384 protein-coding genes, 1 tRNA gene, 9 pseudogenes and 1 riboswitch are annotated in these 375,159 nt (G+C 71.4%); of the genes and pseudogenes, 179 read left to right on the top strand and 215 right to left on the bottom strand.

What is annotated here, in order from left to right:
• Positions 1-597, top strand: a pseudogene (locus ACZ3II_RS31475) (glycogen debranching enzyme); the annotation flags it as partial.
• A 43-nt stretch (positions 598-640) separates the two neighbouring features.
• On the opposite strand, the gene ACZ3II_RS31470 reads toward ACZ3II_RS31475, so the two are convergent.
• Complete coding sequence (locus tag ACZ3II_RS31470; RefSeq protein WP_465522060.1) at positions 641-997, bottom strand: MerR family transcriptional regulator; 357 nt, start codon at positions 995-997, stop codon at positions 641-643.
• Between the two features lie 78 nt (positions 998-1,075).
• Here ACZ3II_RS31470 and ACZ3II_RS31465 point away from each other — a divergent pair, with 78 nt between their 5' ends.
• From ACZ3II_RS31465 to dacB, 5 genes are all read left to right on the top strand, one after another.
• The gene (locus ACZ3II_RS31465) at positions 1,076-2,149 is read left to right on the top strand and encodes a glycoside hydrolase family 32 protein (protein ID WP_465522058.1); all 1,074 of its coding nucleotides are present in this window, start codon (positions 1,076-1,078) and stop codon (positions 2,147-2,149) included.
• A gap of 74 nt (positions 2,150-2,223) precedes the next feature.
• On the top strand, positions 2,224-4,224 hold the full coding sequence (locus ACZ3II_RS31460; RefSeq protein ID WP_465522056.1) for a fibronectin type III domain-containing protein: 2,001 nt from the start codon (positions 2,224-2,226) through the stop codon (positions 4,222-4,224).
• Between the two features lie 15 nt (positions 4,225-4,239).
• Complete coding sequence (locus ACZ3II_RS31455) at positions 4,240-6,510, top strand: calcium-binding protein (protein ID WP_465522054.1); 2,271 nt, start codon at positions 4,240-4,242, stop codon at positions 6,508-6,510.
• Positions 6,511-6,570: 60 nt separating this feature from the next.
• Positions 6,571-6,966 carry a ChaB family protein gene (locus ACZ3II_RS31450; protein ID WP_465522052.1) on the top strand — a complete coding sequence of 132 codons (396 nt, stop codon included), beginning with the start codon at positions 6,571-6,573 and terminating at the stop codon, positions 6,964-6,966.
• A 51-nt stretch (positions 6,967-7,017) separates the two neighbouring features.
• Positions 7,018-8,475 (top strand): D-alanyl-D-alanine carboxypeptidase/D-alanyl-D-alanine endopeptidase, encoded by a 1,458-nt coding sequence (gene dacB / locus ACZ3II_RS31445; RefSeq protein ID WP_465522050.1) that lies wholly within the window; start codon positions 7,018-7,020, stop codon positions 8,473-8,475.
• On the opposite strand, the gene ACZ3II_RS31440 is transcribed toward dacB, so the two are convergent.
• Positions 8,412-9,053 carry a GNAT family N-acetyltransferase gene (locus tag ACZ3II_RS31440; RefSeq protein ID WP_465522048.1) on the bottom strand — a complete coding sequence of 214 codons (642 nt, stop codon included), beginning with the start codon at positions 9,051-9,053 and terminating at the stop codon, positions 8,412-8,414. The two genes, dacB and ACZ3II_RS31440, sit on opposite strands and share 64 nt — an antisense overlap.
• A gap of 76 nt (positions 9,054-9,129) precedes the next feature.
• Between ACZ3II_RS31440 and ACZ3II_RS31435 the strand changes: the two genes are divergently transcribed.
• The 3 genes from ACZ3II_RS31435 (at position 9,130) to ACZ3II_RS31425 (ending at position 13,937) form a co-directional block, all read left to right on the top strand.
• Positions 9,130-10,038: a 5'-3' exonuclease gene (locus ACZ3II_RS31435; RefSeq protein WP_465522046.1), complete on the top strand. Its 909-nt coding sequence runs from the start codon at positions 9,130-9,132 to the stop codon at positions 10,036-10,038.
• A 95-nt stretch (positions 10,039-10,133) separates the two neighbouring features.
• A complete protein-coding gene (locus ACZ3II_RS31430) occupies positions 10,134-13,193 on the top strand; it encodes a putative bifunctional diguanylate cyclase/phosphodiesterase (protein WP_465522044.1) in 3,060 nt (1,019 codons plus the stop codon).
• Between the two features lie 81 nt (positions 13,194-13,274).
• Positions 13,275-13,937, top strand: coding sequence for a GNAT family N-acetyltransferase (locus ACZ3II_RS31425; protein WP_465522042.1), 663 nt, complete (start codon positions 13,275-13,277; stop codon positions 13,935-13,937).
• Positions 13,938-13,993: 56 nt separating this feature from the next.
• Here ACZ3II_RS31425 and ACZ3II_RS31420 read toward each other — a convergent pair whose 3' ends face one another.
• Positions 13,994-15,175 carry an acyl-CoA dehydrogenase family protein gene (locus tag ACZ3II_RS31420; protein WP_465522040.1) on the bottom strand — a complete coding sequence of 394 codons (1,182 nt, stop codon included), beginning with the start codon at positions 15,173-15,175 and terminating at the stop codon, positions 13,994-13,996.
• A gap of 141 nt (positions 15,176-15,316) precedes the next feature.
• Between ACZ3II_RS31420 and ACZ3II_RS31415 the strand changes: the two genes are divergently transcribed.
• Positions 15,317-16,684, top strand: coding sequence for a GGDEF domain-containing protein (locus ACZ3II_RS31415; RefSeq protein WP_465522038.1), 1,368 nt, complete (start codon positions 15,317-15,319; stop codon positions 16,682-16,684).
• 118 nt (positions 16,685-16,802) lie between these two features.
• Here ACZ3II_RS31415 and ACZ3II_RS31410 read toward each other — a convergent pair whose 3' ends face one another.
• The gene (locus ACZ3II_RS31410) at positions 16,803-19,130 is read right to left on the bottom strand and encodes an ABC transporter permease (RefSeq protein WP_465522036.1); all 2,328 of its coding nucleotides are present in this window, start codon (positions 19,128-19,130) and stop codon (positions 16,803-16,805) included.
• A complete protein-coding gene (locus ACZ3II_RS31405) occupies positions 19,127-19,816 on the bottom strand; it encodes an ABC transporter ATP-binding protein (RefSeq protein ID WP_465522034.1) in 690 nt (229 codons plus the stop codon). The genes ACZ3II_RS31410 and ACZ3II_RS31405 overlap by 4 nt, the downstream gene beginning before the upstream one ends.
• A gap of 154 nt (positions 19,817-19,970) precedes the next feature.
• Between ACZ3II_RS31405 and ACZ3II_RS31400 the strand changes: the two genes are divergently transcribed.
• Together ACZ3II_RS31400 and ACZ3II_RS31395 are read left to right on the top strand one after the other, a co-directional pair.
• A complete protein-coding gene (locus ACZ3II_RS31400; protein ID WP_465522080.1) occupies positions 19,971-20,801 on the top strand; it encodes a sensor histidine kinase in 831 nt (276 codons plus the stop codon).
• Positions 20,798-21,499 (top strand): response regulator, encoded by a 702-nt coding sequence (locus ACZ3II_RS31395; RefSeq protein ID WP_465522032.1) that lies wholly within the window; start codon positions 20,798-20,800, stop codon positions 21,497-21,499. The genes ACZ3II_RS31400 and ACZ3II_RS31395 overlap by 4 nt, the downstream gene beginning before the upstream one ends.
• Before the next feature lie 33 nt (positions 21,500-21,532).
• Here the strand turns inward: ACZ3II_RS31395 and ACZ3II_RS31390 are convergent, their stop codons facing one another.
• Entirely contained in the window at positions 21,533-22,801 is a 1,269-nt protein-coding gene (locus ACZ3II_RS31390) for a 3'-5' exonuclease (protein ID WP_465522030.1), read from the bottom strand.
• A gap of 88 nt (positions 22,802-22,889) precedes the next feature.
• Between ACZ3II_RS31390 and ACZ3II_RS31385 the strand changes: the two genes are divergently transcribed.
• The 3 genes from ACZ3II_RS31385 to ACZ3II_RS31375 are packed head-to-tail and all read left to right on the top strand — an operon-like array spanning position 22,890 to position 25,503.
• A complete protein-coding gene (locus ACZ3II_RS31385; protein WP_465522028.1) occupies positions 22,890-24,032 on the top strand; it encodes an acyl-CoA dehydrogenase family protein in 1,143 nt (380 codons plus the stop codon).
• Between the two features lie 55 nt (positions 24,033-24,087).
• Positions 24,088-24,534 (top strand): Lrp/AsnC family transcriptional regulator, encoded by a 447-nt coding sequence (locus tag ACZ3II_RS31380; RefSeq protein ID WP_465522026.1) that lies wholly within the window; start codon positions 24,088-24,090, stop codon positions 24,532-24,534.
• Between the two features lie 12 nt (positions 24,535-24,546).
• A complete protein-coding gene (locus ACZ3II_RS31375) occupies positions 24,547-25,503 on the top strand; it encodes a phosphotransferase family protein (protein ID WP_465522024.1) in 957 nt (318 codons plus the stop codon).
• A gap of 52 nt (positions 25,504-25,555) precedes the next feature.
• Here the strand turns inward: ACZ3II_RS31375 and ACZ3II_RS31370 are convergent, their stop codons facing one another.
• Positions 25,556-26,437 (bottom strand): hypothetical protein, encoded by an 882-nt coding sequence (locus ACZ3II_RS31370; RefSeq protein ID WP_465522022.1) that lies wholly within the window; start codon positions 26,435-26,437, stop codon positions 25,556-25,558.
• Positions 26,438-26,490: 53 nt separating this feature from the next.
• Here ACZ3II_RS31370 and ACZ3II_RS31365 point away from each other — a divergent pair, with 53 nt between their 5' ends.
• Positions 26,491-26,937, top strand: coding sequence for a hypothetical protein (locus tag ACZ3II_RS31365; RefSeq protein WP_465522020.1), 447 nt, complete (start codon positions 26,491-26,493; stop codon positions 26,935-26,937).
• Positions 26,938-26,975: 38 nt separating this feature from the next.
• Here the strand turns inward: ACZ3II_RS31365 and ACZ3II_RS31360 are convergent, their stop codons facing one another.
• Positions 26,976-27,527 carry a DUF4262 domain-containing protein gene (locus ACZ3II_RS31360; protein ID WP_465522018.1) on the bottom strand — a complete coding sequence of 184 codons (552 nt, stop codon included), beginning with the start codon at positions 27,525-27,527 and terminating at the stop codon, positions 26,976-26,978.
• Positions 27,528-27,589: 62 nt separating this feature from the next.
• Positions 27,590-28,015: a hypothetical protein gene (locus tag ACZ3II_RS31355; RefSeq protein ID WP_465522016.1), complete on the bottom strand. Its 426-nt coding sequence runs from the start codon at positions 28,013-28,015 to the stop codon at positions 27,590-27,592.
• Between the two features lie 198 nt (positions 28,016-28,213).
• On the opposite strand from ACZ3II_RS31355, the gene ACZ3II_RS31350 reads away from it, so the two are divergent.
• On the top strand, positions 28,214-28,600 hold the full coding sequence (locus ACZ3II_RS31350; protein WP_465522078.1) for a zinc ribbon domain-containing protein: 387 nt from the start codon (positions 28,214-28,216) through the stop codon (positions 28,598-28,600).
• Here ACZ3II_RS31350 and ACZ3II_RS31345 read toward each other — a convergent pair.
• The 19 genes from ACZ3II_RS31345 to ACZ3II_RS31255 form a co-directional block, all read right to left on the bottom strand.
• The gene (locus tag ACZ3II_RS31345; RefSeq protein WP_465522014.1) at positions 28,485-29,009 is read right to left on the bottom strand and encodes a GAF domain-containing protein; all 525 of its coding nucleotides are present in this window, start codon (positions 29,007-29,009) and stop codon (positions 28,485-28,487) included. The two genes, ACZ3II_RS31350 and ACZ3II_RS31345, sit on opposite strands and share 116 nt — an antisense overlap.
• Positions 29,010-29,041: 32 nt before the next feature.
• Positions 29,042-30,025 carry a sensor histidine kinase gene (locus ACZ3II_RS31340; RefSeq protein ID WP_465522012.1) on the bottom strand — a complete coding sequence of 328 codons (984 nt, stop codon included), beginning with the start codon at positions 30,023-30,025 and terminating at the stop codon, positions 29,042-29,044.
• 1 nt (position 30,026) lies between these two features.
• On the bottom strand, positions 30,027-32,255 hold the full coding sequence (locus ACZ3II_RS31335) for an ATP-binding protein (protein ID WP_465522010.1): 2,229 nt from the start codon (positions 32,253-32,255) through the stop codon (positions 30,027-30,029).
• The gene (locus ACZ3II_RS31330; protein WP_465522008.1) at positions 32,219-34,030 is read right to left on the bottom strand and encodes a hypothetical protein; all 1,812 of its coding nucleotides are present in this window, start codon (positions 34,028-34,030) and stop codon (positions 32,219-32,221) included. Before ACZ3II_RS31330 ends, ACZ3II_RS31335 begins: the two co-directional genes overlap by 37 nt.
• Positions 34,027-35,319 carry a hypothetical protein gene (locus ACZ3II_RS31325; RefSeq protein WP_465522006.1) on the bottom strand — a complete coding sequence of 431 codons (1,293 nt, stop codon included), beginning with the start codon at positions 35,317-35,319 and terminating at the stop codon, positions 34,027-34,029. Before ACZ3II_RS31325 ends, ACZ3II_RS31330 begins: the two co-directional genes overlap by 4 nt.
• A complete protein-coding gene (locus ACZ3II_RS31320) occupies positions 35,316-38,783 on the bottom strand; it encodes a hypothetical protein (protein WP_465522004.1) in 3,468 nt (1,155 codons plus the stop codon). Before ACZ3II_RS31320 ends, ACZ3II_RS31325 begins: the two co-directional genes overlap by 4 nt.
• Positions 38,780-39,742 carry an endonuclease/exonuclease/phosphatase family protein gene (locus tag ACZ3II_RS31315; protein ID WP_465522002.1) on the bottom strand — a complete coding sequence of 321 codons (963 nt, stop codon included), beginning with the start codon at positions 39,740-39,742 and terminating at the stop codon, positions 38,780-38,782. The genes ACZ3II_RS31320 and ACZ3II_RS31315 overlap by 4 nt, the downstream gene beginning before the upstream one ends.
• 131 nt (positions 39,743-39,873) lie before the next feature.
• Positions 39,874-42,108, bottom strand: coding sequence for a fibronectin type III domain-containing protein (locus ACZ3II_RS31310; RefSeq protein ID WP_465522000.1), 2,235 nt, complete (start codon positions 42,106-42,108; stop codon positions 39,874-39,876).
• Positions 42,109-42,248: 140 nt separating this feature from the next.
• The gene (locus ACZ3II_RS31305; protein WP_465521998.1) at positions 42,249-43,247 is read right to left on the bottom strand and encodes an endonuclease/exonuclease/phosphatase family protein; all 999 of its coding nucleotides are present in this window, start codon (positions 43,245-43,247) and stop codon (positions 42,249-42,251) included.
• The gene (locus ACZ3II_RS31300; protein ID WP_465521996.1) at positions 43,244-43,645 is read right to left on the bottom strand and encodes a response regulator; all 402 of its coding nucleotides are present in this window, start codon (positions 43,643-43,645) and stop codon (positions 43,244-43,246) included. Before ACZ3II_RS31300 ends, ACZ3II_RS31305 begins: the two co-directional genes overlap by 4 nt.
• Positions 43,646-43,649: 4 nt before the next feature.
• Positions 43,650-44,006 (bottom strand): STAS domain-containing protein, encoded by a 357-nt coding sequence (locus ACZ3II_RS31295; protein ID WP_465521994.1) that lies wholly within the window; start codon positions 44,004-44,006, stop codon positions 43,650-43,652.
• A complete protein-coding gene (locus ACZ3II_RS31290; RefSeq protein WP_465521992.1) occupies positions 44,003-44,437 on the bottom strand; it encodes an ATP-binding protein in 435 nt (144 codons plus the stop codon). The genes ACZ3II_RS31295 and ACZ3II_RS31290 overlap by 4 nt, the downstream gene beginning before the upstream one ends.
• The gene (locus tag ACZ3II_RS31285) at positions 44,434-45,681 is read right to left on the bottom strand and encodes a PP2C family protein-serine/threonine phosphatase (protein ID WP_465521990.1); all 1,248 of its coding nucleotides are present in this window, start codon (positions 45,679-45,681) and stop codon (positions 44,434-44,436) included. Before ACZ3II_RS31285 ends, ACZ3II_RS31290 begins: the two co-directional genes overlap by 4 nt.
• A 113-nt stretch (positions 45,682-45,794) precedes the next feature.
• The gene (locus ACZ3II_RS31280; RefSeq protein WP_465521988.1) at positions 45,795-46,133 is read right to left on the bottom strand and encodes an STAS domain-containing protein; all 339 of its coding nucleotides are present in this window, start codon (positions 46,131-46,133) and stop codon (positions 45,795-45,797) included.
• Positions 46,134-46,152: 19 nt separating this feature from the next.
• A complete protein-coding gene (locus ACZ3II_RS31275) occupies positions 46,153-46,971 on the bottom strand; it encodes a dolichyl-phosphate beta-glucosyltransferase (RefSeq protein WP_465521986.1) in 819 nt (272 codons plus the stop codon).
• Positions 46,968-48,248, bottom strand: coding sequence for an oligosaccharide flippase family protein (locus ACZ3II_RS31270; RefSeq protein ID WP_465521984.1), 1,281 nt, complete (start codon positions 48,246-48,248; stop codon positions 46,968-46,970). The genes ACZ3II_RS31275 and ACZ3II_RS31270 overlap by 4 nt, the downstream gene beginning before the upstream one ends.
• Complete coding sequence (locus ACZ3II_RS31265; protein WP_465521982.1) at positions 48,245-49,441, bottom strand: glycosyltransferase; 1,197 nt, start codon at positions 49,439-49,441, stop codon at positions 48,245-48,247. Before ACZ3II_RS31265 ends, ACZ3II_RS31270 begins: the two co-directional genes overlap by 4 nt.
• A gap of 198 nt (positions 49,442-49,639) precedes the next feature.
• Complete coding sequence (locus tag ACZ3II_RS31260; RefSeq protein ID WP_465521980.1) at positions 49,640-50,845, bottom strand: pyridoxal phosphate-dependent aminotransferase; 1,206 nt, start codon at positions 50,843-50,845, stop codon at positions 49,640-49,642.
• Between the two features lie 82 nt (positions 50,846-50,927).
• A complete protein-coding gene (locus ACZ3II_RS31255; protein WP_465521978.1) occupies positions 50,928-51,500 on the bottom strand; it encodes a TetR/AcrR family transcriptional regulator in 573 nt (190 codons plus the stop codon).
• 153 nt (positions 51,501-51,653) lie between these two features.
• Here ACZ3II_RS31255 and ACZ3II_RS31250 point away from each other — a divergent pair, with 153 nt between their 5' ends.
• Positions 51,654-51,845 (top strand): CsbD family protein, encoded by a 192-nt coding sequence (locus ACZ3II_RS31250; RefSeq protein WP_465521976.1) that lies wholly within the window; start codon positions 51,654-51,656, stop codon positions 51,843-51,845.
• A 61-nt stretch (positions 51,846-51,906) separates the two neighbouring features.
• On the opposite strand, the gene ACZ3II_RS31245 is transcribed toward ACZ3II_RS31250, so the two are convergent.
• On the bottom strand, positions 51,907-53,262 hold the full coding sequence (locus ACZ3II_RS31245) for a KamA family radical SAM protein (protein ID WP_465521974.1): 1,356 nt from the start codon (positions 53,260-53,262) through the stop codon (positions 51,907-51,909).
• A gap of 127 nt (positions 53,263-53,389) precedes the next feature.
• Between ACZ3II_RS31245 and kdd the strand changes: the two genes are divergently transcribed.
• The 10 genes from kdd (at position 53,390) to ACZ3II_RS31195 (ending at position 63,973) form a co-directional block, all read left to right on the top strand.
• On the top strand, positions 53,390-54,451 hold the full coding sequence (kdd, locus tag ACZ3II_RS31240; RefSeq protein ID WP_465521972.1) for an L-erythro-3,5-diaminohexanoate dehydrogenase: 1,062 nt from the start codon (positions 53,390-53,392) through the stop codon (positions 54,449-54,451).
• Between the two features lie 5 nt (positions 54,452-54,456).
• The gene (locus ACZ3II_RS31235; protein WP_465521970.1) at positions 54,457-55,995 is read left to right on the top strand and encodes an amidohydrolase; all 1,539 of its coding nucleotides are present in this window, start codon (positions 54,457-54,459) and stop codon (positions 55,993-55,995) included.
• 14 nt (positions 55,996-56,009) lie between these two features.
• Positions 56,010-57,545 (top strand): lysine 5,6-aminomutase subunit alpha, encoded by a 1,536-nt coding sequence (gene kamD / locus ACZ3II_RS31230; RefSeq protein WP_465521968.1) that lies wholly within the window; start codon positions 56,010-56,012, stop codon positions 57,543-57,545.
• On the top strand, positions 57,542-58,273 hold the full coding sequence (gene kamE, locus ACZ3II_RS31225; protein ID WP_465521966.1) for a lysine 5,6-aminomutase subunit beta: 732 nt from the start codon (positions 57,542-57,544) through the stop codon (positions 58,271-58,273). The genes kamD and kamE overlap by 4 nt, the downstream gene beginning before the upstream one ends.
• Positions 58,270-58,635, top strand: coding sequence for a 3-aminobutyryl-CoA ammonia lyase (kal, locus tag ACZ3II_RS31220; protein WP_465521964.1), 366 nt, complete (start codon positions 58,270-58,272; stop codon positions 58,633-58,635). Before kamE ends, kal begins: the two co-directional genes overlap by 4 nt.
• The gene (locus ACZ3II_RS31215; RefSeq protein WP_465521962.1) at positions 58,632-59,849 is read left to right on the top strand and encodes a glutamate mutase L; all 1,218 of its coding nucleotides are present in this window, start codon (positions 58,632-58,634) and stop codon (positions 59,847-59,849) included. The genes kal and ACZ3II_RS31215 overlap by 4 nt, the downstream gene beginning before the upstream one ends.
• A 423-nt stretch (positions 59,850-60,272) precedes the next feature.
• Positions 60,273-61,877, top strand: coding sequence for an apolipoprotein N-acyltransferase (lnt, locus tag ACZ3II_RS31210; RefSeq protein ID WP_465522076.1), 1,605 nt, complete (start codon positions 60,273-60,275; stop codon positions 61,875-61,877).
• Positions 61,874-62,662, top strand: a complete 789-nt coding sequence (locus ACZ3II_RS31205; protein WP_465521960.1) for a polyprenol monophosphomannose synthase — start codon at positions 61,874-61,876, stop codon at positions 62,660-62,662. Before lnt ends, ACZ3II_RS31205 begins: the two co-directional genes overlap by 4 nt.
• A 62-nt stretch (positions 62,663-62,724) precedes the next feature.
• Positions 62,725-63,234, top strand: coding sequence for an FxsA family protein (locus tag ACZ3II_RS31200; protein ID WP_465521958.1), 510 nt, complete (start codon positions 62,725-62,727; stop codon positions 63,232-63,234).
• Between the two features lie 361 nt (positions 63,235-63,595).
• The gene (locus ACZ3II_RS31195) at positions 63,596-63,973 is read left to right on the top strand and encodes a VOC family protein (RefSeq protein WP_465521956.1); all 378 of its coding nucleotides are present in this window, start codon (positions 63,596-63,598) and stop codon (positions 63,971-63,973) included.
• 185 nt (positions 63,974-64,158) lie between these two features.
• Here the strand turns inward: ACZ3II_RS31195 and ACZ3II_RS31190 are convergent, their stop codons facing one another.
• Positions 64,159-64,497 (bottom strand): RNA polymerase-binding protein RbpA, encoded by a 339-nt coding sequence (locus ACZ3II_RS31190; protein WP_465521954.1) that lies wholly within the window; start codon positions 64,495-64,497, stop codon positions 64,159-64,161.
• A 391-nt stretch (positions 64,498-64,888) separates the two neighbouring features.
• Between ACZ3II_RS31190 and ACZ3II_RS31185 the strand changes: the two genes are divergently transcribed.
• On the top strand, positions 64,889-65,980 hold the full coding sequence (locus ACZ3II_RS31185) for a gamma-glutamylcyclotransferase family protein (RefSeq protein ID WP_465521952.1): 1,092 nt from the start codon (positions 64,889-64,891) through the stop codon (positions 65,978-65,980).
• 129 nt (positions 65,981-66,109) lie between these two features.
• Here ACZ3II_RS31185 and ACZ3II_RS31180 read toward each other — a convergent pair whose 3' ends face one another.
• Together ACZ3II_RS31180 and ACZ3II_RS31175 are read right to left on the bottom strand one after the other, a co-directional pair.
• Positions 66,110-67,243, bottom strand: a complete 1,134-nt coding sequence (locus ACZ3II_RS31180; protein ID WP_465521950.1) for a coiled-coil domain-containing protein — start codon at positions 67,241-67,243, stop codon at positions 66,110-66,112.
• 172 nt (positions 67,244-67,415) lie between these two features.
• Positions 67,416-68,282 carry a hypothetical protein gene (locus ACZ3II_RS31175; RefSeq protein ID WP_465521948.1) on the bottom strand — a complete coding sequence of 289 codons (867 nt, stop codon included), beginning with the start codon at positions 68,280-68,282 and terminating at the stop codon, positions 67,416-67,418.
• A gap of 266 nt (positions 68,283-68,548) precedes the next feature.
• Here ACZ3II_RS31175 and ACZ3II_RS31170 point away from each other — a divergent pair, with 266 nt between their 5' ends.
• Both ACZ3II_RS31170 and ACZ3II_RS31165 read left to right on the top strand, forming a co-directional pair.
• On the top strand, positions 68,549-69,367 hold the full coding sequence (locus tag ACZ3II_RS31170) for a hypothetical protein (RefSeq protein WP_465521946.1): 819 nt from the start codon (positions 68,549-68,551) through the stop codon (positions 69,365-69,367).
• A gap of 9 nt (positions 69,368-69,376) precedes the next feature.
• A complete protein-coding gene (locus tag ACZ3II_RS31165; protein WP_465521944.1) occupies positions 69,377-70,180 on the top strand; it encodes an SDR family oxidoreductase in 804 nt (267 codons plus the stop codon).
• On the opposite strand, the gene ACZ3II_RS31160 is transcribed toward ACZ3II_RS31165, so the two are convergent.
• On the bottom strand, positions 70,170-70,604 hold the full coding sequence (locus tag ACZ3II_RS31160) for a DoxX family protein (protein WP_465521942.1): 435 nt from the start codon (positions 70,602-70,604) through the stop codon (positions 70,170-70,172). The two genes, ACZ3II_RS31165 and ACZ3II_RS31160, sit on opposite strands and share 11 nt — an antisense overlap.
• A 57-nt stretch (positions 70,605-70,661) precedes the next feature.
• Here ACZ3II_RS31160 and ACZ3II_RS31155 point away from each other — a divergent pair, with 57 nt between their 5' ends.
• Entirely contained in the window at positions 70,662-71,264 is a 603-nt protein-coding gene (locus ACZ3II_RS31155) for a TetR/AcrR family transcriptional regulator (protein WP_465521940.1), read from the top strand.
• A gap of 6 nt (positions 71,265-71,270) precedes the next feature.
• Here the strand turns inward: ACZ3II_RS31155 and ACZ3II_RS31150 are convergent, their stop codons facing one another.
• Positions 71,271-71,780, bottom strand: coding sequence for an RNA polymerase sigma factor (locus tag ACZ3II_RS31150; protein ID WP_465521938.1), 510 nt, complete (start codon positions 71,778-71,780; stop codon positions 71,271-71,273).
• A complete protein-coding gene (locus tag ACZ3II_RS31145) occupies positions 71,777-72,388 on the bottom strand; it encodes a hypothetical protein (protein WP_465521936.1) in 612 nt (203 codons plus the stop codon). The genes ACZ3II_RS31150 and ACZ3II_RS31145 overlap by 4 nt, the downstream gene beginning before the upstream one ends.
• A 48-nt stretch (positions 72,389-72,436) precedes the next feature.
• On the opposite strand from ACZ3II_RS31145, the gene ACZ3II_RS31140 reads away from it, so the two are divergent.
• Both ACZ3II_RS31140 and ACZ3II_RS31135 read left to right on the top strand, forming a co-directional pair.
• Positions 72,437-72,982: a hypothetical protein gene (locus tag ACZ3II_RS31140; RefSeq protein ID WP_465521934.1), complete on the top strand. Its 546-nt coding sequence runs from the start codon at positions 72,437-72,439 to the stop codon at positions 72,980-72,982.
• A gap of 326 nt (positions 72,983-73,308) precedes the next feature.
• Entirely contained in the window at positions 73,309-73,878 is a 570-nt protein-coding gene (locus ACZ3II_RS31135) for a hypothetical protein (protein ID WP_465521932.1), read from the top strand.
• Between the two features lie 29 nt (positions 73,879-73,907).
• On the opposite strand, the gene ACZ3II_RS31130 is transcribed toward ACZ3II_RS31135, so the two are convergent.
• The 5 genes from ACZ3II_RS31130 to ACZ3II_RS31110 all read right to left on the bottom strand — a co-directional run bounded on the left by ACZ3II_RS31130 (position 73,908) and on the right by ACZ3II_RS31110 (position 83,522).
• Entirely contained in the window at positions 73,908-75,959 is a 2,052-nt protein-coding gene (locus ACZ3II_RS31130; protein ID WP_465521930.1) for a sensor histidine kinase, read from the bottom strand.
• Between the two features lie 195 nt (positions 75,960-76,154).
• Positions 76,155-78,851, bottom strand: a complete 2,697-nt coding sequence (locus ACZ3II_RS31125; protein ID WP_465521928.1) for an NACHT domain-containing protein — start codon at positions 78,849-78,851, stop codon at positions 76,155-76,157.
• The gene (locus tag ACZ3II_RS31120; RefSeq protein ID WP_465521926.1) at positions 78,848-81,976 is read right to left on the bottom strand and encodes an FtsX-like permease family protein; all 3,129 of its coding nucleotides are present in this window, start codon (positions 81,974-81,976) and stop codon (positions 78,848-78,850) included. Before ACZ3II_RS31120 ends, ACZ3II_RS31125 begins: the two co-directional genes overlap by 4 nt.
• Positions 81,973-82,650 carry an ABC transporter ATP-binding protein gene (locus ACZ3II_RS31115; RefSeq protein ID WP_465521924.1) on the bottom strand — a complete coding sequence of 226 codons (678 nt, stop codon included), beginning with the start codon at positions 82,648-82,650 and terminating at the stop codon, positions 81,973-81,975. Before ACZ3II_RS31115 ends, ACZ3II_RS31120 begins: the two co-directional genes overlap by 4 nt.
• The gene (locus tag ACZ3II_RS31110; protein ID WP_465521922.1) at positions 82,647-83,522 is read right to left on the bottom strand and encodes an ABC transporter ATP-binding protein; all 876 of its coding nucleotides are present in this window, start codon (positions 83,520-83,522) and stop codon (positions 82,647-82,649) included. The genes ACZ3II_RS31115 and ACZ3II_RS31110 overlap by 4 nt, the downstream gene beginning before the upstream one ends.
• Positions 83,523-83,732: 210 nt before the next feature.
• Here ACZ3II_RS31110 and ACZ3II_RS31105 point away from each other — a divergent pair, with 210 nt between their 5' ends.
• Positions 83,733-84,341, top strand: coding sequence for a hypothetical protein (locus ACZ3II_RS31105; protein ID WP_465521920.1), 609 nt, complete (start codon positions 83,733-83,735; stop codon positions 84,339-84,341).
• On the opposite strand, the gene ACZ3II_RS31100 is transcribed toward ACZ3II_RS31105, so the two are convergent.
• Entirely contained in the window at positions 84,320-85,810 is a 1,491-nt protein-coding gene (locus tag ACZ3II_RS31100) for a hypothetical protein (protein WP_465521918.1), read from the bottom strand. The two genes, ACZ3II_RS31105 and ACZ3II_RS31100, sit on opposite strands and share 22 nt — an antisense overlap.
• Positions 85,811-85,896: 86 nt before the next feature.
• On the opposite strand from ACZ3II_RS31100, the gene ACZ3II_RS31095 reads away from it, so the two are divergent.
• The 3 genes from ACZ3II_RS31095 to ACZ3II_RS31085 all read left to right on the top strand — a co-directional run bounded on the left by ACZ3II_RS31095 (position 85,897) and on the right by ACZ3II_RS31085 (position 90,729).
• A complete protein-coding gene (locus tag ACZ3II_RS31095; protein ID WP_465521916.1) occupies positions 85,897-87,048 on the top strand; it encodes a HAMP domain-containing sensor histidine kinase in 1,152 nt (383 codons plus the stop codon).
• Positions 87,045-87,701, top strand: a complete 657-nt coding sequence (locus tag ACZ3II_RS31090) for a response regulator transcription factor (RefSeq protein WP_465521914.1) — start codon at positions 87,045-87,047, stop codon at positions 87,699-87,701. Before ACZ3II_RS31095 ends, ACZ3II_RS31090 begins: the two co-directional genes overlap by 4 nt.
• A 112-nt stretch (positions 87,702-87,813) precedes the next feature.
• Positions 87,814-90,729, top strand: coding sequence for a M36 family metallopeptidase (locus ACZ3II_RS31085; protein ID WP_465521912.1), 2,916 nt, complete (start codon positions 87,814-87,816; stop codon positions 90,727-90,729).
• Positions 90,730-90,908: 179 nt separating this feature from the next.
• On the opposite strand, the gene ACZ3II_RS31080 is transcribed toward ACZ3II_RS31085, so the two are convergent.
• Positions 90,909-93,635, bottom strand: coding sequence for a serine/threonine-protein kinase (locus ACZ3II_RS31080; protein ID WP_465521910.1), 2,727 nt, complete (start codon positions 93,633-93,635; stop codon positions 90,909-90,911).
• A gap of 75 nt (positions 93,636-93,710) precedes the next feature.
• Here ACZ3II_RS31080 and ACZ3II_RS31075 point away from each other — a divergent pair, with 75 nt between their 5' ends.
• From ACZ3II_RS31075 to ACZ3II_RS31065, 3 genes are all read left to right on the top strand, one after another.
• The gene (locus tag ACZ3II_RS31075) at positions 93,711-94,121 is read left to right on the top strand and encodes a RidA family protein (RefSeq protein WP_465521908.1); all 411 of its coding nucleotides are present in this window, start codon (positions 93,711-93,713) and stop codon (positions 94,119-94,121) included.
• 105 nt (positions 94,122-94,226) lie between these two features.
• Positions 94,227-94,841 (top strand): dihydrofolate reductase family protein, encoded by a 615-nt coding sequence (locus ACZ3II_RS31070; RefSeq protein WP_465521906.1) that lies wholly within the window; start codon positions 94,227-94,229, stop codon positions 94,839-94,841.
• Positions 94,842-94,906: 65 nt separating this feature from the next.
• A complete protein-coding gene (locus tag ACZ3II_RS31065; RefSeq protein WP_465521904.1) occupies positions 94,907-95,647 on the top strand; it encodes an RlpA-like double-psi beta-barrel domain-containing protein in 741 nt (246 codons plus the stop codon).
• Positions 95,648-95,893: 246 nt separating this feature from the next.
• Here the strand turns inward: ACZ3II_RS31065 and ACZ3II_RS31060 are convergent, their stop codons facing one another.
• Entirely contained in the window at positions 95,894-96,940 is a 1,047-nt protein-coding gene (locus ACZ3II_RS31060; protein ID WP_465521902.1) for a hypothetical protein, read from the bottom strand.
• Between the two features lie 193 nt (positions 96,941-97,133).
• Between ACZ3II_RS31060 and ACZ3II_RS31055 the strand changes: the two genes are divergently transcribed.
• Positions 97,134-97,967: a PfkB family carbohydrate kinase gene (locus ACZ3II_RS31055; protein WP_465521900.1), complete on the top strand. Its 834-nt coding sequence runs from the start codon at positions 97,134-97,136 to the stop codon at positions 97,965-97,967.
• Between the two features lie 55 nt (positions 97,968-98,022).
• Here ACZ3II_RS31055 and ctaD read toward each other — a convergent pair whose 3' ends face one another.
• Positions 98,023-99,795 carry an aa3-type cytochrome oxidase subunit I gene (gene ctaD / locus ACZ3II_RS31050; protein ID WP_465521898.1) on the bottom strand — a complete coding sequence of 591 codons (1,773 nt, stop codon included), beginning with the start codon at positions 99,793-99,795 and terminating at the stop codon, positions 98,023-98,025.
• 157 nt (positions 99,796-99,952) lie between these two features.
• Between ctaD and ACZ3II_RS31045 the strand changes: the two genes are divergently transcribed.
• The 3 genes from ACZ3II_RS31045 to ACZ3II_RS31035 all read left to right on the top strand — a co-directional run bounded on the left by ACZ3II_RS31045 (position 99,953) and on the right by ACZ3II_RS31035 (position 101,779).
• A complete protein-coding gene (locus ACZ3II_RS31045) occupies positions 99,953-100,201 on the top strand; it encodes a DUF3040 domain-containing protein (protein ID WP_465521896.1) in 249 nt (82 codons plus the stop codon).
• A 32-nt stretch (positions 100,202-100,233) separates the two neighbouring features.
• Positions 100,234-100,383: a response regulator transcription factor gene (locus ACZ3II_RS31040; RefSeq protein WP_465522074.1), complete on the top strand. Its 150-nt coding sequence runs from the start codon at positions 100,234-100,236 to the stop codon at positions 100,381-100,383.
• A 217-nt stretch (positions 100,384-100,600) separates the two neighbouring features.
• On the top strand, positions 100,601-101,779 hold the full coding sequence (locus ACZ3II_RS31035; RefSeq protein ID WP_465521894.1) for an endonuclease: 1,179 nt from the start codon (positions 100,601-100,603) through the stop codon (positions 101,777-101,779).
• Between the two features lie 3 nt (positions 101,780-101,782).
• On the opposite strand, the gene ACZ3II_RS31030 is transcribed toward ACZ3II_RS31035, so the two are convergent.
• Positions 101,783-102,094 carry a hypothetical protein gene (locus ACZ3II_RS31030; RefSeq protein WP_465521892.1) on the bottom strand — a complete coding sequence of 104 codons (312 nt, stop codon included), beginning with the start codon at positions 102,092-102,094 and terminating at the stop codon, positions 101,783-101,785.
• Between the two features lie 166 nt (positions 102,095-102,260).
• Here ACZ3II_RS31030 and ACZ3II_RS31025 point away from each other — a divergent pair, with 166 nt between their 5' ends.
• Positions 102,261-104,393, top strand: a complete 2,133-nt coding sequence (locus ACZ3II_RS31025; RefSeq protein ID WP_465521890.1) for a transglycosylase domain-containing protein — start codon at positions 102,261-102,263, stop codon at positions 104,391-104,393.
• Between the two features lie 53 nt (positions 104,394-104,446).
• Here the strand turns inward: ACZ3II_RS31025 and ACZ3II_RS31020 are convergent, their stop codons facing one another.
• Together ACZ3II_RS31020 and ACZ3II_RS31015 are read right to left on the bottom strand one after the other, a co-directional pair.
• A complete protein-coding gene (locus tag ACZ3II_RS31020; protein ID WP_465521888.1) occupies positions 104,447-105,856 on the bottom strand; it encodes an MFS transporter in 1,410 nt (469 codons plus the stop codon).
• Between the two features lie 73 nt (positions 105,857-105,929).
• The gene (locus ACZ3II_RS31015) at positions 105,930-106,406 is read right to left on the bottom strand and encodes a MarR family winged helix-turn-helix transcriptional regulator (RefSeq protein WP_465521886.1); all 477 of its coding nucleotides are present in this window, start codon (positions 106,404-106,406) and stop codon (positions 105,930-105,932) included.
• Between the two features lie 248 nt (positions 106,407-106,654).
• On the opposite strand from ACZ3II_RS31015, the gene ACZ3II_RS31010 reads away from it, so the two are divergent.
• Positions 106,655-107,005 carry an STAS domain-containing protein gene (locus ACZ3II_RS31010; RefSeq protein WP_465521884.1) on the top strand — a complete coding sequence of 117 codons (351 nt, stop codon included), beginning with the start codon at positions 106,655-106,657 and terminating at the stop codon, positions 107,003-107,005.
• Between the two features lie 4 nt (positions 107,006-107,009).
• Here ACZ3II_RS31010 and ACZ3II_RS31005 read toward each other — a convergent pair whose 3' ends face one another.
• From ACZ3II_RS31005 to ACZ3II_RS30990, 4 genes are read right to left on the bottom strand one after another with little or no spacing between them, the layout of a single operon-like run.
• Positions 107,010-107,486 carry a (2Fe-2S)-binding protein gene (locus ACZ3II_RS31005; protein WP_465521882.1) on the bottom strand — a complete coding sequence of 159 codons (477 nt, stop codon included), beginning with the start codon at positions 107,484-107,486 and terminating at the stop codon, positions 107,010-107,012.
• Positions 107,479-109,713: a molybdopterin cofactor-binding domain-containing protein gene (locus tag ACZ3II_RS31000; protein ID WP_465521880.1), complete on the bottom strand. Its 2,235-nt coding sequence runs from the start codon at positions 109,711-109,713 to the stop codon at positions 107,479-107,481. The genes ACZ3II_RS31005 and ACZ3II_RS31000 overlap by 8 nt, the downstream gene beginning before the upstream one ends.
• Positions 109,713-110,885, bottom strand: a complete 1,173-nt coding sequence (locus ACZ3II_RS30995) for an oxygenase MpaB family protein (protein WP_465521878.1) — start codon at positions 110,883-110,885, stop codon at positions 109,713-109,715. Before ACZ3II_RS30995 ends, ACZ3II_RS31000 begins: the two co-directional genes overlap by 1 nt.
• On the bottom strand, positions 110,878-112,092 hold the full coding sequence (locus tag ACZ3II_RS30990) for an oxygenase MpaB family protein (protein ID WP_465521876.1): 1,215 nt from the start codon (positions 112,090-112,092) through the stop codon (positions 110,878-110,880). Before ACZ3II_RS30990 ends, ACZ3II_RS30995 begins: the two co-directional genes overlap by 8 nt.
• Before the next feature lie 214 nt (positions 112,093-112,306).
• Between ACZ3II_RS30990 and ACZ3II_RS30985 the strand changes: the two genes are divergently transcribed.
• Positions 112,307-112,936, top strand: a complete 630-nt coding sequence (locus ACZ3II_RS30985; RefSeq protein ID WP_465521874.1) for a TetR/AcrR family transcriptional regulator — start codon at positions 112,307-112,309, stop codon at positions 112,934-112,936.
• Here the strand turns inward: ACZ3II_RS30985 and ACZ3II_RS30980 are convergent.
• Together ACZ3II_RS30980 and ACZ3II_RS30975 are read right to left on the bottom strand one after the other, a co-directional pair.
• A pseudogene (locus ACZ3II_RS30980) lies at positions 112,925-113,050 on the bottom strand (LuxR C-terminal-related transcriptional regulator); the annotation flags it as partial. The gene ACZ3II_RS30985 and the pseudogene ACZ3II_RS30980 sit on opposite strands and share 12 nt — an antisense overlap.
• A complete protein-coding gene (locus tag ACZ3II_RS30975) occupies positions 113,050-113,166 on the bottom strand; it encodes a histidine kinase (RefSeq protein ID WP_465521872.1) in 117 nt (38 codons plus the stop codon). The pseudogene ACZ3II_RS30980 and the gene ACZ3II_RS30975, both read right to left, overlap by 1 nt.
• A 1-nt stretch (position 113,167) precedes the next feature.
• Between ACZ3II_RS30975 and ACZ3II_RS30970 the strand changes: the two are divergent.
• A pseudogene (locus ACZ3II_RS30970) lies at positions 113,168-113,470 on the top strand (MMPL family transporter); the annotation flags it as partial.
• Positions 113,471-113,664: 194 nt separating this feature from the next.
• Positions 113,665-115,173, top strand: coding sequence for a two-component system sensor histidine kinase NtrB (locus ACZ3II_RS30965; RefSeq protein ID WP_465521870.1), 1,509 nt, complete (start codon positions 113,665-113,667; stop codon positions 115,171-115,173).
• Here the strand turns inward: ACZ3II_RS30965 and ACZ3II_RS30960 are convergent.
• From ACZ3II_RS30960 to ACZ3II_RS30900, 13 genes are all read right to left on the bottom strand, one after another.
• Entirely contained in the window at positions 115,130-116,224 is a 1,095-nt protein-coding gene (locus tag ACZ3II_RS30960) for a calcium:cation antiporter (protein WP_465521868.1), read from the bottom strand. The two genes, ACZ3II_RS30965 and ACZ3II_RS30960, sit on opposite strands and share 44 nt — an antisense overlap.
• A gap of 74 nt (positions 116,225-116,298) precedes the next feature.
• Entirely contained in the window at positions 116,299-116,751 is a 453-nt protein-coding gene (locus tag ACZ3II_RS30955) for a S26 family signal peptidase (RefSeq protein WP_465521866.1), read from the bottom strand.
• 70 nt (positions 116,752-116,821) lie between these two features.
• Positions 116,822-117,046 (bottom strand): hypothetical protein, encoded by a 225-nt coding sequence (locus tag ACZ3II_RS30950; RefSeq protein ID WP_465521864.1) that lies wholly within the window; start codon positions 117,044-117,046, stop codon positions 116,822-116,824.
• Positions 117,047-117,123: 77 nt separating this feature from the next.
• Positions 117,124-117,894 (bottom strand): AfsR/SARP family transcriptional regulator, encoded by a 771-nt coding sequence (locus tag ACZ3II_RS30945; RefSeq protein WP_465521862.1) that lies wholly within the window; start codon positions 117,892-117,894, stop codon positions 117,124-117,126.
• Positions 117,891-119,729 carry an ABC transporter ATP-binding protein gene (locus ACZ3II_RS30940; RefSeq protein WP_465521860.1) on the bottom strand — a complete coding sequence of 613 codons (1,839 nt, stop codon included), beginning with the start codon at positions 119,727-119,729 and terminating at the stop codon, positions 117,891-117,893. The genes ACZ3II_RS30945 and ACZ3II_RS30940 overlap by 4 nt, the downstream gene beginning before the upstream one ends.
• Positions 119,726-120,250, bottom strand: a complete 525-nt coding sequence (locus ACZ3II_RS30935) for a TlpA disulfide reductase family protein (RefSeq protein WP_465521858.1) — start codon at positions 120,248-120,250, stop codon at positions 119,726-119,728. The genes ACZ3II_RS30940 and ACZ3II_RS30935 overlap by 4 nt, the downstream gene beginning before the upstream one ends.
• Positions 120,251-120,322: 72 nt before the next feature.
• Complete coding sequence (locus ACZ3II_RS30930) at positions 120,323-120,862, bottom strand: MauE/DoxX family redox-associated membrane protein (protein ID WP_465521856.1); 540 nt, start codon at positions 120,860-120,862, stop codon at positions 120,323-120,325.
• 240 nt (positions 120,863-121,102) lie between these two features.
• Positions 121,103-121,237 carry a hypothetical protein gene (locus ACZ3II_RS30925; RefSeq protein WP_465521854.1) on the bottom strand — a complete coding sequence of 45 codons (135 nt, stop codon included), beginning with the start codon at positions 121,235-121,237 and terminating at the stop codon, positions 121,103-121,105.
• Positions 121,234-121,683: an MBL fold metallo-hydrolase gene (locus ACZ3II_RS30920; protein ID WP_465521852.1), complete on the bottom strand. Its 450-nt coding sequence runs from the start codon at positions 121,681-121,683 to the stop codon at positions 121,234-121,236. The genes ACZ3II_RS30925 and ACZ3II_RS30920 overlap by 4 nt, the downstream gene beginning before the upstream one ends.
• A gap of 92 nt (positions 121,684-121,775) precedes the next feature.
• Positions 121,776-122,597, bottom strand: a complete 822-nt coding sequence (locus ACZ3II_RS30915; RefSeq protein ID WP_465521850.1) for an alpha/beta hydrolase — start codon at positions 122,595-122,597, stop codon at positions 121,776-121,778.
• A 26-nt stretch (positions 122,598-122,623) separates the two neighbouring features.
• Positions 122,624-123,448 (bottom strand): alpha/beta fold hydrolase, encoded by an 825-nt coding sequence (locus tag ACZ3II_RS30910; RefSeq protein WP_465521848.1) that lies wholly within the window; start codon positions 123,446-123,448, stop codon positions 122,624-122,626.
• Between the two features lie 44 nt (positions 123,449-123,492).
• Positions 123,493-124,374 carry an alpha/beta fold hydrolase gene (locus ACZ3II_RS30905; protein WP_465521846.1) on the bottom strand — a complete coding sequence of 294 codons (882 nt, stop codon included), beginning with the start codon at positions 124,372-124,374 and terminating at the stop codon, positions 123,493-123,495.
• 291 nt (positions 124,375-124,665) lie between these two features.
• The gene (locus tag ACZ3II_RS30900) at positions 124,666-125,454 is read right to left on the bottom strand and encodes an alpha/beta fold hydrolase (protein WP_465521844.1); all 789 of its coding nucleotides are present in this window, start codon (positions 125,452-125,454) and stop codon (positions 124,666-124,668) included.
• A 100-nt stretch (positions 125,455-125,554) separates the two neighbouring features.
• Between ACZ3II_RS30900 and ACZ3II_RS30895 the strand changes: the two genes are divergently transcribed.
• Both ACZ3II_RS30895 and ACZ3II_RS30890 read left to right on the top strand, forming a co-directional pair.
• Positions 125,555-126,808 carry an AAA family ATPase gene (locus tag ACZ3II_RS30895; protein WP_465521842.1) on the top strand — a complete coding sequence of 418 codons (1,254 nt, stop codon included), beginning with the start codon at positions 125,555-125,557 and terminating at the stop codon, positions 126,806-126,808.
• On the top strand, positions 126,809-128,281 hold the full coding sequence (locus ACZ3II_RS30890) for a helix-turn-helix transcriptional regulator (protein ID WP_465521840.1): 1,473 nt from the start codon (positions 126,809-126,811) through the stop codon (positions 128,279-128,281).
• Here the strand turns inward: ACZ3II_RS30890 and ACZ3II_RS30885 are convergent.
• The 4 genes from ACZ3II_RS30885 to ACZ3II_RS30870 form a co-directional block, all read right to left on the bottom strand.
• Positions 128,240-128,947, bottom strand: a complete 708-nt coding sequence (locus tag ACZ3II_RS30885; protein ID WP_465521838.1) for a cation:proton antiporter regulatory subunit — start codon at positions 128,945-128,947, stop codon at positions 128,240-128,242. The genes ACZ3II_RS30890 and ACZ3II_RS30885 overlap by 42 nt on opposite strands.
• 112 nt (positions 128,948-129,059) lie before the next feature.
• Positions 129,060-129,455, bottom strand: coding sequence for a TraR/DksA C4-type zinc finger protein (locus ACZ3II_RS30880; RefSeq protein ID WP_465521836.1), 396 nt, complete (start codon positions 129,453-129,455; stop codon positions 129,060-129,062).
• A gap of 95 nt (positions 129,456-129,550) precedes the next feature.
• Positions 129,551-130,225, bottom strand: coding sequence for a CBS domain-containing protein (locus ACZ3II_RS30875; protein ID WP_465521834.1), 675 nt, complete (start codon positions 130,223-130,225; stop codon positions 129,551-129,553).
• 283 nt (positions 130,226-130,508) lie between these two features.
• Positions 130,509-130,799 carry a CBS domain-containing protein gene (locus ACZ3II_RS30870; protein ID WP_465521832.1) on the bottom strand — a complete coding sequence of 97 codons (291 nt, stop codon included), beginning with the start codon at positions 130,797-130,799 and terminating at the stop codon, positions 130,509-130,511.
• Between the two features lie 240 nt (positions 130,800-131,039).
• Between ACZ3II_RS30870 and ACZ3II_RS30865 the strand changes: the two genes are divergently transcribed.
• The 3 genes from ACZ3II_RS30865 to ACZ3II_RS30855 all read left to right on the top strand — a co-directional run bounded on the left by ACZ3II_RS30865 (position 131,040) and on the right by ACZ3II_RS30855 (position 132,756).
• Positions 131,040-132,233, top strand: a complete 1,194-nt coding sequence (locus ACZ3II_RS30865; protein ID WP_465521830.1) for a PucR family transcriptional regulator — start codon at positions 131,040-131,042, stop codon at positions 132,231-132,233.
• Between the two features lie 40 nt (positions 132,234-132,273).
• Positions 132,274-132,420 carry a hypothetical protein gene (locus ACZ3II_RS30860; protein ID WP_465521829.1) on the top strand — a complete coding sequence of 49 codons (147 nt, stop codon included), beginning with the start codon at positions 132,274-132,276 and terminating at the stop codon, positions 132,418-132,420.
• A 99-nt stretch (positions 132,421-132,519) separates the two neighbouring features.
• Complete coding sequence (locus ACZ3II_RS30855) at positions 132,520-132,756, top strand: hypothetical protein (protein ID WP_465521827.1); 237 nt, start codon at positions 132,520-132,522, stop codon at positions 132,754-132,756.
• Positions 132,757-132,799: 43 nt separating this feature from the next.
• Here the strand turns inward: ACZ3II_RS30855 and ACZ3II_RS30850 are convergent, their stop codons facing one another.
• From ACZ3II_RS30850 to ACZ3II_RS30820, 7 genes are all read right to left on the bottom strand, one after another.
• Complete coding sequence (locus ACZ3II_RS30850) at positions 132,800-134,143, bottom strand: hypothetical protein (protein ID WP_465521825.1); 1,344 nt, start codon at positions 134,141-134,143, stop codon at positions 132,800-132,802.
• Positions 134,144-134,236: 93 nt separating this feature from the next.
• Positions 134,237-135,379 carry an RNA polymerase sigma factor gene (locus tag ACZ3II_RS30845; RefSeq protein WP_465521823.1) on the bottom strand — a complete coding sequence of 381 codons (1,143 nt, stop codon included), beginning with the start codon at positions 135,377-135,379 and terminating at the stop codon, positions 134,237-134,239.
• 5 nt (positions 135,380-135,384) lie between these two features.
• On the bottom strand, positions 135,385-135,792 hold the full coding sequence (locus ACZ3II_RS30840; RefSeq protein WP_465521821.1) for a YciI family protein: 408 nt from the start codon (positions 135,790-135,792) through the stop codon (positions 135,385-135,387).
• A 117-nt stretch (positions 135,793-135,909) separates the two neighbouring features.
• A complete protein-coding gene (locus ACZ3II_RS30835; protein WP_465521819.1) occupies positions 135,910-137,214 on the bottom strand; it encodes a serine/threonine-protein kinase in 1,305 nt (434 codons plus the stop codon).
• A gap of 45 nt (positions 137,215-137,259) precedes the next feature.
• On the bottom strand, positions 137,260-137,832 hold the full coding sequence (locus ACZ3II_RS30830) for a DUF305 domain-containing protein (protein ID WP_465521817.1): 573 nt from the start codon (positions 137,830-137,832) through the stop codon (positions 137,260-137,262).
• 68 nt (positions 137,833-137,900) lie between these two features.
• A complete protein-coding gene (locus ACZ3II_RS30825; protein WP_465521815.1) occupies positions 137,901-139,214 on the bottom strand; it encodes a copper amine oxidase in 1,314 nt (437 codons plus the stop codon).
• Positions 139,215-139,231: 17 nt separating this feature from the next.
• Positions 139,232-139,960, bottom strand: coding sequence for a hypothetical protein (locus tag ACZ3II_RS30820; protein ID WP_465521813.1), 729 nt, complete (start codon positions 139,958-139,960; stop codon positions 139,232-139,234).
• A 214-nt stretch (positions 139,961-140,174) separates the two neighbouring features.
• Here ACZ3II_RS30820 and ACZ3II_RS30815 point away from each other — a divergent pair, with 214 nt between their 5' ends.
• On the top strand, positions 140,175-140,546 hold the full coding sequence (locus ACZ3II_RS30815) for a hypothetical protein (protein WP_465521811.1): 372 nt from the start codon (positions 140,175-140,177) through the stop codon (positions 140,544-140,546).
• Positions 140,547-140,723: 177 nt separating this feature from the next.
• Here ACZ3II_RS30815 and ACZ3II_RS30810 read toward each other — a convergent pair.
• Positions 140,724-141,580 (bottom strand): annotated as a pseudogene (locus ACZ3II_RS30810) (IS5 family transposase).
• 235 nt (positions 141,581-141,815) lie between these two features.
• Here ACZ3II_RS30810 and ACZ3II_RS30805 point away from each other — a divergent pair.
• Positions 141,816-143,966 carry a GmrSD restriction endonuclease domain-containing protein gene (locus ACZ3II_RS30805; protein WP_465521809.1) on the top strand — a complete coding sequence of 717 codons (2,151 nt, stop codon included), beginning with the start codon at positions 141,816-141,818 and terminating at the stop codon, positions 143,964-143,966.
• Positions 143,967-144,158: 192 nt separating this feature from the next.
• On the opposite strand, the gene ACZ3II_RS30800 is transcribed toward ACZ3II_RS30805, so the two are convergent.
• Entirely contained in the window at positions 144,159-146,183 is a 2,025-nt protein-coding gene (locus tag ACZ3II_RS30800; RefSeq protein ID WP_465521807.1) for a cellulose binding domain-containing protein, read from the bottom strand.
• Between the two features lie 55 nt (positions 146,184-146,238).
• Entirely contained in the window at positions 146,239-147,465 is a 1,227-nt protein-coding gene (locus ACZ3II_RS30795) for a CobW family GTP-binding protein (RefSeq protein WP_465521805.1), read from the bottom strand.
• A gap of 44 nt (positions 147,466-147,509) precedes the next feature.
• On the opposite strand from ACZ3II_RS30795, the gene rpmB reads away from it, so the two are divergent.
• From rpmB to ACZ3II_RS30770, 5 genes are all read left to right on the top strand, one after another.
• The gene (gene rpmB / locus ACZ3II_RS30790) at positions 147,510-147,743 is read left to right on the top strand and encodes a 50S ribosomal protein L28 (RefSeq protein ID WP_465521803.1); all 234 of its coding nucleotides are present in this window, start codon (positions 147,510-147,512) and stop codon (positions 147,741-147,743) included.
• Positions 147,743-147,910, top strand: coding sequence for a 50S ribosomal protein L33 (gene rpmG / locus ACZ3II_RS30785; protein ID WP_465521801.1), 168 nt, complete (start codon positions 147,743-147,745; stop codon positions 147,908-147,910). The genes rpmB and rpmG overlap by 1 nt, the downstream gene beginning before the upstream one ends.
• A 67-nt stretch (positions 147,911-147,977) precedes the next feature.
• Positions 147,978-148,283: a 30S ribosomal protein S14 gene (gene rpsN / locus ACZ3II_RS30780; protein WP_465521799.1), complete on the top strand. Its 306-nt coding sequence runs from the start codon at positions 147,978-147,980 to the stop codon at positions 148,281-148,283.
• 140 nt (positions 148,284-148,423) lie between these two features.
• Positions 148,424-148,765, top strand: a complete 342-nt coding sequence (locus tag ACZ3II_RS30775) for a cupin domain-containing protein (RefSeq protein ID WP_465521797.1) — start codon at positions 148,424-148,426, stop codon at positions 148,763-148,765.
• An 18-nt stretch (positions 148,766-148,783) separates the two neighbouring features.
• Positions 148,784-148,951 (top strand): hypothetical protein, encoded by a 168-nt coding sequence (locus ACZ3II_RS30770; protein ID WP_465521795.1) that lies wholly within the window; start codon positions 148,784-148,786, stop codon positions 148,949-148,951.
• A 26-nt stretch (positions 148,952-148,977) separates the two neighbouring features.
• Here the strand turns inward: ACZ3II_RS30770 and ACZ3II_RS30765 are convergent, their stop codons facing one another.
• The gene (locus ACZ3II_RS30765) at positions 148,978-149,655 is read right to left on the bottom strand and encodes a response regulator (RefSeq protein ID WP_465521793.1); all 678 of its coding nucleotides are present in this window, start codon (positions 149,653-149,655) and stop codon (positions 148,978-148,980) included.
• The gene (locus ACZ3II_RS30760) at positions 149,652-150,842 is read right to left on the bottom strand and encodes a sensor histidine kinase (protein WP_465521791.1); all 1,191 of its coding nucleotides are present in this window, start codon (positions 150,840-150,842) and stop codon (positions 149,652-149,654) included. The genes ACZ3II_RS30765 and ACZ3II_RS30760 overlap by 4 nt, the downstream gene beginning before the upstream one ends.
• A gap of 241 nt (positions 150,843-151,083) precedes the next feature.
• Here ACZ3II_RS30760 and ACZ3II_RS30755 point away from each other — a divergent pair, with 241 nt between their 5' ends.
• Entirely contained in the window at positions 151,084-153,336 is a 2,253-nt protein-coding gene (locus ACZ3II_RS30755; RefSeq protein ID WP_465521789.1) for an MMPL family transporter, read from the top strand.
• Between the two features lie 44 nt (positions 153,337-153,380).
• Here the strand turns inward: ACZ3II_RS30755 and ACZ3II_RS30750 are convergent, their stop codons facing one another.
• The 3 genes from ACZ3II_RS30750 to ACZ3II_RS30740 are packed head-to-tail and all read right to left on the bottom strand — an operon-like array spanning position 153,381 to position 155,647.
• Positions 153,381-153,848 (bottom strand): hypothetical protein, encoded by a 468-nt coding sequence (locus ACZ3II_RS30750; RefSeq protein ID WP_465521787.1) that lies wholly within the window; start codon positions 153,846-153,848, stop codon positions 153,381-153,383.
• A 33-nt stretch (positions 153,849-153,881) separates the two neighbouring features.
• A complete protein-coding gene (locus ACZ3II_RS30745; protein ID WP_465521785.1) occupies positions 153,882-154,259 on the bottom strand; it encodes a nitroreductase family protein in 378 nt (125 codons plus the stop codon).
• Positions 154,256-155,647, bottom strand: coding sequence for a glycoside hydrolase family 43 protein (locus ACZ3II_RS30740; RefSeq protein ID WP_465521783.1), 1,392 nt, complete (start codon positions 155,645-155,647; stop codon positions 154,256-154,258). Before ACZ3II_RS30740 ends, ACZ3II_RS30745 begins: the two co-directional genes overlap by 4 nt.
• 51 nt (positions 155,648-155,698) lie before the next feature.
• Between ACZ3II_RS30740 and ACZ3II_RS30735 the strand changes: the two genes are divergently transcribed.
• Together ACZ3II_RS30735 and ACZ3II_RS30730 are read left to right on the top strand one after the other, a co-directional pair.
• Complete coding sequence (locus tag ACZ3II_RS30735; protein WP_465521781.1) at positions 155,699-156,118, top strand: hypothetical protein; 420 nt, start codon at positions 155,699-155,701, stop codon at positions 156,116-156,118.
• Positions 156,115-157,284, top strand: coding sequence for a zinc-dependent alcohol dehydrogenase (locus tag ACZ3II_RS30730; RefSeq protein ID WP_465521779.1), 1,170 nt, complete (start codon positions 156,115-156,117; stop codon positions 157,282-157,284). The genes ACZ3II_RS30735 and ACZ3II_RS30730 overlap by 4 nt, the downstream gene beginning before the upstream one ends.
• Here ACZ3II_RS30730 and ACZ3II_RS30725 read toward each other — a convergent pair.
• On the bottom strand, positions 157,227-158,000 hold the full coding sequence (locus ACZ3II_RS30725; protein ID WP_465521777.1) for a cytochrome c oxidase assembly protein: 774 nt from the start codon (positions 157,998-158,000) through the stop codon (positions 157,227-157,229). The genes ACZ3II_RS30730 and ACZ3II_RS30725 overlap by 58 nt on opposite strands.
• Complete coding sequence (locus tag ACZ3II_RS30720; protein ID WP_465521775.1) at positions 157,997-158,458, bottom strand: DUF2243 domain-containing protein; 462 nt, start codon at positions 158,456-158,458, stop codon at positions 157,997-157,999. Before ACZ3II_RS30720 ends, ACZ3II_RS30725 begins: the two co-directional genes overlap by 4 nt.
• Before the next feature lie 74 nt (positions 158,459-158,532).
• On the opposite strand from ACZ3II_RS30720, the gene ACZ3II_RS30715 reads away from it, so the two are divergent.
• Together ACZ3II_RS30715 and ACZ3II_RS30710 are read left to right on the top strand one after the other, a co-directional pair.
• Positions 158,533-158,826, top strand: a complete 294-nt coding sequence (locus ACZ3II_RS30715; RefSeq protein WP_465521774.1) for a hypothetical protein — start codon at positions 158,533-158,535, stop codon at positions 158,824-158,826.
• 90 nt (positions 158,827-158,916) lie between these two features.
• Positions 158,917-159,345 (top strand): hypothetical protein, encoded by a 429-nt coding sequence (locus tag ACZ3II_RS30710; protein ID WP_465521773.1) that lies wholly within the window; start codon positions 158,917-158,919, stop codon positions 159,343-159,345.
• Between the two features lie 3 nt (positions 159,346-159,348).
• Here ACZ3II_RS30710 and ACZ3II_RS30705 read toward each other — a convergent pair whose 3' ends face one another.
• A complete protein-coding gene (locus tag ACZ3II_RS30705) occupies positions 159,349-160,071 on the bottom strand; it encodes a PP2C family protein-serine/threonine phosphatase (RefSeq protein ID WP_465521771.1) in 723 nt (240 codons plus the stop codon).
• 223 nt (positions 160,072-160,294) lie between these two features.
• Positions 160,295-161,536 carry a PQQ-binding-like beta-propeller repeat protein gene (locus tag ACZ3II_RS30700; RefSeq protein WP_465521769.1) on the bottom strand — a complete coding sequence of 414 codons (1,242 nt, stop codon included), beginning with the start codon at positions 161,534-161,536 and terminating at the stop codon, positions 160,295-160,297.
• A gap of 197 nt (positions 161,537-161,733) precedes the next feature.
• On the opposite strand from ACZ3II_RS30700, the gene ACZ3II_RS30695 reads away from it, so the two are divergent.
• The 5 genes from ACZ3II_RS30695 (at position 161,734) to ACZ3II_RS30675 (ending at position 165,899) form a co-directional block, all read left to right on the top strand.
• Positions 161,734-162,051, top strand: a complete 318-nt coding sequence (locus tag ACZ3II_RS30695) for a hypothetical protein (RefSeq protein ID WP_465521767.1) — start codon at positions 161,734-161,736, stop codon at positions 162,049-162,051.
• Between the two features lie 12 nt (positions 162,052-162,063).
• A complete protein-coding gene (locus ACZ3II_RS30690) occupies positions 162,064-163,221 on the top strand; it encodes a DUF6745 domain-containing protein (RefSeq protein ID WP_465521765.1) in 1,158 nt (385 codons plus the stop codon).
• 131 nt (positions 163,222-163,352) lie between these two features.
• Positions 163,353-163,850: a PH domain-containing protein gene (locus ACZ3II_RS30685; protein ID WP_465521763.1), complete on the top strand. Its 498-nt coding sequence runs from the start codon at positions 163,353-163,355 to the stop codon at positions 163,848-163,850.
• 4 nt (positions 163,851-163,854) lie between these two features.
• The gene (locus ACZ3II_RS30680) at positions 163,855-164,817 is read left to right on the top strand and encodes a LacI family DNA-binding transcriptional regulator (RefSeq protein WP_465521761.1); all 963 of its coding nucleotides are present in this window, start codon (positions 163,855-163,857) and stop codon (positions 164,815-164,817) included.
• Between the two features lie 83 nt (positions 164,818-164,900).
• Positions 164,901-165,899 (top strand): lysylphosphatidylglycerol synthase transmembrane domain-containing protein, encoded by a 999-nt coding sequence (locus tag ACZ3II_RS30675; protein ID WP_465521759.1) that lies wholly within the window; start codon positions 164,901-164,903, stop codon positions 165,897-165,899.
• Between the two features lie 58 nt (positions 165,900-165,957).
• Here the strand turns inward: ACZ3II_RS30675 and ACZ3II_RS30670 are convergent, their stop codons facing one another.
• Positions 165,958-166,590, bottom strand: coding sequence for a DUF4352 domain-containing protein (locus ACZ3II_RS30670; protein ID WP_465521757.1), 633 nt, complete (start codon positions 166,588-166,590; stop codon positions 165,958-165,960).
• Between the two features lie 356 nt (positions 166,591-166,946).
• Here ACZ3II_RS30670 and ACZ3II_RS30665 point away from each other — a divergent pair, with 356 nt between their 5' ends.
• The 3 genes from ACZ3II_RS30665 (at position 166,947) to ACZ3II_RS30655 (ending at position 168,932) form a co-directional block, all read left to right on the top strand.
• Positions 166,947-167,768: a flagellar M-ring protein FliF C-terminal domain-containing protein gene (locus tag ACZ3II_RS30665; RefSeq protein ID WP_465521755.1), complete on the top strand. Its 822-nt coding sequence runs from the start codon at positions 166,947-166,949 to the stop codon at positions 167,766-167,768.
• 84 nt (positions 167,769-167,852) lie between these two features.
• The gene (locus tag ACZ3II_RS30660) at positions 167,853-168,332 is read left to right on the top strand and encodes a hypothetical protein (RefSeq protein WP_465521753.1); all 480 of its coding nucleotides are present in this window, start codon (positions 167,853-167,855) and stop codon (positions 168,330-168,332) included.
• A 21-nt stretch (positions 168,333-168,353) separates the two neighbouring features.
• Positions 168,354-168,932, top strand: a complete 579-nt coding sequence (locus ACZ3II_RS30655) for a hypothetical protein (protein WP_465521751.1) — start codon at positions 168,354-168,356, stop codon at positions 168,930-168,932.
• Here the strand turns inward: ACZ3II_RS30655 and ACZ3II_RS30650 are convergent.
• From ACZ3II_RS30650 to ACZ3II_RS30630, 5 genes are read right to left on the bottom strand one after another with little or no spacing between them, the layout of a single operon-like run.
• The gene (locus ACZ3II_RS30650) at positions 168,929-169,843 is read right to left on the bottom strand and encodes an STM4011 family radical SAM protein (protein ID WP_465521749.1); all 915 of its coding nucleotides are present in this window, start codon (positions 169,841-169,843) and stop codon (positions 168,929-168,931) included. The genes ACZ3II_RS30655 and ACZ3II_RS30650 overlap by 4 nt on opposite strands.
• The gene (locus ACZ3II_RS30645) at positions 169,840-171,150 is read right to left on the bottom strand and encodes an STM4012 family radical SAM protein (RefSeq protein ID WP_465521747.1); all 1,311 of its coding nucleotides are present in this window, start codon (positions 171,148-171,150) and stop codon (positions 169,840-169,842) included. Before ACZ3II_RS30645 ends, ACZ3II_RS30650 begins: the two co-directional genes overlap by 4 nt.
• Complete coding sequence (locus ACZ3II_RS30640) at positions 171,147-171,944, bottom strand: STM4013/SEN3800 family hydrolase (RefSeq protein WP_465521745.1); 798 nt, start codon at positions 171,942-171,944, stop codon at positions 171,147-171,149. Before ACZ3II_RS30640 ends, ACZ3II_RS30645 begins: the two co-directional genes overlap by 4 nt.
• Positions 171,932-172,984 carry an STM4014 family protein gene (locus tag ACZ3II_RS30635; protein ID WP_465521743.1) on the bottom strand — a complete coding sequence of 351 codons (1,053 nt, stop codon included), beginning with the start codon at positions 172,982-172,984 and terminating at the stop codon, positions 171,932-171,934. The genes ACZ3II_RS30640 and ACZ3II_RS30635 overlap by 13 nt, the downstream gene beginning before the upstream one ends.
• Positions 172,981-173,898: an STM4015 family protein gene (locus tag ACZ3II_RS30630; RefSeq protein ID WP_465521741.1), complete on the bottom strand. Its 918-nt coding sequence runs from the start codon at positions 173,896-173,898 to the stop codon at positions 172,981-172,983. The genes ACZ3II_RS30635 and ACZ3II_RS30630 overlap by 4 nt, the downstream gene beginning before the upstream one ends.
• A 174-nt stretch (positions 173,899-174,072) precedes the next feature.
• Here ACZ3II_RS30630 and ACZ3II_RS30625 point away from each other — a divergent pair, with 174 nt between their 5' ends.
• A complete protein-coding gene (locus ACZ3II_RS30625) occupies positions 174,073-175,341 on the top strand; it encodes a GAF domain-containing protein (protein ID WP_465521739.1) in 1,269 nt (422 codons plus the stop codon).
• A 74-nt stretch (positions 175,342-175,415) separates the two neighbouring features.
• Positions 175,416-177,356, top strand: a complete 1,941-nt coding sequence (locus tag ACZ3II_RS30620; protein WP_465522072.1) for a putative bifunctional diguanylate cyclase/phosphodiesterase — start codon at positions 175,416-175,418, stop codon at positions 177,354-177,356.
• Positions 177,357-177,358: 2 nt separating this feature from the next.
• On the opposite strand, the gene ACZ3II_RS30615 is transcribed toward ACZ3II_RS30620, so the two are convergent.
• From ACZ3II_RS30615 to ACZ3II_RS30600, 4 genes are all read right to left on the bottom strand, one after another.
• Entirely contained in the window at positions 177,359-177,820 is a 462-nt protein-coding gene (locus ACZ3II_RS30615) for a lamin tail domain-containing protein (RefSeq protein WP_465521737.1), read from the bottom strand.
• Positions 177,821-177,952: 132 nt separating this feature from the next.
• Positions 177,953-178,732, bottom strand: a complete 780-nt coding sequence (gene modA / locus ACZ3II_RS30610; RefSeq protein ID WP_465522070.1) for a molybdate ABC transporter substrate-binding protein — start codon at positions 178,730-178,732, stop codon at positions 177,953-177,955.
• 18 nt (positions 178,733-178,750) lie between these two features.
• Positions 178,751-179,029: an isochorismatase family protein gene (locus ACZ3II_RS30605; RefSeq protein WP_465521735.1), complete on the bottom strand. Its 279-nt coding sequence runs from the start codon at positions 179,027-179,029 to the stop codon at positions 178,751-178,753.
• Positions 179,030-179,060: 31 nt separating this feature from the next.
• Entirely contained in the window at positions 179,061-180,092 is a 1,032-nt protein-coding gene (locus tag ACZ3II_RS30600) for an aldo/keto reductase family protein (RefSeq protein WP_465521733.1), read from the bottom strand.
• A gap of 102 nt (positions 180,093-180,194) precedes the next feature.
• Here ACZ3II_RS30600 and ACZ3II_RS30595 point away from each other — a divergent pair, with 102 nt between their 5' ends.
• Complete coding sequence (locus tag ACZ3II_RS30595; RefSeq protein WP_465521731.1) at positions 180,195-180,347, top strand: hypothetical protein; 153 nt, start codon at positions 180,195-180,197, stop codon at positions 180,345-180,347.
• Positions 180,348-180,365: 18 nt separating this feature from the next.
• On the opposite strand, the gene ACZ3II_RS30590 is transcribed toward ACZ3II_RS30595, so the two are convergent.
• The 3 genes from ACZ3II_RS30590 to ACZ3II_RS30580 form a co-directional block, all read right to left on the bottom strand.
• Positions 180,366-182,321: an ABC1 kinase family protein gene (locus ACZ3II_RS30590; protein ID WP_465521729.1), complete on the bottom strand. Its 1,956-nt coding sequence runs from the start codon at positions 182,319-182,321 to the stop codon at positions 180,366-180,368.
• Between the two features lie 43 nt (positions 182,322-182,364).
• Positions 182,365-183,789 (bottom strand): WGR domain-containing protein, encoded by a 1,425-nt coding sequence (locus tag ACZ3II_RS30585; protein ID WP_465521727.1) that lies wholly within the window; start codon positions 183,787-183,789, stop codon positions 182,365-182,367.
• A 91-nt stretch (positions 183,790-183,880) separates the two neighbouring features.
• On the bottom strand, positions 183,881-184,450 hold the full coding sequence (locus ACZ3II_RS30580) for a DUF4232 domain-containing protein (protein ID WP_465521725.1): 570 nt from the start codon (positions 184,448-184,450) through the stop codon (positions 183,881-183,883).
• A 206-nt stretch (positions 184,451-184,656) separates the two neighbouring features.
• Here ACZ3II_RS30580 and ACZ3II_RS30575 point away from each other — a divergent pair, with 206 nt between their 5' ends.
• Together ACZ3II_RS30575 and ACZ3II_RS30570 are read left to right on the top strand one after the other, a co-directional pair.
• Positions 184,657-184,962 (top strand): hypothetical protein, encoded by a 306-nt coding sequence (locus ACZ3II_RS30575; protein ID WP_465521723.1) that lies wholly within the window; start codon positions 184,657-184,659, stop codon positions 184,960-184,962.
• Between the two features lie 27 nt (positions 184,963-184,989).
• The gene (locus ACZ3II_RS30570) at positions 184,990-185,304 is read left to right on the top strand and encodes a DUF4253 domain-containing protein (protein ID WP_465521721.1); all 315 of its coding nucleotides are present in this window, start codon (positions 184,990-184,992) and stop codon (positions 185,302-185,304) included.
• Here the strand turns inward: ACZ3II_RS30570 and ACZ3II_RS30565 are convergent.
• Together ACZ3II_RS30565 and ACZ3II_RS30560 are read right to left on the bottom strand one after the other, a co-directional pair.
• Complete coding sequence (locus tag ACZ3II_RS30565) at positions 185,291-185,686, bottom strand: hypothetical protein (RefSeq protein WP_465521719.1); 396 nt, start codon at positions 185,684-185,686, stop codon at positions 185,291-185,293. The genes ACZ3II_RS30570 and ACZ3II_RS30565 overlap by 14 nt on opposite strands.
• Before the next feature lie 31 nt (positions 185,687-185,717).
• Positions 185,718-187,727: a hypothetical protein gene (locus ACZ3II_RS30560; protein WP_465521717.1), complete on the bottom strand. Its 2,010-nt coding sequence runs from the start codon at positions 187,725-187,727 to the stop codon at positions 185,718-185,720.
• 115 nt (positions 187,728-187,842) lie between these two features.
• On the opposite strand from ACZ3II_RS30560, the gene ACZ3II_RS30555 reads away from it, so the two are divergent.
• Positions 187,843-189,222, top strand: coding sequence for an SGNH/GDSL hydrolase family protein (locus tag ACZ3II_RS30555; protein ID WP_465521715.1), 1,380 nt, complete (start codon positions 187,843-187,845; stop codon positions 189,220-189,222).
• Positions 189,223-189,246: 24 nt separating this feature from the next.
• Here ACZ3II_RS30555 and ACZ3II_RS30550 read toward each other — a convergent pair whose 3' ends face one another.
• Positions 189,247-189,945 carry a class I SAM-dependent methyltransferase gene (locus ACZ3II_RS30550; protein ID WP_465521713.1) on the bottom strand — a complete coding sequence of 233 codons (699 nt, stop codon included), beginning with the start codon at positions 189,943-189,945 and terminating at the stop codon, positions 189,247-189,249.
• A gap of 137 nt (positions 189,946-190,082) precedes the next feature.
• Between ACZ3II_RS30550 and ACZ3II_RS30545 the strand changes: the two genes are divergently transcribed.
• Positions 190,083-190,322 carry a hypothetical protein gene (locus ACZ3II_RS30545; protein WP_465521711.1) on the top strand — a complete coding sequence of 80 codons (240 nt, stop codon included), beginning with the start codon at positions 190,083-190,085 and terminating at the stop codon, positions 190,320-190,322.
• Positions 190,323-190,381: 59 nt separating this feature from the next.
• Here ACZ3II_RS30545 and ACZ3II_RS30540 read toward each other — a convergent pair whose 3' ends face one another.
• Positions 190,382-191,293, bottom strand: a complete 912-nt coding sequence (locus tag ACZ3II_RS30540; RefSeq protein ID WP_465521709.1) for an aminoglycoside phosphotransferase family protein — start codon at positions 191,291-191,293, stop codon at positions 190,382-190,384.
• Positions 191,294-191,445: 152 nt separating this feature from the next.
• On the opposite strand from ACZ3II_RS30540, the gene ACZ3II_RS30535 reads away from it, so the two are divergent.
• Entirely contained in the window at positions 191,446-191,913 is a 468-nt protein-coding gene (locus ACZ3II_RS30535; RefSeq protein WP_465521707.1) for a hypothetical protein, read from the top strand.
• A 286-nt stretch (positions 191,914-192,199) separates the two neighbouring features.
• Here ACZ3II_RS30535 and ACZ3II_RS30530 read toward each other — a convergent pair whose 3' ends face one another.
• Positions 192,200-192,775, bottom strand: coding sequence for a TetR/AcrR family transcriptional regulator (locus tag ACZ3II_RS30530; protein ID WP_465521705.1), 576 nt, complete (start codon positions 192,773-192,775; stop codon positions 192,200-192,202).
• 89 nt (positions 192,776-192,864) lie between these two features.
• Here ACZ3II_RS30530 and ACZ3II_RS30525 point away from each other — a divergent pair, with 89 nt between their 5' ends.
• The gene (locus ACZ3II_RS30525) at positions 192,865-193,311 is read left to right on the top strand and encodes an anthrone oxygenase family protein (protein ID WP_465521703.1); all 447 of its coding nucleotides are present in this window, start codon (positions 192,865-192,867) and stop codon (positions 193,309-193,311) included.
• Positions 193,312-193,432: 121 nt separating this feature from the next.
• Positions 193,433-193,720, top strand: coding sequence for a hypothetical protein (locus ACZ3II_RS30520; RefSeq protein ID WP_465521701.1), 288 nt, complete (start codon positions 193,433-193,435; stop codon positions 193,718-193,720).
• Positions 193,721-193,778: 58 nt separating this feature from the next.
• Here the strand turns inward: ACZ3II_RS30520 and ACZ3II_RS30515 are convergent, their stop codons facing one another.
• The gene (locus ACZ3II_RS30515) at positions 193,779-194,348 is read right to left on the bottom strand and encodes a C40 family peptidase (protein WP_465521699.1); all 570 of its coding nucleotides are present in this window, start codon (positions 194,346-194,348) and stop codon (positions 193,779-193,781) included.
• 6 nt (positions 194,349-194,354) lie between these two features.
• Positions 194,355-194,479, bottom strand: a riboswitch (cyclic di-AMP (ydaO/yuaA leader).
• A 521-nt stretch (positions 194,480-195,000) separates the two neighbouring features.
• Here ACZ3II_RS30515 and ACZ3II_RS30510 point away from each other — a divergent pair.
• From ACZ3II_RS30510 to ACZ3II_RS30490, 5 genes are all read left to right on the top strand, one after another.
• The gene (locus tag ACZ3II_RS30510; RefSeq protein ID WP_465521697.1) at positions 195,001-195,786 is read left to right on the top strand and encodes a CAP domain-containing protein; all 786 of its coding nucleotides are present in this window, start codon (positions 195,001-195,003) and stop codon (positions 195,784-195,786) included.
• A 79-nt stretch (positions 195,787-195,865) separates the two neighbouring features.
• Entirely contained in the window at positions 195,866-198,928 is a 3,063-nt protein-coding gene (locus ACZ3II_RS30505) for an ATP-binding protein (protein ID WP_465521695.1), read from the top strand.
• Positions 198,929-199,016: 88 nt separating this feature from the next.
• Positions 199,017-200,489: a diguanylate cyclase domain-containing protein gene (locus ACZ3II_RS30500; RefSeq protein ID WP_465521693.1), complete on the top strand. Its 1,473-nt coding sequence runs from the start codon at positions 199,017-199,019 to the stop codon at positions 200,487-200,489.
• 238 nt (positions 200,490-200,727) lie between these two features.
• The gene (locus ACZ3II_RS30495) at positions 200,728-201,528 is read left to right on the top strand and encodes a DUF6209 family protein (RefSeq protein ID WP_465521691.1); all 801 of its coding nucleotides are present in this window, start codon (positions 200,728-200,730) and stop codon (positions 201,526-201,528) included.
• Positions 201,529-201,551: 23 nt separating this feature from the next.
• On the top strand, positions 201,552-202,097 hold the full coding sequence (locus tag ACZ3II_RS30490; RefSeq protein WP_465521689.1) for a hypothetical protein: 546 nt from the start codon (positions 201,552-201,554) through the stop codon (positions 202,095-202,097).
• Positions 202,098-202,504: 407 nt separating this feature from the next.
• On the opposite strand, the gene ACZ3II_RS30485 is transcribed toward ACZ3II_RS30490, so the two are convergent.
• The 5 genes from ACZ3II_RS30485 to ACZ3II_RS30465 all read right to left on the bottom strand — a co-directional run bounded on the left by ACZ3II_RS30485 (position 202,505) and on the right by ACZ3II_RS30465 (position 206,350).
• The gene (locus ACZ3II_RS30485) at positions 202,505-202,897 is read right to left on the bottom strand and encodes a DUF4240 domain-containing protein (protein ID WP_465521687.1); all 393 of its coding nucleotides are present in this window, start codon (positions 202,895-202,897) and stop codon (positions 202,505-202,507) included.
• A gap of 1,047 nt (positions 202,898-203,944) precedes the next feature.
• Positions 203,945-204,310, bottom strand: coding sequence for a hypothetical protein (locus ACZ3II_RS30480; RefSeq protein ID WP_465521685.1), 366 nt, complete (start codon positions 204,308-204,310; stop codon positions 203,945-203,947).
• 100 nt (positions 204,311-204,410) lie between these two features.
• Positions 204,411-204,704 carry a hypothetical protein gene (locus ACZ3II_RS30475; RefSeq protein WP_465521683.1) on the bottom strand — a complete coding sequence of 98 codons (294 nt, stop codon included), beginning with the start codon at positions 204,702-204,704 and terminating at the stop codon, positions 204,411-204,413.
• Positions 204,705-204,884: 180 nt separating this feature from the next.
• On the bottom strand, positions 204,885-205,745 hold the full coding sequence (locus ACZ3II_RS30470; protein WP_465521681.1) for an NAD-dependent epimerase/dehydratase family protein: 861 nt from the start codon (positions 205,743-205,745) through the stop codon (positions 204,885-204,887).
• A 53-nt stretch (positions 205,746-205,798) separates the two neighbouring features.
• Positions 205,799-206,350, bottom strand: a complete 552-nt coding sequence (locus ACZ3II_RS30465; protein WP_465521679.1) for a hypothetical protein — start codon at positions 206,348-206,350, stop codon at positions 205,799-205,801.
• A gap of 104 nt (positions 206,351-206,454) precedes the next feature.
• On the opposite strand from ACZ3II_RS30465, the gene ACZ3II_RS30460 reads away from it, so the two are divergent.
• From ACZ3II_RS30460 to ACZ3II_RS30445, 4 genes and pseudogenes are all read left to right on the top strand, one after another.
• Positions 206,455-207,129, top strand: coding sequence for a hypothetical protein (locus ACZ3II_RS30460; RefSeq protein ID WP_465521677.1), 675 nt, complete (start codon positions 206,455-206,457; stop codon positions 207,127-207,129).
• Between the two features lie 279 nt (positions 207,130-207,408).
• Positions 207,409-207,474: transfer RNA gene (locus ACZ3II_RS30455), tRNA-Lys, on the top strand.
• A gap of 226 nt (positions 207,475-207,700) precedes the next feature.
• Positions 207,701-207,853: pseudogene (locus ACZ3II_RS30450) on the top strand (IS110 family transposase); the annotation flags it as partial.
• A 293-nt stretch (positions 207,854-208,146) separates the two neighbouring features.
• Positions 208,147-208,452: pseudogene (locus tag ACZ3II_RS30445) on the top strand (IS630 family transposase); the annotation flags it as partial.
• A gap of 161 nt (positions 208,453-208,613) precedes the next feature.
• Here the strand turns inward: ACZ3II_RS30445 and ACZ3II_RS30440 are convergent.
• Positions 208,614-209,432 (bottom strand): LysR family transcriptional regulator, encoded by an 819-nt coding sequence (locus ACZ3II_RS30440; protein ID WP_465521675.1) that lies wholly within the window; start codon positions 209,430-209,432, stop codon positions 208,614-208,616.
• Between the two features lie 88 nt (positions 209,433-209,520).
• Between ACZ3II_RS30440 and ACZ3II_RS30435 the strand changes: the two genes are divergently transcribed.
• Genes ACZ3II_RS30435 through ACZ3II_RS30425 form a run of 3 tightly spaced genes read left to right on the top strand, consistent with a single transcriptional unit; the run spans position 209,521 to position 211,766 of the window.
• Positions 209,521-210,360, top strand: a complete 840-nt coding sequence (locus ACZ3II_RS30435) for an alpha/beta hydrolase family protein (RefSeq protein WP_465521673.1) — start codon at positions 209,521-209,523, stop codon at positions 210,358-210,360.
• Positions 210,357-210,818: a hypothetical protein gene (locus tag ACZ3II_RS30430; RefSeq protein WP_465521671.1), complete on the top strand. Its 462-nt coding sequence runs from the start codon at positions 210,357-210,359 to the stop codon at positions 210,816-210,818. The genes ACZ3II_RS30435 and ACZ3II_RS30430 overlap by 4 nt, the downstream gene beginning before the upstream one ends.
• A gap of 33 nt (positions 210,819-210,851) precedes the next feature.
• Positions 210,852-211,766, top strand: a complete 915-nt coding sequence (locus ACZ3II_RS30425; RefSeq protein WP_465521669.1) for a hypothetical protein — start codon at positions 210,852-210,854, stop codon at positions 211,764-211,766.
• A 5-nt stretch (positions 211,767-211,771) separates the two neighbouring features.
• On the opposite strand, the gene ACZ3II_RS30420 is transcribed toward ACZ3II_RS30425, so the two are convergent.
• Positions 211,772-213,388, bottom strand: coding sequence for a carboxylesterase/lipase family protein (locus tag ACZ3II_RS30420; RefSeq protein WP_465521667.1), 1,617 nt, complete (start codon positions 213,386-213,388; stop codon positions 211,772-211,774).
• Between the two features lie 169 nt (positions 213,389-213,557).
• Between ACZ3II_RS30420 and ACZ3II_RS30415 the strand changes: the two genes are divergently transcribed.
• The 3 genes and pseudogenes from ACZ3II_RS30415 (at position 213,558) to ACZ3II_RS30405 (ending at position 215,687) form a co-directional block, all read left to right on the top strand.
• Positions 213,558-214,517, top strand: coding sequence for a TetR/AcrR family transcriptional regulator C-terminal domain-containing protein (locus tag ACZ3II_RS30415; RefSeq protein WP_465521665.1), 960 nt, complete (start codon positions 213,558-213,560; stop codon positions 214,515-214,517).
• A 97-nt stretch (positions 214,518-214,614) separates the two neighbouring features.
• Positions 214,615-214,833, top strand: coding sequence for a hypothetical protein (locus tag ACZ3II_RS30410; protein WP_465521663.1), 219 nt, complete (start codon positions 214,615-214,617; stop codon positions 214,831-214,833).
• Between the two features lie 316 nt (positions 214,834-215,149).
• Positions 215,150-215,687 (top strand): annotated as a pseudogene (locus ACZ3II_RS30405) (O-acetyl-ADP-ribose deacetylase).
• 1,000 nt (positions 215,688-216,687) lie between these two features.
• Here ACZ3II_RS30405 and ACZ3II_RS30400 read toward each other — a convergent pair.
• The 3 genes from ACZ3II_RS30400 to ACZ3II_RS30390 form a co-directional block, all read right to left on the bottom strand.
• Complete coding sequence (locus ACZ3II_RS30400) at positions 216,688-217,074, bottom strand: hypothetical protein (protein WP_465521661.1); 387 nt, start codon at positions 217,072-217,074, stop codon at positions 216,688-216,690.
• A 205-nt stretch (positions 217,075-217,279) separates the two neighbouring features.
• Positions 217,280-218,320, bottom strand: coding sequence for an ATP-binding protein (locus tag ACZ3II_RS30395; RefSeq protein WP_465521659.1), 1,041 nt, complete (start codon positions 218,318-218,320; stop codon positions 217,280-217,282).
• Between the two features lie 271 nt (positions 218,321-218,591).
• The gene (locus ACZ3II_RS30390; RefSeq protein ID WP_465521657.1) at positions 218,592-219,146 is read right to left on the bottom strand and encodes a GNAT family N-acetyltransferase; all 555 of its coding nucleotides are present in this window, start codon (positions 219,144-219,146) and stop codon (positions 218,592-218,594) included.
• 48 nt (positions 219,147-219,194) lie between these two features.
• On the opposite strand from ACZ3II_RS30390, the gene ACZ3II_RS30385 reads away from it, so the two are divergent.
• Together ACZ3II_RS30385 and ACZ3II_RS30380 are read left to right on the top strand one after the other, a co-directional pair.
• Positions 219,195-219,758 carry a CGNR zinc finger domain-containing protein gene (locus ACZ3II_RS30385; protein ID WP_465521655.1) on the top strand — a complete coding sequence of 188 codons (564 nt, stop codon included), beginning with the start codon at positions 219,195-219,197 and terminating at the stop codon, positions 219,756-219,758.
• Positions 219,721-220,263, top strand: coding sequence for a phosphotransferase (locus ACZ3II_RS30380; RefSeq protein WP_465521653.1), 543 nt, complete (start codon positions 219,721-219,723; stop codon positions 220,261-220,263). Before ACZ3II_RS30385 ends, ACZ3II_RS30380 begins: the two co-directional genes overlap by 38 nt.
• 111 nt (positions 220,264-220,374) lie before the next feature.
• Here the strand turns inward: ACZ3II_RS30380 and ACZ3II_RS30375 are convergent, their stop codons facing one another.
• From ACZ3II_RS30375 to ACZ3II_RS30345, 7 genes are all read right to left on the bottom strand, one after another.
• Positions 220,375-220,851: a hypothetical protein gene (locus ACZ3II_RS30375; protein ID WP_465521651.1), complete on the bottom strand. Its 477-nt coding sequence runs from the start codon at positions 220,849-220,851 to the stop codon at positions 220,375-220,377.
• A 190-nt stretch (positions 220,852-221,041) separates the two neighbouring features.
• Positions 221,042-221,755: a response regulator gene (locus tag ACZ3II_RS30370; RefSeq protein WP_465521649.1), complete on the bottom strand. Its 714-nt coding sequence runs from the start codon at positions 221,753-221,755 to the stop codon at positions 221,042-221,044.
• Positions 221,701-222,891, bottom strand: a complete 1,191-nt coding sequence (locus tag ACZ3II_RS30365; RefSeq protein WP_465521647.1) for a sensor histidine kinase — start codon at positions 222,889-222,891, stop codon at positions 221,701-221,703. The genes ACZ3II_RS30370 and ACZ3II_RS30365 overlap by 55 nt, the downstream gene beginning before the upstream one ends.
• 19 nt (positions 222,892-222,910) lie before the next feature.
• Entirely contained in the window at positions 222,911-225,205 is a 2,295-nt protein-coding gene (locus tag ACZ3II_RS30360) for an ABC transporter permease (RefSeq protein WP_465521645.1), read from the bottom strand.
• Positions 225,202-225,876: an ABC transporter ATP-binding protein gene (locus ACZ3II_RS30355; protein WP_465521643.1), complete on the bottom strand. Its 675-nt coding sequence runs from the start codon at positions 225,874-225,876 to the stop codon at positions 225,202-225,204. Before ACZ3II_RS30355 ends, ACZ3II_RS30360 begins: the two co-directional genes overlap by 4 nt.
• A 118-nt stretch (positions 225,877-225,994) precedes the next feature.
• Positions 225,995-227,227: an RNA polymerase sigma factor gene (locus ACZ3II_RS30350; protein WP_465521641.1), complete on the bottom strand. Its 1,233-nt coding sequence runs from the start codon at positions 227,225-227,227 to the stop codon at positions 225,995-225,997.
• A complete protein-coding gene (locus ACZ3II_RS30345) occupies positions 227,224-227,643 on the bottom strand; it encodes a YciI family protein (RefSeq protein WP_465521639.1) in 420 nt (139 codons plus the stop codon). The genes ACZ3II_RS30350 and ACZ3II_RS30345 overlap by 4 nt, the downstream gene beginning before the upstream one ends.
• 185 nt (positions 227,644-227,828) lie before the next feature.
• Between ACZ3II_RS30345 and ACZ3II_RS30340 the strand changes: the two genes are divergently transcribed.
• Entirely contained in the window at positions 227,829-228,236 is a 408-nt protein-coding gene (locus tag ACZ3II_RS30340; RefSeq protein ID WP_465521637.1) for a RidA family protein, read from the top strand.
• A 24-nt stretch (positions 228,237-228,260) separates the two neighbouring features.
• Entirely contained in the window at positions 228,261-228,668 is a 408-nt protein-coding gene (locus ACZ3II_RS30335) for an SRPBCC family protein (protein ID WP_465521635.1), read from the top strand.
• Between the two features lie 8 nt (positions 228,669-228,676).
• On the opposite strand, the gene ACZ3II_RS30330 is transcribed toward ACZ3II_RS30335, so the two are convergent.
• Positions 228,677-229,066 (bottom strand): winged helix-turn-helix transcriptional regulator, encoded by a 390-nt coding sequence (locus tag ACZ3II_RS30330; protein WP_465521633.1) that lies wholly within the window; start codon positions 229,064-229,066, stop codon positions 228,677-228,679.
• 121 nt (positions 229,067-229,187) lie between these two features.
• On the opposite strand from ACZ3II_RS30330, the gene ACZ3II_RS30325 reads away from it, so the two are divergent.
• Complete coding sequence (locus tag ACZ3II_RS30325) at positions 229,188-230,174, top strand: malate dehydrogenase (RefSeq protein WP_465521631.1); 987 nt, start codon at positions 229,188-229,190, stop codon at positions 230,172-230,174.
• A 38-nt stretch (positions 230,175-230,212) separates the two neighbouring features.
• On the opposite strand, the gene ACZ3II_RS30320 is transcribed toward ACZ3II_RS30325, so the two are convergent.
• A complete protein-coding gene (locus ACZ3II_RS30320) occupies positions 230,213-230,629 on the bottom strand; it encodes an ATP-binding protein (protein ID WP_465521629.1) in 417 nt (138 codons plus the stop codon).
• A gap of 360 nt (positions 230,630-230,989) precedes the next feature.
• Between ACZ3II_RS30320 and ACZ3II_RS30315 the strand changes: the two genes are divergently transcribed.
• Positions 230,990-231,196, top strand: a complete 207-nt coding sequence (locus ACZ3II_RS30315) for a hypothetical protein (protein ID WP_465521627.1) — start codon at positions 230,990-230,992, stop codon at positions 231,194-231,196.
• A gap of 9 nt (positions 231,197-231,205) precedes the next feature.
• Here the strand turns inward: ACZ3II_RS30315 and ACZ3II_RS30310 are convergent, their stop codons facing one another.
• The 5 genes from ACZ3II_RS30310 to ACZ3II_RS30290 form a co-directional block, all read right to left on the bottom strand.
• On the bottom strand, positions 231,206-231,580 hold the full coding sequence (locus ACZ3II_RS30310) for a GNAT family N-acetyltransferase (RefSeq protein ID WP_465522068.1): 375 nt from the start codon (positions 231,578-231,580) through the stop codon (positions 231,206-231,208).
• On the bottom strand, positions 231,580-231,858 hold the full coding sequence (locus tag ACZ3II_RS30305) for a hypothetical protein (RefSeq protein WP_465521625.1): 279 nt from the start codon (positions 231,856-231,858) through the stop codon (positions 231,580-231,582). Before ACZ3II_RS30305 ends, ACZ3II_RS30310 begins: the two co-directional genes overlap by 1 nt.
• A 34-nt stretch (positions 231,859-231,892) precedes the next feature.
• Positions 231,893-232,498 (bottom strand): GAF domain-containing protein, encoded by a 606-nt coding sequence (locus tag ACZ3II_RS30300; RefSeq protein WP_465521623.1) that lies wholly within the window; start codon positions 232,496-232,498, stop codon positions 231,893-231,895.
• 161 nt (positions 232,499-232,659) lie between these two features.
• The gene (locus ACZ3II_RS30295; RefSeq protein ID WP_465521621.1) at positions 232,660-232,836 is read right to left on the bottom strand and encodes a hypothetical protein; all 177 of its coding nucleotides are present in this window, start codon (positions 232,834-232,836) and stop codon (positions 232,660-232,662) included.
• Positions 232,833-233,681: an FCD domain-containing protein gene (locus ACZ3II_RS30290; RefSeq protein ID WP_465521619.1), complete on the bottom strand. Its 849-nt coding sequence runs from the start codon at positions 233,679-233,681 to the stop codon at positions 232,833-232,835. The genes ACZ3II_RS30295 and ACZ3II_RS30290 overlap by 4 nt, the downstream gene beginning before the upstream one ends.
• Before the next feature lie 532 nt (positions 233,682-234,213).
• Here ACZ3II_RS30290 and ACZ3II_RS30285 point away from each other — a divergent pair.
• Positions 234,214-235,047 (top strand): hypothetical protein, encoded by an 834-nt coding sequence (locus tag ACZ3II_RS30285; protein ID WP_465521617.1) that lies wholly within the window; start codon positions 234,214-234,216, stop codon positions 235,045-235,047.
• Between the two features lie 238 nt (positions 235,048-235,285).
• Here ACZ3II_RS30285 and ACZ3II_RS30280 read toward each other — a convergent pair whose 3' ends face one another.
• Positions 235,286-235,864, bottom strand: a complete 579-nt coding sequence (locus ACZ3II_RS30280; RefSeq protein WP_465521615.1) for a carboxymuconolactone decarboxylase family protein — start codon at positions 235,862-235,864, stop codon at positions 235,286-235,288.
• 121 nt (positions 235,865-235,985) lie between these two features.
• Here ACZ3II_RS30280 and ACZ3II_RS30275 point away from each other — a divergent pair, with 121 nt between their 5' ends.
• Both ACZ3II_RS30275 and ACZ3II_RS30270 read left to right on the top strand, forming a co-directional pair.
• Positions 235,986-236,765: a cutinase family protein gene (locus ACZ3II_RS30275; protein WP_465521613.1), complete on the top strand. Its 780-nt coding sequence runs from the start codon at positions 235,986-235,988 to the stop codon at positions 236,763-236,765.
• A gap of 41 nt (positions 236,766-236,806) precedes the next feature.
• Positions 236,807-236,929, top strand: a complete 123-nt coding sequence (locus tag ACZ3II_RS30270; RefSeq protein WP_465521611.1) for a hypothetical protein — start codon at positions 236,807-236,809, stop codon at positions 236,927-236,929.
• Between the two features lie 51 nt (positions 236,930-236,980).
• Here ACZ3II_RS30270 and ACZ3II_RS30265 read toward each other — a convergent pair whose 3' ends face one another.
• Positions 236,981-239,035, bottom strand: coding sequence for a bifunctional copper resistance protein CopD/cytochrome c oxidase assembly protein (locus ACZ3II_RS30265; protein WP_465521609.1), 2,055 nt, complete (start codon positions 239,033-239,035; stop codon positions 236,981-236,983).
• Between the two features lie 172 nt (positions 239,036-239,207).
• Between ACZ3II_RS30265 and ACZ3II_RS30260 the strand changes: the two genes are divergently transcribed.
• Positions 239,208-239,591 (top strand): hypothetical protein, encoded by a 384-nt coding sequence (locus ACZ3II_RS30260; protein ID WP_465521607.1) that lies wholly within the window; start codon positions 239,208-239,210, stop codon positions 239,589-239,591.
• Positions 239,592-239,728: 137 nt separating this feature from the next.
• A complete protein-coding gene (locus tag ACZ3II_RS30255; protein ID WP_465521605.1) occupies positions 239,729-240,238 on the top strand; it encodes an alpha/beta fold hydrolase in 510 nt (169 codons plus the stop codon).
• Here the strand turns inward: ACZ3II_RS30255 and ACZ3II_RS30250 are convergent.
• Positions 240,221-241,174: a helix-turn-helix domain-containing protein gene (locus ACZ3II_RS30250; protein ID WP_465521603.1), complete on the bottom strand. Its 954-nt coding sequence runs from the start codon at positions 241,172-241,174 to the stop codon at positions 240,221-240,223. The two genes, ACZ3II_RS30255 and ACZ3II_RS30250, sit on opposite strands and share 18 nt — an antisense overlap.
• Positions 241,175-241,217: 43 nt before the next feature.
• Positions 241,218-241,862, bottom strand: a complete 645-nt coding sequence (locus ACZ3II_RS30245; protein ID WP_465521601.1) for a TVP38/TMEM64 family protein — start codon at positions 241,860-241,862, stop codon at positions 241,218-241,220.
• 1,013 nt (positions 241,863-242,875) lie between these two features.
• On the opposite strand from ACZ3II_RS30245, the gene ACZ3II_RS30240 reads away from it, so the two are divergent.
• A complete protein-coding gene (locus ACZ3II_RS30240) occupies positions 242,876-244,126 on the top strand; it encodes a hypothetical protein (protein ID WP_465521599.1) in 1,251 nt (416 codons plus the stop codon).
• Positions 244,127-244,382: 256 nt separating this feature from the next.
• Positions 244,383-245,870: a hypothetical protein gene (locus tag ACZ3II_RS30235; protein ID WP_465521597.1), complete on the top strand. Its 1,488-nt coding sequence runs from the start codon at positions 244,383-244,385 to the stop codon at positions 245,868-245,870.
• Between the two features lie 74 nt (positions 245,871-245,944).
• On the opposite strand, the gene ACZ3II_RS30230 is transcribed toward ACZ3II_RS30235, so the two are convergent.
• The 4 genes from ACZ3II_RS30230 to ACZ3II_RS30215 form a co-directional block, all read right to left on the bottom strand.
• Complete coding sequence (locus tag ACZ3II_RS30230) at positions 245,945-246,355, bottom strand: hypothetical protein (RefSeq protein ID WP_465521595.1); 411 nt, start codon at positions 246,353-246,355, stop codon at positions 245,945-245,947.
• A gap of 51 nt (positions 246,356-246,406) precedes the next feature.
• Positions 246,407-246,811 (bottom strand): Imm10 family immunity protein, encoded by a 405-nt coding sequence (locus ACZ3II_RS30225; RefSeq protein ID WP_465521593.1) that lies wholly within the window; start codon positions 246,809-246,811, stop codon positions 246,407-246,409.
• A 135-nt stretch (positions 246,812-246,946) separates the two neighbouring features.
• Entirely contained in the window at positions 246,947-247,489 is a 543-nt protein-coding gene (locus ACZ3II_RS30220; RefSeq protein ID WP_465521591.1) for a DUF2716 domain-containing protein, read from the bottom strand.
• 196 nt (positions 247,490-247,685) lie between these two features.
• Complete coding sequence (locus ACZ3II_RS30215) at positions 247,686-248,291, bottom strand: SMI1/KNR4 family protein (protein ID WP_465521589.1); 606 nt, start codon at positions 248,289-248,291, stop codon at positions 247,686-247,688.
• A gap of 307 nt (positions 248,292-248,598) precedes the next feature.
• On the opposite strand from ACZ3II_RS30215, the gene ACZ3II_RS30210 reads away from it, so the two are divergent.
• A complete protein-coding gene (locus tag ACZ3II_RS30210) occupies positions 248,599-249,096 on the top strand; it encodes a YfbM family protein (protein WP_465521587.1) in 498 nt (165 codons plus the stop codon).
• 58 nt (positions 249,097-249,154) lie between these two features.
• Here ACZ3II_RS30210 and ACZ3II_RS30205 read toward each other — a convergent pair whose 3' ends face one another.
• On the bottom strand, positions 249,155-250,318 hold the full coding sequence (locus tag ACZ3II_RS30205; RefSeq protein ID WP_465521585.1) for an IS110 family RNA-guided transposase: 1,164 nt from the start codon (positions 250,316-250,318) through the stop codon (positions 249,155-249,157).
• 379 nt (positions 250,319-250,697) lie between these two features.
• Here ACZ3II_RS30205 and ACZ3II_RS30200 point away from each other — a divergent pair, with 379 nt between their 5' ends.
• Positions 250,698-250,940 (top strand): hypothetical protein, encoded by a 243-nt coding sequence (locus ACZ3II_RS30200; protein ID WP_465521583.1) that lies wholly within the window; start codon positions 250,698-250,700, stop codon positions 250,938-250,940.
• Between the two features lie 197 nt (positions 250,941-251,137).
• Here the strand turns inward: ACZ3II_RS30200 and ACZ3II_RS30195 are convergent, their stop codons facing one another.
• From ACZ3II_RS30195 to ACZ3II_RS30170, 6 genes are all read right to left on the bottom strand, one after another.
• Positions 251,138-251,935, bottom strand: coding sequence for a hypothetical protein (locus ACZ3II_RS30195; RefSeq protein WP_465521581.1), 798 nt, complete (start codon positions 251,933-251,935; stop codon positions 251,138-251,140).
• Positions 251,936-252,419: 484 nt separating this feature from the next.
• Positions 252,420-252,653, bottom strand: a complete 234-nt coding sequence (locus tag ACZ3II_RS30190) for a hypothetical protein (protein ID WP_465521579.1) — start codon at positions 252,651-252,653, stop codon at positions 252,420-252,422.
• Between the two features lie 363 nt (positions 252,654-253,016).
• Positions 253,017-254,156: a chymotrypsin family serine protease gene (locus ACZ3II_RS30185; protein WP_465521577.1), complete on the bottom strand. Its 1,140-nt coding sequence runs from the start codon at positions 254,154-254,156 to the stop codon at positions 253,017-253,019.
• Between the two features lie 500 nt (positions 254,157-254,656).
• Positions 254,657-255,811, bottom strand: coding sequence for a chromate efflux transporter (gene chrA, locus ACZ3II_RS30180; protein WP_465521575.1), 1,155 nt, complete (start codon positions 255,809-255,811; stop codon positions 254,657-254,659).
• Positions 255,804-256,196 carry a VOC family protein gene (locus tag ACZ3II_RS30175; RefSeq protein WP_465521572.1) on the bottom strand — a complete coding sequence of 131 codons (393 nt, stop codon included), beginning with the start codon at positions 256,194-256,196 and terminating at the stop codon, positions 255,804-255,806. The genes chrA and ACZ3II_RS30175 overlap by 8 nt, the downstream gene beginning before the upstream one ends.
• Positions 256,193-256,918, bottom strand: a complete 726-nt coding sequence (locus ACZ3II_RS30170) for an arsenate reductase/protein-tyrosine-phosphatase family protein (protein ID WP_465521570.1) — start codon at positions 256,916-256,918, stop codon at positions 256,193-256,195. The genes ACZ3II_RS30175 and ACZ3II_RS30170 overlap by 4 nt, the downstream gene beginning before the upstream one ends.
• A 98-nt stretch (positions 256,919-257,016) precedes the next feature.
• On the opposite strand from ACZ3II_RS30170, the gene ACZ3II_RS30165 reads away from it, so the two are divergent.
• The gene (locus tag ACZ3II_RS30165; protein WP_465521568.1) at positions 257,017-257,412 is read left to right on the top strand and encodes a hypothetical protein; all 396 of its coding nucleotides are present in this window, start codon (positions 257,017-257,019) and stop codon (positions 257,410-257,412) included.
• 16 nt (positions 257,413-257,428) lie between these two features.
• On the opposite strand, the gene ACZ3II_RS30160 is transcribed toward ACZ3II_RS30165, so the two are convergent.
• The 5 genes from ACZ3II_RS30160 to ACZ3II_RS30140 form a co-directional block, all read right to left on the bottom strand.
• Positions 257,429-259,420 (bottom strand): APC family permease, encoded by a 1,992-nt coding sequence (locus ACZ3II_RS30160; RefSeq protein WP_465521566.1) that lies wholly within the window; start codon positions 259,418-259,420, stop codon positions 257,429-257,431.
• Positions 259,421-259,501: 81 nt separating this feature from the next.
• Positions 259,502-260,263 carry an ABC transporter permease gene (locus ACZ3II_RS30155; RefSeq protein WP_465521564.1) on the bottom strand — a complete coding sequence of 254 codons (762 nt, stop codon included), beginning with the start codon at positions 260,261-260,263 and terminating at the stop codon, positions 259,502-259,504.
• Positions 260,264-260,274: 11 nt separating this feature from the next.
• Positions 260,275-261,024 (bottom strand): ABC transporter ATP-binding protein, encoded by a 750-nt coding sequence (locus tag ACZ3II_RS30150; RefSeq protein ID WP_465521562.1) that lies wholly within the window; start codon positions 261,022-261,024, stop codon positions 260,275-260,277.
• Positions 261,021-261,881: a DUF4097 family beta strand repeat-containing protein gene (locus ACZ3II_RS30145; RefSeq protein WP_465521560.1), complete on the bottom strand. Its 861-nt coding sequence runs from the start codon at positions 261,879-261,881 to the stop codon at positions 261,021-261,023. The genes ACZ3II_RS30150 and ACZ3II_RS30145 overlap by 4 nt, the downstream gene beginning before the upstream one ends.
• Before the next feature lie 42 nt (positions 261,882-261,923).
• Complete coding sequence (locus ACZ3II_RS30140) at positions 261,924-262,406, bottom strand: hypothetical protein (RefSeq protein WP_465521558.1); 483 nt, start codon at positions 262,404-262,406, stop codon at positions 261,924-261,926.
• Positions 262,407-262,668: 262 nt separating this feature from the next.
• On the opposite strand from ACZ3II_RS30140, the gene ACZ3II_RS30135 reads away from it, so the two are divergent.
• From ACZ3II_RS30135 to ACZ3II_RS30115, 5 genes are all read left to right on the top strand, one after another.
• Complete coding sequence (locus ACZ3II_RS30135; protein ID WP_465521556.1) at positions 262,669-262,758, top strand: potassium-transporting ATPase subunit F; 90 nt, start codon at positions 262,669-262,671, stop codon at positions 262,756-262,758.
• The gene (gene kdpA, locus ACZ3II_RS30130; protein WP_465521554.1) at positions 262,758-264,404 is read left to right on the top strand and encodes a potassium-transporting ATPase subunit KdpA; all 1,647 of its coding nucleotides are present in this window, start codon (positions 262,758-262,760) and stop codon (positions 264,402-264,404) included. The genes ACZ3II_RS30135 and kdpA overlap by 1 nt, the downstream gene beginning before the upstream one ends.
• Before the next feature lie 20 nt (positions 264,405-264,424).
• On the top strand, positions 264,425-266,485 hold the full coding sequence (gene kdpB, locus ACZ3II_RS30125; RefSeq protein ID WP_465521552.1) for a potassium-transporting ATPase subunit KdpB: 2,061 nt from the start codon (positions 264,425-264,427) through the stop codon (positions 266,483-266,485).
• Positions 266,486-266,490: 5 nt separating this feature from the next.
• Positions 266,491-267,315, top strand: a complete 825-nt coding sequence (locus ACZ3II_RS30120; RefSeq protein WP_465521550.1) for a potassium-transporting ATPase subunit C — start codon at positions 266,491-266,493, stop codon at positions 267,313-267,315.
• Positions 267,316-267,623: 308 nt separating this feature from the next.
• On the top strand, positions 267,624-267,875 hold the full coding sequence (locus ACZ3II_RS30115; protein WP_465521548.1) for a hypothetical protein: 252 nt from the start codon (positions 267,624-267,626) through the stop codon (positions 267,873-267,875).
• 168 nt (positions 267,876-268,043) lie between these two features.
• On the opposite strand, the gene ACZ3II_RS30110 is transcribed toward ACZ3II_RS30115, so the two are convergent.
• Entirely contained in the window at positions 268,044-268,448 is a 405-nt protein-coding gene (locus tag ACZ3II_RS30110) for a DUF3224 domain-containing protein (protein ID WP_465521546.1), read from the bottom strand.
• Between the two features lie 37 nt (positions 268,449-268,485).
• Positions 268,486-268,701, bottom strand: a complete 216-nt coding sequence (locus ACZ3II_RS30105) for a hypothetical protein (RefSeq protein ID WP_465521544.1) — start codon at positions 268,699-268,701, stop codon at positions 268,486-268,488.
• A gap of 104 nt (positions 268,702-268,805) precedes the next feature.
• Here ACZ3II_RS30105 and ACZ3II_RS30100 point away from each other — a divergent pair, with 104 nt between their 5' ends.
• The 6 genes from ACZ3II_RS30100 to ACZ3II_RS30075 all read left to right on the top strand — a co-directional run bounded on the left by ACZ3II_RS30100 (position 268,806) and on the right by ACZ3II_RS30075 (position 275,091).
• Positions 268,806-270,011 (top strand): sensor histidine kinase, encoded by a 1,206-nt coding sequence (locus ACZ3II_RS30100; RefSeq protein ID WP_465521542.1) that lies wholly within the window; start codon positions 268,806-268,808, stop codon positions 270,009-270,011.
• A complete protein-coding gene (locus ACZ3II_RS30095; protein WP_465521540.1) occupies positions 269,999-270,655 on the top strand; it encodes a response regulator in 657 nt (218 codons plus the stop codon). Before ACZ3II_RS30100 ends, ACZ3II_RS30095 begins: the two co-directional genes overlap by 13 nt.
• A gap of 105 nt (positions 270,656-270,760) precedes the next feature.
• Positions 270,761-271,495 carry an ABC transporter ATP-binding protein gene (locus ACZ3II_RS30090; RefSeq protein WP_465521538.1) on the top strand — a complete coding sequence of 245 codons (735 nt, stop codon included), beginning with the start codon at positions 270,761-270,763 and terminating at the stop codon, positions 271,493-271,495.
• Positions 271,492-273,939, top strand: coding sequence for an ABC transporter permease (locus tag ACZ3II_RS30085; RefSeq protein ID WP_465521536.1), 2,448 nt, complete (start codon positions 271,492-271,494; stop codon positions 273,937-273,939). Before ACZ3II_RS30090 ends, ACZ3II_RS30085 begins: the two co-directional genes overlap by 4 nt.
• A gap of 80 nt (positions 273,940-274,019) precedes the next feature.
• Positions 274,020-274,274: a hypothetical protein gene (locus ACZ3II_RS30080; RefSeq protein WP_465521534.1), complete on the top strand. Its 255-nt coding sequence runs from the start codon at positions 274,020-274,022 to the stop codon at positions 274,272-274,274.
• Between the two features lie 100 nt (positions 274,275-274,374).
• Positions 274,375-275,091: a VOC family protein gene (locus tag ACZ3II_RS30075; protein WP_465521532.1), complete on the top strand. Its 717-nt coding sequence runs from the start codon at positions 274,375-274,377 to the stop codon at positions 275,089-275,091.
• A gap of 107 nt (positions 275,092-275,198) precedes the next feature.
• On the opposite strand, the gene ACZ3II_RS30070 is transcribed toward ACZ3II_RS30075, so the two are convergent.
• Positions 275,199-275,612 carry a hypothetical protein gene (locus ACZ3II_RS30070; protein ID WP_465521530.1) on the bottom strand — a complete coding sequence of 138 codons (414 nt, stop codon included), beginning with the start codon at positions 275,610-275,612 and terminating at the stop codon, positions 275,199-275,201.
• Between the two features lie 196 nt (positions 275,613-275,808).
• Between ACZ3II_RS30070 and ACZ3II_RS30065 the strand changes: the two genes are divergently transcribed.
• Both ACZ3II_RS30065 and ACZ3II_RS30060 read left to right on the top strand, forming a co-directional pair.
• A complete protein-coding gene (locus ACZ3II_RS30065) occupies positions 275,809-276,354 on the top strand; it encodes a hypothetical protein (protein WP_465521528.1) in 546 nt (181 codons plus the stop codon).
• A 60-nt stretch (positions 276,355-276,414) separates the two neighbouring features.
• The gene (locus ACZ3II_RS30060; protein WP_465521526.1) at positions 276,415-276,711 is read left to right on the top strand and encodes a hypothetical protein; all 297 of its coding nucleotides are present in this window, start codon (positions 276,415-276,417) and stop codon (positions 276,709-276,711) included.
• A gap of 33 nt (positions 276,712-276,744) precedes the next feature.
• Here the strand turns inward: ACZ3II_RS30060 and ACZ3II_RS30055 are convergent, their stop codons facing one another.
• A complete protein-coding gene (locus ACZ3II_RS30055; protein ID WP_465521524.1) occupies positions 276,745-278,337 on the bottom strand; it encodes a methyl-accepting chemotaxis protein in 1,593 nt (530 codons plus the stop codon).
• A gap of 164 nt (positions 278,338-278,501) precedes the next feature.
• On the opposite strand from ACZ3II_RS30055, the gene ACZ3II_RS30050 reads away from it, so the two are divergent.
• Positions 278,502-279,353 carry a GNAT family N-acetyltransferase gene (locus tag ACZ3II_RS30050; protein ID WP_465521522.1) on the top strand — a complete coding sequence of 284 codons (852 nt, stop codon included), beginning with the start codon at positions 278,502-278,504 and terminating at the stop codon, positions 279,351-279,353.
• A gap of 7 nt (positions 279,354-279,360) precedes the next feature.
• On the opposite strand, the gene ACZ3II_RS30045 is transcribed toward ACZ3II_RS30050, so the two are convergent.
• The 4 genes from ACZ3II_RS30045 to ACZ3II_RS30030 all read right to left on the bottom strand — a co-directional run bounded on the left by ACZ3II_RS30045 (position 279,361) and on the right by ACZ3II_RS30030 (position 282,711).
• Complete coding sequence (locus tag ACZ3II_RS30045) at positions 279,361-279,750, bottom strand: hypothetical protein (protein ID WP_465521520.1); 390 nt, start codon at positions 279,748-279,750, stop codon at positions 279,361-279,363.
• Positions 279,747-280,904, bottom strand: coding sequence for a sigma-70 family RNA polymerase sigma factor (locus tag ACZ3II_RS30040; RefSeq protein WP_465521518.1), 1,158 nt, complete (start codon positions 280,902-280,904; stop codon positions 279,747-279,749). Before ACZ3II_RS30040 ends, ACZ3II_RS30045 begins: the two co-directional genes overlap by 4 nt.
• Positions 280,905-281,007: 103 nt before the next feature.
• Entirely contained in the window at positions 281,008-282,390 is a 1,383-nt protein-coding gene (locus ACZ3II_RS30035; protein WP_465521516.1) for a hypothetical protein, read from the bottom strand.
• Between the two features lie 3 nt (positions 282,391-282,393).
• Positions 282,394-282,711 (bottom strand): DUF4383 domain-containing protein, encoded by a 318-nt coding sequence (locus ACZ3II_RS30030; protein WP_465521514.1) that lies wholly within the window; start codon positions 282,709-282,711, stop codon positions 282,394-282,396.
• A 109-nt stretch (positions 282,712-282,820) separates the two neighbouring features.
• Here ACZ3II_RS30030 and ACZ3II_RS30025 point away from each other — a divergent pair, with 109 nt between their 5' ends.
• From ACZ3II_RS30025 to ACZ3II_RS30010, 4 genes are all read left to right on the top strand, one after another.
• Positions 282,821-283,030: a hypothetical protein gene (locus tag ACZ3II_RS30025; RefSeq protein ID WP_465521512.1), complete on the top strand. Its 210-nt coding sequence runs from the start codon at positions 282,821-282,823 to the stop codon at positions 283,028-283,030.
• Between the two features lie 181 nt (positions 283,031-283,211).
• Positions 283,212-284,582 carry a M20/M25/M40 family metallo-hydrolase gene (locus ACZ3II_RS30020; RefSeq protein WP_465521510.1) on the top strand — a complete coding sequence of 457 codons (1,371 nt, stop codon included), beginning with the start codon at positions 283,212-283,214 and terminating at the stop codon, positions 284,580-284,582.
• A 1-nt stretch (position 284,583) separates the two neighbouring features.
• Complete coding sequence (locus ACZ3II_RS30015; RefSeq protein ID WP_465521508.1) at positions 284,584-285,297, top strand: STAS domain-containing protein; 714 nt, start codon at positions 284,584-284,586, stop codon at positions 285,295-285,297.
• Between the two features lie 245 nt (positions 285,298-285,542).
• Positions 285,543-286,562: a chemotaxis protein CheB gene (locus ACZ3II_RS30010; RefSeq protein WP_465521506.1), complete on the top strand. Its 1,020-nt coding sequence runs from the start codon at positions 285,543-285,545 to the stop codon at positions 286,560-286,562.
• Here the strand turns inward: ACZ3II_RS30010 and ACZ3II_RS30005 are convergent.
• Positions 286,535-288,109, bottom strand: coding sequence for a S8 family serine peptidase (locus ACZ3II_RS30005; RefSeq protein ID WP_465521504.1), 1,575 nt, complete (start codon positions 288,107-288,109; stop codon positions 286,535-286,537). The two genes, ACZ3II_RS30010 and ACZ3II_RS30005, sit on opposite strands and share 28 nt — an antisense overlap.
• A 147-nt stretch (positions 288,110-288,256) precedes the next feature.
• Here ACZ3II_RS30005 and ACZ3II_RS30000 point away from each other — a divergent pair, with 147 nt between their 5' ends.
• Positions 288,257-290,788: a putative bifunctional diguanylate cyclase/phosphodiesterase gene (locus tag ACZ3II_RS30000; RefSeq protein WP_465521502.1), complete on the top strand. Its 2,532-nt coding sequence runs from the start codon at positions 288,257-288,259 to the stop codon at positions 290,786-290,788.
• Here ACZ3II_RS30000 and ACZ3II_RS29995 read toward each other — a convergent pair.
• The 3 genes from ACZ3II_RS29995 to ACZ3II_RS29985 all read right to left on the bottom strand — a co-directional run bounded on the left by ACZ3II_RS29995 (position 290,760) and on the right by ACZ3II_RS29985 (position 294,744).
• Positions 290,760-292,058: an extracellular catalytic domain type 1 short-chain-length polyhydroxyalkanoate depolymerase gene (locus ACZ3II_RS29995; RefSeq protein WP_465521500.1), complete on the bottom strand. Its 1,299-nt coding sequence runs from the start codon at positions 292,056-292,058 to the stop codon at positions 290,760-290,762. The genes ACZ3II_RS30000 and ACZ3II_RS29995 overlap by 29 nt on opposite strands.
• Before the next feature lie 11 nt (positions 292,059-292,069).
• The gene (locus tag ACZ3II_RS29990) at positions 292,070-293,332 is read right to left on the bottom strand and encodes a CE1 family esterase (RefSeq protein WP_465521498.1); all 1,263 of its coding nucleotides are present in this window, start codon (positions 293,330-293,332) and stop codon (positions 292,070-292,072) included.
• Positions 293,333-293,400: 68 nt separating this feature from the next.
• Positions 293,401-294,744 (bottom strand): glycoside hydrolase family 10 protein, encoded by a 1,344-nt coding sequence (locus ACZ3II_RS29985; RefSeq protein ID WP_465521495.1) that lies wholly within the window; start codon positions 294,742-294,744, stop codon positions 293,401-293,403.
• Positions 294,745-294,985: 241 nt separating this feature from the next.
• Here ACZ3II_RS29985 and ACZ3II_RS29980 point away from each other — a divergent pair, with 241 nt between their 5' ends.
• Positions 294,986-296,353 (top strand): non-reducing end alpha-L-arabinofuranosidase family hydrolase, encoded by a 1,368-nt coding sequence (locus tag ACZ3II_RS29980; RefSeq protein ID WP_465521493.1) that lies wholly within the window; start codon positions 294,986-294,988, stop codon positions 296,351-296,353.
• A 149-nt stretch (positions 296,354-296,502) separates the two neighbouring features.
• A complete protein-coding gene (locus tag ACZ3II_RS29975; RefSeq protein WP_465521491.1) occupies positions 296,503-297,147 on the top strand; it encodes a dihydrofolate reductase family protein in 645 nt (214 codons plus the stop codon).
• On the opposite strand, the gene ACZ3II_RS29970 is transcribed toward ACZ3II_RS29975, so the two are convergent.
• Complete coding sequence (locus ACZ3II_RS29970; RefSeq protein WP_465521489.1) at positions 297,119-297,457, bottom strand: Cif family virulence factor; 339 nt, start codon at positions 297,455-297,457, stop codon at positions 297,119-297,121. The two genes, ACZ3II_RS29975 and ACZ3II_RS29970, sit on opposite strands and share 29 nt — an antisense overlap.
• Before the next feature lie 49 nt (positions 297,458-297,506).
• Positions 297,507-297,977 carry a tetratricopeptide repeat protein gene (locus tag ACZ3II_RS29965; RefSeq protein WP_465522066.1) on the bottom strand — a complete coding sequence of 157 codons (471 nt, stop codon included), beginning with the start codon at positions 297,975-297,977 and terminating at the stop codon, positions 297,507-297,509.
• 192 nt (positions 297,978-298,169) lie between these two features.
• Here ACZ3II_RS29965 and ACZ3II_RS29960 point away from each other — a divergent pair, with 192 nt between their 5' ends.
• Positions 298,170-299,069, top strand: a complete 900-nt coding sequence (locus ACZ3II_RS29960; protein ID WP_465521487.1) for a hypothetical protein — start codon at positions 298,170-298,172, stop codon at positions 299,067-299,069.
• 30 nt (positions 299,070-299,099) lie between these two features.
• On the opposite strand, the pseudogene ACZ3II_RS29955 reads toward ACZ3II_RS29960, so the two are convergent.
• The 3 genes and pseudogenes from ACZ3II_RS29955 to ACZ3II_RS29945 form a co-directional block, all read right to left on the bottom strand.
• A pseudogene (locus ACZ3II_RS29955) lies at positions 299,100-299,309 on the bottom strand (SbtR family transcriptional regulator); the annotation flags it as partial.
• Between the two features lie 228 nt (positions 299,310-299,537).
• The gene (locus ACZ3II_RS29950; RefSeq protein WP_465521485.1) at positions 299,538-299,999 is read right to left on the bottom strand and encodes a YdeI/OmpD-associated family protein; all 462 of its coding nucleotides are present in this window, start codon (positions 299,997-299,999) and stop codon (positions 299,538-299,540) included.
• Between the two features lie 78 nt (positions 300,000-300,077).
• A complete protein-coding gene (locus tag ACZ3II_RS29945) occupies positions 300,078-300,407 on the bottom strand; it encodes an AbfB domain-containing protein (protein WP_465522064.1) in 330 nt (109 codons plus the stop codon).
• A 27-nt stretch (positions 300,408-300,434) separates the two neighbouring features.
• Between ACZ3II_RS29945 and ACZ3II_RS29940 the strand changes: the two genes are divergently transcribed.
• Entirely contained in the window at positions 300,435-300,629 is a 195-nt protein-coding gene (locus ACZ3II_RS29940; protein ID WP_465521483.1) for a hypothetical protein, read from the top strand.
• On the opposite strand, the gene ACZ3II_RS29935 is transcribed toward ACZ3II_RS29940, so the two are convergent.
• Both ACZ3II_RS29935 and ACZ3II_RS29930 read right to left on the bottom strand, forming a co-directional pair.
• Entirely contained in the window at positions 300,622-302,052 is a 1,431-nt protein-coding gene (locus tag ACZ3II_RS29935; RefSeq protein ID WP_465521481.1) for a Fic family protein, read from the bottom strand. The genes ACZ3II_RS29940 and ACZ3II_RS29935 overlap by 8 nt on opposite strands.
• Positions 302,053-302,097: 45 nt before the next feature.
• Positions 302,098-302,592, bottom strand: coding sequence for a VOC family protein (locus ACZ3II_RS29930; protein WP_465521479.1), 495 nt, complete (start codon positions 302,590-302,592; stop codon positions 302,098-302,100).
• Between the two features lie 126 nt (positions 302,593-302,718).
• Between ACZ3II_RS29930 and ACZ3II_RS29925 the strand changes: the two genes are divergently transcribed.
• The 3 genes from ACZ3II_RS29925 (at position 302,719) to ACZ3II_RS29915 (ending at position 305,346) form a co-directional block, all read left to right on the top strand.
• Positions 302,719-303,750, top strand: a complete 1,032-nt coding sequence (locus ACZ3II_RS29925; RefSeq protein WP_465521477.1) for an LLM class flavin-dependent oxidoreductase — start codon at positions 302,719-302,721, stop codon at positions 303,748-303,750.
• A 5-nt stretch (positions 303,751-303,755) separates the two neighbouring features.
• Positions 303,756-304,430, top strand: a complete 675-nt coding sequence (locus tag ACZ3II_RS29920) for an NADPH-dependent F420 reductase (RefSeq protein ID WP_465521475.1) — start codon at positions 303,756-303,758, stop codon at positions 304,428-304,430.
• A gap of 76 nt (positions 304,431-304,506) precedes the next feature.
• A complete protein-coding gene (locus ACZ3II_RS29915) occupies positions 304,507-305,346 on the top strand; it encodes a class I SAM-dependent methyltransferase (protein ID WP_465521473.1) in 840 nt (279 codons plus the stop codon).
• Here the strand turns inward: ACZ3II_RS29915 and ACZ3II_RS29910 are convergent.
• The 3 genes from ACZ3II_RS29910 to ACZ3II_RS29900 are packed head-to-tail and all read right to left on the bottom strand — an operon-like array spanning position 305,254 to position 307,642.
• Complete coding sequence (locus tag ACZ3II_RS29910) at positions 305,254-305,982, bottom strand: GNAT family N-acetyltransferase (RefSeq protein ID WP_465521471.1); 729 nt, start codon at positions 305,980-305,982, stop codon at positions 305,254-305,256. The genes ACZ3II_RS29915 and ACZ3II_RS29910 overlap by 93 nt on opposite strands.
• 40 nt (positions 305,983-306,022) lie before the next feature.
• Positions 306,023-306,742: an ABC transporter permease gene (locus ACZ3II_RS29905; protein WP_465521469.1), complete on the bottom strand. Its 720-nt coding sequence runs from the start codon at positions 306,740-306,742 to the stop codon at positions 306,023-306,025.
• Positions 306,743-306,760: 18 nt separating this feature from the next.
• Entirely contained in the window at positions 306,761-307,642 is an 882-nt protein-coding gene (locus ACZ3II_RS29900) for an ABC transporter ATP-binding protein (protein WP_465521467.1), read from the bottom strand.
• Between the two features lie 108 nt (positions 307,643-307,750).
• Here ACZ3II_RS29900 and ACZ3II_RS29895 point away from each other — a divergent pair, with 108 nt between their 5' ends.
• The gene (locus tag ACZ3II_RS29895) at positions 307,751-308,869 is read left to right on the top strand and encodes a sensor histidine kinase (RefSeq protein WP_465521465.1); all 1,119 of its coding nucleotides are present in this window, start codon (positions 307,751-307,753) and stop codon (positions 308,867-308,869) included.
• The gene (locus tag ACZ3II_RS29890; protein WP_465521463.1) at positions 308,866-309,468 is read left to right on the top strand and encodes a response regulator transcription factor; all 603 of its coding nucleotides are present in this window, start codon (positions 308,866-308,868) and stop codon (positions 309,466-309,468) included. Before ACZ3II_RS29895 ends, ACZ3II_RS29890 begins: the two co-directional genes overlap by 4 nt.
• 45 nt (positions 309,469-309,513) lie before the next feature.
• On the opposite strand, the gene ACZ3II_RS29885 is transcribed toward ACZ3II_RS29890, so the two are convergent.
• Positions 309,514-309,852: a rhodanese-like domain-containing protein gene (locus tag ACZ3II_RS29885; RefSeq protein ID WP_465521461.1), complete on the bottom strand. Its 339-nt coding sequence runs from the start codon at positions 309,850-309,852 to the stop codon at positions 309,514-309,516.
• A gap of 151 nt (positions 309,853-310,003) precedes the next feature.
• On the opposite strand from ACZ3II_RS29885, the gene ACZ3II_RS29880 reads away from it, so the two are divergent.
• A complete protein-coding gene (locus tag ACZ3II_RS29880; RefSeq protein WP_465521459.1) occupies positions 310,004-310,528 on the top strand; it encodes a TetR/AcrR family transcriptional regulator in 525 nt (174 codons plus the stop codon).
• A 20-nt stretch (positions 310,529-310,548) separates the two neighbouring features.
• Here ACZ3II_RS29880 and ACZ3II_RS29875 read toward each other — a convergent pair whose 3' ends face one another.
• The gene (locus tag ACZ3II_RS29875) at positions 310,549-311,094 is read right to left on the bottom strand and encodes a maleylpyruvate isomerase family mycothiol-dependent enzyme (RefSeq protein ID WP_465521457.1); all 546 of its coding nucleotides are present in this window, start codon (positions 311,092-311,094) and stop codon (positions 310,549-310,551) included.
• A gap of 34 nt (positions 311,095-311,128) precedes the next feature.
• On the opposite strand from ACZ3II_RS29875, the gene ACZ3II_RS29870 reads away from it, so the two are divergent.
• Entirely contained in the window at positions 311,129-311,971 is an 843-nt protein-coding gene (locus tag ACZ3II_RS29870; protein WP_465521455.1) for a helix-turn-helix domain-containing protein, read from the top strand.
• On the opposite strand, the gene ACZ3II_RS29865 is transcribed toward ACZ3II_RS29870, so the two are convergent.
• Genes ACZ3II_RS29865 through ACZ3II_RS29855 form a run of 3 tightly spaced genes read right to left on the bottom strand, consistent with a single transcriptional unit; the run spans position 311,928 to position 313,355 of the window.
• Complete coding sequence (locus ACZ3II_RS29865; protein WP_465521453.1) at positions 311,928-312,380, bottom strand: carboxymuconolactone decarboxylase family protein; 453 nt, start codon at positions 312,378-312,380, stop codon at positions 311,928-311,930. The two genes, ACZ3II_RS29870 and ACZ3II_RS29865, sit on opposite strands and share 44 nt — an antisense overlap.
• Positions 312,377-312,841: a MerR family transcriptional regulator gene (locus ACZ3II_RS29860; protein ID WP_465521451.1), complete on the bottom strand. Its 465-nt coding sequence runs from the start codon at positions 312,839-312,841 to the stop codon at positions 312,377-312,379. Before ACZ3II_RS29860 ends, ACZ3II_RS29865 begins: the two co-directional genes overlap by 4 nt.
• A gap of 49 nt (positions 312,842-312,890) precedes the next feature.
• Positions 312,891-313,355 (bottom strand): MarR family winged helix-turn-helix transcriptional regulator, encoded by a 465-nt coding sequence (locus ACZ3II_RS29855; protein ID WP_465521449.1) that lies wholly within the window; start codon positions 313,353-313,355, stop codon positions 312,891-312,893.
• A 132-nt stretch (positions 313,356-313,487) separates the two neighbouring features.
• Between ACZ3II_RS29855 and ACZ3II_RS29850 the strand changes: the two genes are divergently transcribed.
• Positions 313,488-314,120 carry an NADPH-dependent F420 reductase gene (locus ACZ3II_RS29850; protein ID WP_465521447.1) on the top strand — a complete coding sequence of 211 codons (633 nt, stop codon included), beginning with the start codon at positions 313,488-313,490 and terminating at the stop codon, positions 314,118-314,120.
• 163 nt (positions 314,121-314,283) lie between these two features.
• Here the strand turns inward: ACZ3II_RS29850 and ACZ3II_RS29845 are convergent, their stop codons facing one another.
• Entirely contained in the window at positions 314,284-314,916 is a 633-nt protein-coding gene (locus ACZ3II_RS29845) for a response regulator transcription factor (protein WP_465521445.1), read from the bottom strand.
• Positions 314,907-315,665, bottom strand: coding sequence for a sensor histidine kinase (locus ACZ3II_RS29840; RefSeq protein WP_465521443.1), 759 nt, complete (start codon positions 315,663-315,665; stop codon positions 314,907-314,909). The genes ACZ3II_RS29845 and ACZ3II_RS29840 overlap by 10 nt, the downstream gene beginning before the upstream one ends.
• Between ACZ3II_RS29840 and ACZ3II_RS29835 the strand changes: the two genes are divergently transcribed.
• A complete protein-coding gene (locus ACZ3II_RS29835; RefSeq protein WP_465521441.1) occupies positions 315,601-316,767 on the top strand; it encodes a tetratricopeptide repeat protein in 1,167 nt (388 codons plus the stop codon). The two genes, ACZ3II_RS29840 and ACZ3II_RS29835, sit on opposite strands and share 65 nt — an antisense overlap.
• Positions 316,768-316,878: 111 nt before the next feature.
• Positions 316,879-318,678, top strand: a complete 1,800-nt coding sequence (locus tag ACZ3II_RS29830) for a hypothetical protein (RefSeq protein WP_465521439.1) — start codon at positions 316,879-316,881, stop codon at positions 318,676-318,678.
• Between the two features lie 4 nt (positions 318,679-318,682).
• Here ACZ3II_RS29830 and ACZ3II_RS29825 read toward each other — a convergent pair whose 3' ends face one another.
• Positions 318,683-318,919: a hypothetical protein gene (locus ACZ3II_RS29825; RefSeq protein ID WP_465521437.1), complete on the bottom strand. Its 237-nt coding sequence runs from the start codon at positions 318,917-318,919 to the stop codon at positions 318,683-318,685.
• Positions 318,920-318,996: 77 nt separating this feature from the next.
• Positions 318,997-320,055, bottom strand: coding sequence for an ATP-binding protein (locus tag ACZ3II_RS29820; protein ID WP_465521435.1), 1,059 nt, complete (start codon positions 320,053-320,055; stop codon positions 318,997-318,999).
• A gap of 190 nt (positions 320,056-320,245) precedes the next feature.
• Here ACZ3II_RS29820 and ACZ3II_RS29815 point away from each other — a divergent pair, with 190 nt between their 5' ends.
• From ACZ3II_RS29815 to nhaA, 4 genes are all read left to right on the top strand, one after another.
• On the top strand, positions 320,246-320,503 hold the full coding sequence (locus tag ACZ3II_RS29815; protein WP_465521433.1) for a DUF3040 domain-containing protein: 258 nt from the start codon (positions 320,246-320,248) through the stop codon (positions 320,501-320,503).
• 94 nt (positions 320,504-320,597) lie between these two features.
• A complete protein-coding gene (locus tag ACZ3II_RS29810) occupies positions 320,598-321,041 on the top strand; it encodes a hypothetical protein (RefSeq protein WP_465521431.1) in 444 nt (147 codons plus the stop codon).
• Complete coding sequence (locus ACZ3II_RS29805) at positions 321,038-321,382, top strand: transcriptional regulator (RefSeq protein ID WP_465521429.1); 345 nt, start codon at positions 321,038-321,040, stop codon at positions 321,380-321,382. The genes ACZ3II_RS29810 and ACZ3II_RS29805 overlap by 4 nt, the downstream gene beginning before the upstream one ends.
• A 52-nt stretch (positions 321,383-321,434) precedes the next feature.
• Positions 321,435-322,760: a Na+/H+ antiporter NhaA gene (gene nhaA / locus ACZ3II_RS29800; RefSeq protein WP_465522062.1), complete on the top strand. Its 1,326-nt coding sequence runs from the start codon at positions 321,435-321,437 to the stop codon at positions 322,758-322,760.
• Between the two features lie 59 nt (positions 322,761-322,819).
• On the opposite strand, the gene ACZ3II_RS29795 is transcribed toward nhaA, so the two are convergent.
• Positions 322,820-325,033 carry a rhamnogalacturonan lyase family protein gene (locus ACZ3II_RS29795; RefSeq protein WP_465521427.1) on the bottom strand — a complete coding sequence of 738 codons (2,214 nt, stop codon included), beginning with the start codon at positions 325,031-325,033 and terminating at the stop codon, positions 322,820-322,822.
• 125 nt (positions 325,034-325,158) lie between these two features.
• On the opposite strand from ACZ3II_RS29795, the gene ACZ3II_RS29790 reads away from it, so the two are divergent.
• The 3 genes from ACZ3II_RS29790 to ACZ3II_RS29780 are packed head-to-tail and all read left to right on the top strand — an operon-like array spanning position 325,159 to position 327,003.
• Positions 325,159-325,878, top strand: coding sequence for a methyltransferase domain-containing protein (locus ACZ3II_RS29790; RefSeq protein ID WP_465521425.1), 720 nt, complete (start codon positions 325,159-325,161; stop codon positions 325,876-325,878).
• A complete protein-coding gene (locus ACZ3II_RS29785) occupies positions 325,871-326,215 on the top strand; it encodes a hypothetical protein (RefSeq protein ID WP_465521423.1) in 345 nt (114 codons plus the stop codon). The genes ACZ3II_RS29790 and ACZ3II_RS29785 overlap by 8 nt, the downstream gene beginning before the upstream one ends.
• On the top strand, positions 326,215-327,003 hold the full coding sequence (locus ACZ3II_RS29780; RefSeq protein WP_465521421.1) for a nitroreductase family protein: 789 nt from the start codon (positions 326,215-326,217) through the stop codon (positions 327,001-327,003). The genes ACZ3II_RS29785 and ACZ3II_RS29780 overlap by 1 nt, the downstream gene beginning before the upstream one ends.
• 428 nt (positions 327,004-327,431) lie before the next feature.
• Here the strand turns inward: ACZ3II_RS29780 and ACZ3II_RS29775 are convergent, their stop codons facing one another.
• Genes ACZ3II_RS29775 through ACZ3II_RS29765 form a run of 3 tightly spaced genes read right to left on the bottom strand, consistent with a single transcriptional unit; the run spans position 327,432 to position 328,654 of the window.
• Complete coding sequence (locus ACZ3II_RS29775) at positions 327,432-327,866, bottom strand: SRPBCC family protein (protein WP_465521419.1); 435 nt, start codon at positions 327,864-327,866, stop codon at positions 327,432-327,434.
• Positions 327,867-327,869: 3 nt separating this feature from the next.
• On the bottom strand, positions 327,870-328,211 hold the full coding sequence (locus tag ACZ3II_RS29770; protein WP_465521417.1) for an ArsR/SmtB family transcription factor: 342 nt from the start codon (positions 328,209-328,211) through the stop codon (positions 327,870-327,872).
• Positions 328,208-328,654, bottom strand: a complete 447-nt coding sequence (locus ACZ3II_RS29765) for an SRPBCC family protein (RefSeq protein WP_465521415.1) — start codon at positions 328,652-328,654, stop codon at positions 328,208-328,210. Before ACZ3II_RS29765 ends, ACZ3II_RS29770 begins: the two co-directional genes overlap by 4 nt.
• Positions 328,655-329,080: 426 nt before the next feature.
• Between ACZ3II_RS29765 and ACZ3II_RS29760 the strand changes: the two genes are divergently transcribed.
• From ACZ3II_RS29760 to ACZ3II_RS29750, 3 genes and pseudogenes are all read left to right on the top strand, one after another.
• The gene (locus ACZ3II_RS29760) at positions 329,081-331,324 is read left to right on the top strand and encodes a beta-L-arabinofuranosidase domain-containing protein (RefSeq protein WP_465521413.1); all 2,244 of its coding nucleotides are present in this window, start codon (positions 329,081-329,083) and stop codon (positions 331,322-331,324) included.
• A 50-nt stretch (positions 331,325-331,374) separates the two neighbouring features.
• Entirely contained in the window at positions 331,375-331,842 is a 468-nt protein-coding gene (locus tag ACZ3II_RS29755; RefSeq protein ID WP_465521411.1) for a hypothetical protein, read from the top strand.
• A 15-nt stretch (positions 331,843-331,857) separates the two neighbouring features.
• Positions 331,858-331,971 (top strand): annotated as a pseudogene (locus ACZ3II_RS29750) (hypothetical protein); the annotation flags it as partial.
• A gap of 24 nt (positions 331,972-331,995) precedes the next feature.
• Here ACZ3II_RS29750 and ACZ3II_RS29745 read toward each other — a convergent pair.
• Positions 331,996-332,628: an MBL fold metallo-hydrolase gene (locus tag ACZ3II_RS29745; protein ID WP_465521409.1), complete on the bottom strand. Its 633-nt coding sequence runs from the start codon at positions 332,626-332,628 to the stop codon at positions 331,996-331,998.
• Between the two features lie 35 nt (positions 332,629-332,663).
• Here ACZ3II_RS29745 and ACZ3II_RS29740 point away from each other — a divergent pair, with 35 nt between their 5' ends.
• Positions 332,664-333,098 (top strand): MarR family winged helix-turn-helix transcriptional regulator, encoded by a 435-nt coding sequence (locus tag ACZ3II_RS29740; protein ID WP_465521407.1) that lies wholly within the window; start codon positions 332,664-332,666, stop codon positions 333,096-333,098.
• 54 nt (positions 333,099-333,152) lie between these two features.
• Positions 333,153-333,308: a hypothetical protein gene (locus ACZ3II_RS29735; protein WP_465521405.1), complete on the top strand. Its 156-nt coding sequence runs from the start codon at positions 333,153-333,155 to the stop codon at positions 333,306-333,308.
• A gap of 275 nt (positions 333,309-333,583) precedes the next feature.
• Here ACZ3II_RS29735 and ACZ3II_RS29730 read toward each other — a convergent pair whose 3' ends face one another.
• The 3 genes from ACZ3II_RS29730 to ACZ3II_RS29720 are packed head-to-tail and all read right to left on the bottom strand — an operon-like array spanning position 333,584 to position 334,783.
• A complete protein-coding gene (locus ACZ3II_RS29730) occupies positions 333,584-333,883 on the bottom strand; it encodes a cold shock domain-containing protein (protein WP_465521403.1) in 300 nt (99 codons plus the stop codon).
• Between the two features lie 37 nt (positions 333,884-333,920).
• Positions 333,921-334,517 (bottom strand): hypothetical protein, encoded by a 597-nt coding sequence (locus ACZ3II_RS29725; RefSeq protein WP_465521401.1) that lies wholly within the window; start codon positions 334,515-334,517, stop codon positions 333,921-333,923.
• A 32-nt stretch (positions 334,518-334,549) separates the two neighbouring features.
• The gene (locus ACZ3II_RS29720; protein WP_465521399.1) at positions 334,550-334,783 is read right to left on the bottom strand and encodes a hypothetical protein; all 234 of its coding nucleotides are present in this window, start codon (positions 334,781-334,783) and stop codon (positions 334,550-334,552) included.
• Between the two features lie 203 nt (positions 334,784-334,986).
• Between ACZ3II_RS29720 and ACZ3II_RS29715 the strand changes: the two genes are divergently transcribed.
• Together ACZ3II_RS29715 and ACZ3II_RS29710 are read left to right on the top strand one after the other, a co-directional pair.
• Positions 334,987-336,384: an endo-1,4-beta-xylanase gene (locus ACZ3II_RS29715; RefSeq protein WP_465521397.1), complete on the top strand. Its 1,398-nt coding sequence runs from the start codon at positions 334,987-334,989 to the stop codon at positions 336,382-336,384.
• A gap of 62 nt (positions 336,385-336,446) precedes the next feature.
• A complete protein-coding gene (locus ACZ3II_RS29710; protein WP_465521395.1) occupies positions 336,447-337,466 on the top strand; it encodes an AraC family transcriptional regulator in 1,020 nt (339 codons plus the stop codon).
• Here the strand turns inward: ACZ3II_RS29710 and ACZ3II_RS29705 are convergent.
• The 8 genes from ACZ3II_RS29705 to ACZ3II_RS29670 form a co-directional block, all read right to left on the bottom strand.
• The gene (locus ACZ3II_RS29705) at positions 337,444-338,490 is read right to left on the bottom strand and encodes a phosphotransferase family protein (RefSeq protein ID WP_465521393.1); all 1,047 of its coding nucleotides are present in this window, start codon (positions 338,488-338,490) and stop codon (positions 337,444-337,446) included. The two genes, ACZ3II_RS29710 and ACZ3II_RS29705, sit on opposite strands and share 23 nt — an antisense overlap.
• Positions 338,487-339,224: an SDR family oxidoreductase gene (locus ACZ3II_RS29700; protein WP_465521391.1), complete on the bottom strand. Its 738-nt coding sequence runs from the start codon at positions 339,222-339,224 to the stop codon at positions 338,487-338,489. Before ACZ3II_RS29700 ends, ACZ3II_RS29705 begins: the two co-directional genes overlap by 4 nt.
• Positions 339,217-340,011 carry an SDR family NAD(P)-dependent oxidoreductase gene (locus ACZ3II_RS29695; protein ID WP_465521389.1) on the bottom strand — a complete coding sequence of 265 codons (795 nt, stop codon included), beginning with the start codon at positions 340,009-340,011 and terminating at the stop codon, positions 339,217-339,219. The genes ACZ3II_RS29700 and ACZ3II_RS29695 overlap by 8 nt, the downstream gene beginning before the upstream one ends.
• Positions 340,008-341,255: an acyl-CoA dehydrogenase family protein gene (locus ACZ3II_RS29690; protein WP_465521387.1), complete on the bottom strand. Its 1,248-nt coding sequence runs from the start codon at positions 341,253-341,255 to the stop codon at positions 340,008-340,010. The genes ACZ3II_RS29695 and ACZ3II_RS29690 overlap by 4 nt, the downstream gene beginning before the upstream one ends.
• Before the next feature lie 96 nt (positions 341,256-341,351).
• Positions 341,352-341,909 (bottom strand): hypothetical protein, encoded by a 558-nt coding sequence (locus ACZ3II_RS29685; RefSeq protein WP_465521385.1) that lies wholly within the window; start codon positions 341,907-341,909, stop codon positions 341,352-341,354.
• Positions 341,893-343,284, bottom strand: a complete 1,392-nt coding sequence (locus ACZ3II_RS29680; RefSeq protein WP_465521383.1) for a WXG100 family type VII secretion target — start codon at positions 343,282-343,284, stop codon at positions 341,893-341,895. Before ACZ3II_RS29680 ends, ACZ3II_RS29685 begins: the two co-directional genes overlap by 17 nt.
• Positions 343,281-343,568: a hypothetical protein gene (locus ACZ3II_RS29675; protein WP_465521381.1), complete on the bottom strand. Its 288-nt coding sequence runs from the start codon at positions 343,566-343,568 to the stop codon at positions 343,281-343,283. Before ACZ3II_RS29675 ends, ACZ3II_RS29680 begins: the two co-directional genes overlap by 4 nt.
• A gap of 717 nt (positions 343,569-344,285) precedes the next feature.
• Positions 344,286-345,746 (bottom strand): cellulase family glycosylhydrolase, encoded by a 1,461-nt coding sequence (locus ACZ3II_RS29670; RefSeq protein ID WP_465521379.1) that lies wholly within the window; start codon positions 345,744-345,746, stop codon positions 344,286-344,288.
• A gap of 99 nt (positions 345,747-345,845) precedes the next feature.
• Here ACZ3II_RS29670 and ACZ3II_RS29665 point away from each other — a divergent pair, with 99 nt between their 5' ends.
• Entirely contained in the window at positions 345,846-347,102 is a 1,257-nt protein-coding gene (locus tag ACZ3II_RS29665) for a PP2C family protein-serine/threonine phosphatase (protein WP_465521377.1), read from the top strand.
• Between the two features lie 4 nt (positions 347,103-347,106).
• On the opposite strand, the gene ACZ3II_RS29660 is transcribed toward ACZ3II_RS29665, so the two are convergent.
• A complete protein-coding gene (locus tag ACZ3II_RS29660) occupies positions 347,107-347,448 on the bottom strand; it encodes an STAS domain-containing protein (RefSeq protein ID WP_465521375.1) in 342 nt (113 codons plus the stop codon).
• A 231-nt stretch (positions 347,449-347,679) separates the two neighbouring features.
• Here ACZ3II_RS29660 and ACZ3II_RS29655 point away from each other — a divergent pair, with 231 nt between their 5' ends.
• A complete protein-coding gene (locus ACZ3II_RS29655; protein ID WP_465521373.1) occupies positions 347,680-348,678 on the top strand; it encodes an ATP-binding protein in 999 nt (332 codons plus the stop codon).
• Here ACZ3II_RS29655 and ACZ3II_RS29650 read toward each other — a convergent pair.
• Positions 348,668-349,402, bottom strand: a complete 735-nt coding sequence (locus ACZ3II_RS29650; RefSeq protein ID WP_465521371.1) for a DUF1963 domain-containing protein — start codon at positions 349,400-349,402, stop codon at positions 348,668-348,670. The genes ACZ3II_RS29655 and ACZ3II_RS29650 overlap by 11 nt on opposite strands.
• A gap of 130 nt (positions 349,403-349,532) precedes the next feature.
• On the opposite strand from ACZ3II_RS29650, the gene ACZ3II_RS29645 reads away from it, so the two are divergent.
• The 4 genes from ACZ3II_RS29645 (at position 349,533) to ACZ3II_RS29630 (ending at position 352,364) form a co-directional block, all read left to right on the top strand.
• Positions 349,533-350,882, top strand: a complete 1,350-nt coding sequence (locus ACZ3II_RS29645) for an FAD-binding oxidoreductase (protein ID WP_465521369.1) — start codon at positions 349,533-349,535, stop codon at positions 350,880-350,882.
• A gap of 88 nt (positions 350,883-350,970) precedes the next feature.
• On the top strand, positions 350,971-351,237 hold the full coding sequence (locus tag ACZ3II_RS29640; protein ID WP_465521367.1) for an EAL domain-containing protein: 267 nt from the start codon (positions 350,971-350,973) through the stop codon (positions 351,235-351,237).
• 89 nt (positions 351,238-351,326) lie between these two features.
• Positions 351,327-351,869 carry a pyridoxamine 5'-phosphate oxidase family protein gene (locus tag ACZ3II_RS29635; RefSeq protein WP_465521365.1) on the top strand — a complete coding sequence of 181 codons (543 nt, stop codon included), beginning with the start codon at positions 351,327-351,329 and terminating at the stop codon, positions 351,867-351,869.
• A 222-nt stretch (positions 351,870-352,091) separates the two neighbouring features.
• Entirely contained in the window at positions 352,092-352,364 is a 273-nt protein-coding gene (locus ACZ3II_RS29630) for a hypothetical protein (RefSeq protein WP_465521363.1), read from the top strand.
• Here the strand turns inward: ACZ3II_RS29630 and ACZ3II_RS29625 are convergent.
• Entirely contained in the window at positions 352,350-353,237 is an 888-nt protein-coding gene (locus ACZ3II_RS29625; protein WP_465521361.1) for a hypothetical protein, read from the bottom strand. The two genes, ACZ3II_RS29630 and ACZ3II_RS29625, sit on opposite strands and share 15 nt — an antisense overlap.
• Before the next feature lie 52 nt (positions 353,238-353,289).
• Between ACZ3II_RS29625 and ACZ3II_RS29620 the strand changes: the two genes are divergently transcribed.
• On the top strand, positions 353,290-353,847 hold the full coding sequence (locus tag ACZ3II_RS29620) for a dihydrofolate reductase family protein (RefSeq protein WP_465521359.1): 558 nt from the start codon (positions 353,290-353,292) through the stop codon (positions 353,845-353,847).
• Here the strand turns inward: ACZ3II_RS29620 and ACZ3II_RS29615 are convergent.
• Positions 353,829-354,689: a LacI family DNA-binding transcriptional regulator gene (locus ACZ3II_RS29615; protein ID WP_465521357.1), complete on the bottom strand. Its 861-nt coding sequence runs from the start codon at positions 354,687-354,689 to the stop codon at positions 353,829-353,831. The two genes, ACZ3II_RS29620 and ACZ3II_RS29615, sit on opposite strands and share 19 nt — an antisense overlap.
• Positions 354,686-355,870 (bottom strand): ROK family transcriptional regulator, encoded by a 1,185-nt coding sequence (locus tag ACZ3II_RS29610; protein ID WP_465521355.1) that lies wholly within the window; start codon positions 355,868-355,870, stop codon positions 354,686-354,688. The genes ACZ3II_RS29615 and ACZ3II_RS29610 overlap by 4 nt, the downstream gene beginning before the upstream one ends.
• A 115-nt stretch (positions 355,871-355,985) precedes the next feature.
• Here ACZ3II_RS29610 and ACZ3II_RS29605 point away from each other — a divergent pair, with 115 nt between their 5' ends.
• The 3 genes from ACZ3II_RS29605 to ACZ3II_RS29595 are packed head-to-tail and all read left to right on the top strand — an operon-like array spanning position 355,986 to position 359,013.
• On the top strand, positions 355,986-357,296 hold the full coding sequence (locus tag ACZ3II_RS29605; RefSeq protein ID WP_465521353.1) for an ABC transporter substrate-binding protein: 1,311 nt from the start codon (positions 355,986-355,988) through the stop codon (positions 357,294-357,296).
• Positions 357,293-358,195 carry a carbohydrate ABC transporter permease gene (locus ACZ3II_RS29600; protein WP_465521351.1) on the top strand — a complete coding sequence of 301 codons (903 nt, stop codon included), beginning with the start codon at positions 357,293-357,295 and terminating at the stop codon, positions 358,193-358,195. Before ACZ3II_RS29605 ends, ACZ3II_RS29600 begins: the two co-directional genes overlap by 4 nt.
• Positions 358,192-359,013, top strand: coding sequence for a carbohydrate ABC transporter permease (locus tag ACZ3II_RS29595; RefSeq protein ID WP_465521349.1), 822 nt, complete (start codon positions 358,192-358,194; stop codon positions 359,011-359,013). The genes ACZ3II_RS29600 and ACZ3II_RS29595 overlap by 4 nt, the downstream gene beginning before the upstream one ends.
• Here the strand turns inward: ACZ3II_RS29595 and ACZ3II_RS29590 are convergent.
• Complete coding sequence (locus tag ACZ3II_RS29590; protein ID WP_465521347.1) at positions 358,980-359,273, bottom strand: hypothetical protein; 294 nt, start codon at positions 359,271-359,273, stop codon at positions 358,980-358,982. The genes ACZ3II_RS29595 and ACZ3II_RS29590 overlap by 34 nt on opposite strands.
• Here ACZ3II_RS29590 and ACZ3II_RS29585 point away from each other — a divergent pair.
• The 3 genes from ACZ3II_RS29585 to ACZ3II_RS29575 all read left to right on the top strand — a co-directional run bounded on the left by ACZ3II_RS29585 (position 359,268) and on the right by ACZ3II_RS29575 (position 364,466).
• Positions 359,268-361,604: a glycoside hydrolase family 2 protein gene (locus tag ACZ3II_RS29585; protein WP_465521345.1), complete on the top strand. Its 2,337-nt coding sequence runs from the start codon at positions 359,268-359,270 to the stop codon at positions 361,602-361,604. The two genes, ACZ3II_RS29590 and ACZ3II_RS29585, sit on opposite strands and share 6 nt — an antisense overlap.
• Positions 361,601-364,021, top strand: a complete 2,421-nt coding sequence (locus tag ACZ3II_RS29580) for a cellulase family glycosylhydrolase (RefSeq protein ID WP_465521343.1) — start codon at positions 361,601-361,603, stop codon at positions 364,019-364,021. Before ACZ3II_RS29585 ends, ACZ3II_RS29580 begins: the two co-directional genes overlap by 4 nt.
• A 283-nt stretch (positions 364,022-364,304) precedes the next feature.
• Positions 364,305-364,466, top strand: coding sequence for a hypothetical protein (locus ACZ3II_RS29575; protein ID WP_465521341.1), 162 nt, complete (start codon positions 364,305-364,307; stop codon positions 364,464-364,466).
• 196 nt (positions 364,467-364,662) lie between these two features.
• On the opposite strand, the gene ACZ3II_RS29570 is transcribed toward ACZ3II_RS29575, so the two are convergent.
• The 8 genes from ACZ3II_RS29570 to ACZ3II_RS29535 all read right to left on the bottom strand — a co-directional run bounded on the left by ACZ3II_RS29570 (position 364,663) and on the right by ACZ3II_RS29535 (position 372,016).
• Positions 364,663-364,932, bottom strand: coding sequence for a hypothetical protein (locus ACZ3II_RS29570; RefSeq protein ID WP_465521339.1), 270 nt, complete (start codon positions 364,930-364,932; stop codon positions 364,663-364,665).
• Positions 364,933-365,027: 95 nt separating this feature from the next.
• Positions 365,028-365,435, bottom strand: a complete 408-nt coding sequence (locus ACZ3II_RS29565) for a VOC family protein (RefSeq protein ID WP_465521337.1) — start codon at positions 365,433-365,435, stop codon at positions 365,028-365,030.
• Positions 365,436-365,649: 214 nt separating this feature from the next.
• Positions 365,650-366,321, bottom strand: coding sequence for a hypothetical protein (locus ACZ3II_RS29560; RefSeq protein ID WP_465521335.1), 672 nt, complete (start codon positions 366,319-366,321; stop codon positions 365,650-365,652).
• On the bottom strand, positions 366,318-368,021 hold the full coding sequence (locus ACZ3II_RS29555; RefSeq protein ID WP_465521333.1) for a hypothetical protein: 1,704 nt from the start codon (positions 368,019-368,021) through the stop codon (positions 366,318-366,320). Before ACZ3II_RS29555 ends, ACZ3II_RS29560 begins: the two co-directional genes overlap by 4 nt.
• Positions 368,018-368,341 (bottom strand): hypothetical protein, encoded by a 324-nt coding sequence (locus tag ACZ3II_RS29550; protein ID WP_465521331.1) that lies wholly within the window; start codon positions 368,339-368,341, stop codon positions 368,018-368,020. Before ACZ3II_RS29550 ends, ACZ3II_RS29555 begins: the two co-directional genes overlap by 4 nt.
• Positions 368,342-368,589: 248 nt before the next feature.
• On the bottom strand, positions 368,590-369,903 hold the full coding sequence (locus ACZ3II_RS29545; protein ID WP_465521329.1) for a CE1 family esterase: 1,314 nt from the start codon (positions 369,901-369,903) through the stop codon (positions 368,590-368,592).
• Complete coding sequence (locus tag ACZ3II_RS29540) at positions 369,900-370,808, bottom strand: carbohydrate kinase family protein (RefSeq protein ID WP_465521327.1); 909 nt, start codon at positions 370,806-370,808, stop codon at positions 369,900-369,902. Before ACZ3II_RS29540 ends, ACZ3II_RS29545 begins: the two co-directional genes overlap by 4 nt.
• Complete coding sequence (locus ACZ3II_RS29535) at positions 370,805-372,016, bottom strand: AGE family epimerase/isomerase (RefSeq protein ID WP_465521325.1); 1,212 nt, start codon at positions 372,014-372,016, stop codon at positions 370,805-370,807. Before ACZ3II_RS29535 ends, ACZ3II_RS29540 begins: the two co-directional genes overlap by 4 nt.
• Positions 372,017-372,474: 458 nt before the next feature.
• On the opposite strand from ACZ3II_RS29535, the gene ACZ3II_RS29530 reads away from it, so the two are divergent.
• Positions 372,475-372,873 (top strand): hypothetical protein, encoded by a 399-nt coding sequence (locus ACZ3II_RS29530; protein ID WP_465521323.1) that lies wholly within the window; start codon positions 372,475-372,477, stop codon positions 372,871-372,873.
• On the opposite strand, the gene ACZ3II_RS29525 is transcribed toward ACZ3II_RS29530, so the two are convergent.
• Both ACZ3II_RS29525 and ACZ3II_RS29520 read right to left on the bottom strand, forming a co-directional pair.
• On the bottom strand, positions 372,813-373,385 hold the full coding sequence (locus tag ACZ3II_RS29525) for a GIY-YIG nuclease family protein (RefSeq protein ID WP_465521321.1): 573 nt from the start codon (positions 373,383-373,385) through the stop codon (positions 372,813-372,815). The genes ACZ3II_RS29530 and ACZ3II_RS29525 overlap by 61 nt on opposite strands.
• Positions 373,386-373,396: 11 nt before the next feature.
• The gene (locus ACZ3II_RS29520) at positions 373,397-374,161 is read right to left on the bottom strand and encodes a tyrosine-protein phosphatase (protein ID WP_465521319.1); all 765 of its coding nucleotides are present in this window, start codon (positions 374,159-374,161) and stop codon (positions 373,397-373,399) included.
• 96 nt (positions 374,162-374,257) lie between these two features.
• Between ACZ3II_RS29520 and ACZ3II_RS29515 the strand changes: the two genes are divergently transcribed.
• A complete protein-coding gene (locus ACZ3II_RS29515) occupies positions 374,258-374,677 on the top strand; it encodes a hypothetical protein (protein WP_465521317.1) in 420 nt (139 codons plus the stop codon).
• Between the two features lie 17 nt (positions 374,678-374,694).
• On the top strand, positions 374,695-374,943 hold the full coding sequence (locus ACZ3II_RS29510) for a DUF2625 family protein (RefSeq protein ID WP_465521315.1): 249 nt from the start codon (positions 374,695-374,697) through the stop codon (positions 374,941-374,943).
• Positions 374,944-375,159 lie beyond the last annotated feature (216 nt).

Raw genomic sequence — 375,159 nt, 5'->3', positions numbered from 1 at the left:
CGCAACTTCATGGCCACGCTGCTGCTGAGCCAGGGCGTCCCGATGATCGCCCACGGCGACGAGCTGGGCCGCACCCAGCGCGGCAACAACAACGTCTACTGCCAGGACAGCGAGATCGCCTGGATGGACTGGGAGGCGGCCCGTCTCGAGGACGTGCTCACCGGGTTCGTCCGGCGGCTGCTGAAACTGCGGGCCGACCATCCGATCTTCCGGCGGCGGCGGTTCTTCACCGGCGAGCCGGCCGGCGACTCCAAGCTGCCGGACATCGCCTGGCTGCGCCGCGACGGCGAGGTGATGACCGAGGCGGACTGGAACACCCGCAGCGGCATGACGATGACCGTGTTCCTCAACGGCAACGGCATCCCGGAACGCGACGCCCTCGGCGAGGAGATCAAGGACGCGTCGTTCCTGCTGCTGTTCAACCCGCTCGACGAGGACGTCGCGTTCACCCTGCCCGACAAGGACTACGGGAAGACCTGGGAGATCGCGGCCAACACCGCCGACCCGCTGCTGGCCGCCAAGCGGAAGACCGCCCGTGCCGGGTCCCAGCTGACCGTGACCCGGCACACTCTGGTCGTCCTACGCTGCCGCTACTGACGGCTTGCGGTGTGTTGAGTTCGGCCGCTATGCGCGCCCGAACTCAACACACTGAGCGGTACCACGCGATCTTCTCGCGGACCCGCTCCTGCTCGCGCCGCAGCTGCTCGACCTTGGCATCGATCTCCCGATCGTGCTCCTCGAGCAGCGCGGTGCGCGCCTCGGCGCCGTCGTCGCCCAGCGACAGCAGCTCCGCGAACCGCCGCAGCCGGGCGATCGGCATGCCCGAGTCACGCAGGCAGCGCAGCAGGCCGAGCCGGGACAGGTCGTCGTCGGAGAAGATCCGCCGGCCGGTCGACGTCCGCCGGATGCCGTGCATGAGGCCGATCTTCTCGTAGTAGCGGATCGTGTCGATGCTCACGCCGAGCCGTTCCGCCGTCTCTCCGGGGGTGTAGGGCATAGCGGTACGGTAACCGCTCTCCCGCATTGGCAGGTGTCCCCACTGGTGCCGGGCGGCGCCCCGATGCGAGGGTGAGGCATGGAACGCGTACCGCGGCCCCGGCTGCATTTCACCCCGCGCGCCGGCCGCGTCGGCGACCTGTTCGGCGTGCTGGCCTCGAGCGGGCGGTACCACCTCTACTACGAGCACCGCGACCTCGGCGACGGGCCGCCCGCCTGGGGGTACGCGGTCTCCGACGACCTGATCCTGTGGACCGAGCAGGACGCCGGCGCGGCGATCGGCGACGCCCGCTGCGGCACGGTGGTGGCCGGCCCGGACGGCCCGGTGCTGTTCCACACCCGCGCCGACGGGCAGGTGGCGCGGGCGGTCGCCGGCTACGGGCCGGACGGCTGGCGGCCCGACCCGCCGGGACCGTTGCTGACCGGGCCGCCGTCCGGGGTCACCGGCCTGTGCGACCCGTACGTGTGGTGGGCGGGCAACGGCTGGCGGATGCTGCTCAGCGGCCGGCTCCGCGGCGCCGCCGCGGTCCTGCAGTACCACTCGGCCGACCTGGTCCGCTGGGACTACGACGGGGTGCTCGCCACCCGCGACGGCGCCGGCTGGGGATGCCCGCGCCTGTTCCCCCTGGACGGCGCCTGGGTGCTGATGGTGTCCACCGGCGACGAGGTGGCGTACGGGATCGGCGCCTACGACGGCCAGCGTTTCACCGCCCGCGCCTGGGGGTCCTTCAGCCGGGAACGCCTCGGCCCCGCCGTCACGTTCGTCGACGCCGCCGGGCGGCGCTGTGTGCTGGCCCGCCTCGGCGAGGAACCGGCCCTCCCCGGCTCGGCCTGGGCCGGCGCGCTCAGCCTGCCCTGGGTGCTGTCGGTCCGCGACGACCGGCTGATCGCCACCCCGCACCCCAACCTCGACCCGTACCTGATCAGCGGCGCGGCCGGGCTGACCGCGGCCGGGGGAGAGGTCCGCGACCACGGCGACCTGATCCTGACGATGCCGACCGGCGGCGAGACCACCCTGTTCGCCGACGCCGACATCGTCGAGGTCACCGTCGAGGGGGTGAGCGGCCTCGGGGTCGCCCGCCGGACCGGCCCGACCGCGTCCGGTGTCCGTTTCGCCCGCTTCGGTGCCGGCCCCTCGAGGCCAAGGAGCTGATCGAGGGCTCAGTGGTTGCGATGTGGTGCCGATCACGTCTGACGTCGTCAGCGCAGACGTGAACGGAGAACCGCATGCCGAGCCGACGTGCCGCGGCCACCGCCGTGGCCGGGACCCTGCTCGCCGCCCTGCCCCTGGGCGCCGCCTCCGCCGGGACCCCGGACGACCTGCCGGTCAGCTCGTGGGCGGCCACCTGCGTGACGCCGTCGTCGACGTACTGCATCGCGGCGGCCACGATCACCCCGGCCGGCGGATCGGTCACGCCGCTGTCCGGCGCGGGGCTCACCGCGACGGCGGCCACCGTCTCCGGCGACACCGGCGACTGGGTGCGCTGGGCGGTCACCGGATGGGCCGGCCAGGCGGCCGCGATCACCGGCGGCACCGTCGAGCTGGTGATCAACACCGGGCCGTTCGTGCCCCGGTTCACCAACGCCACGGCGGCCGGGCTGCGCGTCACCCGCACCCTGGCGGACGGCAGCTACCTGCTGCGGATCACCGGGCGGGCCGTCCCGACCGCGTGGATCAACGACGCCGGCTGCACCGGCGGGTACTCGTGCGGGGACACCGACACGACGGCGGCGGCGACGGCGTACCGGTTCGAGGGCCGCACCCAGGATCTCGACGGGTCGGCGGGGGCGTACGCGGCGGCGCTCGACGGGGCGTATCTGGCCACCGACGCGCAGGCCCGCTCGGACCTGCTCACCTATGACGCGGACGGGCAACCGCCGCTGAGCCTCGGCGTGCTCGGCAACCCGCAACTGGACGCGAACGGCGTACCGGTCCGCAACGCCGTCACCCTGTACCTGCCCGGCGCCTGGTTCAGCGCCCGGTCGACCACCGCGTCGGCCGCCCGGGCCACCGGGTTCGACCTGGTCACCAGCGGCGACGCCACGGTCAGCCGGGCGCTCACCACGACCCTCGACGGCGGTGGCGTACGCCTCGAAGCCCCCGCCGCCGGTCTCGGCGCCGACCTCGCCGGGGCCGCCCTGCATCTGCGCGCCTCCCGCGCGGCCCCCGGCGTCACCACCCCGTCGACGCCACGCACGGTGACCGCCGCCGGTGGCGCGGGAACCCTCACGATGCGCTGGCAGGCGCCGCTGTCCGACGGCGGCTCGGCGATCACCGGCTATCGGGCCCGGGCCTACGCCGCGTCCGGCGGCGGCCCGGTGGTCGCCTCCTGCGAGACGTCCGGAACCAGCTGCGTCATCGAGGAGCTGGTCGCGGACACCGTCTACCACGTCGCGGTGAGCGCGGTGAACGCCCTCGGCGAGGGTGACCCGGCCGCGCGGGCCGAGATCCGGTCCGCCGACGGCGCCGTCTCGACTCCGGAGCCGACCACGCCCCCGGAGGAGCTTCCGCCGCTCCCCACCCTCGAGCCCACGATCGAGCCGTCACCCACGGTCACCCCCTCGCCGACGACGGCGCCGACGCTGCCGTCCCCCACGCCGTCTCCCACGCCCTCCGTGACGCTGTCCCCCACGCCGTCCGCGACGGTTGCGGTTCCGTCAGCGCCGCGCGCCGTCCGCCTGACCCCGGGGGTACGCCGGATCGTCGTCACCTGGGACGCCCCGCGGACCGACGGCGGATCGCCGGTCACCGGCTACACCGTCCGCGCGTACCGCTCCGCCGCCGGTGGCACGCCCGCCGCCACCTGCCGGACCACCGGCGATCGGGAGTCGTGCCTGCTCACCGGACTGGCCGGCGGGGTGAAGCACCACGTCACGGTGACCGCGTCCAACGCCGCCGGCGCGAGCCCGGAACAGGCGGCCCGCCCGGCCGCGACGACCTGGACCGTCCCGTCCCGGCCCCGCAAGGTCGCCGCGAAGTCGGCCGGCCGGGCCGTCACCGTCACCTGGCAGGCCCCGGCGAGCACCGGCGGCGCCCCGGTCACCGGGTACCGCGCGCAGCTCTCCAGGCCCGGCGCCACGGTCCGCTGCGCCGCCCGGGCCACCGCCCGGACCTGCACCGTCAAAGGCCTGCGGACCGGCAAGAGCTTCACGGTACGGGTGACGGCAGTGAACGCCGCCGGTGTCTCGCCGCAGTCACCGGCAGTCAAGGTCACCGTCCGCGGCTGAGCCAGGAGCGACGTCATGAGAATCAGGTACGGCACCGCCGCCGCCGCGGCCGCGCTGGTCGTGGCGCTGACCCCGGCGCCCGCCCGGGCCGGTGGCAAACCGGTCTCCGCCACCGGCAAGGCCTGCACCGTCGTCGGGACCGTCGGCAACGACCGGCTGTTCGGCACCCACGGGTACGACGTGATCTGCGGCCTCGGCGGCAACGACGTGATCAAGGGCGGCGGCGGCAAGGACGTCGTGGACGGCGGTGACGGCGACGACGACCTCGACGGTGAGGACGGCGCGGACACCGTGATCGGCGGCCCCGGCAACGACACCACCACCGGCGGCAACGGCAACGACCAGGTACGCGGCGGCGACGGCGCCGACACCGTCGACGGCGGGGACGGCGCCGACCTGGCCGACGGCGGCCCCGGCGACGACACCGTCGGCGGCGGCGTCACCGAGAGCGACCCGGCCACCGCCGGGGACCGGGTGATCGGCGGCGACGGCGCGGACACCCTCACCGGCGGGCCGGGCGCCGACACGCTCAAGGGCGGCGACGGCGCCGACACCGTCGACGGCGGGGACGGCAACGACGTGGCCGGCGGCGACGGCGACAGCGACACCGTCTCCGGCGGGGAGGGCAGCGACCGGCTCGACGGCGGCGACGGCACCGACACCCTGGACGGCGGCGGGGGCAGCGACGGCGTCAACGGCGGTGGCGGCGACGACACCCTCGCCGGTGGCGCCGGCGACGACACGGTCCGCGGCGGCGACGGCAACGACCGGGCCACCGGCGGTGACGGCAGCGACCGGATCAGCGGCGGCCCCGGCAACGACACCGTCGGCGGCGGCGCCGGGGACGACAGCGTCGAGGGCGGCGCCGGGGACGACACGATCTCCGGCGGTGACGGCAGCGACACGCTGGTCGGCGGCGACGGCAACGACGCCATGGACGGCGGCGGGGGCGACGACGCGATGGACGGCGGCCTCGGCGACGACCGGATGGACGGCGGCGCCGGCAACGACGACGTGGAGGGCGGGCCGGGCCTCAACGCCTGCGTGCCCGACGAGGGCGACCTCGGCGAGGACAAGTGCACCGACCGGCAGTCGCCGCGCGTCGACGTCTCCTCCCTGGAGTGGACCGCCGTGCCGTCGGTGCGCAACGACGAGGACGTGGAGGTCCGGCTGCGGGCCCACGTCACCGACGACCGCAGCGGTGTGACCAGCCTGAGCGTCTCCTTCGAGAACCCGGCGGCGGGCGGTCCCGGCTTCTACCTGAGCGGCTACGCGATGGTCGGCGGGGAACGGCACGACGGGATCGTCGAGGTCACCGGCACCCTGCCGAAGCAGTCGGTCCTCGGCGACTGGAAGATCTCGAGCGTGTCGCTGCAGGACCGGGTGTACCGCAGCTCCAGCTACCAGATCAACGCGGACGGCTCCTACTCGCTCTACACCAGCGTGAACGGGTCGGTCGTGGCCGGTGACCGGTTCGCGGTCACCCCGCTGACGGTGCGCGGCGACGTCGAGGACCGGCAGCGGCCGGCGCTGGTCGTCGCCGGGGCGGCCTGGCAGACGCCCACCAGCCTGGACAACAGCACGGATCGGACCGTCACGCTGCGGGTCCGCGCCACCGACGAGCTGTCCGGGGTGACGTCGGCCGGCGCCCGGCTGAGCGGCCCGGACCAGAGCGATCCGCCGATCTACCTGTACGGCGGCCTCCACTCCGGCACGCCCACCGACGGCGTCTTCGAACTCGGCGGCACGATGCCCGCCTTCACCCCGCCGGGGGAGTGGAAGGTCGACTCGGTGTGGGCCTACGACCGTACCGGCTGGTCCGGGCAGATCTGGGCCGGAGAGGTGGAGTCCGGCTGGATCCCGTCGCTGACCGTCACCGGGGCGCAGGCGGACCGGGCGGCGCCGACGATCGACATGAGCTGGGGCGAGTACGCCGGGCCCACCACTGCCGACAACAGCGCCGACCGGGAGGTCCGGCTCAAGGTCCGGGCCGCCGACGACGTCAGCGGCGTGCAGAGCATCTCGGTCGGGTACTGCACCACCGGCGCGGACGCGTACCTCAACGCGTACGGCAGTGGCGTCGACGGTGTGTGGGAGCTGGCCGGGACCCTGCCCGCCACCACGACACCGGGCCGGTGGAAGGTCTGCAGCATCACCGTCTACGACAGGGCGAACCGGTCCCGGACCTACACCGTGGACGCGAACGACGACTACACCGACACGAGCGGGCAGCTCACCGGCCGCTCGGGGATCCCGAAGTTCACGCTCACCCTGCCCGGCGCGTGACCGGCACGCCCGGTGCGGACCCGCGTTTGGCGGGCGCCGCACCGGGCAACGTCCTCAGGTATGCCTGGACGTGACGAACTCCCCGAAACCCTCAAGAGGTCGCCGAGGAAGGCGCAGGACACCTTCGTCAAGACCCACGACTCCGCCGTCGACCAGTACGGCGAGGGCGAACGCGCGCACCGCACCGCCTTCTCCGCGGTCAAGCACTCGTTCGAGAAGGTCGGCGACCACTGGGAACCCAAGGAGAAGAAGGGCCCCAGCGACGCCAAGGCGGCGGGCGGCCGGGACACGAAGGCCCCGACCGCGGGCGGCGTCGACGCCAACGCGAGCAAGAAACACCTGATGGACGTGGCCCGCCGGCTCGACGTCCCGGGCCGGTCGACGATGACGAAGCCGGAGCTGGTCGAGGCCATCCAGAAGGCCAACGCCCGGGAGACCCGGCGCGCGCGAGGCTGACACCGGCCCGTTCGCCGTCCGCCGGGGCGGTGGCTCGCACAGGATCCGGGGATGCGTACCGTTCTGGCCGCCCTCGTCACCGGGGCCCTGCTGCTGATCCCCGTCCCCGCCGCGGCTGACGCCGGCCCGCTGGCCACCGCGCTGGACCGGGTCCTCGCCGACGGCAGGCTGACCGGGGCGACCGTGGCCGTCGACGTCCGCGACACCGCCGGCACGATCCTCTACCAGCGTGATCCCGGGCGGCGGGTGCTGCCGGCCTCCAACCAGAAGCTGCTGACCGCGGCCGCCGCGCTGGAAACGCTCGGCCCCGGATACCGGTTCCGCACCACGGTCCGGGCCCGCGGCGCGGACGTGCACCTGCAGGGCACCGGCGACCCCACGATGACCTACGCCCGGTACGACAGGCTCGCGGCCGCCGTGGCCCGGACCGGGACGAGACGGTTCGCCGGCCGCCTGGTCGCCGACGACACCTGGTTCGACCGGGTGCCGCTCGGGCTGGACTGGTCCTGGGAGGACGAGCCGTACGGCTACAGCTCCCCGGTCTCCGCGCTCACCTTCGCCGCGAACGGCCGATTCGACGACGCCGCCGTGGAGATCCGCTACCGGGGCGTGGCCGGCGGCCGGCCGGCGCTGACGGTGTGGCCGCCCGGCGCCGGGGTGCGCCTGCTGAACCGGTCGGCCACCGGCGGCGCCGCCGACACGATCCGGGCCGTCCGCGCCCACGGCACCGGGACGATCGTGGTGTCCGGTTCGGTGCCGGCCGGGCGGCAGGGCACGGCGCTGGTGTCCGTGCCGGATCCGGCGGCGACCGCGGCCCGGCTGTTCCGGGAGGCGCTGCGGCGGCACGGGGTGACGGTCTCCGGTCGTACGGTCAAGGGGTCCACACCCCCGGACGCCCGCGTCCTGACCGCCCAGACCTCGCCGCCGCTCACCGAGATCCTGCCGTCGTTCCTCAAGCTCTCCAACAACGGCCACGCCGAACTGCTGGTCAAGGCGATGTCCCGGGCCGCCGTCCCGGCCAGGCCGGGCAGCTGGCCGACCGGCCTGACCGCCGCTGCCACCGCCCTGCGGCGCCTCGGCGTGGACACCACCCTGCTCACCATGGGTGACGGCTCGGGCCTGAGCCGCCGCAACTGGGTCACCGCCCGCCAGATGACGACGGTGCTGCTGGCGGCCCGCCGCCGCCCGTGGTTCCCGGCGTTCCGCGCCGCCCTGCCGGTGGCCGGCGACCCGGACCCGATGATCGGCGGCACGCTGCGCAACCGTTTCCGCGGCACCCCGGCGGCCGGCGTCCTGCGCGCCAAGACCGGCACCCTGACCGGCGTCAACGCCCTCTCCGGCTACGTCACCGACGCCACCGGCCGCCAGCTGGTCTTCGCCGCGATCGTCAACAACGCCGTCGCCTCCGCGACCCCGGTCCTCGACACGCTGGCGGTGGCCCTGACTCAGGCGTCCGGGACACGGGCGGTGACGATGAGGGCGCGGGTGGTCCAGCCGAGGGTCGCGTAGAGGGCGCGGCCCGCGTCGGTCGCCAGCAGCAGGCCGTGGGACAGGCCGGCGCCGGCCGCGTGGGTCTGCAGGGCGGTCATCACCGCGGTGCCGAGGCCGCGGCGGCGGTGCCCGGGAGAGGTCTCGACCCGGTCGACGACGCCGTAGCCGCCGCCGGGGGCGAGATACGCCGTCGCGGCCACGTCGCCGGAGCGGTGGCGGGCGGTGGCCTTGGTGATCGCGCCGTCGGTGGTGATCTCGACGTGGTAGCCGTCCGGGATCTTCGGCTCGGCGGGCCGCAGGACCGTGGTCATCAGGTGGCCGTCCTCGTCGATCAGCCACGGCTCGGGCAGCGCGGCGCGCAGGTCCGCCCGCTCGCCGACCACCTTGACCCAGCCGCCCGGGCGCGGGGCGATCGCGCGCAGCCGGGCGGCGTCCCAGGTGTGCAGGATGTGGCGTTCGCTGTGCCCGGGCACGTTGATCTCGGCGTACCAGCCGCCCGGCACCGGCACCGGGGCGCCCGCGCCACGCGACACCGTCCAGCCGGCGCCCCAGGCCATCACCAGCGACGGAACATCAGGGTCTCGATCGAGGGTCATAATCGCGCAAGGGTACGGGAACCGTCCGAGCCGCCTGTGCCATGACCGCCGTCATGGTGGCGACTAGGGTGGGGCGGTGACCCGACCACTGCTGGCCGTCGACGCCCCGAGTCTGTACTTCCGCGCGTTCCACGGCATTCCCGAGAAGGCGGCGCAGACCACGGCCGGGGAACCGGTCAACGCGATCCGCGGCTTCCTCGACATGCTGGCGCAGCTGATCCGCACCCGGCGGCCGGACCGGCTGGTCTGCGCGCTGGACGCGGACTGGCGGCCGGCGTGGCGGGTCGAGCTGGTCCCGTCGTACAAACAGCACCGGGTCGCCCACGGTGACGTCGAGGAGGTGCCGGCGTCGCTGGAGAAGCAGGTGCCGGTGCTGCTGGAGACGCTCGCCGCGATCGGCATCCCGGCGTTCGGCGTGCCCGGCTACGAGGCCGACGACGTGCTCGGCACCCTCGCCGCCGGGCAGCCCGCGCCGGTCGAGGTGGTCTCCGGCGACCGTGACCTGTTCCAGCTGGTCGACGACGCCCGCGGCACCCGGCTGCTCTACTGCGGGCGGGGCGTGGCCAAGCTGGAGGACGCCGACGAGGCGCTGGTCATGGCGAAGTACGGGGTGGCGGCCCGCTGGTACGCGGACTTCGCCGCGATGCGCGGCGACCCGAGCGACGGTCTGCCGGGCGTCGCCGGGGTCGGTGAGAAGACCGCGGCGCGGCTGATCGAGCGGTACGGCGGGGTCGAGCAGATCCTGGCCGCCCTCGACGACCCGGGCTCCGGTTTCGCGCCCGGTGTCCGGACCAGGCTGAACGCCTCCCGGGAATACCTGATCAAGGCCCTGCCGGTGTGCAAGGTCGCGCTGGACGTGCCGCTGCCCGACTTCGACCCGGTCCTGCCGCCGTCGCCGCGCGACCCGGACGCGCTGCTCGCCCTGGCCGAACGCTGGAACCTGGCCGGTTCGGCGCGCCGCCTGGTCGACGCCATGGCCGGGTGAGAAAACGGGTGCGGACCCGGCGCGCCGCTCAGAACGGCGAGGAGGGCTCCGATACGGCGGTTCGGTAACCCCGAGACCTCTGATCGGAGCCCGCATTGTCGACGCGAGCCGTTCAAGCGTGCTTCGGCGTCTGGATACTGGCCGTCGCCAGCGTCTACTACGCCCTGCCGGACGCACATCTCTGCACCTGGGCCGTGCTCGGGTACTCGTGCGCCGCCGCCGTGCTGGCCGGGGTCCGGCTGAACCGGCCGGCCCGCCGCCTGCCGTGGTACCTGATCAGCGCCTCGATCGCCCTGTTCACCACCGGCGACAGCTACTACAACCTGATGCTGGCGATCGGCAGCGAGCCCGGCTTCCCGGGGCTGGCCGACTTCTTCTACCTGGCCTTCTACCCGGTCCTGACGGCCGGGCTGCTGATGCTGATCCGGGCCCGCGACGGTGGCGACGCCAACCGGGCCGCGCTGCTGGACGCGCTGGTGCCCACGGTCGGCCTGGGCCTGCTCGCCTGGGTGTACTGGATCGCCCCGTTCACCCGCGCCGACCACCTGTCGCTGCTGGAGAAGCTGGTCTCGATCGGCTACCCGCTCGGTGACGTGCTGGTGCTGGCGATGATCCTGCGGATGCTCACCGGCTCCGGCAAGCGTCTCGGCACGGTCGCCACCCTCGGCCTCGCCATGGTCGGGCTGCTGATCTCGGACGTCTTCTACGGCCAGTCGCAGCTCAACCAGGCGTGGGCGCTCGGCGGGCCGGTCGACCTGGGCTGGATCGTCTTCTACTCCGCGATGGGGTACGCCGCGCTCAAGCCGTCGATGCGGGCACTGTCCGAGCCGGTCGAACTGACCGGCGCGAGCGTGGGCGGCCACCGGCTGTTCTGGCTCAGCGCGGCGGCCCTGATCGCCCCGGCGGTGCTCGCCGTCGAGTACGCGCAGGGTCACGAGGTGGAGATCGCGCGAGGTGGCGTGGTCGACGCACCGGTCATCGCGGCCGCCGCGGCGGTGATGTTCCTGCTGGTCCTGGCCCGGGTCGCGGACCTGGCGACGGCGCAGCGGCAGGCCGTCGCGCGGGAACGGGCGCTGCGGGAGGCCGGGTCGCTGCTGTTCGCGGCGGCGACCGAGGAGGACGTGGCCGGGGCCGTCCAGGAGGCGATCGGCCGGCTGATCCCGGCCGGCCACCCGCACCACGTGCACCTGGCGGAGCCGGTGCCGGGCGTGCCGGGCGAGCGGCCGCGGGTCCTCTTCCGGGCCGCCGCCGACCTGCCCGCCGGCATGTCGTCCGGTGGCTTCCGCAACGTCCTCTACGCGACGCAGCCGCTGGCCGGCGGCCTGACCGCGGTCGTGGTGATCGGCGCTGCCGACCCGTTGCTGCGGCAGATGCTGCCCGCGTTCGAGACGCTCGGCGAGCAGATCGCCGTGGTGCTGGAGCGGATCGTGCTGACCGCCGAGGTGAGCCGCCGCGAGGGCGAGGCCTGGTTCCGTACGCTGATCCAGAGCGCCGCCGACGTCATCCTGATCCTCGACCCGAACGGCACCATCCGGTACGCGACCCCGTCCGCGGAGTCGCTGTTCGGCGCCGACCCGACCGGCACCCCGATCGCCCGGCTGATCGCCGCCGAGTCGCAGGACGCGCTCCGCGAGATCCTGTACCGGGTCCGCTCCGGCGCCGGCGACCTCGACGACATCGAGCTGACCGCGATCCGGGCCGGTGGCCGCCCGGTCGACCTCGAGTTCGACCTGCGCGACCTGCGCACCGACCCGACGGTGGCCGGCCTGGTCGTGACGCTGCGGGACGTGACGCAGCGGCGCAGCCTGGAGAAGGACCTCACCCACCAGGCGTTCCACGACGCGCTGACCGGGCTCGCCAACCGGGTGCTCTTCAAGGACCGCCTGGAGCAGGCGTTCTGCGTGGCCGAACGGGACGGCGCGACCCTCGGCGTGCTCTTCGTCGACCTGGACGACTTCAAGGAGGTCAACGACACCCTCGGGCACGCCGTCGGCGACCAGCTGCTGCTCACCGTGGCGCAGCGGATCTCCGCCGTCACCGGCGCCGGCAGCACCGCGGCGCGGATGGGCGGCGACGAGTTCGCCGTGCTGGTCGAGCAGAGCGACAGCGTCGACGCGGCCGAGACGATGGCGGCGCGGCTGGTGGCGGAACTGTCGGCGCCGGTCGAGGTGGTCGACGCCGCCGGTGTCGTGCACGCGGTCAGCGGCAACTGCAGCGTCGGCGTCGCCACCAACCGGGACGCCGAGACCGCCACCGAGCTGCTGCGCCACGCCGACCTGGCGCTGTACCTGGCCAAGGGCAACGGCAAGGGCGGCTGGCAGCGGTACCAGAGCGACCTGCACACCGCGATGATGCAGCGGCTGGAGATGCGTACCGCCCTGCACGAGGCGATCGAGCAGGAGCAGTTCGTCCTGCAGTACCAGCCGATCGTCGAGCTGGCCGACCAGCGGGTCACCGGCGTGGAGGCGCTGGTCCGCTGGGAGCACCCGGTCCGCGGGCTGCTCGGCCCGTTCCACTTCGTGGAGGCGGCCGAGGAGAGCGGCGCGATCGTCGGGATCGGCTCGTGGGTGCTGCGGGAGGCGCTGCGGCAGTTCGCGCAGTGGCGTGCCGAGAACCCGGAGACCACGCTGCGCTACGTCAGCGTGAACGTGTCGGCCCGGCAGTTCCGCAACGCCGACTTCGGCGCGCAGGTGCGCCAGGCCCTCGCCGAGACCGGCGCGCGGCCCGAGTGGCTGCTGCTGGAGATCACCGAGAGCCTGGTGCTGCGGGACGCCGACAGGGTCCTGGCGGACCTCAAGGGCCTGCGGGCGATGGGCGTACGGATCGCGATCGACGATTTCGGTACGGGGTACTCGTCCCTGAGTTACTTGCGGCAGATGCCGGTGGACGTGCTGAAGGTGGACAAGTCGTTCATCGACGACATTCTGCACAGCCGGCAGCAGCACGCGCTGGTCGACGCGATCGTCACCCTGTCGCACAACCTGGACCTCGCGGTCGTCGCCGAGGGCATCGAGGAGGCCGCCCAGCGTGCCGCCCTGGACGCCATGGGCTGCCAGTACGGCCAGGGCTACCACTTCGCCAAGCCGCTCTGGCCCGCCGACATCCCCGCGCTCGCGGTCCAGCCGGAGCCGGTGCGGCAGGAAGCGGCGGTGTGACGGAACCCGACACACAAGCGTGCGGGTGGTTCGTCCGATATCTACTGGCGCGAACGGCGCGATCAAGGCAGGGTCGAGGTTGTGCTGAACAACCCCGTGTGGGCCGCCCTCACCGGGCCGCAGGCGTGTTTCGCCGAGGCCGCGGGCAACGCCGCCCGATACCTGCCCGAGATCGCCCCGTTCGCCGCGCTGAGTGACCCGGCCGACCCGGCCGCCTGGCGTGACCTGGCGCAGATCACCGACTACGCCCTGCTCACCGGTCCGTCGATCACCCCGCTCGCGGGGTGGCAGCCGGACCGGGTGACGCACGGTGTGCAGATGATCGGCCAGAGCATGTCCGGCGTCGAGGACCCGGAGGCCGTCCCGCTCACCGAGAAGGACGTCCCCGAGATCCTCGAACTGGTCGCCCGCGCCGAACCCGGGCCGTTCCTGAAACGCACCATCGACCTGGGCCGCTACCTGGGCATCCGGGACGCCGACGGCCGCCTCATCGCGATGGCCGGGGAACGGTTCCGGATGCCCGGCTGGACCGAGGTCAGCGCGGTCTGCACCGACCCGGCGTGGCGCGGCAAGGGCCTCGGCGCCCGGCTCACCCTCGCGGTGGCGCACGGCATCCTGGCCCGCGGCGAGCTGCCGTTCCTGCATGCCGTGCACGACAACGAGAACGCGATCCGCCTCTACGGCAGGCTCGGCTTCACCCACAACGCCGACGTCATCTTCGCGTCGTTCCGGTACACCGGCTGACCCCGACGGCGTGTGGATTTCGGGCGCACCTGGCGGCCGAAATCCACACGCCGGTCTTAAAGCTGGCCGTGGTTGGGCGGCAGCTGATCGGCGAGCTCGTAAGCGGCGATGTGCGCGTACTTCCAGTCCATCGGGTCGTGGACGCTGTGGGTCCGGGCGTTGCGCCAGTGCCGGTCCAGGCCGTACTTCGCGGCGGCCGAACTGGTGCCGCACACCGTGAACAGCTCCGACCCCGCCTCCACCGCGATCTCGCTGGCGAACGCCTTCGCCGCGGCCACGGCGAGCGAACCACGTGCGGCCGCCTCGGCGTCGGCGGGGATCAGACCCACCTCCTCGAGGGTACGGGCGGCCGACTCCAGCAGCGCCTCCGCGGCCCGGACCCGGCTGGCCAGGCGCCCGTACCGGTGCCGCACGTGCGGGTCGTCCGCCGCCGCGCCGGCCCCGTGCCGCACCGCCTCGCTGGACGGCCGGGCCTTCTCCCGCAGGAACCAGCGGGCGTCCCGCAGCGCCGCCCCGGCGATGCCCGCCTCGATCGCCGTGTGCACCAGCTGCGCCCGCGCGCCGAGCTGCTGCGGCACCTGATACGCGCCCGCGTAGTCGATCCGCAGCCCCGGCTCCACCGCCACCCCGGTGAACGTCGCCGTGCCGCTGATCGTCGCCCGCTGCCCGACCACGTCCCAGTCGGTGTCCACGGTGACCCCGCCGGCGTCCCGCGGCACCAGCGCCAGCACCAGCCTGCCGTCCTCGTCGAGCGCGCTCACCGCGATCCACGCGCTGGTCAGAGCACCGGTCGTGTAGTACTTGACGCCGTCCAGCCGCCCGCCGGAGATCCGCGTCCTCAGGTCCTGGGCGTGGGTGCCGCCGCGTTCGGCGAGGGCGTTGCCGAGCCGCCGCCCGGCCAGCACCTCGCTGAAGATCCGCTTGCGGGCCTCGGCGCCCCCGTGCACCGCGATCACGTCGACCATCAGGAAGTGGCCCTGCGGGACCTGGGCGATCGCCGGGTCGGCGGCGGCGACGATCCGGGTCACCTCGGCGAGCGTGCGCGGGCCCAGGCCTGGCCCGCCGTCGGCGGCCGGGATCGTGATGCCGAGCAGGCCGGAGGCGTCGAGGGCGGCGAGCGCGTCGGCCGGGATCACGTCCGCGCCGTCCCGGTCCCGCTGGATCGCGCCGGGGGCGAGGACATCGGCGAGGGTACGGGCTGCGGCGAGCGCCTCGTCATGTGTCTGGGGTACGGCCATCGGCTGATCCTATGACCTCTCGAGTCGCGGCTTGCCGCACCTCAGGCGGCGGCTTGCCGCACCTCAGGCGGCGCCTTCCCGCCCTCAAGTGGCGGCCTCCCGCACCTCAAGTGGCCGGTTCCTGGACCGATCTGCTCCGGCATGCTGGCGCTCACCTGGTACGAGCAGATCGCTGAGGCGACCCGATTCGCGCTCGGCGTGTTCGGGGTCGCCGCGGCCGTCCGGGCCGCGCGGACCCGCTCCCTGCCGCCCCGGCTGCGGCAGGCGTGGGGCGCGGTCGCGGCCTGCTTCGCCGTGCTCGTGGTGACCGTGCCGCTGCCGGTGGTCCTCGGCGGTTCCCGCTGGGACGACGCGACGCACGTGCTGTTCGTCGGCGCGCTGCTGATCGCGCTGCAACGGTTCCCGCTGGCCGCGACCGACCGCCGGGGCCGGCTCAAGGCGGCCATCGACGCGCTGACCGTGATGGCCGGCGGTTCGGTGGTGCTCTGGTACACCGCGATCGGCCCGCAACTGCGCGACGCCGGATCCATCCCGCTGACCGCGGTGCTGTTCCCGCTCGGGGACCTGGCGCTGCTGTACAGCGCGGCGCGGGCGCTGCTGCGCGGCGCGGAGGAGTCCGCGCAGCGGCCGTTGCGGCTGCTCACCGCCGCGACGTTCATCCTGTTCACCGGCGACGCGGTGCACGGGCGCCTGACCACGTTGCCGGGCGCCTGGCAGTACGTCTGGTGGATCGCGGCGGACGCGCTGCTCGCGGCGGCCGCCGTCGCGCAGACCCGGGCCGGGGCGCGCGCCGTCCGCCGCCGGACCGTCGCGGCCGGGAAGTACCTGCCGTTCGCCGCGGTCGCCGTGGCGCACCTGCTGATGCTGGGGCAGGCCGCGCAGGACGGGACGTTCTATCCGTGGGGCGGGCTGGCGCTCGGCGGCGCGGCGCTCAGCGTGCTGGTGCTCTACCGGCAGACGCTGGTGCAGCGGGAGAGCGACGAACGGGCGCTCACCGACGGGCTGACCGGGCTCGCCAACCGCGGGATGTTCCGGCGGGTGTCGTACCAGGCGCTGGCCCGGGGCCGCCGGATGGGCATCCTGGTGATCGACATGAACGGCTTCAAGGAGATCAACGACACTCTCGGGCACAAGACCGGCGACCGGGTGCTGGCCGAGTTCGCCGCGGTGCTGCGCCGCAGCGTGCCCGCCTCCGGGCTGCCGGCCCGGATGGGCGGTGACGAGTTCGCGGTGGTGCTGCCGGACATCGACAAGCCCGAGGAGGCGTACGAGGCCGCGGGCCGCCTGGCCGCCGCGCTCGGCCCGGTCGTCGTCGACGGCCACCTGATCACCCTGGCCGCCAGCATCGGCGTCGCCGTCACCGAACCCGGCGAACTCACCCACGACGAGATCGTGCACCGCGCCGACCTCGCCATGTACAAGGCGAAGTCCCTCGGCCCGGCGACCCGCTGGGCGATCTGGCAGGAGTCCTTGGAGCCGTCCTCGCCCGGCGCCATCCAGGCGGCCTGAAACCACCGCCCCGCCTCTCACCGTTCCGGTTTCCCGCCGTTCCGCTTCCCGCCCTTTTCCTCCTGCTTCTCGCCGGCTCCGCTGCGGCCCGGCCGCCGGGCCGGGCCGCAGCCGCCGGTCACTCGTTGTGCAGCACCCGCGCGATCGTCAGGCGGGCCGCGGACCGGGCCGGCAGCAGGGCGCCCAGCACCGCGATCAGCACCCCGCAGAGCACCATCAGGGCGAGCGTGACCGGGCTCCACACGTCCATCACCGAGGCCGGCAGGGTGATCTTGGCGGAGTCGGCGGCCATCGGAACGACCAGCCGGTGCGCGGCCAGGCCGAACGGGATGCCGAGCAGGCCCCCGATGACGCCGAGCGCCGCCATCGACGTCACCAGCATCGTGATCACCTGGCCTGGCGTCATCCCGATCGACTTGAGCATCCCCAGGTCACGGCGTCGGTCCAGGACGTTGAGTGCGACCGTGTTGAGCACCCCGAGCGCCGCCACCGTGGCCAGCAGCAGCGCCAGCACCGTGGAGAACGTGGTCACCACCGGCGTCAGGTCGTCCCCGCCGCTGTTGTCCCACGGCGACAGGCCGGGATCGGCGGCCCGTATCGCGTCCATGTACGCCGTGAGATCCGTCCCGCCGGCCACCTCCACCTGGTAGTAGTAGTCGTCCGGGGTGGCCCCCGGAACCTCCTGCCACGGCGCGAACAGCGCGTCGTCACCGGAGCCGGGCAGCCCCATCATCGTCACCCCGACCAGGGTGGCCGTGGTCCGCTCGCCGGCCACCTCCAGGGTGATCGTGTCGCCGACCTCCAGGCCGCGCTTGTTCGCCATCTCGGTGGGCGCCACCACCTCACCCGGCGCGGCCATCCACCGGCCCTCGATGAGCTGCTTCTCGTGGCCCATCGCCGCCACGTCACCGCGGACGAAGTCGACCCGGACCGGATCGCTCTGCCCCGCCATCGCATAGCTCCGGGTCACCGAGATGCCGATCTTCTCCGTGCCCGGCAGGCCGCGGAGCAGCGCCTCGACCTCCTGGTGGGTGCGGGTGCTCATCGGCTCGTTGAAGTCGGGATTGCCGGGACGGACCCCGATGTCCCCGCCCGCCTCGGCGCCCAGGGCGGCGACCCGCAGGACCGAGTCGGACAGACCGGTCGCGAACGTCACCGTGATCACCCCGAGCAGCAGCGACGCCATGGTCAGCGCGGTCCGCGCCGGCCGGGCGAACGGCAGGCCCAGCCCGAGACTGACCGAGCGGGGCAGGCGCGTACCGCTCAAGGCGCGCTGCACGCGCAGACCGCGACCGCGCCGCGGAGCGCTGCCCGCGCTGATCGCCGCCGCCGCCGACAGCCGGCCCGCCCGCCGGGCCGGAACCAGCGCGGTCAGCAGCACCAGCCCCGGCACGCCGAGCAGCCCGGCCGCCCACACCCAGACCGGCACGCCGGCCTCGCCGTAACCCAGGCCGCGGAACGTGTCGCTCAGCAGCGGATCCGCCCCGGCCACGCCGAGAGCCGTGCCGATCGCCGCGCCGGTGACCGCCGGCACCGACACCATCGTCAGATAGACCGCGACCACCTGCCGCGGCGTGAACCCGAGCGACTTGAGCACCCCGATGTGCCGGAACCCGGAGACCACCGCGCCGCTCACCACGTTTCCCACGATGATCACGGCGACCAGCAGGCCGAGCACCCCGAACGGCCCCAGGAACGGCAGATAGACACCCGCGGTCTCGGCGGCGTCCTCCTTCATCACCTGGTAGGGCTGGGCGGCGAGCAGCGACCGGCCGGGCAGCCCCGTGGTCACCCCGGACAGCCGTTGCTGCACCGCCTCCCGGCTCGCGACGTCGCCGGAGAACCGGTAGAGCATCTGGGTGCCGGCCGGATCCAGCTCCGCCACCTGCGCCGGAGTCGCCCAGGCGTCGGCGGAGGCGCTGACGCTCCAGGCCCAGCCGACCACCCGCAGCGACGTCCCGCCGACGGTGACCGCGCTGACCGACGACAGCGGACCCATCGCGAACCGCTCCCCGTCCTCCGGCACCGCGTTGAGCACGATCTCACCCGGGCCGGCCGGCCACCGGCCCTGCCAGACGTCGAGGCGGTCCACGTCACCGTCCGGCGTGTCCCGCCCGACGACCCGCAACGGCCCGCGCAGCCACGGGCCCGGATCGTCGCTCTCCAGGGTGACCGTCGCCTGCGCGAACGGGCCCGCCGACGCGGCCACCCCGGCGCGCGCCGCCGTCAGCTGCGCGTCGGTGACCAGCGACCGGTCGAACGCCGCCACCGCGTGCGCGCCCCGCTGCTCGGCGAAGACCCGGTCGAACGGTGCGGACATGGCGTCCAGCAGCGCCAGCGACACCACCACGGTCGCCGTGCAGAGGACCGCCACCAGCCCGATCACGAACGTCTGCAGCCGCCGCCGGCGGACCGCGGCCCGCGCGGCCGCCCACACGGCGCTCACACCCGGTCCAGCACGGACTCGGTGGCGATCCGCCCGTCGGCGAACTCGATCAGGCGGCTGGCGCAGCGGTGTGCCAGCCGCTCGTCGTGGGTCACGATCAGCAGCGTCTGGCCGATCTGGTTGAGGTCGATCAGCAGATCCATCACCTGCTCGCCGGCCCTGCTGTCGAGAGCGCCGGTCGGCTCGTCGGCCAGCAGCAGGGCCGGCCGGTTCATCAGCGCGCGGGCCACCGCGACGCGCTGCCGCTCCCCGCCGGACAGGGCGGCCGGATAGACGTCGCGCCGGTCGGCGATGCCCAGCTCGTCGAAGAGCTCCAGCGCGCGGCGCCGGGCGGTGGCCGCCGACGAGCCGGTCAGCTGGGCGGCCAGCGCCACGTTGTCCAGGGCGGACAGATCGTCGAGCAGATTGAAGAACTGGAAGATCATGCCGAGGTGGTGCCGCCGGAACAGGGCCAGCCTCGTCTCGGACATCCGGTCCAGGCGCTCACCGTGCACGGTCACCTCCCCGGAGGTCGGCCGGTCCAGGCCGGCGACCATGTTGAGCAGCGTCGACTTGCCACAGCCGGACGGGCCCATCACGGCCACGGCCTCGCCCCGGCGGATCTCGAGGGAGACACCGTCCAGGGCGGCCGTCTCGCCGTACTCCTTGCGCACACCATCGAGGCGCACCACCGTCTCTGTCGTCATGTCGCTGCACGCTACGGACGTCCTCAAGGGAACCGCATCGGCTGCCGGATGGAATCGGACCGTGGTCGTCATACCGCGGATGTACCGGCGACCGACCACGGGATGATGCGGCCGGCCATCGGTTTCTGGCACTGTTTCGTCCGTGGGAACGTTGATGCTCGTCGTGGCGCTCGTGGTGGCCTGCCTGGCCGCCGCCGGGCTCGGGTTCGCGCTGCGCCGGGCGCGGCAGCGGCACGAGCGGGCGCTGGGCGAGCGCGGCTGGCTGCTGGAACGCGAGCGGGAGACCGCGGCGCGGGCCGCCGTCGGTGAGGAGCGGGCGCGGATCGCCCGCGAGCTGCACGACATCGTCAGCCACAACGTCAGCGTGATGATCGTGCAGGCGGGCGCGGCCCGCGAGGTCCTGGCCACGATGCCGGACGAGGCGGGCGCGGCGCTCGCCGCGGTCGAGCGCGCGGGCCGCGACACCATGACCGAGCTGCGGCATCTGCTCGGCGTGCTGGCCCCGGCCGCCGACGGCGAGGACGACGACGAGGACGGTTCGGGTTTCGCTCCCCAGCCCACCCTGACCCGGCTCGGCCCGCTGGTGGACCGGATCGCGTTCGCCGGCCTGCCGGTCGAGGTGCGGGTCGCGGGCGCTCCCCGGCCCCTGCCGACCGGCATCGACGTCACCGCGTTCCGCATCGTCCAGGAGGCCCTGACCAACGCCCTGAAACACGGTTCCGGCGGCAAGGCCGAGGTGACCATCCGCTACGCCGACCACGCCCTGCGCGTCGAGATCCTGACCACCGGCCCGAGTGTCCTGACGAGCGACGACCCGCCGTCCCCGTCCCCGCGCGGCCTGTCCGGCGACGCGGACCGGGGGACCGGGCGTGGGCTGACGGGGCTGCGGGAGCGGGTGGCCGTCTACGGCGGTGACATCGACGCGCGGCGCCGTCTCGGTGGCGGTTACCGGGTCCGCGCCCGTCTCCCTCTGGACGCGCGATGAGCGATGTCGCGGATCGGCGAGGTGGCCGCGCCGCACCGGGCGAGCCGGGTTCGCGAGTGCTGATCGTCGATGATCAGGAGTTGATCAGGACCGGGTTCCGGATGATCCTCAACGCCCGCGGCATCGACGTCGTCGGGGAGGCCGGGGACGGGGCCGCCGCGGTCGAGGCCGAGCGGCGGCTGCGTCCCGACGTGGTGCTGATGGACATCCGGATGCCCGGCATGGACGGCATCGAGGCCACCAAGCGGATCCTGGCCCGCACCCGCGACTGCCGGATCCTCATGCTGACCACGTTCGACCTGGACCGGTATGTGTACGCCGCATTGACCGCCGGCGCCAGCGGGTTCCTGCTCAAGGACGTGACGGCCGACCATCTGGCCGCGGCGGTCCGGCTGGTCGGCACCGGTGACGCCCTGCTCGCCCCGTCGATCACCCGCCGCCTGGTGCAGCGGTTCGCGGCCGACGACGAGACCCCGGCCCTGCACCGCGACCTGACCGCCCTGACCCCTCGCGAGCTGGAGGTCCTGACCATGCTCGGCCGGGGCCTGTCCAACACGGAGCTGGCCGCGGCCCTGACCCTGAGCGAGGCGACGGTCAAGACCCACGTCGCCCGCATCTTCGCCAAACTCGACCTGCGTGACCGTGCCCAGGCCGTCATCCTCGCCTACGAGACCGGCCTGATAACCCCGAGCGCCTGAGCCCGGCCGGCTGCGGCAGCCTCACGTCTTTCGTCACCCTGCCCGGCCGGGCCGCCGCCGCGGCGGGTGGCGGAGCACCCACAGCACGGCCGCGGTGATCGCGACGGCGGCGACCACGAGACGGCGGCGACGGCGGACGTCGCGGGACCCCGGAGTGGCCGGCGGGGGAGCCGGGGACGGTGAGAACTGGCCGGTGGTCCAGCGCCAGTCCGGCGGCAGTTCCGGGTCGATCCGGTCGAACGGCGGGTTGTCACTGCTGGGCACACCGATCGGAACGGGCAGTGACGTCCCGTGCCGCGCGCGTTGCCGGGCCGCCCAGGCCGTGACCTCCGGGGTGCCGGCCTGCTCGGCGATCCCGCCGGTCAGGATCGTCGCGAACTCCGCCGACCCCATCCACTCCATCAGATCGTCGAGGACGGCACGGACCCCGTCGTCCCACGCCGGTTTACCGTCAGCGATCAGGCCGGCGATCGTGGTGGCGAGGGTTCGGGCGAACTGTTCCGCGCCGACCCCGGCTTCCCCCATGAGCCCGGCCAGGTCCTCCCGGCGCCCGCTCTCCAGCAGCCGCAGCGTCCCGGAGCGGAACGACTCGCCGGACAGCGGGTACCGCGCCGACGACTGCGGCAGGCTGTTCCACTGCAGGGAGCGTTTGACGATCGGTCTCGCGTACATCAGCCCCGGTCGTGGAAGCACGGGCAGAGCGCACGGCGCGGGACCGGAGTAGCTCAGCCCCGGCAGGCGGCGGCGGAAGCCGGCGATGATCGCCGACAGGTTCCGGACGTCGCCGAGCGCCGTGTGCGCGTCCTCCGGCGCCATCCCGGTGAGGGTCCGGAACACCATCTCCTGCCGGTAGGACGGGCTGCGGAAGTGCGACCACGAGGCGACCATCGTGCAGATCCCGGGCACCCGGCCGGCCAGGCCGACGCCGATGCGGCCGAGCTCGGCGCGCAGGAACGCGTCCTCGAAGGTGAGGTTGTGCGCGACGACGACGGCGCCGGACATCATCCGGGACAGTTCCGGCCAGGCGTCGGCGAAGACCGGGGCGCCGGTGACGGCGGCGGTGGTGAGGCCGTGGAACTCGCTGGTGGCGGTGACGTCGGCGGTGACCGGGTCGACGCGGGTCGCGTATTCGTCGAGGATGGTTCCGTCGGCGGTGAACCGGCAGGCGGCGATCTCGGCGATCCGGTCGGTGGCGGGGTCCAGACCGGTGGTCTCGAAGTCGACGGCCACGAATGCGAGGCCCGCGAGGGGCGTGCCGGATTGCCGGGTGAGGTACCCGGGCCGGAACCAACGTAACGTCACCGGGCATATTCGACGAAAAGACCATCGAAAACGCAAGGGCACGGGTCACATACTGCGATCTGGGTTGAACGCTCGTTAAGCTGACGGCATGACCGTGGACCGACTGCTTCCCACCCCGGAGGCACACGACCTGCTCGACCTCACCACCGAGCTCGCCACCCGAGAGCTCGCCGGCAAGGTCGACGACTTCGAGGCGCGGGGCGAGTTCCCCCGCGAGATCCTTCGCACGCTGGGCCGTTCCGGGCTGCTCGGCCTGCCCTACCCCGAGGCCGACGGCGGCGGCGCCCAGCCGTACGAGGTCTATCTCCAGGTCCTGGAGATCCTGGCGGGCACCTGGCTGGGCATCGCCGAGGCGGTCAGCGTGCACACCCTCTCCTGTTTCCCGGTGGCCTCCTACGGCACGCCCGAGCAGCGCAAACTGTTGCCGGAGATGCTCGGCGGCGAGCTGCTCGGGGCGTACGCCCTCTCCGAGCCGCAAGGCGGAAGCGACGCGGCGGCCCTGGCCACCCGCGCGGTCGCCGACGGCGGCGACTTCGTCGTCAACGGCACGAAGGCCTGGATCACGCACGGTGGGCGGGCCGATTTCTACAACATCTTCTGCCGTACGGGTGAGCCCGGCGCCCGCGGCATCTCGTGCCTCCTCGCCGACGCCGCCACCCCCGGCCTCCTCCCGCAGGCCCCGGAACGGCTGATGGGCCTGCGCTCGTCGGCGCCCGCCCAGATCGTCCTGGAGGACGCCCGGATTCCGAAGGATCGTCTGGTCGGCGCGGAGAACCAGGGTTTCGCCATCGCCATGAAGGCCCTCGACGCGGGCCGGCTCGGCATCGCCGCGTGCGCTGTCGGACTGGCCCAGGCCGCCGTCGACTACGCCACGAACTACGCGAAGGAGCGCGAGCAGTTCGGCAAGCCGATCGCCTCGTTCCAGGGTCTCGGGTTCATGCTCGCCGACATGGCCACCCAGGTCTCCGCGGCCCGCGCGCTGCTGCTGGCCGCGGCCCGGCTGAAGGACGCCGGCCGCCCGTTCTCGATCGAGGCGGCGAAGGCGAAACTGTTCGCCACCGACATGGCCATGACGGTGACCACCGACGCCGTGCAGATCCTCGGCGGCTACGGCTACTCCGCCGACCACCCGGTGGAACGCTGGTTCCGGGAGGCGAAGGTGCTGCAGATCGTCGAGGGCACCAACCAGATCCAGCGCCTGGTGATCGCCCGTTCGATGACCGCCGGCTGAGACGCGCGGTGGGCGGCCCCACACGCGTGACTGAACGAGCAGTAATGTCACCGGTGTGGAAGAGATCGACCAGGCGATCGTGTCGGCCCTGACGGCGGACGGGCGGTTGTCGTACACCGACCTGGCCGAGCGGGTGGGCCTGAGTGTCTCCGCCGTTCACCAGCGGGTTCGCCGGCTCGAACAGCGCGGCGTCATCAACGGCTACACGGCCAGGGTCTCGTACGAGGCCCTGGACCTGCCGTTGACGGCGTTCGTGGCGATCCGCCCGTTCGATCCGTCGCAGCCCGACGACGCCCCGGACCGGCTGGCCCACCTCTCCGAGATCGACTCCTGCTATTCGGTGGCGGGGGAGGACTTCTACATGCTTCTGGTACGGGTGAAGAGCCCCGCCGATCTGGAACGGCTCCTGCAGGACATCCGGACGGCGGCGAACGTCACCACCCGGACGACGGTGGTGCTGTCCACGCCGTACGAGAACCGCCCGCCCCGTATCGCCGGCTGATCCCTCGCGCCGATGGAGAGCCTCACCAAGAACCGGCAGACGACCGGGACGCTGCGGGCGATGGTCGAGCGCGCCTACGGCCAGGTCCCGGACTCCGTCGAGGAGCTGGGGCACGGCTGGTTCAACGTCGCCTACCGGATCCGGCTGCGCTCCGGCGACCGGATCGTCCTCAAGATCGCGCCACCGGCCGGGGTCGAGGTGATGGCCTACGAGCGCGGCGCGATGGCCACCGAGCTGGCCGCGCTGCGCCTGATCCGCGAGCGCACCGCGGTGCCCGTGCCGGACGTGCACTTCGCCGACACCAGCCATGACCTGTGCGACGCCGACTGGTTCACCATGTCCTACGTCGACGCGGACAACCTCGGCATGCTCCGCGACACCCTCACCGCCACCGAGCGTGACTCCTATCAGGCGCAACTCGGCGCGGTCACCCGGGAGCTCAACGCCGTCCGCGGCCCCGCGTTCGGCCCGCTGACCGGCCCCGGCGAGCCCACCTGGCGGCAGGCCTTCACCCGCCTGATCGGCGGCGTCCTCGACGACGGCGAACGGCGCGGCGTCGCTGTGGGTCACGATTACGGCTTGCTGCGTACGCTCGTCAGCGCGCACGCCGCCTGCCTGGACGAGGTGACCGAGCCCCGGTTCGTCGAATGGGACCTGTGGGACAACAACGCCCTGGTCCGCGGCGGCCGGATCGTCGCGATCATCGACCACGAGCGGGCCCTCTGGGGCGACCCGCTGATCGAGGCCGGTTTCACCGCGACCGTGCAGCCGTCGTTCGGCGACCCGGCGGGGTTCGCCCGCGGTTACGGTCACACCCCGTCCACCCCCGGTGAACTGCTGCGCCGCAAGCTCTACAACCTGTACCTCACGCTGATCATGGCGATCGAGACGGACTTCCGCGCCGTCACCGATCCCGGGCAACTGTCCTGGACCCGGGACCGGCTCGACGAGTCGGTCGCCCTGTTCTGAAACCAGGCGTGTGGATTTCGGCCGCTATGCGCGCCCGAAATCCACACGCCGGTCAGTCGATGTCGCGGGACAGCACCTCGTACGCGGACTGCTGCAGTTCCGGCGCGTCCTTCGGGGCGGTGGGGGCGGCCGTCTCGCCGTACCCCGAGATCTTGATGACCAGCGGCGGCTCCGGCTGGTGACCGTCGGCCGGCTCGGACGCGAGCTGACTCGGCATCGTCACGGTGAACTCGGTCAGCCGCCCCTGCCCGTCCAGCACCGCCTGGTACGACATGGTCTTCGCCGCCGGGCCGTACAGGTAGGTGGGATCGCTGAACAGCAGGTTCGCGTCCGGGTCGACCTTGGTGGCGTCGAGCGTCCCGGTGATCGTGTCGCCGGTCCGCGCCGCCGTCGTCACCGCCGTGAGCAGCGCGCCCACCTTCGGCACGTCGTGTTCCCCGGGTTTCGGCAGCGGCGTCATGGCGTCCAGGCCGCTCTGCTCGTCGATCTCCGCCGCCGCCGTCAGCTTCTTCCCGTCGGCGCGCACCCACCGCTTGCCGTCCAGCAGCGCGTTCATCGTCGTGAAGTCCTTGAGCTGGGCCGCCGTGGCGCCGTGCTGCTTGTACAACGTCATGTACTGGTCGCGCAGCTCCGCGTTGCCGTACAGGAAATACCGCAGGTAGACGGCGTCGCCGACGCGCATCACCGCCCGCTGCTCGTGCTGCAGCAGCACCCCGTCCGGCAGGTGGACGTCACCGCGCTGCAGATCCTGGAGCAGATAGGCCCCGGTCCGGCTGAACGAGTAGCTGCCCGTCCTCAGCGCGTCCGCCGACTTCAGCAGCGCCTCCTTGGCGTCACCGGTCGGCGCGGTCTCGGGGCTGGTGCCGGCTTTCGCGCAGCCACCCACCCCGAGCACGGCGGCGAGAGCGACGGCGAGCATTCTCCTGGTTGTCACCGCCCCAACATAAAGGCCTTGATCAAGCGCCTGCCGGGGCGCACCCTGGCCGGGTGCCCATCGTCCCGCCCGTCCGCCGCGTCCGTTTCGAGATCCGCCCGTGGGGCGGCCCACCGGACCCGGCCCGCGAACTGCTCGCCTTCGTCGACGACGTCAGCCTGATCGACCTGGTCGCGGGTTACGAGCGCGCCGCCGGTTTCGACGTGCCGGGGACATACGCCGGCCTGATCCTGGACCACGTCAACGCCGGTGACCTCACCACCTACCTGACCGGCCGGGCGGAACGCGGCATGACCGCCCTGCTCGGCTGCGACTGCGGCGAGGTCGGCTGCTGGCCCTTGGAGGCCCGGATCGTCACCGACGGCGACCTGATCCTCTGGCGCGGTTTCACCCAGCCGTTCCGCCCCACCCGCGACTACGGCGACTTCGGTCCGTTCGTCTTCCGCCGCACCCAGTACGACGGCGCCGTCCGCACGGTCGCCGCCGGGCCCGGGGCGTAGCCGGCCCGAGAGGTGACGCATGCACCGGATCGGTGTTCCTACTCGGCGCCGAGCACCGGCATGTCCTCCACGTGTGTGCCGGGCTGCCAGGGCCAGCGGTGGTACCGGTCCGGCCAGACGATCTGCAATGCCTCTACGGCGGCACCGGAGGCGGCGTAGAACTGCGCGGCCACGGGAAGGTGACGGTCCGGCTCGGTCACGGCGATGAATCGGACCTGGTGACCCTCGATCACGTCGTCAGCGTGTTGGCCGGCGGCGAATGCCCGCCGGCCCGCGATGATCTCATCGGCAACGGCCCGCAGCGCAGGCCGCGAGATGTCAGGGGGAAGCCCGAACAGGATCAGCTCAGGATGCCCGTGGCCGGTCAGGCCGACCGTGTACCAGCACGCTTCCAGCGGGGTCGGCTGCGGTACGAAATGCAGATACACGCCGGAACGCTCGACAGCCTCGCCGACCTGGCACAGCGCGGTCTCCTGATTTTCGGCCGTCACCGATCCGCCTTCCGCCCGGTCGCTGTCGATCCCAGCACCACTGCTGTTCCACGGTGCCCTTCCGTCCCGGCCGCATACCCCGAACCCGAACACCCACACCTGGCCGCTGCTGAGCCGAGGGGCGTGCGTTACCGCATGAAGTACGTGAATCCGACATTCTTTCAGGCCGGCGGAGGGCCGTACACCGGTTCACCGAACGGCTCACTCGACGAGTCCCACCCGTTCACACCCGCCTGGGCGACCTGCCCGCCGGAGTACCTGTACGACCAGCGCGCGCCGTCCTCGCCTTCGATGACGACGACGCCCTCGCGCACGAACGGCGCGATCGCGACGTAGAAGGCGGTGGCGTGGTCGCTCCACTTCGGGTCGCCCTCGTCGTCGTGGCCGAACTCGATCCAGCTCCCGTCGCGGGTGATCGCCGCCGCCGCTACCCACGCGACGTCTTCCAGGGTGTCGCTGGGCGCCCAGCGCTCGAAGTCGGGCCCGTGTGGCCGACCGGCCCAGGCCGCCTTGGCGGCAGTGACGGCAGCGGCGTCGTCCGTCGCCGGTAGGTGGAGGCGGCCCGACGGAAACACCGTGTATCCCACGGGGACCCATGCTAGTGCGTTGTCCACGAACGTTCACCGGCTTCCGCGCTTGTCTCGCACCTGGAGTCTCTTATGAACTGGTCGTATGCCTAGGATGCGAGTGGAGGTGCCGGTCCGCGCCGAACACCGCATGCACCTGGCCGACACCAGAGCCCGCCGCCGGGCCACCGCCGCCCGAGCCCCGAGCCGAGGAGGCAGATCCTGCAGGACGAAGCCGCCCTGGCCGGGATCCGGGTACACCTGGTCGACGAGCGGGGCAGTTCCGCGACCTGTCCCGCCTGCCACCGGCCCGTCCCCAAACCCCGCGGCAGGACTCTCACCTGCCCGCACTGCCCCGACACCGGACACCGCGACCTGACCGCGGCGTTCACCATCGCCGCCCGCACCCCGGGCGGCGCCACCACCACCCCACCCGCAAAAGGTGGGGTGGTCATGCGCCGTCGAGCCGGACGGCACCTGCCCGGTCTCCTCAGTCGCCGATGCGCAACTGGGTCGCGGCGTACCGGGCCAGGTGCTCGAGGATGCTCCGGTGTGATTCGACGTAGACGCCGGGCTCCCGGTCCAGCAGGCACACCGACCCGATGACGGAGCGGCGGATGGTCATGAGCGGCGCTCCGACGTACGACCGGATCCGGTCGTCGACGACCATCGGGCAGTCCCGGTACTGAGGATCCTGGGACAGGTCGGGGATCACCAGAGAACGGCCCGTGCGGATCACCGCTGAGGACGGCGTCCGGTCGGCCTCGTAGGAACCGGCCTTCAGGATCCAGTCGCCCGTCCCGTGCGTCCCGGTCACCAGGACGTGGTCGTCGAGGACCAGGGTGACGGCGGCGATCCTGCTGCCGGTGACCTTGGCCAGTCCCAGGGTGAACTGCTCCAGCGCGGCGGAGTTGGCCTTGTCCGAGTCGAGGTACTCGGCCACGGCCAGCAGCCGGTCCGGGTCGGTGAGATCGGACTCCCCGGAGAGGCTGTCGAGGTGCTTCAGAGCTGCCATGGTCTTCGTCTCCCGTTGATGTCTTGTGGCCGTCACCGGCTGTGGTGGTGCTGCTTCAGGGTGGGCGGTCCGGCCGGTTCGAGGTCCGGCAGGGTGAACCAGACACGGGTTCCGCCCGTCTCCGCGGGTTCGGCGATGATGAGCCCGCCATGCATCTCGATGATCTTGCGGCAGATCGCCAGTCCCAGGCCGGTGCCGGGATATCCGGCGTCGGCATGGGCCCGGTACCGGCCGGCGAAGACCAGTTCGTGCTGGCCGTCCGGGATACCGATGCCGTTGTCCGTGACGTCGACGCGGACCCAGCCGCCGGTCTCCGTCCGGCCGGAGACGTGGACCCGCGCGACCTGCCCCGGCCGTACGTATTTGACCGCGTTGCCGAGCAGGTTGTCGAAGACCCGGCGAATCATGACCGCGTCGGCGAACGCCGGAGGCAGCCGATCGACCGTGATCTGCGGTTTCGACGGGGAAGGCGCCGTCCCGAAACGGTCCCGGCACTCCCGGGCGGACTCGGTGGCGAGCGCCCCCAGGTCGATCGGCTGAACGGTGATCTCGTCGCGGTTCGACAGGGATTGCAGGACGTTGTCGATGACCTCCCGCATGCGCTCGGCTCCGGAGATGATCTGCCCCAGCAGGCCGTGGTACTCCTCCGCCTCGAGCTGTCGTGAGTCGAGGTGGTTCAGCAGTTCCGCATAGCCCAGGATGGCGATCAGCGGGGTCTTGAGGTCATGACTCACCTCGCCCGCGAACTCCTGGAACCGTTGCAGGGACGAGAGCAGCGCCCGGTTCTCGGCGCGCAGCGCGGCGTTGGCGGTCCTCAGCCGGCCGACCGCGGCGGGCGTTCGGCGGCGGCCGGGCCGGGCCGTGGTGAAGGCGAGCCGCTTGCGTACGCTGCGGGACAGCATGGATGCCGGGCCGTCCGCGGTGTCCTTGCCCGGTTCGGCCGAGGACCTGCTCGGCGCCTGTTCGCCGTTCGGCGCGAGAACGGCTGACGTGGTGGTGTTCCTCGGATGTCTCATGTCAGCTGCCTTGCTCCCCATCGCCAAGATATCCGGAGAGAGCCACGGCCGTGCCGTCGACCGTGCCTTCCAGCTCTTCGAACAGTCTGCGCAGCTCGCCGCCGGAGGCTCCGGCCATCGCCCGTTCCTCGAGCCTGGCGCAGGCCTGCGCCAGGGCGTCGGCGCCCAGCAGCGCGCTCGAGGACTTCCAGGTGTGTGCGGTGAGCGCCACCGACGACAGGTCTTCCGAGCGCACCGCCGCGGCGAGTTCCGCACGACGGGGGCCCACCTGGTCGAGATAGGCGCGGACGGTCGCCATCATCAGCGGCCGGTCGCTCAGCTGTTCCTCGAGATCGTGCAGTCGTGCCGCGTCCAGGAGCGCCGGCGCCGGCATGCCCGGCCGGGCGATCTCCCGTTCCGGGGGGCCGGCCGGCGCCCGCTGTCCGGACGGGTCCTCGAGATACGGTTCCAGGCCCTGCCGCAGCAACGCCAGCGTGATCGGTTTGCTGAGCACGCCGTCCATCCCGGCCTCTCGGCAGCGGTCCTCCACCCCGCGCAGCGCGGTGGCGGTCAGCGCGATGATCGGGGTCCGGAGCCCGGCGTCGCGGATCCGCCGGGTCGCCGTCATCCCGTCGACGTTCGGCATCTGCAGGTCCATCAGGACCACGTCGTAGTGCGTGCCGGTCAGTACCGCCGCGACGGCCGCGGCGCCGTCGGCCACCGCGTGGCACTCGACATCCAGCAGTGTGATCATCCGAGCCAGCACCCCGCGGTTGACCTCGTTGTCCTCGGCGAGCAACACCCGGCCGCCGGGCAGCGCGGGCGGTAGCACCGGAGCGCCCCGCACTCCGGTGCGCTCACGGTTGAGCGTCGCCACCAGCCGCTGCCGCAACAGCGGCGCGGTCAGGATGTTGCCGCCGCGGAACAGCCCGCGGCGCGGATCGGTCGTACTGATCATCACGGTACGCCCGTTCGCGCCGACCGCTGCCTCGATCGCCCGCATCCTGTCCCCGACCTCGGGATCGTGCGTGTCGTCGCACCACAGCACGATGTCGGCGTCCGGGACACCGCGCAGCACGGTCGCCATGTCCGCGCCGGTGACGGTCGCGCCCGCCGAGGTGAGCAGCCAGTCCAGTGCCCGTGCGGAGTACGGCGACGGCGCGACCACGATGATCCGCCGTCCGGCCAGGGGCTCGGGCTCGTGCTCGTCGCCGGCCACGGCCGCGGTCCGCAACGGGATCCGTACCCGGAACTCCGAGCCCTGACCCTGCAGCGAGTCGACCTCGATCGTGCCGCCCATCCGCTCGACGATCCGGGCCGCGATGGTCAGGCCGATACCGGCGCCCTCGTGGCGCCGTGCCGCCGACGGGTCGATCTGAACGAACGGCGTGAAGATCCGTCGCTGGTCCTCCTCGGCGAAACCGGGACCGGTGTCACGTACCGTGAGCACGACCTGGCCCGCGTCCTGCCGCGCCGTGACGACCACCTCACCCCGGTCGGTGAACTTGACGGCATTGCTCACCAGATTCGTCAGCACCTGGCGGATCCGGTCCGGGTCGCTCCACATGGCCTCCGGCATGCCGGGTTCCACCGCGGCGAGCAGCAACAGGGCCTTCTGCCGGGCCTGCTCCTGGAGGGGTTCGATGACGTCCTCCAGCAGGGGCCGCAACGGGACCGGCCGGATGTCGAGATCCAGCTGGCCCGTCTCGAGCCGGGCGAGGTCGATCAGATCACTGGTGATCGACTGCAGAGCGTGGGTGGACCGGTGGACGCCGTCGACCACCTCGCGGATGTCCTGCGGCAGGGTCATCGCCCGGAGGACCTCGACCATCCCCACGACAGCGGTCACCGGCGTGCGGACCTCATGGCTCAGCAGCGCCAGGAACTCCAGCCTCTCCCGGTTGACCTCGTCGGTCCGCACCACCTCCGTGGTGACGAGCCGGTGCAGTCCTCCCTGCAGGGTGGCGACATCGGCGACCCGTACGGTCCGGACCGCCTCCCGGTCGCAGCCACAGCGCACGGTGAGCGCCTGCTCCCGCGCGGTACCGGCGCTGATCGCGTCGGCCAGCCGCTCGTGCGCGCCGCACTCCTGATCCGCCGGAGGGAAGATCAGGCCCTCCCGGCTGTGGACGCTGCGCGGCCCGCCGAGCGCCGACCACCGGGCGTTCGCGGCGAGGACCCGTCCGGAGGGGTCCACCAGCGCCGCGGGCAAGGCTATCGCCTCCACGAGCGCGCGTGCCGCGTAGCCCATCGCTTTCCTCTCCGGTGGCCTCGGGCGACCGCCTCATCAGAAATGATCGGCAGGTAGGGGGGCAGTTCTGCGTTCCGTTCGGTTGCCGTTCGGGACCGGCTGCCGCGGCCGGCCGGCCGCCGCCGGACCAGCCGCGACGACCCGGCCGCGACCGCCACGGCGCCGGCTGCCGTCACCGCCCACCAGAAGGGCTTGCGCACGGCAGCCGCGCCGAACGAGGGGGCGGTCACGGTCTCCAGACCGGAGACGGACCCGGCGAGGGCTGCCGCCGGTTTGGCCGTGCCGTCGTCGCGGAGCAGGCCGGCGGAACGCTGCGCGCCGGCCCGCCACGGCAGCCGGCTCGCCGTGGCATCCACCGGCCCGTCCCGCAGCGCGGCGAAGACCACACCACGTAACCCGTTGCGCTCGGCGATGATCCGGGTCTGTGCCAGGTCGTAGGCCTGCTCCTGCTCGGTGTGCCCGCCGGGGAAGACGCTGTTGTAGGTGTCGATGCCGTACCGGGAGAGCACCACCGGCCGCCCGGCAGCCGCCCCGGCGGCGGCCGCCAGCGCGGCCGGCAGCGCGGCCCGGTCCCCGGTCCAGGCCAGCGACACCACGTCCAGCAGGGAGTTCAGTGTCTCGTTGCCGCCCGTCCCCGGATCCGGCCAGGAGACCGTGACCGGCGCGGAAGGAGCGATCCGGCGCATCAGCATCACGTTGTGCAGGATCCAGGCCTTCGCCCGGACGTCGGCGGCGCTCCCGGTCTCCGGTGCGCCCGGCCGGTCGGCGAGGTCCCAGAGCACGATGGCGCGGTGCCTGCCGAGCGCCTCGACGACGCCGCGCAGGTGCAGGTCGGTGGCCGCCCAGAGGTCCACGGTCGGTGCCGGGAGGCCGGCGAACAGGGCCGGAACCACGCGTACCCGCCGCGCGGCGGCGAGGTCGAGGAACCGGTGCACCCGCTGCAACAGGTCCTTCCGGGGGGATCGGGCGCCCAGGACGGTGTACGGCAGGGGAAGGCGGACCGTGTCGAGGCCGAGTTCGCGTACCGCCGCGAGATCGGCGTCCATCCGCGCGTCGCCGTCGCCCGCGGTGAGATCGAGGTGGTAGCTGGTGCCGTTGAGCTGCGGTACGGTCCGGGCCGCACGCTGCCGTTCCGGCGACGGCAGCACGGCGACACCGTCCGCGCCGTTCGCCCCGACCACCGTGGCGACGCCGGCGCCGGCACGGCGGAACTGCTGGACCCGCCACACCCCGCCCTGATTGACCAGCACCACCCGGTAGGACTCGCGCGCGTCGGTCACGGTGGCCGAACCCCCGCTGATCACCGAGCGGACGACCTGGGCGCCGGTGTCCTCGACGGCGACCGTGCCGCCGTCGAGAGCGTAGAAGTCCAGCGTGAGCCGGTGGGCGAGCGCCCACGTGGCCACTGAGCCGCTGGGCAGGCCCAGCACCGCGTCCCGGGCCGGCCCGGTGAACGCGTCGGCCACCGGCCCGCCGGCGCCCGTCGACTGGTATCTCCCGATGGCTGCCCAGGCCCGCACGTACGCGGCCTCGATGAGAACCCGGGTGGCGGGCTCGAGCCGGCGCGCGCCGTCCCAGCGGTCCGCGTTCCAGGTCACCAGCCGATCGGCGGCCTCGGGCAGCCGGGCGACCTCCGGTACCACGGTGGTGGAACCGGTCGGCTGGTTCCAGGCGGAGAGCCGGCCGGCGAGGGCGAGCACACCCAGAGCCCCCGCCACACTCGTCACCACGATGACGTGGACCAGGATCCGTTTGAGGCGGTGGCGCTGGATCATGCCAGCTCCTGTCGTGCGGAGACGCCGAGCACGGTGGTGCGGATCCGCAGGGGGCCGTCGAGGCCGTCGGTGCTGACGGTGACGGTGACGCTGCCGCCGATCAGCTGACCGCTGCCGTCGACCCGGCCACCATCACCGCCGGTCACGGTCACCGTTACGGGTGTGCCGTCCACCAGCAGCCCACCCAGACTATCGGTGACCGGGCCGACCCGTACGGTCATCCCGGCGGAGTCCCGGGCCGCGATCACCGGGATGCGCGGCCGTACGGCGGGGAACGTGACGAGCAGCGGACCGGCCGTCGTGGTGCCCCGGCATTCCGCGCGCAGCCGGATACGGCCGGCCCGGGCCGGCGCCTCGAGCGTGAAGTCCGCCCGGCCGCCCACGGTGTATCCCGAGGCCTCGCCGTTCCCGTCGGCCCCGTCGAGAATCAGCCGTACGCCGGTGCCGTTGGGCTGCACGTTGCCGTACCGGTCGTACAGCGTCGAGGTGCGCACCCGCAGCAGCGAGCGGCCGTCGGCGGCCGGTACCACGCCGACGGTGCCGAGGGTGAAGGGCGCGGGGGGCCCGGCCACCTCGGTCACGCCGGCGGTCACCCCGGCGGCGCCGCCGGCCGACACCCCGACCGCCCCGGTGCCGGCCCTGGTTCCGGACCGTACGACGGCATGGGCCAGCAGCCCGGACGTCGTCAGGCTCCGGCGTTCCACGGCGCCGCCGGGGCGGCGGCGGGTCATGGTCACCGCGGTGCCGTCCGGCCCGGCGTTTCCCCAGGCGTCGACCGGGATGCTGACCATCATGGCGATGTCCGTGCCGTCCGCGACGATCGACTTGGGGCCGACCACGGTGATGGGGGGCCCGGCGACCTGGCCCGGCACGATCCGGGCCGTCCGGGTCGTGATCGCGGCGCCACTGCGGGCCACGAGGGTGAGCGCGCCGGCCCACCGCGTCGCCGCCGAGGGGATACGGAACAGCGCGCCGGCGGCACCGGACACCGACTCCGCCGTGGTGGCGCCGAGTCCGCCGAGACTGATCAAGGAGACGTCGGCCCCGATCGGCGCGCCGTGCACCCGGACGTCCATCGGCTCGCCGGCCGGCGCCTGCTCCGGCATCTCCAGCCGGAGGACGGGCGCCGCCGCACCGGCGCCGCCGGATCCGGAGGTGTCCGTGTCGTCGGCCCGCCGGTTCAGGAGCCATCCGGCTGTCACCGCGGTCGTCAGGACGAGCGCCAGGACGACGGGGCGGGCCGGCCATCGGCGTGCCGGGCGGGCCCGGTGCCGCCCGGGCCGCGTCACCTGCCACCCCGGACGTAGGCGGTCGCGTAGACCTGGATCCGGGTGAAGCCGCTGCCGCGGGGTGCCGCGACGAGCGCGGTCCTCCGCGGCGCCGGTCCGGGCCGGGTTCCGGCGTAACCGCGGGTGGGCAATCCGGAGTCCCGTATCCGCGAGCCGTCGCTGACCGCAATCCGAAACGATGTCCGGCGCTGCGGGGCGATGCTGTTGGGCAGGTAGGCGTGGTCCACCCAGCCGACCTTGCCGTCGGCTGTCAGATAGGCCAGCAGCAGGTGCGGGATCGCCGCCTCGAAGGGCATGTCGTTACGCATCTGCCCGGTCAGGAAGTGGGTGCCGCCGGCCGAGCCTTCCACCCGCAGTTGTGACAGTTGGAGCCCCCGGGCGGTGCCCCGGGATGTTATCGAGCCGCGGGCGTACAGGTCGGCCCGGGCCGGTACGGCACCGTCCGCCAGCACGAGCGGGGTGATCAGATCGGGGTCGAACTCGACGGGTGCGCTGGTGTCCGCGGAGGTGGCGGGCCCGGTGGACGGAGTCCCGGTCGCGGTGCCCGGGTCGCCCTTCACACCCCCGTCGACCTCGGTGCCGTATTGGCCGGTGCCGGCGATCAGCTGGAACTCGATGCGAAAGGGCGAGCTCTCGCCCGGGAGCAGCTTGTGAATCATCACCTGGGCGGCGTCCCAGGAGGCGAGCAGCCGGTTCCCGGCGTCCCGCAGCTGGGCGGTGACCGTGAGGTCGACCGGGACGACGTCCACGTTGACGATCTCTCCGACGGCCACCCACCGGTTGTCCAGCAGCAGCGAGCGGACCGACCGGAAAGCCAGCTCGGGGACATCGGAGACGTCGGTGCCGTCCTGGCGCTGCGCGGCATTGGTCTCCCGGCTCTGCTCCAGGAACGTCACCATGGGGCGGTCGGTGAACGCGTCGGCCGGCTCGTACACGGTACTCAGCGGCAGGTCGATCCACCATGTGCCGTCGTGCCGCCGCAGCCGCATCTCCCTGGTCATGTGGAACTCCTCCAGGGAGGTCAGAAAGGTGAGGACGGCGCTGACCGTGGTCCCGGCCGACGTGGCCCCGGTGACCCTGGTGGTGATGTCGTCGAGTTTGCCGAACGACGCGACCAGTCCGCCGTCGCGGGAGAGGACCGACTGATAGGCGGAGAAGGCCGGCCGGGTGCGCGGGTCGAGCAGGGCGTACGCCTCCTCCCGGCGGTTGAAGTCCAGATGATCGAAGTAGTCCCGGACCACGCGTTCCGGGCCGGGAGAGGCCGGCCGGAAGTGATATGCCAGGCCGCCCGCGAGTGTCAGCAGGACCACCACGACCGTGCCGGCCTGCAGGCGCCGTCGCTGGGCCGAGACCGCCGCGCCGGCCTCGCGCCGCAGCCGTTCCAGCAGTGGCTGCAACGGCTGCCAGCGATCCTCGGCGGAGCGGCGCCGCGGCCCGATCCGGTCGGCGGCCGCGGCCAGGCGCCGGTCGGCCCAGCTCACCAGCCGGCCGCGTCGCCGTGACCGGTGCGATCGCGCGATCAGCCGCCCGTACCACCGGGGTGTCCGGGCGCCGAACGCGGCCCAGAGCAACAGGATCCCCGCGGTGACGAGCGCGGTGATCGGAGCGATGCCCCACATCAGCCGCTGCCAGCCGGGCACCTCCGTGGGCTCCCGGTCGGTGCGCAGCGGCGTGACGTTGGCGCGTTCCCACACCACCGTGCCGTTCTCCAGCGCGCTGAGCTCGTGCCAGCCGCTGAAGTGCAGCAGCGGCGCGTAGAACGCGTCGTTGTTGATGACGTACTTCAGGTTGTACCGCTCCGGGACGGCCAGGAACTGCTGGAGGCTGCCGATGCCGGGCAGCCCGGAGTACTTCGCGCCCTCCAGCCGCTCGACCGGCCGGGAGGTGAGCTCCGGCAGCCTGCGCGCCGAGTGGTAGTTGCCGTCCACCGTCTCGGCGGTGGTGTTGGCGCCGACCCAGGCCATCTGATCCCCGAAGCCCAGCAGCAGGTACCGCCACCGGTAATGCTCGTCCTTGTCCATGAACGCGACGATCGGGCCCGGGTCGATGGCCTTGGGCTGGAAAGGGCGGTAATGGGTGAGGCTGGCGGAGAAAAGGGTGAAAGCGAGGTGCGTCACCGCGAACAACACCGGGAGCACGCCGGCCAGCTTGCGCCCGACGTTCTGCAGCAGCCAGGCGCGCACGCTGCCGCCCACCACACTGGAGACCAGCGCTCCGGCCAGCGGCAGGATGGAGATGGTGGCCCAGAACGTGAACCTGTCGAGCGTCAGGATGTCGAAGGCGCCACCGAGCAGCATCCGGGGATACGGGGTGGTCCCGCCGGTGCCCAGGAAGGTGAGCGCCGCCAGCGACAGCCCCAGCGGCCAGGCGCTGGAGGTGAGGGCCCGGATCAGCGCGTACGGCAGGGCCAGCACCGTGGTCCCCCACGGAACCACCCAGAACACCAGTCCGGCGGCGGTGTTCTCGAGGAAGTCGTCCCGGCTCGCGTGCGGGATGCTCACCTGGGTGATCGGGTCGCTGTGCGAGTACAGCCAGTACGGCAGCACCACGATGAGCAGGGCGCTGATGAGCAGCAGGCCGTAGACGCCGGTCCGGAGGAACGGTCGCAGGATGCGCCGCAGCCGGCGTGCCATCGTCGGCCACAGCGACCGGCGGCCGATCATGCTCAGGTGCCCTTCCGGCTCGTCGGCCAGCGGGATGTGCATCTGGGCGACCAGCGCGGCGACCAGGACCGGCCCCACGAAGAAGACCGCACCGAACAGGGTCGTCACGTGGTGGCCGGCGGTGGTGGCGGCGGTGCAGGAGATGCCGAGCAGCAGATGCCTGCCGGCGCCGTACCGTACCCATCGGTAAGCGAAGGGTAGCGAGTTGAGCAGAAAACCCAGCGAGAAGGTGGTCGGCAGCTGCCCGAACACGTGCACCGTCTCCGCGATGGCGGAGGAGACCACCAGCAGGATCGACGCCCACCCGGCGGCTCTCTCGTCCACCCAGATGCGCGCCCAGCGGTACACCCCGACGGTCAGGTTGATCAGCGCGAAGATCTGCACGATGACGAAGCCGCCGCGCAGACCGGCGACGGAGCTGAGGAGGGCGATGACGTAGTGGCTGCCGGGCGGGTAGCTGACCGTGGTGAATCCGGTGTACCAGCGCGGCTCCCAGGTGGTGAACCAGCCCCGGGTGTAGTGGTCGGCCATGAAGATGTGCACATAGGCGTCGTAGGTGCGCTGGTAGCTGCCACTGAGCAGGAGGGCGCCGTGGAACAGCACCAGCAGACAGAGAGCGACCAGCAGCAGTTGGTGACGGTGGACGAACCCGGGTCCGGGTTCGATCCGGGGCCCGTCCTGCGGTTCGGTCCCGGAGTCCCGGTCCGGGACGGGCGCGAGGACGGTGTCCGGGCCGGCTCCCGCGACAGGACGGCGGTCCTGACGCTGTATGCCGATCCGGAATTCGAACGGAATGATCATGATGCCGCGGGGACGGAGACGGTCACCTCGAGCATGTGATGGTCACTGCCCGGGTTCTCCCGGGTCCGGGCGGTGAGCACGGTGAGCGGCTCGGAGACCATGGCGTGGTCGATGCGCAGCAGCGGCACGCCGGGAAACCCGGACGCGGGATAGGTGAAGCCCAGGCCGGTGCCGGCTTCTTGTGCGGCGTCCCGCCAGCCGGCCGTGGTGAGGGCCCGCAGGGCCCGATGATCGGCGGTGGCGTTGAAGTCGCCGATCAGGATCCCGGCGCCGTCCCCGGCGGGCCGCATCCGCGCGAGTTCGGCCAGCTGACCCCGCCACCGGGTGACGTTCTCACCCGACAACGGTGCGACGACGTGAACGTTCACCACGCGCAGGGCGGTACCCGCGACGGTCATCGTGGCGGTGGTCATCGGGAAGCCACTGACATCGAACGCCCGCGCGTCGGCCAGCGGCCACCGCGAGAAGATCGCCGAGCCGTGGTAGCCCGGCAACGGATCGGCGACGCTGTACGGATAGACCGCGGCGAGGCCGGTGGCGTTCAGTACGGCGTGGTGCTCAGCGGTGACCTCCTGCAGGATGAGCACGTCGGCGCCCGAGTCCCGCAGCCGGGTCGCGAGCTCGCCGATCCGGGAGTTGCCGATCAGCAGATTGGCGGAGAGCAGCCGCAGGCTCGTGCCACCGGCCGGCCTCACCTGCTCACCCGCCCGCAGGCACGACCCCAGCAGCCATACCGTCTGCATCAGGCAGAGCAATAGGGCCAGACCGGCGGTCCAGTACGCCCGCAGCGCCGCCGCGAGCAGCAGCACGAGGACGCCGCCGCCGAGAACGAGCAGCCCGCACACCGCGGTGAGCATGATCAGGAAGGCGTGGTGCTCGTTCTGCCAACGGCCCCCGGCCAGCGCCGCCGCCAGCGACATCAGGACGACGGCGAGCGCGCGGGCGCCGGCGGCGCGCACTCCGATGGTGTGCGGTGGCCGCCGGCACCCTGTGGAGCCGGCCGTTCCCATACTCCACCTGTCGGACGGTGACGGCGGGTCCTGAGCGTACGCCCGGCGATGACGGCGCCGTACGCTCGCCGAGCCCCGGGTCAGGCGCGGTTGAGGACCACCGCGGTGAACTCGGCGGAGGCGTCCGCGGCCTTGGTCAGGCCGACGCCGGTGCCGGTCGGCGCCGTTCCGCACTTCTTGGCGGCGACCGCACTCGAGAGGCTGCTGACGGTGAGAACCTGCTTGCCGGCGAGGAGGACGCCGAGCGCGTTCCCGGCGGCCCGGACGGTGACCCGGTGCGGAACCGCGGCATCGAAGGAACGGGGAAGAGCAGCGCTCGCCAGGGGCGTCGCGCAGGCCGTGCCGCCCACCACCTGCCGCAGGTACATCGTGTGCGCGCCGGCTGACCTGTGCACCTGCACCAGGTACGCGTTCGTTCCGGAGCCGGAGCTGGTCGCGCGTACCGCGATGCCGTAGGCCGAACCGGAGAGCAGTTGCGCCTGCGTGTTGACACTGATGTCCGCGCCCGGTGTGGTCGGGTCCAGCACCTCGGTGGCGCCCTCCCCCGTCATCGACACCGTGCCCCCGATCAGCTGGGTCTCGCCGCGGACCGTGGTCCAGTCGGTGGCTGTCTGGACCTGCTGAGCCGGGACGTAGCTGCGCAGCGCGATGTCGTCGATGTAGAAGGTCTGTCCGCGCAGCAACTCGCCGATCTCGACGAAGGCGCTGGCGGCCACGGCGCCGGGCGGGGCGATGAAGGTGCCGCCGGAGGTCTTCCACGAACCCTGGACGTTGCGCAGCCGTAGCGTCCGGGACAGGGCGATCTGCCGTCCGCTGCCGTCCCACCAGGAGATGCCGAGGTTCCACTGGGTCGGCCGGGTGGTGGCGAAGCCCTGCGCCGAGACCACCAGTTGCTTGCCCGCGCTGACCGGGACCGCCCGGGCCGGGCCGGCTCCCGCGGTGATGTTCCGGCCGACGCTGTTGGCCTTCGCGGTCACCGCCATGGCGGCCGACCCGTCGTAGGACATCTGCTCGGTCATCACGACCGATGGCAGGCTCACCGGGGGGTAGATCCCGTGCCACATCGAGTTCCCGTCGCTGAACGACGCCTCGGTGGCGTTCATCGTGTCCGAGAGATCATTGACGATGATCTCCTCGTTGAACAGCGTCTGACCACTGGTGAATAGGTTCCTCAGGGAGTATCCGACCACCATGACCCGGTAGCGGCCGCTGGGCACGTCGTCGAAGGAGACCGTGCTCTTGGTGTTGTCGGCGAGCAGGGCCTGGTCCCGGTAGGTCCACCCGTCCGTGGGCAGCAGCGAGATCGAGAGCCACGGGTACTCGATCGCCCGGCTGCCGTCGGAGAACCGAAGGGTCACGTCGCTGCCCGAGGAACTCGCGGCGATCGGGTAGACGTCGTTGACGAAGAGCGACTTCACCGCGGTCTCGACCGGGACGGGGTCGGCCATCAGCGAGGCGCCCCGCGCGGTGAGCGCACGGACCGAGTACACCCCGGATGCCGAGGTGCTCAGGGGCGCGGTGGCGGTGAGCGCGTCGCCGACCGGCGTCCAGGCGGTCACCGTGCCGGCGCCCGAGCCGATCTCGTAGCCGGTGATGACGTCGTCGTCGCCGGCCCAGGACGGGACCGACCAGTTGAGCACGATCTGTCCGGGGGCGTCGTTGTCGCGTACCGCGGTGAACCACCGTGGCGCCGACGCGCCGGCGCCGCCCAGGTGCGTGGTCTCCGGGATGCTCGCGCCGTTGCGGGTCACCGCGCTGACGCTCACCTCGTAGATCCGGCCGGCGTCCACCGGCGCGTCGAGCCGGGTCTCGGTGGTGGCATAGCTGTAGCCGCGCCTGGTCACCGTGTCGGTGAAGGTCACCGTGTATCGCAGGACCGGGTTCAGGCCGGACCGCTGCGGCGGGGCCCATCGCGCGGTGATGCCGGATCCGTCGGTGCTGACCGAGCCGTCCAGGTCCACCGGCGGACCCGGCAGCACCGGGTTGACGGTGATCTGCTCCGAGACGGCGCCCTTCTTCTCGGCGTTCAGCGCGGCGACGTGCACCTGGTAGATGCTCTGCAGAGAGCTGCCCTGGACGAGGACCTGCCGGGTGGCGGCGGGCACGGTGCGCTGGGTCCGTCTGCCGTCGACGAACACGATCACCGCGTATTCGGTGATCGGGCCGGTGCCGGCGGACCAGGAGACGGTGAAGTCGCGGACGTCCTGGGCGGACCGCCCGGCGGTCACGTGGGAGGGCGCGGTGGGGACGGCGACGGCGGCCGAGGCCGGAGACACCACGACGAGGCTGCTGAGCAGAACCAGGGCGCCTCCCATTCGCACACCCGCCACGGCAGTGGAGAGTCTCGGGAGGATGCGCGGGGCGCCGCTCGTCAGAGCATTGGGGACCATGGTGACTCCGTCTGGTGCCAGGGGCCTGCCGGCAGGTTGGTTGACGCCTCTACTCGGCAGGACGATCAGCGGGCTGAGTGCATGTGAAGTACGCCACTGTCGAACGTGATGGAACCGGCCGCGGGCTGCAGATCGACGATGAGCCGGCGGTGGTCACTGCCCGCGCTGTCGGCGACGGAGGCCGCTACCGCGCGCAGGGGACCTGAGACGAGCACATGATCGAGGCGGAGCAGGGCGGGCATCGGCCATCGCCATCGGGGCCAGGTGGCGCCCAGCCCGGTGCCGGCTTCCTCGAAGGCGTCGCGCAGCCCGTGACCGAGCAGCCGCGCCATCGACCGGTGGTCCAGGGTGGCGTTGAAGTCGCCGGCCATGATCAGGGTCCCGCCGGGTGGCGCCGGGAAGCCGGTGAGGGCGAGCATCTGCCGCCGCCAGGCCGCAACGTGTTCGGGGTCCAGCGGGGCCGCGGTGTGCACGTTGACGACCCGGACGGGCTCACCGCCCAGCGAGAGGTCGGCGCGTGTCATCGGGAAGCCGCCGACGTCCTCGGCCGCCATGCCGGTCAGCGGCAGCCGGGACAGGATCGCCGAGCCGTGGAACCCCGGATCCGGGTCGACGATCGCATACGGGTAAGCCGTGAGCAGCCCGGAGCTGCGCAGCACCAGCGCGTGCTCCGCGGTGACCTCCTGCAGGCACAGCACGTCCGCGTCGAGGGTCAGGAGCTCGGCCGCCAGCTCGTTCATCCGGGTGTTGGCGTTCAGCACGTTCGCCGACACCAGCCGGAGCCCATCGCCGGACGGCGGTGCCGCGGGGGAGAGCCGCCAGGCCACCGCCCGGATCATCCAGACCAGTTGCAGCAGCGCCGCGACGCCCAGCGACCCGGCGACGACCGGGTTGCCGGCCAGCGCGGCCACGACGGCCAGCGGCGCCGCCGCCAGGCCCGCCCAACCGGCCACCGCTGTCGCGCAGACCGCCACGGCGTGTCTCTCGGGCCGTACCAGGCGCAGGACCAGCAGCGCGTAGCCGAGGACCAGCAGAACGGCCACGGCGTTCGCGACGGTGGTCACGGCGTCTCACCGGACGGGCCGGCGTTCCCGCCCTCGCACACCCGCCGGACACACGCCTGCAGCTCGCGCGAGTGCATCGGCTTGGTGAGATACCCGTCCACCCGGTGCCGCCCCTCGTCCTCCACCACCGCGGTGCCCACGCTCGTCACCAGGATGAACGGCGCCGAGCTGCGGGCAAGGGAGGACCATTGATCCAGGATGTCCAGGCCGGTGCCGTCCGGCAGCCGGAAATCGGAGATGACCAGGCGGAAGTCCATCGTCGCGGCGAGCTCGAAGGCGGTCTGGACGGACGTCGCCGCCACGGCGTGGTAGCCCATCTGCTGCAGCATCCGGCACAGGATCATGCGGGAGACGACGTCGTCCTCGACCACGAGAACCTGTTCCTGAGGTGTGGTCACCGGATCACCGCTCCACCGCGGTGCCGCGCATCGTCAGCATCTTGTCGAACTGGGTGAGCTGGAAGACGCGGTTCGCGTTCTCCTCCGCGGGTCGCACCACGACCAGCTGCCCGCCGGAGAACTGCATGCTGCGGTGCGCCTGCACGACAGTGGCCAGGCCGGCGCTGTCCATGAACGCGACGCCGGTGAGGTCGATGGTCAGACCGTGGCAGCGCCGGCTGACCAGATGGTCGACGGCGCGGCGCAGTTCGGCGGCCCCGATCGAGTCGAGCCTGCCGCTCACGGTCAGGGTGGCGGTGCCGTTCGACCTGTCCGCCTGTTCGAGGATGTTCATCGTCTGCTGCTCTGCTCTCATCGTCATCGGGTGCTCTCCGCGGGGCGTCGCCGGAAGCGGAGCTCACAGACATTGACCTCGCCGTCGCGGCGGAACTCCACGCCGTCGGCCAGCTGGTCCACGATCATCAGGCCGTATCCGCGGATCTGCGGCACACCCGGCTGCGGCGCGACCACCGATGCCCGCTCGAACGGCGCGCCGCGGTCGGTGATGCACAGGTGCACGGTGTCCGCGTCGACATGGCCGGCGAGGGTCATCTGCCCGCCGTCACCGCGGTAGGAGTGGTCCACGACGTTGACGCAGACCTCGTGCACCGCCAGTTCGATCCGGCTGACCAGCTTGGGCGTGTCCCCGGGCAGGGCGGGACCGATCAGGGCGGCGAGCCACGGGCCGAGATCGCGCAGACTGACGTGATCGGCCGGCAGCACCAGCTCCGCGAGCTTCGGCTCCCCGGTCACGGCGCCGTCTCCGCGCTGTACAGCACCACCACCGTGCGGTCGTCGTCGGGCTGGGTGCCCTCGGCGTGCAGGGCCACCTCCGCGAAGAGACGCTGGGCGACGTGCTGGGGAGCGTCGTCGGCACGACGGCCGAAGGACAGCGACCGGTGCGCCTGGCCCACCGCGTCCAGGAACCGGTCGTAGCCGAAGAGCTGACCGTCGCGGTTCTGCTGTTCGGCGAGCCCGTCCGAGCCGAGGACCAGCAGGTCGCCGGAGAGGAAGGGCATCCGGATCGAGGTGGCCGCGGGATGCGCCAGCGCACCGATCGGCAGGGTGTTCGGCTTGATCATCGTGACGCCTGCCGCGTCGGCCCGGGCCAGAGGGCTGTGGCCGGCGTTGCAGATGTCGATGTATCCGTCACCCGGCTGGTACCGGCCGACCGCCATGGTGATGAAGCGCCCGGCGTTGAGCAGGTAGTCGTACAGCTCCTCGTTGACCCGGTTGACGACCGCTCCCGGATCGTGGTGATCGCCGGAGGCGCACGCGTTGCGGATCGATGTCACGGCTCGAGTCATGATCATCGCTGCGGGAAGTCCCTTTCCGGCTACATCCCCGACGGCGAACCACAGAGCGCCGGCCCGGGGAACGAAAGCGAAGAAGTCACCGCCGGCGAGATGTGCCGGCACACTGCGGGCGTACACGTGGGCGCCCGGGACGGCCGGGGGTTCCGCCGAGAGCACCGCCTGCGCGAGCTCCGAGGCGGCCTTGTGCTCCTGCTCCAGCTGCGCCCGTTCGACGTCCCGCTGGTGCGACTGGGTGAGATTGATCAGGCCGGCGATCACCGAGGTGACCGCGCTGAGCAGTTTCACGTCACCGGTGTCGAAAGCGGGTCCCGTGGTTCGGGTCAGCACCAGCACCAGGGCCTGGGTGATGCCCGGCACCGGCGCGATGATCGTCGGTGTGGGCGTTCCCACCAGGATCTCCGGCTCCGACACCCCCCGGCGCAGCGCGCGCCGGGCCAGACCGAACAACCGGGACCGGTGCGCCGGGTCGCCGGCGCTGTAGCAGAAGGCGGGACCGACGAGAATGCCTGCCTCGCACTCGGTGCTCCGCAGGATCGCCGTCGCCGTCCGCCGGCACGCCTCGGCATGGTCGCGGCTGTCCGCCTGGGCCCTGGTCAGCTCGTACATCGCCAGCAGGCGGTCGTGCGCCGCGACCAGGGCGTCGGTCAGCTCGTTCTGTGCGTCCTCGTACAGATCCGCCATCCTGAGAAGATGGCCGGCGGCCGAGACGGCAGGCGGTGAAGCCGCGAGAGGCGCTGCTGAGGTGGCGGTCAGCAACGCGTCGACCGCCTCCGAAACGGATGTCAGGCGCCTCGTCATGCGACCTGGCCGGCCAATCCGCCGACCGATGCTCCCTCGATGGTGAACGCCTGGTCCAGGGCGGTCAGCTCGAAGATCACCCGGACCGGGTCCGAGAGGTTCGCCAGCACGAAGGCGACACCGAAGCCGGCCGCCGTGCGGGACGCCTGCAGGAGCGCGGCGAGGGCGGTCGAGTCGATGAAGTTGACCTGGGACAGGTCGATCCGGATCCGCCGGCTGCCCGCGGTCAGCAGGTCCTCGAGGTAGCGCTGGAACCCGGCGGTCTCGTGGGCGTCGAACCGGCCGCCGACGAAGACGTGGTGGCCGTTGTCGTGACGCTCGCCGTTGATCTGCATCAGAATTCTCCTGGTGGTTTCAGTGGGACCGGGCCGACACGATGCCGGCGGCGGGACGGTGGGTGGTGTAGCGGCCCCGGTGATCGTTCACCCGGATCCGGAGCAGCTCGTGCAGGAATTGCAGGGTGACCTTCAGCGGCCGCACCGTGGAGCCGGGAGCGTCGATCCACTCCACCGGGACCTCGGCCACCTTCATCCGGGACTTGTTCGCCAGGTACAGCACCTCCAGATCGAAGGAGAAGCCGTCGATGATCTGCCGGCTGAACAGGCTGCGCGCGGAGTCCGCGGTGAAGATCTTGAATCCGCATTGGGTGTCGGAGATCCGCAGCCCGCCGAGGGTTCTGACCACGATGCGCAGGCCACCGCTGAGGAGGCGGCGTACCAGGCTCTTCTTCGACACCATGGATCCATGGGCGTGGCGGGAGCCGACGACGATGTCGTAGCCCCCCTCGGTGATCCTGGACAGCAGCTCGTCGAACTGCTCGATCGGCGTCGACTGGTCGGCGTCGGCGAACAGGACGATCTCGCCGCGCGCGGCCAGTACGCCCCGGCGGACCGCGCTTCCCTTGCCACCGTTGCTCCCGGTGGTCAGCACGCGCATGTTCGCCAGCCGCATCGTCTGCAGGAGCTGGACGGTGGAGTCGGTCGAGCCGTCGTCGGCCACGATCAGCTCCCAGGGCTCTCCCCGGGCGGACATGTAGGTGGCGATCGCCCCGATCGTCGGGATGATCCGTTCCTCCTCGTTGTACGCGGGGATCACGACGGAGATCCGGGGCTGGTCGCGGATCTCTTCGGCCGCCCAGGTCCGGTAGGCCGTGTAGGCATGGTTTGTCGTCATCGCGCGGCGGTACCTTCCGTCAATGGTTCGCGGGGGGAGGGGACGAGCAGCGGGCAGACCGCCACCAGCAGGAGCAGCCCGGCTTTCGCCGCGGTCTGTGCGTTCACGAGATCGGCAGCACCCTGGTGCCACTTGAGCATCAGGGCGATCTGAATCAGCGAACCGGCGAAGAGCGCCCACGACTCGGCCGATCGACCGGTCGCGAGATGGTGACTGGCGACCAGGTTGGCGACCGCGAACAGGGTGGTCCCCAGGACATAGGTGGTCAGCAGCCCGGTCAGGTCGGGGTAGCCCGCGCCGAGGAACAGCCGGAGGACCGGCCCGCCGAACAGCGCGCTGCCGGCGGTGCAGAGGGCGCCGATGGCCAGAACGCTCAGCATGCCGCCGCGGAGGAGCCCGGACGAGGTCTCGCCGGCGGCATGCCGCCGGGCGACCGCCGGGAACACCACCGTCGCGACCGACCAGGTGAGGAAGAATACGGCCCGGCCGAGGAGCGACACCGCCGAGTAGGAGCCCGCGGTGACCGGGTCGAGGAAGTGCTTGGCGATGAGCACGTCACCGTTGGTGATGAGGGTCTGCCCGGCCAGGAAGACCGCCACCAGCGCGGCATGCCGCCGCACCTCGGCGTTCTCGGCTGCTCCGGGCGCCGGCCCGGGTGACGCGGCGACGGTACGCCGGACCATCCACCAGGTGACGGCGAAGGACGCGGTCAGGCCGGCGGCGGCCGCGGCCGGGCCGCCGCCCAGCTCCAGCAGCGCTACCGTGACCACGATCCGCGCGATCACCTCGGCGAGCAGTGTCGCGCCCAGCCGGCGAAACTGGAGCCGTCCCTGCAGGACGCCCCGGCCCACCGACAGCACCAGGTAGAACGGCATGCCGGCGCCCAGGATCACGAAGGGCCAGAACGACTCGGTGCGCAGCAGGTCCTGCCAGTACGGCGCCCCTGCGATGAACAGCGCCGCGACACCGAGACCGGCCGCCCAGGACCGTCGGTGCAGACGCCTGGTGAGCCAGGCGACTCTGTCGGCGTCCCCGGCCACCTCGTAGCGGCCGATCGCCCGTGCGGCGACCAGTTGCAGCCCCAGGGCGATCCCGGTGGTGATCGCCATCAGCGTGACGACGAGGTTCGCGTCGGCGAACTCCGCCGGTGGGAGCAGCCGGGCCAACGCCAGGTTGAGCAGATAGTTGCCGGCGTGTGCGGCCATCGTGACGATCGCGAGCACGACCCCGTCGCGGGCCAGCCGTGATCCCGTCGCGGTGACGGTGGTGGCGCTCACCGTCGCCTTGCCCGATCCTCCAGGATCCGGGCGATGTGCATGACATGCCACTGCACGACCTCGGACATCGGAATTCCCGTCGCGGCGGCGAAGTTGCGGCGTCCGAGGCTCTCCCGCAAGCCGTTGTCCGAGATGACCTCGCTGAGCGCGCCGGCCAGGCTGACCGGGTCGCCGGGCTCGAAGTACGTGCCGAGGAAGCCCTCCTCCTCGATGATCTCGACGAAGTCGCCGATCCGGGGGAGCGCGACCGCCCGGCCGTACTCGCCGGCCTGGTGCAGGACGCCGGAGCTGCCCGTGGTGGAGGTGTACGGAAACGCCACCACACTCGCCGAGCGGAACAGTTCGGGCACCTCGTCCTCGGCGACGTAGCCCGTGTACACGATCCCGGGCACGTCAGCGTGGCGTTCGGCGACGTCGCGCAGATAGCCCGGGGAGTTGGGGCTGTCCGAGCCCGCGATCACCAGCTCGAGGTCCCGGTGCCCGCGGCGCAGCAGCTCCCGGTAGGCGTCGATGAGCACATCGACGGTCTTGTAGGTGCCCCACTTGCCGAACGCGAGGATGCGCCGCTTGCCGGGCGGCACGTCGAACGAGGGGACGGCCAGCTCCTCGAAGCTGCCGTGCGGAGCCAGGACGGCGTTGCGGGCGCCGTACCGCTCGTTCAGCAGCTCGACATAACGCGGAATGGTGACCGCCACGACGTCGGCCCGCAGCAGCGCCCTGGTCAGCAAGCGCCCAGCGGTACGCATCAGCCATGCCGTCGCCCGCGAGCCGGCGAAGCCCGCGTCGCGCATGTCGACGTTGTCGGCGAGATTGTGCAGGATCACCAGGGACGGCACGCGCAACATCCGCAGCAACGCGGGGGTGAGCAGACCGAGCCCGCCGGGCATCCGCCGGTCGCCGAAGGTGGCGAACTGCAGGTTGAAGATCACCGCGTCGGGGCGGCTGTCGCGGACCGCGCCGACGATGCGCCACAGGTTGCGCACATCGTTGAAACGCCAGCAGGGCACGCTCCGGGCGCCCGCGGGCATCGCGGGCGCGCCCGCGCCGGTCTCGTCGGCGTAGACCACCACCTCAGCCGTCTCGTGCACGTTCACCAGGTGCTTGACGAGGTGAAAGCCGAACTCGTTCAGGCTGTTGCGCCCCGGCGGCATGGCGGTGACGACGCCGATGCGCAGAGTGTCGGCTCCCGTCACGGAACGAGAGTGATGGCCTGCCGGCGCGGGGTGTTCTGAGGAAGCGAGGGAAGGCGGTGGCATACCCGAGCAGTCGGCAGTTCCCGCGCCGTTCTGACCTCTATCGGGTTGCCGGTCGAGGGCGCTTCGGGAGCTGTCCGCCGCGCGGCGCCCGAGAGCCGGCCACGGCCTGTTCTCGGGCGCCGGTGTGCGGGTGGCTTACTGGCGGTACGTGGACAGGAAGGTCCCGAGCCGCCCCACGGCCTCGTCGAGCACGTCGACCGGGGCCAGGAACACCATCCGGAAGTGGTCCGGGGTGTCGATGTTGAAACCGGTCCCGTGCGACAGCAGCAGATGCTGCTGCTCCAGCAGGTCGATGATCATCCGCTCGTCGTCGCGGATCTTGTGGACGGCCGGGTCCAGGCGGGCGAACAGGTACAGCGCGCCCTCCGGCTTGAAGCACTCCACGCCGGGGATCGCCGTCAGCGACCGCCACGCGTGCTCGCGCTGTTCGAAGAGGCGGCCGCCGGGCCGGACCAGCGCGTCGATGCTCTGGTAGCCGCCGAGCGCGGTCTGGATGGCCAGCTGGGCCGGCACGTTCGGGCACAGCCGCATGTTGGCCAGCAGCTGCAGGCCTTCCAGATAGTCGGTGTCCTGGCCGGTGAACCCGGTGAGCGCCAGCCAGCCGGACCGGAACCCGGCGGCCCGGTGCGTCTTGGACAGCCCGCCCATGCTGATCATCGGCACGTCCGGCGCGATCGCGGCCGCCGTGTGGTGCACCGCGCCGTCGAACACGATCCGGTCGTAGATCTCGTCGACGAGGACCAGCAGCCCGTGCCGGCGGGCCAGGCCGAGCATGCCCTCCAGGACCTCGCGCGAGTACACCGCGCCGGTCGGGTTGTTCGGGTTGATGATCACCATGGCGCGGGTGTTCGGGGTGATCCGGGACGCCAGGTCGGCCAGGTCGGGCTGCCAGCCTGACGCCTCGTCGCAGCGGTAGTGCACGGCCCGGCCGCCGCACAGCGACACCGCGCCGGTCCACAGCGGGTAGTCCGGGCTCGGCACGAGCACCTCGTCGCCGGTGTCGAGCAGCGCCTGCAGCGTCATCACGATCAGCTCGGAGACGCCGTTGCCGAGCATCACGTCCTCGGGCTGCACGTCGGTGGCGCCCTGGGTCTGGTACTTCTGGGCGACCGCGACCCGCGCCGAGTAGATGCCGCGCGCGTCGCTGTACCCCTGCGCCGACTTCAGGTTGTGCACCACGTCGTTGACGATCGGGTCGGGCGTGGCGAGGCCCCACGGCGCCGGGTTGCCGATGTTGAGCTTGATGATCTGGTGGCCTGCCGCCTCCAGCTCCTGTGCCCGGCGCAGGACCGGCCCGCGGATGTCGTACCGGACAGCTTTCAGTCGCTGCGCCTGCTTCACCAGGTCACGCTCCCAGGGTCGAGGACATCGTCGGGGCAGCCTGTCACATCCGAACCGGGCGCCGGGACGGCCAATCGGAAGATCATGGCTTGCGGAACAGCGCGTCCAGCCGTGTGGACAGGACCGCGCGCGCCTCGTCGGCGGTGTACTGACCGCCGAGAAGATAGACCCCGAGGCCCTCCATGAGGGCGAGCAGGCTGCGGGCTTCGACCTTCTTCTCCGGTACGGGCAACAGGCTCCCGATGAAGTCGGTCATCTGGGCCGTCTCGTCCCGCAGGGCCGCCGAGGCCGCCGGCCGGACCGCCGTGTACGCCAGGAACGCCATCGCCACCTTCGCGTCGGCGCGGCTCTCCTCGGACAGCGGCAGCAGCGTGCTGATCAGCGTGTGCAGCAGGTCCCGGGGCTCCGGGCGGTCACCCAGCCGGGCGATGGCGGCGGTGACCCGCTCCTGGTTGCGTTCGCGGACCACGTCCATCGCGAACGTCATCATCTCGTCCTTGGTGCGGAAGTAGTGCTGCACCATCCCGGCGGACACGCCCGCCTCGGCCGCCACGTGCCGCAGGCTGACCGCTTCGAGACCCTGCTCGGCGGCGACCCGCATCAGCGCGTCGGCGATCAGGGTGCGGCGCTGCATCCGGTCGACCTTCTTCGGCATGCCGTCGATGCTGTCACGCACGACGGCCCGGGCGGGTGAAGGGTCTGGCCTATTGTCCTAGGATGCCTTGGAGGGTGTGAGGTTTCGGGGTCGGCCGGACCGGGCAACAACCTGATCAAGGAAGAAACGACATCGGCCGAGGAGGTCTGACCCATGAGCTTCACCGACAAGGTCAAGAACAAGGCCGAAGAGCTGACCGGCAAGACCAAGCAGGGCATCGGCGAGGCGACCGACAACGAGCGCCTCTACGCCGAGGGCCAGGCCCAGGAGGCGTCGGCGCACGCCAAGCAGGCCGGTGAGCACGTCAAGGACGCCGGCCGGGACGTGAAGAACGCCCTGAGCTGAGCCTCGGAAACGTGAGGGCGGGCACCACCCCCGGGTGCCCGCCCTCCTTCGTGTCCGCCGGCTACGCCGTCTGCTGCTTGCGCCACCAGGCCCGGCCCGACTCGGGCAGGGTGTCGATCGGGTCGTAGTAGGCGTACAGCTTGGACAGGGCCTCGCTGTCGCCGGCCTCGATGGACGTGCGGTAGTTCTTGGTCCAGTAGGAGATGCCGTGCTCCCGGTCGTAGTCGGCGACCATGTGCACCCACCGTTTCCCGACGAACGGCACGTCGCAGACGATGCGCGGGGTCGCGTACCCCGGGAGATAGCCCATCAGGTCGTGCTGCAGCTGCTGGGCGTGCCAGACGGGGACGCGCCAGTGCTCCGCGTTGGGGATCATGTCGCACATGTAGAAGTAGTACGGCAGGATGCCGGCCTCGCCCTGCAGCGCGAAGCACAGGTCGAGCAGGTCGTCGGCGGTGGCGTTGACCCCGCGCATCAGCACGCCCTGGTTGCGGACGTCGCGGACACCCACTTCCAGGAGGGTACGCACCGCGCGCGCCACCAGCGGCGTCAGTGAGTTGACGTGGTTGACGTGGGTGTGCACGGCCAGGTTGACGCCGCGCCGTTCGGCAGTGACGGCGACCCGGTGCATGCCTTCGACGACGTCGTCCTGCAGCCAGTGCTGGGGCAGGCCCATCAGCGCCTTGGTGGCCAGCCGGATGTCGCGGACGGTGGGCACCGACAGCAGGCCCATCAGGTATGCCTCGAGCTGTCTCCACGGCACGTTGGCGACGTCGCCGCCGGAGACGACCACGTCCCGTACGCCGGGGTGGGCCTTCAGGTAGGCGAGGTGGGCGTCGTACCGGTCGACGGGTTTCTGCACGAGTTTGAGCTTGGCGACGGCGGGGGTGCTGTTGCCGACGAGGTCCATCCGGGTGCAGTGGCCGCAGTACTGCGGGCAGGTGGACAGCAGCTCGGCGAGGACCTTGGTGGGGTAGCGGTGGGTGAGGCCCTCGGCGACCCACATGTCGTGCTCGTGCAGGGAGTCGCGGGCCGAGTGGGGGTGTGACGGCCAGTCGCGGCGCCGGTCGGAGGCGATCGGCAGCATGTAGTTGCGGATCGGGTCGGCGGTGAACGACGCCGTGTCGGGCGTCGCGTCCGGGACCATGGTGTTGAGCATCTGCGGCGGGATCAGCATCGACATGGTGGCCGAGTGCTGCTGGTCGGCCTCCAGGTCGGTGTAGAAGGTGTCGTCGACCAGGTCGCCGAGGACGGCGCGGAGCTGCCGGACGTTCTTGACGCAGTTGACCCGCTGCCACTGGGCGGACTGCCACTGGGCGGCGGTGACGTCGCGCCAGCCGGGGAACCGGGTCCAGTCGGGCTCGGCCAGCTCACGCCGCCGGTATTCGTAGGGCTGTCCCGCTGCCGTCTCTGCCACCGGTTCCTCCTGACTCTGGACTGCCGATCAACGTACTGGATATTCTCCGGTCTAGAAAGCTGGTTGCCGGAGGATTTACGGTACAACGGCACTTGTTCACGAGAGTTTTATCGGGCGGAGGCGGCGGATGGCGGGGTCAACAGGGTTGCGGCGGGTGCTCGAGCCGGCCGGGGTGCTGCCGCAGGCGGCCTGGCGGCTGGACGCCTCCCCGTGGATCGGGCCGGACGAGGTGCGGATCCGGGTGCAGCGGCTCAACCTGGACGCCGCCAGTTACCGGCAGCTGTCGGAGAAGCACGGCGGGGACGGCGCGGCGATCCGGGCCGAGGTCCTCGACATCGTCGCCACGCGCGGGAAGATGCACAATCCGGTCACCGGTTCCGGCGGGATGCTGATCGGGGTGGTCGAGGAGGTCGGGCCGGAGTCGCCGTTGCCGGTCAAACCGGGGGACCGGGTGGCCACGCTGGTGTCGCTGACGCTGACCCCGCTGCGGATCACCGACGGGCTGGCCGGGTGGGACGGGCTGAGCGAGCAGGTGCCGGCCGAGGGGACGGCGATCCTGTTCGGCCGGTCCGTGGTGGGGGTGCTGCCGGACGATCTGCCGCCGGAGCTGGCCCTGGCCGTCTACGACGTGTGCGGGGCGCCGGCGCTGACCGACCGGGTGATCCGGGGCCACGACCGGTGGCGGGGGCAGGCGACCGTCGAGGGCGTGGAGCCGGGACGTCCGGTCACCGTGGCGGTGCTCGGCGGGGCGGGGAAGAGCGGGTCGCTCACTCTGGCGGCGGCGAAGCGCGCCGGCGCCCGTACCACCGCCGTGGTCGTCAGTGAAGCGGAGCGGGACGCGCTGGCCGGGACCGGTCTCGCGGACCACATCGCGATCGCCGACGCCCGGGACCCGGTCGCCGTCAGCGAGGCCGTCGGGGAGCCCGCCGACGTGACGGTGGTGTGCGTGGACGTGCCCGGCTGCGAGCACGGGGCGATCCTGGCCACGGCCGAGGGCGGCACCGTGATCTTCTTCTCGATGGCGACCAGCTTCTCCGCCGCCGCGCTCGGCGCCGAAGGGCTCGCCGCGGACGTGACGATGCTGGTCGGCAACGGTTTCGTGCCCGGGCACGCGGACTTCGCGGTGGACCTGCTGCGGCGGGTTCCCCCGGTGCGGGCGTTGTTCGAGGCGCGGCTGGCGGCAGACTGAGCCGCATGACGAACACTCCCTCCGTCCGTTACGTGAACGGCCGCTTCTACTCGGCCGCGGAACCCCGCGCCACCGCCATGGTCACCAGCGGCGACACGATCGCCTGGCTGGGTGACTCCGCCGACGCGCCGTTCGCGGACGTGACCGTCGACCTGGACGGCGCGCTGGTGACGCCCGCGTTCGTGGACGCGCACCTGCACGCCACCGACACCGGCCTGGCGTTCGACGGTCTCGACCTGTCGTCGGTGCGGTCCCCGGGTGAGCTGCTCGAGAAGGTGGCGGCGTTCGCGGCGACCCGGCCGGCCGGCGGGGTGGTGCACGGGCACGGCTGGGACGAGTCGACCTGGGCCGACCAGACGCCGCCGTCCGCCGCCGAGCTGGAACGTGCCGGTGGCGGCCGCCGGGTGTACCTGTCGCAGGCGTCGGTGCATTCGGCGCTCGCCTCGTCGTCGCTGCTGCCGGCCGCTCTCGGGGTGGCGGGGTACGACGCGTCGGGCTGGGTGCGGGAGGAGGCGCATCACGCGGTCCGGGCGGTCGCGCTCGGGTCGCTGACGCCGGAGCAGCGGACGGCGGCGCAGCGGACCGCCCTGTCCCGGGCCGCGTCGATGGGCATCGCCGCGGTGCACGAGTGCGGTGGTCCGGGCACGTCCAGCGAGGCCGATTTCCAGTCGGTGCTGGCGCTGTCCGGGCAGGGCCTGCCGCAGGTCTTCGGGTTCTGGGGGGAGCTGGGCGGCGCCGACCGGGCCCGGGAGCTGGGCGCCCACGGGGCGGCCGGTGACCTGTACGCCGACGGGGCGCTCGGGTCCCGGACGGCGTCGGTGCGGCAGGCGTACCTGGACGGCGACCACGGCTGCGGTGAGGCGTTCCTGACCGCCGAGCAGGCCGCCGAGCATCTGCTCGACTGTGTGCGGGTGGGTTTCCAGGGCGGGTTCCACGCGATCGGCGACGCCGCGATCGAGACCGTCCTCGAGGGGTTCGCGATCGCGGCGAAGACCGTCGGCGTGGACCGGCTGCGGTCCGGCAACCACCGGATCGAGCACGTCGAGCTGATCGACAAGGCGATGATCGCGCGGATGGTGGAGTTCGGGGTGATCGCCTCGGTGCAGCCGGTGTTCGACGCGCTGTGGGGTGGCACCGACCGGATGTACGCGCAGCGGCTCGGCGCCGACCGGGCCCTGGCCAGCAACCCGATCGGGGCGATGCACGCGACCGGGGTGGCGCTGGCCTTCGGGTCGGATTCGCCGGTCACGGCGCTGGACCCGTGGGCGGTCGTGGTGGCGGCGGCGGCCCCGCGGAACCCGAAGTTCCGGATGACGGTCCGGTCGGCGTTCGCGGCGAGCAGCCGTGGTGGCTGGCGCGCGGCGGGCGTCGCGGGGGCGGGGGTGCTGAAGCCGGGCGCGTCGGCGACGTTCGCCGCCTGGACGACCCCGGGCGGGGTGGCCGAGGGGCTGCCGGCGCTGCTGCCGGATGTGGACGGCGCGGTTCCGGCGCGGCCGGTGTGCCGGCGCACGGTGCTGCACGGTCAGACGATTTTCCAGGAGTAGAGGAGCACATCGACGTGGCGGGGAAGCTGGATCTGGACGCGGCCGTGGTCGCGCGGGCACGGGCGCTGGCCGCGCGGGCCGGGCAGCCGGTCGTCGACCTGGCCCGGTCGCACACCACGGTGAGCGTGGAGCGGGCGGTGCTGCGGCTGGCGGGGGTGCGCGGCGCCGACCCGGACGGGATCCCCTGGGTGAACCGCCTCGTCGACGCGGTCCGCGCGGACGTGGGCCTCGGGCACGGGGTGGCGGTGCCGGTGTTCCACGCCATGGCGTCGACCGGCGTGGAGGACGTGACGGTCCTGGCGCAGAAGGCCGCGGCGGGGTCGGTGCGGTTCACCATGCCGTCGTCGTCTCACCAGGCGCGGCAGAAGGCCAAGCGGGTCACCGCCGCCGGGCTGAAGACCATCGACCGGCGGCGGGCCGAACGGGACCGGCTGATCAAGCGGCACGGGGATCCGGAGCAGCGCCCGTGGATCTACCTGATCGTCGCGACCGGTGACATCTACGAGGACATCCCGCAGGCGCAGGCCGCCGCCCGGGCCGGGGCGGACGTGATCGCGGTGATCCGGTCGACCGGGCAGTCGCTGCTGGACTACGTGCCGGAGGGGGCGACCCGGGAGGGCTTCGCCGGCACGTACGCCACGCAGGAGAACTTCCGGTTGATGCGGGCCGCGCTGGACGAGACGTCGAAGGAGGTGGGCCGGTACGTGCGGCTGACCAACTACGCGTCCGGGCTGTGCATGCCGGAGATCGCCACCCTGGCCGGGCTGGAACGCCTGGACATGATGTTGAACGACTCGATGTACGGGATCCTGTTCCGGGACATCAACCCGATCCGCACGTTCGTCGACCAGCGGTTCTCCCGGCAGATCCACGCCCGCGCCGGGATCATCATCAACACCGGCGAGGACAACTACCTGACCACCGCCGACGCGGTCGACGCCGCGCACACGGTGACGGTGTCGCAGCTGCTCAACGAGTTCTTCGCGCACGAGGCGGGTCTGGCGGACTGGCAGCTGGGCCTCGGTCACGCCTTCGAGATCAACCCGGACCTGCCGGAGTCGTTCCGCCTGGAGCTGGCGCACGCCCTGCTGGCGCGGGAGCTGTTCCCGGACGCGCCGCTGAAGTGGATGCCGCCGACCAAGCACATGACCGGCGACGTGTTCCGCGGCAACCTCCTGGACGGCTTCTTCAACCTGGCCGGGGCGCTCACCGGGCAGGGCATCCTGCTGGTCGGGATGATGACCGAGGCGGTGGTGACGCCGTGGGCGTCCGACCGCGACATCGCCCTGCAGAACGTGCGCTACGTGCTCAACGGCGCCGGGAACCTGCACGAGGACTTCACGCCCGGCCCGTTCATCCGCGATCGTGCGAACCAGGTGCTGTCCGAGGCCATCGACCTGCTCGAACGCATCGTCGACGACGGGATGCTGAACGCCATCGCGGACGGCACCTTCGGGATCATGAAACGGCCCGCGGACCGGGGCAAGGGCCTCGACGGCGTGGAGCGGCAGGAAGAGGACTACTACAACCCGGTATCGGAGGAGCTGTGATCATCCGCCCGTACGGCGACACCACCGGCGACGGGATGGTGCAGCTCTCCTTCACCCTGCCGATCCCGCACGACAAACGGGCCGAGGGCGCCGCGCTGCAGCTGGCGAACAAGATGGGCATGGACCCGGCGATGCTGGTGCACGCCAAGCAGATGGGTGACGGCTACACCTTCTTCGTGGTCTACGGCAAGGTCACCCATCTCGTCGACACCGAGAAGGTGCAGGTCGTCGAACGGGACTTCCCGCTGCTGAGCGCCAAGGAGGTGAACGCGGCGGTGAAGCGGGGGCTGCGGCGGCCGCTCAGCGTCGTCGGCGCGTGCATCGGCACCGACGCGCACACCGTCGGCATCGACGCCATCCTGAACCTCAAGGGCATCGCGGGGGAGAAGGGCCTGGAGTCGTACGCGGAACTGTCGGTCACCAACATGGGCGCCCAGGTGTCGGTGCCGGACCTGGTGGAGACGGCCCGTGCGGTGCGCGCCGACGCGGTCCTGGTGTCCCAGGTGGTCACCCAGCGTGACGCGCATCTGCACAACACGCGGGCCATGTCGGCGGCGTTCCGGGAGGCGCTGCCGGCCGGGAAACGGCCGCTGCTGATCGTCGGCGGGCCCCGGTTCGACGAGCTGATGGCCGCCGACCTGGGCGTCGACCGGATCTTCAGCCGTGGCACCACACCCCGGGAGGTCGCCTCCTATCTCGTGCACGCTCTCGTCGGAGGCCGGAAATGATCACTGTGACGCATCGCCGGTATGTGCCGTACTCGCATGCCCACTACGCCGGGAACCTGGTCGACGGGGCGTACTCGCTCGGCCTGTTCGGTGACGTGGCGACCGAGATCTGCATCCAGCTCGACGGCGACGAGGGACTGTTCGCGTCCTACGACGACGTGCAGTTCAAGGCGCCGGTGCGGGCCGGGGACGTCCTGGAGATCTCCGGGACGGTGACGACGATGGGCACCCGGTCGCGGAAGATCGCTTTCGAGGTACGGGTGGTCTGCCGCGGAACGGAGGGTTCGGCCGCCGCGGTGCTGCCCGAGCCGATCGTGGCCACCACGGCGGTCGGGACGGTCGTCGTGCCGCCGAAGCCATGACGGCCGTCGTGTGTGTGGACGTCGGGTCCACGTACACCAAAAGCATCAAGATCGACCTGGACGGCGCGCGGCCGGTCAGCCGGGCCGAGGTGCCGACCACCGCGTCCTCCGACGTCCTGGAAGGGCTGGACGCCGCCGTGGCGGCCGTCGGTGGCGGCGACGAGCTGTACGTGTGCTCGTCGGCGGGCGGCGGGCTGCGGCTGGCCGTCATCGGGTACGAGACGCTGGTCACCGCCGAGGCGGGGCATCGGGTCGGGCTGTCCGCCGGGGCGCAGGTGGTGCACGTCGCCGCCGGCCCGATGACCGGTCCTGATCTGGCCCGGCTGCGGGCCGCCCGCCCGGACGTGCTGCTGCTGGCCGGCGGCACCGACGGCGGCGACGCCGAGACCCTGCTGCACAACGCGCGGCGGCTCGCCGCGGCCCGCATCCGGTTGCCGGTGGTCCTGGCCGGCAACGCCGACGTACGGGAGGAAGCGCTCGAAATCCTGACCGGCCGGGGTGTCCCGGTGACCGCCTGCGCCAACGTGCTGCCGAGGATCGGCGTCCTGGACCCGCTGCCGGCCCGCGCCGCCATCCGGGACGTGTTCCTGCGGCACGTGATCGGTGGGAAACGTCTCTCCCGGGGCCGCCGGTTCGCGTCGCTGGTGCGGGCCGCCACCCCGGACGCGGTCCTCGCCGGAGTGGAACTGCTGGCCGACCTGACCGGTTTCGGGATCCTCGTCGTCGATGTGGGCGGCGCCACCACCGACGTGTACTCGGCGCTCGTCCCGGACGCCGAGGCCGAGACCGGGCCGCGCCGCGACGTCGCCGGGACCCTGTGGCGGGCCCGTACCGTCGAGGGCGACCTCGGGGTGGCCGCCGGCGCCGGCGGCACCAGAGCGGCCGCGGCGGCCGAGAGACTGCCCGCCCCCACCGGGGACCGGGAACTGGCCGCCACGGCCGCCGTGGTGGCTCTGCGGCGGCATGCGCGGGGCCGGCCGGGGCTGCGTGACGCACGCCTCGTCGTCGGTTCCGGCGGGGTGCTGCGGCACGGCGGCGCACAGCCGGTCCTCGATGCCGTCCTGGGCGACGTCGGGGGTGGCTGGGCGCCGCCGGAGAACGCCCGTGCCGTGGTGGATCAGCACTATGTATTGGCGGCCGCCGGTCTCCTCGCCGCCGATCACCGCGACGTCGCCGGGCGTCTTCTGGGTAACTCGATCCGGTACGGGAGATGACACGCCCATGGATACGACACGCCGGAACGCGGGGGAGGCGGTTGACAGGACCGCGGGGGCGGGACGTACCGTCCTTAGGTCCAGTTCCACGGCGAGCGGTCATGATCCGCTTCGCTCTCTCACCCACTGGCCGCAGCCCTCGCGGGGGTCGCGCGTGCAGCCAGGTCCAGGGGGTGAGGGCGCGCGGGGCGGTGCGGACCGGGCCGCGTTCAGGTGTCCCCTCCGGGGACCGGGGCTTTGGCCAGTAGACAACGGCACGGCGCGGGCATCCGGCGCGCGGCGGGTCGGTCCGAAGGTCACAGCCGGGTCACCGGATCTCACCGGCTGCGGAACCGGCAGGAGCACCCGGAGGGGCGTGGTCGAACCGTGACCGCGCCCCTCCGTCGTCGCAGGTCGCAGGGGGGTAGCCTGCCACGCGTGGAAATGACACTGCCCCCGCCCGAGCTGGCCGAACCGGCCGCCGGCCGTGCCGCGCCGGGCCGCCCGCCGCGGCTGCCGGCCGCCGCGGCGCTCGCCGTCGCCGCCGGTCTGGCGCTGCTGCTGGCCCAGCCGCCGTTCGACCTGTGGGTGCTGGCGCCGATCGGGATCGCCCTGCTCGCCGTCGCCGTGCACCGGCGCCGGCTGCGGGCCGGGTTCGGGCTCGGCATGCTCGCCGGCGCGGTGTATTTCTTCCCCCTGCTGTGGTGGACCACCATCGCCGGTGACTGGCTGCCCTGGGTGCTGCTGTCGCTGCTGCAGTCGGTGTACATCGGCTTCGCCGGCCTGGCCGGGGCGTGGCTGTCGCCGCTGGCCGACCGGTTCTGGGCGCTGTGGCCGCTGCTGACCGGTTTGATCTGGACCACGCAGGAGTTCCTGCGCGACCGCACCCCGTTCGGTGGCTTCCCGTGGGGGCGGATCGCGTTCAGCCAGGGCGACGCGGCCACGCTGCGGCTGGCCGCCTACGGCGGGGCCCCGCTGGTCACGTTCGCCGTCGCGGTCGCCGGCGGCGCCTGGGCCGTGCTGTACTGGCGCCGGGAGCGGTCGTGGCGCCCCGTGGCCCTGTCGGTCGCCGGGGTGCTGCTGCTGGTCGGGCCGTCCCTGCTGCCACTGACCGCCGCGAGCGGCCCCACCGCCACCGTCGCCATCGTGCAGGGCAACGTGCCCCGCCTGGGCCTGGACTTCAACGCCCAGCGCCGGGCCGTGCTCGACAATCACGTCAGCGCCACCCTGCAGCTGGCCGCCGACGTCGCCGCCGGCAAGCAGCCGCAGCCCGCCCTGGTGGTGTGGCCGGAGAACTCCAGCGACATCGACCCGCTGCGCAACGACGACGCCGCCGAGCTGATCCAGAAGGCCGCCGACACGATCAAGGCGCCGATCCTGGTCGGGACCCTGCAGCGCACCGACGTGCCGCGCAACAACTACAACGTCGGCCTGCTGTGGAACCCCGGCACCGGCCCCGACCGCTCCCAGCAGTACGCCAAACGCCACCCGGTGCCGTTCGCCGAGTACATGCCGCTGCGCTCGATCGCCCGGCACGTCAGCGACAAGGTCGACCTGGTCGCCAACATGCTCGCCGGCGACAAGCCCGGCGTGATCGACACCGGCGCCGTCACCGTCGGCGACGTGATCTGTTTCGAGGTCGCCTACGACGGGCTCGTCCGTGACGTCGTCGACGGCGGCGCCCAGATCCTCACCGTGCAGACCAACAACGCCACCTTCAACGAGGCCGAGGCCCGCCAGCAGCTGGCGATGGTGCGGCTGCGGGCCGTCGAGCACGGCAAGGAGGCGTTGATGGTGTCCACCGTGGGAGTGTCCGGGTTCGTGGACAGTGCAGGCGCTGTGTACGGTTCGACCGGGTTCAACACGGCTGCGGTGGTGGTGCGCAACATGAACCTGAGCGGACCGCGTACGCTGGCGACTCGTTCGGGCATCGGGCCCGAGGCGGTGATCGTCGCTGTCACGATCGTCGCCCTCGTCGGCGTGCTGCCCCTGCGCCGCCGGCGGGCAACCAGTGCCAGGGACGTCGTGAAGGTTTCGGAGGAACGGTGAGCGAGGCGCAAGGCTACCCGGGAGTGGGACGGGTCCTCGTGATCATCCCGACCTACAACGAGGCGGACAACGTCCGGCTGATCACCGAACGGACCCGCGCCGCCGTGCCGTCGGTGGACATCCTGATCGCCGACGACAACTCGCCCGACGGCACCGGCGCGATCGCCGACGAGATCGCCGAGGCCGACGACCACGTCTTCGTCATGCACCGGGCCGGCAAGGAGGGCCTCGGCGAGGCCTACAAGGCCGGTTTCCAGTGGGCCAAGGACAAGGGCTACGACGCGGTCGTCGAGATGGACGCCGACGGCTCGCACGCCCCCGAGGAGCTGCACCGGCTGCTCGACGCGCTCGCCGACCACGACGCGGTCATCGGCACCCGCTACATCCCCGGCGGCAGCGTGCACAACTGGCCGATGCGGCGGCTGGTGCTGTCACGCGGCGGCAACCTGTACATCCGGATGGCGCTGGGCATGCCGTTCCGGGACGCGACCGCCGGCTACCGGGCCTACCGCATCGCCCTGCTCGACAAGATCGACGTCTCGACGATCGCCTCCACCGGCTACTCCTTCCAGGTCGAGATGACCTGGCGGTCCTACAAGCAGGGCTTCCGGATGGTCGAGGTGCCGATCACGTTCACCGAACGCGAAATCGGCGTCAGCAAGATGAGCGGCAACATCTTCAAGGAACAACTGCTCAGGGTGACCCTGTGGGGTGTCCAGGCCCGCAAGGACAGCCTGCTCGGCCTGCTCAACCGCAAACCTCGGCAGGGCAACTCCTGGCCGTGAGGTGTCATATTGGGAGGAGCCCGTTGTGAGACGGGCTCGTGACACCCCCGGAGGATCTTGCGATGCGCCGTAGCAGGCTGGCCTATCTCCCGATCGTGTTCCCGCTGCTGGCCCTGGCGGAGTTCGCGGTCTTCGTGTCGGTGGCCCACGCCATCGGCTTCGGCTTCGCGCTGCTGGCCCTCGCCGCCTGCAGCGTCATCGGCATCGCCCTGCTGCGCCGCGAGGGCATCCGCGGCTGGCGCGCCTTCCAGGAGGCGGCCCGCGCCGGCCGCCCGCCCGGCGCCGAGGTCAGCAACTCGCTGATCGGCCTCGGTGGCGCGCTGCTGCTGGCCCTGCCCGGTTTCGTCACCGGTGCCGCCGGCCTGCTGCTGCTCCTGCCGCCCGGCCGGGTGCTGGCCCGCCGCGGCGTCGAGCGTGTCGCCGAGCGCAGCCTCGGCGGCGCCGCCACCGGCGACCTGTTCGGCCCCCGCCGGGTCCGCGTCCACCAGGACGACCCGGTCACCGTCGTGGTCGTCGACGAGCAGCAGCCCCGCCCACCGGCCGCCGCCATCGAGGGCGAGATCGTCCGCTGACTTCGGGCGCCGTCACCCGGTCCTGCCGTTCTCGCCGTCCTGCCGTCGGGGCTCGGGTTCGCATTCTCCATCTCTTGGCCGGGTCAGCCGTGTCCTCGGCGATCGTGGGTGCTTCTCTCGCCGGGGCCGACCGTCTCCCGAGATTGTGGGTGCTGCGCGCCGGTGCCCCCTGCGCAAGATCGGAAAGGCTCGCGATCTTGCGCAGGGGGCACCGGATTTCCGGATCCCGACGCACATGGTCCAGCGTGCTACCGATCTTGAGCGTCCTCCTCCGGCACTCACCCCCCAAGATCGCGGGACGGCACGCCGTCCCGCGTCGGTGACCTGGGCGCGAACGGTGGTGTTCGGTAGGCTCGGCGGCGTGGAACGGGCACTGTTCGACGAGATGTTTCCCATCCTGAGCACGCCGGATCTAGGCCGTTCTCTGGGCTTCTACCGGGATCTGGCCGGCGGTGAGGTCTTCTATCAGTTCCCGCCCGAGGGCGAGCCCGTCTACGTCAGCGTCCGGATCGGCGGCTCGCAGCTCGGCATCGGCCAGCAGGATCGAGCCGGTGACCTGGCGAACGACCGGATCTCCCTGTGGTTCTACACCGGCGACTGCGACGCCGCCGTGCAGCGTCTGCGCGACGGCGGTACCCCGGTGCTCGAGGAACCGGCGGACCAGCCCTGGGGCGAGCGCATGGCCACCGTCACCGACCCTGACGGCAACCACGTCATCATCGCCTCCCGCGCTCCGTGACCCTCTGGGTGGCGCGTTTCGGTGGTGCGGATAGCGGCCGAACTCCACACGCTGGTGGGCCGGGGCTGCGGGCTTGGGGTGTGGATTTGGGGTGCGGATAGCGGCTGAACTCCACACGCGGGTGGGCGGGCATGCGGAAAAGGCCGCCCCGGGCGGGACGGCCTTCTCGTGGCTCGCGTGAGTGACTAGCGGCCGCGGCGGGTGCGAACCTCCTGCAGCCGCTCGTTGAGGATGTCCTCCAGCTCGGCGATCGAACGCCGCTCCAGGAGCATGTCCCAGTGGGTGCGCGGCGGCTTCGCCTTCTTCTGCTCCGGCTCGCTGCCGTCGACCAGACGGGCGACGCTGCCGTCGAACTTGCACTCCCAGGTGGTGGGCACCTCGGCGTCGACGGCGAACGGCACCTCGAACTGGTGACCCTTGACGCACATGTACTCACGGGTCTGCCGGGGCGCAAGCTCGGTGTTACGGTCGGACTCGTAGCTGACTGCGCCAAGACGGCTGCCGCGCAGCATGCGTTCGCCCATGATCGGCTTTCCCCTCGCTCGTGGTGCTGCTCTCGTTGGTGTAACGAAAGGGACGGCCGCCGGATTCCTCCGCCGGGCCCCCAGCGCCACCAAGTCTGTCCGCACCGCCGATGTCGGCGGTGTTAACGCTATGAGCGTAACCGGCCACTCACCCCAGCTCGCAAACCGAACCGGCGTCCGAGTGGACCTTGGTCCACTTTATGGTTCTTTGACGCTTGTACGGGCGGTGCGATGTCGGTCACTCGTTCAGATTCACCCGTAATTCACGAAACCGTCGGTCACCCGCCGGTGCGCATACCGTAGTGATCGGTTACCCCGGACGCCACTGAAGCATTCCGCACCATCGGCGGGGCCATCGGCGAACGTGACAATTTTCACCAGGTCCGAGGCGGTGCGGAACACGATGACCGGCGAGGTACGGCCCGGGCAGCCGGCGACGGATTTCGGCGTCGACCCGTACCCCGGACGCCGCCCTGACGGATCCTGGGTGGTCGACCGGCAGGGACGGTGCTGGCCGGTCCGCCCGGACGAGAGCCGCCCCAGCGGCTGGACCGTCGTGCTGGCGGCGACCGAGCAGTTGTGCCTCGACGACTGGCTGGCCGGGCAGGACGCGACCCGGATCGCCGGGCGGATCCCGCTGCTCAGTTACGGCTCCAACGCCTGCCCCGGCAAGATCGTGAAGAACGGCACGTCGCTGCCGGCCGTCAACCTGGCCTGCGAGATCGAGGGCCTGGCCGCCGTCTGGTGCACCGGTCTCACCAGGGCCGGCCGTCTCCCGGCCACCCTGGCGGCGGCGCCCTGCCACGTCGAGACGGCAGTGGTGACCCTGGCCGATCCGGCCGAACTGGACCGCCTCGACATGATCGAGGGCCGGTCCGCCCGCTGGTACACGCTGCAACTGCTGCACACCGGCCGGGTCACCCTGGAGAACGGCGCCCGGGTGCTGCGCCCCGCCGCCTACGTCGGTGGCCGGCCCGAACGCCGGCCGGCCCTGCTGCACGGCCGTCCCGTCCCGCTGACCGGCACCGGCTATGCCGCCGCCGCGCCGCTGTGCGCCCTGTTCACCGCCGGGACGCCCGAGCCGGTCGGTGACGAGGTGCCCGGCGGTACCCACCCGCATCCCGGCGAATGCGCGCCCGCCGTGTTCGCCTACGGCACCCTGATGCCCGGCCACCGCCGCGCCCACCTGCTCACCCCGCATCTCGCCGCCGAGCCGTGGGCCGCGACGGCGTACGGCGACCTGCGCGACACCGGCTCCGGCTATCCGGCCCTGAACGCCGCCGCCGACCGCAAGGCCCCCGGCATGCTGTGCCTGCTGCGCCCGGAGACGGCCGGTGCGGTCCTGGCCGTGCTGGACGAGGTCGAAGGAACCGCGACCGGCCTCTACAGCCGGCAGCTGCGCGCCATCGACGGCACCCTCAGCTGGGTGTACATGGCCGACGGCTGCGCCGGCATCGGCGTACCCATCGACGCCTGGCGGTGACGGGACCGGGCGGATACGCGAGAATGCGGATCTCCCTCGGAGGTCCGTCAGGACCGATGGGTAGCAGACCGGCGGCACGGCATCCGCGGAGGCCGTGCCGCCCGGGCCACCCACGGCCGCGGGTGGCGGTCAGCTGTTGCCGGACGCGGTGGGCTGAGTGGGCGCCGGGGCGGCCGGGCGGGCCGCGCCGAGCGACGCCAGCGCCGCCGCCAGGTCGCTGACCTGCGAGGTGAGCTGGGCGGCACGGTTGTGGGCGGCGTCGGCGTCGGCGCGGGCGGACGCGAGGCGGCGTTCCAGATCGGCCTGCTCCCGCGCGGCGCGCTCCGCCGACCTCTCCAGATCTTCGGTGGTACGCCGTAAACCGTCCCGCTCGGCCACCACCACCGCCAGCGCCTCCTGCGCCGACCGCACCTCCGCGGCGGCCCGGCGCGCCTGCCCGGCCGCCTCGTCCCGGTCCCGCTCGGCGGCCTCGGCGCGCTGCCGGTCCCGGACGGCCTCGCCGGTGAGCCGCTCGTTCTCCGCGCGGGCGGCGGCCAGCTCCTGCTTGGCATTGGTGAGCGCCTGCTCTGCCGTACCCCGGAAGTCCGTGAAGTCCGCAAGCGCCGTCTTCAGATCCCGCTCGGCGGTGTCGCGGTGGCCGCGGACCTCCTGCAACTCCCGCCGTGCCGTCGCGAGATCCGCGGCCGCCGTGTCGCGTTCGGACTCGGCGCGTTCCCGCAGCGCGGCCGCCGCCGTGGCCGCACGCACCGCCTCGTCCCGGGCCGCCGCCGCCTCCTGCGCCCGTCTCCCCGCCTCCTCGGCGTTGCGCTGCGCGTCCTGTGCCTGCTGGCGGGCCTCGTCGCGTTCGGCCGTCGCCGCCGCCGCGATCTGCTGCGCCGCCACCGCCGCCGTCGCCGCCTGCTCGGCGTCCCGGCGGGCGTCGTCACGTTCCGCGTGCGCGGCCGCGACCTGCCCCGACGTCTCCGCCCGCACCTCCGCGACCTGACGCTCCACCCCGGCCGGGCTCATCTCCGAGTGCAGCGCCTCACTGAGCGAACCCACCAGCTGATCGAGCCGGTCCACGACCTCCCAGGTCCGCGCCACCTGCCCGGCCAGCCCCGGCGACGACCGGTGCCGCATCCGCACGTTGCGGGAGGCACGCTGACACTCGCCGTCGTTGTCCCGGCAGTAGCGGAACGGCCGGCCGGCGGACGCGCGCTGCGGCACGGGGCGCCCGCAGTGGGCGCAGGGACGGGTCTCGGTTTCGGAATCCTGCGCAGTCATAGCGTCCCCACCCTAGGCCCGCGGCGCCCCAGGTCCCAGCAGCGACACCGCAAGATCCGGTCATCTCGGGAAGACCGTGACACTCCTCCAGAGCAGCCCGATGCCGGACCTTCTGGCCCAGAACCCGCTCCAGCGGCGGGTGGATCGGAGTCAGGGGTGCCGGCCTCGCTGGTCAGCGAGTGGGGTGAGGCTCGACGGTGGCCGGCCGGAACGGGTGGAAGCCGCGGGCGGACGGGGCCGGCCGGTCGGGGGCGTCGGCGGGCAGGTTCCGGGCCAGGCCGGCGGCATGGTCCAGGGCGGTGGCCAGCTCGAGGTGGAGGCTGTCGCGGGCGACGGCGGACCGGTCGGCGTCGTGGCGGGCGGCCTGTTCGGCGGCGACGGCCTGCCGGAAGAGATGGTGGCGGACCGCGGCGATCGCCCGGTGCAGCACCAGCTCCTGGTCGACCGGGTGCAGCCGGGGATTCCAGCCGCCGTCGCCGGAGGCCAGATCGGTGAGCACGGTGGCGGGCAGGTCGCCACGGTCGACGGCGGCGGCCACCGCACGATGCAGGAAACGGTCCCGGGCGGCGAATTCGGCGGCGGTACGGCGACTGCGAGGCGAACGGAACGCGGCCGCGGCACGGGTCCGGTCCAGGCGCTCCTCCGCGTCCCGCCACGCCTGCCAGGCGTCGTCGGTGTGCTCCTCGGCCCGCCGGCGCGACTCCTGCCAGCGGTCCGCCGCCTCGGCCGCCCGCAGGGTGGCCACCCGTACCTCGTCGGCGTAACGCTGCGCGTCGGCAGCCGCGGCCAGACGCCGGGCGCGCTCCTCCCGGTGCCGGCGCACCACGGGAACCCGCCCCAGCCACCGGGCCGTCCGGCGGACCGCCGTCAGCAAGCGACCGGGAATGGGCAGGAAAACCAGCCACACCCAGCCGACCGTCCGGTGGCCTGTGGTCAGGAGGAGAGTGGGGAGGGGCAGGAGAGCCCGCCACAGCCGGTGAGCGGCCCGGCGGCCTGCGGTCAGTGAAAGAGCGAGAGCCGTCAGCAGGAGAGCGGACACGCGTGACACCGCCGCCGGGACGCCGGCCAGGCGGGCACGGGAAGGGGGTGGGGTGCTCACGCTGATGGGGACCTCACTCGGCAGTTTTCCGGCGGGAGCCCGGCGACGGCTTCGACGGTACCGGCCGGGAGGCGGTCCGCCACCGTGATGTGCGCGGCATCTTCGCACGTCACCCGGGGTGCGGGCGGGTGGTTGCGGCCGGGACGGGGCGTTCGTCCCGGTACCTCTCTGACAAGATCAGGGGCTTCGGGACGGGGGATCGGCTGATGGGTATCGACTACAGCTACGAGATCTATGTGCACCGGCGCGACGCGGGGCGGCTGCTGCGGGCGGTGGCGGGGATCAGCGCGCTGCGGGTCACGGAACGGACCACCGTGGTCCTGCCGGGCGGGGAGCGGGTGGTGCTGCCCGGGAACTACGGGTTCGCCGACGGGCGCGACGTGGACCTGGCCGAGGCGATCGGGGCGGACAGGCGGGAGTTCGGCCTGGTGCTGAGTTTTCCGGAGGACGAGCCGCTCCGGGAGAACCGGGCGGCGGAACGGGGCGGCTGGCCGGAGGCGCGACGTTTCCAGCCGCATCTGCCCCGCCAATGGCCGGACTCGCGGGAGCGGCGGCCGGACGGCGGGCCGCACATCACGATGGGGCTCATCTACCTGAGCGTTCGTGACGTGTCGCAGCGGCTGCCCGATCACCTGGTGTTCGGTTTCACCCCGGCGACGTCCGGCCAGAGCAGGCTGTTCCTGCGGTCGCCGTCGATCCGGGCGACGTTCGCGGACCTGGCGGCCGGGGCCGGGGCTGTGTTGTGCCTGTTCGACGGGGAGGTCGGCGACCGGATCATCGTGACGGCGGGGGAGCGCCGGGTGCCGGGGACGTGCCTGCTGTGGCGGGGGCCGGCGCCGCACCCGGACGGCCTGGCCGAGCTGTCGGCGCTGCTGGACGGCAGGCCCGTGGACGAGCCGGGCTGGATCCTCGGGCCCGGGCACCCGGAGTTCCCGGCGTTCGTCCGTGACCTCGCCGAGGGTTCGCGGGTGCCGCCGGAGGCGTGGTACGGGGCGGGTGCTTCCCCCGTACCGGAGAAGAACTAAGGTCTTGCCGTGGAACGGACCGTGCTGGTGACCGGGGCCTCGTCGGGGATCGGGAAAGCGACGGCGGCGGCACTCGCCGCGCGGGGGTACCGCGTGCTGGGGACCAGCCGCGACCCGGCGGCGCTGCGTGCGGACCAGCGGGCCGCCGGCGTCGAGTACGTGCCCCTCGACCTCGGCGACGACGCGTCGATCGAACGGCTCGCGCCGCTGCTCGCCGGAGTGGACGTGCTGGTCAACAACGCCGGGGAGAGCCAGTCGGGGCCGCTGGAGGAGCTGCCGGGCGAGGCGCTGCGGCGGATCTTCCAGGTGAACGTGCTCGGGGCGGTCCGGCTCACGCAGCTGGCGCTGGCGGGGATGCGGGAGCGGCGGTACGGCAGGGTGGTGATGGTCGGGTCGATGCTGGCGTCGTTCCCGCTCGCCTACCGGTCGTCCTATGTGGCGTCGAAAGCGGCGATCAAGGGGTTCAGCAACGGGGCACGGCACGAGCTGACGCCGTACGGGGTGTGGCTGACCACCGTCGAACCGGGCTCGATCGCGACCGGGATCAGTGAGCGGCGGACGAAGTACATCGGCGAGGATTCCCCGTACGCCGCCGATTTCACCACGATGCTCACGGCGCTGAACCGCAACGAGCGGGCCGGGATCACCGCGGAGAAGGTGGCGGCGACGATCGTGACGGCGATCGAGGCGAAACGGCCGAAGGCGCGGTACGCGGTGGGCAGCAACGCGCCGTTCGTGTTCGCGCTGCGCCGGCTGCTGCCCGGCGGCGTCGTCGAGAAGGTCGTCCACCGCAGGCACGACCTCAGCCGCTGATCCGCTCCCGCCGCCGCTGGAGCAGGCCGCGGACGGCGCCGATCGCGCCGGTCGCGCCGAGCGCCCACAGCACCAGCACCGGCTGGAAGAACAGCCGCCCGAACCGTTTGGCGTCGGTGTCGAGACCGAAGCCGTCCTTGTGCTCCAGCCACTGGGCGATGTTCCCCGGGAAGATCACCACGAAGAACGTCGCGGCGGCCGCGCCGACCAGGCCGCGCGCCGGCTGCTTCCACACCGTCAGCAGCGCCGCGCCCAGGCTGATCTCCACGACGCCGGAGGCCAGCACGACGACGTCGTGATCGATCGGGAACCACTCCGGCACCTGCGCCAGGAACTCCTGGCGCGCCACGGTCAGATGGGTGATTCCGGCGAACGCGAGGGTACCGCCGAGCAGTGCCTGTCCCACGGCTTTCACGATTCTCATGGGCGGCATCATAACTGATGACATCATCAGTTTCAGGGGTCGCCTAAACTGGCGGCCATGACCGTCGGACGACTCGATCGGCGCAAGGCGCAGACCCGCGCCGCGCTCCTCGACGCCGCCCGGACCCTGCTGACCAGCCGGGACCCGGCCGGCGTGAGCATCCAGGAGATCACCGACGCGGCCGATGTCGGGTTCGGCAGCTTCTACAACCACTTCCCGTCGAAACAGGAGCTGTTCGACCTGGCGGTCGCGGCCGCCGCCGAGGAGCACCGGGACACGGTGCGGCAGGCCACGGCCGGGCTCACCGACCCGGCCGAGGTGCTGACCGTGGCGGTGCGGCTCACCGCCCGGCTGCCCCGCACCGACCCCGGCCTGGCGCAGATCATCGACCGGGTCGGGCTGCGCTATCCCAGCGCCTACACGATCGGCGACCTGCGGCACGCGCACGCCGTCGGGCGGCTCTGCTTCGACGACGCCGAGGTGGCGCACGCGTGCGTCGGCGGGGCGGTGCTCGGCGTGCTGCGCCGCAGCCTCGGCCTCGACGACCCGTTCGGGGTCGACGAGGCCGCCGACCACCTCGCGTTCAGCCTGCTGCGCATGTTCGGCCTGGTCGACGGCGACGCCCGCAAGGTCGTCGCCCGCCCGCTGCCCGGCGTCTGAGCGAGGTCAGCGGCGTGCCGCTGCGTCCCGTTCCCCGGCCATGATCTCGCGCAGCCGGGCGCGGGCGCGTTCCAGGCGCTTGCGGGCGGTGGCCGGCGGGATGCCGAGGACGGCGGCCGCCTGCGCCGGGGTCAGGTCCTCCCACGCGATCAGGGTCAGCAGCTCACGGTCGTCGGCGCTGAGCTGATCGAGGGCGGCACGGACCCGGTCGGCGGTGTCGCCGGCCGGAATCGCCGGCGGGCGCAGAGCCAGGCGCAGCCGGTGCGCGAGACGGTGCCGGCGGACCGCGGTGCGGCGGTGGTTGGCCAGCGTCAGGCGGGCGGTGCCGAGCAGCCAGGCGCGGGTCCCGTCCGGATCGGCGGGCACCTCGGGCAGCCGCCGCCAGGCGACCACGAACACCTCGGCCATCAGGTCGGCGGCGTCCTGCGGCGGATCGGTACGCCGGGACAGGTACCCCAGGACGGCCCGGCCGTGCGCCCGCATGATCGCGGTGAACCGGTCCGCGGCCGTGCTCACCGGACCTCGCCGAGAGGCAGGCCGGCGCAGTTGGCGGCGAGTTCGGTGGCGACCGGGGCCCGGTCGCCACGGTCGGCGGCCTCGGCGACCCGGCGCAGGTTGCCGACCACCCCGCCGCCGTCGGTGGCGCGCAGCGGGCCCGCCTCGACGGCCCGGTGCAGGGCGGCCCGGGCCTGCGCGGCGCCGTCCGCGTCGCCCGCGGTGTGCCGGCGGTCCCAGGCGGTCAGCCAGGCGCACACCCCGTAGTGGGCGGCGGAACTCGCCACGGCGGTGTCCGAGATCGACACCGGGTTGTCGCGGCCCTGGCCGGTGAGCAGGGCGACGTAGGCGGCGCGGTCGGTGCCGGGCGGCAACTCCAGGCGGGCCACGTGATCGGCGGCGGCCCGCGCGAAGTCGCCGGAGTCCGAGTCGTGCCAGACCGCGTATCCGGCGGCCGCGGTGGCCAGCACGGCGGCCACGGCCAGCGGCGCGACCACGAGCCGGGACGGGCGCGGGCGGGTGATCCCGGACGCCAGCCGGTCCAGCACGTCGTCCAGGTCCGGGGTGGGGTCCGGGCGGGGCGCGGTGGCCCGTACCCAAGCGTCCAGATCTTCGTCGTTGATGGTCATGCCCTTCGAATGTCCGGCAGGGGGCACCGGCGTGACAGGTTGTCAGGCATGACTGCGATTGTGGGGCTGACACGCGGCGGATCGGTCTTCATCGGCGGCGACAGCGCCGGATTGTCCGGGTTGAGCCTGTCGGTGCGCGCCGACACGAAGGTGTTCCGCAACGGCGGATACCTGTTCGGTTTCACCAGCTCGTTCCGGATGGGGCAGCTGATCCGCTACGCGCTGAGCCTGCCGGAGCCCGACGGCGACCTGGACCGGTTCATGGTCACCACGTTCGTCGACGCGCTGCGGGACTGCCTCAAGAGCGGCGGGTGGGCGCGCAAGGAGGAGGAGCAGGAGCTGGGCGGCACCTTCCTGGTGGGGGTACGTGGCCGGCTGTTCACCGTCTACGACGACTATCAGGTCGCCCAGGCCGCCGACGGGTACGCCGCCGTCGGCTGCGGGGATCAGGTGGCGCTCGGCGCCCTGTACGCCACGTCCGGGCACGGGATGCGGCCCCGCGCCCGGATCGGGCTCGCGCTCGGTGCGGCGGAACGGTACAGCGCCGGTGTCCGGGGACCGTTCACCTGCCTGCGGCTCCGCCCCCGGAACTAGAGACCCGGCTTGCCGGTGCCCGCGCCGGTTCGACGTCACCTTGTGCATGCCGGTCAGCGAGATCACCCCGGACACCTTGATGATCCGTGCGCCGCTCGCCTGCAACGCGCTGTCCGGCAGCACCGGCCAGCCGACGATCGCCGCCGGCACGGCCACCACCGCTGCCAGGGCGATCAGCCAGCGCTTACCGGGTTTCTTCGCACTCACGAGCGGGCCCTTTCGCTGCGGGGATGGGCGGGGGCGCCCGAGGGGTGGATGCGCCCGGCGAACCCCGACAACGTTCTTCGTACGGGTCCCGCGTGGCACGGCCCTGCGATGATCAACGGGTGGTGGCGCAGAGAGTGTGGGGACCGTTCGCGGACGAGGCCACGTTCGGTGTGGACGGGGTGACCCTGGCCTGGCCGGAGGGTTCGGCCGAGGGGCGGTATGCCGGGACCGTGATCCCGTGGTCGCTGGTCCGGGACGCCGACCCGGAGAGTTTCCCGCCGGAGCTGCGGCTCACCGACGGGCGGACCGTGTTCATCGGCCGGGACCTGCCGTTCGCGCAGGCGCTCGCCGGCGCAGGGGTGCCGGTCCGGGAGCGTCCCGACGCGTGGGCGGATCTGCTGGAGCCGTTCCTCGACACCGCGTACGACGACGACACCCGGATCCGCTGCGAGACCCGGTTGCGGGGCTGGGGATTCACCGCCGAGGAGATCGGCGGGATCCGGGAGCGGGTCGGTCCGCGGATGCTGGCGCTGACCGAGCTGACCTGGGAGTGGAGCGGGTACGGGCACGCCGACCTGCTGATGGCTACCAGCCAGGAACCGGCCGGCAGCTATCTCGCCTTCCGTGCCTGGGCCGACGCCATCGCGGCCAGGCCCGACAGCTCTTCATCGGGCGAGAGCATTCAGTAAGCCGGGACTCTTCAGCGGGCCGGGACCTTTCAGCGGGCCGGGACCGGGAGCTCGGCAGCGGCGGTGACCATCGGCGGGCCCGGCGTGCACGGCAGCGACAACACGAACGTCGCGCCGTGCGGCTGGGTGGGCTGGTAGGCGATCGTCGCGCCGGACGCCTGAGCCAGCCGGGCAACCAGGTACAGGCCCAGACCAGTGCCGGGCTTCGTGGTCGCGACGCCGGTCTCGGCGCGGGTGAACCGCTCGAACAGGTGCGGGATGAACGCCGCCGGCACGCCTTCGCCGCGGTCGCTGACCCGGATCACGGCACGGTCCCGGTCGTGGCTGACAGTGACCTGGACCGGTGGCGCACCGTACTTCAGGGCGTTCGTCAGCAGATTTCCCAGCAGCAGGTGCAGGTGAACCGGGTCGGCGAAGGCCACGACCTGGTCCGGGGCCGTCACCGTGATCGCCTGCGGATCGGCGCCCTGCGCGGCGACGGCCTCCCGGACCGCGTGCGTGACGTCCAGCCGGGCCGGCCGCGCCGACAGCGCCCCGGCGTCCAGCTGCGCCAGCGTGAGGATCTCCGAGACCAGCTGGTCGGCGCGGTGCCCGGCGCTGGTCATCCGGGACACGTAGTGGCGCCGCTCGTCGTCGGGCATCGCCGGCCAGTCGTCGAGCAGCAGCTCACCGGCGGAGACGATGGTGGTGAGCGGCTGGCGTACGTCGTGACTCAGCATCGCCATGAAATCGGCCATTTGCTCGTTCGCGTGTTCCAGGCGTTCCGCGTGCCGGGCCAGTTCGGCGGCGGCGGTCCGGCGCTCGTTCTCCAGGGCGTGGCGCTCGGTCATGTCGATGACCTGGGTCGCGACGTACTGCGGGCGGTCCTCCTCGTCGCGCAGCACACTCGCGGTCACCGTGGCCTCGACGGTCCGGCCGTCGGCGTGCACGTAGCGTTTGTCGAAATCGAACCCGTCGATCCGGCCGCTGCGGCAGTCCTGGATGTTGCGCAGGGACTGCTCGAGGTCCTCGGCGTGGGTGAGGTCGGCGACGTTGCGGCCGATCAGATCGTCCTCGGTACGGCCCAGGATGTGACACAGCGTGGGATTGACCCGGATCAGGCGGCCGTCCAGGTCCGCCAGCGACATGCCGATCCGGGAGTTGTCGAAGACCTTGCGCAGCCGCATCTCGCTGGAACGCAGCTCACGGCGGTTGCGGCGGGCCCGGCCGGCGGCGGCGACCACCAGCAGGCCGACCAGCGCGGCGGTGACGAGAGCGGCCCGGCCGGCGGCGCGGCTGCCGGACGTGGAGGCGAACAGCACCTCCTCGGTGACCGCCGCGGACAGCCGCCACGGTGTGCCGGCGATGGTCCGGGACGTGTAACGCCACGACTCGCCGTCCTCGTGGTAACTGCCCTTGTCGGCACGGGCCAGCGCGGCGGACAGTGCGGTCTCCTCGGTGCCGAGCTGGCTGACACCCTGCGGGTGGGCGTGGTTGGCGGCGACGATCGAGTCCGCGGTGTCGACCAGGTGCACCTTCACCCCGGACAGCGGGATGGCGGTGACCAGGTAGGACGAGAGCGGACTGTCCCGCACGTCCACGGCGCCGGAGAAGACCCGCAAGCCGTACGGGGTGTCGAACGGCACCGCGAACCCGACCACCGGCATGCCCCGCGCCGCCGACGGCACCACCGGCGACACGGCGGGCCGGCCTTCGGTGACGGCGGTGTGCAGATGCGAGTACCGGTCGCTGATCACCTGGCCGAGCAGCGCCGGGTTCTGCGGCAGGATCTGGAGCAGCCGGCCCTCGGCGTCGAGCAGGACCGCCGCCGGGTACCCGAATCCGCCGACCGAGCGGGTGAAGTCGCGGGCGGCCACCGTCTCGTCGGTGAGGAACGCCGAGGCCTGGGTACGCTGCCGGTTGATCAGATCACCGACGATGGCGGTGACGAAGTCGGCGGCGAGCCCGACCCGCAGGTGGTACCGCTGGACGACGGCGTTGCGGGTGGCCCGCTCGACGCCCATCAGGATCGCGGCTCCGGTGCAGGTGAGCACCAGCCACACCGCGAGCGGCGCGGCCAGGAAACGCCATCCCGTCCGCATATTTCTGACTATGTCACGCTTCGGCGCGCCCGGGGGAAGGCTTTCGCGCGCCCAAGCGCAGGATCGCACCCACCGCCTGCGCCACCGGGCGAGGCCGCCTGTCCGCAGGAGTCCGTTCACCGGTCTGCGCCATCGGGCGAGGGGCTGCCAACCCGCCGACCCGCGGGATTCCGTTCGCCGGTCCGCGGCGCCGGATCATGAGCCGCCGACCCGCAGCACCTCGCTCAGCCGCTTACGGCGTCGTGCCGAGGCCTCTGCCGTGACCACCACCGGCACCATGGCCAGGAACGACACGCCGACCAGGGCGATCGCCCACCATGGCAGGACCAGGACCGGGTCGTCGGGCTGGCCGGTGAGCAGGCGCAACCCCAGCGGGCCCAGAGTGACCCGCGCGACCAACGCCCCCAGCAACGGGCCGCCGACAGCGGCGATCAGCGCCAGCGGCATCATCTCGGCCATGGCCACCCGCCGGGCCTCACGGGTCCGGAGACCGAGCGTGCGCAGCCGGCTCAACGTCTGCCATCGCTCCGGCGCCCCGGCCGCCGCGCCCAGAGCGAACCCGGTCAAGCCCAGCGCCAGGATCGTCCCCGCCACGGCCCAGGAGAGCCGGATCAGGCCGGTCACCAGTGCGGCATCGCGCCGGCCGGCCTCCAGCGAGGACCGCAGCGTGACCCGGCCCTCGTTCCCGAGGGCCGACGCCGCGGCGACCGCCCCGGGCCCGGTCACCCAGATCGTGTCCGGCTCGACGGCGTACCCCACGGCGGTCATCGCCGCCGAGTCCACCAGCACGACGTCCTCGGCCCCGTCCACGGGCGGCGCGATGCCGGCCGCGCGAAGGGTGAGCGGCGAAGCCCCGTCCCGGGATAGCTTCAGCGCGTCGCCGGTCCGCACATGCCCCGCCGCCGACCGGACCAGCGCCGGAACATCGGCCCCCACCGCCGTGAGTGCCGGCAGGCCGGGGAGGGGCGTGTCCGCGAGCAGCTTCCGGTAGGCGGCGCTGTCCACGATCACGAGCCGCGCCGGCCGGGACGTGTCCCCGACCACGATCGGCGCCCCGTCCTGGATCTGAGCGGCCACCGCGTGGCGTACCCCCTCCGCTGCGGCAAGCCGCTTCACCAGCTCCGGCGCCTTGGCGGCGTCGTCGGAGGCGAACTCCACCCGGGCGTCCGCCCCCACGCTGCGCCAGGCCCCGTCGGTCAGCCCCTGATCCGCCGTCGAGGTGATGGTCAGCGCGAACGACGCCAACCCGGCCGCGCTGACCAGTGCCAGCACCGGCAGCGCGCGCCCGGCGGACACCGCTGCCCGGGCCGCCCCGAACACCGCGAGCGGACGGGAGGACCGCAACGCCTGCCGCAGCGTCAACCCCGTGACCAGCGGCAGCAGCCGCAGCAACACGATCGCCCCGGTCAGTGCTCCCAACGCCGGAGCGGCGGCCGGCAGCAGTACGGTCCCGCCCGCCGACGGCAGCACCCCGTGCTGCCGGAGCAGCACGAATGCGACGGCAGCCGCCGCGAGCACCGCCACTTCGAGGGTCAGCCGCCGCAGCGCGGCGGTCCGTTCCCCGAGCCGCCGGGCACTGCGGTTCGCGGGCACCCGGCGGTCCCGGGTGGCCCGGAAGGCCGCCACCACGGCGAACGCCGGCCCGGCGAACACCGCCGCCAGCCCGACCGGCACCAGCCACGCCCACGCCACCCCGCCGGCCACCAACAGCGCGAGGCCCACACCGGCGGCCGTCGCCACCAGCGTGAGCAGCACCGACTCGAGCAGCAGCTCGGACCCGAGCGCGATCAGCCCGGCCCCACGCCGGCGGGCGACGGCGAGCGCCGCCCCACGCCGGGCCACCAGCAGCTGCGCCGCCAGGAGCAGGACCAGCACGGCGACCATCGTCAGCGCCGTGAGCAGCACGGACGCCTGAGCGGTGGCCGCGTCGATCTGCTTCTGGACGTCCCGGAGAACGGCGTCCAGCCGGGTCGACCACTGCGATTCGAGTGACCGGTCCCCGGACCGCACGGACGATGCCTTCAGCGCCACCACCGCGGACACGATCCGGTTCGCCGAGTCCAGCGTGAGCAGGCTCGGATCCGGGCTGAACCGCACGATCCGCGGCATCTCCTCCTGACCGAACGCGAGCCGCGCGTCCGGCAGCGAGTCCGCCGAGAGGAGCCCGCCGAACCGGGTGATCCCCGCCCCGTCCTTGCCGGGGATCGGCTGCAGCAGCCAGGGCGCCGCCCGCCACTCCCGGGCGGTGGCGTCGACCGGGCGGAACACCCCGCTGATCCGTACGTCCTTGGCGCGGCGGTTGACGTCCTCGACCGGAAGCCGATCGCCGGCCCGAACCCCCAGCTGCGCCGCGGTGGCCTCGGACACGCCGACCTGCACCGGCCACGGCGGCGCGTTGAACGGCACCTCGAGGTCGGTCTCCTCGGAGGTGGCCCGTGGCGCGGCGCCGGAGATCCAGGTGACCGCGGGACCGTTCGGCCCGGACAGATAGTTGATCCGGAAGCTGCGGGGCTCGTTGCCGTTGACGATCTTCAGGTACGGGCTGTCGGTGAACCCGATCGGCGGCAGCAGCACCGAGGTCATCGGCCCGAGCCGTTCCAGCGCACGATCACGCAGCTCGTCGAGGGCCTCCGCGGAACGCGGGGAGCGCAGCCGCCCGCCGAGCGCCCCGTCGTCCCACTCCCAGCGCGCTTCCACCTGCACGTCGGCGTCGTCGCCGGCCTGCCGCACGGCCTCCTGAACGGCCCGGTCGGCGGTGGTCCGGACCATCACCGGCACGGACCCGGCCAGCATCGTCACCACGACGACGACCAGGGCCGACAGCAGCAGCGGCCCGGCGTCGGCCCGGGCCCGCCCGCGGATGCTCGGCCAGTGCACGGCAGGCCCGATCATGACACCACCCTCAGCTGGGCCGCGCCGGCACGGCGGGCCTGGACGGTGGCCACCACGCCGGCCGCGAGCGTGCACCCGGCCACCAGCAGGGCGATCAGCAGCAGTTCGGCCGGCCAGGGCCAGGACGGGAGCACCGTGGGCACCGGTGTCGCACCGGTCTCCGAACGGATCAGCAGCGGCGCGACGAACACCGTCGCGAGGCCGCCGACCACGGTCCCGGCGAGCAGCAGCGGCAGCAGGATCGCCGCGTGCTGGCCGAGGAGGGTGGTGCGGATCTCTCGTCCGGTCATCCCGAGCCCACGCAGTCGTGCCACCTCCACCGCCCGGTCCCGCAGATCGTGCGTGACGTGCAGGATCACGCCGGCGAGCAGCAGCAGGACGGCGGCCGGGACGAGCAGTTTCAGCACGGCAGGCAGCCCGGCGTTCAGCGGCCCCGAGGTCAGCCGCTGGGTCTCCCCGGCGCGGGTGACGGCGGTGCCCAGGTGCAGTCCGGCCAGGTCGGTCCGCGCAGGTGAGCCCACCCACCAGGCGTCGGCCGGGTAGATCAGATCGCCGCGGGCGGTCAGCACCCGGGAGAGCGCGTCGATGTCGGCCAGCACCGTGGCGGCTCCCGGCGCGCCGGGAACGGTCGGTACGACACCGACGACCTCGACCGGCACCACACTGGTCCCGACCATGAGATCCAGCGGCGAGCCGGGGGCGACGCTCAGGCCGTCGGCCAGTTGCCGCGACACCACCACCGGCACCGCCGGCGGCACCGGGAACGCCGTCGTGACCAGCGTCAGCGCCTCGATCGGGGAACCGTTGAGCAGCGCCGTCCCGGTCATCCGGAGCCCGTTGCCGGCAGCGGTCAGGCCCGTGTCGGTGAGCTGGCCGGTGTTCTGTGCGGCGGCGGCCTTCCAGCCGCGCACGTCCCCGGCCGGCCCGGGCAGCCCGAGCGTGACGGCGACGTCGCTGCGCACGGCCCCGAGCAGGTAGCTGATGTCGTAGTCGATCGGCAGCGCGACGGCGACCAGCCGTGCCCCGGCGGTGCTCGCGCAGCCGGTGATCCGGTGCGGCTTGCCGTCCAGCGCGATCGGCGTGCCCACGCACAGCGAACGCAGCCCGGCCGTGTCCTGCATGAGCAGCTGCGGGGCGACGGTGAGCGGGACCGTCCCGCTCGCCGTGCCGGTCATGGTCAGTGTGGCGCCGGCCGGGACCGGGATGCCGCTGACCGGGCCGGGCGGAGCCAGCGCGCGGGTCACCGAGTCCCAGTCCTGGCCGGACGGCAGCCGCCCGCGCAGCAACGCGCCGGCGCGGGTGGTGTCGACGGCGATCAGGTGCGGGGTGTCGTTCGCGCCGCCGAACCACTGCCCGACGGCGACGTTGCGGTCGGTGGCCGGGCTGACCGCCTGTGCCCCGGTGGCCTGGGCGATCGTCGCGCCCTGCCCGGCGGCCGGGGGTGTGGTCAGGTTCAGCGCCAGGTCGGTGCCGACGGACAGGTCGGCCTGGTCGTGCTGGCTGCGGTCCCAGGTCGCGGCGAGCGCCGTCCCGAACGTGCCGGTCGCGGCGGCCAGGCAGATCAGCAGGCCGGCCGCGGCGGCCTGCGGGCGGCGTGCCGCCTCGAACATGGCCAGCGGCAGCGGCAGGCTGTCCGAACGACCGGCCAGGCGGTCGGCGAGCCGCAGCGCCGGTGGGACCAGGCGCAGGGCGAGCGCCGCTCCGGCGGCCAGGAGCAGGCCGGGCGCGAGGACCTGCAGCGGGTCCGCCTCGGTACGCTCGGCGTGCAGCTGCCACCAGCCGAGCGCGGCGAGCGCGACCAGCAGCAGGTCGGCGCCGGAACGGGCGAGCAGCTCACGGCGTCCCCGCGGCCCGTGCGGCGCCTCGGCGCGCAACGCGGTCACGGTCAGCACCACGGTCAGGACCAGGGCGCCCGCGAACACCGTGACGATCTGCGCCGGGGACACCAGCGGGCCCGTCGTCAGCCCGGCCCCGGACATCGGCGCGAGACGGCTCAGCGCCGCATGCAGCAGCGACGATCCCGGTACGGCGAGCGCCGCCGACCCCACCGTGATCAGCGCCGCTTCGAGAGCCGCGATGGCCGCCAGCTGAACCCGGCTGGTCCCCAGCGCCGACAGCAGCGCCGTCTCCCCGGAGCGCAGCCCGGCGGTGAGACGCCCCGCGAGGGCGAGCGCGGCCGCGGTCAGCACGGTCCCGAGCACGGCCACTGCCAGCACCGCGGCCTGCGTGACGTCCTGCCGGTCGCGGAACGTGCGCAGGGTGAACGGCAGGTCGGAGGCGACCCGGGTGAACTGGGTCCGCTCGCCGAGCGTGCCGGTCAGCCGGGCGTCCGCGTCCCGCACGTGCGCGCTCGCCACGTCGAGCCGGTCCGGGGTGGCGCTCGTCAGGTCGGGATGGGCGACGGCCTCCATCCGCAGCAGCGACGAGCCGCCGCCGAGCAGGTCGCGCAGGTCGACGAGGAACGGCCCGTACGTCGGGAAGGTCCGCAGCGACGAGCCGTCGTTGTGGTCCGGGTCGAAACCGGCGCCTTCGAGCTGGTCGCGATCCCAGCCGGCGCCGGGGGAGGGGCGGGCGATCCCGACCACGGTCAGGTCGACGGCCGGCGCCGGCGCCTCCGTGGACGTCTTCGCCGCCAGGCGCACCCGGCTGCCGACGCTCAGCCCGAGCAGCTTCGCGGTCGGTTCCAGCAGCACCGCCTCGTTGCGGCGCGGGTCCGTGCCGGCGCGCGGCCAGCGGCCGGCGAGCAGCGTGGCGCGGTCCGGCAGGTCCTCGACGCTGGACAGATAGGCCTTGGCCTCGTCGTCCCGCCCGGGCAGATCGCGCAACACCGACGCCGCGCGGACCGCGGTGCGTGCCGGGAACGGCTGCACGGCGGCGGTCACCACCGCCCGGGTCGCATCGGTGACCGCTCGCGCGTCCCGGCCGGCGATCGTCGAGGTGTACGCGGTGACCGCCACCCGGTCCGGTTCGGCCTGCCGCGCGGCGACCGCCAGGGCCACCGGGGCGCTCCGCGTGACCAGCAGCGCGCACACCCCGAGCAGGGTCGAGCCGAGCGTGACCACGGCCAGCAGCGCGGCGAGCACCGGCCACTGGGCGCGTGCCCGGCGCAACAGCAGGGGGATCACTCGTGCAACCGCCCGTCGCTGATCCGGATCACCCGGTCGGCGAGCGCCATCATCACCGGGTCGTGCGTGGAGACCAGCGCGGTCACGCCCTCCGACTCGACGACGCCGCGCAGCAGCGCCATCACCGAACGGCCGGTCTCCGCGTCGAGCTGGCCGGTCGGCTCGTCGGCGATCAGCAGCCGCGGCGAGGCGGCCAGGGCCCGGGCGATCGCGACGCGCTGCTGCTGGCCACCGGAGAGCTCGCTCGGGCGCTGTTCGGCGTGATCGGTGAGGCCGACCAGCTCGAGGAGCAGCCGTACCCGCTTCTCCCGGTCGGCGGCCGGCGTGCGCGCGAGCCGCAGGGGCGCGCCGACGTTCTCCGCGGCGGACAGCACCGGGATCAGGCCGAACGTCTGGAACACGTACGACACCTTGTCGCGCCGCAACTGCGACAGCCCGTCCTCGTCCAGGCCGGTGATGTCGTCGCCGTCCACCAGCACCGATCCCGCGTCGGCGCGGTCCAGCCCGCCGATCACGTTCAGCAGTGTCGTCTTCCCCGAGCCGGAACGGCCGACCAGCGCGACCATCGTGCCGGCCTCGATGTCGAAGGAGATGTCACGCAACGCGTGGACGGCGGTCGCTCCGGAGCCGAAGGTGCGCCCGATGCCTCGTACCGAGACGATGGGGTTCGTCATTGTCCGTTCCGATCGGGATGGATCTGCACGTGATCGGCCTCCAGAGTGAGCCGGACACGGTTGGTCAACGCGAGCGTGTCGCGGTATTCGCGGGGGATCTGCACACGCCCGGCCCGGTCCATGACGGCGTACTCCTCAGCGATCACATGGGTGTCGCCGTCCTCGTTGGTCGCGGTTCGCCGCAGCACCTCGCTGCTGGTCCGGCCGTCACGGATCGCCACGGTGCGCTCGACCTGGCCGCTCACCGCCGCGTCGTGGGTGACGACGACGACCGTCACGCCGTACCGCTGGTTGACGTCCCGCAGCGCCTCGAACACCTCCGACGAGGTGGTGGTGTCCAGTTCGCCGGTCGGCTCGTCGGCGAAGAGCACGTGCGGCTGGTTCGCCAGGGCGACCGCGATCGCGACGCGCTGCTGCTGGCCGCCCGACATCTGGTCCGGTCTCCGGTCGGCGCAGTCGGTGACCCCGAGAGCTTCGAGCAGTTCCTCCGTACGGCGTCTGCGCTCCTTCGCGGGTTTCCGCGCGGCCGTCATCGGCAGGTCGATGACCTGTCGCGACGTCAGATAGGGCACCAGATTGGCGGCGGTCTGCTGGCGCACGAAACCGACCGTCTGCCGCCGGTAGCGAACCCGGTCGGCGCGTGACATGGCGAGAAGATCCCACTGCTCGACCCGGGCCTTGCCGGCGGTCGGCGCGTCGATCCCGGCCAGGATCGACAGCAACGTCGACTTGCCGGACCCGGACGCGCCGACCACGGCGACCATCTCGCCCCGGTTGACCACCAGGTCCAGCCCCTGCAGCGCCTGTACCTCGATCGAGCCGGTCTGGTAGATGCGGACCAGGCTTTCGCAGACGATCAGTGCCTCGGACATCAATCCCCCGATCTTGGGCGTGCTTTCTATCACGCTGCCGCGAGGCCGAATGTCCCGGGTTCCCGGCCGTGCTCGCCGGGCTCCGCGACGTGTCACCGGCCCCGCGGCGCCCCGGGGGTAGCTGCGTACCGGCTCTGCGTGGCTCCACTGATGTGACCTCCGCTGTCCGGGCCGAGCATCGTCATACCGACTTCTCGGAGGTGACCGACGATGTACGCCAGACTGCAGACCGCCCTCACCCGTCCCGCGACCGACGACCCGGACAAGCTCATCCGCCGGCTGACCGAAACGATCTCCGCCCATCCCGGGTTCGCCGGACTCGCCCTGCTCGAACGCGACGACGGCGCAGGCACCCTGCTCACCCTGTGGCGGACCCGGGAGGACGCCGATCTGGCCCCGGAACGGACCCGTGCCGTCGCCGGTCCCCGGCCGACCGCCCTGCTGGCCGACGACATCTACGAGGTCGACTCCGAACTCGCCGGGGCGGCAGCCGGCGAACCGCCCGCCGCCGCGCTCGTCGGCTACTTCGACGGGCCGTTGAGCCAGGAACGGATCGCCGCTGCCCGCCGTCGTGGCGAACGCAGCATCTATCCCGTATTGCGGCAGCTGCCGGGCCTGGTCCGGTCGCTGGTGCTGTGGGACGCTGCCCGCCTCGGTTTCGCCGTGATCCACCTGGTCACGGCGGCGGAGGTGGTGCCGCGGATCGGTGCGACCGTCACCACCGTGCCGCTGGCCGAGGACGACGATCCCGCCCTGCTGATCGGCCCTTCCCGTGTCGAACCGCATCGTGTCCTCGCCTACGAACCCGGTGTCGGCTGACGGCTCGTCCTCGACAGCGGACCGCCCGTATCTTCACTGCGGGCGGTGCCGCGGCCGGCGGGGTGGGCGGCTGCGAGGCGCAGGAAGACGGCGACCCAGGCGCTGAGCACCAGCAGGCCCGCCCACCACGGCAGCGGGTAGTAGCCCGCCGACGGCGCATAGTGCGCGGTCACCTGCGGATATTCGCGGGCGACCTGCTCGGCGGCGAACGCCGCGGCCGGGGTGACCCGCAACAGCCACTGGGACAGCGGATCCGGCAGCAGTGGCAGCGCCGTGACCACATGGGGCACCGCGACCAGCAGCACCGCGGCGCCGGCGGCCGCCCACGCCCGGCGCCACCGGGCCGCGATCAGAAAGGCCAGGACGGCGCAGAGCGCCAGCGCCACCGCGATGCCGACCGTCATCCGGACGCCGGTGAGCAGAGGCAGCCGCTCCAGCGGGACGTCCCTGCTCGCGGCGATCGCCGCGCTGACCGGCAGGACGGTCCCGACGGCCGCCAGCCCGGTGACGAAGGCGGCAGCCGCGACCGTGCCGGCCCGGCGCCGGGACCACCCGCCCGCGCCGTAACGCGCGCCGATCAGGAGCACGACGATCAGCGCCACCACGAGCCCGGACAGCCACTGGTCGGCGCGCCACGGCGCGTCGTCGCCGACCGGGCCGATGTCACCGGTCCCGCTGACCCGGATGACGCCGCCGGTCTGCACGGCGCCTGAGGGGTTGTGGAACTTCTCCCAGCCGGTGTGATTCATCGCGCCGACGGAGTCGCTCGCCCAGCCGCTGCCACCACCCTCGACGGTGACGTTGTCGAACACGCCCACGGCCTGGGTGAAGCGGACCTGCGGGAGCACCCCGCCCAGGGCCACCTCGCGCAGCGTCAGGTCACCGGGTGAAGCGGCGAAGAGGCCGACCTGGACGATCTCGGGCAGGCCGTCGAGCCGGGCCGTGCCCACCGTGGTCCACTGTGCGCCGTCGGCCGACTCGGCGCCGGTGAGGGTGTCGCCGGAACGGGTCAGCCGCAACCAGCGTGGGGACTCCGCGGAGACGCCACCGGGCCGGCCGGCGACGTCATGGCGATAGTCGTGCTGGAACCGGACGCCGTGGCCGCCGGTCATCATCAGCGCGGCATAGCGCGAGCCCTCCCGCAGGCCGTCCTTGACGATGATGCCGGACTTGGCCCACGGGACCAGGCCCGGAACGATCTGATCATGCCCGGGCGGGGGATAGGTGATGGTCCCGGTCATCGAGGTCATCCGGGCCGTGATGCTGCCCTGCGGGCCGAGATCGCGGTGCAGGAACCAGAAACGGTCGCCGACGCTGCCGCCGTCGGCGGCCACCGGGACGGTGGGACAGGCGCCGGGACACTCGACGCGCATGCCGAGAGCGGCCAGGACGCCGGCCGCGACCACGGCCAGGACAGCGGTGGCGAGCGCGGCGATCCGGCCCGGCCGGAGGAAATCGGTATCGAACATGGCGAGAGTTCTACGGACCGGCGCCTAACACCGGCCGAACCGGCGCTGTCATACCGGTGTTAGGCCGGGCCGGGCATGCTGGGGCGATGTTGCGGTCGCGTCCTCGCACCGTGGGCACCCGGATCACGTTCCTCTATGCCGGCGTGTTCCTCGCCTCCGGTGCCGTGTTGCTGGTCATCACCTTCGCCCTGTCCGGCTTCGGCCAGACCGTCTCCACACCGGCCCACGCGCCACAGACGATCGCGGAGGCTCAGGAGCGTCTCGCCGTGCTCCAGCAGCAGATCGTCCAGGTGCAGGCCGAGCAGTCCGACCGCGCGATGTATGTGTTCGTTTCCGCGCTGATCGTGATGGCCCTGTTCTCCATCGTCCTCGGCCGGCTCATGGCCGGGCACGCGCTGGCGCCGCTGCGCCTGATCACCGAGGTCACCCGGCGGATCTCCGCCGACAACCTCGACCGGCGCCTCGGGATCGAGGCGCCGCACGACGAGGTCAAGGATCTGGCCGACACGATCGACGGTCTGCTGGCGCGGCTCGAGGCGTCGTTCACCGCCCAGCGCCGGTTCGTGGCCAACGCCTCCCACGAGCTGCGCACCCCGCTCGCCACGATGCGCGCCGCGCTGGATGTGGCGAGCGCCAAACCGGAGCCCGCCGCGTCGACGCTGGCGCTGGCCGCCCGCCTGCGCGCCCAGCTGGACCGGGTCGACCATCTGATCGACGGGCTGCTCGTGCTCGCCCGCGCCCAGCACGGCAGACCGGCCGACAGCTCCGGGGTGGACCTCGCGGAGCTGGTCGCCATCGCGCTGCGGGACAGAGCCGCCGGCCTCCGGTCCGGGCGGCTCACGGTGACGCTCGACGTGCCCGGCGGTGTCATGGCCTGGGGCAGCCCCACCCTGCTGGCCCGGCTGGTGGACAACCTCGTCGACAACGCGGTCACCCACAACCGGCCCGACGGCTGGATCAGGATCACCGCCAGGCCCGCCGGCCGGTCCACCGAGCTGGCCGTCGAGACCGGTGGCCGGCTCTTCGACCCGGCGGAGGTCGCTCGGCTGGGCCGGCCCTTCGAGCGGCTCGGCGGCGACCGGGTCGGCTCGTCCGGCTTGGGACTGTCCATCGTGTCCGCCGTCGTGACCGCCCATCAGGGCCGGCTGGAGTTCACCGCGCTGCCCGCCGGCGGCTTGCGGGTGCTGGCCGTCCTCCCGGCGGCGAGTGCCGGTGGAGAGGGAGACCCGCGGACATGAGGATCCTCGTCGTGGAGGACGACCACGCTCTCGCCGAGGTGGTCGTGGAAGGGCTGACCGACGCGGGGATGGCCGTCGACGCGGCCCATGACGGTCTGGTCGCGGTGGAGAAACTCGACCTGACACCCTACGACGTGGTGGTGCTCGACCGGGACCTGCCGGGCCTGCACGGTGACACCCTCTGCCAGATGCTCACCGAGCGGGAGGGGCGGCCGATGGTCCTGATGCTCACGGCCGCCGGCGAGCCCGGCGACCGGGTCAGCGGTCTCACCCTGGGCGCCGACGACTACCTCGCCAAACCCTTCCACTTCCCGGAGCTGATCCTGCGGATCCGCGCCCTGGCCCGCCGCAAACCGGATGTCCGGCCGCGCACGTTGCGCGCCGCCGGGATCGAGCTGGATCCGCTGCGCCGGACGGTCGTGCGGGACGGCCGGCCGGTTCCCGTCTCGGTCAAGGAATTCGCCGTGCTGGAGGCGCTGCTGCGGGCCAGTCCCGGGTTCCTCAGCGCCGAGACGCTGCTCGACAACGTGTGGGACGAGAACGCCGACCGGTTCACCAACACCGTCACGGTGACGGTCGGCCGGCTGCGCCGGAAACTCGGCGAGCCACCGGTCATCACGACGATGCCGAACGTGGGCTACCGCATCGGCTGACGGTCTGGATAGACGCGATTCGATTTTGTGACCGTTTGGCCCATGCCGCCGGACCGCATCGATGTTGTCGGATGCGAAGAGACCGGTAACGACCGTCCATTAAGGAGGTACCGTGCGCACACCATCCCGTGCGTTGGCGGGCACCACCACAGCACTGGTAGCAGCCGTGCTCGTGCTCGCCCCAGGATCCGGCGGCCTCGCGGCGCCAGGCGCCCCGGCCCAGGCCGGACCAGCGAAGGTGCAGGGCGACCACGACCACGCCGAGACCGTCGACAACCGCAAGGGCAAGGTGGCGCCGACCTCGGCACAGCGCACCCTCGCCGCGGAGGCCAGCGCCTCCGCCCGGTGGAACATCTTCGGCACCCCCGCCAGCCTCACCGCGACGAGCGTCGCCGAGCCGCTGGCCACCGGCCTGCCCGCCGAGCCCGTCGCCGCGGCCCGGGCGTACGTCGCCGGCCACCGCGACGTCCTCGGCATCACCGCGGCCGCCGCCGAATCCCTCGAGGTCCTCACCACCCAGAAGGTCGGCGAGGGCGCCATCGTGCTGCTGCGGCAGAAGTTCGGCGAGCTCGAGGCCGGGCGGGACGGCCTGCTCTCGGTCGGGATCCGCGGCGGCAAGGCGTGGTATGTGAGCTCGTCGCTCGCCCGCGACGCCGCCACCCCGCAGCCGGCCACCCTGACCGCCGCCGACGCCGAGCGCATCGCCGCCGCCGACGCGGGCATCACCACGCCGACCGTGCTCGGCACGAAACTCGTCGCCGTCCCGACGCCCGACCAGGGCGCGCGGGCCGCGTACCAGGTCGCCTTCGGCACCGCGCTGAACAGCGCCGACCCGCTGGCCTACACCACCTGGGTCGACGCCCGTGACGGCAAGGTCCTGGTCCGCGACAACATCGTCGACCACGACTCCGACAACCCCGAGTGGGACGTCTTCCCGAACTCGCCGCGCACCGACTACTCCACGAAGGACACCCGTCAGCGCTGGTGCTGGCAGCGGGCCCGGGGCTGCGACGAGACCGTGGCCGGCCCGGCGTCCCCGCAGGCCTGGGACATCGACCCGGCCACCGGCACGCCGTCGTTCACCACCAAGGGCAACAACGCGTTCGCGGTGCACAACTGGTACTCCAACGACCCGTACACGGTCGGCACCGAGCTGGCGACACCGCGCCCCAACCGCGACTACACGTACCCGTGGACGAACCAGTGGCACGAGGAGAAGTGCGCCCCGACGACCTTCGACTCGCCCGCCCGTAACGACATCGACGCGGCCCGGGCCAACCTGTTCGTGCAGCACAACCGGATGCACGACTGGTCGTACCTGCTCGGCTTCACCGAGGCCACCTGGAACATGGAAGGCGACGGCGGCGACCCGGAGCAGGGCAACGCGCAGGCCGGCGGCGTCAGCGGCGGCCCGCCGGACTTCCTGGCCCGCAACAACGCCAACCAGATCACCCCGCCGGACGGCCAGGCGCCGATCACCAACATGTACCTGTGGCAGCCGATCGCCGGCGCCTTCTACGCCCCGTGCGTCGACGGCGACTACGACATGTCGGTCATCGGTCACGAGTACACCCACGCCATCACCAACCGGATGATCGCCGGGCCGGAAGCCGGCCTCAGCTCCCCGCAGGGCATGAGCGAGAGCTGGTCCGACCTGCTCGCCACGGAATACCTGGCCGAGCACGGCTACGCCCCCAAGGGCGCCCGCGGCTTCACCGTCGGCGAATACGTCACCAGCGACCCGGTCGCCGGTATCCGCAACTACAACATGAGCAACAACCGGCTCAACTACAGCTCGGTCGACTACGACTTCGTCGGGCTGCAGGTCCACGCCTCCGGTGAGGTGTGGAGCGCCACCAACTACGACATCCGCGCGGCGTTCATCAAGCGCTACGGCTACGGCTCGGACGCCCTGCAGAAGGCCTGCGCCACCGGGAAGAAGCCGGTCACCTCGTGCCCCGGCAACCGGCGGTGGATCCAGCTGGTCTTCGACTCGTTCCTGCTGATGGCCAACAGCGCCAACAGCCAGGTCGACGCCCGGGACGCGCTGATCGGCGCCGACCTGGTCCGGTTCGGCGGCGCCAACCAGGACATCCTGTGGAACGCGTTCGCCAAGCGCGGCCTGGGCCAGGGCGCGGCCAGCATCGGAGCCGGCGACGCCGACCCGACGCCGAGCTTCAGCTCGCCGTACGCCAAGGAGGCGACGGTCGCCTTCCGCCCGGTCGACGAGAAGGGCAAGCCCGTCGCCGGCGCGAAGCTGTACGTGGGCGACTACCAGGCGCGGGCCGTCGCGGTCGCCGACACCGACCCGGCCACCGCCCTGCCCGACACGGTCAGCCTGGTGCCCGGCTCGTATGCGTTCGTCGCGCAGGCTCCCGGCTACGGCCACGCCCGTGTGTCGCCGCAGTCGTTCCGGTCCGGTGGCAAGGACCGTCTCGTCGTGCGGCTGCCGCGCAACATCGCCTCGGCGACCAGCGGCGCGGCCGTCAGCGGCGACGGTGTCAACCTGACCAAGCTGATCGACGACGACGAGGCGACCAACTGGGCGTCGCTGGGCAGTGCCGTCGCCGGCAAGGGTGTCACCGTCGACCTGTCGGGCGAGGCCCAGCGGGTGCGCCGGGTCCAGGTCAGCGCCATGTTGCGCCCGGCCATCACCGGCGACATCGACGCCGGCGGGCAGAACCGGTACACGGCCCTGCGTCAGTTCCGGGTCTCCGCCTGCACGACCACGGCCGCCGTCACGTGCTCGGCCCCGGCTGACTTCCGGACGGTCTACACCAGCCGCCCGGACGCCTTCCCGGCGGTCGCCCCGCGGCCCCGCGCCCCGCAGTTGCTCGTGAAGTCCTTCGACATCCCGGACGTCACGGCCACGCACCTGCGGATCGAGGCGGTCACCAACCAGTGCACCGGCGCGCCCGACTACGCCGGTGAGCAGGATCAGGACCCGCGCGCCAACACGGACTGTGCCACGGCCAGCCCGCAGGCGCTGAACGTCCGGATCGCCGAGTTCCAGGCCTTCACCCGATAACCACGACGGCGGTGAGCGGGCTTGCCGGCCTGCTCACCGCCGTCACTACTTCCCGAACCCTCCCGGGGTACGAACGGAGGGCATCCCGTTCCGACACCATCACCAGGGCCGGCCGGTCGTTCTCGCGGATGAGGGATCCGGAGGGGAGTGCGGCCGGAAGGACCCGGGGAACGATGCCGTCAACAGCGGCTGCGGTTGTCGGTGAGGGTCCGGGACAGCCGGGCGGCCTCGGCGGAGAGACGGGTCCGGGTGGGGCCGGCGGTCAGGGTGGCCAGTGCGGGGATGTCGTCGGTGGCGTTCGTGGCGCTGGCAGCGGATTCGGCCAGCAGGAGCAGGTCGGGAGTGCCGACGGGCGGTTTCGGGGCGGCCAGGACCGTGGGCAGCAGGACCCGCAGGATGGCCCAGACCTCGCTGGCGGCGCCGGCCTGCAGAAGCGTGGTGAGGGATGCGGTGACGCGTTTCAGGACCAGCGTCCGGCAGGCGTGCAGGGCGCCGAGTTCCTGGCCGGTGAGGGCGGCGTCGATCTCGCCGCGAGCGGTGAGGTCGAGGAACGTGTCGACGGCGGCGAGACGGCCGTCGGGCCGGGCCGCGTTCAAACCGTAGGCCAGGCACAAGGCCATCGCCGGGCCGAACGGGCCGTCACAGGCGGCCAGGGCCGGCAGCAACCCGAGTGCGCCGGCGGCGCCCTTGGTGTCCGACGCCCACGCCAGGAACGGCTGGACGTGGGCGGCCGCGATCTCCCGGTGACTCGGGAACATCAACAGCCAGCCCGCCGTCGGGCGCGCCGGGTGAGGAGCCCAGATGCGCTGCCAGGCCTCGTCGGCGGGCTGTTCGAGCAGGCGCGGCTCGACCGTCAGATGGTGGTCGGCGGACTCGAAGGCCACGGTCCGGCGGCCCGGCGACCCGGAGCACCAACAGGACGCCCGGTTGGTGTGCTCGCAGTGCCGCGTGGGCGTGAGCGTCTCGACCTTCGGGTCGGGCAGGCCGCCGGTCTCCAGGAAGGCAGCGAAGGCACGACCGGCCGGAGACGTCAGGCGGGCCGCTGACGCCCGCACCTCGGGCGCGATCGTGCGCGGCAGGCGCAGCAGGGCCTGGGACAGGTCGAACGGGCCGGGCTCGCCGCCCTCGCTCAACAGGCGCAGCACGCGTGCCGGGTCGACGTGACCGTCCACGGTGGCCGGAGTGGCGAGCAGGGCGGCCGGAGGGGTCTCGCACATCTGGCGGGACAATTCGGCCAACCGCCTGACGAGCATCCAGAACGGGGGCGGGAACACCCGCTGCCACGAGGCCGGTTCCCACGGGTCGTCGCGGCGGTCGGCGACCGCGCGGAGCAGCCCGACGAAGGGATCCGACCAGTACTCCGGGATGACGGGACGCAACGCGGCTGCCAGCGCGGGCCGGTCCTCGGCCGCGAACCGGACCAGGCCGTCCAGGATCAACTCGACCCGGATCGGATCGTCCTCGCTGTACAGCCGGTGCTTGATCTCGGCGATCAGCTCCGGGATCGACCCGATCGCCGCGGGCATCGGCGCAGCCACGACCGCCACGGGCGGGGCAGCGGCCGGCGAAGAGGCAGCGACGCCGGCGGCCGCCACGGGCGGGGCAGCGGCCAGCGAAGAAGCTGCGACGCCGGCGACCGGGAAGACGCCGGGTACGGGAGGGGTGCCGGCGGGTGACGGCCGATCGGCCGGGTCGGTGCGCGCGGCGGCGTTGCCGAGGGCGGCGTCGGCCTGGCGGCGCAGGTCGCCGTGCAGGGCGGTGACGGCCTCGGCCAGCAGGGTGTGCCCGGCCGGGCCGCAGTGCGGAAGATGGGTGACGGCGAGTTTCAGAGCGTGTTCGGCCAAATCGGTGGCGGGGTTGGCGAGGCCGGTCAGCAGCGCCTCGAACAATGCCGGATCCTGGCTGCGGGTCAGGGCGGCGTCCAGCCAGTCGAGCTGCGCGCGGACCAGTTTCTTCTCCGTGCGCGGCAGCACGGTGCAGGCGGCCTCGGCCACCGTCTCGACCTCCAGCAGGCCCGCGTCGTCGGCCCGGCGGAGCCCGCGCATGGCCAGGTCGGCGACTGTCGGGTCGGGACTGGACAGCATGCCCGCATACTCCCCGCGGCGGGCGGCGAACTCGCCGGCGGCCGGATCGAGCAGGCGGTGCAGCACCACGATCCGGCGGATGGCGGCCTGCCGGTCGCCGGTCTGCAGGCGCAGCGCGCAGCCGTCGAGCAGCGACTGCCGGTCCAGGAAGCCCTCGGCGGCGAGGGTGGCCAGCGCTTTCGTCCACTCCTCGTCGAGCTGCTGACCCAGCAGCGGGATGGTGAACAGGTGCGGCAGCACCGCGGTGGTGTGCGGGTCGGCGCGCAGCAGGCCGGCCAGATCGGTGCGGTAGCGGTCGGCGCCCACCTCGCTGATCCATCCGCGCAGCACGGCCTCGGTCGCCGGGGCCGGCAGCTCGGCGGCGGCCAGCAGCCGGCCGACCAGCACCCACTGCTGGTTGACCTGGGCGGGCCGGAGCCGCTCGGCCAGCGACCGGGCGACCGCGGCCAGCGACGGCCTGCCCGGCGCCTGCAGCACCCGGACCACGGCGTCGGCCGCCGCCGGGGTCGCCACCGACTCGAACCGGTTGGACCGCAGCCACGACACGATGTCGGCGGCCCGCGGCAGGCAGGCCACCCCGGCGATGCGCAGCGCCGCCCCGCGGGCGGCCCGGAAAGCCCAGTGCTGCCGGGTCGCGGCCCACTGGTCGCGGCGCCACTCCTCGGCGTCGGGGAAGGAGGGGGTGTCGCGCCGCAGCTCGATGCCCTTGACCTGCCGGGCCAGGGCACGCCGGGACGGCTCGTCGAGGCTCAGCAGGGCACTCTCGACCCGGCCAGTGTCACCGGCACGGATCCACGTCTCCAACTCCGGGAAGCTCACCATGCCGCGAACCGTAGCGGCACCCCCCGACAAAATCGGCCGCCGGAAATCGGTGGCGGTGGTTGGGAGAATGCCGGGGTGATCGATCGTCTCAACCCGCCGACCGTGCACGAGCCGGCCGGATACAGTCATGTCACCATCTCGTCTGCCGGCCGGCTCGCGCATCTGGCCGGGCAGTGCCCGCTCGACCTCTCCGGCGAGGTCGTCGGCGAGCCGGGCGATTTCGCCGCCCAGACCGGTCAGGTGATCGCCAACTGCCTCGCGGTGCTGGCGGCCGCCGGCGCGACGCCCGCCGACGTGGTCCGGTCGGTCGTCTACGTGGTCAGCCCGGACAGCCAGGTCCTGGCCACGGTGTGGCGTCAGCTGGAGGCGTCGCCGCTGGCCCCGGCATTCACCACGGCGAGCACGCTCCTCGGCGTGGCGTCCCTCGGCTACCAGGGGCAGCTCGTCGAGATCGACCTGACGGCAGCGCTGGAGGAAAGTTCGTGACCGGCCTGACGGCAGCGCTGGAAGAAAGTTCGTGACGGCCCGATGAGTTCGCGGGGCCGGGCCGGTCTACCCGCCGTAAGCACCTGACACGAAGGGAACGTCACCATGGCGAAGGTCGTCTCCACACTGTTCATCTCTGCCGACGGGGTTGCCGAGATCGACCCGGACTGGCACTTCCCCTACTTCGACGAGAACATGGGCCGCGCGGTCACCGAGGACTACGAGACGGCGGACGTTCTGCTGCTGGGCCGGGAGACCTACGACAGTTTCGCGGGCGCGTGGCCGGAGCGGGAAGCGGGCGGCGGGGAGGACGCGCCGTTCGCCAAGCAGCTCGGCGACATCCGCAAGGTCGTCGCGTCGCGGCAGGACCTGACGTTCACCTGGCGCAACTCGGAGCTGATCCAGGGCGAGCTGGCCGGTGCGGTGACCGCGCTCAAGGCGGACCCGTCGGTGAAGGGCATCCTGATCCCGGGTTCGATCTCGGTGGTGCAGCAGCTGCTCGCGGCGGGGCTGGTCGACGAGCTGCGGCTGCTCGTGCACCCGGTGGCGGCGCGCAAGGGCCGGAAGCTGTTCGACGACGGTGCCACGCCGTACCACCTGAAGGTGACGGCGACCGAGGCGTTCCCGACCGGCGTGATCCGGGTGATCTACGCGCCCGCCGAGGCGCCGGCGCCGGCCGGCAACGACGACGTGACGGACCAGGTTCCCGAGGGCCGATAGGCGTCCGGTGCCGATCGGCCCGGAAACCGGCACGCGTGGCCGCTGCCTCGTCGCATGCTCTACGGGTGTGTGCTCGCCGGATACTCGCCGTCGCCGTGATCGCCGCCGTCGCCGCGGGCGGGTGCGGCACGGCTCCGGAGGTGACGCCGTCGCCCCGGTCGCCGTCGCCGGCGGTGCTGACGTCGTCCGAGGCGCCGGTCGTCCCCACACCGGCGGCGTCACCGAGCGAGCTGAAACCGACCGCGCTCAACCCGACCGGTTCGAGCCCGGCCGCGCGGGTCAGCGACGGCTGGGAGATCACGGTCTACTACACGGCGGTCGAGCGGTTCCACGACGGCGATCCGCTTGCGGTCACCGGCTGCACGAGCCTGAGTTGTACGTCGGACGACGAGGATCTGGGCGAGTTCCCGGAGGACTTCGTCGCCGCGGTTCGCGATGAGGGCACCGGGCTGACCCGGTCCGGCCGTTACCTCAACTGGTCGTACGACGTCGGCTTCTGGCTGGACTCGGCGCCGCGGGCCAGTGACGGCGGTGTGCTCGTGCCGTTCGTGTCGGCCGCCGCCGACACCGGCGTGCTGCCGCCCGGGACCGCGTTCACGATCGGGGACTGCGGCCGGCCGGAGGACGTGACAACGGCGGTGTGCGCCCGGCTGCGGGCCGCGTCCTGGCGGATCAGCGACGAGTTCACCCCGGGCCTCGGCGGCGCCCGGCACATCGACGCCTACATCGGCCCGGAGACGGGGCCCGGCTTCACCGATTCCGAGTGGTACACGACCCTCACCGGCGCCCGCCTGCTTCTCGGCTGAGATCACCCGGGCGGTGAACAGGCCGGATGCGGTCCGGTGCGGTGTCCACGAACATTCAGCGGGCCGGGTGTTGCGGACCGCCGGCCTGCGCCGTGCGACGAGGCGAGGGTGGGCATCGTCCCCGCCGTACGGGCCGGCAGGGACCGGCCCGGAGCTGACGAACCTCCCGGGAGCCGACGGCGGTCAGCGGCCGGCCCCGGGACATGCGAGAACCATGGGACGTGCGGCGCCGAGGGCGCGGCAGGGCTACACCGGGGTGACCGCGACGGCGGGCGTGCCGGGCGGAGTGGCCGGATGGGCCGGCATCGTGCCGATCTCGACGGTGATCCCGGTGTCCGTGGCCCGGCTCGGGCCGGGCTGCCGGGCGAGGTCGTTGTACGCCGCCAGCGCCTCGTTGCCGGGCACCTCGTCGTAGCCACCCTGCGGATCGAGCACCTCCCTGCCGTGCATCAACGGTTTCCCGGTGTGCCGCCGGTCCAGCTGGAACCAGCGGCGCCTGCCGGTCCCGGTGATCGGTGTGCCGCTGGTGCCCTCGGTGTTCCACCAGATCCAGCCGAGGAAGGCCCAGCCGGTGGCGCCCGGGTTCCAGCCGGACACCTCGTGGTGCACGTCCCGCAGGAAGGCGGCACGGGCGCTGCCGTCGTGGTCCCACGCCGGCTGGATCGCGCCGAGCTCGGCGAGGATTCGCGGCCTCCGGTCGGCGGGGTCGAACCGGTACGCCCGGATCTTCTGCAGCCAGGTGGCCGCGCGCGGGTAGCTGGTGAAGACGGTGCCGGCGTTGCCCGGCGCCCACGAGTTGACGTACGCGTCCACGCCGTAGAAGTCGCCGGTCCCCGGGTCCCACTCGTGGTAGCCGCGGCCGGCGTGGTTCTCGGTCCACTGTTTGGTCATCACCGGCCCGCAGCGGATCCGCGAGCGTACCGGCGGCGGCAGCGTGTTCACCATGGCCAGCAGGGCGTTGAAGTTCTTCTTGAACCGGGCCGGGGTGAGCGTGCCGCCGCCCGGCAGGGTGTCGCCCTCCGGCTCGTGACGATCGGTCAGGTAGAGCTGGCGTACCCACGGCTCCATGGTGAGCAGCAGGGTCCGTAACTGGCCCAGCCTCGCCGGATCGCCGTCGATCTTGGTGGAGACGAACGGGATCGCGCCGACCGCCCGGCAGTACTGGTATCGCTGGTCCGTCCAGGAGGGCGGGAGCCCGTCGGAGTTGGGGAAGATCCGGAAGATGTCGTTCCCGGCCAGCTTCGGCTGCCAGTGCGAGATCTCGTCCTTGCTGAAGGTCGTCCCGATGAGCATGGTGTTCACCTCCGGGCGGTTTCTGTCGAACCGCCGCGTCGTCGGTGTAGCGGACGCTCTCATCGTGGGTTGAGCTGCGGGAATGCAAGGTTCAAACCCGTTTTATTACGCTTAAGGTGAACGCCGGGATGTTTGAGATCGGCGAACGGGTGCTCGCGGTTGGCGAAGGGCCGGGCAGGGGTACGCAGAACGCGTGACCCAACGCGACGTGGTGGTGGTCGGGCAACTGGCCCGGGATGTGGTGCTCGGTATCGACGAGCTGCCGGAGGCGGGAACCTCGGGCGACGTGACGCAGCGACGCGAGACCCTCGGCGGCAAAGGCGCGAATCAGGCCGTCGCCGTCGCGCAGCTGGGCCTGCCGGTGAGCCTGGTGGCGGTGGCCGGCGACGACGTGATCGGTGATCAGCTGCTCGCCCAGGCGGCCGCCGACGGCATCGACGTGACGCACGTGGTCCGCCGCTCCGGTGCGCTCTCTGGCTTGATCGTGGAGGTTCTGGAGTCCGGCGGGAAGTGGCGCTACCTGCAGCATCTGCCGGAGGAGGTGCTGCTCACGGTTGCCGACGTGGAGGCGGCGAGCGAGGCGCTGGCGTCGGCCGGCGCGGTGCTCGTGCAGCTGCAGCAGCCCCCGGCGGCCGCGCTGGCCGCCGCCCGGATCGCCCGTGCCGGGAACGGCCTGGTCGTGCTGGACGGCGTCGCCGACCGGGAGATCATCGCGCTGGCCGACGTGGTCCGGGCCGACGAGAACGAGGCGAAGCAGATCGGCGACGCCTGGGAGCTGCTGTCGGCGGGGCCGCGGCTGGTGGCCTTCGGCGTGCCGGACGGCGACCGGTTCGTGTGGGAGGACGGTGACCTGACGATCCCGCATCCGGAGAACCGGGCCGTCGACACGACGGGAGCGGGTGACGCGTTCACCGCCGCCCTGGCCGTGGCCTTGCTGAACGGGGAAGCCCCGGAGGCGGCGGCCCGCCGGGCCGTGGAGGCGGCTGGAAAGACGGTGAGCCGCCTCGGAGGACGGCCGCGCTTGTGAGAACGGGCGGCCGGTGAAGACGCTGGGCCGCCCCGAGGGGCGGCCCAGGCTCCCGCTACTTCTTTTTCTTCTTCCGATCGCGGTCCGAGGCGATGTCCTCCGAGTAGGTGGCGCCGCCGTCGGACTCCTTGCGCAGCGGGCGGGCGCCTCCCTCCGGCGGTCCGGCCAGCGACTGCTCACCGGCCGCCAGCGCCGGGAACTTCAGGTCGAAGGCGGGCCGCTCGGAGCGGATCCGCGGCATGCGGTCGAAGTTGCGCAGCGGCGGCGGGCTGGTGGTGGCCCATTCGAGGGAGTTGCCGTGGCCCCACGGGTCGTTCACGGTGACGACCCTGCCGACCTTGTACGACTTCCACACGTTGTAGACGAACGGCAGCGTGGCGATGCCGAGGATGAACGAGCCGACCGTGGAGAACGTGTTGAGGAACGTGAAGCCGTCGGACTCCAGGTAGTCGGCGTACCGCCGGGGCATGCCCTTGGTGCCGAGCCAGTGCTGGACCAGGAACGTGCCGTGGAAGCCGATCATCGTGAGCCAGAAGTGGATCTTCGCGAGGCGTTCGTCGAGCATCCGCCCGTACATCTTCGGGAACCAGTAGTAGATGCCGGAGAACACGGCGAACACGATCGTGCCGAAGAGCACGTAGTGGAAGTGCGCGATCACGAAGTACGAGTCGGAGACGTGGAAGTCGATCGGCGGGGCGGCGAGCAGGACCCCGGACAGGCCACCGAACAGGAACGTGACCATGAAGCCGACCGCCCACAGCATCGGCGACTCGAAGCTGATCTGGCCACGCCACATGGTGCCGATCCAGACGAAGAACTTCATGCCGGTGGGTACGGCGATCAGGAAGCTCAGGAAGCTGAAGAACGGCAGCAGCACCTGCCCGGTGGCGAACATGTGGTGCGCCCACACGCTCATCGACAGCGCGCCGATCAGCAGGGTGGCCGCGACCAGGCCCTTGTAACCGAACACTGGCTTGCGGCTGAACACCGGGACGACCTCGGTGATGATGCCGAAGAACGGGAGCGCGATGACGTACACCTCGGGGTGGCCGAAGAACCAGAAGAGGTGCTGCCACAGCATCGGCCCGCCGGTGTCCACGTCGAAGACGTGCGCCCCGAGCACCCGGTCGGCGGCGAGGGCGAACAGCGCGGCCGCCAGGAACGGGAAGATCAGGATCACCAGAAGGCTGGTGACCAGCATGTTCCAGGTGAGGATCGGCATCCGGAACATGGTCATGCCGGGCGCGCGCAGGGTCAGGATCGTGGTGATCAGGTTGACCGCGCCGAGGATGGAACCGAGACCACCGATGGCCAGGCCGACGACCCAGGCGTTGCCGCCGATGCCGGGGGAGTGCAGGCTGTTGCTCAGCGGCGTGTAGGCGAACCAGCCGAAGTCGGCCGCGCCGCCCGGCGTGATGAAACCGCTCATCGCGGTGAGCGTGCCGAACAGGTACAGCCAGTACGCGAAGGCGTTGAGCCGCGGGAACGCCACGTCCGGCGCGCCGATCTGGATCGGCACGACGTAGTTGGCGAACGCGAACACGATCGGGGTGGCGAAGAACAGCAGCATCGCCGTGCCGTGCATGGTGAACAGCTGGTTGAACTGCTCCGGCGACAGCATCTGCATCCCGGGGCGGGCCAGCTCGGCGCGCATGAGCAGGGCCATGACGCCGCCGACCATGTAGAACACGATCGACGTGATCATGTACATGATCCCGATCTGCTTCGCGTCGGTGGTACGCAGGATCCGGGCCAGTGCCGAACCTTTCACCTGCCGGCGGACCGGATGTGGCCGGACCGGGGTCGGCCTGGGGGCGACGGTGGTCATGCGCTCAAGCACCTCAGCTTCACATATGGAGAACTCCTGCTCACACTCCGTTATAGGCTTCTACCGCAGTAATCAGTGCCAGATCAGCGCATCAGCCGCATTTCTCTTCCCCGGGCGCGCCCGGGAGGCGACGCATGCTCACGAAAGGGCGGGGCGCATGCTGGAGGAGAGGCACCGCCGGGCGCTCGCGGACATCGAGCAGCGGCTGGCCGCCGAGGACCCCGATTTCGTACGCCGTATGCAGGGCGACCGCCCGATCCCGGTGATCCCGTTCCTGTGCCTGACGGGTTTCCTGGTGCTGCCGTTCGTGGCCATGTTCCTGGGCCCGACCGCCGCCCTGATCCTCGCCGACGTGGTCGCGGTGTCCGTGGTGGCCCTGCTGGCCTACCGCCATCTGCGCGACTAGGAAGGCCCGCGCGACGGAGAAGGCCCGCGCGACTGACCAACCGGCAGATCGGGGAGCGGCTGTTCCTGTCCCACCGGACGGCCGGCTCACATCTCTACCGCATCTACCCGAAACTGGGGGTGACCCGGCGCGCCCAGCTCGCCGGGTCCCTCGACGAGCGTGTGGACTTCGGGCGCCCATAGCGGCCGAAACCCACACGCGGGCGTGGTCGGCGACCTGCTCCCAGCCCGGCTCGCCGCAGGTCCAGTGCGAGCGCTCCGGGAACTCGAAGTACTCCGTTCGTGCGGACCATGCAGAACGGGCGGCAGATGTTTACGCATATGACCCTCTTGAGATGGGCCGCGCGCCTAGATTTCTGCTGACACTTGTCTATACAGCCGCACTGCGAATGGAGCCCCCATGTCCGTTCCGGCACGACAACGGCGCCTGCTGGCGCTGACCATCCCCGCCCTCGCCGGCCTGCTGGCCGGGTTCGTCGCCGTGCTCACCGCGTCACCGGCGACGGCCGCCACGGCCCTGACGGTCGCGCAGGCGATCAGTGGCCAGAGCGGCGGCAGCGGCACCGTCACCGGCTACGTCGTCGGCGAGCCGACCGCCACGAGCACCGTCCGGTTCAGCGGGTTCACCGGTGACACCGCGATCGCGCTCGCCGACAGCAGGACCGAGACCGGTACGAGCAAGATGCTGTACGTGCAGGTCACCAGCGCGTACCGGTCGTCGTTCGGGCTGCTCACCAACCCGGCGCTGCTCGGCCGGCAGGTGACCGTCACCGGGACGCTCACGGCGTACTTCACGCACGCGGGTCTCAAATCGCCGACCGCGATGACCCTGGGAACCGCCGCGACCACCTCGCCGACCGCCACCGTCACGCCCACCGCGACCGGTGGGACCGGCGCCTACTACGCGGCCGCCGCCGGCAAGTCTGGGGCGAACCTCAAGTCGGCGCTGCACGGCATCATCACGACCGGGGACACCGCCATCTCGTACGACGCCGTCTGGAACGCCCTCAAGGTCACCGACCAGGACCCGGCGAACTCGGCGAACGTCATCCTGCTCTACTCCGGGATCAGCCGGTCCAAGTCGCTGAACGGCGGCGCGAGCGGCAACTGGAACCGCGAGCACGTCTGGCCGCAGTCGCACGGCGACTTCGGGACCGCCACCGGCCCCGGCACCGACCTGCACCACCTGCGCCCCGAGGACGTCACGGTGAACGCGCTGCGCGGGAACCTGGACTTCGACAAGGGCGGCAGCGCGGTCTCCGGCGCCTCCGGCAACTACGCCGACGGCGACTCATGGGAGCCCCGGAACGCGGTCAAGGGCGACGTCGCCCGGATGATCTTCTACATGGCCGTCCGCTACGAGGGTGACGACTCCTGGCCGAACCTGGAGGCCAACAACACGACGGGCAACGGCGCGAACCCGTACGTCGGGAAGCTCTCCACCCTGCTGACCTGGCACGCCCAGGACCCGCCGGACACCTTCGAGAAGAACCGCAACCAGGTGATCTACGCGTCCTATCAGCGCAACCGCAACCCGTTCATCGACCACCCGGAGTGGGCCGCGTCGATCTTCGGCTGATGGTCAGGCGCCGGCCGCGGTGAGGGCTTCGTCCCGGGTGGAGCCGAAGTGCAGGGGCAGGAAACGGCCCTCCTCGTCGCGGCCGCAGCGGACCAGGCCGCCCGGGGCGGCGCCGCCGCGCGGTGGATCCCACGTGACCAGTGGGGAGAAGCGGGCGTCGGCGCCGGTCGCGGCGGCCGCGTCGGCGATCTTCTCGGCGGCGGCGACCTCCGGCAGCGGCCGGTCCGACATCCAGCCGAAGACCCGGCCGACGCGAACGTCGCGGCCGTCGCGGGCCGCGCACCACAGCGGGTACGCCTGTGAAATGACCGCCACCGGACACCTCCCGTGTCTACCCCGTCATTGTCCGGCAACGGGGCAGGTCAGCGGGCCGGTATCGGGCAGCCGCCCGGCCGGGGACGGGAAACCCGTTTTGGTTACCGCGTGTGACGGATTTCGCTTACCCTGCATGGCGCCGATCCGGCTGGGTAGCTTGGTGCGGGTGACTGTCGGCAACACCTCTCCCGAGCCCCGGCCCCGTAGGTTCCGAAGCGCCGCCGTACTCGTCGTATGCGGCTTCTTCGCTGCTCTGGCGGTCGCGGCCGCCTCGTTCCCGGCGGTGGCGATAGCCGGCCTGGCCGCGAAAGCGGGCGCCGAGGAGCTGGGGGAGATGCCGCCCGAGCTGATCACGCAGTCGTCGCCGCAGGTGTCGCGGATCTACGCCTCCGACGGCAAGACCCCGATCGCGATCATGTACGACGAGTTCCGCAGCGACGTGCCGCTCACCAAGATCTCGCAGAACATGCAGGACGCGATCGTGGCCGCCGAGGACCACAAGTTCTACGAGCACAACGGCGTCGACCTGAAGGGTGTGGCCCGCGCGTTCGTCAGCAACAACCAGGGCGGCAGCAAGCAGGGCGCCTCGACGCTGACCATGCAGTACGTGCGCATGGCCCTCGCCTACTCGGCGACCGACCCGCAGTCGGTGGTGGACGCGACCAAGGACACGGTCGAGCGCAAGGTCACCGAGATGAAGTACGCGATCCAGGTCGAGAAGGATCTCACCAAGCAGCAGATCCTGGAGCGCTACCTGAACATGGCCCCGTTCGGCAACGGCGCCTACGGCATCAACGCCGCCAGCCAGGTCTACTTCTCCAAGCGGCCGGCCGACCTGACCGTCGCCGAGGCCGCGCTGCTGGCCGGCATGGTGAAGGCGCCGACCGCGTTCGACCCGACCACCGCCACCGGATACCCGCAGGCGCTGGCCCGGCGCGACTACATCGTCACCAACATGCTCGACATGAACCTGATCACCGCGGCCGAGGCGGCGACGGCGAAGAAGGTGGCGCTGCCGAAGAAGACGAAACGGCCGAGCAGCGGCTGCGTCTCGGTGACCAAGAACCACTGGGGCTTCTTCTGCGACTACTTCTACCGGTGGTGGCTGAGCCAGGACGCCTTCGGCGCGACGACGTACGACCGCGAGCGCGTCCTCAAGGAGGGCGGCTACCGGATCGTCACCACCCTGGACATCACGGCGCAGGCGTCGGCCCGTGCGGAGATCAGCGACCGTCAGGACGACGACGACCCGAACGCGCTGATGTTGGCCGCGGTCCAGCCGGGCACCGGGGCGGTGCGTGCGCTCGCCACCAACCGCAAGTTCCGGATCGACGACGAGGCGCATCCGCAGAACGAGCTGTCGTCCAACCCCGACCTGGCCGAGAAGGGGATCCGCGGCACCTACCCGAACACCACGAACCCGATCATCACCGGCAGCTCCGGCGTCCCCGGCTACCAGGCCGGGTCGGTGTTCAAGATGTTCACCATGGTCGCGGCCCTGGAAGCCGGGATGGACCTGGACACCACGATCAACTCGTCGGCGAAGTACAAGTCCGGCTACCTGGACTCCGGACCGGAGTCCTGCGGCGGCTACTACTGCCCGAGCAACGCGTCGGCGAGCGAAGCCGGGAACTTCACCATGTGGACGGCGTTCGGCAAGTCGGTCAACACGTACTTCGTGCCGCTGCAGGAGCAGGTCGGCGCGGAGAAGGTGGTCGACGTGGCGAAACGGTTCGGCATCCAGTTCCGGTCCAGCGACGACGCCCAGCGCGCCGCCGACAAGGAGGCCGCGCACGAGTGGGGCGCGTTCACGCTCGGGGTCTCCGCGTCGACGCCGCTGGACATCGCGAACGCGTACGCCACCCTCGCCGCCGACGGCATGTACTGCAAGGCCACCCCGATCCAGCAGATCACCACCGCCGACGGCAAGAAGGTCGACGCCGGGCAGCCGTCGTGCACCCGCGCCACCACCAAGGAGGCGGCGCGCAAGGCGCTCGACGCGGCCCGCTGCCCGGTCGGCGACTCCGCGCAGCTCGGCAACTGCGCGGGCGCGACCGCGCCGCAGGTCCGGGACGTGGTCGGGCACCCGGTGTTCGGCAAGACCGGCACCACCGACAACGACAAGACGGCGGCCCTGGTGGTCGGGACCCGGTCGCTGGTGGTCGCGGGCTACCTGGCGAACCCGGACTGGGCCGGGCACCGGGACCGGATGTCGCACGGGATCGTCAACCCCGCGGTGTACGAGACCCTCGCCGACTACATGGACGGCAAGGAAGTGCAGGAGTTCCCAACTCCCTGACGTGCTGGAACGCCGGAACCCCCGGAGGCGATTCTCCGGGGGTTCCGGCGTTATCAGGCCGCCGGGACGGTTCGCGGCGCGGCGTCGGCGGATACGTCAGGCCGGCGCAGCACCACGAGGCCGACCAGGAAGGCGGCCAGCAGCAGCCCGGCCGAGACCGTGAACGCCAGCCGGTAGCCGCCGGTCAGCGCCGCCGCCTCCGCCTGCCCCGCCGCGACCAGCTGCGACGTACGGGAGGCGGCGAGCGCCGACAGCACCGCCACCCCGATCGCCATGCCGGCCTGCTGGGTGGTGTTGAAAAGCCCCGACGCCATCCCGGCGTCGCTGTCCCGGGCCGCGGACATGCCGAGCGTCGCCAGCGCCGGCAGCACCAGCCCGCCACCGGAGATCAGCAGCATCACCGGCAGCAGGTCGGTGACGTAGTCGGCCCGCGCCGGGATCCGGCTGAGCCACACCATCGCCGCGATCAGCAGCACCAGCCCGGCGAGCAGCACCGCCCTCGGCCCGAACCGGTTGCTGAGCCGCGCCGACACGAACAGCGACACCGCGCCGATGCCGACCGCCGCCGGCAGCATCGCCAGCCCGGTCTCCAGCGCGCTGTAACCGAGCACGTTCTGCATGTGGAGAGCCACCATCACCTGGAAGGCGAACATCCCGGCGACGGTCAGCATCTGCGCGACGTTCGCGCCGGCGACGGTGCGGGACCGCAGGATCCGCAGCGGCATCAGCGGGTTCGCCGCGGTGGCCTGCCGGACGACGAACAGCACCAGCAACACCACCGAGATCACACCCGGCACGAGGGTGTGCGCGTCGGTGACGATCGTGAAGATGCCCAGCATCAGACCGGCGGTGACCAGCACGGCGCCGATCACGTCGGCGCCCGCGGACAACCCGGCGCCCCGGTCGCGCGGCAGCGCCGTCCGGGCCAGCGCCACCGTCGCGATGCCGATCGGCACGTTGATGAAGAAGATCCACGGCCAGTCCAGGGCGTCGGTGAGCACGCCGCCGAGCACCTGCCCGATGGACGCCCCGGCCGCCCCGGTGAAGCTGAAGATCGCGATCGCCTTGGCGCGTTCGGCCGGGTCGGTGAAGAGCGTGACCAGGATGCCGAGGATCACGGCGGCGGCCATCGCGCTGCCGGCGCCCTGCAGGAACCGGGCGGCGATCAGCGTGCCGGGGTTTCCGGCGACACCCGCGAGCAGGGACGCGGCGGTGAAGACGACGGTGCCGGCGAGGAACATGGCGCGGCGGCCGATCAGGTCACCGAGCCGGCCGGCGAGCAGCAGCAGGCCGCCGAACGGGATCAGGTACGCGTTGACCATCCAGCTCAGCCCGGTCGCGGTGAAACCCACGTCCCGCTGGATCGCGGGCATCGCGACGGTGACGATGCTGCCGTCCAGGATGGTCATCAGCCCGGCGGCCGAGAGCGCGGCGAGAGCGGTCCAGCGTTTCGGGTACGGCATGGCGTTCCTCCCCATCGAGCGCGACAGGTAGGAACGTACCAGATAGTTTTGTTGTAGACGATCCTTGTTGGAACTACTTGCCGCGCTCGCGGGCGCGCCGGGCCGGAAGCGGGTTCGCCGGATGGTCCGTGACCAGGCGGTTCAGGGCGCGGACGAGGATCTCCCGCTCGTCCTGCGGGACCGACTTCAGGACATCGCGGTGCACGCCGTCGACGATCTCCTGACTGCGCCGGGCGATCGCCGCGCCGGCCTCGGTCACCGCGATGATCCGGGCGCGACGGTCGGTGCTGCTGGGGCGGCGTACGGCGTACCCCGCCTTCTCCAGAGCGTCGACCGTCACCACCATCGTCGTCTTGTCCATGTCGCCCAGCTCGGCCAGCTGGATCTGGGTCCGCTCCTCCTCGAGAGCGTGCACCAGCACACAGTGCATGCGCGCGGTCAGCCCGATCTCGCCCAGCGCCGCCGCCATCCGGCTGCGCAGCACATGGCTGGTCCGGTCGAGCAGGAACGACAGATCGGTCTCGTTGCGGGTGGGCGCCATCGCGGTCATGCCCCCAGAGTAGTTCCGCTCCAGATGATCCGCCTCGGAGCGGCCGAGGCCGCCGCCGCGCCGGATCACCGCGGTTTCACGCTCTCGATGCGGAACTTCGCCGAAGAACTGGAGTAGTGTCGATGGAACCACAGCGTCACGTCGGGTTGTCTGCCTCCAGCGACACAGGGTCCTCACCTCGGCATCACCCACCACTCACGGGCGATCAGCAGGTTCCCGCACGACCCGACGATGAAGAGGGTCCAGTCATGTCCTTCGAGCTGTCCACCGACCGAACCCAGCTGGAGGTCGGCTTCCAGCGGCCCGGCGCCGGCACCACCGCGGTGATCACCTTCTGCGGCGAGATCGACCGTGTCACCTGCGGCGAGGTCGTCGCCTCGGTCATCACCACGCTGCGCCGTGACGAGCCGTGCCGGATCAGCCTGGACCTGAGCGAGGTGACGTTCCTGGACTCCGGCGGCATCCGGGCGCTCGTCGCGTCCCTCGAGGAGGCCCGGCGGCTCGGCTGCGAGCTGGAGATCGGTCAGGCGCACACCAACGTCCACCAGGTTCTGAGCATCACCGGGCTCCTCGAGGAGTTCCACCTCGGCCCGTCCTGACCGGTCACATCTCCCGGGCGGCGGAGCGGATCGCCTCGCGGATCCGGGAGTACGTGCCGCATCGGCAGATGTTGCGCAGGCCGTCCAGGTCGGCGTCGGTGATCTCCCGGCCCTCGGCGGCTGCCGTGCGGACCAGCGCGACCGCCGCCATGATCTGCCCCGGCTGGCAGTACCCGCACTGCGCCACGTCGTGATCCAGCCACGCCTGCTGCATCGGGTGCAGGTCGCGGCCGGCGGTGGCGGCCAGCCCTTCGATGGTGACGACCTCGTCGGACGGCTGCAGATCCTGGACCGGGATGGTGCACGGTGTCACGGCCCGGCCGTTGAGATGGCTGGTACAGGCTTTGCAGACGCTGATGCCGCAGCCGTACTTCGGCCCGGTGATGCCGAGGATGTCGCGCAGCACCCACAGCAGCCGGACCTCGCCGGCGATGGTGACGGTGACCTGTTCACCGTTGACCCGGAAGGTCTGTTCAGGCACGGCCGGCTCCGTCGGAGGGTGAGGCGGGAATCGGGGGGATCGTCGGTTTCGGGACGAACGACAGGGTGCCGTGGTTGATCGGGAAGACCGTCGGCATCGTCCCGGTCGCCCGGGCGTAGGCGCAGGCCACCGCCGCCATCGACGCCGACACCCCGAGTTCCCCGGCGCCGCCCGGCTGGTCGGCGTCGCCGGGCATGACGATGATCCGCAGGTCGGGTGGGACGTTCCACTGCCGGGTGTAGAAGTAGTCGTCCCAGCTCGCCTCCAGGAAGTGCCCGTCGCGCAGGTGCAGGCCGGCGGTGAGGGCGAGCGCGATGCCGTCCATCACGCAGCCCGTCATCTGCGCCTCCAGGCCGCGCGGGTTGACGGCGAGACCGACGTCGACGGCGAACACCACCTTGATGACGCGGGGCCCGCCGACGCCGTCGCGGATCGGCCGGTTCACCGTCTCCGGCCGGCAGTCGATCTCGACGAGGCAGGCGCTGACCGCCTTGTACTCGGAGTGGAACGCGATGCCCTGCGCGGTTCCGGCGGGCATCGCGCGTCCCCATCCGCCGACTTCGACGACCTTGCGGAGTACGGCCCGCGAGCGCTCCTCCCGCAGGAAGTCGAACCGGAACCGGTACGGATCCTTGCCCATCCGCGCCGCCAGCTGGTCGATCATCAGCTCCCGCGCGCACGTCGTGTCCGGGGAGTACACGTTGCGCATGCTGCCGGTGTTGAACCCCTTGCCGGTCTCGCTGAGCAGCCGGCTGTGCACCCCGAACCGGTACGGCGTGGTGTGGCTGAACTGGAAGAACGTCTGCGCGAACGCGGCGTCCCCGATCGGCAGTTTCGCGGCCATCGCGGTGAACAGCTCGCCGAGCCCGTGCCCGAGATCCGTGGTGACGCTGGTGTGCCGCTGCTCGAAACCGAGGACCACGTTCCCGGCGTACGCGATCCGCACCCGCGACGTGGCCATCGGGTGGGTGCGGCCCTGCCGGGAGTCGTCGGCCCGGTGCCACATCAGTTTCACCGGCTTGCCGATCCGCTGTGACACCTCGGCGGCCTCCAGGGCGGCGTCGAAGAACAGTTTCCGGCCGAACGAGCCGCCGCCCTCGGTGACGTGCACGGTCACCGCCGGCAGCGGCAGCCCCAGCTTCGCGGCGATGGTCTGCTTCGCGACGATCGGCGATTTCAGCGCCGACCAGATCTCGGCGCGATCCGGGCGTACGTCAGCGATCGCACAGTTGGTCTCCAGAGCGCTGTTGCTGCGGAAGTGAAAGGTGAACCGTCCTTCCACGACGGGCGTGAGCGGCCGTGGCCCGAGCGGCAGCTCCGCCGCGGCCAGCTCCTTGAGCACCGTCGCCTCGTTCTTGCCGTCGACGGTGCCGGGCCGCCAGGTGACGTTCAGCGCCCGGACCGCGTCGATGCACTGCCCGAACGTGTCCGCCCGCACCGCGACGCCGGTGGAGATCGGCACCACGTCGGTGACGCCGGGCATCGCCCGGACCTCGGCGAGGTTCGCGACCGGGCCGGGCCTGCCGTTGATGGTCGGCGCCCGGCACACCATGGTGGGTTTCGCGCCGGGCACGTCGAGGTCCATCGCGAACGTCTTGCGCCCGGTGACCGCGTCCGGCCCGTCGATGCGGCTGTGCGGCCGGCCGATGACGGTGAAACTCTCCCGCGGGGCCAGCTCCACCGGCACGGCCACGGTCTTCGGGCTGGCCGCCGCCGTGGCCAGCTCGCCGATGCCGATCCGCCTGCCGCCCCGGTCGTGGATCATGCCGCCGGCGAGCCGCAGGTCGGTCGTGCCGAGCTTGTCCGCGGCGGCGGCGAGCAGCCGGCGCCGGGCCACGGCGGCCGCGACCCGGATCGGGGTGAACGTCGCGATCGTGGTGTTGGAGGCGCCGGTCAGCTGGTTGAACAGCAGCTCGGGGCGGGCGTCGGCGAGCGTCACCCGGACCCGGTTCACCGGCACCGACAGCTCCTCGGCGATCAGCATCGCCGACGACGTGGTGATGCCCTGCCCGACCTCGGCCCGGGGCAGCGCGAACGACACCGTACCGTCGGAGTTGATCTCCACCGCGATCAGCCCGGACGTGGGCAGGGCCGCCGCCGTCATGATGTCGTTGAGATCGAGCAGGTCGGCGGCGGCTGCCGCCTCGGCGCCGCCGGGGGAGGCGGCGGCCACCAGGACCGGGGCCGCCAGCACATATCCCAGGAACGCCCGCCGGGACGTCGCCATCACTCCGGCCGGTTCGTCGTCGGAATCTCGATCCTGGTCTCCTGGGCCTTCGTGAGGAACAGGAGGATGTACTGCCGGGCGGCCTCGTCCAGCAGCCACGCGGTCTCCGGGACCAGCGGCAGCGGGATCAGCTTCTCCCGGAACCGCACCAGCGCCGGCCACGCGACCTTGACCAGCGGCTCCCAGATCGGCTCCCGTGCGATGCCGTCCCAGTCGGCGACCTGGTCGCCGACCAGGTACCGGGCCAGCGCGTTGACCAGCGGCCGGCTGACGCTGAGCGGGCTGGTCTGCTCGGCGAGCTGGCTCAGCAGGATGTCGGTGAGTTCGACACCCTCCCGGGTCGGGCCCATGTTCGGCGGCAGCACCTGATCGGACTGCGCGTTCGCGGCCGCCCAGGTCGCCGGGATGTGCTCATCCCGCACCCCGAGCATGTGCGCGGTCACCTGCCACACGTGCAGGTAGGCCTGCGAGTCGGCGGCGGTGATCGGCACGTTCCACTCGCGCAGCTTGCGCATCGCGTAGGTGGGCAGCGTGTGCCAGGTGACCAGGATGTCCTCCTGGCTGATCGGCACACCCCACTTCCAGTGCGGCGACCGCTTCAGCAGATGCCGCACCGCCGCGTGGACGAGGCGGGTCTTCACCGCCTGCACGACGCAGTCGCCGTCCGGCCGGTACGCCTTCAATGACCCCACCGAGAACCCGAGGAGGCTGGTCTTGGCGACCCGGTCCTCCATGTCGGCGCCGCCCTTGGAGTAGTAGACCGACCACGCCTCCTTCGGGATCGCCGTGCTCAGCATGCCGCCGCCGACCCCGTTGAGCAGGTTCAGGTACAGCCCGCGGGACTTGTTGAACTGCGCCGCCCGCTCCAGCTTGGTGGTGTCCGCCCAGGACGGCAGCTGCCGCGCCTTCTCCATGAAGTCGTGCAGATAGCCGGGCAGCCCGGCGGGCAGCGGCTGGTCGTTGCGGGTCCAGTTCCACAGCAGCTTGTTGACCGCCGGCACCGCGCCGGTGTCCAGCAGCTCCGCCGACACCGGGTCGGCCTCGTCGTCCCACTGGGTGCTCCACGGCAGCGCCGCCCGGGCCTTCGCCGGGCCGCTCATCCCCAGCGCGCCGAGCGTGCCGAGAGCGGCCCCGCCGGTCATCAGCATCTCGCGCCTGCTCAGCTCAGCCATGGCGGGTCTCCGGGCGGTTCGTGACCGGGATCTCGATGCTGATCGGCTTGGCCTGGGACAGGTACAGCAGCGCGAACTTGCGCAGGAACTCGTCGAACAGCCAGTACGCCTTCGGCGCCAGCGGGAAGGGCAGCAATCCCTCGCGTACGGCCACGAAGGGTCCCCATGCCGTCCGCAGCAGCGGGTCCCACACCGGCTCGCGCGGGATCCGCAGCCAGCCGGCGATCTCGTCGCCGAGCATGAACCGGGTGAACGCCCCGAGGATCGGCTTGGTGAGGATCCCCGCGTCGATCTGAGCACCCAGGTGCAGCAGGATGTCGGCCAGCTTGATGCCCTCCGGGGTGGCCCGGAGCACCGGGTCGAGGACCTGCTCGGCCTGCGAGTTCGCCTGCGCCCACGAGTTCGGGATGTACTCGTCGGAGACCCCGAGCATGTGCGCGCCGACCTGCCACGAATGCAGGAACGCACTCGACTCGTTCTCCGGGATCGGCACCTTCCAGTCGGTGAGCTTGCGCATCACCGTGGTCGGCAGGCTGTGCCAGGTGACCATGATGTCGGCCTGGCTGATCGGGATGTCCTCCTCGGCGACCGGCGTCCAGTGCGGCGACTGCGGCAGCAGGTGCCGGACCGCCGCGTGCACGAGCCGGGTCTTGACCGCTGTCACGATCATCTCGCCGTCGCTCCGGTAGGCGTTGACGCTGCCGATGTCGTACCCCAGCTTGGCGGTCTTGGAGATGCGGTCCTTCATGTCCGCGCCGCCCTGGGAGTAGTAGACGGCCAGGGCCTCCTTCGGGATGACGGTGCTCATCATGCCGCTGGCCAGCCCGTAGAGGACGCCGAGGTAGAGCCCGCGCTTCTCGTTGAACTTCACCGCCGTCCTGAGTTTCTCCTGGTCGGTCCAGGAGGGGAGCTGCCGGGCGTACTCCATGAAGTCGCGCAGATCGGCCGGCAGGCCGTCGGGCAGCGCCTGCCCGTTCTTCTTCCAGGTCCGCAGCAGCGCGTTGACGCGCGGGACGTCGCCGCGTTCGATCAGGTCGGCGACCAGCGCGTCGGCCTCCGGATCCCACACCCACCGCGGGTCCGCGCCCACGCCCTGCCCGGCCACCGAGCCCTGCGGCGACCAGGTCCAGGCACGTGCCGGGACCGCCGCGCCGAGCGCGCCGATGGTGCCTGCTTTCAAGATGTTGCGCCTGCTGAGTGGTTCCACGCTTCCGCCTCCTGTGCCGTGAAGGCCCGTGTCGAGCGTGTTGATTTCGGGCGCGAATAACGTCCGAAGTGCACACGCCTTCGGGTTGGTCCCCGTGCCTGATACGGTGAAACACAACGTGCTTCGATGTATCAGCAAGGCAAGCACAAGTTAACCGGAATTCACAAGCCGGAAATCGAAATTTGCTGATGGGTGTGTCCACGGGGAGGCGCTGATGGAGTCGATGCTGCAACGGGCTCTGGCCGAGGCGCTCGCGCCGTCACCGGTGGAGGACGAGGTCGCCGGCCGCCTGCTCGACGCCGCGCACGACCAGTTCTGCCGCCTCGGCATCCGCCGCTCCACGATGGAGGACGTGGCCCGCCGCGCCGGCGTCTCCCGGATCACCGCCTACCGCCGGTTCGCCACCAAGGACGTGCTGGTCGAGCACGTGGTGCGGCGCGAGTTCCGGCGCTATTTCGAGCGGTTCAGCGTCGAGATCAAACAGGCCCGCACCGCCGCCGACCGGGTCGTGCTCGGCTTCGCCGCCTCCATGCAGGCGTTCCGGAGCAACGAGCTGATCGGCGGCCTGATGACCGCCGAGCCCGACCTGCTGGTCCCGTCGATGGTCACCGACGGAGGGCAGACCCTCGCCACCGTGCAGCGGTTCGTCGCCGGGCAGCTGCGCGCCGAGCAGCGGGCCGGCCACATCGCCGCGTCCGTCGACGTGGACCTGGTGGCCGAGCTGTGGGTGCGGATCTCCGCGTCGTTCCTGGCCATCCCGAGCCGGGTGGTCGACCTCGACGACCCGGCGGCGCTGCGCGACGTGGCCCGGCGCTATCTGGTGCCGATGCTGTCAGCCGGCTGACGGCAGGGCGTCGCCGCCCCGGACCAGATCGTTCTGGTACGCGATCACCACGAGTTGCGCCCGGTTCCGCGCGCCGAGCTTCGTCATCGTCCGGTTGACGTGCGTCTTCACCGTCAGCGCCGGCGTGCACTGATCACCGCGATGTGGTGCGCGACCACGTCGTGCAGCTCCCGCGCGATGCGCAGGCGCTCATCGATGACGCGCCGCCGGGCTTCCTGTTCGCGGGTCACCGACTCGCTCGTGCCGTACCTGGCGATCGTCGTCGGGCTCGCGTTCGTGCTGCTCATGCTGGTGTTCCGGAGCATCCTGGTGCCGGTCAAGGCCGCCCTCGGGTTCCTGCTGTCGGTGGCGGCCGCGTTCGGCGCGCTGGTGGCGGTCTTCCAGAACGGGCATTTCGCCTCGCTGATCGGCCTGGAGACCACCGGCCCGATCATCAGCCTCATGCCGATCTTCCTCATCGGCATCCTGTTCGGCCTCGCCATGGACCACGAGGTGTTCCCGGTGACCCGGACCCGCGAGGAGTTCGTGCACGGCGCGTCACCCGACGAACGTCGACGTCGAAGGGGAGCACCTCACCAGGCGGCTGGCGGGGGAGGACCCGTACCGCAAGGAACTGGCCACCGCCGGAGCCTGACCCGGGGGGATGCGGCTCTGCCGCATTCCCCTGATCCGCCGCCGCGGCCGGGACTAGCCTCGACCCCAGGTGGCGGAAAGGGCCCGTGATGAGGATGCCGAGGCCAGAGTCCTGGACACGCGGTCGCACCCGCGCCTACGCCTGGACAGCGGCGGCGGTGGTGACCGGGCTGACGGCGATCTCGGCAGCCGCGCCGCCGCAGGCGCTGACGTTCGGGATGCCGGCGATCGGCCCGGCCTTCGCCGCCGCCTCGGCCAGCCCGGCGGCGGTGCTGGCCGTCGGCGGCTACGCGTTCCTCGGCGGCTTCGCCGTCTCCACCCGGCACGGGCTGCTCGGCACCCCGGATCAGTACGCGCGCCTGCTGCTGATCGCCTGCGCGACGGCGATCAGCTGGGTGATCGCGCGCAGTCTCCGGAGGCTGATCCGGGAGAGCGCCGCCGCGGCGAAGGAACGCGAGATGCTCGCCGCCATCGCCGAACAGTCCACGGACGCGATCATCGTGACCGATCTGGACGGTACGGTCACCGCGTGGAACCGCGGCGCCGAGCTGATGTACGGCTACCCCGCCGATGACATCGTCGGCCACCCCTTCGACCGGATGATGCCCGCCGACCAGCGGGAAGCCGCCGGCTCGGCGCTGTCCGCCCTGGCGGCGGGCGAGCAGATCCGGGTCGACGAGGCCCGCCGGATCCGCCGGGACGGCACCGAACGCATCGTCTCGGTCGCCGCCTCACCGATCCGCGACGACACCGGCGCCATCGTCGCCGAGGCCACCACCGAACGCGACATCACCGAGCGGAAACGCCGCGAAGCCGGCTCCGCCCGGGCCGCCCGGATGGAGAGCCTCGGGCAACTGGCCGGCGGCGTCGCGCACGACTTCAACAACCTGCTGGCGATCATGCTGAACTACGCGGACTTCCTCGCCGACGAGGTGAGCCCGGCCGGAGCCCGCGACCTGGCGCGCATCCGCGACGCCGCGGACCGGGCCCGCTCGCTCACCGGGCAGCTGCTGCTGTTCGCGAAGCAGGAGCCCATCGAGGTGGAGATCGTCGACCTCAACGCGACGATCACCCGCTCCGGCGAGCTGCTCGGCCGCAGTCTCGGAGCCGGGATCCGCCTCAGCTGCCACGTGTCCGAGGAACCGTTGCCGGTCCGGGCCAACCGCGGCCGTCTCGACCAGATCCTGCTCAACCTGGTGATCAACGCCCGCGACGCGATGCCCGGCGGGGGCGAGGTGACCGTCGCGACGAGTCCCGCCGTCCTCGGCGGCGCCCCGGACGAGCCGCTGCCGCCGGGGCGGTACGGCCGCCTCACGGTGCGCGACACCGGCACCGGCATGACCGCGGAGGTGCGCGACCGGCTGTTCGAGCCGTTCTTCACCACCAAACCGGCCGACCGGGGCACCGGCCTCGGCCTGGCGACCGTGTACGGCATCGTCAGCGACGCCGGCGGTCACATCAGCGTCGACTCCGCGCCCGGCGCCGGCACCACCTTCGCGATCCTGCTCCCGATCGCCGCGGAACCCGCGCCGGCCGCCGCCGGCGGCGCGCCGCCGCTTGTCACGGGTGCGCCGCGAGAAGCAGGAACGCAGCGAGCAGGATGAGATGGACGAGTCCCTGCAGCCGGGTCGCCCGGCCGGGGACAGCGGTGAGCGTGGCGACGGCGACGGTGATCGCGAGCAGCACGATCTGATTGGCGCCGAGGCCGAGGACCAGCGGCCCGGGGAGCCAGATCGAGGCGACGGCGATGGCGGGGATGGTCAGCCCGATGCTGGCCATGGCGGAGCCCAGGGCGAGGTTGAGGCTGACCTGGATCCGGTCACGGCGCGCGGCGTTGGCCGCGGCGAGGGTTTCCGGCAGCAGCACGAGCAGGGCGATGACCACGCCGACGAACGAGTGCGGCAGGCCGAAGCCGGCGACGGTGTCCTCGATCGCGGGGGAGAGGACCTTGGCCAGTCCCACGACGGCGATCAGCGCGACGAGCAGCAGGGCCAGGCTGATGCCGGCGGCGCGCCGGGTGGGCGGGTCGGCGTGGTCGTCGCCGTCGGCGTCGTTGACGACCACGCCGCCGCTGGTGACGGGCAGGAAGAAATCCCGGTGGCGGACGGTCTGGGTGCTGACGAACGCGGCATAGAGGGTGACCGAGGCGCCGGCGGCGAACGCCAGCTGCGTCGGCGAGAACTCCGGGCCGGAGCGCGCGGTGGTGAAGGTCGGCAGCACGAGACAGACGACGGCGAGCGTGGCGACGGTGGCCAGGGCCGCGCCGGTGCCCTCGGCGTTGAACACGGCGAGCCGGTACCGCGCGGCGCCGATGAACAGGGACAGGCCCAGGATGCCGTTGCAGGTGATCATCACGGCGGCGAAGACGGTGTCGCGGGCCAGCGAGGCGGTGCCGTCGCCGCCGGCGATCATGAGGGTGACGATCAGGCCGACCTCGATGACAGTGACCGCGACGGCCAGCACCAGCGACCCCAGCGGTTCCCCGGCGCGGTGCGCGACGACCTCGGCGTGATGCACCGCCGCCAGCACCGCGGCGCCCAGCACCAGGGCGATGGTCACGAGCAGCGGCGACGGCAGCTCACGTCCCCAGGCGGCGGCCAGCACGACGACGGCGAGGGGCGGCGTCAGGAACCGCCAGTCCGCGTAGAGCCTCACCGGCTTCTCATGGTCTTCTGCACGGGTCACAGACTTACCCCGTGCATCGCGGACATAACCGGTCCGTGCCGGTCCTACCCGGTGGACCTGCCGCCCAGGCGGGTCATGACGACGCCCTCCAGGTCGGCCAGCGGGATGAAACCCCAGTCCTTCGAGTCGGCGCTCTCCGGGTTGTCGCCGAGCAGCACCGACTGCCCGGACGGCACCGGCCGCCCGTCGCCGCCGACGACCGGCGCGACCACCTCCGGCACCGCGTCGCCGGGCAGCGCGGCCACCCGTTTCACCAGCCAGGTGGTGCTGTAGTCGTCGGACGGGCCGGTCCGGCGGCCGCCCTCCTGATGGTGGGCGATCACCGCGTCACCGCGGCGGAACCGCCGGGTCCGGCGGACCAGCAGCCGGTCGCCGTCGCGGAAGGTGGGCGCCATGCTCTCGCCGAGCACCTCGATCACGAGCAGCCGCCGGCGTGCCACCGCCACCGCGGCCAGCGCCGCCCCGGCGAGGCCGATGAGGAGGCCGTTCCGGCTCACCCGGTTCTCCCTTCTCCGGTAACCGCCGATAGCCGGCCCCGGACGGGGTCGGCTATCGGTTCGCCGATGATCAGCAGCAGCCGACGGTGTAGCTGTACGGCGTGCCGGAGCAGCTGTTGTTCTGCATGCGGTAGCAGCGCCACTGGCTGCCCACGTTCTTGCTGAACTTGTAGACCAGGTACGGCCCGCTGCCGGAGACGCCACCGGCCTGACACTGCCAGCACGCGGCGGCCTTCTCGGTCGGCAGCAGGGCGCCGAGCATCTTGTCGCCCAGCCGGGCGATGGTCTTCATCATGCGAATCACTCCTTCACCTTCGGATCCGGTCTCGCTTTCGGAACAACAACATCGTGACCAGGGCCGCTAACGTTCCACTAACGGTTCCCTAACGCCGCCCCGGCGCGGATCCCGGCGATCAGCCGCGCGATCCGGGGACCCGGTTCGATACCGAGATCGGCGTGCAGGATCGCGCGGAAACGGTCGTGGACGGCCAGCGCGGCCCCGATGTCCCGGCGGTCCAGATGGGCCGCGATCAGGTGCTCCCAGGCCCGTTCCCGGTAGGGCGCCCGGCGGACCAGGATCTCCATGCCCTCGATCGCGGCGTTCCGGTCGCCCAGCGCGAGCCGGGCCTCGGCGAGATCCTCCATGGCACTCCACCGGCGCTGGTCGAGGGCGTCCGCCATCCCGATCAGCCACGACGAGCGGAGCCCGAAACACGCCGACGGGGCCCGCCACATCGCCAGCGCCGCCGTCAGCAGGTCGGCCCGCAGCCGTGCGGGACCGGCCTCGGCCGCCCGGTCCAGCAGGGCGCCGAACTCCGTCACGTCGGTGGCGCCACGGTGCTGGCACAGCACGTACCCCGGAGGTTTGGTCTGAATGACGTGGGCGGCGTCCGGGCCGCCCAGCCGGGTGAACGACTTGCGCAGCGCGCTCACGTGACCCTGCAGTTTCGTCGTGGCCGTCATCGGCGGCCGGTCGTCCCAGATCACCTCCAGCAGCTCCGGAACGCTGAGGGTGCGGCCGATGTTGAGGCTCAGCGCGGTGAGCAGGGCCCGGCTGCCCGGCCCGCCCATCGCCATGTGCTGGCCGCCGACCGTGACCTCGATCGGCCCGAGCAGCGACACGTGGACATGGGTGGTGCTCATGCCGGGGCGCCGTTCACCAGGGCGTCGCCGTAACCGGAGGCCTGGAGCCGGAACAACTCGGCGTACCGGCCGCCGGCGGCCATCAGCCCGTCGTGGTCGCCCTGCTCGGCGATCACCCCGTCGCGGAGCACCACGATCAGGTCGGCGTCCCGGACCGTGTTGAGCCGGTGCGAGATGAGCAGGCTGGTCCGCCCGGCGCGCAGCGCACCGGACCCGCGATGGATCGCGTGCTCCGCCTCGACGTCCAGCCCGGACGAGGGCTCGTCGAGGATCAGCAGGTCCGCGTCCTCGCGCAGGCAGGCCCGGGCCAGCGCCATCCGCTGCCACTGGCCACCGGACAGCACCACACCGGGGGAGTCCGCCGCCCCGTCGCGGAACGTCCGGCTGAGCATCGTCCGGTAACCGTCGGGCAGGGCCCGCAGCGTGTCGTCCACCCCGGCCCGCCCGGCCGCCCGGGTGATCCGTTCGTCATCACCGGCCGCGCCGGGATCACCGACCGCGATGTTGTCGGAAGCGGACAGCTCGTAGGACATGAAGTCCTGGAACGTCGCCGACAGCCGGTCCCGCAGCGACGCCGGGTCGTAGCCGCAGATGTCCACCCCGTCCCACCGGATCGCCCCACGGGTCGGCTGGTAGAACCCGCAGAGCAGCTTGACCAGCGTGGACTTCCCGGCGCCGTTGTCACCGACCAGGGCCACCGAGGTACCGGCCGGGACGTGCAGGGTCACCCCGCGCAGCACCCAGTCGTGCTCCGGCGCGTACCGGAACCAGACATCGTCGAACTCCAGCCCCCGGCGCAGCGGCGGCGCCGCCGGCAGCGCCGCGCCGGGCGGCCGCCGGTTCACCTCGGTGACGTCGACATAGTGCCCGAACATCAGCATGGTCTCGGCGGCCTGCGCGACCTGATGGACCAGGCCCGCCACCGACATCTGGATGGAACCCAGCGCCGCGATCACCACCACCAGGTCACCCGCCGTGCCGCGGCCGTTGAACACCTGGGCGGCGAACACCGCCAGGGCGATCAGCGCGACCACCCCGGTCAGCAGCGCCAGCAGCCCGTCCACCCGGACCGCGAGCCGGTCCTGGCGGCGCTCCTGAGCCTGGGCCGCCCGCAGCTCGGCGCTCATCCGGTCCCGGAAGAACGCGCCCAGCCCGAACAGCCGGATCTCCTTGGCGGCGCGCAGGTCCAGCAGCAGCGACGCGTAGAACGACTGCCGGCGCAGCAGCGGCACCGTGCTGTGCAGCATCTCGCCGTGCAGCCGGGCCAGGCGGATCTGCGCGGCCAGGGTGGGCACGGCGGCGAGCAGCACGAGCACGGCCACCGGCACCGACCACAGCAGCAGGGTCACCGCGAACGAGGAGATCGTGATCAGTTGCTGGCCGGCGTTCACGATCAGGGTGCTGAGCTGGGTCGGGGCGTAACGGCTCGCCTCACCGGCCAGGCGCAGCCGGTCGTGGTAGCGGCTGTCCTCCAGCTCGGCGAGCCCGGGATGAGCGGTCACCGCCGTGAAGATCTCCACCTGGGTGTACGCCAGGACCCGCCGTTCGGTCTCCCGTTGCAGGTACTGCGCCACATGCCCGGCGACGGCGGCCAGTGTCTCGACCGCCCCGAAACCGATCACCCCGACTGCGATCGCGGTGGTGTCCCGTGCTGCCAGCCCGTCGATGACCGACCGGGTGAACCAGGCGATCGCGACCGGGGTCAGACCGCCCTGGATCATCAGGACGACGCTGAGGGCGGCGGCGCCGGGGGCCGCGCCGACGTGGATGCCGATCGCCCGGCGCAGCAGCATCCCGGCGCGGCGCGCGGCCGGCAAGCCCGCCGGGCCGCTCATTTCCCGCCCAGGAGCGTGTCGACGCTGTGCTCGTTGGCGACGAGCGTGCCGTCCGCGCCGAACATCAGCAGCGTCGGCGTGGCGTGCGCCTGGAAGATCGCCATCAGCTCGCCCGCGAGCGTCCCGGTGACCAGCCGCCCGGCCTTGCGCAGCGACGGCGCCAGCGCGTCGGTGTCGCCCTCGGGCCCGTCCAGGACGCTGACCACGGTGATCCCGCGCTCGGCGAACTCGCCGGCTCGTGCGGCGAGCAGTTCGGCCTGGGCCGGGCAGTGCTTGCAGCTGGTGGAGAAGAAGGCGACCAGGGCCGGGCCACCGGCCAGATCGGTACGGGACACCGGGCCGTCCGGCATGCTGAAGTCCGGCATCGGGTCGCCGGGGTTCAGGCCGGTGCTCGGCGGGGAGACGAAGTCGTCGAGCCGCTTCTCGTTCTCCCGCAGACGGCGGATCACGGCCGCGCTCAGGACGAGGTCGATGAGGACGAGCACGGTCAGGACGATGACCGCGACGGACAGCAGAGCCATGATCTCTCCTTGAGATGGGGGAGTTCCGTCGCGACCGCACCCGTACGGGGACCGGCGGCCGGACCGGAAGACTCACGGAGTGGGCGCGGCGCCCCGGAACAGCCAGACCAGATCGTCGAGCCGGACCAGGACGGCCACGCCGACAGCGGCGGCCGCGAACGCGCCCAGCAGCTGGGGTGCGCCGGCGCCCGCGAGCGTGCCGGCCGGGGTGGAACCGGCCAGCACGCCGAGGGACACGGCACAGAGGAACCCGGCGCGCAGCACGTGCCGCCGGGACACCGGGGGACCGGAGGCCCCGAAACAGTGGCAGCTCACGCCCGCGCCGCGCCGGACCGCACGGGCCAGGACCACGGTGAAACCGGCGAAGAGCAGGGTGGCGGCGGCCGCTCCGGCGACGGTCCGGCCCGGCCACGACAGCCCGGCGAGCACGACCGCCTCGGCGGCGACCGCCAGCGCCGCCGCCGGGCGGGACCAGCGCGGCGGCGCCACCCCCAGGTCGACGAGGGCGCCGGCGAACGCGGTGAAGTGCGAGCGGCCCCGGATCTTGCTGACCAGAGACACCGTGAGGACCCCGGCGAGCAGCAGAACGGCAGCCAGAATGACAGCCCGCATACGTCCCCCGTATCGGTGCAGATGTTATCGGTAACAGTGATGTCTGTCGTTGGCGTCCCTCAAGCTAAGGCCTTGGATTCCAGGGAGCCAACCAATTGGTCAGGATTAGCGATCACACCTGGTCCGGCACGAGTGTGAACGCGCGTCGTTCACATCCGTGAATGCGGTCGGGCGGGTCGGCATTTGAACAGGTCAATGCCCGGGATTGCCGTGCCGTGGCGGTTTCCCGGCCGGCGTCGGTCACTGCCCGGCGGTGCTCACCGGGCCGTACACCGTGACGGTCGCCCACTGCACGGTGACCCGGGAGGGTGGCAGTCCACGGGACAGGTCCCAGCCGGGGACGGCGCGGCGGGCGATGTCACCGGCCAGAGTCACGCGCGGGGTGGTCTCGGGAAAGGGCCGGGCCGGCAGGATCGGCAGGTGAGCCCGGGCCCGGAACGCGGTGGGGTCGCGGTGATCGTCACAGTGGGCCGGCCGGGCGCACGGAGTTCAGTGGTGGCCCACGGGCGCAGGCCTTCGCCGTGGCCGAGGCGCCGGGCCGCGGCGACCGTGGTGATCACCGTTCCGGCGCCGGGAAGCAGGGCGCGACCGGCGATGTCCAGGTTGTCGCCGTGGTGGTCGTGGCTGAGCAGTACCGCGTCGACCGGCGGCAGGCCGGACAGCGGCACGGCCGGCCCGGTGGTCTTGCGGGACGAGGTGCCCCAGCCGAAGGCGTACCGCCGCCCGGGCGGGTCGAAGGTCGGGTCGGTCAGGATCCGCCAACCGCCGATCTCGAGCAGCGTGGTCGGTCCACCGATGTGGGTGACGCGGATCCGGGTCATGGCATGGCTCCACATTCGTCGCGAGGCGGGGCAGAGAGATACGGCGGCGCGCCCGGTCTGCACCGAGTGCGCCGCCGTACCGCTGCGGGGTGTTACCTGACCGGCGTCCGCGCGTGGCGCAGAGCCCAGGCGAGGACGTCGTCGGCGACTCGCTGCCAGCCCTGGTAGGCCGGCAGCAGGTGCGGGAACCCGTCGTACACCTTGACCTCGGTCACCGTGTCGGACTTGTAGTGGCCGGCGTTGGAGCGCTGGATCGCCGGCGGCATGATGTGGTCCTCGGAGCCGGAGACGAACAGCAGGGGCGCCCGGTCGTCGTTGCGGTAGTCGACCCAGGTGTCCTGGTGGCCGGGCTGGAAGTTGGCCAGGACGCTGCCCCACAGGATGCCGCCGTTGGCCGGGATCGCGTACCTCTTCCAGAGCGCCTCGGACTCTTCCGGGGTGAACGTGTTGGTGAACGCGTAGGTCCACTCCTCGAGGGAGAGCGGCACCGCCCGGTGCCGGTTCGCCGGGCTCCTGAGCACCGGGAAGGTGGACTTCACCTGGGAGAACGGCACCACCCGTACGCCTTCGGTGGGCGCCGAGTTCATCGCGACGCCGACCGCGCCGTAGCCGTGGTCCAGCAGGATCTGGGTGAACGCGCCGCCGGCGGAGTGACCGATCAGGATCGGCGGCGACGGCAGCGCGGCGACGACGGACTCAAGATGCTCGATGATCTTCGGGACCGTGACGTCCAGGATCGGGGCCGGGTCGGCGTTGAGGGCCTCCACCTCCGCCTCGAATCCGGGGTAGGCCGGGGTCGGCACCCGGTAGCCCTTGCTCTCGTAGTAGGCCTTCCATCCCTCCCAGCTGCGCGGGGTGACCCAGAAACCGTGGATCAGGACGATGGTGTCAGGGGCGTTGGTCTCGATGCTCATGTCGACTCCTGGAGTGTGATCGCGGGTCAGGCGTTGAGGAAGGTGAGAAGGTCGGTGGCCAGCCGGTTCCTGTGCGTGTCGGTGATGCCGTGCGGCGCCCCGGGGTAGACGATCAGCTCGGCGCCCTTGATCAGGCCGGCCGAGGCCTTGCCGCCGACCTCGAACGGCACGACCTGGTCGTCGTCGCCGTGGATGACCAGCGTCGGCACGTCGAACGCGGCGAGGTCCTCGCGGAAGTCGGTGGCGGAGAACGCGGCGATGCACTCGTAGGCGTTCCGGTGCCCGGCCTGCATGCTCTGCAGCCAGAAGGCGTCGCGGATGCCCTGCGACACGTTCGCCCCGGGCCGGTTGTGGCCGAAGAACGGCCCGTCGGCGAGGTCCTTGTAGAGCTGCGAGCGGTCGGCGAGGGATCCGGCCCGGATGCCGTCGAAGACCTCGATCGGCACACCGCCCGGGTTGTCGGGCGTCCGCAGCATCAGCGGGGGGACCGCGGAGACCAGGACCGCCTGGGCGACACGGGCGGTGCCGTGGCGGCCGATGTAGCGGGCGACCTCCCCGCCGCCGGTGGAGAAACCGACGAGGGTGGCGTCGCGCAGGTCGAGCTCCTCGATGAGGGTGGCGAGATCGTCGGCGTACGTGTCCATCTCGTTGCCGTGCCAGGTCTGGGTGGATCGCCCGTGCCCGCGGCGGTCGTGGGCGATGACCCGGTACCCGTGCTCGGCGAGGAACAGGGCCTGCGCCTCCCAGCTGTCGGAGTTGAGGGGCCAGCCGTGGCTCAGGACGACCGGGCGGCCGGTTCCCCAGTCCTTGTAGAAGATCTGCGCGCCGTCGGTGGTGGTCACGTAACCCATGGGATGTCTCCTTCGGACGGTGATGGTGGTGAGGGGTGGGCCGATCAGCGGATCGACCGGGCCATCCGCTCGATCAGGTCGGTGGCCGGGCCGGGGTTGCTCGTCATGGCGACGTGCGAGCTGTCGATCTCGACGGTGCGGGCGCCGGCCCGCTGCGCCATGAATCGCTGCGCCGCCGCGGGGATCAGGTTGTCGGCCCGGGCGACCAGGTAGCCGGACGGAATCGTCTTCCAGGCGGGCACACCGGACACCTGGTCGAGGGTGTGCACGTCGGCCGGGCGCTGGGTCGCCGCCATGACCGCTGTCGTCTTGCGGGGCAGGTCGCCGGCGAAGATGTCACGGAACACGGCCGCCTTGACGTAGGCGTCGTAGCTGGGTTTCCCGTTGATGCCGGTGATCGGGCGGACGTCCAGCGCCTCGAGGTTCAGCTTGCTGCCGGTGAACTGGTTCTGCAGGCCGCCGACGGTGTCACCCAGGTCCGGTGCGAACGCCGCGACGTACACGAGGGCCTTGACGTTCGGGTTGCCGGTCGCGGCGTTGGTGATGACCACCCCGCCGTAGGAGTGCCCGACGAGGACCACGGGCCCGGTGATCGTCTGCAGGATGCCGGCGAGGTACGCCGCGTCCGCGTCGACGCCCCGCAGCGGGTTGGCCGGCGCCAGCACCGGGTAGCCGTCGCGCTGCAGCCGGGCGATCACGTCGTTCCAGCCGGAGGCGTCGGCGAAGGCGCCGTGCACCAGCACCACCGTCGGTTTCGGCCGGTCCCCCGAGGACGCCGACGCGGTGGCGGCCACGCCGAACAGGCCGGCGACGGCGGTGAGAGCCAGCACGAGGAGGAGCAGCACCGGGCGGAGGGGCCGGTGGCGTGCGTGCCGGAAGGTCGTCCTGGGCGTCGTGCCGGTCGCGGTGCGTACGTCGTCATTCATGTCCGGTCCCTCGGTTCCAGGTTCTCTGTCGCGGTGGCCGCGACCTGTGCCATGAATCTAGAAATGACGACGGTCGATCCGCTCCTGTCAGATGACTGCACCTGAGGCCGCGACGACCGATGACCTACGCCTGTAGTCGTCCGGGCAGAGGCATCCACCGCAGTGGAGATCCACCGTCGGATGACGGATACTGCGGCGCAGGCGGCACCGTACTTTGTGGAGGCGCGACAGCGCAGGCGAGTTGTTCAGCCGGAAATTCGCACGACGGGGGTTACGGGGCTTGAGACGCGCTCAGCCGGCGAGGAACGCCAGCACGGCGGCATTGCACTCGCCGGCGTGGGTGACCGGCACCGCGTGCGGAGCGTGCGGGACAGCCGTCACCTGGATCGCCGGCGCGGCGGCGGTCAGCCACCGCATCGTCCGCGCGGGGTCGGCGACCGCGTCCGCGCCGCCGACCACGGCCAGGACCGGCACGTCGACGGCGGCAAGCGCCGGTCCGAGATCCGCGGCGCCGGCGGCGACGATCGAGTCGGTGACCGCCTTGGCCGACGCCCCCGCGGCCAGCGCCACATGGAACTGCCTGGTCGGCTCATCGACCGAGGACAGTCCGTCCACGGCGAACATCCGGCTGACCACCTCGTCGAGCATCGCGACCCGATGATGCGTCGACGCGGCAACCAGCTCGTCCCCGCCCAGGTCTCCCGGCGGGCTGATCAGCACCAGCCGGCTGACGCGCTGCGAACCGTGCGCGGCCACGTAGCGCAGCACGTCGGCGCATCCGGACGAGAAGCCGACCAGGGTCGCGTCCCGCAGTCGCAGGCGCTCCATCAGCCGCGCCAGATCGGCGGCGAACGTGTCCACGTCGTAGCCGTTCCACGGGTGCGACGAGCGGCCGAATCCGCGCCTGTCGTAGGAGACGACCCGATGTCCGGCGGCCACCAGCGGGCGCACCTGCTGATCCCAGAGACGCTGCGACAACGGCCAGCCGTGCACGAGTACCACCGGGCACCCGGAGCCGACGTCCTCGACGTACAGCTCCACGGCGGCGCCGTTGTCCGTGCCGACCACGAGCCGCGACATGGTTCCTCCCTGGTGGCAGTCGTCGCCGACCATGCTGCACCCCGCCATCGGCCCGGCAATCGGTCAAATGACTGCACCGGATCACGAAAGAGGAGGACCGTTGGACATCGTCGGCCGGGAGCGTGAACGGGACACCCTGTACGCGATGATCGATCGCCGGCCGGGGACACCGTCGAACCTGACCATGCACGGTGACCCCGGCATCGGCAAGACCGTCCTGCTCCAGGCCGGTATCCGCTACGCCCGGGAACGCGGCATCCGGGTCATCGGCGGCACCGGCTTCGAGAGCGAGGCCAAACTCGCCTTCGCCGGCCTGCATCAGCTGTTCGCGCCCGTACCGGAGCACCTCGATCGTCTGGAGCCCTTCCACCGCTCGGTGTTGCGCCGCGTCCTCGGACTCGACGACGGCCCGCCCCCGGACCGCCTGGCCGTGTGCACGGCATCGCTCGCCGCCGTCACCGCGCTCGCCGCCGACGGCCCGGTGCTCATCGCCGTCGAGGACGCCCACTGGGTCGACGTCCCGACCCGCGAGGTCATGATGTTCCTGCTGCTGCGGCTGTCCACCATCGACGTCCGCGCGATCTTCGCCCGCCGGCCGCTCGTCGCCAGCGAACGGGTCACCCCCGGCATCGGCATGCTGGAGATCCCCCCGCTGGAGCCGTTGGCCGCCGCGGAGCTGCTCGATCTGCTCCACCCGGACCTGCCCGCGCCGGCCCGCGAACGCATCCTGCGCGACGCCGCCGGCAACCCGCTGGCCCTCGCCGACCTGCCGCACGCCTTCGGCACCCAGGCCGCCGTCGGCCTGGAGATGCTCCCGGCCGCCGCGCCGCTGCGCACCCGCCTCGAAGCGGGCTACGCCGGCCGGGTCACCACGCTGCCCGCGCCGACCCGTACCGCCCTGCTGGTGAGCGCCCTCGACGGTGACCCGCGCGATCACACCGCCGACGCCGCGCACCCCTCGGTGCTGTCGCCCGGCGACATCGCCACGGTCGAGCGACTCGGCCTGATCACCCGAGACTCGACCCCGGCCCGGTTGACGTTCCGCCATCCCCTGATGCGCTCCGCCATCGTCAACACCGCCGCCCCCGACGAGATCCGCGCCGCGCACCTGCACCTCGCCCAGCGGTACCGCGGCAACCCGGAACTGCGGGTCTGGCATCTCGCCGCCGCCACGATCGAACCCGACGAGGCGATCGCCCAGGAGATCGACCACGGCGCCGCACTGATCAGCTCGCGAGGCGGCACCGGACTGGCCGTCGCCGCGATGCAGCGGGCCGCCGCGCTGAGCCCGTCACCCGGCGACGCCGTCCGCCGCCTCCACGACGGCGCGGAGCTGGCCAACGTTTTCGGGTAGTTGGACCTGGCGCAGCGCCTGCTCGACGAGGCCCGCCGATACACCGACGACCCGAGCAGGTCGGCCCGGACCCTCACCGTACGCGCCGAGGTCCTGCTCCGCCGCGACGGCGACCTCGCGGCCGCCGATCAACTGCTCAACCGGGCGGTACGGGAGACCAGCGAACCGGCCGACCGTACGCGCGCTACGAAACTGCTCCTGATGAGCGCGTTCTACAGCGCCGACGACGAACGCTGGCACCACTGCGCCACCCTCATGGAACACTGCGACGACGACGAACTGCGCCTGATGTACGCCGTGCTCGGCGACCTCACCTCCCACGGCGCCGACATCCGGCGCCGGCTCGCCGAAGCGTTCGACGCCCTGCCGCTCGACGCCCCGCCGGGCCGCGTCGCCGACCTCTGCCGGGCCGCCATGGCCGTCGACGGGCTCCGCGAACGCCGTACCTGGCTGCGTGGCCTGGTCGAACGCGAGACCGGCAGCGGCGCGATCACCCACGCGGTCGCCGGCCACCTGCTCAGCGCACACGACCACTTCCTCGCCGGCGACTGGGAGGCCAGTGAGAGAGCCGCCGACGCCGGCATGGACCTGGCCGTCCGGCACAGTCTCGAACCCGCCGTCAACGACCTGCGCTGCCATCTCGGCTGGCTGGCCGCGGCACGGGGAGACACCGAGACCGTGCACGAGTACAGCCGGACGATCGAACGATGGGCCGGACCCCGCGGCAGCCGCGCCCACCTCGCCCAGTCCACCCGCAACCTCGCCCTCGCCGCGCTGACCAACGGCGACTACGAAGCGGCGTACGAACACGCCACCGCCCTGGTCCGGCCCGGGCGCCTGCCGGCCTTCGCCCATGCCGCGCTCTGGGCCACCCTCGACCTCGTCGAGGCAGCGATGCGGGTGAACCGTGCCGATGAGGCCCGCGCCCATCTCGCCGCCGCCGAGGCAGCCGGGCTGGCCGACCTGACACCACGGCTGCGGCTGCACGTCCACGCCGCCCGCGCCATGCTCGGCCCCGACGACCCGGTCGCCCGGTACCGGCAGGCGCTCGCCCTGCCCGGCGTCGAGGACTGGCCGTTCGAGCACGCCCGCATCCGGCTCGCGCTCGGCGAACACTACCGGCGGCACCAGCAGCCCGGTGCCGCCCGGCCGGAACTCCGCCGCGCCACCGACCTGTTCGCCCGCCTCGGCGCGACCACCTGGCATCGGCGGGCCGAACAGGAACTACGCGCCACCGGCATCGCGATCACCGGCGCCGGCGCCTCCTCCCGCGCCGACACGCAGGCCGCCGACCTCACCGCGCAGCAGCTCGAGGTCGCCCACCTCGCCGCCGCCGGCCTGAGCAACAAGGAGATCGGGCAACGGCTCTTCCTGTCACCGCGAACGGTCGGCGCGCACCTCTACCGCATCTTCCCCAAACTCGGCATCACCTCACGATCGGCACTCCGCGACGCCCTCGACAAACTCACCTGACCTCCTGCTCCGTGGTGAGCTCCTCCGGGAAGACCGTGCTGTCAGCCGCGGTTGTGCTGCCTCCCCCGACACGACCGGCAGGCCGAGCAGGTGCGCGACGGTAAGCGCCTCGGTCGCGGTCAGTTCGGTGACATGCACCACCCGGTCGAGGTCGTCAGGGTCGAAGGTCATCACATGCCGGTGTCCGCTGTGGTGCGCCAGCACACCGACACGTTGCCCGGCGACCGTGTCGAAGGCATAGGAGGTCCCCAGCCGGGGAAGAGTGCTTCGTTGTAAACGCATGGCATCAGCGGGCCAAGGCGGCCGGCTCTGCTCCGCGGCGGTTGTCGGACCTCCCTGATCTTCGCCCTCTGATCGCGTGGAGACGAGAAGTCGGCTTGTTCCGGAAGCGGCACGACGGCCGTCGGTACCCCGGTAGACGAGGAGCCCCATCAGGGCGCCCATGATCGCCCCGCTCAAGGGGCCGCCCAGCAGAGCAACCGCGTGCGGGGCGCCGGGCAGCAGCGCCAGCACCATGCCGGAGAGCAGGCCTAGCCACCCGCCGAGACCTGCGCCGACAAGACCCGCGCGGACGGCCGGGTGGCGAGGAGCCTTGGCCCCGTCGATGTTTTCAGAGCGGAACGAGCTCGCGACGATCATTGATTCACCGGTCACGGCGTCTGCCACCTCCACGATAGTTGGTACCGCGTTCACTCGGCCCATCCGGTGGGCCCGTCGCGGCGATGTCCGTGCCGCCCGGGCGGCGGCCGAACCGTCGAAGCCGACGATCCCGGAGCGTTTATGGCCGGCGTTCCTTTCGTCGAGGGACATGCCGTCGGGGCGCCGACGGTTCGCAGGGCCTGTAGATCTGCTCGCACGGCGCGCAGTACCGGGCTTCCGGGCATACCCGCAGGCGGCCCAGCGGGATGTCCTGCCGGCAGTGCTCACAGATGCCGTAGGTGTTCTGGGACATGCGCCGCAGGGCGTAGGCCGTGTCGGCGACGCTGTCGCGGGCTGCCCGAGTCAGCGCGGCCAGCGTGCGCGGTTCGTGCCCGCCGTGCCGGGGCAGGGCGCCGCACAGCACGAGCTCGGTCAGCCGGTTGGTCCGGGTGGCGTACTGCTCCTCCAGGATGTCGCGCAGCAGGCGCAGAGACGACGCGCCACCGGTGTCGGCAGCGTGTGGGGTGGCAGTCACTGGGGTTGGTCCCTTCTGATCACCGAGATCGCCGCTCGCCGGCGATCCGATCGTCTCGGTGCCGGGCCGACCCGGACCGGGTCGGCCCGGCAGCTTCACCGGGCCGCTGCGGGGTGGAACGGTTCGGCACTGAACGGGTGGGTCCGGTGGACCCGGGAGCGGATCAGGTGGGTGTCGTCCATCTCGTAGCTGATGCGGTCGATCACCGCACCGACACCCGGAACGGCCGCCGCCAGCCGGGTGGCTATCCCGGCGGTGGAGCGGCGCCCCACCGCGCCGGTGAGCGTCGCCGTGTTGCCCTCGACGCGCACCTGCACCTGCTGCGGACGGATCCACAGGCGGCGGCGCAGCACCTGCTCGATCTCTGCGCCGATCTCGGAGTCGGTTCTGGCGTACGGGCGCAACAGGACGCCGCGGGAGATGACACCGCGTAGCTGACCATCCGCATCGGTCACCACCAGCCGCCGGACCCTGCGCCGGCGCATGGTTCTGGCCGCGTCCTGCAGCGAGGCGCCGGCAGCCACGCCGAGCGGCGGGGTGGTCATCACGTCACCGGCACGCGCCGCAACCGGTGCCTCCGCGGCGTCGCCGTGCGCGACATCACGACCGGGGCGGGCGACGCCGGGCAGCAGGTCGGCCTGGGAGACGACACCGACGACCTCGCCGCTGTCCGCGATGACGGGCACCGCGCTGATCCCTTCGCGGTCGAGCAGGGCCGCGACCAGATGGAGAGGCGTGCTGACATCCACCGTCACCACATCGCGTGTCATGACGTCGTCTACCCGCCACCGCATGAAACACCTCCGTATCTGCCCCAGCCCGGTGACGGGCGACAAGGCGCGCGTTGCTTGCCGAGCAGCGGCAGGCACGACCGTGACCGGGCACCGGCTGCCTGGACGCACTGGTGTCGGACCGAATTGAGCCCGCTACGAGAGCGCGGCATCTTGATCGTGGCCGGTGGCAACGTAGTGACAACCTGCGGGATGGACTGGAGTCTCACCGTTGACGGTTACGCCTGCGGCTCGCTGTCGATGACCGCGGAAATCCTCGGCCTCACCTGTCCACGGACCGCCGGCCGCTCTGCCGGGCGGGCAGGTCGGCGGCGCCCACCGTGCCGTGCGGCCACTGCAGCAGCGGGTTCCGCCATCGGCTCCACCAGCCGGTACGCGACCCGCCCTCTCCGCCGAGTTTGACCCTTTCGTGCAGGTCCGTCCAAGACACGATGCCGAGGACGACGTCGAAGCGGTCCGTGACCGGTACCGCGCTGATCCGGTGGTCCTTGAGCAGGGTAACTATCTCCGTCACCGAGACGTCCTCGGAGACGGTGATCACGTCGGTGGTCATGACATCACGTACTCGCGATTGCGGCATGCCGGGTAACTCCTTCCCGTATCCAGTCGTCCGGTTCGACTACCAGCCTGCCGGGGCGGCTCCGGAAAGGGCAGGACCACGGCAGTCAGAAATCGCGGGGCTAAACTGCCGACCATCGGCAAGCACGCGTGACACGGACCAGTCCGTCTGCGAGGTAACCGGATGACCGGCAGCACCGCCCGGCCCCGACGCCGGCGGCCGGGGGAACCAGGCATGGAGGACGCCTGGCTCATCGAGGTGGCCGCCGGCGCCAGCCGCGACGCCGGCGATGTCCCGGTGCAGCTGCTCGGCGACTACCTGCTCCTGCTCGCCGACGCCGCCATCCACGGCCGCCAGGTCAGGAAACGCGAGCTCGACGCGGTCGGCCTGCTCGGCCGGCAGGCGGCCGAGCAGGGCATCTCCGCCGGCCGCGTGGTGCAGTTGTACCTGTCCGCAGCCCGCCGGCTGTGGCAGGACCTCCCCATGGTCGTACGGTCCCGCGACCGCGAAGCGGTACGCTCAGCAGCGGCCGCCGTGCTCCAGGTCGTCGACAAGGCCGTCGCCACCCTCGCCGAAGGCTACGCGGACGCGCGCCGTGACCTGGTCCGGCGCGAGGAGACCCTGCGCCGTGAGCTGATCGACGACCTGCTGCGCGGCGACTCCGATGTAGGCACCCTGGTGGAACGGTCGGAACCGTTCGGGCTCGACCTGGCCCGAATCCACCAGGTGGCGCTGGCCGTCCCGAGCCGGCGGCTGCCGGACGCCGACACCGCGATCAGCGCCCTCGAGGCGGTCGTGTTCGACCGGCTCGGCGACCGCGACGTCCTGGTGGCGACCAAGGACGGGCTCCTGGTGGTCATCGCGCCGGCCGAGCCGCCGTCGGCGGGCAACCCATCGTCCTCGATGGCCGCGAGCACAGAACTGGGTGCACTGATACACAGCGAATTGAGCCGTCTGCGCCGCGGCCGGCCCTGGCGCGTCGCCGTCGGCCGGGGCCACCCGGGCCTGTACGGCATCGCCCGCTCCTATGAGGAGGCGCGCGAGTCGCTCACCATGGCCGGGCGGCTGAACACCGACAAGCCGGTCACCAACGCGCACGACCTGCTCATCTACCGGGTGCTGCTGCGTGATCAGCCGGCCATCGTCGACCTGGTCCAAACGGTGCTCACCCCGCTCACCCAGGCCCGCGGCGGCGCCCGGCCGCTGCTCGACACCCTCGACGCCTACTTCGCCACCGGCACCGTGGCCACCGAGTCAGCCAAACGGCTGCACATCTCGGTACGCACCGTCACGTACCGGCTGGACCGGGTCAAAGCCCTGACCGGCTACGATCCCGCCGATCCCACGCACCGGTTCACCCTGCAGGCAGCCGTGCTCGGCGCCACGATGCTCAACTGGCCGCAGGAGCCGCTGCCAGTCCCGGGCTGAGACTCTCACCGGACGCGTGATTTCCACCCGTCTGTCGCCGATGACTTCGGAGCCGCGGACGATCATGTTCACCAGCGGGTCCGCCGACTCCACTCATCTGTGCGACACCGGGTACTGCGCAGCGCGGCAATGGACCACGCCGGTCAACCGCAAGGGAGCCGTCCTCGACTTCCACCTGGGGGAGTAGGACGGCGGCGTCTCGCTGTCGAGCGACAACGCCTCCACGCTAATCCGTGACAACGCGACCACATGGACCTACACCCGCCGCGCCGATCCGCTGAAGCTGGTGTACACGGTTCGGCTCACCTTCCGGTCCGGCAGCGCGGATCCGGAGCCCACGACACCGGCGCCGGTCAACCGGCCGCCGGCGACCGGCAGCGCCGTCACCTGCACCACGCGGGTGCGCCCGGCCGACTACGTCTCGCTCGGCGACTCCTTCTCCTCCGGCGAGGGCGCCAAACCCCTCGACCCGGGTACGGGCACGGCGGCGAACAAGTGCCACCGCAGCGAACGGACCGGGTAAAGCGAGCAGGGCGGTCATTGATGACCGCCCTGCTCGCGCGCGCTCAGGGACGAACCGTCGCCCCGGTTCCGCAGATGGTGCCGGCGGCGGTGGCAGCCAGCGGGCAGGCGTAGAGCACGCGCTTGCCGGCGAACTCGGTGACGGTCCAGATCTCCTTCTTGCTCGGCCAGATGGAGATGTCCTCCGCCCCGGAGCCGGCGTGCCGGCCCTTGGTCACCGTCAGCACGCCGGCTCCGGCGCCGGCCTCCAGCAGTCCGGCCGTCTCGTCGTCGCCACCACCGGTCTGCGTGAGGTACCACGTTCCGTTGTACGACGAGGCGCCCTGGATCTTGGAGACGGGAAGCCGGTACGCGGCTGACGCGCGGACCTTGCCGTCGGCGTCACGCACGAGGCGCCCGCTGCTGTCCAGCAGCCACTTCGCGACGCGCCCGTACTTGTTGTTCTCGTTGCAGTACTCGCCGCTGATCAGGCCGTTGGCGCGGTCGTAACCGAGGTACGAGAACTTGGACGGACCGTCGACCTCGCACCAGCCGCTTTTCGAGGGCGCGTCGCCGCCGGCGCTGACCAGCCAGTCGACCTGCGGCATCACGTAGCGGTAGCCGTAGCTGTAGTAGAACTCGCCGTCGGGGTACGCGTCGTACCAGCCCACCGCGTTCGAGTTCGTGACGTCGCCGTTGACGGCCGACTTGATGTCGAGGATGTAGCGCATGTCGAAGACCCGGATGCCCTGGGTGGTGTCCGCGACGTACAGGTAGTTGCCGGCCCAGACGATGCCGCCGGCGTGCAGACTCTTGCCATCGCCCGACTGAGGGCTGGTGACCGCCTCGTAGTCGGGAGCGCCCGAGCCGTTGATGTACGGGTAGACCAGGAGCACGTGCTGGTACTGGTTCGTCGCGGTGTCGATGAACGAGATCCGGACGCCCTTCCGGCCGGCGGCCTCGGGCTGGTACCAGGAGACGAGCACGCCCTGCTTGGAGCCCCACAGCTCGTCGGATTGGGCGTCGGCCACCGTGGTCACACCCTGCGGAACCCATTCGGCGGTGTTGTTGTCACCGTCGTTGAAGCAGAACCGCCGTCCCGGCGGCGGCGTCCTGCCGAACCAGGCATCGGACGGACACGCGCTCACGGAGCCGTTCGACCAGACGCCGGTGCGGTTGGCCTGCAGGAGGATGTTCTGCACCCCCAGCTTGGGCAGTTTGGCGTCCAGGCGATTGACCCGCTCCTGCAGCGACGGCGACGGCAGCGAAGCCGGCCGGAGGACGAAGTCGCTGAGCTTGGGGGCGGGAGGGATGGCGGCCGCCGCGGGCGACGACGACACGGTCAGCGCCGTCGTCGTCACGACCAGCGCCGTCGCCATAGCGGCGACGAGTTTACGGAGGGTGAACATCAGTCCCCTAGAAGTTGACGATCTTGAGTCGCAGAGACCGTACTGCATCCGGGTATCACCGGGACCAAGGCATCGCCGCCTTCTGATCCGTGGTCAGAGCGGTGAGTTGTTGAGGCGGGCGGCCTGGCGGGTCAGGTGGTCGCGTTCCGGCAGGCTCGTCGCGGCGTGGGCGGCCTCCGTGTAGAGGCGGGCGGCAGTCTGCCGGTCGCCGGCGCGTTCGTGCAGGTAGGCGGCGACTGCCGGGTAGCGGGGGAGGGCCGGGTCCAGGTCGGCCAGGGCGGCCAGGCCGGCGTGCGGGCCGTCCGCCTCGCCGAGCGCGACGGCACGGTTCAGGCGGGCCACCGGGCTGGCGGTGAGACGGACCAGTTCGTCGTACCACTCCACGATCTGCACCCAGTCGGTCTCCGCCGCGGTCCGCGCGTCGGCGTGCAGGGCGGCGATCGCCGCCTGCGCCTGGAACTCGCCGAGCCGGTCGCGGGCCAGCGCGTTCTGCAGGAGGCCGACGCCCTCGGCGATCATCCGGGTGTCCCACCGGCTGCGGTCCTGGTCGGCGAGCGGGACCAGGCTGCCGTCCCGGCGGGTGCGGGCCGGCCGCCGCGCGTGATGCAGCAGCATCAGCGCGAGCAGGCCGTCCACTTCTTCGTGCCGGTACGCCGCCGCCAGTTGCCGGGTCAGCCGGATCGCCTCGGCCGCCAGGTCGACGTCGCCGGAGTAGCCCTCGTTGAAGACCAGGTACAGCACCCGCAGCACGGTCGCGACGTCGCCCGGCTGATCGAACCGGACGTCCGCGACGGTCCGTTTGGCCCGGCTGATCCGCTGCGCCATGGTCGCCTCCGGCACCAGGTACGCCTGCGCGATCTGCCGGGTGGTCAGCCCGCCGACGGCCCGCAGTGTCAACGCGACCGCCGACGCCGGGGTGAGCGACGGATGCGCGCACAGGAAGTACAGCCGCAGCGTGTCGTCGGTGGATCCGGCCGGGCCCGGCTGCGGCTCGGCGTCGACGAGGTCCTCCCGCCGCCGCCGGGACGTCTCCGCACGGACCGCGTCGAGGAACCGGCGCCACGCCACCGCGATCAGCCACCCCGACGGATCGCGCGGCGGATCGTCCGGCCACACCCGGACCGCTTCGACCAGGGCGTCCTGCACGGCGTCCTCGGCCGCCGCGAAGTCGGCTCCGCGGCGGACGAGGACCCCGAGCACCGTGGGCGTGAGGGTCCGCAGGAGAACCTCGTCCACGTCGGTTACTCCGTGACCGTCAGGGGCGTCCCGTACAGCGGGCGCAGCTCGAGCCACTCGTGGATCGGCTTGCCACCGGCGCCCGGCGCGGCGGAGAGTTCGGCGGCGAGTTCCAGAGCCCGCTCGTACGACTCCACGTCGATGATCATGAACCCGGCGATCAGGTCCTTCGTCTCCGCGAACGGCCCGTCGGTGACCGGCGGCCGGCCGTCACCGTCGTACCGCACCCAGGTCCCTTCCGGCCCGAGCGCCGTCTCCCCGACGAACTCCCCGGTCGCGACCAGGCGGTCCGCGAACTCCTGCATGTACCGGATGTGCGCGTCGATCTCCTCCGGCGTCCACTTCTCCATCGGCACGTCGTTGACCGCCGCCGGCGCTCCCCGGTAGTGCTTCAGCATCAGGTACTTTGCCATCGTCGTTCTCCCTCGATGCTCCTGCGGCCATTCTCGCCGCGTGCACCCCTGGGTCGGAGCCCCACCCCGGTTCTCGACACGACCGGGCACACGAAGTTCAACCTGTCACGGAGGCGGTCAGCCGGAAGTCACCGGCGGCGCCGCCGCGACGGAGAGGGCCACCCGGCATGTCGTTCCGCTGAGGCGGAACTGCTTCGGCATGGGGGTGGCGCCCCGGTAGGTGCCGCTGATCGTCGCGGTGTGGCGGTCGCCGGGCGGCACGGTCAACCGTGCGGTGACGGTCCGGCCGGACTGCCGCCACGTACCGGGCTCTCCGCTGTTCACGGAAGCGCCGCCGGGCAGAGCGAAGGCGAACGGTGCGTCCCGGACCGAGGTGGGCCCGGTGTTGGTGACGGTGACCTCGGTGGTGAAGTGTCCGGTCCCGGCCCGGACGACGTAGCCCACCGCACAGCCCGGACCCGGCGTGACCGGGGCGTTCACCGGCGGGGACACGGGTGGCCCGGCCTGTGCCCGGAGACCGTCGAGCGTCCCCGGAACCATCGCCGCCAGGAAAGCCCCGGCCACCAGCAGCCCCGCGACGGCGGTACCGACCGGACCACGCCGGGGCCGGCCGGAGACGACGGACCCCTCGATGATCGTCCGGACCTGCCGCGGAACTCCGGGGCCGGCGTCGCCGGGAAGGGCGGCGAGCACCGACGCCACCTCCGCGGCGGACGGCCGTTGCGCGGGATCGTCGGACAGGCACCGGCGGCACAGAGCCGCCACCTCGACGGGCAGTCCGGCGGGCAGAGGACCACCCCACGGCAGGCGGCCGGTGAGGGATTGGAACAGCAGCAGGCCCAGCGCGTACACGTCGCTCGCCGGGCGTACCACTCCGCCTTTCCAGCGTTCCGGGGCGAGGTAGGCCGGGGTGCCGAGCAGTCCCGTGCCACGGTCGTCGTCGCCGGCGACGGCGGCGATGCCGAAGTCGACCAGCGTCACCCGGTCGCCGGCGACGACCACGTTGCCGGGTTTCACGTCCCGGTGCACCACGCCGCGGTCGTGCGCGGCAGCCAGAGCGGCCGCCACCTGCGCGCCGATCCGCACGGCCCGGCGCCACGGCAGCGGACCTCCGGCGAGCAGGTCCGCGAGCGTGCGGCCGTCGACGACCTCCATCACCACGTACGGCAGCGGCCCCGGCGCCTCGCCGTAGTCGTACACCTCCACGATGCCGGGATGCCGCAGCCGGGCGATCGCCCGCGCCTCGTCGCGGATCCGCGCCATGAGCGCCGCGTCGCGACCGAGGTCAGCCGACATGACCTTGACGGCGACGTCGCGGCCGAGCACCTCGTCACGGGCCCGCCACACCACCGACATGCCGCCGGCGCCCAGGCGTTCCCGCAGGTGGAACCGTCCGTCGAGCAGGTCTCCACGATTCAGCACGGCCTGGCGATGCCCCGTCGCGGCGGCGCGGAAACGAGGTCGCGGTCACGCCGGGAGCAGGGCGGTCATGGCTTCGTTCTCGGCGGTCTGCTCGTTGATGACGTGTTTGGCCATGCTGCGGATGTACGCGTTACCGCCGGGCAGGTCGAGGACGTCCCGGGACATGACGATGGCGCCCCGGTGGTGTTCGATCATCAGGCGCAGGAAGACCCGGGGCGCCGTGGCCGCGTCCGCGTGGTCCAGTTCGGCCAGCTGGGCGGCGGTCAGCATGCCGTGTCCCGCCCCGTCGGGCGCCGGTGATCCGGTCGGCGGCCGGTCCCACGCGGCCAGCCAGGCGTCGGTCTGGTCGATCTCGCGCTGCTGGTCGTGGGCGATGAACTCGGCGATCAGGCGGATCCGTTCCGGCACGTCACCCTTCGCCAGCAGGGTGCGGCTCATCCGTACCGCCTGCTCGTGGTGCGTCATCATCATCCGCGCGTAGTGCTCGTCGGCGCTGCTCGGCGCGCCCACGACGGTGGCGGCGGCGGGCTGCGGCGCGGGTCCGCCGGTGTCCCGCAGCAGGATCACCGCCACGCCGGCGAGCGCCAGGCTGAGCAGGGCGGCAAGACGGCGGATCATCAGGAGATTCCTTTCGGGGTACGGGGCCGGCACGGTCCTCGGTGGGGAAGGACCGTGCCGGTGACCGGTCAGCCTCGCGAACCCGAGGGCTGTGGCTCGGGCGCCGGTCCGCCGTTCTCGCCGGTACGACCGTCCGGCGTCAGCGGGTTCATCGCGGTGAAGTCACGGGGCGCCAGGTCGAATCCCTGCCAGTGCATCGGCATCGGGCTCTGGTCCTCGTCGCGCGGCACGTGGTGGAAGCCCACCCGTACCCACATCACCGGGTCGGTGAGTTTCTGCTTGTCCTTGACGAAGTCGAGAACGGTACGCAGCCCCGGCGGGCATTCCGGGTCGGTGTCGTTGCCGCTGGCGTACTTCTCGCACGCGTTCTTCTCGGTGAACGTGACGTCCGGCTTCGTCTCCGGGTGCCCCTGGTAACGGGCGTTGGCGCCGGTGACCAGCTCGTACGACCGCTGGTGCCCGTCGGTGTTCTTGCTGTTCTGGCTGGTCAGCCGCCACCAGCGCTGATCCACCTCGGAGAACGTGCCCTCGGTGGCGATGTCCTTCTTCGTGGTCTTCAGCTTGGCGGTCATGTCGCCCTGGCCGTCCAGCGTGGTGTCGTACTGCTGGACCTTCTCGCCACCCTTGCCGGCGATGTTGAAATCGACCCGCCAGAACGCGTTGTGGTAGTGCATGGTCGCCTTGTACGCGCCGCCCTTGCCGATCGGCCAGCCGCGGGCGGCGTCCGCCTCGGTGCCGGGGGCCAGGTCGCCGGTCGCGCCGAGCCGGGCCGAGATCTGGCCGTCGTCGCGCAGCCGGAACTCGGTGACGTACTCGTACCAGGAAAGCTTGCTGATCGTCCGCAGCACCAGGTCGTGACCCTGCTTGGAGTACAGCGTGCCGGGCTCCGGCCCGTCCTCGCCCCAGCTCTCCTCGCGGGCGCGGTATGCCAGGCCGGCCGGCTCGGCGCTGACGCACAGCACCTTGCGCTGGACCGGCTCGGCGGACCCGTCGGAGCCCAGGCGCGCCGATCCGCCCTTGCAGTCGTCGCCGTCGAGGGTCTCCAGCGCGCCGCCACCCATGCCGATGTCGGTGAGGTCGTCGAACTCCATGTCACCGGTGTCGTACGGCACGTGCAGCTGGGCGAGCCGGATCGAGTCGAGCACCTGCACCGGCTGCGGGTTGCGCTTGGTCGAGACGTAGACCTTGGTGAGCACCAGCCCGGCCTTGTCGTGGATGCGCCAGCACAGCTGCCACGTCGTCCCGTTCGGCAGGGTCTCCTTCACCGTCGACGCGCCGCTGCACGGAGCCGGCGCGGCAGCCTGCGCCGGCGACGGAACGGACGCGCTCAGCGCCGCCGCGGTCAGCAGCGCGAGGGTGCCGGCGATCTTTCGGTTCGTCATGCTGCCGGAATCCCCGCTCACGTGAGGCGGGCGACCGTGCGCCCGGAGAGGTCGATGATGAACTCGCTGACGCTGAGGAACTGCCCGCCGTCGGTCGCCACGATGAGCTGCACGCAACGGTTCTTGCCGCACTGGGCGGCGCCCTTGTCGGCCGGCTTGGCCGTGTAGATGTGGGCGGTCGGGACCAGGCCCTCGGTGCCGTTCAGCTGTTTTCCGGTGGTGGCCCGGTACGACTCCTTGAGCCCGCTGCCGGCCGGATTCGCGAGCAGCAGTTCGAGAGCGGTACGGGTTTCCTGCTCGGATGCCGGCGGCTGCATGCCCGCGGCGGAGAAGGAGTTGACGAGTTTCCCGGCGGCCAGGTCGACGACCTGCTTGACCAGCTTCTCCGTCTTGTAGTCGTAGTAGTACAGCTCGGCCTGCCGCCCGCCGGCCTCGGCGTCGATCTCGGCCGACAGGTACTCCGGGCCCGCCTTGCCGGTGACGTCCTCGGCGTTCGCGGCGAGCTGCGGGGTCAGCGCGAGGGTTCGCGCCTTCTCGACCTCGGTGCTGGTCAGCGCGTCGTTCCCACTGCCGGTCGCGGCCTCGGGAACCGGTTGGGGATCGGTCACCTTCGCCTGCTCGGCGGTGACCGTCGGCGTCGGTGTGGACGGTGCGGCGATCGCCTGCCACGAGGCGACCCCGAACGCCGTCACCGCCGATGCCGTCGCGATGCCGAGGCCCCAGCCCCATCTTCTGAATTGAGTCACGTTCCGCCTTTCGCTGTAGTTGCCGGCCCGTTCGGGGACCCTACGGAAAGGAGGTGAGATTCCTGTGAAGACTTGAGTGACGTGCATCTATGCAAGGGGAAGGCTCCGGTGGATTCCCTGGCCACCAAGCCTGTCAATGCCGTACCGGAAACAAAAAATTCATTTCTCGCCGCCCGGCCCGCAATCCGGCGGCGAAATTTCTGCTCCCCGATTCGTGCCATTCCGCCGAGGGAGCCCGCCGGCCGGCGAACGGCGCCACCCTCCGCTCACCGGCCTGCGTCTGGTCGCGCAGGTCGACGGCGACCCGGGCGAGGCCTTCCTGGTCTGGGAACAGATGACCGCCATCGCCCGCCTGCATGTGCACGAGCAGCGCGACTTCGCCGAGTTGCGCCGGACGCGCCGGCGGATCGACGAGGCCACCCGGCCGCGGGTCCAGGTCTCCCCGTTGCTGGAGCACCACGTCCTCGGCAACCGGCGCGTCAACGGGCTGATCGGTGACTACACCGCGCCCGCCCAGGGTGTCTGGGGTGGTGCGCCCCGGCTCGCCGGCGCGGCTGACCCGGAGGCATCGGCCGCTTCTCGTTGATCGCCCGCGGTGATCCACGAGCACCGTGGGTGGTGCCGGACCGTACGCCATCCGAAACGTCCAGCGCGGTGGCGCCCGCATGAAATTGATCCCGACCGTCCACCGGACCCTCACCGCGCAGGCCTTGCAGATGTTCAGGCCTTGGGCGCTGGCCGCCTAGGCCGTGTCGCCAAAGGGTTATAGCCACTGCAGCAGTGCGGCGATGGTGACGGTGGCCTGGAAAGAGGTGCTGGTCTTGTCGTAGCGGGTGGCCACCGATCGGCATTGCTTGAGCCTGTTGAAGCAACGTTCCACGACGTTGCGGTGCCGGTAGATCAGCTTGTTGAAGGTCGGCGGCCGGCCGCCGCGAGGCCCGCGATTGCGGTGGTGTTTCTGCTGGTCCGAGCGTTCCAGGATGGTGTGAGTGATGCCGCGGCGGCGTAGGCAGCGGCGGATCGCGCGGCTGCTGTAACCCTTGTCGGCGATGACGTGATCGGGGCGGGTGCGTGGCCTGCCCGGCCCGATCCGGTCGACGCGGATGGCGTTCATGACCTGCTCGAAGCAGGTGCAGTCATTGACGTTGCCGCCGGAGAGCACGAAGGCCAGGACCCGGCCGGCGCCGTCGCACGCCAGGTGGATCTTGGTGGTCAGCCCGCCACGGGATCGTCCGAGGGCGTGATCCGGTTTGCCCGTTTCCGGCTGCCCCTTTTTGCGCCCGCCGCGTGCTGATGGGCGCGCACGATGGTGGAGTCGACCGAGACCAGCCAGTCGATGTCGGCGTTCGCGTCCGCTGCGGCCTGGGCGGCGGCGAGCATCTTGGCGAACGTGCCGTTCAACGCCCACCTGCGGAAACGGGTGTAGATCGATTTCCAGGAGCCGTATCGGGCGGGCTCGTCGCGCCAGGGTGCGCCGGAGCGGATCTTCCACACGATGCCGTTGAGCACCCGGCGGTCGTCCTCGCGCGGACGGTCGCCGGTGATCACCGATGGCAGGTGCGGTGACAGCGATTCCCACTCGGCGTCAGTCAGCTCATAGCGGCGGATCACGCCGTACATCATCCATGGCCACGATCCTTTGAAGACACGGCCTAAGTGCATCCGTGGCGAAGTCGAGGCGACGGCTACCCGGGCCCCTGGGTCAGATGACGGGGCATCGGTATAGCGAGTCCCGCAACCGCCTCCGAATCTCGCGATACGGAGCCGGTTCCCTTACGGGCTGACGGTCGGAGCTCACAGCGGACTGCGGTGTAGGGGCCAATCGCTAACACGTTCGTATGATGGCGATCCGTCTATGCGAATCGGCAGTATGGGTGGTCGCGGCGCTGCCGAGCGTCGACGCGAACGCCAAGCAGCGCCACGGAGGGTCAGCTTGAAGGCAAACGAGACGACGGTCCGTAACCTCCTACAAGGAGAGAAGCAGTACGTTGTGCCGCTCTACCAGCGACGCTACAGCTGGAAGCGCAGAGACCTGGCTCAGCTATGGGCGGACCTAACGCAGGTAGTCACGCTTGGTGACAGTGTCACCCATTTCTTGGGCTCCGTGGTGCTGGCTCCCAGCCCGACCAATACACCCGCCGGTGTGCAAAGCTGGCTCGTAGTAGACGGCCAACAGCGACTCACGACCTTGAGCATCCTGCTCTGCGCGGTACGCGACCACGTCCGCGCCACTGATCCCCAGCTCGCCGCAAAGATCGACGACATGTACCTGCTCAACAAGTACGCCAGCGGCATGGAGCGGTACACGCTACTACCCACCAAAGCCGACCGAGCGGCATGGCTGGCGCTGGTGGAACGCGACCCCGACGCCGGGGGCGAAGACCGCATCGGCGAGGCATACCGCTTCTTCCGGTCCGCCCTGGTGCAAGCCGACGACCCAGATGACGACTACGACGTCGTCCGTATCGAACAGGCCGTGGCGGCTCGACTGAGTCTCGTGGAGATCGCGGCGCACCCCGAAGACAATGTCCATCGAATCTTCGAATCCCTTAACTACACGGGCCAACCGCTGACCCAGGCTGACCTTCTCCGCAACTACTTGTTCATGCGCCTACCGAACCGCGGTGATCACGTCTACGAATGGCAGTGGCTACCGCTGCAGGAACTCCTCACTGACCGCCAGTTGGAGGAACTCGTATGGCTTGACCTCGTACTTCGCGGTGACGACCGGGCAACGCAAGAAGCGATATACCAAGCTCAACAGCAGCGACTCAAGCAGCTTCCTGACGAAGCCGCGATCGAGCAGTGGATCATCGAGCTGCACCAAAAGGCCCGCCTGTTCCGCTTGATCCTGTCTCCACAGCAAATTCAAGACGCAACACTGCGCCGCGCGCTCGACCGGCTCGACCGATGGGGAGCGGCGGTCGTGCACCCCATCGCCCTGCATGTGCTCCTGGCGCACGAAGCGGGGCATCTCAACTCTGCCGAAGCAGCAGAGGCTCTCCGAGTCGTTGAAAGCTACCTCGTTCGACGTATGCTCGCGGGCATCTCCAGCGCTAACAACAACCGGCTGCTGATGACGCTGGTCAAGGACCTCGGAGATCAAACGCCCTCCGCCAAGGCCATCACTCGCGTCCTATCCGGTCCCCGCAAGCGGTTTCCCACTGACCAACTGGTCCGCGACGCTGTACTGGTCAACAGCTTCTATTGGCTTGGGCGAGGCCCACAGCGCAGCTTTGTCCTCCGCTGCATCGAGGAGGACCACCGCCATGGCGAACCTGTCGACTTCGATCACGCCAAACTCACCATCGAACACGTGCTACCGCAGTCCCCCACCGAGGAGTGGTGGGGCATGCTACGAGTCGACCTCGAAGACGGCGAAACGGTAGAGGAATTACACAGCTCGCTCGTACACACTCTCGGCAACCTCAGTCTGACCGCTTATAACGCCAAGCTGGCCAATGACGGCTTCGAGGCCAAGAAGAAGATCCTCGGCGACAGCGGGCTCGCCATGAATCGCGAGATCGCTCGCGCACCGCGCTGGGGAAAGACCGAGATCATGGCCAGAGGACGAGCGCTGGCAGACCGAATCATCCGCATCTGGCCCGGACCCGACGAATCGGCCAGTGTCCCACCCCCGAGCCCTCGCTGGTCGCTGATGAACCAAGCGCTCACATGTATCCCCGCGGGCCGCTGGACCAGCTACTCCGATATCGCCGAGGTGATCGGCGTCTTTCACCGCAGCGTCGCCGCCCGCCTGGCGAGCGTCCAGGTACCCAACGCGCACCGGGTACTGAAGATCGACGGCACAATCTCAGCAGAATTCCGCTGGCCCGACCCGACGCGTCACGACGATCCCCGGATCGTTCTCGAAGCCGAAGGCGTGCGTTTCGATGAATGGGGCCGGGCCGCAGCCGATCAACGCATGACGGCCAGCGATCTCGCACGCGAGCTTGGGCTCGACGCGAACGGCGACGACAGCGACAACGCCAATCAACCCGTGTAGCCGGCCTGAATCGGATGGTTGGGCGATCCGGTCGATGGAGACGCCCCACCATTCGCCAGGACAGGTGATCCACCCAAGTCGCTGACCAGCCCGCACATAGGTCAGCGCTGGTGAGACGCCGCTACACGGGTACCGCTGAACGTCGTTCAGCGGTACCCGTGACATTCGCTCTCATTCCCCACCGGGAAGGGGTCAGACGCTGGTGCAGACGGTGCCGTTGAGGGTGAAGACGGACGGCGCGACGTTCGGCCCGCTGTAGGAGCCCACGAAACCGGCGCCCGTCGTGGCCCCGGCGGCCAGGGTGCTGTCGCTGGTCACCCGGACGGTCCGGGCGGATTCGGTCCAGGTGGCGTTCCAGCCGCTGCTCAGGCTCTGCCAGGCGGTCGGCCAGCCGAAGGACAGCGTCCAGCCGGACAGCGCCGCCCCGTTGTTGGTGATGTCGACCTGGCCGACGTAGCCGTTGCCCCAGTCACTGGTGTTGCGGAACTTCACCGTGCACGACGAACTGCTCGGCGTGCCGGTGGTGAAGGTCAGCGGTGGCGACGGCGGGGAGAGGCGGCCGGCCCCGTCCCGGGCCACCACGTTCACCGTGTAGCGGCGCCCCGGCTCCAGGTTGCGGGCGGTCAGCGACGTGCCGGTGGTCTCGCCGAGGAGTTCGGCGGCGCCACCGTTCTGGCGGTAGACCTCGTACTTCAGGTTCGCGCCCGCCGACGGCCAGGAGATGGTCGCGGTGCGGTCGGTCACGGTCGCCGACGGCCACGCGGGCGCGGGCGGTGCGGCGGCGGTGGCGGGGTTGTCGAGGGTGACGAGAGTGATCGAGTACGGGGCCAGGGTCTGCTCGGTGGCGCTGCCGGCCGGGGCGGTCGTGATCGCGTCGGCGCCGTTGGTGTAGGTCGCGGCCGTGGGCGTACCCGCAGCAGGGGTGTAGCCGTGATGGGCCAGGGAGACCGTGTGGGCCGCATCCGGGTCCTTGTTGATCAGCAGAACCGCGACATCCCCGTCGGCCTTGCGCACCGCATGCGCGCTGACCAGGGGATTGTTCGTGCCGGCGGCGACGAAGCGGTCCCCGGGTTCGGCGAAGGAGCCGATCAGGTACAGGGCGTGGTACGGGGCGAACGGCGTGTTCATCGGCGGCTGGCACACACTGTTGTCGGCGTTGCAGTTGCCGCTGGACAGCAGCCCGTAGTCGCCGTAGTCGGTCTGCCCGGCGATGGTGGAGACGGTGCCGAGGCCGTTGTGGACGTTCCACCAGTGGACCGTGAAGACGCCCTGGGCGAGCAGGCCGCTGTAGACGTCCGCCAGGTACAGCGCGCCCGGCTGGGTGTTGCGGCCGACGTCGACGTTGGTCTCGGTCATGCTGATCGTGATCCGGCCGGCGTTCGCGCCCGCGTACCTGTCGATCTGCTGGCGCAGCAGGTGGACGGCGTCGGTGATCTGGGCGGGTTTGGTCAGCGCCTCGGCGGGCGTGCTGCCGCCGGGGTACCAGTGCACGTCGACGAAGTCGATCGCGGCGCCGGCGCGGGTGAGCACCTCCTGGTTCCAGGAGCCCTGGTCGCCGGTGCCGACGATGGCGTCCGGCCAGTTGCCGGGCATGGTCAGCACGGCGCCGACCTTGATCGTGGGGTCGACGGCCTTCATCGCCTGGGCGTAGGCGACGACGTTGGCCGCGTACTCCTTCGGGCTCTTGTCGGCGTGGTCGTCGGCCTCCCAGTTGGCGCCGTAGTGGCCGTTGCCGTAGTTCTCGTTGCCGATCGTCCAGTACGTCGCGTCGTACTTCTTGGTGATGTTGGCGTACCGCACCCAGTCGGCGGCCTCCTGAGCCGTGCCGGTGCCGTAGTTCGCGATGATCATCGGCTCGGCGCCGGTGGCTTTCGCGCCGGCCATGAACGTGTCGAAGTCGGTGTTCGGGGCGACGTAACCGCCGGGGGCGGTGTGGTCGCGCCAGTGGTAGATGTCGGCGTACGAGCCGCCGGGGTAGCGGACCATCGTCACGCCGGCGTCCTTGAGCAGGCCGGACACGGCGGGGGTGCCGAGCTGGGAGTCCCAGATGGCGTGGTTGACGCCGACGGCGACGTCACTGACGGACGCCAGGCCGGCCCGGATGTCGATGTCGACGCGGGTGTCGGTCTCGGCGGCGCTGGCGCTGGAGGGGGTGGTGGCGACGGCCGCGAGCAGGACGATGCTCGCAGCCGCACGCCATGGGGATGAGATGGGCACGGAAGCCTCCGAATGTTGGGAGCGCTCCCATGTTCATCTCATAGAAACATGGATGTCAATGCGGCTCCGCGTTCTCGCTCAGCGGGAAGCAGCCGGCGAACGGATCCGGCAGGCTCGCCCACGCCTCGAACCCGTCGGCGAGTTCGGCGTCGGTCAGCAGGCACGCCCGCAGCAGCGACAGGAGCGATGGGTGGTCCAGGTGCAGCCCGATCAGCACCAGGACGGTCTGCCGGTCCCCGTAGTAGGGGTCCCAGTCCAGGTCGGCGGCCAGCCGCCGCTGATCGCTCGTCTCGGTCCAGCGTTCCACCGGCAGCGCCGCCAGCCAGTACCCGAGGCTGCCGAGGCTCACCCCGCCACCGGCGAACTCGAATGCGATCGCCCCGTCCGGCTGGCTTGCGATCCACAGTTGCCCCCGCCCGCGCAGCGCGTGCTCGGTGAGTTCCTCCAGGGCCTCGTGCAGGCGTTCCGGATGAAACGGCCGCCGGGTGCGGAAGACCACCGACGACCCCTTTTCGTGTACGCCGATCGAGCGCCCTTCGAGAGCCATCCCCAGCACGCCCGGCCGTTCCGGATCATGGCGGCCGGATCGCAGCACCTGAGCGGCGAGCCCCGTGCAGTCCAGGCTGTCCGACGGCCCGACCGGCACGGTGACCGCCCACGGCGCGAGCCGGTGCAGCAACGCGGTCAGCCGGTCCAGTTCGGCCGCGCCGGTGCCGGGCCGGCTCCACAGGATCACCGTGTCGCAGAACTCGGCCTGGTGCGCCACCACCTCGGCGACCGCCCGGTGGTCGTCGCCGGCGGCGTGCAGGTCCCGGTCGCGCAGGTCGTCGGTGCTGGTCAGATCGTCGAGGAAGTGGTCCGCGTCGACCACCGTCACGTACGAGTCGAACCGCAGCGCCGCCTGATGCCCGCACGCGGCGGCGACGGCCTCGGGCTCCACCGTCGGCGGCAGGACCAGCAGCAGGTCGCTGCCCGGCCGCTCCCGGGCGAGCCGGAGCAGGGTGGGCAGCACGTCCTCGCGCAGCGTGCAGGAGACGCAACCGTGCTGCAGCTCGACCGTCTCCTGCTCGATGACCCGTGCGGCGGACTCGACCCGGCGGCGTACCACGCCGTGCCGCAGCCCGGACAGGTCGTGACCGACCGCGAGCAGGGTCTCGTCCGCGATCAGCAGGGCCCGGGCGGCGGCCTGGACCGCGCCCGGGGAGAAGCCGGACAGGACGGTGACGGCGGGCCGGTGGTCCACCGAGGGGCGGGCGACGGAGGTGCTCGGGTTCGTACTCACACCCCCATCTTGTTGGAAACGATTTTCATTGTAAAGTCGCCACCATGTCTTTCGTCTGTGACGTGACCGGCGCGAAGCCCAGCTTCGGCAACGCCGTGTCGCACTCCCACCGCCGTACCCGCCGCCGCTGGAACCCGAATGTCCAGCGCCGCCGCTTCCGCCTCGCCGACGGCCGCACCGTCCGCCTGAACGTCAGCACCACCGGCCTGAAGATCATCGACCGGGACGGGATCGACGCCGTCGTCGCCCGGCTGCACGCCCGCGGGGTGCGTGTCTGATGGCCAGGAGTACCGACGTCCGCCCGGTGATCAAGCTGCGCAGCACCGCCGGGACCGGCTACACGTACGTCACCCGCAAGAACCGCCGCAACGATCCCGACCGGCTGGTCCTGCGCAAATACGACCCGATGGTCCGCCGGCACGTCGACTTCCGGGAGGACCGCTGATGGCCCGCGGGGACGTCGACTTCCGCGCGGACGGCTTCCGCCCGGACCGCTCCCTCGAGGTCCGCTGATGGCCCGCCGTGGACTGACCGAACGCGAGAAACGCCGCGCCGAGCTGGCCGCCCGCTACGCTGCCCGGCGCGCCGCACTGAAACGGGCGATCTCCGCTCCGGCCACCGACCCGGAGACCCGGGCTGCCGCCGTACGGGCGCTCGCCTCCCTGCCCCGCGACTCCAGCCCGTCCCGGCAGCGCAGCCGCGACCAGATCGACGGCCGCCCGCGCGGCGTGCTGACCCGCTTCGGGTTGTCCCGGGTCCGTTTCCGCGAGCTGGCCTTGCGTGGCGAGCTGCCCGGCGTCCGGAAGGCTTCCTGGTAGGACCTGCGGCCCGCCGCCGCATGACCTATGGCAGCGGCGGGCCCGTCCCGGCCCAGGCAGGCTTGCCGGTGCGGGTTCCGGCCGGGCCTGCCCACACCGGGCCCGGCCGGGCCCCGGCCTCGCCGTAGGAAAGGAACGCCATGCAGACGACCTCCCTCACCGCCCTCGCCGGGCAGCAGCTCGGCATCGCCCGTCAGGCCGGATCCGGGCGCAGCGCGCACACCGTGCACGGCGGCCACGACGCCGCGCTGCGCCAGACGCTGATCGCGCTGGCCGGTGGCCGCAGATTGGACGAGCACGACAGCCCCGGCGAAGCGACCCTGCACGTCCTGCAGGGTCACGTCCGCCTGATCGCCGGACCCGAGACCGTGGACGGGACCAGCGGCGACCTGCTGGTGATCCCGGCCGCCCGGCACGCCCTGGAAGCACTCGAGGACAGCGTCGTGCTGCTGACCGTCGCGAAATCGCATGCTCCGAGCTGAGGCGGGTACCCGGAGGGCATGACCGACAGCCCCATCGAATCGGCCGCGCAACCCGACTTCGGGCGGCCGATCGACCTCCAGGACGTGCCCCACCGTGACGACGAGGAGAAGAAGCCGACCACCGACCGGGACCGCCCCGACGACACCAAGACCGACGACGGCGCGGTCCCCGAACCGGCCGACTGAGCGATACCGCGGAGCGCCGGCGACGGTCAGCGCGCGGCGCCCGGGCGGACCAGACCGGTCTCATACGCCAGGATCACCGCCTGGGCCCGGTCGCGGAGGCCGAGCTTGCCCATGACCCGCTTCAGGTGGGTCTTGACCGTCGACTCCTCGACGAACAGCTCGCCGGCGATCTCCAGGTTCGACCGGCCGCGCGCGACCAGCCGCAACACGTCCCGCTCCCGGGCGGTCAGCTCGCGGAGGCGCTGCTCGGCGGCCACCGGGTCGGGTGGCGCGGCGGCGGCCATCCGATCGATCACGGTACGCGTCACCGATGGCGACAACAGCGAGTCACCGGCCGCGACGGTATGGATCGCCTCGATCAGCTGCTCCGGCCGGGTGCGCTTGAGCAGGAACCCGGACGCGCCCGCCGTGAGCGCCCCGAAGATGTAGTCGTCGTCCTCGAACGTCGTCAGGATCAGCACCCGCACGTCCGGCGCGGCCGCGGCCAGCTGCCGGGTCGCGGCGACGCCGTCCAGCTGCGGCATCCGCACATCCATCAGCGCCACGTCCGGCGCTGTCCGCCGCGCCAGCTCCACCGCCTCCCGCCCGTCGGCCGCCTCGCCGATCACGATGATCGAGTCGTCGCTGGAGAGGACCGCCCGCAGCCCGGCCCGCATCAGATCGTCGTCGTCGACGATCAGCACCCGCAGCGGCTGCCCGGTCACGTCAGGGCTCCGGCCGCGGCGTACGGCAGGCGGGCCCGCAGCCGGAACACACCGTCTCCCGTGCCGGGGCCGGCGTCAAGGTCGCCGTCGAGCAGTGCGGCCCGCTCGCGCATACCGACGATCCCCAGGCCGCTGCCGGTCCGGCCACCGTCGCCGACCGGGTTGCTGACCTCGATGTCGACGGCCTCCATCCCGTACGACATCCGCACCTCAGCGGTTCCGGAACCGTGCCGGGCCGCGTTCGTCAGCGCCTCCTGCAGAATCCGGTAGGCCGCCCAGGCCACCCCGCTCGGCAGCCCGCGTGGCGCCCCGTCGAACGTCGCCGCCACCGCCAGGCCGCTCGCCCGGTGCCGGTCCACCAGATCCTCCAGCGCGCCCGTCCCGGCGGGCACCGGCTGATCCGGCTCGGAGCCGGTGCGCAACGCCTTGACCAGGCGGTCGATGTCCTCGATCGTGGCGTGCGCGACCTCCTCGATCGTCGCGATCGCCCGCCGCGACTGCTCCGGATCCCGCTCGTGCAGCAGCCGTGCCGCGCCCGCCTGCACCAGGATCACGTTGATCGCATGGCCGGCCGAATCGTGCAGCTCCCGGGCGATCCGGGTGCGTTCCTCGGCGGCGGCGAGCCGGCGCTGCCGCTGCACGTCGGTCTCCCGCAGGCGCGCGGTCACCTCCAACTCGGCGATCCGCTCCCGCCGCAGCCGGCTGCGGTCGCCGGCGATCCAGACCAGGGAGAACATCGCCACCCAGGCGAACAGCCCGGGGGACATCCCGGTCAGCGACTTCCCGTCGCCGACCATGAGGATCATCGACACCGGCACGTAGGCCACGACGCTCAGCCCGGCCACGAGCTGCCGTCGCGGCGTCGCCCCGCCACCGACCGCCTCGGCGAGGGTGTAGGTGGCGATCAGCGGGCCGGGCGGGACGTCCAGGCCGTAGCCGCCGCCGACCAGCGCCAATGACGCCGCCGCCGTGACCGCCCAGATCAGATAGGGGAAGCGGCGCACGGCGACCAGCGGCGCCGTCGACAGGACCGCCAGCAGCAGCCCGGCGCCGTCGAGGGTATGGAAGCCCGGCTCGGACGACCCGAGACCGCCCTCGTCGAGCATCCCGATCGTGAAGATCATCGCGGCCATGGCGACCGCGGCATCGACCGCGGCCTGTCCCCGTGCACTCAACTTCGCTGCCACGGGAGCCAGCGTACGGGCGGCGGACGCTCCGGCGGATCCCTCAGCGGGAGCATCCGCCGTCCCCCTGTGGGGGTAGATGGGGAGCCCCCTCCAGGAGGTTTCGGCGCAGCGCCCGCCCTCCATAACGTCACCTTCCGCAACCCTCTGGCGCTCCCGACGGCGCTGGTGAGCTCCGCTTCTCCACGGAAGGACTCCCATGACGCGAACGGCCGAACCCTCGACCCGGAAGGCGCGAGGCAGTGTGTTCGAGCGCCTGGCCGGCTGGTCCGGGCGGCACCGCTGGACCGCGCTGCTTCTCTGGGTGCTCGTGCTGGCCGCCGCCACGACCGGCGCGAGCGTGGCGGGCACCGACTTCCGCAACGATTTCACCCTGCCCGGAGCGGAGTCACAGGCGGCGCAGGACCTGCTCAGCCAACGTGCGCCGGCCCGGGCGGGGGAGACCCTGCAGATCGTGCTCCAGGATCCCGGTGGTCTCGACCGGCCGGCCACTCGCGCCCGTGTCGAGGCGATGCTGGCCGAGGTGCGCGGGTTGCCACACGTGGCCGAGGTGGTCGGCCCTTACCCAACGGGCGGAGCGCCGCCTACGGCGATCTCCGCTGACGGCGCCATCGGATACGCGTCGGTCGCCCTCGACGCCACCGGCGAGCAGATCCCCTCCAGCGACATCCGCACGATCGTCGACACCGCGCGGTCAGCGGCCACGTCCACCGGCTCTCCCGGCCCCGGCGGGCGCAGCGGAGCGGAGGGCGGCGGCAGCCCCGGCACGGCCGCCGCCGATGGTCTCACTGTCGAGGTCGGCGGTGACGCCGTGCGGACCGCGGAGGAGAGCGAAGGCGGGCCCGCCGAGGGCGCGGGGCTGCTCGCCGCGCTGATCGTGCTGGTCCTGCTCTTCGGGTCGCTGCTGGCGGCGAGCCTGCCGATCGTGATCGCGGTGTTCGCGGTGGGGACCGCGATCGGGCTGGTCGCGCTGGCCTCGCACGTGGCGACGGTCGCCGACTTCACCACCCCGCTGGTCGTGCTGGTCGGCCTCGGTGTGGGCATCGACTACGCGCTGCTGGTCCTGTCCCGCTTCCGCGGCGAGGTGGCCGACGGCGCCGACCGCGAGACGGCGATCCGCACCGCCTTGGACACTGCCGGCCGCACCGTCTTCTTCGCCGGAACGACCGTGATCATCGCGCTTCTCGGACTGATCCTCATCGGTCTCGGCGCGCTCCAGGGAGTCGCGGTGGCGCTGGCCGTGACCGTCCTGGTCACCATGCTCTCCGCTCTGGTCCTGCTCCCGGCCCTGCTCAGTCTGTTCGGCCCCCGGCTGGAGCGCACCCTGATCCGCCGCCGCGCCCACCAGCGCGGCAGCCTCGAGGGCGCGTCTCAGGAGGACGGCAGCCGTGGTGAAGGCAGCTGGTGGCGCCGGTGGAGTGATGCGGTCGCGCGCCGGCCCTGGCCGGCGGCACTGTTGCCGCTGATCTTCCTCGGCGCCCTCTGCGTGCCGGTTCTGGACATGCGGCTCGGCTTCGCTGACGCCGGCACCGATGCGGAGACCAAGACCAGCACCCGGGCATACCACCTTCTCGCCACCGGTTTCGGTCCCGGCGTCAATGGCCCCCTCGTCGTCGTGGTGGACGCCGGTGGCGGGGTTCCACCCGAGGGCGGGACGGCATCGGCTGATGTCGCCGCCGGGGCGGTCCGGCAGGCACTGCTCAACACCCCCGGGATCGCCTCGGCCACCCCGCCGATCCCCGCTCCGGGTGGCGACGTCGCCACTGTCGTCGCCTTTCCGGAGTCGGCGCCGCAGGACGAGGCGACCAGCGATCTCGTCGCGACCCTCCGGGACGACGTGCTCGGGCCGGTCGCTCGGGACAACGGTGTCACGGTGCTGGTCGGTGGCCCGACCGCGGCCGTGGTCGACGTCTCCGGGGCCTTCGCCAGCCGGCTGCCGCTGTTCGTCGCCGTCGTGGTGGGGCTGTCGGCATTGCTGCTGCTCGTGCTGTTCCGGTCGATCGTGATCCCGGTGAAGGCAGCCCTGCTCAACCTGCTCAGCGTCGGCGCGGCCCTGGGCGTGATGATCCTGGTGTTCCAGAACGGCGCGTTCGGCGTGCCGGCCGGGCCGATCGAGGCGTTCGTCCCCGTGATGATCTTCGCGATCGTCTTCGGGCTGTCGATGGACTACGAGGTGTTCCTGCTGGCGCGCATGCACGAGGAGTGGGAGCGGAGCCGCGACGCCGCCCATGCCGTCCGCGAGGGGTTGGCCACCACCGGCCGCGTCGTCACGGCGGCCGCCGCCATCATGGTCGTGGTCTTCGGTTCGTTCCTGCTCTTCCCGGACCGGATGCTCCAGCAGTTCGGTCTCGGCCTGGCCGTCGCCGTCCTGATCGACGCCGTCGTCATCCGCTGCCTGCTGCTCCCGGCCGTGATGCACCTCTTCGGCGCTCGCGCGTGGTGGCTTCCTTCCGGCCTCGCCCGCCGCCTGCCCCGCCTCGCTCTGGAACACCGGTGAGGCCGCCGGTGTGGATTGATGGCGGGCGCCCCGTTTCCGAGGCGTCAGCTGAGGCGGTGGACGGCTTCGGCGACGGCATGATCGACCTGGGCGCGGTCGTAGCCCCGGAGACGGACCGCGAAACTGGTGGCGCGCAGCGTCTTGCGGGCCGCGTAACGGATGGCGGCCTCGTCGGATCGGGTCGCCTCGGCGGCCTGGGCGAGGGCGGTGTCCACCTGGATCCGGTCGTAACCGCGCAGCACCACGCGGAAAGCGGCCGGGCCGGGGGCGACCGGCGGCACGGCCGGGGCCGGCCCGAGCGCGGCCAGACGGTCCTGGACAGCGGCGTCGACCAGGGCCCGGTCATAGCCACGCAGCACGATGGTGAAGTCGGCGCTCTCCAGTTCCTTCCGCACGGACGACCGGAGCCGCTCGTCGGACGAGGCGACAGCCGCGTCAGCCTCGGCGAGAAACTGTTCCACCTGGAAACGGTCGTAACCGCGCAGCACGACCTCGAAAGCATCCCCCGTCATGGCGGTCACGATAGCGACGCCGGTCCATGTGTGTCAGAGCCAGGAGACGAGGTCCTCGATGGGTTTGCGGCGGGCGGCCAGTTTGGCGGCCGGGACGGCCGGGTCGTCGGCGGGATGGCCGACCGTCAGCACGCCGGCCAGCGCCACGTCACCGGGCAGGCCGGCGACAGCGGACAGGGCGGCCAGTTCCTCCGGGCGGGCGGGGCTGTAGAAACCGCTGGCCAGGCCCTCGTTGGCGACGGCGAGCTGGAGCAGGGCGAACAGCGCGCCGGAGTCGAACCACCAGAACGGCACCGGCCACGGGATCTCCTCGCCGCCTTCGACCCGTTCCAGCACGTCGCGGGACACCGGTTCGTCCGCGTAGTTGCGGACCATCCGCCGGCCGCGCAGCACCTGATGGAATTCGGTCACTTCAACCCCTCCGAGGTGTACGAGAAATGCCGCGCCCCGGTGAGCCCGATGACCCGGCCGGTGAAGCCGCCCGCGACCTCGGTGGACAGGTACCTGCCGTCGAGCCGGGCCAGCTCGATCCCGTCGGCGGACAGCACGATGTGGTCGGGTCCGGCGGACACGTTCGGTTCGCCGGCGTGCGCGTGCTCCACCGCCGATATCCGCAGCGTCAGCGGGGCGCCGCCGGCAGCAGGGGAGGAGGCACGGTGCGAGAAGGCGGGAACCGAGGCGACGGTCTGTTCCAGGTCGCCGATGCGGGCCACAGCGTCGACCCGGCCCGCGTCGAGGATCAGGCCGTACCAGTGACGGTCGTCGAGACGCAGGACGAGACGCGACGGCGAGGAGGTGCGGTCGAACGTCGCCTCGGCGGTCCAGTGCGCGTCGCGGGCCCGTACGCACAACAGGTCGTCGCCGGGGGTGATCCACCGTGGATGGAGCGCCGGCCCGGTGAAGTCGTCGGTGAACGAGTGGTCGACCGGGGTGACCACCGGATCCGGGTCGAGGAACACCGGCCAGCCGTCCCGCCACTCGACCCGGGCGAGGAACGTCTCCCGCCCGTTGACGTGGTATCCCGGCGTGAAGCCGCGCGGCCGTACCCCCAGGAAGACCGCGAACCAGGACCCGTCGGCAGCCTGCACCAGGTCGGCGTGCCCGGTGTTCTGCACCGGGTGACCGGTGCTGCGGTGCGACAGGATCGGGTTCGCCGGGCACGCCTCGAACGGGCCCTCCGGGGCGGGACCGCGGGCGATCGTGACGGCGTGGCCGCGTTCGGTGCCACCTTCGGCGACCAGCAGATACCAGTACCCGTCCACCTGGTACAGGTGCGGCGCCTCGGTGTTCTGCAGCCCGGTGCCCCGCCACACCGGGTAGGTGTCGCTGAGCGCCTTGCCGGTCTCCGGGTCGACCCGGAGTTGCACGATGCCGCCGCCCTCCTGGAACGACGCGTACGTCAGATAGCAGGTGCCGTCGTCGTCCCAGGCCAGGTCGGGGTCGATGCCGAACGTGCCGGTCACGAGGACGGGCTCGCTCCACGGGCCTTCCGGGCGTTCGGCGTGGGTGATCAGATGCCCGTCGCGCAGCCGCCCGACATCGGTGGTGACCATCCAGAACCGGCCGCCGTGGTGGCGGATCGTCGGCGCGTAGACGCCCTGGGACGCGGCCGGGGCGACCGGGCCGGCGAGCACGTTGCCGATCTGTTCCCAGCGGTACAGGTCCCGGCTGTGGAGGATCGGGACGCCTGGTGAGTACTCACAGCTGGAGCAGACCACGTAGTAGTCGTCGCCGGACCGGCAGATGGACGGGTCGGGGAAGAAGCCGGCGATCACCGGCACCGTGTTGTCGGCACTCATCGATCACGACGATAACCGTTTAGCGGAGTGCGGGGGTGGTATGTGGCAGCCATGGGCCGTACCGGAAAGATTCTTTTGATCGTCGGGCCGCTCGCCGCCGGCGCCGCCGCCGCGGTGGCAGCCAAGCGCAGCAGCCCGGCGAAACGCCAACGACATGTGATCACGGTGTACCGGCCACTGGCCGAGCTGGAGGTGACGCAGCTACCGGGTTCGCTCAAGGAGGTCGCCGACCGGGTGGAGATCCGGCTGGCGGCGGCCCCCGGCGGCCGCGGGACCGAGATCGCCGTGCGCATTCCCGAAGGCTCCGACGTCACCGACGGCGAGGTCCGGCGCGCGCTGCGGGAGACCCGTTCACTGCTGGAGGCCGGTGACGTGCTGCTGCCGTCCGGCCCGCCGGCGACCACATCGACGCTGCTGAACCGACCGTTGCAGACGGTGACGCAGCACGGCCGGGAGGGGGGTCTGCTGTGAAGGCGCTGCAGTGGCAGGGAGTGAACAAGCTCGCCGTCGGCACCGTCCCCGACCCGGAGCTGCGTAATCCCGGCGACATCATCGTCAAGGTCACCAAGACTGTCACCTGCGGGTCCGACCTGCACCTGATCGGCGGCTACATCCCGTTCATGGAGAAGGGGGACGTGCTCGGCCACGAGTTCCTCGGCGAGGTCGTCGAGGTGGGCCCGGACGTGCGGAGGCACCGGGTCGGTGACCGGGTGGTGGTGTCGTCGTTCATCTCGTGCGGCAACTGCTGGTACTGCGACCAGAAACTGTTCTCGCTCTGCGACAACGGCAACACCAACCCGGCCATCACCGAGACGTTGTGGGGGCAGGCGCCGAGCGGCTGCTTCGGGTACTCGCACGCGATGGGCGGTAACGCCGGCAGTCACGCCGAGTACATCCGGGTGCCGTTCGCCGACGTCGGCGCGTTCACCGTGCCCGACGGCGTCAGCGACGAGCGTGCCATCTTCGCCTCCGACTCCGCCTCGACCGGCTGGATGGGCGCCGATCTCGGCGGGGTGCAGCCCGGCGACGTGGTCGCGGTGTGGGGCGCCGGCGCGGTCGGTCAGATGGCCGCCCGCGCCGCGGAGCTGCTCGGCGCCGACCGGGTGATCGTCATCGACCGCATCGAGAACCGGCTCGCCCAGGTGCGGCGGCACACCGGCGCGGAGACGCTGAACTACGAGAGCGACGACATCGCCGGTGAGCTGCGGGAACGCAGCGGTGGCCGGGGCCCGGACGTGTGCATCGAGGCGGTCGGCATGGAGGCGCACTCGCCGGGTGTGCAGTTCGGGTACGACCAGCTCAAGCAGCAACTGCGGCTGCAGACCGACCGGCCGGTCGCGGTCCGTGACGCGATCCACGCGGCCCGCAAGGGCGGTTCGGTGTTCGTGCTGGGCGTCTACGCTGGGTTCGTCGACAAGTTCCCGCTCGGCGCGCTGATGAACAAGGGCCTGACGGTCCGCGGCGCGCAGATGCACGGCCAGCGCTACATCCCGATGCTCCTCGACCGGATGGCCAAGGGAGAGCTGGTGACCGAGCACCTGGCCACGCACGTGATGCCGCTCGACGACGCCCCGAAGGGCTACAAGATGTTCAAGGAGAAGGAGGACGGCTGCGTCCGAGCCCTCTTCGTCCCCTGACGCGACGGGCGCCAGCCCGCGACGAGGGCGGCGGCGAGCAGGAGTTCGGCGATGTCACCGCCGTAATACATCAGCTCGGCGCCGCCCCGCCGCTGCTCGTCCGGAACCGGCAGGTCCATGCCGACGCCGGCGTACATGAGCTGCGAGAAGGTCGCGTGGAAGGCGACGGCGACCCCGAGGATCACCAGCCTGCGGGGTACGGGCGGACGCCGCGGCGCCGGATCCGGGCCGGCCACCACCCACGCGAACAGGTACCCGGACATCAGGAAGTGCACGTGGACCAGCAGGTGCAGGCCCGGGTCGCGGGTCGTCGCCGCGTACAGAGGAGTGCAGTAGAGCAGCACGATCCCGCCCACGTTCAGGGTCAGCGCCACCACCGGATGCGCCACCACGTGCACGTACCGGCTGCGCAGCATCCGCCCGGCGGCCCGCCCGGCCGGGCGGGGGAGGGTCCGCAGCAGCAGGGTCACCGGCGCGCCCAGCACCAGGGCCAGCGGCGCGACCATCCCGATCAGCAGGTGCTGCAGCATGTGCGTGCGGAAGTCACCGGACTGCAGCGTCAGGCCGGTGGCCAGCAGCGCGGTCCCGCTCAGGAACGACAGCGTCCGCCACCGGGACCAGCCGGGGAACAGCGTGGCCAGGATCTCGTAGCCGACGGCCGCGGCCACCACGGTGAGCAGCAGCAGCCCGCCGTCCGGATGATGCCCGTGCGTCACCGCCGCTGCACCAGCCAGCCCACGACGACCAGCACCGCCCCGAGCGCCAGGAACCCCAGATCCCACAGCAGCTGATGCGGGCCGCCGTGCACATGGTGGATTCCCAGCAGATGGTGGTCGATCAGGCCCTCGACCAGGTTGAACAGGCCCCAGCCGACGAGCATCCAGCCCCACAGCTCCCGCGAGCGCCACACCCGGGCGCGGTCCGCGGTGACCCGCGAGTACAGCAGCCCGATCCCGGCGAGGACCGCCAGCCAGGTGACCGTGTGGAACAGCCCGTCGCCGAGCGTGTTCATCTTCAGCCCGTCGACCGTGTCCGCCGGGTATTCGCTGGTCAGCAGGTGATGCCATTGCAGCAGCTGGTGGAGCAGGATGCCGTCGAGGAAGCCGCCCAGGCCGACGCCGAGCACGATGCCCGGCAGGGTGAGCGGGGTGGTACGGGATGCGGTCGTCGTCACCGCCCCCGCCTACCCGGCGATCCATCGACGAAACGCCCGCGTGTAGGCGGCGGCGCAGCGGGAATCCCGCGGACATGGCACGAGCGAGAGCAGCATCGGTCGCGGCGTCGAGCGAGTTCGTGGACGACGACGGCGTCCGCCAGCCCGGGGGAGAGGTGCACGCCTGGACGCCGGGCATGAACCAGACGTTGTGCGGGCTGGCGCTCAGCCGTACCCGGCTGCGCCGGTTCCCGCACGTGAAGTTCGACTTCCGGGCCTCCGACGTGATCACCGCCGAGGACCGGATCGGCTACATCTGCCCGCGCTGCGTCGCCGCCACCTCGAAACGCGGCGAGCGCTCCTGGACCCGTACCGCGCCCCGCCCTTGATCCGCCGGTGGGGTTGACCGGCCTTGCCATGATCCATTTCGGTCCACGACGTGGGCCGGAATGGAAAGCACCATGGAAAGGAAGTGGCGGATGCCTCGCACGAGCGTCCGGCGTGCCGCGGGACTCGCGGCCGCAGCGGTCACGATGATCACCGGTTCGATGTTCGTCGCGCCGTCGAGCGCCATGGCCGGGGGTTGTACCGGCAATGTCGGTTGCGGCCGGGTCAACAACAACACGCGGTTCAAGATGACGACCACCGAGACCTGGAACTCCGGGCCGAACAAGTGCGCGCAGTGGCGGGGAACCACCACCACGACGTACAAATGCACGCAGAACGACCTCGCTCCGGGCGGCCTGCGTGGTGGGAACAGTGTCGACGTGGACGCCTTCACGTACAACTACAACGACTTCTTCTGGAACAACAACAAGATCAAGAAGGGGCAGTGGATCCGGATCCCCGGTGGCGGCACGGTCTACTGCAAGGCCGCGCTGAGCGAAACCTACCCCCGCTGCGACTGACGGTCAGCTGACGTCGATCAGGACGGCGGTGGCGTTGTCGTCACCGCCGTTGCTCAGGGTCTGATCGAGAACGGACTCGACCGGGGCGCGGTCGGCCAGCAGGCGGGCCAGGGCGCGGTCGTCGATCTGGTCGGAGACCCCGTCCGTACACATCAGCAATTGATCTCCTGCTCGCACGCTGACGTTGAGCAGGTCCGGTTCGGGCAGGCCGGGATGGCCGCAATAGCGGGTCAGGCGATGCCTGTCGTAGTAGGCCTCGCGCGAGCCCGGGGCGTACCAGCCGTTCAGAACGCCCAGCCAGGCGGCGGTGTGATCACTGGTCAGCAGCTCGAAGCAGCCGTCGCGCAGGCGGTAGGCGCGGGAGTCGCCGAGCTGCACGATCCAGGCGTCGCCGTCGTCGCCGCCGACGAAGGCGGTCAGCGTGCAACCGGTCAGCCCGGCCTGTGCCCGCCCCGCCTCGCGGACGGCGATCTGGACCTCGGCGACGGCGGCGCGCAAGGCAGCCGGCCCGGTCGCGGCGTGCCGGGTGAAGACCTCCACGGTGGCACGCCCGGCCGCCGTGCTGCCCGGACCGTCGCCCATCCCGTCGGCGACCACCGCGAGCGGCCGTCCCGCGGCGACGTGCAGCACGTCGAAGTTGTCCGGGTACCGGTTGCCGACCACACTCCCGGCGGTCACGGCCAGCCGCCGCGCGCCGATCGCCCACTGCGCCGTCCTGGTGTCCATGCGTGTCATTCTCCCCGGAGGGATCCGGGAGCCGTCGACCCCGCGTCTTGCCGCTGAATGATCATTTGCGCTGAGACGGGGAACCCGATGACTTCTGTACGGCCGATCGCTGCCGCGTTCGCCCTGCTCGTGCTCACGGGATGCGGCGCGCCGGCCGCGCCGCCGCCGAACAGGCCATGACCCGGATCGTGCGGGCGCCCGCCGGCGGTTGAACATCCGCTGATCAGGACAGTGCGGGGAGCGCGCTGCGGATGTTCTTGACGTCGGCGTCGGAGATGCCGAAATGTTCGTTCACCAGGGCCGGGGCGGCGCCCGGACGCGTCTCCCGGTCCGCGCCGGTACGGGCGTCGAGCACGACCGGCCCGTTGTCGGTGCTGCCGTAGACGGCGCCGTGCCAGGCCGTCGTCACATGCGGCGCGATCCGGCCGCTGCCCGGCAGCTCCCACAGCCACTTGCCGTCGTCGTCGAAGGCGCCGGTCCACTGCTGCGGGTGCCGGGTCTGGCACACGGTCACGGTGGCCTGGTCCCAGACACAGTCGATGCGGTACGGCAGCGGGCTGTCCGCGGTGTCGTTCGACAGGATCCGGCCGGAGGCCGCGTCGATGAGCTGGAACACCTCCTTGCCGTCGGCGGCGGTGCCGGTGGCGGTGAACACCCGGGCGCTGCCCGGGGCGGCCTTGACGATGGTGTACGGCTTCGACTGCCACTTCTGCGCGCCACCGGCCACGTCCAGGCCCCGCAGCACGGTCAGGCTCTCGTCCTCACCGACCACCAGGTCACCGGCGACGGTCTTGGCGTGGAACTTCGGCCGCTGCCACACCTTCTTCCCGGTGGTGAGGTCGACGGCGGTGGTGTCCGCGCCGACCCGCAGGACGACGGTGGCACCGCGGGCGCCGACGACGACCGGCTGCTCCTTCTCGGCGCCCGGATCGGTCTCGAACAGCGCCCGGGCCGCTTCCCGCCCGGTCGCGGCGTCGACGGCCAGCACCTCGACGACCGGGCGCGGCGCGGTGGTGCCCTCGCCCCGGACGGTGGCGGCGAACGCGGTGACGAACCGGGTCTGGTCGCCGTCACCGGCCCGGACCGGCGCCGTCGCGGCGTAGCCCGCCCAGCCGACGGCGTCGTCCGCGAACGCCGGCTCGTTCTCCGGGGCCAGGGTGCCGGTGACCGATCCGGTCGTCAGGTCGACGACGTCGAGGCGGTTCAGCGTGGCCACGTACGCCCGGGTGCCGGACAGCGCCACCGGAAGCGCCCCGGAGTCCCCGGTCGCCCGCACGTTCGCCGGCAGCGGCGCGCCGTCGTCACCGAAGGTGCGCGGCGGGTCGAACGCCGCCGGCGCCGCCACCGACGGCGTGACGGCGGCACTCTTCTCCGGCATGGTCCCGACGGGCGCGCCCGCGCCGCAGCCGCTGATCAGAGCAGCACCGGCCACCCCGGCCAGCCATCGCATTCCCCGCAACGTCATGAAGTCTCCCCGTGATCGTGACAGCGGGCCGGAGTCTAGGCGGTGTCCGATGCGGACGGTCCGGGGAGTGGCGTCAGCCGACCTGATCGCGCCGGGCGCGATCAGGGTTGACGGCCTCGCGGCGGGAGGCGCGGAAAAGTGTCGTACCCCGGCGATAGCGTCCCTCCCGACAGAGACGAGCTGTTCGGGGAGGCCGGATGTACCGTCAGGGCGATGTGTTGATCATCCCGGTGCCGGAGGAGTCGGTGCCCGCGTGCGCGCCGGTTCCGCGGGACCGGCGCGGGCGCATGGTGCTGGCCCGCGGCGAGGCCACCGGCCACGCCCACGTGATCGCCGGGCCGGGTCTGCAGTTGCTCGCCGACCTCGACGACCCGGAGTCGATGTTCGTCGTGGCGCCGGCGCACGGCCGGGTCACCCACGAGGAACACGGGCCGATCCCGATCCCCGCCGGCCACTACCGGGTGGTCCGCCAGCGTGAATACATTCCGGGCGCGTTCCGCCCGGTCGCGGACTGAGCGGCGGCAGCGATGAGACTGACCCACGCCCAGGAGGCGATGGCCGCCGCCGTCGAGGACCAGTGGCTCGCCGCCGCGGTCCGGACCGGGCCCGCCGAGCACGCGGCCGCCGAAGAAGGGGTGCGCGCCGCCTACCGTCTCGCCGGCCTCGAACCACCGCGGCGCATCTACTGGCTGGGGTCGCCGCGCGCGGGCACAGCCGCCGTCGCCCTGCTCACCACCGGGATCCCCGCGTCCGCCGAGACGCCGGACTGGCTCGCCGCGGTCCGCGCGGACCTGCTCCGGCAGGGCTGGACCCCCGGGGAGACGGCGGGCCGCTCGGTGCGCCGCCGGATCCGCACCGAGCCCTGGGCGGCCGCCCGCACCGCCGCCGTGGACGCGCTCGGCGCCGACGGCTGGGCACAGCTCAGCGCCGCCGCCGGCCGCCGGTCGTGGGCGCTGGTGATGGACCTGATCGCCGGCCGGCTGCGGACCCGGCTCGGCGAGGACCTGCTCACCGGCCTGCCCGGCGGCCTCGGCCGGACGGTGCGGGCGCCGCTGTTCGACGCGATCTACGGCCAGCACGACGGCACCTGGCTGAGCACTTTCGAGGCCGCCGCGACACTGGTTCCCGGGGCCGGCCTGATGGACGCGCTGACCGGTCTCGCCCAGGTGGCCCGGCACAGCGGCTGGTGGTGGGCCACCGAGACGGTCGCCGTCCTCACCGAGCGGCCCGGTCTGCTGGAGCGCGACAACGTCGGCCGGCTGCACCGGGGCGAGGGCGCCGCCCTGGCCTTCCCCGACGGCTACGGCCTGTGGGCGTGGCGGGGCATGCCGATCCCCGCCGGCCTGGCCGCCGAGCTGCCGTCGCTGACCGTCGACCGGATCCGCCGCGAGGACAACGCCGAGATCCGCCGGGTCATGCTGGAGCACTACGGCTACGACCGCTACCTGCGCGACGCGGGCGCCCGCAAGCGCGGCACCGACGAGACCGGCACGCTGTGGTGGCTCGACCTGCCCGGCGACGAGCCCCTCGTCATGGTCGAGGTGGTCAACGCGACCCCGGAGCCGGACGGGACCAGCCGCGTCTACTGGCTGCGCGTCCCACCGTCGACCCGGACCGCCCGCGAAGGCGTCGCCTGGACGTTCGGCCTGACCGCCGAGGAGTACGAGCCACTGATCCAGACCTGACGAGCGAACCCGGCCGGATGAAAATCGTCAGGCCCCCGTCAACTCGACCGAAAAGTACTACGGACGTCCCCCCGTCACGTTGGCTAGCGTGCAGATCCGATACGGCGTGTCGTCGGGCGAACGGATGGATCATGGTCGAGGAATGGGTGCGGGCCTGGCAGCCCGCGCGGGCCCGGTGGGCGGTCGTGGTCTGGGAGGCTCTCGGCCTGGCCTACCTGCACTGGACGACGGTGCGGCTCTTCGGCCTCGGCATGGACGTCGCGGTGCTGCTGGCGGCCCTGTTCGTCGTGACGTGGGCGGCCGGGTCGTGGCAGGTCGCGCGGATGGGCGTCTATTTCAGCGAGCAGGCCGTGCGGGTGCGCGGGGTCCTGCGGACCCGCACGATCCCGTGGTCCGACGTGGACGGCGTGTTCGTCGACGAGGTCGTGCACCGGGCCGGGCCGCTGCGGATCCCGGCCGGCAAGACGGTCTTCCTGGTGCTGCGCGACGGCAGGCGGATCAACACCGCGATGTGGGAGCAGGGCCTGGAGTTCCACCACCGTCCGCAACTGTTCCGCGAGGTGTGCCGGCAGCTGCGGCAGCGGGCGGTCCCGCGGCCCGGCACGCTGAGCGGCGCGTCGATATCGTAGGGCCATGACGGATCAGCGTCCCACGCTCGCCGACGTCGCCCGGGTCGCCGGCGTGTCCCGGGCCACCGCTTCCCGGGCGATGAACGGGGCCTACGGCGCTTCCGAGACCGTCCGGCAGCACGTGCGCGCCGTCGCCACCCGGCTCGGGTACGAGCCGCACCCGGTGGCGCGGGCGCTGGCGACCGGCCGCGGCGGCACGGACCGGCGGGACCGCATCGAGATCCTGATCGTCGACCCGGACCCGGCGGCGATGAGCGCGAAACCGTTCTACGGGCGGGTGCTGACCGGCGCCATGCGTGCCCTCGGCGATCTGGACGTGGCGCTGGAGGTCCGCCGCGTCCCGCACGCGCCGGCCGGCGACACCGACCCGCCGTTCGGGCGGCTGCTGATCAACGTGCCCGGGCTGGCCGGCGCCGGATATGCCCGTCGTGGCCGGGTGGTCGCCCTGGGCCGGTCCGCGCCGGGCGTCGCGTTCGTCGCCCCCGACAACGACGGCGGCGGCTTCCAGGCCGGTGTCCACCTGGTCACCACCGGCCGCCGGCATGTCGGCGCGGTCTACGGCCCGGCCACCCCGTGCGCCCGCGAGCGCAAGGCCGGGTTCCTGCGCGGCATGGCCGGCGCGGCCCGGGCGGTGCTCGGTGTGGACGGCGACTTCACCCAGGCCCGCGCCTACGCGGCGACCAGGGAGCTGCTGGCCCGGGAGCCGCGGCTGGACGCCGTGTTCGCGTCCTGCGACGTCACCGCGATGGGGGTGCTGCAGGCGCTGCGTGAGGCGGGCCGCCGGGTCGGCGACGACGTCGCGGTCGTCGGGTTCGACGGCAGCGCCCTGGCCGAGGCGGCCGACCTGTCGTCGGTGTTCATGCCGGCCGAGGACGAGGCGGCCTCCGCCGTCCGGCACCTGCTCGACCCGGCCCAGCCGGCGCCGCCCCGGATGCCGACCACCCTGACCGTCCGCGGTTCCAGCTGAACGCGAGCCGGTGACCAGCGCCTCAGCCGTACCGTGACCTGCGGGGTGGCGCGGATTCGCCCGGCCCCTGGATGATCGGCGCCATGGAATCCCGGGGGAAGTGGCGCAAGTGGCTACGGGCCGTGGTGCTGGTGGCCTCGTTGGTGGCCGCGGCCGTGCTCGTGCGCCGTCAGTTCCCCGACCCGGCGTCCGTGCTGGGCCTGCTGCGGGCGGTCGACCCGGGGTGGGCGTCGCTGGCCGTGCTGGCCGGGCTGATCTCCCAGCTCAGCTTCGCGTTGCAGCAGCACGGTCTGCTCCGGGGCTTCGGCGTGCCGATCAACCGGGCCGACACGGTGGCCCTGACCAGCGCCGGCAACGCGGTCAGCGCGGTGGCCCCGGCCGGGGCCGTGGTGTCGGCCGCCTACACCTTCCGCCAGTACGTGGCCCGTGGCGCCACCCCCGCCGCCGCCGCTGCCGTGACCGTGCTGTCCGGTGTCGTGTCGGCGCTGGCCCTGGTGACGCTGGCCGCGGGCGGATTCCTGGTGGCCGCGCCCGCCCTGCTGTGGGTGCCGGTGACCGGGGTGGCGGTGATCGTGCTGCTGGCCCGGGTGCGGCCGGCCATCCCGTTCGACCGGGCCCGGATCAAACGCAGCCTGGTCCGCTGGCCGCGGGTGGCCCGGTTCGCCGCGTCGCTGGCCCGCATGGTGACGATGGGCCGTGACGTGCCGGGCCGCGCCTGGGGCACGGTGCTCGCCTTCGCCGCCGGCAAATGGGTGTTCGACCTGGTCTGCCTCATGCTGATCGCGGCCGCCTTCGGCGCGGAGCTGCGCTGGGAGCATCTGGCCGGCGTCTATCTGAGCGTCCAGGTGATCCGGCAGATCCCGCTGACCCCGGGCGGGCTCGGGGTGATCGAGGCCAGTCTGCTCGCCGGCCTGGTCACCGCGGGCGCCCCGGCGGCGCAGGCGGTCGGCATCGTGCTGGGCTACCGCATCGTGTCGTTCTGGTCGATGCTACCGGTCGGCCTGGCCGGCTATCTCTACCTGCGGGCGACTGAGCGGACCGTCGGCAGGCGCTCGGCCCCGCTGGGCTCCCGCGGCAGGTGAGCGCGCGGCGACGCCGCCCCGGATCCTTCCCGGGACGGCATCGGCGGGTGCGGCGCGGTCAGGCGAGCGGAATCTTGACGCCCGCTGACAGGAACGAGTCGTGCAGCTCGATGGCGGTGAGCTTGGTGCCCTTGGGTACGTCGTACACAAGCTGGCCCTTGACCTGGTTGCCGGGGTTGATCTGCTCCAGGAAGGTGTTCGCGTTGCCGGCGAGGGCGATCTCGGCGGTGCTGTCGTTGGAGTACTGGGTACCCGCGGCGTCGTAGGCCTTCTGGCTGGTGCCGTCGAACGTCTGGGCCTGCTCACCGATGTTCTTCACGGTGAGACTCACGATGCAGTAGGTTCCCTGCGCCTTCTGGGCCAGGACGGATTCGCCGACGCTGGCCTTCGAGCAGTCCATCTTGCTGACGGTGAACTCGAACTTGCCGTCCCGCGCCGGCTTGCCCATCTCACCGGCGACGGCGTTCTTGCCCGACGCGTTGTCGTCGATGGTCTCGACGACCTTGTTCGCCGCGGTGCCGAGCGCGGCGACGATGCCGACGCAGCCCAGGATCATGGCGAGGAGGATGCCGCCGACGATCCACGGCCACTTCTTCTTCTTGGGCGGTGGGGGCTGCATCACCGCGTATTGGGGGGCGGCCGGGCCGTTCGGGCCGGCCGGGGGGAACTGGTCGTTCTGAGGGAATGTCACAGGTGGCTCCACGGACTGGTCTGGTTGGACTCGTCGTGGCCGGGCTCCAGTCCGTCGTCCGGCCGCGAGGTCATTCAACCGGCCGGGTCGGCCAAGATCACTCCGCGTTGTGGACCGGTGACATCGGCGGTCGGCGGGTCTTTGTGCCGTGTTCGGCGGCGGCGCCATTCCTTCGGCTGATTCATGATCAACTAAAGGTTGATTTCATGGTGTCGTGATCGGAGCGTGATGTCGGATTGATCCCGGCGCTGACGGAGCGCGCAACCGAGGCGCAACCGCGGGAACGATCAAGTGGGGCGGCTGCCGCCCGATGGGGGACGGGTGATCGGAGCGGAAAACCCGTGCGGAGGTACGGCATGAGCAAGGTCGCCGGAAGGCTCCTGCTGGCGGGTCTCGCCGTCGGCGCGGGGATCGGTCTGGCCCCGGGGTGCGCGGCGGCGGCCGAGACGGCGCGGCCTGCGGCGTACCAGGAACGGCTCGACGGCGCGCTGCAACGCATGCTGGACGCGATGGTCGGCCCCGGCCGGTCGGTCGTCACCACCACCGTGGCACTGAACCTGGACCAGGTCGAGACGACCAGCACCACCTACACCCGGGATCCCGCCGCCGGGGCCGTGTCCGAACGGGTGAGCCGGCGGACGTACGCCGACGGCAGCGGCGCCCGGTCCGTGAGCAGTGAGGTGGCCCGTACCACCGCGTTCGACTCGGTGCGGGAGACCCGCCGGGAGGCGCCCGGCGACGTCGCGAGGCTGACCGTCGCCGTGCTGGTCGACGCGACGGCGGCGAAGAATCTCGATCTGGCCCGGGTACGGGAACTCGTCGTCACCGCCGCCGGTATCGACCGGAAACGGGGCGACGTGGTGACCGTCGCCGCCATGCCGTTCCAGGCTGCCCCGAGCCCTGTCACCGCGCCCGTGACGGACCATCGGCCGGCGGTCCTGGCCGTCGCGGCCGTGCTGGTGGCCCTGCTGGCCGCCGTCCTGCTACTGGCCGCCCGCCGTCGCGGGACAGTTCGGCAGTCCTCCGCGCCGGAACTCCTCCCGCCGTCGGAGCCGTTGCGGGTCACAGCGCACACGCCACCGCACCGCGTTTCCGCCATCGCGGCGCCGCCCGCCCGCGCGATCGCCCCGGATCAGGCGGCGGCGCACCTGCGCGGCTGGATCGATTCCGGGCGGTGACCGGCGTTCGCCTTGACCCTCGACCTGGTCGAGGCACCACCCTTGCCGTGCGGGGAAACACCCCACCGAACGGGAAGGACCACGATGCCGGAGTCACCGAAGACCGAACCGGACACCGTCATGGCCGCCATCGGCGCGGCAGTCGAACGGGGCCGGGCGGGGGAGCGGGCCGCCGCCCGGGAAGCCCTGACGGCGTTGTGGGACAGCGCCGGTGACGACGGGGACGCGCTGCACCGGTGCAGCATCGCGCACTACCTCGCCGACCTGCAGGACCAGGCCGCCGACGAGCTGCTGTGGGACCAGCGGGCGCTCGCGGCGGTGACCGGCCTGGACGACGAGCGGGCCCGCCGTTTCCACGACTCGCTCCAGGTGCGTGCCTTCCTGCCGTCCCTGCACCTCAACCTGGCCGACGCGTACCGCCGCACCGGCGACCCCGCCTCGGCCCGGCATCACCTGGCCGCCGCCACCACGGACCTGCGGCTGCTTCCCGACGACGACTACGGGTCGATGATCCGTTCCGGGATCGACACGGTGCGGGAGGCCCTCGACACCGGAGCCGCGTGACGGCTGTGGCACCCTCCCGGGATGGAGATCCAGGAGCGGGTGGAGCGGCTGGTCGCCGCCGCCGGCGAGTACGCCGCCGAGGTCAGCAACGCCTACGACGAGGTCATCGGGGAAGTCGCCGCCCGCGTGGACGAGACGGGGAGTGTGGGGAAGCTGGATCTGGGCGCTCTGACCGCCTGGAAACGACTTCGTGCGGACACCCCGTGGATGGCGGCTCTCATGAGCCGCCCCGAGCAGGAGGTCCGGCAGCACACCCAGGGTGCCGTCGTCGCCGCGCGGGATGTGACGCGAACGGTTCCGGAGGCTGCCGCGGCCGCGCGTGCGGCGCTGTCCCCACTGCCCGGCTTCGGCATCGGGGACGCCCTCGCGTCGGTGGTGTGCTTCGTGGCGGCGCCGGGGCGGCTCGCCGTCTACGACACGCGGGCGCATGCGGGTCTCCACCGCCTGGGTCTCTCGCTGGACAACCGGCCCGGCCGGTACGGGCGTTACCTCGAGCGCATCGAGCAGTGCCGTGCGGAACTGGCCGGCGCCGGGCACGAGTGGTCCGCGCGCCAGGTCGATCTCGCGCTGTTCCAGCTCGGTGGCCCGCAGAAACCCTAGGAGAGCCGCCGGGCGGGTCGGGGCCAGTCGGCGGGGATGCGTTCGAGCAGGCCGGCGGCGTACACCTCGCGCAGTTGGAGGGGTTTCAAGTGGACGTAGCCGATGTGGCAGTCGCACAGCTCCTTGGAACACGGGCGGGGGCGCAGGGCGGTGCGCCAGCTGCCGTCGTAGAGGTTGCCGATCGGGTCGGGGATGAAGTGGCAGCGGCGGACCGTGCCGTCGCCGAGGACCGAGATGGCGGTCTCGCCGGCGTGGCAGGGGCGGCCCCGCGACGGGTGAGGCCGCACGCTGTCGCCGAACCGGGGATCGAGCGCGGTCCAGCGCTGCTCCTCGCCGGCGGTGTAGGTGTGACCGTCGGCCGCGTTGATCCACAGGTAGACGTGAGCCGGCAGGGCCGCGCGCAACGCCACCGCCTCGGCGTGGTGCTCCGGCAGGCCGACGACGCCGACCGAGTAGCGGATGCCGAGGCCGTCGAGTTCGCGGCAGCGGCCCAGGAACCGTTCGCGGGTGACCTGCCCCGGATGGTACGTCGCCCACAACGCCGCCACCTTCGGGTTCGCGGCGGCCAGCCAGCCGGTGCGGGTGGCCAGGTTGGTCTGGATCGCGACCCGGGCCACGTGCGGCAGGTGGGACAGCCGGACGACGGCGTCGCGGTACCACGAGCGGGTCAGGCCCTCGCCCCACGGCGTGAACAGCACCGACAGCCGCCGGTCGGTGGTCGCCTCCACCCAGCCGAGGAACCGGTCCAGGTCGGCGCGGTCGGCGCGCAGCAGGTCCGGCGGGTCGACCCGCTTGGCGAACGGGCAGTACGGGCAGTCGTAGTTGCAGCTGGCCAGCGGACCCCGGTACAGCACGTAGAGATCGCCGTCGGCCCGCACCGGCGTGGGCATGCCGATCATCACGGGAGTCATCGGAGAACGAACGCCCCCATCGCCTCACGGACCGGGCCGGAGACCAGCCACGGGCCGATCGCGTCGGACCGGGTCAGGCCGTCGGCGGTCAGCGTGGTCCGGCCGCCGTCCAGCCAGCCCCGGTCGACCAGCTCGGTGAGCTGCGGGAAGTCGTCGTCGTGGGCGGTGCCGAACCGGTCGCGGTAAGCGGCCGGGTCGATGCCCTCGGCGCGCAGCAGCGACTTGAGCAGCCAGCGGCGGCGCTGCTCGACCGCGTCGAGGTGGAAGCCGATCTCGGCGTACCGGAAATCGCCGGCGGGCCGCGACAGGTAGTCGTCGATGACGCCACGGACCTCGGACACGCTGACCGCGTAGTCGAACGAGTAGTGCAGATCGGTGGTGTACGACCGGGCGCCGCACCCCAATCCCACCATGCCGTCGTCCTGGCAGCAGTAGTCCGGGCCGTCCGGGACCGGCGCTCCGGCGCGGCGGAACTGCCGCATCGAATGCCGCACGTAGCCGGCGGCGGTGAGCACGTCGACGGCTTGCCGGTACAGGTCGAGGCGCTGCCGGTCCCAGTCGGCGCGGGCGTGCGCGCGCCGGCCCAGCCCGGTCAGCGGGCGCACGTACAGCGGGTACAGGTACAGCTCCTCGGGCCGCCAGCGCAGCGCCTCGTCGAGGGAGTGCTGCCAGGTCGCCGCGGTCTGGCCGTCGATGCCGTAGATCAGGTCGATGTTGAGCACCGGGATCCGGGCGTCCCGGATCGCCTGCAGTGCGGCCAGCACCTCGGTGAGCCGCTGCGGGCGGCCGGCGGCGCGGGCCTCGGCGTCGAGGAAGCTCTGCACGCCGATGCTGATCCGGGTGGTGCCGTGCGCGGCCAGCACCGCCAGCCGGTCGGGGGTGGCGGTCGCCGGGGACGTCTCCACCGACAGCGGCACCGCCGGCGCGGCGGCCGGGAAGGCGTCGGTGAGAACGGCGAACAGCGACTCCAGCTCGGGGGCGGTCAGGTAGGTCGGGGTGCCGCCGCCGATCGCCAGGCGGGAGAACCGGGCGGCCGGGTCGAGGCTGTCCCGCACCGCGGCGGCCTGGCGGCGCAACTGGGCGAGGTAGGCGGTGACCTGCTCGGCGGGCGGGTTGGCGCGGGTGAACAGGTTGCAGAAGCCGCAGCGCATCTCGCAGAACGGGAGATGCACGTAACCGAAGAGGGAGTCCTGCCGCTCGTCCGCCCACACACCGGTCAGCTCCGGGCGCGGGTCGAGACGCCGGTAGGCGGTCTTGTGGGGGTAGGCGTAGAGGTAGCCCTGATAGGGGGAGTCGTCCAGGTTCATGAGGGGTCCAGGAGGAAGTCGGCGTACGGCACGGTCCACACGGTCTCGTGGGCGACGCGGTGGCCGGTGTGGCCGTCCTCGCCGTAGAGGGTGCCGTGGTCCGAGCAGATGATCACTTGGCAGGGCCGGCCCCGGCCGGTGACCAGGGCGAAGAGACGGTCGAGGAGGCCGTCGACGTATTCCAGGGCGGCCGCGTGCGACTGCGGGCTGTCGTCGGCGGCGCCGGGCAGGTAGTGGCGGTTCGGCTGGTGCATGGCGGCCACGTTGAGGAACGTGAACAGCGGCCGCCGCGCCGGCAGGCCGTCGATGATCGCCGCCAGGCGGTCCAGCTGGGCGCCGAGACAGTCCGGGGCGGTCACCCCGAACGCCGGCTCCCAATGGGCCTCGGCGAACAGGCCCGGCAGCACCCGGCCCAGTGGCGACGCCGGGTTGAAGAAGCCGACCCCGCCCAGGCAGACCGTGTGATAGCCGGCGGCGGTCAGCGCGGCCGGCAGGTCCGGGGCGTCGAACACCCACGTCCCCGGGCCGCTGGTCTCGCTGCCGCCGAACCGGGCCGCGAACATCCGCTCGTGCGGGCCCGGCGTCACCGGGGTCGGCAGGAACCCGGCGAAGAAGGCGTGATGCGCCGCGTACGTGAAACTGGCCGGGGTGTGCCGCCGCTGCCAGACCCCGCCGGGCAGCACCTTCGCCAGGTGCGGCGTGCGCCCGCGGGCTAGCAGATCCGCGGCGACGTCGAACCGCAACGTGTCCAGGGTGACGAAGAGCAGGTCGTGACTGCCGATCAGATCGCGCACGGCACCCCCGCCCGCCCGTCGACGATCGCGCCGACCTGTGCGGCGTAGGTGTCCAGCCCGCCGGCCAGCACCCCGGGCAGCAGGTCGCCGAACGCGTTGACCTCGGCGACCGCGTGGTCACGCCACCCGACCCGGAACATCAGGTCGACGCCGACCTGCAGGGTGCCGGGGAACAGGCCGGCGACCGACTCGCAGGTGCGCATCGCGGCCCGCCACGACGTCTCGCCGGCCGCCGCCCGGACCGCCGCCACGTCACCGCGGGCGTTGCCGAGATGCAGGTTCGTCATCGGGCTGCGGCTGGTGCGCGCCACGACGTGCCGGGCCTCCCCGGCGATCACCACCACCCGCAGGTCCAGCACCCGGTCGCCGAGGGAGGCCTTCGGGTACCACCGTTCGACGTGCAGCCCGTCCACGGCCAGCCGGTCGACGATGGCCCGGATCGAGGCCTCGTCGTCGTAACGGCGGACTCGTAGGTTGTTGAAGATCCTGCCGTTGTGCAGCTCGGCGGAGGTGACCGCGGTGACCCGCCGGCCGGCGAACGCCACGGCCATCACCCCGGACGCCGACGAGCCGTAGGCCGGTTTGACGAACACCCGTCGCCGGCCCGCGGCGCGCAACGCGTCGTAACCGTCGATCGGGCCGAGCGCCTCCGGCACCGGGATCCCCGCCCGCGACAGCAGCCGGTGACACCGTGGCTTGTCGGTCATGGTCAGGATGTCGCCGACGCTCTGCAGCAGATGACCGCCGCCGGCCCGGACCGTGGACAGCGCCGTGGCGAGACCGCGGAACGCCGCCGCCGTACCGACGATCTCGCCGTGCTCGGCCGGGACGTCGGCGCCGCGCAGCAGCCGGTCCACCTCGGCGTTCTCCCCGGGCGAGTCGATGCGCACGACGGTGCCCGGCCCGGGGACCCGGCCCGAGGTCAGCACGTCGTGCCAGGCGAAGACCTCGGGCGCGGGCAGGCCGAACCGCTGCGCGGCGGCGGTGAACAGGGCGACCCGGCGGTTCTCCGGGTTGCCGACGACGGCGAGACGCATCATTCCGCCACGACGGTGTACCGGCCTCCACGGCTCTCGTCCTGCGGGTCGGAGACGTCCACGACGACACCCGGCAGCTCGTCGGCCAGCCGCTGCGCCATCTCCTTCGTCATGAAGTGGTGGGTGATCCGGAGCTGGTCGAGATGGGTGAGCGGCTGGCCGGCCAGCAGCGTCTCGGCGCCCGCGTCACCGAACACGCCGTAGGACAGGTCCAGAACCTTCAGCCGGGCGACGATCGGCGCGGCGGCCACCGCGGTGGCGAGCTGCTCGACGATCTCCGAGTTGCACAGGCCGAGGTGGGTCAGCGCGGGGAACAGCCGGCCGGACAGCAGCGGCGCGAGGTCGTCGGCGGTCGCGTCGCCGCCGTAGTTCTCCACGCCCAGCCACAGCTCCAGGCGCTCCAGGCCCGGCAGGTCGCACGCCAGGATCTGCCGGATCACCGCGGCGGGCAGGCCACCGGACTGGATCACCAGCTCCCGCAGGTTCTCGTGGCGCACCGGGGAGAACGCCAGGCTGTCCGCGCCGCGGATCCACAGCCGCTCCAGCGCCGGGAACGCCTGCAGCAGCGGGGCGTAGTCGGCCTGGATGATCCAGGAGATCTCGCACTGCTCGAAGCTCATCTCGCCGATGAACAGCGACCGCAGCGCGCCGAGCCGCTCCGCGTTGTCGATCAGCACCTCGAACGGGAACGGATCCTCGAACGGCTCGCACCACTCACCGAAGATCAGCGCGGTCGGCCCGGCCGGACCGGTGCGCTCCAGCACCCGTTCGAGCGCGGCGCGCAGCTCGTCGTCGTTCTGCTCCTCGTTCATGTCGAGGCGCCAGGCCACGGCGGCCGGATCGGCCGGATCGTTCTCGTCGTCCCACGCCACGACGGGCAGGCCCGCGAACGTATCCAGGAAAAAGTTGATGGTCACCGGCGCTCCTTCGTGGGTCGAACAGTGCCGGAAAGCTAGCAGGCCCCCCTGACACTTCCGGGAACGCGGTGACCGCCGTCTGACCGAGCGGTAGCGGCTGTCCCCGCGTACGCTGGCCCCATCATTTGCCGCAAGGCAACTATCGGACCGATGACGATGACGGGCAGGCAGCGCATGACGGCGGTATCGGGCCAGCAGCAGGACGCGGCGGCCGACGACATGCGGACGTTGTTCGGCGAGTCCATCGCCGTGTTCGCGGCCCTCAGCGGGCCCGGCCACATCGTCGAGACGGCGAACCCGGCGTTCTTCGCCGCCATCGGTGGCGCCGAGCGGGCCCGCACCGGCGTCCCGCTCGCCGAGCTGATGCCCGAGCTGAAGGGCCAGGGGTTCCTCGACCTGCTGGACCGGGTCTACCGCACCGGCGAGCCGTACACCGGCCGGGACGCCCGGGTGCTGCTGGGTGACGGCCCGCACGCGCGGGAGGCGTACTTCGACTTCACGTACGAGCCGCGCCGGGACGCCACCGGCGCGGTCATCGGGATCCGGATGATCGGCGTGGAGACCACCCAGGTCAAGCATGCCCAGCGGCTGACCGCGGAACACCGCGCGCTGCTCGAGCAGATCGCCCGCCGCGCGCCCCTGGCCGAGGTGCTCGACGGGATGGCCCGCAGCATCGAGGAACTCTCCGCGAACGACGTCCTCGTCTCCGTCCTGCTCGCCGACCCGGACGGCAGGCACCTGCGGCACGGCGCCGCGCCCAGCCTGCCCGCCTTCTACAACGAGGCCATCGACGGCATCGCCACCGGCGACGGCGTCGGCTCCTGCGGCACCGCCGCCCACCGGCGCGAACCGGTCATCGTCACGGACATCACCACCGACCCGTACTGGGCCGACTTCCGCGACCTGGCCACCCGCGCCGGCCTGGCCGCCTGCTGGTCCACCCCGATCCTGGCCCGCGACGGCGCCCTGCTCGGCACGTTCGCCATGTACCACCGCACGCCACGCGTCCCGCAGGACACCGACCTGGCGCTCGCCCACCTGTTCGCCGGCACCGCCGCCCTGGCCATCGAACGCCACCACATCGAGCAGGCCCAGGAGGCCGCCGAAGCCCGCGCCCGGGCCGCCCACGACGAACTGGCCCGGACGGTCCGCTCCGAACAGCGGCTGCGGGCCGCCGCCGAGGAACGCGCCACCGCCGCCGCCGAACTCACCGAGCGGATGCGCGCCGCCGCGGCCACCCACGCCACCGCCCCGCACCCGGAGCACTGCCAGCTCGGCGGCGCGGCCGGCTGCACCGCCGCCGCCGAACTCAAGGTCGCCGACTCGTGGGGCGACGCGGCGTGGGGCTGCCCCGCGCACGTCGAGGAGGCCATCCTCAACGTGCGGTCGGTCTTCATCGCCAGCGAGGAGCTCGGCGGCCTCGCCGCCTACGTCAACCGCTGACCCCGGCGCCGGAGATGTCATGTCCGCCCGTCCGATGCCGATAGGAGCGGAGGGCAGGGTGGGCGGAGGTGACGATGGGTTCGGCGCGGGTCGCTTCATGGTGGCTGGTCGGGGTGCTCGCCGTCGTGCTGGCCGGGCTGTCCGGGTACGCGGTCAACGGCAGTTGGCGGCAGGCGGGCATCGTCGACGAGATCGCCGACGACAGCGCCGACACCGACGCCTACCAGGAGACCGCCTCGCTGGTGAACTGGGAGATGGCGCTGATCCAGGCGTCGCTGCGGGAGCCGCAGGGCGAGGAACGCAAGCAGCTCCTCGCCGTGCACGAGCGGACCCAGCACGCCATGGAGCACGTGGCGGCCATCGACCACGAGCACCAGCGGCTCGCCACCGGGATCGTGCAGGCGCACCGGATCATGCGGCCGGACGTCGCCGCCTACCTGCGCTCGATCGACCTCGGGGACATGGGAACCGCGGAGGACACCCTCGAGGAGACGATCGAACCCGCCATCGCGTCGATCATGGAGGTGGTGCTGGCGGAACGGGACCACCACCTCGCCACCCACGCCGCCAAGCTGGCGGACGGTCAGCGCGAGTCACGGCACCTGCTGTGGCGTAACGCGCTGGCGTTCGTACTGAGCCTGGTGGTGCTGCTGTTGATCTTCTGGTCGACACGGGCGCATCGCCGTCAGGTGGAGACGACCGCCGCGACCGACCCGCTCACCGGCCTGCCGAACCGCGCCGGCTTCCTCACCCGTACCCGAGAGGCTCTGACCGAGACCGCCAGCCATCGCCGCCGCCGTGGCAACAGCCCCCGGGGCCGGGTCACCGTGCTGGTGGTGAACCTCGACGGCTTCCGCGACGTCAACGACCAGCTCGGCCAGGGCATCGGCGACCTGCTGCTCACCCATGTCGGCCGCCGCCTGCGGGCCTCGGTGCGCGTCCACGACTTCGTCGCCCGGCTCGGCGGCGACGAGTTCGCCGTCCTGCTGTGCGACACCGACCCGGCCATCGGCGAGGCCGTCGCCACCCGGCTCACCGACGCCTTCGACGAGCCGTTCGTCATCGACGACCTCACCGTCGACCTGGAGGTCAGCATCGGCGCCGCGACCGCCGGTCCGGGCGAGGACGTGCCGGCCGTGCTGCGGCACGCCGACAGCGCCATGAACCACGCCAAGCAGCAGCGGCTCGGGTTCCGCCGGTTCACCGCCGGTGACGACGGCGACGACAGCACCGCCCGCCTCACCCTGCTCGGCGACCTGCGCCGCGCCCTCGACAGCGGCGCCGGGCTCACCCTGAACTACCAGCCGAAGGTCGCCATCGAGACCGGCGCGCTGGCCGGTGTCGAGGCGCTCGCCCGCTGGCAGCATCCGGTCAAGGGACCCATCTCGCCGGGACAGTTCATCCCGGTGCTGGAGGCCACCACCCTGATCCACCGGTTCACCCACCTGGTGCTGACGCAGGCGCTGGCCCAGGCCCGCGCCTGGCTCGACGCCGGCCACCGGATCCCGGTCGCGGTCAACCTCTCCACCCGGTCCCTGCTGGACACCACGTTCCCGCACCGCCTGGCGGCCCTGCTGCGCCAGGCCGGGGTGCCCGGCGACCTGCTCTGCATCGAGGTCACCGAGCACAGCATCATGAGCGACCCGAACACCGCCATCGAGACCCTGCAGCAGATCCGGGCGCTCGGCGTGAAGACGTCCATCGACGACTACGGCACCGGGTACTCCTCGATGACGTATCTGCGGCTGCTGCCCCTGGACGAACTCAAGATCGACCAGTCGTTCGTCACGAACATGGCAGTCGACCGCGGCAACCGGGCGCTGGTCGCCTCCACCACCGAACTCGGCCACACCCTCGGCCTGACCGTCGTCGCCGAGGGTATCGAGGACGCCGCGACCCTCGCCGTACTCCGCGAGCTGGGCTGCGACCTGGCGCAGGGGTACCACCTGGCCCGCCCGATGACCGCCGACGCCCTCACCAGCACCCTGCAGCGGCCCACCGTCGCGACGGCCTGAGGTCAGCAGCCGGCCCAGGCGCGGCCGGCCTTCTGGGTCCACGTGCACGTGTCGTGGACCTTGCCGGCCCGGTCCCGCAGTGTCGCCGTGTCGCCGGTGTTGTTCCAGACGTAGTTGCCGGAGTTCCAGTACAGGTGCGTCCTGGTGTCGGCGCCCCTGCCGGTGTGCAGGTACAGCACGCCGCCCTTCCCGGCGATCGCGACGTTGCCGAAGGTGTAGGTCCGGGACTTGTCGACGATCTTCCAGCCCCGCAGGTCGACCGCCGCGCCGCCGGTGTTGACCAGCGCGATCCACTCGGCGTTGAGGCTGGCGGCCGAGCGGTTGTCGGCGCCCGGCGAGTCGTACTGGGTGGAATGGAACCGCAGCGCCGGCGCGGCCGGGGCGGCCTGTGCGGGCGAGGCGGCGGCCATGGCGCCGGTGGCCGTGACGGCGGCCGCGGTGAGAATGCCGAGCAGTTCACGCACGATGGAGGTCTCCTCGAGGATGCGACGGGAATACCGTCGATCCTTCCGCCCGGGCCACCCGGAACCGGCTGCCATCGGATCGGTGTGTCGGCCCAGGGGCGCTGCCCGAACGGCGTACCCCGGCAGTGCTGGTCAGGGGGCCTGGAAGCCGGCGTCGGTGAGCACCTTCGTGCCGGCGGGGGAGAGCACGTAGTCGATGAAATCCTTGGCGCCGGCCGGGTTCCGGGCGTTCTTCAGCGCGACGATCGGATAGTCGTTGACCGCCGTGGCGGACTCGGGGAACTCGATCGCGTCGACGTCGGCCGCGGATGCCCTGGCGTCGGTGCGGTAGACCAGGGCCGCGTCGACCTCGCCCAGCTTGAGCTTGGACAGGGCCGCCTTGACGTCCTGCTCCTGGGTGACCGGGGTGATCGTCACGCCGGCGGCCTCGACGGCGGTCGTGGCGGCGGCGCCGCACGGCACGGCCTCGGCGCACAGCGCGACCTTCAGATCGGGCTCGGCCAGGTCGGCCAGCGCGGCGATCCTCCTCGGGTTGCCCTTGCCGACGGCGATGACCAGCTGGTTCTTGACGAACGTGGTGGGCTCGCCGGAGCCGTTGCCGGCGTCGGTGACGACCTTCAGGTTCTTCGGGGACGCGGCGGCGAAGACGTCGGCGGGGGCGCCCTCGTTGATCTGGGTGGCCAGCGCCGAACTGCCGGCGAAGTTGAACGTGACGGTGGTGCCGGGGTGGGCGTCCTCGAACTGCCTGCCCAGGGTGGTGAAGGACTCGGTCAGTGACGCCGCCGCGAACACGGTGACGGCGCCGGTGTCCTTCCTGCTGTCACCGCATCCGGTCAGCCCGGCGGCGAGCAGGGCGGCGAGCCCGGCCGCCGCGACGCGAAGAGTCTTCAACCGCTTCTCCCTGGTGCCGATGGCCGTCACGGACGCACTCTAGTATCCGCATTCGCCAGTGGAATGACGGGTATCACCAGCAGATGCGATGGGCAACGTGACATCGGTGCGGCAGGTGCGATACATGCCCCAGGCCGGCACCTCGGCCGTGGTCGTCAGGGTGACGCCGATGGCGGCGAGATCGGCGACGCGTTCCGGTGTGGTCTGCGAGACGGCATCGGTGACCAGCACCGTCCGGAAATCCCGTTCGCCGGCCTCGAACAGCGTGGCGCGGGGACAGTTCGGCAGGTTGCAGCCGGCCACCACGACGGTGTCCACCCCGCGGTCACGGCCGGATCACTTCTCCTCGTCACGGCTGGGCCACGCGGTTCCACTCGGGCTTGACGGACATCATCCGGGCGGTCTTGGCCGGGTCGCGGTCGATCAGGTCGCCCAGCACCTCGTCGATCCTCGCCGGCAGGCCGGCGGGCAGCCGCACCCCGGACGCGACGGCGTTCTCGATGACCTGCTCGGGGCGGGACGCGCCGATGATCGCCGAGCTGACCGCATCCGGCTGCAGGGTCCAGGCCACGGCGAGCTGGGCCATCGAGAGACCGGCCTCATCGGCGAGCGGCCGCAGCTGCTGGACGCGTTCGAGCAGCGCCGGGCCGAGGACCCGGCCGATGAACCGGGGCGCCCGCCCGCCGCTGGTGGCCCGCGAGTGCGCCGGAAGGGGCCGGCCGGGCTGGTACTTGCCGGTGAGCACGCCCTGCGCCAGCGGCTGGAACACCACCTGGCCGATGCCCTCGCGCTCGCACAACGGCAGCACCTCCGGTTCGATGACCCGCCACAGCATGTTGTACTGCGGCTGGTTCGCCACGATCCGGCTGCGCAGCCCGAGGTCGGCGGCGATCGTCAGGGCGGAGGCGATCTGCGGGGCGGTCCATTCGGAGACGCCGAGGTAGAGCACCTTGCCCTGGCGTACCAGATCGTCGAAAGCAACAAGGGTCTCGTCGAGAGGGGTGCGCTCGTCGAACCGGTGCGCCTGGTAGAGGTCGACGTAATCGGTGCGGAGCCGCCGCAGCGACGCGTGACACGACTCCATGACGTGCTTGCGGGACAGGCCACGGTCGTTGGGGCCGTCGCCGGTCGGCAGGCAGACCTTCGTGGCGATTTCGACCGACGACCGGCGGACCGTGCTCAGCGCCTCGCCGAGCACCTCCTCGGCGGCGCCCTGGGCGTACACGTCGGCGGTGTCGAAAGTGGTGACGCCGGCGTCCAGCGCGGCCCGGATGCAGGCGAGCGCGATGTCCCGTTCGACCAGCTCCCCGTGGGTCAGCCAATTGCCGTACGTGATCTCGCTGACGTAGAGGCCACTGCTGCCGAGTCGACGATGCTCCATAGTGGATCAGACTACCGATCAACGGCGAGAAGCAGGTTCCCAAACGAGGGCGTACGGGTAATACTGCCGCGTAACGGTGCAACTGATGAACGGGGAGCCCGCATGTCCGTGCGTGCAGTGGAGTTTCGTGGCGACAACCGCCCTGACCAGGACGACGCGGCGCGGCCGGAGATCGACCGCAGCGCCGAGGCGATGCAGCGGCTGCGCAACCCGTTCGACCTCGACCTCCGGACCGCCCCGGCTGACCGCGTCTGAGCCGCTGGTCGGCATCGCCTAGTCGCGGCGCAGGATCACCACCAGCACGCGCAGCACGAGGATCGCCGAGATGACCAGCAGGGTGTAGCCGAGCAGCGGGAACAGGCCGAGGTTCGCGCTGACCCGGGGGCCGTCGCCGCTGCCGAGCAGCATCGCCGCCATCACACCGGCGGCCGCGCCGATGACGGTCAGCAGGGCCTGCTCGATCAGGCCGGTGACCAGACGGCGGTCGCCGGGGTCGGAGAACAGCCGGACGTTGAGCCGCAGCCTGCCGCCCTCGATCGTGTCGCCGAGCCGGTCGAGGCGGCGGGGCAGGCCGCGCAGCATCGGCAGCAGCGCGATCAGCTCCTCCTGCACGGTCCCGGGCAGATGCTGCGGATCGAGCATCTCGGCGAGCCGCCGCCCGGCGACGGCCCGCGCCTGCCCGATCAGGTCGAACCCGGGCCGCAACACCCGCAGCGTGCCCTCCAGCGTGGTGAAGGCCCGGAACACCGCCGCGACCGGCGCGGGGACCCCGAGCCCGTACGACGTGAAGGTCCGCAGCAGCGCGGTCACCGCCGCCACGCCCGCGCTGCTGCCGGCCGCCGCGTACCGCACCAGCAGCATGCCGATCGCCCGCTGCAACTCCCGCTCGTCGACCTCACCGGAGTGGTCGGACAGGTCGAGCAGCGCGTCGGTGGCGCCGGCCGCGTCACCGCTGCCGACGGCGTTCAGCAGCCGGCCGACCGCGTCCCGCGTCAACGTGTCGAGACGGCCCACCGAGCCGAGGTCCAGCATGCCGAGCGTGCCGTCGGCGGCGACCAGCAGGTTGCCGGGATGCAGGTCGGCGTGGAAGACCCCGTGCACCAGCACCTGATCGAGCAGGCTGTCGAGCAGCCCTGCGGCGAGCGCGTGCCGTCTGTCGTCACCGAGCTCGGCGAGCCGCGGTTCGGCGGCGCCGAGCGGAGTGCCGGGCAACCGGCCCATCACCAGCACCCGTTCCGAGCCGACGTCCGCGAACACCGCCGGGACCCGCACCCCACGCTGCGGTGACGTGGCCAGCGCCGCCGCCATCGTCTGCAGGTTGTCGCGTTCCACGGTGAAGTCGAGCTCCTCCCGCAGCGCCTCGGCGAAACCCAGAGCCAGCTTGCGTACGCCGAACGACCGCCCCCACGACGTCCGCGCCTCGAGAGTCCCGGCGAGCCGCAGCAGAATGTCCAGGTCCCGTTCGACGACGGTGGCGATGCCCGGCCGTTGCACCTTCACCACCACCGGCGTGCCGTCCGGCAGCCGGGCCGCGTGCACCTGCGCGATCGACGCGGCGGCCAGCGGCTCCCGGTCGATGTCGGCGAACACCCGATCACCGAGCTCGGCGTCGAGGACCGCCGCGATCCGCTCCCACGGCACCGGGGTGGCCTGGTCCTGCAGCGTGGTCAGCTCGTCGATGAACTCCGCCGGCAGCAGATCCCGCCGGGTCGACAGGAGCTGACCCACCTTGACGAACGTGACCCCGCCCTCGTCCAGCGCCGCACACAACGACCGGGCCAGCCGCCGCCGGGCCGCCGCTGAACTCGGCCCGGCCGGCGGACGGCCCCGCAGGAACCGGCCCAGCCCGTGCCGCAGCGCGATCCGGACGATCGCCGAATACCGCCGGGCCCGCGCGATCCGCCGCCGGGTGCCGCGCCACACCTCCACCGGGCCCGGCAGCGACCCGGTCGGCAGCAGCACCTCCAGGACGACCAGGGCGGCCATCGCGATCAGCGCGGCCACCCCGGTCGACGCCAGCATCAGGACCAGGCCCTCGCCCAGGGTCACGCTCGCCGGATCCGGCGGGGCGAGCCCGGCGAGCAGCGGCGACGTCACCACGAACGCCAGCACCGCCGCGAACAGGGTCCGCCCGGGCCCGACCCGGACGCCCAGCAGCCGCCGGATCACCACCCCGAACAGCAGCACGGTCAGAACGAGGAACGGAACGAACAGCAACACTTCTCCCACCGCCGCGACGATAGGCGGCCATCACCGCGCCGTGGGGGCAGCCTCAGCTGAGCCGGCGGATGTCGCCGTACGCCCGGTAGAACCCACCGCGGGACGCCTCGCGGATGCCGGTCACCACATAGCGGGCGCCGCTCTCCCGGATGCCCTTGGGGAACTGGACCTGCCAGTCGGGCTGGAAACCGGAGGACACCACGCGGATGCGCAGCCGGCCGGACTCCTCGACGCACTCGACGACGATGCCGTCGGCGGGATCGTGCACGATCTCGACGGTGGTGGACGGCGCGACCTGGGCCATCCGCGGTGGCGCCTTGACGTCCACGACCTGCGGCACGGTGCCGTCGACGGCCGACCGGATGGCCTGCTCGCTGGCGTCGATGCAGGCCAGCGAACCGTCGGTGGTGACGATGTAGAGGCGCTCGGCGTGGTACTGCATCGAATACGCCGAGCCGCAGCCGGTCGCCAGCTTCCACAGCCGGGTGCCGGCCGCGTCGAAACAGTAGATCGAGGACGAGCTGTCGCCGGCGAAGATGTACCGCCCGTCGCCGGCGGCGGCGCACGAGAACACCGACGCGTCGCACTGGTAGGTCTGCCGGTGCGTGCCGTCCTTGCCCAGCTCGACGACCTGCCGGGCCGACGTGCCGGCGTAGACGGTGTCCCGCTCCTGCCAGCCGAACAGGACGGAGCCACGCGTGCCGGAGTGCCACAACTCCTTGCCGGTGCGCCAGTCGTAGCTGGTGACGCCCGCGCTGTGCCCGTGGTGGACGGCGTTGTCGTCGCAGCGGACCATCCACGCCGACGTGCCACGGCCGGGCCGCTGCCACAGGAACTCGTCCTCGTGGTCGATGGCGGAGATGCCACCGTTCCTGTCGGACACCCCGAGGACGCCGTCGTGGATGTCCAGCCAGTAGATGTCGATCTCGGGGGCGATCCGGTAGGCCAGGCGGGGCACCTTGCCGGACAGGTCGTACACGTTGCCGTCGTCGCAGCCGGCGTAGATCCAGTCGTCGTCGGCGACGATGCACTTGACCCCGTCGGGCATGCGGAACTGCTGCTGCACCTCGGCCCGGTGGTTCAGCGTGGTGATCAGGCCGGCCTCGTTGCCGACCATGCAGACGTCGTCGTCGACGAACACCCCGAACGCGGGGCTGCCCGTCTGGTAACGCCACAGCACGGGGGCGATCGTGGCGGTGGAGCGGGTGCTGACGATCTGCCGGCGGGTGACCGAACGTGGCTGCCGCTGACCGATGACCGCGGGCGCGTACCCCTTGCGGACCTTCTCGCCGATCTTCTTGGCGGCCTCCGCCTTCGCCTTGTCCACAGTGGTGAACGACGACTGCTTGACCTGGCCACGGTCGCCGATGCGCCCGTAGCGGACGGTGAGATCGGTGCCGTCGACGGTGACCTCGTAGAACTTGTGGGAGCTCCCGGAGTCTTCGGAGAGCTCCAGGTACGTCGTTTCGGCCGGCATCCGGGCCACCTTTCGGCAGGAGGGGGAACGCCGATGAATCTAGACCCGGGGTACGACACTTCTCTGCGCCATGATCCACGTTTCGCGAGGACTATGGCAGGAGTGCCCAGGCGCTGATGCCGAACCGGCCGGTGCTGCCGAGGTCCAGACCGTCCCGTGGCGAGATGATCTGGGACGGGCGGCCGGCGACCGGGGCGATGTCGAGGAACGCGACGACGACCGGTGGCTCCCGGACGTCGTCGTACTTGTTACGCCAGGCCACCGCCGCGCTCGCCCGCTGTCCCGGTTCCAGCACCACCGGCTTCGGCGGCCCGTCCCACGGCATGGTGCCGAGGATCTCCTCGACCCCGTGCAGGACCCGGACCTCCAGTTCTTCCCGGTCCTCGCCGAGCGGCCGCACCGCGGGGTAGCCGTTCAGCCGGTAGGTCTCCGATCCGCAGTTGACCAGGTTGATGCGGACCACCCGCAGCCCCATCGCGGCTTCTCCGTCGCCGGACTCCAGCCGGACCCCCTCCGGCGGGCACGCCGGGGCGGTCGCTGACGGCGTCCCGTTCGCGTTCGCACTCGGGTCCCTCGGACGGGACCCCGCCGAACCCGGTGCGGTCCCCGGCCGGGCACAGCCGGTGAGCAGTGCCGCCACCGCCAGCACGGCAATCCCCATTCTGATCACCGACCCATTCTGGGACGTCCTGGCAACCCGGCTCCTGGACGGGGGTTATATCGGTTGTCGCCGCGGGCGGGCGGCTGGAAGGATCCGCGACATGACGATCACCTTCAGGGGCCATGGCGCGTAGGCCGCCCGGAAATGTCCGCGCCGGCCTGTCTCGACGGCGGAGGCCCGGCGAACGGATCGCCCTCATCGACGGAGTGTCCGCCCGAGGGCTCGCCCGGATCGCCCGTCTGGAACGTGCTGATCTGCGCCCGGGGGCCGCCGCGGCGGCGCTCACGGCGTGGCGGGAGTTCGCTCGCGCCTCCGGCGACGAGCGCGCGGACATGCTGTTCTACGGCCATGCGGGCTGCTGCCCCGATCCCCGGGATCACCGTGAGATCCTGGAGCGTGTCGTACGGGTCCTTCCGCGCCGGGATGCCGCAGACCTGCGCCGCCGGGTGGAGGCGCTCGATGAAGCAGTGATCCGTACCGGAAGGGTTGAGGACTCGTGGCCGGCGTGCTGACGGGCCTGTCCGGGTTCGAGGACCGGCTTGTACCCGGTCCTCGGGCCGGACGCCGCCTGGGCCGCCGAGCTGGCGGCCCACTTGGCGGCGCTCCGGCACTGGCATCAGCGGTACGGAGCGGAGCTGTACCACCCGGCCGGCTCCAGTTTGGAACTGGACGTCGCCCGGCCGCCGATCGCCACCGGTGACGTGGCCCGCTGCGCGGTCGAGCAGTCGGTCTACTGCTACGACCTGGTCCAGATCCTCGGCGAGCCGGAGGACGTCGCCCGCAAGCAGGCGCGCGGCACCCACTGGTCCTTCTGGTGGGACTGGCGAACCCGCCGGCGGGTCAGAGGTTGTTGATGCGGGCCAGCAGTTCCTCCTCGCTCAGGTTCTCCAGGACCGCGTCCTGCTTGCGGCCCAGGATCTCCACCAGCTTCTCCTTCTCCAGCTTCTTGGCCGCTGCCGCCTTCGCCGCCTGGTCCTCCGCGAGGCGGATGGCGATGACGTGCTTGACGACCTCCAGCTTCGTCTCGAGGGTCGCCTTGGCGGGATTGGCCTCGGTGGCCACGAACGACTCGGTGTCGACGGCCTTGAGTTCGGCGTTGACGGCCTTGGCGACGTCGTCGAGGCTGAAGCCGGACTTGGCGGTCAGCGGGAGTTCCCACAGCTGTTCGGTGGTCAGCAGGCCCTTGGTCGACGGGTAGCGGAACTTCTCCCGCGTGGCCTTCTCGAAAATGGTCACGGTGGCCTCTCTCGGATGTCGGGGGTAGAGATCAGAACTGGATGCTGAGGAGACGGCGGCGGCCGCCGGTCATCGTCACCTTGGCGACCACGGCATTGCGGACCGTGGAGCTGAAACCGAGGCCGGACAGCTGATCCTCCGTCGGCTCGCATTTGGTGCGGTCGCCGAGGACCTCGAACACCTTGCGGTGCGGTTGCAGGTCGCCGCGGAGGAACTCGTTGTAGATGCCCCGGGCCGGCTGGTCGTTCACGCACCCCTTCAGCATGAAGAAGTAGTGGCGGTTGCCGACCTCGTTGTCGTCGAAGTAGTTCGGCGAGTACATCATCGTGGACACCGGCACGAACTGTTCGGTGGTGATGCCCCACATCTCCTTGCCGGTGCTGCCCGCCTGGATGTCCCTGCCCGGACGGAAAGCGGTGATCACCCCGCCGGTGACGGTCATCCGCCCCACCTCGACGGTCTCCTTCTGGCCGACCGCCCGTTCATGGCGGTAGTTCTCGATCCGCCCGTTGCTCTCGGTCTCGATCACGAAGCCGACCTGGCTGCTCTCCCGCTTGCGGAACTGGTTCACCTCGATCCGGTACTCCCCGTCGGGAAGGTGGTCGGTCCAGGTGACGTTCTCCACCGGCTCGCGCGTCTCCCCGCCGCCCGCGTTCATGTCGACGTCCAGCTTGTTGCGCTTGTCCTGGTACCAGATGTGGGTGCCGTCGGGCTCGTACACGTGCAGGTCGAGGTCGTCGTGGTTGAACCAGGACAGGCTCACCCGGAGCCGGCCGGTGACGTTGCCGCCGGCCCGCTTGACCCTCTCCTTGATCGAGTCGGTGACGTTGCCACGGTACGACCACCCGAAGTCGTTGTCCCACGTGAACAGCCGTGGGGCATCCGGGTTCCGGCCGGTGGTGAGGCTGACGAGGTTCGGCTCGTGGCTGGTGGCGACCCACAGGTCGATGCTCGCGGCGCCGGGCAGGACGTCCTTCATGAAGGCGACGATGGGGATCTCCTCCGGCTTCGCGTCCCGGAGGCGTGCGCCGGACGATCCGGTGGTGGCCGCCTGCATGAGCAGCCCTTCGATGCCGTCCCTCATCCGCGACCGGGTGTCGTTGTCGACCCACAGCACGTTGGTGACCGACACGTCGGACAGCCGGGCGAACCTGCGCTGCAGCGACTCCTCGATGCCCAGCTCGCCGATCGTCTTCATGGCGGCCTTGACCATGGACGGGGTGATCAGCGCGGTGGGGCGCTGGTAGTTCTGCGGCGCCACCTTCGTCTCGAACGACCGGACCGCCTGCTCCAGGTCGGCGCCCGCCGACAGATCCTGGACGAGGGTGCCGATCACCGTGTTGCGGAACCGGGCCACCGGGTTCATGGCGTTGGCGAACACGAAGGCCCGCTGGTCGGCCGCCTGCGCCCACCGGTTCTGCAGGGACCTGAACTCGGTCACCGACCCCCGATGCTCCGCGCCGCGGTAGAGGGCGTCGTCGTCGATGAGACCGGCGACGGTGTCCAGCGCGTGCGGGGTCAGCTCGGCCAGGCCACGCTGGAACACCTGCACCGTGGTGTCGAAGGCGCCCCGTGCCGCCCCGACGTCCGTGGTGTGATGCCGCTTCTCGACCGTGCCGTGCAGGTGGTGCCACACCTCGACCTTGCCGTCGCGCAGGGTCCGGGTCGTCTTCGTCCCGTACTGCGCCTCGGTGGACCGGAAGACGGTGGACAACGGCAGCGTGCCGACGAAGTCGTCCATGGCGGCGGCGACGACGGAGAAGACCGGGTCGGTTGCGGACACCCCGGACCAGAGGGTACGGACGTGCCCGTCACGGATCTCGACGACGGTGCCGAAGTTCTTGATGAACCCACGGCAGGTCGAGCAGTCGTACGCGGACCGCTCACGGAACCGGGGGTTGGCGCCGGCGGGGAACGATTCGAGGAAGGTGAGCCAGAGCGAGTCCCGGTCGAGACCGTCGCCGGCCACGTACAACTCGCCCTTGGACATCGCCGTCAGACGCGTCGTCACATCCGCCAGGAACCGCTGGTAATCGCCCACCGTGTCATCTCCTTCGATCACCGCAGATCCTAGGGAGCGCCGGCAATCCGAGAAACGTATTTCCGCCCGCAACGACGCGTTTACATGTCTGGATCGCGCTGGCATTGTCGGGCGCATGAGACCTGAGAAGCGGGGGACGTGGCGGGCGCTGGTGGCGCTGGTCGCCGCGACATTGCTGGCGAATCTGCTGGTTCTGGCGCAGGGGAGCGCCGCGCGGGCGGCGGCGCCCCGGATCATGGTGGTCGGGGACTCCATCAGCCAGGGGATCGAGGGGGACTACACCTGGCGGTACCGGCTGGCCGGTCATCTGGGCGCCGGGGTGGACTTCGTCGGCCCGTGGACCGGGACCACGAAGGTGCCTGCCGAGTTCAACGGTGGCGGGTCGCATACGGCCGCGTACCGTCCGGGCATCAGTTTCGACAGTGACAACCTGGCCCAGTGGGGCTGGCAGATGCACCAGGCCAAGGACGTGATCGGCGGTCACGTGACCACCTACCGGCCGGACTATCTGCTGGTGGAGCTGGGCTTCAACGATCTCGGCTGGGGCGTCAACGAGCCGGCGGGGCTGCTCAACGACTTCGAGTGGTTCGTCTACCACGCCCGCGCGGCGAACCCGTATGTCCGGATCCTGGTGGCGAACGTGCTGCACCGCACGCCGCTGGACGTGAACCCGGACCTGCCGCAGAAGATCACGAACTACAACGCGTTGCTGGCCGCGCGGGTGCCGCAGCTGTCCAGTGACGTCTCGCCGATCCGGCTGGTCGACATCGACGGCCCGTTCGACGAGAACCGCGACGCCTACGACGGGCTGCACCCCAACATCCGCGGGGAGTACGTGATTGGCAACGCGTTCGCTGGCGTCCTGAACAGCGCGTTCGGCCTCGGCGGCGTACCGGCCGGGATTCCCGCGAACCTGCCCGCGCCGCTGACACCGGGCGCGCCCACGTCGATCACCGCCGTGCCGGTCGGCGACAAGATCAAGGTCAGCTGGTCGCACGTGTTCGGCGCGACCGACTACGAGTACTGGCAGCGGGACGCGACGGCAGGCCAGCCGTTCACCAAGAGCATCTACAACATCGGCGCGGACAGCTGGACCGCCGACCTGCTGCCGGCCGGGCACACCATGCAGTTCTACGTGAAGACCAGGCGCGGCGACAGCCACACGAGCGGCGCGTCAGCGACGGCGACGGCGACGGTACGGGCCCTCGCGTCACCGAAGTTCTGGGTGACGACGGACCCGGCCAAGCCGTACGCGGTCACCGTCCACTGGGAACCGGTGGCGGGCGCCGACGACTACACCGTCTACGGCGCCTCCGGCTGCGGCACGACGCCGCCGCCCACCTCCCAGTTCACCATGCAGCAGTTCATGCTCGGCGGGAAGACCAGCTGGACGCAGGAGTACATCTTCGAACCGTGCAAGAACTACTTCGTGACGGCGACCCGGTACGGCGGGGAGACCCCGAGGCCGTCGTACAGCGTCCGCGCCTGGTTGTGACCGCGCACCGCCCGTGCGCACGGCTCAATGCGCGCGGGCGGTGATCAGGAAGTGCATGCGGGCCTCCTGGCCGGGCGTCACCCCGTACCGCTGATCGAGGTCGTAGATCGTGGTCAGCGGAACGCAGGTGACGTCGGCGAGGCCGGCGTCGGCGAGGGTCAGGACGGTCTCGTCGATCGACTTGGCAGCGGCCAGGGGGAGCACGGCCCGTACGTCGTCGTCGTAGGACTCGGTGAACCGGCGCGGGCCCTCGTCGAGCCCGTTCGGGAACCAGGTGGTGTCGACCATGGCGACCAGGCCGCCGGGGCGAAGCAGCGTGCGCCAGTTCGCGACGGCGGTGGCCGGCTCCCGCAACGTCCACATCACGTAGCGGCCGACGATCGCGTCGAAACTGGCGGGCGGGAAGTCCGGGGCGACCGCGTCACCGAGCCGGAAGTCGGGGGCGTTGTCCAGGCCGCCGGCGTGGTCGCGGGCGAGAGCCAGCATGCCGTCGGCCAGGTCGATGCCGGTCACCCGGTGCCCGAGCCCGGCCAGGGTGAACGCGGCCTGACCGGAGCCGGTGCCGACGTCGAGGATGTCGAGCGGCCCCTCCGGAAGCGCCTGCGACCAGATGTCGGCCCACGCCCGGTTGTCGTCGGCCAGCCGGTCGGGGCGCTGCTGCTCGGCGTCGTAACTCGCGGCGCGGCCGGTCCAGTAGTCGTTGATCCGGTTCTGGGCGCTCACACAACCTCCTCGTTCGGTCGAGGTCGTCCTGTACCACGATCGAGCAGGTGCTCAAACCCGCTGCCTGCGGATTCGTTCCGGAACGTCCAGGACCGTGCCGGCGTCGGCGACACCACTCATCACCGCTTGGAGGATCCGTGCCGGACGACCTCGAGGATTGGCGGAAGGCTCTCGCCACCGACGACCCGGTTCGGAGCCTGCGCGCCGCGGTCCAGGGCCGGCTCGCCGCAGGAGACCCGCGCGAGCAGATCACCGAGCAACTGACGCGGCTGGTCATGGTGCTGCGCGAGGAACAGAGACCGGACGAGGATGAGGACCCGATCCTCGACGTCCTCGACATGCTCGCCGGTTGGTGCGCACCCGGCTCCGCCCTCTGAAGTGCCAGAAGACCGCATGGACCTCCGCCCGGCACGACGAACCGGTTGTGGCGGCGGCGTCAAAGGGGTTTCAGCACCCGAGCGAGTGCCGACCGGCCCGCGGGCCCCCAGTGCGGTTTGCCGCCGGGCAGTCCGCGGTCTCCGTTCTGGCCCATCAGCATCAGGAACAGGCTTTTCATGGCGGCCAGCCCGCGTGCCCGCCGGAGCGTCGCTCGGTCTGCCTGGGCGTACCGGTCGAAGAACCGCGCGGCGCCTCCCTCGGGGAGCAGCAGCCAGGCGGCCCCGAGGTCCCACGCCGGGTCGCCGGCGAACAGCGCGCCGAAGTCGATGATGCCCGTCAGTGTGCCGTCGGCGACGACGACGTTGGCGGGATGCAGGTCACCGTGCACCCACACCCGGGGGCCCGGCCACTCGGGGGTGGCCGCCGCGTCGTCCCAGACGGCCCGGATGTCATCCTCAGCGGAACCGAAGCCGAAGCCGTCGAGGTCCACAGCCTTCAGGAAGTTCTCGAACCCGTCCCTGGAGTCTCTGGGATGGGTGCCGAAATCCGAGGCGCCCGGTGCGTCGGCGGGCGCCGCCACATGGAGCGCCCTGAGAAAAGCCGCCAGCGTCTCGGCCGAGTCGGCGCCGCGGGTGATCGTCCCGTGGTCCAGAGGCGTGCCGCCGACCCATGTCATGACCGTCCACATCTTGGGGAAGCGCGGGGACGGCGTACCGCTGCGCACCGGCGCCGGGATGGGAAGCGGCAGGCGTGAAGCCAGCAGTGGCAGCCAGCGGCGCTCCTTGAGCTGCGGATCGGGGCTGTCGTCCATCCACTGCATGCGGACGGCGAGCTCGTCCCCGAGACGCCACATCTGGTTTCCCCAGCCGCCCGCCACCTCACGGATGGGCAGATGGGCGAGATCCGGGTGTTGCTCACGCAGCAGGTCGCGGACCAGATCTTCGCTGACCTCGATCTCGGGCTCGATCACGGAAAACCACGGTAACCGACCACCACGACCTGGCCGGCGCGGCCGGAAGCGCCCGGCCATCACTCCGCCTCGATGCGGCGAAGGCGAGCATCCGGATCCCGACACCCACCGTGGCCACGGTGGGTGTCACCGGCCCGGATTAGAGTGCGATCATGACCGACGCCTCCGTGCACCTCGCCGCCCAGCCTCGTCTCGACACGCTCGTGACGGAGTTCCGTTCCGACGCTCAGCGGTTGCGCACCGACTTCGCGGGGACGGCCTGGATCGGTGACATCCCCGACCCGGAATCCGGGATGATGGGACCGAACTACCAGCGGCGCGTTGTCGACTCGCAGTTGTTTCTGCCGGACACCCACTGGTACACCGTCGCCGAGCTCGACGACGCCGAGATCCAGGTCGTCGTCGGCCTGCTTCAGGTGCCGGGCACCAAGCAGGGCACACAGGGGCTGGTCAGCGCCATCGCGGACCCGCGTGCGGATTTCTTCGAGCACCCGGAGCACGAGGACCGGGTCGGCATCTGCCTCACGCTGCGGGGCCAGATCTGGTCCAACGTCGGCCTGTCGTATCGCATCACCGTGCTGTGCCGGCCGGAGGCCTTCATCAGTGGCGCATCCGCGTGATACGAGGGCCGCACGTGCGTGACGGCTCACCGCCTGGCCACCGCGAGCGTTCGGGCCCATGCTTCTTCGACGCGTTGACCAGCACACGTCAGGGAGCGACAGGTCGGGCGGCAGGTTCTCGGCGACCAGTTCCGCAGCCTCTTCCGCCGTTGCGGCCAAGCCGATGAGCCGTTCGTAGCCGGCGGCTATCACACGGAGGATCTTCGAATGCCGGTGGCTGCCGGCGGGCCGTACATCGCCGTGCTGATGGACGGTTCCGGAGTGCGGCGCTGCGCCGGGTGAGAACCTAGGGCGCGAACCGGTTCATCAGCAGCTCCACCCGTGACCCGGCGGCGGCGGGTGGGAGGCGGCCGGCGCGGGTAAGGGTGGCCAGGCCGTGCAGGGCGGCCCAGAACACCTCGGTGAACAGGCCCGGCTCGACGCCGTCGCCGGCGACCTCGCCGAGAGTGTCCAGCAGGGCGGCGAACGCGTCCTTGAGCGGCTGCGGGGTGTCCTCCTCGGCGAAGGCCAGGCCGCCGTCCAGCTCGAACATGGCGTCGTAGACGGCCGGATTGCCGGTGGCGAAGTCGAGGTAGGCGCGGGCGAGGGCGGTGACCCGGGCGCGCGGGGAGTCCGCGGCGGCGGTCGCGGCCCGCAGCGCGACCGCCATCTCGGCGGCGCCCTGGACGGCGACGGCGCCGATGATCTCGCGTTTGCCCCGGAAGTGGCTGTAGAGCACGGGCTGGCTGTATTCGATGCGCTCGGCCAGCCGGCGGGTGGTGACCGCGTCCCAGCCCTGCTGCTCGGCGATCTCGCGGGCGGTCGCCACGATCAGGCGCTCCCGTTCGGCGCGTTCGCGTTCCTTGCGTTCCTGTACCGGCATGACGGAATGCTAGCACCGCTAGACAAGCGAGCAGCGGTAGGGCTAGCGTTGCATCAATTCCTAGCAGCGCTGGATTTCAAGGGGTCGACATGCTCAGCGCACTGGCAGTGGTCACCGTCGTGGTCGTCGGCGTGATGGTGGGGGTGGAGTTCGCCGTCGCCTTCGTCGTCAACCCGATCCTCGCCGCGCTTCCCGAGGACAGCGGCCAGCTCGGCCGCGCCCACGGCGGCCGGATGCTCGGCGCCGTGATGCCCGTCTGGTACATCGGCTCGCTCCTGCTGGTCGCGGCCTGGGCGGTCGCCGGATGGGGCGGTCCCGGCATCGGCCTGACCGTCATCGCCGCGGCGCTGCTGCTGCTCAGCGTGGTCATGTCGATCCTGCTGCTGGTGCCGATCAACAACCGCAGCAAGACGTGGACCCCGGAGAACCGGCCCGCCGACTGGAAACAGCAGGGGAGCCGTTGGGACCGCCTGCACTACGTCCGCGTCGCCCTCATCATCGCCGCGTTCGCCCTGCTGGCCGCCGCTCTCGCCTGATCGGCACCGCGATCCGGGCCACCCTCGCCTTCCCGTTCCACCGTCCCGTCCCGAGCCGTTGATCGGCGCGCGTGCGGCCGGTTGTTACGGTGCCGGGCGTCGGGTCGGCCTCTGCACGGTGGTGAGTTCGTTGGTTTTCCAGTACTGGCATCTCGCGGTGATCGCCGCCCTCGTCGTTCTCATCGCCGTGGGCCTGCGAGCAGCGCGCCGTACGACGCTGATCGGTCTCGGCGTCACGCTGCTGGCAGCCAGCGGGTTCCTGCTGTACACCCTGGTGCTCGAGGAGGAATACCTCGAGCAGGACCTGAACGCCAAGCTCGACGACGTGGCGCTGATCGGCGGTCCCGCGCTGCTCGGTGCCCTCCTGCTCGCTCTCGCGGTCAGGAACGCGGGGCGCAGCCGAGCCTGAGGAGGAACCGCCCGCACCCCGATGTCGCCGGTGGGTGCGGGCGGTTGCGATGTCCGGGTCAGACCAGACGCCGTACGACGTAGTTGCTGCTCCAGATCTTCTGCTTGCTGACCGTCTTGCCGGTCCGCGGAGCCGACCACATCTTGCCGCCACCGGCGTAGATGCCGGCGTGCGTGCCGTACGAGCCCTTCCGGATGATGATCAGGTCGCCGGGCCGGGCCTTGGCCTTGGCGACCGGCTTGCCGTACTTCTGCTGCAGGTTCGCCTTGTGCGGCAGCTTGCGCCCGGTGGTCTTCTTGTAGACGTACAGGGTGAAGCCGGAGCAGTCGAACCGGTTCGGCCCGACGGCGCCGAACTTGTACCACTTGCCCTTGTGCCGGGCCGCCTCGTTGACGACCCGGACGCCGGCCGCCTGAGCTTTCGCGGTGGCGGCCTGGACGGTGACGGTGCGAGCGACAGTCGCGCCGGCCTGCGAGAACGCCCGGACGGTGGTGACGCCGGCGGTCTGCGGGGCGGCCGAGGCGGCCTGTGGTGTGCCGAGCCCGCCGGTCAGCAGACCGAGACCCACGGACAGGGCGATGGTGCCGGCGCCCAGGGTGCGGGGCCGGCTCAGGGTGCGAACGCGCACGGTGAAGGAATCCCTCCGGCACGCCTGCGAGGTTAGCTGTCGGGTTCGGGCGCGAAGGATTGCCCGGCCGCGAGCTGCGGCTTCACCCCGAGACCCGTCGGCCCGGCCACCGTGGACGGCGTGCCGGCCGAGGGTCGATGTCTGGGTCCCCCGTCCCTGCCCCCGATTGCCTCATGACTCGTCATGCGGTTCGTGCCGCCGGACCGGGGCAGGGCTCGGCGTGATCCAGGTCGGCACGACCGGCGGGCAGGTGCCCGCCGCCCCTCCTTGATAGCCCGGTTCGGCGCCGGCCGCCTCCGCCGTCGCGATGACGGTCCGTGCCGGCCGGGCGAGCAGATGTCCGGTTTGTAAGGTCGCCGCGCAGTTTCCCGTCGCGCTCCGCATTCAGGTGGTCACGCATTACTGCTGATGATCTGTGAACGGGAACACGCAACTCGTCCACCGGCCCCCGTCACGCCCGTCAGCCGACCGGGTGACGAGATCGCGCCCGGCGGCGGAATGACACCGGCCGGACCGGTGAACGGGGGTGCGTTAGTTCTTGATGAAGCAAACCTTAATGATTTCTTAGGATCGATCTTCGCGCGCTTTCGGAATGAATAGTGAGTCGGCTGCATGTACCGCTGTTCCTTCAGAGCCGACGAGGTGAAAGTCCGTGCCCATCCCCCCGAACCGGCGGATCCGCTACACCCTGACCATGGTCGGGGCCCTCGGTTTGATCGGCGCCGGCTCCGCCGCCATCGTGGCCGGGACCGGCTCCGGCGACCAGGAGGTCCGCCTGACCGCGGCCGCCCCGGCCGGCACCACCACCGCCGCCGCCGCGACGACCGCCCCGAGCGCCGGCGACGTGCCGAGCCTGGCGCCGACCACGCCGGCCGCGGCCTCGAAGCCCGCCGCGCCGTCCGCGTCGGCCCCGGTGGCGGCGGCCCCGACCACCCTGTCGACGGCCCGTCCGTCGGCCACGCCGACGACGGCGGCGGCGAACAAGCGGCGTACCAAGTCACCCACGGCGGCGCCGACCGCGACGACCACCGCGCCGTCCGGCGGCGGCTCCTCCTCGGTCAACGCCGAGGTGATCCGCCTCGTGAACGCCGAACGGCAGAAGGCCGGCTGCTCCGGCCTGAGCAGCGAGTCGCGGCTGGAGGCGGCGGCGCAGAAGCACTCCGAGCTGCAGGCCGCGCAGAACAGCATGTCGCACCAGCTGCCCGGCGAGGCGAGCATGGGCGACCGGGTCACCGCCGAGGGCTACCGGTGGCGGGGTGTCGCCGAGAACGTCGCCGCCGGCTACACCAGCGCGGCGAGCGTGATGGACGGCTGGATGAACAGTCCCGGTCACAAGGCGAACATCCTCAACTGCAGCTACACGGAGATCGGCGTCGGCCTGGCGAAGTCGTCCTCGGGCACCCGGTACTGGACCCAGAACTTCGCCACACCCGCGTGAGCCTCCGCGCCTGAGCCTCACGAACGTGCGCTTCCTGCCGAATTCCCGAACAGGGGGATAGCGGCGAGGGGGACAGCTGATGAGGTTCGGGCCGTCCCTGCTGCGGACGCTCGGCTTCGCCGTCGCCTACCTGGCCACCACGTACGCCGGGCGCCTCACGGTGATGGACCAGACGAATCTCAGTCTCGTCTGGCCCGCCGCCGGGGTCGCCGCGGTGTGGGCGGCAGTGCGGTACCGGGCCCGCTGGCGGATCCTGGACGCCGCCGCGCTGTGCCTGGTCACGCTGGTGGTCAACGTGGCGACCGGTGCCCCGGCGGCGCTGGTGCCGTGGTTCGCCGCCGCCAACCTGGCGCAGGCGTGGGTCTTCGCCTGGCTGGTGCACCGCTGGCTGCCCGGCCTGTGGGGCGGCGGCGGGACGCAGCCGCTGGCCCGGGTGACCGAGCTGTGGCGGCTGGCGGCCATCGCGTTCCTCAGCACCGGGTGCGGCGCCACGCTCGGGCCCACCGGGGTGTGGGCCGTCAACGGGGTCTACTCGTGGCCCGCGACCACGGTGTGGATGACCCGGAACACGGTCAGCATCCTGCTGATCGGCGCGGCGGGCCTCCGGATCGGCGCGATGCTGCACGCCGGCCCCCCGGTGACGCCGCGCGCCGTGTGGGCCGCTGTCCCGGTACGCCGCCGGATGGAATACCTCGCCCTGACGGCGCTGTCCGTCCTCGCGTACACCGTGGTGTTCGGTTTCGGTCAGTCCCTGCCGCTGGCCTTCACCGTCATCGCCCTGACCGTCTGGGCCGGTTCCCGGCTGCACACCGTCTTCGTGCTCCTGCACACCCTGGTGTTCGGCGCGGTGACGGTCCTGTGCACGCTGCGGGGCAGCGGGGTGTTCGCGCAGATCGCGTCCGTCCCGGCACGGGCGCTGGTGGCGCAGGCGTTCGTCGGCATGATCGCCGTGATCGGGCTGGCCCTGGCGCTGGGCCGGGACGAACGGTCGCTGCTGTTCGGTCGGCTGCGGGCGGCCGAGCACGCCGCGGCCCGGCAGGCCAGGATGATGAACACGATCGTCGACTCGATGGCCGAAGGGGTCACCGTGGTCGACGCGGAGGGCCGGTTCCTGCTGCGCAACCTCGCGGTGCGGCGGCTCGTCGGCGGGGCCGGCGGCGCCTCCGACCGGATGGCGGCCCCGGAGGTCTACGGCCTGTTCCATCCCGGCGGGCGTCCGCTGGGGCCGGAGGAGATGCCCTACCGGCAGGCGCTGGCGGGCACCGACGTCCGCAACATGGACGTCCTGGTCCGCAACCCCGGGCTGCCGGACGGCCGGATACTCAACGTCAGCTCCACGGCGCTGCCCGACGACGGCGACGGCACCCGGTACGCCGTCACCGTGTACCACGACGTCACCGCGGAACGCCGGCACCGGACCGCCCTCGCCTCGTTCGCCGGTGTGGTCGCCCACGACCTGCAGAACCCGCTCACCACCGTCGAGGGCTGGACCGAAGCCCTGCGCGAGATGATCGAGGAGGCCGGCGACCGGGCCGCCCTCGGCGAACTGGAGGATCCGGTGCGGCGGATCAGCCGTGCCGCCGCCCGCATGCGCCACATGATCAACGACCTGCTGGAGTACACCACCGTCCGCAACGCCGCCGTGGCGCCGGCGCCGGTCGAGCTGGGAGCGCTGGTCAACGACATCGCGATCGCCCGGATCGACCAGGCGCAGAGCAACGGCACCGCGGTCCCCACGTTCGGCATCGGCGAGCTGCACCCGGTGCACGCCGACCCGGTGCTGGTGCGGCAGCTGTTCGAGAACCTGATCGGCAACGCCATCAAGTACACCGGGCCGGGCGTCGTGCCGCACATCGCGGTGAGCACCGTACGGTCCGGCGCGATGACCGTGGTGACGATCGACGACAACGGCATCGGCATCCCCGAGGGCCAGCACGAGGCGATCTTCGACGACTTCCACCGGGCGCACCGCGGGTCCGGCTACACCGGCACGGGTCTGGGCCTGGGCATCTGCCGGCGCATCGTGGAACGGCACGGCGGGACGATCCAGGCGTCGGTCAACCCGGCCGGGCACGGCACCCGGCTCACCTTCACCCTGCCCGCCGACGCGGTTCCGGCCGGCACGCCCCCGATCGTGGAGACCCCCGCCGCCGAGCCGGCCCCGGATCCCACGCCGCCGCCCGCCGTGGACGAGCGGACCGCCGTCCCGGCGCCGTCGGCGGCGTTCGAGCAGGCCGCCCACCTGGTGCTGGACTTCCTGCACGAGCGGATACCGCTGGCGTTCTGGGCCGTCACCCGGGTGGAGAACGGGAGGCAGACGTACCTGTATCTGGACGCCGACAACGGCTACGGGCTGCGCCAGGGCGGAAGCCATCCTTGGGAGGACAGCTTCTGCGTGCACATGGCCGCGGGCCGGGCCCCGGCGGTCGCCCTCGACGCCCGGCAGGTGCCGGCGTACGCGAGCGCCGGCGTCAACGACCTCATCGACATCGGCACCTACGCCGGCGCCCCCATCACCGAACCCGACGGCTCCCTGTTCGGCGCCATCTGCGGCCTCGACCCGCAGACCCACCAGGGCGACCCGCGGATGGCCGGCGCCGAGAACCTGCTGGCCCTGCTCGGCCGGCTGCTCACCACCGTGCTGGCCGCCGACCGCGCGCAGGACCGGGCCGGCGGCGCCCTGCTGCGCGAGCAGCTCGGTGTGGAGACCGACCCGCTGACCGGGCTGCCGAACCGGCAGGCCTGGCATCACCTCCTCGACCAGGCCCGGGCCCGCTACGAACGCCTCGCCGACCCCACCGTGATCGCCGTTCTGCACCTGGAGCCGCTCACCGCCGGGGACGCCTCGCTCGCGGCCGCCGCCGGGGCGATGCGCCGGGCGCTGCGCGACACCGACGTCGTCGCCCGCCTCGGCGGCGGCGAGTTCGGCTTCCTGCTGCACGACTGCAGCGAGGACGACGCCCCGGCCGTCATCGCCCGGATCGACGCCGAGCTGCGGGCCGCCCGGCTGCACGGCGCGATCGGCTGGGCCGCCGTCACCATGGCCGGCGGCTTCCCCGCCGCCCTCGAACAGGCCGACACCGCGATGTACGCCGTCACCCTGGAACGCCGCCGTCGCCAGAAGGCCGGCACCACCCGCTGAACCGCCGGGTGTCGTCCGCGCCACCTCCGCGGGGGTTTCCTCAGAACGGCCCGGAAAGATCCGATCTTTGCCCGCGGAGGGTGCGCGGATGCAACGGGTAGGGCTTCAGATGGCCGCGGTGGCCGCCGCGGGGTTGGTCGTGCAGGGATTCGTGCCGTTCCTGGAACCCCGGGCCGGCGTGGTGTTCGACAACGTGCTGCTGGCCGGGATCGCGCTCGTCGCGACGGTCGGGCACGTCACGCAGGCGCGTTCGTCGCGGGGACAGCGGCGCTGGGCGTGGTCGCTGGCCGCGGCCGCCGCCGGTCTGTGGGCGGTGTCCAGCCTGGTCGACACGGTGGACGCCTATCTGCCCACCGAGACCGCGGCCGACGAGCTGCTGGCCGTGAGCGCCTCGATCCTCTCCCTGGCCGCGCTCGCGCTGATCGGCACGGTCAACCGGACCGGCCGTGACGACCGGATCCCGCGGTTGCTCGACGTGGCCACCGTCGCCGGGGCGATCTTCCTGCTCGCCTGGGAGTTCGTGGTCGGGCCGGCGTACGCGGCCCTGCCCGCCCCCGCCGGCCCGCTCGTCGTGCTGGTGCTGGTGCCGGAGCTGATCGGTGCGGCGTACGCCGTCGTGCTCCTGTCCCGCAGCCTGTCGCACCGCGGCGACGCCGCGCTCTCGCTGCTCGCGCTGGCGCTGATGGCCTTCGCCACCACCATGCTGCTGGCCGTGCACAACGCCGTGCAGCAGTTGCCGTGGCACGCCAGCGGGGTCGGCGCCGGCTACGTCGTCGCGGGGCTGTTGACGGCCCTGGCCAGCCGGGCGCCGCTGCCCGAGGAGACGTTCACCGGGCAGGCGCACCGGGACGGGCGGTGGCTGCTGCTGCCGTACCTGCCGGTGGCGCTGGCGTTCGCCGCCGCCGCGTGGCGGTACATCCGCACCGGGGCCGTCACCCCGGTCCTGTTCTGGCTGCTGCTGGCCACCGCCACCCTGGTGCTGGTCCGCCAGTTCCTCAACCTGCGCGTCAACCGGCGGCTGACCGAGGACCTGCGGCGCCAGCGGGCCGAGCTGGCTTACCAGGCGACGCACGACACGCTGACCGGGCTGGCCAACCGGGCCGGGTTCCGGCAGCAGGCGGACGCCGCGCTGGCCGGGGCCGGCCCGGACGGGCTCACCGGCGTCCTGCTCATCGACCTGGACGGGTTCAAGGCCGTCAACGACACGTACGGGCACGGCGCCGGGGACGCCCTGCTGGTCGGGGTCGCGGCGCGGCTGCGGGCCGCGGTCCGCAGCGGTGACACGGTGGCCCGCCTCGGCGGTGACGAGTTCGCCATCGTCCTGCCGGACCTCTACGACCCGGTGGACGTGCACGAGATCGGCGCCCGGGTGCTGCGCCACCTCGCTGAGCCGATCGAGGTGGGGAGCACCGTGCTCACCGCCCGCGGCAGTGTCGGCGCGACCGTCGGCGTGGGCGCCGGGCACGGGCCGCTGGAGCTGGTGGAGCAGGCCGACGTCGCGCTGTACGAGGCCAAGGCGGCAGGCAAGGGCGTGGTGCGCGGCTATGTCGGGGCGCGCTGAAACTTCTTGCAGATGCTGGTGTGGCCCTGTGGTCGGGTGACCACGGCCACAGGGGTACGTCCGATCGCATGTGAACGGCGCTGACCTGCATCGAACCGCTTGCACTGGTGACACGGCGGTCATATTCGGGCACTGAAGGTAATGATCGCGTTTGACGAGTTACGCAAGTTCTTGCAGTGTCGGGTCCGGCGCCGCGGCCGTCGCGGCGTCTCCCCAGCGATCTGCGAGAAGGAATGCGATGCGACACAACACCCTGGCAGGTATCGCCCGCGTCCTCGTCCTGAGCACGGCCGCCCTGGTCGCCCTCGCGGCCCCGGCCGCCGCCGCGACCGCCACGCCCGCGGCCACGCTGCGCTTCGCCGCCGACGGCACCGACCGGGCCGACGGCCTCGTGGAAGCCGGCCGGGCCGTCCTGGTCGACTACGACCTGAACCGGCTCCGGAAGTGCCGCAGCCAGTACGCCGGCGGCGACGCCTGGAGCATCGGCGTCCACTACCGTGTCGACGGCGGCCCGATCCGCACCGAGCCGGTCACCCGGCTCGACGAGAACCGGCACAACGTCGCGGCGCCGGTCCGCATCGACCTGCCGCTCGGCGGGCACGACCTGGAGCTGTGGTTCCATGCCGGCGACCGGACCGGCTGCAGCGAACACGACTCCCGGTACGGCGCCAACTACCACTACACGATCGAGCAGCCGGCCGTCGCCACGTTCGGCGCCGACTGGTCCGAAACGGTCACCGGTGCGGTCCGCGCCGGACACGGCCTGGTCGTCCGGTACGACCCGGCCCGTCTTCCGCAGTGCCGGGAGACCTACCAGGGCGCACCGGCCTGGCACATCGACGTCCTGCACCGCCTCGACGGCGGCCCGGCGCAGTCGCAGACCCTGACCGGCGCCGACGGCCAGGCCGTCCCGGTGACCGTCGACGTCACGCCCGGCAGCACGCGGGTGGAGCTCTGGTTCCGGGTCACCGGGCAGCGCAGCGGCTGCACCGCCTACGACTCGGACTTCGGCGCCAACTACGCGTACGCCGTCGCCTGACCCTCCCGGAAGAAGAAGATCAGATGCGCAATCCCGTACGCCTCCTGCTCGCCCTGCTGTTCGGCGCCTGCGCCGTCCTGACCATCGCCGCACCGGCCGCCGCGTCCCCGCCGCCGCCCCGCGAGCTGGGCGCCCCCGACCTGGGCGGATACTGCTGGTCGCAGGGGCATGCCGGCGCCGTCCTGGCCGGGGACACCGCCTACGACTGGCACTGCCGGACCGCGAGCGGCCGGGACACCGGCATCGCCCTCGACGCCGCCTGCCGCTGGACCCACGGCGTCGACCAGGCCGTCGACCGGATCGGCGACTTCCACCGCCCGGACAGCATCGGCTGCTGGCGGGTGCGTTCCGACGTGGTGGCGCCGGACTTCGGCAGGTACTGCCGCAGCCTCGGCGCGGACACCGCGGCCCTGACCGGCGGCACGGTCTACGACTGGCACTGCGTGACCGGCGGTACGGAATCGGACATCGACGTGCTGGCGGCCTGCCGGGAGACCACGTTCGGGTACGCCACCGTCGACCGTTTCACCGACTACTACGACGCGCGTTCCTGGCAGTGCCGGGTGTGACACCCCGGTGAAGGGCTTCGGTACGCGGGCGAGGGGGCCCGCCGTACCGAAGCCCTTCACGTCTGTTCCGCCTCCGAGATCGTTCAGGTCGACTTCTACGCTCGGGCTGTGAGCGGCCCACGGCCCAGGTCGGCCGCCGTAGTGGACCGGTGCGGGCCGGCGCGTGGCCGTGGACGGCGGAACCCCTCGCCGCGCTGTGGGCGTCAGCCTCGGCGACGTTCGGATGGCCGCCTGCCACGCCGACCCCGTCCCACCATCCGCTACGACAGAGCTCGCATGAACCTCGACCGCCACCCCGATTGCATCCTCGCCGCCTTCATGGCCTCCGGACAGCCGACGCCGGGGATTGCCGATTCCGCGGCCGGTGTGGCGGCGGGTGATCCTATGAGATATCGACCAGGTCCATGTCAGTCCCAGAGCCGGCCCTTGTCGAACATCGCCGTCAGCCGGGGCAGCGACTCCTCCGGGTCGCGGTCGTCCGGCTCCGGTTCCCGCCAGGGTGCCGGTCCGTCCTCTGAGGCGCGGGCTTTCAGCGCGCAATGCATGCAGGCGGGGTCCCGCTCGCGCCGCTCGTACTCATGGTCGGCCGCGAACTCCAGCTCCTCCCACCATGGGTACTCGTCGTCCGTCCAGTCACACGGATGCCGGCCGGCCAGCGCCCGAACCTCGGGCTCGTCGGCGATCCGGTCCATGGCCTCCCGGCCCAGCCCCACCAGCCAGGCGGTGGACCGGGCGAAGCTGTCGTCCCCGCAGCCGAGCAGGATGAGGGTGGCGGCGTCGCCCATGACATCGCCGGACACCCCGGCCGCGCTGCATTGCGAGGTGATCCTGAAAGTCGAGCAGATCCCCGACCGTCAGTGTGGTCAGTGCCGCCGCGAGCCGGTCGCTCCGCTCGTCCGGGCCGGTGCCCCGGCCGGTCCCCTCGATGACCGCCCAGAAGCCGTCGATGTCCATGCTGTCTCTTCCCGTATCGCCGCCGCCCCGTCCGAGCCCAGCGATCGGCAGCCTAACGAGCGGGTCCGACAAAATAGCCGACCATGTCGCCGCTCAGCGACGGCGGGACACTCAGAGCAGGTGAAACGGCAGTACGACCGAAACTCGATCAACTGCCGAGAGTAGTGCGCTTGCCCTGCATGCATAGGCCTCGAGAGCTCAGTTTGCTATCGGCATGCACGCTGCTCCGCTGGGTCAATCGCTGACGCGGCCTCCCCTCCCGGGACCAAGCCATGGCACTATTGCGAAGGACATCGCGGCAAATCAAGCAGGGCGGTGAGGCAGGTGTGAGCGAAGGTGGTAATTTTACAACCTTGTGGCATCCTGCTGGGCCTCGCGAAATTGACCACATCCGCGCGTCAGGATGGCGGAAATGGCCGCCAGTACCGCGCGAACGCCTACACTTTCACCCGATTCTCGATGAGAAATTTGCTATCTCTGGCGCTCGACATTGGAACTCATTAGGCACCGGAGTCAGGTACGTCCTTCGCCTAAACATCGACACGGACTTCATCAAACGTTACTCTACGCGGTCGTTCGGTGGCTCCGCCGCTCCCATGTTGTGGGTGCCAGCAGAAGATATGCACGAGTTTAACGCTCATGTAGTCGGGCTCATTCAGGTCGTGCACGAGATCCGGTGACTCCGCGGCTCTGCCCACCCTGTGCAGTGGCTAGCCGTCAAGTAGCTCCGGCAAGCCACTGCAGCGAACCGTTCCGGCTGCAGTCACCCGGCACCGGGCGGCTGTGCGACGCCCTAAATTGCCGACGAGAGTGCGTGCCTGACCGGGAACATGCTTCTGCCCTACACGCCAGTAACGCTCAGCCTAATTCGGGAGATCTCTAGAGTAACCGCATTACTCATGCACCCAGAAATCTAAGTATGCAGCGCGATCATCTGATGAGTTCATGACGCCGAGCCATTCGACTGCCGCCTGCTTCATATGCTTAAAAGCCTGAATATCTTGCTCCGCAGATCCTCTTCCGGGAGCGTCCATCTCATCGGTCAATGCGCCCCAAATAAGGTTGAGGCCATATGTCACCTCAAACAACGGTCCACTCTCGGGGGCCTTGGCCATAGCCCTCAGAGCCAAGCCCTGAAAATTCAGACCAGCGTCATAGGTCGGCAAGCCCGCGTCGGCGTCGAGCACTAGGCGTGCCTGGTCTGCCGCTGCCGCCAAGAATTCCTCAAGGCTCTCCGGCACCCGTCTTTGAGCTGTCACGGCGCCCACCGTACGTCAGTTCCGGATCCGTAATACGACGGTGTCTACCAGCGAGACGGTGTACTTAACTGCCGCAATGAAGGTTCCTTGTGCCTGCTGATCACTGGGGAATCAGCAGCCAGCGGGCAAAGCAACCCGAGTCACCGAGCTTGGTGTAGGACCAAGCCTCGACTCGGTACCCTGCGCTGCCAGCTGGAAGGCGGAGTCCCGTGTCGCTATCCCGGGAAGGTGGCCCATGTTCCACTGGCATGTGCCCGGTTTGCGGTGGCAGCAGCGTCATCGCCTGCTCGCCCGCGCCGTCACAGGCAGCGCTGAAGATGGCGAGTTGCCCACTGGGAGTGTTGATGAAGGCGTGGGCTTCGGCAGGCGTGGTTTTGTTCGCGAGTTTGGGCACCAGATGTCGCTGAGTTTGGGCACCACCGCGATCTCACTCATCTCGATGTTCGCGGGTTTGGGCGCCACCCCTCAACGACGGCGGCTCACGTATCGTCGGCTGGCGCACCGTTCACGCATGGTGACGGTCGCCGGAAGCGGGCACGCCTTGTCGGCAGCCGATGAGGATGCCGGCGGCGGCTCAGTGCGAGCGCAGCAGTTGATGGATTCCGTGCACCGGGCGATAGCCGAAGGTCTCGGCAGCGGTGTTGGAGTCGTAGACCCGGTCGAGCGTGCGAGGCAGTGGCCAGTTCCTCTCCCGGAACGCGGCAGCGACCTCCGGGAGCCGTGCGGCGATCAGCGCGGCTGCGTCGTCGTGCAGTGCCGGGCAGTCCGCGCGGGTGAAGGGGTACGACCCAGCGATATTGAAGGTGCCGGTAACGGCGTGCTGCTCGGTGAGGCGTACGACGGCCGTCGCGACATCGTCCAACGCTACGGCTCGATGCAGGAAGTGGGTGGCCAGCACAGGCCGTGGCTCCGGGAAGCAGCGGGCGATACGCAAGCTGACCGACGGGGTGGCCGCCGAGGCGACGAGCTGCTCGGCGGCCAGTTTCGTCTCGTCGTATATATCGCGCGGACGGGGTTCCAGTGCCTCGTCGACCCAGACCGCCTGGTCAGTGGGTACCAGAGCGTGCCCGTAGACGCTGGTGCTGCTGATGTAGACGACGCGTCGGATACCCCTGCGGTCGGCTTCTTCGACCAGCGCCTCGGTGGCGTGGACGTTAACGGCACGGAACTCGCGGTCATCGACTCGGCCGACGTGTGGCGCGTGCAGGGCAGCTGCATGGACCAAGAGCTCGGACTGCTGGAGTGCGGCAGAGCGTACTTCGGGATCTCGCAAATCTCCGGCGAGGTTGGTCCATCGGCCCGGTACTCGGTCGAGCCCGCATATAGACCAACCATGCGCGTGAAGGGCTGCCGCAATCGCCGCGCCTACGCGGCCCGAGGTTCCCGTGACCGTCGCGGCACGGATCGCTGGTTGCTCGCCTCGCCGTTCGTGCACAGATCATTCTGACCGTGAAGCGGCACACCCGTCGACCCCGATCGGTCGCGCAGTTATCCAGTGCGGACGTTCCACCCGTCGGCAGATCTGCGCATCCGAGTTCGAGTTCCTTCATGATCGCTCTTACGTAGCGTGAGCGAGCTGGTGAGGGACCGACGGCGCCACCCCGGGGGCCCAGAGCCGGAAGTGGTGCCGGTTCTCACGAACATCGCGGCGCGCGGTCCCCGCAAAGTGGCGCCGAAAGTCGCGAACATCTGGTGCCCAAACTCGCGAACGAAGCCAGCAGGCGCTTCCGCGAACTCCAGAGCGTCACCTACGACCTGCTGATAATCGGCACCGGACGCCTGAATGATGGCGATGACGCCGTCGATGGATTCAAAGACCTCCATCCAACTGTCGTCGCGGACGACTCCGTCGCCTCCGACGACTGCTGCCGCCTCAACCCCGAGCGGGATGCTGATGTCCTCCGCGCCCAAGTTCACGATGCGATCGAAGTACTCGTCTTCGGTGGAACCAAGCCAAAGATGGCGAATGCCGAAGTCAGCGGCCAGGTATGGCTCGCCGTTGGTCCAGAGCCGGCCGATGTGCGCCCATCTTCTCTCCACCGCGTGAGTATCCGGGATCACCCGTCGCGCACCGTCCCGAGGACACGCTCTCCTGCCGCAGACCGCTTGTCATCGATGGTTAGCAGGGGTCTTAAGGTCGCGGGGTGAACGTTTACGACGTCGTCGACCGGCTGCCCTCGATCGAAGTGCTGCGAGACCGGTGCCGGGCACTCGCCGTGCTGGAGCTCATTCAGGGTTCCGACTACGCGTACTACACCTACGGCGGATGGGGCGACGACGACGCCGCGTTGATGAGCAACGGCAGCGGTGACGAGTACTCCATCGTCTTCTCCGCCGTGGGCGCGTTCATCCGCGTCTTCGATCACGAGTCCGAAATGACGCCGTATGCCAACGACGATCACGCGCTGTGGCCCGGCCTGCTTGACGGTCTCCCACCGCAGTTCCTGCCGTATGTAAGCGAGCCCGCGTTCTGCGATGAGGGCATGTTGAACGCTACCGCGGTGCTCTGGCGACGCATCGATGATGACCGTTGGCGCGCCGGCAGTGGTGTCACGTTCCCGCCGTCCCAGGGCCCGTATGACACCAGTCCCGACGGCGCTGACCGGCTCGCTATCCTGGGCGACGACATCGTCGATCGCTACGTCGACTTCGCCAGGGACTACTACGAGATCGAAGTGGACCGGTCCGCGGTGGGGCACGTCGTGGCCATGCGCCCGCTCACCGACGCCGTGGTGCAGGCGCTCAACCCCGACGCCAACCTCAACGACCTCAACGATGCTGTCACCGGGACTGGGTACTCGATCAGCCGACACACCTGACGAGACGACCGCACAACACATGCTCATGCCGCGCTGCCGCCCTACGCGGATCTGCCGCGATGCGCTCGCTGCACGGTGCAGCGGCCGATTGGGTGGTGCGGTGCTGGCCGGTCGCTCCCTGGTCGCTCGGATGTTCCGCACCTCTGCCGGATGTGCCTGGACGGAGCCGGATCTCGACAGTGTCGAGCAGTCTCGATCTGGGCGTTGGCGCCCGGACGGGACAGAACGTAGCTGGACCGTGTCGGACGGCGCAGGTATTAGGAGCATTCTGATGCTTCGAGATGAAAACGGCTAGTCTGGGGACTTTTAATCCTTAGGTTCCGGGTTCGAGTCCCGGGCGGCCCACCGCTATGAGCTGGGAAAACTCCGGATTCTTGATTAACCTCGGTCGCTCGAGCGCGCCAATTAGCCGCTCAGCCGGAGCTGTTGAGCGACAGGTTTCTGTCCTGGGCGACGACAAGGGGACTGTCAAGAAAACGGCGGCAAGAGATCCGCACTTTCGCCACCACCACCCCCGGTCTGCTGGAACTACGCGACTGGCTCGCCGCCAACGGGGTCAGCGTGGTCGGCAAAGACCGACGTCGCCGACTCGGCCTGGATCGCCCGGCTGATCGAACACGGCCTGATCCGTCCCAGCTTCGTTCCACCGCCGCGGGTGTGCCGGCTGCGTGATCTCACCCGATACCGCACCAGCCTGGTCCACGAACGAACCCGGGAACTGCAGGCCTGGGGCTTCACGGACGCCGACTGGCTGTACAACGCGACCCTGGTGGTCAGCGAACTGGTCACCAACGCGATCCGTCACGGCGGCGGAATCCTGACCCTCACCGTTCACGCCGTGCGGGGCCGGGTCACCGTGGCCGCCGCGGACCATACCGCAGCCCCACCACGCCGGCGACGCGGCGACCGACCAGCGGGCGGGCGTCCGATCGGATGGAACGGTGAGAGCCCTTTCTCGACGGCGATGATGTTGGCCGTTGAGAGTGAGGTGGTCTGGTGGCCGAGCCGGTACGGGCACTCGATCGCATCGAGGAGGTCACGAGGCGGTTCCCACAGCGCTGTTTCGCGTTCGACCATTTCGGGCCCTTGTCAATCCGCCCGCACCACGGCGCTGGCTGGGCACCCGAGAGGCATCCCGACCGGCTGCCCGCGACCTACAAACGCACGCACGGGATCCGCTACTTCCACGGCTGCTACAGCTTCGGCGACGACCAGCTATGGGGCGTGAACCGGCTGCGCAAAGGCGCTGATCACACGCTGGCCGCGCTCCAGTCGATCCGGCGGACGCGGCAACCTGTCGGGAACAAGACCCCGAAGATCCGGGTCTGCAGCCGCTCAGCCGTGATCCCGGTTCGGGATCATGGCGTTGGGCGGCAGCCATCCGGCGCCGGACGGCAGGCGGAGCCGTCCTTCGCGTGCTGCCATGCCGGTGAGCTGTCGCAGGAACCGGCCGAGTTTCGGGTGCGGTTGCCGGCGGGGCCAGATCAGCGACCAGAGGTAGTACGGTGTCGCTCCAACGTTCGGACCGTGACCTCGGTGCTGTGGGACACCGTCCATTCGGTGCCGACCGGCAGTGCACGGCCCGGGTCGTCGCGTACGGCGGTCAATGCGTGTTCCAGGCCGAGGTTGAGGCCTTCCGTTCGTAGCGGTATGCCGAACCGGGTGCAGTATGCGCGCAGCAGGCCGACCAATTCGGGCGGCCCGTTCTCGCCCGGCCACCACAGTCCGCCGGTGGCGCGGAGATCGTCGGCGATGACCACGGTTTTCTCGGCGAGTGGGTGTGCGGCCGAGAGTGCCACGCCCAGCGGCTCCAGGTAGACCACGCGTCGATGCAGGTCTGCGGGCCACTCGCCGTCTTCGGTGCAGGCACGCCCGAATGCTGCGTCAAGTTCGCCGCGGCGAATCGCTGCGACAGCGCTGTCGAGACTGCGCCGCATGCTGACCTCTATCAGCTGGTCCGGTGACTCGCTGGTCACCCGACGGACCAGCCGCAGTGGCGCCTGGACCGCACCCCAGACATCCAGGCGCAGGGGGCGTTCCGTTAGGTTCCCAACGGCGGCGGTGGCCGCGTCCGCGGCGTCGAGCAGCGCCCGCGCATGCGGCAGGAAGGCACGACCGGCGTCGGTCAGCTCGACCACCTGATGCTCGCGCATGAGCAGCAGAGTGTTCAGCGTGGACTCCAGCCGCTTAACCCGTTTCGAAAGAGCTTGCTGGGTGAGGTGGAGTTCCTCGGCAGCCCGGCCGAAATGGCGGCGATCGGCGACCCGCACGAACGCGCGCACCTGCGCGACGTCCAGATCCATGGGCCCACCATGGTCGACAACCGGTGGTTGTGCAAGGTGCCACAACAGTTGTTCGACCACGACTCGCCCGTGCGCTGTGCTGGACGGCATGACAGCAGCCAACAGCATCACACCATTGACCGGCGTCGCGGCGGGCGTGCCGTACCTCGCTCTGCCGCCCGCGACACGAGCTGGAGCCGATGCGCTCGTCGCGATCTGGCATTCAGCGGACGCGCCCCGTACCGAGGCCGCGATGGCCGCCGCTCTGCCCCTGCCGGCCCTGGACGCCTGGCGGGTTCATCTCGGGTTGCCGCTGCTCGGCAGCCGGCTTCCCGGCGGGAGTCTGGACGGCTTCTTCACGCTTGCCGCCGCGGACGCGGTGAGTAACGTCTTCGAGCCGCTCGTCGGCCAGGCGGTCGCCGAATTCCCGGCGGCGCTGCGTGAACTGCGCCATCGGCTGGGTGTCGCGCCGGGCCCGGTCGGGCTGGTCGGCGCCTCGATCGGAGCCATGGTGGCGCTCGGTGTCCTCGCCGACGGGCAGGTGCCGGTTCGTACCGGGGCGCTGGTGAGTCCGGTGATCCGGCTGGCCGACCTGGTCGCCGTGAACGAGCGGGCGTTCGGCACACCGTACGTCTGGGACGCGCACAGCCGCGGCATAGCGGCCCGGCTGGACTTCGTCGCCCGGGTAGCGCAGGTGGCCCGGCAGGATTCGGCCTTACTGCTGATCGTCGGCGCGGACGAGGACCCGGACCTGGTCGGACCGGCCGAGGCCCTGTGGCAGGACCTCTCGGCTGACAGGCCGGACCGCGCGGCGCTGGTGCGGGTGCCCGGCCTGCGCCATGCCCTGGCGGAGGAACCCGGAACGGATCCGGCCCCGCAGACGCGGCATGCCGCACTGACCGACGTGGCTGTCGCCGACTGGTTCTCCCGGCAGCCGGTGCTGCCGTGAGCGCCGCCGACTTCGACTTCCTGCACGGGCGGTGGCGCATCCACAACCGCAGGCTGGTACGGGGCGCGTGGGTCGAGTTCGCCGCGACCGGTGTCGCCGGCCCGGTTCTCGGTGGGCTCGGCAACGTGGACAGCTTCTCCGTCGCGGTGATGCCGCCGGACGGGACGGCGTTCGAAGGCATGTCGCTGCGCCTCTACGACCCCGGCCGGGACCTCTGGCGGATCTGGTGGGCGTCGACGACCCGGCCCGGACACCTCGATCCGCCGGTCGAGGGCCGGTTCGTCGGTGGCTGCGGCGAATTCGTCGGCGACGACGACTGGGACGGCAAGCCGATCAAGGTGCGCTTCCGCTGGAGCGACATGACGCCGTCGTCGGCGAGGTGGGAGCAGGCGTTCTCGTACGACGGAGGCGCCACCTGGCAGACCAACTGGACGATGGACTTCGCTCGGCTGGATTGACCGTCCCAGCACCACCGTCCAGCATCAACAATTATGACGACCGTTCCCCGTACGGACGACAGTGCGCCCGAGCATCTGTTCCTCACCTCCGACGACGAGAAGACCGTGGTGTCGGTGCTGCAGCCGGATTTGGCCGGGGATACCGATCCCGACACCGTGGGCCCGGTGACCCTGGTCAACGCGAAGCCGGCGACGAGGATGCGCCCGGGCGGCGTCGCCGAGGAGGAGCCGGCCCAGGTGTGGGTGCACACCCCGAAATCGGGTGGCGCATCGATCGCGGGGTGGGGCACGTTCTACTCGGCCCTGGCGACGTACCTGGCAGTGGACGCGACGGGGCGCTCGGAACTCATCGCGCTCGGCGTGGCCGGCGCCGGCTCCCTGATCGGCTGGGGCCGGCGCCGGGTCCGCCGCACACGCCGGCTCTGGGAGCACGGCCATCTGGTTCTGGACCACCGCGACGACATCGACGCGGTCCATGCCGCGGCGTCGGCGGTGCGGTGCACGGCCGGGCTGTGGCCGCGACTGGCCGCATACGTGAAACTCGACGACCCGTCCCCGGCTCTGTCCCGGCATCTGTGGAACCTGACCCGCCTCCTGACCGAACGGGCGGCGATCCGCAGAACCCGGGACGACCTGGCCGCTGCCGTCCCGCACGTCTCGCCCGAGGGCGAGACGGCGGCCGAACTGAATGAACGGGTACGGCTGACCGAAGCAGACCTGTCGCGGATCGACGACGAGGTCGTGCAACGGCTGGAATATCTGCGCCGGCTTGCGGACGAGACCTCCGCATTCGTGACGGCTCAGGAGGCGCTGGCTTCCGCGCGTGCCGCCTTGCACCGGCGAGACCACCCCGCGGAAAGCGGTGCCGGCGGGGCCGGCACCGCCGGGGAGCTGGTCGAGGAGACGACAGCGGTGCTGGCCGCGTACCGCGAGCTGACCCGTGAGTGAGCTGCTCAGCGCTCCCGCAGCGACCGCCAGAACGGCAACTGGTGATCACGTACGAAGTCCGCGCGCTTGATGCCGCCGGCGAGTGGCGCCAGCTGCTGCACATGCCCCGAAGCACCGTGGAACCGCGGCCACCAGGGCAGTCCCTCCGCACGGGGAGCACCGTGGCCGGCGAATGCGGCCCAGTACGCGACCATCGTCCGGGAGAGCCGGGTCTGCTCGGTGGACAGCGGCTGGGCATAGCCGACCGTGAACAGGTACGGCAGTTCGGCGGTGTGGAACGCGCCCGTCGCGAAGGTCACCGGCACGGCGTCGGTGAAGAAGGGGGCCTCGTTGTCGGCGAACTCGTACATGTACGTCGGCACGTGCCGGCTGAACGCGATCGCGGAGTCGTGGACCGGCCCCGCGTACTCGACATCGGTCATGATCGCGGACAGCGCCTCGGACGGGTTGTCGTACCGCTTCAACGGGTAGCGCTCGAGCACCATGCCGGCCTGTGCCCCGAAGCTGCCTCCCACGTGTTCGAGGAACTGCGGGACGGTCAGACCACAGGGCCGGTCCTTCTCCGGCGACGCGCAGAATACGTCGGTCCGCTCCAACCCCCAGACCTGCGCCCGGTATTCGTCGCGGGTGACGCCGATGAGCACCGGGACCCGGTGGAACCGGCCGGTGGCCACCGCCCGCGCGGGGTCGACCGGCAGAACCGCGTCACCGGCGACCGGCCCGGCGGACCACGCTGTCTGGCCCGGGTAACCGGCCTTCGCCACGAGTTGCTCAGCCGGAAGTCTCCGCATGCAGGCGGACACTCCGGCGGGGTCGTCATCACACTCGGCGGACCCGATCAGTGTTTCCGCGGCGGCCGTTGCCTGCTCGCGGGTGGGCAATGGCGTGCTGCACGAGTTGCTCTGCAGGATCGCGCGGTCGAACAGCCCGGCCGAGCGCGGTGCCGCCAGATGAGCACACACGCTGGTGGCGCCCGCCGACTGTCCGGCAAGTGTCACGTTGTGCGGGTCTCCGCCGAACGCCGCGACGTTGGCCCGTACCCACCGCAGTGCCGCCTGCTGATCCTGAAGGCCCAGATTGCCCGCCCTGCCACCGGCGATGGCCGGGTGGGTGAGGAAGCCGAGCGGACCGATCCGGTAGTTTAGGGTCACCACGACGGTTTCCCCTTGCACCGCCATCTTCTGCCCACCCCAGGTATCACCCTGGCCGAGGAAGAAGTGCCCACCGTGCAGCCACACGATCACCGGCAGCGGCCGCCGCGCCGTGCGGGTCGTCGGCGTGGTGACGTTCAGGTAGAGGCAGTCCTCAGCGTTGCTGGGCCGATCCATCGGCATGCCGTCCGGCTGGGCACAAGCCGACTGGGGCCGGGTGGCGTCGCGTACCCCGGTCCACGCCGCCGCCGGATGCGGCGGCTGCCAGCGTAGCCGGTCCCGCGGCGCGGCCGCATAGGGAATCCCGGCGAAGGAGCGATGGTCCTGCGCGACGGTGCCGCGGATCAGGCCTTGCCCGGTACGGATCACCGCCGGGTCCTGGGCGGACACCCCGGCGCCGACCACGCCCGGTACCAACATCAGCGCGGCGGCAACCCCACCGATGCGCACCCACCACTTGTTCACCCTCATCGTGTTCCTCCTGTCGCTGATGACGACGCTGTACACGTGTTCCGGCACAGCATGCGGACGATCACCGAAAGATCCGAGCACGGCACTAGAACAGCAGCGCCCCCACTGGGAATCCGATGCGCTGACTAGGCTGGACGCCGTCGGGGTGCACTAGTACGGCGGAGGCGGCGTGAGGGGCGACGAGACCGGACCAGCGTCGGTGCGTATCGCAGGGGACCTGCGCCGGCAGATTCTCGGTGGCGCTCTGCGGCCGGGCGACCGGCTGCCGTCGATCCGGCAGCTCGTGCGCGATCACGGCGTAGCCATGGCAACCGCCAGCCGGGTGATCGCCACATTGCGGCAGGAAGGATTGACCGAAACGGTCACCGGGGTCGGCACCGTGGTGGCTGCCACCGGCAACGGACGTGGCCCGCACCGCCGGGACGGGCCGGGCCGCAGCGACGCTGACGCGTTCCTGTCCCGCGTCGTGACCACCGCGACCGCGATCGCCGACGCCGAAGGGCTCGCTGCCACCGGCATGCGCCGCATCGCCACCGAACTCGAGGTGGCCACCATGGTGCTCTACCGGCACGTACGCGGCAGAGAACACTTGACGACACTGATGGCCGACGCCGCCTTCGCCGCACACCGCCCGCCGGTCCGGCCACCGGCTGGCTGGCGGGCCCAGCTGGAGCTGATCTGCCGCCTCCAATGGAGCATGTACCAGCGACACCCGTGGCTGGCACAGGTCGTCTCGCTCACCCGCCCGCTCCTCGCGCCGAACGCGATCGCCCACACGGAATGGACGATGCGCGCCGTGGCCGACCGAGGCCTGGACCACGGCACACTGATCCACCTCGCGGCCATGGTGGCCAACTTCGTCCGCGGTACGGCGATAAACCTGGAACGTGAGGCCGAGACGGAGCAGGACACCGGCCTCACCGACGACGAATGGATGAGTACGCAGGGTGAAGCGCTGTCCGCGGCCTTGCGTGGTGGCTCATTCCCCATCATGGCCAGCCTCTCGACGCGCGACGACGTGGATCTCAGCATCGACTCGCTGTTCGAGTTCGCGCTTCAGCGCCTGCTCGACAGCGTGGCGTTACTGCTGGCCGGCTGGCAAGCAGAGGGTAGCTCCGGCTCGCCGTGATGTCCCGGGCCGCGGATGGACGACACCGCCACGATCACCGCCGCCAAGCTGCGCGACGTGATCGAACGGCTCATCCCCGCCGGGCAGTGGCAGCCCGGTGACCCGGGCCGTCGAACGCCTGCCGTCCGGCGCCACCGCCAAACCGGTCTGGCTGCGGTGGTCCCACCCGACCGCCGGCACCGCCGAGGTCGACCTGCTCTGGCAGGCGTTCCTGCGCCGCTTCCACATCGAGCACACCTTCCGCATGCTCAAACAGACCCTCGGCTGGACCAGCCCCAAACTGCGTGACCCTGCCGCCCCCTACCGCTGGACCTGACTCGTCGTGACCGTCTACACCCAGCTCCGCCTCACCAGCCCCGCCGCTGCACCGAACCGGCTCAATTGCGATTCGGACTTCGATGGACGAGCAGGACTTGACCTTCGCGAACCAGCGCCGCAGTGACGATCTCGGGCATGGGTGGGATTGTGGCATGCCCTTCCGGCAAGAACGTCCGGATCTGCCGCGATCCGCTCGTCGCACGGCGTTGCGGCTGCCGAAGGCTTGCCGGCACCCGCTCGTGTCGAGGAGCGGGCCTTCGGCGCGTGGAATAGGCCGATCGAGAGGGCTGTATGCGGGAGTGCGACTATCGGTCATGACAACGATCGAAGTGGTCCTGGGCGACATCACAGACCAGCACGTGGACGCCATCGTGACGGCCGCCAACGAGTCGCTGCTCGGTGGCGGCGGAGTCGACGGTGCCATCCATCGGGCCGCAGGGCCGCAACTGGCGCAGGCTGGCGCGGCCATCGCCCCCTGCGATCCGGGCGATGCCAAGGCAACCCCGGCGTTCGACCTGAACCCGCCGGTGCGAAACGTCATCCATACGGTCGGCCCCGTCTGGGAAGGGGGCGGCTTCGGCGAGGCGGACGTGCTGGCGGCTTGCTACCGGCGGCAGCCTGCAGGTAGCTGATGAGCTACAGGCCCGCTCGGTCGCGTTCCCCGCCATCGCCACCGGTGTCTACGGCTTCCCGCCGCAGGATGCCGCCCGCATCGCGGTGAACACCATCCGCTCGACACCCACCACCGTCCAGCGGATCCTTCTCGTCGCGTTCGAGGAGCAGACCAGAGACCTGCTCACCGCGTTACTTCAGGAGGAAACCGGCTGGCACGGCGGCGCTGTCCGGCAGTAGCCCTCATCCGGATCTGCCGCGATGCGCGTTCCCCTCGGGTTGGCGTCGGCATCTCGACTGCTAGGTCCGTGACGGGTGGAGCGGGCGAGGCTCAGAGGCCGTCGGCGTCGCGAAGGGTGCCCTTGTGGGGGGAGTCGACGGACAGCAGGTTCGGTCCCACTCGTCTTCATCCTTCAACGCCAGCCACCACGGGAGCATAAGTACGAGGTAGGCGAGGGCAGCCGCACCGATCAAGCCAAGCACCCCAAATGCGATATACCTGCGGCCACTGCGGCTGGGGGCACCATGCCCGATGTCTGATTGCAGCGGGTTCGGCATAGATCCGAGGGTAGTAACGAGGAGCGCTGGTCTCCTCGCCTTTGCCGATCGAAGGCCTGCTGCCCGACGACACGCTCACCTGCCGCGATCCGCACGCTGGCCAGCCAGCGCCGTCACGGCTGATAGGCGGCGGTGACTGGCTGGCGTCTTGTCGTGTCGACGAGAGGGCATTTGGTCGAAGCTGCGCCCGACGACATCAATGGCCGGCATCAGCGATGAACCATCCGATCGCAAAACCAGCGATGGCGATCGCGTATCCGGTCGCCATTCCCGTGATCCACCAGGGCCTCCGTAGGGCGCAGGTCGTCCCTGCGATTGCTATCCCTATCAGTGCGGTCCAACCAGGTGTTGTGGCAGCTACCATCTGGCCGCCATACGAGCAGATATGGTGGCTCATCGGTGGCGAGCACTCGTGCCCGGCCCATGGGAAGGTCAGGACCGAGCCACATCCCGAGAACGTCACAAGCACGATCAAGCCTGCAGCCACCCACACACCATCACCCCGCGGCAAGCGAGATCTTGTTGAGGATCGCTTGTTCACCAACCGACCGTACGCGCACGAACTGGACCGTGGATGGCTTGTGAAGTCCAACGGCCACGTCTTGACGGAATGGGCCAGCTCATCCGACTCGTGTGCACCCTTTTGCCGCTGATCGCTCGTGCACCGATGCAGCCGAGTTCGCTACCCAATCAGCCAGCCGCCGACCAGGGCGGGGGCCGTCAGCACAAAGCCAGCGATCAGCGCGACCGTGCGGATGGGGCGGCCGATGGCGAGGCCGGCAAGGCCGATGAGCAGAGCCATCAGCGTGACAGCGGCGGGTAGAGGCCGAGCCCAGTCCGGCCCAGTGATCGGGCAGACGATTTGGCCGGTGGCGTCGAAACAGTAGTTCGACATGAGATGCCTTGAGTCGATGATCACGTATACGGCCAGAACGAGCAGACCCGCGAACGCACCGACCGCCTGAGCGATCGCGGAGGAGTTGCCGTACCGCGTAGCGGGGAGGCGCCTAGTCTCGGCCGGCGGCGTATCCGAGGTGAATGGCTTTGAGATTCTGTTCGCTGCGGTCATCGCTTGATCTTGATGGTGACGGGCACCGAGTTCATTCGGCCGAACGTCCTCATCTGCCGCGGGCGGCGCGCTGAGGCGCGTGGGCTCGGGCCGGGTTCGGCAGGCGTATGCGGCTGAGGGCGAGCATGTCGATGAGCCGGCCAGGCCCGGAGGTGGCGCATCGCGACGATCGACGCGTCCGGCGAAGGCAGGCACGAGCGCGGTTCTATGCGGTGAAGCGAAGATCAGCCCAGACATGTTTGCCGATGTCGCTGTGGTGCCGGTAGACGCCCCAGCGGTCCGCTATGGCTTGGATCAGGTGCATACCACGCCCGTTGGGCTGATCGGCGTGGCGTGCCCGCACAGCGGGACTGCGCGGGTCGTTGTCAGCCGCTACCAGGCGCAGGTGTTCCCCGGTGTTGGACAGCTGCGCCTCGCGCAGCCCTCCGCCGTGCCGGACGGCGTTGCTGAGCAGTTCGGTGAAGACCAGATCCATGTCCTCGTACAGGTCGCGCCGTGGGGGTCGAGTCAGCAGCTCCGGCAGTGTGCGCCGGGCCCAGTTGCGCCCTTCGGTGCTGGTGGCGGCATCCCGTGGGTGCGGTGGCCGCCAGGTGGCGGTGCGCTGCTGGTCAAGGACGGGCGGTGAGGATTCGGCGGTGACCGTCGCGATGCGGGAGGCATCGAGCGCTTCGGCCGCCGAGCGAGCGAGCCGTTCGGCGGCGTGTACGTCGTCTTCAGTGAAGGCTTCTCGGGCGTCGAGTTCGCGGAGCAGAGTCATGGCGCCCAGTAGTGCGCCGGTCGAGGTGTACAGCGGTACGACGATGGAGCTACCGATGCCCAGTCCCTGGAACCGAGTGCGCTGTTGCGGGGTTGCCGCCGTGGCCTGCAGCATGGCCGGCCCCACGTGAGGCAGATAGCGAGTGATCCCGGTAGCGGTCACGCGACCGGCGCCGTAGGCGTCACCTGTGCGAACCGGCATGTCCGCAGCCCACTCGCGGATCACCGGTTCACGGCCCGGATCGCGGTGTCGCAGCGTCACCATTTCCAGCGGCTCACCATCGACCGGCTGTGTCAGGCCCAGCTCGGCCAGCGGAACGGATGAGCCGGCGCGTAGAGCCTCGACCACAGACATCCGGACGTGGACGGCGCACCAGTCCGCCCACGCGGGCACCACCTCATCGCCCAGGACATCAGCGGTTGCGAACCAGTCGGACGTACCGCGGAGCCGGTCCTCGACGGGCCAGCTTTCCGGTATGTCCGACGGCATTGGACCCACATCCCCCAACGAACTCATGCCATGCCTTTTCGGCCAGGCGGCCGGGCTTGTACGGAGAACACCGGTCGCAGTTCGGCCCCCATGCTGACAGGTGCCTCCCGGCATTCGCCATCGGGAGGCGGCGTCACCGCTGGAAGTGGCAACCGACATCGACGATGACGAGTGCATCGGCCGCGATCCGCCCACTACACCGGGGCACGGGCTGTCGAGACCCGTCGGCGCCCGCTCGTGCCGATCCCGGCTTCCGGAACGATCTGATCGCTCACTCATCGCGCTCGCCAATCGGCGGCCTATCTTTCCGGTAGACATGATGGCGCCGGTCGTCGATCGGATTGTCCGGCTCGATGTCGCCGTGGGCGACGCGAGTCATGCCCGCCTTCTCCAGCACCCGCCACGACCGGATGTTGTCGGCGTGCACCGCCACGATCACGCACTCGGCGTCCTTGTGGTCGCGCCACAGTTGCCCGAGCGCCGATCGGATCATCCGGGTGCCGATGCCGTGCCCGACGTCCGCCGCGTCACCGATCAGGTAGTCGATCGTCATCGCGCGGGGCGGCACCGCGGTGAGCGGCGTCAGCTCGTTGAGGTACTCGGGGTAGTCGTGCAGGAACGAGCGTTGCAGCAGCCCGATCGGTACGCCGTCGAGAAACGCCAGAAGGTCCTCGTTCGGTTCCTCACGGCGCGCGGACGGTCCGAAGTCGCGCTCCACGGCCGCCAGGGACGTCTCGTGGTGCCACCAGCGGGCTACGTGCGGCTCTGCCAGCCAGCGCGCCAACAGCGGGAAGTCGGTAGGAGTGACATGTCGCCAGGACATCATGCAGCTGACGGTAACAGGACCTCCATACCGTCAGCATAGGATAAACGCGTGGATGACGTAGAGCTCCCGCTCCTGGGCACCGAACCGCTGGTCGTGGAATTCGTCAACACGCTGTACGGCGACGAGGACTTCCTCGGCACGACCGAACTGGCCACACTGTGGTTCACCACGGCCGGCGTACACCCCGCGCGTGACACGGCTGCGGCCAAGGCCCTGCGGAACAGCATTCACACCCTGTTCGCGGCGACGGTCACCGGCGCAACGCCGCCCGCGGCCGCGATCATGCACGTCAACGCAGTTGCCGCCCGGGCACCGACATCCCCGCACATGGTCCGGCAACCCACCGGGGCACTCGTCGCGAACAGCCGACGAGGCGCCGCAACAGGCGACACCGCGCTCCTCGGCAGCCTGGCCACCGCCTGCATCGAACTACTCACCGGAGAACAGACCCGATTGCTGCGCCGCTGCCGAACCCCCGACTGCTGCCTGTTCTTCGTGCAACACCATCCGCGCCGACGTTACTGCCATGAGTCTTGCGCCCATCGTGACCGCCAAATGAGGTACCACCGCCGACGTGCGGCGGTTCGGCTTTCCGGTTCCGGCCGTTCATGAGGCCTACGGCGCGAACATCGTGATGGAACGACTGCACGGGCCCACGATGATGGAGGCCTGTGCAGCGGGCGACCTCGAACTGGCACAGGCAGGCATCGAAGTGGCGGAGCTGCATCGTCGACTACACGCGATTCCACCACTCGCAGGCAAGGCAGCCGATGATCGGATCTTGCACCTCGATCTGCATCCTCAGAACATCATGGTGACAGCGCGCGGACTAGTCGTCATCGATTGGCGCAACGCCGCCGAAGGGCCGGCGGACCTCGACATCGCTATGTCCGCGATGATCCTTGCGCAGGTAGCCGTGGACGACTCCCATCCTCTGGCCGCCCCTGCGGCAACTCTGCTGACTGCTTTCCTGGACGCCACGGACGGCGAACCGCTGTCGGCCCTTGCCCAAGCCGCCGTGACGCGACGCGACGATCCCAACACCACCGCTGCCGAGGCGGCCCGAATCGATGCAGCCGTCCAGCTGGTTTCCGGCCTCCGGCGAACCAGCGGCTGAGTCCAGGGCGTCCGCCGTCGTTACGGCCGGTGGGCGACCACGACGAGCCTGCGTCCTGTCGATGACAGCGCACGTGCTCAGGCGGCCGGTGATGCGCCATGAGCATGCCCGTCACACTGGGTAAACGCGGTACTGCAGCTTTTCGTCGTATCGGAGACCAGTGACCGCCGTGATGATCGACCAGAGGAAGTCCTCGTCCGGGCCCCAGGTCGGCAGGGCGATCTCGGTCTCGACCGGCAGTGGCGTTCCTTCGTCCTCGACGGCCACACCATCGGCGTAGACGTAATGCCGGGTTCGTTCTCCGTTCGTGAACAGGGTGAAGCCGTATGTGCTCGAAACGCTGCTGAAGAAGACCACCAAGGCGTCGGCCGGGTCGGTCGGCTCCCAGCCCATGACCACATCCATCATCGGGTTCCAGACCTGCACCCAGCCACCCGACTCGGCGGCATAGAGGGCGTCGGGCTTGAGAGCGCTGGTGGCCTGGTCGGCTCCGACCAGTTCGCCGCTGAAATCCGTGATGGCGAGGTCGTCCACCGCCTCGTCCGCCGTCACGTCCTGACGGAAGAGCACCGAGGTGTTCCAACCCATGATCAAACCTTTCCTGGTACGGCGGGGACCGCCGCCCATTGTTCAGGGCGGCGCCGTCAGGACAACGTGGGAGGGCGCTCTCGCGAGAGACGTCCCCCAGCGGGGTGGGGCGGTGCCTGCTGTAGCCGCCCTTGACGATGTGGGCCGCTTCGCCGTGGCGCCGGGGGAAGGGCGGAGGAAAACCACGAGTTCATCGGGCGCTGCCGGGTCGGACCAGGCCGGACTCGTAGGCGAAGACGACCGCCTGCACCCGGTCGCGCAGGCCGAGCTTGGTGAGGATCCGGCCGACGTGGGTCTTCACGGTGGCCTCGGCGACCCGCAGGCGGCCGGCGATCTCCAGGTTCGACAGGCCCTGCGCGACCAGCAGCAGCACCTCGCGTTCCCGGCCGGTCAGGTCGGCCGGGCCGTCCGCGGCGGGACCGCCGGTGACGAGCCGGCCGGCGAACCGGTCCAGAAGCCGGCGGGTCACCCGGGGCGCCACCACCGCGTCACCGCCGGCGACCACCCGGATCGCGGTCAGCAGCTCGTCCGGGGGCGCGCTCTTGAGCAGGAAACCGCTGGCCCCGGCCTGCAGCGCGGCGAACGCCTCCTCGTCGGTGTCGAACGTGGTCAGCACCAGCACCCGGGGCAGCGGCCCGGCGGCGCAGATCCGCCGGGTCGCGCTCACCCCGTCGAGCACCGGCATCCGCAGGTCCATCACGACGACGTCGGCGGCGGTGGCCCGCAGCAGGCGCAGCGCCTCGGCGCCGTCGCCGGCCTCGCCGACCACCGTCATGTCGTCCTGGTAGTCGAGGACCATCCGGAACCCGGCCCGGACCAGGTGCTGGTCGTCGACGAGCACGATGCGGATCACGCCGGCACCGCCCGGGCGCCGGACAGCGGGATGCCGGCGTGGACCCGCCATCCGCCGCCGGGGCGTGGGCCGGCGGCGAACGTGCCGCCGTACAGGGCGACCCGCTCCCGCATGCCGACCAGCCCGTGCCCACCCGGGGAGGCGGGCCCGCCACCCGTGCCGGTGTCGGTCACCTCGATGTCGATCATGTCCTTCCGGTAGCCGACGGTGACGGTGGCGGCCGGGTCCGCGCCGCCGTGCCGCAGCGTGTTCGTCAGCGACTCCTGCACGATCCGGCACACCGCCAGGGCCACCCCGCCGGGTACGTCCGGGGCCGTGCCGTCGACGACCAGGGTGGCGTCCACCCCGGCGTCGCGGGCCCGCTGCACCACGGCCTCCACCTGCGCCAGCGCGACCGGCACGCCGTCGGTGAGACCGTCGCCGTCGCTGCGCAGCAACTCGACGAGCTGCTTGATCTCGGCGAGGGCGTCGCTGCCGGTGCCGCTGATGGCCCGTAGCGCCTCGCGGGCCCGATCGGGGTCGCGGTCGAACGCGTACGCCCCGCCGTTGGCCTGCAACACGATCACCGACAGTGAATGCGCGACGATGTCGTGCAGTTCCCGGGCGATCCGGGCCCGTTCCTCGGCGACGGCGATCCGCGCGAGGTGCCGGCGTTCCCGTTCGGCGCTGAGCCGGCGGTCGGCGGCTGCCGTCTTGAGCTGGCCGGCGTACCGCACGCTCAGGCCCAGCGCCCACACCACGGCGCCGTAGCCGATCACCAGCCCGGAGCCCCGCACGATCTGCTCGGCGGTGATCGGCCAGCCGGTGCTGGCCGCGTTCTGCAACGGCAGCAGCAGGCAGCCGACCAGGCACGCGCTGAGCCCGCCGGCGACGGCCCGCCGCGGGGACGCCGCGTGCACGACGACCGCGTACAGGGCGACGGCGACGGTGAGCAGCAGCATGCCGTCGTGCAGTTGCGTCCCGTGGACCTGGATCGTCGCGGTCACCGTGGTCAGCGCCGACACGACGGCGAGGACGGCGAGCGGGTGGCGGCGCCGCCACAGCAGCGCCAGGCCCGCGAGCACGCCGAACAGCAGGCCGCCGAGGCGGAACTGATGCCACCACCAGGTCGACAGGGCGGCCACCGCGAAGGACACCGCCAGGTCGGCAGGGGAGAGCCAGGCGAGGGTACGGGGACGCGCCGACATGCCGGTCAGCGTAGGAGGTTCACTCACTGCGCAGCTCCTGAACCCGGACCAGGCGGAACAGCAGCGGCAGCCCGGCCGCCGTGACCACGGTGATCATCGCGGCGACCGCGGCGGTCAGGACGGCGATCGCCGGCCAGTCGACGGTGACCGGCGCCCGGGTGGCCGCGAGCAGCACCGCCGACAGGGTGCCGCCGATGGCCACCGCGAGCAGCAGCCCGACCGCGGCGGGGATCGCGACCTGGTAGAGCAGCGACGCCGACAGGGTCCGCCGCCGGGTGCCGAACGCGGCGAGCACGGCCAGCAGCCGGCGGCGTTCGCGCAGCTGCTCGGTCACGTTGACCAGCATGCTCGCGCCGATGAACAGCAGCAGCAGGACGCCGCAGGCCTGCGCGACCTGCCGGGCGCCGGCGAACTGGTCACCGATCCGCTGGTCGCCGAACAACTGCAGGGGCGCGGCCGGGGCCAGCCGCAGCATGGTGGTGCGGACGTGCTCGACGGCGTCCGGGTCGCCCGGATCCAGCCGCATCAGGTACCCGTCGGTGATCAGGCCGCGCAGGTCGGCCCGGACGCCCAGGGCGGCCGGCGTGGCCAGGTACTCCACCGGCCCGGCCTCGCTCGGGTACGCCGGCACGGCCGGCAGGGCGGCGGGCACGGTCCACCGCGACAGTGGCGCATCCCCGGCGCCGAACAGCGCGGCGGTGGTCCCGGCCGGTAACGGGGAACTCTCCCAGCCGGGCTGGACGGCCTGGAAGACGTCGCCGTCGGCACAGGTCGGCAGGGGCGCGTACTGCCGCAGCACGTCGCAGTCGCCGACCCGTACGCCCGCACCGATCTGGTCCTGCGGGCTCGCCCGCAGATCGCCGTAGCCGGAGACGCGCACCTCCCGCACTCCCGCAGTGTCCCGGAGGGCGGTGTGCCAGCCGGTTCCGTCGGCGCCGTTGGTGTAGGCGGCGACCTGGAAACGGTCCGCCGGTGGCTGTGCTCCGCCGGTCGCCGCGATGGACGCGCCGAGCAGCCCCTGCACGGCGATGACGCCGGCCACCGACACGGCGATGCCGGAGACCGCGCGGACGGCGGTGTCACTGTCCAGTTGCAGCCGCCGGACACCGAGCTGCCAGGCGACGCTGCCGCCGCCGAGGCGCCGCACCACGGCCGGGACCAGCCAGGGCAGCAGGACGACGACACCGGTCAGCAGCAGGATCGCCCCGGCCGCCAGCTGGGCCCGGGTGCCGTCGCCGACCTCGCCGGGCAGCCCGCCGAGCAGCGGGTACAGCAGGGCGATTCCGGCGGCCGGCGGCACCAGCCGCCACCAGAGCCGCCGCCGGTGGGGCGTGCTCTGCCGGACCACGCCCAGCGGTTCGATGACGACGCGGCGCAACGCCGACAGCGTCACCAGGACGGCGCCGGCCGGCACCAGCAGCAGGATCAGCGCGAGCAGGACCGGCGCCGGGCGCAGATCCTCCGGGTACGGGCTGAAATCCGCGGGCAGCAGCGCCCCCACCACGCCGCGCAGCCCGAGGAACACCAGCGCGCCGACAGCGAGGCCGAGGACCGCGCCGATCAGGGCGTCCCCGGACGCGATCAGGTGGGTCATCCGGCGATCGGCGCCGACGAGGCGGATCGCGGCGAGCTGCCGTTCGCGGCTCGCGCTGCCGAAACGCACCGCCGTCGTCACGAACACCAGCACCGGCAGCAGCAGGATCACCGCGCCGACGACGGCCAGGACCACGATCATCCCGTCGGTCCCGGACGGCTCGCCGCCACCGAACGCGGCGATCCGCTGCGCGCCGTCCTCGCTGCTCAGGGATGCCGAACCGAGGTAGAACCACATCTCGTCCGGCCCCGAGAGACCCTCCGGCGCGACGACCCCGGCGACCCGGGCGGGCCAGCGTCCGGCCAGCAACTCGCCGCCGGGTCCGGCGAGGAGCCCGGCGAGGGCGGGGGAGACGAACAGCTCGCCCGCCGCCGGTAGCCGGGTCACTCCGGGTGGCGCGGGGGCGCGGTCGCCCTCCGGGCGCAGGATCCTTCCGCGTACGACCACGTCCCGGAACCTGGTCTCCACGGTCAGCGCCAGCAGTGTGCCCGGGCCGGCCCGCTCCACGCTGGGACCGGTGACCCGATCGGCGCGCCGCTGCTCACGAGCCGTGACGGCGCCGGGTGTGGCCGCCAGCAGGAGCAGCATGCCCACCCCGAGGCCGACCCCGGCGGCGATCAGCGCGAGCCGCAGCCGGCCGGACCGGCCGCCGGCCACGCTCAGCCGTACCCCCAGAATCAGATCCCGCACCCACGCGAACGCGCCCCGCCCGCCGGTCATCGGCGCACCGCCGCGGCGCCGTCGTGGAACACGACCTCACGGTCGGCCCACGACGCGGTCCGGGCCTCGTGGGTGACCAGCACCACCGCGCTGCCGCGTTCCCGGGCGGCGGCCACCAGCAGCCGCATCACCTGTTCACCGTTGCGGGAGTCGAGCGCGCCGGTCGGCTCGTCGGCGAACACCACCCGCGGCGCGGTGACCAGCGCACGCGCCACCGCCACCCGCTGCCCCTGGCCACCGGACACCTGCCCGGGGCGCTTTCCGGCCACTTCCGCCACCCCCAGTTGGGCGAGCAGCTCGCCGGCGGACCGTTCGGCCGGGCGGCGGCGCGTCCCGGCGAGCCGCAGCGGAAGGGCCACGTTCTCCAGGCACGTCAGTTCCGGCACCAGCTGCCCGAACTGGAAGACGAAACCGAACGCGCCCCGCCGCAACGCGCTGCGCTCGGAGTCCGGCATCGCCGTCAGGTCCCGGCCCTCGAAGACGACCCGTCCCGCGTCGGGCGGCAGGATGCCGGAAAGGCAGTGCAGCAGGGTGGACTTGCCGGAGCCCGACGGCCCGGTCAGCGCCAGCACCTCACCGGCGAAGACCTGCACCGACGCGCCGTTCAACGCTCGGGTGGCGCCGAACGACTTGCCGACGTCGTCGGCGACGAGCAACGGTTGCGATGACACAGGAACAGCTCCCAGCGACGTGAGGATCGGATGTGTCCTCGACGCTAGGGAGCCGGAAGGGCGCCGGCGTCCACCGCGATGATGATCCTTCGCGTACGACTTGAGTCGTACGGAACGGCTACGCCAGCTGCTCGATCTTGCGCAGCAGCACCGCGCGTTCCTGGGCGTTGCCGCAGAGCCGGGCGGCCAGTTCGAGTTCGGCGATGGCCTCGGCGGTGCGGCCCAGCCGGGTCAGCAGCTCACCCCGTACGGTCGGCAGCAGGTACGAGCCGGGCAGCCGGTCCCGGGCGACCAGGTCGTCCACGATGGCCAGCGCGTCGGCCGGGCCGGTCGCCATCGCCACGGCGACCGCCCGGTTGAGTTCCACGACCGGCGACGGCGCGACCCGGCCCAGCGCCTCGTAGAGCAGCACGATCCGCTCCCAGTCGGTGCCGGCGACCGAGGCGGCGGTGGCGTGGCAGGCGGCGATCGCGGCCTGCAGCCCGTACGGGCCGAGACCGCGTCCGGCGCCGGTGGCCTGACCCAGCGCGGCCAGGCCCCGGCGGATCGCCGAGCGGTCCCAGCGCCGCCGGTCCTGCTGCTCCAGCAGGACCGGCGTGCCGTCCGGGCCGGTGCGCGCCGGAAACCGGGAGGCGGTCAGCTCACACAGCGCGATCAGGCCGAACACCTCCGGTTCGCCGGGCAGCAGGGCGGCCAGGGTGCGGGCGAGACGGATCGCCTCGTACGCCAGCTCCCGCCGCACCAGCCGCTCACCGGACGTCGCCGTCGCACCCTCCGTGAAGATCACGTAGAGCGCGCTGAGCACCCCACCCAGCCGTTCCCGCCGGTCCGCCGCGGGCGGCACCGCGAACGGCACCCGGGCCGCGGCGATCGTCTTCTTGGCCCGGGTGATCCGGGCCTGGATGGTCGGCACCGGCACCAGGAACGCCCGGGCGATCTCCTCGCTGGTCAGGCCGCCGACGGTACGCAGCGTCAGGGCGACCCGGGCCTCGGGGGAGAGGACCGGATGACAGGCGACGAACATCAGCGCCAGCACGTCGTCGTCGATCCGGTCCGGGTCCCACAGCAGGTCCGCGTCGTCGTCCCCGGCCGGTGGCTCGGCGGCCAGCAGGGCGTACCGCTGGTCCCGGGCGGCCCGGCGGCGGAAGCTGTCGATCGCCCGCCGCCGGGCCGTCGCCACCAGCCAGCCCGCCGGATTGCCGGGCACGCCGTCGCGCGGCCACGACGTCAGCGCCTCGGCGAGGGCCTCCTGAGCGGCGTCCTCGGCCAGTTCGAGGTCGCCGGTGTAGCGGGCCAGCGCACCGACGATCCGGGCGGACTCGATGCGCCAGACCGCTTCGACACTCGTCACAGCTGGCCGGTCTGCTCACGCCAGGCGCGTTCCCGCTGCACGAACTCGTTGTCCTGAGGGAACTCGTCGATGCCGGGCACCCGGCGGATCTCGGTCTTCGCGCCGGGGAACGCGGGCATCCGCTTCGCCCACTCGACCGCCTCCTGCTTCGAGGCGACGTCGAGGATGTAGAAGCCGCCGAACAGCTCCTTGGTCTCCCCGTACGGCCCGTCGGTGACCACCGGGGCCGCGCCGCTGTAGTCGACGACGACGCCCTCCGACGCGTCGTCGAGGCCCTCCGCGGCGACCAGCACACCCGCCTTGATCAGCTCGTCGTTGTAGCGGCCGATCGTCTCGAGCATCTCGTCCATCGAGGCCTCGGCCATCTTCGCGAACGTCTCGTCGGTGCTCCGCATGATCAGCATGTACTTCGCCATGATGGCTCTCCCTGTCCTCCGGTCCGGTCGCCTGCCGACCTTCTCATCCTCAGGTCGAACGGGACCGCCGCCGATCGACAGCCCAGTCACTTTTTGGTGACCGGGTTTCTTGAAAGTGCCTTCTTCCCAGTTCGGCGACACTCTCTTACGGTTTCTGGGTAACCGAAAGAGAGTAAGGAGACGACATGTCCGTCACGCTGGTGAACCCGAGCGGCCTGCCCGAGATCCCGGTCTACCGGCAGGTGTCGGTGGCGACCGGGACGAGGCTGATCCACGTCGCCGGCCAGGTCGCATGGGACGCCGACGGCGCCCTGGTCGGCGCGGGCGACCTGGCCGCCCAGGTGGAGCAGTGCTACCTGAACGTGGGCACGGCCCTGGCCGGTGTCGGCGCCACCTTCGACGACGTGGTGAAACTGACCGTCCACGTCGTCGACTGGACGCCGGACCGGATGCCGCAGCTGCTCGAGGGCATCGAGCGGGCGGCGGCGAAGCTGGGCGTCACCCCGGCCGCCCCGGCGTCGCTGTTCGGCATCGTGGCCCTCGACGTGCCGGAGCACCTGGTCGAGGTGGAGGCCGTAGCGGTCGCCGACTGACCCGGCCTGCCCTAGGTTGGCGGCATGACTTCTCCCACGGATGTCGCCAGCCGGCACGTCAGCACGGTGATCCGCCGCCCGGCCGCCGAGGTGTACGCCTTCGCCGCCGAACCGGGCAACCTGAGCCGCTGGGCGGCCGGCCTCGCCCAGGGCGAGATCAGCCGGGACGGGGACACGCTCGTCGTCGACTCCCCGATGGGACGCGTCACCGTCGCGTTCGTCCCCGGCAACACGCTCGGCGTCCTGGACCACGACGTCACCCTGCCGTCCGGCACGACGGTCACCAACCCGGTCCGCGTCATCGCCCACCCCGCCGGATCCGAAGTGATCTTCACGGTCCGCCAGATCGAGCTGACCGACGAGCAGTTCGCGGCCGACATCCGTACGGTCGAAGCCGATCTTGATCGTCTGAGGCAGATCCTGGAGAGCTGAATCCCAGCTCAGCGCGGTGGGTCGGCGCGGGTCCGGGCCGCCTCGATGTGATGCAGGTACTCCTGGGTCCAGCCGCACATGCCGTCGACCACCTGGCGCAGCGCGTGTCCCGCCTCGGTGAGCCGGTAGTCGACCCGGGGCGGGACGCACGGGTGCACGGTCCGCTCGATCAGGCCGTTGCGTTCCAGGGTGCGCAGGTTCTGGGTGAGCATCTTGTGACTGATCCCGCCGATCGCGTCGCGCAGCTCACTGAAACGCATCGTCCGCTGCCCCACGAACTCGATGATCAGAAGGGCCCATTTGTTGGCGATGTCGGAGAAGATCTCGCGGGCCAGGGAGTCGGCGCGAGCCAGGTCCGCCTCGGGTGGCAGGACGCTGATCTCATCTCGGGTGCCCATCGCGATACTCTCCAGCAGATACCGAGGAACCACAAGTGACCGGGGTCGGCGAACGGTGCATGAACGGCATCCGTACGGTCGAGGCTGACCCTGCCCGATTGAAGAAGACCTTGGAGAAGTGATGACGAATTCGCCAGTCACCGTCACCGTGACCGGCGCGGCCGGTCAGATCGGCTACGCGCTGCTGTTCCGGATCGCGTCGGGCCAGCTGCTGGGTGCGGACACCCCGGTCCGGTTGCGGCTGCTGGAGATCCCGGCGGCGGTACGGGCGGCCGAGGGCACCGCGCTGGAACTCGACGACGCCGCGTTCCCGCTGCTCGCCGGCGTGGACGTGTTCGACGACGCGAAGCACGCGTTCGACGGTGTCAACGTGGCGCTGCTCGTCGGCGCGCGCCCGCGGACCAAGGGCATGGAGCGCGGTGACCTCCTCGAGGCCAACGGCGGGATCTTCGCCCCGCAGGGCGCGGCGATCAACGCCGGCGCCGCCGAGGACGTCCGCGTGCTGGTCGTCGGCAACCCGGCCAACACCAACGCCCTGATCGCCCGCAGCCACGCCCCGGACGTGCCGGCCGAGCGGTTCACCGCGATGACCCGCCTGGACCACAACCGGGCGAAGGCGCAGCTGTCCCGCAAGCTGCAGACGCCGGTGTCGGAGCTGCGCAAGCTGGCGATCTGGGGCAACCACTCGGCCACCCAGTACCCGGACGTCTTCCACGCCGAGGCCGCCGGCCGCCCGGTGTCCGAGCTGGTCGAGGAGAGCTGGCTGGCGGAGGAGTTCATCCCGCGGGTCGCCAAGCGCGGCGCGGAGATCATCGAGGTGCGGGGCGCGTCCTCGGCCGCCTCGGCGGCCTCCGCCGCGATCGACCACGTGTTCGACTGGGTGAACGGTACGCCGGAGGGTGACTGGGTCTCCGCCGCGGTGCCGTCGGACGGGTCGTACGGCGTACCCGAGGGCCTGATCTCGTCCTTCCCGGTCGTCTCCCGGGGTGGCCGTTACGAGATCGTCCAGGGCCTGGAGGTCAGCGACTTCTCCCGCGAGCGCATCGACGCGTCGGTGCGCGAGCTGCAGGAGGAGCGCGACGCGGTGCAGCGTCTCGGCCTGCTCTGACGACGGCGTACGGGGCCGGGCTCATCCGGCCCCGTAGGTCACCCGGGGTAGGGCTCCAGCCGTACCCAGACCTGTTTGCCCTTGTTCCCGCCGTCGTTCTCGCCGTCTTCGAGCGGCCGGAAGCCCCACGAGTGGGCGAAGGCCTCCACGAAGGTCAGGCCACGACCGCCGGTGGTACGTTCGTCGCTGTGCCGCCGGAGCGGAACCTGAGTGGACCGATCCGCGACCGACAGCAGGACCGCCCCGTCCTCGGCGTGCACCCGCAGCGCCAGGCAGCCACCGCCGTGCCGGATCGCGTTGGTGACCAGCTCACTGGCGATCAGCGTCGCGTCGTACATCCAGTCCTCGTCGGTGAGATCCCAGCCCGACAGAATCGCGCGCAGGGCACGGCGGGCCGCGGACGCCGCGCCGTTGCCGGCCGGCAGCTCGATCTCGGCGTTCAGTTCGCTCACCATGACGACTTCCCCGTGTCCCCGTGACGGTGGTCAGAGATACCCCGGGCGTGGCAGGGCCAACCTGCGATCACGGCTGCGGTACGACAGGCAGCATCATCGCGGATCACGCAAGCGACGGCAAACATGATGCGTGACAGGTTCCCGCGCCCGGTCGACCGGGCGCTGCGGGCGGCGGGCTGGTTCCCCGGGCGCCGGGCCGACGTCGCGAGGCATCCGGCCGCGGAACGGTTTCTCGACGAGACGGTCCTGCGCAGCGGAGCAATCAAGCGGGCTCGGTCTGCGATACCGTCTTGTCTATCGCGGCGGCCGCCTGAGGCGCCGCAGTGATGGGCGGTCCGTGAACAGCGCGAGGAGACACCGATGACCGACGCCACCGGCGACGCCGATCCCACAGCCACCGTCGAAGGGGAGTCCGAGGAGCAGCCGCCACCGTTCGAGAACCGGGCGGCACGCCGGTCCAAGGGCAAGGCGGCCGCCAACCACATCAGCGGTGCCGTGGGTCCCGTCCACGGCCGTTCCGGCACGGTGCAGAGCCCTCGCCAGTACGGCAACCGCCGCAGCGGCTGACCTGCGGGCTCAGATGTCCCCGTGACAGCGGTGGCGGACCTCGGCCAAGGGAAAACCCCGCGACTCGTCGATCTTCGACGATCCGTCGGCACGCCAGCCACCGGACTCGTAGAAGCGCCGCGCGCGTCCGTTGGTCTCCAGCGCCCACAGCACCATCTCGCGGTATCCGGCCTGCTGGAGCCGCTGCATACCGGCTTCCACGAGAAGCCGGCCGGCGCCGTGTCCCCAGTACTCCGGCAACACGTAGATCGCCTTGATCTCACCGACCAGCCGCGGATCCGTGTCCGGGTCTCGGCTGGGCGCGACGGTGACGAATCCGGCCACGCCACCCGCATCCTCAGAGGCGCTTGACCCGGGGGTACGGGTGGCGGAGCACGAGCCGATCAGAAGGGTGCGGGCCCGCTGCCGGCGAGGGTCACCAGAACCTGCGTCGCGAGCAGCTTCCGGACACCGATGACGGAAACCTGCCCGATCTGGTCGTAGGGCAGTTCCAAGGAGAGCCCTTCACCGGCGTCACCGATGCCTTCGATCTTCTGGTCCGGGCGGAACGTGCCACCCCAACCCCCGACACCCCCACGCTGATTGGTGCTGAGCGAAGCCATGCCGGACACCTGGGTGCCGCCAGAGAGAACCAGCCTCGCCGGACCGGAATAGTTCGTCATGGGCCCAACCGTAGCCGGGCGGCAGCACGCCTGTTCACCAGGTGACCTCGTCAGCGTCCCGCTTCCCCTCGGCGAGCCTTTGACACCGCCCTCGCCCGGCGGCGGCGACTTGCTCAAACAGCGATCGAACGGTGCTCGAAGACGTGGCCACGCGGCTCACCGCGATCACGGTCGACGAGAGTCGCCTGCGGCAGACGAGGCTCAAGACCATGTCCAGGGAGCCGGAGAACACGCACACGGCGCCCGCCACGTGCCCGTCGGCCCGGATCGGCACGCCCGCGTACGACCGCAGCCCGGGGAAGACCGTGGCCATCCGCAGGATGCCACCGGGTTCGGTGTGGAGATCGTCGATGCGGACCGGCCGGTCGTGGCGGCTGACCGCGGTGCACGGCGACCAGGCGGCCGGCAGAACACGGGTCTCCGCGACCCAGCCGCCGAATCCGGCCGGGCCGAGCAGCAGCACGGCATGATCGAGGACGAGAGTCGCCGCCGCGGCTGTCGCGCCGGTCCGGGTGGCCGTCTCGCCGAGCACGTCGTCCAGGTCGACCGGGTGCCGTTCCGCGGCGGCCCGCAACCGGGCCGCCGTCTCGTCCCGGCCGTCACCCAGCACGTCGAACGTGCACGCCTCGAATCCCGGCATCCGGCATCCGGCATCCGGCATCCGGCATCCGGCATCCTCTCGAGCATTTCCCGGGCGATCCGTGACGACCGTAGCCATCCACGGGTGATACGCCGGTTGTGGCGGGGGTGCGAACCCGGAGGGATCCGCGGCAGCCGCGACCGGGAGCGTGCCGGGGCGGGTCAGGTCAGCGATTCGAGGATGGCCATGCCGATGCCGAAGAGGGCCGTCGCCGCGGTGCCGCCGGCGGTCAGGGCCTGCAGCGGGGTCCCGCCGCGGGAACGCCACACGTTGTGGACCAGCACCCCGCACAGCATGCAGGAGAGCACGATGATCAGCAGCCAGGGGAGCACCGTCATCGACGGCTCCGGCCGTGCGCGTCGCGGCCGTTGCGGCTATCGAGCAGGACCTCGTCGATCAGCGGCTGATAGCGCGCGGTCTCCCTGCTGCTCCAGCGCAGATCGTCGAAGGCGCGGGCGAGCCCGTCCTGCAGGTACGGGCTGGCGAGCCCGGGACCGAACTCGGACAGCAGGGCCCTGGTGAACACCTCCGCCGCGTCGGGGTTGCGCTGGACGATCGCCTTTCCCTGCGCCACGTGCAGGATGACGGCCTCCGGGCGGGGGACCTCGGGGAACCGCATGCCCTCGGCGCCGTCCAGGTCGCCGCGCCGGATCAGCCGCCGCCAGAGCAGCTTCGCGATGATCGGCTCGAAGGCGCCGAGGATCGGGTTGCCCGAGGCGCGGAGCACCAGGCCGTGGTAACGGGCGTCCACCTCCCCGAACTCGCGTACGTTGTCGGCGAACGTCCCGGCCTCCTCGTACCCCAAGGTGTAGATCTTGCGGGTGAGCCCGATCATCGCGTCGTACTGCTGAGGCAGGATCCGCGACGCCGCGGCCCGGGCCGCGGCGGGCTCGATGCCGATCCGGGCCTCGTGAACCATCTCGAGGGCACCGAGTTGCTCGGTCTCCAGCAGCAGGTCCAACAGCCGCGGCGACAGCCAGTCCCACTGCTCGCGCGGCTGGAACACGGCGCCGGTCCGCTGGCGGCTCTGCACCACCCCGGCCGTCATCAGGGTGCGGATGCCCGCCGTCGCACTGTGCCTGGTGATCCGCAGCGCGGCGGCGACCTGTTCGACGGTGATGACCGATCCGATGTCCAGTACGCCCAGACCCTCGATCTCTGTGCCGGAGACCAGGCCGGCCATCAGCCGATACGGAACATCTCCGTGGGGCGACTCGCCCTCGTTCACGAATCCACCTCTCTGTCGTCGTGCGCGACCCTTCGAAAAACTCCGCGCAGAGGCGAAGCTTGTGAGGAAGAACGGGGGCCGCGAGCGCCGGTGACGGGAGCAGTGCAATTTTTTCCGCCGTTTTTACGGCCCGGTAGCCGGAGTCTCCGCTATTGCCCGGCATGTGACCGCGATAATGCGGTCGTGAGAGGGGTCGACTTGCGCGACTCGGCGGTTTTGTTCCGGGCAGTGTGCCGTCCGCCGAGCCGGACAGGAATTCACTGCCGCTTTACTTTCAGTATTTACGTGACTCCTTTACGTAGTCATTCGGCGTCGCCCACCTTTTCGGGGGACCCCATTCGAGCGCCTCGCCTGGGCTGATCGGGCCTGTGGTGGCTAGCGTGGCCGCGAGCCTGTCGCGGAGGAGCCGAAGATGGATGGGGTTTTTCAGCGCTATCGGGGTCCAAGCAAGGCGAATGCCGTTGCCGGCAGGGGGTGAGGGCAGGTTTTGCGCGGTGTCGACGAATTCTTCGATCGGCCATTGCTGAAGGCTCTCCGCAATGGCGTGGGAACCTTCAACGCTGTTGTCGCGATCGCGACGGCGCTGTCCGTGGTCGGTTCGGCGATCTACCTTTACGTCGTCTCGTTGCCGGCGGACGGGCAACTCGCGTTGCTGGCCGTCGCGCCCACGGTTCTGTCGATCGTGGTCTCCGGGGTGACGCTGCTGGCGTCGAAGAAGCTGCCGACGGTCACGTACAAGATCGAGAGCCTGGTCGGCACGCTCACGGTGGAGCGTGTCGGCCAGCATCATCGTTACACCAACGAGCGCGTTCAGAAGATCCGGTTCGCCCAGAACGGGACGCGTCTGATCGGCATCCACTCGTACATCACCGGCAGTTCGAACAGCACACGCGTCGTCGAGACGACCAATGCCGATCACGTCGTTCTCGACGGTGCGATCCCCGAGGAAGACGGCCGTATCCATCGCTGGATCTACCTCGGTGAGCCGTATGACCGAGGCGACGTGACCGAAGTGGGCTTGCGGCAGACCTTCGAGGACGACGCAAGCCCGATGCGACCGTTCTACCGTGAGGGAGGCGGCAGTCATCGGGTGAAGGAAATCGTCGTCAGACTTCGTTTCGACCGTTCTCAGGAACCGGCCAAGGTCGAGGCGCTGGTGTGGAATACTAACCGGCGGCCGAGCGATCGCAAGGTGGTCGGCCAGCTTCAGCATGAGCGCACGCTCGATGTTGCGTCCGGGAAAGTCGAATTCGTACTGCGGGCCGGCAGCCCGAAGCGATTCTATCGATACGGGTTCCGGTGGACCTCGGACAAACCTTGAATGAGGGTGAAGAGCGATGGAAAACGATTGACCATGTCCCTTGCGGCAGACGATGCGACGTCTGCCGCAAGGGCAACCGCTTAGCTGTCCGAGTTGTCCATCGCCCCGACCGCCTATCCTCATCGTTCAAGGCTGCCATTTAAGCACGCCCGCGCTAGATCGTCCACATAGTTGATGACCGGCCGCTGCCCTGCGCTGTTGACCGCATCGATGGAATGGGGAGCCGGGTTTATCAGGGCTATTGGCCGGCGGCTTCGCGGCCGACGACCATCGAGCGGTAGAGGTCCGGGGGGAAGGCGGCGGCGGTCGGCGCGTCGAGCCTGGTGCCGAGGCCGTCGAGGACCCGGGTGAAGAAGGAACGGGCGGCCACCGCGTACACGACGTCGGCGATCTCGGCGTCCGACAGCCCGGCGGACCGCAACTCGTCGACGTCCTGCTGTTCCACCGACGCGGCGTCGGCCGCGACCTTGGTGGCGAACCGGTAGACGGCACGGTCCTGCTCGTCGAGCGTGTCGCCGTCCGGGGCCTCGGCGATGCGGTGCAGCGAGGTCTCGTCGCCGCAGACGTCGCGCAGGAACTTCGCGTGGGCGGCGGTGCAGTACGTCGAGCGCAGCGCCCGTGCCGCCGCGATGGTGGCGAGTTCGTACCGGCGCCGGTCCATCCCGTCCCGGATCGTCGCGCTGAGCCCGTTCCACGCCTGGGCCACGTCGGGCCGGTGACCGAACGCGCCGGCATAGTTCGGCAGGAAACCCCACGCCTCGGTCTGCTGCCGGTAGTAGTCGGCGGTGGCCCCGGACGCGGCATCCTCAGGAATCATCTCGATGAACATGTCCCATTCTGCGCACGCGGTTCGCCGGCTTGAGACGGCGGTCTCAGATCCCCGGGCAGTTCACGTCCGTACTCCGGCATGTAGACCCATGGCGGAAAGGGCGAGGCACATGTTCACTCACCGTAAGCGTTCCCGTCGGACCCGGCGCGTTGTCCTGTTCGCGGTCAGCGCGGCGGTCGTCGGGGCGGGCGCGATCGTGACACCGCAGGCGTTCGCCGGCACCCGGGCGGGCTTCTTCGGCTTCGGCAACCGCAACGGCTTCGGCAACGGCAGTGCGGCAGGCAACGGCAGTGCGGCAGGCAACGGCAGCGGCAGCGCGGCGGGTAACGGGGGCTGCAGCGACGTACAACTGGTCTTCGCCCGGGGCACGGGCGAACCGCAAGGTCTCGGCATCGTGGGGCGGCCGCTGGCGCAGGCGCTGGCGAGCGAGTTGCCCGGTCAGAGCGTGACGTCGTTCGCGGTCGTCTACGCGGCCGCCGCCAGCCAGGCGAGCGCCGGTCCCGGCGCGACGAACATGAGCCGGCACATCGCCGCCGTCGCCGCGGACTGCCCGCAGACACGGTTTGTGATCGGCGGGTACTCGCAGGGCGCCAGCGTCACCGACATCGCGATCGGGATCCGCGGCGCCGGCACCGCGGGCGAGGCGATCCCGGAGAACCTCAACGACCGGGTGGCCGCGGTGGTGGTGTTCGGCAACCCGCTCGGCCTGCGGCGGCGCACGATCGCGCAGAGCAGCCCCGCGTTCGGGCCGAAGGCCAAGGAGTTCTGCAACGCCGGGGACCCGGTCTGCGGCGGGGGCAACAACTTCGCGGCGCACCTGGCGTACCCCCGCAACGGCAGTGTGCAGCAGGCCGCGGAGTTCGCCGCCGGAAAGGTGACGGCGGGCTGATCGGGGGTGTGTTCGTGTCCCGATCGGGTAGACGGACGACCATGCGCATCGGGAACACACAGGTCCGATTCCTCGGCGGGCCGGCCGGCTGCCTCGGCATGATCGTGGTGTCGATCCTGCTGTCGGTCGCGCTGACCGTGCTGCTCAACGTCTTCCTGCGGTGACGTCCGGCCCGGCCCGGGCATGAGTGGTCATGCCCGGGCCGCGATCCGGTGTCATGCGGGTGGGCCGCCGGGGCCTTCGGCGGAGCGCGCCAGGAACGCGTTGTAGCGGGCCAGGTCGTCCTCCGCACCCGCCGCGGTGGCCCGGTCGGCGGCCCGGTCGACGCGTGCCTGCTCCCGTTCGTCGCTGCGGACCCACTGCCGGATCAGCACCAGGACGATCACCGCCGCCGGCAGCTCCCCGAACGCCCACGCCAGGGAGGCGCCGAGCCGCTGGTCGTCGAGCAGCGGGCCGGCCCACACCGGGTGCACGGCGGTGTACCAGTCCGCTCCGATCACGCTGGTGGACTGCAGCAGCACGAACCCGAAGAACGCGTGCGCCACCATCGCCAGGAAGTGGATCAGTGTGAGCAGCGCCGGATGGGCCCGGCGGCGGCCCGGATCGGTGCCGATCAGCACCCAGAACAGCAGATATCCGGCGAGCACGAAGTGGGCGACCATCGCCAGGTGCCCGGCGTGGTACCGCATGAGGGTGCCGAGCATGCCACCGAAGTAGAGGCCGTACAGGCTGGTCACGTAGATGGCCAGAGCGACCAGCGGGTTGCTGAGGAACCGGGCGGCCCGGCTGTGCACGATCACGAGCAGCCATTCCCGTACGCCGCGCACCTGCGGATCGGCGGGCCGGCGCAGCGTGCGCAGAGCCAGGGCGACCGGGGCGCCCGTCACGAGCAGGATCGGCACCACCATCGACAGCACCATGTGCTGCACCATGTGGACGCTGAACAGCACATACGCGTACCGCGCCACCCCCAGCCCGGTGATCGCCGCGAGCAGCAGCATCCCGCCGACCCACGCCGCGGTCCGGGCGAACGGCCAGGAATGTCCGGCGCGCCGCATCCGGGCCACCCCCACCAGGTAGACGCCGATCCCGGCGACGGCGACGCCGAGCAGGAACAGGTCCGGCAGCGGGTCGCCGAGCAGCCGCCCGGCGGTGATCGGCTCCGGCGCGGTGAAGCCGAGGATCTCGGTCAGCGGATCCGGTTCGGTGAGTTCGGCCGGCTCCGGCGTCGGGGTGCGCGACAGGCCGGTGGCCAGGCCGACGGCAGCGCCGAGGACGGCTAGTTCACCGGCCGCGAGCCGCCAGAAAGCGCGGGGGCGGCCGGCGGTGAGAGCGGGCAGCGTGTGCTTGCGGTGGGCGGCGCCCGCCAGGCCGACGACGATCAGGAGCAACAGCTTGAGGAGTACGAGTACGCCGTACCCCGAAGTCAGAAAAGTTTCCAGGCCGTCCAGGCGTACCGCCGCGTTGGCGGCGCCGCTGATCGCCGTGGCGGCGAAGCACCCCAGCGCCAACCGCGAGTACCGGCCGGCGACGTCGGCGAAGCCACGAACCCGGCGAACCGCGAACAGCCCGGCGAGCCCGCCCACCCACAGCGCGGCCGCCACCACGTGCACGGTCAGGCTGGACACCGCGAGCTGATGGTCACCGGAACCGGCGGCGTGCCCGGTGAACGCCGGCGGCACCACCGCGACGATCGCGGCGAGCGCCGCGGTGGCGGCGAGCCCTCGGGACACCCCGGCCCGGGTCAGCACGGCCACGAGCAGCGCGAGGCCGCCCTGCAGCAGCAGCGCCTGACCCTGACTGATGGAGACGGCGAAACTGAAGATCGCGGCGCCACCGAGCCCGGCCACCGGCTGCCCGAGAATGTCGGAGACGGTCAGCGCGATCAGGGCCAGCGCGCTGAACGCCCAGGCCAGAGCGAACCAGGTGGTACGGCGGAGCAGCCGCCACCCGTGGGCACTCACGCTCGGCCCGTCCCCGGGCAGCAGGAACGCCGCCGTCACAGCGCCGCCGACGGTCAGCACACCGAACAGGTTGGTCAGGAGTTTCGCGGCCGGCAGACCCCACCAGGTCAGCGGCCCGGGGCTGGGAATGCCGGGCAGCACCGTGTCGTCGACCCCGCCGCCGAACACCAGCGCTCCCAGCAATGCCAGGAGTGCTCCCGCCGCTACCACTACCGGTGTCGCCCACTTCACGTGCGGTTTCTCCTCACCTGCGGTTTCGCCCCAGTGGTCGTCGGGCAGCCGCGGATAGTTCCCCGTGAAGATCAAGATGTGATGTCGTCGATCAGCCGGGCCACCAGCGGCCGTAAGGCGTTCGATCGTGCGCGGCGCAGGCGGACATCCGCGGGTTGAAAGGTGCCCGGAACCGTAGCGGCCCGGACGGTCCACGGCGCAAAACTCACACCGCATCGGACGCCGGTGGCCCGGATAGGCTGGGCGGGTGACCGTGTACCCGCCGCCGCGCATCAGGGCACGCCGTGCCCGGCCGGTGGTGCTGGTCATGTTGCTGTTCCTGGTCGCGGCGGCCGCGTTGTTCTCGGCGGCCAGCCCGCACCACCAGCGCCACCACACCGAGGCCGTCGCGGTGGCCGAGCCGTGCCCGTCACACGAGCACGCGACGCGGCTGGTCAACGAGCACGACCACGACCACGGCGCCGGCTGGACGCCCCGGCTGAACCAGCGCCTGCGGGTCGCCGGCCAGGCCATGTCCCTCGCCACGATCGTGGCCTCGCCGCCGTCCCCGGCCTGCGGAGCCCCCGCCGCCGCGACGGCGGACGCCCTGCCCGAGGTGGTGCTGAGCCGGCTGGGTGTGCTGCGCATATAGGAGCTGGGTATACCCCGTCCCGCTTCTGTTGCTGCGCGCCCCCGGAGGACGTCCTGCGTACGACCCATGCCCATGGAAGCCCCAAGAATCTCCTCGTCCACGACCGCTGGGGCCGCCTCGGCCGCCCGGTCGTGTTGTTGCACGACCTGGGTTACGACCGGACCATGTGGTGGCCGGTCGCCGCCGAACTGGGCGACGACCTCACCGCCGTCGCCGTGGATCTGCCCGGTCACGGCCGGTCCGCCGTACGCGATCGGGCAGGTCTTGATCTGCTGACTCACGACCTGGCGATGCTCGTGTACCGCCTCGACGCGGCCCGGCCACCGATCCTCGTCGGCCACGGCAGGTCAGCGGCGCTCGCCGAAGCCCTCGCCGACCGGCTCGTCACCCACGCGGTGATCACGATCGGCAACGAGGACCCGGATCCACTGTGCGGGGTGCCGGAGGCGTACCACCAGTTCGCCCGGGTCGACCCCGCATGCCTCGCCCCCTACCGCGGCTGGCATCCCACCCCGGCCTGCCAGCCGGCGGCGCCTGCCGGCCCGGACCGTGTCGTGACGGCCCGAACCCTGCACCTCGGCGACGAGCACTTCCCGCACCTGCGTGACCCCGCCGGATTCGCCGCCCTGCTACGCGGCGTGCGCTGACGGTTGTGGGTGGTGGTGCAGTGCCCGGATGAACCAGTCGAACACCGGTGCGAGCGAGGGCACGGCGGGCCACCCGTTGACGACGGAGAGGAGGCGCCAATACCGCTCGACGCGTGGGTCGTTGGCGACCTCCAGCCGGAGCAGCAGGTCGGCGCGGTAGTCCCGGCTGTCGGCGCGCTCGAACGTGCGCGCGTAACCGGCGACCAGGTCGGTGACGACGGCGGCGGCCGGCGCCGATGACGGTGGGATCCCGGCCGTGATGGCTGCCGTCACACGGTCGCGGACGTAGCCGGTCAGGTCGTGGTGCAGGCCCGTCCGGTCACCGTCGGCACGTTCGGCGGCCTGGTGCCGGGCCATCCGCTGGATGCCGGCTCGGAAGTCGGTGTCCTGGACCAGCTCGGCGAGCTCGATCCAGGCCTCGACCTGCTCGGCGGTCGGTTCGTCGGGCAGGTTCGGCATGGCGGAGTGGAGCAGACCGACCAGTTCGGGGTTGGCGTCGACAGCACCGAACGTGCTGTCGACGAAGTCGTGGATGATCCGGTGACGTTCGGTTTCGGACAATTGGACGACACGGTGCATGAGTTCCATCTCCTTGGGGCCGGCGTCCCGCTTCGCCGCCATGCGCAACACCGCTCGGCGTACCCTCAACGTCTTGATCTGGATGTCGAGCGCCTCCGCATGGAGAGCGGCCGCCTGCGGCACGGTGAGGTCCCCGGTGAGCACCCGCTGGACGGTCGCCAGGTCGAGCCCGAGGTCACGCAACAGGCGAACGAGCTCCAGGCGGGTGATCGCGCTCAGGTCGTAGCGGCGGTGGTTGGCGGGACTGCGGTGGGTGGGTGGCAGAACACCGGCATCGGACCAGAACCGGATCGTGCGCACCGGCAAGCCGGTGTGCCGGGCCAGGTCCCCGATCGAATACAGCGTCTTCTCGTCCACGCGGACCAGCCTCCTACCTCCAGTAGGTGGAGATGCAAGCCCGTCAGGCCGGGCGGGTTCGGCGGCGTACGAGCATCGCCGCGCCCGCGCTGCCACCCGCCAGCAGCGCCGCGGCGGCGAGGGACAGGAGGAAGCCGGGGCTGCCCGGATTCAGCGCGGTGTCGCCGACTGTCGCGTAGACGAACGTGCTCGGCGCCGCCCCGATCGCGGTGCCGAGCAGATAGCTGCCGATCCGGATCCCGGTCGTGCCGAAACCGTAACTGACCAGGCCGAACGGGGCGACCGGAAGGATCCGCAGCAACGCCACGCCCAGCACGCCCCGGCGGGTCAGCCACGCGTCCACCCCGGCCAGGCGGTCCCGGCCGGCGACGAACTCGCGGCCGAGCACCCGCCCGGCCGCGAACGCCAGCAACCCGGCGAGGGCGGCACCGGCCAGCACGTACGCGCCACCGGCGAGCGGCCCGAACACCAGCCCGGCGCCGGCGGCCAGCACCGAGCGCGGCACCAGGGCGGCGAGCAGCAAAGCCGTCGCCAGCACGACCACCACCGGCCCGGCCGCGCCGAGCCCGTCGACCGTCGCCGCCAGCCGGTCCGGCTTGGGCACGCCGATCACCGCGACGGCGGCGGCGCACACCAGGATCAGGGCGGCCAGGAGCGCCATACGTACGGCGGGACGGCGGGGAAGCATCCCGCCAGTGAACCAGCCGCAGGCCCGTAGCCCTGCCGGGGGGTGCAGGGGATCAGGAGGCCGAGGAGAACAGCGTCTCCGGCTGCTGCCGCGCCACGACAGAAATCGCGTAGGCCGATGAAGCGCGGCGCCAGTGAGTCGGCGAAATCGTCGTGGTCGGACATGTTCTAGCGTCGGGTTAGATGTCGGCTTCTTCGCAGGTCGCCGGGTCGTAGCGGGTCCGCAACTGCTTCAGAGTGATCTTCGTCGAGTGCTGCGACGATGGCCCGCACGAGGCCTGAAGCGAGGATGCGCGCCGGACCGTGCCCATCGTCCTCACCGATCGGTTCGTCACCGAGGATGCCTAACCGGCGGGCTCGCTCACCTGCCACTTCGATGACGCCGGCAGGTAGTGCCGCCCTTGCCCGGCCGTGTCGAGATCAACGGACTCCCCGGGCCTGCGGCGGCGATGCCCGGCGTCTCGTTCTCGTAGAACAGCCGCCGTGCCCGGAACCGCCACGACGAGCGTCGATAGGTGCCCGATGTGCCCCATCCTCACCGGATGGCGCTCTGCCACCGCTAGCCCGGGCGGAGGTCAGCCCTGCAAATGCACGGATCTGCCGATGAGAGTGAATTTGACGCGGTCGAGTAACTGCCACGTAATTCTGATTGATTGCAAAACGGCAGAAAAATGAATGGCTCAACGCGATAGATCAGTCGACAAAATGACTGGTCCTGATATCGTGTGTACGACGCATTTTTGGATGACTAAGCCTAATATAAATTCGAGCAGCTCGGATCTCATCGAGCTCATCCTGATGATTTCCCTGAATATGGCGCAACGCTAGCTCCTTGGCACCCTGAACGTCAACGCCGAGAAAGCTCCCGCAGCGAACGCCCGCAACGCTTGGATCGAGCCGTCAATCGGGCAGCGTGACTCCGACACCTCGAATGTTCGTTGACCGCTGCAATCGTTGTTTCTGACACCCCGCAACGTCCCTTGGTGCACACTGCTGATGAAAGGGGCCGCGACCATGAGTGATTATCCGGAGGGGCCACCTGATGGCCCCTGGTTTGAGCCAGTCAGAGATGCCGCATCAGCGGGACAGGTGGGCGAACCGACCAACATCTGTCGCGTGGTGGCGATGGTGCCGCTGTTCACCGGTGGGGCTGATGATCTGTCGCGGGAGTTCTACGACATGGGATTCGGCGAGATCGTCGGACGTAGCTACTATTTGCGCCCAGAGGATGTAGTGCAGGCGATTGGGCTGGCGCTAATCGAGCCCGCCAGCCGGGTCGAGCTATGGACACGATTCATCCGCAGTAATTCGGCAGCCGATGCGATCGCTTTTGTTCTAGCAATACTCGCCAGTCGTAACGAGCGGGAGTCGGCGGCGGCTGCGGCTGCACTGGATGGCCTGATGCGGCACATGGGCATCGCAACGCAAGACGACCCGCTGAGGCAGAACGTTCCGATGGAACTGATCGACAGCGATGACCCGCACCGAGGAGTAATTGAGTGGGCTGATGGCCGCGGCTGGGGCTTTCAGTTCAACATGTTCGTTGGCCGGCTTCGCCGGGCTTATGTGTCCCAGGGAATTGTTTTCCTCCAGAGGATTGTGCGTCGTCGGCTTGAACAGGCGTTACGGTCGCCGGACCATGTAACACGGGGGTTCGCTCTCGCCGTAGCTATCGAGCAGTCCCACGACGAACCGGATGAGCCATCCGAACTGCCGATGGCCACTCCTACAGGAAGGGTATCGGTGCTGCTGCACGGCACGTGGGGGTGGACGAGTCGTTGGTGGCGTCCCAACGGTGATTTTCACACCTATGTCGATTCCGGCCTGCCGCACCTCGGTCTTTACACCGGTGGTGCACGGCCGCACTGGACTGGAGCGCTGCGAGTAGGGCACCGGCGACTCGCCGCGCGGGATCTGGCGGACTGGGCCGCCGACCTAGCGCCCGGGGGATTGCATGCGGTTTTCGCGCACAGTTACGGCGGCGAGGTCGCCGCACGAGCCATCTGCCAAGGACTGCGTATCGATCGGCTGGTCCTGCTAAGCGTGCCAGTCAACGCGCACATCGAGAGTGCCGCCAGATCCACACCAGGAATCGTGGATGTCCGGCTCCGATTCGATCCCGTACTCGCACTTATTCCCGGAACGCGCCAGAGAATTCCAGGTCTTTCATTTCTCGCACCCCGTTGGTGGTGTCTCGACCACGGGGCGACACACCGGGCCGTGGTGTGGACGGCGCATAGATTCGCAAGCCGTGCGGGCCTGTGACTGCAGGGCCCACGACGGCTTGGTAAGGCTTCTAGGGAATATGCAACGGGCAAGGCTTCCCGTTTGGCTATAGGTCGATACCCATATGAGAGAATGAGCGTTAGCAGGCCGCCCCGGCGACTATCTGAAGACGTACTGATCTGCCGCCGAGCGTGCGACCGGTCGCTGCGAGAACCACTCAGGATGGGTCGGGGTGATCAACTGTTGGCTCACGCTGAGCTGGAAAGGATCCGGAGAATATGACATCCTGTCCGATGTGAGTGATTGGGTCTCGGACCAGGTCAAGAATAGCGACTTCGTCGAGGTGACAACCAACCCGATCCGGTGGGAGCTATTACCGCTGGATGCGGCACCACTTCCGCTGATCAAGTTGGGGCATCGGTACTGGGCTTTGGCCGTTCCAGGTGGAGGGCCGAGTGAGAACCGGTGGCGCGAGCAGCCCGCCGCCTTGGCCGCAGAGTGGGGTATCCCCACTGGCCGGCTCGCTAGCGTCGCCGCAGCGGGGGTGCGGATGGTCGTGACGAACAAAACTTGTCCTGTCTGCCAGGAGTCGTTGTCGCTGCGTACCAGGGGCGATCTTGAGGCGCTACGCGACGGCACTCCGATCGATCGCTGCGTCGCCTGTGACGAGACTTTCAGTCAATCGATCGCTAAAAATACCGGAACTGAGGCACTGCAACGGTATGCGACAGCCGCCCGCCGATGGCGCGACCGCACCGCGCAAGAACATGCGAAAATATTGTGGGGCGCGAAGATGCAGTCGTTCATCGCCGACTGGACTCGGCGACGGCCGGCGGTCACGGTCGTTCCCCCGGTTGCGTCGGTCCATGACGAGGCGACGGCATACGCGCTGCTTACACAACATCGCTATGCGAACCCATTTCCGCCGCCGCTGTGGCGCTATGATAGTGATCCCATCTCGGCTGCCTTTGGCTGGGAAAGACCGCTAGCGCCGACGCCCCGACTCGAACAGGAGTTATTGAAGGGCGTGCAGATCAGCGAGCTTCTTTACCCCGATCCGGCAACCCGTGCTGACGCGTTCGCGTGGGGCGCCGAATGCCGAAACGCGTGGCGCGAGGCAAGAGGGCCTTCGCGCGATGGCTCAGAAGTTCCTGAGATCGACCTTCGGATGGTCTGCTGGACGGCGGGCGACGGTGCTGCCGATGAGGGCCCTCCACCTGCCCTCCTTGCGGGACAGTTGGAGCAGCGACTTTTCGATGCCGAGATGTCCCATGAACGGCGGGACGGTTTCGTTGTGCTCGCTTTCCGCCTTCTCAAGGAGGAGGCGTATGCGGCGTTTAACTATTGGCTCGCGGGAACCAGAGTCGCCGAGCCCACTTCGGAGCAGCGGGATCAGTTCCTCGGCCTCGCGGGCGAGGCGCTGACGCGTTGGCCGCTTCCGGTCACGTTGCAGGCTGTGCAGCTGGCGGCGGAAGGCGCCTGTAACACGGTCAAGTCACACGGCGCCGTAGCGAGCAAGACCGCAGTGAGCTATGCACTTCATCGTTTGGCCAGTTTCGAGTGTAAGAGTATGTGGAACAAACGCATCGGAAATCGTGAAGTCTCCGCCTACCGTTACCGCCGCCCCCTCTCGGTACTCACAAATATTGTCATCAAAAAAATTTTGAATATGGATCCCGCCACTATTATCGCCGCTGACCTTCAACAGGTATCCGAAACTGCGGCCCGACGGATCCAACCGGTCAATAACCACCAGGCCGAAGCTGGTTTGGGTCAGGGATGACGTACCGTCGGCTGTCTCTGAACGGGCCGAACGACACACTGTCATGCCGCGAGTTGTGCGTCGGTAGCAAGGCGTTATGCGTCCCGAAACCACCCGACCACTGGAGCGTTCATGTAGTCGTCCTCGTGCTCAGGCGGCCAACGATCGCGTAGAGCCTCCACCACCTCGCCGCCCACGGCGTCGGCAACGGCGCACGGAGGTGAGTGCAGGCACCCAGGAACGCCGGCTTCCGCAAAGCTGCGATGCATCTCCCACGCTTGCGCCAACTGCTCCTCGGTCAGGCGGTGCAGAACGTAGACGCGAGGCTCGAAATCCCAGTGCTCGCCGACGTCGTTGGTGACCATGACGAACCAATATTCGCGACCGTCATACAGGGCAACGCCCGTGAGGGGACCGTCGTACCAATCGCTGAACCATAATTTCCGTACCTCGGACAGCTCAGATAGACCCGAGAGGCGAGAAGCGGCATGCACGATGTCGACCATACTGCTGGGCAGTCTGCCGCCCTCATCTGCCGCAGAGAAGGCTCTGCGGCATCACAGTTGCAGCAGTGCTGGCTGGGCGTTGGGCCGGCCGTAGGTCAAAATTCGCGCCAGCGAATTCCGCAGGGCGTCGATGGACGCGGGCTGCACAGCCAACCGAATCTCGATTTCGGCGTCGCTCAGGCCGAGGTCGCCAAGGGCGTCGCTGTCGAGCACGACCCGCATGCGGTCACCATCGACGGTCAGTTCGCGGACGCATCCGTAGGCCGTCCCGTGGTGCTCTGTGACGAGGCAATAAGTGTCCATGCCCAGCCTTACGTCCTGGTCATCCGGAGGTTCGGCGCCGGCCTGGAAGACGAGTGAGCGACCGGAGCCGTCGTCACACTCGGCAATGCCCGCGATAGAACAGTTGTCATCATCGTCGACGCCGACAATATGCGCCACGAACTCGATCGCCATACGGCACTTCGTACCATGAACCACCCGGCTGATGCCGACACCCTCTTCTGCCGCGATGCGCGCCGGTTTCGACAGGGACGTCAGTATCACAGCGGGTTCCGCCGCGTCTCGGCTCCGGCTCGCGGGGCACCCGGGTCATCTTCTCCGCTTTTCAGGCAGCCACAAGGCGAGTTCCGGCACGAGCATCTCGGTCAGGTCCTTGCCGAACACGCAGATCGTCTGCTCCCAGGGGTGACCGAAGGTTCCCTGCTTGAAGTCCTGGGTGATCAACGCATGGTAGTCGCCGTTGGGTAAGGCCGAGACACGCCACGACTGCCCTTCGACGGCCTGCCGATGAGGCCAGAAGTAGTACGACGTGTGCTGCCAGTCCAGAGCGATCAATGGAAGATCGGCAGAGAAGACGGCGGTCATGGCAGAAAGAACCTGCTCGTTCAGCGCGTCCTCGTCGGCGGAAAAGTCGCTAGCACCCTTGAAGACAGGACTGAGGTCGAACGTCACCGAACCGGCTGGCTCCTTGATCGCCGGCCATGTGGCGGGCTCTACGCCGGGCCGAAAGTGGAAGCGGTCATCGAAGGGGGTCCAAAACTGCTCGTAGTCCCGGATCTGCTGCCACGCATCGTTATCCCATTTCGGCCCAGACACGAGATAGATCGTTGCACCCTGGACTCGTTCGATCACACGCGATACCGCACCTACCGATTCAGGCGCGTGGGGTGGGGATGAGGAACGACCTCTCATGCCGCAGAGAACGCGCGCTGGGTCCCCGTCGTAGCCCGCGCAGCGCGCTGACCGGCACGCATACACCCTCGCTGCGGTGCGGAATCGAGCTATCTGCCGCGACGCGCGCTGGCGCTTGCGCACCGTCACTTCACGTTCAGGTGAGGCCGACCGGTGCCGGGCGCAGTGGCTCGCCGTCCAGGTCGGACGTGCCCGGAGGAGCCCACCACAGCGTGTCCTCCGGCGTCAGGTACGGGAAGCAGTACCGTCCACCGTCGGCGTACCTGCTGGTGCCGCCGCCGCGCAGGAGCGCATCGGCCGTCGCGGCCAGGTAGGTGCCGAGGCTCGGCCACGCGTCGCGGAAGGTGCCGCGGTCGTCGTGGTAGGCCCAGCCCAGCCGCCCGTGGCCGGGGCCTGGTCGCAGGTCAATGATCTGCGCGTCGCCGTCGATCTCGGCGAACGGGATCCAGAGGGGGTGCCACCACGGCTCGTCGCCGCCCTCCTCGACCGGCTTCCGCCCGTCAGAGTAGCCGGCAATCTCCATGCACATTTCGTGATGCGCGACGATCTGAGCGACCTGGAGCGGGGGCTGCCCGGGGAGCACGTTGTCCCACCCCCACCGGCTCAGCCCGTCGTGGCGGCGCAGCGACTCGACCAGCTCGGGCGGGAACGCCACCCGGAGCCGGGCCTCGGCGGCGGCGATCTCGGCCGGGTCGGCGGGGCCGGCCAGCAGCTCCGCGCTCCGCGGTGCGTGTCTCGCCATCCACCTCTCGATGGCCGACCAAGCGTCGGTGACCTGTCCCATGGTCGGGACCGTAGCGCGCGGCTCTTGAACTGCACAGCCTCTACTGTGCGGAGGCGACCGAGCCCGGTGAGGTCATAGCCAGAGATCACCGAAGCGCAAATGGCTCACCAACAGAACGTCGAATTGCTTGAACCGAACATCCGGATCTGCCGCCGAGCGGGCTACCTGCTGCCCTGTGATCGGTGGTGAACCCACGGCGTGCCGGTCAACGAGCCTCGTTGGTCGCTAGCCTTTCCCCGGTGGCTGCTCATGTACCCTGCCGCCCATGGCATGCCGCGGGATGTTCTTTGCGCTCACTGATGATCAAGAAACAGCGTTGATGGCGACGCGTGACGACTCCGAGGTTCGACAGTTCGTTGACGAGTTGGAAATGGGCGACTGGGAAGGCGAGCCGTTGGACTGCGAGACGGACAAGGCATGGGATGCCATCCACCGGTGTCTGAGCGACGGCACTCTCGGTAGCGGTAGGCGCCTGTCCTCGCTGGATATGGCGGTACTTGGCGGCGGCCACCACTACGAAGGCGAGGATTACGTCGTGGCGCACCTGCGTTCTACCGAGGTCGCCCAGGTTGCTGAAGCCCTCGCAGCGGTAGACCAGACTTGGATGCGCCAGCGCTACGACCGCATCAACCCTGAGGACTACCAAGGTGTCCTAAGCAATGAAGATTTCGACTACACCTGGTACTGGTTCACCCAAGTACGGGACTTCTACCGCAAAGCTGCAGCTGTAGGCCGTGCAGTTATTTTCACCGTTGATCAGTAAGCCGATCCTCTGCACCGCTTTCCCTGCAGCCGGCTTACCTAACTGGCACCCCTCTGTGTCAAGGGGCGGTGAGCAGCGGTGTTCTATGGTGGTCTTCGGCGGGTCCGGGAAGTGACTTCTCCGAAGTGTCGATCTTGGGGTTCGGGTCGGCCGCGCTGGATTGCAGAGTCGCCCCTACGTGTCCTCCCGGGCCCGTCCTGAGCCGTTTGGCGTCGGCGGTCATCTGTCGGTAGACCACGTCGGAGAGCCGGCGTTTCAGCGCCCGCATCGCTTCCATGGTGGTCTTGCCGTCGGCGAGTTTGCGCCGGTAGTAGCGGCGTCCTTCGGTGTCGTTGCGCAGCTGGACGACGGCCATGATGTGCAGGACCCGGTTGATGCGGCGGTTGCCGGCTCGCGACAGCCGGTGGCGGTTCTGGTCGCCGGAGGATGCGTCGATGGGGGCGGTGCCGTTCCAGGAGGCGAAGCGGCCGCGGCTGGTGAACCGGCTGACGTCGCCGATGTCGCCGATCAGGCGTGCGGCGCCGGACGGGCCGATGCCGTGCAGGTCTTGCAGCGTGCTGCCGGTCGAGGCGACGAGGTCGGTCAGCTCACCGTTCGCGGTTTTGATGTTCTTGTCGATGGTGACAAGTTCGTGGATGAGTTCGGAGGTCAGCCAGCGGCGGGTCTTGCCGACGACGTCGCGGGGCCGGACGGTGTTGAGCAGGGCGCGGGCCTGCTGGGCGGACAGAAACTTCTTCGCTCCACCGGGAATGAGTTCCAGCAGCAGGTGGTGCAACCTCGACACGATCTCGGTACGGGCTCGGCCGAGCTGATCACGGCGGTCGACGAGTAGCCGCAGCGCCACGGTGGTGTCATCGATGATGACGTGTCGCAGTTCAGGCGTCCGCAAGGCGACGACGGCGACGCTGTGGGCGCCGACCGGGTCGGTCTTGCGGCCTTGGCCGGTGGAGAAGACCCGGGCGCGGGCGGAGAGTTTCGCGGGTACGTCCAGGACGGTCTCGCCGTCGGCGACCAGGCGTTGAGCGACGTGCCGGCCGATGCCGTTGCAGCCCTCGACCGCCCAGATCCGGTCGGTGTGCTTGCGGCCGGCGGTGAGCATGGCCTGGTGGCCGTCGGTGTCAGTAGCGAACCGGCCCTTGTCGGGGATGCGTTCGCGCTGGTCGATGGCCTCGATGGTGGCGGAGCGTTTGTGCGGGTCGACGCCGATGATGACCTGGCTCATGTGCTTGCCTCTCCCTCGATCCGACAACGTGTCGGCGGGAGGGCAGCGCTACTTTGAGCTGGGCATACCCCTCTTGAGCCACTCCGCGCCACGGTGACCGGCAGGCGCATGCCAATTGAGAGTCACACCAAATACCTGCGGTGGACAGCCGCGAGCGGGCGATCCCACCGGTCACCTCGACCAAGCCTGGCCGGGCTGCGGTCGTACTTCAATGAAACAAGTAGCCGCGATTCGTGCGATGGCTGGATCGGCCGTTGGTGCTTGCCCCGTCGCCGGAGGTGCCGACGGGCAGGGTCGCTCGGGGCGGGAAGCCGTAGCGGTCTCGGTTCAGGCCGTCGGGTGATCGACACGCCGCCGTCCTTCCCCCAGCATCGTTCCTATGAGCGATAAGACCCTCGATAACGCAGCGGCGATCATCAGAGCGCTAGTCGAAATTGTCTGCGAGTCGTCGGTGTCGCTATCACACGATCAGCAAAGACACCGCAAGACGGACGACCTCCAAGCACTCGCCGCCGATCTGCGCGAACGTTCTTCGCTCGACGATGAGAGGTTCGACGTCGTCCGCCGAGAGTGGCGCCATCGACTGGCCGGCCTTCTAGCACCGGCTAATGAAGATTGCTGACCGATCCACGATCGCGCACTGCGCACTCTCGTGCCGCGATATGTGCGCTGCGCCACGTCACGGCCGACGTGCGCTGCCCGGCGCCCGCTCGCGCCGAGAGGAGTGCGTTGGCTACCACCTACTGAGCATTAATGATCGGCCCTGAACCGGGCCTCATTCTTCTCATTGTCGCGGGTCCGTTTTCCTTTACGTCACCGTCATCTCGACGTCGGGAGCGGTCCTTCTATGTCCGTCCCTGAAGGCACCGGCGGCAAGTCGATCCAGGCGAGCGGCCGCAATTCACGGTTGCAGAGCATCGGCCCACGCCGGTAGTCGTGCAGCACCACATGCGCGTCGTCCAGATAGAACCCGAGCAGTTCGAGCCCCTCCTCCGCGGACTCCAGCCTCGCCACCGGCGTCCGGTTCGGCCAGCTCCACACGGCCGTCTCGTGGTCGGCGCTGGGATGCGGCAACATCAGCAGCTGGTCCCCGGCCGGCGCGAAATCCGCCGCGTCGACGTCCTCGGCGAATCGCTCCACCGTCAGGGAACCGTCGACGACTTGAGCCAGACTCACCACGCAGCCGTCCTGCCCGAAACCCGCAGTCAAGAGAACAGAGCCGTCGAACGGGTGGGCCAGCGCAAATACGCTCGCGCCCGCCACGTCGAGGCCGTGCCGGTCCAGGATCTGCCCGTCTGCGCTGACCAGATATGCCCAGTTTTCGCTGCCTTGTGCGGTGATCAGCACCTGCCCGCCGGGAAGCATGGTGGCGGAGTCGGCCGCACCGATCGCCACCTCGTGCCGGTCACCACCGGCCAGCAACGTGACGGTCCGCTCGCCGCCGAGGACCACCACGCCCAGCCCTGGTTCAGCGGCGAGCAGCCGGACTTGGTCGCCGACGTCGACACTGCGGCGTTTCACCGGCCGCAGCCGCTCGTCGAGAGCCTCCACCGCGCCCTCGGCGAGCCGGAACCGAGGCCCAACCCCGAGCTGCTCGGGTGCCAGGTCCCGGCCCACGATGAGCCCCGCCGGAACAAGGTCGACAAGCTCAGCACTTACACGTCGCACTAGATCATCCTGTCAGCCCGCGGCCTCCAGTAGAAGAATTGCATTCGGCTGGGCATCACCGAAGAACTCGTCTGCCGCATATCGCGTGATTGCGGCAGGGAGCGTTCATAGTGACGGTGGGTTGAAGGAGTTCTCCGGGAACCTGGACCGACTCGAACGGTGCCGCCATCCTTGGGTTCAGTGACGCGCGCATACCCGGCATCGCGCGCGTTGGGCAAGCCTGGCGCACGAGACTACAGCGATCGCTAATGCTGGACCATAAGATTTTCACGTCACAGGGCATGCTGCGGTTGCTCAAGATCGAGCGTCCTCTTCTGCCGCGATCCGCGATTCGCGCTCGGATCGGGTCGGCATCCTGCCGTGCCGATGAGAGCTCACGTGATCAAGGCGGACTTACCCGGTCGGACTTGCCGATGATCGTGCATCGAAGTCCCTATGGCACGTCAGGTGGATGCTGGCGCGCGAGCAGGGCCTTCCGGCTGATTAAGACCCGGTAGGAGCGAGTTCGGTCAGGAGCGTCCTGCATATGGTGGACTGAAATTTCATCATCCGGAATTTCTGACAGCCGAATTCCGAACTCCTCCAGCAGGCGCCGGGAAGCCTCTTGCTTGACTTCGGCGAGCACATCACCGATGGCGAGGGGGAGCCAGTCGTCGGGCTGCACCATAGAGAGTCACCCCGCTCATCTCTTCGGTCGACCTCGCCGATGATTTTGCGCCGTCGTCCGCCGCGCGATCAAGCACCGACCACACCGTCACGGATGTGTACTGTCCAGGCGACGAGCCGGCGGCAGACCCAGATCGGCGCTACATGACGTCCGATCATGCCGCCCACAACGTGCTGTTCAGGGTTGTGAAGCGTCTGGCTCGTCGGCATCCGGTGACCAGTAGAGCGATGCGGACCACCACCGGCCGTCCGCGGTTATCTCGAGGTGGCCGCGCTGGCGCGGTCACCGGCCTGGCGCCGGCCGCCGTTCCCGCCAGACGGCGGCCGCGGCCGGCGCGTCACGAGGCGTGACCCGAGTGGCCGGTCAGTCGGTGATCCAGATGCCGTAGTCGCGGGTCGCCGTGCCGAAGTCCTGGAAGCCCAGAATCGTGTTGTTGCCGACGTATGTGTAGTTGTTGATGCCCTTGGCGATGGCGTTGCCACTGGCCGACGGTCCGAAAACGGGGCCGCCGCTGTCGCCGCCGCGTACCGCCGGGCGGCCGTCCACCTGGCGCGCCTCGACGGCGTCTCCCGAGTCGGTGTTGAACTTCTCGACCCGCAGCCCACAGACCGGGCCGCCGGTGTCGCGTGCCGAGGAGCCGCCGGACTGGCACAGGTACTCCCCGGGGAACACCCAGTCCCAGCCCTCGACCGTGGTGACCGCGTTACTGTCCAGGCCGCCCATGTACATCACGTTGTCGGCCCCGCCCGGGGTGTGGATCAGCGCGATGTCGTGGTCGTCGCGGTCGCCGGTGAAGGTGCCGACGAACTCGCCGGCCCCGTCGCGGATCGTGTTCCCGTTGCTGCCGCAGTGCCCGGCGGTCAGGATGAACTCCGCGTCGGCGTTGCGGACCGCGAAGCCGGTGGTGCAACGGGAGTTGCCGTTGATCTGGTCGGCGCCGCCCTTCCACTGCGGCCAGTCGTCCCGGCGGCTGGTCAGCACTTTCGCCCCCTGGTCGACCACCTCGACCGGCACCCCGACCGCCGGCACCTGCGCCCTGGTGAAGCCGGCGCCTCCGGCGACGTCGACGACCACGCGGCTGCCATCCACCGCGTACTTGATGCGCGGCTTCCGCTCGGCCAGGGAGGTGCGCAGCCGGGCGCCGGCCGCGCGCAGCTCGGCCAGCGAGTGGGTGGCGGTGGCGATTCCGATGGGGGCCGTGTGCCGCGCGTCGGCGACAGCCCGGCGGACCGGGGCTGGCACGGTGCCCTTCCACCAGAGCACGACCCGCTCGTCCTGCAGCTCCAGGCCGGCGTAGCCGGAGCTCCCGCCCGGGTCGACGGCGCGGCGGATCGTGCCGGCGGCCTGCACGAGCGGGACCTGCCGGCGTGCCTCGGCGGGGAACTCGAAGCGGTGCGCGGCCGGTTGCGGGGCCGGCTGCGCAGTGGCGGGGGCGGGGGCGCCGGTGATGACCAACGCGACGGCGATGCCGAGGGCAGCCCCTGGGCGCCTGTTGTCGTTCATGCGGTGTGCCTCTCCACGCGGGGGACGAGTCGAGCATGGGATCGACGACAGTCTATAAGTAAAGTTTCCTTATCCGGGAGTTCTTGATGGGTGTTCCTCGCGGCTGCGGCTGGCTGGGCGTCGTGGTCCGGGCCCACGCTGAGACCTCGAGTGCGGCCTGTTGAGCGACAGGTGGATGAGCATGTTCCCGTGGCGGGCAACGGTGCCGTTGGCGAAGGTCAGCGATGACAGGCAGGGCATGCACGTACGAACGCGTGCGGTTCCCGCCTCTGCGATCTGTCCTGGGTGCAGCACGGCGTCGCCGCGGGTGCGCGCCCTGTACCAGCGGCGGGTGGCGGAGCTGTCACGAACCGTCGTACCTGCAGGTGGGCCGGCTCCGGGGGCCCGGGGACTCCGAAGGCTTCACGGTGACCGCGTCCACCGCGACGGAGGTTGACGCGCAGGGCCGGAGTCGAGCCGTGTATGTCGATCGCCGACCCGCCTGAGGCGCTCCCAGGTGCTCAGATCGGGCCGCCGGCCAGGACGACGGCGACGCCGGCGGCGGCCGCGGCGGACAGGGTCAGCACCGGGCCGCGGCGCAGGGCGAGGGTGAGGACGGCGGCGCCGGCGAGGACGGCGTACTGCCAGGCGTGATCGAGGGCGAGTGCGAGGGGTACGGCGGAGCCCAGGATCGCGCCGATCGCGGCGGGGCCGGCGCCGTCGAGGAACGCCCGGACGTGCCGGTTGCCGCGGAGCCGGTCGAAGCGGTCCGCGCCGAGCAGGACGAACGCGAACGACGGGCTGAACGCGACCACCGCGGCCAGCAGGCCACCGCCGATTCCGGCTGCGGCGTAGCCGACGACGGCGACGGTGTGCACGACCGGCCCGGGGGTGATCTGGCCGAGGGCGACAGCGTTGAGGAACTCCGCCCCGGTCATCCAGTGGTGCTGGTCGACGGCGTCGGCGCGCATGAGCGGGATGATGACGAACCCGCCGCCGTACGACAGCGCGCCGACCTTGAGCGCCGTCCAGGCCAGCGACAGCAGCACCCCACCGCCCGTGGCGGCCGCGGCCAGCACCGGCAATCCCACATGCGGCCGGGGCGGTACGCCGGGCGGGCGCTGCAGCAGGACCTCGGCGAGACCGCAGGCGACCAGCAGCAGGACCAGCCACGGGCCGACGGTCGCGGCGGCCACCGTACCGATCAGCAGGTAGAGAACCCATCGCAGGCGGCTGCTCCGCTCGGGCGCGCGCTGCCATCCGGGCGGCATCAGGCTGGTGCCGGCCTGCACGGCGATCGCGGCGACAGCGGCGCCGGCGCCCGCGCCGGCGGCGCGTACCCACAGGGGCGGGTCACCGAGGAACAACGCGGCGAGCGCCAGGATGGCGACCAGGCCGGGCACGATGAACGCGGCGCCCCCGGCGAGGGCGCCGGCCCGGCCGCGGACCCGCCAGGCGCAGAAGATCGCCAGCTGGGTGGAGGACGGGCCGGGCAGCAGGTTGCAGGCGGCGACCGCGTCCTCGAACTCCCGCGCGTCGAGCCACCGGCGGTCGTCGACGCAGAGCTTGCGCAGCAGGGCGATGTGCGCGGGCGGCCCACCGAAGCCGATGCAACCGATACGGCCCCATTGCCTCAGCACGGTGGTCAGGTCGGCGCGGTGCCGGGTGTCAGGCAACGCCGGCCCCGGCCGGCTGGAACAGCTCGACGGGGTTCCCGGCCGGGTCGTCCAGCACGACCTGGCGGCCACCGGGCCCGCTGATCACCTCGCTGCGGAAGGCGACGCCGTCCGCGCGCAGCCGGGCCACCGCGGCGTCGATGTCGTCGACGAGCAGGTGGATACGGTTCCAGCCGCCCGGGCGCGGGACCCTGCCGTCCGGCATGGCCCGGCCGGCGGAACTGTCCGGCCCGGACAGCAGCAGGCGCAGGTTGCCACGGCGTACGTCGGCGAAGGCGGGCAGGAACGTGGTGATCGGCGCGAACCCCAGGTGGCGGGTGTAGAAGTCGACGGCGGCCTGGACGTCGTCCACCAGATAGCGCACGTGCACGGTCTGATCACTCATGACTTCTCCTCGTGGAGGGTGTGCAGCAGGAACTCGATCCGCTCGGCGAGATCGCCGGCGACCGTCTCGAAGGCGGGCCGCCCGGCCGGATCCCGGGCGGGGTCCGGGGTGCTCCAGTGGACGGTCGTGCCCGGGAACTCGGGACAGACCTCCTTGACCCGATCGCACAGGGTGACGACCCGGTCGAACCGCCGGCCGGCGACCTCGTCGAGGTGCTTGGCCCGGTGCGAGGTCAGGTCGATGCCGCGGTCGGCCATCACCGCCACGGCGTGCGGGTGGATGGGCTTGGGGTGGCTGCCGGCGGACACGACGTCGACCCCTGCGGCGGTACGGGCCCGGAGCAGCGCCTCGGCCATCTGCGACCGCGCGCTGTTGCCGGTGCACAGGAACAGCACCCGGGCGCCCGTGACCGGCTCGGCAGCGGGCGGCCGCAGCCGCAGTCCCGGATGCAGGCCGCCGCCCGCGCCGGCCAGCAGCCGCGCACAGCGGACCAGGTCGAGGCGGTAGTAGGTGTCGCGCCCGTCCGCGGTGCTGCGCCGGGCGGTCACCAGGTCGGCCTTGCGCAGCTTGCCCAGGTGATAGGAGACCAGGTTCTGCGGCTGGCCGACCAGCGCGGTGAGCTCGTGCACCGCGCGGTCGCTGTGGGCGAGCGCGCCCAGCAGCCGCCACCGCAGCGGATGCCCGGCTGCGATCAGGACCTCAGGCGGAGCGTCGAACCCCATGCCCGCACAATACATCAAACCAATTTGATGCATCCGCCGGTCGATGCCGTGCGAACACCTTGCAACGGAACTCCGATGTAACGAGAAAGGTGGAAACGATGCTCCAGCGACGTCTGCTCACAGGGGCCGTCCTCTCGGCCCTCGCGGCCACGACCGTGGCCCTGGCCCCCACCGCGGCCCAGGCGGCGGATCCGTTGCGGCTGCGGGCCCTGCAGTGTTTCTCGTTCCAGGCCAGCACCCAGAGCGGGCAGATCAACTGCTCGGTGACCTGGGACGGCGGTGCCGACCCGACGGGCGCGACGTTCTTCGTGGTGGGCGGCAACCTGCGGGACCGGCAGGAGAGCAGCGACTCCCGGATCCGGAAGGCCATGTTCTCCGCCAGCTGCTGGACGCCGACCGAGGTCACCGTCACGGCCACGATCACCGACGCCCAGGGCAACGCGATCCAGGCGCAGTTCAACACCAGGTGCAACGCCGGCCGGCCCGGTCAGTGATCCCGGGCGCCCGTGATCACGCGCCCACGTGGATGCCGGGGCGGCGGTCCGGGTCGGGCTCGTGTTCGCGGAGGATCTCGCGGGCGACGGGGGCCGTGTCACCCCGGCCCAGCAGGAAGTAGCGGACCATGTGGACCAGCGGGCTGCCCTCGGCCCAGGCGAAGTAGCAGTGCGGGCGAACCCCGGTGGTGTCGCGCAGCGCGAGCAGGATCGCGGCGATGGCGTTCGGCGCGGCCGGCGCCTCCGCCCGCAGCACCCGGTGGCCGTCGACCTGCACGCCGCGGACGGTGAGGGTGTCGCTGAACGCGGACGGGTCCACGACGTCGATCTCCAGGAAGATCACATCAGCGGTGCCGGGTACGGGGTTGTCGCCGCGCTGCTCCCGTTCCTTGCCCGCGTACTCGGCGGCGTCGCCGGCCTGCCGGCGGTTGGCGATCAGGTTGATCCGGCCGTCGTAGGCGATGGTGTCGGTGATGAACCGGCGGGCGTTCTCGTCGAACTCGATGTGGTCGGCGCGCAGCTCGGTGGTCCGGGAGACCCGCGAGATCAGCGAGACGACGACGATGCCGGCGATGAACATGGCCGAGATGGCGATCCCGTCCGGCTTGTCGATCACGTTCTCCACCAGGGCGTAGGTGAGGATCGCGGTGAGCAGCCCGAACCCGGCGCCGGCGAGGCGCTGCCGGGCGCGGAACGCGGTGACGGTGACGGCGAACGCGCCGGACACCATCATCGCCAGGATGCCGGTGGCGTAGGCGCCGGCCTGGGCGTCGACGTCGGCGCCGAACGCGATCGTCAGCACCACGCTGAGGACGGTGTAGACGAGCACGACCGGCCGGACCGCGCGGCCCCACTCCGGCGCCATGCCGTACCCCGGCAGGTAGCGCGGCACGATGTTGACCAGCCCGGCCATCGCGGACGCGCCGGCGAACCACAGGATGAGCACGGTGCTGACGTCGTAGACGGAGCCGAAGTCCCCTAGATGCTCGTGGGCCAGCCAGGCCAGGGCCCTGCCGTTGGCGGCGCCGCCCTCGGCGAACTCGGCGGCCGGGATCAGCACGGTGGTGACGATGCTGCTGGCCAGCAGGTACACGCTCATGATCAGGGCGGCGCCGGTGAGCAGCTTGCGGGTGTTGTGGATCCGGGACCGCAGCCGCTCTCTCTCGTCCCCGCCGGTGGCGGCGACCAGTGGCATCATGCTGACCCCGGTCTCGAACCCGGACAGGCCCAGCACCAGCATCGGGAACGCCAGCACGGCGGGCACCAGCAGGTCTCCGGGGCCGGCGCCGCCGGCGGTGAGCGCCGTGGTCCACGCCGACCACGCGCCGGGCGTGGTGACGATCTCGGCGACACCGGCGGCGATGATGATCGCGTTCAGGCCGAGGAACACCGCGACCAGGGGGATCGCGACGCTGACGGCCTCGCTGAAACCGAGCAGGAACACCCCGCCCAGCAACAGGAGCATGACCACGGTCAGCGCGACGGCGTGACCCTCCAGGACATGCGGGGCGTGCGGGTTCTCCAGCACGTGCAGGCTGGCGTCGGCCGCGGACAGGGTGATCGTGATGATCCAGCTGGTGGCGACGAACCCGAGCAGCACGAGCACGAAGACCTTGCCGCGCCAGAACGGCAGCAGCCGCTCCAGCATGGCCACCGACCCGGCGCCGTGCGGGCTCTCCCGGGCCACCCGCCGGTACATCGGCAGCATGCCGAGCAGGGTCAGCGCCACGATCAGCAGGGTGGCCAGCGGCGACACCGCGCCGGCGGCTGCGGCGGCGATCGCGGGCACGTAGGCGAGGCTGGAGAAGTAGTCGACGCCGGTCAGGCACATCACCTTCCACCAGGGATGCTGCTCGGCGTGCGCCTCGCCGGCGGCCGGGCCGACCGGCTGGACCCGGTGCTCGAGCAGCCACGTCGCCAGCGGCCCGCCGTGCTGAGGACGCTGGGCCGGAGTGTCCACGACCGCGGGGATCGCGTACCCCGGCAAGGTGTTGTCGTTGTTTCCCATCCCGCCCATCGTTGCGCGGGCGGGACGGGAAGTGACGGCTGACGGGCGTCAAAAAAGCGTTAACAAACGCGCTGCCGACGGTCAGGAGATCTTGCGGCGGTAGAGGCGCATGGCCAGGACGTACGCGACGGCGAGGATGCCGGCGCACCAGGCGAGCGCGGTCCCGAGGTGGCCGGTGACCGGCTGCTCGGTGAACAGGGCGCGGATCGCGTCGACGATGGACGTGACGGGCTGGTTCTCGGCGAAGGCGCGCACCGGGCCGGGCATGCCGTCGGTGGGCACGAACGCGGAGCTGATGAACGGCAGGAAGATGATCGGGTAGGCGAACGCGCTCGCGCCGTCGGCGGACTTCGCGGACAGGCCGGGGATGACGGCGATCCACGTCAGCGCCAGGGTGACCAGGACGAGCAGGCCGGCGACGGCGAGCCAGGCCCCGGGACCGGCCCCGGAGCGGAAGCCCATCAGGAGGGCGGCGAGCACGACCACCACGAGGGAGATCAGGTTGCCGACCAGCGAGGTCAGCACGTGGGCCCACAGGACGGACGACCGCGCGATCGGCATGGACTGGAAGCGTTCGAAGATGCCGTTCTGCATGTCGAGGAAGAGGCGGAACGCGGTGTACGCGATGCCGGAGGCGATCGTCATGAGCAGGACGCCGGGCAGCATGTAGTCCACGTACGGGCCGGTCCCGGCGTCGATCGCGCCGCCGAACACGTACACGAACAGCAGCATGAAGCCGATCGGCGTGATCGTGGTGGTGATGATCGTGTCCATGCTGCGGAAGATGTGACGCAGAGAGCGGCGCGTCAGTGTGGCGGTGTCGGTGAGGAAGTGCGTGGTCATGGCTGGTCCCCCTACTTGTTCGGGCCGGCGCCGACGAGGGTGAGGAACACGTCCTCCAGGGTGGGCTGCTTCGCCACGTACTCGACGGTGCTGGGCGGCAGAAGCTCGCGCAGCTCGGCGAGGGTGCCGTCGACGAGGATCCGGCCCTCGTGGAGGATCGCGATCCGGTCGGCGAGTTGTTCGGCCTCGTCGAGGTACTGGGTGGTGAGCAGGATCGTGGTGCCCTGCCCGGCGAGTTCCCTGACCGCCTGCCACACCTCGATGCGGCCCTGCGGGTCGAGCCCGGTCGTCGGCTCGTCGAGGAAGATGACCGGCGGGTTCCCGATCAGGCTCATGGCGATGTCGAGGCGGCGGCGCATGCCACCGGAGTAGGTCGCCACCCTCCGGGCGGCGGCGCCGGTCAGCGAGAACCGGGCGAGCAGGTCGTCCGCGATGGCGCCGGGGTTCTTCAGATGCCGGAGCTGGGCGATGAGCATCAGGTTCTCGCGCCCGGTGAGGATCTCGTCGACGGCGGCGAACTGGCCGGTGAGACTGATCGACTCCCGGACCTTCGCGGCCTGCCCGGCGACGTCGAAGCCGCTGACGGTGGCGGTGCCGGCGTCGGTTCTGAGCAGCGTGGACAGGATCCGGACGACGGTGGTCTTGCCCGCCCCGTTCGAGCCGAGCAGGGCGAAGATGCTGCCGGGCGCCACGTCGAGGTCGACACCGCGCAGGACGTGCAGCTCGCCGTACGACTTCCGCAGACCTCGTACCTGGATCATCGGGCGGATTCCTTCCGGGCGGTGAGGCGGCGGATGAGGACGTTGCCGTAGTTGACGTGCAGGTGCAGCGCGACGGTGCGGTCGCTGGCGGCGGCGTCCGGGTCGGGAGTGAGCTCGTTGCGGACCCGGCCGTGGGCCGCGCTGGCGTCGATCCAGGCCGCGACACCGTGCGGGACGCCGACGTCGATGTCGGCGTGGCCGTTGTCGAGCCGGATCGTCCCGCCGCTGACCTCCCGGATCCGGATGGGCCCGTGGGCGCTGCGCGCGGTCACGTCGCCGAGGGCCCGATCGATGGTGAGCGTTCCGGAGGTGGCGGCCTCCACGTCGCCGGCGACGGTGCCGAGCTCGATGCTGCCGTGCGAGGCGCGCAGCCTGGCGTCCCCGTGCACCTCGTCGATGCGGACCGCGGCGTGGCCGGCGCTGACGTCGAGCCGGCCGGTCACCTCGGCGATGTCGGTGCTGCCGTACGGCGCGTCGAGGTGGAGATCGGCGACGGTGTCGGCGGTGACGCCGCCGTACTTGGCGGTGATCCGGGCGTTGCCGAGCACACCGCGGGACCGGACCGGCCCGTACGTGTTCTCGATCGTGACGTGGGACCCGGCCGGGATCTCGCAGCGGATGTCGACCGCGTCGCCCTTGCTGAACAGGTTGAGCCGCCGGGGGACGGTGACCCGCACCCGGTTGCCGTCGAAGGTGACGGTGGAGTCCTGGGCCAGCGACTCGTCACCGCCGCGGCCGGGCTTGCTCGCCACGACCTCGACGAGGGCGGTGGCCCGGTCCGAGGCGACGATCTCGACGGACGCGTTGCCGGCGGTGATGTCGAGGTCGATGGGGCCGGAAGTGTCGTAGGTGGGCATGGTGGACCTCCCTGGGGGCATGCGTCTGGTGCGGAGAAGCGGCTAGCGGGCCCAGCCGGTGAACCTGTCTCCCTCCTTGGGCTCGCGCCGCGCGGTGCGGCGGGTGTCGGGTTCGAGGGCGGCGGCGATCGCGCGGACGAACCACGAGTTCACCGAGAGGCCCTCGGCGGCGGCCGCCTGCTCGGCCCGGGCCTTGAGCCGGTCCGGCAGGCGCAGCGTGGTCCGGGAGGTCACCGTGTCGTCGAGCGGCTCGGGCGCGACCGTCGCCGCGGGCGCCGGAGCCTCGGCACGTGACACCACCAGATGCGGATCGCGGCCCCGCAGCACGACGTCGACCGAGGTGGGCGCGATCTCCCGGGTGATCTCGCCGGCGACGTCACTGATCACTCCCAGCAGCGTCAACCGCACCGCGGCGTCGAGGGCGGCGCTGAGCTGCTCGGCGACGGCCCGTGCCGGCGCGTCCTGGTGTTCGGCCACCACGGCCAGCTGTGCCTGGAGTTCGGAGACGTACCGATCGAGTTCCATGACACCAACATAGTGCCGCAGTGGTGTCACTACAACCCTTTAGTGACACCACTCTGGTGTCGCGTCAATGACGCGTCAACAAGCGCGCGGGCGGCGTACGCACCCCGTCAACAACCGTTCCCAGCGGCACGCCGCCGGGATTCGCTGTGCGGGTGACACCCGACCTACCCCTGGAGTCCTCCGTGGCCGACCTTCTGCTCGTCGTGCTCACGGTGGCGCTGTTCGCGGCGCTCACCGTGCTGGTGAAGGCGGCCGAACGCGGATGAGCGCCGTCAACCTGATCGGCCTGATCCTCGCCGTCGCCCTCGCCGTCCTGCTGACCGCCGCCCTGCTCTTCCCGGAGAGGTTCTGATGGCCGGCTGGCTCTTCGTGCTCACCCTCGCCGTCGCGCTCGCCGCGGTGTACCGGCCGTTCGGCGACCACCTGTACCGCGTCGTGTCCGGCAACCGGCACACCCTCGCCGAACGCGGCGTCCACCGCCTGGTCGGCGTGGACGCCGCCGCCGGGCAGACCTGGGGCGTGTACGCCCGCGGGATGCTCGCCTTCTCGGCCGTCTCGATCCTGTTCCTCTACGCCTTCCTGCGGCTGCAGGACCGTCTGTGGCTGTCGCTGGGACTGCCCGCGGTCGCCGACCACGTCGCCTGGAACACCGCCGTCAGCTTCGTGACGAACACGAACTGGCAGGCGTACGCCGGGGAGTCCACGATGGGCCATCTGGCACAGATGGCCGGGCTCGCCGTACAGAACTTCCTCTCCGCAAGTGTCGGCATCGCCGTGGCGGTCGCCCTGATGCGCGGTTTCGCCGCCCGCAAGAACCCGGTGCTCGGCAACTTCTGGGTCGACCTGACCCGCATCACGCTGCGGATCCTGCTGCCGCTGTCGGTGGTCACCGCCATCGTGTTCATGGCCGGCGGCGTGGTGCAGAACCTGTCGTCCGGCACCGATGTGACCACGCTGACCGGCGCGGCCCAGCACCTCACCGGCGGCCCGGTCGCCTCCCAGGAGGCCATCAAGCTGCTGGGTACGAACGGCGGCGGCTTCTACAACGCCAACTCCGCCCACCCGTTCGAGAACCCGTCGGCGTGGACGAACTGGCTGCAGGTCTTCCTGATCCTGCTGATCCCGTTCAGCCTGCCCCGGGTCTTCGGCCGGATGGTGGGTCAGCATCGGCAGGGGTACGCGATCGCGGCGGTGATGGCCCTGCTGGCGCTCGGCTCGATCGCGCTGACCGTCGCGTTCGAGACGCACGGCGCCGGCACCGTCCCGCAGGCGGCGGGCGCGGCCCTGGAGGGCAAGGAGACCCGGTTCGGGATCGCCGGCTCGGCCACCTTCGCGGCCGCGACCACGCTCACCTCGACCGGGGCGGTCAACTCGTTCCACGACTCGTACACCGCTCTCGGCGGCATGATGCCGCTGGTCAACATGATGCTCGGCGAGGTCGCGCCGGGCGGGACCGGCTCCGGCCTGTACGGCATGCTGATCCTCGCGACGATCACCGTGTTCGTGGCCGGGCTGATGGTCGGCCGCACCCCGGAGTACCTCGGCAAGCGGATCGGCGCCCGGGAGATCCAGCTCGCGTCGCTGTACTTCCTGGTCACCCCGCTGATCGTGCTCGGCGGGACGGCGGCGGCGTTCGCCACCGGCAACAATGCCACCGCGCTCAACGCCGGCCCGCACGGACTTTCCGAGGTGTTGTACGCGTTCACCAGCGCCGGCAACAACAACGGCTCCGCGTTCGCCGGCATCACCGTCGACACGCCCTGGTGGGACATCGCGCTGGGCCTGGCCATGCTGCTCGGCCGGTTCCTGCCGATGATCCTGGTCCTCGCGCTCGCCGGGACCCTGGCCCGCCGGCAGCCGGCCCCGGCGACCGACGGCACCCTGCCGACCCACCGGCCGCTGTTCGTCGGCATGGTCGCCGGGGTCACCGTCGTCCTGGTCGCCCTCACCTTCCTGCCCGCCCTCGCCCTCGGCCCCCTGGCGGAGGGCCTCCAGTGACATCGGAAAGAGCCACCACCATGACCGCCGTCCTCGAAGTGCGCCCGGAACCCATACCGGTCAAGGCCGGCCTGCTCGACCCGAAGCAACTGTGGCGGTCGCTGCCGGACGCGCTGCGCAAACTCGACCCGCGCCGGATGTGGCGCAACCCGGTGATGCTCATCGTCGAGGCCGGCGCGGTGTTCACCACCGTCCTGTCGCTCGCCGAACCGAGCGTGTTCGCGTGGGCCGTCACCGCCTGGCTGTGGCTCACCGTGGTGTTCGCGAACCTGGCCGAGGCCGTCGCCGAAGGCCGCGGCAAAGCGCAGGCCGCCGCCCTGCGATCGGCCAAACGGGACACTGTCGCGCATCTCGCCGACGGCCGGGACGTCCCCGCGACCGCCCTGAAGCCGGGTGACCTGGTGGCCGTCGCCGCCGGCCAGATCATCCCCGGTGACGGCGACGTGATCGAGGGCATCGCCAGCGTCGACGAATCGGCCATCACCGGCGAGTCGGCGCCGGTGATCCGCGAGTCCGGCGGCGACCGGTCCGCTGTCACCGGCGGCACGAGAGTGCTCAGCGACCGGATCGTCGTCCGGATCACCCAGAAGCCGGGGGAGAGCTTCGTCGACCGGATGATCGCCCTGGTCGAAGGCGCGAACCGGCAGAAGACGCCGAACGAGATCGCGCTCAACATCCTGCTGTCCGCGCTCACCGTCATCTTCCTGCTGGCCGTCGTCACCCTGCAGCCGCTGGCGATCTTCTCGAAGGAGTACCAGGCGGCGGCGCCGGACACCGCGGCGATCGACGGCGACGGCGTCACCGGGATCGTGCTGGTGTCGCTGCTGGTCTGCCTCATCCCGACGACGATCGGGGCGCTGCTGTCGGCCATCGGCATCGCCGGCATGGACCGGCTCGTGCAGCGCAACGTCCTCGCGATGAGCGGCCGCGCGGTCGAGGCGGCGGGGGACGTCGACACCCTGGTGCTGGACAAGACGGGGACGATCACTTTCGGGAATCGGCGGGCGGCGGAGTTCGTACCCGCGCCGGGCATCGATCGTCAGGCCCTCGCCGAGGCCGCGCTGCTGAGCAGTCTCGCCGACGAGACGCCCGAAGGCCGCTCCATCGTGGCCCTTGCCGGGACGGAGTACGGGTTGCGCGCGCTGGAGGACCCGCGCGCGACCTTTGTGCCGTTCACCGCGCAGACCCGGATGAGCGGTGTGGACCTCGGCGGCCGGCGGATCCGCAAGGGCGCCGCGAGCGCGGTGATCACGTGGGCCCGCGGCGACGGCGACGAGGTCCGCGCGCTCGTCGACAGGATCAGCGACGCCGGCGGCACACCCCTCGTCGTGGCCGAGAACGCGTCCGTTCTCGGGGTGATCCACCTGAAGGACGTGGTCAAGCCGGGCATGCGGGAACGGTTCGCCGAGATGCGCCGGATGGGCATCCGCACCGTCATGATCACCGGCGACAACCCGAGGACCGCCGCCGCGATCGCCGCCGAAGCCGGGGTCGACGACTACCTCGCCGAAGCGACACCCGAGGACAAACTGGCCTACATCCGTACGCAGCAGCACGGTGGGCGGCTGGTCGCGATGACCGGCGACGGCACCAACGACGCGCCCGCCCTCGCCCAGGCCGACGTCGGCGTCGCCATGAACACCGGCACGTCGGCGGCGAAAGAGGCCGGCAACATGGTCGACCTCGACTCCGACCCGACGAAACTCATCGAGATCGTGGAGATCGGCAAGCAGCTTCTGATCACCCGTGGGGCGCTGACGACGTTCTCCATCGCGAACGACGTCGCCAAGTACTTCGCGATCATCCCGGCCATGTTCGCCGCCGTGTACCCGGGCCTGGACGCCCTCAACATCATGCGGCTGCACTCACCCGGCTCGGCCATCCTGTCCGCGGTGATCCTCAACGCCGTCGTGATCGTCCTCCTGATCCCGCTCGCGCTGCGCGGCGTCCGCTACCGGCCGTCGTCGGCGAGCAAGCTGCTCAGCCGCAACCTGCTCATCTACGGGCTCGGTGGCGTGATCGCCCCGTTCCTCGGCATCAAGCTCATCGACCTGCTCCTCCAGCTCACCCCCGGGATCTGATCAGCATGCGACTTCCCGCCTGGCTCGCCCAGCACCTCGCGGCGCTCCGCGCCCTCCTCGTCCTCACCGTCGTCCTCGGCCTCGCCTACCCGCTGCTGCTCGCCGGCATCGGCCGGATCCCTGGCCTGTCCGATCGGGCCGCCGGGTCGATGGTCACCGTCGGCAGCACCCTGATCGGCCAGTCCTTCACCGACGCCGGAGGGGTTCCGATCCCGCGGTACTTCCAGTCCCGCCCGTCCGCGTCCGGCTACGACCCGACCGCCTCCGGGGCCGGCAACCTCGGGCCCGAGGACGTCGTCGACACCACCGACCGGCAGAGCCTGCTCACCCAGGTCTGCGCCCGGGGCCTCGCCGTCGCGAAGCTCGAAGGAGTCGACGGCAGCCGGCCGTACTGCACCGCCGACGGGGTCGGCGCGGTCCTGGCCGTCTTCCACCGGGACGGTTTCACCGGGCCTGTCACGCGGGTCGTGTCGGTGAACCAGTCCGGCACGCCGTTCCTGGCCACCTACCACGGCGTACCCGTGGAACCGGCCGTCACCGGCACCGACTACCGGGCCCTCGGCGCCGTCATCACCCCGATCCGCGGCGACGCCCCCACCGAGCCGGTCGTCCCGGCCGACGCGGTCACCGCCGGCGGCAGCGGCCTCGACCCGCACATCAGCCCGGCGTACGCCGCCCTTCAGGCGCCCCGGGTGGCGCGGGAACGTGGCCTGGACGTCGCCCGCGTCCGCGCCCTGATCGCCGAGCACACCACCGGCCGTACCCTCGGCTTCCTCGGCGATCCCGCCGTCGACGTCCTGGAGCTGAACCTCGCCCTCGACGGCGGGTGAGCCTTCTCCCGGTCGCCCCCCGGGTCCGCGATCCCTCGACCGGTGCCCACGCCCGACCATCGAGTCCGGCCGTCACCCGAGATCGTGTGCCCTTCGTTCCGGCGCCTCCCACCCAAGATCGGCAAAGCTCGCCATCGTGAGCAGTCAGCAGCGCCAGCCGGCCGCCTCTCGCAGTCTGGGGCGGTACGCATCGGTCCTGCCGATCCTGGGCGGTGGGCGCCGGTCCTTCCGGCTCAAGATCGACATGGCCAGCGATCTTGGTGCGGGGGTGCCGGGAATCCGGACCTGGGCCCACAAGTTCGGGCAGGATGCTGATCTTGTGCGCCTGGCCCCGGTGTCAGGTCCCCAAGATCGAGCGTGGAAGCCCTGGCCCGAACGCGGCGGTCGCCGTCGCCTACGGGGTCCGCGACGTCGCGCGGCTCGGCGTGCCGGCCGGCCCGATCCACGGCGGGTACGCCGACCGGCTGTACCGTCTCGACACCGATCAGGGATCGTTCGCGGTCAAGGAGCCGAACCTCGCCGACCGCCGCCGCCGGGGCCGCACTGGTTCGCGTACCTGATCAGCGGCTGGCTGGGCCACATCCGGTGGAACATCCTCCGCTGCCTGGCCGGCGCCGAGCCGGTCACCGGCCCCGGCCTGGCGCTGTCGCACGAGGCCGTCCGCGCCGGCCTGCGGGGTCTTCCGGACCTGTTCCGCCGGCTCCCGGACCTGCTCCGGCTGCGGTGACTCAGGGCAGCTCGTAGTCGAACCAGATCCGGTGGGTGCCGTCCTCGTCCACGGTCAGGCCGCCGGCGCCGTGGATCCCGGTCAGGTCGCCGGTGCCGCTGCCGGGGACGATCGTCAGGAACTCGGCCTGCCGGTCCGTCCCCGTGGTGGTGGCGGAGTGCACGAAGTTGAAGGCGCCCGCCCGGCCGGCGACGCTGCCGTCGAAGGACTCCAGCGCGACGTACGTACCCGTGTTGCGGCCCGGATCGAAAGCGGACGTGAACAGTGTCTCGGACCGCCCCTCGATCTCGCCGGTGAAGGCTTTGCGCATGGTGGCGAAGCCGACCGGCAAGCCGGTTTCGATCTCCGATGAGGGTACGGGGGCCGGCGTGAACGCGGTGACGGCGAAGGTTCCGGTTGCTCGCATGTCCCACACGGTACGGGCGCAAGCCTGACAACCTGTGTCAGTCACGGTTCCGGTAATGGTGGGTCACCAGACCCGCCGCGCACGCCAGCGTGATGATCCCGAAGACGATGCCGGCCGCTGTCGCCCCGATCGCCGAGGTCGCGGCGTTGGCGGCGAGGCTGATGATCAGTAGCAGCCACAGTGCGGGGCGGAGGCGCCCGGTACGTGCCGGGGTGCCGGGGGTGTCGTCGGCGATGCGGTAGCGATCAGTCATGAGTCCACGCTAGGAACGCGAGCGCCCGGGAACGATCCCGCCACCGCGACGATCAGTGGTACAGCCTGCTGTACTGTCCAGCCGGAGGTGGCATGCGGCGGCGGGTGCGCATCGCGGTTGACGCGCTGGAACATCTCGTCGGCGGCCTGGGCACCTCGATCCTGGCCATGGCGGGGCTGTTCTGGCTGCTCGCCGTCCTGGTGCTGAGCCTGGTCGGGGTGGGGCTGCCGCTGATCCCCGGCGCGCTGCGGGTCGTGCGCTCGATCGCCGACCGCGAACGGGGCCGCCTCACTCGCTGGGGGCCCGCCGTCGTCGGCCCGCCGCCGATCCCGGACCGGGCCCTGGCCGCGCTGCGGGATCCGGCGGTTCGCCGGGAGCTGGCCTGGGTGCCGGCGCACGCCACGTTCGGTTTCCTGGTGGGACTGTTCGGGCTGGCGCTGCCGCTGTCGGCGGTGCAGTCGCTGACGTTCCCGCTCTGGTGGCATCTGGTGCCGCCGGGGGAGGCCGCCCCCAACATCCCGTTCTGGAACATCGACTCCCGGGCCGAGTCGATCGGCGTGGTGCTGGCCGGGGTGGGCTGGCTCGCCGTGCTGCTCCTCGCCGGTGGCCGGCTGGCCCGGGCGCAGGCGTGGCCGGGCCGCCGCCTGCTCGGGCCGGTGCCGGGCGCCGATCTGAGCCTGCGCGTCGCCGAGCTGACCGCGACCCGGGCCGCGGCCCTCGACGCGCACGCCGCCGAGCTGCGCCGCATCGAGCGTTCGTTGCACGACGGCACCCAGAACCGCCTCGTCGCGGTCACCGTGCTGCTCGGGGCGGCGCGGCGGGCGCTCGCCCGGGACCCGGCGACCGGCGCGGAGCTGCTGGACCGGGCACAACAGGCCGCCGAGCAGGCGCTCGCCGAGTTGCGTACGGTGGTCCGCGGCATCCTTCCCCCGGTGCTCGACGACCGGGGCCTGGCCGGCGCGCTCGACGGGCTCGTCGCCGGGTGCGCGCTGCCCTGCCGGCTCACCGTCGACCTGCCGGTCCGATGTGCGGTGTCGGTCGAGGCCACCGCCTACTTCACGGTCGCCGAGGCGCTGACCAACGCGGTCCGGCACAGCGGCGCCACGGCCGCGACCGTCTCCGTACGCGTCAAGGGTGGCAAGCTCGTGATCTCCGTCGGCGACGACGGTGAGGGCGGGGCCGACGAGAGCGGCGGATCGGGGCTGGCCGGCATCCGGCGGCGCGTCGAGGCGCACGACGGGCGGTTCGCCCTGACCAGCCCACCGGGTGGGCCGACGACGATGGAGGTGGAGCTGCCGTGCGGATCGTGATCGCCGAGGACGACGCCCTGCTGCGGGAGGGGCTGGCCCTGCTGTTGCGGGCCGAGGGCCTCGACGTGGTGGCCACCGCGGGCACCCCCGCGGAGTTCCTCGCGGCGGTGGGCGAGCACGAGCCGGACGTCGCGATCGTGGACGTACGGATGCCACCCACCCACACCGACGAGGGCATCGTGGCCGCCCGCGAGGCCCGCGCCCGCCGTCCCGGCCTGGCGGTTCTGGTGCTGTCCGCGTACGTGGAGCAGGCCTTCGCCACCGAACTGCTGGCCGGCGGCGCCGAGCGGCTCGGCTACCTGCTCAAGGAACGGGTCGGCCGGGTCGAGGAGTTCCTCGGCGCGCTGCACCGGGTGGCCGGCGGCGGCACCGCGATCGACCCCGACGTGGTCGGTCAGCTGCTGGCCCGCAACCGGTCCGACGCCGGGCTGGAACGGCTCACCCCACGGGAACGCGAGGTGCTGTCCCTGATGGCCGAGGGGCTCGGCAACACCGCCATCGCGGAACGCCTGTTCGTGACCGAGGGCGCGGTGCACAAGAACATCCGCGGCATCTTCGCCAAGCTGGGCCTGGCCCCCACCGACCGGGCCGACCGCCGGGTCACCGCGGTGCTGCGCCATCTCGACGACACGGCCCGGCGGTAGAGCCTGCTGTACTCCTGATCGGGTGGCCAGCGGGATGGGAGCCGGCCGCCGATCTTCATAGCGTTCTCCGTGCGTACCGAAGCAACGAAACACGGAGGAATGATCATGACGGTCCGGGTCGAGCAACTCACCCGCACCTATCGCGGCGGCTCCGCGACGGTCACCGCCCTGGCCGGCGTCGACGCCACGTTCGGCGGCGGCACGTTCACGGCGGTGATGGGCCCGTCCGGGTCCGGCAAGAGCACGCTGCTGCAATGCGCGGCGGGTCTCGACCGGCCCGACGGCGGCCGGGTCTGGATCGGCGACACCGAGATCTCCCGGATGAGCGAGGCCAGACGGACCGAGCTGCGCCGGAGCCGGATCGGCTTCGTCTTCCAGGCGTTCAACCTGATCGGCGCGCTCACCGTCGAGGAGAACATCGTGCTCCCGCTGCGGCTCGCCGGCGCGGACCCGGACCGGGCCTGGCTCGCCCACGTGGTCGAGCGGATCGGGCTCGCCGGGCGGCTGCGGCACCGGCCCGCGGAACTGTCCGGCGGCCAGCAGCAGCGGGTCGCGATCGCCCGGGCGCTGGCCACCCGGCCCGAGGTGATCTTCTGCGACGAACCCACCGGGGCGCTCGACAGCACCACCGCGGCGGAGGTCCTCGCCCTGCTGCGGGCGGTCGTCGACGAACACCGGCAGACGGTCGTCATGGTCACCCACGATCCGGTCGCGGCCTCGTACGCCGGCCGGGTGATGGTCCTCGCGGACGGCGGGATCGTGTCCGACACCGCGCAGCCGGGCGTGGCCCGCATCGCCGAGCAGCTCGCCGCCCTGGACCGCCGGGGAGCCCTGCGATGATCGGGCTGGCTCTGCGGATGCTGCGGCAGCGCCCCGGGTCCGCGCTCGCCACGTTCCTGGCGCTCGCCGCCGGCGCGACGATCCTGATGTCGATGGCCGTCCTGGTCGAATCCGGGCTGCGGCACCGGCCGGAGCCGCGCCGGTACGCCGCCGCCGACCTGGTCGTCGCCCGGCCCGAACTCACCGCGACCGGCGAGGAGATCGACGGCGCGACGACGACCCGCCGGGTGGACCTGCCCGAGGGCGGCACGGTCCCGGCCGATCTGGCGCAGCGCCTGCGGCAGGTGCCGGGCGTGGCGGCCGCCGTCGCGGACCGGACGATCCCGGTGTTCACCACAGCCGGTCCGGCGGTGGGGCAGGGCTGGGACAGTGCCGCGCTGGCGCCGTACCGCCTCGTCGCCGGGAAGGCGCCGCAGCGGGACGACGAAGTGGTGGTCGCGGCGGGCGGATCGGTCGGGGCCCGTACCGAACTGGTCGTCGGCGGCGTCGCCGCGAGTTACCGGATCAGCGGCACCGTGGCCGCCGCGGAACCCCTGGTGTTCTTCACCGAGAAGCGGGCGGCGGCGCTCGCGCCGCGTCCCGGCCGCGCCGACGCCGTCGGGCTCATGCTGGCGCCCGGCGCCGACCGCGCCGCGGTGGACCGGCTGGCCGCCGAAGCGGGAGCCGAGGTGTACGCCGGGAACGCCCGTGGCCGGCTCGAACGCACCGGCGACACGGCAGCCGCCGGCCTGCTGACCCAGATCGGCGCCGCGTTCGGTGGCTACGTCGTGATGCTGGTCGTGTTCGTGACCGCCGGCACGGTCGGCCTCTCGGTACGCCACCGCCGCCGGGACTTCGCCCTCCTGCGCGCCATCGCCGCCACCCCGGCCCAGGTCCGCCGGACGGTGATGGCCGAAGCCGCGCTGATCGGCGCCGCCGGTGTCGCCTGCGGGGTGCCGGCGGGCCTGTTCGCCACCCGCTGGGTGCAGCGCGAACTGACCGCCCGCGGCTTCCTGCCGGAGAGCTTTCCCCTGGCGGCCGGCTGGCTGTCGGCCGCGAGCATCGCCCTCGTCACGATCCTGGTCGCCGTGCTGGCGGCGCTCGTCGCGGCACGCCGGGTCACCGGGATCCGCCCGGTCGAGGCGCTCGGGGAGGCCGCCGTCGAACCCGGCGGCGGCGGCCGGGTACGCCTGATCAGCGGCCTGATCACGGTGGCCGGCGCAATCGGTTCCAGCGCTGTCACGATCGGCGCCGGCGGGCAGACGGCTCTCGCCGGGGCGATCGGCATGCTCTACCTGTACGTGGCAGCGGTCGCCCTGCTGGCACCCTGGATCAACCGGGCGGCGACCCGCGTGCTCCAGCCGCTGCTGTCGCGGATCTGGGGCGCCGGGGGACACCTGGCCGTCGCGAACCTGCGGGCCAACGCCCGGGGCACGGCCACCGTGCTGACCGGTCTCGTGCTCGCGGTCGGTTTCGGGGGCTCGGTCTGGTTCCTGCAGGACAACATCGAGCGCGGCGCCGCCACCCAGGCCCGGGACGGCATGCGCGCCACGTGGGCGCTGAGTTCCCCGGCCGGTCTCGCGCCCACGACCGCCGGGAAGGCCCGCGAGGTGCCCGGCGTGGCGTCGGCCACGGCGGTTCGGCGTACGTCCGCAGTCGTCACGATCCTCGGTGGGGAACGGGAGACCGTGCCGGTGATGGCAGTGGACGACGTGTCCGCTTTCGATCTGGGGGTCACCGAGGGCAGCCTGGCCGGCCTGCGGGGCCCGGCGATGGCGGTCTCCGCGAGCCGCGGCTGGGACCTGGGGGAGGAGGTGCCACTCTGGCTGGGCGACGGCACCCCGGTCACGCTGCGCGTGGCGGCGATCTACCAGAGAGGGCTGGGGTACGGCGATATCGTGCTGCCCCGCGACGTGGTGACCGGCCACACCGCCCGTGGCACCGACGACGAGGTGCTCGTGACCCTCACGCCCGGCGCGGCCCCCGGCCCGCGGCTCGCGGCGCTCGGTCCGGCGATCATCCTGACCGACACGGATCAGCGTGCCGCCCGGCTCGCCGCTGACCTCGCGCTGTCCGCCTGGCTCAACAGACTGCTCGTCGGCGTGATGGTCGGGTACGCCGTCCTGGCAGTCGCCGACACCATGGTGATGGCCGCGCTGGCCCGCCGCCGCGAACTGGCGCTGCTGCGCATCGTCGGGGTGACGCCCCGGCAGGCCCGCCGGATGGTGCACGCCGAACAGGCCGGCCTGCTCGGCGTGGCCCTGGTGATCGGCGGGACCGTCGCCACCCTCACGCTGGTCGCGGTGGTCCGTGCGCTGACCGGTGACCTCATTCCGTACGTACCCCCGCTGGGCTTGATCGTGGTGGCCGGTGGCACCGCGCTGCTGGCCCTGACCACGACGATCCTGCCGATCGGCCACCTGTTGCGGGCGTCGCCCCTGGAACATCTCGGCGTCAAGGAGTAGGCCCTTGGGATAGGGGACGAGCGCCCCGCAGCCTGCGGCCAGTCACCGCCGGGCCTGTTCGGCCGAGGAGGGGAGCCGGGATGGAACCGGATCAGCGAAACGTGAGCCGCGACCGGGCCGTGGCCTCGCACCGCAGCGCCGCACGAGGACACGAACTCGCCGAACAGGCACACGAACAGGCCGCCGCGCACGATCCGGCACACGCTGCCGAGCATCAGCGCGCGGCGCAACGGCATCACGCCGAAGCCGGACTCGCCCGGCGCGAAGCGGACGCGGACAGTTGGTTCGGCTTGCACCCGGTACCCGGGTGTGGCGGCGGTAGCTGCGGCTGCTGAGCCACCGGGACCGTGGTCGTATCGGCCGATCGGGTGGCGGGAAGCGATGATCGGCTATTTCCATGTGCGACGGGGTGTTCGGGACGCCTAGGAAGTAGCCATGGCCAATGAGGTGACCGTTCCGCTGCTGCCGTGCGCGTCCATTGACGACATCGTCGCCTTCTACGGGGCGCTCGGCTTCAGCACCACGTATCGGCAGCGCAAGCCGAACCCGTACGTCGCATTGAAACGCGAGGATCTCAACCTGAACTTCTTCGAGATGGACGGATTCGATCCGGCGCAGTCCTATGGTTCCTGCCTCGTCATCACGCGGGACATCGCGGAACTGCACCGGGCCTTCGCAGCCGGGATGCGGGCCGCGTACGGCAAGGTCCTGGTTTCCGGGATCCCGCGGATGACGCGGCCCCGGGCGCGGAAGAACGCGGACGGTCACGGCGGGTTCAGCATCATCGACCCGGGCGGCAACTGGATCCGCGTCTTCCAGGACACCGGCGGGACGCCGGAGCCGGCGGCCTCGACCGGGCGGCTCGACAAGGCGCTGGCGAACGCCACCGTGCTGGCCGACTCCAAAGGAGACCCGGGCCAGGCGGTACGCATCCTCGACAGCGCCCTGGCCCGCACCGGAGCCGACGACGACCCGGTCACGCTGGTGGAGGTGCTGGTGTACCGGGCCGAGCTGGCGCTGGTGCTCGACGACCCGGCGACCGCAGCCGCCATGCTGACCCGTGCGGAGGCGATCCCCCTCGACGCGGACCAGGCCAGGCGGGCGGCCCCCTCCTTCGAGACCGCCGCCGACCTGACAGCGGCACTGCCCTGACGGCGGTCACCGGCCCGGGCCACCGCCCGTCGGATCCTCCAGCGGCAGCAGGCAGCGGCCGGAAGTCGTGGTGACCCCCGGCCGCTGACTGTTCGCCCGATCAGGAATCAGGCGAGGAAGGTGATCGAAGTGACCGGGTCGGTGATCCACTTGCCTTCTGAATTGTCATAGACGCGAGCCCGGGCGAAGATGACGCTGCCCTCGGCGTAGTTCTTGTTGCACTTGCCCCATTTGCCGTTGCCGAGCGAATTGACGCAGTTGCCGCGGCGGGCGGTGGAGGCGTTGGTGATGTTCTCCCAGTCGGCCACGGCCGAGGCGCTGTCGGCCCTGGTGTCCTTGACCCACCAGACGTCGCCGTAGTTCTTGAAGCAGATCGTCGCACCGGTGCCGACCAGGCATTCCCCCGCCGCGAACGACGGCGGGGTGCCGGCGACCGCCGTGTCCCATTCGTCGATGGCGGCCGATGCGGCGCTCGGTGCGACGATCATCGCGGCGAACAGCCCGACAAGCCCGGCGATCATGGCGAGAAGAACTCTATTTTTAGACAAAGTCGCCCCTATCACAGAGTCGGAAAACGACTGGAGCCGCTGACGGTACTCGATTGTGGACGGTTGTGGAACGACTTGTTAACGGGCGGCTCTCGTCCCTCAGATGAGGGAGATGCCTCCCTCGGCGGCGGGAGGCGTGCGGGGCCGCCCCGTCCCTACCGTCGACGGCATGACGGCCGACCGGATGCGTGCCGCGTGGCGCGACGCCCACACCGCGGTTCCCGGTGTTCCCCGCTGGGCCCGGATCGCTGCCCTGACCATTCCGTTCACCGTGCTGCCGTCGGGGATCTGGCGGCTGCCGGTGGCGTTCCGGGCCGGCGCGAGTCCCGGCGAGCGGCTGTACATCGTCTGCCTGTCGGTGGTCGCGGAGGCGATCGCGTTCACGGCGGTCGGCTTGATCGCGGGCTGGGGCGAACGGTTCCCCCGGTGGATTCCCGGCCTGCGCGGCCGCCGGGTGCCGACCGCTGCCGCCGTCGTTCCGGCGGCACTCGGCGCGGTGTTCCTGACCGTTCTGTGGACGGCCGCCCTCTCCGGGATCCTCACCGGCCGGGCCTGGGACGGCGAACCGCTGCCCGCGGACTTCCCCACCCGGGGCGGCACGCTGGAGGCCGGGATCTTCTACGCCTGCTATCTGCCGCTGCTGCTGTGGGGGCCGCTGCTCGCCGCGGTGACCTACGCCTACCAGCGCCGCCGGCATGTGCACCACTCGGCGTAGCGGTGTGGAAGCGGGTGGCTACTGTGCCTCGCACGGAAGGTCACCTTGGGCGGATTCGGGATGCGTGGGGGTACGACCCGGGCCGTTCTGGGGCGATCGCTGGTCGTGCTGGAGTTGGCGCTGGTCACCGCCCGGACCGGGATCCGGGTGGACCTGCAGGGCACCCGGGCCCTCAACCAGGTGCTGACCGCCGAGGTGCAGAAAGGCACCCCACCGGACATCGCGGTGCTGCCCAGCCCGATCCGGCTCACCCGCAGCCCAGCCCGTCCCGGACGGGTGCACTCCACTGCCGTACCCCCTCGTCGAGACCCGGTTCCCGGAGAGCCGAATCGGCGGGTGGCAGGGAGTCACTGGTGAGAGAGGTGCCGGCAAGGCGCTCCGGGATGTCGCTCAGGTGGTGAACCGGGCGACGATGCGCTGCAGGCCGCTGCTCATCCGGGCCAGTTCCTCGGTGGCGGCCTGCGCCTCGGTGACGGCGGTGGCGGTGGTCTGAGCGGTCTGCGCCACGTCGGAGACGTTGTCGTTGATGTCGCGCGCCCCGGCCGCGGCGTCGGAGATGTTGCGGGCCACCTCCGCGGTGGTGGCGGTCTGCTCCTCGACGGCGGACGCGATGGTGGTCTGGAAGTCGTTGATCCGGGCGATGACGGTGGTGATCTGCTGGATCGCCTCCACCGCGCCGACGGTGTTCGCCTGGATCGTCTCGACGCGCCGGGAGATGTCGCCGGTGGCGCGGGCGGTCTCCTGCGCCAGATCCTTGACCTCGGACGCCACGACCGCGAAGCCCTTGCCGGCCTCCCCGGCGCGGGCGGCCTCGATGGTGGCGTTGAGGGCGAGCAGGTTGGTCTGCTCGGCGATCGCGGTGATCGTCTTGACCACGTTGCTGATCTCCGCCGACGACTCGCCGAGCCGGCCGATGGTCTGCGTCGTCGCGGCCGCCACGTCGACGGCTTCGGCGGCGACCCGCGCCGCCTCGCTGGAGTTGGCGGAGATCTCCCGGATGGAGGCGCCCATCTGCTCGGAGCTGGCGGCGACGGTGGCGATGTTCGCGTCGACCCGCTGGGCCGCGTACGACACCGTGCTCGCCTGGGCGCTGGTCCGCTCGGCGGCCGCGGCGATCTGGGTGCTCGTCGTCGACAGCTGCTCGCTGGAGGCGGCCAGTTCGACAGCGTTCTGCCCGACCAGGGTAACGGTCTCCCGCAGGGAGGAGACCGCCGTGTCGAGGTCGGCGGCCATCCGGCCGAGCTCGTCGCGGGAGGCGATGGCGGCCTGGGTGGTGAGGTCACCGCCGGCCAGGGCCTTGGCGACGGCGGAGACGCGGAACAGGGAACCGACGATCTGGCGGGTGATCACGATGCCGAGCGCCAGAGCCAGCGCCCCGCCGAGGACGAGCACGAGGATGACCGTGGTGCGGGCTGATTCGTACGCCGCCGTGGCGTGGTGGGCGCGGGCGGCGGCCTGCTCGCCCTCGGCGGCGAACGCGGCGTTCAGGCCTGTCAGGGCCTTGTCGGCCGCCGGGCCGAGCTGCTCCTTGCGCGCCTTGTCGAACCCGCGGGCGTCGTTGGCGCGGGACAGCGGGAGCATCACCCGGTCGCGGATGTCGGCGACGGCCCGCCAGTCGGCGGTGAAGGCGTCGATCAGGCCGGGGTCGGCGGCGTGCGTGCGGTAGGACGCCAGTTGTTGCGCCAGCTCGGTGTCGTGCCGGGCGATGTCGGCCTCCACCTTCGTCATCGCGGCGGCGTCCAGGCTGGTCGCGTGCTTGAGGATCTCGACGCGTCCCGCCATCGCGCTGCGCTGCGCGCCGGCCAGCACACCCAGCGGCTTGACCTGCTCGTTGTACATGATGTCGACGTCAGCGGCGGTCGCGCTGAGCTTGATCAGGGAAAGCGTCCCCACCACCACGGCGACGCCCAGCGTCAGCACGATCGCACCGAGAATCTTGACCAGTACCGGGATGTCAGCGATCCCGGTCCGCCGCATCGACATGTTTTCCTCCCGGCTTGCCGACCATTGAGCCGTCTTACGTTTACCGGGACGAGGTCACGCCGGACCGGAGAATGCGAGAAATCGGCCCCCGAGGACCGGTCGCCGATCGGTTGATACGCCGTAAACGGGTTGCGCCGTCGCTGTGGTGTGATGAGGTCGGGCGCATGCCGATCACGATGCGGACCGTCACGCCGGAGTCGTTGGACGAGATCGCCGAGGCGGTCGCGGGCTGGCAGCACACCGGCGGGCCGGTGCAGTTGCATCCGGGTGACCTCGGGTGGAACGGGAGCCTGGGCGCGCGGCAACTGGCCGAAGCCCTCCGGGTGTGGAGCCGGGACGGGACGATCCTGGCAGTCGGCATGATGGACGACACCGTGATCCGGATGGGCATCGCACCGAGTGTCGCCGACGACGCGGCCTTCGCTGCCCGGCTGCTCGCGGACCTGCCGGATGCCGGTGGTGTCGAGGCGCGCTTCGGCGCCGCCTTCCGGGATCTGCTGCAGCGTGACGGCTGGGCTGCCGATGAGCCGTGGACCCCGCTGGTACGGGACCTCGGCACGCCGGTGGAGGACTGCGGGCTCCGGGTCGAGGTCGTCGGCGCGGGCAACGTCGAGGATCGGGTGGCCGTGCAGCGGGCCGCGTTCACGAACTCGAGGTTCAGCCGGGAACGCTGGCGGGCGATGGCCGCCGGTACGCCGTACCGTCGCGCCCGCTGCCTCGTCGGTTACGACAGCGCCGGCGTCGCGGTCGCCGCGGTGACGGTGTGGTCGGCCGGCTCGGGGCGGCCGGGTCTGCTCGAGCCGATGGGCGTGCACCGGGACCATCGTGGCCGCGGGCACGGTCGCGCCATCAGCGTGGCCGCGGCCGCCGCGCTCCGGGAGATGGGGTCGTCCACCGCGACGGTGTGCACCCCGAGCAGCAACGTCGGCGCCGTGGCGACGTACGTCTCCGCCGGTTTCCGCAAGCTGCCGGACGTCACCGACTTCCGCCGGCCCGAAGCGGACGACTCCCGATGACTGCCCGTCAGTCGCGGCGCCCGCTGTCGGACTCCGCCTCGCGCCGGGAGCGGTCCGCTTCGGTACGGTGCTCCCGCGCCGCCTCCCGGTGCTCGGCAGCGTGTTCGGTGTCGACGGCCGCGGCCCGCTCATGGGCCTGCTGGGCGAGGTCGTGGCCACGGGCGGCGTCGCGGTGCGCGGCCGCCGCCCGGTCCCGGCTCTCCTCGGCGCGGGCCGCCGCCCGGTCCGCGGACTGCTGGTCGGACACGACGGCGGCGTGCGGCCAGGCGCCGATGCGCCGCCGCTCGTTGATCTCCCGTGCCCGCTCGTGCGCCTCGCCCGCCCGCTGGCCGGCGCGTTCACCCCGCTCGTGGGCGTCCTGGGTCAGGTCGGTCCAGGACCGGTCGTCAGCTGTCATGCGGCGCCTCCGGAATCCTCCTCGGCCAGCATAGGCGCGAGTCCGGAGACGGCGGCGATCCTGCGGACCGTCGGGGTCAGCCCGGCGGCGGTCACGGTGACCGTCCGGGCCTGGGCGGCCTCGTACACCGCCAGCAGCACCCGCACGCCCGCCGCGTCCAGCAGCGGCACCTCGCCCATCTGCAGCACGATCTGCCGGCCGGCGGGCTGGCGGCAGACCATCTCCAGCAGCGCGGCCCGCAGACGCCCGGCGTTGTCCCGGTCGACCTCCCCGCGGATCCGGAGCTCCACATGGCCGGCCGGCGTGGTCCCGGTCGTGATGTCGAACGTCTCCTCGTCCGCGCCGCTCGAGCCGGGCCGGCGGGGCACCCGGTCGGTGAGCAGGCCCTCCCGCAGCCAGGCCAGCACCCGGGACCGGATCCGGGACACCTGCATCTGCGAGATGCCGAGGTCGGCGGCGATGTCGGACTGGGTTCGGCCGCCGTAGAAGCTCGCGACCACCACGTGCCGTTCCCTGGCGGGCAGTTCGGCCAGCAGGTCGGTGACGGTCAGCTGGTCGGCGACCTGCTCCAGCGCCGGGTCGGCCTGACCGAACAGGTCACCGAACGTGGCATCGCCGTCCCCGACGGGCATGTCGAGGGACATCGACCGGTAGCCGGCCGCCGTCATCCGGGCCCTGTCGAGGTCACCGGTGGTGATCCCGGCGCGCTGCGCGGTCTCGGCGTCGGTGGGCCGGCGGCCGAGTTCGCGGGTCAGTTCCCCCTCGTGCCGGGTCACCGCCATCGACAGCTCCTGCATCGGGCGGGGCACGTGCACGGCCCAGCTCCGGTCCCGCAGGTGCCGTTTCAGCTCCCCGACGATGGTGTGGACGGCGTACGCGGTGAACGAGCCCCGGTCCGGGGCGTACCGGTCGACCACTTTCACCAGCCCCAGCCGGGCCACCTGCTCCAGATCGGCGAGAGGCTCGGCGCCGCCGCGGTACCGGCGGGCGAGCCGGTCGGCCATCGGCAACGCCGTACCGATCATCTCGTCGCGTAACCGGCGGGCCCGTACCTCGTCCGCGTCCTGCACGGCGTGCGCGTAGCGCTCGGCGATCTCGTCGAGATCCTCCAGCGGGGTTCCCGGCGCTACCGCACCGTACTGCTTGACCGGCATGCCGACTCCCTTGTCCCGACCCATACCCCGGGACAGGTGCCCCCTGCCGGCCGATCGAAACGACAACGGACGATCGGCCCACAAGGGCCATACAGGACAGCGGTCAGGTGATCATCAACCCCGGCACGGCGCCGTGCCGGGTCAGGTGCCGCATCGCCTCGCCGACCGGTACCGGCTCCCGCCGTTCGGGCGTCGCCTCTCGCAGCACGTCGCCCATGTGCCCGGGCGCCACCGGCAGCAGCGGATACCGGCCGGCCAGCAGCTCGCCCACCACGCCGCTGCGCCGGGCGAAGCCGGCGATCGACCGCCACTGCGCCAGCGAGGCGATCTTGCCGTGGGATCGGCCCGGGGGGTCCGGCAGCACACTGATCCGGTCGTACGGGGCGCTGCCGGCCACCCACCACTCGGCCGCACCGGCGGACGCGCGGGTCGACGACTCGCACCAGTACGGCACGACGCCGGCGGCGAACGCCCGCCAGGGATCGATCATGCGGCCGCTGCTGACCACGGCGTGCGCGGCCGGCCGCGGCGACCGGGCCCGGTACAGGTCGGCGACGACGGCGCTGAGAGCCTGCGGGTCCGTGTAGAGCAGCCGGTGAGCGGTCGACCCGTGGTCCGCGGCGGCCTGCCGCAGTTCCGGTTCGAGGGCCGGCTCGCCGCTGGTCTCGACGTACTGCAGGGGCATGTCGGCATGAACCTCGGTCCACCCGTCGGCGCCGATCCGGTGCAGCAGCCGGCGGAAGGCGTCGTTGCCGCTGCGGTACGCGCCCGGCCGCCAGCCGCCGGCCGGCGACCCGATCTGGAACCCGTATCCCGGCGGCCCGCTCAGCACGGGCCAGGTCCGCAGGTCACGAACCATGATGTACGCGCCGCCCGCCCGGACCCGGGACCGCAGGAACGACCGGTACACCTCGGGCAGGGTCCGCCACTGCACGTGCAGGGACACCGTCGTGCCGCACAGCGTGCCCTGCGTGACCGGGTCGTGCACCTGCCGCACCCCGACCCCGGGATTGCGGGCCATGATCTGCCGCGCCAGCCGGGTGCCCCAGGCCATGGCGGCCCGCCAGTTGCCGGGGGAACCGCCCGGCAACGGCGTGGTGACGGTGCAGGACGTCGGCAGCCAGGCGGCGCCGCAGGCCACGGCCAGGTGCACGGCAGCGCCGTGCGGGGAGCCGAGGACCACCGCCGGATAGGAGTCGTGCTGATACCGGCCGACGATCCACCGGGCGACCGCTTCGGCGTCGATCCTCTCGACCTGGGCGGCCGGAAGGGCGTCCGCGACCGCGTCCGCGGCCAGCGCCGCCCGGCGCAGCGGCTCGGGGAGTTCGCCGTGCCGGCCCGGCACCGGCACCCGGGTGACGGCGTCGTCGTGGCGATGCTCCGGCGGTACCGCCATGGTGAGCAGGGCGTGGCCGATGCTGTCGGCGGACACCACCCGGCTCGCGCACGGTGCGGCCGCCCGGATGTCACCCGGGTTCGTGGTCATCCGTCAGGTCCGAGACGGGGTGCGGCGGGTCAGCAGCAGGTAGATCGCGCCGCCGCCGATCAGGTAGGCGCGGGCGCCCGGCACGGTCCGGGCCAGGGCCAGGCCGGCGACTCCGAACAGCAGGTGGACGATGTTGTGCAGGATCGACACCTGGAAGATTCCCAGGAGGTGCGCCCCGGAATGGTGCCCGGCGAACGTCAGGTCGTCGTAGCCGGTGGTGATGCCGGCGATCCCGACGAGCAGGAAGGTGCCGGCGACGACCAGCGCGGCGGTACGGACAGGGCTGCGTCTCGTCGGGACGGTGTCGGGGTGAGTGCTCATGTGAGGGTCCTTTCCGGAGGGCCACCGGCTTCCCGCGCCGGCCGCCGGTAAACGGGCGACCGCGGCCGATGGCCCGTTTACCGGCGCGAAGCCGGGGAACCCGCCGCCCATGACCGATGAGCAACAGCGTGCCGACCGGCACCCGACCGACGAACCGGACGGCACACCGGCCTACGCGGCGTCGCTGCGTGCGCCGGGCGCATCGGTGACGACCGGCGACGAGGAACCGGAGATCACCGAGGAGTCCGGCTCGGCCGACCGTGCGGGTTACGACACGGATGCGGTGTCCGGTGACAGCGACGTGTACCGGCCCGACTGAGCGGAGGGTGCCGGCGCGAGGGCCGCCGGCCATCCGGTCCGATGACCGGCGAACCGGCCCGCATGAGTCGCGCAGACAGGGGTAGTCGGGTCCGGTCCGAGACGACGAAGGGGGCGGGAATGGCCGGGAAACGGCTGCTGAGGCCGGATGTTGCCGGGGAACGGCCCGGGGCGGTGACCGCGTGAGCGCCCGGGAGCATCTCGCCGCGCATCGTTCCGAGGTGATCGGGCAGCTCGTCGACTGGGTGCGGATCCCGTCGGTGGCCGGGCTGCCCGAGCACGAGGCGGACCTGCTGCGCTCGGCGAACTGGCTGGCCGCGGTGCTGCGTGACACCGGCTTCCCGACGGTCGAGGTGTGGAAGATCAAGGGCGCGCCCGCGGTGTACGCCGAGTGGTGCGCTGCCCCGGGCGCGCCGACCGTGCTGGTCTACAGCCACCACGACGTGCGCGCCGTGAAGGACGAGGAGTGGGAGGAGACGACGCCGTTCGCGGCGATCGAACGGGACGGGTACGTCTACGGCCGCGGCAGCTCCGACGCGAAGGGCCAGGTCCTCGCGCACGTGTGGGGGCTGCGCGCGCACCTGGCCGAGACCGGCGGCACGCCTGCCGTCAACCTGAAGCTGCTGATCGAGGGCGAGGAGGAGACCGGGTCGGCGCAGTTCGCCGAGATCGTCGGGGAGCATCGGGAGCGGCTCGCCGCCGACCTGATCGTCTTCTCCGACACCCTGCTGTGGCACGCCGACCATCCGGCGGTCTGCACCAGCATGCGCGGCATGGTGATGGCGAAGCTCGAGGTGTACGGGCCCCTGCGCGACGTGCACAGCGGAGCGGTGTCCGGCCCCGCCCCCAACCCGGTGATCGAACTGTCCCGGCTGATCGGGGCCCTGCACGACGACAAGGGCCGGATCACCCTGCCCGGCTTCTACGACGACGTCGTCGAGCCGAGCCCACGCCGCCGGGAGGAACTGGCCGCGCTGCCGTACAGCGACGAGGACTGGATCGCCCGGTCCCAGACCCGCTCGGTCGGCGGCGAGGAGGGCTGGTCGGTGCTGGAACGGCTGTGGCTGCGCCCGCAGCTGGAGGTGATCAGCATGATCGGCGGCGACCCGATCGGCCCGACCCGCGGCGCCGTGCCGGCCATGGCCGAGGCCGACCTGAGCATCCGTTTCGTCCCCGAGCAGACCCCGGAGGGGGTCGCCGCGCAGTTGCGCCGCTGGGTCGCCGACACCGTCGACCCCCGTTTCGGGTACGAGCTGACCGTCGCCGAGGAGACCGGCCAGAAACCGTGCGTCACCCCGCCGGACCATCCGGCCGTCACGATGCTGGCCGACGCCGTGCGGGACGGCTTCGGCGTCCCGGCCGGCCGGATGGGAAACGCCGGTGGCGGGCCCGCCGAACTGCTGGAACGCCTGATCGGGGCGCCCGTGCTGTTCTTCGGCACCGGGCTGCCCGAGGACCGCTGGCACGACAGCGACGAACGGACCTCCGTCGAGGTGCTGCTCTCCGGCGCGGCCACCCTGGCGTCACTGTGGACCCGGCTGGGCCGGTCATGAGGTGACGGCCATCCGGTGCGACGTCGAGCCGGCGGGGACGCGGCTGCTGATCCGCGTCCGCGGCGACCTGTTGGTGACCTCGGCTCCGGTGGTGCGTACCGCGCTGCTCGCATGCCTGGTGGAGCAGCCCGACGCGGTCGTCGTCGACCTCGCCGCGACGGTGATCACCGAGCCCGCCGCGGCGTCGGTGTTCCGGAACGCCGCACGCCAGGCGTCGCTGTGGCCGGACATCCCGATGCTGCTGGCCGCGGCCGAGCCGGTGCTGGCCGGGCTTCTGGCCGGGGCACCCGGGCGGCCGGCGGGGTACGCGACGGTGCCGGAGGCCCTGCTCGCCCCGGCGCGGCAGCGGGCGCCCACCGTCACGGACACCCTGCTGCCCGCCCCGGGCGCCGCCCGGCACGCCCGCGACCTGGTCACCGACGGCTGCCTGCGCTGGAACCTGCGGCACCTGATCGGCCCGGCGAGCGTGGTGGCGAGCGAACTGGTCACCAACGCGGTCGTGCACGCCCGGACGATGATCGACCTGTGGATCACCCGGGGCCGCCGCGGCCTGATCGTTGCGGTCCGCGACGGCAGCGACGCCGTGCCGGTGCTGCCGCCGGTCTCCGGCGGTCCGCTCGCCCCGCGCGGGCTGCTGCTGGTGGACACCCTGGCGCATCGATGGGGGACCCTGCCGGCCCGGGGCGGCAAAGCCGTCTGGGCGAACCTCACCTGACCGGCACCCCGGGTTCGAGCACGCACATCGCGGAAACCCCTCACTCGTTGCACAACGGCAACGGCCGGGATGACGACGCCTTTCACCGTGACGAAACGTGATGACGGCGCGGGCGTCCACCGGCTGATCATCCACAAGCTCCTCGCGGTCACCTCCGAGGCGGACGTGACCACCACCTGACCTCCGCGGCGTTTGCCGGGCGCCGGAACGGGAAAGCGCGCCGATTCCAGGAGAGGCGGACGGCGATGCGTCGAGATGTGATCGTGATCGGTGGGTCGGCGGGCTCGCACCGGCCACTGGCGCAGGTGCTGGCCCGGTTGCCGGCCGGTCTGCCGGCCACGGTGCTGGTGGTCCTGCACATGGCGCCCGGAGCGCGCGCCACCCTGGCCGACATGCTCTCCTCGTCGTGCGCGCTGCCGGTGCTCACCGCCGCCGACGGCGTCCGGATGGAGCCGGGCCGGGTCCTCGTCGCGGTGCCGGACCGGCATCTGCTCGTCGACTCCGACGATGTGCTGCGGCTCAGTGACGGCCCGCGGCAGAACCGGGTGCGCCCGGCCGCGGACGCGCTGTTCCGATCGGCGGCCCGGTGGTGCGGCCGGCGCCTGATCGGCGTCGTGCTGTCCGGCAGCCTGGACGACGGCTCGGCGGGCCTGGCCGCGATCGCCGCGAGCGGCGGGGCGGCCCTGGTGCAGGATCCCGCGGAGGCACGGTTCCCGAGCATGCCGAAGGCGGCGCTGCGCGTGGTGCCGGACGCGGTGACGGCGCCGGCGGCCGACCTCGGGGGTATCGTCGCGGACCTGGCCGGCAAGCCGATCACCGACGGGAGCCGGCCACCGGAGCCGCTGATCTGGGAGACAGACATGATCGCGTACGGCGCATCCACCGTTCCCGACCACGGCGAGCCCGTCCCGCTCGGCTGCCCCGAGTGCCGCGGCGGGATGTACCGGGTGCGCACCGGCCTCGCCGCCCACTACGTCTGTCACGTCGGCCACTCGTACTCCCCGCAGTCGTTGTTGTCGATCCGTGACGACACCGTGGAGGAGGCGGTCTGGACCGCGGTCAGCTCCCTGCAGGAGAAGGTCATGGTCATCGACGAGCTGGTGCGGCAGTCCGAGGCGGCCGGTGACACCGTGGCGGCCGAGGCCTTCCGGGCGGAGTCCGACCGTGCCGGCCGGGCCGCAGCGGTGCTGCAGGAGCACGTCAACCGCTCGGCCCGCAGCACCGCCCGGCGGAATGGTCACATCCAGGTGCGGGACGCCCAGTAGCTGCCGCTCCAGCTGCGTGCCGACCACGACCGGGCCGACCAGGAGCGGGCGGACCAGCCGTCGCCGGTCCAGCCGGCCGAGCTCCACGACCGCGCGGTCCACGAGTCGCCGGACCAGCTGCGTGCCGTCCAGGTGGTGGTGTTCCAGGTCTTCGTGGTCCAGGAGACGCCGGTCCAGCCGGCTCCGGTCCAGCCGGCGCCGTTCCAGGTCCCGCCGGTCCAGGACCGGCCCGCCGCGGTCGTCACCGTCCACGTCAGGGGACGCCACGGCTGGTTCATGACGTCCCGCTCGCCGGTCAGTTCGACACCGGAGTCCGGGTCGGCGACGTGGGCGGTGCCGCGGGCGCCCTCCAGGGTGCCGGTGCCCAGCGCCCGGGGCCACACCTGCGCCGCCGCTGAGGGGGTCGCCGCCGTGGCCGCCGCGTTGACGTCGAGCTGCCCGGCGCCCTGCGCGACGGCGTCGACACCCTTCAGCGGTACGGCGGTGCTGGTCAGCAGCTTCTTGACCTGGTCCGGGGTCAGTCCCGGGCGTTGCTGCAGCAGCAGGGCGGCCGCGCCGGACACCACGGCCGCCGCCTGCGAGGTGCCGCTGCCCTTGAAGTAGCGGCCGGTGCCGTCGGCGACCAGACCCTCGGGGTAGGTGGCGTCGACGAACGAACCCGGGTCGCGCAGCGACGCGACGGACCGGCCGGGAGCGACCAGATCGGCGTGCCGGACACTGTTGCCCCGGGTGCTGAACGCGCCGATGGTGTCGTCGGCCCGGCTGACGGTTCCGGCGATGTCCGAGCCGCCGACCGCGATGACGTACGGGTTGAGCGCCGGGTTGCCGACCCGGGTCGCGGTGGGGCCGTCGTTGCCGACCGATGCGACGACCACGATGCCGGCGCGCCAGGCGGCCTCGACCGCGTACGACAGCGGGTCGACGAGCGGGCTCTGCAGCGAGTCGGTGCCGAAGGACAGGTTCAGCACCCGGATGTTGACGCCCGGATCGTTGCGGTGCGTGACGGCCCAGTCGATGGCGGCGATGACCTGGGAGACGTCGACGGCGCCGTCCGCGGAGGCCACCCGCAGGTTGATCAGATGGGCGTCCGGGGCCACGCCGACGTACCCCCGGCCGGTGCCCTCCTGACCCGCCACCACCTCGGGGTCACGCCCGGCGATGATGCCGGCCATGTGGGTGCCGTGCCCGAAGGTGTCCTGGTTGCGCAGGTTCGCGGCCTGGGACTCGAAGGACAGGTCCGGGCCGTTGACCACCTTGCCCGCCTGGGACAGGCCCTTGACCGGGGCGATGCCGGAGTCGATCAGCGCGACGCCGATGCCCTGCCCGGTCAGCCGCCGGCCCGCCGCGTCCTTGCGGGCCCATACCGACGAGGCCCCGATGACGTTGTTGACCTCCGGCAGGGTGGTCACCGTCGCGTCGACCAGCCACGACCTCTTCACCGGGGGAACGGCCGCCGCGGCCTGGGCGGGCGCGGCGATCACGCCCGCGGACACGGCCAGCGCCGCCGACAGCACCGCCGCCGGCCACCTCTTGTCACGGGAAGTCATCCGTTGCATCTCCTTCGATCGCGTGGCCCAGACGTCGGCGGGCGCACCCGGGATCTGAGGACTTCCGCGGGATTTCTCCGGACACTCAACTCGGCGCACGTCCGACCGATGAGCCTGGCGAGGGCCCGCACAGGAAACCGAGGAGCTATGACGCGTCGCTGGTCCCGGCCGGATTGGCAGGTCGCGGCGCTCACCGTGGCGCTGGGTGTGGCGGCGCTGGTCTTCAACGGCATCCTGCTGTCCGGCAACGACGAGCCGTGGCTGGACGGGTCCGGGTCACTGGTGTGGCTGCTGGTGCTGGCGGTGATGTTCGGCCTGACCGAGGGCTTCGCGATCCACGTACGGGTCCGGCGCGGCGGGCACGCCATGAGCATCACCGAGATCCCCATGGTGATCGGGCTCGCGGTGCTGAACCCGTTGCTCGTGGTGCTGGCCCGCACGGTCGGAGCGGCTGCCGGGCTGACGGTCCTGCGCCGGCAGCGGGGCCGCAAGCTGGCGTTCAACATCGCCCAGATCAGTCTGCAGGCCACCGTCGGCGTCGCCGTGTTCACCGCGCTGGCCGGACCGGGCGGGGGGATGACCGGGCCCCGCCAGTGGCTGGCCGCCTACGCCGCGATGCTGGCCGCCGACATGCTCGCCATCATCCTGCTGACCACGGTGATCAGCCTGCACGACGATCCGTCGGAGTGGCGGCGTCTGCCCTCGGCGATGCGCGGCCTCGGACTGGTCGTGATCGCCACCAGCATCGCCCTGATCAGCGCGATCGTCATCCAGAGCAATCCGTTCGCGGTCACCATCCTGCTCGTGCTGTACGCGGTGGTGCACGTCGGCTACCGCGCCTACGTGCGGCAGAGCCAGGGCAACGAGCAGGTGGAGAACCTGTACGCCTTCACCAGCGCGCTGGACAGCTCGCTGGACCTCCTCCCGTTGACGCGTGTGGTCCTCGAGCAGGTCCGCGACGAGCTGCGGGCCGGCAACGTCGAGCTGATCCTGCTGCCCGGCCCGGAGCGCGACGGCATGCGCGTCCGGCTGTCCGGTCAGGGGCAGATCGACGAGACGCCGATGACCGAGCCCGCGACGGGCTCCTGGTGGGCTCCGGCCGCCGGCGGCGAGCTGATCCTGCTGCCCGCCGACCCGTCCCGGTCCGGCGGCCCGGTGGACGCCATGGCGGTTCCCGTCCCGGTGGGGGAGGGCGCGACCTGCGTGCTGCTGGTCACCGACAGCCTGCCGGACATCCCCACCTTCACCACCGACCATCTGCGGCTGCTGCAGGCGATGGCGAACCACGCCAGCATCGCGCTGGCCAACGCCCGGCTGGTGGACCGGCTGCGCGCGGAGGCCGCGGAGAAGGAGCACCTGGGGCTGCACGACCCGCTCACCGACCTGCCGAACCGGCGGCACCTGTACCGCCTGCTCGACGCCGCGCTCGCGCGCGAGGCGGACGCCGGCGCCCTGACCGCGGTCCTGATGATGGACCTGGACCGGTTCAAGGAGATCAACGACGCGCTCGGCCACGACGTCGGCGACGCCCTGCTGCGGGCCGTGGGCGAACGGCTGAGCAGCCGGCTCGGCGGCCGCGGCGCGGTCGCGCGGCTGGGCGGCGACGAGTTCGCCATCCTGATCGAGGTCGCGTCGGCCGACGACGCCACCGCCCTCGGCTTCGACCTGGCCCGCGACCTCGAACGCCCGCTGCACGTCGACCACCTCACCCTGCACCCGCGCGCCAGCATCGGCATCGCCCTCGCCCCCGAGCACGGGCAGGACAGCGGGACCCTGCTGCGCCGGGCGGACGTCGCGATGTACGCGGCCAAACAGGCCCGCGCCGGGGTGCGCGTCTACCGGGCGAGCGACGACCAGAACACCCCGCACCGGCTCGCGCTCATCGGCGACCTGCGCGAGGCCGTGGAGCGGGACGAGACGCTGGTGGCCTTCCAGCCGAAGGTCGACCCCGCCACGGGTACGGTCGTCGGCGCCGAGGCGCTGTCCCGGTGGCATCACCCGGAGCACGGGTTCATCGCGCCGGACCTGTTCATCCCGCTCGCCGAGCACTCCGGCCTGATCCGCCCGCTGACCATGAACGTGCTCCGGCACTCGGTGCGCAACTGCGCCGCCTGGCGCCGGGCCGGCCACGACATGCACGTCGCCGTCAACCTCTCCCCCAACACGCTGCTGGACGACTCGCTCCCCGAGGTGCTGACCCGGCTGCTGGCGGAGCACGGGGTCCCGGCGACGGCGCTGACCCTGGAGATCACCGAAGGCACCCTGATGGACGACCCCGACGGCAGCCGCGCCACGCTCCAGCGGTTGCGGCGTCTCGGCATCAAGATCTCCATCGACGACTTCGGTACGGGCTACTCCTCCCTCGGCCGGCTGCGCGAGCTGCCCATCGACGAGGTCAAGATCGACAAGTCGTTCGTGAGCAACGCCGCCCAGGACCTTCGCGACCAGGCCCTGATCCGTTCGATCGTGCAGCTCGGGCACGCTCTCGGCCTCCACGTCGTCGCGGAGGGCGTGGAGGACGAGGCGTCGTACGCCTTCCTGGCCGCGACCGGGTGTGACGTGGCACAGGGCTACCACATCTCCCGGCCGCTGCCGGAGGACAAGTTCACCGCGTGGCTCCGGGACGGGGTGGCCGCCGCCGTCACCACGCTCACGACGACCGGCACGGGCTCCCGTTGAGGGTGAATCCGTCAGGCGCGCCCGCGTCACCGGAATGCGTGGCCTGGAAACCGGCGGTGACCGTGCCGCCCGGCGGGATGCCGGCGTTGTAGGCCACGTTGCGGGCGGTCACCGCGCCGCTCGTGGGCGTGTAGGTGGCGTTCCAGCCGCTGGTGATCGTCTGCCCGGCGGGCAGGGTGAACGCCAGTGACCAGCCGTCGATCGCGCTCGTGCCGGTGTTGGTGACGGTGAGGTTCGTGGTGAGGCCGCTGCTCCAGGAGCTGACCGCGCTGGTGACCGTGCACGCCGCGGCCGGCGGTGGCGTGGACGGGGACACGGACGACGACGGCGAGGCGGGCGACGACGGCGTGGTGGTGACGTCGAGACCCAGGAACGAGATGGCGTACGCGAGCTGCCCGGCCTGCGGAAGGGCGTGCCCGACCCCGGCGATGCTGATGCCCTCGATCGTCGCCCGGGTGCCGGTGGCGCCGTACCGGGTACGGGTCCACGACGACTGCGGACGATCGGTGAAGGCCGGGTTCGGTCCCAGCCCGTGCAGGTTCGTCCACTGCTTGATCTCCTCGCCGAAGTTCGGGTAGGCGAGCGTGGTGTCGGTGGTGCCGTGCCACAACTGCATCCGCGGGTAGGCGCCGGTGTATCCCGGGTACATCGCCCGGGCCTGGTCGCCCCACTGCTGCGCCGACTTGATCAGGTTGCCGCCGGAGCAGGCGCTGTTCCACAGCGAGCCGTTGGTGGTGGCGAAACAGCCGGCCGGCACGCCGGAGAACGCCGACGCCGCCGAGAACACGTCCGGATACTGCGCGGCGAGCACGTTGGTCATCATCGCGCCGGAGGAGAAGCCGCTGACCACGATCCGGGCCGGGTCCACGTTGTACCGGGCCCGGGCCCAGCTCACCATCGACATGATTCCGGTGGAGTCGCTGCCGCCGTTGCGCCGCAGGGCCTGCGGGCTGGAGACGTCGAAGCATTTCTCGGTACGGGTGGCCTCCGGCAGGACGACCACATAGCCGTACCGGTCGGCCGCGGTGAGGTAGTCCCTGCCGTTGCCACCGGCGATCGCAGCGGCCGAGCCGCTGCAGTAGTGCACGAGCAGGAGCAGCGCCGGCCTGGCCGCCAGCCGGTCGGGCACGTAGGCGTACATCCGCAAGTTGGTCGGGTTTGCTCCGAAGCCGGTCACCTGGGTCAGCGCGGCGGCCGCGGCGGGGCGGGCGATCAGCAGCCCCGCCGCCGCGAGCAGGACCGCCAGCGCCGCGTAGAGATAGCGTTTCATCACTGTCCTTTTCACCGCAGAACGCAGGCCAGAGCCGGCGCCGTCCCCGGGCTGCCGTTGGCGAGCAGGCCGAAAGTGGTTCCGGCACCGGGGGCCAGCGTGCCGTTGTAGGCCGCGTTGGCGACCGTGGCGGTGCCACCGCTGCTGGTCAGGGAGCCGTTCCAGACCTGGGTGACGGTCTGGCCGGCCGGCGGCGCCCAGCTGACCTGCCATCCGGTGGTGGCCGCCGATCCGGTGTTCGACACGGTGATCTCGGCCTGGAAGCCGCCCGGCCAGCTGTTGCTCACGCGGTACGCGGTGGCGCACGCCCCGGCCGGTCCGCTGGGCGACGTGGACGGGCTGACGGACGCCGACGCGCTCGCCGACGGCGAGGTGGTGGTGCTGGGCAGCTGCGAGAAGAAGTTCCAGATCTCGCCGCCGGTCCAGGTACGGGCGCCGCTCGTCCCGGTCGAACCGTCGACCGGCTCCGGGGTGTGGTCGCCGTCGAACGCCGCCCACCGCACCGGATAGCCGGCCCGGCAGCCGCTGTAGTTCGTGACGACGTGGGTTAGGCTCCCGCGTGCCGGTTCCGGCGGGTTCTGGGCGGCGCAGCCGTTGTTGCGGACGAACGTGTCCCGCAGTCCCCGCCCGAGCGAGATGTTCAGGACGCTGTCGTGGGTGCCGTGGATGCCCAGGTAGGCGACCGGCTGGGTGCCGCCGGAGCAGCCGCTGAGGTTGGCGCCGGAGATGACCGCCACCGCGCGGAAGACGGCAGGGCGGGCGCAGGCCACCGCGTAACTCATCGCCCCGCCGTAGCTCCAGCCCAGCGCGAACCGCTGCGAGGTGTCGACGCACAGGTTGCCCTCGATCAGCGCGGTGAGGTTGTCGACCAGGGTCAGGTCCCGGCCGCCGGTGTTCGCCCAGCCGTTGTCGATGCCCTGCGGCGCGACCAGGATCGCGCTGTTGTCCGACAGCCGCTGCTGCCCGTAGTACGCCCAGGTCGCGCCGGCCGATCCGCCGGTGGCCACGTCGTTGGCGGTGCCGTTGAGCCAGTGGAAGGCGAAGATCAGCTTGTACGGGCGGTTGCGGTCGTAGCCGTCCGGGACCCGCAGGATGTAGGTGCGGTTCTGGCCGCCGCTGGCGATGGTACGGGTGCCGCTGGCCAGGGCCGGGGCCTTCCCGCAGCCGGCGGTCGCGGCGTCGGCCGACGCGGCGGTGTTGAGCAGTCCGGTGAGCGTCACGGTGGCCACTGCCAGGACGAGCGCCGTCAGCACGGCGAGAGGTCGTCGGGACATCGGGGGTTCCCTCCTTCCGGCGCCGGCCGTGGTGGCCGGCGCCGGGACCTGATCGATGGGGGAGCGGGTCAGCCGGCGGAGCAGGCCGGCGTGGCGGTCGGGCCCGCACCGGTGCCCTGGAACCCGAACTCGGTGCTGCCGCCGGCCGGAATCTGGCCGTTGTAGGAGACGTTGCGGAAGCTCACCGCGCCGCCGGCGCCGCTGTTGGTGGCGCTCCAGACACTGGTCACGGCGCTGCCCGAGGGCAGGTTCAGGCGCACGGTCCAGCCGTTGACCGGCGCGGCGCCCGCGGTGACCCGGACGGTGGCGACGAACCCGCCGGTCCAGGAGTTCAGTGACACCGAGGCGCTGCACGCGCCACCGGGCTGCGGGGAGTTGCTGCTCGTGCCCGGCGACGGGGAGGACGTCCCGCCGGCGTTGAGCGCGTTCAGCACCGACGTGTACGCGGCCTTCTTGTTGCCGCTGTTGTCGAACAGCAGCGGGTTCTCGCCGGTGCGCCAAGAGTCGCTGTCGCGCACGCCCCAGACGGTGATGCCGGTGCACCGTGCCACCGCCAGGCAGGCACGGGTCACGCCCGCGTACACGTTGGCCTGGTTGCCGCCCTGCGCGACGTCCAGCTCGGTGATCTGCACGTCGACGCCCAGGTCGGCGAAGCGCTGCAGGTTCGCCTGGTAATCGCTGGAGAGGCCGGTGCCCAGGTGCGACTGGAAGCCGACGCAGTCGATCGGCACGCCGCGGGCCTTGAAGTCACGGACCATGTTGTAGATGCCCGTCGACTTCGCGTTGATCCCGTCGGTGTTGTAGTCGTTGTAGCAGAGCTTCGCGGCCGGGTCGGCGGCCCGGGCGGCGCGGAACGCGGCCTCGATCCAGTCGTTGCCGGTGCGCTGCAGGTTGGAGTCGCGGCGGCCACCGCTGCCGCCGTCGGCGAACGCCTCGTTCACCACGTCCCAGGCGTAGATCTTGCCCTTGTAGTGGGTGGCCACCTGGGTGACGTGGTTGATCGCCGCGTTCCGCAGCGCGCTGCCGGACAGCGACTGCGCCCAGCCGGGCTGCTGGGCGTGCCAGAGCAAAGCGTGCCCGCGCACCTTGGAGCCGTTGGACAGGCCCTGGTTGAGGATGCGGTCGCCGTTGGTGAACGTGAACCGGCCCTGGGACGGTTCGGTGGCGTCCCATTTCATCTCGTTCTCCGGCGTGACCGAGTTGAACTCGCGGCTCACGATGCCGGTGTAGTTGGCGTCGCCGAGGCGGCCGGCGGCGATCGCGGCGCCGTAGTAGCGCCCGGTCTGCGCGGCCGAGGCGCCGAGCGTGGTGGCGGCGTCGGCGGGGCCGATCACGGCGACGCTCGCCGCGGCGGCGATTCCCGCGGCAGCGGCGGCCAGCAGCAGGGAACGGCCTCTCTTGAGCAAGGGCATGGGGGTGCCTTTCCGAGGGGATCTGGGAGCGTTCCCAGGAATGAGGCCGATGTTGCCAGCGTGTTTCCCGGGAATGCAAGCCGCGACCAGGGCCCCGACTTCGGCATAACGCTTTTCCGGAACGAAATACCGCGCCATCCGAAGAATGGTGATGTCAGCGACCCTCTTGAATGTCTTGAAATCTCCTGGCAATGTTCCGGGTCACAGTGTTAACGCTCTCAACCCGTCGATGGGAGGAACCATGTCCCGATCCAGGCTCCTGGTGGCCGCCGGTGCCGCCGTGCTGGCCTCCACCGCGGTGGTCGTGGCGATGCCCGCCGACGCCGCGGCGGCCGGCTGCTCCGTGAAATACGCCGTGTCCTCGCAGTGGCAGGGCGGGTTCAACGCCGACGTCGCCGTCACCAACCTGGGCGACCCGGTGTCGAGCTGGACGCTGACCTGGACCTTCGCCACCGGTCAGTCGGTGACGCAGGCATGGAACGCCGCGGTGACCCAGAGCGGCTCGGCGGTGTCGGCGCGCAACGTCGCCTACAACGGCGCCGTCGCGACCGGCGGCACGGTGTCGTTCGGCTTCACCGGCGCGTGGACCGGCGGCAACCCCGTCCCGGCGAGCTTCGCCCTGAACGGCGTCGGCTGCGACGGCGGCCCCGGCCCGTCCCCGTCCGGCCCGTCCCCGTCCACGTCGCCCTCCGGCCCGGGGCAGACGTGCACGCTCCCGTCGGCCTACCGCTGGTCGTCGAGCGGCCCGCTGGCGCAGCCCCGGTCGGGCTGGGTGTCGCTGAAGGACTTCACCAACGTCGTCTACAACGGCAAACATCTGGTGTACGCGTCCAACGTGTCCGGTTCCGGCTACGGCTCGATGAACTTCGGGCTGTTCAGTGACTGGTCCCAGATGGCCTCGGCGCCCCAGAACGCGATGAACCAGGGCACCGTGGCGCCCACCCTGCTGTACTTCGCCCCGAAGAACATCTGGATCCTGGCCTACCAGTGGGGACCGACCGCGTTCAGTTACAAGACGTCCACCGACCCCACCAACGCCAACGGCTGGTCGGCGCCGCAGACCCTGTTCACCGGCTCGATCACCGGGTCGTCCACCGGCGTCATCGACCAGACGCTGATCGGCGACGGCACGAACATGTACCTGTTCTTCGCCGGCGACAACGGCAAGATCTACCGGGCGAGCATGCCGATCGGGAACTTCCCCGGCAGCTTCGGCTCCTCGTACACCACGATCATGAGCGACTCGACCAACAACCTGTTCGAGGGCGTCGAGGTCTACAAGGTGCAGGGCCAGAACCAGTACCTCATGCTCGTCGAGGCGATCGGCAGCCGCGGCCGGTACTTCCGCTCCTTCACCGCCACCAGCCTGAACGGTTCGTGGACACCGCAGGCCGCCACCGAGGGCAACCCGTTCGCCGGCGCTGCCAACAGCGGCGCCACCTGGACCAACGACATCAGCCACGGCGACCTGGTGCGGACCAACCCGGACCAGACCAAGACCGTCGACCCGTGCCGCCTGGAGTTGCTGTACCAGGGCAAGAACCCGAGCGCCGGCGGCCCGTACGACCAGCTGCCCTGGCGGCCCGGCCTGCTCACCCTGCAGCGGTGACGCACGGCCCACGATCCTGATCGCCTGGTGGGGAGCCGGCCCGGTGTGCTCGCAGGGGAGCGAGCACACCGGGCCGGCGATCGTCCGGTACTCGATGCGGCAGGCCGCTAGGGTCGGCGTTGCCATCATCATCGGGTCGAGGAGGGCACGTGCCGCAGCTGTTGAGGGTGCAGAGCTTCGGTGTGTCGCGGGACGGGTTCGGCACCGGGGAAGGACAGAGCCTGGAGCGGCCCTTCGGCCACGTGGACCCCGGCCCCCTGTTCGCCTGGCGCACCGCCACCGCCAGTTTCGTGTACCGCACCGAGCCCGGCGGCACCCGCGGCCTCGACGATTACCTGACCCGCGACTACGACCACAACATCGGCGCGGAGATCATGGGCCGTAACAAGTTCGGCCCCCAGCGCGGCCCCTGGGAGAACCACGAGTGGCAGGGATGGTGGGGCGACAACCCGCCGTTCCACACGCCGGTCTTCGTGCTCACCCATCACGAACGCCCGTCGTTCACCCTGTCCGACACCACCTTCCACTTCCTCGACGCGAGCCCCGCCGAGGCGCTGGAGCGCGCGAAACAGGCCGCCGACGGTCGCGACGTGCGCCTCGGCGGCGGCGTCGCCACGGTCCGCCAGTTCCTCGAGGCGGGCCTGGTCGACACGATGCACGTCGCCGCCGTGCCCATCGACTTCGGCCGGGGCGAGCGACTGTGGGAGAGCCCCGCCGAGCTTCTCGACCGCTTCCACCACGAATCGGTGCCGAGCCCCAGCGGCGTCACCCACCACCTGTTCTGGAAGCGGTGACCACCCCGTCTCCGTCAGCCGGGAGGAAGTCGGGGTGATCGATGACCCACAGCCAGGTCCCGTCGTCCTGCTGCCGCGCGATTTCGACGGTCACGGTCCCGTCGGCCAGCCGGGTCGAGGTGAACGCCAGGCCGCCGGCGCGCAGGGTGCGGCGAGAGACGCCGGGCTCGAAGACGGGCCGCTCGGCCGGCAGCGCCTCGTAGGCCGCGCGGATCGCCTCCGCTCCGACTGCCGGGGCCAGCACCGCCGCCGGCTCGTAGAGCGCGACGAGGCGACCGAGGTCCTCGGGGTGTTCTTCTCCAGCGGGCATGTCCCTGATCCTGCCGCAGGGGTATGACAAAAAATCCGCGCGCTGCCGCTCATTCGCTGTCGTCCTCCAGCCCTCGGCCTGCTCCGGCCAGGAGCTGCAGCAGCGCGAACAGCTCGCCGTCGTCGCGGAGCCGGGTCGTCTCGGCGGTCAGCTCTTCGCGGCGATCGTGCTTCATCAGCAGATATCCGAGCGCCCGGTAGGCAGTGAGGCCCTGGTACGTGACCGCGTCGCGGACGGCTGCCAGAGCCTCGTCGATGCGGCCTGAGCGTTCGAGCGCCCGGGCCAGCAGGTCACGAAGGTGACCCTGTCCGGCAGCGACCGCCCGCGCGTACATCTCGATGGCCTCGTCCGTACGCCCCAGCCTCTCCAGCAGCTCCCCCAGCGGCCACGAAGCCGATCCCTCGGCGTCGATGGCGATCCGGTAGGCGGCCACGGCCTCTCGTGGCGGCCTCGCTCGGACAGGAAGCCGCCGAGCCCACTGCCCGCCGCGGTGTGGCCCGCAGCGATCGCCGCGCGGTATACGGCCTCCGCATCGTCATTACGATCGGCGTCCTTCAGCAGGTCCGCCAGTGGTGACCAGGCGTAGGGTTCGTCCGCCGCGACGGCTGAGGTGCAGGCGGCGATCGCGTCGCCGGTGCGCCCCGCCGCGACGTACAGCTCGGCCAGAGCGAGATACGGTACCGGGTGCCCGGCCGCCACAGCCGTCCGCCACATGGCGTGGGCCTGCCAGGAAATTTCGGTCCTCCCAGTCGTCGTCGGCCAGTTCGCGCACCAACGCGACCGCCTCGTCCACCCGTCCGCTGTCGGCGAAGGTCTCATGATCGGTAGCGGGGACCCGATGGAAAGCCCTGTGCCTCTGACTCGCAAAGCCGTCGTACGCTGGGCCGCCGGCGGAGCCGTATTGGCCGCTGCCGTCACCGCGGCGGTACTGGCCGGCCGCGGCAAGCGCGTCGAGACGCCGCCGCCGGCTCCACCGGAAACAGTCCAGGAGCCCTCGCCTGCCGGATCCCGCCGGTGGCCACCGCCGCGATGGCTGGTGACCTCCGTCGCCGCCGCGGTGGTCATGGCCGCCGGCCTCACCGTGATCGTGGACACCGGTCCTGACGGATCGGCGTGCCTGTCGAAACCTGCGGTGTACCCGGACACGGCGAACGTCTACGTCAGCGGGATGCCGCGCGAGATCCTGGTCGAGGATCTGCCCTCTCCGGGACGGCCGATGGCGTTGGGGCACCTGCTGGAGCTCGGGCATGACGTCGGCAGGTCGCATGACGTCTCGGTGCTCGGCGTGGAAGACCTCGAACCGACGGCAGGCATGCAGCCCGCTGACGGCAGGCGGCTGGTCGCAGTGTCGGTGCAGGAACGCAACATGGGGCAGATGGCCGTCACCGCGCAGGTGGGGAACTACACCTGGCTCTGCGACGCGGAGGGCACCTGGTACCAGCATGACGGCGCGATGACCGGATGGCTCAAGCGCGCCAACTCACTCGAGTACCGGGAGAAGGTCGTGGAGAAGGTGGTGTTCCAGATTCGTGCCGACGCCCGGCCGGCCCGGGTCCGCACCGCCGCCACCGGCGACGAGTCGGCCGAGAAAGCCGATTGGGCGCTCGACTGAACGCAGCACGCGGGCGGAGAAGCCGTCCAGGATGACCTTGATGGCGCGATCGAGTACCGCCGCTGGGACCGGTGTCGCTGCCGTGCTCTGTGCCAGGCCGCGTATCAGCGGGTGGAGCTCCTCGACGCCGACATCCGGCCGGACGGTGCCGGCGGCCTGGGCGCGCCGTAGCGCCGTGTCGACCGCTGCCTTCAGCTCACTCGCCACCGCGACGACGGCAGGTGGCGCATCACCCAGCATGGACGGAACCGAGAGGTGAGGGCTCGCCGCCGGCGGCTTTTTCTGTCGATGTCATCACGCGCGCCCGGCGGCCCGGAATGAGGCTGTAATCTTGTGCTTCACGCTCCGGTATCAGGTTCACAGGATCGGGACGATGCCCGGCCCCGACAGCTCGCGGCTCGCCCCGTATCGACAGACATGCGCTTGACCGGACAGCCCTCGCGATCAAGAAGAAGACTCACCCGGCGGTCAACGGTGCCGGCCGTCGCGGAGCATCTCGACGGTCTTGGCGATTCGCTCGGCCCGGGTGGCGTCGCGCTTGGCCTCGGTGATCCAGCGGGCGAACTCCTTACGATGGGAGTACGCCAGTCCCTCGTACGCCGCCCTGGCCGCATCGTCGGCGGCAAGGGCGGCGGACAGCTCCGGCGGCACCTCGACCGTACGTTCCCCGGTGTCCGCGGTGATCGACACCTCGTAGGCCACGCCGATCTCCAAGGCGGCGCGTTCCCGCGCCGCCTTGGCCAGCCCGATCATGTTCGCGCCACCCATCCGGGCCAGCCGCAGCGGCAACGTCACGTCCCGCACGGTCACCTGGACCGGGAACGCCTTGCGGCCCTCGCCGACAGCGGCGGCCTGCTCGTCGGTGAGGACGAAGGCGGCGGCCGGGCCGCGTGCCTCCAGCGTCAGGCTCAGGTTCAGGGTTTCGGCCACTCGGACACCATAGGCCGGCTCGGGCCCACCGAGGGCGCGGAGAAGCGCAGCGGGCCCTCGGGGCCGCTGAGGACGCCGTCAGATCGGGGTGAGCGGGGTGACCACGGTGGCCTGCCGGGCCGGGATCCGTTCGAGGCGGAACCGGCCGGTGGCGAGCACCGGATGCCGGTCCGGGTGGGCGGCCGAGCGGAGCGCCGTGCCACCGCTCACCGCGACCGGGCAGAAGGTGGCGTCCCGGTCGAACCCGCCGCCGGAGGCCCTGTCCGGGCGCAGCGCGGCATCGCGGTACCGCAGGAAGTAGCCGGGACAGTTCACAAACTCGAACGACAGGCACCGGGCGTCCGCCCGGCCCGCCCGGACGGTGAAGGTCGCGTCCCGCCGGTCCAGTGGGCTGCTCGCCGCCGTGATGACATCGGCGCGCGCCAGGAAGTCCCGGTGCCGCAGCCGGTAGCCGGGCAGGCCCGGCAGCCCCAGGCCGAGGGTGGTGCCGACGAGGATGCCGGCGGCGCGCCGGTGGCCGGCGCACTGCCGGCCGGCGGTGGCGCGGAGGTTCGCGTGGCGGCGCTCGGCGACGGCTCGACGGAGACCGGCGGCGACGGCGCGTCCACCGCCCGGGTGACCATCACCTGACGCGGCCCCGGCGGGTCTGCTCGATCAGCACGGCGACGAAACGAGCCAGCCCTTCGGCGCCGTGCGGGTCGGCCGCGGGCCACCGGGTCATCAGCAGCGGAGCGGCCCGGTCCAGGATCACGCCCTCGCGGGCGAGCACGAAGTACATCGCCAGCGCCGCCGACCGCCCGTTGCCGTCGGCGAACGGGTGGAAGTGCAGCACGTCGAGGTACACCCGGGCGGCCCGGGACGGCAGGGGCACCGCCGGGTCGGTGGCCTCGGCGAGACACTGCTCGAACTCTTGCGGCAACCCCGCGTGGTACGGGTACCGCTCCCGCCCCGCCAGTGCCCACGCGGTCGTGGTGCGGAACGGGACGGCCGCCGCGGCGAGCACCTTCCGTTGCCACATCTCCAGCCGGGCGAACGTGAGCGAACCGCCCTCGACGGCCTCCGCGAAGGCCGGTTCCAGCGCGGCCACGGCTCGTTCGGCCCCGTACCTCCGCTTCGCGAAGTGCTCGGCCACGCCGTCCCGGCCGGTGCGCGCCGGCCCGGTGACGTGCTCGGTGGCGTGCTCCCATCGGGCCGCCGCGCGGACCCGCCGCCAGGTCGCGAGAGCGTCCGGCGACACCGGGCGCGGGGCAGGCAGCATCCGCTCGGCGGTGGGCACCTCGGTGCTGCGCCGGCTCGGCCAGTCCAGCGGCCACGTGTCCGGCCACGCGTCGTCGGGGCGCGGCGTGACGCCGGTGAGCGACGCCGCCAGGGTCTCCGCGGCGTCGGCCACCTCCGAGCCCAGCGGCGAGGTGTAGCTCCAGTTCCGCCCGCCGATCGCCTGGTCGATGAACGCGTCGTGATCGGCGCCCGGCATCCCGGCGACGGTGCGGAACCACTTCAGCACCTGAACGCACAGGGGATGCCAGTGCTCCTCCGCGCCGGACCGGGCGGCCACCGCCGCGACCAGGGAGGCGGTGGTGGCCTCCCAGGCACGGTAGGCCGCGCGCGGTTCGGTGGGCAGCGGCAGGTGCGCCGCGAAGAGCCCGGCCAGTTCCTTCAGGAAGGTCCGCCAGTCCCGCAGCGCCCCGGCGACGGCGGCGAGCGTCTCCTCCGGGGTGGTGATCGAATCCCGGGCGCCGCTCCATCGTGAGATCAGCGCGCCGTCCGGCGTACGACCGGCGATCTCGGCGTTCCAGCCGCACGCCCAGGGGCCGTAGTGCTCGACGAGGGCGACGGTCATCGCCCGCTGCCAGTGCCATCGGGCGAGGTCCTCGGCCGGATCGACGGCGATGCGGAGGTCCTGCGGGTACGGCGGCGGCACGCCACCCGCCGGGGCCACCGCCCGCACCACGTCCCGCACCGTGCCGGGATCGAACGGATGCCGGGCGGGGTCGACGTCCGCCCAGGTCAAACCGGAGACCCGCAGCCGCGGATCAGGGGGATCGATCGTCATCGCCGGCCATCGTGCCACGATCGGCCCGTTCCGGTGCGCCGGGGCTCAGCCGAGGGACTTCAATGCCTTGTCCAGGGTGGCGAAGACGGTGTCGGAACCGCCCTCCCAGGACGGCGCCGGATCCGCCTGCCCGGGGGCCGGCTGGTAGAGCCACCAGAGGTTCTGCCAGGGGTCGAGCATCCGGGCGAGTGTCGTCTCGCCGTAGAACGGGGCCGGTTCGGTCACCGTCGTGGCGCCCGCGGCGCCGGCCCGGTCGAGCACCGCCGCCGCGTCGGTCACCCACACCTGCAGCAGGCCGGGCCGCGCCGGCCAGCCGTCGAGCCGGTCGGCGACCATCAGGTCGACGGTGCCGAGCCGCAGTTGGGCGTGGAGGAGCTTGCCGTCCGGCAGCGGCGTCCGTGCCTCGACGGTCTCGGCCGCGCCGAACACCGCGGCCACGAAGTCCACGAACCGCGCCGCGTCCTCCACGATCACGAACGGGTTGAGGACGGCGCCGCCGTCGGGGACGGCCTCCGGGGAAAGCAGAACGTCGCTGGTCATGGCGAGAATCGTGCCGTCGATTGCGGTCAGTTCCCGACCGGCCGGCTCCCGGGAATGAACGATCGCACGGTATGGTTCTCCCGGATACAACTTGCTTGACGAATCAAGTATTTGGAGGGCTGTGCCATGACGGACCTCATCATGGGTCTCGACACCTTCGGCGACGTGCCCGAGGACGACTCCGGCGCCCTCGTCTCGCACGCCGCGGCGATCCGGCAGGTCATCGACGAGGCAGCGCTCGCCGACGAGCTGGGCGTCGACGTGATCGCCCTCGGCGAGCACCACCGCCCCGAGTACTCGATCTCCACCCCGGAGACCGTGCTCGCCGGCATCGCCGCCCGGACGTCGCGGATCCGGCTGGCGTCCGGTGTGACGGTCCTCAGCTCCGACGACCCGGTCCGTGTCTTCCAGCGCTTCGCCACCGTCGACGCCATCTCCGGCGGCCGGGCCCAGGCGATCCTCGGGCGCGGGTCGTTCACCGAGTCGTTCCCGCTGTTCGGGTACGACCTGAGCGACTACGACGTGCTGTTCGAGGAGAAGCTCGACCTGTTCGTCAAGCTGCTCGACGAGAAACCGGTCACCTGGACCGGGGCCACCCGCCCGGCGCTGACCGATGCCGAGGTGTTCCCGCACACCGACTCGGGCCGGCTGGACACCTGGGTCGGCGTCGGCGGCTCCCCGCAGTCGGTGGTGCGTACCGCCCAGCACGGACTGCCGCTGATGCTCGCCATCATCGGCGGGCAGCCGGAACGCTTCGCGCCCTACGTCGACCTCTACCGGCGCGCCGCCGACCAGCTCGGCACCGTCGCGCATCCGGTCGGCATGCACTCGCCCGGGTTCGTCGCCGACACCGACGAGCAGGCCCGGGAGCTGTTCTACCCGCACTACAAGCTGCAGCGCGACCGGATCGGCGCGCTGCGCGGCTGGCCGCCGCTGAACCGGCAGGAGTTCGACGCCGAGGTGGCCGGCGGCTCGCTCTACGTCGGCTCGCCGGAGACCGTGGCCCGCAAGATCGCGGCGGCGGTGAAGGCGCTCGGCGTGGGCCGGTTCGACCTGGTCTACACCGTCGGGGCGCAGCCGGTCAGCGCCCGCCTGCGCGCCGTCGAGCTGTACGGCGCGAAGGTGATCCCGATGGTCCGCGACCTCCTGGAAGGGTGACGACGATGACCACGCTAGGCATCCTCGGCGCCGGCAAGCTCGGCACCGTCCTGGCCCGGCTGGCCCGTTCGGCGGGGTACGACGTCCTCCTCGCCGGTTCCGGGGAGCCGGCGCGGATCGCGCTGATCGCGGAGGTCCTCACCCCCGGCGCGGTCGTGGTGACCGCGGCCGAGGCCGCCGAGCGCGCCGACATCGTGCTGCTGGCGCTGCCGCTGGGCAAGTACCGCAGCATCCCGGCGGCGGCGCTGCGCGACAAGGTTGTGATCGACGCGATGAACTACTGGTGGGAGGTCGACGGCGTTCGCGACGACCTGACCGACCCGCGCACGTCGTCGAGCGAGATCGTGCAGGCGTTCCTGCCCGGCGCCGCGGTGGTCAAGGCGTTCAACCACATGGGTTATCACGACGTGGAGCAGGAGGCCCGCGCCGCGGGGCTGCCGGGACGCAAGGCGATCGCGCTGGCCGGCGACGACCCGGCCGCCGTCGCGCGGGTGGCGGGCCTCGTCGACACGCTCGGCTTCGATCCGGTGGTCGCCGGGCCGCTGGCCGAGGGCGTACGGATGGAGCCCGGCACCGACCTGTTCGGCGCCAACACGAGCGCGGAACAGGTCCGCGCCCTGCTGGGCCGCTTCCCGGACACGGAGCGGGGCCGCCTCGTCGCGAGTCATCGACGACAATGAGATCGTGAAGGAGATGCCGCCGGCCGCCGCCTCTGAGCCGCGGCCGAGCTGCCCGTCTGAAAGGTGACGCCTGACGATGAAGACCCCCTTCGACCGGCGCGCCGCCACCTACGACGAGAACACCTGGCACGTCCGCTACGCCGAACGGCTCGTCGAGCTCGCCGCCCCCGCCGCCGGCATGCGGATCCTGGACGCCGCCACGGGCACCGGCTTCGCGGCGATCGCCGCCGCTCGAACCGCGGGCCCGACCGCACACGTGCTCGGCGTGGACATCTCCGGGGGCATGCTCGACCGGGCACGGCAGTCGATCACGTCACTGGGCATGGCGAACGTCGACCTGCTCAAGGCCGACGCCGCCGCACTGCCGACGCTGGACAGCGGCTCGTTCGACCTGGTCCTCTGCTCCGCCGGGCTGCTCTACCTGCCCGTCCCCGCCGCGCTCCGCGAGTGGCGGCGGCTGCTGAGGCCCGGCGGCCTGGTCGCGTTCTCCACCATGCGGGAGGGCTTCCCGGTCGCGGCCAGGCTCTTCCGTGAACTGGCCGGCCGGAACGGTCTGTCTCTCACCGATCCCGCCACGCCGCTGGGCACGCCGTCCCGATGCCGCCAGGTGCTGCGGGACGCCGGGTTCGTCCCGGTGAAGGTGGTCACCGAGACGGTCCGGTTCTCCCGCGCCGACCTGGAGCACGCCTGGCAGGCCCACACCCAGGGCGCGCACCACGACGCGATCGCCACGCTCGGTCCCGCGCAGGTGGCGGCGTTCCGTGACGCGTACACCCGCACTCTGGTGGATCTCCTGGACACCGACGAGGATCACGTCCTCGACTCAGAGGTGATCTACGCCCTCGGCCGGACGCAGGCGGATGCTCATCTGGACGCCGAACTCGCGGAACCCGAGCGCCCGGGCCACGCGGCGTGACGCCTCCGGGCGGGCCCGCCACTGCGGCAGCAGGCCACCGTCCAGCGCATGGGCGACGGCGGCGGCGGCGGCCGTACGCGCCAGTCCGCGCCCCCGCTCGGCCGGGACGGTGAGCACGCTGAGATGGGCGGCGCCGCCCGGCCACGCCCGGTAGCCCGCCGCGGCGAGGACCCCCGGCCCGGAACGCACGACGAACGCCGGTGACGTGATCTCGTCCAGGCCCGACTCGTCCGCGTCGTCGGCCGGCACCGACGCGAGCAGAGCCGCCAGGTCGGCGTGGTACGCCGCCACCCCGCCGCCCAGGGCCGGCCGGAATCCGTCCACATCGCAGTAGGCCAAGGTCGCCGGCCCCAGCACCTCGGCGACCGGCAACCTGCCACCGATCACCGCGGGGTCGGTCACGGCAGCGGGCGGAAGTTCGCGCAGCCCACCCCGTACCCTCGCAGCGGTGTCGTCGTCCGGGGCCGTCGCGATCACCGCGTCCCCGAGAACGACGACCCCCACCCAACCCGGCGGGCACAGCCGCGACCGGGGCGAGACGGCGACGTCGATCGCGGCATCGGTGAACGCGACCGGCGCCCCGGCCAGTCCGGTCCAGAGCCGCCGCGCCCGGTCGAGCAGAGGATCCTCGGTCACGGACGCATGATGGCAAGCCGGGCGCGCGGACGCCACCCGGTCAGCGGCGCGGCTCCCAGCGGAACATCCGGGTGGCGAACGAGACGGCGACCACCACCCAGGCGAACGTCGGCCCCAGCAGGATCAGCGAGTCGGTCAGGGCGACCCCGCCGTTCCAGGCGTTGAGCATCAGCTCGGTGGCGGCGCCGCCCGGCAGCAGCCGCTTGACCAGCTCCAGGTCCTCGGTGCCGGTCATGCCGACCCAGCTGGCCACGGCGATCACCCCGAGACTCACCGGCAGTGTGGTGACCTGGGCGTGCTCGGGGGAGTTGGTCACCCCGGCGGTGGCCAGCGCCAGGGCGATCATCATGGCGACGGTGGCGAGCACGGCCAGCACCAGCAGCGCGATGTTGTCGGGCCGGCCGGCGACCACCCCGAACACGGTCAGGATGCCGGCCAGCTGCACCAGCGCCACCGCCGTGGTCGGCGCGACGAGCCCGGCCAGGATCCCGGCGTCGCCGGCCGCCGTGGACCGCAGCCGTTTCAGGAACAGGTTCTGCCGGCGCGACGCCAGGGTGGTGACGGTGGAGGTGTAGAGGCCGAACGCGCCGACGGTGAACATGACGATCGCCGCGATGTAGCCGAGGCTGGCCATCTCGGCGAACAGCTCGTGCCGGTAGACGAAGAAGGCGCTGACCGCGACCGGCATCACGAAGCTGGTGACCAGCACGAGGCGGTTGCGGAAGATCTGACTGAGTTCGGTACGGGCGATGGCGAGCATGTCTGGTCCTCCCGGGGATCAGGATTCGATGGAACGGAAGACGTCGTCGAGCCGGGTCGCGCCGGCCGCCAGGTCACCCAGGTCGACGGCGTGGTCCTGTGCCCACGACAGCAGCAGGTGCAGGTCCTTCTGCAGCTGGAACGTCTCCACCCGGACCGCCCCGCCGGCGTCCACGGCGGCCGTCAGCGGCAACGCCGGCGCGGGCGCGGGCAGCGTGAACGTGATGACGGCGGGCAGGGCCCGGGTCAGCTCGGCGACCGTGCCCTCGCGGTGGAACACGCCCTGGTGCATCAGCCCGATCCGGTCGGCGCGCTGCTGTGCCTCCTCCAGGTAGTGGGTGGTCAGCACGACCGTCGCGCCGTTCTCCCGGAGCCGGTCCACCGCCGTCCACAGGTGGTCGCGGGACGCGATGTCGAGGCCGGTGGTGGGCTCGTCCAGGAAGATCAGCTCGGGGGAGCCGTACACCGCGGTGGCGAAGTCGAGCCGCCGCTTCTCGCCGCCGGACAGCTGACCCACCAGCGTGCCCGCCTTGCGGGTCAGGCCGACGACGTCGAGAAGCCGGGCGACGTCGTCGGCACGGCGGGTCAGCCGCCCGATCAGCCCCACCGACTCGCGCACGGTCAGGTCCGGCGAGAACCCGCTCTCCTGCAGCATGATGCCCATCCGGGGCCGCACCGCCGCACGGTCGCGCGGGTCGTGGCCGAACACCCGGACGGTTCCGGAGGTCGCCGGGCGGTGTCCCTCGACGGTCTCCAGGGTCGAGGTCTTGCCGGCGCCGTTGGTGCCGAGCAGCGCGTACAGCTCCCCGGCGCCGACCTGGAACGACAGATCGCGGACGGCGTGGAAGTCGCCGTAGCTGACGTTGAGACGTTCGACTTCGATCACTGGCGTTGTGGGCATGGGTCGATGACACAGCGATTCCCGCCGTACGGTCAGTGCTGGTTTGTCATGAGCATTCGTGACGTGGTGTCACTACTGGCGGGACCGGCGGCCGCGAATACTGGGTGGGTGAAGGCAAGATCGCTGCGCATCACCGAGGCGACCCAGGGACGCCTGCGCCGGCTCAACCTCTACAGCGCCATGCCGCCGATCATGCTGGTGGCGGTGCTGATGGTGGCGATCGACGTGCGCGCCTGGTGGCACGCGCTCGTGCTGGCGCCCGGGGTGATCGCGGCGGTGGTCGCCCTGGAGCGGTGGACGGCCAACGACATCGGCCGGGTGGCGTGGCCGTGCCTGGCCGTCGCCGCCGTCCAATGGCCGGTCGGGGCGCTGCTGGTGGGCAGCCCCAACGCGTACTGGGGCGTCACCAGCGTGGCGTCGCTGGCCATCCCACGGCTGCCCCGCTACCGCTATCCGGCAGCCGTCGCCGTGCTCGGCTACGTCATCGCGGTCGGCGCCGCCCGGACCCGCGTCGACTCCGGTGACGTGCTGCTGCCGTACGTGCTCGTTCCCGCCGGTCTGACCCTGATCGTCCTGGTGCTCGCCTTCGCCGGGGAGCGCTTCTACGACATCGTGCAGGAGCTGGAGCAGTCCAAGGAGCGCGAGGCCGAACTGGCCGTCATCCGCGAGCGGGTCCGTTTCGCCGGTGACCTGCACGACATCCAGGGCCACACCCTGCACGTGGTGAAACTGAAGGCGGCGCTCGCCCGCAAGCTCGTGCACAGCGACCCGGCCCGGGCCGAGGAGGAGTTGCGGGAGATCCACGGGCTGGTCAGCGACACGATTCGACAGACCAAGGAGCTGGCGTACGCGCAACGCAGACTCAACCTGTCGGCCGAGCTGGAGAACGCGAAGAACCTGTTCGAGGCCGCCGGCATCGAGGTGCGGGTCAGCCGCGGCCCGGACGCCGACACGCGCGTCAGCGAGATGCTCGGCCAGGTGCTGCGCGAGACGACGACGAACATCCTGCGGCACGCGCAGGCCACCCGCGTCCGCATCACCCTCACCGCCTCGGGCATCACCATCGTCAACGACGGCGCCGGGGGAGACGGCCCACCCGAGCTGCGGGGCCTGTCCGCGCTGCGGCAACGGATCGCAGCCGACGGGGGAGAGCTGACCGTGACCACCGGCGCCGGCACCTTCACCACCGCCGCGACGTTCCCCATGATCCCCGAGGGAGTGCGATGACCTCCGTGGTGCTCGCCGACGACGAGGCCCTGCTGCGCAAGGCGCTGGCCGCGCTGCTGCCGCTGGAGGGCGACATCACCGTGCTGGCCGAGGCGTCCGACGGGGCGGAGGCGACCGAGGCCACCCTGCGTCACCAGCCGGACGTGCTGGTGATCGACCTGGAGATGCCGAACGTGGACGGGCTCGCCGCCGTCGCCGACATCCGCGGCCGGCGGCCCGGCCAGGTGATCCTCATGCTGACCCGGCACGCGCGTCCCGGCGTACTCCGCAAGGCCTTGAAGTTGGGGGTGCAGGGGTTCGTCAGCAAATCCGCGGAACCGGCCCACATCGCCACCGTCATCGCGACCCTGCACGCCGGCAAGCGCTGGATCGACCCGGACGTGTCGGCGCTCGCCGTCATCGACGACTGCCCGCTCACCGAGCGTGAACTCGACGTGCTGCGGGTGACCGGCGAGGGCTACTCGGTCGCCGACATCGCCGCCCGGCTGCATCTGGCCCAGGGCACCGTCCGCAACTACCTGTCCAGCGCCATGCAGAAGACCCAGACCCAGACCCGCCACGAGGCGGCCCGGTACGCCCGCGAACACGACTGGCTGTGACCCCGGCTGCGCGGGCGGGCGACCTGCCCGCGCCGCCGGTGGCGATCAGCCGGCGAGCTGGGCCGACTCGACGGGCAGTCCGGCGGCCACCCAGTCCTGGATGCCCTCGCGGTACTTGCGCACGTTGGTGTAGCCGAGGGCGGTCAGTTTGTCGGCGACCCGCTGGCTGTTGGGGCAGGCCGGGTTGGAGCAGTAGGTCACGATCGGCGCGTCGCGATCGGGCAGCAGCGTGCCGGCGCGGTCCGCGACGTCGGCCTCGACCAGCGCGATGGCGCCGGGCAGGTGCTGCTGGGCGTAGTAGTCGCCGCCGAGGGCGTCGACGACGGTGACGGTGCCGGCGTCGATCTCGGCGCGGAGCTGTTCGCGGGTGATGAGGGTGGTCATGGCGTCCTCCAGGTAATCGGACTACGGTCCACTTATGTCTCGGAACATTAGCGGACCGCGGTCCGTTTCTGCCAGGGCGGCCGACGAACTTCTCGTGTTGTGCGGCTCACCGCCCGTTGAACGGGCCGATGCCGCCCGCAACCGCGCCGCCGTGCTGAACGCGGCAGCGGCCCTGTTCCGCGAACACGGCATCGAGGCGGTCTCCATGAACGCGATCGCGGCCGCGGCCGGCGTGGGCAAGGGCACGCTGTTCCGGCGCTTCGGCGACAAGGCGGGGCTGGCCGTCGCCCTGCTCGACGACCAGGAACGCGCCCTGCAGGAGGCGATCCTGTTCGGCCCGGCGCCGCTGGGCCCGGGCGCGCCGGACGACAAACCCGGCCCACGTGAACGGCTGCGGGCCTTCGTGGCCGCCTACCTCGACTACCTGCTGGCCCATCTGCCGCTGGTGCGGATGTCGGAGACCGCGTCGCCCGGTGCGCGCTACCGGATCGGCTCGTACCGGTTCTGGCACCGGCACGTCGCCCTGCTCCTGACGGAACGCGACGACCCGGAGGCCGACGCGCACACCCTGCTCGCCGCCCTCGCCGCCGAACACGTGCACGCCGTGGCCGCCGAGGTCGGCGCCACCCGCGTACGCCAGGCCGCGCAGGCCCTCGCCGACGCCCTCACCATCTGAGACCCGCTGCCCGCGAGGTGTCAGGCGGTGCGGCCGAGGTGGGCCAGGACCCGGGCGGTGCGGTCGGCGCCGGCCGGGGCGACCGGGGGACGGCACATGCCGTCCGCGTGCAGGGCGGGGCCGAAGCCGGCGGCGCCCTTCTCGATACGGTCGAGTTCGGCGTCGGTGAACGTGGTGGCGAGGCCGGTGGCGCGGGCCAGGTCCCAGCGATGGACGTACATGTCCCAGACGTAGAACTGTTCGACGGTGCCGCCGACCGTCGTCGGGCCGAGGAAACCGTCGTAGGCGTGGTTCACGAACGCGGGGTCGGCGAGGGCGGCCAGGGCGCGGCGGCTGTGCCGTGCCCACGCCGCGGCCGGCCCGGCGGCGACGTCCGGGGCGGGGCCCAGGTCGGCGCCGTGATCGGTGAGCGTCTCGCGCTGGGTGCCGATGAGGTGTTCGACGACGTTCCGGGCGGTCCAGCCCTCGCAGGGGGAGGGGGCGTCCCAGGCGTGCGGCGGCACCGCGTCGATGACGGCGGTCAACGGGTGCAGAGCGGTCTCGTACTGTGTCGCTGTGTCAGTCACGGAAGGACCGTATGGCGTGGTGGGGAGGCCGCACTTGAACGAATCCGACAGCGGCGGCATCGTCGGCACGGTGCGCCGGGACCCGGTCGAATCGGCCCGGGCGGCAGCACGGGGCGCCTGGCAGCGGATCCACCGGTACGCACCGGGTGTGGAACTGTCGGGTGTGGTGCGCCGGTTCTGGATTCCGGTCTGGGCGGTGCCGGTGGGGCGGGAACTACCGCAGACCCTGCTGCAGGAACCCGTCTGCCAGATCGTGATCGGCGCGGGGTACGCGCGGTTCTACGGTGTCGCCCCGGAACTGTCGACGACGACGCTCACCGGGGACGGCTGGGCGGCGGGGGTGACGCTGACGCCGGCCATGGTCTCCCTGATCGGCGGCCCGGACGGGGTGTGGAACGACCGTTACGTCGACCTGGATCAGGTGCTCGGCGACGAAGGGAAAACCCTTGCGGGACGAGTACGGGACGCCATGGCAGCAGACCCGCACGACACTGCGGCGCACCGGGCCGTGGTGGGCGCGTGCGCGGACGCCGTACGCCGCTTCCTGCCCCTGAACGCCGAGGACGAACTGATCAACGCCGTGGTGGCCGCGGTCGAGCAGGACCCGGCGATCCTGCAGGTCACGCAGATCTGTGACCGGTTCGGCGTCGGCGAGCGGGCCCTGCAGCGCCTGCTCCGGCGGCGGCTCGGGCTCACCCCCAAATGCCTGATCCAGCGGCGGCGGCTGCAGGAGGCCGCCGTACTGCTGCGGGAACCGGACGCCACCCACGCCGACCTCGCCGCCGCCGTCGGTTACGCCGACCAGTCGCACATGATCCGCGACTTCGTGCACGTCACCGGGATGACGCCGGGGCAGTTGGCGGAGCGGCCGCGCTGACCCGGACACCGCGGCCGTCGAAGACCTCCCGCGCGGCGAAGGTGGCGTTCAGGGCCCGCGGGAAACCGGCGTACACGGCGGTGTGCAGCAGCGCCTCGATGATCTCGTCCGGGGTGAGGCCGACGTTGAGGGCGGCGCCGATGTGCACCTTGAGCTGCGGTTCACAGCCGCCCAGCGCGGCCAGCACGCCGATCGTCACCAGCTGCCGGGAACGGGCGTCGAGGCCCGGCCGGCTGTAGACGTCACCGAAGGCGAACGCCGCCACATGATGCGCCAGGGCGGGCGACAGATCGGCCAGGGAGCCGATGACGCGGGCGCCGGCCTCGCCGTCGATCCGGTGGAGGACGGCCAGGCCGTGGTCGCGCCGGTCGATGTTGCCGGGGCTGTCGATGTCGTGCTGGGTGGTCATGGCTGGGTCGCTCCCCCGTACGTCGCAATCTTGAACTCTGTCGCCGCCAGCGCCAGCTGCAGCTGCGTGAGCTGGGACCGCAACGTGTCACGGTGCTCCAGCAGCAGATCGAGGCGGTCCGGGATGGTGGCGTCGCCCCGATCGACGAGGCTGATGTAGTGGCGCAGGTCGCTGATCGCCATGCCGGACGTGCGCATCCGGGTCAGGAACACCAGGCGCCGCATCGACGCGGCGCCGTAGACCCGGTGCCCCGCGCTGTTCCGGGGCACCGTGATCAGGCCGATCCGCTCGTAGTAACGCAGCGTGTGGGGGCTCACGCCGACGTGCTCGGCCGCCGCGGCGATGTCCCACTGCCGGGCCGGGTCGTCCAGGACCAGATCCTGGAGCGCGTCGACCGACACGCCGCCGGGCGGGTCGACGGCGAGGCGTAACGCGTCCGCCAGCTGCTGGGTGGCCTTCATGGGCACGACGTTAGAGCTTCGAGCGCGCTCCAACGCAAGCCCGGCGTGGTCAGCTCCCGCCGGGCGCACGCAGGTGGTCGCGGGCCCGGCCGAGCGTGTCGGCGAGGGTGACCAGCTGGTCGCGGTCGAGCAGGTCGATCAGGTTCTGCCGGACCACGCGGAGGTGGCCGGGTGCGGCCGTGCGCAGCGCCTTCTCCCCGTCCGGGGTGAGTACGGCGAGGATGCCGCGGTCGTCGCTGGCGCAGGGCTCCCGGCGGACCAGGCCGGCCTTCTCCAGCTGGCTGACCTGATAGGTGAGGCCGCTGCGGGAGGCGGCCAGCGCCATCGCGAGTTCGGCCATCCGCATCCGCTGGTCCGGGGCTTCGGCGAGCCGGGTGAGCAGCTCGTACTGCGGCTGGGTCAGCCCGCCGTCGTCGCGTAGCTGCTGGTTGATGCGCTGGAGCAGGAGATTGCTGGTGTCGAGGAAGGCGACCCACGCCCGCATCTCCACCTCGTCGAGCCACCGTTCGGTCATGGCGCGACGCTAGCATCTCGTTCGAACTCGAACTACCTGTGACCGAGGCCTCAGTTGATTCGAATTCGAATCACCTCTAGTGTTCCCCATGTCATTCGAATTCGAATGACATGGGGAAGCAGGAGGAAGATCATGAAGATCGCCGTTCTGGGCGCCGGCAATGTCGGATCCGCTCTCGCCGCCCGGCTGACCGGCCTGGGCCACCACGTCGTCCTCGCCGCCAGCGAGCCGGGCTCACTCCGGCTGGGCGCCGCCGCGGCCGCCTCCGGCGCGGACACCGGCACCGCCGCCGACGCCGCTACGGCAGCCGACCTCGCCGTGATCGCGGTGCCCTTCGCCGCCGTCGACGCCCTGCTCACCGCGGAGGTCCGCGAAGCCCTGACCGGCAAGACGGTGATCGACGCGACCAACCCGCTCGCCGCCGACTACATGTCCCTGACCATCGGGCACAGCACCTCCGCCGGCGAGCAGGTGGCCGAGCGGCTGCCCCGCTCCCACGTGGTCAAGGCGTTCAACACCGTCTTCGCCGCGACGCTCGGCACGCCCGTCCTCGGTGGCGTCCGGCAGCTGCTGCCGGTCGCCGGGGACGACGCGGACGCCAAGGGCGCCGTCATCGCCCTCGGCACGCAGCTCGGCTTCGAGGCGATCGACGCCGGCCCGCTGACCAACGCCCGCTACCTCGAGCCGGCCGTCGAATTCCTCATCCAGTTGGCGTACGGCCAGGGGCTGGGCGCCGGCATCGGCCTGCACCTCGCCCGCGGGTGACCGGCGCTGTCCAGGCGGCGACCAGCCGCGGGAGGTAGGGCGCCGACGGGCTCGCGGTGGGCCGGCCGATGCCCAGCTCGAGCGCGGCGACCAGACCGGCCGGCGAGATAGACAGCCGAGGGCGGCGGCCAGATAGCGAAGCCACAGCATCCTGCCAGGTGTGTCACTGGCTGCTGTACCACCAGAGGATGAGCAGGGCCCGGCGGTTCACGTCCGGGTCCTCCTTCAGGTCGAGCTTGCGGAACGCGCTGGTGATCGCCCGCTCGACAGCGCTTTCGCTGATGAACAACCGTTTGACGATGCCCTGGTTGGACAGCGCCCGCGCGACCAGGCCCAGCACCTCCACCTCGCGGGGGGTCAGCGTCGGAGGCACGGCGCGTTCGATCCGGCGCAGGATCTCCTCGTCGACGACCACCTGCCCGGCCGCGATCCGGCGCAGGGCGTCCTCCAGCACCGGGATGTCGGCGATGCGCAGCTTGTTGAGGTAACCGACGCCGCGGGTGATCTGTTTGAGCAGTTTCGCGGCATAGGCGAACTCGTCGTGCTGGGACAGCAGCAGGATGCCGGTCTCCGGGTAGAGCGCCCGGACGCTCGCCGCCGCGTGGAAGCCCTCGGTTGACTGGGTGGGTGGCATGCGGATGTCCAGGATGACGACGTCCGGTGGGTCGCCGGCTATCGCGTCGAGCAGTTCCGCCTCGCTGCCGGCCTCCGCGACGACAGTCATCTCCAACTCCTTGAGGATGAGGACGAGACTGCGCCGGTAGTACAGGTTGTCCTCGGCGAGCGCTACTCGCACGGAATCACCGCCTCGATCGTCGTACCGGTGCCGGGTCTGCTGTCGATGGTCAGCCGTCCGCGCAGGGAGCCGACCCGATCGCGCAGCGCGGACAGGCCGGACACACCACGGAAGACCGCGCCACCCTCACCGTCGTCGTGCACCCGGGCGGTGGCCTGCCCACCCGCTATGGTGACCACCACCTCGACCCGGGTGGCCTTCTTCGCGTGCCGGATGGTGTTGCTGACCGCCTCGCAGACGACGAAGTAGAGGACCGATTCCACGTCACGGGACGCCCGCTCGGTCGGGACGTGCAGGGTGATCGGGAAGTCGAGCGGGTTGAACACGCGGCGTAGCGCCGGTCGCAGCCCGTGGTCGACAAGCACCGCCGGGTGAATGCCGCGGGCGATGTCGCGTACGTCGTCGATGGCGTGCTGCACCGCCGCCTGCGCCTCGCCGATTGCCTTGCCCACCTCACTGAGCGGATCCCCTTCGGCCGGTTCCTCGCGGACGATGCGCCGCCAGGCCCGCCGGAGGTGCCCCATCCCGGCCTGCAGCGAGGTCTGTACGCCGTCGTGCAGTTCCCCGGCGATCCGCCGCCGGTCGTCGAGGTCGGTCTCCGTGATCCGCTGCCGGGACTCCTGCGCCTCCCTCAGCCGCCGGGTCAGTTCGCGCTGCAGCACACCGTCCTCCAGGGCGACCCCGGTGGCGGCCGCGACGTCGCGGACGAATTCCGGCCGGCGCAGGAGTCCCGGGTCGACCAGCAGCACCGCGATCTGTTCCCGGCGTCGGCCGGGGACGCTGACGATCCACCGGCAGGACTTCGCCGGAGCGGCCGACTGTTACCGCGAGTGCCTGCGGACCAGGCCGGACGACGCGGAGGCGCTCACCGGCCTCGGCCAGGCCGAAGCCGGCCGCAAGCGCTGGCCGGCCGCCCGGGACGCGTTCGCCGCCGCGACCCGCGCCGACTCGCAGCGCGCCGCGACGTGGACCACGATCGGCGACTTCCACCGCAGCCGCATCCACGGCACCACCCGGGCCTGGTGGCACGACTGGCGGGCGGAGCGGGCGGCGACCGCGGCCTACCGGCGCGCCCTGCGCCTCGACCCGGACGACCGGCACGCCCTGCGGTCGCTGGGGGAGTGGCGCCGGCTCGTGCGGCTCACCCCGGACCCGGCGACATACCGCGAGCTGGGCCGGGCGTACGCAGGCGAGGGCGACTTCGAACGAGCGGAGATGGCGTTCCGGCGGGCGGTCGACGCCGCTCCCGGGGACTTCGAGAACGCCTGCGAGCTGGGAACCACTCTGGTCCGCCGCCGCAAGTTCGAGCGCGGTTACCAGATGCTGCGTACCGCCGAGGGGCTGATCGGGCCGCGCCATCCGGGCGACCTCGACCCGATTCTCCAGCGCGTCAGGATCGACGACGCGATCGTCGGAGTGCTTCGCAAGATGATCGCCGAGCAGCAGTCCCGGGCCGACTACTACGAACTGGGCCGGATCACCCCGCGGCTGTGCGGATGGCAGCTGGAGATCGGTGACCAGTTCGCAGCGAGCGGTCAGACGGAACTCGCGGTGCACGCGTACCGGGCCGCCGTCGACATCGACCCGCGCAGCGTGCCCGCCCGCCTGCGCCTCGGCACAGCACTGCTCGACGAGGACCGGGCCGAGGCCGCGCTCGCCGAGTTCCGTCGCGCCGCCGAGCTGGGCGGCGACACCGTGGAGAGCTTGACCGGGACGGGCCGGGCGCTGACCCGGCTGGGCCGCTTCGCCGACGCCGAGCAGCAGTTGCGCGCCGCGTACGATCTGGCGCCGGACGACGACATCCTCGGCCATCTGGCGGGCGCCCTGCGCGGACAGGGCCGTCCGAGCTAGTGTCATCGATCGCGCACCGTCCGGCTTCCGCGATGATCTGCACGCGCACCTCACCGAGGGAAGGCAACCGGCCCCGGCCGTACGCGATCGCGGCGTCTCTATGCTGGGCCGATGTCGTTCTTCCGGCCGCTCGGTGACGTTCTCCGGCGGCGCCTCGCGGCCGTGCTGCTGCCGATCGTGGCGGTGATGCTGCTGGTGTCGTCGGGGCTGGACGGATTCGGCGGGGACCGGACGGTGATCGTCGACGGTGTCGCCGACGGCGGGGACGGCGGGGGCACGGCCGTGGCGCGCCTGGTGGTCACGGTGCTGTGCTGGCTGCTCGCGGTGGTGTCGGGCGCGGTCGTGGTCGCCGGTGGCGCCGGGCCGCTGCGTGCCGTGCGCCGCGGGCTGGTGTGCCTGCCGGTGGCGGCGGCCGGGGTCGGGGCGGCGGCCGGTGCCGGCCTCGTGCTGTTGCGGGTGACCGGCGGAAACCTGCTCGCCATGGCCGTCGTGGCCGTGCTGGCGGGACTGGTGGCGGCCCGGCTGCTGCTCGCCGTGATCGCGTGGGCGCTTCGGGCGCCCGAGCGCGGGCCGGCCTGGCGGGACGCGACGGTGTTCCTGCTGGGCGGCGTCGTCGCGCCGATGCTGTTGGCGATCGTCGTCGGCGGAACCGGGGCCGGTGATCTGCCGTACGCCGCTCCCGCAGTCGACGCCGTGCTGATGCTCGTCACGCTGGCGGCACAGGCCGGGCTCGCCGCCCGCCCGTTCACCGCCGAGCCGTCCCCGCCGTCCCCGCCGCGGACGCTGTGGTGGCCGGGCGCCGCCCTGCTCGCCGCCGCGGTGCTGGCCCCGGCGGTTCTGGGCGCCGTCAACCCGTACGGCGTCCCGTCGGTCCGCACCCACGACCGCGGCCCGAGCACCGCCGTGGCGGCGTCCTGGCCGGCCGGCGGCCATCCGGTGATCGTGACGACCGGCGGGGTGTGGTTCTGCGACGACGACCTGTGCGACCGGTTCACCGACGTCAGCGGTGGCCCGCCCACGGTCGAGGGCTTCGGTACGGCGTCCGTCGGCGTGGACGGGACGGTCGTCAAGACCGCGGTGACCGGTGGCCCGGAGTCGGGCGGGCCGTTCGTGCAGTACGCCCGGTGCGCCCGGGACGGTTGCCGGCAGGCCTGGCTGCCGGTGCGGGCGAGCGCCCGGGAGAAGCCGGGCCCGCCGGAGGTGGGCGTGGAGGCGGCGGGAGCGGCCGCCCCGGACGGCGCGATCTGGCTGTTCGTCGCGGCGCCCGTCGCCGGCGGCCCGTACGGCAGGTACCGGTTCGTGCTGATCCGCTGCGCCGACGTCGAGTGCGCCGCCCCGCAACGGCATCAGCTCGGCGAAGCCGGCCACACCCCCGAGGACGGCTTCCCGCCGGGGCGGCGGGCGCGGCTGAGCATCGGCGCCGACGGGCGGCCGGTCGCCTCGCTCTGGCTGGGCTGGAGCGTGCACCGGTTCACGTGCGCGGCAGTCACCTGCGCCGGACCGCAACGGTCCGAGGGCCCGGCGGCGCCGCCGGACGCGGTCTGGACCGACGCCGGGGACCGTGCGGTGGCGGTACGGGCCGGGGAATTGTTCGACGGCGGCGACGCGGCGGTGATCGCACCGGGCGCGGCGGAACAGTCCGGGGCGGTCGCGGTCGCCGGGCCGTACGTCTATCTGAGCGCCGCGCTGCCCGGCGCAGCACCCCGCGGATTCCACGTCACGATCGGCGAGCCGGCCGGGCGCTGGCGGCAGACGGTGTGGCGCTGCGCGGGCCTGGCCTGCACGAACGTGCCGATGGACCGGTACTCCGGCGAGGCGCGCCGGGCGCTGCTGGCGGTCGCCGCCGACGGCCGGGTCCTGGTGGTCCGGGAGGACCGGATCGCCCTCCTGGAGACACCGTTCGCCGGGTGACCGGTCAGTTGCCGCGCCGGCGGCGGAGTGCCCGGTACAGCAGCCACAGGCAGAGGGCGATCGGGCTCAGCATGATCGCGGTGACGAAGCCGAAGATCATCGAGTAGCCGTGCGGGTCGGCGGCGAGGCCGGTGGCGCTGAACACCGCCTGGGCCGCGGACCACGCGATCAGCAGGGTGACGCAGGCGAACAGGCCGAGGACGAGCCCCCGGAGCGCTGTCCACAGGACGCTGGTGTTCATATCCGCTCCACAGGCCGGTGACGTGCCGTCGATCCCGGTCAATGATGCAGGCGGCCCGCAACACGACAGGCGGCCGGTCAGCGCAACGGCAGATCGGCCCAGACGCGTTTGCCGATCCGGGCGTGGTGCCGCTCGACGCCCCAGCGGTCGGCTATCGCGTCGATCAGGTGCATGCCGCGGCCGTGGGGATGGTCGAACTGGCGGGTCCGCACCGTGGGGCTCCGCGGGTCCTCGTCCGCGGTGACCAGCCGCAGATGGTCGCCGGTGTCGGCCAGCTGCGCCTCGCACAGCCCGCCGCCGTGCCGGACCGCGTTGCTGATCAGCTCGGTGAAGACGAGGTCCACGTCCTGATAGAGGTCGCGCCGCGGTTCGCTGGTGAGGATCTCCGGCAGGGTACGGCGGGCCCAGTTGCGGCCGTCGGTGCTGACCCTGGCGTGCGCCGCGTCCGGCGGCCGCCAGGTGGCGCTGCGGCGGATCTCCGGCCCGGGCGACGGGGTCCGGACGGTGACCGTCGCCATCCGGGAGGCGTCCAGGGCCTCGGCGGCCGCCTGCGCGAGCTGCTCGGCGGCCCGGACGTCCTGCTGGGTGAACGCCTCGTGGCTGTCCAGTTCGCGGATCAGCGTCATGGCGCCGAGCACGGCCCCGGCCGGGGTGCGCAACGGCACCACGATGGAGCTGGTGACGCCCAGGCCGGCGAACTGCCGCCGCTGATCCGGATCGGTCACCACGGCTTGCAGCATGCCGTCCGGCACATGCGGCAGGTACCGGGTGACGCCGGTGGCGGTGACCCGGCCGGCCCCGTACCCGTCGCCGGTGTGTACGGGGATCTCGGCCGCCCAGTGCCGCACCACCGGCTCACGTTCGGCGTCGCGGTGCCGCAGCGCGATCATCTCGAGGGGTTCGCCGTCGACCGGCTGCGCCAGTCCCGCGTCGGCGAGCGGAACCGCCACACCGGCGCGCAGCGCCGCCACGACCGGGCCGCGTACGTGAATCGCGCACCAGTCCGCCACCGCCGGCACCACGTGCTCGCCGAGGGCGTCGGCCGTGGCGAACCAGTCGATCGCCTCCCGGAGCCGCTGCGCCGGGATCCAGCCGCCGGCCCGGTGCGCCGGCGCGGCCGCGTGATGAGGATGCATGCCCGCCTCCTCGTCCGAGCCGCCGAGGTTGCCCGCCCACTGTTGACAACGGCTCATGCTGACATGCCGGGCCGGGGCCGGGTCAAGACGGTTCACCCGGGCGAACCGTCACCGGCGGGGCATGCGCCGCGTCACCGGTTCGGGGTATGCAGGTAGGGGCGGATGGGCCGCGGCGAGAGGTGGTGGGGCGATGTCCACCAAGGACACGCGCAAGAAGTTCGAGGAGATCGTCGGGCGTCTGGCGGCGGAGGACCCGTCCCTGACCCGTACGCCCCGGGTGCTCCCGCGCAAGACGCTGCGCGTGGTGCTCGCGCTGGTCGGCGCGCTGGTCTGGGCCGGCCTGTCGGTGCTGATGGTGGTGTGGGGCGCCGCCGGTGTCGCCCTCACCTGCGGCACGGTGCTCGCCGTCGCCGGCGCCGGTGTGGCCCGCACCCGCCGGAGGCGCTGACGGCGATTCCCGGATCCATCCTTGCCTTGGAGGAAAGAGTCAGGCTATTGTTTCCTCGCAGGCAAAAGTTTCCTCTACGGAAGGGATGGGTCCGATGGATGCCACCGAGGCGATGAAGGCGCTCAGCGAGATCGACCAGCGTCAGGAGCAGACGCTGCGGCAGGGCACGCCGCGCCGGCTCCCCGCATGGTTCACCTACGGTTCGGCGGCCGCGCTGGTCCTGGCCTCGGCCGGCGGTGACGTGGCCGGATGGCCGGGCACCGGCATGGCCCTGGCCGCCGCCGTCGCGATGGTCGGCCTCGCCGCGGCGCTGGAACGCTCCACCGGGGTGCGGCTGCGCTGGCGTGCGCAGCGCTGGACGCCGGTCGTGCTGTTCGCCGGCGCCGTGCTCACCGCGCTCATCGGCGTCGGCACGGCGCTGCGCCTGTTCGAGGTCCCCGCCGACGGCACCCTCGCGGGCCTCGCCGCCGCTGTCGTGTGGGTCACCGCGATGGGCCCGGCACAGGCCGCGGCCGGCATGCCCCAGAGCAAGGCGTGACCGACGCCCGGCCGTCCGGCTTCAACGAGCTGCTGCACTTCCCGGCCCGGCTGACCCTGGTGTCGTTGCTGGTCCCGGCGGCCCACGCCGACTTCAGCTACCTGCGGGAAGCCACCGGGCTCAGCGACTCCGCCCTCAGCAAGCAGCTGTCCACGCTGCAGGACGCCGGCTACGTCGAGGTGCACCGGACCGGCCGCCGCGCGACCGCACGGCTCACCCCGGCCGGCCGCGACGCCCTCAGCCGGCACGCCCACGCTCTGCGGGCCCTGCTCGGCGACGCCCTCACACCCGGCTCAGGGGACGACGTGACGCCTGACTCGATCCGGGGCGTCACCCCGTGATCACGGGTAGGGTTACCGCCAGGTGTGCCGGGAAGTCTGGTCGGCGAAGTCCCTGACCGACCGTGCCCATGGAGCCGCCGTGCCCGACACCTCCCGCCCGTCCTTCTCCGTTCTCGGCCGGGGGTCGTGGGCCGAGGCCAAGCGCATCGCCGACGTGCTGCGCAAGGAGACCATCGGCGGCATCCTGCTCCTCCTCGGCGCGGTCATCGCGCTGATCTGGGCGAACTCGCCCTGGTCGGAGCAGTACCACGCGCTCACGCAGTTCCGGATCGGCCCGGCCGCCCTGCACCTGGACCTCACGCTGGCGACCTGGGCCGCCGACGGCCTGCTGGCGATCTTCTTCTTCGTCGCCGGGCTGGAGCTCAAACGCGAGTTCGTCGCCGGTGACCTGCGCGATCCCCGGCGGGCCGCGGTGCCGGTCGCGGCGGCGGCCGGCGGTGTGATCGTCCCGGCGATCCTCTATCTCGTGGTCAACTGGGGTGGGGCGGTGAAGGGGTGGGCGATCCCGACCGCCACCGACATCGCGTTCGCGCTGGCCGTGCTGGCCGTGGTCGGGCGCAGCCTGCCGTCCGGGCTGCGGACCTTCCTGCTCACCCTGGCGGTGGTCGACGACCTGCTCGCCATCGCGATCATCGCGGTGTTCTACACGGCGAACCTGGCCGTGCTGCCGCTGTTGGCGGCGCTGATCCCGCTGGGCGTGTTCACCCTCCTGGTGCAGCGGCGGGTCCGCGCCTGGTGGCTGCTGCTGCCGCTGGCGTTCGCCACGTGGGTGCTGGTGCACGAGTCCGGGGTGCACGCCACGGTCGCCGGGATCCTGCTCGGTTTCGCCGTGCCGGTGCTGACGCCGGCGCATCCGGCGTCCCCCGGCCACACGGCGCACGGGCTGGCCGAGCACTTCGAGCACCGGTTCCGGCCGCTGTCGGCCGGTTTCGCGGTGCCGGTGTTCGCGCTGTTCTCGGCCGGGGTGACCATCGGCGGCCTCGACGGGCTCCGGTCCGCGCTGACCGATCCGGTGGCGATCGGGGTGATCATCGGCCTGATGGTGGGCAAGCCGGTCGGGATCCTGGCCGCGACCTGGCTGACCGCCCGGTTCACCCGGGCCCGCATGGACGCCGGGCTGGCGTGGATCGACGTGGCCGGGCTGTCGGTGCTGGCCGGGATCGGGTTCACCGTGTCGCTGCTGATCGGCGAGCTGGCGTTCGGCTCCGGCAACGAACGCGACGACCATGTGAAGATCGCCGTGCTGGCGGGGTCACTGTCCGCCGCCCTGATCGCCTCGGTGGTGCTGCGGGCCCGCAACCGGGTCTACCGGCGCCTCCGGGAGGCCGAGGAGGCCGACCGGGACAACGACGGCATCCCGGACGTCTATCAGGGCTGAGCGCGACGCCCCGTCCCGGTGGTCTTGGCCACCGGGACGGGGCTGTGTGCCGCGTACGGTCAGGGCTGGTAGATGGTGGGGCGAGGAGGGGTGCGCATGCCGTCGCCGATGAAGAAGCCCGGGTGTGGCGGCTGGTTGTAGGCGGTGTTCTGCCAGGCCAGCGCGAGCCGGTACTGGGCGTCCTGGAGCAGCGTGGTGATCCGCCGGTCGGTGGGTGTGGGCGTCGCGTAGATGCGCAGTGCGGTGTTGTCGCTGGTCGGCCAGATCACCTCCTCGCGCCAGTCGCCGAGGATGTCGCCGGACAGTGACGGCGTCGACTTGGTGCCGTTGTTGCTGTGCACGTTCGCGGCGGTGAGCAGCCGGGTGTCGCCGGACGTGCCGTACTTGTCGACGTGGGTGCCGTCGAGCAGCTCCCGCACCGGGTCGGCGTCCCACCAGGCGAGGAAGTTCGCCGAGCCGGGTTTGCGGCTGCTGACGACCGTCCCGTTCGGGGAGCGCAGCCCGGCCGGCGCGGACGACCACGATTCGGCGCCGGGGCTGCCGGCCCAGACGTCGCCGGAGACGCCGCGGCCGTTGTCGCCGGACGCGGGGGTGGACCACAGGACCTGACCGGTCCGGGCGTCGGCGAACCAGGACGACGGTTTGCTGCCGTCCTCGTCGACCTTGAAGACCTCCAGCCCGGTACGGGACGGGTCGAGGTCACCGACGTGCATGGCGTCGCCGTGGCCGTTGCCGGTGTTCCACAGGCGGGCGCCGTTGTCGTCGACGGCCATCGACCCGTACACGATCTCGTCCCGCCCGTCGGCGTCGACGTCGGCCACCGACAGGTTGTGGTTGCCCTGCCCGGCGTAGGAGCTGTTGCCGGACGCCCCGGAGTCGAAGGTCCAGCGGCGGGTCAGGGCACCGTCGCGGAAGTCCCAGGCCACGATCACCGACCGGGTGTAGTAGCCGCGGGCCATGACGATGCTGGGCCGTTTCCCGTCGAGGTACGCGGTCGCGGCCAGGAACCGGTCCACCCGGTTGCCGTAACTGTCCCCCCACGACGACACGGTCCCGCGCGGCGGCTCGTAGTTCACGGTGGCCAGCGCCGCGCCGGTGCGCCCGCTGAACACGGTCAGGAACTCCGGGCCGGCCAGGACGTAGCCGCTGGAGTTGCGGTGGTCGGCGCTCGCGCTGCCGATCACCTGCCCGGTGCCGGACGTGGTGCCGTCGGCGGTCTTCATCGCCACCTCGGCGAACCCGTCACCGTCGTAGTCGTACACCTGGAACTGGGTGTAATGCGCCCCGGCCCGGATGTTGCGGCCCAGGTTGATCCGCCACAGCCGGGTGCCGTCGAGCTTGTAGCCGTCGACGTAGACCGGGTCGGTGACGCCGGACTGCGAGTTGTCCTTGGCGTTCAGCGGATCCCACTTGAGCACCAGATCCGGCCGTCCGTCACCGTCGAGGTCACCGACGCTGGCATCGTTGGCCGCGTACCGCGCCGGGTCCGGGTTCTGGATCGGCACGTCGAGGTAGCCGTTGCCGAACCGCAGCGCGGCCGGGGACGCGGCCTGCTCGGCGCCTCCGACGACGGCACGCACGGTGTACGTGGCCCCGGCTGCCGCTCCCGCGTCCAGGTAGTTCGTCGATCCGGTGATCGGCGCGGCGGTGACCTTGGTGCCGTCGCGGTAGACGTGGAACCCCACATCGGACGCGTCGGCCGCCAGCCACCGCCAGCTCACCAGGTTGCCGCTGCCGGACCGCACACTGATCAGGCCGCGGTCGAGGCGTTCCATCTGCCGTCCCGTCCCCGGCTGCGGCGGCGGGCTCGACGGTGACGGGCCGGACGGCTCCGGAACCGACCCGGTGCAGGCGGTCCCGTTCAGGGTGAAACCGGCCGGAGCCGGGTTCGTGCCGCTGAACGCCCCGTTGAACCCGAACGACACGCTCCCGTTGGTGGGGATGGCGGCGTTGTGGCCGGCGTCGCGCACCGTGACGGCGCTGCCGGACTGGGTGAACGTGCCGTTCCAGAGCTGGGTGACGGTCTGCCCGGCGCCGAAGTTGAACGTGAGCGTCCAGTTCGGGACGGCGTCACCGAGGTTGGTGATGGTGACGCCCGCGCCGAAGCCGCCCTGCCACTGGTTGGTGACGGCGTAGTCGACCCGGCACCCGGCCGCCGCGAAGGCGTTCACGGCGGCCAGACCGGAGGTGGTCACGACGGCGGCGGTGGTCGCCGCGACGAGAGCGGTGACGCGGGCACGGGATCTGCGTTCGGGGGGAACGGGCGAGATCATCACTGTCCTTCGGGGATTCAGGCCGGCGCTTGGGGTGACGCCGGCACCGCTATCGGACCTGAAACGTTTTGATGTTCTCGCTAACATTCATATACGTCAAGGTGTGGAAACTGATCATCATGGGTATGGCAGTCGATATGAGCGGCACCGGCCTCGCCCTGCGCGACATCGAAGCGCGGGAGTTCATGGACGCCCCGGACTGCGACCCCGATCGGCTGGAACGCACCTACCGGCAGTTCAGCACCGTCAACCGGCTCGTCTCCGGCTGGCGGCGTCTCTACCGGCGCCGGATCCGGCCGCTCCTGGACCCCGGCCGGCCCACAACGGTGCTGGACATCGGCTTCGGCGCCGGGGACATCTCCCGCGCCCTGACGAGCTGGGCGGCCCGCGACCGGCTGCCGCTGTCCGTGACCGCCATCGACCCGGACCCGCGAGCCCTGGCGCACGTGCGCGGGCGGCCGGACGCCGGAGTCCGCTTCGAGCAGGCGTCGAGCGCGGACCTGGTGACCCGCGGCGACCGGTACGACCTGGTGATCTCCAACCACCTCCTGCACCACCTGGATCCGGCCGAGCTGGCCGGCGTGCTGGCGGACAGCCGGGTCCTGGCCCGCCGCCTGGTGATCCACAGCGACCTGTCCCGCGGGCGCCTGAGCTACGGCGTCTACGCGGCCGCCACCCTGCCGTTCGCCCGGCGGTCGTTCATCCACCAGGACGGCCTGCTCTCCATCCGCCGCAGCTACCGCCGCCCGGAACTGCAGGCGGCCGTCCCGCCCGGATGGCAGGTCACGCCGATGTTCCCGTACCGTCTCCTGCTCACCTGCGAACCGGCACGCGCCGATGGGTAGGCGGGCGCCGGCGACCCCGCCCCTGATCACCGCCGCGGCGCTCGGATACCTGGGCAACGCCGCCTTCGGCGCCGCCGTCGCCACGGGCCTGATCGACACCCGGCGCATCCGCTGGGTCCACCACGCCCTGTACGTGGTGACCTCGTCGCTGACCACCGTCGCCCTCATCGCCGCCGCGATCGAACGCCGGCCCGCCGGACTCTCGCTGCTGCCGGCGATCGGCCCCCTCGCCGCGCTGCCCTACGCCGGCGGGGAACTGCGCCGGCACGCCGCCGTCGCCGGGTCGGCCGCCCCGGCGTACGCCCTAGCTCTCGCCCTGGCCTGGAGGAAACGCTGATGGAATTCCTTGACGTCGTACGCCGTCGCCGCACCACCAACGGCGCGTTCCTGCCCGACCCGGTCTCCGAGGAACACCAGCGGCTGTTGATGGAGGTCGCCGGGCGGGCCCCGTCGCAGCTCAACAGCCAGCCGTGGCGGTTCGTCATCGTGGAGGAACGCGAGACCATCGAGACCGTCGCGCGGATCAGCGGCGAGAGCATGACCGAGGCGATGTCCAACGGCACCTTCTTCGAGCGCTACAAGCCGTACTTCCGGTTCAGCAGGCAGGAGATGGAACGCCGCCGCGACGGCATGCTGTTCGACCGTCTCCCGGCGCCGCTGCGCCCGTTCACCGGTCAGGTCTTCACCTCCCGCGGCCAGAAACTGATGAACGCCATGCGGGTGCCGCAGACCCTCGGCGAGGAGAACCGCAAACTCGTGGCCGGGTCGCCGCTGCTGCTCGGCGTGATGCTGGACCGCGCCGAATACCGGCCCGGTGAACTGTCCTCCTTCTACTCGGTGTTCAGCATGGGCGCGGCGATGGAGAACCTCTGGCTCACCACCGTCGAACTCGGCATGGGCATCCAGTTCATCTCGTTCCCGATGGAGGTGCCGGGCCGCTGGGACGAGATCGTGCGGCTGCTCGCCGTCCCGGACGACCTCGAGCTGATGGCCGTCTACCGGCTGGGCTATCTGCCCGTCGAGCAGCGGCGGCCACCCATCGACTGGACCAGTGAGCAGCGCAAACTGCCGTCCCAGTACGTGTTCCGCGGCACCTGCGCCACCCCGCAGGAAGGCTGGGACTAGGTCGGGCGCACCGTTCCCGCGTCGTTTCCGGGTGACGGGGCGGGATGTGACCCGCGGCGCTTCGCGGCAGCTTCCCGTGCGGCGGCCGATATCGGCTCTGAGGCGTTCCGTTCGTATACACCTGCGACATTGACGATGCCGAGTTCGAGAATCAACACTATGAAGCTGTCAAACCCCTGTCCAACGGCCATGGGAGCCCGCCGGAGGGATGGGCGGATCCTTATCAGGACGGCACCATGCGTCAGGTCTCCTCCACTGAGATCGAGTTTCAGGATCAGCTCGGCCATCGAGTTCTTTTCCGGCTTCGCGCCGGCGCGACGGCCCCCAAGAAGGTATGCGACTAGGCGAGCGCTCGTTGATTCCTTCTTGGTTTCCGGCCTTGCGCCGCCCCGGGCTCCAAGCCCCGCCGAACTGGGTGAACGACGAGCTCAGTTCCAGTCGTCGATGTGCACGTCCCGTGGCGACGGATTGCCGGATCCGGTTTCGAGCAGCGACTTGAGGCTCATCAGGAATTGGCCCCACTTCGTCGAGCAGTGGTGCATGAACTCGACCGGCTCGCGCCAGCCCTCATGCTTGAACAGCACGATCGTGTAGTCGCCGTCCCGGCGCAGGTCCCAGTGGATCGTGGTGCCGATCCACTCCTCCGGGCCTGCGGCGACCCGCCAGCGCACCCGTTCGGCCGGCTTCTCCTCGAGGACGTCCATGTCGAAGCCGCCCGGCTTGAAGCGGAACTGCAGCTGTCCGTCGACCAGGCGGGTGTCCTCGGTCCACCAGCCGGCCAGGCCGTCGACCGTGGTGAGCGCGGCGTAGACGCTCTCCGGGGTGGCGCTCTCGATGCCGATGCGGTGCAGGATGTCGGGCATTGATCAGTTCTCCCTCTGCGTCTTCTGGATCGCCTCGGCGATCCGCTTGATGCGCTGTAGGCGGGCGTCCCAGGCCGACCCGACCGACGCGAGCTGGTCGGCGGCGCGGGCGAGTTGTTCGTCGTCGACGTGGTAGCGCCGCTCCCGGCCGTCGGCCGCGGACCGGACCAGGCCGGCCCGATCGAGAACGGTCAGGTGCTTGGCGACCGCCTGCCGGGTCACGGTCATCCGCCGGCTCAGCGTGGTCGCCGTTCCGCCGCCCTCGGCGAGCAGCAGGTCGAGCATGCGGCGGCGGGTCGGGTCGCCGATCGCCGACCACAGGTCGTCGTCGATCGCTGTGCTCACCGGCGTACGCTCAGCGAAGCGACGTAGGGCGCGATCCGCGGCAGGAAGAAGGACCACCCGCTCACGTGGGCGTTGAACTGCTCCTCCAGGACCGCCACCTCCCATCCCATCTCCCGGAAGCCGGTCTCGGTCATCCGCAGCAGCGTGCCGTCGCCCCTCGCGCTCAGCGCGAAGGTGACCAGCAACGAGTTGCCGGTGGCGGCGGCCGAACCCGCGGGGTGGGTCCACCGGAACGAGAAGAGGTCCGGCGGTCGCATGTCGACCACGGTGAGCTGCTCGACCTGCTCGCCGAACGAGATCGTCCCGCCGGCGCCGGGCTCGACGTCGTAGGCCGCCTCGTCGGGCCACCACCGGGCCACGTGCTCAGGCTTGCTCACCACCTCGAACACGACGTCGGGTGCGGCGTCGATGTAGATCTCCCGCTCGATGACACCGAACTCCATGATCTCCTCCTGCAACCTTTGGTTGCACGCAACACTAGACGTGCAACCAAAGGTTGCACAAGCTCTTCCTCGCAGGAGACGTCGTCGAGGTGTTCTGCCGGTGAGCTGATCCGGCCGTCCCCCGCGCGGTGCCGGCACGCGGATCGCGTTCATGGGCACTTCTGGGAACGATCACACTCGTTGCGGGGCGGCGGAAGCATGTCGCATTCACCGGCATCGCATCTCCCGGAGCTGTCGAGTATCGACTGTTCAGGGCGGTTTTCCCACGGCGCACGGAGCTGTGGGCTGGTGGGAAATCGCGGATTCATGGGTACGGCGGGCGGGATCCGTACGCCGCAAGCGAGGTCTTGACACGTCGAATGTGATCGATAACATCTGGGCGTAACACGGGCGTAACCTTCCCCCAGCCTCTCTCAGGAGTGCCCTATGCCCCCGCTTCCCGTCACCCGCCGGACCCTTCTCGGCGCCGCCCTCGCCACCGCCGCCACCCCCGCCCTCCTCGGCGGCGGCAGCCCGGCGGCCGCCGCCGAGACCGGTGTCTCGGCCTACCCGTTCCCCCTCGGTCAGGTGCGGCTCACCGCCGGCCGTCTCCTGGACAACCAGAACCGCACGCTCAACTACCTGCGGTTCGTCGACGTCGACCGGCTGCTGTACGTGTTCCGCGCCAACCACGGCAAGTCCACCGCCGGCGCCGCGGTCAACGGCGGCTGGGACGCGCCGACGTTCCCGTTCCGCTCGCACGTGCAGGGCCACTTCCTGACCGCGTGGGCGCAGGCGTGGGCGGTGCTCGGCGACACCACCTGCCGGGACAAGGCCACCTACATGGTCGCGGAGCTGGCGAAATGCCAGGCGGCCAACGGGTACCTCTCCGGGTTCCCGGAGGCCGACATCACCGCCGTGCACAACCGCACCCTGAGCAACGGCAACGTCCCGTACTACTGCATCCACAAGACCCTGGCCGGGCTCCTCGACGTGTGGCGGTACATCGGCAGCGCGCAGGCGCGGGACGTGCTGCTCAAGCTGGCGGCGTGGGTCGACACCCGTACCGCCGCTCTGACCACCGCCCAGATGCAGGCCATGCTGCAGACCGAGTTCGGTGGCATGAACGCCGTCCTCACCGACCTCTACCAGCAGACCAACGACTCCCGCTGGCTGACCGTGGCCCGCCGCTTCGACCACGCCGTCGTCTTCGACCCGCTCGCCGCCGGCACCGACAGCCTGAACGGGCTGCACGCCAACACGCAGGTGCCGAAGTGGATCGGCGCGGCCCGCGAGTACAAGGCCACCGGCGCCACCCGCTACCGCGACATCGCCCGGAACGCCTGGAACATCACGGTCGGCGCGCACACGTACGCGATCGGCGGCAACAGCCAGGCCGAACACTTCCGTCCGCCGAACGCGATCGCCGGGTACCTCACCAACGACACCTGCGAGCACTGCAACACGGTCAACATGCTGCGGCTGACCAACGAGCTGTGGGTGACCGAACCGGACCGGGCCGCCTACTTCGACTTCTACGAGAAGGCGCTGTTCAACCACGTGCTCGGCGCGCAGAACCCGGCCGACAGCCACGGTCACATCAGCTATTTCACCCCGCTCAAGCCGGGCGCCCGCCGCGGTGTCGGGCCGGCGTGGGGCGGCGGCACGTGGAGCACCGACTACACCACCTTCTGGTGCTGCCAGGGCACCGGTGTCGAGGTCAACACCCGGCTGATGGAGTCGATCTACTTCTACAGCGGCACGACGCTGACCGTGAACCTGTTCGCGCCGTCGGTGCTGACCTGGGCGTCCCGTGGCATCACGGTCACCCAGGCCACCAGCTTCCCGGCCGGTGACACCAGCACGCTCACGCTGTCCGGCACGATGAGCGGCTCGTGGAGCATCCGGGTGCGGATCCCGTCGTGGACGACGGGCGCGACGATCAGCGTCAACGGCGCGGTGGTGTCGTCGCCGGCGGCGGGCGGCTACGCCACCGTCACCCGGACCTGGGCGGCAGGCGACGTCATCACGGTCAAGGCGCCGATGAGCATCCGGATCGTGGCGGCCAACGACGACCCCACGCTCGGCGCGATCACCTACGGACCGACCGTTCTGTGCGGCAACTACGGCACCACCGCCGTCACCGCGGCTCCGGCCCTGGCCGTCTCCTCGGTGACGCCGACATCCGCGACGGCCAACGGCGCGACCGTCAACCTGGTGCCGTTCTACAACGCGCAGAACGTCAACACCGTCACCTACTGGCGTACCGCCCAGGTGTTCAAGCTCGTCAACGCTGCCACCGGGCTCGTCCTCGGCATCAAGGACATGTCGCTGGCCGACGGCGGTCTCGCCCTGACCTGGGACGACACCGGCACCGCCGACCACCGCTGGGAGCGGATCCCGGACGGCGACGCGGTCCGTTTCCGCAACGTCAACAGCGGCAAGGTCCTCGGCGTGCAGAACATGTCCACCGCCGACAACGCCGTCGTCCTGCAGTGGGCCGACAACGGCACCGCCGACCACCGCTGGACCCTCCTCGCGCAGAGCAACGGCACCTACAAGATCCGCAACGTGAACAGCGGCAAGCTGCTCGGCGTCCTCAACGGCGGCACCGCCCGCGGCACCCAGGTGGTCCAGGACAGCGACAACGGCACGGCGGACAACCTCTGGCGCCTGACGGCGATCAACTGACCTTTTTCGTACGGACCTCGCGCGCGATCTTCGGCGGAAGAGGCTTCCTCATGCCCCTGACCCGGCGAACGTTCACGCTCCTGCCCGTCCTCGCCGCCACCGCCACGGCGGCCGCCCAGATCCCCACCATGGCGCGGGCGGCCGCCGACGCCGCGTACGTCTTCGCGTATTTCACCGAGACCCCGAACCGGTCCGGCGCCAACTACGGCCTGCACCTGGCCGTCGGCCGCGACGGCCTGAACTGGTCGCCGCCGAACCAGAACGCGCCGGTGGTCACCCCGACCGCCGGCACTCTCGGGCTGCGCGACCCGTTCGTCCTGCGTGAACAGGACGGCACCTTCGTCGTCCTGGCCACCGACCTGAAGGGCGCGGACTTCAGCCAGAACAACCAGTACCCGGTCCAGCACCGGCGCGCCGAACAGCTACACCACCTACACCGGCGGACTGCGGCAGGGCACCGCGATGGAGGCGCCGACGCCACGTTCCACCAGGTGCCGGGCCTGGCGGACGCCTCCTGATCGTCGTTCCGGTCGCACAACCTCCCGGACCGGTATCTCCGGAACGCCGGCCACCTGCTGCGCATCGACCCGCTCAGCGTCTCCTCCAGCCTGTCCGGCCGGCACGACGTGACCTTCCGCATCTCGTGAGTTGCACAGCCTGGCTGCGTATCTCTAGACGGTGGTGGACTCCCCGGCGGGCAGGATCTCCAGGGGCAGGCCGGTCAGGCCCTTCTCGCCGAGGATCATCCGGGCCGAATTCTGCCCCAACTCGCTGAGCATCAGCTCGTGCACCTGGATCATCCGGTCCGGCCGCACCGCGCGGACGAAGTCGGCCGCCTCGCCGAACCTCGTCCACGGGCCGCTGGTCGGCAGCAGCAGCGTCTCCACCCGGGCGCCGGGCACGTGATACGAGTCGCCCGGGTGGAAGACCCTGCCCTCGATCAGATAGCCCACGTTGTCGACCAGCGGGATGTCGTCATGGATGCGGGCGTGCTGCTCACCGTGCACCTCGACCCGCAGGCCGGCCGCCTCGAGGTGGTCACCGGACCGCACGGCCACCACCCGCTCGCCCAGCCTCTCCCGCACCGCCGCCGGGCCGTAAACCTGCAGCTCCGGTCGCTGTTCGAGGGCGGCGGCGAGCGCCGCGTCGTCGAGGTGGTCGACATGCTCATGGGTCACCAGGACGGCGGTCGCCCCGGCGATCAGCTCGGCGGCGTTCGGCGTGAACGTGCCCGGATCGATCAGCAGAACCCCGTCGCCGCCGGTCACGGTGACACAGGCGTGGGCGTACTTCGTCAAGCGCATGCTCCAACCGTACAGCCAAGCTGTATTGTTTCTCCATGGTCTCCATCACCGACGAAGAACTCGCCGAACGGCTGCGGCAGTCGATCGGCCGCTATGTGCGGGTCACCCGGGCACGCGCCGACACGCTGCCCCCGTCGCGATCGGAGGTGCTGGGCGCCCTGCTGCGCGGCGGCTCACAGACGATCGCGCAGCTCGCTGCCGGGCGCGGCGTCAAGCACCAGAGCATGAGCCGCACCGTCGGTGAGCTGGAAGAACTCGGTTTCGTCGGCCGGTGGCCGAGCCCGGACGACGGCCGCGCCGTCCTGATCACCCTGACCGATGCGGGCGCCGCCGCGCTCGACGTCGACCGCCGGGCCCGCCGCCGCCTCATGGCCGGCACCATCGCCACCCAGCTCAGCCCCGCCGAGCGGGACATGCTCAGCATCCTGCCGGCCCTGCTGGACCGCCTGTCGGACGCCGCGGGGCAGTGACCTCGGGCGCGGCCCTTGCCTCTGACGTCAACGTCAGGTTCTAGCGTCCACGGCATGCAGATCAACGAAGCGACAGCACTCGTCACCGGCGCCCACCGCGGCCTCGGCCGCCACTTCGCCGTCCAACTGCTCGAAGGCCCCCTCGCGATGGTCCGCGCCTTCGCGCCCGGGCTGGCCGGCGGCGCGATGCTGAACGTGCTGTCGCGATGAGCTGGTTCAACTACGAAGGCCGCCGCCGGGAACCCGACCAACGGGGCGCGCCTCGAACTCGCCGCCCGGAACACACGGGTCATCGCCCTGCATCCGGGCCCCGCCGGCACCGGCATGAGCGCTGTTCACCACGGCCCCAAGGTGGACCCGGCCGCCGTGGTGCGGCAGGCCCTCGACGGCCTCGAGCACAACCTCCTCGAAGTCGTCGTCGACGAGTAAACCGCGAACATCAAGGCGTCACTGGCAGCCGGCCCGCGCCACTTCTGCACCGGCGTCTAGTCGTCGATGTCGTCGAAGGTGAGGGTCAGCGTGCTGCGGTAGGCACCCCCGGGACCGAACGTTCGTTCTACCGGCTCGTCGCCGTAGGGCCAGAACCGGACGGCCCGGTACGGCCAGCCGTCCTGGCCCGGTTCCTCCCACTCCAGGGCCACCACGTCCCCGCTGCTGAACGACACGTAGCCGGTCATGGCCGCGCTGCCGAAGATCGCCCAGCAGCCCCCGGGCGTCTCCGGCGAGTCGATCACGCCCCAGCCCTCGTCCTCGTGCCATAGCCGGACCACACCCCGCACCGCCATGCGCAAAAGCTAACAGCACGATCGTCCCGAACCGGGACTACATCAACGCCGGCACCGTCAGGATGTACTCGGCGGTCACCTTCAACGTGCCCGACGAGCCATGGACATGGACGGTGTGTTCGCCGCCGGCCGGCGCCGGGATCGTCGCCCACAGCCCGCAGCCCACGCGCTCGTTCACACCGGCGTCGCCGGTCACCGGGTTTCCCGCCCCGGCGGTGAACGTGATGGCCTCGTGCTCGATGCGTTCCAGCGGCACCGGCGTGCCGTCGAACTCGATCGTGCCGGCGGCGTCGGCCATGAAATCCCGGCAGTCCCACTCGTCGCCGGTCAGGTTGACGGCGGGCACGACGAGAGGCACGCCGGGCGCCACCGTGCACCGGCGCTGCACCCGGCCACCGAACGTGCCGGCCAGAAGCCACATGCCGGCGGGCTGGTTCCGGGCACAGTGCACACCGGTCCTGTCAGCGACCGGGTTCGTGGCCTCGGGCTCGGCGGCGGCCCACCCCCACCAGGCCGCCTGGATCGAAGCCGGCGCCGGGGGAGTCGTTGTGGACGGTGCGGGCGCGGCGCTCTGTCCATCACAGCCGGTGAGAAGAACGGCACACGACATCGCAGCGGCAGCCCGTTTCCACATGATCGCTCACCTTAGCGGAACCGGCTTCGCCGTCACGCATCCTCGTCGTCGTCCGGCCAGGACGGCTCGTCCGAGATCCTCCACAACTGCAACCGGTACGCCTGGAAGCGGCCGGGGAAGGGCTCGGTGTCCTCCGGCAAGAATCCGCCGGAGACGCCACGGTGGCCCCAGGCGAAGGATCCGCGTCCGAGAGTTCGCCCGGCCGCCATGAAGTTCTCGCCCTCGTCGCAGGTGACCGGCATGCCGCCGATGATAAAGCGCGTCATCCTTCAAAAATCGCCGCCCGGAAATTGTTATGCGAAGGGCTCGCCGGAAATCGAAAAACATTGACATCTCTCGCTTGATGGGCTGGAAACATTCTGGCAATCTGTGGTGGCCTGGGAGCGCTTCCAGGGCGGCGCTCCCGCCGCCCGGCCCGGCGTGACGCCGTCACCGTCACCACCGCTGAACCGCGAGAGGAAGCACAGAGATGAACGAACGCCGTACCGGTGGCCGTACCAGATCTCTGCTCGGCGTCGCCTGTGCCGTGCTGATCGCCGTGTCCTCGGTGGCTGTGGCCACCGTCGCCCGGGCCGACCTCGCCGGCCCGCCTGGAACCACCCTGAAGGCCGCGGCCGAGCGCAGCGGGCGGTACTTCGGCGCCGCCATGGGCGCGGACCGCCTCAACGACCAGGGCTTCCTCACCATCGCGAACCGCGAGTTCGACATGATGACGGCCGTCAACGAGATGAAGCCCGACGCGACCGAGCCGAATCGCGGCCAGTTCGACTTCCGGGCCGGTGACGCCATCTACAACTGGGCCACCCAGCGCGGCATGCGGGTACGTGGCCACACCCTGGCCTGGCACGCCCAGCAACCGCGATTCTGGGGAAGCCTCAGCGGCAGCGCCCTGCGCACCGCGATGATCGACCACATCAACGGTGTCATGGCCCACTACCGGGGCAAGCTCTACGCCTGGGACGTGGTCAACGAGGCCTTCGCCGAGAACGGCAGCCGCCGGAGCTCCAACCTGCAGTCCACCGGCAACGACTGGATCGAGGTGGCGTTCCGGACCGCCCGGGCCGCGGATCCGTCGGCGCAGCTCTGTTACAACGACTACAACATCGAGAACTGGACGTACGCCAAGACGCAGGGCGTCTACAACATGATCCGGGACTTCAAGGCCCGTGGCGTCCCGGTCGACTGCGTCGGTCTGCAGACCCACTTCACCGGCGGCAGTTCGCTGCCGGGCAACTTCCAGACCACCCTGTCCAGCTTCGCCGCCCTGGGCGTGGACGTGGCCCTGACCGAGGCCGACGTCACCAACGCCTCCGCCACGCAGTACGCGGGACTGACCCAGGCCTGCATGAACGTCCCCCGCTGCGTCGGCATCACGACGTGGGGCATCCGCGACAGCGACTCCTGGCGGGGCAACGAGAACCCGCTGCTGTTCGACCGCAACAGCAACCCCAAGGCCGCGTACACGTCGGTCCTCAATGCCCTCAACGCCGCCTCGACCACGGTGCCCGGGACGAGTTCCCCGTCCCCGAGCACTCCCGGCGACACGCCGCCGAGCAGCGGGCCGCCGGGCGCCTGCACCGCGACGTACCACCTGGCCAACAGCTGGAGCGGCGGTTTCCAGGGCGAGGTCACCGTGGCCAACAACGGTGCGGCCACCCTCGACGGCTGGACGGTGCGGCTGACGCTGGCCGGCGGGCAGACCATCGCCAACGTCTGGAACGGCGTCAACACCGGCACCAGCGGCACGGTCAGCGTCCGCAACGCCGCGTACAACGGCTCCCTCGGCGCGAACGCCTCGACCAGTTTCGGCTTCCTGGCCAACGGCGGCAGCACGGCGCCGGCCGCAGTCTCGTGCACCAGCCCCTGACCCGCGCCCGTCCGGAGAGGGACGGCACCCGGACGAGGACACCCCCGGGATAATCTTGGCGGGTGTCGCTCGTCCGGTCGGCTGGTCTGCAGAGGTTCGGCGAGACGGTGCGGGAGCTGGGCGGGGACCCGGTGCGGTACGCGCGCCAGGCCGGCCTGCCGGTGGCCGCCCTCGACACCGACGATCTGCTGATCGAGGACACCGCGATCGCTGCCGTTCTCGAGGTGGCGGCCGCCGATCTGCGGTGTCCCGACCTCGGGCTGCGCGTCGCGGAGGCGCAGGACCTGAGCATGCTGGGCCCGCTCGCCGTCGCCATCCAGCATTCGCCGTCGGTCGGTGACGCGCTCGAATGCACGTCGCGATACATGTTCGTGCACGCGCGCGGGCTGCACGTCGCGCTGATCGACGACCCGGAGGGCGTGCCGGGCGTCAAAGGCGTGCGGTACGGGTTCGGCGACGGCGTACGCCCGCTGCCGCAAGCCACCGACATGACCGTGCTGTTCGTGCACCGGGCGGTGACGTTCCTGGTCGGCGGCAACTACGGGCTGCGGTCGGTGGATCTGCCGCACCGGCCGGTGGCCGCCCGCCGGCGGTACGAGCAGGCGTTCGGGGCGGCGGTCCGGTTCAGCCGTCCGGAGGCGCTGCTGCGGGTGCCGGCCAGCCTGCTCGCCCGCCCTCTCGAAGGAGTGGACGCGACCCTGCGGAGCCTGGCGCTGGCGTTCCTGTCCCGGCAGGCGCCGGAGCCGGGCAGCCCGGTGACCGCGCGGGTGCGTACCGTCCTGGCCCAGGCCTTGGGCACCGGCTCGATCGAGCTGGCCGACGTCGCCCGCGTCCTGACCGTGCACCCGCGCACGTTGCAGCGCGGGCTCGCCAGGGAGGGCCAGTCGTACTCGGAGATCCTCGACGGCCTGCGCCAGTCCCGGGCCCGCGCCTACCTGACCACCACCGACATGCCGCTCGCCCAGGTCAGCCGGCTGCTGGGGTTCGCCGAGCAGGCGGTGCTGAGCCGCTGCGCGCATCGCTGGTGGGGGATGAGCCCGTCCGCGGTACGCCGTGCCGCTAGCGCCCCGCCCGGCGGATGATGCGGCGGCAGCGGGCCTCCAGCGTCAGGCTGGCCAGCCAGAAGTGCCGGAACGCCGGGTTGCGGGTCTGCCGGTGGTAGTACCGGTAGTAGATCTGCTGGACGATCCCGGCCAGCCGGAACAGGCCGAACACCTCGTAGAACGCCCACTCCCGGTCACTGAGCCCGATGCCCCGGCGGGTGCAGTAGTAGTCGACGACCTCCCGGCGGGTCAGCATGCCGGGGGTGTGCGTGGGCTGCCGGCGGAAGGCCCGGAACAGCAGGCCGTCGTCGGCCTGCACCCAGTACGCCAGGGCGCCGCCGAGGTCCATCAGCGGGTCGCCGACGGTGGCCATCTCCCAGTCCAGCAACGCCACCGGGCGCTCCGGCTGGTCCGCGTCGAAGACCACGTTGTCGAACCGGAAGTCGTTGTGGATCAGGCAGCTGCCCCGGTCGGCGGGCTGGTTGTCGCGCAGCCACGCCATCACCGACGCGAACGATCCGACGTTGCGGGTCCGCGCCGCCCGGTACCGGGTGCTCCAGCCGTCGACCTGCCGGGCCACGTACCCCTCGCCCTTGCCCAGGTCGGCGAGCCCGGCCGCGGCCGGGTCGACGGTGTGCAGGTCGACGAGCAGGTCCAGGACCCGGGTGCACAGCTGCCGGACCCGCTCGGGCGGCAGGTCCACGCCGAGTTCCTTGCGCGGGATGTGCCCGGCGACCCGCTGCATGACGTAGAACGGCGAGCCGATCACGGCGGCGTCGTCGCAGTACGCGACCATCCGCGGCACGTACCGGAAGACCGGCGCGAGCGCGGCCTGGATCCGGTACTCGCGGCCCATGTCGTGGGCGCCCGCCGCCTTCCTCCCGGCGGGCGGGCGGCGCAGGATCAGATCCCGGTCGGGGTAACGCAGCAGGTAGGTCAGGTTCGAGGCGCCGCCGGCGAACTGCCGCACCTCGGGCGCCACCTCGGAGCCCAGCCAGGCGCTGACCGCGGCGATGTCGAACGCGTCCTCGGTCCGGACCGGCCGGGCGCCGGGAACGCTCACACCATCCTCCGCACGACCGACAGCGGCAGCACGCGCAGCGCGACACCGATCGGCACCCAGGGCCAGGCCGGGACGTACGCCTTGACCTTGCGTTTCTCGATCGCGGCGACCATGGCCCGTACCCCGGCGGGTGTGTCCACCATGAACCGGGTCTTCTGCGCGACGTGCGCGTTCATCTCCGACCGGATGTAGCCGGGGTAGATGACCGAGACGTCCACGCCGGGGATCCGCTCCGACCGCACGCCTTCCGCGATGGCGGCCACCCCGGCCTTGGTGGCGGCGTACGTGGTCATCGCCTTCCGCATGCCGCGCAGCGCCGACATCGACGAGATCAGGACCAGATGACCCCGCTTCTGGGTACGGAAGATCTCCAGCGCCGCCTCGGCCTGGGCGAGCGCGCCCACGAAGTTGACCATGGCGGTGTCCCGGTTGGCGTCGAACCGGCCGGTGCCCAGCGGCGCGCCCTTGCCGAGGCCGGCGTTGACGACGACCCGGTCGATGCGGCCGAACTCGGCGGCGAACTCACCGAACACCCGGAACACCGCCGCGTCGTCGCTGACGTCCAGTTTGCGGACGCTGACCCGTACCCCGCGCAGTTCCGCCTTCAATGCTTCGAGCCGGTCGGTGCGGCGGGCGCAGAGCGCGAGGTCGTAGCCGAGCGCCGCGAACTGGCGGGCCATCTCCTCGCCGAGCCCCGAGCTGGCGCCGGTGATCAGCACGACTCCCTCAGGCACGGGGCACCTCCGCCTGCTCGCCGCGGCGGATCCGGGCGCCGACGGCGAGCATCCGCCTGTCGTACAGGACCCGGGCGAGCCGTTTGGTCCAGAACGCGACGCGGGCGGCCCGGTCCGGCATGATCAGAAACTTCCTGGCCTCCACGTCCCGTACCACCCGGGCCGCGATCTCGGCGGCGCCCAGCGACGCCCCGTTGATCAGCTTGACCGCGGCCCGCTCCATCATCGGGTCGTCGCCGGACATCGAGGCCGCCAGATTGGTGCGGAAGAACGTCGGGCAGACCACCGAGACGTGTACGCCCCACGGGCCCAGTTCGTGCCGCAGCGTCTCGGACAGCGCCACGACCGCCGCCTTGCTCGCGTTGTACGAGCTCATCGCCGGGGCGTGCACCAGCCCGGCGGCCGACGCCACGTTCACCAGGTGACCGGCGCCCTGCTCCTTGAACAGCGGCGCGAAGGTGCGGCAGCCGGTCACCGCCCCGAGCACGTTCACGGTCAGCACCCGCTGCCAGTGCTCGGCGCCGAGCCGGTCGATCCGGCCACCCGCGGCGATGCCGGCGTTGTTGACCAGGATGTCCAGGCCGCCGAACTCCGCCCGTACCCGGTCCCGGGCCTGATCCCAGTCGGTCTCGGACGTGATGTCCAACCGCTGGAAGACGGCGCCGACCGGCAGGGCCGCCGGCTCCGTCACATCGGTGACCAGCACCTGGTCGCCGCGCTCCGCGAAGCGGGCGGCGAGGGCGGCGCCCAGCCCGGACGCGCCGCCGGTGATCAGCACCCGGCTCATCGCGTCGCTCCGTGACCGGCGAGTTCGGCCCGGGCCACGACGCCGCGGTGCACCTCGTCCGGGCCGTCGGCCAGCCGGATCGCGCGGGCCGCGGTCCACGCGGCGGCGAGGGGGAAGTCGCTGGACAGCCCGGCGCCGCCGTGGATCTGCATGGCGAAGTCGATGACCTGCTGGGCCACGTTCGGCGCGGCCACCTTGATCTGGCTCACCTCGGACAGCGCGGCCGCCGGCCCTTGCGTGTCGAGCTTCCACGCCGCGTGCATGATCAGCAGACGCAGCGAGTTGATCGCGATCCGGGCGTCGGCGATCCGCTCACGGTTCCCGCCGAGGTTCGCCAGGGGCTTGCCGAACGCGGTACGGGACAGGCCGCGCTCGCAGGCCAGGTGCAGAGCCCGTTCCGCCAGCCCGACCAGCCGCATCGCGTGATGCACCCGGCCCGGCCCGAGCCGGCCCTGCGCGATCTCGAAGGCGCGTCCCGGTCCGGCGATCACGTTCGCCACCGGCACCCGGACGTCGGTGAACGACACCTCGCCGTGACCGAACGGCTCGTCGAAGAAGCCCATGGTGTCCAGCATCCGCTCCACCGCGACCCCGGGCGTGCCGATCGGGACCAGCACCATCGAGTGCCGGGCGTACCGGTGCGCGTCCGGGTCGGTCAGCCCCATCACGATCAGCACCGAACAGTCCGGGTGCCCGACACCGGTGGTCCACCACTTGCGGCCGTTCAGCACCACCTCGTCACCGTCGACGATCGCGGTGAGCCGCATGTTCGTCGCGTCGGAGGAGGCCACGCCAGGTTCGGTCATGGCGAAGCCGCTGCGGATCCTGCCGTCCAGCAGCGGGTCCAGCCAGCGTTCCCGCTGCTCCGCGGAGCCGTACTTCAGCAGCACCTCGGCGTTGCCGGTGTCCGGGGCGTTGCAGTTGAACACGTACGGCGCCAGGAACGACCAGCCCATCGCCTCGGCGACCGGCGCGTAGTCGACGTTCGACAGCCCGGCGTCACCGCGGGTCCCGTAGCGCCGCGCGTACGGCCCCTCGTGCCCGGCCGGCAGGAACAGGTTCCACAGGCCCTGGGCGCGGGCGCTGCGCTGCAACTCGCGCACCTGCTCCGGCACCTGCCAGCGGTCACCGCCGTCGCCGCCGGACCGCCGCAGGCGCTGCTCCACCGGCTCGATCTCGTCGCGGACGAACGCCCGGACCGCCTCGGTCAGCTCGGCCGCCCGCGCAGAAAGGCTGAAATCCATGCGCTCACGGTAGAGGCCGAGCCTTCGTCAGACTTGATCCTGCACGACAACCATTTGACTTGGTACGACACCGCGCTGCTCCGCCTTCACCAGGACTCAGTTCGGGTCGGGGGTGCAGACGGTGCGGAAGGACTTCTGGTTCTCGCGCTGCACGGTTGCGGCGTCCATCCAGCCCTGCGAGCCGAACAGGTAGCTCTCCGACGGGTGCTCGGCCGACTCGCGCAGCACCTGGGCCACGTCGACCCGTGCCCCGTTCGCGGTCGGGCCGTCGACGGCGAAGTTCAGCCAGGAGGCCTTTGCCCAGTCGTACGCCGCAGGCAGTGCCTTCTCGATCTGCAGCGGCCCGCCGGTGACCGGAACGGAACCGCCGGCCGTGGCCAGCAGGTCCATGCGCTCCACCTGGACGCCCGGCTGCGGCGCGGTCCACACCTGCTCGGCACTGTCCGCCGAGCCCACGTCGAAGATCAATCGCACCCGGTGGACGCCCTCGCACGGGGTTCCCGTCCACAGTCTCAGCACGCCGCCGTCCACCCGGAACCCCGCCGCCACCGGCAGTGACGGCGCGAACGGCGCCTCGGTGTCGCATGCCGTGGCCGTCACCGCCACGAGCAGGGCAGCGCACGCGGCGCGCAGCCGCCTAGTGATATCCGCCATCGGACAGTCCCGCGTCTTCCTCGGTCTCGTTGCCGCCGGTCGCCTGCTCCCACAGATAGGAGGAGATGTAGCCGGCGTGGCCCTCGCGCGCCCACTGCTGGGAGTGGCGCTCCTCATGGTGCAGCAGGCGGTCCATGTCGAGGCTTCCCTCGTACGGGCCGTTGTCGCCGGAGTACCAGGCATGGCCCGACGTCACCATCGCCCGCAGCTGCTGTGCCGCGTCGTCCGGGTCGTCGATGTTGACCATGAACGTGTCGCCCCAGGCGGTCCCGCCCTTCTGGCTGAACACGTCCTGGATGCCGTTGCCGCCCAGGCCCATCATCATGCCGTTGGGCGTGGTCACCAGCCGGCCGCCGTTGCCGTGGACGAACCCGACGTCCTCGTCGTAACTCCAGGAGTTGTCCTTCTGCCGGTCGATGATCCGCTGCAGTTCGCCGGCCCCGTACGGCGTCGGGGTGAAATCCCCTCCCGGGCCGTAGTCGGTGCCCGCGTTCAGGATGTAGGTCATCCGCACCGCCGCCGCCGCGTCGTCCCCGCTGACGTCGTCGGGCAGCAGGAAGTACGACTTGAAGATCCCGTCGCCGTCCTGGTCCTCGCGGATCTCCTCCATCCCGTCGAGAACCGTGAAGTCCTCCGGCGTGATCTGATGGTCGGCGGCGATCTTGAGGATCGTGTCGGGCGGCACACCGCGGCGTACGGCGTTCTCCAGCCACTGCCGGTACAGGCCGGACGGGGGAGGCCCGGTCAGCAGCCCCGCGTCCCGTAGCGACTGCTCCATCTCGACCACCTGGGCGTCGATCTCCCCACCCTTGCGGGCGCCGGCCAGCGTGGTCGCGTCGTGATCGCTGATCTGTCCCGCCTGAGCGAGTTGCAGCACCCGCGACAACGTGGTGTCGACGCGGGCGGCGGTCGTGAGGATCGCCGCGGTCTCCTGCTCCAACTGCAGCCGGATGCCCTGCCGGTGCCGGGCCGCCTCGATGCGCTCCTCGGCCTCGAACCGTGACGCCGGCGGCGGATCGGCGGGCTTGTCGTCCACGATCGCCCCACCGCCGGTGATGTGGAACTGGTAGGTGCTCGCGAGGGAGTCGTTGCCGGCGACCCGCTGTTTCAGCGCCAGCACGTCGTCGGCGGCGGTGTGCAGCGCCCGCTCGACCGCGGACAGCTCGGCGACCAGGACCTCCGCCTTGTTCCGGGTGCCGGCCAGTGACGTGCGGGCGCTCTCACCGGCCGGGCCGTGCCACTCCGGCAGCCGCCCGGCGTCGTCGAGCTCGTCCTGCAGCCCGATCAGCCTGTCCTGCCGGGCCCGCAGGTCGGTGGCCAGCGAATCCAGCGGCCCGGCGTCCCACCGGCGCACGTCGTCGTAGCCGGCGGTCATCCGCCGAACGCCTTCCGCGCGGACTCGTCACTCGCGGCGTAGTCCTTCGCCGCCGCCAGGACCGCGTCGCTCCAGCGGTCGATCTCGGCGGCCCACTTCTCGGCACGTTCGTTGAACGCCGAGGCCAGCGTGGGCGCGCTCGTGGCCGCGACCCCGCCCGGCAGCGCCGCCGCGATGTTCTCCACACCGGAGCCCGGGTGCACCGTCCGCGCCTGGTCCGCGGCGGAGGCCGCCGCCTTGGCAGCGGTGCGCAACTGACCGATCTGCAGCTCGAACCCGCTCACGTCCGCGCCCACCACCCTTCACACGGCCCTTCGGCACCGTACTAGAGATCCGCAAAGGTCGTTGTACCGGCTGTCTCGGCGTCACCGCAGGTCGGGGATGTGCGCGAGGTCTCCGGGGGAGGCGCACAAGATCGGCATCGTGCTGGTACTCGTGTGCCTCGATCGGGGAACGAGTCTTCTGCTCTGCTGCTCGCGCCCTCATCCGCTTATCGCTCGACGGGGGTACTCGCGAGTTTCCATGAAGAGCTGCACGAGTGGAGATCTTGAGCAGGGATCACCGGAGAGATGGCCACCGCCCGTGATCTTGGGCGGTGCGCGCCGGGCTTCTCGGCTCAAGATCGGCAAGGCTCGCGATCGTGGATTCGGAACATCGGCTTTCCGGATCAGGGCGCACAAAGTTGGAGCCGATTCTGATCTTGTGCGCCGCGATCCGGTGCTAAATTCACAAGATCGCTAGCCAGCTAGTCAGCCAGTCGGCCAGCTAGCCAACCAGCCGGTCGGCTGGCGGGCGGAGCGGTTCGCGCCGCACAAGATCTGGCTGGTCGGGGGCGTTGCGCAGGGTCGTGGCTGGTCGGGGCGGCGCGCAAGATCGCGGCCAGCCGCAGGCGTTGCACAGGATCGCGGACGGCGGCCGGTTCCGGTGCTCGACGGGTCAGGATCGTTGATCGTGCATTGGCCTCACGAGAACGCGCGGGACCGGATCCGCCGTGTGTGGGTTCAGGAGATCTGGACGTCGTCGTAGTAGACGGTTCCGGTGTTGTCGCCGGACTTGAGGTGCAGCTGGACGCCCGCCGCGGTGGCCGGGGCGGTCGCGTCCACCGCGAGCCGGGTCCAGCCGGTGTCACCGGTGGGCAGCCGGTTCGAGAGGTTCTGGCCGATCCACGTGCCGTTGATGTCGAACCAGCTCAGCGCGATCTCCGTGGTCCCGGTCGCGGCCACACCCCGGGCGTACGCCTCGGCGTGCCACGGCTGACCCGGCTGCACCGGCGTGACCGGCGAGGTGAACAGCGACGGCAGGTTGCCGCCGTTCCGGGTGGTGCCGCTGAACCGCGCGGACTTCGACCCCGTACGCGGGGAATCGGTGGTGATCGTGGCCGTCCCGGCCGTGGGCTGGAAGTTGCGCCACGGCGAGTCGATCGCGGCGGCCTCGAACCCCAGGTTCAGGATGGCGTTCGAGGTGGCCCCGGTGGTCCAGGCGGCCCCGACGACGGAGGCGCTGATCTTCGCGGTGGTGTCGGTCCGGTACAGCCCGTACCGGTACTGGGCCGGCATCGTGGAGACCGCCGAGTTCGGCGGGATCGCGCCGGGGGAGAAGTCGTTGAGGATCCACGGCGCCACCGAGCCGACGTTCGCCTCGCTCGCGGCCCGGAAGACCCGGGCGAGGTACGCGCCCTGTTCGCCTTCGGTGCCGGTGTGGGTGCTGACCCCGGTCTCGCCGATCACCACCGGGTCGGGGGCCACCGCGTTCTGGGCGCGCCGGATCTCGGCCAGGGACCGTTCCGACGCGCCGTAGAAGTGGTAGTCGTAGTAGTCCAGCGGCGTCGTGGCCAGCTGCGACCTGATGCTCGCCATGCCGGTGGCGCCGCTCGCCCCGTCGACGGACAGGGTGAGCGGCATGGCCGGGGCGGTGCCGCGGATCGCCGGGATCACCTGCCGGACCCAGGTGACCGCGGCCGCGTCACCGGGCTGGAACTCGTTCTTGACCTCGACGGCGATCACCCGGGGATCGTCGGCGTACGGCGCCAGCAGGGTCTGGGCCCACGTGATGCTGTTGGCCACATCGGTGTATCCGGACCACCAGTCGAAGAGGGTCAGCTTGACGGTCAGCCCGCGCGCCTCGGCGATGCCGGCGAACTGACTGAGCTTCTGGGCGTACGCCGCAGTCGGCACCGGATATCCGAAGGTCTGCGGGAAGACGATGACCCGGACGTTCGTCGCGCCCAGGCCGGCGGCGCGGAGCAGGTCGGCGTCGATGCGTACCGGGTCGAAGCTGGTCCACATCGCTGACCAGCCGGCGTTCGACGGGTAGTAGTTGATGGTCTTCGCGGTCCGGACCGCGGACATCCGGCTCGCCTTGGTCGGGACCAGGGAGGCGGCGTGTGCGGGGAAGACCGGCAGGATCGTGACCAGTGTCAGCGAGACGGCGAGCACGATGGCACTGACGCGGGAACGGCGCATGGGGGAGGGCCTTCCGCAGGGATGACGACGCTCATCTATCGATGACGGTAGGAGCGGTGTGCGTACGCCGCAATGCCTGCCCTATGCCATGCTGCCCATATGGATCCGTCGGTCGAAGTCGCGCTGTCCGGGATGCTGGCGGCCGCGGAGGACGCCACACCGGTGAACGCGGTCGAGGCCGTCACCCGGGAGCTCGGCGCGGCCCTGCACGCGAGCAGCATCTCGTTCCTGATCGCCGACCTCAGCGGCCGGGCGCTGGTCCGGCTCGCACACGTCCCGTTCGAGCCCGCGGCGAACGGCCGCCGGGACGGCGACGAGGTCGCGACCGTGCTCCCCTTCGACGGCGGCCCGCAGGAGGAGGCGCTCCGCACCCAGGCCGTGCAGGTGGTGAGCGGCGACACCGCATGGACGATCCTGGCGCCGGTCACCGAACGCGGCGAGGTGATCGGCCTGCTGGAGATCACGATGGCGGCGGAGCCGACCTCACAGGCGCTCGCCGAGATCGTACGGACGGCCCACGCGCTGGCGTTCGTGGTGATCGCCAACCGCCGCCACACCGACCTGTTCGAGTGGGGGCAGCGCACCACCCCGTTCAGCCTGTCCGCCGAGATCCAGCGCCGGCTGCTGCCGTCCGCGTTCACCTGCGAGGGCGGCTCGTTCACCCTGTCCGGCTGGCTGGAACCGTCGGCGAGCATCGGCGGTGACACCTTCGACTACAGCCTGGCCCGCGACACCCTGCACTTCAGCGTCACCGACGCGATGGGCCACGGCGTCACCAGCGCCCTGATCGCCACCCTCGGCGTGGGGAGCCTGCGCAACTCCCGCCGGGCCGGGCACAGCCTCACCGAGCAGGCCGACCGGGCCGGCGCCGCGATCATCGAGCACGCCCCGGCGCGCGGGGCCTTTCTGACCGCCGTCCTGGGCCGCCTCGATCTGAGCACCGGGGCCTGCGAGATGGTCAACGCCGGGCACGTGCCGCCGATCCTGGTCCGGGACGGCAGCCCGCGCGAGCTGGCGTTGCCCCGCAACCTCGGCCTCGGCATGTTCCCCGACCGCGCGGCCGACGGCGGCGTGGTCACGCTGCATCCCGGTGACCGCCTCGTCATCGTCACCGACGGCATGCACGAACGCCGGGCCGCCGCCCTCGACATCAAGGCCCGCCTCCGGGCGCTGCAGGACCTGCATCCCCGCGAAGCGGCGCGGGCCCTGGCCGACGGGGTCCTCGGCGTGGCCGGGCCCACCCTCGAGGACGACGCCACCCTGCTGATCATCGACTGGCACGGCCACCACGGCCGGGCCCGCCGCAGCAACGCGGGCGCCGACGTGTCCGCCGCCAGCTCCGCCGACTGCCGCTGAGGCGTCACCCCATGCCGGCCTCAGCTGCCTGCACCGTGTCGTACACGTCGAGCTCCTGGTCGACCGCCGACACCCGTAACACGTATCCGACGAGATCCTGCACCGCGGCGACGGCCAACCGCCCGCCCCTGCCCCGCAGCTCCTTGAGCCACACGACCAGCACGCCGAGGCCGCTGGAATCCAGGAACGAGACGCCGGTGAAGTCCAGCACCACGTGAACGGCGCCGTCATCGACCACCCGTTGCAGGACATCGTCCAGCTCCGGGGCGGTCTCCATGTCCACCTGACCGCCGACCTCCAGCACGGTCCAGTTCCGGCCCGCGCGCGCCGACAACCGTAACTCCACCCCTACCTCCGCCACACCCGATGTGACGGCCGCCCGCCGCGGCCCCGCTCCTTCTTTAACCGATCACAGCGTCCCGGAACCCCGAGCCGGTATAGGCGGTTCTCTGCGGGGTATCCGCATCATCATGTCTGTTCGGCCGGCGGTGATCTCCCAATCCCAGCGGCGAGACCACGGCACATCGAAGATCCGTACGCCTGGCCTCCCGGCCCTGTCACCTGTCATGGTCATCCCATGATCACGGACCGGCAGGCGCATGACGGGTTCCGGCACAGCGCGCTGATCGTCGACACGGATCGCGACATCACCGGCACGCTCGCCGCCGAACTGCGGCACGCGGCGGCCACCTGTGACGAGGTGCTCCTGGTGGTCAGCGACCGCACCCGGGCCCTCCTCGGCGACGGTGACCTGCCCGCGGCGCTGCGGTGGGCCGACACCACGGCGTTCTACCAGCGGCTCGGGTTCGCCTACGAGGGTTTCCGCCGCTATCTGGCCGACCAGGCGAAGGCCGGGCGCCGGGTCCATGTCGTCGCCGAACCGGCGCTCACCGACGGCATCGACGACGAATTGCGGAACACCCGGGCCTTCGGCTATCTGGAGTACGAGGCCGTCTGCAACGAGACGTACGCCCCGTACGGGTCCGCGGTGACCTGCGTCTGGGATGCCCGCGCCCATCCGCGCGCCGTCATCGACGCGGCGCGGGCCACCCACTCGTACACCTGCACACCGGCCGGCCCGCAGCCCAGCCCGGGGTACCAGCCGGCGGAGCGGTACCTCGGCCACCGGCGCCACGAACCCCTGCCACCGCCGCCCCCGGCGGTGGACCACGACCTGACACTCGCCGACAGTGGCCGGCTCCGCGAGCTGCGGGCCACGCTGACCGGCTGGGCCACGGCGCACGACTTCGCCGAGGAGCCCGCCGACGACCTGGTCGTCGCCGCCGTCGAGGTGGCCAGCAACGGGCTGCGGCACGCCGCGACCCCGGTCCGGGTCCGTGCCTGGCGTCACGGCGGCACCCTGATCGTCCAGTGCGACGACGCGGCCGGTACGCCGGTCCCGGCCGCCGCCGGGTTCCGCCGTCCGGACGCCACCGGCGCGCAGCCCGGCGGCCGCGGCCTGTGGCTGGCCCGGCAACTCGCCGACATCGTGCTCGTCGACTCGGTCCCCGGCCGCACCACGGTCCGGATGCACTTCCCGTACGCGGTCATGCACCCGGGGGTCGTCAGCCGTTGAAATCGGTCATCAGCCAGATCCGGTCGAAGGCGCGCTCGGCCAGATCCGCGTGCCTGATCATGAAGTTGACGACGAGCAGCGTCTCCCCGAACGCGTCACCCACCCGCCCCTCGTCCAGCCAGACGGTCGCCAGCACGACGTGGTCGTTCGCGTCGAGGATGGGGTTGTCCGCCCCGCCGGTGCTGGCGGCGCCGTACCCACCGAGCGAGAACTCGTAGTCGTTGTCGGCGAGGTACCACATCACCTCGCCGATCGCCTCCTCGACCTCGTCGTCCAATCGGAGGTCGAACGGCGCCTCGTGCTCCCTCTCCGGCAGGCTCCAGCCGGCCCGGGCATGCAGCGGAAGCGGATCGAAGACCGGCACGCCGGGGTCCCGGTGCTCGGTGACCGGGACGCCGGCCGGCACATGAACGACCCGGCAGGCGGTCGGCGTGAAGTCCGGCTCGACGAAGAACAGCAGCGACCCTCCGGCCGGCAGGTCCAGGTCGTGCCCGTGCGAGGGGATCGCGGCGAGGTCGAGCGTCAGCACGAGACACAGCCCGGGCGGCCACGGCTCGCCCTCCGGCAACGCCGCGAGCCCACCGAACCGGCCCGCCACCGGCAGGCCGTCACCCTTCGGAACCAGCTCCGTCTGTGGCCGGGCCAGCCGAACCCAGCGCTCGATCTCGCCGACCGGCACACCCTGTTCCCGGGCCGCGCTGCGAAACTCCTGTCGTACATCCATGGCCGCGCATTGTGCCGGAAGGGTCCGACAAGGATCGTCACCGCCGGATCAGTCGCATCGGTGACGGCGCGGCACCCGCCGTCCGGGTTACGGTCACCGGGTCATCGCCCCGCGTCGGCAGGAGGCCGCCATGCGCGCCGAGACCGCTGTTCAGCTGCTGCGCCCGTACCTCGGCAAGCGTCTCCTGCTGCCGGAGGACGGCGACTATCCCGCCGCCCGCCGGGTCTGGAACGCCGATGTGGACCGGCGGCCCGCGATGATCGCGGCCTGCGCCGACGCGACCGAGGTGGCGCGTGCGGTGGGCGCGGCGCGGGACGCCGGCCTGCCCTTGTCGGTACGCGCCGGCGGGCACGACTGGGCCGGGCGGGCCATCCGCGACGGCGGCCTGGTCGTCGACCTGACCCGGATGCGCGGGGTCACCGTCGACCCGGCCGCGCGGGAGGCGACCGTCCAGGGCGGCGCGCTCACCGCCGACCTGCTGGCCGCCACGACCCCGCACGGGCTGGCCGCCGCGACCGGTGTGGTCAGCTCGGTCGGGCTGGCCGGGCTCACCACCGCCGGCGGGTACGGCGCGCTGATCGGCCGGGCCGGCCTGTCCCTGGACAATCTGCTCGACGCCGAGGTGGTCCTCGCCGACGGCGGCACCGTGACGGCGGGGCCCGGGGCGGACACCGATCTCTGGTGGGCGTTGCGCGGCGGAGGCGGCAACTTCGGGGTGGTCACCCGGTTGCGTTTCCGGTTGTACGAACTTCCGGTCATCCTCGCCGGCATGCTCATGTTCCCGCCGGCGGAGGCGGCGGCGGTGCTGGCCGGGTACGCCGAGGTGGTGGCCGACGCCCCCGGCGAGCTGACCGTGATGACCGGGTTCCTGCCGGGGCCGGACGGGCGGGCGACACCCTTCCTGTGCCCGTTCTACTGCGGCAGCGACCTGCCGGTGGGGGAGCGGCTGGTGGCGCGGCTCCGGTCGCTGGGTCACCCGGTGGTCGATCAGGTCGGCCCGATGCCGTACCCGGCGGCTCTCGGCATGTTCGACGCCAACGTCTCCGACCGTAACCATTACCTGCTGCGCAGCCGCTGGTTCCCCACGATGGGGGCGTCCGCCGCGCAGGCCCTGATCGCCGGCGCGGAGGCGTTGCCGTCACCGTACTCGGCGCTGATCATCAACCGTTTCCACGGCGCGGCCACCCGGGTCGACCCGGCGGCGACGGCGTTCGCGCTGCGTACGCCGCATCAGGTGGCGGAGGTCATCGCGGTGTGGCCGCCCGGTGAGAGCCCGGACCGCTACGCCGGCTGGGCCGATTCGGTGGTGTCGGCTCTCGACGAGGGCGCGCTGCCGGGCGGCTACCCGAACCTGCTCGGCCCCGCCGAGGACGACCGCGCCCGCGCCTCCTACGGCCCGAACCTGGACCGGCTGCTGGCCACCAAACGCCACTACGACCCGGACAACGTGTTCTCGGCGATCCCCGCCCTCCTGCCGTAGGAGCAACGCCCCCTTGATCCTCGACATTTCCGATCGGAAAAGCAGGAGGAATATCACTTGAAGTAGTCACACTGGATCGTGCAGTTGTTTGATCTTCGCGCTCGCTCTCCGTGAGGTGGATCCCACATGCCTGACCTTCGAGATCACGGAGACCGCGCTGATCGAGAACCGCAACGAGGCTCTGGCGTTCGCCCTCGGGATCCGTGAGATCGGCTGCCAGCTCGCGCTCGACGACTTCGGCACCGGGTATGCCGCCCTTGCCTACCTCGAGCACCTCCCGGTGGATCTGCAGGAACCGCAGAACATGATCGAGATGGAACTGTGGTTGCCGCAACCGCGTGCAGCCAGGGTGTGAGCAGCACTTCCGTTGCCGGGCCGAGGCCGGTCACCTCGGCCGGCCCGGTCGTCCACCGGACGGCAAGGCCCACCTCCTACGATGCGTGCATGGGAAAGCTGTTCGACGGCATCGACGACGCCTTGCGGGACTGGATCGAGGCGCAGCCGATGTGGTTTCTCGCCACCGCGCCGCTGGCGGTGGACGGGCGGGTCAACGTCTCGCCGCGGGGTGGTGACTTCTTCTCGGTGCTCGGGCCGCGCCGGGTGGGCTGGGTCGATTTCACCGGCAGCGGGGTGGAGACGATCGCGCACCTGCGGGAGAACGGCCGCATCTGCGTCATGTTCGCCTCCTACGATCAGCGGCCGCGCATCGTGCGCCTGCACGGGCGGGGTGAGGTGCACCTGCCTGGCTCGGAGGCGTTCGAGGAGCTGACGGCGCTGCACCCGGCGCACTCCAGCACGCGGGCGGCGATCACCGTCGACGTCGAGCGGGTCAGCGACTCGTGTGGCTGGGGCGTCCCGGTGATGGAGGTGGTGACCGGCGAGCGGGACCTGATGCGCCAGTTCGCCGAGAGAAAGGGTCCTGACGGCATGGACGCCTACCGGGCCCAGAAGAACGCGACCAGCATCGACGGGCTGCCCGGCCTCTGACGAGCCGGGCATCCTTCCGGGGAACCGCGATCGGTGCGCCGCGGCGATCATCCGGATGGAACGTGTGGGATGCGACCATCGACGGCCTGGAGCCGGCCCCGGAGCACAAGATCGAAAGACGGGCGGTGCTGGAGCGTACGTTCGACCAGCTCATCGAGGTGATTCGCGCCCGTTGACCCGGGTGGGTCGCGCTCACCGTGAGCGAGTGGGACAGTGGGCGGCATGACGGAGACCGAGTTGTCGGAGCTGCGGGCGCGTGCCGCGGACGGAGACGGGGACGCGATCGGCCAGCTGGTCGAACTGGCGGGCGAGCGTGGCGACATGGCCGAGCTGCGTCGTCTCGCGGATGCCGGCAGCAGCGACGCCGCGGACGAACTCGTGCAGCTGGCGGGGGAGCGTGGCGACATCGCCGAGCTGCGGCGCCTCGCCGACGCGGGCAGCAGCGACGCGGCGGACATGCTGGCCGAGATCGAGGACGACTCAACGGCTGAGTGACTGCGCCGCCGCCACCCGGGCCTGCCATTCGCGGCGGATGGTGAGCAGTTTCGCGCTGTGCCGCACGGTCCAGGCGTCGAGCCGCCGGTCGACCAGCCGCATGGCGGCGATGTAGGCGGGCCGCCGGCAATCCACGTCGGCGGCGAGGATCGCCTTCGTCTCGGCCAGTCCGCGACGCCATTCCGGGCTGCCCGGTCTACCGCTGCTGAGCCTGGCGAACAGGAAATCGGAGCGGTCCGGGCCGACGACATAGCCGTGGCGGTTCTTCATGCAATCGTCGTACCCTCGCCAGGCTTTGGCGACGACGCGGTCACGGTGGACCACGGCCAGCAGGTCATCGAAGCCGGAGAGTCCATAGGCGCCCGCGGGCGGATCGATATCGAGATAGGACCGGTGCTGGTACGGGGCCCGGCATCGGTTGAGAACGTCCACGTCCTCCGGCCGGCCCGGCATGTCGATGACGCCTTCCCGATACAGCCGGACGCTCGCGTACGCGTTCAATGCGAACCGCCGGGTTCCCGCGGTCAGCGAGTCGATGATCGTCGCCCCGCCGCTGCCGTATCCGAGATCCGCGTCGGTGAAATCACGATAGAAATCGGCGAAGGGCATCATGCGGTACGGGCGACCGTGCGCCCGCATGCAGTCCGCCGTGCCACCTTCGACGCGGTGATGGTTCAGCAGCTGCGTGGCCCGCAATTCCGCCACGTTCCCCGTGATGCTGATCTGCACGGCGTCGAGACGCGCCGCCGCCGCGGCCAGGTCGAAGTCGGACCGCTCCTCGAACACCGCTCCGACGGCGAGCACCGCGAGCCACGACACCACCGCCATCAGCCGACGCTTCACGGCCCGCTCAACGAAGATCCGGTCGCCCACGTTACGACGCGTGACCCTGCCGGGAGCCGTCGGGGCGTTAGAGTCGCCGGGCATGGGACTCCTTACCTTCAGCCTCAACCTCACCCTGGACGGTTGTGCCGACCACCAGGAGGGGATCGCCGACGACGAGACGCACGCCCACTTCACCCGGCTCATGAACGAGGCCGGGGCCATGCTGTGGGGCCGCGTCACCTACGAGATGATGGAGGTGTACTGGCCGTCCGTCGCCCGCGGTGACGTGGAAGCGCCGCCGGCCCTGTATGACTGGGCGGTCGCGCTGGAGGCCAAACCCAAGTACGTGGTGTCGTCCACGCGCCAGGACTTCCCGTGGAACAACAGCCACCACCTCGCCGGTGACCTGCGCGAGGGCGTGCAGAGTCTCAAGGACGCGACCCCGGACGGCGTCCTCCTCGGCAGCGGCAGGCTGGCGACCGAACTCGACCGGCTGGACCTGATCGACGAGTACCAGTTCCTCGTTCATCCCCGGATCGCCGGCCACGGCCCGAAGCTGTTCCAGGACGGGCTGCCCGGCACCCGCAAGCTCGAACTGGTCGAGGCGCGGCCGCTGAGCAACGGCGTCATCTCCGTGCACTACCGCCGCGTACCCTGAAAGCCCCGGGTGGTGTCGCGTTCGACGATGTGCGCCTTGGGGGCCTCGTAGACGGTCCGGGCGGACGGGTCGCGCATCGCGGCGAGCACGGCGCCGGCGCTGAGTTCGCCGAGGCGGCCGACGTCGTGGCTCATCGCGGACAGCGCCGGCACGGTCAGCTGGCACTGCGCGGAGTCGTCCCACGCCACGACGCCGACGTCGTCCGGCACCCGCAGCCCGTGCTCCCGGATCACCTCCAGGCCGGCCACCGCCATGATGTCGTTGTCGTACACGATGGCGGTGGGCCGGTGCGGGTGGGCGGCCAGCACGGCCGCGGTGGCGGCCCGCCCCGACTCCTGCGAGTAGTCCCCTTCCGCGGTGACCAGGGTGAGCCCTCGATCGGCGGCTTCGGCGGAGATCCCGCCACGGCGCAGCTGGGTGTGCGCGAACGTCATCGTCCCGGTGACGTGCCCGAGGACGGTGTGGCCACGGTCGGCCAGGAACCGGACCGCGTCCCGGCCGAACCCGGCGTCGTCGGTCCAGATGGTCGGCAGCCCGTCCGCTGTCGACGGGTCGCCGAGGACGACGGCCGGGATGCCGAGCCGGGTCACCTGCCCGGCCCGTTCGTCGCCGGGCACCAGGTCGACGAGGATGACCCCGCCGACGAGTTCCCGGGCGGCCCAGGACTCGTACGTCGCTCTCTCGGCCGCCCGGTCGGTGACCACCTTGACCAGCAGCGACACCCCGGCCGGTGTGAGCACGCGTTCGAGCCCCTCGATGAACTCGTGGTAGAACGGCTCCTCGCCGAGCACCTGCGACGGGCGGGTCAGCACCAGCCCGACCCGCTGCGGTTCCTGGTTCACCGGTCTCCTCCGGGGGTGTGGCCGGGCGCGACCGCGGCCTGGACGACCAGCACCGCGGCGCCGATGCCGGCGGCGTCGCGCGGCTGCGCGGACAGTTCGACGGTCAGGGTGTGCCGGTGCCGCGCGTGGGCGGTGCGTTCCAGGTGGGCGCGCAGCCGCCGGGCGTAGATGGATCCGGCCAGGGCCACTCCGGGCCCGGTGAGCACGAGCCGCCCGAGGTCGAGCAGGTTGACCATCGAGGTGGCCGCCATGGCGAGATATCCGGCGGCGCGGTCGACCACGGCGTACGCCTCGGGGTCGCCGTTGACCGCGGCCCGGGCGATGGCGTCGTACGCCCCCGCCTCGCTGCCGTCCAGCGGCAGCCGTGCCCGCAACCCCGGGTCGGCGCGGGCCGCTGTCACGGTGGCCGACGTGGACGCGTACTGCTCGACGCACCCGATGTTGCCGCACGGGCAGGGCCGGCCGGCGTAGTGGACCGAGACGTGCCCGAGTTCCCCGGCGTCGAAGCTCGCGCCCCGGTACAGCGCGCCGCCGAAGACCAGCCCGGCGCCGATGCCGCCGGACAGGTACACGCAGCCGAACGCCTGCTCCCGCGACACCCGGCGGCTCCAGAACTCACCGAGCGCGGCCGCCGCGGCGTCGTTCTCGACCAGCACGGGTACGCCGATCCGCCCGGCCAGCTCGGCGCGCAGCCCGGTCAGTTCGGCCGCGATGTCCGGCCGCCCCGGCACTGACGTCGGCGCGACGATCGCGAGACCTTCGACGCGGTCGTGGGCCAGGTCGAGGCAGCGGGTGAAGTCGGCGAACCGCGCGGCGATGCGGTCCGCGCGCCCGGTGAGATCGGGCTCGCGGGGCACGACCTCGCGGCCGACCACGCCGCCGGTGAGGTCGATCGCCACGCAGGTGAGGGTCTCCGGGCCGAGGTGGAAGCCGATGCCGTACCGGCTGCCCGCGTTGATGGCGATGAGTTTGCGCGGCCTGCCGTGCGCGGACCCGGCCTGGCCGATCTCGTGGATGATCCCGTCGGCGATCAGGTCGCGCACGATGTTCGAGATGGACGGCTGGGTGAGGCCGGTGAGCGCGGCGAGTTCGCCACGGCTGATGGTGATCGCGGACCGGACCACGTCGACGATGAGGGCGCGGCTGCCCGGTCCTGCCGCAGGAGCTTCTCGACGTGCCATGAGCAGCAGCATACCTAAAATAAATTAGTAATCTATCCTTGACAGTCCCGTAACGGCAGCACCATGCTGTGGCCTCAACGAGCTACCGCAGTCGATCTACCGAACAGGTGCTTCCATGATCAATAGAAGGTTCTTCCTCGGCGCCGCCGCGGCCACGGCGCTGGCCCTGACGGCCTGCACCGGTGGCGCCGGCGGCGACACCGCGACGTCCGGCGACTTCTCCGGCGAGATCAAGGGCGACATCACCGTCCTGACCAACCGGACCGACCTGGTCACCACCAAGCTGCCGGAGCTGGCCAAGAAGTTCGAGGCCAAGTACCCGGGCACCAAGGTCACCTTCGAGGGCGTGACCAACTACGAGGAGGACGTCACCACCCAGCTGGGCAGCGGCGACTACGGCGACGTGCTGCTGATCCCCACCGTCGTGGCCCTCGACCAGTACCCGCAGTTCTTCGAGCCGCTCGGCACCGCCGAGGAGCTGAAGGCCAAGTACCGGTTCACCGCCCCGGGCGTCTTCGAGGGCAAGGGGTACGGGCTGTCGCTGGGCGGCGTCGCCAAGGGCCTCGTCATCAACAAGCGGATCTGGGCGCAGGCCGGCGTCACCACGCCGCCGAAGACCCCGGAGGAGTTCCTGGCCGGGCTCAAGGCGGTCGCCGACTCCACCGACGCGATCCCGTACTACACCAACTACAAGGACGGCTGGCCGCTGAGCGAGTGGAACACCCACCGCGCCGTCTTCGGCGACCCGGAGATCAACGACAAGTTCCCGGAGGACCCGAACCCCTGGCAGCCGGGCAAGATCCAGCACCTCACCGACAGCCTGCTGTTCGACGTGGTCAACCGGAAGCTCAGTGAGCCCGACCCGCTGACCACCAACTGGGAATCCTCCAAGCCGATGCTCGCCACCGGCAAGACGGCCAGCATGCTGCTCGGCTCCTGGGCCGTCCCGCAGATCCAGGAGGCCGCCAAGACGGCAGGCGCGAACCCGGATGACATCGCGTTCTGGCCGTTCCCGTACCAGACCGGCGGCAAGTTCCACGCCGCCATCGACGGCGACAAGCTCGCCGCGGTCAGCAAGGCCTCCCAGAACAAGGCCACCGCCAAGGCCTTCCTGGACTGGTACGTCAACGAGTCCGGCTGGTCCGCCGACCAGCAGGCCATCCCGGCCGCCCTGGACCAGCCGCTGCCCGCCGGCCTGCAGAAGTTCACCGACGCCGGCGTGGAGTTGCTGGAGGTCCCGGCCGCCGTCAGGAACGCCGGCAAGGAGGACCAGATCATCAAGGAGTCCGAGGTCGACCTGAAGGGCGACATCTACCGGCAGAAACTCGTGGACATCGCCCGCGGCGCGGCCAAGGGCACCAAGGACTCGTACTTCGCCGACCTCAACAAGCGGTGGAGCGAAGCCCAGTCCACGGTGATGAAGTGACCGGTCAGGTCCTTCCCGGCGGCCGGGCGACCGGCCGCCGGCCCTGGCGGAGCCCGTGGCTCTACGTCGCGCCCGCGCTGATCCTGCTGATCACGTTCACGTACGTGCCGGTCGGCAACATGATCTTCTACAGCTTCCACAAGTGGGACGGCCTGGCCCTGACCATGGAGCCGGCCGGCTTCGACAACTACGTGCGGGTGTTCACCGACGAACGGTACTGGCGGGTCTTCCTGATCAGCCTCTACTACTTCGCCGCGTCGTTCGCGCAGATCGCGATCGCCCTGTACTTCGCGGTGATCCTGTCGTTCGAGACCCGGTTCCGGAACCTGTTCAAGGGCATCCTGTTCTTCCCGTACCTGCTCAACAGCGTCGCCGTCGGCTTCGTGTTCCTGTACCTGTTCCAGCCCGACGGCACCCTCGACACGGTGCTGCGGCTGATCGGGCTCGGCGAGCACACCCAGCAGTGGCTCGGCGATCCCGACATCGCCAACCTGTCCCTGGCGGGCACGTCGGTGTGGCGGTTCACCGGCCTCAACTTCGTGCTGTTCCTCGGCGCGATCCAGTCGATCCCGGGGGAGATCTACGAGGCGGCGGAGATCGACGGCGCGAGCCGGTGGCACCAGTTCCGGCACATCATCGCCCCCGGCATCCGGCGGATCATCAGCCTCTCCTTCATCCTGGCGATCTCCGGCAGCCTCGCCGTCTTCGAGATCCCGTTCATCATGACCGGCGGCGCGAACGGCACCCGCACGTTCGTCGTCCAGGCCTACGAGACGGCCTTCCAGTTCCGGCAGATCGGCCTGGCCTCGGCGATGGCTGTCGCGTTGCTGGTGTTCGTGCTGATCCTCACCTGGGTCCAGCGCCGGCTCCTGCCCGACGAAGAGGTGACCCTCACGTGAGACTCGTGGCCCGCACCGTCAAGTACGCCTCCCTGATCCTGGCGTCGATCATGGTGCTCATCCCGCTCGTGGTGGTGCTGTTCGCCTCCTTCAAAACCCGTGCGGAGTACGACACCACCGGTCCCCTCACCCCGCCGGAGAACTGGCTCAATGTCGACAATTTCGCGACCGCCTGGTCCGAGGGGCACATGCTGCGGGGGTTCCTGAACACCTCGCTGATTCTCGCGGTGTCCCTGGCGGGCACGGTCCTGGTCGGGACGCTTGCGGCGTACGCCATCAATCGTTTCGAATTCCGTTTCAAGCGTCTGATCCTCGGTGCCTTCCTGGTCGCGGCGCTGGTGCCGGGCGTCACCACCCAGGTCGCGACGTATCAGATCGTCAAGTCGATGGGCCTGGTCAACACCCCGTGGTCGGCGATCGTGCTGTTCATGGGCACCGACATCATCTCGATCTACATCTTCCTGCAGTTCATGCAGTCCATTCCGGCCAGCCTGGACCAGGCCGCGATGATCGACGGCGCCTCCCGGTTCACCATCTACCGCCGGGTCATCCTGCCGCTGATGAAACCGGCCATCGCCACCGTCGTGATCATCAAGGGGATCGCGGTCTACAACGAGTTCTACATCCCCTTCCTCTACATGCGATCACCCGAGTTGAACGTCATCTCCACCGCCCTGTTCAAGTTCAAGGGCCCGTTCGGGGCGCAGTGGGAGACCATCGCCGCCTGCACCATGATCGTCATCATTCCCACCGTGGTGATCTTCCTGTTCTTGCAGCGCTTCATCTACAACGGCATCACCGCGGGAGCCACCAAATGATCAACACCCAAGACCTTTCCGGTACGTGGCACCTGCACGGAACCGACGTCGCCGCCACGGCCGTGGCCCGCGTCGGTACGCCGGTCAACATTGACCACGCAGACGTGCCGGTCAACATTGATGCCGCGTCTGTGCCGGTCAACATTGATGCCGCGTCTGTGCCGGTCAACATTGATGCCGCGGTTGTGCCAGCCAATGTTGGTGGCGCGGCTGTGCCCGTCAAGGTTGATCTCCCGGCGGTGGTGCCAGGGTGCGTGCACACCGATCTGCTCGCCGCCGGCCGGATCCCGGACCCGTTCTTCGACGACAACGAGCACAAGGTCGCGTGGGTGGGCCGGCAGGACTGGACCTACCAGCGCGACATCACCTGGGACGGGCCGGAGCACGACCGGATCGACCTGGTCTTCGAGGGTCTCGACACGGTCGCCCGGGTCGAGCTGGGCGGCACGGTGCTGGGGGAGACCCGCAACATGCACCGCTCGTACCGCTTCGACGTGACCTCCCTGCTCGGCGCAGCAGCTACTGACGCGGTTGCTGCCGCCGGGACGTCGCTGCCGCTCAGTGTGCACTTCACCTCCGCCTACACCGAGGCGGCGCGGGTGGAGGCGCTCGTCGGGCCGAAGCCGAACTGCTACCCGGAGCCGTTCCCGTTCGTGCGCAAGATGGCGTGCAGCTTCGGCTGGGACTGGGGGCCGACCCTGGTCACCGCCGGCATCTGGCGGCCGGTCCGCCTCGAGGGCTGGAGCACCGCCCGGCTCGCCACGGTTCGACCGCTGGCCACGTACCACGAAGGCGCCGGAAACCTGGACCTGACCGTCGACGTCGAACGCACCCGTGACCGGGCGCTCCGCGCCCAGGTCCTGCTCGACGGCAGGGAGATCGCCGCCCTGGACCTTCCGGCCGGCGCGTCCGCAGCCCGTGACACGATCACCGTGCCCGGCGTGACGCCGTGGAACCCGATCGGCCACGGCAAGCCCCAGCTGTACATGTTGACGGTCGTCTTGACTGCAGTTGACGACGACACCGAACTCGACCGCTATCAACAGTTGACCGGATTCCGCACCGTCACCATTGATCGCAGCGCCGACGACGCCGGCACCCGCTTCGTCATCGAGATCAACGGTGAATCCGTCCTGGTCAAGGGCGTCAACTGGATCCCCGACGACATCTTCCCGTCCCGGATGACCCGCGCCCGCTACGAGAAGCGGCTGCGTGAGGCCGTCGCCGCCGGCGTCAACCTGATCCGGGTCTGGGGCGGTGGCATCTACGAGAGCCGGGACTTCTACGAGCTGTGCGACGAACTCGGGCTGCTGGTGTGGCAGGACTTCCTGTTCGCCTGCGCCTGCTACCCCGAGGACGAGCCGATCTTCTCCGAGGTGGTCGCCGAGGCCCGGGAGAACGTGACCCGGCTGTCGCCGTACCCCAGTCTGATCACCTGGAACGGCAACAACGAGAACCTGTGGCTGCACGACGCCATGGGCTGGGCGAACGAGCCGGGCGGCGCGGAGAGCTGGGGCGAGAAGTATTATCTCGACACGCTGCCGGGGATCGTCGGCGAACTCGACCCGACCCGCCCGTACCAGGCCGGCAGCCCCTGGTCCGGCGCGCGCGAGCACGCCCCGAACAGCACCGACCACGAGACCTTCCACTCCTGGGAGGTGTGGAACCGGGAGGACTACCTCAACTACCGCGACTCCACGCCCCGGTTCGTGTCCGAGTTCGGCTGGCAGGCCCCGCCCGCCTGGACCACCCTGCGCGACACCGTCTCCGACCAGCCGATGCTGCCGGACTCGCCCGGCGTGCTGCACCACCAGAAGGCCGACGACGGCAACGGCAAACTCGCCCGCGGCCTGGAACCCCACTTCCCGGCGCCGGCGTCGACCGAGGCCTGGCACTACCTGACCCAGCTGAACCAGGTCCGCGCCGTCCGTACCGGTGTCGAACACTGGCGCTCGCACTGGCCGCACACCGCCGGCACCATCCTGTGGCAGCTCAACGACCTGTGGCCGGTCACCTCGTGGGCCGCGATCGACGGCGCCGGCCGGTACAAGCCGCTGTACCACGCGCTGCGCGAAATGCACGCCGACCGGGCCCTGACCATTCAGCCCCGCGACGGCGGCCTGGTCGTGGCGATCCTCAACGACCACCCTTCGTCCTGGACCGGCACCCTCACTGTCGAATCCCGCGGCACGCAGCAGATCCAGACCGAACACGTCGACGTCGCGCCCCGGTCGGTGGCCCTGATCCCGATCAGCGGCGGCGACGTGCTGGTGGCGACCCTCGGCGACCAGCGGGCCCTCTGGTTCGCCGCCGACCACCACCTCGGCGATCCCGGCCTGACCGTCACCACCACATCGGTCCCCGGCGGCCTGGACGTCCACGTGCACGCCGCCGGCCTGGCCCGCGACATCCTGCTGCAGCCCGACCGGATCCACCCGGACGCCACCGTCGACCAGGGCTTCGTCACCCTGCTGCCCGGCGAGTCCATCACCCTGCACGTCCGCGCGCCGATCGACCTCGACCCCCGCTCGGTGAAGGACCCGTGGGTCCTCACCGACCTCGCCTCCGTTCTCCGGGAGAACCTCCAGTGAAACGCAGAACCGCGATCGCCGCCCTCTCCCTCGCCGCCGCCTCGGCCGCCCTGCCCGCCCCGGCCCACGCCACCCCCGGCCGGTTCGTCACCCGGGACGGCGCCCGGCTGCTGCTCGGCGGGAAACCGTTCCGGTTCGCCGGCACCAACCTGTACTGGCTGGGCCTGGACGAGAACGTCGACGGCATCGACTTCCCGACGTACTTCCGCATCGGCAACGCCCTCGACACCGCCAAGGCCATGGGCCTGACCGTCGTCCGGTCACACATGATGACCTCGACCGGGCACCCGAAGACGCTGCTGCCGTCGAAGGAGGCCGGGTACAACGACGACGCGTTCCACACCATCGACTACGCGATCGCCCACGCCGGCCGGATCGGCGTCAAGCTGATCCTGCCGCTGACCGACAACTGGGCGTACTACCACGGTGGCCACGCCGACTTCACCAAGCCGTACGGGGCTGCCGATTTCTACAGCGACCCGCGGGTCATCTCCGACTTCCAGGCGTACGTCTGGCATGTGATGAGCCACCGTAACCCGCTCACCGGCAAACGCCTCATCGACGACCCCACGATCATGGCGTGGGAACTCGGCAACGAACTCGAGGGCATGACCCCCGACTGGATCAACACGAACGCCGCCGTGTTCTCCGGCTGGGCGCCCCGCCAGCTCATCGCCGCCGGCCGCCGCTTCGACATCGACCCGGACACGCTCACCGCGCCGGACGTGGACATCGTCGACGTGCACTACTACCCGCCGACGGTGGCGAAGGTGCGGGCCGACGCGGCCACGGTCACCGCCGCTGGCAAGGTCTACATCGCCGGGGAGTACGCGTCCACGGCCGCGAGCAGTGAGCTGCTCACGCCGCTGGCCGCCGACCGCAACGTGACGGGGATGCTGTCCTGGTCGCTGTTCGGCCACCACGACCGGCACGGGTTCGTGCAGCACGACGACGGGTTCACCTTCCACTATCCCGGCGACGGCGAGCGGATGGCCGTTTCTGTTCAGGCGCAGATCGCGTACGCCGAAGCTCTCGGCGCACCGATCGCCCGCCGCCCCGCCGGCATCCCGCTGATCACCGAGATCGCCAAGCGGGGTGGCCTCAACGTCGTCGCGTGGCGCGGCGCGGCCAACGCCGAGGGCTACCGGGTCGAACGCTCCCGCACCGCGCGGGGGCCGTGGAAGCCCGCCCACAGTGGCCTGCTGACCGACAACGACACCCCGTGGATCGACCCGGCCCCGCCCGGCGACCTCTGGTACCGGGTCGTGCCGGCCGGTGGCACCGCGTCCGAGCCGGTCCATGCCGGCAGCCGCGACGTCGTCGTCACCGATCCGCTGCAGACGTTCGCCCGCACGTCCGGGCACACCGGCGCCGAGATCCGGCCCGAGGGTGTCGTCCGGGCGGCGGACGGCCCGGCCTCGATCAGCTGGAACCGGCCCGGCCTGCGCGCGGTGGCTTTCGCGGTCGACGGGGACGTCACGGTGCAGGTCTCCGCTGACGGGACGGTGTGGCGCACCATCCGCGCCCGCACCGGCCGTTCCACCGTCTCCGCCGGCACCCCGCCCGTCGATCATGTCCGGGTCGTCTGGAGCGGCCGCCGCACCGGCATCCGGCAGGCGCTTCTCCGGTCCGCCGACCCGGCGCCGGTCGACGGCCCACCCGGCGCGTTCACGACGCTGACCCCGGCCGCCGGAGCCACCGGTGTCATCGGCGCCCGCACGTTCACCTGGGCTTCCGCTGCCGGCACCGGCTATTACACGATCGTCGTCTCGACGAAGGCCGACCTGAGCGATCCGGTGCTCACGGCCACCGGCCTGACCACCACCACCCATACCACCAGCGACGACCTCAACCCCGCGACGACCTACTTCTGGGTGGTACGGGCCACCAACGCTCGCGGTACCACCAGCACGCCGGTCGCGACCTTCACCACCCGCGCCCTGCCGACCGTCCCGACCGTGCTCGACGACTACTCCGGTTATGCCGACAGTGCCGCGCTGTCCGCCGCGTACGTCCGCAACCCGGGCGGCGACCTGATCGTCCCGTCCCTGGTCAGCGGGGTGATGCGGCTCGATGTGACAGCCGGCGCGTCCGGTTATGCCGGTGTCACCCGTACCTTCACCGCGCCCGTGGACCTGTGGGGCCAGCACGGTATCGAGTTGCGGCTCGACCGTTCCGGAACCCAGGCCACCATCACCGTCCAGTTCGTCGCCGACGGCGCCTACTGGGAACACACCCTCCCCGCCGGCACCCCCTCCGGCACCGTCCGCATCCCGTTCACGGCGTTCGCCCCACCCCCGTGGGCCGGCAGCGGCGTCCTGAACCTGCAGAAGTTCACCCAGCTCTCCTTCTACCTGGGCGGCACCACCGACAGCACCCTGACCGTCGGCACCGTCCAGGCGTACCCCACCCTCTGACCGGCACCGCCCGTCCGGCTGGTCGTCAGCGTCGTCTCCACCGTCCCGAGACAGCACTGACGACCAGCCGAAATCCTCGGCCGGCTCTCATGGCTGTCTCGCCCGTCCGGAGACAGCCATGAGAACCGGCCGCAGGCTCTCGGGCGTTGCTGCGGGCGGTGCCTTTCTCCGGCATTCACTACAGCCGCCGTCGAACACTTGGCGTCACCGGGAGCACCGACCGGGACGAACTGCTGATCACCCACAACTTCGTGATCGGCTGGTCGGCTGGTTCGTACGCCACGTGCTCGACGCCCCGGAATGGCGGTGGATCGGCATCGACCAGGACAACTGCGCGATCACCATCGTGCAGTGGGACGCCGATCGGCCACCGAGCCTGGTCGGTTGCAATGACACGGGCCACCTGCAGCCGCGCACCCCGGTACGCGATCCCGCCCGGCCGTGACCGACGGGAGCGAGGACGAGTACCTCGAATGTCTCCACGGCGAACGGCGCCGCTACGAGTGGGTGATGCAGCGCCGGCCGCCGGCGCTTGCCGCACGGCTGTGTCACGGACGATGAGTCGCCGGGCTGTGGAAGTTGCGGACGTCCACCGACCGGATCATCCAGAGCCTCACCGTTCACCATCCCGATTCCTGACCTCAGGAGTACGGATCCCGGCCGGGCCCGCGGACAGCGGCGGCAGCGGCTTCAGCGATCTCGGTGGCGGTGCCGGCCAGGACGTAGACGCGCCAGGTCGTTCCAGAGGCGCACCGTCCACTCGTACCGTCGTCGCACTCGTTGTGCAGGGCGGAGAGAACCGTCTCCGAATAGTCGAAGAGGCCCATGAGCGGGGTCTGCTGGACATACGTCAGGGCGTCCCGGTAGCCGATGACCGCCTGCTGGGTCTCGTCGCTGGCCTCTGCCGACATGGGGGCATGCGCGACGAGCGCTCGGGCGTCCGTACTGCTGATCGTGATGTTCTCGATGGTGTTCGAGCCCTGGATCGCCGCAGCGAACGGACTCCTTACCGGCTCGGCCAGACGAGACCCTGATCGGTCCAGGTGACACCCTTGTTGCGGCACAGGCAGAACGGATGGCCGACGATGTCGGTGTAGACGCGGAACCCGTAGCCGTCGGGGTCGACATGATCCTGCTTCAGGGTCGCGCCGAGGGCCAGGACGCGGCTCTGCTCCGCCTCGATGTCATCGACCTCGAAGTCCAGGTGGAACTGTTTCGGGTGTTCACTGCTGGGCCACTGCGGGGCGCGATAATCCGCCACCGGCGTGAAAGCCAGTTCGATCTCACCGAACTGGATCCCGGCCCAATGCTCGGTGCTGCTCTCCTTGACCGGCCGGCCGGTCACCTCCGCGTAGAACGCCACCAGCGTCATCGCGTCCGGGCAGTCGATGATGACATCGGTGAGTCTCAGCATCCGGCAATCCTGGCACAGTCCGAGACGGTACGGTCGTGCCGCCGGAGAGGGTCAGCCCGCGCTCGTGGACGTTTCCGGGTCGGCATCGGGCGCAGGAGGCGTGGATTCGGACGCTGACGATGCGCCGCCGCGGGCGAGCCGGCGGACCTGGTTCGAGGGTGGCTCCGCCCTTCGACGGCGGCCGCATGGGCCGCCGCGACGAGATGGCGACGGCTCAGGCGGGCCCCGGGATCCCGGCGACGGAGCCCGTCGAGCGAATGGTCCTGAGGGCCTCGGGTGTGTAGAGGTAGGACCCGAGGAGGACGAACACCTGGTGGGTCTCGAGACCGTCCTTGACCGACGCCTCGACGCTCGCCACGAGGCCGCTGCGGCCCACGCCGTCGCCGAGCACGCTCTTGTACCGCCTGTCCTGGCCGATGGTGGGGCCGGTGCTGGCGGCGAGCCAGTTGTCGACGTCCTGCGCCCGGATGCCCCACACCTTCTCGTCGTCGCGGAGCAGCGCGGCGGCCGCGGCCCGGTCCCGGGGATCGCGGAAATAGGTGATCGTCGCGGTGCGCTCGCCCGGTATGACGTCCAGCGTCCGCGTGGTGATCGTCTCGGTGCCGTCCGGTCCGACGAGCTCGACGGTGATCTCCGGCCGGGACGGGTCGCCGATGATCGTGCCGGACGTGTCGTCGGGGGGAAGCCCGATGTCCGACGGCAGCAGCGTTCCGTCGCGGAGGTCGAACCGCGCGAAGCGGTTCTCCTTGATCTGCGCGATCCCGGCGTCGTCGAGCCGGGAGAACTCGTTGGGGCCCAAGGTAGGCGTCTCTTTTCCGGGTGTGCGGATGCAGGCGGCCAGGAGTACGACGGTGAGGAGGGCGCCGGCGACGCGGCCGGCTCTCACGGGCGGTACTCCCAGTCGCGCAGGAGATGTTCGGCGATCTCGTCGGCTCGTTCCGTCAGCCGCTGGCCGCCGATGCGGTCGCCGAAGTCCGAGGCGATGAGGTCGCGGGCGCCCTGCGGGTCGGTGGCCAGCAGATGCTGGTACGCGGGGAGGGTGTCGGTCTTGACGAGCTTCCAGCGATCCTCGGCGACCGAGATGTTGCCGTCGGGGAGCGGCGTCACGATCTCGCCGGCACCGGTGTCCACGACGAGGGGGAACTGCTGCGGGAAGGTGTGCGCGCCCGGGATCGAGGGAGCACCGACGACGGTCGCGGCGTAGGTGAACACCTCGCCCGTGACCGGGTGGTTGCGCATCGTGTCGTAGTCGTCGCGGATGATGTCCCACTGCTCGCGGTGCAGCAGCGCCGTGTTGCCGGCGGCCACCAGCGCCGGGTCGTCGCGGGCGACGCCGTCGGCGATGGAGTGCCAGGCCTGGGCGGTGTCCCGGTCGACGACGCCCGCGCGCTGCAGCCGGTCGATCTCCGCCGTCCCACCCACCAGGTAGGCCTCGTGCATCGACGCCTGGTCGAGGAAGATCTCCTTCTGCATCGACAGGAACGTCGACTCGTAGAAGTGCAGCTCCGCGTCGCTGAGGTCCGCCAGACCGTCGATGGCGATGCGCAGGGCGTCGTCGGTCCCCGTGAACGGGAGGTTCGGCATGGCGCCGCCGGCCTCCTGGACGCGCCGGGCGATGTCGCGGAGCATACCGAGATCGTAGAAGCCACCGGCGAACGACGGCCCGATCATGTTCGCCATCCCCGCCCACTGAAGTTCGGGATGGTCGAGAAAGAGCCGGCCATAGTACGTGTACACCTGCTCGATGATCGCCGCGTTCGCCGCGGTGCCCCGCGACGGATCCCAGGCGTCGATGTCGATGCCCGCCGCCTCGAGCGCCTCACGCTCCCAGAAGTGATCGAGGAACTCCCGGTAGCGGGCGTCCCTGGGTGGCAGCAGGCCGGCATCGACCGCGCCGTCGAGCAGCCGCTTGGCCGCGTCCGGGTGCCCGGCCATCCACGCCACGAACGCCGGGTCGTTCAGGAGCGCCCCGACCTGCGCCGGCGTCATGCCGGTCAGGCTCGGCGGCGGCGCGTAGTCGGTGCCCGCCGTCACGTCCTGGCCGGTCGACCGCAGCTCGTCGAGCGCCGCGTCGATGGTGAACGAGGCACGGTGGTCGACGTCCGCGAGCTGGCGCAGGGCATCGGCGACGAGGTCGGCGTGGTGCGCCAGGCGGGCGCGGCGCTCGGCGTCGAGCCGGGCCACCTCCGCGGGCGGCATCTGCGCGCGCGCCGACGGCGGCACTGCCGGCCCGGGGTCGGTGACCTGCCACTGGTCCGACACCGAGAACCCGTCCCCGGCGGCGTCGTCCACACGGGCCAGGGCATGGTCGCGGACGGAGCGCAGGTTCTTGGCGCCGGACCGCAGGACGGAGATCGCCCCGTCGGCCGCCGCCACGATCCGGCGGCCCATCCGGTTCTCGGCGAGCGCCCGGGTGTGCGCCGCGGCGGAGGCGGCGCCGTCCCAGCTCTCGGTGACCCGGTCGGCCGCGCGCAGTGCCTGCTGGAGTTCGCCCTCGAAGGCGTCCAGTGCGGTGACCAGCCCGTCGGCGACGTCGTCGAGCACCTCCGGGCGCCACGCGCGAACCCCTGAGACGGTGTACGTCATCGTGGCCTCCACGGCCCGTGGACGGCAGCGGGCGGGGCGAGGCGCTTCAGCCCGCCGACCACCCGCTCCTCGGACGCGGTGTACCGGCCGTCGGCGCCCCGGACCAGGGAGGCGAGGTCCTCGTGCCGCCGCGCGACCGTCCCGAAGGCGTCCCGGGCCCGGTCCGGGGCCGGGTCGGCGGCCTTGCCGGCCAGCGAACCGGGCAGCGCGCCGGTGACCTCGGCCGGCCGTGGGCGGATCGCCGCGATGCCGTCGGCCGTGGTGTCGTAGGCTCGCGCGAGCGCCCGCAACAGCTCCTGATCGACCTCGAACCCTGCCATGCAAACCCCCGCGTCCGGCGACGGGAGTGATCAAAGCATTTCCGGCGCCGCCCGCGATACCCCGTCGATGCTCCACCGCGAGGCCACTGGTGGCCGACGTCCGAGCACTACTTCCAGGCGCAGAAGTACGCCGGGTCAAGGACGACTCGATGCGCACCCGCAGCCGGCTGAGACAGCGGCGATAGTTCTCGAACGCTCACTACGATCACCGGATGCGCTATCTCACCCGGGGGTTCGCCATCGGCGCGTTACGCCGTGGCATCGGTATCGAACATTTCCTCGGCGGTCTCGAGTTCGACGGCGAACCCGCCATCCGGTGGGTGGCGATCAGCCCTTCGGAGGGGCGGTACCGCATCTCGCTGCACACCGTGCAGGACCCTGACGACGACAGGTTCGGCGACCTGCCCAACCTCATCTCCCTCGATCCGGTGCATGAGACGTACATCGGCGAAGGCCGGGAATTGGCTCTCGGCGACGACGAGGCGGCAGTGATGGCGCTGGCCGAAGAACTGACCGGCGCCCGCGCGGACCGGTGGGTCAATCACGCGGTGGCCGGTGAGGAGTACATCGACTACGTCAAGAGCCGTCGTGCTTGACAGGGGACAGCGGTAGCCGAGAGGAATCCGGTGGCGCTGGAAGAACCGCCACATCAGCTGGTTGGCGTCGATGTCGTGGGTGACCGTGCCGTTGCCGTTGTCGACCGGGGTCCCGGGCCAGGTGTGGCCGCCGTCGGCAACGGTGTAGAGGATTACGTCGGCGTCCCGGTCGCAACCCCGATAGGCGGTCCGGGTCACGGTCGCGCTGATCCGCGTGGTCGACGGCAGGGGCAGGCAGCCGTTGATCCGGGCCCACCGCTGCTGGGCGGCGGCCACCGCATAACCCCAATAGGCGGAACCACCACCGTGGTACGGGTTCGTCCCGTCCTGCTCGCCGTGGAAGGTGAGCACGGGGACGCCGCGGGCCGGCGTACAGGAGAAGGGGTCGGGGATCGTGGGGTCGGAGGGATCCGGGCGCCCGGCGCGCAGACCGGCGACGGGGGCGATCGCGGCCAGGCGTTGCGGGCGGTGGCAGGCGAACGCCGACAGCATGCGGCCTCCGCCGGAGTAACCGGTGCCGTAGATCCGGGCCGGGTCGCCGCACAGCGTGCGAACGGCGGAGGAGATGACCTGGTCCAGGTAGGCGACGTCGTCACGGGCGCCGGGAGGCGGGGTGCCGACGCCGGGTACGTTCCACGCGAACCCGGCGGCCGCGGGGATGGCGCCGCTCGGGGCGACCACCAGGTAGCCGCCGGCGTCGGCGGCCGGTCTCATGGCGCTGTAGTGGAGCTGGCCGCTGCCGGTGCTCTGCGTGCCGTGCAGGTTCAGGACGATCGGGAGCCGCCTGCCGTGGCGGGCGCCGGCGGGAACGTAGACGTCCACCGGGTACTCCCGGCCCTCGAAGGTGACCGGGATGGTGCGCTCACCGGGACGGCACGAGAAGGTCGTGGCGGACGCCGGGTTCGCCACGGCGCAGGCCGACAGGGCGATGACAGCGCCGATCATGATGCGGGACAGCCATTTCACGCCGGGAGTTCCTCTCTGGTGGGTGGGGCGGCGCCGGTACGCGACACCGTGATCGCCGCGACCAGGGCGGCGTGCGACAGCACCTCGCGCAACGGTGTGGCGCCGATGGCGTACAGGGCCGGTCGTGCCGTGGCGCCCAGCAGGCCGCGGGTCGCGCACGCGTCGAGCAGGCCGGACATGAACGCGTCGCCCGCGCCCACGGTGTCGGCGACGGTGACCCGGACCGGGGGCACCGTCACGTGGTGGCCGCCGGCGACGGCGAACGCGCCGTCCGCGCCGAGCGTCACGGCGACCAGGGCGGGGCCCAGCGCGAGCCACCGGCGGGCGGCGTCGGCGGGGGAGACCCCGGGATAGAGCCAGGCGAGGTCCTCGTCGCTGGCTTTCACCACGTCACTGGCGGCGACCATCTCTTCCACCCGGGTACGGCACGCGTCCACCTCGCCGACCAGCGAGGGGCGGATGTTCGGGTCGTAACTGACGGTCGTGCCGGGGCGGCGGGCGTGCAGAAGCCGTACGACGTCGGCGGCGCCCGGGGCCATCAGCGCGGCGATCGAACCGGTGTGCAGATGGCCGGAGTCCTCGTCCGGGGCGGGGCCGCCCGGCCAGCGGGGCCACGTGACGGCGAACTCGTACCGGGCCGAACCGTCCGCCGCGAGCTCGGCCAGCGCCCGCGAACTCACCCCGGCCACCGGGGCCGGCAGCGTGACACCGGAGCCGGTGAGATGCTCGCGCAGCAGGTCACCGGGCCGATCGGCGCCGAGGTGCGTCCACAGGGCGACGTCGTGACCGAGCCGGCCCAGCCCGACCGCCACGTTGGCGGGACTGCCGCCGGGCAGCTCATGCTGCACGGAATCGGCGGTGATGACGTCGAGGATGGTCTCGCCGACCACCAGGAACCGGGTCACCGGGCCGCTCCGATCCGGGCGCAGGCCGCGGCGAGACCGGGGGACAGGGGAAGGCGGGGCAGCAGCATCGCCTGGACGGCGTGGTACAGGTCGGGCTTTCCGGGCCACGTGGTGGCGGCCGGCTGGTTGGTGGGGTCGAGTTCGTGCCACCAGGAGCCGCGTACCGGATCGGCGAAATGCTCCCGGACGTAGGCGCACCAGATCGAGAACCACATGGTGTAACGGTCGTTGCCGGTGCGCGTGTGCAGGGCGGCTGCTGCGGCGATCGCCTCGGCGGCGACCCAGTGCATGCGCCGGCGTACGACGGGAGCACCGTCCCAGTCGGTGGTGTAGACGAACCCCGGCGCGCCGTCGACCGCCCAGCCGTCCCGGACAGCCTGATCGAACAGGGCCTTCGCGGCCGGCAGCAGCCAGTCCCCGGCGGCCGGCCCGAGCGCCGCCTCCAGGTGCAGGATCAGCCGCGACCACTCCAGGGCGTGCCCGACGGTGGCGCCGAACGGCTGGAACGGGTCGTCCGGCCGGTCCCGGTGGTGGTCGAGGAGCGGCTCCCAGCCGGCGTCGAAGTGTTCCGGCAGGCGCCAGCCGTGCTGCCGCCCCCACACGACGGCCCGTTTCGTGATCGCCAGCGCCCGGTGCAGGTGCTCCTGCTCGCCGGTGGCGTCGAAAGCGGCCAGCATCGCCTCGACGGCGTGCATGTTGGCGTTGAGCCCCCGGTACTCGTCGAGCCGCGTCCACCCGGTGTCCCAGCGGTCGGCGAACATCTCGTCGTCGTGATGCCAGAACCGCTGGTCGAGGACGTCCAGGGCGTCGATGAGCAGCTGCCGCGCGCCCGGCCGCCCGGCGAGGGTGGCGGAGGCGGCGGCCAGCACCACGAAGGCGTGGTCGTAACAGGACTTGCCGGGCTCCGGCCGGCCGCCGGCGCCGACAGCCGGATGCCAGCCGCCGTGGGCCCGGTCGTGCAGCACCTCGGTGAGACCGGCCAGCGCGGTGTCGGCCAGGGCGCCGGCATCGGGTACGCCGAGCAGGTGGCCGATGCTGTAGACGTGCGCCATCCGCGCGGTGATCCAGGTGTACCGCGGTCGGCCGAGGTCGGGGTTGCCGTCGGCGTCGAGCCAGGCGGCCGCGCCGAGCGGGTGCGGAAATCGCCGGCCGAACGCGAACAGCCGCGCTGTCTCCGCGGCGAGCCAGTCGGCGTCGGTGGGGGTCACGGAAGGTCGCTCCTTCGTCCGAGAACGTCAGAGCGACAGTAGATTATTAATTTAATTTAAGCCAGGCTTCCGGTTCGGGCAGGTCGCTCGTCGTCCGGGCGCCGGAGGGCCGGTTCCACCGGGCGTCTTCGTCCTCGTTCTCCGCCCCCGTCCGGGCGGGTGGCCAGGTCGGCTTCGCCGGCGGGAACGACGGAAGCGGCTCCATGGGAAGGGCGGCAGGCGGGTGAAGCCGAGCAGCAGCGCCACGATGGTGCCGAAGAACCCGATCGCGACACCGGCCCCGATCGCCCGGTCACGGCAGTCCGCCGCCACCCGGTCCGGGCGCCGCACCGGCTCGAACAGATGGTCCTGCAGCTCCTCGGGGAGCGCCCGGCTGATCGGGGCGGCGCACTCGTACGAGTCCGGCCGGGAGGACGGCGACGTGATCGTGGGTCCGTCCAGGCAGCGCCGGCTGGGATGTGGAACACGCCGCCGCCACGACCGGCCGCCGGCGAGGGATCCGCAGCATCACGCTCGCCGGTTCCCGCTGGGCATCACCACGGAACCCGACGTGCGCGCTCACCGCGGTCGCGGAGTTCTCCGCCCGGCGCGACTTCACCGTTCCCAGCCGGACTCTCACTTCCGGCCTGCGGCTGACCGCCACGGACAGCCCGTTCCGGGCCGGTGGCGGAGCGCCGGTCTCCGGTCCGGCCCTGGTGCTGGCGATGGCGATGGCCGGGCGCCGTGCGTACCTCGATCGGCTCGAAGGCGAGGGCCGTGACCTTCTCGCCGACCGCATCGCGTGCCGGCCGGCGGGTCAGTCCGGAGGCACGCTGGAGGCGTTGTACGCGTTCTTGGCGGCGATGACGGCGGCCTGAAGGTGTTCGGGATCGACGCCGTGCACGTTCAGCGGTGGGTGCAGGCGCCGGACCAGTTCGGCCTCGACCTCGACCGCCTCGGGTTCCTCCGCCCAGGTCAGGCGGAGATTCGCGTGCATCCACCGGGTCAGCCGGGTCTCGTCCTCGGGCACCAGGACGACGCGGTCGGTCCACTGTGTCCGGTAGCCCTCTGCCATGAGCAGCCCGGCGAGCGTGCGGCGCAGCGTCGAACTGCCGGAACGCCGCAGGTGGTTGCGCAGGATCCGGCCCCGCAGGTTGGTCGCCCGGCCGAGATACAGCAGCCGGAGCGACGGAACGTTCTCGTTGGGCAGGCCGGGCAGATCGGGAAAGACCGACGGGGCAGCCCACCACGCGTAGACACCACTGCTGCGACTGAGCCCCTTGGCGGCGACGTTGAGGTCGGCGGGCGTGCCGGCCAGCAGTCGCAGGGCTTCCTCCGCGGGGGTCCAGCCGTCCGTGGCACCGGCGCTGCGCTGTTCAGAATCGGTCATCAGAAGGCATTCTAAGCGGCGAGGCGCTCGCGCAGGGCGGCGAGGTCGGCGCCGGACAGGCCGCCGTCGCGCAGGTACCGGGCCGAGCCGCCCCGCTCGTCGAGCCACCCGAACACGGCCTTGATCGCCTCCGGCGGTGTGGTGGTGACCAGGTCCGTGATCGCCGGGATGAGGGGCACGCCCCAGGCTTTCAGGCGGGCCAGCATGAGATCCGCCCACTCGCCGGCGAGATTCGTCTCGCTGAGCACGTAGTCGGCGATGACGGCGCCACGGTCCGCGCCCGCCGCGTCGAGCAGCAGCGCGACGGCCACGCCGGTACGGTCCTTGCCGGCGGTGCAGTGCACGAGCACACCACCGTACGGGCCCGCGGGCGGCCGGGCGACGAGCCGCGCGACCTCGGCGAAGGTGCCGGCGGCCGAGTCGAGCATCCGGATGTAGAGGTCGGCCAGCGTGGGGACATGCGCGCGGATCGAGGCCTCGTCGAGGTCGGCCACCGCCGGCATGCCCGTGAACGCGCCGTCGAGCAACGGCAGTTCCACAGTGGTGAACTGCCGCCCCGAGCCGATCCGGTTCGGCACACCGGTCTTCTCCAGGTCGGTGCGGAAGTCGACGATCGTGCCGATCGGGCTCGCCGTCAGGGCGCGGATGCCGTCGTCCGTCGTCCCGGCGAGGGCGTCGGACCGGTAGAGCACCCCGGCGCGGGTCGAACCACCCGCCGCCAGCGGGATGCCCCCGGTGTCCCGGGAGTTGTAGGTTCCAGCGATGATCGCGCTCACGCGGCTCCCTTTTTCACTGCTACGGCGGCGTACGTCCGCAAGCGCAGAACCTAACCGAGCGCCGTGCGGAGGTCCACCGGCCGCTAGAGTCGCGCCATGATCGAAGTGGCGCGGGTGCGGGCGGAGTCGAAGGTCGCGCCCGGCTGGTTTCATGACCGATGGTGCGATCTCGCCACTCACCAGGAGTGGAGCGACAGCATGGAGTACCTGCGCCTGAGCGAACCCCTGGCGGTCGGCGCCCGTGGGGTCTCCCAGGCGGTCGGTGGCACGCCCACCCCGTTCGTGGTGACGGCCCTGGTGCCCGGGACGATCTACGCGGACACGACACTGCTGCGGGGCACCCGCCTGACCGTGCACCACGAGGCCCGGGCCGTCGACGGCGGCAGCCGGCTGGAGGTGCACGCCTACCTGCGCGGCCGCCGCGCCCGCCAGTGGGCGCGGCGGATGGGCGACGACGTGCAACGGTCCCTGGAGACCGACCTGGCCAACCTCGTCGCCCTGGCCGGCCGCGCCTGATGCGTCCCCTCATCGACGTGATCGACACAGCGGAGCCGGCCTGGCCGGAGGTCCTGACCGCCGTCGCCGGCGCGCCCTGCCCGGTGCGGGTCCTGCCCGCCGAGCAGTCCCGGGCCGACGCGGAGCTGGAACGGCTGCAGGTGACGACCCGGTCGTGGCTGGGTGCGGTCGTCCACCGTACCGGGGCCTGGGCATCGACCACGGCTGGCTGCGCGTCTTCGGCTCCGGCAGCGCGGCGGACCGGCTGGCATCGCGCGGCGAGATGAACCCGGCAGGCGGCCCGCTGCTGGCCGGCGTGGACGTGCTGGGCGGCAGACGGTGGACTTCCGTCGATCCGCTACCCCTGACACCCCGCGCCCGGTCAGAAGCGCACGGAGCATGCATCCGGGTCACGTCCACCGAAGTGGTGTATGAACTGGACTTCCCAGGACGAAAGAGGCGGCCACCGCAGATCCTTCGGATTGTCTAGATCACGAAGGGGA

The sequence above is a fragment of the Actinoplanes sp. NPDC019969 genome (assembly GCF_055562375.1).
This window is presented reverse-complemented; position numbering and strand designations above follow the sequence as displayed.

What these genes read in the sequence shown, in the direction of transcription:
- ACZ3II_RS31470 (WP_465522060.1), bottom strand. Translation starts at nt 997, where the DNA reads ATGCCCTACACCCCCGGAGAGACGGCGGAACGGCTCGGCGTGAGCATC.
- ACZ3II_RS31465 (WP_465522058.1), top strand. Translation starts at nt 1,076, where the DNA reads ATGGAACGCGTACCGCGGCCCCGGCTGCATTTCACCCCGCGCGCCGGC.
- ACZ3II_RS31460 (WP_465522056.1), top strand. Translation starts at nt 2,224, where the DNA reads ATGCCGAGCCGACGTGCCGCGGCCACCGCCGTGGCCGGGACCCTGCTC.
- ACZ3II_RS31455 (WP_465522054.1), top strand. Translation starts at nt 4,240, where the DNA reads ATGAGAATCAGGTACGGCACCGCCGCCGCCGCGGCCGCGCTGGTCGTG.
- ACZ3II_RS31450 (WP_465522052.1), top strand. Translation starts at nt 6,571, where the DNA reads ATGCCTGGACGTGACGAACTCCCCGAAACCCTCAAGAGGTCGCCGAGG.
- dacB (WP_465522050.1), top strand. Translation starts at nt 7,018, where the DNA reads ATGCGTACCGTTCTGGCCGCCCTCGTCACCGGGGCCCTGCTGCTGATC.
- ACZ3II_RS31440 (WP_465522048.1), bottom strand. Translation starts at nt 9,053, where the DNA reads ATGACCCTCGATCGAGACCCTGATGTTCCGTCGCTGGTGATGGCCTGG.
- ACZ3II_RS31420 (WP_465522040.1), bottom strand. Translation starts at nt 15,175, where the DNA reads ATGGCCGTACCCCAGACACATGACGAGGCGCTCGCCGCAGCCCGTACC.
- ACZ3II_RS31415 (WP_465522038.1), top strand. Translation starts at nt 15,317, where the DNA reads ATGCTGGCGCTCACCTGGTACGAGCAGATCGCTGAGGCGACCCGATTC.
- ACZ3II_RS31405 (WP_465522034.1), bottom strand. Translation starts at nt 19,816, where the DNA reads ATGACGACAGAGACGGTGGTGCGCCTCGATGGTGTGCGCAAGGAGTAC.
- ACZ3II_RS31400 (WP_465522080.1), top strand. Translation starts at nt 19,971, where the DNA reads ATGCTCGTCGTGGCGCTCGTGGTGGCCTGCCTGGCCGCCGCCGGGCTC.
- ACZ3II_RS31395 (WP_465522032.1), top strand. Translation starts at nt 20,798, where the DNA reads ATGAGCGATGTCGCGGATCGGCGAGGTGGCCGCGCCGCACCGGGCGAG.
- ACZ3II_RS31385 (WP_465522028.1), top strand. Translation starts at nt 22,890, where the DNA reads ATGACCGTGGACCGACTGCTTCCCACCCCGGAGGCACACGACCTGCTC.
- ACZ3II_RS31375 (WP_465522024.1), top strand. Translation starts at nt 24,547, where the DNA reads ATGGAGAGCCTCACCAAGAACCGGCAGACGACCGGGACGCTGCGGGCG.
- ACZ3II_RS31345 (WP_465522014.1), bottom strand. Translation starts at nt 29,009, where the DNA reads ATGGCAGCTCTGAAGCACCTCGACAGCCTCTCCGGGGAGTCCGATCTC.
- ACZ3II_RS31340 (WP_465522012.1), bottom strand. Translation starts at nt 30,025, where the DNA reads ATGAGACATCCGAGGAACACCACCACGTCAGCCGTTCTCGCGCCGAAC.
- ACZ3II_RS31335 (WP_465522010.1), bottom strand. Translation starts at nt 32,255, where the DNA reads ATGGGCTACGCGGCACGCGCGCTCGTGGAGGCGATAGCCTTGCCCGCG.
- ACZ3II_RS31330 (WP_465522008.1), bottom strand. Translation starts at nt 34,030, where the DNA reads ATGATCCAGCGCCACCGCCTCAAACGGATCCTGGTCCACGTCATCGTG.
- ACZ3II_RS31320 (WP_465522004.1), bottom strand. Translation starts at nt 38,783, where the DNA reads ATGATCATTCCGTTCGAATTCCGGATCGGCATACAGCGTCAGGACCGC.
- ACZ3II_RS31310 (WP_465522000.1), bottom strand. Translation starts at nt 42,108, where the DNA reads ATGGGAGGCGCCCTGGTTCTGCTCAGCAGCCTCGTCGTGGTGTCTCCG.
- ACZ3II_RS31295 (WP_465521994.1), bottom strand. Translation starts at nt 44,006, where the DNA reads ATGACGATGAGAGCAGAGCAGCAGACGATGAACATCCTCGAACAGGCG.
- ACZ3II_RS31285 (WP_465521990.1), bottom strand. Translation starts at nt 45,681, where the DNA reads ATGGCGGATCTGTACGAGGACGCACAGAACGAGCTGACCGACGCCCTG.
- ACZ3II_RS31280 (WP_465521988.1), bottom strand. Translation starts at nt 46,133, where the DNA reads ATGCAGATCAACGGCGAGCGTCACGACAACGGCCACCACGTCTTCGTC.
- ACZ3II_RS31275 (WP_465521986.1), bottom strand. Translation starts at nt 46,971, where the DNA reads ATGACGACAAACCATGCCTACACGGCCTACCGGACCTGGGCGGCCGAA.
- ACZ3II_RS31255 (WP_465521978.1), bottom strand. Translation starts at nt 51,500, where the DNA reads ATGCCGAAGAAGGTCGACCGGATGCAGCGCCGCACCCTGATCGCCGAC.
- ACZ3II_RS31250 (WP_465521976.1), top strand. Translation starts at nt 51,654, where the DNA reads ATGAGCTTCACCGACAAGGTCAAGAACAAGGCCGAAGAGCTGACCGGC.
- kdd (WP_465521972.1), top strand. Translation starts at nt 53,390, where the DNA reads ATGGCGGGGTCAACAGGGTTGCGGCGGGTGCTCGAGCCGGCCGGGGTG.
- ACZ3II_RS31235 (WP_465521970.1), top strand. Translation starts at nt 54,457, where the DNA reads ATGACGAACACTCCCTCCGTCCGTTACGTGAACGGCCGCTTCTACTCG.
- kal (WP_465521964.1), top strand. Translation starts at nt 58,270, where the DNA reads ATGATCACTGTGACGCATCGCCGGTATGTGCCGTACTCGCATGCCCAC.
- ACZ3II_RS31215 (WP_465521962.1), top strand. Translation starts at nt 58,632, where the DNA reads ATGACGGCCGTCGTGTGTGTGGACGTCGGGTCCACGTACACCAAAAGC.
- lnt (WP_465522076.1), top strand. Translation starts at nt 60,273, where the DNA reads ATGACACTGCCCCCGCCCGAGCTGGCCGAACCGGCCGCCGGCCGTGCC.
- ACZ3II_RS31200 (WP_465521958.1), top strand. Translation starts at nt 62,725, where the DNA reads ATGCGCCGTAGCAGGCTGGCCTATCTCCCGATCGTGTTCCCGCTGCTG.
- ACZ3II_RS31190 (WP_465521954.1), bottom strand. Translation starts at nt 64,497, where the DNA reads ATGGGCGAACGCATGCTGCGCGGCAGCCGTCTTGGCGCAGTCAGCTAC.
- ACZ3II_RS31180 (WP_465521950.1), bottom strand. Translation starts at nt 67,243, where the DNA reads ATGACTGCGCAGGATTCCGAAACCGAGACCCGTCCCTGCGCCCACTGC.
- ACZ3II_RS31170 (WP_465521946.1), top strand. Translation starts at nt 68,549, where the DNA reads ATGGGTATCGACTACAGCTACGAGATCTATGTGCACCGGCGCGACGCG.
- ACZ3II_RS31160 (WP_465521942.1), bottom strand. Translation starts at nt 70,604, where the DNA reads ATGAGAATCGTGAAAGCCGTGGGACAGGCACTGCTCGGCGGTACCCTC.
- ACZ3II_RS31155 (WP_465521940.1), top strand. Translation starts at nt 70,662, where the DNA reads ATGACCGTCGGACGACTCGATCGGCGCAAGGCGCAGACCCGCGCCGCG.
- ACZ3II_RS31145 (WP_465521936.1), bottom strand. Translation starts at nt 72,388, where the DNA reads ATGACCATCAACGACGAAGATCTGGACGCTTGGGTACGGGCCACCGCG.
- ACZ3II_RS31140 (WP_465521934.1), top strand. Translation starts at nt 72,437, where the DNA reads ATGACTGCGATTGTGGGGCTGACACGCGGCGGATCGGTCTTCATCGGC.
- ACZ3II_RS31130 (WP_465521930.1), bottom strand. Translation starts at nt 75,959, where the DNA reads ATGCGGACGGGATGGCGTTTCCTGGCCGCGCCGCTCGCGGTGTGGCTG.
- ACZ3II_RS31125 (WP_465521928.1), bottom strand. Translation starts at nt 78,851, where the DNA reads ATGATCGGGCCTGCCGTGCACTGGCCGAGCATCCGCGGGCGGGCCCGG.
- ACZ3II_RS31115 (WP_465521924.1), bottom strand. Translation starts at nt 82,650, where the DNA reads ATGACGAACCCCATCGTCTCGGTACGAGGCATCGGGCGCACCTTCGGC.
- ACZ3II_RS31110 (WP_465521922.1), bottom strand. Translation starts at nt 83,522, where the DNA reads ATGTCCGAGGCACTGATCGTCTGCGAAAGCCTGGTCCGCATCTACCAG.
- ACZ3II_RS31105 (WP_465521920.1), top strand. Translation starts at nt 83,733, where the DNA reads ATGTACGCCAGACTGCAGACCGCCCTCACCCGTCCCGCGACCGACGAC.
- ACZ3II_RS31100 (WP_465521918.1), bottom strand. Translation starts at nt 85,810, where the DNA reads ATGTTCGATACCGATTTCCTCCGGCCGGGCCGGATCGCCGCGCTCGCC.
- ACZ3II_RS31095 (WP_465521916.1), top strand. Translation starts at nt 85,897, where the DNA reads ATGTTGCGGTCGCGTCCTCGCACCGTGGGCACCCGGATCACGTTCCTC.
- ACZ3II_RS31090 (WP_465521914.1), top strand. Translation starts at nt 87,045, where the DNA reads ATGAGGATCCTCGTCGTGGAGGACGACCACGCTCTCGCCGAGGTGGTC.
- ACZ3II_RS31080 (WP_465521910.1), bottom strand. Translation starts at nt 93,635, where the DNA reads ATGGTGAGCTTCCCGGAGTTGGAGACGTGGATCCGTGCCGGTGACACT.
- ACZ3II_RS31070 (WP_465521906.1), top strand. Translation starts at nt 94,227, where the DNA reads ATGGCGAAGGTCGTCTCCACACTGTTCATCTCTGCCGACGGGGTTGCC.
- ACZ3II_RS31060 (WP_465521902.1), bottom strand. Translation starts at nt 96,940, where the DNA reads ATGCTCATCGGGACGACCTTCAGCAAGGACGAGATCTCGCACTGGCAG.
- ctaD (WP_465521898.1), bottom strand. Translation starts at nt 99,795, where the DNA reads ATGACCACCGTCGCCCCCAGGCCGACCCCGGTCCGGCCACATCCGGTC.
- ACZ3II_RS31045 (WP_465521896.1), top strand. Translation starts at nt 99,953, where the DNA reads ATGCTGGAGGAGAGGCACCGCCGGGCGCTCGCGGACATCGAGCAGCGG.
- ACZ3II_RS31035 (WP_465521894.1), top strand. Translation starts at nt 100,601, where the DNA reads ATGTCCGTTCCGGCACGACAACGGCGCCTGCTGGCGCTGACCATCCCC.
- ACZ3II_RS31020 (WP_465521888.1), bottom strand. Translation starts at nt 105,856, where the DNA reads ATGCCGTACCCGAAACGCTGGACCGCTCTCGCCGCGCTCTCGGCCGCC.
- ACZ3II_RS31015 (WP_465521886.1), bottom strand. Translation starts at nt 106,406, where the DNA reads ATGACCGCGATGGCGCCCACCCGCAACGAGACCGATCTGTCGTTCCTG.
- ACZ3II_RS31010 (WP_465521884.1), top strand. Translation starts at nt 106,655, where the DNA reads ATGTCCTTCGAGCTGTCCACCGACCGAACCCAGCTGGAGGTCGGCTTC.
- ACZ3II_RS31000 (WP_465521880.1), bottom strand. Translation starts at nt 109,713, where the DNA reads ATGGCGACGTCCCGGCGGGCGTTCCTGGGATATGTGCTGGCGGCCCCG.
- ACZ3II_RS30995 (WP_465521878.1), bottom strand. Translation starts at nt 110,885, where the DNA reads ATGGCTGAGCTGAGCAGGCGCGAGATGCTGATGACCGGCGGGGCCGCT.
- ACZ3II_RS30985 (WP_465521874.1), top strand. Translation starts at nt 112,307, where the DNA reads ATGGAGTCGATGCTGCAACGGGCTCTGGCCGAGGCGCTCGCGCCGTCA.
- ACZ3II_RS30965 (WP_465521870.1), top strand. Translation starts at nt 113,665, where the DNA reads ATGCCGAGGCCAGAGTCCTGGACACGCGGTCGCACCCGCGCCTACGCC.
- ACZ3II_RS30950 (WP_465521864.1), bottom strand. Translation starts at nt 117,046, where the DNA reads ATGATGAAGACCATCGCCCGGCTGGGCGACAAGATGCTCGGCGCCCTG.
- ACZ3II_RS30945 (WP_465521862.1), bottom strand. Translation starts at nt 117,894, where the DNA reads ATGAGCACCACCCATGTCCACGTGTCGCTGCTCGGGCCGATCGAGGTC.
- ACZ3II_RS30940 (WP_465521860.1), bottom strand. Translation starts at nt 119,729, where the DNA reads ATGAGCGGCCCGGCGGGCTTGCCGGCCGCGCGCCGCGCCGGGATGCTG.
- ACZ3II_RS30935 (WP_465521858.1), bottom strand. Translation starts at nt 120,250, where the DNA reads ATGGCTCTGCTGTCCGTCGCGGTCATCGTCCTGACCGTGCTCGTCCTC.
- ACZ3II_RS30930 (WP_465521856.1), bottom strand. Translation starts at nt 120,862, where the DNA reads ATGCGGGCTGTCATTCTGGCTGCCGTTCTGCTGCTCGCCGGGGTCCTC.
- ACZ3II_RS30920 (WP_465521852.1), bottom strand. Translation starts at nt 121,683, where the DNA reads ATGACCCGGATCCGCGTCACCCACATCGGTGGACCGACCACGCTGCTC.
- ACZ3II_RS30915 (WP_465521850.1), bottom strand. Translation starts at nt 122,597, where the DNA reads ATGAGCATCGAGACCAACGCCCCTGACACCATCGTCCTGATCCACGGT.
- ACZ3II_RS30910 (WP_465521848.1), bottom strand. Translation starts at nt 123,448, where the DNA reads ATGGGTTACGTGACCACCACCGACGGCGCGCAGATCTTCTACAAGGAC.
- ACZ3II_RS30905 (WP_465521846.1), bottom strand. Translation starts at nt 124,374, where the DNA reads ATGAATGACGACGTACGCACCGCGACCGGCACGACGCCCAGGACGACC.
- ACZ3II_RS30900 (WP_465521844.1), bottom strand. Translation starts at nt 125,454, where the DNA reads ATGTCGCGGCTCGTGGTCGGCACGGACAACGGCGCCGCCGTGGAGCTG.
- ACZ3II_RS30875 (WP_465521834.1), bottom strand. Translation starts at nt 130,225, where the DNA reads ATGACACGCGATGTGGTGACGGTGGATGTCAGCACGCCTCTCCATCTG.
- ACZ3II_RS30870 (WP_465521832.1), bottom strand. Translation starts at nt 130,799, where the DNA reads ATGACCACCGACGTGATCACCGTCTCCGAGGACGTCTCGGTGACGGAG.
- ACZ3II_RS30865 (WP_465521830.1), top strand. Translation starts at nt 131,040, where the DNA reads ATGGAGGACGCCTGGCTCATCGAGGTGGCCGCCGGCGCCAGCCGCGAC.
- ACZ3II_RS30860 (WP_465521829.1), top strand. Translation starts at nt 132,274, where the DNA reads ATGACTTCGGAGCCGCGGACGATCATGTTCACCAGCGGGTCCGCCGAC.
- ACZ3II_RS30850 (WP_465521825.1), bottom strand. Translation starts at nt 134,143, where the DNA reads ATGTTCACCCTCCGTAAACTCGTCGCCGCTATGGCGACGGCGCTGGTC.
- ACZ3II_RS30840 (WP_465521821.1), bottom strand. Translation starts at nt 135,792, where the DNA reads ATGGCAAAGTACCTGATGCTGAAGCACTACCGGGGAGCGCCGGCGGCG.
- ACZ3II_RS30830 (WP_465521817.1), bottom strand. Translation starts at nt 137,832, where the DNA reads ATGATCCGCCGTCTTGCCGCCCTGCTCAGCCTGGCGCTCGCCGGCGTG.
- ACZ3II_RS30825 (WP_465521815.1), bottom strand. Translation starts at nt 139,214, where the DNA reads ATGACGAACCGAAAGATCGCCGGCACCCTCGCGCTGCTGACCGCGGCG.
- ACZ3II_RS30805 (WP_465521809.1), top strand. Translation starts at nt 141,816, where the DNA reads ATGCGAATCGGCAGTATGGGTGGTCGCGGCGCTGCCGAGCGTCGACGC.
- rpmB (WP_465521803.1), top strand. Translation starts at nt 147,510, where the DNA reads ATGTCTTTCGTCTGTGACGTGACCGGCGCGAAGCCCAGCTTCGGCAAC.
- rpmG (WP_465521801.1), top strand. Translation starts at nt 147,743, where the DNA reads ATGGCCAGGAGTACCGACGTCCGCCCGGTGATCAAGCTGCGCAGCACC.
- rpsN (WP_465521799.1), top strand. Translation starts at nt 147,978, where the DNA reads ATGGCCCGCCGTGGACTGACCGAACGCGAGAAACGCCGCGCCGAGCTG.
- ACZ3II_RS30775 (WP_465521797.1), top strand. Translation starts at nt 148,424, where the DNA reads ATGCAGACGACCTCCCTCACCGCCCTCGCCGGGCAGCAGCTCGGCATC.
- ACZ3II_RS30770 (WP_465521795.1), top strand. Translation starts at nt 148,784, where the DNA reads ATGACCGACAGCCCCATCGAATCGGCCGCGCAACCCGACTTCGGGCGG.
- ACZ3II_RS30750 (WP_465521787.1), bottom strand. Translation starts at nt 153,848, where the DNA reads ATGACGGGGGATGCTTTCGAGGTCGTGCTGCGCGGTTACGACCGTTTC.
- ACZ3II_RS30740 (WP_465521783.1), bottom strand. Translation starts at nt 155,647, where the DNA reads ATGAGTGCCGACAACACGGTGCCGGTGATCGCCGGCTTCTTCCCCGAC.
- ACZ3II_RS30735 (WP_465521781.1), top strand. Translation starts at nt 155,699, where the DNA reads ATGGGCCGTACCGGAAAGATTCTTTTGATCGTCGGGCCGCTCGCCGCC.
- ACZ3II_RS30715 (WP_465521774.1), top strand. Translation starts at nt 158,533, where the DNA reads ATGGCACGAGCGAGAGCAGCATCGGTCGCGGCGTCGAGCGAGTTCGTG.
- ACZ3II_RS30710 (WP_465521773.1), top strand. Translation starts at nt 158,917, where the DNA reads ATGCCTCGCACGAGCGTCCGGCGTGCCGCGGGACTCGCGGCCGCAGCG.
- ACZ3II_RS30705 (WP_465521771.1), bottom strand. Translation starts at nt 160,071, where the DNA reads ATGGACACCAGGACGGCGCAGTGGGCGATCGGCGCGCGGCGGCTGGCC.
- ACZ3II_RS30700 (WP_465521769.1), bottom strand. Translation starts at nt 161,536, where the DNA reads ATGACGTTGCGGGGAATGCGATGGCTGGCCGGGGTGGCCGGTGCTGCT.
- ACZ3II_RS30695 (WP_465521767.1), top strand. Translation starts at nt 161,734, where the DNA reads ATGTACCGTCAGGGCGATGTGTTGATCATCCCGGTGCCGGAGGAGTCG.
- ACZ3II_RS30690 (WP_465521765.1), top strand. Translation starts at nt 162,064, where the DNA reads ATGAGACTGACCCACGCCCAGGAGGCGATGGCCGCCGCCGTCGAGGAC.
- ACZ3II_RS30685 (WP_465521763.1), top strand. Translation starts at nt 163,353, where the DNA reads ATGGTCGAGGAATGGGTGCGGGCCTGGCAGCCCGCGCGGGCCCGGTGG.
- ACZ3II_RS30680 (WP_465521761.1), top strand. Translation starts at nt 163,855, where the DNA reads ATGACGGATCAGCGTCCCACGCTCGCCGACGTCGCCCGGGTCGCCGGC.
- ACZ3II_RS30675 (WP_465521759.1), top strand. Translation starts at nt 164,901, where the DNA reads ATGGAATCCCGGGGGAAGTGGCGCAAGTGGCTACGGGCCGTGGTGCTG.
- ACZ3II_RS30665 (WP_465521755.1), top strand. Translation starts at nt 166,947, where the DNA reads ATGAGCAAGGTCGCCGGAAGGCTCCTGCTGGCGGGTCTCGCCGTCGGC.
- ACZ3II_RS30660 (WP_465521753.1), top strand. Translation starts at nt 167,853, where the DNA reads ATGCCGGAGTCACCGAAGACCGAACCGGACACCGTCATGGCCGCCATC.
- ACZ3II_RS30655 (WP_465521751.1), top strand. Translation starts at nt 168,354, where the DNA reads ATGGAGATCCAGGAGCGGGTGGAGCGGCTGGTCGCCGCCGCCGGCGAG.
- ACZ3II_RS30650 (WP_465521749.1), bottom strand. Translation starts at nt 169,843, where the DNA reads ATGACTCCCGTGATGATCGGCATGCCCACGCCGGTGCGGGCCGACGGC.
- ACZ3II_RS30645 (WP_465521747.1), bottom strand. Translation starts at nt 171,150, where the DNA reads ATGAACCTGGACGACTCCCCCTATCAGGGCTACCTCTACGCCTACCCC.
- ACZ3II_RS30635 (WP_465521743.1), bottom strand. Translation starts at nt 172,984, where the DNA reads ATGATGCGTCTCGCCGTCGTCGGCAACCCGGAGAACCGCCGGGTCGCC.
- ACZ3II_RS30625 (WP_465521739.1), top strand. Translation starts at nt 174,073, where the DNA reads ATGACGGCGGTATCGGGCCAGCAGCAGGACGCGGCGGCCGACGACATG.
- ACZ3II_RS30620 (WP_465522072.1), top strand. Translation starts at nt 175,416, where the DNA reads ATGGGTTCGGCGCGGGTCGCTTCATGGTGGCTGGTCGGGGTGCTCGCC.
- ACZ3II_RS30600 (WP_465521733.1), bottom strand. Translation starts at nt 180,092, where the DNA reads ATGGAGCATCGTCGACTCGGCAGCAGTGGCCTCTACGTCAGCGAGATC.
- ACZ3II_RS30595 (WP_465521731.1), top strand. Translation starts at nt 180,195, where the DNA reads ATGTCCGTGCGTGCAGTGGAGTTTCGTGGCGACAACCGCCCTGACCAG.
- ACZ3II_RS30585 (WP_465521727.1), bottom strand. Translation starts at nt 183,789, where the DNA reads ATGCCGGCCGAAACGACGTACCTGGAGCTCTCCGAAGACTCCGGGAGC.
- ACZ3II_RS30580 (WP_465521725.1), bottom strand. Translation starts at nt 184,450, where the DNA reads ATGGGGATTGCCGTGCTGGCGGTGGCGGCACTGCTCACCGGCTGTGCC.
- ACZ3II_RS30555 (WP_465521715.1), top strand. Translation starts at nt 187,843, where the DNA reads ATGAGACCTGAGAAGCGGGGGACGTGGCGGGCGCTGGTGGCGCTGGTC.
- ACZ3II_RS30535 (WP_465521707.1), top strand. Translation starts at nt 191,446, where the DNA reads ATGACCGACGCCTCCGTGCACCTCGCCGCCCAGCCTCGTCTCGACACG.
- ACZ3II_RS30530 (WP_465521705.1), bottom strand. Translation starts at nt 192,775, where the DNA reads ATGCCGGTACAGGAACGCAAGGAACGCGAACGCGCCGAACGGGAGCGC.
- ACZ3II_RS30525 (WP_465521703.1), top strand. Translation starts at nt 192,865, where the DNA reads ATGCTCAGCGCACTGGCAGTGGTCACCGTCGTGGTCGTCGGCGTGATG.
- ACZ3II_RS30505 (WP_465521695.1), top strand. Translation starts at nt 195,866, where the DNA reads ATGAGGTTCGGGCCGTCCCTGCTGCGGACGCTCGGCTTCGCCGTCGCC.
- ACZ3II_RS30500 (WP_465521693.1), top strand. Translation starts at nt 199,017, where the DNA reads ATGCAACGGGTAGGGCTTCAGATGGCCGCGGTGGCCGCCGCGGGGTTG.
- ACZ3II_RS30495 (WP_465521691.1), top strand. Translation starts at nt 200,728, where the DNA reads ATGCGACACAACACCCTGGCAGGTATCGCCCGCGTCCTCGTCCTGAGC.
- ACZ3II_RS30490 (WP_465521689.1), top strand. Translation starts at nt 201,552, where the DNA reads ATGCGCAATCCCGTACGCCTCCTGCTCGCCCTGCTGTTCGGCGCCTGC.
- ACZ3II_RS30440 (WP_465521675.1), bottom strand. Translation starts at nt 209,432, where the DNA reads ATGGATCTGGACGTCGCGCAGGTGCGCGCGTTCGTGCGGGTCGCCGAT.
- ACZ3II_RS30435 (WP_465521673.1), top strand. Translation starts at nt 209,521, where the DNA reads ATGACAGCAGCCAACAGCATCACACCATTGACCGGCGTCGCGGCGGGC.
- ACZ3II_RS30425 (WP_465521669.1), top strand. Translation starts at nt 210,852, where the DNA reads ATGACGACCGTTCCCCGTACGGACGACAGTGCGCCCGAGCATCTGTTC.
- ACZ3II_RS30420 (WP_465521667.1), bottom strand. Translation starts at nt 213,388, where the DNA reads ATGAGGGTGAACAAGTGGTGGGTGCGCATCGGTGGGGTTGCCGCCGCG.
- ACZ3II_RS30400 (WP_465521661.1), bottom strand. Translation starts at nt 217,074, where the DNA reads ATGACCGCAGCGAACAGAATCTCAAAGCCATTCACCTCGGATACGCCG.
- ACZ3II_RS30395 (WP_465521659.1), bottom strand. Translation starts at nt 218,320, where the DNA reads ATGCCGTCGGACATACCGGAAAGCTGGCCCGTCGAGGACCGGCTCCGC.
- ACZ3II_RS30390 (WP_465521657.1), bottom strand. Translation starts at nt 219,146, where the DNA reads ATGATGTCCTGGCGACATGTCACTCCTACCGACTTCCCGCTGTTGGCG.
- ACZ3II_RS30375 (WP_465521651.1), bottom strand. Translation starts at nt 220,851, where the DNA reads ATGGGTTGGAACACCTCGGTGCTCTTCCGTCAGGACGTGACGGCGGAC.
- ACZ3II_RS30370 (WP_465521649.1), bottom strand. Translation starts at nt 221,755, where the DNA reads ATGGCGGGTCCACGCCGGCATCCCGCTGTCCGGCGCCCGGGCGGTGCC.
- ACZ3II_RS30365 (WP_465521647.1), bottom strand. Translation starts at nt 222,891, where the DNA reads ATGTCGGCGCGTCCCCGTACCCTCGCCTGGCTCTCCCCTGCCGACCTG.
- ACZ3II_RS30360 (WP_465521645.1), bottom strand. Translation starts at nt 225,205, where the DNA reads ATGACCGGCGGGCGGGGCGCGTTCGCGTGGGTGCGGGATCTGATTCTG.
- ACZ3II_RS30345 (WP_465521639.1), bottom strand. Translation starts at nt 227,643, where the DNA reads ATGGCGAAGTACATGCTGATCATGCGGAGCACCGACGAGACGTTCGCG.
- ACZ3II_RS30340 (WP_465521637.1), top strand. Translation starts at nt 227,829, where the DNA reads ATGTCCGTCACGCTGGTGAACCCGAGCGGCCTGCCCGAGATCCCGGTC.
- ACZ3II_RS30335 (WP_465521635.1), top strand. Translation starts at nt 228,261, where the DNA reads ATGACTTCTCCCACGGATGTCGCCAGCCGGCACGTCAGCACGGTGATC.
- ACZ3II_RS30330 (WP_465521633.1), bottom strand. Translation starts at nt 229,066, where the DNA reads ATGGGCACCCGAGATGAGATCAGCGTCCTGCCACCCGAGGCGGACCTG.
- ACZ3II_RS30325 (WP_465521631.1), top strand. Translation starts at nt 229,188, where the DNA reads ATGACGAATTCGCCAGTCACCGTCACCGTGACCGGCGCGGCCGGTCAG.
- ACZ3II_RS30320 (WP_465521629.1), bottom strand. Translation starts at nt 230,629, where the DNA reads ATGGTGAGCGAACTGAACGCCGAGATCGAGCTGCCGGCCGGCAACGGC.
- ACZ3II_RS30315 (WP_465521627.1), top strand. Translation starts at nt 230,990, where the DNA reads ATGACCGACGCCACCGGCGACGCCGATCCCACAGCCACCGTCGAAGGG.
- ACZ3II_RS30305 (WP_465521625.1), bottom strand. Translation starts at nt 231,858, where the DNA reads ATGACGAACTATTCCGGTCCGGCGAGGCTGGTTCTCTCTGGCGGCACC.
- ACZ3II_RS30300 (WP_465521623.1), bottom strand. Translation starts at nt 232,498, where the DNA reads ATGCCGGGATTCGAGGCGTGCACGTTCGACGTGCTGGGTGACGGCCGG.
- ACZ3II_RS30295 (WP_465521621.1), bottom strand. Translation starts at nt 232,836, where the DNA reads ATGACGGTGCTCCCCTGGCTGCTGATCATCGTGCTCTCCTGCATGCTG.
- ACZ3II_RS30290 (WP_465521619.1), bottom strand. Translation starts at nt 233,681, where the DNA reads ATGGCCGGCCTGGTCTCCGGCACAGAGATCGAGGGTCTGGGCGTACTG.
- ACZ3II_RS30280 (WP_465521615.1), bottom strand. Translation starts at nt 235,864, where the DNA reads ATGATTCCTGAGGATGCCGCGTCCGGGGCCACCGCCGACTACTACCGG.
- ACZ3II_RS30275 (WP_465521613.1), top strand. Translation starts at nt 235,986, where the DNA reads ATGTTCACTCACCGTAAGCGTTCCCGTCGGACCCGGCGCGTTGTCCTG.
- ACZ3II_RS30270 (WP_465521611.1), top strand. Translation starts at nt 236,807, where the DNA reads ATGCGCATCGGGAACACACAGGTCCGATTCCTCGGCGGGCCGGCCGGC.
- ACZ3II_RS30245 (WP_465521601.1), bottom strand. Translation starts at nt 241,862, where the DNA reads ATGCTTCCCCGCCGTCCCGCCGTACGTATGGCGCTCCTGGCCGCCCTG.
- ACZ3II_RS30240 (WP_465521599.1), top strand. Translation starts at nt 242,876, where the DNA reads ATGAGTGATTATCCGGAGGGGCCACCTGATGGCCCCTGGTTTGAGCCA.
- ACZ3II_RS30230 (WP_465521595.1), bottom strand. Translation starts at nt 246,355, where the DNA reads ATGGTCGACATCGTGCATGCCGCTTCTCGCCTCTCGGGTCTATCTGAG.
- ACZ3II_RS30225 (WP_465521593.1), bottom strand. Translation starts at nt 246,811, where the DNA reads ATGGCGATCGAGTTCGTGGCGCATATTGTCGGCGTCGACGATGATGAC.
- ACZ3II_RS30215 (WP_465521589.1), bottom strand. Translation starts at nt 248,291, where the DNA reads ATGGCGAGACACGCACCGCGGAGCGCGGAGCTGCTGGCCGGCCCCGCC.
- ACZ3II_RS30210 (WP_465521587.1), top strand. Translation starts at nt 248,599, where the DNA reads ATGGCATGCCGCGGGATGTTCTTTGCGCTCACTGATGATCAAGAAACA.
- ACZ3II_RS30205 (WP_465521585.1), bottom strand. Translation starts at nt 250,318, where the DNA reads ATGAGCCAGGTCATCATCGGCGTCGACCCGCACAAACGCTCCGCCACC.
- ACZ3II_RS30200 (WP_465521583.1), top strand. Translation starts at nt 250,698, where the DNA reads ATGAGCGATAAGACCCTCGATAACGCAGCGGCGATCATCAGAGCGCTA.
- ACZ3II_RS30190 (WP_465521579.1), bottom strand. Translation starts at nt 252,653, where the DNA reads ATGGTGCAGCCCGACGACTGGCTCCCCCTCGCCATCGGTGATGTGCTC.
- ACZ3II_RS30185 (WP_465521577.1), bottom strand. Translation starts at nt 254,156, where the DNA reads ATGAACGACAACAGGCGCCCAGGGGCTGCCCTCGGCATCGCCGTCGCG.
- ACZ3II_RS30175 (WP_465521572.1), bottom strand. Translation starts at nt 256,196, where the DNA reads ATGAGTGATCAGACCGTGCACGTGCGCTATCTGGTGGACGACGTCCAG.
- ACZ3II_RS30170 (WP_465521570.1), bottom strand. Translation starts at nt 256,918, where the DNA reads ATGGGGTTCGACGCTCCGCCTGAGGTCCTGATCGCAGCCGGGCATCCG.
- ACZ3II_RS30165 (WP_465521568.1), top strand. Translation starts at nt 257,017, where the DNA reads ATGCTCCAGCGACGTCTGCTCACAGGGGCCGTCCTCTCGGCCCTCGCG.
- ACZ3II_RS30160 (WP_465521566.1), bottom strand. Translation starts at nt 259,420, where the DNA reads ATGGGAAACAACGACAACACCTTGCCGGGGTACGCGATCCCCGCGGTC.
- ACZ3II_RS30155 (WP_465521564.1), bottom strand. Translation starts at nt 260,263, where the DNA reads ATGACCACGCACTTCCTCACCGACACCGCCACACTGACGCGCCGCTCT.
- ACZ3II_RS30150 (WP_465521562.1), bottom strand. Translation starts at nt 261,024, where the DNA reads ATGATCCAGGTACGAGGTCTGCGGAAGTCGTACGGCGAGCTGCACGTC.
- ACZ3II_RS30145 (WP_465521560.1), bottom strand. Translation starts at nt 261,881, where the DNA reads ATGCCCACCTACGACACTTCCGGCCCCATCGACCTCGACATCACCGCC.
- ACZ3II_RS30140 (WP_465521558.1), bottom strand. Translation starts at nt 262,406, where the DNA reads ATGGAACTCGATCGGTACGTCTCCGAACTCCAGGCACAGCTGGCCGTG.
- ACZ3II_RS30135 (WP_465521556.1), top strand. Translation starts at nt 262,669, where the DNA reads ATGAGCGCCGTCAACCTGATCGGCCTGATCCTCGCCGTCGCCCTCGCC.
- kdpA (WP_465521554.1), top strand. Translation starts at nt 262,758, where the DNA reads ATGGCCGGCTGGCTCTTCGTGCTCACCCTCGCCGTCGCGCTCGCCGCG.
- kdpB (WP_465521552.1), top strand. Translation starts at nt 264,425, where the DNA reads ATGACCGCCGTCCTCGAAGTGCGCCCGGAACCCATACCGGTCAAGGCC.
- ACZ3II_RS30120 (WP_465521550.1), top strand. Translation starts at nt 266,491, where the DNA reads ATGCGACTTCCCGCCTGGCTCGCCCAGCACCTCGCGGCGCTCCGCGCC.
- ACZ3II_RS30115 (WP_465521548.1), top strand. Translation starts at nt 267,624, where the DNA reads ATGCTGATCTTGTGCGCCTGGCCCCGGTGTCAGGTCCCCAAGATCGAG.
- ACZ3II_RS30110 (WP_465521546.1), bottom strand. Translation starts at nt 268,448, where the DNA reads ATGCGAGCAACCGGAACCTTCGCCGTCACCGCGTTCACGCCGGCCCCC.
- ACZ3II_RS30105 (WP_465521544.1), bottom strand. Translation starts at nt 268,701, where the DNA reads ATGACTGATCGCTACCGCATCGCCGACGACACCCCCGGCACCCCGGCA.
- ACZ3II_RS30090 (WP_465521538.1), top strand. Translation starts at nt 270,761, where the DNA reads ATGACGGTCCGGGTCGAGCAACTCACCCGCACCTATCGCGGCGGCTCC.
- ACZ3II_RS30085 (WP_465521536.1), top strand. Translation starts at nt 271,492, where the DNA reads ATGATCGGGCTGGCTCTGCGGATGCTGCGGCAGCGCCCCGGGTCCGCG.
- ACZ3II_RS30080 (WP_465521534.1), top strand. Translation starts at nt 274,020, where the DNA reads ATGGAACCGGATCAGCGAAACGTGAGCCGCGACCGGGCCGTGGCCTCG.
- ACZ3II_RS30075 (WP_465521532.1), top strand. Translation starts at nt 274,375, where the DNA reads ATGGCCAATGAGGTGACCGTTCCGCTGCTGCCGTGCGCGTCCATTGAC.
- ACZ3II_RS30070 (WP_465521530.1), bottom strand. Translation starts at nt 275,612, where the DNA reads ATGATCGCCGGGCTTGTCGGGCTGTTCGCCGCGATGATCGTCGCACCG.
- ACZ3II_RS30065 (WP_465521528.1), top strand. Translation starts at nt 275,809, where the DNA reads ATGACGGCCGACCGGATGCGTGCCGCGTGGCGCGACGCCCACACCGCG.
- ACZ3II_RS30060 (WP_465521526.1), top strand. Translation starts at nt 276,415, where the DNA reads ATGCGTGGGGGTACGACCCGGGCCGTTCTGGGGCGATCGCTGGTCGTG.
- ACZ3II_RS30055 (WP_465521524.1), bottom strand. Translation starts at nt 278,337, where the DNA reads ATGTCGATGCGGCGGACCGGGATCGCTGACATCCCGGTACTGGTCAAG.
- ACZ3II_RS30050 (WP_465521522.1), top strand. Translation starts at nt 278,502, where the DNA reads ATGCCGATCACGATGCGGACCGTCACGCCGGAGTCGTTGGACGAGATC.
- ACZ3II_RS30045 (WP_465521520.1), bottom strand. Translation starts at nt 279,750, where the DNA reads ATGACAGCTGACGACCGGTCCTGGACCGACCTGACCCAGGACGCCCAC.
- ACZ3II_RS30040 (WP_465521518.1), bottom strand. Translation starts at nt 280,904, where the DNA reads ATGCCGGTCAAGCAGTACGGTGCGGTAGCGCCGGGAACCCCGCTGGAG.
- ACZ3II_RS30035 (WP_465521516.1), bottom strand. Translation starts at nt 282,390, where the DNA reads ATGACCACGAACCCGGGTGACATCCGGGCGGCCGCACCGTGCGCGAGC.
- ACZ3II_RS30030 (WP_465521514.1), bottom strand. Translation starts at nt 282,711, where the DNA reads ATGAGCACTCACCCCGACACCGTCCCGACGAGACGCAGCCCTGTCCGT.
- ACZ3II_RS30025 (WP_465521512.1), top strand. Translation starts at nt 282,821, where the DNA reads ATGACCGATGAGCAACAGCGTGCCGACCGGCACCCGACCGACGAACCG.
- ACZ3II_RS30010 (WP_465521506.1), top strand. Translation starts at nt 285,543, where the DNA reads ATGCGTCGAGATGTGATCGTGATCGGTGGGTCGGCGGGCTCGCACCGG.
- ACZ3II_RS30005 (WP_465521504.1), bottom strand. Translation starts at nt 288,109, where the DNA reads ATGACTTCCCGTGACAAGAGGTGGCCGGCGGCGGTGCTGTCGGCGGCG.
- ACZ3II_RS30000 (WP_465521502.1), top strand. Translation starts at nt 288,257, where the DNA reads ATGACGCGTCGCTGGTCCCGGCCGGATTGGCAGGTCGCGGCGCTCACC.
- ACZ3II_RS29995 (WP_465521500.1), bottom strand. Translation starts at nt 292,058, where the DNA reads ATGAAACGCTATCTCTACGCGGCGCTGGCGGTCCTGCTCGCGGCGGCG.
- ACZ3II_RS29990 (WP_465521498.1), bottom strand. Translation starts at nt 293,332, where the DNA reads ATGTCCCGACGACCTCTCGCCGTGCTGACGGCGCTCGTCCTGGCAGTG.
- ACZ3II_RS29985 (WP_465521495.1), bottom strand. Translation starts at nt 294,744, where the DNA reads ATGCCCTTGCTCAAGAGAGGCCGTTCCCTGCTGCTGGCCGCCGCTGCC.
- ACZ3II_RS29980 (WP_465521493.1), top strand. Translation starts at nt 294,986, where the DNA reads ATGTCCCGATCCAGGCTCCTGGTGGCCGCCGGTGCCGCCGTGCTGGCC.
- ACZ3II_RS29970 (WP_465521489.1), bottom strand. Translation starts at nt 297,457, where the DNA reads ATGCCCGCTGGAGAAGAACACCCCGAGGACCTCGGTCGCCTCGTCGCG.
- ACZ3II_RS29960 (WP_465521487.1), top strand. Translation starts at nt 298,170, where the DNA reads ATGGCGTGGGCCTGCCAGGAAATTTCGGTCCTCCCAGTCGTCGTCGGC.
- ACZ3II_RS29935 (WP_465521481.1), bottom strand. Translation starts at nt 302,052, where the DNA reads ATGACGATCGATCCCCCTGATCCGCGGCTGCGGGTCTCCGGTTTGACC.
- ACZ3II_RS29930 (WP_465521479.1), bottom strand. Translation starts at nt 302,592, where the DNA reads ATGACCAGCGACGTTCTGCTTTCCCCGGAGGCCGTCCCCGACGGCGGC.
- ACZ3II_RS29925 (WP_465521477.1), top strand. Translation starts at nt 302,719, where the DNA reads ATGACGGACCTCATCATGGGTCTCGACACCTTCGGCGACGTGCCCGAG.
- ACZ3II_RS29920 (WP_465521475.1), top strand. Translation starts at nt 303,756, where the DNA reads ATGACCACGCTAGGCATCCTCGGCGCCGGCAAGCTCGGCACCGTCCTG.
- ACZ3II_RS29915 (WP_465521473.1), top strand. Translation starts at nt 304,507, where the DNA reads ATGAAGACCCCCTTCGACCGGCGCGCCGCCACCTACGACGAGAACACC.
- ACZ3II_RS29905 (WP_465521469.1), bottom strand. Translation starts at nt 306,742, where the DNA reads ATGCTCGCCATCGCCCGTACCGAACTCAGTCAGATCTTCCGCAACCGC.
- ACZ3II_RS29900 (WP_465521467.1), bottom strand. Translation starts at nt 307,642, where the DNA reads ATGCCCACAACGCCAGTGATCGAAGTCGAACGTCTCAACGTCAGCTAC.
- ACZ3II_RS29890 (WP_465521463.1), top strand. Translation starts at nt 308,866, where the DNA reads ATGACCTCCGTGGTGCTCGCCGACGACGAGGCCCTGCTGCGCAAGGCG.
- ACZ3II_RS29885 (WP_465521461.1), bottom strand. Translation starts at nt 309,852, where the DNA reads ATGACCACCCTCATCACCCGCGAACAGCTCCGCGCCGAGATCGACGCC.
- ACZ3II_RS29865 (WP_465521453.1), bottom strand. Translation starts at nt 312,380, where the DNA reads ATGACCACCCAGCACGACATCGACAGCCCCGGCAACATCGACCGGCGC.
- ACZ3II_RS29860 (WP_465521451.1), bottom strand. Translation starts at nt 312,841, where the DNA reads ATGAAGGCCACCCAGCAGCTGGCGGACGCGTTACGCCTCGCCGTCGAC.
- ACZ3II_RS29855 (WP_465521449.1), bottom strand. Translation starts at nt 313,355, where the DNA reads ATGACCGAACGGTGGCTCGACGAGGTGGAGATGCGGGCGTGGGTCGCC.
- ACZ3II_RS29850 (WP_465521447.1), top strand. Translation starts at nt 313,488, where the DNA reads ATGAAGATCGCCGTTCTGGGCGCCGGCAATGTCGGATCCGCTCTCGCC.
- ACZ3II_RS29830 (WP_465521439.1), top strand. Translation starts at nt 316,879, where the DNA reads ATGTCGTTCTTCCGGCCGCTCGGTGACGTTCTCCGGCGGCGCCTCGCG.
- ACZ3II_RS29825 (WP_465521437.1), bottom strand. Translation starts at nt 318,919, where the DNA reads ATGAACACCAGCGTCCTGTGGACAGCGCTCCGGGGGCTCGTCCTCGGC.
- ACZ3II_RS29820 (WP_465521435.1), bottom strand. Translation starts at nt 320,055, where the DNA reads ATGCATCCTCATCACGCGGCCGCGCCGGCGCACCGGGCCGGCGGCTGG.
- ACZ3II_RS29815 (WP_465521433.1), top strand. Translation starts at nt 320,246, where the DNA reads ATGTCCACCAAGGACACGCGCAAGAAGTTCGAGGAGATCGTCGGGCGT.
- ACZ3II_RS29810 (WP_465521431.1), top strand. Translation starts at nt 320,598, where the DNA reads ATGGATGCCACCGAGGCGATGAAGGCGCTCAGCGAGATCGACCAGCGT.
- ACZ3II_RS29795 (WP_465521427.1), bottom strand. Translation starts at nt 325,033, where the DNA reads ATGATCTCGCCCGTTCCCCCCGAACGCAGATCCCGTGCCCGCGTCACC.
- ACZ3II_RS29790 (WP_465521425.1), top strand. Translation starts at nt 325,159, where the DNA reads ATGGCAGTCGATATGAGCGGCACCGGCCTCGCCCTGCGCGACATCGAA.
- ACZ3II_RS29785 (WP_465521423.1), top strand. Translation starts at nt 325,871, where the DNA reads ATGGGTAGGCGGGCGCCGGCGACCCCGCCCCTGATCACCGCCGCGGCG.
- ACZ3II_RS29780 (WP_465521421.1), top strand. Translation starts at nt 326,215, where the DNA reads ATGGAATTCCTTGACGTCGTACGCCGTCGCCGCACCACCAACGGCGCG.
- ACZ3II_RS29775 (WP_465521419.1), bottom strand. Translation starts at nt 327,866, where the DNA reads ATGCCCGACATCCTGCACCGCATCGGCATCGAGAGCGCCACCCCGGAG.
- ACZ3II_RS29765 (WP_465521415.1), bottom strand. Translation starts at nt 328,654, where the DNA reads ATGGAGTTCGGTGTCATCGAGCGGGAGATCTACATCGACGCCGCACCC.
- ACZ3II_RS29760 (WP_465521413.1), top strand. Translation starts at nt 329,081, where the DNA reads ATGCCCCCGCTTCCCGTCACCCGCCGGACCCTTCTCGGCGCCGCCCTC.
- ACZ3II_RS29755 (WP_465521411.1), top strand. Translation starts at nt 331,375, where the DNA reads ATGCCCCTGACCCGGCGAACGTTCACGCTCCTGCCCGTCCTCGCCGCC.
- ACZ3II_RS29745 (WP_465521409.1), bottom strand. Translation starts at nt 332,628, where the DNA reads ATGCGCTTGACGAAGTACGCCCACGCCTGTGTCACCGTGACCGGCGGC.
- ACZ3II_RS29740 (WP_465521407.1), top strand. Translation starts at nt 332,664, where the DNA reads ATGGTCTCCATCACCGACGAAGAACTCGCCGAACGGCTGCGGCAGTCG.
- ACZ3II_RS29735 (WP_465521405.1), top strand. Translation starts at nt 333,153, where the DNA reads ATGCAGATCAACGAAGCGACAGCACTCGTCACCGGCGCCCACCGCGGC.
- ACZ3II_RS29730 (WP_465521403.1), bottom strand. Translation starts at nt 333,883, where the DNA reads ATGGCGGTGCGGGGTGTGGTCCGGCTATGGCACGAGGACGAGGGCTGG.
- ACZ3II_RS29725 (WP_465521401.1), bottom strand. Translation starts at nt 334,517, where the DNA reads ATGTGGAAACGGGCTGCCGCTGCGATGTCGTGTGCCGTTCTTCTCACC.
- ACZ3II_RS29720 (WP_465521399.1), bottom strand. Translation starts at nt 334,783, where the DNA reads ATGACGCGCTTTATCATCGGCGGCATGCCGGTCACCTGCGACGAGGGC.
- ACZ3II_RS29715 (WP_465521397.1), top strand. Translation starts at nt 334,987, where the DNA reads ATGAACGAACGCCGTACCGGTGGCCGTACCAGATCTCTGCTCGGCGTC.
- ACZ3II_RS29695 (WP_465521389.1), bottom strand. Translation starts at nt 340,011, where the DNA reads ATGAGCCGGGTGCTGATCACCGGCGGCGCGTCCGGGCTGGGCGCCGCC.
- ACZ3II_RS29690 (WP_465521387.1), bottom strand. Translation starts at nt 341,255, where the DNA reads ATGGATTTCAGCCTTTCTGCGCGGGCGGCCGAGCTGACCGAGGCGGTC.
- ACZ3II_RS29685 (WP_465521385.1), bottom strand. Translation starts at nt 341,909, where the DNA reads ATGGCGGATATCACTAGGCGGCTGCGCGCCGCGTGCGCTGCCCTGCTC.
- ACZ3II_RS29680 (WP_465521383.1), bottom strand. Translation starts at nt 343,284, where the DNA reads ATGACCGCCGGCTACGACGACGTGCGCCGGTGGGACGCCGGGCCGCTG.
- ACZ3II_RS29670 (WP_465521379.1), bottom strand. Translation starts at nt 345,746, where the DNA reads ATGCGCCGTTCCCGCGTCAGTGCCATCGTGCTCGCCGTCTCGCTGACA.
- ACZ3II_RS29665 (WP_465521377.1), top strand. Translation starts at nt 345,846, where the DNA reads ATGGATCCGTCGGTCGAAGTCGCGCTGTCCGGGATGCTGGCGGCCGCG.
- ACZ3II_RS29655 (WP_465521373.1), top strand. Translation starts at nt 347,680, where the DNA reads ATGATCACGGACCGGCAGGCGCATGACGGGTTCCGGCACAGCGCGCTG.
- ACZ3II_RS29650 (WP_465521371.1), bottom strand. Translation starts at nt 349,402, where the DNA reads ATGGATGTACGACAGGAGTTTCGCAGCGCGGCCCGGGAACAGGGTGTG.
- ACZ3II_RS29645 (WP_465521369.1), top strand. Translation starts at nt 349,533, where the DNA reads ATGCGCGCCGAGACCGCTGTTCAGCTGCTGCGCCCGTACCTCGGCAAG.
- ACZ3II_RS29635 (WP_465521365.1), top strand. Translation starts at nt 351,327, where the DNA reads ATGGGAAAGCTGTTCGACGGCATCGACGACGCCTTGCGGGACTGGATC.
- ACZ3II_RS29630 (WP_465521363.1), top strand. Translation starts at nt 352,092, where the DNA reads ATGACGGAGACCGAGTTGTCGGAGCTGCGGGCGCGTGCCGCGGACGGA.
- ACZ3II_RS29620 (WP_465521359.1), top strand. Translation starts at nt 353,290, where the DNA reads ATGGGACTCCTTACCTTCAGCCTCAACCTCACCCTGGACGGTTGTGCC.
- ACZ3II_RS29610 (WP_465521355.1), bottom strand. Translation starts at nt 355,870, where the DNA reads ATGGCACGTCGAGAAGCTCCTGCGGCAGGACCGGGCAGCCGCGCCCTC.
- ACZ3II_RS29605 (WP_465521353.1), top strand. Translation starts at nt 355,986, where the DNA reads ATGATCAATAGAAGGTTCTTCCTCGGCGCCGCCGCGGCCACGGCGCTG.
- ACZ3II_RS29570 (WP_465521339.1), bottom strand. Translation starts at nt 364,932, where the DNA reads ATGTCGGCAGAGGCCAGCGACGAGACCCAGCAGGCGGTCATCGGCTAC.
- ACZ3II_RS29565 (WP_465521337.1), bottom strand. Translation starts at nt 365,435, where the DNA reads ATGCTGAGACTCACCGATGTCATCATCGACTGCCCGGACGCGATGACG.
- ACZ3II_RS29555 (WP_465521333.1), bottom strand. Translation starts at nt 368,021, where the DNA reads ATGACGTACACCGTCTCAGGGGTTCGCGCGTGGCGCCCGGAGGTGCTC.
- ACZ3II_RS29550 (WP_465521331.1), bottom strand. Translation starts at nt 368,341, where the DNA reads ATGGCAGGGTTCGAGGTCGATCAGGAGCTGTTGCGGGCGCTCGCGCGA.
- ACZ3II_RS29525 (WP_465521321.1), bottom strand. Translation starts at nt 373,385, where the DNA reads ATGACCGATTCTGAACAGCGCAGCGCCGGTGCCACGGACGGCTGGACC.
- ACZ3II_RS29515 (WP_465521317.1), top strand. Translation starts at nt 374,258, where the DNA reads ATGATCGAAGTGGCGCGGGTGCGGGCGGAGTCGAAGGTCGCGCCCGGC.